Origin of the sequence: Kordiimonas laminariae (assembly GCF_023008165.1) — a bacterium.
Classification (GTDB): Bacteria; Pseudomonadota; Alphaproteobacteria; order Sphingomonadales; family Kordiimonadaceae; genus Kordiimonas; species Kordiimonas laminariae.
Map to the genome: position 1 here is coordinate 1 of NZ_JAKQZA010000004.1, position 461373 is coordinate 461373.

Here is a 461373-nt window from a genome sequence, read left to right on the forward strand (position 1 = left end):
GTAATGCCTGGTGATAACGTGAACCTGAAGGTTGAGCTTATCGCACCAATCGCGATGGACGAAGGTCTTCGTTTTGCTATCCGCGAAGGTGGCCGCACTGTAGGCGCCGGCGTTGTAGCTGAAATCATCGAATAATTGAATTACGGCCCCGCTCACTGAGTTGGGTTGGGGCCCTCTTTTTTAAGGTAAAGATCAATGGAAGCGCAAAATATTCGCATCCGCCTGAAGGCATTTGACCACCGTGTGCTTGACCAAGCCACTGGTGAAATTGCTAATACGGCAAAGCGTACTGGCGCATTGGTTCGCGGTCCTATCCCGATGCCAACAAAGATCGAAAAGTTCACAGTTCTTCGTGGTCCACACGTGAACAAGAAGTCTCGTGAGCAATTCGAAATGCGTACACACAAACGCTTGCTCGACATCATTGACCCAACTCCGCAGACAGTTGATGCTCTTATGAAGCTAGACCTTGCTGCTGGTGTTGATGTTGAAATCAAACTGCAAGGATAATCACCATGCGTACAGGTTTGATTGCAAAGAAACTAGGTATGACACGCATCTTCAATGATGCCGGTCATCACGTGCCAGTAACAGTTCTACAGCTTGAAGGCTGTCAGGTTGTTGCTCAGCGCACAAATGAAAAAGACGGTTACACAGCTCTTCAACTAGGTGCTGGTACTCGTAAAGTTAAAAACGTGACCAAAGCTCAGCGCGGCCACTTTGCTAAAGCACAAGTAGAACCTAAAGCGAAAATCGCTGAGTTCCGTGTAAGCGAAGAAGCTCTTGTTGAGGTTGGTGCTGAAATCACAGCAGACCACTTTGTTACTGGCCAGCGCGTTGACGTTGTTGGTACATCAAAGGGTAAAGGTTTTGCTGGTGCGATGAAGCGTCACAACTTTGGTGGTCTACGTGCTTCGCACGGTGTATCCATCTCTCACCGTTCACACGGTTCCACAGGTCAATGTCAAGACCCTGGTCGTGTATTTAAAGGTAAGAAGATGGCTGGTCACATGGGTGATCACCGTACGACTGTACAAAGCCTTGAAATCGTTGAAACACGCGTTGAAGAAGGCCTAATCCTCGTTAAAGGCGGTCTACCAGGTTCTAAAGAGAGCTGGGTACTCGTTTCTGACGCTGTGAAGAAGGCTGCACCGGAAGGCCTGCCGATGCCGGCTGCATTCCGTATGCCTGCTAAAGCTGAAGAAGCTGCACCTGCTGCAGAAGCTCCAGTTGAAGCTGACGCTGCAGAAGCTACTGAGGAATAAGCGACATGAAAACGAATGTCCTTACTCTTGATGCCAAAAAAGCTGGCGACATCACTCTAGATGACGCTATCTTTGGCCTAGAAGCACGTGCAGACATCCTGCACCGTGTTGTAAACTGGCAGCTTGCTAAGCGCCGTGCTGGTACTCACGCTGTACAATTCCGCAGCGACGTATCTCGCACAGGTACTCGTCTTGGTCGCCAAAAAGGTGGCGGTACAGCCCGTCACGGTTCTCGTCGTTCTAACATCTTCGTTGGTGGTGGTCGTGCATTCGGTCCTATCCCACGTGATCACGGTTTCGACCTGCCTAAAAAAGTACGTAAGCTTGGTCTTAAGACTGCGCTTTCTGCAAAGCAGGCTGAAGGTAAGCTGATCGTTGTTGATGCTGCTGAACTGAAAGAAGGCAAAACTAAAGAGCTAAAAGCTAAGCTAGAGAAGCTTGGTCTTGCTAACGCTCTGTTTGTCGACGGTGCTGAAGTGAATGAAAACTTCAAGCGCGCAGTAAGCAACATCCCGAACGTTGATGTTCTACCAACTCAAGGTGCGAACGTGTACGACATTATCCGTCGTGACACACTTGTTCTCACTAAAGAGGCGGTTGCTAAGCTCGAGGAGAGGCTCAAATGACCAGTGCGAAGCATTATGATGTCATCAAAAGCCCAGTGATCACTGAGAAAGCAACACTAGGTGCTGAGTTCAACCAAGTAACTTTCAAAGTTGCGATCGATGCTACTAAGCCAGCTATTAAAGCTGCTGTTGAAGCACTGTTCGACGTGAAAGTGAAAAAAGTCAATACGCTACGCCAAGAAGGCAAAGTGAAACGTTTCCGTGGTGTACAAGGCAAGCGCGCCGAGTACAAAAAGGCAATGGTTACTTTGGTTGAAGGTCACAGCATTGACGTGACGACAGGAGTGTAATCCAATGGCACTCAAGCAGTATAAACCAAATACTCCAGGTCAGCGTGGCCTCGTTCTTGTAGACCGTGAAGGTCTTCACAAGGGCAAGCCTGTAAAAGCGCTTACTGAAGGTTTGACAAAATCTGGTGGTCGTAACAACAAAGGTCGCATCACAGCTCGTCGCCGTGGTGGTGGTCACAAGCGTACATACCGTATGATTGATTTCAAGCGTACGAAATGGGATGTACCAGCGACTGTAGAACGCCTTGAATACGATCCAAACCGTACAGCGTTCATCGCTCTCATCAAGTATGAAGATGGTGAACTAGCGTACATCCTTGCTCCACAGCGTCTTGCTCCAGGCGATACTGTTATCGCTGGTGAGAAGGTTGACGTGAAGCCTGGTAACGTAATGCCTCTTGCTAACATGCCTGTTGGTACAATCATCCACAATGTTGAGATGAAAAAAGGCAAGGGTGGTCAGATCGCTCGTTCAGCTGGTGCATATGCCCAGCTTATCGGTCGTGACCGTGGTTACGCTCAGCTTCGTCTATCTTCCGGTGAAGTTCGTGTGGTTCGTTCTGAGTGTGTAGCTACAGTTGGTGCTGTATCTAACCCAGACAACCAGAACATTAAGCTCGCTAAAGCGGGTCGGAATCGTTGGCTTGGTCGCCGTCCATCTGTTCGTGGTGTTGCCATGAACCCGGTGGATCACCCACATGGTGGTGGTGAAGGCCGTACTTCAGGTGGTCGTCACCCAGTGACACCTTGGGGTAAACCAACAAAAGGTAAGCGTACACGCTCTAATAAAGCGACTGACAAGCTTATCATCCGCACGCGCCACGAGCGCAAGAAACGCTAAGGAGTCCTGTAATATGGCACGCTCTGTATGGAAAGGCCCTTTCGTTGACATGCACCTTCTCAAGAAGGTGGAAGCGGCTCATGAAAGTGGCAAAGCAAACCTAACAATCCAGACTTGGTCACGCCGGTCTACGATTCTACCAAACTTTGTAGGTATTACTTTCAATACTTACAATGGTCAGAAGTTCATCCCTGTTTATGTATCAGAAGATATGGTTGGTCATAAGCTTGGTGAATTCGCGCCGACTCGTACTTACTACGGTCACGCGGCTGACAAAAAAGCGAAGAGGAAGTAACAGTGGGTAAGCAATCTGCACCACGCCGTGTGGCGGATAACGAAGCAGTCGCTACAGCTACTATGCTTCGTGGCTCGCCGCAGAAACTAAACCTAGTTGCGGCGACTATTCGTGGTATGAAAGTGGAAAAAGCTCTTACTTCACTGAGCTTTAACCGTCGTCGTTCTGCGATTGATGTTAAAAAAGTTCTGCAGTCTGCAATTGCAAACGCAGAAAATAACCACAACCTGGATGTTGATAACCTGATTGTTGCTGAAGCAACTGTGGGTAAAGCACTGACGATGAAACGTTTCCGTGCTCGTGCTCGTGGCCGCGCTGCAAAAATCGTTAAGCCATTCAGCCGTCTGCGCATTGTCGTGCGCGAAGTTGAGGAGACAGTATAATGGGTCAGAAAGTAAGTCCCGTTGGTCTGCGCCTGGGTGTTAACCGCACCTGGGACTCACGTTGGTATGCTGAGGGTGAAGAGTACGGCTCAATGCTGCACGAAGACCTCAAAATCCGCGAGTTCGTGTTTAAAGAACTATCGCAGGCTGGTATTTCAAAGGTCGTTATCGAACGTCCAGCGAAAAAATGTCGCGTAACTATCTACTCGGCTCGTCCGGGTGTGATCATCGGTAAAAAAGGCGCTGATATTGAGAAGCTTCGCAAACGTGTTGCAAACTTCACAACTTCAGAAGTTAGCCTGAATATCGTTGAAGTTCGCAAGCCAGAGATCGATGCTCAGCTTATCGCTGACAATATTGCACAACAGCTAGAGCGCCGTGTTGCGTTCCGCCGTGCAATGAAACGCTCTGTTCAAAGTGCAATGCGTCTTGGCGCTGGTGGTATTCGTATCAACTGTGCTGGTCGTCTTGGTGGTGCGGAAATCGCGCGTACTGAATGGTACCGTGAAGGCCGTGTGCCACTACACACACTTCGTGCAGACATCGATTATGGTACGTCTGAAGCTCTTACTGCATACGGTATTCTCGGTATGAAAGTATGGGTGTTCAAAGGCGAAATCATGGAACACGACCCGATGGCTCACGAGCGCCGTGCAAACGAAGCTCAAAGTCAAGGAGGCCCGTCCCGCCGTTAGGCTGGGACGGCTAGAGTAGGAGCGACACACTATGTTGCAACCGAAGCGTACTAAGTTCCGCAAGGCCCACAAAGGCCGCATCCACGGCAATGCCAAGGGTGGAACAACACTTAACTTTGGTCAGTTTGGTCTGAAAGCTACAGACCCTGGCCGTGTATCTGCTCGTCAGATCGAGGCAGCTCGTCGTGCCATGAACCGTCACATGAAGCGTTCTGGTAAGGTATGGATCCGCATTTTCCCGGATACACCTGTAACTGCGAAACCTGCTGAAGTTCGTATGGGTAAAGGTAAAGGTTCCGTTGATCGTTGGGTATGTAAAGTCAAGCCTGGCCGTATCATGTTTGAGATCGACGGTGTATCAGAAGAACTGGCCCGTGGTGCGTTCGAACGTGCAGCTGCAAAGCTGTCCGTTGGTACACGTATCGTGGAACGGATGAACTAGAGTTTTACGGAGAAAAGTGATGAAAGCGTCAGAGCTTCGTTCAAAGTCGAAAGACGAGCTCCGTGAAGAGCTTGTAAGCCTAAAGAAAGAGCAGTTTAACCTGCGCTTTCAGGCTGCTTCCGGCCAATTAGAAAATACTGCTCGTGTTCGTCAGATCCGCCGCGATGTTGCGCGGATCCAGACGATCCTCGGTGAGCAGGCAGAGGCGTAAGGAGTTAATCAATGCCAAAGCGTATTCTGCAAGGTGTAGTGGTAAGCAACAAAGGTGATAAAACTGTTGTTGTGAATGTTGAACGTCGTGTGAAGCATCCTTTGCTTGACAAAATTATTAAACGTTCTAAGAAGTACCACGCTCATGATGAGAGCAACCAAATTCAGGTTGGGGATGTAGTCCGTATTCAGGAATGTCGTCCTCTTTCTAAACTGAAGACTTGGCAAGTAGTTGGCGGTGAGGCGTAAGCCTCACCGTTCTACTGTTTGTCGTTGAATTAATATAAGGGGTAACCCATGATTCAGATGCAAACTAACCTCGATGTGGCCGACAACTCCGGGGCCAAGAGGGTACAGTGCATTAAGGTCCTTGGCGGATCTAAACGTAAGACTGCTGGAGTAGGCGACATTATTGTTGTCTCAGTCAAAGAGGCGATCCCTCGGGGTCGTGTTAAGAAGGGTGACGTGCATCGTGCCGTTATCGTTCGCACTGCAAAAGAAGTTCGTCGTAACGATGGTACTACTATTCGTTTCGACAACAATGCCGCTGTTCTAGTGAACAAAAACCATGAGCCAATCGGTACACGTATCTTTGGCCCTGTTGTTCGTGAGCTGCGTGCTAAGAAACACATGAAGATCATCTCGCTTGCACCGGAGGTGTTATAATGGCCGCTAAGCTTAGAAAAGGTGATAAGGTCGTTGTGATTGCTGGTAAAGATAAAGGCAAGCGCGGCGAAATCACATCTGTAATGCCTGCTGAAGGTCGTGCGACTGTACAGGGTGTAAACCTTGTAAAGCGTCACAAGCGTCCAACTCAGGTGAGTGCTGGTGGAATCGAGACTAAAGAAGCTCCGATTCAGCTGTCTAACCTCATGATTGAGGACCCAAAAGACGGTGCACCAACACGCGTTGGTTTCAAAGTATCCAAAGACGGTAGCAAGGTTCGCGTTGCTAAAAAGTCTGGGGAGGTGATCGATGGCTAATACTGTTCAGCCACGTCTACGCACTCGCTATGACGAGACAATCCGTGCATCTCTAGTTGAGAAGTTCGGTTATAAAAACCCTATGCAAGTACCTAAGCTTGAGAAAATTGTTCTCAACATGGGTGTTGGCGAAGCTGTTAATGACAAGAAGAAGGTCGCAAAAGCTGCTGAAGAGCTAGAAGCTATTGCTGGTCAGAAGCCTGTTATTACGAAGGCTCGTAAATCTATCGCTGGCTTTAAGCTGCGCGAAGGTATGCCAATCGGTACTAAAGTAACTCTACGCGGTGAGCGTATGTACGAGTTTCTTGACCGTCTGGTAACTATTGCTATGCCACGTATTCGTGACTTCCAGGGCGTTAACCCTAAGTCTTTCGATGGTCGCGGTAACTACGCAATGGGCCTAAAAGAGCAGCTCGTGTTCCCTGAAATTGACTACGACAAAGTAGATCAAGTTCGCGGAATGGACATTATCATTTGTACGACGGCTACGACTGACGCAGAAGCACTTGAGCTTCTAAGCGGCTTCGATATGCCGTTTAAGAAATAACGGTCGCCAAGGAGGGTTTTGATATGGCTAAGAAAAGTGCCATTAACAAGAACGCACGGCGTGAGAAGACTGTAGCAAAGTTTGCTGACAAGCGCGCTGCTCTGAAAGCACAGGTTTATGATAAGAGCCTGTCTGATGACGAACGCTGGTTAGCTGCTCTACAGCTCGCTGCACTGCCACGTAACGGCGCCAAGACACGCCTTCGCAATCGTTGTGAAGTGACTGGTCGTCCGCGCGGTTATTATCGTAAATTTAAGATGTCTCGTATCGCGCTTCGTGAGCTCGGCTCCGCAGCGAAGATTCCTGGCATCGTTAAGTCAAGCTGGTAAGGGGATAAGCTCATGTCGATGACAGATCCGATCGGCGATATGCTGACCCGTATCCGCAACGGTTTACAAGCTCGTAAAACTGTTGTTGCTACACCTGCTTCAAAAACACGTCAGCGTATTCTAGATGTGTTGGAGCGTGAAGGTTACATTCGTGGTTACTCTCGTACAGAACTCGAGAATAACAAAGCTGAGTTAGCTATTGAGCTAAAATACAATGAAGGCGAGCCTGTGATTCGCACACTTAACCGTGTGTCTAAGCCTGGTCGTCGTGTGTATAGCTCTGTAAATGACTTGCCACGTGTTCATAACGGTCTTGGTATTTCTATCGTTTCCACACCGAAAGGTGTTCTCTCTGACGCTGAAGCGCGCGAGAACAATGTGGGCGGTGAAATTCTCTGCACCATTTTCTAAGGAAGGGAAGATTTAATGTCCCGTATCGGTAAAAAGCCCGTAGCTATTCCAGCTGGCGTAACCGTTTCCTTGAACGGTGCTGAGCTAACAGCTAAAGGCCCTAAGGGTGAACTAGCAATGACATTCGTTCCTGAAGTTACTGTAGCTCAGGAAGAAAATACGATTGCTATCACTCCGGCTAACGACACAAAGCGTGCCCGCTCTATGTGGGGTATGCAGCGCACACTGGTTTCCAACATCTTTGAAGGTGTTACCAATGGTTTCAGCAAGAAGCTTGAAATCAACGGTGTAGGTTACCGTGCTCAAATGAAAGGCAGCTCACTGAATTTGCAGTTGGGTTTCAGCCACGATATCGACTTCCCAGTACCTGCAGGCATCAAAATTGAGACGCCTGACCAGACTACAGTCGTTATCTCCGGCATCGACAAACAACAAGTCGGTGAAACAGCAGCCAAAATTCGCGAGTACCGCAAGCCAGAGCCATACAAAGGCAAGGGTGTTAAGTACGCAGGCGAATATATCTTCCGCAAGGAAGGTAAGAAGAAGTAATGGGTGGCTTGAATGTCTAACATTAGTCTTTTTGAAAAGCGCCGTCAGCGTAACCGTACACAACTTCGTAAGAAGAGTGCGGGCAGACCACGCCTTTCAGTCCACCGGACAAACCAACATATCTATGCTCAGATTATTGATGACGTGAAGGGCGCTACTGTAGCTGCTGCTTCTACTCTTGAAAAAGATCTGAAGGATGCAGGTTCTAACAAAGAAGCTGCTACTAAAGTTGGTAAACTGATTGCCGAGCGAGCCAAAGCTGCGGGTGTAGAAACAGTAGTGTTTGATCGTGGTGGTTTCTTGTACCACGGTCGTGTAAAAGCACTTGCTGAAGCTGCGCGCGACAATGGCTTGGCATTCTAGGCTTAGATAATAGGAAAAGGATGTCCAATGGCACGCCCAGAACGCAATCGTGAAGAGAGCGAACTAGTTGAAAAGCTTGTCCACATTAACCGTGTGGCTAAAGTTGTAAAAGGTGGTCGTCGTTTTGGTTTCGCAGCACTTGTTGTTGTTGGTGACCAGCGTGGCCGCGTAGGTTTCGGTAAAGGTAAAGCAAAGGAAGTTCCTGAAGCTATCCGTAAAGCTACCGAAGCTGCTAAGAAAACAATGATCCGTGTACCACTTCGTGAAGGCCGTACACTGCACCACGACATTAAGGGCCGTCATGGCGCTGGTCGTGTGTTGCTACGTACTGCGGTTCAAGGTACTGGTATCATCGCAGGTGGTCCAATGCGTGCAGTGTTTGAAGCACTTGGCGTACAAGACGTTGTTACGAAATCACAGGGTTCTTCAAACCCATACAACATGATCCGTGCTACGTTTAACGCTCTGTCCCTTCAGAACTCTCCACGTCAGATCGCTGCTAAACGCGGTAAGAAGGTAGCTGACATCGTTGCACGTCGCGGTGATGTTAAAGTTGCTGCTGCTAACGAAGCTTCTGAAGAAGCTGCTACAGCGGAGTAATGACCAATGGCTGCTAAGAAGAAACAAACTGTAACGGTAACGCAGATCGCTAGCCCGATCCGCCGCCATAAAGATCAGCGTGAAACGCTGATCGGCTTGGGCCTTAACAAATTGAACAGAACGCGTGAGCTGGAAGATACACCAGCAGTTCGCGGCATGATCCACAAAGTGCGCCACATGGTGCGCGTTGAAGATCAATAAGCGAGCGTTTTGGAGATAATATCATGAAACTCAACGAAATTCGTGACAATGACGGTGCTCGCAAACTGCGCACGCGTGTAGGTCGCGGTATCGGTTCCGGCAAAGGTAAAACTGCCGGTTCTGGTCACAAAGGTCAGAAAGCACGCTCAGGCGTAGCTATCAATGGCTTTGAAGGTGGTCAAATGCCGATTTACCGTCGTCTTCCAAAGCGCGGTTTCACAAGCATGAACAAGAAAGACTTCCAGGTTCTTAACCTTGGTCGCCTACAGAAGGCTATCGATGCTAAGAAAGTGGATGCTGGTAAAGCAATCACTATCGAAACTCTAGTTGAAGCTGGTGTTGTTGGTAAGGTTGTTGACGGCGTACGTCTTCTTGCTAAAGGTGAACTTACTGCAAAAGTTGACATCACAGTAACAGGCGCTTCTAAAGGTGCTATTGAAGCTGTGGAAAAAGCTGGTGGTAAAGTTACTGTTGCTTAAGGCACGATAAAAGAACGATAAGCCGAGATAGAGATTAAGGGGCTGGAGTAAGCGTATATGGCATCCGCTGCAGAACAATTGGCGTCCAATTTGAGTTTGTCTTCCTTCGGTAAAGCCGAAGAATTGAAGAAGCGTATTTGGTTCGCCCTAGGTGCACTTATTGTGTACCGCTTGTGTACTTATATTCCATTACCAGGCATTGACCCGGTAGCATTGAGAAACATGTTTGCAGATTTGGGAGGTAATTTCCTCGATGTAGTGAACACTTTCTCTGGTGGTGCACTTCAGCGGATGTCTATCGTGACACTCGGGATTATTCCTTATATCTCGGCTTCCATCATCATGCAGCTGCTCACAACCATGAATTCCACGCTAGCGCAGTGGAAAAAAGAGGGTGAGCAAGGCCGCAAGAAAATTAACCAGATGACACGCTACGGTACTGTAGCTCTGACAATCGTTCAGGGCTGGGGTGTAGCAACTGGTTTGCAAGGGCAGGCAGGTGTTGTAATCGACCCAGGTTTGTTCTTCGTGTTAACAACAGTTATCACGCTTGTGGGCGGTACTATGTTCCTTATGTGGCTTGGTGAGCAGATCACTCAGCGCGGTATTGGTAATGGTATTTCCCTTATTATTTTCGCAGGTATTGTTGCAGAGCTTCCGGGTACACTCGCTCAGGCGTTCACTCTAAGTCGCAACGGCCAGCTGGATGTTGCTGTTTTGCTTGCCATGCTTATTGGTGCAGCGGCTCTTATCTGGTTTATTGTATTCTTTGAACGCGCTCAGCGCCGTGTGGTAATTCAATACCCGAAAAGGCAGCAGGGTAACCGCGTTCACCAAGGTGACAAGAGCCACCTACCGCTTAAACTTAACGTAGCGGGTGTGATTCCTCCGATCTTTGCTAGCTCACTTCTGTTGATGCCGCTTACAGTAGCCGGTATGTACCAGACAGGTGGCCCAGAGTGGATTACAACAGTAACAGCGCTGCTTGGCCCAGGTAAGCCAGTATATATCGCGCTGTACATCGCTCTTATCGTATTCTTCTGCTTCTTCTACACAGCTATTCAGTTTAACCCTGAAGAAACTGCAGATAACCTGAAGAAGCATGGTGGTTTTGTGCCGGGTATTCGCCCTGGTAAGAGAACTGCTGAGTATCTGGATTATGTGCTTACTCGTCTGACTGTGATTGGCTCTGCTTATATTGCAACAGTATGTGCTATTCCTGAGTTTCTTATTGGACAGGCTAACGTTCCATTCTACTTAGGTGGTACAAGCTTGCTCATCGTTGTGAATGTGACTATGGATACTGTATCTCAGATTCAGTCACACCTGATGGCACAGCAATATGAGAGTCTCTTGAAAAAATCGCGTCTTAAGGGAGGTCGCCGGTGATAATTATTCTGTTTGGTCCTCCGGGCGCAGGTAAAGGTACACAGGCACAACGTATCGAGAAGGCACAAGGCCTAGTTCAACTATCTACTGGTGATATGCTGCGCGCAGCAGTAGCAGCCGGTACTGAGATGGGCAAAGCCGCAAAAGCTAAAATGGACGCAGGTCAATTGGTTTCAGACGAAATCGTAATCGGTATTATCCGCGACCGCATTCAAGAAGCAGATTGTAAAAATGGTTTCATCCTTGATGGTTTCCCGCGCACAGTAGCGCAAGCGGAGGCTTTGGATGAAATGCTTACAGCGCAGAGCTTGAAGCTGGATGCTGTTGTTGAAATGAAAGTAGACGACGAAGCGCTGGTTGACAGAATCGCAGGCCGCTATACATGCGCCGGCTGTAACGAAGGATATCACGATACAAACCTGAAGCCGAAGGTTGAAGGTGTGTGTGATCAGTGTGGATCTACAGAGTTCAAGCGTCGTCCAGATGATAACGCAGAGACAGTAGGGAAGCGTCTGAAAGAATATTACGCACAGACGGCGCCGGTATTGCCGTACTATGCGGAAAAAGGAATTTTGCAGCAAGTTAATGGCATGGCTGCCATTGATGAGGTAACTGCAGAAATTGCTGCGGTTTTGGCCGCATAAAAAAACTGTCATAAGGCGGTTGACGAATTGGGGTTTATTCATATAATCCCCGGCTTCAACGCGTCTTGTGGCGAATTGTCGTATGACGTGAATAATTTGATTAGGAGATATGGTCGTGGCGCGTATTGCTGGCGTTAACATTCCGACCAATAAGCGTGTAGAAATCGCTTTGACATACATTCACGGTATTGGCTCTACAACAGCCAAGGGAATCTGCGAAACGCTGAATTTCCCACGTGAACGTCGGGTAAACGAACTAACAGATGCTGAAGTAATTCAGATCCGTGAAATGATTGACCGTGAACACACAGTTGAGGGTGACCTTCGCCGTGAAGTAGCGATGAACATTAAGCGTTTGATGGACCTCAAAACATACCGTGGTCTTCGTCACCGTAATAAACTGCCTGTACGTGGTCAGCGTACATCGACAAATGCTCGTACTCGTAAGGGTAAAGCAGTTGCGATTGCAGGTAAGAAGAAATAATTAGGAACAAGCTGTTTAGGGCTTCCGTAAATAAAGGTCTGATGAGATGGCAAAAGATGCTGGACGTGTTAAGCGTCGTGAGAAGAAAAACATCGCGAATGGTGTTGCTCACGTAAACGCTTCATTCAACAACACAATGATTACTATCACAGATGTACAGGGCAATGGTATTTCCTGGTCGTCTGCTGGTATGATGGGTTTCCGTGGCTCCCGTAAGTCTACTCCATATGCTGCACAGGTTGCTGCTGAGGACGCAGGTAAAAAAGCACTAGAGCACGGTATGAAAAACCTCGAAGTGGAAGTAAAAGGCCCAGGCGCTGGTCGCGAGTCCGCTCTGCGCGCGCTTCAAGCTATTGGATTTACAATTACATCAATTCGTGATGTAACTCCAATTCCACACAATGGTTGTCGTCCACCAAAACGTCGTCGCGTATAACGCGGCGACCGTACTGGTTGTTACTTGTAGAGTATTGGCGCGATCCTTTGGCGCTAAATTATTGTTTAAAGCGTCATTAAGAATGAGGGTTACAACGTGATCCAGAAAAACTGGCAAGAGCTAATTAAACCAAATGGCCTGACTATTACTCCAGGTGCTGATCCACTTCGTAAAGCTAAGCTCGTAGTAGAGCCGCTTGAGCGTGGTTACGGCATGACACTGGGTAACGGTCTACGTCGTGTTCTGCTTTCTTCCCTACAAGGTGGTGCTGTAACAAGCATTCACATTGAGGGTGTTCTGCACGAGTTTTCTTCTGTACCTGGTGTACGTGAAGACGTGACAGACATGGTTCTAAACATCAAACAGCTTCCTGTTCGCGTAACAAGCGACGGCACTAAGCGTCTGAGCCTAACAGCTTCAGGCCCTGGTGAAGTTAAAGCTTCTGCTATCCAAGAAGTTGCTGATGTTGAAATTCTTGATAAGGACCTTGTTCTTTGTCACCTTGATGAAGGTGCGACACTGAACATGGAACTGACTGTAGCTTCAGGTAAAGGCTATGTAGCAGCTGAGCGTAACCGCCCAGAAGATGCTCCAATCGGTCTTATCCCTGTAGATGCACTCTACAGCCCTGTTAAGAAAGTAAGCTACAAAGTTGAAGCTACTCGTGAAGGTCAGGTTCTTGACTACGACAAGCTTACAATGGAAATCGAAACCGACGGTACAGTAACTCCTGAAGATGCAGTAGCTTTCGCTGCTCGCATTCTTCAAGATCAGCTTTCTGTATTCGTGAACTTCGATGAGCCAGAAGAAGCTGCTAAGCCTGAAGAAGATGAAGAGCCAGCGTTCAACCGCCAGCTTCTTCGTAAGGTTGACGAGCTTGAGCTTTCTGTTCGTTCTGCAAACTGCCTGAAAAACGATAACATCGTTTACATTGGTGACCTTGTGCAGAAAACAGAAGCTGAAATGCTTCGTACGCCGAACTTCGGTCGTAAGTCACTTAACGAGATTAAAGAAGTTCTTTCTTCCATGGGCTTACGCCTTGGTATGGAACTTCCAGCTTGGCCACCAGAGAATATCGAAGAGTTGGCTAAGAAACTCGAGCAAGATTACTAAGGTTATCATGAGCGGTTCCACGGAGCCGTTTTTGTACCTTACTAAGCCGGATGAAAGCGTGGTGAATTCACCTCGCTTTTGTTCAATTTAAAACCTCCCCGAATTTGTTAGGGGACACCTACCGGTACTACACGGAAATTCGTGCAAGGCCGGATAGGCAAACGGAGTAAGAAATATGCGCCATAATAAATCAGGCCGTAAGCTGAATAGAACTGCTAGCCACCGTAAGGCTATGTTCCAAAACCTTGCACAGGCTCTTCTTAAGCACGAGCAGATTGTAACAACTCTGCCAAAAGCTAAAGACCTTGCACCAATCGTTGAGAAGTACATCACTCTTGGTAAAAAAGGTGGCCTTGCTAACCGTCGTCTTGCTGTTGCACGCCTGCAAAACGAAGAGCTAGTTGGCAAAGTATTCGCTGAGCTTGCTGAGCGCTACAAAGATCGCACAGGTGGTTACACTCGCGTTCTTAAAGCTGGTTACCGTCACGGTGATAACGCGCCAATGGCTGTTATTGAGCTAGTTGACCGTAACGAAGACGCTAAAGGCCAAGACAGCCACAAATTTGGTAGCATTGAAGCAGATCTTTCTGCGAAAGCTAACAAAGGCGTGCCAGTTGAAGCTGACGCTGAATAATTTTTTCCATATTTTTGGAAACGGAAAAGGGCGGTCTTTTGATCGCCCTTTTTTTGTTACTGTTCTATTGGTAAGCCCAAGCGCACTTTATACCGCCGGATTTTCCCGAAGGTTTCTTCCATTTTAAGTGTCTGTCTGGTTTCTTTATCAATCCAGAATTTCGCTACACCTCTACCGCCATAATCAATTTCCAGAATCCATGCCGGAAGTGGATTACCGTTCATGCCCTTTAAGGTTTCCTCACCTGTTACAGAATAAATATATTCCTGTGGCGGGGTCTTGGATCCTGGGTGATAGAAATTCATGTGGAAGTTCTTCCCAGCTTCAAGCGGTAAGAGACCAAACGTTTCCATATCCAGTTCCCAGTTCAGGGTTTCTGGCTTGCTTTCTATGCTAAAAGAAGCCTGGGTATTGCCTGTTATATTGGTGTCACCTTTCGTGAGATTAGGCTCAAACGTGAAGGCTGATACTGCTTGGTCTGCACCGTGAATTGTTTTGTGAAAAACCGGGCTGAAATCCTTCACGCGGTTCAGTGAATATATCACACGGTTGGACCGATCCTGTGTGGAATGCCAGTCCTGCCTTATTTCAACAAGTGTTTCCCCGTCTTTTTCAATAATATTTGTTGTGCGGTTCCAAAGCTCCATCCCCAGTATTTTGCCAGTGGATGTGTCTCGCATATAAACCAGATATTGATTAGTTCCGGTGCGATAGTTTTCAGCTTTCAGATTTTGAAACTGAAAGGTTTCTTTCTTTGTTGCGGATGCAGCAGAAAAAGAAAGTGAGCTTGCTAGCATTATGGATAGCGTTGCTGTTGTAATCGTTTGTTTTAAAGACATTAATTCCCCCTTGGTTTGTAGTAATGGACTTTACGTGGCGCAATAATGTGCATATTCGAAGCTTTTGCGTCAGCGTGTTCAGTTCGTGCGATTAATTGAGGTCACAGTGGCACCACAATTGATGCATAATGATGTTTGAAATAGCTAATTGGGCCTTTGCAAAGGAAAGCCATTGTCATTGCAAGGCTATCTGGCTTAGAAAATAGGTTCGGTCTTTTAGAAGGCTTATGACTAGTTTGGAGAGTGAGAATTTCATGAGACGTTTAAGCAGGAAAATTTTCTTGTGTGGTGCCTTGGTTGCTTCTGCATTTGCTGGTGCTTCAGCACAATATGAAAATGCGGACCGGCAGGTGCCGTCTTCAAACGCACAGGTGCAGCTTTCATATGCACCTATCGTGAAGGATACAGCCCCAGCTGTAGTGAATATTTATACAACGAAAGTGGTGCGGGCCAGACGATCAGCAATGTTTGATGATCCGCTCTTTAAGCGCTTCTTCGGTGATCAATTCAGTTTTGGTGGTAGTCCTAAAGACAGAATTCAGGGGTCACTTGGTTCAGGGGTTATTGTACGCCCCAACGGTGTGATTGTTACGAACCACCATGTGATCGAAGGTGCAGATGAAATTCGCGTAGTACTTTCTGATAGGCGAGAGTTTGCAGCTGATGTTGTTTTGGCTGATCCGAAAACAGACTTAGCGATCCTGCAAATTAATGCCCGCGAAGAACGTTTGCCGACACTAACGCTAGCAGATTCTGATAATGTACTGGTTGGTGACCTTGTCCTTGCTATTGGTAATCCTTTTGGTGTGGGGCAAACCGTAACCAGCGGTATTGTTTCTGCAACAGCACGTACTCAACAAGGTATCTCTGATTTTGGTTTCTTTATTCAAACAGATGCTGCGGTAAACCCGGGTAACTCTGGCGGTGCGCTTGTTGGGATGCAGGGCCAGTTGCTTGGCATCAATACAGCGATTTACAGCCGTACAGGTGCGTCAAATGGCATTGGTTTTGCCGTACCTGCCAATATGGTGAACTCAGTGCTTCGCGCGGCTTTAAACGAAGGACAGCTTGCACGTCCGTGGCTCGGTATTCGCGGGCAGAGTGTAACTAATGAGTTAGCGTCAGGCCTTGGCCTTGATCGCGCAGGTGGTGTTTTGGTTGATGAAGTATATCCGGGTAGCCCTGCAGCACTCGCTGATGTTCAGATTGGTGATGTGATCATGGCTGTAGACGGTAAAGAGGTTATTGATGAGCCTGGGCTTAACTTCCGTGTTGCAACAATGGAAAATGGTGCTGATGTGCCTCTAGCCGTACTCTCCGAAGGTTTTATTCAGGAAAAAACACTTACACTCTCACTGCCGCCTGAGCCAGTAGAGCGCAATCTTACTAAACTGGATGGGCGTCATCCGTTCCAAGGGGTGACTGTGGCTAACCTTTCTCCACGCTTTAATGAGGAAATTCAGGTTGATCCATTCCTTGAAGGTGTGGTGGTGCTTAGGGTTGAGCGCAGAACAGCAGCTGGCCGTTACCAGTTCGTAGCACCTGGCGATATTATTCTCGGTGTAAACGGCAATACGGTTGAACGTGTTGAAGACCTTGCATCACTGGATGAAAATGCGGAGCGTTTTGTCTATCAAGTTCAGCGCCGCGGCCGCGTACGTGAATGTGTGATCGTACCAAACCGCTCCTACCGCTGTCGTGATATTCGGTAAAGTTGGTGAGTGATCTTTTTGAACAACCAAACGTAATGGACGCTGCCTCAGGGCCGCGTCCTCTTGCTGATAGGCTCAGGCCAAAAGATATCTCTGAAGTCGTCGGGCAGGAACATTTGCTGGGCGAGGGCGGTTCTCTTGCACGGATGGTGGCAAGTGGACGTATCAGCTCGCTCATTTTGTGGGGACCTCCGGGAACTGGGAAAACAACGATTGCCCGACTGCTAGCTAATCATGCTGAGCTGGCTTTTGAACAGATATCAGCCATTTTTTCTGGGGTTGCTGATCTCAAGAAGGTTTTTGAAGCAGCAAAGATGCGCCGTATGTCAGGGCGTGGAACGCTTCTGTTTGTGGATGAAATCCACCGATTTAATCGGTCGCAGCAAGACGGTTTCCTCCCATATGTGGAAGACGGCACCATTACATTGATTGGCGCTACCACTGAAAATCCATCCTTTGAGATAAACAGTGCACTTCTTTCCCGAATGCAGGTGTTGGTGCTTAACAGGCATGATGACAGCATGCTGGAAGAGTTGCTCTCACGTGCGGAAGATGAAGTGGGCAAACTACTGCCTGTTGATGAACAAGCCCGAGAAAGCCTTAAAGCGATGGCTGATGGGGATGGTCGGTTTCTGCTGAACTGTGTTGAAACTGTTTTTGATTTGGCCGGGGAGGATGTTCTTTCAACAGAGGATATTGGCAGGCTTCTTCAGAAACGTGCACCATCTTATGATAAAGATCGTGACGGCCACTATAACCTTATATCAGCATTCCATAAATCCATGCGTGGTTCGGATGTAGATGGTGCGCTTTACTGGATGGCTCGCATGCTGACAGCGGGAGAAGACCCGCTTTATATCATTCGCCGCCTAGTACGTATCGCCAGCGAAGATATTGGTATGGCAGACCCTGAAGCTATCCATCAAGCATTGGCCGCGAAAGATGCTTATGAATTTCTAGGCAGCCCGGAAGGAGAGGGGCAAATTGCACAGGCTGTCATCTATTTGGCGTCTGCTCCTAAATCTAATGCAGCATATCTGGCTGAGAAAGCTTCCAAGGCTGTGGCTAAACAAACGGGTAGTCTTATGCCGCCAGCTCATATTCTCAACGCGCCAACTAAAATGATGGCTGAGATGGGATATGGTGCTGGCTATATCTATGATCATGACGTGGAAGGTGGTATCTCGGGGCAGAATTTCTTCCCGGAAGATATGGAACGACAGACTTTTTACAGTCCTGTAGAGCGGGGATTTGAACGCGATATCCAAAAACGCATGACGTACTTCGCCAAGGTTCGTGAAGAACATGCCGCAAAGCTTAAGAAAAACAAATAGTTTTACACATTTCATTGGCATTGATTGGTCTGGCGCAAAAGGGAAGCGCCATAAAGGAATAGCTATAGCTATCTGCGAAGCCGGAGATAGTGCTCCTGCCATTGTTGCCCCGCCATCTGGTGAAAGATACTGGAACCGCACGGAAGTTACAGACTGGATCAAGGCAGGGAGTGGTTTACCTGCTGAGGCGAAGATACTTATTGGCATTGATGCTGCCTTTGGCGTGCCGTTTGATGATGAAAATGCGTATTTCCCTGGTAGGGAATTCCCTGAAACAGTTCCAGAACTTTGGCAAGAAATAGCGAATTGCTGTGTAGAGGACGTTGACCTGTTTTCTGGTGCGTTCGTTGAGGAATACAGCGAATATTTTCAGCAGCATGGTGGGCGAAAAGGTAAATGTTATAGCCGTAGGATGCGCAGAACGGAAAGTATCTGTATCGAAACTGGTGCGGGGCCATGTGAAAGTGTTTTCAACCTTATAGGAGCCAGCCAGGTCGGGAAGTCTGCACTTTCTACGATGCATATGCTTCATTTGCTGCAAGAATGCTCTGACATCGCGGTATGGCCCTTTGATGAACCAAACACAGCGCGAATATGTCTTGTGGAAATCTATGCCGCTCTTTTTGCAAAGCTAGGTGGCCACAAAGGGAAAATGCGATCATCTACAGAACTTAATATAGCGCTACAGGGCTTGAATTCTAAAGCTTACCAAGGTGAATTGCCCAAGAAGATAGATGATGTCACTGATGCACTAGTAACATCTGCGGGGTTAAGAGATATCGCGAATTCAAAGCAGTATTGGCAGCCGGCTGATCTTGTTCCAAAGATAAGAAAAACCGAAGGTTGGATTTTTGGTATCAAGTAGAAGTTTAACAACTAATGTTTGTATATAGCAATTGGTTTATTTGTAGATAATCGTTTTACCATTTGTTCAGTTTTTGGTTATATATTTTAAAGTGCGTACTGCCTTGGGGAAGGTAGGTAAGGGGGAATAGGGCACACAACCTTCGCGTGTGTTGGTGTGATGCTCTAGGTGAGGAAACCGTATGACCGAAGACTTTCGCTGGGGCGAACATTGTGCCTCTTTGTGTAATGCTCCTCTAAAGCTGTTGAAGCGTGAGGATCTTGATCCAAGGCACCCTGCTATCGAGTTTGATAATTACTGGAGCAATTTGAAGGGTGGAGAAATCCCTGCAAAAGAAGATTTCTCACCTGTCCATGTGAAAACAGTACTTAAATGGATGATGTTGTTCGAACGTCAGATGAAAGATTCAGAAGATCTATATAAATTATACCTTCAAGGTACCTCCGCCGCAGAATTAACGAACGGTTCGCTTCAAGGACAGTATCTCCATGAATTCACTAACGCTGATTGCTATAATTCCCGTCGAGACCTGATGAGATACGTACTCAAGGAAGGAAAACCCGGGTTTGCAACAGCGCATACAGCGCCTTTGAAAACAGACAGTGAATATTCAACTGATGTAACTGTTGGTATGTTTCCTTTTAGGAATATTGAAGGGGAGTGCCAAGTTTTTGTTGTACCCGCACCAGTATCAGAAAAAATTCGTGGCTGGTTGAACGCTTCTTGGTAACTAAAATGCTGAAATATCCAGTTTTTATTCAATAAAACGCAAGCCTTCCAAATTCTCATTGTTTCCTCTATGGTGCGCGGCAAAGATGAATAGTTTGGGAACGAAGAAGCACTCATATGAATATGCTGATTGCGATAGCCCTTGGGGGCGCAACTGGGGCGTTGTTACGTCATTTTGTTGCTGTCAGCATTATGCGGGTGCTCGGTTCAGGTTTTCCATACGGCACCTTCTCCGTGAATATGATTGGCAGCCTTATTATGGGTGTTCTAATCACGGGATTTGCCATGAAGTTTGAGGCCTCGCAGGAACTGCGTGGTTTTCTTACAGTCGGGCTTTTAGGTAGCTTTACAACATTCTCCACATTTTCGCTTGAAGCAGCTTTAATGATCGAGCGCGGAGATTGGCAAGGCGCTGGGCTGTATACCTTTGGTTCCCTTATTATTGGTGTATTAAGTTTATTTGCAGGCATGTGGCTTGGTAAGGTTTTATTATGAGTGGCGTTCAGAACATTAAAGTTGAAAAAGATGATGAAGGCGTTCGCATAGATCGCTGGTTTAAACGCCACTATCCTCATGTTGGGTTTGGTCAGCTCCAGAAGATTATGCGCAAAGGCGAAGTCCGTCTTGATGGTAAGCGTGTGAAAGGCAGCGAACGGGTTGCAGAAGGGCAGATGATTCGCGTTCCACCGCTTGGTGATGTGCCAAAACAGGAACCCAGAGCACCGAAGTTACGTATGAGCGAGGCTGATATTGAAGAGCTTCAAAGCCTGGTTATTTACAAAGATGATGATGTTCTCGCGATTAATAAGCCTGCTGGCCTGCCAACACAGGGCGGTACAGGGCAGGTGAAGCATCTTGATGCCATGTTGGATTTCCTGAAATTTGGCTCTAAACACAGACCGCGTCTTGTTCACAGGCTAGATAAAGATACTTCTGGCGTGCTTCTGCTAGGCCGTTCAGCTAATGCGGCTGGCGCGCTTGCTGCGGCATTTCAGACAAAAGAAACAGATAAACGCTATTTTGCCCTTGTGCGAGGTGTTCCAAAAGTACCGGATGGGCGCATCATTCTGAAAATGGAGAAAGCACCTATCAAGGGTAATGAGCGCATGGTGGTAACACCAGACGGCAAGAAATCTATTTCAGATTATGCTGTAGTTGATCGGGCCGCACAGGAAGCGGCCTGGCTTGCTCTTAAGCCACATACAGGGCGTACGCATCAGCTACGTCTGCACTGTGCTGAACTAGGGCACCCTATCATCGGTGATGGCAAGTATGGTGGCCCGGAAGCCTTCCTTTCAGGAAGCATTTCCAGGAAGATGCACCTGCATAGTCGATTCATTACTTTCCCACATCCAGATGGCGGCAATGTAACAATTACCGCCCCATTACCAGAGCATATGCAAGCTAGTTTTGATATGCTTGGCTTTGATATTGAGGACTATGACGACAGTATTCTTGATGAGTAAAGTGTGAGATGGAAAAGTCTGTAAATGTCGGAGTGCCGGAGGGCGTAATACTCACACCTCTCAAGCCTATTACCGATTGCCGAGGAACTCTTTGCGAAGCTTTCCGTTTAGACCGTGTTCCTGAAAAGAAATTCGTGCAATGGAATTTAGTTAGATCCAATGTTGGTACCTTGCGCGGAGTGCATGTACATAAAAACCGGGCGGATTATCTAGTTGTTATTGAAGGTGAAATGCTGTTGGGGCTCTATGATATGCGCCGTAATTCGCCAACTTTTCAGCAGAGCACAATTGTCAGTATTACACCAGAAACTCATAAAGCAGCTTATATTCCAACGGGTGTAGCACACGGTTTCTATTTCACTCAGCCAAGTCTCACGATGTATGGCCTAACGGAATACTGGAGTATGGCAGATGAAATGGGTTGTCATCCTTTCGATGCTGATTTGAAATTAAACTGGCCAGATACAGGAAGTGTACAGCTGTCTGATAGAGATCAAGCTGCGGGCACGCTTGCGGTAATGCAAGCTGAATATGATGAGTGGGTAAATACGCATGGCTGATGCTGTAAAAATTGGACTTATTGGTTGCGGTCGCTGGGGGAAAAATATTCTTCGAGACCTTTTGCTGCTTGGTTGTGATGTGCACGTTGCAGAACATAGAGAAGAGAATAGGGCATTAGCGCTTGAAGCCGGAGCTTCTTCTGTTTGTTACGACCAATCAGAACTGCCAAATGAAATGGATGGTTATGTCATTGCTGTCCCCACGGCTAGGCACTACGAAACCTTGTTGACGCTAGAAAATGGTGTTGCTCCAATATTTATTGAAAAACCGATGGTGCCGAGTTTAGAGCAGGCTGAAGATATTGCTCAGAGAATGGGGGATCGTGTTTTTGTAATGCATAAGTGGCGGTATCACCCTGGTATTGAAAAAATTGCAGAACTTAGAGCTACTGGGAAATATGGAGCACTAAAAAACCTTCTTACAAGAAGGCTTCAGTGGAAGCATCCTCACAAAGATGTGGATGCATTTTGGATTTTGACGCCACATGATGTTTCCATAGCGATGCACATATTAGGGCATTTACCGGAAGTGAAGGCAGTTCAGACTGTAACGCATGGCAATGATGTTCATGCGATGACAGCTTTTTTAGGTACTTCTCCCAGTGTCGAAATCAGTATTTCTGACGTTTACCCGAAGATGGAAAGACTTATTTCTGCTAGATTTGAGAAAGCTGTTGTTTCCTTAAATGATTCACACGATGCTTTTCTTGAGGTTCGACATATAGATAAGAATGGAAAGCCTCTTGATCAGCTTTCAACAATAGAGATTTCTGATGAATTTCCTTTGATCAGGGAATTGAGGACGTTTGTTGAATATATCAAAGGCGGGGCTAAACCATTTAGTAGTGTGGCTGATGAAATAATGGTTATGCAGACTTTACAAGCATTACGTTTAGCTGCATTTGAAGAGTAGATTTTTGGGTGTTTTTAATAGCCATAGCTAATATTAAGTTAGAGTAAGTTAAGGTCTGTGCTGTATGACTGATATGAGTAGTTTGCCCGATGGTGTAATCATATTTGAAAATCAGAGATTTTCTGATGAACGGGGATGGTTACACGCGGGATATCAAGCCTCGGAGTGCCGGACTGAATTTCAACAGCTAACTATTTCTGAGAGTAAAGCTAACACCTTACGAGGTATGCATGTTCATTATATGCGTCATGATTATGTGATGGCTGTTACTGGCGAACTTATTCTTGGTTTGGTCGATATGCGCCCAGAATCTAAGACATTCCGACATAATTGTTGTTTTTCTTTGATACCGGAAAATGCTCAAACAATATATATTCCACCGGGGGTGGGGCATGGGTTTGCTTTTCGTGTAGATACCCTCTACCTCACTGGGTTAAGTGTGCCGTGGAGCCCTGAGGATGAGTTCCTGTTTAGATATGACGATCCAGCGCTCGAATTCGATTGGAGCGTGAAAGAACTTATCTTGTCGGAAAAAGATAAGAATGCTGGTCGGTTTGATGATGCTGTAGATCAGTATTTAAATGCCATTCGTGATTGATTCGGAGTAAACGCTTTGCCTTTATTTTCGGTGGTAATACCCACATATACGAATTGTGAAACAATTGTTTGGGCTATTAGAAGTGTTCAGGAGCAATCGGTACAAGATTTTGAAATACTTGTGGTTGGTGATGGAGCACCCCAAAAAACTTCTGATATAATGGCAAAGGAATGTGCGAAAGATAAACGCATAACATTCTTTGAAAACTCAAAAGGGGAAGGAAATGGGGAGAAGCATAGGCATGCCGCACTTAAGGCTGCCACAGGGAAGTATGTAGCCTATCTCGGGGATGATGACTTATGGCATAAAAGTCATCTTGAAACGTTGGTGCCATATCTTCAGGAGTTTGATTTTTTGAATACGGTACATCTATGTGTGTATCCAGACCAAAAATTGATCGCTTTTCAGGGTGATTTAAGTGATGTAGCAACACGTCGTGCGATGATGAAAAATAAGTATAACTTCTTTGGACCTACCACCGTTGCTCATAGAATGGATTCATACAATAGATTGCCAACAGGGTGGTCGCCTAAACCCAAAGGCATGTGGTCTGATTTACATATGTGGCGTCAGTGGTTTGCTCAAAAGGATATGCGCTTTAAAACTGTTCCAGAATTTACCTCTATTCATTTGGACTCCAGTGCTCGTGGCACTCCAACAAAAGAGCGCGCTCTTGAATCCCTAAAATGGCTTGAAAAACTGAGAAATGATGATGCATTTCAGGCAGTAAGAGCAGAGGCCATAGAAAGTTTGCTTTTAGATACGAATAAGAGGCGTTACGCGGCTTTTTATTTTCGTGATCAACTATCAAAAATGGGCGCTATGGCTGCGAATGGCCAAGAAGTATCAATTCAAGCTAACAACCGTATTATAAAATTGAGGCCCGCACATGACTAAGTTCAACAAACTTGTTATTTTTGATTGTGATGGCACACTCGTTGACAGTCAGCATATGATTATTGGTTCAATGCATGACACGTTTGATAAGGCGGGTTTTGAGCGACGAACTGATCAAGAGGTTCGCGCCATCGTAGGCCTAAGCCTATATGAAGCGATAGCTAGTTTATTGCCTAATGAAAGAGCAGATGTTCACGCCGCAATGACGAATGATTATAAACAGATATTTTATGATCGCCGTACCCGGCAGGGCGTAGGACCGGACCCTCTTTATGATGGAACTCGTGAGGCTCTGGTTGCTTTGAATGATGCGGGTTACTTGCTTGGTGTTGCTACTGGCAATAGCCGTAGAGGATTGGATAGAGTTCTCGTTGAACATGATTTGACAGATTTTTTCGTAACACTACAAACCGCAGATGGGCATCCTTCAAAGCCACACCCTTCGATGATTTTAACGGCACTTGCTGAAGCAGGTTCAAGCCCTGATAACGCCGTGATGATAGGTGATACGAGTTATGATATTATGATGTCTGTGAAAGCTGGCACAGCGCCTATTGGTGTAAATTGGGGATATCATAGTGAAGATATTTTAGCGGAAGTAGGCGCGAAACATATTGCTTCTCATTATGATCAGGTACCCGCTTTGGTGCAGGCAGCTATAGGTGATTGATATGAGTGAAATTAAAGATGAAGTGAATGCGGAAGCATCAAAGCCCAAAGTTGTTTTTTTGGTGGCTGCGGCGGTGTTTGCGCTAGTGGCTGCATTTGCTTATTTGAACGAAGAAGAGATTATCGAAGCCAGCGGTGCTACAGGCTTTGCGCTTTTGCTGATGTTATCTGTTCTTGTTTCCCTGTGTCTTGTTTTATGTTACCGCATGCCGCGTCTTGGAAATCGGTTGCTTGGATATGATGTTGTCATCACCAAGCCTGATGAAAAAGGCAAGGCGGATATGCAATATTCCGGCGGGTTTAAAATGGATGGCGGTGCAGATTTAAAGCGCCAGAACAGCCGTAGGAAAGAGGCTAGGTATTCTCGCAAAAAATATGCAGAGGTAACCCGTCAAATGCAGGAAGAAAAACAAGCTCAAGATGAGCAGGGTACTGAGTGAATGAGAGTTTTCTATAAAGATGTAACCGTTGAGGCCATGGACGGTGGTTTTGGTGTCGCGCTGGATGGTCGCATTATTAAAACACCGGGCAAAGATACGCTTGTTATGCCAACGGCGGCTTTGGCAGAGGCTGTTGCAGAAGAATGGCGCGCGCAAAGTGATGATGTTGATACCGCAACGATGCCTATCACTAAGCTTGCAAACACGGCGCTGGACCGGGTAGCAAAACGGATGGATGATGTCGCAGCCGAAATCGCTAATTTTGGTGGTACCGACCTTCTCTGTTACCGAGCCGATGAACCGGAAGAACTTATTAAGCGTCAGAATGAGATATGGAACCCCTATCTTGCATGGGCCAAGGGTGCACTACACGCAGATTTGAAGACAACAGACGGCATCATGCCTGTAGCGCAGGATGAAACTGCAATGAATCAACTTACGGCGCAGGTAATTGCTTGCGATCCCTTTGAGTTGACGGCGCTGCATGAATTTACTAATGGCTTTGGCTCTCTAGTGCTCGCGCTTGCTTATATGCAAGGCTACAAGCCCTTTGAAGAACTATGGGCCGCTAGCCTTCTTGACCTTACCTATCAGGAAGAACGGTGGGGGCTTGATTACGAAGTTGAAGACAAACGTAAAGAAAAACTCGCTGATTTAGAAGCAACATGCAGGTTTTTGAAACTAGTTCGGGATAACTAGGCTGGCAAAAGCAGGCTAATCCATATACATATGATTTGATTTTCAGGGGCTACGGCCCCGTGCGCCGCCCCAAATCTGGCGCAAAGGGAGAAGGGACTAAATATAAAATGAAAGAAATCCTGGAAAGGCTCGAAGAAAAACGTAATCAGGCTCGCCTTGGCGGTGGTCAGAAACGTATCGATGCCCAGCACGGTCGCGGCAAACTTACTGCACGTGAACGTATTGATCTTTTGCTCGATGAAGATAGCTTCGAAGAATATGATATGTTTGTAGAGCACCGCTGTGCGGATTTTGGTATGGAAGATACCAAATTTGCAGGTGACGGTGTTGTAACGGGTTCAGGCACAATCAACGGCCGTTTGGTTTATGTATATAGCCAGGACTTTACCGTATTCGGTGGTTCACTTTCTGAAACACATGCACAGAAAATCATTAAAGTTATGGATATGGCCATGAAGGTGGGGGCGCCGGTTATTGGTCTTAATGATAGTGGTGGCGCTCGTATTCAGGAAGGTGTGGCAGCCCTTGGTGGTTATGCGGATGTATTCCAGAAGAACATTCTGGCTTCTGGTGTTGTGCCGCAGATTTCTATGATCATGGGCCCATGTGCTGGTGGTGCTGTATACAGCCCGGCGATGACAGATTTCATCTTTATGGTTGAAGATACGTCTTACATGTTTGTAACAGGCCCAGATGTAGTAAAAACTGTAACAAACGAAGTGGTTACACAGGAAGAGCTTGGTGGTGCTTCTACGCACACAACCAAATCTGGTGTTGCTGATAAAGCCTTCTCAAATGATGTAGAAGCCCTTGCGCAACTTCGCCGTTTTATGGATTTCTTGCCGCTCAATAACCGTGAGCCAGCGCCTGTTCGCCCAACGTTTGATAAGCCGGACCGTATTGAGGATTCCCTTGATAGCGTGATCCCATCAAACCCGAACAAGCCATATGACATGCATGAAGTGATCACCAAAATGGTGGACGAGGGTGATTTCTTTGAAATTCAGCCTAATCATGCAGGCAATATCATCGTTGGCATGGCACGTATGGATGGCCAGACAGTAGGTATTGTTGCTAATCAGCCAATGGTTCTTGCGGGCTGTCTGGATATTGATAGTTCGAAGAAAGCTGCGCGTTTTGTTCGCTTCTGTGATTGTTTTAATATTCCAATCGTTACTCTTGTTGATGTTCCAGGCTTCTTGCCGGGTACTGCGCAGGAATATGGTGGTATCATTAAGCATGGTGCGAAGCTTCTGTTTGCATACGGTGAAGCAACTGTTCCGAAAATTACGATTATTACCCGCAAAGCATATGGCGGTGCATATGATGTGATGGCGTCCAAGCATTTGCGTGGTGATCTGAACTATGCATGGCCAAAAGCGGAAATTGCTGTAATGGGTGCGAAAGGCGCTGTGGAAATCCTATACCGCAAGGAAAAGGATGAACCTGAGAAAATCGCTGAACGCACAAAAGAGTATGAAGACCTGTTTGCTAATCCGTTCGTAGCGGCGCAGCGCGGCTTCATTGATGAAGTGATTATGCCGCACAGCACACGTAAGCGTGTGATCACAGGCCTCCGTAAGCTTGCAAACAAGCATTTGGAGAACCCGTGGAAGAAGCACGATAATATTCCGCTTTAGGGTGTTGCGAAGGTCTCAAAATGAAAATTACCAAACGGGCGATATATGGATTGATGGGTGCTGGTCTAGTGGTCGGCGCCACCTTTGTATTGTACCGTTTTGGTGCAGAAAGCACAGGAAATGGTTGGTTCTTTTTAAAGGATACTTTGCCATTCATCGTGATTTTTTCATTTGGGGTCATGTTGCTGTGTATGACATTGCCGAAAAAATGGGTTGCGAAGCTCCTTAAGGTCGTTGGTGAAGGAACTTAAGGATGGCTAGACCTCTCCCAAAAGATTTAGAAACTACCATTAAGGGCACTGCTTCAAAGGCGGAGAGCCGCTCAAGCTTTACGCTTGGCATGATGCTTGGTGGTGCTTTCGGTTTTGGGCTTGGTGCAGCGGTATTTGGTGCAATCGGTGGTAGTCTGTTCTTTGGAATGGGCGCTGCTTCGGTTCTGGTTTTATGGTTCCTCGCCTGGAGGCGCGGAAATAAAAAGAATTCATAAGGAAAAAGGGTCCCATCATGTTCAAGAAGATCCTAATTGCAAACAGGGGTGAAATCGCTTGTCGGGTTATGAAAACCGCGAAAGCGATGGGTATTAAAACTGTTGCTGTTTATTCAGATGCAGATGAAGATGCACTGCATGTAGAAATGGCTGATGAAGCTGTTCATATCGGCCCAGCTGCGGCCGCTGAAAGTTATTTGATTGCGGATAAAATTCTTCAAGCTGCCAAAGATACAGGCGCGGAAGCGATCCATCCTGGTTATGGTTTCCTTTCTGAACGTGCAAGCTTCGTGGAAGCTGTTCAGGCTGCAGGCCTTACATTCATTGGTCCTGATCCAAAAGCTATTGAAGCAATGGGTGATAAGATCACATCGAAGAAACTGGCCGCGGAGGCTGGCGTTTCCACGGTACCAGGCCACATGGGGATTATCGCCGACGCTGATGAAGCGGTAAAAATCTCTGCTGAAATCGGTTACCCTGTGATGCTCAAGGCATCCGCAGGCGGTGGCGGTAAAGGTATGCGTATCGCCTGGAATGATGAAGAAGCTCGTGAAGGCTATATCTCTGCACAGAATGAAGCGCGCACAAGCTTCGCTGATGACCGAGTGTTTATTGAGAAGTTCGTTGAAGAGCCACGCCACATTGAAATTCAGGTGTTGGGTGATAAGCACGGTAACGTTATTTATCTTGGTGAGCGTGAATGTTCCATTCAGCGCCGTCACCAGAAGGTAATTGAAGAAGCACCAAGCCCATTCCTTGATGAAGCTACCCGTAAAGCAATGGGTGAAGAATCTGTGGCACTTGCGAAAGCGGTTGATTACCACAGCGCAGGTACGGTTGAATTTATCGTTGATAAAAATAAGAACTTCTACTTCCTGGAAATGAATACACGTTTGCAGGTGGAACACCCTGTAACAGAGCACATCACCGGTGTTGATCTTGTTGAACAGATGCTCCGTGTAGCAAATGGTGAAAAGCTTTCCATGACGCAAGATGATGTGAAGCTTAAAGGCTGGTCTATGGAGACCCGCGTTTATGCGGAAGATCCGTTCCGAGGTTTCCTGCCATCTATTGGCCGCCTAACACGTTACCTGCCACCAGAAGCGTCTGACACAGTGCGTGTGGATACTGGCGTTTATGAAGGTGCTGAAATTTCCATGTTCTATGACCCGATGATCGCGAAGCTGATCACAACAGGTGAAACACGGGAAGAGGCAATTGCAGCGCAGCGTACAGCGCTTGATGAATATTATATCCGTGGTATTGCACATAATATTCCGTTTCTTTCTGCTCTTATGGCGCACCCGAAGTTCCAAGCTGGTGATATGACAACCAACTTTATTGCTGAGGAATATCCCGACGGCTTTGAAGGTGGTGCACTTGCTCCTGAAGTGAGGGAAGCAATGATTGTTGCCGCAACTTTCATCAATGCTGTTGAACGCTCACGTGCATCGCAGATTGAAGGACAGATTGCAGAGCCTCGTTCTCCGCAGGAAAAAGCTTGGATTGTGTCTATTGAGGGGGAAGATGTTCAAACAACTATCATCCCAATCGAAGACCATGCTGAAGTTGGCATTGGCACAAAACGTATTGCTATTACTAGCAACTGGGTACCAGGCCAGCCGGTGTTCCACGCAAAGATTGGTGACCGTGAATTTGCCATGGAAATTGACCGCGAGCCACTAGGGTGGACGTTGACATGCGATGGTGTTGCGGAAAATATCCGTGTTCAAACAGAACGCGCTGCGGCCCTGCATGCATTGATGCCAGAAAAAGTAGCGCCTGATACTTCCAAGTTCCTTCTATGTCCGATGCCAGGGCTTATCGTTTCTGTCTCTGCTCAAGAAGGCGATGAGGTTAAAGCAGGGCAGGCACTAGCTGTTGTGGAAGCGATGAAGATGGAAAACATCCTCCGGGCAGAAAAAGATGCGACTGTGAAATCGGTGAAAGCCAAAGCTGGTGACAGCTTGGCAGTCGATGAAGTAATCATCGAATTTGAATAAAAAACACTGAGGCAGCTTCGGCTGCCTCTTTTGTTTCGGGGAGTAAGTATGTCTGTCGAGTTCGAAAAGGCCCAAGAACTGCTGGGTAAGTTGATTGCTTTTGATACCACAAGCAGGAACTCCAACCTTGAACTGATCCATTTTATCGAAGGCTATTTGGGAGAGAAGGGTATCCCATCTGTGCTTGTACATAATGATGAAGGATCAAAAGCTAATATTATAGCCACTATTGGACCTAACACTGCTGGGGGGGTTGTGCTTTCGGGGCATACCGATGTAGTGCCTGTTGATGATCAGGATTGGGATACTGACCCATTTGTGATGACAGAACATGCTGGTAAGCTTTTCGGTCGTGGTACTTCTGATATGAAGGGCTTTATTGCTGTTTGTTTGGCTTATGCAGAAAAGTTCAAAACCGCAAATCTCGTAAAGCCCGTACATTTCGCTTTTTCATATGATGAAGAAGTTGGGTGCCTTGGTATTCAAGCCATGTTGCCGGTGCTGAAAGAGCATGTAGCCCAACCTCGTTTGGTCGTTGTAGGGGAGCCCACTTCTATGGCTGTAGCTAATGCCCATAAAGGCCAGCATGTGTCTCGCACCAAAGTACATGGCAGAGAGGCGCATTCCAGCAGAGCCGAAGATGGGGTAAATGCTGTGATGGTCGCTGCTGACCTGATCAAGTTCATTGAAGGTATGGCTGAAACAGCCAGGAATAACGGCCATAAAGACGATATGTTTGACCCGCCTTATACCAGTTTTAATGTGGGGCCGATAGCTGGCGGTAGTGCTTTTAATATTATCCCTAATTACTGCGAGTTTGATTGGGAGTTTCGTGCAGTACCTGCCGATAATGGAAAAGAGCATTTGGCGAAGTATGAAGCTTATATCCACGATGTTGTTAATCCTAAAATATCAGCCAAGTTTCCAGAATGTTATGCAGAGACTTCTGTATGGGCGTATCTACCACCTCTGAAAGCTTATCCGGGCGATGATGCGGAAACACTTGCCTTAGCGCTTGCTGAAAAGAACGCGACCACTGTGCTTGCATTCGGTACTGAAGGCGGGCATTTCCAAAGTATTGAATTCCCTGCTGTTGTCTGCGGGCCGGGTGATATTGCCCAAGCCCATAAACCTAATGAGTTTATAGAAAAATCGCAGCTTGAGGCATGTGGGCGTTTTATGGAACGTTTGATTGAGGCCTTGAAATAAATGACAGATCGCGTTGCCGTAAAAGTTTCCATTACAGGTAAAGTACAAGGTGTGGGTTACAGGGCATGGTGTGCTGCCGAGGCTGAAAAGCTTGACCTGCATGGTTTTGTACGTAACCGTATAGATGGTAGCGTAGAGGCTCTGTTTGTTGGGCCACAGTTGCACATAGATGCGATATTGAAGGCTTGTGATGAGGGGCCCGTTTATGCTGCCGTTGAGAGTGTAACTGTGCAGGAAGCTAAGGGACTGGTGCCTCCCAAGTTTCAGGTTAAGCCGACTGTATGAATAAAAAGGGGTAGGGCATGAGCGAATATACGGATCTAATAAAACAAATACCGCTTGATCCTCGGCCTGATCTCCCAATTTTCTCTAATATACTTGAGTTATATTACTCAAAGCGCGGCTCTAAAACTCTCCCCGGTTGGTCTGATTTCATCATTACAGATTTTATTGGTTGGCACGCAAATATGGCACTGTCTGAAAAAGAGGGAGGGGATTTCCGTTTTCGTATTTTTGGAACCGGATTTGCTGATTTATTTGGATCAGACTTCACAGGAAAACGTCTTTGTGAATCAATGGCTGCGGGGCACACCGAAGCCTGTAAAGCGCACTTTGTTAATCTCGTACAGGAAAAGCATATTGGTTGGGTAAAGGGCAATTTACCGATCGAAGGGCGTGATTTTTTGCCCTTTGAAGTGATAGATTTACCCCTGCAAGATGATAATGGCGAAGTGACCAAGTTCTTGCATTTTATCGGTGTATGATTACTAGGCACTATCGGCCTGATTGGCGTTAAAACCTTCTGAAGCTTGGAAGTTATAGCCTAGCAGTTTCAGTTTTCCTTCAACGCTTTTAAACGTAAATGTTTCATGGCCTAAGCCATTGATGAATTTAGTTTCGAACGTAACAACGACAATGGTACCTTCTCGTGCCATTGATTTCCAATTAAAGCCTGTGCGGTTTCCTGAAATTCTCTCACCGGTTAGGTTTCTTATGTCGCTAACATTTTTATTGAAGGTCTCGATACCTATGTCGGCCTTGAGTTCAGGATGTACCATATCGTCATATATGGCAGAAAAAGAACGTGCGTTATAGAGAGCCTGAAAGTCTTCTATGAGGGGTTTAACTTCTTCTAGTCTTTCTGTTACACCGCAGCCAGTAATAACAAAAACAAATAAGAAAAGACTAGCTCTAAGAAAGTGCATAAAAAAAATCCCCCACAAAATATGCGAGGGATTGTAGTCAGCTAAGTTTTAGAAAGCTATCTTAAACCTGAAAAACTGGGTGGCTTTTTGCTATATCTTCCGCTTCAGGTTGTGGTGCATCAGTTGGCATAGCCTCATAAGGTAGCGAATTACCTTTTGGACGTTCTTCAACCGTCTCCATTTTCATAGGTTGGGTCTCGAGCCCAAAGATTTCATCAAAGATTTCTTTAATCACAACATCGAAATCATCCATGGTGATAGGCAGGCCTAAATCAGCCATGCTGGTAACGCCGTGTTCTGAAATGCCACACGGAACAATACCTTGGAAATGGCTGAGGTCGGGCTCGATGTTTACAGCAATGCCGTGATATGTCACCCAGCGCTTAACTCGCACGCCGATAGCGCCGATCTTATCTTCTTTACCAGCGCCGCGTTCTACCCAAACGCCAACGCGGCCATCACGGCGTTCGGCTGTTACGCCGAATTTTGCGAGGGACTGGATCATCACTTCTTCGAGACTGTAAACAAATTTGCGAACGTCACGTCCACGTTTTGTAAGGTCTAGAAGGAAGTAAACGACACGCTGCCCAGGGCCGTGGTATGTATATTCGCCGCCTCTGCCGGCATCATAAACAGGGAAGCGGTCAGGATCGATCAAATCAGAAGGATCAGCGCTGGTGCCCGCTGTGTAAAGCGGTGGGTGCTCCAGAAGCCACACCATCTCTGGCGCTTCGCCCGCACGAATCGCTTTCACACGCTCTTCCATTTCTTCCAGAGCTTGCGGGTATTCAATTAGTTCGTCACTAATACGCCATTCAAGTGTGTGCGGCATGTTCTATACTCCTGTAACCAGCAAGCGCTTAATACTGCTTTTGTAATATAAAGCCAAGATATAAGCGCATGTGGAAGATTCTTGAAGTGAAGCAAGCTTTTAGTTAATTGTTTAATAACGGCTCCTGTGCAACATTGCAGGAGAAAAGAGGTATTTATGAATCATCATGCTGCAAATCGAGTCTCGGTAGATATCACGGTGGTGCTTGGGCGCACCCACATGCCTATTCGTCAACTCCTTAAAATGGGCCGTGGCGCAGTGATTGATCTAGACGCAAAGCATGAAGATGAGTGTTGGATTTATGCGAATGGTGAACTTATCGCACGTGGTGAGATTATCATTGTTGGTGAACGCATTGGGGTGACCGTTACCCGTATGATGAGCGAATTGCAGATTTAAGCTTCCTATTTCCAGTTGTTTGAAAAATGTAACATTTTTCTCTTGCCAGTTTCGATCTCACTTGTTAGATAAGCGCCGCGTTCCGCGGCCGTGGCGGAATTGGTAGACGCGCAGCGTTGAGGTCGCTGTGGGATTAAGTTCCCGTGGAAGTTCGAGTCTTCTCGGCCGCACCATTTATCTCTCGAGATAAATTGAAAAAAGAGCAATCACTTCATGTGGTTGCTCTTTTTTGTTTGGTTATTGCTACAGCCTAAAAAGATTTTGCGATGAACAGCCGGAAGTCGACATCGGATGTCGCATCGGTTAATCCGAATAAGGTACTTGCCTCCATTGACCAGCCATCACCTAGCTTTGCCGAAACCGCAGGCCCAACCGAATGGTTTTGATTTCTGAAGTCAGGGAAGTCCGCTGTTGAACCGTAGGTGTTAAAGGATTGAACCTGTAGGTTATAAATGGAGTTTACCTGATACCGAAGGCTAGAGCGTGTTTGAAGGAAAATGCCGTTGTTACGGTTGTCCCCAAATTGTAGTTGAGCCAAAACCAGAGCTCGCGCTGTCCATTTCTCGGAAAGAGGAATATCGCTTGTCCAGTTGAAACTCACTAGATTCGGACGGTCATCACCTAATAGTAAATCCACACGAAAAGCGGAATCGAAACCGTTGTCTTCACGGTTTAGAAATTGGTACTGGGCTTCAAACTGAACAAGGTCGAAATCGAAGTCACTGTTAAGAGTATCAGCGCCTTGGATAACTGCTCTAAGCCTCAAATTATCTGTAACAGTTTGCTGATAGTGAAAACGGCTTACTACACGTGATGGCCTGCCATCTGATTCCGGGGCAACTGCAACACGAAGCTCAGCGGCTTTACTGTCAGGTGTTACTTTGGGCCCGAATACACCGCCAACATTCTGAGCGGAAACTGGATCAGACATAGTCAAGAGGGCTAAGCTGATGAGTAATGTCGTGGTTATACGGAAGGAATGGAAAGCTAACATAAAATCCTGCTGCTCAGCTAACCGGAAAGGTTAAGCTGCTTTCTTATCTTTTACGGCTTAATGCCGCTGTTGAGTACGATTGTAGGTAAGCTACTTAATAGGAATTTCGATAGAAACACATAAACTTCCCTAATGCGTTTACAGCCTATTGAAACAGCGTTGCTGCCGTTGCCATAGCATCGTTTTTTCAGTTATGGAACAGGTATCAGGATAATTTGATTAGATTGGTTGGAAGGCCTCAAGAGGGCGGTCAGTTTGCTTGCCAGGTATTGGTTCTTCGCATGATTTAGTTGCCGCTAGAACAGGCACGGAAAAGAGCAACCCTCTCATGTAGCTGCTCTTCTTTTATTGATTTTAATTTGTTTCTGTAGCTGTTCTGGTTTGCGATACCTTGTATGCAAACACGAGTGGCCAGAGATAGTTGATAGAACCAAAGATGCGCTGTGTAAGACCTTGATATCCCTCAGGGTCAAACCCGTTCAGCGCCAACCAGAGATAAAGCATGGCTGACAAGCTAACAAAAACTGTAATACCGTGCAGTTTGTTTCTTATCTCACTATCTTGAATATCGAGTAAGCATAGAGCTGGGGCAAGAATACTGAAAATACCAATGATATAAAGCCCATGCATGGGCCCCCCCATTGGCCAAATGCCATTTGCGATCATGGAAATACCAAATATGATCCAACACAGACTACCAGCGGAAAAAGCGCGCTGAGAAAATTTCCAAACACCTATACCAAACAAAATAAGAGCTGCGCCTGATGATAACGCTGCAATATTGGCAATAAAATGCGCTGTATTATCCTGCAGTGTCATTACACTTACATGCGAGGAAATGGGGTTATAATCCACAGCAAAAAAGCCTGCGATGGTAGACAAGATAAGCCAAGCGGGCAGTGGAATGTATCCTGCCTTGACCAGCTGGTTTGTTGTCGAAGTGTTCATATAGCCTCCCCATTCAGCCTGTTATAGCTGCAGGCTGTTTCCCTTAATAAACTAAAGATGAGACTAGATGTGATCTAATGGTTTGTGAAGCACTCTTTTAGCGTGTGATCATATACCAACGACAAAAGAAACATTAGTGGTGCCAGAACCGCCAACATTATAAGTGGCAAATGTGGTGGCACCGCCAATTTGCATATCACCAGCTTGGCCACTTGTTTGCTTGTAGGCATCAAGCAACATGCGAACGCCCGTTGCACCTACTGGATGGCCAAGGCCAATAAGGCCGCCAGATGGATTCATAGGAAGCGTTCCTGCACGCTCTAATTTGCCTTCTTCAATAGCTTTCCAAGCCTCACCGGGGGCTGTAATACCAAAATGCTCAATCGCCATATATTCGGTAATGGTAAAACAGTCGTGGGTTTCAATGCCGTCTAGCGCGTCATGACCTGAAATGCCAGCTCGCTTGTATGCGTCCGTAATGGCTTTTCTAGTCCATGGTAGAATGTGCCCATCTGATCCCTTGGAAGCAGCAAATTTTGTCGCAAGCTCCATTGGTGCGGTGGTGTGGCCCCAGCCTTTTAGGCGAGGTATGGCTTCTAACGGAATGCCTCGTTTATTCGCATAGTCTTGTGCTTTGTTTTCTGTCGCTAAAAATACAACAGCAGCACCGTCTGTCACTTGTCCGCAGTCATGGCGTCTCATCCATCCTTCCACCACTGGGTTGGCATTGTCATCGGTTAAGAAACTCTCTTCTGTGAAGCTCCAGTTACGACTTTGGGCATTGGGGTTTTGTTTCCCATTATCGAAATTCTTTTTTGCAATGGCGGCTAAGTGTTCGCGTTTCAGGCCATATCTTTCTTCATATGTTTCTGCGAGGTCGGAGAACAGGGATGGCCACACATAGGTACGTCCGTCAGTTTCCTTGCCGGCCCACGCGGCAGTGCCCAAGTGATTTGCAGCAATATTGCCGGGTACATTTCGCATAAGTTCCACACCAAGCACGCAGGCAAGATCATATCGGCCTGCCTCCAGATCAGCCATAGCGGCCAATGTGGCCAGTGAGCCTGAGGCACAAGCTCCTTCATGTCGAGATGTTGGAAGGCCTGCAAAGTCAGCATGAATATGGCCCATAAAGCCGCCGAGCAGGCCTTGGCTGGCGAACAATTCACCAACAAAGTTACCAACATGAATGACTTCTACATCTTTTGCATCCAAGGCTGTTTTCTCAAGCCCAGTGAGAACACAGTTTTGCATTAATTCAAAAATACCGAAGCCCTCGCGCGCCCAATTTCTTGAAAAATCAGTCATTTCCCCGCCGAGGATAAAGATGTCTTTAGCCATAATTCATGCTTTCTGTTGAAAGTTACTTGCATAACAATACTTACTGGTTCATACATTTGTCAATTATCCTTTAATGATGAGGGGAGGAAACACATGGCAGTGGAACTTGTTAAAGAGTATGAAAGCTCGATCAAAGAGAATGATCACCCATATATGAATGGGCCATGGGCGCCTGTGCATAAGGAATATAACATCACCGATATGGAAGTGATTGGGGAAATTCCGGCAGATATTGATGGTGTTTATCTTCGTAATTCTGAAAACCCTGTGCATCAGCCACTAGGTCGTTATCATCCATTTGATGCCGACGGCATGCTCCATATGATGAGCTTTAAAGATGGCAAAGCAGAATACCGTAACCGCTTCATCCAAACCCGTGGTTTTAGGGCCGAACAGGAAGCTGGTGAAAGTCTTTGGGCTGGATGGACAGCATATCCGGTGAAATCCAAACGTATTGGTGAATGCGCGCAAGACGGGCTAAAAGATGCATCCTCAACTGATGTGGTGGTACATGCGGGCAAGGTGATGACAACTCATTTTCAGTGTGGTGAAGGTTACAGGCTTGATCCATACACGCTTGATCAGCTTGGTATTGAAAGCTGGACACCGATTGAAGGAATTTCAGCGCACACTAAGGTGGATGAAAACACTGGCGAGATGATGTTCTTCAACTATGGAAAATATCCGCCATATCTGCACTATGGTGTTGTGGGCGCTGATAATAAGCTGAAGCATTATATCCCTGTGGAAATTAATCGCCCAAGCTTGCCGCATGATATGGCCTTCTCCGAAAATTATTCGATCCTCAATGATTTCCCGATGGCCTGGATACCTGAAATGATTGAACAGGATATTTTCATGCCGCGCTATGAGGCGGATAAGCCTTCTCGTTTTGGTATTCTGCCACGTTACGGTAATCCAGAAGACGTTAAGTGGTTTGAGGCAAAGCCAACATATGTTCTTCACTGGCTTAATGCATACGAGGAAGGTGATGAGATCATCCTCGATGGCTATTTCCAGGGCAACCCAATGCCTGAACCACTGAAGGACCAACCAAAGCGCTATGCAATGATGATGGCACTTGTTGATCTTAATTCCTTGCAGGCGCGCCTTCACCGTTGGCGCTTTAACCTGAAAACAGGTGAGACAATCGAAGAAGATCTCGATGATGAAGTCCTTGAATTCGGTATGTTCAACCAGAAATATGCCGGTAAGAAGTATCGCTATGCATATAGCGCCAAACCAAAGAAGGGGATGTTCCTCTTTGAAGGGCTTGTAAAGCATGATCTTGAAACGGGCGAGAAGCAAACCTGCATGTTTGGTGAAGAACGCTATGGCAGTGAAGCACCATTTGTGCCGCGCATTGGTTCCAAATCAGAAGATGATGGCTATCTGGTTTCTTTCATCACAGATATGAAAGAGAACCGCTCTGAATGCGTGCTAATTGATGCGCAGAATATTGAAGCAGGGCCTGTATGCCGGATTATTCTTCCGCACCATATTTCAAGTGGTACACATGCTACATGGGCGAACGGGGAAGATATCCGCGCAGCGGAGTAATTTTCTCTGAGCTAATAAAAAAGGCTGGGGCAGTTTCCTGCTCCAGCCTTTTTTGTATCTGTAATATCCGTTAAGCGCTCTTACGCGGTGGCATTGGAATGAAGCCACTTGTTGAAGCTTTGTAGGCTTCATACTCGGGATATTTCTTCGACATATGGCGCTCAGTTAAGGCTTTGCCGCTTACTTTCACAAGGAAGAAGGTCATCACCAGCGGGCTGAATACGGTGTAGATGCCGTACGGAGAAGAGAGCGCGATGATGGTCAGGCCAATCCATACCATTGCGTCGCCGAAATAGTTTGGATGACGTGTCCATGACCACAAGCCTTGTGTCATTAGTTTGCCTTGGTTTTCAGGGTCTTTTTTGAAAGTTGTAAGCTGGTGGTCTCCAACTGCTTCGAAGAAAATGCCGATAAACCAAATTGTAGTGCCGATATAACCGAACATTGTAATTTCATTGCCTTCAAGGCCAAGCATGCCGAATTGAGCAGGGAAGGAAATCAGCCACGACAGAACACACTGCATGCCGAAAACAAACCAGAGGCTTTTAATAATGAATGGCCCGTCGCCACCGGCTTGCTGGCGCATTCTCACATAGCGGTAATCTTCACCGTGAGGCAGGTTTCGTTTACCAAGATACAGGCCCAATCTTAAAGCCCAAATGCTCACCAGCGTTACCAACAGTAGCTGCATGGGATGACCATTTGAATGGTTTACGTAAGTAACAACACCGGGTAGTGCACAGGCTGGGCCCCAAAGAATATCTACGATGCTGGCATCTTTTTTAAAAATACTGATGACCCAGAATGCCAGAAAAACTAGGGCTGAAATGCCGAGGCTTTCAAGCGCGATTGATGTAAGCTGATCTGACATTTTAAATCCTTTCAATAATCATGGCCGAGCCTAAGCCAGCTGCGCCCGAAATAGCAACCATGCCCATAGTTTTGTCTTGGCGTTCGAGCTCATCGAGTAGTGTACAGAGGAGGATGCCTCCTGTTGCCCCCATAGGATGCCCCAGAGCAATAGCGCCGCCATTTACGTTTAATTTATCTCTGCTAATCCCAAGTTCCTGCATAAAGAGAAGGCATACCGCTGCATACGCTTCATTAAACTCAAACAGATCAATATCGTTGGCTGACATGTCAGCTTTTTTCAGGCAATCCTTTGCAGCTTCAATGCCACCGGTGAGAGAAAGAAGAGGATCGCCGCTTAGGTTGGAAACTGCTTTAATCTGGGCGCGAGGTTTAAGTCCGGCAGCTTCTCCCGCATCAGCAGAACCAAGCAGGATTAAGGAAGCAGCATCAGCGAGAGCAGGCGCTGACCCTACATGATGAATGTGGTTTACTTCATCATATTCCGGGTATGTATGCAGGAATGTTTTATCTGCGGTTGATGAGTTCATGATATCTACGAGGCTATCAAAGCTCGCCAGTTTTTCAGTGGTGGTGTTGGGCCTTGCCGTTTCATCACGAGCAAAATGACCATCATCAGTGCTTATAGATATGATTGAACGCTCAAAACGGTTTTCCGTTTCAGCGATGCCTGCGCGTTTTTGAGATTCCTCGGCGTAGGTATCGGCTTCATCGCGTGTAATACCTGTTTTTGTTGCTACAAAATCAGCCGCTGACCAGAGCGGAGAAAAGGAGCAGGCTTGCATAGTTGCTGGATCACTGTAGTAGGGCCCCGCGTCGGAAAAAGGCGCAACCCGGGACATGCTTTCAACACCACCTGCAAGCAATAACTTATCTAAAGTTGGCGCTTTGAGAGCTGCTATCTGGCACGCATCAAGGCCGGAACAGCAAAAATTATTTACTGTCAGCGCAGCGACGTCAGACGGGAGATTTGAGGAAAGAGCTAAGGCTCGGGCAATATTCCCGCCTTGTTCGCCAGTTTGCGTGACACAGCCCAGGATAAGGTCTGATATCTGTAGTTTATCTGTATGTCTCGTTTTGAGTGCATCAAGTAAAGTTTGCCCTAATTCTATGGGCTTGGTTTTTGTCAGGGCGCCACCGGGTTTTACAGCACCGCGCCCAGTTCGGACACCATCATAAATATACGCATTCACTTAAATCTGCTCCCCTCAGTATTTTAAGTAACTTTCATAACAATACTTACTATTCTCGTTAGAAGTCAAATAGAACTGTGCCCGACGTGGACAAGGGCCCTTTTATCCATTAACAGATAAGGGAGAAGATGACTCTATGAGCCAGATATTTAATGAGCAAAACCAAGCAAGAAACCACTGGTGCTATTGAACGTGCGATTGATGCTCTATGCGATACGCCCACCTTACTTTTGCTCGAAGGAGCTTGGCTTGGTGTAAAACGGTTCGATGAATTTCAGCAAAAAACTGGCCTTATGAAAGCCATGGTCAGCAGCCGCCTTAAAAAGATGGTTGAGATTGGTGTGCTTTATAAATCAGCCTACTGTGAAAAGCCGCCAAGATATGAGTATTTATTCACTGAGATGGGGCTTGATCTATTTCCTGTCGCAATGATGATGTTGGACTGGGAACAGACATGGTCTGATCAAGAAGGGCGCATTCAAGTATCCCTTTCCCATAGCACTTGCGAGGCAGGAAATGTAAAGCCCGTTTGTAGCTGTGCCGAATGTAATACTGAGGTTCGTATTCAGGATGTGGAGCATATCATTCATGCAGAAAGTGGTGCAGCTATCGGCGGTTACAGTAAACGGCGCAGGCAGGCGGGACTGGATAGAAAATCTACCGTTCTTTTTGATGAAATATCAGAAATATTTGGAGATCGTTGGCTCAGTCTCTTGATCCGTGCGGCATTCTTAGGAAGTAAACGATATGATACCTTCCTTGAAATGACGGGTATTTCTTCGAACATATTGGTGAGCCGGCTTAACCTTGGTATTGAAAAAGGTTTGTTTGTAAAACGGGCATACCAGAGCAATCCAAAGCGTTTTGAATATCTGTTGACTGAGAAAACATATGCTCTCTACCCTATATTGCTTTTTCTTGTGAAATGGGGGGATCGCTGGTTTGGGGAAAGTGCTAAAAATTCTGTGGAACTTGTTCACAAAACATGTTCAGAAAAGCTAGCGCCCCAAATTTCCTGTAGCCATTGCGGTAAAGAGATGACAGTTTTTAATACCAGTTTTAAAGTGGCGGAACCCGAGAGTTAATCATGTATTATTGTTTCTGTTCTAAGTTTTAGAAGGAACAAGAAATTAGTTTATTTGATGTAAAAGTTTACAGTTGCAAACGTTGGGGCGACCCAATAAGAGATTTGCAATACACGGCGGTTTATCTTTTCCGCGCATGCAGAGCTTTATAATTTAGATTTAGTATCTTTTGAGGGAGGGCAGACATGGTTCTTGAAGAACAGACACCAGAAATTAAAGACCCTCAAAATAATGATGCCGAAGCCCAGCACCATGAAGTGCAAACTGATGTGCATATGGATAGGGATTTTGTTCAAACCCTTCAATATGCTCTCAGAAAAGATGATGAAACCAAGATTCTGGAGCTTTTAGAAGAAGTTCATGCAGCTGATGTAGCTGATATTCTGGAGGTTTTATCGTCTGGTCAGCGTACAAAGCTTATTGCCCTTATCGGTGCTAATTTCCCTGCTGAGGTACTTTCAGAGATTGAAGGTGAAGCACAGGATGATCTCTACGAGCAGCTCCCCAATGAACAAATTGCGGAAGCGGTTACCGAGATGGAAACCGATGATGCGGTTTACGTTCTCGAAGAGCTGGATGAAGAAGACCGTGCTGAAGTTCTTGAGCAGCTTCCCACTGATGACCGGGTCGCGATTGAAGAAAGCCTAAGCTACCCCGAGGATTCTGCTGGTCGTCTGATGCAGCGAGACCTGTTCGCGATCCCTGAGTTTTGGACAGTTGGGCAAACCATTGATTACCTGCGCTCCGATAGCGAAGATATCCCTGATGATTTCTATGATGTTTTCATTGTTGATCCAATGCATAAGCCGATTGGTTCACTGCCGCTTTCTCGTATATTGCGTACAGCACGTGAAACAGCAATCGCGGATATCATGCGCCGGGACATCTTTAAGATTGATGCGGTAGCCGATCAGGAAGAAGTAGCATATCAGTTCAGTAAATATCATCTTATCTCTGCAAGCGTTGTGGATGATGCCGGGCGGCTTGTTGGTGTGATCACTGTGGATGATGTTGTTGACGTAATTGGTGAAGAAGCTGAGGAAGATATTCTTGCTCTCGGTGGTGTAAGAGACGAATCTGGCCTTAATGAAAGCTTTATAGAGATCACTCGTGGTCGATTTACCTGGCTGTTTGTAAATTTGCTGACCGCAATCCTTGCTTCTGCTGTGATCGGTATGTTTGAAGCTACGATTGAACAGATGGTGGCACTGGCAGTGCTCATGCCAATAGTAGCATCTATGGGCGGTAATGCAGGCACACAGACTATGACTGTATCCGTGCGCGCGATTGCCACCAAGGAACTTTCCTCATCAAATGCACTGCGGGTGCTGGTTCGGGAGTTTACAGCTGCAGGTGTGAACGGAACAGTGCTTGCCATAGTTTCTGGTTTGGTAGCGTGGTTTTGGTTTGATAGCTTGATGCTTGGCGGTGTATTTGCTGCAGCTATGATTTTCAATATGGTGGTTGCAGGGCTTTGCGGGCTTTTAATCCCGATGGGGCTCTATAAAATGGAGATTGATCCAGCAATTTCATCAAGCGTTTTTGTAACGACAATTACGGATGTTGTTGGTTTCTTTGCATTTTTGGGAATGGCAGCTCTCTTCCTGCTGTAGAGCGCTGGTTAGGACACATACGTGAACAAGGGCACCGTTTTACTGGTTGATGATGAACTGATTGTTTTGCAGTTGCAGGCAGCAGCTGTGCGCCATTTTGGTTTTGAAGCCATTATGGCAGATACAGCAGAAGAAGGACTGCATCTGGCTGGGAAACACAACCCATCTTTGATTATCAGTGATGTCCAAATGCCCGGTGAGGGTGGTTTTGATTTCGTAAATGGCCTAAGGCGGCGCGGCATTAAAACCATGCCTGTTATGTATCTTACTGGCTACGATGACATTATTACTGTGCGTGATGGGCTGAAAGCCGGCGGGGATGATTTTATTATCAAAGGCGGCCCTGTTGAAAACCTCCGCAAGCGCATTGCCTTCTGGATGACAAGTGGGTTTGTTGGCTTGCCAGATGAACTAAGAAGGCGTGCAATTGACGCTGTGTCTCTAGATAACTGTGAGGGATTTTCCGGTATAGAGAACTATTTTGCCGGTGATGATTTCCTTGTAGAACGGGCTACATCTCAAATGAGAGAAGAGGTGAGTTCACTGCCTGAAAATTATGGTTTCCGGATGATCGAACGTGTGTTTTTCATGGCGCGTCTTTCTCACATTGTTATCACCCAGTGTAGCGGATTTGGGGACCTTGTTCGTTTCCCTGAAGCGCTGGACCGTATTACAAGAATGCTTGATATGCCTTGGTCTAAGGATATGTCAGCCCTGTATAGTGAGTATGAATACTGGACGCAGGATATTCGGTTTGTAAAAGCTGGCGCTGAACCGCTTAAACCGTTTCAGGATTATCAGTGGCCTAATATCTGAATTCTGTTCGCCGAACTGCTATACCATCTCAGCTCAAAAATATTCCCTTTTGAAATCAAATCTTTAAAGCATATGTTGTGGCAATATATGCATAAGATCAGGTTAGCTATATTTCAGGGGGATATTTTGAATAATTTAATGAAGACAGTAGCCATAGGGGCTGTGATGGCTTTTTCTTTCGCTGTAGAGGCAGAAGAAAAAGTGGATTTGGATATTGTTTCTAAAATCCGGACAGAAGGCTTCGCAAATTCACAAGTTGAGAGCATCCTTCAACATTTGACCGATGATATTGGGCCGCGCCTTACTGGCACGCCAGCAATGTTGGAGGCTAACAATTGGACCAAAGAAAAGCTGGAGGAATGGGGTTTAAAGAACGCTAAGCTCGAAGGGTTTGAATTTGGTCCAGGCTGGACAATGGAAGGCGTTCAGGTGTTTATGACTGAGCCGCGTAAAACTCAGCTTTATGCCATGCCTATCAGCTGGCATCCGGGTACAGAGGGTGTGCTGGAAGCCGATGTGATATATGCGCCTATCCGTTCCAAGAAGGATTTTGAAAAATATAAAGGCAAGCTTGAAGGCAAGCTGGTAATGGTGGACCGGGTTCGTGATCAACGTGAACCAACCAATAAAGTATTCCGGCGACATGATAAAAAAGGTCTTGCTAAAATACAGAAGTTTGACACTGACATTGGCGGTAATGAGATTGATGGCTGGGTAAGCTATAAAAGCTTTTTCTATGAATTAGGTATGTTCCTGGAAGCAGAAGGCGCTGCGGGAATTATTCGTCGTTCACCGCGCACAGGTATGCTTATTGAAGCATCTGGCTACCGTCACCTTGAAGGGTTAACGGCAAAAATCCCGGGCGTTCGTTTAGCTGCGGAACATTATGCCCGTGCCGTTCGTCTTCTGGGTGAAGGAGAAGAAGTGAAAATGAGCCTTGATGTGGATGCAACTTTTCACACAGGCGATATGAATAGCTATTCCACTATTGCTGAAATCCCGGGGAAGGGTAGAAAGCCTGAGGTTGTTTTAGCTGGGGCACACCTTGATAGCTGGTTTGTCGGTGATGGTGCGGTGGATAACGGTGCAGGTGTTGCTGTTGTAATGGAAGCTGTTCGTATCCTGAAAGCTATTGGTGTTGAACCAAAACGCACTATCCGTGTAGGCCTTTGGGGCGGCGAAGAGCAGGGGTATTATGGTTCTCAGCAATATGTGATGGATCATTTGGCTTCACGCCCGGAAAATACGGCTGAGCGTCTGAAATATATGGCGCCATATGAAAAACACTACCGCCAGTTCCCGATTAGCAAGAAGCCGGAGTTTGATAAATTTTCAGCTTATTTCAATCTGGATAATGGTTCGGGTAAAATACGTGGTGTGTATGCGGAAGGTAACTCAGCAGCGGCTTCCGTTTTCAAGAAATGGTTGAAACCATTCCATGATCTAGGTGCTAATACAGTAACGTTAAATTCAACAGGCGGCACAGATCATGAAGTGTTTGATGATATTGGCTTGCCAGGCTTTCAGTTTATTCAGGATCCATTAGATTATGGCTCGAGGCTTCATCACAGCCAGCTTGATGTGTTTGACCACGCTTATATAGAAGATCTGAAGCAAGCATCAGTAATTATGGCGAGTTTTCTATACAACGCCGCTATGCGTGATGAAAAAATGCCGCGCAAGCCGATGCCGCACGCAGAGAAATAGAATTGTGGAAAGAGCTTTAAGGCGCTAAGGCGCCTTAATCGCCATATTATCCAGAAGCCGGATGTCACCCAGCCGCGCAACAGAAACCACTCTGGCTTCTTCGGTAATTTCATGAATTTCATGCAGTGTATCTTTGTGAACAATTGATACGTAATCTACAGCAGTGAACCCGGCTTTAAGTAAGGCATCAGAAGCCTCACCTTCCAAGACTCGTAAATCCTCGCCAGCTTCTGCCTTAGAAACGAGTTCTTTCAGTATCACATTGAAAGTGCCAGCAATCCTGCGTTCTTTTTCGCTTAGGTAAGCGTTGCGGGATGAAGCCGCCAAACCATCACTTTCCCTAATAAGCTTGCCACCAAGAATTTGAACAGGAATATCCAGATCACGTGTGAACTGCCGTATAACAGCCAACTGCTGATAATCTTTTTCCCCGAAGATTGCTACATCCGGTTGGCACTGCATAAAAAGTTTTGAAACGATTGTCGCAACACCATCAAAGTGACCAATTCGGTTGGCTCCCTCTAGGATCTCACTAAGACCATCAAGAGTAACGCGTGTTGTGTGCCCATCTGGGTACATCTCTTCAACGGAAGGAGCGAACACAATGCTTGCCGGGGTGGCTGCTAATTTTTCGCGGTCAGCTGCTTCTTGTCTAGGGTATTGATCTAAATCTTCATGCGCGCCAAACTGAGTTGGGTTTACGAAGATGGAGACGACAATGCGGTCAGAATGTTCTGCAATAGCGTTTACCAATGAAAGGTGGCCATGATGGAGGGCTCCCATAGTGGGAACAAGGCCTACGCGTAGGCCTTCTTTTTTCCATTCAGTAACCAAGCTGCGGATTTCACTAATGGTGCGCACAACAGGTGTCATTTTAGGCATTTTAAGCTCTTATGAAGTAGAATTGGTGGCGAGAGCTGCGTTATCCAGCCCACCTAATTCATTGTAATTAATGATAGAAAGAAGATCATTTACATAATCCGTCCCGCGCTCTGAATATTCAAGAAGAGCAGGGGCAAGCGCAGCACCAGTAAGGATAAGAGAGTGTTCCCTGAGTTCAGCGCGTCGGCGACGCAGTTCTGCATAACTGGCATGCCTGTTTAAGTTGGTCATATAACTGCTTACACTATCCAGCAGGTAATTAAACTTTTTGATGCGGTGGGTTTTACCTTCTTCTCTGGCACCGGGTACGCAGCCATCATCGTTTTGGTCCCATGTCCACTGCCCGAAAAGAGCATTGCATTGCTGTGCGAACTTACTTGTACCCCAACCCGTTTCGATAGCAGCTTGAGCGATTGCGAGAGAAACCGGCACAACATCAATTTTGTAGAGAAGTGCATCAATCGATTGAACGGAAGGCATTTTATCAAGCTTTACGCGGTATTTTTTTGCTGTTTTTGCCAGCCAGTCATTTTCAGCACCGCTAAGATCATTTTTTTGCTCAATCTTATCTCTAAGCGTGAGAAGGCGACCTCTGTCCGCGATGATAAGCTCATTAGATCGGAGGATGATCGGCAACATGGCTGACATGAATAGCCGTTTTTTCTCATTCGCATTTGGAATGTTGGGCAGAATATCAGGAAGGCGCGTAAGGTATACGCGTGGTACATCTTCCATTTCATGCATATCTTTATCCAACAACTGAGAGAGCTTCGCAGTAAGCTCAGCCTTACCTTTTGGCGGATATTGGTGTGCCAGATAGTTTGGTTTATCTGGGACAAAAGCATCTTCTCTGGATACACTAAGCATGTGTCTCGCAATGCCGATTGGGATAAGGGCCAATAGCGCTGCAAAGAGCAAATATGCCATAAATATACGCAGTTTATTGCGCACGATCAGTGTATCTCCCTTACTATTTTTTCTATATAATGATCATATAGAATATAGCATTTGGCAAAATTATGGATGCACAACTATTAAAGCATCGTTACAAGTGATGTTTTGCACCATTTTAGTTCTGTGTAAAGGGAGGAGGCTTCATGCCCGATAGTGCGGCTCAAAATCAAGGTCCGGTAAACGGCAGGCCATATCTTATTGTTCTTGGTAATGAAAAGGGTGGTTCTGGTAAGTCTACAACGGCAATGCACGTTGTTATCGCCTTGCTGCGTGATGGATACCGGGTTGGTACAATTGATCTTGATGCGCGGCAAAAAAGCCTAACTCGCTATATCGAAAACCGACAGGCTTTTTGTAAAGAAACCGGACATACGTTGCCGATGCCGGAAGTTCGAGTGATTCCTCGATCTGAACATCGTTCTTCGGATGCGGCGGAAGCTGACGAAAAAGAACGATTTGAAGCTGCTTATATTGAGCTTGCGGATAAAGTGGATGTACTTGTTATCGATTGCCCAGGAAGTGATACATATCTGTCTCGTCTCGCGCATACCGCTGCTGATACACTTGTAACGCCTGTAAATGATAGTTTTGTTGATCTTGATTTACTTGCTCGTGTGGACCCGGATACCCACAAAGTGATTGGACCAAGCCTTTATGCTGAAATGGTATGGAAAGCGCGTCAGCGCCGTTCTATGGCTGATGGTGGTCAGATTGATTGGATTGTACTTAGAAACCGTGTTGGGTCACTACATGCGAAAAACAAAGAGCGCGTTGAAGGTGTTTTAAGCGAGCTAACTAAACGGATTGGTATTCGTTATATTCCGGGATTAGGTGAACGTGTGATTTACCGTGAGTTATTCCTGAAAGGCTTAACGCTGATGGACCTTAAGGATACAGGCGGTGTTGATGGGAAGGGGCTTTCAATGTCTCATGTTGCTGCTCGTCAGGAAGTCCGGAACCTGATTGATGGTTTGGCGCTTTCTTTCCGTGAAAATGCAGTTTCATGATTGCTTATCTCGGCATAGGTATCTTGCTCGCGGGCGCTCTTATGGTACTCTTGAATTGGTGGGCGAATACAGATGTGAAAACTGCTAAATCAGCGGTCCTTTGGGGGATTCTCCTTGTTTGTGGTTTGCTGGCTTTGCTTCTTATCGCTTCGGGTAAGGGCATTGCAGCCATTTTCCCCGTCGGGCTTGCGCTTTGGAAAAGCCTCCCTGTATTGAAGGGGCTATTAGGTGGTGGCCGAGGTCCAGATGGTGAGACGCAAGGAAACAGGCAGTCCAGCCTCACTATCAAAGAAGCCTATGATATCTTAGGGCTAAAACCCGGTGCAACTGATGAAGAGATACTGGCAGCTTACCGTAAGCTGATGGCCAAATGCCATCCGGATACAGGTGGGAATGATTGGATGGCTTCAAAACTCAATGAAGCAAAAGATATTTTGTTAAAATAAACGTGAAACTTTTTCTTTTAAGCTGCACTTAACAATCCAAACTATATAGTAGTACCATATTGTTTATTAGTGTTTGATTTGGCTTTGTTGGAAAAGTTTTGTTCAAATATTTTGTCATCTTTATAGGTGTAATTGCCACTGTCACCGTCACCGCAGTTAATGCTGAGGATCAGCCTGTCAGAATAGGCCTGCTGAGCAATGTACCACCTTATGTTCAAAGTAATCCAACCCGAGGGCTGGAGCCTGATCTCATTCGTGCGGTCTATGGGTACTTAAATAAGGATGTGAAGCTTCAGCATATTCCTATTCTCCGCATGGACTATATGCTCGAGGAAGGCAAAACGGACGGTATCGCGATATACAGGTCTGGCAAAGTTGCTTGTTTTGAAAGCGATATCTTTAATTTATGGCATGATGGCCTTTTGATACATCCGGATATGAAAGGCCGTGTAAATGGTTTGGATGACCTTGCAGACCTTTCTGTAGGTAGCTTCCCTAACGTGGATATTGTGTTGCCAGATGTAGCTCCCAAGTTACCAATTAACTCAGCTACATACGTAACATTACATGATAGTCGGCTCGTTTATGATATGTTCAAAAGTGGCCGGCTGGATGCTTATGTTGGGGATTATTGGGTTCTTGAAAGTATCCACAAAAATCAACTGAAAAAGCCTGAATTGAAACCCTTTCATCTTGTAAAAACTTTTACGCCTACGGAGCGTAGAGTGTGCTTTGGTAATATGCAAAATAGAGATGAATTCAATAAAGGACTTAGGGCTATTAAGCGCTCCAAAGAATATGATGCCATCCAATTGAAATATAAACCTGAATAATTAAGCCTATCTGCTTAATTCAGGCGTTGATTTTTTCTGTCAGCCCTGACAATTTGGGCTATTAATTTAATTATTGAGGCTATCATGACCGCACATACTTTTCATTCAACTGTTCTTCGTGAATATGATATTCGTGGTATTGTTGGAGAAACCATCAGTACGGCTGATGCAAATGCCCTTGGTAAGGCATACGGTACGCAGGTTAAGCGTGAAGGCGGTAAAACAGTTTGTGTTGGTTTTGACGGTCGTATTTCTTCGCCAGATCTTTCAAATGCGCTTATCGAAGGGATCGCCAGTACAGGCGTGAATGTTCTAAATGTTGGCCTTGGTGGTACACCAATGCTTTACTATTCCGTATTTGAACTGGATACAGATGGCGGCATTATGGTGACAGGTTCCCATAACCCGCCAAATTATAATGGTTTTAAAATTATGAAGGGCAAGAAGCCTTGCTTTGGTGAGGCTATTCAAAGCCTTGGTCAAACCGCTGCTGCTGGTGACTTTGAAACAGGTAGTGGGTCGATTGAAGAAGTTGATATTTTTGACCGTTACATCGACCGCCTGATGCGCGATGTAGATATGCAAGATTTCAAAATTGCCTGGGACCCTGCGAATGGTTCAGCAGGTCCTGCTGTCGAGGCACTCGTAAAACGCTTGCCGGGTGAGCATATTGTTATCAATGCTGAAGTAGACGGTACATTCCCTAATCACCATGCGGACCCTACCGTGGAAAAGAATTTGCAGCAGTTGAAAGATGTTGTTGCTGCTGAGGGTTGTGATATGGGCCTTTCCTTTGATGGTGACGGTGACCGCATTGGTGCTGTAGATAGCCAGGGGCGCGTTGTATGGGGTGATCAGATGCTCGCTGTAATGGCTGGTGATCTGCTTAAAGAAATTCCTGGTGCACCAATCATTGCTGATGTTAAAGCTAGCCAAGCACTGTTTGACCGTATCGCAGAACTTGGTGGTGAACCTGTCATGTGGAAAACAGGGCATTCGCTGATTAAATCGAAAATGGTAGAGCTTGAAGCGCCGCTTGCTGGTGAAATGTCAGGTCATATTTTTTATAAGCATAAATTCTATGGTCACGATGATGCCATATACGCTGGCATTCGTTTTCTGAATGCGGTTTCAAAGCAGGGCGGTGATCTAGATGCCCTTAAGGATGGTTTGCCTGCCGCCATTAATACACCTGAACTTCGTTTCGACTGTGATGAAACTCGTAAATTTGAAGTGGTAAAAGAAGTGAAAGCACGGCTTGAAGAAGCTGGTGCTAATATGTCTACAGTGGATGGTGTACGCGTGCAGACTGAAGACGGTTGGTGGCTCTTGAGGGCTTCTAATACACAAGCCGTTCTTGTGGCTCGCTGTGAAGCATTATCAGAAGAAGGGCTAGAGCGTTTGAAGGTTGCCCTTGTGGCTGCTCTTAAGGCTTCTGGTGTAGCTGCGCCAGCAGACCTGTAGAAAAAAATCAGAATTCACGACATGTTTACCCTTTTAATGGACACTTTAAGCGTTACATTAAAAGGGTAACAGTTTCGGAGGACGGTTCTTGTCTGATAAGGATAAAGATCAAGGAAATAATGAAAATGGCTCAGGCACTGGCCTGCTGACCAAGCCAGAAACGAAAACCAAAAAGCCATCAATGTATAAAGTTATTTTGTTGAATGATGATTATACGCCGATGGAATTTGTTGTGCATATCTTGCAGCGTTTTTTCCGTATGACCATGGAGCAGGCAACAGACGTTATGTTGCAGGTTCATCAGAAAGGTGTCGGAATTTGTGGTATATTCACCTATGAGATTGCTGAAACCAAGGTAAACCAGGTTCTCGCGTTTGCAAAACAGCATGAACACCCTTTGCAGTGTACGCTGGAAAAGGAATAGCTATTCGCTCGCAAAATCACTGCGAATAGATTTATGACCGACTAAGGATTTTTATAGTGCCAAGTTTTTCACCACATCTGGAAGATACGCTCCATAGAGCGCTTAAAGAAGCTAATGATCGCAAGCATGAATATGCAACGCTTGAGCATCTTCTTTATTCTCTTCTTGATGATCCAGATGCAGTGGCAGTGTTGAGAGCATGCGGTGTAGATATCGATACACTGCGCGAACAGTTAATTGATTACCTTGATGAGGAAATGAATAGCCTGAAGGTAGAAACTGACGGGCTTGAAGCGACACCAACAGCTGGTTTCCAGCGTGTTGTGCAGCGTGCGCTTCTTCATGTTCAATCTTCCGGCCGGGAAGAGATGACAGGGGCCAACCTTTTGGTGGCGCTTTTCTCTGAACGTGAAAGCTATGCCGTTTTCTTCCTCCAAAGTCAGGATATGACACGGCTTGATGCTGTGAGCTATATCTCGCACGGCATCGCAAAAGTACCAGGCTTTGATGAAGAACGTTCCCCTAATGGCGTGGATGATGATATTGAAAATGTTGCGTCAGAAGCCGCTGATGCAGGTGAAGCTGCTCAGAAAAAACAGCAAGAAACAGCGCTTGGTGCTTACTGCGTAAACCTGAATGAAAAAGCTAAAGATGGTAAGATCGACCCGCTGATCGGTCGTGGGCCGGAGCTAGAGCGTGCTGTGCAAATTCTCTGCCGCCGTTCGAAGAACAACCCATTGCTTGTTGGTGATCCAGGCGTTGGTAAGACAGCAATCGCTGAAGGCCTTGCTCGCCGTATTGTAGAGGGTGAGGTACCCGGTGTTCTTGATAATGCTGTTATTTTTGCACTCGATATGGGGGCGCTGCTTGCAGGTACTCGCTACCGCGGTGATTTTGAGGAGCGTCTGAAATCTGTGGTGAAGGAACTGGAAGCCAAGGAAGGCGCGGTTCTGTTTATTGATGAAATTCATACCGTGATTGGTGCAGGTGCCACATCAGGTGGTGCAATGGATGCTTCAAATCTGCTTAAGCCCGCGTTGGCGAATGGCAGTATTCGCTGTATGGGTTCTACGACCTACAAAGAGTTCCGTAGTCATTTTGAAAAAGACCGAGCTTTGTTACGTCGTTTCCAGAAGATTGATGTGAATGAGCCGTCTGTTGATGATGCGATTAAAATTCTTAAAGGTTTGAAGCCTTACTATGAAGAACATCACAGTGTTCGTTATACGGCGGACGCTATAAAAACAGCGGTGGAACTTGCAGACCGTTATATCTCTGATCGCAAGCTGCCCGATAAGGCGATTGATGTAATTGATGAAACGGGTGCTGCTCAGATGTTGTTGCCGCCGTCACGCCGGAAGAAAACTATTGGTGTGAAGGATGTTGAAGCAGTTATTGCAACAATTGCTCGCATTCCGCCGAAATCGGTATCACGAGATGAAAGCCGTGTGATGCAAACGCTTGAGAAAGATCTAAAGCGCGTTGTGTTTGGCCAGAATAGTGCAATTGAAGCACTTTCCGCAGCTATTAAGCTTTCTCGTGCAGGCCTGCGAGAACCGAATAAACCAATTGGCTCTTATTTATTCAGCGGCCCAACAGGTGTCGGTAAAACAGAAGTTGCTCGCCAGCTTGCAAGCCTGCTTGGTGTGGAATTACACCGCTTTGATATGTCTGAATATATGGAGCGGCATTCCGTTTCGCGCCTTATTGGCGCGCCTCCAGGCTATGTTGGATTTGACCAAGGTGGTTTGTTGACTGATGCCGTAGACCAACATCCGCACTGTGTGCTTTTGTTGGATGAGATTGAAAAAGCGCATCCTGATCTCTTTAATGTGCTCTTGCAGGTTATGGATAACGGAACGCTTACTGATCATAACGGTAAGAAGATTGATTTCCGTAATGTTATCATCATCATGACCACAAATGCCGGTGCCCGTGAACTCAGTAAGAATAGCATTGGTTTTGGCCGTGATACGGACGATACGGCAAGTGATGAAGCTATTAAACAGACATTCAGCCCTGAATTCCGTAACCGTTTGGATAGTGTCGTACCGTTTGGCTTCTTACCACCAGAAGTGGTTGCTCGTGTTGTAGAGAAGTTTGTACTTCAACTTGAAATTCAACTCGCTGACCGCAATGTGGAGCTTTCTCTTACAGAAGAAGCGAAAAACTGGTTGGCGGAAAAAGGTTACGACAAGCTCTATGGTGCTCGTCCGCTTTCCCGCATTATTCAGGACAATATCAAGAAACCGCTCGCCGATGAACTGCTGTTTGGTAAGCTTGCAAAGGGTGGCGAAGTGGTTGTGAAGCTGAAAGATGATGAACTAACGTTTGAAATCATCCCACATGTGACGGCTGCACAGAAGAATACTACTGGCCCGTCAGCGGGCGGCAAGGAAGAGCGCACACCTGAGCCGGTAAAATAATCCATGATTATTGAAACTGAACGTTTAATTCTGCGTCGATGGACGCAGGATGATAAAAAGCCGTTTGCTGCGATGAATGCAGACCCTGAAGTGATGCGCTTTTTCCCAAGTACGGTAGGTGAAGAGCAATCGAACGCTGCTGTTGACCGAGCTATTCAACACCAAAAAGATTATAGTTTTTGCTTTTGGGTTGCTGAGTTGAAAGCCGACGGTCAGTTTGCAGGTTTTATCGGCTTACAGCACGTTCCAGATGCCTTGGAATGCGCGCCAGCAGTGGAAATTGGTTGGCGACTTGCCCGCAGCACTTGGGGCCAGGGATTAGCACCTGAAGGAGCCCGTGCCGCGCTTCGTTACGGATTTAATGTTCTTAAGCTCGACGAAATTGTCTCTCTAGCACCAAAGCTCAATAAACCATCACTTCGTGTGATGGAGAAAATTGGTATGAAAACAGATGCAGTAGATGATTTTGAACATCCTCTTCTCGCGGAAGATAGCCCTTTAAGGCCTTGCGCTTTATATAGAATTAAGCGCTAACCCTTTTTGAAAGGGGTGTGTTTTGAAAGAATTTTTGCTTCAAACGCAACCTGATGTTTTTCTTGTCTCAGGAAATTTGCAACGGCGTCTCTGAAGCCTTCATTGACAATCCAGTGGGCACTGTATGTTGTTGTAGGAACATATCCTCTTGCAAGCTTATGTTCGCCTTGCGCGCCAGCTTCGACGGTTTTAAGGCCATGTTTGACGGCATAGTCTATTGCCTGATAGTAGCAGGCCTCAAAGTGAAGGCAGGGGTGATCTTCTATGCAGCCCCAATAACGACCATAAAGAGTTCCACCGCCAATCAGATTTAAGGCACCTGCAATAGGGTTTCCATCTCGTTCACATAGGAATAAAACAATGCTTCCGGGCATGGTTTTACCGATAGTTTGGAAGAATTCCTTGTTAAGATAAGGTTGGCCCCACTTTCGAGCGCCTGTATCCAGGTAAAATTCAAAAAAAGCATCCCAATGTGCGTCCGTGATATCGGCCCCCTGAAGCCAACGAATAGTGATGCCATTCTCAGTGGCTGTTCGTCTTTCTTTACGGATTTGTTTTCTTTTTCTTGATGATAGATCTTGTAAGAAGTCATCAAAGGTATCGTAGCCATCATTTTGCCAATGGAACTGTTGAGTGTGCCGTACAAGAAAGCCATTTTCTTCAGCGAGTTTGGCTTCAGTATCTTCTATGAAGGTTAAATGGCTTGATGAAATACTTAACTTTTCCGCCGCCGCTGCAACACCAAGAAGAAGTTGAGATTTGATATGGGTATCATTGTCTTTAGCAAGCAGCCGAGGGCCGGTAACTGGAGTGAAAGGAATACTGGATTGAAGCTTTGGGTAATATGAACCGCCTGCATTTTCGTAAGCGTTTGCCCAGGCATGGTCGAAAACATATTCGCCGTACGAATGTGATTTCACATATAGCGGTACTGCTCCCACTAGAATGCTGTCTTCATCCCTCAGGCACATGTGATAGGGCTGCCACCCTGTTTCAGCGGCCACCGAACCGGATGTTTCCAGAGCTGCGAGAAAAGCGTGGTTTACAAATGGATTACTACCCGCGAGTGTGTTCCAATCACGCGCGGGTATTTCGTTAATATCAGGAATAAGCTCTAGCTTAAGCTCAGTAGCTTTCACCACTTCAGAACCTTATGATTGATCACCAATAACAGCAGGAGCTTCAAAAATTAAGGCATCTGCATGCTCGCGTCCAACTTTTTCCTGCATATCTGTTCTTACGGTCCATGTTAGCAGTGGTTTGCCTGTTTTTCTCCAGCGCTCGCAGGCGCTGTTAGGCATAAGATTAATATCGCAGGCGATAAAGTCAGGTTTGGTTTTCCTGAGGACAAATGGCCACATTAGGCGGGCTTTCCAGTTTAGAAGCATTTCTCTGCCAACCACCAAACCACGAGCATATTTAGGCATATACTGCCTGAACCACCGCACGATGCGAGGATCAAAGCTCATAACAGCGACTGGGCCAGCATAGCCTTCAAAGCAGTGGCGTACACCAGCGCATACTTTTTGAATATCATCGTGTTCAGGCGATTTGATCTCAATAAAAATTGGGACACGACCATCAACCAGATCAAGCACATCGGCAAGGCTTGGCATCGGTAGCCCCGTGTTGCCGACTGTATATTTTTTCAGTTGCTGGAAACCCCACTGATCAACAGAGCCTTTACCTTCTGTCAAACGTTCCAAGGTGGCGTCATGAAAAACCACTACGATATTGTCAACGGTGGCTCTGACATCTATTTCAACTGCGTATCCTGCTTCAACAGCGGCCTGAACCGCTGCCAAAGAGTTTTCTTCTCGTTCACTCCCCGTGGTAAACAAACCACGGTGGGCAATATCGAGATCGGTTATCCAAGGAAAACTTCGCTTAGGAGCTTTTGCTGCCATAAATCCTGCTATTCAATTTCAACAAGTGCATCAATTTCTACTGGAACATTCAGGGGCAGGGCGTTTGTGCCAACCGCTGAACGGCTATGACGACCCTTATCACCAAATACTGCTACCATTAGATCACTGGCTGCATTGATTACTTTTGGCTGATTGCCAAAACCGTCAACGCAGTTCACGAAACCCCCAAGTTTAACAATACGCTTAACACGGTTTAGATCACCGTTCGTGGCTGCCTTCAGTTGTGCAATAATGTTCAGGCCACATAGTTTTGCGGCCGCACAGGCATCTTCTTCTGAAACTGTATCACCCACTTTTCCTTCAAAAGCGAGTTTACCGTCCTGCATTGGTATTTGGCCTGAAACACTTACCAGGTTACCCGTAACAATAAATGGTAAGTAATTTGCTACCGGAGCCACAGGCGTTGGAATATCAATACCAAGTTCTTTTAGATTTGCTTCAACACTCATGATCCAACTCCAAAACAGATCGATTAATAATTTGGTAACTATATTAGATATTGCCGTACAAATGTCTACAGACAATAAAAAAGGAGCTTCAAACAGAAGCTCCTTTTGTGTGAACTGATGAGGTTAATCTTTTATGCCGTGCGCAGGTGTTTCCCGCGGCGAGTTTGTTTGTCGTTATACATCGCCATATCAGCTGCTTCGATAAGTTCTGCAGGATCAGTGGCGCCATTGAATGGTTGAATGCCAAGGGAGCATTTTGCCGGGATTTTTGTATCGGCGAATTCGATGGTGAGTTCATTTACGGCGCGCTGGATGGCACGAAGTCGCTTGCGGCCTTGATCTTCCGAACAGCGCGTTAGAATGATTGCGAATTCATCACCTGAAATTCTGGCTACAATATCTACGGGGCGAATAAGTTTTGTCAGTAATTTAGCCACGCGGCGTAGCAGCAGGTCACCTGCGCTGTGACCATATTCGTCGTTGATGGCTTTGAAACCGTCGAGATCAATAAACCCGAGAACACCTGATTCACTATGGCGTGCAGCTGATGAGAGCGCACGACCAAGTGCAGCGCGAAGGCCTCTGCGGTTCGGAATGCCAGTTAGTTCATCGGTTACAGAAAGCTGTTCTAGATAATTGATACGGCTTTCCTGTTCTGCCATGCGCTGTTCAGCGGTAGCCGCATAACTTAGAACTTCCGTAATCAATTGCCAGCCATCGCTATCAAACTTAACGTTTGCGTTGGCAGCATTTTTCATAAGTTTGCCAGCAAGCGTGCTGATATAAGGGTTAATTTCAGCGCGTTCTGACAGTTTTTCTTTTGATTGTTCAATCACACTAACCTCCTCACGGTTCTACACGCTTTTTTATAAGCAAGTGTTATGCCACAGGTGGTGCAGTTTAGTGCCTTGATTAATCAGGGTTTTTTGGTGTCTTTTTTCTGCTGGGAAGATGTTGCCGATTGAAAGTTACGCCCTTTGGAAATTGCTGCCGTGCCAAATTTCCCTTTAAGCTTATCCATTGCTCGTTCAGCGTTGGTTCGCTTGGTGCGTTCCGGTTCAATCAAATCTGGTTGATCTGCTTCGATCAGAGGGCGGAAATGACTCATTCCGATACCAATAAGCCGGTATGGAGTTCCGTCAATTAAAGGCTTTAAAAGGCTTTGGCTCACTTCAAAGATGGTTCCAGCCATTTGAGTGGGGGCGTCTAAGGTGCGGGAGCGCGTGATAATGCGGTGCATGCTGGTTTTCAGCTTGAGTGTAACGGTTGAGCCCGCCAGTTCTTTCCGTTTCAGATCACTTGATACTGTTTCACTAATATCCCAGAGTTTTTCTTCAAGGGAAGGGTAATCCGCCAGATCTCTGCTGAGTGTGCGTTCGGCAGATACACTTTTAGCACCGCTTTGTGGCTGAACTTTTCGGTTATCAATGCCGCGCGATAGATTATAGAGCCGCATCCCCGTTTCGCCGTACCGACGGGCAAGAGAGCTTTGGCTCTGCTCTTGTAATTGGCAAATGTGGGTGAAACCATCTTTGGCTAAGTTTTTAGCTGACTGCTTTCCAATACCGTAGATCGCGGTTATCGGTAGCTTTCCGAGAAGTTCTTCTTTTTCACTATCCCCTATAACAGTAAAACCGCGAGGTTTATCCATATCAGATGCTAGTTTGGCGAGGAATTTATTTGGAGCAAGTCCTACTGAAACTGTAATCCCGATTTCTTTTTCAACTTCGTTGGCAAACTTGGCGAGAAGCACGGCCGGTTTTGCCCCGTGTAGTTTTTCAGTGCCTGTAAGATCAAGGAATGCTTCATCAATGGAAAGTGGTTCAACAAGCGGTGTAAGTTCTTTCATTTTCTCACGAATTTGCCTGCCTACCTCGCCGTAACGTTTCATTCGTGGGCTTACAAAAAGTGCATCTGGGCATAATTTTTTAGCTTTGTAGATTGGCATAGCGGAGCGAACGCCAGACATACGGGCAATATAGCATGCTGTTGAAACTACACCCCGGTTTGAACTGCCGCCAATGATAAGGGGTTTGGTCGCATATTCAGGGTTATCGCGTTTTTCGACAGACGCATAAAATGCATCACAATCAATATGAGCTATACTGAGATCCAGTAATTCTGCATGTGAAATGATACGAGTTTTCTTACAGGCAGGGCAATGCCCTTTGCCTTCAAAAGTATGAAGGCAACTACGACATAAACTGAAAATGGTTTCTTCAGAATCAGTCATAAGGTTAAAGTCTGGCAGCGCCGCGAATACCGCTTGAGCAACCATGTTTAGCTTGAATAAACTGCGTGTTACATGCGTTTGGCATAATATAATTAGTGATGCGTTTCGGCAATTTCTGATAGATTTGCTTTATATTTGATAGACCACCACCAAACACAATCACTTCGGGATCAAGCGTATTAATTACTGTACCAAGAGAGGCTGCAAGCTGTTCAATAAACAGATCGATCGTTGCTTGAGCTTCTGGCGTTTGCATATTTGCTATTTCTTCCGCGCTGATATGTTTGCCTGTTTCAGTTTCAAAGCTTTGGCTGATACCGGGGCCTGAAACCCAGTTTTCGATGCAGTTTATTCTGCCGCAATAGCAGTTTCTGTCAGTAGTAACCTGGTAGGGAAGGGGATTATGGCCCCATTCACCCGTAAGAGCATTTGGACCTGTTATCAGGTTGTTGTGCGCTACATAGCCAGCACCTACGCCGGTGCCTAGAATGGCACCGAAAACGGTTGCTGCACCTGCTGCTGCGCCGTCAGTTGCCTCAGATAAAGTCAGGCAATCAGCATCATTGGCCATTTTTATGCTTCGTTTCAGGCCTTGCTCGATATCAGTTTTCAGGTTCTTTCCATTCAGGCACGTTGAATTGCAGTTTTGCATAACACCTGTGAATGGAGAAATTGAACCGGGGGTACAAATACCAACACTTTCAGCCGCTCCTTCAAGGGCTTCCAGTTCGTTGATAAGCTGAACCACCGTGTGAACTGTTTCGTGGTATAGGCCTTGAGGAGTGGTTTTCCGAATTCGTTTTGTCTCATTTCCATTGGCATATAAGCCAACAGCTTCAACCTTAGTACCACCTAGATCTATACCAATCTTCATATCATGCCTTTAGCAGGTCTTTTAAATAATGTGTTAGCTCCGGCCACGTATCAATACGCGCATGGCTATATTCAGTTTGTGGGATCATAGCACGAAGACGCTTATCCGCCACAAAATGCACCCTGTGGGTGTCAGGACTTAGTTCCGCCACCGATGCATGCTGCGGCGGGAGGTCATCAACAAATACCGTGCGGCCAGATGTAAAATCCGTAAAACGTTTTACCGCAGCGCCTTTATCACCCTTGTTTGAGATTACTGGGCAGTGAATACCTTGTTCTCGAAGGCTGTTTTCACGTCGCTCGCGACAATGTGAAGGTACGTTTGTAAGCACTGCTACCTGAAAATGTTCTGAAAGCTCCGCAATAGCGTCTACGGCACCATCTACCACCGGTACATGATCAACGCATTCATCAAAGAAACTGCCGATTAGCTTTTTTACCTGAAGAGGGTCTGCGAGCTTATTTGTGGCTTTGTGGTAAACGTTCCCGGATATTTGAAAACTGGTGAGCCGAAGTTCAAAGCCATGGTTAAGCATGTGGCCTTCAAGTGTTTCTACAAATTTCAGGAGAACTTCATCTGCATCCAGCAGCAGGATGGGGTGCTCTGAGTTTAAGGTTTGTAGAAGCGTTTCCATATATCACCATTCTTGGCCTACGCCGCCGCCAAGGGCGCGCCAGGCATGTACAATATTCTCTGGTTTTTCACCGGTTTCTTCAGCAAATGAAATTAGATCAGGCTCGTTTGAAATCAAAAAATCAAGAATACTGGCTTGAAAATCCACTTCAGCGAGATTGGCACGTATCTCATCTGGTGAAAGACCACTCAGTGCCAAGAATCTATCTCTGAGCGTGTCATCACCTACAATAAATCCAATTGCCTTAAAGGCGATTTCTGATGCAAAATCGGGTGACATGAGAGAAAACCTGCTTGATGTTGGTGTATTCCGTAATAATTAGAGATAGATAATCGATTTATTTAGGGAGTGTTAACATTAAAATGCAAAAAACAGTATTTAACACCCTAGTCGGGCTTGTGTTTTCCACTAAACCACGACTATTATTTAAATTATAGTATTACTAGCACCTTACGAAGGGCCAGAAATCGCGATGGGAAAAAAGATCCTGATAGTTGAAGACAACGAACTGAATATGAAGTTGTTCTGCGACCTTCTTGAAGCACATGAATATGAAACTATTCAGACAAGAGATGGTATGGCTGCGCTTGAACTAGCGCGTGAACATGAGCCTGATCTGATTTTAATGGACATTCAGTTACCAGAGGTTTCTGGATTGGAAGTTACCAAATGGCTGAAAGAGGATGAAGACCTGCGTAAGATTCCTGTTGTAGCTGTTACAGCCTTCGCTATGAAGGGTGATGAAGAGAAAATTCGCGAAGGCGGCTGTGAAGCTTATATCGCGAAGCCAATTTCAGTTGGCCACTTTTTGGAAACAGTAAAGCAGTTCGCAGGGTAATCCTCCATGACAGCACGGGTGCTGGTGGTTGACGATGTTCCACCAAATGTAAAGCTTTTAGAAGCGAAACTCACGAGTGAGTATTTTGACGTACTCACCGCATTCAGTGGCCCTGAAGCGCTGGATGTAATTGGGCGCGAGCACCCGGATATTATTCTTCTCGATGTTATGATGCCTGGTATGGACGGCTTTGAAGTATGTCGCCGTATTAAAACAGATCCAAGCACAGCTCATATCCCTGTTGTTATGGTAACAGCACTTGATCAGCCTTCTGATCGTGTTGCGGGTCTTGAAGCAGGCGCTGATGATTTTCTTACCAAGCCTGTACAGGATTTAGCGCTTTTTGCACGTGTTCGCTCTCTCGTCCGGCTTAAAGTTATGATGGATGAACTCCGCAACCGGGAAGCAACTGGTGCGAATATGGGCTGGGAAAACGAAGAAGATGCTCCGCTTGATTTCGAAGTACCAACGGACGGCAATATCCTGATCGTTGATGAGCAAGAACGTGTAATGGAACGCATCGCACGTGCTCTCGAAGGGGTTGGTGAGTTGACGTTCATCGCTGGCGGTGATGATGCCGCTGAACGTGCTCGTGAAAAGAATTTTGACCTGATTATTGTATCTCTCACTATGCGCAATACAGATGGCTTGCGTGTATGTTCTAAACTCAGGTCTTTTGAAGAAACACGCCATGTGCCGATTCTGGTAATGGTGGATGACGGCAATACCAAGTTGCTGGTTCGTGCACTTGAAATGGGTGTGAACGACTATGTGGTGCGTCCGGTTGATCGTCTTGAGTTTCTTGCGCGGGTCAAAACTCAGTTGAAACGCAAACGCTATGCAGACAAACTTTGGGAAAACTTCCATTTATCCATGCAGCTTGCGACAACAGATGCGGTGACAGGGCTTTATAACCGTCATTATCTTACAAGCCACATGGATACCCGTCTTGCAGCTGCTCACAGCAGCGGTAAGCAGCTTTCAGTGCTTATGATGGATATTGATCACTTTAAAAAGGTGAACGATACCTATGGGCACGCTGTTGGGGATATTGTTCTCAAAGAATTTGCAAACCGTATCGCGAAAAATATCCGTGGTGTTGATCTGGCAGCACGTTATGGCGGTGAGGAATTTGTTGTGATGATGCCTGAAACACCAACAGATTGGGCCTATATGATTGGTGATCGCCTTCGTCAGGAAGTGTGTGATAACCCATTTGAGGTTGGCTTGGCTGAAGGTCCTATCAATATTTCTGTATCCATTGGTGTGGCATCAAATAAAGAAGGGCAGTCACCATCCCAGCTTCTGGAAGAAGCGGATAAAGCTCTTTACGCAGCGAAGGAAGCTGGCCGTAACCGTGTAATTATTGCAGGCGCATAATAGGAAAAGCCTTGAATAATGAAGCAGCTGAAAAGCTATTATTTTGGATGGTTTTTGTCCTGCCCACTTTAATGGTGTTCACAGCACTTCCAATGATTTTAGAGATCGTACCTCCTAATGGCGCGATTGGTGTTCGTACCGCGGTTTCACTCTCTTCTGAAGAAGCGTGGTACGCTATAAATTTTCGCGCAGGTGTTGCGATAGCTATTAGTTCAGTACTTTCAATTATACTCAGTCTTGGTTTGATGAAATATTTGAACAAGACGAAAACTCAAAAAAGCCTCTATGCTCTCGTTAGTTTTGGTATCTTGTTTATGATAAGCCTCTCTGTTGAGGATCAAGCGTATTAAGTTTTAAAGTTTAGTTTCCTATCTTTCAGGCATGCCTGTTTCTATAGGTAGTCTTTGATCTTGTGACCATTCATTCCAAGACCCAAAATATGTAGCAATATTCTTGAAACCCGCTTGCTTCAGCGCAACATAGGTATTTGAGGTGCGGGACCCCTTAAAGCAATATAACCAAATAGGTTTTGAAAAATCTATTCCAGCATTAAGACATTCTGCTCTTACTTCATTTGGGGACTTTATTGAACCATCTGGTTTCATCATTCGATACCATTCAAGCCACTTTGCGCCTGGTATACGGCCTTTTCTGGGGGAAAAGTCCTTCCCGTATGGTGAACTGCTTTCACCAATCCATTCATCGACATCCCTTACATCAAGAAGTGTTACCATATTTTGATTGAGTGATGAAAGTACATCATATTTGTCCACGATAAGGCTTTTGCCAGCTTCAGATAATTCGAAATTTGCGGGTGTAATTTTTGTGATAAATTCTGTCACCGAGTATCCATTGGAAACCCACGCATCCAAGCCTCCATGCAGCACATGGGAATTATCGTTTCCCAAGTAGGAAAGGATGAAATGGCCTCTGCATGATTGGCCAAATCCACTCCGCATATCCTGTTCGTAAAAGACCACTGTTTTTTTGTTATTTATACCAGCGTCTCCAAATTTCTTAGCCAGAAATTTCCGCATGGCGCTTATGCCAGTTTTATCGGATGAGGCTAGATAGGTGAAGATATCTGGTATGTTGACAGCACCCTTTATATGAGCTGCTTCAAAAGCTTCTTTTGAACGCGTATCCACAATAGCGATATTATCTTTTGCCATGAAGCAGGCGAGTTCTTTAGGCTCAATTAGGATATTGGGTGCGATCATCAGTTTATTCCATGTTAATTAGATATTGGCCTCTGAACTTATGTTCGGGACTTTTGAGAAACAAGAAAAACTATCTATCAGTAGGTAGATTCATTGTGAAGTTAAATTGAAGGAAATGGTACAGCCAGATTTAAAGAGAATAAGAGATGGCAAATATGCAAAAAAAAACGCCGCAGCCAGTTAGGCGCGGCGTTTCTTTAGATCTCATAGAATCCAAGATTACTTAATCTTAGCTTCCTTAAACTCTACGTGCTTACGTACAACCGGGTCGTACTTACGCTTAACCATTTTCTCGGTCATTGTACGAGGGTTCTTTTTAGTTACGTAGAAGTAGCCTGTGTCAGCAGTGCTAACAAGCTTGATCTTGATGCTGGACGGCTTTGCCATCTGATTAACTCCAAGAAAACAGTTATTCCCGGCCGCACAATGCAGCCTGTGTGAGGGCGCAAAATACCCACAGCGGGGCAGAAGTCAAGCTTTGTTTATCAAAGCACATCATTTTTATGTATTCTTTTAAAACTATTTCAGGATACTAACGAACAAGTAACTATTTTTGTGCGAATAGAAGTAGAAATTTTTTAGTTGTGAGGAAGGCTTATGTCCGGGTTGGAAAACGATCTGCTTGAAGAACTCAAGAATGAGGCAATCGATACCGTCGAAGATCGACTCCAAAATATTCATGATGCTTTAAAGGGAATTCTTGACGGTACCCTTGAAGGCAGGCAAGCGTTGGCGACTATTCGCCTAGAAGCACATTCTCTGAAGTCTGTGGCATCTAGCTTTGAAATGAAAGCGCTTAAGGTGATGTGTCACCGGTTTGAAGATTATTTCTTTAACCTGACAGAACTTACCGAATCTAATGTTAGTGATATTCAATTTTTTGCTGATCGCATGGCTGAATGTTTAGAAGCCTTTATTGCGGGTAAAGAATATGATGTTTCTAAAATGGTGCGTCAGCTTCCCAATAAAGGCGGCTTTGAGGTAGGAGATATCATTGTCTCTGAAATCGAAGTGATGCTTGTTATGGCGCCAGGTACTGCAACCAAAATTGTAACTCGTGAACTTCTTGAATGTGGTTACCGTATGGTGAATGTTGCAACCACTATGGATGCTATTCAGTTGATTCCTTCTATGAAGCCAGATGCAGTGATCATTTCTCGCCATATGCCTGAACTGACAGGTGTTGATTTGGCGGCGGCTCTGAAGGCTATGCCAACAACGAAGAATATCCCTGTTGCGCTTTTGGCAACAGATGACGGCAAACTAACTGGCTTGCCGAAATCTGTTCCTGTGCTCCGGAAAGGATCAAATTTCGCGGATGATGTGGCTGATGTGTTTGTACAACTGGGTATTCTCTAAAGAATACCTATTTCTTCTTTCTAGGGGCGTTGCGGCTACGGCTGTGGCGCCTTTTTTGGTTTTTGATGCGTTCTTTGCTGTTACGGCGTGGTTTACCAGATACAGAACCTGCATCGCCTTCAGTTACCAGCTCAAGTTTTAAACCGCCGGTGAACTGGTTTGCTTCTGTGAGACGTACATCAAGCTTGTCACCCAGCTTGAATTCCTGTCCGTAACGTTCACCAACCAATTTGTGTTGATCTTCATCAAGTACGTAATAATCGTTGCCGATCTCTGAGATTGGAATTAGGCCATCGCCGCCGGAAGGCTCTAGTTCTACGAATAGGCCAAAGCGAGTTACACCTGTTACGCGGCCGATGAATTCATCACCAATATGATCAGAAAGGTATGAAGCCATATAACGGTCAGTCGAATCGCGTTCAGCTGCCATAGCTCGTCGTTCAGTGCCAGAAATCTGCTCACCGATTGATCCCATATCCAGCATCTCACGTTCTGTAAGGCCGTCATCGCCCAGTTTAAGGGCTTTCACGAGCCCACGGTGCACGATCAGGTCTGAATACCTACGGATAGGGGAGGTGAAGTGTGCGTAGCGTCTAAGAGCAAGGCCAAAGTGCCCAAGGTTCTCTGGGCTATAGTAAGCCTGTGTCTGGCTTCTGAGCACTACTTGGTTCACCATCTGCTCATAAGGCCCATCTTTTACCTGATTAAGAATGCCGTTAAACAGACGCGGCATCATCACGGCACCCTTGGCGAGCTTCATCTTCAGCGATGCAAGGAATTCCCGCAGGCTATCAAGCTTATCCATTGATGGTTCTTCATGCACGCGGTACATGGCTGGAACGTTTTTATCTTCGAGGGTTTCAGCCGCACATACATTGGCTGTTACCATAAATTCTTCCACTAGGCGGTGGGTGTCTAGCCGTTCTCTAAGCGCAATACCTTTTACCTGTCCCAAATCATCCAGTTGGATACGGCGCTCAGGCATATCAAGCTCAAGCGGATCACGTTTTTCGCGAGCACTCATAAGGGCTTTGAAAGTACCGTAGAGCGGCTTTAGCACGGACTCCAGTAGTGGCTCGGTCATTTCATCAGGCATGCCGTCCAGCGCACGTTGGGCTTGCTGGTAATTAATGTTGGCATGGCTTTTCATCAAGCCGCGTACAAACTGGTGGCGAAGCTTCTTGCCGTTTTTATCGAACCACATATGAACGGCCATACAGGCGCGCTCTTTTCCCGGCTGCAAGCTACAAAGGCCGGCTGAAAGTACTTCAGGCAACATTGGGACCACACGATCCGGGAAATAACAGCTGTTACCGCGGCGAAGTGCTTCTTTATCCAGCGGGCTATCAGGCTGCACATAATGGGCAACGTCAGCGATTGCTACGATCGCATGCCAACCGCCTGGATTAGCAGGATCAGGATCTTCCTCCGCCCAGATGGCATCGTCATGATCGCGTGCGTCAGCGGGGTCAATTGTGATAAGCGGCACGTTTCTTAAATCTGTACGGTTGCCAAGGTCAACAGGCTTCGCGCGGTCAGCCGCTTTGGTTACATGCTGCGGAAATTCATACGGAATATCGTGGGCATGAATAGCGATCATGCTAATGGATTTTGCAGCGGCTACATCACCTAAACGTTCTTTAATGCGCGCACGACGAGGGCCTAGTTTGCGGCGGTTGCTGCTTCTGATGAATTCAGCGGTTACAAGTTCGCCGTCTGCAGCGCCGCGAGTATCTTCGCGGTCAACCCAATATTCATCACGGTCTTTCTTGTTTACTGGGTGAATTCGACCACCATTTTCATTCCCCTTGAATACACCGAGGATGCCAGAAGGGGCAGCGCGCAGCGTTTTAATTACTTTAGCGCGGTAAATTGGTGGATCATCTTTCACAGGAATTAGATGAACAAGGGCGCGGTCGCCTTTACCCATTGCAGGCGTCTTTTTACGTCGACCTTCCTGAATATAGATAGTGGGGGGAGGGCCATCACCTTGATAGTTTTCGAGTTTTCCGAGAGGATCACCATGCTTATCAAGACCTGCGAATTCAATAACTTGTACGCCGGGCAGACGATTTGCAGGCCTTAGGGCACGCTGTGTATCTTTGGCAATATGGCCTTCTTCAACAAGTTCTCTCAGAACTTGCTTCAGCATAATTTTTTCCTGGCCTCTAATGCCAAAAGCGCGAGCAACCTCGCGCTTTGTAACCTTGCCTTCATAGCCTTTGATGAAGTCAATCAGTTGTGCTTTTGTCGGGAACTCTCCCGTACGGTCTTTAGCCAATTAAGGTCTCTTTCTTTATAACCCGGTATGAAAGCGCCTTATGACGCTTTCTTCTTCGGGGCAGCTTTCTTAGCTGTTGTTTTCTTTGTCGTAGTCTTTTTCTTGGCAGCAGTTTTTTTCTTCGCTGGTTTTTTCGCAGCTTTCGCGGCTAACCATTCAAGAGCTTGCTCAAGTGTTACAGACTGTGGATCAGTATCTTTTGGCAGCGTTGCATTCACACGCTTATGGTTCACATATGGGCCGTAGCGACCATCAAGAACGCGTACTGGGCCTTCTTCCTCAGGGTGCTCACCAAGTTCTTTCAGAACTGTTTTAGAGCCACCTTTTTTCGCCGCTGTTTCAGCGATAAGTGTGACAGCGCGGTTTAGGCCGACAGTAAAGACATCTTCGCTGCTTTCCAGTTTCGCATAGGTGCCGTCATGTGCCACATACGGGCCGTAACGACCAATGGCGCTAGTAATAGGTTTACCAGTTTCCGGGTGCGCCCCCACTTCGCGAGGAAGGGATAAAAGCTGTAAAGCTTTTTCCAGGTCTACAAGGCCTGCATCCATATCTTTCGGAATGCTGGCACGTTTTGGTTTTTCACCCTCAACGTCGCTGCCAACCTCGATGTAGGGACCGAAGCGACCAACTTTTACTTCAATTTCACCACCGGTTTCAGGGTCGATACCCAGCACTTTATTTTCTGGTGTACCGCCTTCTTCACCTTCGGCATTCTTGGAACCGAATTGGCGTGTGTATTTACATTCCGGGTAGTTTGAGCACCCGACGAAAGCACCAAAACGACTGGTTTTCAGGCCAAGGCGGCCATCGTCACAGCTTGGGCATTTACGCGCTTCATCGTCATTTTCAAACAGCATTGGGCCCAAGTATTCATCAAGCGCATCAATAACTTCTGCGTTGCGAACGCCAAGAATTTCTTCTGTTTTTGGTTTGAAGGCTGTCCAGAAGGCTTCGAGAACTTTCTGCCACTGCTCTTTGCCATCTGAAACATAGTCAAGCTGTGCTTCAAGATCCGCTGTGAAATCATATTCCACATACTGCTGGAAGAATTTCTCAAGGAACGCTGTAACCAAACGGCCTTTATCGTCCGGCACGAAACGGTTGCGGTCCATGAACACATAACTGCGGTCACGAAGTACTGTAAGGATTGAAGCGTAAGTAGAAGGACGACCGATGCCCAGCTCTTCCATTTTTTTAACGAGGCTTGCCTCAGTAAAACGTGGAGGAGGATCAGTGAAGTGCTGTTTCGGGTTCACCTTATCAAGGTTTACTTCTTCGCCTTCCTTCAGAGCCGGGAGGCGTGCTTCATTCTCGTCAGATTCGTCATCCTTACCTTCCTGATACACAGAAAGGAAGCCTTCAAACTGGATTACTGTACCTGTTGAGCGCAGTTCTGCTGATTTGTCAGCGTTTAGAATAGTAACAGTAGTGCGCTCCATTTGCGCACTTTCCATCTGGCTGGCCACAGTACGGCGCCAGATAAGCTCATATAGTTTCTTCTCGTCAGCATCCAGAACTCCAGCTACATCAGATGGTGTGCGCATTGGATCTGTAGGACGGATAGCTTCGTGTGCTTCCTGCGCGTTTTTCGCCTTTGTTTTATATACACGTGGCTTTTCGGGCAGGAACTTATCACCGTAGCGGTTGCTTACCAGTTGGCGTGTTGCATTCAGCGCTTCCTGCGCGATCGTAACGCCATCAGTACGCATGTAGGTGATCAAACCAGTTACTTCACCACCCAGCGATTTACCCTCATAAAGGCTCTGGGCAACACGCATGGTCTTCGCGGCAGGGAAACCAAGTTTACGGGCAGCTTCCTGCTGAAGTGTAGATGTTGTAAATGGTGGTTGCGGATGACGGCGCGCCGGTTTGCGTTCAACACCTGCTACAGTTAGCGGTGTGTTTTCTACAAGGGCTGCTGCCTTTTTCGCAGCTTCTTCGTTTGCAAGAGCATACTTATCAAGTTTTTCACCGTTTAGCGCAAAGAGACGGCTACCAAAGCCTTTGCCGCCGCCAGTGAGGTCAGCTTCAACGGACCAGTATTCGCGTTCAACAAACGCTTCAATTTCATTCTCTCGCTCACAAACGAGACGGAGAGCAACTGACTGCACACGGCCCGCTGAACGAGCACCAGGCAGTTTACGCCACAGCACAGGTGAAAGTGTGAAACCCACCAGATAATCAAGTGCGCGACGCGCAAGATATGCATCAACAAGCTGTTGATCCAGTTCACGTGGTTCGGCAATCGCCTTCAGAACTGCTGATTTTGTAATCTCGTTAAAGACAACGCGCTTCACTTCAACATCTTTAAGGGCGCGTTTTTTTGCGAGTACCTCAAGCACGTGCCAGCTAATGGCTTCCCCTTCACGGTCGGGGTCAGTTGCGAGATACAGTTTGTCAGATTCTTTAACTGCTTTTGCAATTTCAGTGAGTCGCTTGTTTGAGTCTTTATCAACAACCCAGTCCATTGCGAATTCTTCGTCGGGCTTCACCGAACCATCTTTTGCAGGGAGGTCACGCACATGACCAAAGCTGGCTAAGACTTTGAAATCTTTACCAAGATATTTGTTGATTGTTTTAGCCTTTGACGGCGATTCTACAATAACGACATTCATGTCTGCGCGTATCCTATGACTGTAGTTCGGCTACAAATTTTTGCCTGATCATTGCTTTCACCTAGTTCGTCGGGCCACGTTTTGCAATGACATTATTAATTTTTCACGGCTGCGAGGCTGTATTTACCACCTGCGTGGCGAATAATTTCACCACTTAATTCCAGTACCAGAAACTCAGCCATTAGATCACTGCTACTTCTTCCTGTAAGTCTAACGATCTCATCAATATGAATAGGGCTGTGACTTAAATATTCAACTAACGGTCCACTAGGTACGGTTGCCACAGGTCGCTGGATTTGAGATGGCCTCTTTGGCCGACTTTTCGGTAATGCCGAAGGCGCGGGGATTGATTGACCCAATTCCGGAATAATATCATCAGCGCCTTGGGTGAGAATGGCGCCGTCTTTAATTAATTGATTTGTACCTTGCGCACGAGGATCAAGCGGTGAACCAGGTACTGCGAAAACGTCACGCCCTTGTTCGGCTGCAAACCGTGCGGTGATGAGCGAACCAGACTTCTTTGCTGCCTCTACCACAAGAAGCCCAGTTGATAGCCCTGATATGATACGGTTACGGCGAGGGAAATGTCTTGCTTTAGGTTCCGTACCTATCGCCATTTCGGTTACCAGTAACCCTTGCTTGGCGACCATGTTGTATAAATCAGTATTTTCTGGCGGATATATAAAGTCTATCCCGCCAGCAAGACAGGCAATAGTGCCAGTTAAAAGAGAGGCTTTGTGCGCTGAAGTGTCGATGCCGCGTGCAAGACCAGAGGTGATAGTTATGCCTTGCTCGCCAAGAGCTGTAGCGATTTTTGAAGTTATTTTCTGCCCTGCGGCACTGGCGTTCCGCGCGCCTACGATGCCAATGGATGTTGAATGAAGGAGAGCTTCCTTCCCTTTGATAATGAGTACAGGCGGCGCATCTGGTATTGCTGCCAAAGTTTCCGGGTATCTTTCTTCCCCTAAAAAAATAAAGACAGCGTCGAAATCAAGCGTTCTTTGGCGTTCTTCTTCTATTTGATCTTCAGAAGCGAGCTTGAAGTTCTTTGGTAGACGATTGGTTGTGGTGGAAAGATGACTAACAGCTTTTCGAGCTGAGCCATGTTCTTCAAGAAGCTTGGAGAAAGAAACAGGGCCAATGCCATCCGAGCGAATAAGCCTCAGTCTGGCAAACTTTTCCTCTATGTCGTCTTTTTCTACAAACATGGGGGCACAGTGACCCCCATTTAAAATTCTGTCAATATACGGTGTTAATATACACCCATAAGGATTATTTCTTTTTACCAATCTTTGGCTCTTCGCCTTTCAAGATACGTCCGATGTTTTCCTGATGGCGGTAATAGATCATCGCGGTCATGAAGGCGATAGGCATCCAGCTGTTACCACCGACCAAGACATAATTTATAATTGGTGCGGCAACCGCAGCGATAAGCGCTGAAAGGGATGAGATGCGGAAAACGAGTGCAGAAAGTAACCAAGCGCCAACAGTTGCACCCCCCATAAGGGGTGAAATAGCCAGCAAAGTACCAATGAAGGTCGCAACGCCTTTACCGCCCTTGAACTTTAGATAAACAGGGAAACAGTGGCCCATAAAGGCAGCCATGCCTGCATAAACAGCCATCCATTCATCTGCCAGATAACGCGTAAGAAGCACCGCAATAGCACCTTTGCCTGCATCAAGAAATAGAGTGGCAAGAGCCAAATCTTTCCGACCTGTGCGGAGTACGTTTGTTGCACCAATATTGCCTGACCCCATTTCACGAATGTCACCAAGGCCAGCAAGTTTAGTGAAAACAAGTCCGAAAGGTACAGAACCCAGAAGATAACTTCCAACCAGAACAATCGTGAGTTCAATTGACATAAGTTTATGCTTCCTGACTAAAGAGCGTTTTACCGCCAACAATTGTGCGCCAAACTTGGCCTTGGACAGGCACCGTATCAAACGGTGTGTTCTTCGCAACTGATTTAAAATCTTCCGAAAGAATACGCCAGGGCTTTTCCGCATCAAAGATCATCAGATCAGCTGGTGTGCCTTTCTTGAGAGTACCATAAGGCAATTTGAGTAGTTGGGCAGGGGTTGAGATAAGGGCTTTTAAAGCTGTCATCAATTCAACCTTGCCAGAATGAACAACAGAAAGCGTGAGAGCGAGCAGTGTTTCTGCACCTACAATACCTGCAGCCGCTTGGCCAAGTGGCAGACGCTTAACATCAGCACTCTTTGGGTTATGGTCGCTTACCATTACATCAATTGTACCGTCCGCAAGTCCTGCAATGAGCGCTAATCTATCTTCTTCACCGCGCAGAGGTGGCAGTACCTTGGCAAAGGTTCTGTAACCTTCCAGAGCGTTGTCGTTAAGCATCAGATAGTGCGGTGCTGTTGCACAGGTGATTTTAATCCCTTGTGCTTTAGCGCGTCTTACTGCTTCTACGCCTTCTCGAGATGAAACCAATGCAAAGTGAACAGGTGATCCTGTGAGTTCTGAGAGGCGTGCATCCCGTTCAATCTGGATCACCTCTGCCGCAGCTGGAATGCCAGCCAAACCGAGGCGAGTTGCAAGTTCGCCTTCGTGAGCAAAACCACCTGCTGCGAGGCTATCATCCTGCGCATACTGCACAATAAGTGCGCCAAAATATCCTGAATATTCAAGTAGACGGCGCATTACGAGCGGGTTGCTCACAGCTTTATTGCAGTCTGTAAAAGCAACTGCGCCAGATTCCTGCATCTGGCCGATTTCAGCTACTTGCTCGCCAGCCATACCTTGGGTGGCCGCACCCATTGGGTAAACGCGAACACTGTTACCATCTTCTGATCGGCGGCGAATACGCTCTACTACGGCATCGCTATCAATCAGAGTTGTTTGGTTAGGCTGAAGAATTACGGTGGTGATACCCCCAGCTGCAGCTGCTGCGCTATCCACGCTGTGGGAGCGCATATCAATAATGCCAGGGCTGAGAATGCGGCCTTTGCAGTCCACAATCTCTGCGCCTTCAGGTGCTGTGATGTTTTCACCGATTTCGGCAATTAGCCCGTTTTCAACCAGTAGATCGCCTTTGACATCCGTTTCGTTTGACGGATCAATAAGGCGGGCATTCTTATAGAGAGTTGCCATCTTATTCATCCCCTCTCAAACCGCGGGTGAGTACATCAAGGCACGCCATACGAACGGCAACACCCATTTCGACCTGTTCTTCAATCGCCGAACGGTCAAGATCATCTGCCACATCAGAGGCAATTTCAACGCCGCGGTTCATTGGGCCGGGATGCATAACCAGAACATCATCTTTGGCAACACTTAGCTTTTCCTTCGTAAGACCCCAGAAGCGGTAATATTCTCTGAGCGAAGGCAGGAAAGCACCGTTCATGCGCTCTTGTTGTAGGCGAAGCATCATCACTACATCGGCCCCTTCAAGACCTTCATCCATCCGGTGATATACCTCCACACCAAGACGCTCCACATCTGCTGGGAGGAGAGTAGGAGGGGCAATAAGGCGAACACGGGCCCCCATGGCATTTAAAAGGTAGATGTTTGAGCGTGCAACGCGGCTGTGAGCAATATCACCGGAGATCACAATGGTTTGGCCATGTATCTGGCCTTTGCGGCGACGGATAGTGAGCGCATCCAACAAGGCCTGTGTTGGATGTTCTGATCGGCCATCACCAGCATTAATTACAGCGCAATCCATTTTCTCCGACAGGAGTTTAACAGCTCCGCTATCAGCATGGCGCATTACAAGTACATCTGGATGCATGGCATTCAGTGTAGCAGCTGTATCCAGAAGCGTTTCCCCCTTTTTGATAGAGGAAGAGCCCGTGGACATGGAAATGGTATCCATACCTAGGCGTTTGCCTGCAATCTCAAAGCTCATCAATGTACGTGTTGAGTTTTCGAAAAACAGATTGATCTGCGTAAGGCCTGCACATGTTGATGTGGTTTTCTTGGCCTGTCTGTTTTGATCAACATATTTTTCTGCAACATCAAGCAGATGTTTGATGGAGGTTGGGTCCATACCCCATATGCCAAGAAGATGTTTATGCGGAAAAAGTGAGCCCGAGGGCGGAGAAATTTCCGCGCGCGGGTAGGATGCCATGCTGGTGTTTTGCGTGCTCATTAAAACCGTCTTATAGAAGGTAAAATACTGGCTCGCAAGAGACGATATTTGATATTTAAAGGAAATGAAACTGGATAGTTTACTTCACTAAAATTTCTCGTTTCATTGTGTGTGTAAACTCAGCATCTTTTCTCTTGAAAGTGAGTATAGAGTTTTCGGGGATGGAGTGAAGATCACACCCTCTGCGTTCCGGTTTTTTTCCGTCTATCGATTCAATAGTATCACCGGCCTGTAATCCTGCCACTGCGGCTGGGGAAGAAGGTGATACTTCAAGAATACGGAGTTTTCCATCTACCGGTGCAATGAGAGCCCCGCTTCTTTGTTGTGAAGGCATTTCTGGCGTAATGCCTAATGGGTTTGTAATCTGAACTCTTTTGTTTTTTGTATCAAAAGTCAGCCTGTAATTTTTCATCAATTGAGCAGAGAAGATGTTTTCTCCCGGAATTACGGAGACAATAGGTTCATTGATAGTATGTTTTCCGAAGGTCAGATTAGCTTTTGCTCTCGTGGAGAGAGAAATATCTGTGCCGTTAACGCCTTGGGAAACTGTGGCGGGAACAGCTAATGTATGCGTGTCAACATTCTTCAAGCTAGATAAAACAAGCATTTCCCCAGCGGCGGTATCCATCAGTAATTTCAGCTTTTTATCGCCGAGGCGTGTATTTAGCCAGGGGCGGTCATCCGGGCCTGAAGTAGAGAAGATATCAATGCCGTTAGGAGCTGAAATATGGCCGCGAGAGACAAAAATCTCTCCTTTGGTGTAATCAAGGGTTAGCATTGTATTCTCAAATACTGAAAAGCCAAGAATACCGTCTATGCGTGTTCCCATTACCAGTTCTATTGAGTCAAATTCCGTTAGATGAACGTACCTGCGCCCAATCTTGAAGGCACCGATGCTTGATTTTGATATTTTTGTATATGTACGGCTTTTGACATTTTTCCCGGTAATGCGCTCAAAGGCATCTGGGTCAAGAAAGCTTTCATAGGCTCCTGTATCCAGTAGCATGTTCAGTGTTGCGGTGGTGTTTGTTGTTTTAGACCGGATGCTGAGAGGTAAAACGAAATAAATACCACACTGTATGATGGGTAATTTAATAGGTGATTTTAGTGGTGACTGCGCAGAGGCATGGGGAAGGGAGAGAGAAAAGGCTACCAATAATAGGATTATATGCCGCATGAACTCCACCTTTGAAGATAGGTAAGTATCTCATAAAAAAGGTGCTTTCTCAATTGAACTAAAGGTGAGTATTAGGAGCGAGACAGTGTTTAACCCGGGCGGGCTATTTTTTCAGGTGTGCTTGCCATTTTTTTGACCACTCATTGAGTGGTCGTAGTTTCTCGCTAAGTTCCAGTCCAAGTGGCGCTATAGTCCACATAGTATCAGGGGTTTGTTCCAGAATTTGAGCTGCTTTAAGTTCTTTAAGCCTGCGGTCCAATACACTCGGGGACATGTTATCGCATGATTTCTGCAATTGCCGAAACCCTTGAGGCCCTGACTGTAATTCCCACAAAATGCGAAGTGTCCAGCGGCGCCCAAGCAGGTCAAGGGCTGCCATTATAGAGCGACCAGTGTCTGATCCTCTAACTGGGGTGCCCGGTAGCGGGATATTTTCTCGCTTCGTGCTCACAGGGCGTGCAAAGCTCCTTGGAGAATATAGGCTGCAGCCATCTTATCAACGACTTCCTTGCGCCGAGCACGGCTGCTGTCAGCCTCTAAAAGGGTGCGTTCTACTGCGGCGGTGGAAAGGCGCTCATCCCAAAGGGTCTGGGGCAGGTCAAAATGTTCAGCGAGATTATTTGAGAAAGCAGTCACTGATTGGCAGCGAGGGCCAAGCGAGCCGTCCATATTAACTGGCCAACCGATAACAAAACCGCCTACGTTTTCTTTTTCTACAATTTCTTTAAGACGCGCGACATCATCCTTAAATCGTTTGCGGCGGATAATCTCAAGTGGTGTTGCGATTGTAAGGGTAAGGTCCGAAAGGGCGAGGCCGATTGTTTTGCTGCCCGGGTCCATGCCCAAAAGGCGTTGACGGGGTTTAAGCCCCGTCTTGAGTTCTGAAATGGAAACTGTGTTGCTCACTGAGCAAATCCTATCTGTTTGCTTTTAACCATGCTTGGGCACGCTCTACAGCATTTTCACGTAGATTCATATAGAACATGTGATAGTCGTAAACATGATAGTTTTCACCATCCATTTTATATTGCTGCCAAGCTTCACCGGGCAGATCAACAATATAGAGAACGCCGTCTTTGCCGCACTGTGTGCCTGTGAAGTGTGGTACTGGTTTGCCGAGTGGTGCATCAGCATCATCACTGCGAGCCATCGCACCGCGGTGCGCAGAACGTGTTTCGTTTGAACCGATCAGCCAATCCTGCGGGTTTGTGCACAACATTTGTGTGCCCTTACGTGGCTGGAAATTTAAACCAAATGTCGTATCCATATATTTCTGCAAACCAGCCGGGTTGCCGCCAAGGCCAAAGGTTTGGTAGGAAATTACACAACCAGTTTCCGCTTTTCGTTCGCAAGCTTTAATATCTGCAAGTGCGCCAAGATCATTTTCAATACTGACAGGCCATCCGATTAAGTAGGCTGCGATCATACGTTTCTGAAGATCAGTTCCGCTGATCCGTTGCTGAAGAAGGTAGAGGAGGTGTAAAGAGCCTTGGCTATGTCCAGCTAGGATGAAGGGGCGATCGTTATTGCGATTAGCAATAAATTCATCAAAAGCAGCAACTACATCTTGGTTAGCTAGCATCAGTGCCTTTAAGCCTTCGCCAGTTTCATCAAAAAATGCACCGAACGTTGCTTGACGATAGCGCGGTGCGTAAATCTGGCCTGCGCCGTTAAAAACACTCGCCTGTAGTTTCATAGAGCGTTTATCAACACGTATATTGGCTAGCTCTGCATCGTCAGGAGCGTTCCACGCATCTTTTTGCAGATAGGTTGTTGGATGTACAAAAAATACATCTGCTTCAGGCACCATAGCTATTTGAGCTATACCTTCGGGAAGGGATGTTGCGGTGGAGCCACTTCCTGGTAAAGCTGCCCAAGATGCCTCTTGTGTATAGTCGCGCTGCGGGGAAGGGGTATCTTCTGCATATGGATGAGATGGTGTGAAAGCAATTCTTAGTGCTGCCTCTGGATTACTGTTAAACCAGAGTGAAAAGGCAATCATTACAATTGCGCTCAGGACCACGAGTCCGGCAATCACAATTAAAAATATCGCGGCTGGTTTGGTTTTAGCCATCGGTTTCCCCCGTCATAATCCGTTTTGTTACGGCCATAGCGCCATAATATGATCGTCAATCACTCGGCCATCTTCATATCTAAGCACTTTGTGACGTGTGCCTTCGAGTTCAAAGCCAAGATTTTTATAAAGTTGTTGCGCTGCAACATTATCACTGTGCACGTGAAGTTCAATACGCTCAAGCGTTTCGTGTTTTTTTACCCAAAGAATAAAATGATTGAGGATTGCTTTGCCGATGCCGTTCCCTCTGTGCCCTTGTTTCACAGACATAGCGAAGCTTGTACTGTGCTTTACACGGGCACGCATATCTGTCCAGCTATCAAGCATGCCGATGATTTTACCATCCCTTAAAGCCAATAGGCATGTTTCCGAAGGGTGTAGAGCTTTCTTGGAAATCCAGAAACGCTGTTTAAAGCCGCCAGTTCGAAATTCTGATTGCCGAGTAATCAAGTGGTCAGAAGTACCGTAAATTTCCTTAATATATGCGTTCAAAGCACGTGCGTCAGAGGCCTTAGCTTCACGAATTTCAATATTTGCTGCCACTATAGTGATTCCCTACTTGCCCCAATGGGTTTCTGGCGCTAAGTTCCGCGCTTGATCTTATTCGTTTTTCCTGACTACTCATAGGGAATTTCCATGTCAAACATTGACAAGGCAACTGTTGCCAAAATTGCGCGTCTTTCGCGCATCAAAATTGAAGAAGACAAGCTGGAGCCACTAGCGGGTGAGCTTAACAATATCCTTGGTTGGGTAGAGCAGCTTGAAGAAGTAAATACAGATAACATCGAGCCAATGGCGAGTGTTGTTGATGCAAAGCTGCGTTGGCGCACAGATGATGTGAATGACGGCGACAAGCAGGAAAGCGTTCTGAAAAATGCGCCACGCGCAGAATTCGGCTTCTTTGCTGTACCTAAAGTAATTGAGTAGGGCTGGCCTGATGACTGATTTAAATAAACTTAAAATCGCTGAAGCGCGTGATTTGCTACGCAAAGGTGAGCTTACAGCACGTGAGCTAACGGAAACTCACATTAAAGCTGTTGATGAAGCTGATGTGCTGAATGCCTATATTGAGAAAACACCTGAGATCGCGCTAGAGCAGGCTGATAAAGCTGATGCGATGATCAAAGCGGGTGATGCACCAGCAATGGCAGGTATTCCTGTAGGTATCAAAGACCTGTTCGCGACCAAAGGCGTGCACACACAGGCGTGTTCAAAAATTCTGGATGGTTTCAAGCCAGAGTATGAAAGCACAGTAACCCAAAAGCTTTGGGATAACGGTGCCGTTATGCTTGGTAAGGTGAACATGGACGAATTCGCCATGGGTTCATCAAACGAAACAAGTTATTACGGCCCGGTGAAAAACCCTTGGCGTCGCGGTGACACAGATACTGTACCAGGTGGTTCATCTGGTGGTTCCGTGGCTGCTGTTGCTGGTTTTGCGGCAATGGGTGCAACGGCGTCTGATACGGGTGGTTCAATCCGTCAGCCTGCGGCGTTCACTGGCACATTCGGTATTAAGCCAACATACGGCCGCTGTAGCCGTTACGGTATGGTTGCGTTCGCAAGCTCGCTTGACCAAGCAGGTACAATCACCCGCGATGTTCGTGATGGTGCTATTATGCTTGAGGCGATCTCGGGCTTCGACAGTAAAGACAGCACAAGCGTTGATGTTGCTGTACCAAACTTTGAAGCGGCCCTTACGGGTGATATCCGCGGTATGAAGATTGGTATTCCAAAAGAATATTATCTTGACGGCATGTCTTCAGAGCTTGAGGCATTGTGGCAAAAAGGTATTGAGTGGCTGAAAGCTGCTGGCGCTGAAATCGTTGATATCAGCCTGCCACACACAAAATACGCACTGCCAACATATTATATTGTGGCGCCTGCTGAGGCTTCTTCGAACCTCGCGCGTTATGATGGTGTTCGCTACGGTCTTCGCGAAACAGTTGAAGGCGGCGGCCTGGAAGATATGTATGAAGCAACACGTGCGGCTGGCTTTGGTGACGAAGTGAAACGCCGTATCATGATTGGTACATACGTTCTTTCTGCTGGTTACTATGATGCTTATTATCTGAAAGCTCAGAAGGTTCGTCAGTTGATCTCAAACGACTTCAAAGAAGCGTTCAAATCTGTTGATGCGATCCTTACTCCAACGGCTCCGTCGGCTGCGTTCGCACCGGGTGAGAAATCAGATGATCCTTTAGCAATGTATCTGAACGATGTGTTCACGGTTCCCGCATCTCTTGCGGGGCTGCCGGGCTCAAGTGTTCCTGCTGGCCTTGATGAAGGTGGTCTGCCGCTTGGTCTTCAAGTGCTTGGTAAGCCTTGGGATGAAGAAACAGTTCTAAAAGTATCAGGCGTTCTGGAAGAAGCGGCAAGCTTCAACCATGAGCCTAAAGTTTGGTGGAGGTAAGCGCTATGACTTATATTATTCAAGGCGCTCATGATGATTTTGAAGTTGTAATTGGCCTCGAAATCCATGCTCAGGTAACTTCAAACGCGAAGCTTTTCTCTGGTGCAGCAACTGAATTTGGTGCTGAGCCAAACGCACAGGTATCTCTCGTAGATGCTGCGATGCCGGGTATGCTGCCAACAATTAACGAAGAATGTATCCGCCAGGCGGTGCGTTCTGGCATTGCTCTTGGTGCGCAGATCAACAAATTCTCCAAGTTTGACCGTAAGAACTATTTTTATGCTGATTTGCCGCAGGGCTATCAGATTTCTCAGTTCTCGCATCCAATCGTTGGTGAAGGCGTTGTAACCGTTGATCTTGAAGGTGGTAAAACCAAAGAGATCGGTGTTGAGCGTATCCACCTGGAGCAGGACGCTGGTAAATCCATGCACGATCAGCACCCTCAGTTCACGTATGTTGACCTGAACCGTTCTGGTGTTGCACTTATGGAAATTGTATCCAAGCCGGATATGCGCAGCCCTGAAGAAGCGGCGGCTTATGTTACTAAAATTCGCACAATCCTTCGCTACATTGGTTCCTGTGACGGTAACATGGAGCAGGGCAGTATGCGTGCCGATGTGAACGTTTCTGTTCGCAAACACGGCGAGCCATTTGGTACACGCTGTGAATTGAAGAACATCAACTCTGTTCGTTTCGTACGTCAGGCAATTGAGGTTGAAGCACGTCGACAGGTAGACATTATCGAAAGCGGTGGTGTGGTTGATCAAGAAACACGCCTGTTTGATCCGAACAAAGGCGAAACACGTTCTATGCGTTCGAAGGAAGAGGCACACGATTACCGTTACTTCCCTTGCCCGGACCTTTTGCCTGTAGAATTTGATGATGATTTCATCGAAGCAGCGCGTGAGAGTCTGCCTGAGCTTCCAGACGCGAAGAAAAACCGTTTCATGGAAGAACTGGGCCTGAATGATTACACTGCTGGCGTTCTGGTTGCTGAAAAAGAATCGGCTGACTTCTTCGAAGTGCTTGTTGATGCACTAGCGAAGAAAGCTGGTAAAGATGCTGGCAAAGTAGCCGTTAAGGCTTCTAACTGGCTGACAGGTGATCTGTTCGGTGCGCTGAATAAAGCGAGCAAAACAATCACTGAAAGCCCGGTCTCAGCAGCTCAAGGCGCTGATCTTCTTGCCCTTATCGAAGATGGCACAATTTCTGGCCGTATCGCTAAGGACGTATTCGAGGTAATGTTCGAAACAGGCAAAGACGCGGAAGCAATTGTTGAAGAAAAAGGCCTGAAGCAGGTTTCTGATACTGGTGAGATCGAGAAGATCATCGATGAAGTGATTGCAGCAAACCCAGGGCAGGTTGAGCAGTACCGTGGTGGTAAAGATAAGCTGATCGGCTTCTTTGTTGGTCAGGTAATGAAAGCAACTGGCGGTAAAGCAAATCCGGGCGTTGTGAATAAGCTTCTAAAGCCAAAGCTTGATGGCTAGTCTTATCTGAAATTTAAAGAATTGAAAAAGCCGCTGTATTCCAGCGGCTTTTTTTATGCCTCAATTTCGCCCAATGGCATCAATAAGCTTCCTTTGAATGGAGGAAGATATGCGTACTTTACTCATGACAATGATGCTGCTGGGGTCGATTGGGGCTGTTGCTCAAGACCAGCAAGAAGAGCAAGGAAAACCCAAAGAACAAACTGAACAGGCCGTTAAACCTGATTACTCCAATCTGTGTATTGGCGATGGGTGCGATGCTTACCTGCCGTTTATTACGCGTGGGCCTTCCTTGTATCCGGAAGTTAAAGGAAGAAAACGCTTGAACAGTGTTCTTGGGGGTGTTGCTGGTGCGGTTCTTGGCGAAGGGATCGCAGGTGCGCCGGGGGCTGTTGGTTTAGGCCTTTTGGGGGCTGGTCTTGGTTATAATTTCGAGATCGACCGCAGATATGAAGAGCAATACCGTGAGCAGAGGAAGTCATGGGAACGTGGCGACGATATTTATTATAATCCGTCACATCCCATTCCGCAAAATGCCCATTGGCTTCAGCGAGACGGTAAAAATAAAAAGAAATAACAGTTCATTCCCGGTTCAGGTTCATTCTCGTAATTTTCACTCCATAATAAGGAGAGTGATATGTTGAAGAAAACTATACTCCTACTAAGTGCCACAGCGATGATCATGCCTGTGAGCAGCGCGTTGGCTGAGGGTGATCGAGGTTCGAGAAAAGAGCCAACCTTTAAGGAAAGATCAAACAAATCATCTCAACGACAAGCGCGAAGCTCGCGTAACCGGTCACAGGATAGCCGAGCCTCTCAAAGAAGATCAAAGCGTTCCGAGGCATCGCGACAGAGTAGAAGCAGGCAAGAAACTCGCTCCAGCAGCCGCAGTAGTCGGCAGGAAAGTCGTGCTCGTACTCGTAGTAACTCCCGCGAGGCTTTTTCGGCGCCATCAAGAGTAAGGCAGGACAGGGTTGAGCGTCCTCGTCAAACTGCGCGGCAAGAAGTTAGACGACAGACAGGTAACACTCGTGGTTCTCGTGCAACTGAAAGAAGGCGGGAGCAGGAATACACTCGTTCCAGATCAAGTTCATCAAATGAACGTCGCTCTTCTGTAACTTATCGCCCTTATGAGGCGGAAACACGTGCCCGCCGTGATGAAAATCGCCGTACGCAACAAGCACGCAGGGATGAGCGTCATCTTGAACGTACAACACGTAATGGAAACCGTCATGTTACACGTTCGGTAAACAGGCACTCGAATACTGTGTATTCTTCACATAATCGACGTTCAAATGCCTATAATACACGCCGTACATACAGTGAAAATAACAGGCACCGGAATTATTATGATAACCGCAGAACACACGTGCGGAATAAATATTATTATAATCGGAACTATTATTATGACCGCCGCTATAGACACCGTTCCAATAACTATTGGTATGTGAATGTATTCCCATATAGCTGGCACTTTGGTTATTACACCAGTCGTTATGACCGGTTCGATTATGGTTATTGGTATGGCAACCGTTATTATGATTATTATGGTGACTGGCCTTATCACCGTGGTTTCTATCATACCCATGCTTCTTGGGGCTGGTTCCATAATCACGGCCACTACCACTATGGGACATACTGCCCAGGCTATAATAGTGGTTATTATTATGAGCCAACACACGCCCATTATGACAATGACATAGATGGCGATGAATTTGCCGGAGCGCTATTAGGTGGTGTTGTTGGCGGTATCATCGGTGCAGAAATTGATGGTGGTCGCAATAAAACAACAGGGGCTGTAATTGGCGCTATCGCTGGTGCAGTAGCCGGAGCCGCTATCGCTGATGATGACGACGATTACGATTATGATGGTCGTCACCGATATGAGCGTGAAGCATATGTGCCACCAAGTAAAGCTCGGTCATGTGTGCGCTATGAACCCGTTGATGGTGGGTATGAATGTGTAAAATGGGCTAAAGATTAGAAGGCCTATCACCTGTAGAATAACAAGGCGGCTTATGAGCCGCCTTTTTCTTTGGTGTGTGGAAGATTGAAGTGCAGGACTATATATCCTGTGACGCCAGCCAAAAGTGACCCGATTAAAATACCAAGCCTTTCATCAAATAACTTGTTCACACCTGTTTCTTCAAAGGCCAGTGAACCAATGAAAAGGCTCATGGTGAAACCGATGCCGCACAGGATTGATGTCCCCCAAAGTGTGCTCCAGTTCATGCCTTTTGGTAGTTCAGCAAGTTTAAGTTTGATACTCAGCCAGCATAGACCGAATATCCCGATTTGCTTTCCAATAAACAGGCCAAGGATGATACCCAGCGGCATGGCATGTTTGATATCAGCAATACCAACGCCAGAAAGATTTATCCCGGCGTTACAGAAGGCAAAAACTGGGAGGATGATAAAGGCCACAACAGAGTGAAGATCATGCTCCAGGCTTATAAGAGGAGAGGGCATATCTTCGTTTTTATGTTTCATCGGAATAAACGCCGCTAGAAGCACACCTGCCAGCGTTGCATGGACACCAGATTTCAAAAGAGCAATCCACATAACAGCGCCAAGGAAAAAATAGACACTGCGTTCACCTACTTGCATTCGGTTCAGTATAAATAGCCCAAGCGTACAAACAGCAGCAATCAGCAGCGCAATCATTGATATCTGACTGGTATAAAACAGAGCGATAATGAGAATGGCGCCGATATCATCAAAGATAGCGAGTGAGGTTAGGAATATTTTGATGGTAACAGGTACTCGGTTGCCAAGCAGAGATAAAATTCCAAGTGCGAACGCTATATCTGTTGCAGCTGGAATGGCCCAGCCTTTAAGCGCTACCGGATCATCCATATTAAACCAGATATAAATAGCAGCTGGTATAAGCATGCCGCCAACAGCACCTATGCCAGGAAGTATGATGGAACCCGGTTTGGAAAGTTCTCCGATAAGGAGTTCTCGTTTAAGCTCTAGCCCAACAAGCAGGAAGAAAATTGCCATCAGGCCGTCATTCACCCACAAGAGGAGAGGTTTAGCTATTTCAAGCGCACCTACGCGCACTTCAACAGGGGTATCAATAAGAAGACTGTAGAATGAAGAGAAGGGGCTATTAGCGAGAATAATTGCCAATAGTGCTGCTATGATAAGCAAGATACCACCGGCGGCTTCCTGCTGAATGAATTGTTTGAAATAGTTAGAAGCTGTCTGGTGCATAATGTTTCCTATCACAGTGCCCAACTATGATATGGAAACATATGTTGATATATAAAAGCTATAGAAAAACCGATTTTTCTATAGCCGTTGTCTATCAGTAATTTTCTTTTGGCTCGTTATCTTGTCGGTCATTGTAGGTGTGTTGCGCACCATTTGGATCAAAGATAATCCGGCTTCTTGAACCACTGAACAGAATGTTTACGGGTGTACCAGCAGGGAAAGGTTGATCATCAACCTGCACCAGAGTTACACGGTTTCCACTTTCGGTAAGAATGATGTATTCAAAACCGCGTCTATCACTCGCAGATTTTTCAATGCTGTTACCGATTAGGCCACCAATAAGTGCGCCGCCAATTGCGCCAATTACACCACCAGCACCGTCACCAACAGTTGAACCAGCAGCAGCACCAACTCCGGCACCAGCAAGTGTACCTACGCCGCTGTCATTATTTTCAATCTTAACAAAACGGTAGCTCTCAATTGTGCCACGTTCTACACGGCGAACTTCACCAACAGCGCTGCCGTCGTAGCTGTTAGAAGAATAGCTCGGGCCACATGCTGCTACAGCAAGAGCGAGAGGCAGGGCTAAAGCAAGTTTGGCTGTTTTTTTCATTGTTTGTGTCCTGTGCTGCTTTTTGTTTCCATACTATTTGCCCGCCAATAACGGCGGGAAGATGGCAATTTTTAGCAATTTAAAGGAACAAAGCTGAACGGGACTTGAATAGAATTCTAGGAAGCGATGATATATTGGTCTCGGCCATTTTCTTTTGCTTGATAGAGAGCTTCATCAGCCTTTTTAATCATATCATCTATTGACAGACTGCGCTCAAAACACACACCAAAACTGGCGGTAAAGGAAACGACACCTTGCTCTGTTTCAATGGCGATGCTTTTAATAGCAGCTTGGAGACGAAGGAAGAATTCCGGCGCTGCTTCTTTGGTTAGGTTAGGCAGTAAAAGACAGAACTCCTCACCGCCAAAACGAGCCGCAACATCAGATTTTCTGATAATTCCTTCAAGGGCTTGAGCCATTTCCTTTAGAGCTACATCACCTATGTCATGGCCGTAAGTGTCATTGATCTTTTTGAAGAAATCTATGTCAATGATAGCAAGTGCTAGCGAATTATTTTCTCGGTTAGAGAGCGCAAGCATGGGCTCCGCACTTTCAAAAAAAGCTCGGCGGTTAAGCATGCCAGTTAGAAAATCTCTGGTCGCGGCATACTCAAGCGTTTTAATTTGATCTTGAATCTTGAAAAGGCTGGCAAGGCGGCATTGAAATTCTTCCGGTGAAAAAGGTGTGCGTAAAAAATCATTGGCGCCATATCTCAGATACTGAGCGGCATTATTGGTATGTTCATCCAGAATTGTCAGTATTGCAACTTTAGCAAAATCAAATTGTTTTCTGAGTGCGGTCACTAGTTGAATGCCGGAGCCATCCGATAGTTCCTCACCTGCAAGAACCAAGTTGATGTCGTCTTGTTTTTCAAGAACTTGTTCTGTTTCTTTGATGCTGTCACATACCCATACAGACATTTTCAGAGCAGTAAGTGTTTGTATCTGTTTTTGCCGTTCGCGTTTGTTTGCGTTCGCGATCAAAATTTTATGTTTGTTGGGTGACAGGAAGTTGGTAACGACATCTAATAAATAGTTCACCGCAACAGGACTGTCTTTTACCACATAGTCCAGAATACCCTTCTGAAAGAGCCGAGACTTCAAGTCACTGTCATACTGACCGGAAAATACAATGGTCGGGATATCATGCTGAATGGTGAAATCAACACTTTCACCTTGTGTGGCATCGGGCAAATTCAGATCGACAAGAGCTAGATCGTACGATGTCGAACCATCAGCAAGCTTAGCTTTGGTTTCTGCGTACGTAACAACATGATCAACTTCTACATTTTCCAAGCTCGTCAGTTGTTGCTGCATAACTGCAGCATAAAACTTGGAATCTTCAACCAATAAAATACGTTTTGCGGGCGTTACGGGCACATTGACCTCTGATTTTATTTTGTACAATTAAGAAGGTAATCGCATTCCTTTAATAAAGTATAAAAAGGCGAGTGTAATCAATAGGTAACATATTTGTTTAAAGTTATCATCGGTATAATGGGGTTGAGTGTGTATGACCAATACGTTGATTTCTTTTGCAGTTAAACCAGTTTCGCAGGCGGAGCTTTGCGGCGTAGCTTATGATAGGTTTTGCGCAGATGAGGAATTAGTTGCTATTCCTGTTGTTGATAAAGGAATGCCTGTTGGCCTGCTAAAACGTGTTGATTTCCTTTCTAAACTGGCAGACCGTTTTGGCCGTCCACTTTTTGAAGCCAAACCTGTTTCAGTACTGATGGACCCGAATCCTGTGATTGTGGAAGATACTTTCACCTTAGATATTCTTAATAAGATGATGGTGGAGGATGAAAGCGCTTTGCGTGACGGTTTTATCATCACTGAAAATAGCTTTTATAAAGGGATCGGGACAGCAGCAGAGCTTTTAAAGGCTAATATGGCACGTGCTGAAGAACGTATGATGGCGCTGGAGCTTGCTCAGATGAAGGCAGAAAGCGCTGCCCAGGCAAAAGCAAGATTTCTTGCCAATATGAGCCATGAACTTCGAACCCCACTGAACGCTATTATCGGGTTCTCTGAATTGATTATGGGGAAGCCTAAAGAGGAAGCAAATTCAGCGGATGTAAGAGGGTATATTCAGGACATTCATCACAGCGGTAAACACTTGCTAGGTGTTATTAACTCTATCCTTGATATGTCAAAACTTGAAGCAGGCGCTTTCCAATTGAGTGAGGATTATTATTCACCAGATGAAATTTCTGATCAGGTAATGCGTATTATGGAAGGTATGGCCTGGACTAAGAAAATTTCACTGACATCATCTGGGTTCAATAACAAAGACGAATTATTGATTGATATTCAGGTCTTCAGGCAGGCGGTTATCAATTTGGTTTCCAATGCCATTAAATTCTCGCCAGATAATGCTACCGTTCGCCTGGAATATAATATCTTGCCGAACTCAGGAGTTAAAATCTCGGTCATTGATAATGGTCCGGGTATGGACCCAGAGAGCCTTAATAAGGTTATGGAACCCTTCGTGCAGGTTGAAAGTGGTCATAATCGAAGATTTGAAGGAAGCGGTTTAGGGCTTTCCTTGGTGAAAGCTTTTGCAGAGGCACATGGAGGCTACTTTGAACTAAAAAGCCGTATGGGGAAGGGAACAAAAGCTTCAATCATTTTGCCACCGCACCGTTGTTCCCATGAAAATGTGGTTACACTTGCACTGTAGTTGGCCTAAAAATTCTTCGTAAATCCTAATATCTTTGCTACAGTAAAGTACAAAAGTGGCAATTGCCCTATAATAAAATCCTCTCATCATATGTATTGAACAAGCCGGAAGGGACCTTGTGCAAGCTTTGCGCTGCACGAGAAAATTGGCTGTTGGAGGATGATATGGGACAAAAAGACAGGGATTTATATGATTATGTAGCTGACCGTTTAGCCGCCGCTGAAGATGGCAGAGCGGAAGCGCTTTATGATTTGGGACTTCTTTATTCTACGGGGCAAGGAGTTGATCGGGATTATGTAGCTGCGCATAAATGGTTCAACTTGGCTGCGGAACGGGGCGTTAACCGTGCAAAGGTTGATCGTGAAGAGCTTGCTCATGAAATGAGCCGCAGAGACCTTGTTAAGGCGCTTAAGCAGGCACGTGAGTGGTTGGAAGTTCATTAAAAAAAGGCGGCTCAATTGAACCGCCTCTTAAATGTTTTGGTGTGAAGGAAATTAACCTTCAGTTACATCCAGTGCTTTTGCAATAATGAAGGCAACATGATCACGGTGCGCTCTTGTTGCTGCATCACCACGCCAGCGCGCCATATTTTTCTCAATTTTCTTGAGGTTGGCTAGGGCGTTTGATTTTGCCACATAATCATAGTTGCCAGCATTCATGATACCGATCAAACGGTTCACATAGTGCAGCTGAAGCTGTTGGCGCAGTGTATTTACGGCACCGCGGCTATCAGCATCGAAAATAGCAGATGTCAGATCATCCATTACTTCTGTAATTGAGTATGTGTTGCCGTATAGAGCGCTATCACTGATACGCTGCAGCGTATTTGGATGCAGCAGATGCGACAGGATAATACCTTGGAAGCGACCTACACGGTTATGAACGCGTGGATCTTCACCACCAAAGTGGAAGAAACCACGACGCTGAATACCAACGTGTTGCAACAGATCACTGCTTGCTTCAAACGCATCTGGAGAGAAGATGTAATCAGCAAGAAGCTTCATTGCTTTACGCTGCTTTTCTTCTTCAACAGGACGGTAAGGTGCTGTAGCACCCGGCTGACCAGCAACAGAGCGGTCTACATACACACCACCAATATAGCGAGATGCGATATTACCGTGGCTATACATATCGCCAGTTACAACAGCATATGCATCGCGTAGTTCCTGATAGCTTTGACCTTCTTTAGTGAACTTCTGGCGCAGAGATTTAAGCGCTTCCTTGTTCATCTTCAGACGGTCTTCAGCAAAACGAACTGCATCATCAGTCATATCAAAGATGTTTACACGAGGATCAATGCCGCGGCCTGGTGCACGCATATCATCTGCATCGTTACCAAAGGCCAAACCTTTCTCGTTTGAACGGGCGAGGTGTGCCTTACGAGTTTCAGGGTCTTCCATGTCTGGTGAATAACCAAACTGAATAGCCCAGATGTCATAATCACCGGGACGGATGGTGTAATAATGTGCCTGCTCTTTGCCTTTTGGTGCAAAGTTAATAGCAGGATAATCCATTACAGAACCGGCAAGGCCGTTACCTTGAGCATCCATATCATATGTTGTTTCATATGAACGGGCTTGTGTTGCTTTCATATTGTGATTCAGGCCAAGAGTGTGACCAACTTCATGAAGCATCAGGTAGTAAATAGACTCTTCAACAAGACGACGTGTTGTTGCTTCATCACGGCCTTGCGCAAGAGAAAGGGCTTTACCTACCATATTATTCAGCTGGATCTGGCCTGCCATATTACAGTTTGCTTCGTGGGCGCGGAGGCGGTCCATAAAGCTTGCTGTTTCATCGTCATGCTCTTCATGAATAGCTGCACCTGCATCTTCAAATACGTTGCTTGAACGTAGGCGGTTTGTGATGAAGCTATATTCAAGCATGATATCAGCGCCAAGAATCTGGCCTGTATATGGGTTTGTGAAGCTTGGGCCATAGCCGCCGAACGGTGGTGTTGGGCTCGATGTCCAACGCAGCACGTTATAGCGAATATCACCTGCGTCCCAATCAGCATCATCAGGCTGCTGCTTCACAACAACTGCGTTTTTGAAGCCAGCTTGCTCAAACGCAATGTTCCACGCTTCAACAGCTTTTTTGATTGTTGGACGAAGCTCAACCGGAGTTGTGTTTTCCATCCACCAAACAATTGGCTCTACTGGCTCTGAAACTGCTGCGTTTGGATCTTTTTTCACAAGATGCCAACGATTGATCATATCGCGCCACGGGGTTGCCGAATGCGATGTCATATCGTTTACATAATCAAGGAAGTAACCAACGCGCGCATCATCCATGCGAGGTTTGAAATCATTCTCAGGCATAGCAAGTAGTGTGTGCTGCATGCGAACATTCACGTTACGTGCATCTGTAATTTCAAAACCATTGCCGCCATTTGCTGGAGCTGGGTTTGAGAATACATAATCAACTGTAACTGCTGTATTTTCCGGGTAGTTGTTTACGTCAGAAATACGTGTTTTTGCCTTGGAAACTTTGCCTAGGCTAAATTGCTCCCAAGGTTTTACCCGCGGGTTACCACGAGGCTTGAGACGGTCAAATGCTTCTGTTTTGAAGAGTGTATCAGCATCGATCAGATAACGGACACCATTTTCTTCCTGATCTTCCTTAGCGTTCTTTGCTTTAATCTTGCTAACTGCAATAATGGAAGGGCTGATGTTTGCATCTTCTGCACGAGCGAGTGCATTATCCTGATCAAAATAGAAGAATGGGTTTTGCTGAACAAACTCGATTTTATCGAAGTGCTTGTTAAGCTTGAATACTTTTTGCTGGCGATATTGACCACGGAAGTGACCACCTTCAACAACACCGTTTTCAATGTGAGAGAAGTAGATGAAATCTTTTCCGATTTGATCTTCGGAAATTTCCATCATCATTTTGCCTGTTTTCTTATCGCGGTAAAGCTTGAACAGGCCATCCATTTCCTCGTGGTCCTTCACAAGGTCTTTGATGGTTTTATCTTTTTTCTTCTTCTTTTTCTTTTTGTCGGCTTTTTCGCCGTCTTTTTTATCCGCTTTCGCTTTATCTTTTGTGTCAGCTTCTTCCTGCTTTTTTTCAGCAGCAGGTTTCGCAGGTTTATCATCCTGAGCGATCGCAGGTGCGCCAGTTACTGTAAGCGCCCCCAGCGCTACACCAGCTAGCAGGTGACGAAACTTAAGTTCCATTTTAATCACCGTGTTTTCTCCTTGTTGAAGGCCTCGCTCGGCCGTTAGTTATAGTTATAAATGCCCAAGCTTGCACATTGGTACAGTGTAGCAGACATAGTCAATGCTTCGCCGCACGCTTTAACGCGCAGAATGAACATTTGAACGCATTTGATGGAAATATCAGTAGATTAACGAGACTCACGCAGGATAGTTTTGAAGCGCTCAATGATGTCATCACATGATGTTTTAGGCTTTTTTACAGTAGCTGCCGTCATGGTGTTTTTGAATTCCAAACGGCCTAATACTTTTTGATAGTCATCGCGAGCAAGAAAAGCGATTTGCGCATTTGTTTTCGCAATATATTCTTCAAGAAGATCATCTGCCACTTTGCAATATTTCGCACCACCAGCAACAACGCCGTTATTACGAGCGTAATTTAAAATAGTGTCTTCTTGCTTTTTAGAAGCGCTTTGCGCATTTGCAGCCGCTGTAGTTGCAACAGTCACTGTTAGGAGGGATGTGATTATTGTTTTTCTTATCAAAGACATATCTTTATCCATTCGGTGTCGTTCACTTGATAAACACTAAAGCCCATAAATGTGGCAAGCAAGTGGATAAATACTAATTAAACTCAAATGTGACTGGGCCAGTACCTTCGCGAATGTCGTCTGTTTGTTTGTCACCGTTTACCACAGCCATTACCGTATTGGTTTGCCCCGGCAGATCATCCAGCAAAACAGCATTCATTACTGAGATTTTTTTAGGAGCTTCCGGGAGATCTGCTTCCAAGTACATGTAAATCATTTGATCTTGCATTTCAAAACCCAGATAACTGAGGGGGACTACTTTACCATCACCTAAGATCAGTAAGTTTTCTTCCATATAAGAAGGGATAGCGGCAGAAAGTGCTTCGTAGTCATTGTCGTCGAGGAAGGTCATGCGCCGATCAGCCATAACTGAAAGCTTGGCTTCCAATTCATGAGAGAAGATTTCAAACACAACTTCTATAGAATTATCGCTGGCATTCCAGTCTATGCGGGTAAAAGAGGTATAAACGTTATGGGGAGCCGCAGGTAGCGTTCCTAAAAGTAAAATAGCAGCGCTGACCAATGAAATTATAAACGGCCGCATTGTGTTCTCCCGACTTCAATCTAGCTGAGTTCGTACCCTACAACACGGTTTCTGCCAAATGATTTTGCGCTATAAAGCGCCTGATCTGCTCGATCAAGGGCGGCTTCGATTGTAACTTCACCTTTATTCCACTGAGCAACACCTATACTACAAGTGAAACGAAGCTTTTCATTATCGCTTATAGTCCGGTTGTCAGCCACATTTTTACGAACAGATTCTGCCATTCGAACGGCATCATTAATTTCTGTATCTGGTAGGATTGCGGCAAACTCTTCTCCACCCATACGTCCAATAAAGCCTGCATCACCGATCGTTGTGGTGGCTATATTTGCAAAATCACGGATAGCGACATCACCAGCAGCATGACCATAGGTGTCGTTGATGCGTTTGAAATAATCAATATCCATCATGAGCACCCAAATACTATTGGTTTTAGTGTTCTGAATTGTTTCTTCGCCCATTGATGTAAAGCGGCGGCGGTTCCAAAGACCCGTGAGAGAGTCTGTATTGGCAAGGCGTGTTAACTCTGCCTGTTTTTCCTCAAGCTCCGCTTTTGCATGGAAAAGCTGCTCCGCAAGTTCCGCATTTCTAGCGGCATCTTCAGCAAGCAGGGTAGTGTGCATTGCTTTATCATTTTGTGCTATGTGCATTTGAGAAACATCACGCAATGTCCATATTCTGACCTGCTGGTTTTCAAGCGGTTTTGTTGATCGTTCTACAGTTACGTTGTCTTCAAGAAAAACGGTATCCGTAAACTGTAGATCAGGTGCTGAAAGCACGGCGTCTATTACATCATTTGCTTGAGTGGCATTGGTTGCCAGTTCATGCCATTTCCCGAAAAGTTCCTTCACGTTTTTGCATTTAGGGCAAAATTCAATGAGCTCACGTGCCGCGGTGTTGCAAGTGATAATCACGCCGTTCAGGTCTGTAAGTAATATTGCCTCATCTAAATCATCTGGGTTGAGGCGCCAGTTTGGTGATGCTTCCGTATTGACGGGCGCTTTCTGGATGAAAAACACAGAAACGCCAACTACAAGTAGAACGCCACTAGCTATCAATAAGCATTCTCTAAGCTCATTGGAAATATCGGGAGCAAGCGCGCTTAACAGAAGCACTAACGCGAGAACCGATATAAAGATATTTACCCTATATTCTTTACGCAAAACAAACTGCTCTTATTGTAAAGCTATACCCCAAAACGAGGCTACGTTAGTCTCAATATACTGTTGAGTCTATTGTTATTCTGTTAACAACAAAAAAGAGGGGCCTAAACCCCTCTTTATCCAATTTAAACTAGAATTATTAGTTCTTGTTGGCTTTTGCCTTGGCGGCTTTTTCTGCTCGCTTTTTATCGGCGAGTACGCGCTGCATCAGGTTCTTACGCGCGGAGCCTTTGAACATTTCAACGCGGCTTTCCATAGCGCGTTCAGGCCAATAGTTGTTTGCCATTTCCACATCGGCAAGCTCGTGATGTGGATCAAGTATGATGTTTTTGATCTCTTTATCGCGTACAAGCATTTTTGTGGCTTTCTTGGCATTTTTACGCCAGATCTCAGCAGGTATACGAAGCTCTTCAGTAGTGCCGTCTGTATATTCAATCGCGAGGACGAGAGGCATCACTAAACCGCCGATGTTTTCGAAATCAATGAAATAGATTTCATGGCCGTGTTGCAAAAGTTCACGTTCCCAGTCTTTGAGGCCTTTAAGCTTGCGCTCATAGCCTTTTTTCTGACTTTCTGTCACGGTGAACTGATCGTACTCATTATAGAAATCAAGCAATTCAGGGAATTTGTTCACGCGTGTGTTGATGCCTTCAGCCTGGTTGCGGAGCTCAGCGATGTAATCACGGTCTGAAAGTTCTTTCTCTCGTTTAATCTGTGCTTCGGTTTCAGGATCTTGTGCGAGGCGTGCGTGTGTAAGACCATTAATGGCAATATCCACATGGTCCGTAGAATAGAACCAACCGCGCCAGAACCAGTCCAGGTCTTGAGCTGAAGCATCTTCCATGGTGCGGAAGAAATCAGCTGGATAAGGGCGCTTAAAGGCCCAACGTTTTGAATATTCTTTAAAGGCAAAGTCAAACAGCTCTCTACCCATCACTGTTTCGCGGAGAACATTCAGTGCAACAGCTGGTTTGATATAGGCATTAGGGAAATAGCCAAGAATGCTATCAGACTGGGTCATGATAGGTGTTTGGTTTTCACTCTGCATATAAGGAATAGCTGCACGTGGATGGCTATAACGAGATGGATAGTATTCTTGCCATTCGCGTTCGGCACGAGATTGGAGGAAACTGTTCAAGCCTTCATCCATCCATGCCCAGTTACGCTCATCGGAGTTGATAACCATTGGGAAATACACATGGCCAATTTCGTGAATAATCACGGAGATCAGGCCGTATTTTGCGCGGCGGCTATATGTACGCTCTTCTTCACCGTCTTTATCTTTGGTGATGGTTGGGCGTGGGCCATTTGATGTGATCATTGGATATTCCATACCGCCACCGATCGGACCATTTACTGACCAGGCAACAGGGTACGGATATTCAATTGAATAACGACTGTATGTTTCAAGCGTGTGAGCAATTGACTGTGTGGAGTATTTATCCCAAAGCGGCATTGCTTCTTCTGGGTAAAGAGACATTGCAAGAACAGTGCGGTCAGATTCAGGCATTTTCACGCCCCATGCGTCCCATACGAATTTACGAGAAGATGCGAAGGCAAAATCACGAACATTTTCGGCCTTAAAACGCCATGTTTTCGTATTGTCTGTGCCTTCTTTTTCATTCTCCAATGCTTCTTCACGGTTCACGATGAAAACAGGGCGCTCGGCGGTTTTAGCTGCTTCAAAGCGTTCGCGTTGTTCTTTTGTTAGAACTTGCTTGGCGTTTTGCAGTTCGCCGGTTGAGCCAACGATGTGATCAGCAGGAACAGTGATTTCCACGTCATAATCGCCGAACTCAAGTGTGAATTCACCTGTGCCGAGGAATTGTTTGTGTTCCCAACCGGCAAGGTCAGTGTATGCCGCGAGGCGAGGGAACCACTGTGCGATGAAATAAACATCATTGCCATGACGTTCATAAGGTTCGAAACCGCCCCGTGCACCCATCTTTTTAGCTTCAGGGATATGGTACCACCAATCGATATCAAACTCGATGCTTGCGCCCGGTGCTAAAGGCTTAGGCAGGTCAATACGCATCATGGTGTCATTGACCACGTAATCGAGCTTCTTGCCTTTTGATTCCACCTTTGTGAGATGAAAACCCCAGTCTGTACCTTTGGTCCGTGCAATATAATCCATCGCATAATAGCTTAGGCGTTTTTTGGCGCGGTCGCTTTGGGTCATTGTCTCAAAAGCATCAGAGTGTTTTGAGAACTTATTCTGATCCATCTGAAGCCAGAGATAGGTGAGCGTATCAGGAGAGTTGTTAATATATTTAATATTCTCTGAGCCAGTGATCGTGCGCTTTTTTTCATCCAGCGACACCTTGATTTTATAATCTACTTGCTGCTGCCAGTATTCGTGACCAGGTGCACCAGAACCTGTGCGGTACACATTTGGTGTTGGTAACTGTTCCTCAAGCTGACGGAATTTATCGACAAAGTTGCCTTTAGTTTGCTCAACCTGCGCTGCCGCGGGCAAAGCAATACATGCGGCTAACATTAAGCCCCAAATACGCATGTGTTTCTCCCCAAGGTATTTTAATTGTGTGAAACTTTTCTAAGTTAGGGGCGAGAGTAGGATGGGGCAGCCTGTTAGGCAAGTTACCTTCTAACAGTTTTTTTATTTTTTTCGAAGGGGAGCAAAAGAGCTTTTCGTATCTGAGATGTAATTAACATCAAAACCAATGAAATGGTCGCGACGGAGGATGATAATGAAAAGCAAGACAGTCTTGAAAATGTCTCTTATGGCTGCAGCGTTCGGCTTTGCAGGTACAGCAGCCATGGCAGAGGGATATGGGGAACGTTTTAAAAAAGCTGACACTAACGGCGATGGTGCAGTGTCTCACACGGAAATGATGGCACAGGTGCAAAGCAAGTTTGCCGAGTTTGATAAGAACGGTGATGGTTTTATTGTTCTTGATGAACTTCCTAAAGAAATGCCAATGGGCGAAAAACGGTCCAAAAAGCTTGAAAAGAAAAAAGAGAAAATGGAAAAGCGCCTTAAAGAAAAGGGTGTGGAAGATACAGATGCTTTCATGAAGAAAATGCATGACTGGAAGCCAACTCGTATGAAATTTATGGCGCGCCATGATCGTGATGGTGATGAGCGTTTGTCTGTGGAAGAATTTGGGTCACGTATGATCCATATGTTCAAGCGTATGGATGGTAACGGTGATGGCTCGGTAACAATGGCAGAAGCGAAAGAAGCGAAAGCTAAATTCGCGAAGAAGCGCCATAGGAAGCATAAACGGAAACATCGTGGCTAAATCCTCGCTTTTAGCCTGATGTGTTTGAAACGCCCGAAGCCCCCTTAACTTTGCCTTCGGGCGTTTCTTTTATTAAAATGACTGCCCAATCTTTGCCTTGCTTCGGAATTGTTGGTTGTTGGATAAGAAATTATTGATCAACAGATGGTGTTCAATGGCTTCTGAGACTTGCCCTTTTGTGAGGCGAGCGCTAGTGTGCCGCAAAATTCTGAAATATATAGGGCATTCACCATGTTTAAAGGTTCTATCACAGCGCTAATTACACCAATGAAAGATGACAGCAGTGTTGATACTTCTGTTTTCCAGAAATTTGTGGATTGGCAGATAAAACAAGGAACACATGGTTTGGTGCCTGTAGGCACAACAGGGGAAAGCCCGACACTTACGCACGAAGAACACAAGCTTGTTGTTCAGCTTTGTGTGGAAGCCGCAGATAAGCGCGTGCCTGTTATCGCGGGAGCAGGCTCTAATAATACCGTTGAAGCGGTGGGCTTTATTCAGCACGCTGAAAAGGTTGGGGCGGATGGGGCTTTGATCGTAACGCCTTATTATAATAAGCCAAGTCAAGAAGGGCTTTATCAGCACTTTAAGGCCATTCATGATGCTGCTGATCTGCCGATTATTATTTATAATATTCCGGGTCGTTCTGTGGTTGATATGTCGGTTGAAACAATGGCGCGTTTATTTGAACTGCCACGTATTGTTGGTGTGAAAGATGCGACAGGTGATATGAACCGCTGCACAGATCAACGGGCGGCAATGGGCCCTGAGTTCGTTCAACTGTCTGGTGACGATTCGTCTGCGCTTGGCTTTAATGCAATGGGCGGCGTTGGTAGCATTAGTGTTTCTTCTAATGTTGCCCCAAAACTGTGCTCTGAATTCCAGGAAGCCACACTAGCTGGTAATTTTGCGAAAGCGTTAGAGTTACAAGATAAGCTCTTGCCTCTTCACCGTGCAATGTTTATGGAACCAAGTCCGGCGCCTGCAAAATATGCAGGCTCGCTCATTGGCACATGTGGTGCTACAGTTCGTATGCCGATCTTGCCAGTTTCTGATGAAGCAAAGACTGCTATCCGTAAAGCTGTGGAAGATCTAGAACTGGAAACTGTTGATTTTGGATAAGTAAACGTGGCTGCAAAAAAGAAGAAAAAAGATAAAGCCCCAAGCCGTATAGCTGCAGATAACCGTAAAGCCCGTCACCTTTATAGTATTCAGGATGAATTTGAGGCGGGCATTGTGCTCACTGGTACCGAGATTAAATCACTGCGCAGTGGTGAAGCTAATATTCGAGAAAGTTATGCTGAAGAAAAAAATGGCGAACTTTGGCTGATTAATGCACATATCCCTGAGTTTTCACACGGTAACCGTTTTAATCACCAACCACGCAGACCCCGTAAGCTCTTGATGCATAAGCGCGAAATCAGCCGACTTGGTGGTGCCATTCAACGTGAAGGCATGACCCTTGTACCGCTTCGCATCGTGTTTAACGAGAAGGGTAGGGCAAAGCTTGAGCTTGGCCTTGGCAAAGGTAAGAAGCTTCATGATAAACGTGAAACTGAAAAGCAGCGTGATTGGAACAGGCAGAAAGCTCGCTTGATGAAAGACCATTCCTAATCTTAGGCTGGGATGGTTATCGCAAACCTTACCGGGCTATCAGCTCTGCCACATATAATTTCATTCTTTCCTGGACGTAGCTTAGCTGTTGCCGATGTACTGTATTTGCTGATGCTTTTGCCGTTAACAATAGTGCCTTGCTGGCTACCCATATCCCGGACAATATAGCCGCCGTCTCTTCGCAATACTTCGAAGTGATTATCGCTAAGTTCTGGAATGCCGTGGAGTGGCACTTTCAGGCTGGAGGGGCTAACGAGGCTATGCTGCATTTTTGAGGATATATTCCCAATGCCAAAAGGGAAGTCTTTAAGCTCTACATAGGTAAGGAATTTATCTGCAACGAGCCGAGAAAGCCCTTCAATTGTAGGGTATTCGCTTTTGAAGTGCTGTATTTGATGTTCGCTCTCTGCCTGAATAGCTTGTACAACGCTGTAACTGTTCCTCAGGCGAGCTGCAAGGGTGTGCACAACGTGGCGAACGAGCGGATCAGAGAAGCTGCGCCTGAAGGCATTTGCCTCAATGAAGAGTGTGGTTGTTCTATCAGCAGATGATTTTGCGGTAACGGAGTGAGACTGTTGTTTGATAGCGCTTACTTCACCTAGTAGTTCTCCTTCGCCAATAGTGGCTACATGGTAAGCATCATCTCCTTCCTGCCGCCAGATTTCCACCTGACCCTCCATAATCATATAGACGCCATCGCTTTCAGCACCTTGCCGATAGATGGTGTCCCCTTTTTGGAAGAAACGTTCTTCACCTAATGAACTTTCAGCGCTCATTTTGTTCCCTATAGATATATGAACAACCGTGGAATGGTATTTATTTATGTACAATTCTGTATGATAGAATAGAGATATTAATCAATGGTTTCAATCTATTACGATATTTCATTATATTCTTCATATTTTGTTTCTTTGCGTGAATTGCCAGTTTTATTCTCCTTAATGGTGTAGGGCGTAGGATCTTGTTACGGAAATGGTTCGATGCATTTTTGCAACAGATAATGAGAATTGATCTCAAGTTTCATGTTTCTAGGTAAGAGTGATTTGCAAAATCATTATATGAAATGCTAGACGGCCTCCATAACTTGTTAAACCACTCTGTCCCCATAGGAGTTACTATGAACTTCAATCTTAAATCAGGTACAGCGCTTGCCGCACTGCTTATCGGTGCAACTGCTGTAAATGCTGCAGAAGTTGCGCAGCAGAACGCTGATGATATTGATGAAATCATTGTTGAAGGCCGTTATCTGTCTCTAGACAAGATTAACGCTGTTAAAACACCAACACCGATTATCGATGTACCGCAGAGCCTTTCAATCATTTCTGCTGATCAGATCATCCGCCAAGGCTTTACAAGCGTTAGTGACCTGGTTCTTTACACTCCTGGTGTGAATAGTTCACAAGGTGAAGGTCACCGTGATGCAGTAGTTTTCCGTGGCGTACGTTCAACAGCGGACTTCTATATCGACGGTGTACGCGATGATGTTCAGTATTACCGCTCTTTCTATAACCTTGAGCAGGTTGAAATCCTTCGTGGCCCTAATGCGCTTTTGTTTGGTCGTGGTGGTACAGGTGGTGTTCTGAACCGTGTGACGAAAAAAGGCGTAATCGGCGAAGACTTCTTTGGTTATAAAGCAAGCGTAGATACTTTCGGTGCGTTTGATCTTCAGATTGATAACAATCTGGCTGTTAGCGAAAAAACTGCCTTCCGCTTGAATGCATATTATGAAGAACTCAATAACCACCGTGATTTCTATGATGGTGAGCGTATTGGTATTAATCCAACATTTAAGTTTGAACTTTCGGAAGCTACAACAGTTAACCTTTCGTATGAATATATTGATAACCAGCGCTTCATAGACCGCGGTATCCCATCTGTGAATGGTCGCCCAGCTGAAGAGCTTGTAGATATTACATTTGGCGATCCTGACATTAATACTACAACGCTTGATGCACATGTTTTCCGCGCCAGCGTTGAGCACCAGTTCAATGATAGCTTTAAAGGTAACTTTAGTGCGTCATACGGTGATTATGACAAGCTCTATTCAAACTTCTTCCCTGTTGCTTACGATGCGGCATCAAATGAAGTTACACTTGACGGTTATGTTGACACCACACAGCGTAAGAACCTGATTTTGTCTTCAAACCTAATTGGTGAAGTTGATTTTGGTGGTTTCGGTCACACTATTCTTGCTGGTGCTGAGTACATTGATACAGTTAACAATAATGACCGTTTCAATTCATTCTTTAGTGGCTCACAAGATGACCGCGAAACATTCCTCGCGACACGCCCACTAAGCCTGAATAACGGTGTTGGTACTAATGCTGCTGGCGAAGCAACAACAAATGATTTCTCGGTTGACTTGAATGATGATACCGAAGCTGACCTTGAAGTATTCTCTCTATATATTCAGGATCAGATTGAAATCTCTGATAAGCTAGATCTTATCATTGGTGGTCGTTTCGATACCTTCAAAATCCGTGTTGATAATGTTGAAACATTCATCAACACTGGAGAGAGAGAAATTCGTGAGCGTAGAGATTCAGAATTCTCTCCACGTCTAGGTCTTGTGTTCAAGCCACAGGAAAATATTTCGATTTACGGTAGCTTCAGTGAGAGCTTCCTCCCGCGTTCTGGTGAGCAGTTTGCTAATATTAACCAGACGACAGAGGCGCTTGATCCAGATACATTCCAGAATATTGAAGTTGGTCTGAAGTGGGACTTCGCTGATAGCCTGAGTTTTACTGCCGCTTTGTTTGAAGTTGAGCAGAGATCACCAGTTGTATCCGATGCGGATGCTGGTCAGCTTGATATTATCGAGAGTGAAATTCGAGGTATTGAAGTACAAGTGCTTGGCCAACTTACTGATGAGTGGTTCGTATCTGCCGGCTATAGCTATCTTGAAGGTAACCAAACTAATGGCAACCGCGTACGCGAGCTGCCTGAACACACAATCAACGTGTGGACTAATTATCAGGTAACTGAGCGTTTTGGTCTTGGTGCTGGTCTTACATTCCAGGATGAAAGCTTCTCAGATAACGGTAACTCTGTAACGCTACCGAGCTTTGTTCGTATCGATGCTGCTGCATATTACGATCTAAACGACAGTGTACGCCTACAGGTGAACGTGGAAAACCTAACTGATACAGAATATTTCCCAAATTCACACAATGCAAACAACATTACAGTTGGTGCACCGCTTAACGCTCGTTTCTCTATCACGGGTCGTTTCTAGGCTTAAAGTTCTAGTTATTGAATGAATAGGGCCGGGATGTTTCCCGGCCTTTTTTATTGCGTTGATAGTTTCTGAGCTTGGTTAAGGGCGCTGAGAAACATTTCTTCCGTTAGCACTTTAGTGTTCAGGTTATAGCGCGAGCAATGATAGCTGCTGACAAGCCACAGGCCCTCTCTCAAATTATATTCGCAACCGTGCATGAACTTATGTGCCGACACTTGAAGGCCAAAAGTTCTAAGCGCCGTATCATGCGCCACCTTGCCTAAAGCAAAAATCACTTTCAGCTTCGGCATATTATCGATTAATGAAAGAAGGTAAGGGCGGCAATTGTTGATCTCAGCTGCCGTGGGTTTGTTTTGTGGAGGGACACATCTCACCGCATTTGTGACTAAGGCTCTATTTAGCGTGAATGCATTTCCGTTATGAAATTCGCCGTTGGTGTAACCGAGTTTACTTAGTGTGGCATAGAGTAAGTCCCCGGATTGATCACCGATAAAAGGTTTGCCTGATTTGTTGGCGCCTTGAAGCCCTGGGGCCAGGCCCAGGATCATAATCTCGGCGTCCATTGGGCCAATATTGTTCACGGCACCATTGTGATAATCTGGATATAGCTCTCTATTTTCTTGCCTGAAGGTCGTTAGGCGAGGGCATGTATTACAGTGTTTTTCAGGCTCTATCAATTCAGGCATGGTATATCTCGTAGGCATAAAAAAAGCGGCTCATCATAAGCCGCCTTCTTTAAAATAGGGAAGAGTTTTAGTCTTCTCCGAATTCTGAATCCCATGGATCATTTTCTGGGCGGCCTGATGCAGGGCGGCCAATCATGTCCTTAAGGTCAATCAGGTCAACGAACTGGTCAGCTTGGCGTCTTAACTCATCAGCAATCATGGAGGGCTGTGTTTTATTGGAGCTCACAACAGTGGCTCTTACACCGCGGCGCTGCACTGCTTCGAGGAGTCTGCGGAAGTCACCATCGCCGGAGAACAGGATCACATGATCAAGGTTTTCTGAAATGTTGAGCATATCCACAGCAATTTCGATATCCATATTGCCCTTGATTTTACGGCGACCATTTTCATCAGTGAATTCTTTCACTGGTTTGGTAACCAGAGTGAAGCCATTATAATCAAGCCAATCAATAAGAGGACGAAGTGGTGAATATTCCTGATCCTCCAAAATAGCCGTATAATAAAAAGCGCGAACCAATCGACCCTTTTGGGAGAAATGTTCACGCAAACTTTTATAGTCTATTTCCATGTCGAGGGCACGAGCAGTTGCATATAGGTTAGCCCCGTCTATAAACAACGCAATGCGTTCTTCAGGATAAATCAACATTTTGAGTTCCTATCAAAAAAAATACGCGCAGAAGTATATTTGTACAAAATAGTGTAGGTAACTACACATTACGGTTAAATGTACCATAAACTAATATTGACCGCAGGCAGTTAACTTTTGGTAAAATTATGGTTAAGTGAAAGGCCTGTTCTTGAAAAGGTATTTTGGGTGAAGGCGGAAAAAGTAAAAATATTACTGGGTCTTGGTGGAAATTTGCCTTCTGGCCAGCGTAGTCCGCTTCAAACTGTACGTGAAAGTATAGAATTGATGCAGAACCTGAAAATTGAGATTACCGCTGTCTCGCCATTTTTTGAAACAGAGCCAGTGCCGGTTTCAGGGCAGCCTAATTTTATAAATGCTGCAGTTATAGGGTGCACCACTCATAGGTGTGATGTGCTGTTAGGATTGATTAAGGAGCTTGAAGTAAAGCTTGGGAGGCAGCCAGCTGAACGGTGGAGCGCCAGAACCATTGATATCGATATACTGGCATACGGTGATAGTGTGTTCCCGAATGCCAAGGCGTGGCAAGAGGTTGTGAATGATACTGATCCGGCGGCAATTCTGGCGGAACCTGTCGTGCCGCATCCACGTTTGCATAAAAGAGCTTTTGTATTAGCCCCTTTGTCAGAGATCGCGGGCGATTGGAAACACCCGGTTCTTGGGCGGACTGTAAAAGAAATGATGAAGGCAGATTTGATTGTGGAACAAATGCCTCATATCAGGAAAATGAAAGAAAACCAATAAATAGCCTTTGAAAGGCAGATTCATTCCTTTACAGTAAGGAAGTGTATATGTATAAGCAGGCGCTTATATGGCGGCAGTGCGCATTATAGCACGCCACAATTAAAGAATTTTGGAGATAATGAATGGCTCGCGTTACCGTTGAGGATTGCGTTGACAAGGTAGATAACCGCTTTGATTTGGTTCTTGCTGCTGCACAGCGTTCTCGCCAGATTTCTTCTGGTGCTCCGCTCCTTGTAGAGCGTGATAACGATAAAAACGCAGTTGTTGCTCTGCGTGAAATTGCTGATGAACATGTTCAGGCAAATGATCTGACTGAATCAGTAATTCATGGTATGCGTAAAGTTGTTGAGTCTGATGAGCCGGAAGAAGTGGATATGTCTATTCTTATGGCTGGTATGGAAGATCAGGCTCCAGCTTCAGAGTAATTCTGAGTTCATATCTAAAGAAAACCCGGCCTTAGAGCCGGGTTTTTTATTGCCTGAAGTTTAGTGGATTATTTTGCTGGCTTGTGGAACTGGTCTGCCGCAAAGTTAAAGAGGCCTGATCCCCCAAGTGTTTGTCCGCCACAAACAGGAAGTACTGCACCTGTGATATATCCTGCAAGGTTTGAGGATAGGAACACGGCCGCTTGGCCAATATCATTTACACTACCAAGCCTGCGGGCAGGTACGCTTTGTATAAGCATTGGAAGAGTTTCAGGAGAGCTAAGGCGTTTCATGCCTTCGGTGCCGTCAATAGGGCCAGGGATAATGCTGTTTGAACGAATACCTTGTGGTCCCCATTCAATAGCCAGTGTTTTCATGAGTTTGTCGATGCCAGCCTTGGCTGCACATACATGCGCTTGATGGCTGTAACCATCGAGCGATTGTCCCGCCGAGATAAAGATGATGGAACCTTTAGTTTCCTTGAGTTGTTCATGCGCAGCTTTTGCTGTGTTGAATGATCCGATCAGGTCAATATCTACAACTGTTTTAAAACCGTTGTAGCTAAGGTCTTCTACCTTGCTCATAAAGTTACCTGCGGCACCTGCAACAACAATTGATACGGTACCCAGTGTGGCTTTGGTTTCCACAAAAGCTTTTTCCATGGCTTCAAGATCGCGTACATCGGCTGCAACAGGGAATACATCCACTCCGTGTTCTCTAATTTCTTCTGCCGCTTTTTCCAGTTTTTCAAAAGTGCGGCCACAGATAGCTATTTTCGCACCTGCTGCTGCCATGTTTTTTGCAATGCCTAAGTTGATGCCGCTGCCGCCGCCGGTGATGAATGCCACTTGCCCTTCGAGCATGCCTGTTTGAGGTTTGAGCTCAGACATAAAGTCCCTCCGCTTGAAAATTTCCCACACTTCTTCGGTAACTGTTAATGAATTTTACCATAGCATAATAAATGGGCTGAAATTCTTTCTCGAAAAGAGTATTGCTATCAGTTAGATGAATTAAAAGAGTAAAGGTTGCCGCGTGATCCGTCAGTTTGAGTTAGTTGACCTTGTAAGAGCCTACGATAAAAACGTGGATGAGGCTCTCCTTAACCGTGCCTATGTATTTGCGATGAAAGCTCATGGTAGTCAGACGAGAGCGTCTGGTGACCCTTATTTTTCTCATCCACTTGAAGTGGCTGGTATCCTAACGGATATGAAGCTGGATTGTGATACGATCGCTACGGCACTTCTCCATGATGTAGTGGAAGATACAGTTGCAACCATTGACGAAATCCATGAGCTCTTTGGCCCCAAGGTAGCTGAACTGGTGGACGGTGTTACCAAGCTCTCGAAAATTGAAATGCAGACCGAGAGCATGCGGCAGGCAGAGAACTTCAGGAAGTTTCTTCTTGCTATGTCTAATGATATCCGCGTGCTTTTGGTTAAACTTGCTGACCGTATGCATAACATGCGTACGTTAGGGCACATCAAGAAAATCGAAAAACGCAAGCGGATTGCCAAGGAAACGCTTGATATATACGCGCCGCTCGCTGAACGCATTGGTATGCATGAGCTGAAAGATGAACTTGAGCATCTTGCTTTTACGCATATGGACCCTGAGGCGATGGAATCCATCAATGCACGGCTCCATTATCTTATTGAAGAAAGCCCTAATCTTGAAGCTGACATGGTAGCGGCGCTAACGGAACTTCTTAAAGAAAATGGTATTGAAGCCAAAGTTAGTGGCCGTATCAAACGCCCATATTCCATCTGGCGGAAAATGGAGCGGCAGAACATCAGCTTTGAGCAGCTTTCAGACGTGATGGCCTTCCGTATTATGGTGGATGATGTTTCTACCTGTTACCGCACTCTCGGTATCGTCCACGGTGAATGGCCGATGGTACTAGGGCGCTTTAAAGATTATATCTCGCTTCCGAAACAGAATTTCTACCGCTCGATCCACACAACAGTGATTGGTCCACATAACAACAAGCTTGAGGTACAAATTCGTACCCATGATATGCATGAAGAAGCGGAAATCGGGGTTGCTGCACACTGGCAGTATAAACAGAAAGCTGAAAATGCTGAGGGCTCTCAATACCGCTGGATCAGGGAACTTCTTGAAATTCTTGATCATACACATGATCCAGAAGAGTTCCTGGAACACACTAAGCTGGCTATGTATCAGGATAAAGTATTCTGCTTTACTCCGAAGGGCGAACTAGTGCCGTTGCCGCGTGGTTCAACTACTGTAGATTTTGCTTATGCAGTACATACCGAGGTAGGGGACCACTGTGTTGGCGCGAAGGTAAACGGCCGTATGGTGCCCCTTCGCCACCAGCTTGATAATGGTGATCAGGTTCAGATATTGACGTCAAAGGGGCAAGCGCCTTCACCGCGGTGGGATAGTTTTGTCGTAACGGGTAAAGCCCGCTCTGCTATTCGAAGGCATGTGCGCTTCCAGCAACATGAAGAATATAGTCAGTTAGGGAAAACACTTATCGAGAAAGCTTGCCGCCGGAACGGCCTTGATTTCTCGGGTCGTGTAATTGAAGAAGCGGCGAGCGTTCTTAACTTGTCTGACGCGGATATGCTCTTTGCTCTTGTCGGGCAAGGAACTCTTTCTGAGGAAGAAATTCTGCGGGCCGCTTTCCCGGGCTTTAAAGAAGATGCTCGGAATGAAGGCCTTCCTAATGTTCACCAGGATTGGGAGCAGATCGATGACGGCGCTATTCCGATTTCAGGAATCACGAGGGGGTCAGCGGTTCAGTTGGCTTCATGTTGCCACCCTGTGAAGGGTGACCGTATCGTCGGGCTTCGTGTTCCGGGGCAGGGAGCGGAAATTCACACTATCGACTGCTCAAGGCTCTCTGAATTCGATGATCGGCCAGAAATGTGGCTCGACTTACGCTGGGAAGAAGGTGAGGAAGACAGTGACGCTTTCTATACTGGCCGGCTGCGCCTTGAAGTGGTGAACGAACGCGGCGCTTTAGCGGCAATTGCTGCAACAGTTTCCAAGACGGGTGGTAACGTTTCAAACCTTGAAATCCCACAGCGTGATCCCGAGTTCTATGTAATGATCATAGATATTGAAGTGAAAGATGTGAAACACCTGAACGATATCACCAGAGCCTTAAGGGTTAGCCGTGTAATCAGTAGAGTTGATCGGGTTTTGGGATAATTCGTCCCACTTAAGCGTATTTGACTTGACGAACCTTCGCGCGGGTACTATCCGCGCAGATAAATAATTTCACTTATCAGGAGCCAGCAATGGATCAGGAAGCTGTATTGAATGAATTTCGCGCGGCAGGCGCTCTGCTTGAAGGTCACTTCAAGCTGTCTTCGGGCCTTCACAGCCCTGTTTATCTGCAGTGTGCAAAAGTTCTGATGGACCCACAACGCGCTGGTCGCTTGTGTGCTGCTTTTGCTGAGAAACTAAAGGCAACTGGTGTAGAAGTTGATCTTGTGGTGAGCCCGGCGATGGGGGGCGTTATCGTTGGATATGAAGTTGCTCGTCAGCTTGGCGTTCCTGGTATTTTTACCGAACGAGTAGATGGTGAATTCGCGCTCCGTCGCGGTTTCGAAATTCCAAAAGGCGCGAAAATCCTGATGATGGAAGATATCATCACGACAGGTTTGTCTTCTCGAGAATGTATTAAAACCATCACTGAATGGGGTGGTGAAGTTGTGGCAGCGGGCTGCTTGATTAACCGTTCCGGTGGCCGTGCTGAAGTTGGTGCGCCAGTTACAGCGCTCGCAACTATTGATGCGCCAACATATAAGCCTGAAGATGTACCTGTTGAGCTTGCTGAAATTCCAGCAATTAAACCTGGTAGCCGTGGGCTGAAATCATAATCCATGGTATTTAAGCGGCGGACCCCACTTACTTTTTGGCAAAAAACGGTAGATTTTTTCTGGCCGCGCTCAGGCTTGAAAAGAGCGTGGCTTTATATCTGGTACCGTATCGCTCGGTTGCCGGGAACACCTTATAGCATTGCTGCGGGGTTCGCTTCCGGTGCGGCCGTTTCATTTACACCGTTTCTTGGCCTTCATTTCTTGATGGGGTTTGCAGTTGCTTGGATGGTGCGGGGTAATTTACTTGCGTCAGCTATCGGTACGGCTATTGGTAACCCATGGACATTCCCTTTTATTTTCGCGCTTACCAGCCAAATTGGCTCAGCTATACTGGGTACTGATGTAACTGCTGAAGTTCCTCCATGGGATATGGGCGCGATGGCAGATGATCCGTTTGGGTATCTTGCCTCATTTTTGCCCGTTGTATTTCCTTTGATTGTCGGTGGTTTTCCAGTTGCAGTTATTGTTTGGTTCCTGTTTTACTTCGCCTTTAGAGGATTGATTTCAGGGTACCGTGATAGTCGCCGCTTGAAGATGGAAGAAAAAGCAAAAATAAGGTCCTCAGAAACAGTGATGAAAGAAGAGGAAAAGGATAGTGCATAGACTTCGCTTAGGTGTGAATATTGATCATGTAGCCACTATTAGAAATGCGCGTGGTATTCGCCATCCCGATCCGGTACGTGCCGCAGGCTTAGCAGTTAAAGCGGGAGCTGATGGCATCACCGCTCATTTGCGTGAAGATCGCCGCCATATTTCTGATGAAGATATTGCAACACTTGCTGATGTGTTAACGGTTCCTCTGAATTTTGAAATGGCAGCGACTGACGAGATGCTTGAAATCGCACTGCGCCATAAGCCTCATGCTTGTTGTTTGGTGCCAGAAAAACGGCAAGAGCTCACAACGGAGGGCGGCCTTGATGCAGCAGGGCAGCATAATCGTTTGAAGCATTATGTTTCAGAACTGAATAAAGCGGGTATCCGTGTGAGTTTATTCCTGGATGCTGATAAAGCGCAGCTTGATGCAGCGCTGTCTCTTGGTGCGCCCGTGGTGGAAATTCACACAGGTGCATACTGTGATCTTACAGGCCAGGCGCGTGAGGAAGAGCTCATTCGTATCAAAGAAGCTGCATCTTACGGCTATGAAAATGGCCTTGAAATGCATGCGGGCCACGGCCTCAGCTATGATACAGTTGGCCCTATTGCAGCGATTGCGGAATTACGCGAACTGAATATTGGCCACTTCCTGATTGGTGAGGCGATTTTCCACGGCCTTGAGGCGTCTGTGAAAGAGATGCGCCGGCATATGGATGAAGCGAGAGCATAAAATAGAATGGCACCACTGAAGAAAATCGCCGGATATACTTTTACTAAAGCAAGTTTGCTGGATGAGGCACTAACACACCCATCCTTATCAGGCACATATAACTACCAGCGGCTTGAGTTTTTAGGGGACCGTGTTCTCGGTCTTGCAGTTTCCACATGGCTTCTAGAAGCCTATCCAAGTGAAGCGGAAGGGCAGCTTAACCGCCGTTTTACCTCACTTGTGCGGAAGGAAACTCTGGCGGAGATGGCTAAGAAACTTGATCTTGTTAAAGCGATCAAGTTAACGCCTGGCGCTGAAACAGAAGGAACACGCGATAAAGAAGCCGTGCAGGCGGATGTATGTGAAGCCATTATTGGTGCCATGTATCTAGATGCGGGCTTTGGTGTTGTAGAAGAATTTATCCGGAAGCACTGGATACCTATGATGAATGAAGATCAGGATGTTGTGAAAGACAGCAAAACCCTGCTTCAGGAATGGTGTCAGGCCCGTGCGACCGCACTTCCCAAATATGAGGTTGTTGAAAGATCAGGTCCTGATCACCAACCAGTTTTTACAATTGAAGCGACTGTAAAAGGCAAGGGCTCTGCCCGTGCACAAGGCAGCGCGAAAAGGATTGCGGAACAAGCTGCAGCAGCGGCACTGTTTAGTATCCTTGCAGGAGAGAAATAATGTCTGAAAACCAGACAGCTGAAACTAAATGCGGTTTTGTGGCGCTAATTGGTGCGCCAAACGCAGGTAAATCAACGCTTTTGAACGCGCTTGTGGGTGCAAAGGTTGCGATTGTTACGCATAAGGTACAAACCACACGTACTCGCATCACCGGTATCGGTATGCATGAAGAAACTCAATTGGTGTTCATTGATACACCGGGTATTTTTGCACCAAAACGCAGGCTTGACCGCGCGATGGTCAGCGCAGCCTGGAAAGGGTCTGAGGATGCAGAAACAACTGTTCTGATGATTGATGCTCGTAAAGGCATTACAGAAGAGGTTGAGCATATCGTTGAGGGCCTGAAAAATACTGGGCGTGAAGTTATTCTCGTGTTGAATAAAATTGATGGCATGAAAAAGGATGGCCTTCTCGCGCTTATTCAGGAATGTAACGAGCATGGCATCTTCACAGATACTTTCCTTATTTCTGCCCTTCACGGTGAAGGTGTTGCTGACCTTAAAGCGTTCCTTGCTGATAAAGCGCCAAGAGGCCCGTGGATGTACCCAGAAGACCAGCTTTCCGACACAACAATGCGAATTCTTGCAGCGGAAATTACACGGGAAAAAGTATATCTTCGCCTGCACGATGAACTGCCTTACGCCACAACAGTGGAAACCGAGAAGTGGGAAGACCGCAAAGACGGCTCCGTACGCATTGAACAGGTTATCCATGTTGAGCGTGAAACTCAGAAGGGTATTGTCATCGGTAAGGGCGGCAGTATGCTGAAAACCCTGGGCCAGATGGCACGCGAAGAAATGGAAGAAGAGTTCCAACGCCGTGTGCATTTGTTCCTACATGTTCGAGTGACAGAACGCTGGGCCGATGATAAATCCATGTATGAAGGTATGGGTTTAGATTTCGTAAATTAAAGCAGAGATCAGGAACGTAGGTATGGAATGGCAGGATGAAGGGATTGTTCTTTCTGCCACTCGCCTTGGCGAGAGTGATGCTGTTCTTGAGATTATGACCAAAAACCATGGGCGTGCTCGTGGTTTTATTAAAGGCGGTATGGGGCGCCGTAATAAAGCGAACCTTCAGGCTGGTAATTTCCTTTCCGTAAATTGGCGTTCAAGGTTAGAAACCAATTTAGGCCGTTTCACCGTTGAACTACTTCACAGCCCTCTTGGTAATATGCTTGGTGATGGTAACCGCTTGGCAGCACTTGCGGCCGTTACATCTGTTGTGGTGACTACCATGACAGAGCGTGAGCCACATCTTAGTGTTTATGAAGGCTTGGGCGCGATTGTTAAGCTTTTAGAAGCGTCTGATAGCTCACTTGAAGGGTGGGGGGCAGCCTTTTCGCAGCTTGAACTTGGAATATTGCAAGAGCTTGGCTACGGCCTTGACCTGAGCGAATGTGCAGGTACAGGTTCGACCGAAAATCTTATCTATGTTTCTCCAAAGTCTGGCCGTGCTGTTTCTGAAGAGGCGGGTTTTTTGTACCGTGACAAGTTACTAAGTTTACCGGCATTTCTTGCTTCACCTGGTGAGGGTAAAATTGATATGCAGGCCAGTGTGGAAGCCCTTCGGCTTACCGGGTATTTTCTGGATCGGTATGTATGGGCTGTTCGAACTGGTGGGCAGCCAGCTGCTAGAGAGCGTTTTCTTTCAAGCCTTCAAAAGCATACCCTTTCCTAGTTGGGGTATTTTCTTCCAACTATTTCTCGTATTTTAGGGTTGATTTTATATCAATCGCCTAGTGTGTAAATGCACGACTATGCATCACATGGTTGTGATTTTTAGTGAAAAATACGTGTTTATTCGGTGTGTTAGGCATGTCTTGAGGTAAAATTCCTCAACTATAAATATATAACTAAATACGACGCGACAGTTAGGGAGAAAGCTAGATGATTAGCTTAAAAATGGCCGCTCGCCAGGTTGCGAGTGCTGGCTTGTTGGTGGGATTAATAACCACACAGGGTATTTCTTCAGACATAAATATTACTGCGAAGGTAACAAGCGATGAAAAGCTGAAAAGCTTTTTGAATGAACATATTACAGAGGGATTTTCTGGAACGTTACTTATCGCTAAAGACGGCAGGATCGTTCACGCGCAAGGCTATGGGTTTGCTGACCGGGAAAACAAAATACCCAACACGCTAGATACCGTATATTCAACAGGTACATTGACACGGTATTTTACGGCGGCTGCTATACTTAAGTTAGCGGAGCAGGGTAAACTAAGCCTCTCGGATACACTTGGTAAATTCTTTGATAATGTACCGGTTGATAAGCAGGATATTACTGTTCACCATCTACTTACTCACACCCCCGGGCTGTTGAGTGTAGAAGAATGGGATGCCTTCGAAACTATCGATACGGATGAGTTTTTAAAGGATGTGTTCTCCGCAGAGAATGAAATTAGCCCAGCCGTATATCTGCCAAAGTTTAGTTTTAAGCCGGGTGATAGGGTTATCGAATTTAGTGAAGGCTACGGTCTTCTAAGCCTTATAATTGAAAAACAATCCGGCCAGTCATTTGAAGCGTTTCTCAAGGAAAACCTTTTTGATCCAGCGGGTATTACCGATACCGGATATCTTCTGCCTGATTGGGATAAGTCACGGATTGCAAATGGGTATGTAGGTGAAGATGGAGAAAACTGGGGTAACTTACCAGAACGCCTTAACAAATTAGGAAAACTCCCACCTTATATACAGGGAAGTATGGGCCTGCTATCAACTGCGAGCGATTTATATAAATGGCATACTGCACTATATGGTGGAAAAGTCCTTTCTAACGCTTCGCTCAAGCTTCTTCATAAAAGACATACCGCTATACCTGAAGCTTTTGAGGCAGATATCGATGCGGCTTATGGTATTCAGGTTTCTGAAACATGGTCTGGTACGCCGTGGATATTTAATATCGGATCGAGCGTTATTCGCGCCAATCTACCAGCCTTTAAGGTTACATATCACTATTTTCCGGTGGAAGACACGGTTGTCATATTTGCAGGAAATACCCCACTGAGCCGTGAGGCTAGGCAGGCTCTACCAGCTTTTGTTCGGGTACTTTTAGAACCTGATTATAAACCTGTTTCATCAGATAGTAAGCAAGCGCAGTAGGGGAAGTATGATGAAAAAAACAGTAAGAATCTTTGTTGCTTCCGTTGGTTTCTTTGCCTTGGCTGCTTGTGCGTCGGGAAATGAGAGTTTTTTTAAGGGCAACGAGTATGTAGAGCGTGGCTCAGTTGCCGCTGAAACCAGCGACGGTACATTTAATGTATCTTACCTGAAATCACAGAGCAGTGGCCGTAGAGTAATAATTCTGCACGGAACACCCGGCCAAGCGGCTGATTATTACCGTACTATTCGTAATGCACCCGCGGATATGGAATATGTGGTTGTCGACCGTCCTGGATACGGTGAAACAACGCCGTATAAACTTCTAGCATCTCTTGAGGCACAGGCTGATGCTATTGCGCCGCTACTGATAGAGAAAAATGGCCAGAAGCCGATTGTTGTTGGGCATTCCTCTGGCGGTCCGATTGCTGCGATGGTTGCTATTCGTCATGGTGATAAAATAGGCGGGTTGATGCTGGCTGCTGCCTCTATGGACCCAGAGTTGGAGCCTGATCCAGTTTTTGTTCAAAAGCTAGGGAATGCGCCAGTTGTTTCATGGTTCGTGCCTAAAGATCTGCTTATCTTGAACCGGGAACTTTTATCTCTTCCCAAGCAACTTGAGGCAATGAAGAGCAAACTTAGCACGATCACAGCGCCCACCATTATCATGCACGGTACCGCTGATCTGCTTGTTCCGTACGGTAATGTATCCTACATGGAAAAATATATCACGAGTGCTGCGTATAGAGAGACGGTTAAGATCGAAGGTATGGGGCATGAAATTCCTTGGGCACGCCAGATAACCTTTGCCAAAGGTATTCGTAAACTGGCTGATGAAGACTATACCATCCCAACTTCTGAAATCAGGATTGACCGTCGCGATTGGGCTTTCACAGCTGAAACTCGCCGAGAGGTTAGAGATCCTGCCAATAGATCTGAAAAATAGAAGCTAATATTAGCTTTTATGTCACAGCCTTGATGACCTGTATGGATGGTTTTATTAGGGCTGTGACAACGTTTTCGGGCACTCTAATACAGCTTATCCGTTAAGCGGTTTTGTTAACTCCAAACAAATTGTGGAAAACAGCAAGATCATAGTAGCCAAGCGGATTTTGATTGCTATAGTCACTGCATGAGTAGTGAACCTAATTTCAGTGAAAACATTGTAGAGGCACCGTTTAGCGATGCCCTTAGCGAGCGCTATCTGGCGTACGCACTCTCCACGATTATGTCTCGTTCATTGCCTGATGTGCGGGATGGCCTGAAACCAGTACACAGACGCTTGCTTTATGCGATGCGCCTTTTGAAGCTGGATCCAAAAACAGGCTACAAAAAATGTGCCCGTGTTGTTGGTGATGTTATCGGTAAATATCACCCACATGGTGACCAATCCGTTTATGATGCTCTTGTGCGTTTGGCACAGGATTTCTCAGTTCGTTTCCCACTTGTAGACGGGCAGGGGAACTTCGGTAATATCGACGGCGATAACGCGGCGGCTATGCGTTATACAGAAGCGCGTCTTACCGAGGTTGCTGCCAAGCTTATGGAAGGCCTTGAGGAAGATGCGGTAGATTTTCGCCCGACATATGACGGTGAAGACGCAGAGCCTGTTGTTTTCCCCGGTGCATTCCCTAATCTTCTTGCGAATGGTTCCACTGGTATTGCGGTGGGTATGGCAACAAACATCCCGCCTCATAATGTTGGTGAGCTTGTGGATGGTATGCAGCGTCTTATTGAAGCGCGCCGTAATCCAGCCATCGAAATTACCACGCGCGATCTTTTGGATAGCATTCAGGGCCCAGATTTCCCAACGGGTGGGCAGGTTGTTGAACCGCGTGAAAATATTATTGCCGCTTACGAGCAGGGCAAAGGTAGTTTCCGCCTGAGAGCACGCTGGGAAAAAGAAGAACTGCCACGCGGCCTTTACCAGATTGTTGTTACAGAGATTCCCTATCAGGTTCAAAAATCGAAATTGATCGAGAAAATAGCTGATCTGATTTCTGATAAGAAGCTACCAATTCTTACGGATGTTCGAGACGAATCTGCGGAAGATATTCGTATCGTTCTTGAGCCGAAGAACCGCACGATTGATGAAAATATGCTCATGGAAAGCCTCTTCAAGCTTACTGAGCTTGAGGTGCGTTTTTCTCTCAACTTGAATGTTATCGCACTGGATAACCGTCCGAGAGTGCTGTCACTCAAGGAAACACTAGATAGTTTCCTTGAGCATCAGATTGAGGTTCTTCTGCGCCGCAACAGGTTCCGTCTCGAGAAGATTGAGCGCCGCCTTGAAATTCTATCTGGTTATCTGATTGCCTATCTGAACCTTGATGAAGTGATCCGTATCATTCGTTTTGAGGATGATGCAAAAGGTGGCTTGATGAGCACCTTCAAGCTGACCGAAGTGCAAGCTGAAGCTATCCTCAACATGCGCCTCCGCGCTCTTCACAAGCTTGAAGAAGTTGAAATCCGTTCCGAGCATGCGAAGCTTGAAGAAGAACGTGCTGGCATTTTAGCTCTTATTGAATCTTCAGATTTGCAGTGGATTGCTGTGGGTGAAAAGCTCACTGAGGTCAAAGAAAAATTTGGTCAGTCCACCGAGCTTGGTAAGCGTCGTTCTACATTTGGTGAAGCGCCAATTGCTGAGGCCGTACCACTTGAAGCTATGATTGAGAAAGAGCCGATTACGGTTGTTTGCTCGAAACGCGGCTGGATCAGAGCACTTAAAGGACATACGAAGCCAGAGGAAGTCTTGAAATATAAGGATGGGGATGAGGAGCAATTCCGTTTCCATGCTTATACTACAGATAAAATTTTCCTCTTCGCTACGAACGGTAAGATATACACCATCGGCGGTGATAAGCTGCCGGGCGGGCGCGGTAACGGTGAGCCTGTTCGCTTGATGGTGGATATGGACCCGAACGATGAAGTTGTTGCGCTTATCCCTTACGCGCCGGGTGCGAAGATATTTGTTGCTTCCTCTATTGGTAAAGGTTTTGTTCTGGAAGCAGATCAAGCCGTAGCTATGAAGAAGGGCGGTAAGCAAATTCTGAACCTGCCGGGTGATGCTGTTGCAACTCACTGTTTCACTGTGGTGGGTGATAGTGTTGCCGTGATTGGCGATAACCGTAAGCTTCTGGTATTTGGTGTGGATGAAATTCCTACTATGAACCGCGGGCAGGGTGTTGCTCTTCAGCGCTATAAAGATGGCGGCATGTCTGATGTGATGATGTTCCACCGTGAAGAAGGCCTTACATGGCCGATGGGTGGCAGCAGTGATCGCTGGCGTACGGAAACAGAGCTTGCTCCTTGGACAGGTAAGCGCGGGAATGCTGGAAGGCTTCCGCCGATGGGTTTCCCGAGGAATAATAAGTTCAGATAAAATAAAGGCCGGAGAAATACTCCGGCCTTTTTTATTGGCTCCTACCAAATGGGTAAGGAATAAATGTGGGAATTAGCCCTGAGGAGCCATGCAGAATGCATTTAGCTTGTTACCGTCTAAGTCACGGAAATATGCTGCATAGAAGCCCATGGATGGATCGCCGCGGAAACCTGGCTCGCCTTCACATTTACCGCCTTCAGCGATGGCTTTATTGTAAACAGCAGCAACCTGATCTTGATCTTTGGCAAGAAGAGCAATCATCACGCCGTTGCCGACACTGGCGGCGTTACCGTCAAAAGGTTTTGTAATGGAAAAACCTGGTGAACCGGTTGGGTCACCAGAACCCCACACGATGAAACCATCGAATTCCATCGTGCGTTTTGCACCTAGTTCAGCAAGAACTGAATCGTAAAAAGCGGCACTCTTATCGAGATCGTTTGCACCTACTGTCGTATAGCCAATCATTTAAATACTCCCTCATGTATGTAAGTAATGCGCTTACTATAACGGAGTATATGCCAAAAATTGTCAGCAGGCTTCTTTAATCTCTTGAATAGCGATTATTCAGGATTGAATAGGGTTAAGAAACACCATTTTCTGCAAGGAAAGCTGTAATTTTATCACCTGTTACAAGGCCAGCAGCTCGTGCTTTTTCTTTTCCGTTTTCAAAAAGAATAAGCAATCCTGTACCGTGAAGATTGTGAGCCTGTCTGAAAGCTTCATTTGTATCAAAATCAACACGGATAGCGCGGATTTTTGGCGCCTTCCCTTCCTCAACCAAGCCTTCAAATGCCTTGTGTTGCAGGAGGCATGTTGGGCACCATGATGCATAGACCTCAACGAGAAGCGGTTCACCGCGTTCCTGCAACTGTTCAAAGCGTGCTGGTTCATATTCTTCCCAGCCAGCTAAGATAGGATCATCCGGGCGCAGGTTCATATAAATCAGGTTACCAAACAGCATCACCGCAATAACGCCAGTAATACCTAAACTCGCAATAATTTTCTTCATTGAAATCTTCATACATTTGCACCTAAGGCCTAAGGCTCTCTGGTGCAAATGAAACGTTTGTGAAGAAAGCGCTAGAACAGTTGCTCAGGCAGCCATGTAACGGTTTCAGGGAAAGCAGCAATCAGTGCCAAAGCAATTATCTGGATGATAACAAAGGGTATTACGCCTTTGTAAATCGCCGACGTTGGTACGGTTTCTGGCACCACACCACGAAGGTAGAACAAGGCAAATCCGAATGGTGGTGTAAGGAAACTGGTTTGAAGATTCATAGCCATCAAAACACCTAACCAGATAGGGCCGTATGTACCGTCCATTGCGAGAAGAGCAGGAGCTACCACAGGTACCACAACAAAAGTAATTTCAATGAAATCAAGGAAGAACCCTAATACAAACATCAAAATCATTACCAACAAGATCGCGGTGAATTGCCCACCAGGTAGATTATGGAGCATACTCTCAATGATATCATCACCACCAAGCCCACGGAACACCAGGGCAAATAGCGAGGCGCCAATAAGAATAGCGTAAATCATTGTGGAAATACGCACGGTGGAGAGCATTACCTCATTCAGGATATTGCTTTTATATGTTTTCCATAAAGCACGAGCGAGGCAGATGAAAAATGTGGCTGTCAAAATAATAGCAGCCCAAAACGCAATCACATCACTTGTTGGTACAATCTCTCTCGACTGACGTAGATCAAACTGGCTGGCGATGAAGAGAAGGGAAAGTAGAGCCGCGACAGCAATAAATACAAATCGCCTTGTGCCATCATCTAAACGTGCAGCACCTAGTAGGATAGCGCCAATAGCCCCTACAGATGCAGCTTCTGTTGGTGTGGCAATGCCTGATAGAATTGAACCCAATACTGCAACAATCAGCACCAGCGGCGGTAGAAGTGCGATAAGAAGTTTGCCGTAAAACGCTTTATCTAGTGCTTCACCTTCTTTGCGAGGAATGGCAGGGCTGCTATCCGGTTTCAGAATAGCGGTAACAATCTGATAAAGAATATAGAGACCAACGAGCACAAGGCCGGGCAAAAGCGCGCCGGCAAACAGTTCACCTGCACTCATCGGGGTGGGAGAGAACACACCTTTATTCAACTGCGCTTGCTGCCATGCTGAAGAGAGCACGTCCGCCAACAAAATAAGTACGATAGAAGGTGGGATAATCTGCCCAAGCGTACCTGCCGCCGCGATAGAACCTGTGGCAAGCGATGTATCATAACCTCGGCGCATCATAGTAGGTAGGGATAATAACCCCATCGTAACAACGGTTGCCCCAACGATGCCGGTGGATGCAGCGAGCAATGCGCCAACAATGGTTACAGAAATACCCAAACCACCTCTGAGCGGGCCAAACAAGCGCCCCATATTTTCAAGCAGGTCTTCTGCAACGTTGGACTTTTCAAGCATTACACCCATGCTTACGAAAAGCGGGATAGCAAATAGCAGTTCGTTCCTGATCACATTACTGAATAGGCGGTTGGGCAGGATTTCAAGAAAGGTGAAATCCAGTGTGCCTGTCGCCATGCCAATAAGGCCAAACAACAAACCGGTACCACCAAGTGTGAAAGCAACCGGAAAGCCTGAAAGCAGAAACCCAACCAGCGTTATAAACATGCTGATGGTAAGAATAAGAGACATATCCATTAGTTTGCCCTCATTTGCTTGAAGCTTCTGATAGCATCTGCAATGCCGTGAAGGGTCATGGTAAGGGCAAACAGTAAGAGCGTTGTTTTAAGAATATACACAAAAGGCAACCCGCTCGATTCCACACTGGTTTCCAGAATACGCCAGCTATCAAGCACATAAGGCACGCCAGCAGCCCACATGAGCGTTAGAAACGGGAACAAAAGGAATAAGGTGCCGAAGAAGTTCACTTTGGCTTTGCCTTGATCACTGAATTTGCTGAAAAATAGGTCTACACGCACATGCTCGTTTTTAAGAGCTGTATATCCAGCACCACCAAGGAACATAACGGCATTTATATACTGCAGACTTTCCTGTAACTGAATGCTGCCAGATGAGAAAACATAAACAAGTAGTACTACTGCGAACTGTACGAGCACCAATAAAAGCGGAAGAACGGCCAACATTTGGCCGCTCTTTTCTAAAATCCCATCGATAAGGGTAACAACACGGTCGAGCATAATGATTATGTATCTAGGAGCCCACGTGCGTGAACGAAGGCTTGTTCACCGATTTCACCCCATTGCATGCCTGATGTACGGGATTCGCTAAAGCTCTTAAATACTTTCTGTGAAAGTTCATCCGTGTTCGCGGCATCTGCGATCACCTCAGCGGATACTTCAGCTAAGCGCTTAAGAATAGCATCGTCAAAACGCTTCAATTCTACACCGTGATCATTAATGAGTGTATTAAGAGCACGGGCGTTATTCGCGTTAAATTCAGCGTGCATCATATCGTTTTCTGCCATAGAGGCGGAGCGAATGATTTCCTGTTCGCGAGGGCTCATATCTTCCCAGAGTTCTTTATTCAGACCCATGCTGAGAGTTGTGCCAGGTTCATGGATACCTGGGTAATAATATTTTTTCACAATGGTATGGAAGCCAAAGGCGAGGTCGTTCCATGGGCCAACCCATTCGGTTGCATCAATATTGCCTTGGCTAAGTGCTTGAAAGATTTCGCCACCTTGTTTGGTGACAGGCGTGGCGCCAATACGTTTCATTACCTCACCGCCGAGGCCGGGCATACGGATACGCAAACCTTGGAAATCTTCAATGCTGTTGATGTCTTTATTGAACCAGCCACCCATTTGTGTGCTGCTGTTACCTGCTGCAAATGGTTTGATGTTGAAGCCGCCGGAAAGCTCATCCCATAGTTCCTGGCCACCACCAAATTGAATCCAGGCATTCATTTCGTTTGCTGTCATACCCATTGGAACAGCTGCGAAGAAATTGAAAGCCGGGGATTTGCCTTGCCAGTAATATTCCGCGGCGTGATACATATCAGCCTTGCCTTGGCTTACAGCATCAAAACACTCAAGCGCACCTACAAGTTCACCTGCAGCATATAGTTTAACTTTAATAGCACCATCAGAGAGTGCCTCGATACGTTTTGCCAAACGGTCAGCGCCAGTGCCGAGACCGGGGAAGTTCTTAGGCCAGCTGGTTACCATTTTCAGGTTACGTTTTTTGCTAACAATTGCTGGCGCGCCATCTGCTGTCGTGGTTGTTCCGCCATCACAGGCTGCAATAACTGCAGCAGCACCCGCAACACCTGCGCCACGCAATAATGCTCTGCGACCGAGGTCTGTTGCTTTGCCTTTATTTTCTGTGGCTTCTGAAGCGGCCTTTTTACGCACTGTCTCTTCCCCTTTATCCCTTACTGGCGAATCTGATTCGCTGTCCGATAGTATAAGCAGCAACTATAAGGGAGCAAGCTTTCAGAGCTTATTTTATGGGTTTGTTCTCGGTATTTTGATACCAGCCGTTCGGACCAAGCTTTTCCAAAGGTTGGAAGCGGGCTTTATAGCGCATCTTTTGGCTGCCTTCGACCCAATACCCAAGGTAAACGTAAGGCCGTTTAGCTGCTTGAGCGCGATTGATATGATCAAGGATCATATAAGTGCCAAGGCTACGTTTTTCTTCTGAAATGTCGAAGAAACTATAGATCATGGAAAGCCCATCACTGAGTTCGTCAGAAAGAGCCACAGCCATCAAATACCCATCTATAGCTCTGCGGTATTCGATAAGAACTGTCGTAACCGGGCTGGTTTCCACCATATCTTTGAATTCCATGAAGGACATACCCGCCATGGTGCCATCTTGGTGGCGTGTATTCAAATACTGTTGCAGCAGAGCAAATTGTTCTTCTGTAACGAGAGGTGGTCTGATTTCACCAATTAGGTCGCTATTGGTCTTAACAAGCCGTTTTTGCGATTTACGGATTTCAAACTCATCGGTGCGAACTCTTACTGAAATACATTCCGAACAGGCTTCGCAGGCTGGTCGATAAACAACAGACTGGCTACGCCGGAAACCAACTTTCCCAAGTGCTTCAGAAAGAGCAGGGGCATCAGGCCCTCTAAGTTCAGTGAAAACCTTCCGTTCAACTTTGCCTTCCAAATACGGGCAAGGTGACGGTGCCGTCACGTAGAATTTTGGAAATTGCAAGCCCTGGTCGGTCATTGATGGTCCGTTTTATCTTAATTATAGGAGACCATAATACCACGGAACGAAAATAGTGAAAGTAGCCCACATAACAAAAATTAAGGGTGTCCCCACTTTCACGAAATCAATGAAGCGGTAATGACCCGGTGCCATAACCAATAGATTGGTCTGATAGCTCATCGGTGTGGCAAAGCTACAGTTAGCGCCGAAGATAACCGCGAGCAAGAACGGCATAGCGTCGAGTTGAAGTTCTGCGGCCAGTGAAACTGCGATTGGTGTGAATAGAACGGCTGTCGCATTGTTGGATAGAACGTTTGTTAAAATCGCTACCAGCATAAAGAAACCAGATAGGAGTACCCACACGGGTGCGGCTGACATAGCTTCAATAGTGGTGTGGGCAAGCCAGCTAGCACCACCAGTTCCTTGCATAGCTGTGCCCAGCGCTAGCGCAGCGCCAACAATTGTGAACACCCTGCGGTCAATAGCTCGACCAGCTTGGCGTACATTGATGCAGCGGGTAGCAAGCATAAGTGTAGCACCAAGAAGAGCCGAAATAACGATAGGCAGAATTTCAAATGCCGCTGTGAATACGATACCTGCAAAAATCATGAGAGCTCGGACAGTATATTCCTTCATAGGAATATCTGTTGCTGAGGATTCCATCAGCATTACATCGCGGTTTTCTCTGAGTGCTAAAACGTTGTTACGCTTGCCCATAACAAGTAGTACATCGCCAGCTTCAAGTCTAAGCTGGGAGATAGCAGCCCGGATCATACGGCTCCGGCGCTGAACACCGAGTACATTACAGCCGGTTTCAGAGCGAAAACCTGTTTGTGCGATAGTGCGGCCATCCATGCGTGAGGCTGGCGCAATAATCGCTTCAGCAATAACTCTGCGGCTACCTTTTTGTTCTTCTGTGTCTTCGCCTTCTGCGCTGGTTACGGCATCTGGTGTGGCGTTTAGGATTTCGGTCATTACGCTGCGAGTAGCGGCTACCAAAACGATATCGCCATTTTGAAGGGTAATGTCATCGTATGGAGGCAGGAGTTTATCTGGCCCGCGTTGGATCATACGAACTGTTACATCCTTAAGCCCCGGGAACATGCCTGCAATCGCCCGTTGGCCAACAAGGCCGTTGTCGTCATTCAGTTCTAACTGGAACAGGAATTGTTTACCGCTACGATTTGCCAGTTGGCCTGCCATGTTCTCACGGGAAGTGAGCAGTTTGGGTGCGATAAGCACCACATATACAAGGCCAACCATGGCCATAACCGCACCAGGGATAGTGAAATCGAAGAAACTGATAGTGCCGCCGCCAGCACTTTCAAAGGCACCTGCTGCGAGAAGGTTTGTACTGGAGCCAATTTTGGTCATGTTCCCGCCGAGGATAGCTGCAAAGCTAAGCGGCATCATGACCATAGCAGAACGTTTGCCCAGTTTTTCAGCGAGAGCCGCCAAAATCGGGATGAAAATCACGACAACTGGTGTGTTGTTCATAATGGCGGAAATCAGCATTACCACAATCAAGCAGGCAATAATAACGAGGCGAGGAGTGCTTTTCCCTACATTGATAAGGAAACGAGCAGGCCCGTTTAAAGCACCTGTTTGTACCAAACCTTGTCCCACAACAAGTAGCGCCATAATGGTAATAAGAGCTGGGTCGGCAAAACCCATTAATAGGTCTTTGCTGGAGATTATCCGCTTGCCGCCATCATCAAGAATAGGAGCTACCTCAAACATAAGAAGTAGTGCGCCAACGGTTGCTATACTAGAAATTTCAAGTGGGATTTTGTCATACGCATAGGCACAGATAGCACCTGCAACGATCATGAATGTAAGCCACATTTGAATTGTTGGTTCAACCAGTTCCATAAGCAGCTTTACAAAGCCCCCTGTATTGTTTCAGCCAAAATATGGCTCTCCCTAGGCTGTAATTGTTACAGCCGAAAGGGTGGTACCACAAGCTGGAATCATATCAGAGGTGAAAATTATCTGTTAATAACTGCCACTTAAGCTTGGCGGAACAACAGGTGCTTCCCGAAGAACAAGTACTGTAATTCTACGGTTTTCAGTTTTGGTTGGCTGATCGGGATAAAGTGGGTCGGTGCCTGCCTTACCTACTACTTCAAAGATTCTGTCTTCAGTAACACCAGAGGTATCTAGTACTCGGCGTGCTGAATTCGCGCGGTCTGCGCTTAATTCCCAGTTTGTGGCGCCATCGGAGCCTTGATAACGACCGCCGTCAGTATGACCTTGGACAGTCAGGCGATTTGGCAGGTTTTGTACTGATTTTCCAATTTCAGTAATCAGGGTTCGGGCATATTCATAGAGATCATCAGAACCAGGGCGAAACATTGCGCGTTGATCTTTATCTATGAGCTGAATTTTAAGGCCGTCTTCCGTGATTTCCATAATCAACTGATCTTGCATCTCAGACAAGGTAGGAGATTGTTGAATAGCAAGTCGAAGCTGTTCCTGTGCTTGCTCGAAGGACATATCTTCACGCTCTTTAATGCGTTCAGCCAGTTCTTCTATCCGTTCCTGTTCGGCTTGCTCAGCTGTCTTTCCATCTTGCCCCTGATCACGGTTTTCGTCTGTCGGGCCGCTTTGCGGTGGACCTGGGATGCTGATTGCCACGATTGGAGATGGGTTACTGCCTCTTGCGTCTTCAGAAGGCGGGTTAATCTGATCTGTGCCGGAACTGCCAACCACAGCTGCTGTTGTTGGAGAGAAATAATCAGCAAGGCCTGCAAGCGTTTCTGGTGGAGCAACATTCAGTAACCATAAAAGCATGAAGAAGGCCATCATCGCGGTGGTGAAGTCAGCGTAAGCCACTTTCCACGCGCCACCATGGGAGGCATCACCTTCGATAATGATGATATCTTCGGTACTCAGTTGTTTTTCATCAACATCGGCCACGTGCCAATCTCCGAAACTCTTGCTCTGAAAGTAATGGAACAATAGTCCTTAAAATATTGTAAATTCAAGCCTTATAATCAGTTTGCGGATTCGAGTGTAAGTACGTCCTTAGCGCTTTCAGGCACTCTTTTCCCCGCTTGTTGTTTAAAGCCACTTGTTGGAATTTCGAAATATTCTACATCCCGCCAAAGAGGGAATAAATCCCGGTAATGGTTGGAAAACGGGTTACCTGATTGCCCTGTTGGCTGCACGAAAAGGCTTCTGTCTGGTGCGTTCATGTCAAAAATACCTCGGTAACTTGCACCGAAACTTGATTGGTTCAAGCTCGCGGGATTGTTACTGATACCTGATACATTCACTGTGTAGCGACCGCCTCCGATTGGTGAAGCAACTTCAAACATGCTGCGTAATTGTGGTACGTTACTAAGCGGGCGGTGGGTTTGGTGCAATACATGCTCTTTGCCCCATGTCCAATTTACTGGGTCTACGCCGTGACGTTCGCTTAACTCTTTTATCGTTGTTTCCATTGCTCGGTTTGCCATCACTTTGCAAGTTTCAGTGATATCAGCTGTATTAATATCGTCGCACCAGGCAAGGGAGACATCCCGGCTAGATACCGGGATATCAAAATATGCACGGTTTAAATCGGATGCTGTTTTGCCGGAGCCCCAGAAGAGAGAGCTTTTTACGAGAACTGGACGCTGTGCAGAGTAAGGAGCATACAGTTCACCCAAATCATCAGACATTAAAAGTCTTTGATAGTTGCGGAACCAGCTTTCGAAAATCAGAGGTCCAGCCTCAGATGTCAGCATGTTACCATCCCATTCTGCTAGAATGTTTTTAACATCACTTTCATCATCAAGAAGAACCAACAAATGCGGCAATATATCACGCGCCATATCTGATACGATATCACTATGGAGCCTCTTGAAAGAGGCCGCGTCGTGTTGATCAGTCTGAGATAGCTGATCTCTGATCCGGTTGCCTCGATAAGGCAAAGACCAATCCCGCGTGATGAAGTATGGATAATCCTTATCCACGATTTTTTCATTCGCGGTAGCAATCAAACCGCTTTCAGGGTTGTACCTTGTAGGAAGTTCATCAAACGGCAAGTAGCCTTGCCAGTCATAAAGAGGGTTCCAGCCCGGTGAAGGCAGGCGCCCATTGATTTGATTTTCAGGGTGACGAACAGGAACGAGCGCAGGCGCATAATACCCAATGTTACCTTCAATATCCGCATAGATCATATTCTGTTCAGGGCCAAAATAATATTTCCCTGCAGCTTTAAACTCTTCAAAGTTTTCGGCGGTAGAAAGTTTTTCAAGTGCAACCACAGCTGTATCGGTTTCCTGAAGGGCTGTCCATTGAAGGGCAAGTACATAATCGCCATCAATGAAATCTTTGTCGTTTGGACGAATATCAGAAATAACCGGACCGTGGCGTGTTTCCCGTACTTCAAGGATAACGTCTTCAGTACCTTTTACCTTGATGATTTCCTGCCTCTTGACGAATTCTGCTGGACCAGTTGGTGTAAGGTAATTGCCATTCTCAAGCAATTTTTCGATAAACAGGTCCTGACTATCAGGGTAGGTGTTGGTAAAACCCCAAGAAATGGTATCGTTGCGGCCCAGCACTACATAAGGGGAGCCTGGAAAGCCTACACCAACGACATTTTTACCTGTTGTGGTGTTATGTGTGCGCATCAAATACCAAATAGACGGTGTGGTTAAACCGAGGTGCGGATCATTCGCCAGGAGTGGTTTGCCGGATTTGGTTTTGCTGCCATCTACAACCCAGTTGTTAGAGCCGTAACCTGCAGGCTTCTCAGCACCAATTACCTCAGCAATACCAAAGTGGCCTGCATCTGCAATTGCTTGTGTGATTTGCGGCAGAGGAAGCTCTTCCGGATCTCCAGGGTATGTTGGATAGATAGACAAAACCTGTTCAGGACTTAGCTTGGTAAGCATGCGAGCTCGGGCGATTTCGTGGCGCATGTTGCCTGAAAGATCAAGCCACATCAGTTTTTGCCAGATAATTGAATCGATAGGATGCCATGGCTCTGGTGTTACACCTGTAAGCAGAAATTCAGGAGGAAGGGCGCCGCTGTGTTGCTTTAGAAATGCGTTTACACCAGCGGCATAAGCCTCGAGGTGTTTCTTAGTATCAGCAGGAAGCGCTTCCCAAGCTGATGTAGCCCTTTCTGTAAAGCCGAGTGTGCGGAAGAATTTATCAAGAGGGAGAGCTTCTTTACCAAGAATTTCAGCAACGCGGCCGTGTGCTATTCTGCGGTTCATTTCCATTTGCCACAAACGGTCCTGAGCATGAACAAAACCAACGGCGAAGTTTATATCGTCGATAGATGATCCTAGAATATGAGGGACACCATGTTCATCTCTCGCAATCGTGACATCTTCTGAAATACCTGCAATGCGGATAGTGCCGTTAGTTTGCGGCAGGCTGCTTGTTAGCCATACATAGCCAAAAAGGCCTGCAGTGATCAGTAAGCCAATAATTGTAATTAGAATAAACTTTAACTTGCTCATGTTTCCTCCCCCGAACCATGAATAGAATGCTGGACAGCTAAAAGAACTGCCCCTATGCACAAAAGTAGATTTATCGCAGTTAAAGTGAATTAGACTGAAGAGTCTAGTCATCAAGGGGAATTAGTATGGCAAAAGTTGCATTTCTTGGACTTGGAGTGATGGGATATCCGATGGCTGGGCATTTAGCGGCAGTTGGGCATGATGTAACTGTTTATAATAGAACTGCATCTAAAGCTGAAGCCTGGGTTGAAGAATATTCCGATAAATGCACTGGGGAATTTTATGCTGCTCCAACGCCAGCAGGGGCTGCCGCTGATGCTGATTTTGTGTTTGCCTGCGTAGGTGCGGATAAAGATGTTGAGCAAATCTGTGTGGGTGAGGAGGGCGCTTTTGCTGCAATGAAAAAAGACGCCGTGTTTATTGACCATACTACAGCTTCAGCAGCTTGTGCACGTGAGATGGCGGATAAGGCTAATGAATACGGCCTGTCGTTTGTAGATGGTCCTGTTTCTGGTGGTGAAGCTGGTGCGGTTAACGGCGTGCTTACTGTTATGTGCGGTGGTGATCGGGCAGCCTTTGATGCAGCGGAGCCTATAATGCAGGCTTATGCAAAATCTATTAAACTACTGGGTGAAGCGGGTGCTGGCCAGCTTACAAAGATGGCCAATCAGATTTGTATTGCAGGTACCGTACAAGGGCTTGCAGAAGCACTCCACTTTTCCATGGAAGCTGGACTTGATGCCAAGGGTGTAGTGGAAGTTATCAGCAAAGGTGCTGCTCAAAGCTGGCAGATGGATAACCGCGCCAACACGATGATTGACGGCGAATTTGATTTTGGCTTTGCCGTGGACTGGATGCGTAAAGATCTTTCTATTGTACTGGATGAAGCGCGCCGCTCAGGGCTTTCATTGCCATTAACGGCACTTGTTGACCAGTTTTATGCAGATGTCCAAAAGATGGGGGGGAATAGAAACGATACATCCAGCCTTATCCGCCGTTTCCGCAGTTAGGTAAAACGTGATTTGAAACTCTACATACCCCCAGCTAAATACACATAGCACTTGCTGGGGGTTTTTATGTTTTGGCAATTCGTATTTGAAAAGAAGACAGTTAAGCGCGCTTTGAAAGTAGCGCTTGTTGTCGGTACCATTCTCGTAACCATTAATCAGTGGCAAGCCCTTACGGGTGATGTTCCGCTTGATATTATCAAGGTTATCTTAACCTATATCGTGCCTTATTGTGTCTCCAGCTATTCAACTGCAACTGCGCTGCAGGAACAGCAAAACTCATCCGGGGAATAAAGAATAGTGGCACGAGGGGGCCGAGTTATGACAGAGACAAATCAAAACCTGAAAAATGCAGCAGAAACCGTGGGAGTTATCAAGGCTAATGCAGAGGCTGTAAATGCCGCATCTAAAGCCAGAGTTACGTTTATTGAAGAACTGGTATCCCAATCAGAGCGTATAACTGCAAGTGTTGCAGGTATTGAAGGTAATGCTAGAGAAAACTATGACGTTCTTGAAGGAACATCCAGTGAAGTTCGTAATATCGTCGATGATGTGCAGCTAGTTATTAATGCTCTTAAATCCAGTTTAGATAACGCCCAACGAATGGCTTCGGCTCTTCAAGCCTTTGAGCAGCGGTTTGAGCGGGTAGGGCTGATTTCAGATGAAATCACAGCCATCGCCAAGCAAACGAATATGCTGGCTCTAAACGCGATGATTGAAGCAAAACGGGCTGGTGAAATGGGGTTAGGCTTTGCGGTTGTTGCTCAGGAAGTTAGGGACCTGGCTAGCAGTACAAGCCAATCTGCCAATGAAATTAGCGAGCTATCGAACGAGCTTACAGGTGGCATTGATGCGATGGTTGCAGATTGCAGCAGTCTGCAAACCAGCATGTCTGATAGCGTTGCGACGGGAGATAATAACCTCTCACAAATTGCAATGATTGGTGAATGTATTGATCGTGCGGTGAGCCAGTCTTCCCAAACTGCTGAAGAAGCATCCAGCCAAAGCAGCGAGTTTGCTTCACTGGTTGGGCATTTAGGGCAGCTTAAAGCAGATACAGAGGCTGCAATTGCAGGTTCGGCAAAAAATATCAGGTTAGCTGAAGGTGTTTTGAAAGCGCTGCAAAATGATTAATTGATCGCAATGCGGTCTTTTATAAAACTTTAGTATATTACTTCTGTGTAACTTGATGGCCGATATAAATAGTTATTTAGGCCACCGTTCTCCATATGTGAAATGAAATTTTCTTCGAATACCAAAGTTAATAGTAATGTTTCATTTTCTGTTAGTTCACACCTATTAGCATATTACACTAATAGGTGCAATTAATTGCATTTTTCGCTTGTATTGTAATTCCTTATAGATTGTAATTTATTCGTTATAGTTGATTTTCTTAAAGATGGATAGCTATGACAATGGCGATTTCAAATGTGTACTTATGCACAGTGAGGCGCTTGCTCGTGGGGATATCCCCATCACTTATTAGGAAATTCTATTTCCGCATGATGGAGGCATGAATGATTATTCAAGAATTGAAATACGATGAAACTAATCTGGTTGCAGGTGGTTGCCCACTAGACCTTCGGGATAGTGGCATTTCCGCAGAAGATGCGGCGGAAATTTGTCGTGAACTAGAGAGAACGCAGCCGCGTAGCCCTGGTGGGGGGAGTGTAGAAGGAACGTCTGGAACGAAGGTTTACACCGCTACACGTATTCCTCGAGGAGAGCCTGATCCAGAAATTCCATAAAACAGCTATTTGGTAATGAATTGAGGTCGGAGTAGATTTTATGCTCTGACCTTTTTTTGCACATGCCCCAAAATACAGAGAGGCATGTGTAAATTGTTTGACTTTTTGCCCAATCAACTATATGCACGCTCGATCAATGAATGGGGAAGCCAATTGGTGGCACGCCCCGCGCAGACAACATGGTCTGTGGCGCTTAATAATGAAGGAAGCGATTCGATATGACTAAACGTATTCAAGCGAAATACAAAATTGACCGCCGTATGGGCGAAAACATCTGGGGCCGCGCTAAGTCTCCAGTAAACACTCGTGAATATGGCCCAGGTCAACACGGTCAGCGCCGTAAGGGTAAACTTTCTGACTTCGGTATCCAGCTACGTGCTAAACAGAAGCTAAAAGGTTACTACGGTAACATTCAGGAAAAACAGTTCCGTCGCTACTATGATGAAGCTGTACGTCGCAAAGGCGATACAGGTGAGAACCTGGTTGGTATTCTAGAATGCCGTCTAGACGCTCTTGTATACCGCGCGAAGTTTGTTCCGACAGTGTTCGCTGCTCGTCAATTCGTAAACCACGGCCACGTTCTTGTTAACGGTCAGCGTTGTAACATCCCATCACGCATGGTTAAGCCTGGTGATGTAATTGAGATCCGCGAAAAAGCGCGCCAGATCCCAATGGTTATCGAAGCTGCTGGTAGCCCAGAGCGTGAAATTCCTGAGTATGTAACAGTTGAAGGTGCTAAAGCTACTTTCGTACGCGTTCCTACTCTTGATGAAGTTCCATACCCAGTAATCATGGAACCGAACCTAGTGGTGGAATTCTACTCTCGTTAATTTTAACGAGATACGGACAGTTTCCAGAAAGGCCGTGGGCATTTTGCCTGCGGCCTTTTTTTATGGAGTCTACTTCTATGCAAAATGTGAATAATAAAAACTGATCAATGATGTTTTACTCTTATGGTTAAGCCAGGCTTAACCTTCACCCAAGAGTTTCTTTTTAAATATTCTACGCTGTGATTAGCCTGAAAAAATATCAAATAACATAAGTTTATGGTTAATGAATTATTAAAACTCTAATGATTTCAATGATTTAACCTATTATTAAAATTTTATCTATTATCCTCGGTGTAGGAGCGGTGCACAAAAGTGCAGGCCAAATTACATTTAGGGTATTTGTGAGAGGTTACCCTGTTGGGGCAGTAGATTTGGACGAGCCTAAAAGTGAATAAAGCGTGTAGGGCGCTTTTGCGAAGGGTGAATCTATGTTAAATCTAAAGCAGCTGAACATCTCTGTTCGGCTACCGTTAGTCATCTCTATTATTGTGATCATCACAAGTGGTGTAGTTTCCTTCTCTGCTTTCTTAAGTGCAGGGAACGAAGTTGAGGCACAGGTGCAGGACCGACTGGAAGCGGTACTTGTTTCAAGAAAATCAGAACTTGGTACATACTTGGCTTCTATTCAGGAAGACCTGAAGCTTGTTGCAGAGAACAGTAATACACTCAATGCACTCAAGGCTTTCTCTGATGGTTGGGCGCAGTTTGATGGTGCAGCAGAAGAAGAACTCCAGCGCTTATATATTCAGGATAATAAGCACCCGACTGGTGAAAAAGACAAACTGTATGATGCGCTTGATGGGTCAGCATATAGTGAAGCGCATGCAAAACATCATCCCTGGTTCCATGCTCTACAGCAGAGCAGGGGATATTATGATGTTTTCCTGATTAACCCAGAGGGCGATCTCGTTTATTCGGTTTTCAAGGAACTGGACTATGCAACAAATCTGGTATCCGGAAAATGGCGGGCATCCGATTTAGGCAACGTTTTTAGAGATGCGGCAAACATGAGCCGGGCACAGGATGTTTTTTATGATTTCCGTCCGTATGCTCCTAGCCACGGTGCTGCAGCAAGTTTCATTGCGCGTCCTATCTTTGATGATGGTGGCGTACTGGCTGGTGTACTGGTTTTCCAAATGCCGATTGAGCGTATCGATGGGATCATGCAGAAAAGCGAAGGTATGGGAGAAAGCGGTGAGACCTATATCGTCGGCACCGATAATCTTATGCGTTCGAATTCTCGGTTTTCTGAAGAATCTACGATTCTCGACCCGGAAAAGCGTGTTGTTGGGGCAACGGTTTCCGGCGCTTTAGCTGGAAGAGCTGGCCTTGAAGTTGTTGAGGATTACCGAGGCATTGATGTTGTCTCAGCCTATACTCCGATTGAATTCCTTGGAACCAAATGGGCGTTGCTCGCTGAAATTGATGTAGCAGAAATGCGGCAACCGGTGAACAGTCTTGCCTGGATGATGTTAGGGCTTGCCGTTTTCATTTCAGTTTTAATGGCGGTGGTAAGCACCTATTTTGCCAGAGGTATCACAAAACCCATCAATGAAATGGTTGGCGCGATGGGTAGCTTGGCTGACGGGGACAATACGATTGAAGTCCCTCGTCAGGAGCTGACTGATGAAATAGGCCATATGGCTAAAGCTGTTAACGTGTTCAAGCAGAACTCTATAGAACGCCATCGTCTTGAAGCTGAAAGCAAGGCTGCTGAAGAGGCAAGAGTTCAAGAAGAACATGAACGGCAGGAACGAGAAGCTAAAAGACGTGAAGAAGAACTCGAGCGGCAGCGCGAGGAAGCTGAAGAACGCGAAAAACGCATCATTGAGATGACAGAGTTGATCTCTAACTTTGATGTAACAACGGGAGAGCTTCTTAAAACGGCGTCATCGGCTGCAACTCAGCTTGAAAGTACGGCTCAGTCCATGAGTGGTACAGCAGGGCAAACCAATGAACAGTCTGCAACTGTCGCGTCAGCGGCTGAAGAAGCCACGGTTAACGTACAAACCGTGGCCAGCGCTACAGAGGAATTGAGCGTTTCTATCGCTGAAATCGGTGAGCAAATCAAACGCTCGAATGAAGCGAATAGTGCGGCAGCAGGTAAGGCAGATGAAGCTGGTACGGTAATGCAGCAATTAAGTGATGCATCCCAGTCGATTACTGACGTAGTGAAGCTCATCAACGACATTGCAGAGCAAACGAACTTGTTGGCGCTGAACGCCACCATCGAGGCTGCCCGGGCGGGGGATGCTGGTAAAGGATTTGCTGTTGTGGCAAGCGAAGTGAAATCGCTTGCGGGTCAAACAGCACAGGCAACTGAGCAAATTGAAGAGCAAATTCAATCTGTTCAGGAAAAAACGACCATCGCAGCAGGATCAATGAGCCAGATTCAGGACGCTGTAACCATGACAAGTGAGCTCGCCTCGGCTGTCTCTTCCTCTGTTGAAGAGCAAGGGATTGCTACCGAGGAAATCGCCCGCAACGTACAGGAGGCTGCAGCGGGCACCAATGAAGTGAACATAAACATTTCACAAGTTGCGCAGGGAGCTGCCGACACTCAGGCAGCGTCTTCTAAGGTGCTGAGTGCATCACAGGAAGTCGCGCGGGTGTCGACACATTTACAAACATCTGTAGAGCAGTTCCTGAAGGACGTAAGGCGTGTAATGGAACAGTAATTTCCCTAGTTAAAACAGGAATATACTTATGAAACTTCATCAGAATACTAACCGTAATGCTGTATCTAGTAAAACAACCTTAGGTCTTTTCGCGTTCGCTCTAGGTGTATTTTCAGCGCCAGCTTTGGCGCAAAACTCAGGGAATGATTTTTCATTTTCCGGAAGTGCTACCTTTGTGAGCGATTACAGGTTCCGTGGTCTTTCTCTGTCAGACAAAGATTTTGCAATTCAGGGTGGATTGAACCTTAACCATAAAAGCGGCTTTTACGTAAGCACATGGGCTTCTTCCATTCAGGAGTTCGCGGGGTCAGAAACCGAACTCGATCTCTATGGTGGATATAGCGGGTCAATCGGCAACCTTTCCACAAATGTTGGTATAATTGCTTATATTTATCCGGGGTCTGATAACACCACATATTATGAGGTTTATGGGTCTGTAAGCGGTACCATGAAGAATATTTCATGGACACTGGGTTCGGCATATGCGTGGGATCAGAATAATATCGGCGGGCAGGATAACATCTATGTTTACCTGAGTGGTAGTAGGCCATTTGGCAATAGCGGGTTCTCAGTAAATGGGTATATAGGCTATGAAGACGGCGCGTTTGGTACCGATAAATGGGATTGGAACGCGGGGCTTTCCTATAGCTTCCAGCGGTATACCCTCGGGGTTTCCTATGTGGACACCAATACCGGAAGTGGTACGGGGTCGGCAGGTGTAATTGCCTCTATATCAGCAAGCTTTTAAAGCAATAACTTTGCTGAATATTATTGAAGCTAACACGGCAAACAAAATTGGGCTGTGTTAGCTTTTTATATGCATATGATTGATATGAATGGGAATGCAGAGGGTTAACTAATAGCTGTGCTTAGTTCCGAAAGTTCGTAGTGAGTGATCATGTGTTCGATGCTCATAGAGCTTACCACTAAATCTGACAAAATGCCGCCCAGCCGTATCTATATAGAATTCGGCTTTATTTGTTTTAACGATATTGCAGGAGTGGATTAATCAGTTGCATTGAAGGCCAAGACTATTTAGGCAATTTTAATATATTCTACATAGGGTTGGTTGGGATTTTTTATTAGGTGTTGAAGTATATGATGAAATTTGAAAAGTGTGTTGTCTGCGGGGAGGCGGATTTTGAGGTTCTGAAATCTGTGGAATGGCAGATTACAGGGCAGGGAACTTTTAAGTTAAATTTCTCTATTTGTCGGACTTGCGGGCAGGTTGCCCAGAATCCATTTCCAACTATGGAACAGGTTGAAACGTTCTATTCGGAGAATATCAACTACCACTTGCCGAATTTTGTTGCCGAATTACCAGAAGAACCTTTTTCCACCAGATTGAGAATTCGGGATGCGTTGAGGAGGTTCAAACCTGAAAAGGGTAAGGTGTTAGAGATTGGTTGTGGATCAGGTGAAAATTTATTTTACCTCCAAAAGGATGGCTGGGATTCATATGGCTGTGAACCATCACCACATTGTAGCGAAAAGGCGATTGAACGTTTAGGGAAAGAGAAAGTTTCCGTAGGTTTCTCCCATGATATAGATATCCCTGAAGTTTCTTATGATGCGGTGTTTATCTCCCATGTTATCGAGCATGTGAGAGACCCAAAAGGCATAATGCGACAAGCGATGAACGCTGCGAAAGATGATGGCGTTATCATTTTTGAAGTACCATGTACGCGGCAGCCGCACCGGTTGATGCCGGGCTGGTTAAGCCTTGAACATATTCTCTATTTCTCAGCAGGTACCATTAGTAGACTGGCAGAAGAATGCGGCCTTGAAATTGTTGAAACCATTCTGGATGATGAATATCACCTTTACCCGGCCGTATGTATTATCTGTAAAAAAGCATCGGCAAAAGTTGTTCATAATCATTTCAATGAGTATGAGCTGAATAAGCATATCGTGAATGAATTCCTTAAAGCGGATAAAGCTCATTGGGATGGTGTAGCGAAAAAACTTGAAGGTATTTCAGAAGCTTATATCTATGCAGCTGGTAACCACACCTCCCAGCTTCTTTTCGAAACCGGGTTTGCAGATAAGGCAAATATCATCAATATTGTTGATAGCAGCCCAATCAAGGAAGGGATGTCCCTTGGGAAGCATAAGGTAATCAGCCGTCAACGTTTTCAGGAGCAGTATAAAGGTGAAAAGGTTGTTGTCGTTTCCTATTTCTCAGAAGCGGAAATCGCAAAATCCCTTGCCGAGCTTGGTGTGAAAGAAGAAAATATCGTTCGGCTTTATACAGGCTAATATAGATTGAATGAACCCGGTGTTGTCGTTGTCGCTGCACCGGCAAATATAAGGGCACGGTTTTGGGCATACGCTGTATTATGCCACTAAAAATGCAGAAAAAGGGCCAACCCTGTGCCCAAAACTGTGCCCCTCTCTATGCCCCCGTTGGGTATCTTCCATAATGCCGTTTCTGCTCAATCTGGTATTTTCCTGAAAAGTGAACCGAAACTGCTTGCGTGCGGGCGCGCCCCCGCGTAAACCTGTTCCACACACAACGTGTTCCGAGGGGAGCCTAACTGCGTCATGGCGTGCAAGTGGGCTGAGAGTTTGCTGCGTAGCGGGCTGGCTACAGGCAATGACCCTTAGAACCTGATCTGGCTAACACCAGCGTAAGGGACGGAGCTTTATAATGCCTGATAACGCTAATACCGAATTTAACGTAACCACTGGCGCACTGCCGGGTTCTGAGAAGATTTTTGTTCGCTCAGAAAACCGGGATGATGTGCGCGTACCAATGCGGGAAATCCATCTACATCCTTCTGCGAACGAAGTGCCTGTACGTGTTTATGACACCTCTGGCCCGTATACTGATCCAAAAGCGAAGATTGATATCTACGAAGGCCTGCCAGAAATGCGCAAGCAGTGGATCCTTGAGCGCGGTGACGTAGAAGAATATGAAGGCCGCGAAGTAAAGCCGGAAGATAACGGCAACGCATCTGAAAAATATCTGGCACCAGAATTCCCGGTGAAGAAAACTCCACTGCGCGCGAAAGAGGGCATGAATGTCACTCAAATGCATTATGCGCGCAAAGGCATCATCACCCCTGAAATGGAATTCGTGGCCGTGCGGGAAAACCTTGGCCGCAAAGCGCAGGCTGAAAAGCTTGAGCGCGAAGGCGAAAGCTTCGGTGCCAATATTCCTGATTATATCACGCCAGAGTTTGTGCGTGAGGAAATCGCCACCGGCCGTGCGGTTCTCGTAAATAACGTAAACCACCCGGAAAGCGAGCCGATGATCATTGGCCGCAACTTCCTTGTGAAAATCAACGCCAACATTGGTAACTCTGCCGTATCGTCTTCCATCTCGGAAGAAGTGGATAAAATGGTGTGGGCAACCCGCTGGGGCGCTGATACGGTGATGGACCTTTCAACGGGCCGCAACATCCACAACACACGCGAATGGATTATCCGTAACTCACCCGTGCCAATCGGCACCGTGCCAATATATCAGGCGCTTGAGAAGGTAGACGGCATCGCCGAAGACCTAACATGGGAAATCTACCGTGATACGCTGATTGAACAGTGTGAGCAGGGCGTTGATTATTTCACCATTCACGCTGGTGTACGCCTGCCGTTCATCCACCTAACAGCAAAGCGGGTAACAGGTATTGTATCCCGTGGTGGTTCCATCATGGCGAAATGGTGTTTGGCGCACCATAAGGAAAGCTTCCTCTACACACACTTTGAGGAAATCTGTGAAATCCTTAAAAAATATGATGTTGCCTTCTCTCTTGGTGATGGTTTCCGTCCGGGTTCGATTGCGGATGCAAACGATGAAGCCCAGTTTGCTGAACTGCGCACCCTTGGTGAGCTAACCAAAATCGCTTGGGAACATGATGTGCAGGTGTTCATCGAAGGCCCAGGCCACGTACCGATGAACAAAATCAAGGTGAATATGGAAGAGCAGCTTAAACACTGCCACGAAGCACCATTTTACACGCTTGGCCCACTAACAACGGATATCGCACCGGGGTATGATCATATCACATCGGCGATTGGCGCAGCGCAGATCGGTTGGTACGGCACAGCAATGCTTTGCTATGTAACACCGAAAGAGCACCTTGGTTTGCCTGACCGTAACGACGTGAAAGAGGGAGTGATCACCTATAAGCTCGCAGCTCATGCGGCTGATCTGGCGAAAGGCCACCCGGCAAGCCAAATTCGTGATGATGCGCTTTCTCGCGCGCGCTATGAATTCCGCTGGGAAGATCAGTTCAACCTGTCGCTTGATCCAGAGCGTGCTCGTGATTTCCACGATCAGACCTTGCCGAAAGAAGCGCATAAAGTAGCGCATTTCTGCTCTATGTGTGGTCCGAAATTCTGCTCGATGAAAATCACGCAGGAAGTGCGGGATTATGCAGCGCAGAAGGAAGAGGCAGAGACAGGCATGAAGCAAATGTCTGAAGAGTTCAAAAAGCTGGGCTCTGAGCTTTACCTGCCAGCGGAGAAGATCGACGCTGCTGAGTAACTAGCACACGCATAAAAGCGATATACCCACGAAAGCGGGAAGCTAGAAGCCGAGGTGATTTCACCTCGGCTTCTTGTATTAATATAATCGCGTCGATGATATCGAGTTTTTGGTTAAGATTTCAGGATATTCTATGTCTCTAACCTAATACAGATGCTGATACCTTTCAGGGAGCATGAGTGCCAAGTAATAGGTGGTCCTAGGTTTTTTAATATAGGCCTACCATTTTGATTGTTGACCATTATTCAATGATTTTGTTCATGTCATCGAAAAGATATGGAGCAATGGAGATATTCTTTTGTTTTTGGGCTGCACCTTTGAAATGATCAATACCATCACACATTTCCATTAAACCTTGTACTCGTCCGATTTGATGAATAAGCATATTTCGTCCGTCATCATTTAACCATTGATGAAACCTAGCTCTTCTTCTTCCATCATCAGCAATGTTCAGGTTGTCTAGCTCTTTTTTTACGTAACCATTTTCAATAGGATCATAGACAAACTTATTTATAAACTTTCCATAATACTGAGGCCTTTTCCCATGACTTGTCTCGTTCCCATATAGTCGATCTAATTCCACAAAAAATGTATCTGGAAATGTTTTGAGCCATTTTTGGAGGCCTTGAGCAATGTATTTTGAAAGTAAAAGCCTCAACGCATCGTGCGAACGATCTCTTTGGTATCCAGTTGCTTCGTCCACCAATGCTATGATGCCGACTTTAGCGAACGCTTCCATGAGGATTTCAGCTTGAATGGCTAAGTGTTCCTGCGATGGATGTAATTTCCCGCTCCGCCTAGCAGATAATATCACACCACAGATTTCGGGTAGAAGCTCTGCTTTAATACCATTTGCAGGAGTAGCACCTAGATTAGTTCGGTATAAAACAGGTTGTCTGAGTGCTATATCTAATTCTTCAGAAATAAATTCGGAATAGTTCTTTGCGGATAGAAATGAAGGAAGATTAGAGTCATCACTATTTTCTTTGATACGCTTCCAGTGTGAGCCGCCTCGTTTACTTCCGAATGCTCTATGTACAGCACGCTCCGATAAAACTCTGACTCCGCCATCTAATACTGCGCAATCTAACTCAATATTTGCGATTGGTAATTGACCACTGTAAACTGCGTCAAGAACTTCCTGTTTGGCTGATGGTGGCATGGTTACTACTCCTCTTAGGTCCGTTGATGTTTTTTTCGGATCAATTGGTTTCATATCCATTTCCTAACTTTGGCAATTAAAGTATCGACTTTCAAGCCATCAAGCCGCCACTATGTTGGCTAGGCTGTTACTACAGAATAGAAGACGTGATTTCCTATCAATTCCAAGTAAGTCTGTTAGTAATTTCCCAACCGATTTCTTCTAACTAGTGTGTGTCTTATTTAAAGCTATAAGTGTATTATGTAATTTTAAATACAAATACAAGATGGTTTTGGATAAGCCTGCGGTTGTTTTTGTTTATTAGCAATTAGCGTTTTGATTACACAAATAGCTTGGAGTCATCGAGTTAGGTGAGAGGGGTGGCTTGCTCAATGATTATTGTTAGCTATGCCGGAGCGCTTCTCTCGCTGGAGCATAAACCATTCTACAATCAATAGATTTGGTACCCAGCTTATCCAGGCCAGCACTGGGTAAAACTCGCTGAATTTCATGCCGGCGGCGAAGGCCAGCCCCAGATAAATGCGGAGGGTTACACCAGAGAGGGTGAGCGCATAGCTGCGGATCATCCAGCGGCGGTGCTCTGCCACATTCTTGGCGCGAATGCTGGTATAGGCCATGCTCACGGACCAGAACCAGATGATCGCCATCAAGGCAAAGCCCACTTTAGCAACCAGCCCGCCATAGGCATTTAGGGCGAGCGCGAAGCCCGCAACTGCGCTTAGGAGCACAGAAAGTACATACGCTCGGCCCATCCAGCGGTGTAGGTTGATGCGTTTGGCGCGGAAGCCTTCAAGGAACTGAAATGGCCCGATTGCCATGGCAAGAAAGCCAAAGAATAGATGCCCATAAGCTGCCACGGGGGTGGTTTCAAACATGTTTGATGCAAAATTAGAGCGCAGGTCTGGCACCGCTACATTCGTGAGCGCATAGCCCGCTACACCGAGCGCAAGCACGGTCATGGTAAGCCACAGAATTTTCCGGGTCATGGGTTGGTTCCTCCTCAAGCTGTCGTTATCGCTTTGCATATGTGTGGCGGTGTTTTTACCGCTCTTATGCATGTTACGCTAACTGAGCTGTTGTGGATTTGCAACCATTCGCTCTAAACCAAAGGTTAAGCCTGTTTTGGTTTGAGCATATAGCGGCTGACCTTCCAGTAGCTGATACCGCAGATAAGCCCGGTGATTATATAAGGTAATGCCGTGCCGAAGGGGAAAAAGATACCAAAGCTGATGCCGATAAGACCGCCGAAAATTGTGGTGGTGATGGGGCTTTCATTGAGAACTTCCCGAACCAGCAGCCAGAGCCCCAATATAAACGGGGTAAACAGGAGGCCAATAAATGAGGTTACGAGGAAGAGGTCGGTGAACTTATCAAGCACCGTAGAAAAGAATGTGGGGCCAATACGGTCAAACTCATAATCGGCGACATGATATATACAGAAGCCCACCATGCCCACAAGCCATGACAGGCAGATGGCCACATATGTTTTGAAAGCGCCCAGATGCTGTTTTTGCGTGTCCTCTGTCACTAGCCTTCACCCCGCCGTGTGTTGTTTATTTTTTTAACGAGTATGCTGCTGGCAAGGATAAGGGTGAAGCTGTTGGCAGCAATCAGCGGATAGCTCATCAGCATAAAGCCATATGTAAGCCAAAGTGCTACACCAAGTGTGAACAGGCTATACATGCCAAGAGATATACTTTTTGTATCATTGGTGCGCCATACCATCAGCGCTTGCGGCAAAAAGGCAAAGCTGGTGAGAAAGGCGGCGACATAGCCGATAAGCTCAATAGATAGTGGCATGGTGATTAGGCCCCGAACGCGGTGTAACTGTTACTGTGCCTTTCATAGCAGATTTCCCGCCACCTACAAGCATGTTGCTGGTTCCCTCTGTATACATTCTAAAATAGAATAACACCCGTATATGCTTTTTTTCTTTGGGCTTTTGCGAAGCTCCTGTACCCTCTGGTGTGTGTTGTTGAGAGTACTCTTAATGATTTTTTTGGGGAATTTATTATGGCAGTGCCAACACCAGTGAATGGTCAGATTACAGATGCGGTAACTCAGGCTAATATTACAGTTCTTGCGCAGGCTCCGGCGATGGCGATGGGTTCGCTTTATCAGGCTCAGGCGAATGCGCTTTCCATTTTATTTGCAAATTCTGTGGATGCACAGGCCAAGCTCGCGGATAGTTTTGAAGCTATTACAGACGAACGTACATAATTTCCGGCGTTAACAACAGCGCATAAGGATTTTTTATGGCGGATAGTTCAGGCAGTTTGAACAGGCAAATCACAGAAGCAGTGGATTATGCGAACCAGCGGGTGCTGGGTGAAAGCGGGCGCGTGGCCTCTGGTGTGCTTCAGCAATCTGCGGTGACATCACTTTCGGTGTTGTTTGCAAGCAGCGTGCAGGCAAACCAGAGGCTCCACTTGCTGGCAGACCAGATTACCGCCGAGAGTGCAGCGCGCATGCGGATTGGTGCTGTCGCTTCTTCAGGTAAGGCGAAAGGCAAAGCATGACACAGGAAAATGATGCAGACCTTGTTGAAGAAAGCATAAACGCAGATGCTCCTGCTACGCCTGAGGCAGAGGCGCCTTCTGGCGATGATAATGTGGTTGATATCGCTGAAAATATTTCGGCGGACGCGAATGATCGAGAGGAGACATTCGCGGACCATGCCGAAGTGGGAGAAGACCACGAGCTTGCAGAAGAGGCCTTACGGGCTGCAGAGCATGCCACAGCAAGTTCAGAGGATAATGTAGCTACCATGGCTGCAAGCCCTGAAGAGGCGCAGGCCCAGTTTGCTGAACTGGCGGGTAGCATTGCGACGGGCGAAGGGGCCGCTGATTTAGCGCTTTCGAGCCTCTGTCAGTCATACGCGCATGCGCTCTCTCTCGCTTTTCATGATGCAGTGCTTAACCAACAGCGGCGGTCAGCCTTAGGGCAGGCCGCAGTTGCGCGGGCAGCGGAAACCATTCAGGACGCAAAGCCTGAAGACTTTGAAACCCAACTCTCCCAACTGGTGAAAGGGCTTGATGCGCTTGGTGTTTCCGCCTCCCGTGAAATGGAAACATTTATGGGGCTTTCAAAGCAGTTCAGCATTGCGACAGAGCAGTTGATGCAAGTGCGACAGATGACAGAAGCGTCGACAAACACGTCAGACGCAGTGGCCGCTGAATAGGCCCGATACTAATTTCATTAGCCAAGACAACATCAGAGCGGAGAATATTCGCTCTGAATTTCTACATCTCCCTTTAAGTTTGGATTCTCGTACCCATATCAAATTCCTGAGGATTTGAGGGAGAGTTTTATGCCGCACGGAAACACGCCTGCGTATCATCTGGCACAGCTGAATATCGCCACCATTAAATATCCGAAAGAAAGCGAAGAAATGAAGGACTTCATGGATGCGCTCGACGGCATTAACCTGCTTGCGGAATGTTCTCCGGGTTTTGTATGGCGGTTGAAGGACGATACAGGCAATGCCACTGATTACACTATGTTTGATGACAAAACACTGGTGAATATGAGCGTGTGGCAGGATGTGGCGAGCCTTCATAAGTATGTTTATAAATCTGGGCACACGCACTATATCGGACGGCGAAAAGAATGGTTTGAAATGCCGGCTGAGGCGCACATGGTGCTTTGGTGGGTGCCTGCGGGGCATCAGCCAACAGTTGAGGAAGCTACGGAACGTTTGCTTCACCTCCGTAATCACGGCCCAAGCGCACAGGCCTTTACGTTCAAACAAGCTTATGATGCTAAGGGCATAGAGCTTTAATTTCCGGCGTGATACCTGAGCGGTTGTTTGTCACGTCTGGGCGCTCATTTGTCAAAAACAGGTCAAATTCTGGAAAACTTTGGTTTAATATCAATCACAAGTTTTTGATGCTCTGACTGCTTTTGTCACCTTGGCACAAAATGGCTTGGGCCCTAAGGTCAGTCGGGAATGTTAACGCATAACAAGTGGGGAACTGATCCATGAAGAAACTACTGACAGCGGTTGCTGGTGCCGCGCTGCTTGCAACAAGCTCTTTAGCGCTTGTGCCGAGTACAACAGCAGATATGCAGGCTGGCCACGTTGAAAGCGCCAAGCTTGATAAAATTCTTGCAGCACAGCCAGAGGCAACAAAGGCGCGCTATCCTTTCCGTCATCCTAAAGAAACACTTGAGTTTTTGGGTATCGCACCTGGCATGACAGTGGTTGATGCTCTGCCGGGCGGATATTACGGCAACATCCTCGTGCCTTACCTGGGCGATGAAGGTGCCCTTTACGGTGTTCAGTATTCCCTGAAGCACCGCGGTACTGATTGGGCAACACGCGAAGATAAAGATCAACGCCTTGCAAACCATAAAGCATGGCCAGAGCGCTTTGCGAAGAATGTCGCTGAATGGACAGGTGACAGCAAAATCAAAACAGGTGCTTTCCTGTTTGGCGATGTACCAGCAGACCTTGAAGGCAAGGTTGATGCATTCCTTCTATTCCGGGCGATGCACCACCTGAACAAGCATGAAGACACAACAGGTACTCGCACAGATGCGATTGCTGATATCTATAAAGTGCTTAAGCCGGGCGGTATTGTTGGTATCGTTCAACACCGTGCACCGGAAGATGCAGATAATGATTGGGCAAAAGGTTTCAACGGTTATGTGAAGCAGTCCACAATCATTGATGCAATGAAAGCAGGTGGTTTTGAACTTGTTGATGTTTCAGAAGTGAATGCAAACCGCAAAGATCAGCCTGTAGAAGGTGATTTTGTATGGCGTTTGCCTCCGGTGCTTGCCGGTTCACGTGATGATGCTGAAAAGCGTGCTAAAATGCAGGCGATCGGTGAAAGTGACCGTATGACACTGAAGTTCCGTAAGCCAAAATAAGCGCTTAGCGAATTGTGAATTAAGGAGGCGGGGGCATACACTCTCGCCTTTTTTATTTTGTATCGGTGGTTGTCCGTGTACACTCGGCAAAAATCAGGCGAGAGGGAATATATAATGAAACTGAATTCTATTTCGAAATTGGCTCTGGCAAGTGTCGTTTTTTCAACAGTTGCTTTTGGTGGTGTTATTGCTGATGACCACATTAAAGCAGCAGTAGCCCATAAAGACCGGCCTGCAGATGATGTTACCCGGGACCAGTTCAGGAAACCAGCTGAGGTACTTGAATTTATTGGTATCGCCCCTGGCATGAAAGTTGTCGATGTAAATTCCGGTGCTGGATACTACACAGAAATTCTCGCGCGTGCTGTGGGAATGGAAGGAACCGTTATTGCACATAACGGCCCGGTTTACTGGGATTTCGTGAAAAACAGCATTGGTGAGCGGTATGAAGGTCGCCTCGGAAATGTTAGAAATATCTATACAGGTTCTGAAAATGTTGCAGCTGCTGAGGGGACAGTGGATGTAGCGATGGCTGTGCTGTCTTATCATGATTATTTCTTCAAACATAAAGCCCGTAAGGGTGATGAGAACATCCCTGAAATACTGGCGTCTATCCGTAAGGTACTAAAGGATGACGGTGTGTTTGTAGTGGTTGATCATGTGGCACCAGCAGGAAGCGGTACAGAAGCAGGTAATACTCTTCACCGTATTGATCCAGAACTTGTGAAAGAACAAGTATTAGCGGCTGGTTTTAAGCTGGTGGAAACAAGCGATATTCTGGCGAATTCTGAAGACCCTCATACGATCTCTCCATTTGCTGAGGGCATTCGCGGTAAAACGGATCGTTTCATTTTCAAATTCATGAAAAAATAACGCTAACACCATCGTTACTGGGATGTGTGTGAAAATGCTGTACCTTCCTGTCGAAATGACGGGAGGGTATTTTTATGTCTGATACTGATCAAGAGAAGCGCAGTTTTTTTAAAGGCTTTGGTGGTTTTGCTCTGTTGATAATCGCTATTGGTTCGGCGACAGCTATATTTTCTGAGCGTGATAAAGATTATTCGGAAGCAGGCCCACAAAGCTTGATGGCACTGGTGACAAGTGAAGATCGCCCTGAAAACCATAAGGCCCGAGATCAGTATCGTCATCCGCTTGAAACGCTTACTTTCTTTGATGTACAGCCTGAAATGAAAGTCGTGGAAATATTCCCGGGCGGTCCGGGTGGTTTCTACCGCCGGATTATTGAACCTTATATTGAAGGCGCAGGAAAGGGCGGTGCCTATTACCCTGTGAATGGTGGTATTGGCTGGCCATCCGAGCAGGTAGAAGATCTACCGTATGGTGAAATAGATATGGCGCTTGTGTTCCGTGCCCATGGTTTCTTGATTTATGGTGATCCAGCACAGGATCATGTGAATGATCTTTTCAAAATGCTGAAACCCGGTGGTTATCTTGGAATTGTGGATCACGCAGGTGATGAAAATATCCCGCAGGACCCGGAAGCTGAAAGCGGTTATGTTAATGCCAGTTATTTCCGTGCAATGGCAGAGAAGGCGGGTTTTGAATTCGTAAAAGAAAGCGATGTAAACAGAAACCCTAAGGATACCAAAGACCATCCGGATGGGCTTTATTCACTTCCTCCAAGCCTCAGAAGCGGTGATGAAGATAAATATCGCGCGATCGGTGAAAGTGACCGCTTTACGCACCTATACCGCAAGCCGGGCTAAACCAGTTTATTCCGCCAAGCGTAGATGGCCGCCTGTGTGCGGTCAGAGAGATAGAGTTTACTAAGGATCGAGCTGACGTGGGTTTTCACGGTCTTTTCGCCAATAGAGAGCTCTTCTGCTATCTCGGCATTAGAGAAGCCTTTTGCGATGGTCTGCAATACTTCGAATTCTCTTTTAGTGAGCTGCTCATGGGGCGGCTCATCTTCTTTGGTGCTAGCAATCTGTTGCATTAGGGATTTAGCCAAACGTGGGCTGAGAGTTGTTTCGCCGCGGTGGCTGCTTTTGATGGTTTTTACCAGTTCTTCCGGTGGAACATCTTTGAGAAGATAGGATGTGATCCCCGCGTTAGTTGCTTCTACAAGAAACTCATCACCCTCATGGCTCGTTAGCATGATGATATTGGTTTGAGGGCAGGTTGCTTTGATTTTCTGTGCTACTTGAACACCCGAGATATCAGGCAGAAATAAATCCATTAAAATAATATCGGGGGTATGCCGGGCGCAAAACTCAAGGGTTTCTGCACCGCTACCAGCTTCCCCGATGACGGAAAACTCAGGAATGGTTTTTAAAAGAGAAACCAGCCCGCGCCGTACGATAGCGTGATCATCAACAATCAGAATGGAAATCTGGTTAGCGGGTTCCATAGGTTTGTCCGTTATTTGCTGTCGCACGCCAGCTTATTTCAATACAGGTGCCTTTTCCGGTGCCCGTGATGATGGAAACTTCTGCACCAATTTTGCTGGCACGCTCTTTCAGATTGGTTAAACCAAACTGGTTTGGTTTTATATTGGTTTCATCAAAGCCTTTGCCGTTATCGCAAATGCTGAGCACCCAGCGGTTACCTTTAAGAGCTAAAGTGATTTCAGTATCGGTTGCTGAGGCATGTTTCCATATATTGTTCAGGCTTTCCTGCACAATACGCTTAATATGGTGCGCTTCATTTTCCGATACTTTTACAGTGGTTGCCTGAAGCCTGATGGCTAGGTCTTTCTCTTCACGGAATTTAGCAGTTATGGATTCCAGAGTTTCCACCAAGTTGCTTGTCGCGCTTGCATCAGTTTTTAAATTGTTGAGGAGAGTGACAATTTCCTTGTTGATTTCCTCAACGGTTTTACTGGCTTCTGCGATCTGAGCTGAAACTTCGTTCGGCAAGTTCTGATTTGCTTTCAGAGCACCGAGCTGCATTGAGAGGCCAAATACATTCTGCTTTACAGTATCGTGTAATTCGCTTGCGAAAAAATCACGCTCATTACGTGCTGAGATCAACTGCCTTAACTGGACAATTTCCTGAAGTTCTTCTGCCATTTCGTTCAGCCGTTTCATATGGTCTGTAATTTCATCAGACCCTTTTTCCTGAATGCGTTTGGAGAAGTCACCCGCTGACCAGCGGTCTGTTACTTTTACAATTTCACTGAGGCGAGAGGAATACCCAGAAGCTGTAAGTAGGGCACTTATCACACCTGCGAAAATAGCAGAAAACAAAAGTTCCCAAAGGTAATAGGGAAAAGTAAGGCCGCATTGAAGAGCTCTTAAAAACTCAAAAGGAGCATATATCTGATATTGGGCAGAGCCAATTTCTTCACCTTGTTCAGTGATAACTGGAAGCGTGAAAGAGCGGTAATAAATATGATTTTTTTTATTAAGTTCTTCAACTTCTCTCGGCCAGAAAGCGGTTGTGCTTTTATCCTGAATATAATTGGTGACGGTAAGTTTTGTATAAACTCTTCCACTGCGGGCTTTGTTAAAATAGAAGCCTAGTGGATCTTTGCTCCAAGGCACGCGGGTATGGTAATGATCAAAAGTGCCGGCTGCGGTATTGATTGCTTCTTCTGATAATGGCTTACCGGTTTCCATTGCATGAGCAAGGTGAGGCAGGGCTTCTTCATTCACCCATTTTTGCAAGTGGTGATGCTGAAGCGCTGTATGGTGATCATGATAATTGGTAACCATAAAGGTACCAAGATTAATCACAAAGAAGACAAAGACGAATGCGAGAACGCTGTTACGCGCCATACGCCACCAAAGCTTTGATCTGGCTTTATTAATGTTCTGTATCCTAAACATAGCCCCCACTGCCGTTTATTATTTTTTATGTCTATAGCGCTTTTGGCGGAGCTTGGCCTCGGTCTTAAGGCGGAGGTGTGGTGCGTCCTGTGCCCGATGTGCTACCCGAGCATACTGAATATAGTGGGGGCAACCAATGAAAACTATCTGCTAGTCGGGTCTCGTTTCCCGATTTAGTTTTCTTGGAAAATATACTGTTTCACCGCCTGATCATCGCTCAGGCGGTTTTTTTTATGGGGTTGTTTCATCTGATACGCTGAGAAATATGTTTTCTAGTCTGTTCACAATAGAGAATATACCAAACGGCAAATAAAACAGGCACAGGAACGTAACAAACTTTGATTTTTTTATATTTAGTATGGTTTGTTCCGCATCCACTAACCGGCTTGCAATACATCCGAAATAGGCAAAAAGCGACCAACTACCAAAGATTATGACGATAGTTTCCAAAAGGTTATGTTCAACAGAAAAAGTCGTCGACGGGGCCAGTATACGCACAGCGAGTATAACCGCGTAAGCCGCGAAAGTAATGAATGTCCACAGATGGAAATAAGAAAACTTCTTCAGTGGTTTGTTTTGTATCGTGGATAGTTCACGAATGAATAAGTAGGGCCAGATAATATAAATGGATAATATCACGGCAGTAGGAAGGAACTTTAAAGCCGGAGGAAAGTCGGTAAGGTTCACAACGAAGCTTCCGATAATTGAGCCCCAATATAATACTACTATCTCACTGGAACTCATCCAGTAACCACTTTGCGGTTCTGGATCGATTTTTATTTTGACCTGTCTACTCATCTACGGGCACGGCATCGGGTATTTGGTCTCAATGGCGTCGATTTCTTTCATTAGCTCTTTTGGGAGCACCATATCATGGGTATCAAGCGCCGTTTTGAGCTGCTCAAGACTTGTTGCACCAACGATGTTGGATGTAAGGAACGTTTGCATGTTCACAAAGGCATTTGCCATTTGTGCTGGATCAATACCGTGTTTGCGGGCGAGAGCCACATATTCTTCCATCGCGGCAGTACCTGCTTCATTCAGGTAACGGCCAAAAGTACCACCCCAGCGGGTTAGGCGAGCGCCTTCCGGGCGAGCGCCGTCACAGTATTTCCCAGTAAGGAAACCTGACGCCAGTGGTGAGTATGCAAGCAGGCCGCACGCTTCGCGTTCTGAAACCTCTGCAAGGCCTACTTCGTATGAACGGTTCAAAAGGTTATAAGGGTTTTGCACGCTCGCGACACGTGGCAAGCCTTTGGTATCGGCGAGATTAAGCGCATGCATAGTGCCCCATGCAGTTTCATTGGAAAGGCCAACAGCACGGATTTTTCCTGCATCAACCAGTGTTTTCATTGCTGACAGCGTTTCTTCAAGCGGAACGCTATCATCCGTTTTTGGTTGTCGGTAACGCAGTTTGCCAAAGAAATTGGTTGGTCGGCTTGGCCAGTGAATTTGGTATAGATCAATATAATCAGTACCAAGGCGTTTGAGGCTGGCATCACAGGCTTCGATCACTGCATCATAAGACAGATCATTTCTGCCGTTTCTGTGCAAGTGAGGGCGCATGTATTTGAGGTTTTCACCTGGTCCTGCAACTTTGCTGGCAATCACCACCTTGTCACGTTTGCCGGTTTTTTTGAGCCAAGAGCCAATCACACGCTCCGTGGCACCGTAAGTTTCTTCGCGTGCAGGCACTGAATATAATTCAGCCGTATCAAGGAAATTAACGCCATAATCAAGCGCCATATCTATTTGGGCGTGGCCTTCTGCTTCTGTGTTCTGTTCGCCCCATGTCATGGTGCCAAGGCAGATTTTGCTTACACTGATACCAGTGCGGCCAAGTTTACGCATTTCCATAAGAACACGCCCCTATAGGATGTTTGAAAAAATAGTGCTGTTAGAAGCTTATGCTTCGATCAGGTTGTTGTCTTTCAGCAGCTGCTGCAGCTCACCTGATTCAAACATTTCTTTCACAATATCACAGCCGCCAACGAACTCGCCTTTTACATAGAGCTGCGGGATTGTAGGCCAATCTGAATAGGCTTTGATACCTTCACGGATTTCCATGTCTGAAAGCACGTTGAAGCTTTGGAACTTCACACCAAGGTGCATAAGAACCTGGCTTACTACAGAAGAGAAACCACACTGCGGGAAGGTTGGATCACCCTTCATAAACAGAAATACATCATTTTCTGATACGAGGCTTTTGATTTGATCAAACGCTGGGTTATCACTCATTACTTTATTCCTTAAATTTTGCCGGATTTTAGCTGTAAGATAAGGGCTTGATGCCTCTTTTCCAAGGGGAGAAAGCTAAAATCATACTATTTTGGTTAAATTTCTAAAAACAGGGTTTAAAGCCTATTCAGGTACAGTTGTCTGAAGGGCAAGGGCGTGGAGTTCACCACCCATGCGGCCTTTCAGGCTTTTATAAACCATCTGGTGTTGCTGTACGCGGGATTTGCCGCGGAAACCTTCATACTCTACAAAAGCTGCATAGTGGTCGCCATCACCGCGCAGGTCTTCGATGCGCACTTTCGCGCCCGGCATATCTTCTTTGATAAGAGCGATAATATCGTCTGACAGCATTGCCATAATAAAAATACCTCTAACTTCCTAAGTTTGGAATCAGTATAGCAGGGCAGAAATGGCTTCGTCACCTATTAAGCGAAGAGAAAGCGCTAACTTAACGAAAATAATTGTTAAATCCGGTGTTAATCATATTTTCATCTGCTATGGTTCCCCTGAGTTTTCGGAGCGATTGGTATGAAATGCCTTTTGGTTACAACACATTACAAGCCACTCATTGGGGGCGCTCTAACAGTTTATGATGCACTTGCCAGCCATGCTGGCGGGGCCATAGAAGTGCTCACAGCCCACACTGATTATGTGAATGGCTCTGAGGTGGATGGCTGGAGAGCATTTGATGAAGCTGCACCATATAAAATTCACCGTATTAAAGAATTAAGGCCTATCAGAGACAGGGAACCGTCACTCCGGAACCGGGTTTTAGGCAAAGTAGGTGCATGGCAGCTTAACCGGCTTGTCCTTGAAAAGACATTGGAACTGATTGACGAGTGTGGTTTCGATACGCTCTGTATTGGTGCTCTTGATACGCTTGGCTGGTTAGCTGCTGCGGTTCAAAAGCAGCGACATGTGAAGACAGCTATTTTCGTTCACGGCGAGGAAGTGTCTCAGAGTGCATATTCCAATCGTGCTACGGAACGGAGGCGTGCAGCACTCCAGAGTGCTGATCTGGTTTTTGCTGTGAGCAGTTTTACAGCTGGTATCCTTAAAGATGAATATGGTGTGCCGGAGAAACGTATCCGCCTTCAGCAAAACGGTGTTGATCTAAAGGTGTTTAACGGACGGGATACGAGTGCGGAACGCAAGGAGAAGAAACTCGATAAGGCACCGCTTGTTTTTTCTTGCGGTTGGCTTGTAGCCCGTAAGGGATTTGACAAGCTCCTAGAGGCTTGGTCTTTGGTTCTGGAAAAAATACCAGACGCAAAGCTGAAAGTAGCTGGGGGTGGTGTTCTTGAAGAAACACTTAAAAGGCAGATCAGAGAACAGCGTATCGCGAATAGTGTAGAGCTACTTGGTTGGGTGAATACAGATACATTAACTAGCTGGTATGGAATGGCAGATGTATTCATTATGGCAAACAGAACAATGCCGGACGGCGATACAGAAGGTTTTGGTTTGGTGTTCCTTGAGGCAGCTGCCATGGGGACGCCAAGTATCGGAGGACGAGCTGGGGGAGCGGTGGATGCTATAAAACACGGTGATACTGGCTTGCTGATTGAAGCAGAAAACCCGACTAATATAGCGGAAGCCTTAATACAAATGCTGAGTGATGATGATAGGCGCGCTAAGTTGGCCAGTCAGGCGCAGGCATATGCAAGAACGCAAGGTTGGGATCAAAAGACTAAAACCTTCCTGTTAGAACTTGAACGACTTTCTTTAGGTAGCTGAAAATGGCTGAAAAAGAACAATCTATAGGAGACAAAGTCGCGCGAGGTGCCATTTGGACCGTAAGCATGCGACTGATTGTAAGGCTTCTTGGGTTAGTAAACGTTGCTGTTTATGCGCGCGTACTCACCAAAGCGGAAGTGGGGCTTGTAGTTCTTCTGATTTCACTTACAGCAATTTTGCAGCTTCTTCTTGATACGATTGTGCGCATATCACTGGTGCGTATCCAGAAATTAAGAAATGAACATTATGGTGCGGCATTTAAGCTAAGGTTTTGGTGTGGAATACTGGCCGGCGGATTGATTGCAGCCCTCGCAGAACCTACAGCTTCATTCTATGGAGAGGAAGTTCTTGGGGCAGGGCTTTACATTTTAGGTTTTGCTCTAGCGCTAGAAGGGATTGCTACATCTTGGGTGATTTCATTCCAGCGAGAGCTTCAATATCAAAAAGACTTCATTTTCGAGACAATTGTCGGTGTTGGTCGTATTTTGATTACAATAGCTCTTGTTTTGTGGCTCAGGAGTTTGTGGGCAATTGTGTGGGGTATTCTCGCTGCCGCCGTGATCCGGGTGGTGCTTAGTCATATTATGTGTTGGGGGAGGTCTCTTAAATCAGATAGAGCCGCTCTTGGGGACGTTTGGGATATTTCTAAATGGGCGGGTGTTGAAGCTCTGGCTACTTTCTCCGAAGAACGAATTGATCGAATTTCTCTCGCTAAAATTGGTACAGCTGGTCAGCTGGCTGTGTTTTCACAGGCTTTAGATTTAGTTCTTTTGCCGATTGGAAACCTTATCATGCCTATTGGGCGTGCTTTCCTGCCAGGCCTTCATAAGCTTAGAGAACAAAGTAAAGAGCTGATCGCTGAAATTTATGCGAAAGCGGTAGGCGCGATGATTGCCCTGTGCTTCCCTGTCGCGTTTGGTCTTGCGCTTGTGGCTGAACCGCTTGCTTTGACTTTGTTTGGTGACAATTGGCCGGAATTAATTTTTGCACTTCAACTAGCTGCCCCGTTTGCTCTTGGTGAGGGCATATATGCCAGTTCGAAACAAATCTACATGGCTGAAGGATATCTAAGGCAGCTTTCTATTCTGCAGTGGGTAAGGGTCGTTTTCTTTATTCCAATGGTGCTCGGTGGTTATTTCTTGTTTGGTCTATATGGTGCTATTGCGGCCAAATCTTTTACATCGCTGATGCTTTTAATTCCTGTTTTGTGGTTTCTTGCAAAACATGTTGAGGTGCGCTGGAGAATAGCGTTGATGCAGGTGTTGCGTTCGCTTTTAGCATGCATCGTTATGTCAATTGTATATCTTGCTATGGCACATATGCTCTTCCCTTCTTTACCAGAGTCATGGCTTCAACTTATCGTTGGTGTTGTTGTTGGCGGGGGCAGCTACGGTGTTGCTCTGTACATAATTTGGTTTGCTGCACGTAAGCCAGAAGGGCTGGAGCATAAAGTGTTTGCTATGTTGAAGTTAGCATAATAGGCACTTTTAAAGCGTTATTATTTGTTGAAGTGGAGAGGTGAGGTATGTCAGCGTTAGAAGCAATTTATCAGGAATTTGGAGCTGATGTAGCACCTTTTATGCATAGGCTTCGCGATGAGGTGCAAGATACGAAGCCTTATAAAGGGTTGCGTATAGCTCATGATATTCCGCTTACACGTACGACACTTATCAAGGTGGATAGCCTGTTAAAAGGCGGTGCTGACCTCCTGGTTTCAAACTTTAGCTTTTGCACACCTGACGCTTATGCGCTCAAGGTGCTTGAAGAAAACAATATTCCATACAAGCCTGTTCATGAAATAAGTGGCGAATTTGATGTGTTGATGGATTGTGGGGCTGAACTTCTTGAAAACTGTACGGCCAAACTAGGCGCGGTAGAACTTACTCGTACAGGTGCCGTAGCTTACCAAAATGCTCATACGCCTTACCCTGTTATCTCTGTGGATGATACACGTCTGAAGCAGCTTGAAACCTGCCTGGGAACAGGAGAGGGGGTGCACCGGGCGATTGTGAACCTTGCAGGGCGTGATTTGACGGATGCAAAGGTCGTGATCTTCGGATTTGGTAAGGTTGGCCGCGGGATTGCGCATTATTTTAAAACCATCACTGATGATATCACTATTGCTGAGATGGATGAAAAGCGCCTGAAGGTGGCTACAGATCGTGATCTAAAGGTTGTAAGCGCTGATCGGGCCGATGAAGTGGAGGCATTAGCGCGTTCTGCTGATGTAATTATTACAGCCACAGGCCTGAAAGACATTATTAGTAGAAGCTATGATACTTCGGCATTCTTGAATGGCCCACTGCTTGCCAACGCTGGCGCCGAGGACGAGTTCGGCTATGACTTTAAAGATAGTGATATTCTGGGTGCTAAAGTACCAGTGAATTTTACCGAAAATGAACCAACCTTGATGAAGTTTCTGGACCCGATTTTCTATGCTCATACTGTGGCGCTAAATGATCTTTTAGAAGGACGTGCCCCGGGCTTTCATGCACTTAATAGGGTAACGGATAATGCTGTGATGGCGGATTGGTGCCGTTTTCATAACCGTACCGAAGAAGAACTTGAGGCGATCTTCGGCCCATAACTTGCCAAGTGAAGTACTCCCTCTAGTTTACGAATAAATAGAGGGAGAACCCAATGAAACATGTCGATCCGGAACGCGAAGCTTTCGATGCCTTTAAAGCTTTACCACGTGACGTACCTGTTAATATGCTCAACCTTATCAAGCTTAAAGAGATAGCTAAATATGAGGATGGTACCGAGTGTTCAGGCGTTGAAGCTTACGCGGCCTATGGCCGTGATAGTGGTCCGATCTTCAGGCGTGTAGGGGGTACAATTATTTGGCGTGGTGAGCCTAAAGTTATGTTGATTGGGCCATCGAATGAGGCATGGGATATAGCTTTTGTTGCACGTTATCCAACGGCAAGTGCCTTCCTTGAAATGGTAACAGACCCTGACTACCGCATTGCGGTGAAACACAGGCAAGCTGCTGTAGCAGACAGCCGATTGCTTCGCACCCATGAAGTGGAAGGCGAAGACGTTTTTGGTTAGTGCCTGAATGCTAAATGAAGTTATGGATTATGTGGCACACTTATTCTTCTTCATAATCCATAATATCTCCTGGCTTACACTTTAAATATTCACATATTTTTTCAAGGGTAGAAAAGCGCATTCCCTTGATCTTACCGGTTTTTAATATCGATAGATTTTGTTCGGACATACCGATGTAGGCGGCGAGTTCTTTGGATTTCACATTACGCTGCGCCATCACGACATTTAAGGTCACTTTGATGGGCATTAGTAAAACTCCTTATTTTCTGCCTCAATATCTCTCGCCTCATTCAGCAGCGTAGCAACAAGCGTAAATGCCAAGCTGATCAAAAGTAAAAGGCCATGATTTTCCAGTAGCTGAACGAATGCACCAACAAGTGATTGGTTGCTGATTACAGGTTCTACAAGCCAGGAAATTACTACGCCAATTACGAAGAGAAGTGATGCTTTGCGCAAGCTGCCACTAACGGCTTTTGTGAAACGCCCGCCCAGCATCAAATGCTTACCGAACAGGGATAATTGAACAAGTCCCCAAGCGACGATTGCATTAGGCAGGAAGCTTAAAATGGCTTTCCACCAAGTTATCTCGGCAGGAGATCTGAAAACCACTGGCCCTAGATCTATGGTTTCAGCGCCTATCGTAACTGCTGCGAGTGTAAGCGAAGGCTGGAGAAGAACAAACATAGCCCCGAATATTGATAACAGTCTTAGAAGCCTTGCTATCACAGAAAAGTGACTCATGATTAATGCCCTTTATACAAAAATTCATGTTTTATATTAATTTATAATTATTAAGCATGAAGTAATCTGTATAATAACTGCGAGGATAAAAAATGCAATGCTATCGGAGTAATAAGATTATTAAGGTGCCATTTTTACTGGGCCTTATGGTGATTTTCACTGGCTGTTCGGATTTGGATAATCTGGATATTGAAATCACACCCCAACCACTTGCGGCACCAATTGTGTTGAAAATGGAGGAAGATCCAAGATTTCCAGTGGTCACAGCATCAGTAAATGGGAAGCCCGGTTTTCGGTTTGTGCTTGATACAGGCTCAACACTCACGGGACTGTTTATGCATGAAAAGGCGCAATCCTTAGGTATCAAGGGTGTTGAAAGCGTTTTTGCTCCAAATGGTTCAGGAGAGGGAGAGAAACCAAAAACCAAAAAGGTGAAGGATGTAACCATTGGTTTTGGGGAACTGAAATTTGAAGGAATGACAGTTTTAGCTTTTCCTGCAAGCGTTTCGGAAGGTCTCGCGCTAGGGCGACAATATCCTATCGATGGGGTTATTGGCTATGATCTGTTTTCTCGCTATATGGTTACGTTTGATGCGCAGGCAAAAACTGTAACACTGTCAGACCCGGAAACTTATAAGCCTGATGACGCTTTTGATGTTTTTTCTCTTTCAGTGAATGGTGCGACCGCACTCTCAGGCGGGCGAACATCATTTGTTGATATGCCGTTAGCGCAGGAGGACGATGTTTTCTTTGATGCCAATTTGCATCTTGATACGGGATCGTCTTTTTTTCTTTCTCTTATTCCCGGGAGTAATCCAGCCATTAAGGCCATAAAAAATGGTTGGATAAGTAGTTCCCGTGGTATTCAGGGGAAAGCGAAGGTGGCGTGGCGTGCTTCAACGGATGCCATTCTATTAGGTCAACGGCTAGAGAATATTCGCACAGTTTACGCGCCAAAAGGCAGCTCCACCAAAGGCAGGCATGGCAGAATAGGGCATGGTTTCCTAAAACGCTTTAGATACACCGTAGATTATTCTGGTGAGAAACTTATCATTGAGGCGCTTGAGGATAGTTTTAAACCATATGCAACAGGCTATACCGGGATATCAGCCTATCCACATGAACAGGGGATGCATGTAACAAGCATCAAACCGAATTCACCTGCTGAGAAAGCTGAGGTTCAGGCTGGTGTCTATACTCATGTAAACGGGCATAATGTAGCGGGCTTTTCGAAACATGAAATTGATAAGCTGTTGAATGTGGAGGCCAGCGCAATACTGGAGATTTGTAGTGCTGACCTCTGCTATAAATTACAAGCCGCGAATGTGATGAACCCTCCTATAATTTACTAAGGGGTAAGGGTATTAGCGTGATGCTGTGTCACGCTATTCTTTTAGGTATCAGTTATCTGTTTTTTGCTCTTGTAGATAAACGAGGCAACCTTGCCTGGCTTCTCTAGAGGTGTTTAGAAAGTCTGTATAATCGGCCGCTGAGATGTGTGTTGGATATAGTCCGGCTTTGCTTTCATTTTTATAATAAGCGAGGCACGTGGCATATCTGTTCCACGAATGAAGGCGATTGTCTGTAAGACCAACTACCTCAATAGGGATATCAAACTTAGGATAGTTTAATTTTTCTATTTCTCGGTTTTCCCAATAAAAAAGAGCATTCCTATCAAGCAATTTCTGTTGAGCTTCAATTTCCGACTGAGTTTTATCTAAGCGCTGCTGGGTCGAAGTAATAGATATCTGTGAATTTTTGATTTCGGTCTGCTTTTGACTGTTCTCCATCTGCTGCCATAAGGCTATGGAACCGGCTATCAGCGCTATAACAGAGCTTGCAGTTTTCAAAAAATCATTCACGCGGCTGGCCGCTGAGCGAGGTTTGTCGCGGTCTTTTAAGTCTCTTTCTTTCTCGTCAATTTCCAGCTTAAGTAGCTTTTCTTCCAGTTCGTCCATGGTTTCCCCCTTTGAGTAATACTCGAAACAATGGATATGAAGTGGTAGCGTGATTTCTCTTTTATGGCGAGTCTTTAGCCCCATTTAAAAAGAAAGAAGTATCAGGTACCAGACTTTTTCAGTCTTTAAAGGCTTTCATATGTTGTTTTCCTGAACTACTGATCCCATCCCAGTGGGCTTTTGACCCCACCTTAAAGGTAACCGTGCCGCAATTGTATTTTCCCTGTGGCATATCTTGGGCCTCAGTTCATTTGGAGGCTTTAACAAGCTTTTTGCAGAGAGAAATAAGAGTCACTGCTTCACTGTCTGTAAGGCCAGTTTCCGAAAACACCTTATCAGTTACATAGCAACTGCCCTCAAGAGAGCTTAATCCAGCATCAGTTATCTCAACAATTTTTTGCCGTTCGTTACCTTTCGGAATGGTACGTGAAATCAAGCCTTTATCATCCAGACGGCGTAGAAGTGGGGTCATGGTTGCTTTGCCTACGCCAATTTTTGTAGCCAGTTCCGTGATTGTGATGCCGTCTTCTTCAGCGAGCGCCATTAGAGTGATATATTGGGTGTACGTCAGACCATGTTCATTTAAAAGCGGCCGATACAGTTGATCAATAGCGTTCGAGGCTGAATGCACAGCAAAACAAAGCTGCTTATCCAGCGTTAGATCATCAGGGATATTGGGCTGTGGGTGCCTGCTCACAGTACGTCCTTTGTATAAACTCAACCTTCCATTTTTAATTAGCATTTGATTATTGATATTCAAAATGTTTATATACGAATAGTATGTACACGAATTAAATGGAATAACTGATCATGTTAAAAGGAAGTACGATGGCACTTTCAGTGGCGCTGGCATCTATGCCTATTGCAGCAGATGAGCGTGCAGCTGCGCAGAAAAATCTTGAAGCGTTTGAGCAGTTGTTCGGCGTAACAAAAGGTATGCGCCGTAATCATACCAAGGGTTTTTGCTTTACGGGTGAGTTCATTCCCCAAGGAAGTGCTATCCAGGAACATAGCAACAGTCCCATTTTTAGGGAGAAATCTACTGTCAGGGGACGCCTTTCCCATAAAGGCGGTAAGCCAAATCCTGCGGATGATACGCCCGGCCATTATGGTTTAGCTTTTGAAATTACAGCGCCGAATGATGAAAAGCATATCATGAATATGAATACCGAGCATTTCTTCCCTGTTTCAACGACAGAAGCGTTTATTGAATTATTGAGAGCTAAAGCGGCGGGAGCAGAAGCCACGGCAGCATTTGCGGCAAAGCACCCTGAGCTTAAATTCTATAATGCTTACCATGCTGAAATAACGAAAAACCTGAAACCCTATGAAGGCGCTGTGTATAACAGCATTAACACATTCCATCTGGTGGCTGAGGATGGCCGCAGGTCCGCAGTTCGTTGGTCATTTGTACCGTCAGGCGAGCAGGGGCTTGTTATTGAGCCTACAGAAAGCTTCTTTTTCGAAAATATACAGGCCAATCTGAAAAAAGGGAAAGTGGTTTGGGATATGTTGATTTCCTTTGCAAGCGAAGGGGATGATATCCTTAACCCAGCTATTAAATGGTCTGATGACAACACCAAGATACTTGCTGCAAAGCTGAAGGTCACCAATGTAATGCAGGAAGAAGATGGTACGTGTGACCGTATGAACTTTGACCCAACGCTGGTGACTGAGGGCTTTGATGCTTCTGAGGATCCTATGCTTCGTGTAAGGTCTGCTATTTATGCTGTTGGCGCAGAGCGGCGGCTTTCAGAAAAATAGTATGATTGGGTAATAAGTTGCTCACTACGCCTCTGCATGGAAGACGCAGTGAGCATGCACTTGTCTGAGTTAAAGGAAGAGTTTACTCAAACAAGACGCGGAGAGATTGTAGTTCCTGACTTTCAGGATACATGGCGGTGGCGCGGTTGAATTCAGCGTGTGCTTTATTTGTGTAACCTTGTTCATTGAGGGCCTCGATTAAGCCATAGGAATACATGGGATGACTGAAGTGCCTGCTAACGGTCTGCATGATTTCAAGCTCAAGTTTCTTGGCTTCATCACTTTCCGCTAGTTTGTAACTGTAGAAACCATACAGCGCTAAATAGTTAAGATCATAAAGCTCTGGGGATTTCTTCAAGGCAACATCAATAAGGTATGGGCCAGATATGCGTGCTTCCTGTACCAGTTTCATGGTTGCTTCATCCTTGAAAAGCTGGCGTTCTTTCGGTGTGATACCAAGCTGTACAAGCAAAGCTTCTGCAGCGTTTGCAACTGCCATTGGGTTTTGGGCGGTGATGAGCGAACCATCTACCGCCACATAGGGCAGCATAGGTGCGTTTTTCATATAAATGGCGCCGCGTTCCTTGAGCTTGTCTTCAAGCAGGAAAGGAAGCTGATCAATAACGTCTCCACCAAATGCCTGTTCTTCAAGGTTGGTAAAACTGTTTACGCGCTTGCCCGAAATAAGATAGCTGCCATCAGCAGCTTTTGCATTCACAAGGGCTGCAGGCCCGTGGCATACAGCAGTGATAGGTTTGTTGGCTGCTGCGAATTCGTTGATCAGAAATGTTGTTGGTTCATGGACTGGTAGATCAAACATGGCGCCGTCACCGCCAACGATAAGAATACCATCATAACCTTCGCTCGTTACAGTATCGCTGGCGAGAGTTGCTCTAAGCTGTTTCAGGGCTGGGGTTTCGTTTTTGAATTTTTGGATGTACGGCAGGTCATCCTTTTTATTATGCATGAGAACAGGGCCGCCTTTTGGGCTGATAATATCTATCTTTACGCCATTTTCATAAAGAACCAGATAGGCTTGCGCGAGTTCTTCCAAATCATAGCTCAGGTTTTCACGGCCTTCTTCGCCGTAGCTTGAAACAAGTATCGCGACACGTTTCTCTTGCGCTGAAGCTGAGTTAGCGAATGCCGTACAAAGCAATATAAACAGGGATAACATATACCGCATGGGTTCCTCCTTTTCTGTCGTTCTGAAGACGGTAGAGGAGGGTGTGTCGAGCTTATGTGAAGGTCAGGGTGTTTTATATGTGAGATGTACTGAGAACATATTGTTTTCTGTAGAAACAGATACTGTCCAGCCAAACAAGGTGCAGATGCGCTCAACTAGATAAAGCCCAAGTCCGAGCCCGCTACTATCATTTCCTTTGCTGCGGTCGTGAAGAGGGTTTTCTACCGGATATATTGTAGTTGGATTTTCAAAGATAATTTCATCACCATCTGTGCGGATTGTAAGCTGTTTTTCTGCGCTGTGAGCCAGCGCGTTTGAAAGCAGGTTATTGATAAGCAGGGAAAGGAGCTGTTCGTTAGCTGTCACTGTCAGGGTATCCGGCACTTCAATATGCAGTTGAAATGCTTCTGTGTTGGCAATTTCGCTGTTTTTGAGAATAGCGTTCTCTAGTGCATGAAGGAACGTTATGGTCTCAAGCTGTTGAGTTTCCTCTCTGGCCAGCGCAAGCAGAGTATCAATTGTTTGCTCTAAATCTTTTACAGCGTTAGTAAACTGGGCATGCTGCTTCGCAGACAGAGGTGTATTTGTTTCAATCTGAGCCGCGAGGTTTTTAAGGATCGTAGTCGGTGTTCTAAGTTCGTGACTTGCATCGCGGGTGAAATCAGTCTCGCGTTTTAAAACAGTTTGAATATGCAGCATGCTGCGTTCAATTTCACTGGCGAGATAGCCAATTTCATTATCAGGAAATGGTTTTGCAAAACCCGGTTTAAATGTTTTTAAATTAAGGGTTTCCACTTTTTCCTTAAGTTCGATAAGCGGTTTGGAAGCAGCACTTGCAACGGGCCATGCGAATGCGATAGCAAGCGCTGAAAAAATAGCTAACACAAGAATAAGCGATAAGGAAATGTAGGGTAGATATTCTCCACCCACCTCAAAAGCACTAACATCAGCAACAAGGATATAGGTATCTTGTCCTAGTGTTAGTGGGCTTAGATGCAAGGTGTTGCCTGCATAGGTGAATTCTATTTTGTCAGGATCTTTAAGATGCTCTTTATAGATTGGTTCGGGGAGTTTGTTCCAGCCTTCATAGAGCATTAAAAATTGCGATCTGGGTGCATTTATTAAGCCGGTTTTGGCGAACTGCTGTTCAATGTATTGAGCTTCATCTGATACGATACGGTTGAAAACATTATCTTCGACCACCCATGAATATGTGAGTAACAGCATACTGTATACAAGGCAGGTAAACAGTGTGAAGCTGGCAAATAGAAGATAGATACGCCTTTGGATACTATGCTTTTTTACCATCAGCCGCTTCCAGTTTGAAACCAACCCCGTGAATGGTTTTAATAAGGGCAGTATCATATGCCTTATCAACGGATTTGCGAAGGGTATAGATATGAGAGCGTAGAACGTCGCTATCAGGGAAATCGTCACCCCATACCTTGCTGACAAGTTCATTCCGGCTCACTGCATTGGGGTATGCTTCTGCAAGTTGCCATAAGATTTCATAATCTGTAGCGCTAAGTTCAATGATATTTCCAGCACGGGTTACAGAGCGTTTGCCCGGATTAATCACTAGGTCACCAATCGTGATGAGGGATGATTTATGCAGTTGGTGTCGCCGGGAAAGGGCTTCGCAGCGCATGGCAACTTCTGCAAGCTCGAAAGGCTTGGTTAGGTAATCATCAGCGCCGGCTGCAAAGCCGTTACCCTTGTCAGACAGGCTATCGCGCGCCGTTAACATAAGAACAGGCATATTGATGCGAGATTGCTGCTTGAGCTGACTGCAAAGATCAATACCGTCTATATCAGGCAACATTAGATCAAGTACGACCACATCAAAATCATGAGCTTCTGCAAGGGTGAGCGCCCGGTGCCCATTTTCCGCATAATCAACTATGTGCCCTTGATCGCTGAGATAGTCATAAAGCTGCTCAGCAATAGCAGAGTTGTCTTCAACGATTAGGATACGTAGATGGCTCACGAGCGTTCCCTTATTGGAATGATCATCATAGTTAGATCATTTGCTTCTTATAAGTTCAAGGGCTTGATTTAACTCTACATCTTCGCCTGCTTGGAGGCTTGCCTGTGTTGCATGTACTTCATAATCAGGCTTGATACCGCCGGGCGTGTTGGCCCCGCTTGGACGCACGAGCATGCGTGTAGTTATATAGGCACGCAATTGGGAATGAGGCAGGTTGAAGAGATTACCTTGGGCGGTTTGGTTTGCATTACCGCCAGTTTCTTGCCCGATTAGCGTCGCAAAGCCAAAATCTTTCATGGTAGACGCGAACACAATACCTGATGAATAGGTAATAGGGCTGATCAGCACATATTTCTCGCCTTTGAAGCGCTTACCCTCAGGCATTGGATCAATCCAGTCGTCCCAATCAGTATCAATAAGATCGCCGACATTGCCTTTATAATTGAACCAGCCACGGTTATCGGAATTTAATTTTTCCCGAACTTTAGAAACCATGCGAAACGGTTTATTCGCCAGATAACGAGAGAGATAAAGGGCGGTATCAGTATTACCACCAGTATTTGCTCGAACGTCGACAACAAGAGATGTTGCCCCAGTGTTTTTAAAGCTTTCAAATGCTTCATCAATGAATTCTTCAAACCAGTCTGGGTCAATATCAAAATGGCCAACATGAAGGTAAGCTGTTTTGGTACCTAGATTTTTATAGTAGAAATCACGGCTTTCTTCTTCCGTTTCACCGATCTCCTGCCATGGCTGATTTTTTGATATGGGCATTGAATAAGTGTCGCCTCTATCTGTTTCCAGATTTAGGGTAAAATCGTTCATCACGTCGTGAACTGCCCATATATAAATGGGGAAGCGCGCTGCAACAAACTGCTTCCGCAGATATTCAGTTTCTCCGCCAACATACCGCTGCATGCTATCAATTAAGGTTTCTGCTGATATGCCGTTAATTGCTGTAATGCGGCTGCCAGCAGTAATATTCTCTCCGGAGGGTGTTTCGTAATTGTTCTTGATCAGTAATTGATTTTCCTGATCAATATGAACACGGAAAGGGAAGGGCTTGCTGCCTGTTTCCTGTAACTGCTCATATTCCTGATAAGGCCAGATAAGCATGGAATGCCCATCACCAAAAGTATGTGTGAGTTGTCCAACAGTTCTAAAAAATTCAAGGCGCGTTAAAGGCTTTGTAATATTGGTTTTCAAAGAACTACTTAATGCTTCCAGGGCTGGAATATCAGCGTAGCCTATTAGATCAGGGTGCCTTTCAAGCGCACCAAAATAAAAGGCATCAATATCTTCTCTAAGATCAGCAGGTGCTATTTTCTTTTCTATAAGGGCCGGATCGTCAAGTGGGGGGAATATCTCTAAATGTGGTTCCGAGCAGCCCGTTAAAAAGCATGCCGATATCATCAATGAAAAGGCTGTGCGCCGCATTGCCAAGTCTCCTGTCGTGGAATTCTCGATGATGCTAGCCGCTGGGGTGTGAAGCTTTTGTCAAGAATGATCACAGCGGAACACAAATGATTTATTCTTATAAAACAATGATAAAGCCCGTTGAACTTTCCTTAAGTAATCACAAAGTATGGTTGCGTACGAAACTAATTTTGCAGAAATTGAAGCCTGCAATTGAACAAAGCTATTACCCAAAATTGGCGTTGGGGGTTATAGGCAGCTAAAGAAAGCGATACCAATATGTATGACGATTTAACCATCGAAAATTTCATGAGCGGGTTGGTCAAGCGTAATCCTAACGAGCCTGAATTTCACCAGGCAGTTAAGGAAGTTGCTGAATCTGTTATTCCCTTTATCAACGCTAATCCAAAATATAAGGATGCCCATATCCTTGAGCGCATGACAGAGCCAGATAAAGTGATTTCTTTCCGTGTGGTTTGGGAAGATGATGAAGGCAATGTTCGCATTAACCGTGGGTATCGGGTGCAGTTCAATAACTCAATTGGGCCCTATAAAGGCGGCCTTCGTTTCTCTCCAACAGTGAACTTGAGCGTACTTAAGTTCCTTGGATTTGAGCAGACGTTTAAAAATAGTCTGACAACACTTCCAATTGGCGCAGGTAAAGGTGGTTCTGATTTTAACCCTAAGGGTAAATCAGACAGCGAGATTATGCGTTTCTGCCAATCTTTCATGACACAGCTTTACCAGCATATTGGTGCCAATACAGATGTGCCGGCAGGAGATATCGGGGTAGGTGCTCGTGAGATCAGTTATATGTTTGGCCAGTACAAGCGCCTTACACACCAGTTTGAAAGCGTACTAACAGGTAAGGCTTTGGAATTCGGTGGTAGTTTGATCCGCACCGAAGCGACAGGGTACGGCAATGCTTACTTTATGGAAGCAATGCTGAAGCAACACGGCGGGTCTATTAGCGGCAAGAAATGTCTGGTTTCAGGTTCCGGTAACGTGGCCATTTTCTGCGCAGAGAAAATCATGCAATTAGGCGGCGCGGTTCTTACACTTTCAGATTCTGGCGGTAGTATCTATTTTGAGGATGGCCTGACGCAAGATCTGCTAGAGATCATCAAAGATCGGAAGATCAATAAGCGTCAGCGTCTGTCTGAAATTGCGGTGGAACTTGGTGCACAGTTCCTTGAAAAGCAAAAGCCTTGGGGTGTGGCAGCTGATCTTGCCTTCCCGTGTGCTACTCAGAATGAGCTTGATGAAACAGATGCGAAATCACTTGCTGCAAATAACTGTATTGCGGTTTCTGAAGGTGCGAATATGCCGTGTACGCCAGAGGCAGTACATTTGTTTGCTGAAAACAACATTCTTTATGCACCGGGTAAAGCTTCAAATGCAGGCGGTGTGGCTGTTTCAGCGCTTGAAATGTCTCAGAACAGCATGCGCCTTGCATGGTCGAGCGAAGAGCTTGAGAATAAGCTTCTGGGCATCATGAATGATATCCACGGCCAGTGCGTGAAGCACGGTGAACGTGACGGTAAGATTGATTACGTTCAAGGTGCTAATATCGCGGGCTTTATTAAAGTGGCAGATGCCATGCTTGCATACGGTATTGTATAGCTTTTAAAAATATAACCTATGAATAAGCGGCCCTAAGGGGCCGTTTTTTATAAAATTATAAGTTTGCGCTTTTGATTGAAAATATGTTCTAAGTGTCAGCGGTTTTGCAGCGATAACATAGTGTTTAATTTATATATTGGCCCATATTAGGTATCACTTAACGAATTATTCGTATGGATTAGCTTCATCATTGCTGAATAACGAGCAATGACAAATGTAAAAATTAGTGTGTGAGTATAATGGAACAAACTCTAGAGATTTTTAACAGGTTAGTGGGCGAACTGTTGGCCGATGAAGCCAAGAACCCAATGGCAGAACATATTCCGTCAGCTTTGTTATATGAACATCTCGATCTTAAATTACAGAAAGAAGGGATCAGTTCTGCGGAACTTGAAAAATCTCTGAAAGAGCTTGTTTTTGCAACACCTCGTACAGCTACGAACGCCTTTTTTAATCAGCTTTTTGGTGGGCGTCAGGATAAAGCAATCCTTGGGGATTTGCTCTCTGTTATCCTCAATAATAGTATGTACACCTATAAGGCGGCGGGCCCACAGATTGGCGTAGAGAAAACCATCGTGCGGGAAATGTGCAAGATGGTTGGCTGGGGCGATGCATCAGACGGTACGCTGGCTCCTGGTGGTTCTATGACCAACTTTATGGGCATGGTGATGGCGCGTGATGCTTTCAGTGAAAAAATCCGCTACGAAGGCATGCAACAGAAGCTGACAGTTTATACCTCTGCGGACAGCCACTATAGCATCCCTAAAAATGCAGCTTTCTCTGGTATTGGCCGCAAAAATGTTCGTGCAATTGAGACCGATGATAAAGGGCGGATGGATATGGCCGATCTCCGGAAAGCTATTCGGGATGATATTGAAGCGGGTTGCCAGCCGGTGTTGATCAACTGTACGGCAGGAACAACAGTTCTTGGTTCATATGATAATCTGGTTGAAGCTGGGGAAATTGCAAAAGAGTTTGATATTTGGCTGCATGTTGACGGCGCCTATGGTGGTGCTGTTCTGTTCAGCGATAAATACAGGCACTTGATTGAAGGCATTGAAGGTGTTGATTCATTCTCAGTGAATGCGCACAAAATGTTGGGTACGCCGCTCAGTTGTTCGCTGATTTTGGTGAAGGATAAGAAGCATTTGTATGATTCCTTCTCTAACGACGCATCATATCTTTACCAAACCGATCATGATGAATTTAATCTGGGCAAAAAATCTATCCAGTGTGGACGCCGGAATGATGCGCTGAAGTTCTGGGTGCTTTGGAAGAGCGTTGGTACAAACGGTTTGGCACAAATCGTTGATAAGCAATTTGAACTGGCAGAGGCCGCAAAACATTATATCGGTGAAAACCCAGATTACGTTGATTACAGCGTGGATGATACGGTTTCTGTATGCTTCAATTATAAAGGCATACCAGCAGAAGATATCTGTACGCTACTGTATGAAAAATCTGAATTATCAGTCGGTTATGGTTCTTCTGACGGTAACACTTTCATTCGTCTTGTTACTATCAACGCAAACAATGAAAAAGAAGATATCCTGAACTTCTTTAAAACGATTGAAGCATTTGTTGAAAAGCACAGCCTCGCGCCCAAGCAAGCTGTAAACTACTAAGAATTATAGGCGGCCCTGAAGGCCGCTTATCCAAGCTCTTTTGCGAGTGTCTGCAACGAGGCAAGGCTGCGCCGCGCACGGTCAATTAAAATGCCTAATGCGATGATAAAACCACTGACATATACGAGGGCGAACACATAGAGGCTTATGGAAGCTTCGTATTCTTCCAGGGTTGGTGTGCCCAGTACGAATTGGTTAAACATTAACCCAGCCACAAACAGGACAGCAGCAGCACATACGAAAATTCCGCTCCAGGCCCACCGGTACCTGCGTTCTGCAATAGTTAATGCCCTTACGAGTTCTGTTTTAACAGCCCCTGTAGCCACACTGTGTTCACCAAGTCTGGCCCATAAGCTGAAGCCTAGCGCGGTAAGTGAAAAAGCAGTTACGCTCAGGCCCACAAAAAGGCTGCCTTTGATGGCTAAATAGAGGCCAAAGCCAATACCTGCCAATGAGATCATGGTTTCAAGCGCGAATACCCAATATTGGGCCCACAGGGAAAGTTTAACATCTTTATCAGTTATGGTTTCGTCTGAGGTTTCGTTCGTTTGCCATAACTGAGCAATATCATCAAAATTGTTGGTATCATTTTCAGTCATTTGCGAGTGCCTTTAGATCATGGCGCAACATTTGTTTCGCGCGAGTTAATCTGATGGATACTGTATTGGCGTTTTCGCCAAGTACGTCAGCTATCTCTCTCGGGGCAAAACCTTCGAGGGTGAGAGTGATAACCTGCCTTAGATTGATTGGGAGCTGATGAACGGCTGCCATAAGCAAGGTTAGCCTGTTTCCTGCCACAGCTTCTTCAAGCGGGCTGGGTTGGTCGGAAGGAAAACCGGGATCAATCTCCACGCTCGTAGGGCTGGAGGCTTCCTTAGCTACATAGCTAAGGCCCCGATTATGAGCGATGCGAGCCAAAAAGGTACTTAGCTTGGAATCTGATCTGAATTTAGGAAGAGCACGCCAAACGGCTGTCAGTACTTCCTGATGTAATTCCTGCTGCAAATCCGGATTACGTTCATAGCTACAGGAAATTCGCCACAAAAGGCCCCCATGCTCTTGAACTACCTCTTCAAATTTAACCGCTTCTTTCACGTTTTCAGCCCTGTGACCTTGTTCCGACACATTATTAGTCTGCGGAAGAAAAAAATCCTTTCAAATGAAAGAAACTTTTTTTCGGGCTGACTGTTTTGGGCAGACACGAAGGAGTTAGTCATGAAGTATAAAGCTATAATTTTTACCGTGAAAATATGCGTATGCCTATTATCTTTTGCAGTGCGATCAACCGCCATGGATGAACCTGCTCGGAAAGCGAAAGACGATGTGCTTGTTATCACCAATGCGCACGTCATCGTTGGGGATGCCAGCGATGTGAAGCAAAATCAGGCTGTTACCATTAGTGCAGGGCGTATACTTAAAATTCAGAGCATGCGGAATTTTATCAGAACGAATACAGAGGCAAAAATTCTTGATGCGCAGGGTGGGTATCTTATCCCGGGGTTGATTGACACCCATGTTCATACAGCTGTGGGGCCTGTTGCGTTAAAGATAGAAGAGGGCATTCCGGTACCGTCCCAGGCACCGTCTCATGCGATTGCAGATCATACGATGGCTTCGCTCTTGAAATACGGTGTGACGGCTGCTCGCGATCCTGGTGGTAAAACTGAAATTACAGTGGCTACAAAGCTTAAGCAGCAAGCTGGAGAAATTTCTGGACCAATGTTGCAGGTTGCTGGTGAGGTAATTGACACAACGGTTTTCGAAAATCTGACAACTGCAGTTAAAGACATCCAGACCATAAAGGATGAAGTTAACCGCCAAGCAGACGCGGGTGTTGATTGGATTAAGCTATATAACACACTGCCCGAAGAGATGCTTCGCGCAGGTATTGAAGCAGCCCATGCTCGAAACCTGAAGGTAACTGGTCATTTGCAGGCGACAACATGGACAGATGCTGCGGAACTTGGCATCGATTCTATCGTTCATATCATTCCTGCCTCAGCTGAGCTTCTTCCTGCGGCTAAGCGCGATGAGTATCATGATGCATCAATGAAAACCACGTCGATCCTGAAATGGTTTGAGCTTGCCGATTTTAATTCGCCAGCCATCAAGCAAATGATTGATACCTTGAAACAGAACAACGTTTCTATCGATCTTACGCTCGTGTTTTTCCATGCGATGACATACGGAGATGATGATCGCTACATCAAAAACCCGGCACTTTCAGATGCTGGAACAGAGCTGGTGGATAACTGGACCAATTTTTTAATGCAAACCTTGGCTGGACCTCAGAGGATTTTGACCATGCACAGAGCGTTTGGCCGCGGGTGCAAGAGTTTACAAAGCTGCTTTTTGATAGTGGTGTAACACTAACCGCGGGAACAGACGCGAATAACCCTTGGGTTGTCCCTGGGGAGAGCTTGCATACAGAGCTTCAGTTGATGGTAGATGCAGGGATAAAACCGCGTGATGCTATTACAATTGCCACCAAAAATGGCGCAGACCTGCTTGGCTTGAGTGATCAAATTGGCACCATTGAGGCAGGTAAAAGAGCTGATTTGGTGCTTTTGAAAGATAATCCATACGCAGATATCAGGGCGACGAGGGACATTTTGTGGGTGATGCAAAATGGTCACCTGACAGGTCAATAATCGAGCCAAAAACTATCAGGAAATTCGAACGTTAACTTAACCGCCCATAGAAGCAGATTTGCTCGAAAGAGTGTTTGCCATGGGCATTGTGAACCCAAAAAAGAAGAGACGAATTATGCTTAAGAAGAAGATTATCCTTATCGCGGCAGCTGTTGTAACAGGTATCATGTGGTGCGCTATGATTGCCGGGTTACTATTAGATGTAGATAATCAAACATTCATATATCTGGTTACCGCGACAGCAATTGTAACGGAAATTGGCTTTTGGGTGGCAGCATCTGTTTTCGGTGTTGCAGTGTTTCAGGCACGCCGGAAAGTATTGGCAGCATTTATGAGGCCTTTTCGTTCGGCGCAGTAATGCTATCTGACTATTGAAGCACAAAAGCTTAAAGCCTTCTAACGTCCGCTGGAATAGTATTTCCTGCGGGCGTTTGTGTTTACGAAACGAATATTTTTACTTGACTCATCGGTAAGCCATTGCTTACCGTAAGTCATGGCTTACCAAGAGATATTCACAGCACTGGCTGACCCAACCCGTCGGCATATTTTTGAAACACTTCGCAGTGAACCAAAAACTGTCAGTGAGCTGGCTAAATTACAGCCAGTAAGCAGGCCTGCGGTTTCCCAGCATTTAAAGGTGCTTCAACAAGCAAATCTAGTGGATGTGGAAGCCAGAGGTACAAAACGTCTTTATTCCATTAACTGGGCAGGGCTAAGGGAGCTGAGAGAGTATCTAGATAGCTTCTGGAATGATGCCTTAAGCGCCTATCAGGCCGAAATAGAACGCCGGATGAAAACCAATTAGGAGACTTTTATGTTCGATCCTATCGTTAAGCGTATTGAAGTTCCGTGTAGCCAAGAAAAAGCATTTAATATTTTTGTAGGTGAAATGATAACCTGGTGGCCTGTTGACCGCTTCACCACCTCTGCCATGAGTGGTAAAAAGGTAGAGGATATCCGAGTGGAAGCAAAGGAAGGTGGTACAATCACCGAGGTGAGTTCAGACGGAAGTGAAACTCATTGGGGCCGTATTAAAACCTATGATCCGTTTGGTTATGTCGCTATGGATTTTCATATCCCAAGTCCCAATGGTATGCGCGATGAAGCAAGCCTGGTGGAGGTAACCTTCACAGTTCTTGATGCTCAGCGTACTATGGTGGAGCTTAAGCAGAGCAATTGGGAAGCGTTTGGTGATAAAGAGCGTGCCGAAGGCATCTGGGGTGGTTACAATTTTGGTTGGGGCCTTATCTTCGAGCAAGGTTATAAAACTGCATGTGAGAGCTGATCAGTTTCCATCTTTATGGTGAGCGCAGATAAGTTCAAGTTCTGTGCTTAGTAAAGGTTCACCAGTCAGTGTGCAGGTGTCGGCGCTTTGTTTTCACCGTGCCTGCATTTAATGCCTTAGCGAAACTTCCTATGGTTTTATTGCCCGCTAAGTGGGAATGCTCAATTACCCGTGAAGAGATTATATTTCTCCTTAATAAATATTGATACGATATAACGTATTGTGTATTAAAGAAGCTTATTTAAAAGGGGGATAGTATATGCGGTATGTTCTAGGCGGCCTTGTTGCAGCCATTAGTGCTTTTGTAATTATGGCGTTCATTGTTGCAAATGCAGTTTTTGGCTGGACACGAACGGCTATTGCGCCAAGCGGTGATGCGCATGCATTTGTTAGCGCAGCTTCTGAATATATGAACACGGAGAACCGGGGCAATGCTGTCATGATGCTTCTGGAAGACGGAGCAATAGTCGGTGAATATTCCGTGGCAAAGGGCGAAAAGGTTGACCGTCATACTCATTTTCAGCTCGCATCGCTCAGTAAGTGGGTTTCCGCTTGGGGGGTGATGACGTTGGTGGAGGCAGGGAAGCTTGATCTAGATGCTCCTGTGGCACGGTATTTGAGCCGATGGTCCTTGCCTTCGAGTGATTTTGATCATGATAAAGTCACTATTCGTCGCCTGTTGAGCCACACGGCAGGTTTAACCGACGGACTGGGGTATTCTGGCTTCAGTGCAGATGAAGCTATACAGTCACTTGAGGAGTCTTTGACGCAGGCAAGGGATAAACCAGACTATACGGACGGCAGGGTGCGCGTAGGTATTGAGCCTGGGACCATGTATAATTACTCAGGAGGTGGTTTCACGCTGCTACAGCTCGTAATTGAGGAGGTGAGTGGGCAATCCTTCAACAGTTATATGCGGGAGAAAGTACTTATTCCCTTGGGGATGGAGCACTCAACATATGTGTTGAGTGAGGATAATGATAATCTCGCGCAGTTCTTTGATGAAAATGGCCAGATTGCCCCTCATTATCGTTATACTGCTTTGGCAGCTGCCTCGTTATATGCCCCAGCATTGGATATTGCCCGCTTTCTTCAGGCACATGCAGTAGGTCCTAACGGGGAACCTGTGGGCCGAAACATACTATCGCCAGAAACGCTGGAAATAATGCGAATGCCTATGGGGTACAGCCTTGGGTTTGAGGTATATGGTGTCGGAGTTGGGCTGTACGGAACAGATAAGGCAGGTGAATATGTTATTGGCCACGATGGCAGCAATCGTCCAGCAATTGGCACGACAGCCAGAATAAATCCATCGACGGGAGATGGGATTATCATACTGGCGACGGGACATAGGAATTTAGCCACAAAAATAGCCGGTGAATGGGGTGTTTGGAAAACCGGAAAACCAGATATTGGTCTTATTTTTAATGAGATACTTGGGACTATAAAGTTAGCACTTGTTATTGGGCTTATCGTCTTTATCTCTATATTAATCTTGTGGTTAAGACGGCCTGTAAAGAAAGTTTCTAGTTGAAATGATGATATTGCCAAGGCTTGAGCGTGGTGGCGAGTAAGCCTTGGTGTTCCGCAAGCAATATCAAACAAAAAGTAAGTCGGTTTAGCTATAGCTTCTTTAATAGGGCGCCAAGTTGTTGTTTTTCTTCTACTGTAAGCGAAGATAATTCGCTATGCGCCAGATTAAACCGGTCTACAGCAACTGTTTCGGCCAGTGTAACACCATCAGCGGTCAGACACGCTAAGTGTACTCTTTTATCTGCTGTGTCCTGAATACGAGCAATTAAACCTTTTCGCTCTAACCTATCTAGTGCAGTTGTCATCGCGCCCGATGTTAATATCACCGAACGGCAAAGCTCAGTGGGTGTTAAGCGGTAAGGCTCGCCGCTCCGCCTGAGTGTAGCGATGATATCGAAATCCGTATATTTCAGGTCGTACTTTTTAAGGGTTCGATTGGCATCGGCTTCAAAGCGGTTCCCAAGATGAAGAATTCTTCCAACCACTTGCATCGCAGATGTATCCAGCTCAGGGCATTCAGTTTTCCACTGGCTACATAGTTCATCAATCGCATCGTTAGTCGGCTTGGTCATACTACATACTTTGTTCGTTATTCATCATTTGGTTGTAATTTATCTTGACATCAAAGTAAATACCTTTACGTAAAGATATGTGCGTTAGACACAATAAATAATAATATTTGCGAGGATTTATAATGATACAAAGCGCTTACGTTGGCGTTCAAAGGTCTTTGGCTTTTGCCGCTGTACTCTTTATGGCTACACTCTCAACGGTTTTACATGCTGAAGATGATGTAACACACAACCTTTCCGAATTAATGGAAGCGAGCCATGAACGCGGGCTCTATAATGGTAATATTCTGATCACTAAGGGTGATGAGATACTGTTTGAAAAATCTTATGGGTATTTTAGTGGCGATAAAACCCGAGTGCTGGATAGCCAGTCCGTTTTCAGCATAGGCTCAATAGCGAAAGAATTTAACGCCGTAGCTATCATGATGCTGGTTGAAGAGGGTAAAATCAGCCTCGAGGGCCCGGTATCAAAATATTTCCCGGATCTGCCTGCGTGGGCAAACACTGTAAAAGTGAAGCACCTTCTTAACTACACAAGCGGACTACCGCGTGTGAAATGGGGCGAGATTAAAAACCACAACGATGCTTTTGATGATCTAAAAGAGCTTGAAAAGCTGCCGTTCACACCGGGTGAGGGCTATCTCTATACTAATAACAATGTATTCCTTCAGCGGATGATCATTGAAAAGGTCACAGGGCAATCGTTTACGGCCTTTGCAACAGACAATATTCTTAAACCACTGGGCATGACAGGCGCACTCGTTGATCCCGCTCCTGGTGAAGGGCCTGTTACGGCTTCATTCAGTAGCGAATTTGTAAATGATGCACACTCGCATCCACCAATCGAAGGCTGGGTGTTTGTAACCGCTGAAGATATGGTGAAATGGTTTAAGGCACTGCATTCCCAACAGTTGATAACTAAAGAGTCTATGAAGACTGTGTTTGCGTCTTTTTCACCGCAACAACTTGGCGCAATGGGGGAAGGTAGATACAGCCCCAATGGTGACGTTAACTATCACAGGCATCACGGTTCTCATTCGAACTATGAAGCGCTTGTTACCTACAGAAAAACAGATGATATCTCTATTGTTTTACTGACAAACAGCAAAAGCCGAAAGATCGGTGATATTACAATCGCTGTTGAAAATATTCTGGATGGGAAAGCTTATCGTTCCCCTAAAAAATCATTCAGTACAGTAATTGTGGGTGAATGTGGGAAAGGCGCGGCAGCATGCCTTGCGGCATACGAGAAGTTGAAAGTAAGCGATCCTGATCTCTATGATTTTGATAATGAATTTGCACTCAACAACGTTGGTTACCATTTCCTTGGCAATGGGGATACCGAAGGTGCAATCCTCATTTTTGAAAAGCTGGTGAGCGAATTCCCGAAAGCCGCCAATCCCTATGATAGTTTGGGCGAAGCCTATGTCAAAGCAAAGCAGTTTGATCTGGCGCTTAAGAGCTATCAGCGTGCTTTTGAACTAAACCCTGAAAACACTCATGCAGAAGCCATGATTGAGAAAATCAAAGGCTGGATACAGGGCAACTAGAGATAGCTGTGCACTTTCGAGTGCACTTACCAACAAAGCTACTTCTAACTATAAAGCGATACGAAGATGAAATACCTATTTTCTGTTTTGTTACTGCTTACGTCGGTAACGCTATCAGGCTGTCAAAGCCACACTTCCATAGCTTCCTATATGGATGAACTCGCCGCCCAAGGTGAGTTTAACGGCAATATTCTCGTCGTTAAAAATGGTGAAACGCTTTACGAAAATTCTTTCGGTTTTGCAGATGCTTCTAAAACAGCACAGCTCACCAAAGAACACCGTTTCGGTTTAGGGTCGATATACAAAGAGTTTCCTGCGGTTGCCATCATGCAGCTAGAGGAAAAGGGGCTGTTGAGTGTAGATGATAAGATCGATACTTACCTGAAAGGCCTTCCAGGCTGGGCATCAAAAATCTCAATCAAAAACTTGCTGCAATATACAAGTGGTCTGCCGAAAGTAGCATGGGAAAAGTATCTAGAAAGAGGTGAGATAATAACGGATGCAAAAATTCAACAGGACCTCTTCAATGTTGAAGAATTAAACTTTGTGCCTGGCGAAGATTATTTATACACTAATTATAGCCCTATGCTGCTGGCTCAAATTGTTGAAGTAATTACAGGCCAAACATTCAACGATTATGTATTCCAAAATCTGTTTCTTCCGTATTCCATAAACAATACTACAACACATACGGTAATACCGTTTGTAGATAAGCATTTAATGGCTATTCCGTTTGATAAGGCCTTCAAGGAAGATGCTTGGAAGCTGGAAATTTCAAGGGCATTGTTTTATTTCACTGCGCGTGATCTGTATCAGTGGGTAGATCAGCTTCACGCCAATAAAATCATCAATGCAGAATCCTTTAAGCTGCTATCTGAAGAAGCGGATTTCTTCGGTAATATTCAGGCTCCGCTGGGGTCGGTTGAGTGGAGTGATGAGAATGTTGTTGAACATACACATCACGGCGAAAACGGCAATTTTGAAAGCGTCATGCGAAGATATTACAGCGGTGATGATGAGCTTACTATCATCGTGTTTTCTAATCAGAAACGACAAAATATGTTTGAAATTTCAGATGAAATTAAAAGCATTCTGAAGTTCGATTAACTGCTGAAGCCGTTCTATTTGGCTGGTGAGCCTTAGGGCTCATCACATCTTGTGCTCTCGCTTTTACTGTGATTAAACTTTTGTTGGGTACGAGGTAATACTTCAACAGGGGAAGCTCTATGCAGATAAATCTGGAAAAGAACGATATTTTATTACTGATCGCGGCAGCGCTTACAGTTGTCGGGGCGTTTGGGCCGATGATCAATTTGGCTGGAATTGATACGGTTTCCTATGCCGATGCTGCCAGTCCTGAAGTATATGCCCTTGTGGTATTGGCGCTGGCTGCGCCGCTTATCGGTTTGTTCAAAGACCGCAAGTTTTCACTGTTTGCTGCTATCGGCGCCTGGCTTGTGCTCTTGTGGCCCGTGCTCAAGAATATTGGTTCAGGTGGTGAAGATGATGGCGGCCTTCTTGGCAAGATTACTGATGCAGCCGCAGATCCACTTCAGAAAGTAACAGAGCAGATTTTCAGCAATGTACTGGATTTTGAATGGGGTGGGTACGCTTTCCTCATTGGCATGATCCTATTGCTGGTTGGTAGTGTCAGGGGATTTATGGGCACTAAATAGACCATTATACACCCGGTTTAGCCGGGTGTTTAATGGTGGGGCCGCTTAAAGCAAGCTCACTAAGGCGTCTTTCAGTTTTGTGGCTAAAGCTTCATTTGAAAGTGCGCCGGTTTCCATATCAAAATTCTCATAGAAACTAGGGATAGACAGGCTGGCTTTCACATCACCTGCAAAATGAGGTGCGGATGTCTCTGCTGCTGCAAGCACATTACGTGCGCCGCCCGCACCGGGCGATGTGGCCAACAGCACCATCGGCTTACCCTGAAATACCTTTGGGTCAATCCTTGAAACCCAGTCAAACAGGTTTTTATAAGCTGCTGTATAGGAACCATTATGTTCCGCGAAAGAAATGATCACTGCATCCGCGGCGCCGATTTTATCGAAAAAGGCCTGAGCTAGTTCTGGTTTCCCTAGTTGATTTTCGCGGTCGATGCTGAAAAGCGGTAGTTCATAATCATTAATATCCAGAATTTCTGTTGTGATATCAGGCTGAGCGCTGGCTAGCATTTCTGCTGCATGTGTTACCAGTTGTTTGTTAATGGATTGGCTGCTGTTTGTTGCTGCAAATGCTAGAATATTCATGGGATATCTCCTGTCGCGGTATTACTGTTTAAGGCTTTCAAGGCCTGTGTATTCAATGAACTCAATAACATTGTCATCAGGGTCCCTCACAAAGAAGGATAAGCCTGTTGAAACTCGGTGTGGCTCACCGCTAAGCGGAATATCAAGGCTGGATAACTGGCTGAGCACAGCATCTGCATCTGTCACCTCAAGCGCAACATGGGTATAGCCTGTATATTTTTGTGGGCCTTCCATCAGGATATTGTTCTTGCTGCCCTGATTGGCGTTCAGAATGAAATTGATATTAATGCCTGATGGATGCTCCATAATGGCTACTGGCTCTGGCCCGATTGGGCCTGCAATAAATTCAAAGCCTAGTTTGCTGTAAAAGCTTCTCGCTTTTTCCAGATCACTAACCCTAAGGCCAATGTGGTTCACTCTGGTTAATTCTTTCATCTTACTCATCCTCAATCTGCTGTTCGTGGCTGTTGATTAAGAATGTATGTGGTTTCGTTTTTGTTGTGTAGTTCGAATAATGAACTATATTGTTCTATAAATAGAACATTTGATGTGATGAAAGCTTGATGATGAATTTAAATGATATGGTGCTGTTTGCGAAGGTGGCTGAATGCAAAGGTATTTCATCGGCGGCAAAGGTAATGAATATTCCCAAATCAAGGGTAAGCCGTAGAATTGCGACCCTTGAAGAAGCCCTCGGCACTCGGCTTCTGGAACGCACAACCCGCGCCATTGAGCTAACAGAAATGGGCACCATCTTCCTTCCGCACTGTAAACGCATTGCTGAGGAAGCAGAAAGCGCGCTTGAATCCATCAATCGTTTGCAGGAAGCCCCAAGGGGTGTGCTTCGGGTAAGTGCCTCTGTCGGCACAGGGCAGTATCTTATCGCGCCTTATCTGGGTGAATTTATGGCTGAATACCCTGAAGTGAATGTTGAGCTTGATCTCACCAACAGGCGGGTGGATTTAATCACCGAAGGTTATGATCTGGTTATCAGGGTGGGAGAGCTTGAAGACAGCACGTTGATGAGCAAGAAGCTGGGGAATGCCAGAGCAGTTATGTGTGCCTCGCCTGATTATTTGAAGGAGCACGGTAATCCTACCTCGATCCGCAAACTCGGTGAGCATAAGAAAATTGTTATGAGCAGCAGTAACAATACTACCGAATGGGTGCTGGAAAGCACCAGCGGTGAACTTCAGGCCATTGATGTAAAACCAGCAGGCAGTGTGAATGATTTCACGTCGCTCAGAAGCGTGGCAGAGCAGGGGGGCGGCATCGCCCTTATGCCTGAATATGTGATTGCAGATGCTCTTCAGGCCAAGCGCCTTGTGCGGGTTTTGCCGGATTGGCGCAGCAAGCTGATTTCATATTATATCTTATACCCAAGCAGGAAGGGCCTAACCAAAAAAGCGGAGGCATGGATCAGCTTTTTTACCAAACGTATCAATGCTGCATGATAAAAAGCCGTTCTCCGGCATTTGCGGAAAACGGCTTCATAGCTGATTTAGTATGCTTGTGGCTTATTTCGCCAGTGCCAGCACTTCTTCGAACGATAGGCCGCTCAGTTTGTCCTTGAGCTTATCGTAAACAACCTCTGTTGTGTCTTTGCCGGTCGCGAGGCCTGCAGCAGCGCCCGCAAGGCTGCCCACATCGCTCATTTCTGCTTTTGCAAGGGATTTAAGTGCATCAGTAAGCTGGGCTTGCTGCTCATCGGTGAGAGAAGCCTTCATATTCGCCACAGATGATTTAAAGCTTTCTAGGCTGCTTGTATCAAGCTTCAGCGTTTCAGCAGCTTTCGCAGCCACATCCTTGGCTACTTCCTTCACTGTGTCCATCGCAGCAGATTTTTCAGCAGGTGTTTCAGCAGCAGGCTTTTCTGCGGCTTTTTCTGCTGTGTTACTGTTTGAACTGTCACCACAGCCGGAAAGCATCAGGCCAATGGTTGTCGCGGATAGAATAAGAGCATGTTTCATAACATTTCCCTCTCTGAATTGGTTGCTGGAACACACTATACCAAAAGTTTGATTTTTTTGTGGCGTTTATTGTTTTTAAATTTATGAGGGATTTATGCTATTATAGGTGATGTTTTGAATTTTCCATTTATTTCTCGGGGGGGTAAAAATGGATTTAGGCTTAGCAGAAATCGCAGGCACTCTTATAATTGGTGGATATGCCGTACTAGGGCTGGCCATCACCTTTCACGTGTTGTTTGATACCCATTTATTGAGAGATGCTAGAACATTCATAAATTCTGCATCGGCTAGAGGGAACAATGGTCAAAGTGGCACGTCTCCTATAAACAACGATGATAGTGATGTTGAGGAGCAAGCTCCATCGACAAAAAGTGAGGGACTCTCGCTTTTTGCCCCGGTAATCATTGGGTTTGTATTTGGGGCAGGCATTCTCGTAGAAAACATCACTAATATCAGTGAACAGGCTTTCTATCAAAATGAAGAAAGTAGTGTTTTATACGGTCGCATTCTATTAACACCGGAATGGATTATAAGGGCGAGGTCCCTTACCTCGTTTGAGGAATTAGTTAATTCTAAAGAGCTACCTGCTTTGGAGAAGAGATCCGGCCAGTGGCCTAAATTTAAAGATGAAAAAATCTATCCGTTAGGCGAAATGCTATTAAAATCCAAAAAAGTTAAGAAACTTGCCGCTATTTGTTTTTCTGATGAAGAGATAGTTAAGCAATTAGTTGAAAAAATTAAAACCAACTCCGATGCTGCCAGCAGGTTTCAAATAAATATTACTGATCGATATGTGGAACAAATGAAATTGGTAGAATGTGCGGAGCAATATTTTTACCATGCTAAAAATGTCCTTTTCATAGAGCCAACTTACTTTTCGGAACTTAGTACTATAGAGAAGCGCGCCATATTTGGCCGTACAATGTTAATCACTTCACTTCTGCATTTGTCTTTGTTGCTAGTCCTATCCTTAATCAGGTTTTTAGGAGTGGTTCCGATTAGATGGGGTGGGCAAAAAGGCAACCTTGCTTACCATCCAGATGGCGCAAAGTTTTGGGCCTTTACTCTCTTTATGTTAGCGGTGTTGGGAAAGTTTGCGCACGAACAGGAGAATGAAGCGCTCTCGAAAAGGGCGTATGGGTATTATGTTAGTCAGGAATTTGAAGATGATGCTGCTAAATGTGCTGAAAAGACTAGAACTTGCTTAAGTGCTAGTTTTTTAGGGGGACAATAGCTAGTAAGTTAGCTGCTTTTAATGAGTTGATTTGGCCTGAGCTTTTAGGATGCAAAAAGGCGCTCGATTGAGCGCCTTTCTTGTTTTTGATGCTTAGTGAAAGCTACTTATTCAGCGGCTTTTGCCATATAGTTCGGTAGCCAACCTTCATGTGCTGCTGTCAGCTCACTCATCGCAATGCTTACGTCGCCGTTTACTGAAAGTGTATCACCGCCTGTTGTACCGATGACAGCTACAGGGATGCCAGCATCTTTGGCTTCCTTGCGGATGGTTTCAGCAGTATCAGCATCAGCGGCCACAAGGTAGCGGGCCTGACTTTCACTGAAGAGGCTTGTGTGAAGCTGTAGATCGCTTTCAAGCGTTACATCGGCACCCATGCCGCCAGAGATTGCCATATCAGCAAGCGCCGCGATAAGACCGCCGTCTGAAAGATCATGACAGGTGCTTACCTGACCATTTTCAATCAGTGCACGTACGAAATCACCGTTTCTGCGTTCGATATCCAGATCAACGAATGGAGGCGCGCCTGCATCTTCACCAAGGATTTGTTTCTGGTAAAGGCTTGCGCCGAGCTCATCTTTGGTTTCACCAATAAGAACAATAGCTTCACCCGCATTCTTAAACGCGATTGTTGCCATTTTTTCATTGTCTTTCATCACGCCCACACCGCCGATCGCTGGGGTTGGCATAATGCCGGAACCGTTGGTTTCGTTATAAAGCGATACGTTACCGGATACGATTGGGTAATCAAGCGCGCGGCAGGCTTCGCCCATGCCTTCAAGACAGCCGACAAACTGGCCCATAATCTCTGGGCGTTCTGGGTTACCGAAGTTGAGGCAGTTTGTGATCGCAAGCGGTGTTGCACCCACAGCGGTGATATTACGCCATGTCTCAGCAACAGCCTGACGGCCACCTTGCTGCGGGTCAGCATAACAGTAACGCGGGGTAACATCGGTAGAGATCGCCAGCGCTTTCTCTGTGCCGTGCACGCGTACAACAGCTGCATCACCACCCGGGCGCTGGATAGTATCACCCATTACCATATGGTCATACTGTTCCCAGATCCAGCGGCGGGAACAAAGGTTCGGGCCACCAATCAGATCAAGAACAGCTTTATTCAGGTCAGCGGGAGCTGCTACATCCGCCGCATCACGCTTATCTGTATAAACATAGGGACGTTCATACTCTGGTGCATCTTCCACAAGACTGTTGATTGGCATATCACCAACAACTTCACCGCCGAACTTCAGTGTAAGCTTGCCTGTGTCGGTAATTTCACCGATTACAGCGAAATCAAGCTCCCACTTCTCGAAGATAGCTTTTGCCATTTCCTCGCGGCCCGGCTTCAAGACCATAAGCATGCGTTCCTGGCTTTCAGACAGGCACATTTCATATGGTGTCATGTTCGCTTCGCGCTGTGGTACGTTATCGAGGTTCAGTTCAAACCCAACACCGCCCTTGGATGCCATTTCAACGCTTGATGACGTGAGGCCAGCGGCACCCATATCCTGAATAGCGATGATTGCATCTGTTGCCATCAGCTCAAGGCAGGCTTCGATAAGAAGTTTTTCAGTGAACGGATCACCCACCTGAACAGTTGGGCGCTTCTCTTCACTATCTTCCGTGAATTCAGCAGACGCCATAGTCGCACCGTGGATACCGTCACGGCCAGTTTTAGACCCCACATAAACAACAGGGTTACCAACGCCTGCTGCTGCACAGTAAAAGATTTTATCTGTATCCGCGAGGCCCACTGTCATAGCGTTTACAAGGATATTACCGTTGTAAGAAGCATCAAAATTGGTTTCGCCGCCCACAGTTGGTACGCCCACACAGTTACCGTAGCCGCCAATACCTTCAACAACGCCAGATACAAGGTGGCGTGTTTTCGGGTGATCAGGTTCACCAAAACGCAGCGCGTTCATATTGGCAACAGGGCGTGCACCCATGGTGAATACATCGCGGAGGATACCGCCAACACCTGTGGCTGCGCCTTGGTAGGGCTCAATATAAGATGGGTGGTTGTGGCTTTCCATTTTGAAAATAGCCGCCTGACCATCACCAATATCGATTACACCTGCGTTTTCACCCGGGCCCTGAATAACCCATGGGGCTTTCGTTGGCAGCTTTTTCAGATGAAAGCGTGATGATTTGTAAGAACAGTGCTCTGACCACATAACCGAATAGATACCAAGCTCGGTATAGTTCGGTTCGCGGCCCATCGCAGATACGATGCGTGCATATTCTTCTTCGTTCAGCCCGTGCTCTTTAACGATTTCAGGCGTGATTTTAATGTTATTCACATTTGTCATGTCACTAATCCTTACCCGAGACGGTTCATTACAGATTCAAACATCACACGACCGTCCGAGCCGCCAAGGGCTGGTTCGATCATCCGCTCAGGGTGCGGCATCATGCCAAGCACATTGCCTTTGGCGTTCATCACGCCCGCAATGCGGCGCTGGGCACCGTTGATGTCGTCTGCATAGCGGAATGCCACCTGGCCTTCGCCTTCAAGGCGGTCAAGTGTATCGGCGTCTGCGAAATAGTTACCGTCATGGTGAGCAACCGGGATCGTGATCTCTGCACCTTCATCATACCCGTTTGTGAAGAGGCTATCAGTGTTTTCCACCTTCAGCTTCACATCCTTACATACGAAATGCAGGTTTGCGTTGCGCATCAAGGCGCCCGGCAGCAGGCCAGTTTCCGTAAGGATCTGGAAACCGTTACACACACCAAAAGTTGGTACACCATCTTCCGCGCGTTTGATCACTTCTTTCATGATGTGTGAGCGTGCAGACATAGCGCCACAGCGCAGATAGTCGCCATAAGAAAAACCGCCGGGTAGGGCAATGAAGTCGACCTTGTCGAAATCATAATCCTGATGCCAGACCATAAGTGGCTTTTGCCCTGTAATTTTCTCAAGGGCAACAGCCATATCCCGGTCACAGTTTGAACCCGGGAATACAATGACTGCGGATTTCATATGCGCTACTCCAGCTCGATGCTGTAGTTTTCAATCACAGTGTTCGCAAGCAGCTTGCGGCACATTGCGTCTACTTCTTCTTGAGCTTTGGCGCGATCAGTTGCCTGAAGGTCAAGCTCGATATATTTGCCTTGGCGTGCTGCATCAACACCACCGAAGCCCATGTTACCGAGAGCGTGTTCAATCGCCTTACCTTGTGGGTCCAGAACACCGTTTTTAAGAGTTACAAAGATACGGGCTTTCATTGGCCTTAGCCTTCCTTCTTGTGATCAGCAATTTCTGTAACATCCGCGTTTGGTAGAATACCAAGGCGGCGGGCAACTTCCTGATAAGCTTCCATTTCACCACCGAGATCGCGGCGGAAACGGTCTTTATCCAGTTTTTCACCAGTTTTCATGTCCCATAGGCGGCAACCATCGGGGCTGATTTCATCCGCCAGAACAGTGATAACGTCTTCACCGTCTTCAAGGCGACCGAACTCAAGCTTGAAATCAACAAGTGTGATGCCGATGGCAGAAAAAAGCCCTGAGAGGAAATCATTCACTCTAAGGGCATAATAAGACATTTCTTCCAGTTCGTGTTCCTCGGCCCAGCCAAAGGTAAGAACGTGTTCTTCGGCAATGAGCGGGTCTCCAAGTTCGTCGGATTTATAGCAGTATTCGACGATTGGATTCGGAAGTTTGGTGCCTTCCTCAATACCGAGCCGTTTGGACATGCTGCCAGCGGCGATATTGCGGACAATTATCTCAACCGGGATAATTTCCACCTTTTTTACCAGCTGCTCACGCATATTCAGGCGTTCGATAAAGTGAGTTGGGATGCCAATATCGCTGAGCGCTTTAAAGATGTGCTCTGATATAATGTTGTTCACCACGCCTTTGCCTGCAAGGGTTCCCTTTTTCTCGGCATTATACGCAGTGGCATCGTCTTTGAAGTATTGAACAATAGTTCCTGGCTCCGGCCCTTCAAACAGAATTTTGGCCTTGCCTTCATAAATTGTATTGCGGCGGGACATGTGCTCTTTCTCGTCGCTAGGGTTTGTAGTGGTGCGCACTACATAACCGAACATTGAGCCTGCGACAATCTTTCTGTAACATTTATTGTGAACATTTCGTAACATACGGAAATTACGCAAAGAAATTTCCTGTACCTGTTGAAAGACTATGCTAAATTTATTATGTCCAAAATAGGAATCGGACGAGAGGAAAAACAACTAATGACAACGTTTGACAACCGCGAAAAAGCCTTCGAAGACAAATTTGCTCATGATGAAGGGATTGATTTCAAGGTACGTGCACGCCGTAACCGCCTGTTTGGCGAATGGTTGGCTACGGAACTTCTGGGCCTTTCTGGTGATGCGGTAGGGGAATATGCAGGTTCCGTTGTTACTGCCGATCTTGAAGAAGAAGGCGATGATGATGTGCTCCGTAAGGTTCATGCTGATCTGGAGGCGAAGAATGTTGATCTTTCTGATCACCGCCTTGAGAAGCGCCTTGAAGAGTTTATGGCAGTTGCCCGTGAGCAGATTGCAAGCGAAGCGTAAATTAAATACAGAGACAGTATTGTAAAATGTAAAGGGAAGCTTTTGCTTCCCTTTTTTAATTGTACGTTAAGTTGTTTATAGTTAAATTCTTCTAACCATAAGGTTGTATAAGGGTTGTTAAGTGTTGTCCGGGGTAAAGCTCATATTGATTATGCTGCTGACCATCTGTGTCGGAGCGGTAAAGGGCGAAGATGTATTGAAGGTTGGCTTGCTGACTGAAGACCGTCCTCCATTCTATATGGCTTCTAGTGAAAAAGGTTCTCTTGAAGGTATTTATATTGACCTGCTAAATGAAGCCTTTGCTGGTACGAACGTTCGCCTTGAATTTCACCGTTTGCCGCAAACTCGTCTTCGTCTCATGATGGAAGAGGGAGGCCTGGATGTTGAGCCCGGGATCGATATGCGCTGGAGGCAGCGCCCTCAAGAAGTTCTTGGGTCTGTTTATAGTGAACCTTTCATGGAAGATGCAGAGGTCCTTCTATTTGCGAAAGATGCTTACCGGGAAGATTATAATAAAATCTATATGCGTAAGTTGAGGTTTTGTGGTGTTCGAGGATATGAAATCCCTGATGCGTTGAAAGATTATCTTCCTAGTGAGTATGACAGCGCTAGCCAATTGTATGTTCTCAATGAAGTGCAGGCACTGCGGATGCTTGAGGTGTCGCGGTGTGACTATACATACATTTCAAAGCTACTATACCGATTTTTGAATATCTGGAATGCTTATGAAATAGAGGTACATCCGCATCCGCTTCAGCATTTCCAACTGCGTTTTCGGTTAAGCAGAAAGCATGAAAAATTGCTTGAGCGAGTTAACACGAATTTGGCACATATGCAGCAATCTGGTGAATTGCAGCGCATTATGAAGCGTTACGAGTAATTTAATTCGGAAGCCTGTCCTATGAAACAGGCCTTAGTTGTTTAGAAAGCTGAAACTAAACGGCTTTTCTTTGGTTTATCCTGTAACCGATAAAGCCAAGCGCCAGAAGAAGTATCAGGAGAGTTCCGGGTTCTGGAGTAGCAACAATATTTACAGTAGTTGTGTCGTTGCTTGTCAAATGTTGGCTTGAGCTAACATTAAGTATAGTACCGTTTGGCAGTGCAATTGTACCAACGCCTGTTGTGTTTGAACGCAGGATGCGTACAGATAACTTAATTGTATAGACGCCGACTGTTGGAAACACAGTACCAAGGCCTGTTGGAACTGTAAGCTGAAGGCCGTCTGCTACAGCGCCGTCGAAATTACTGTTATTGAAATCTCTGAACCGGGCATAACGAACGCCGTTAATATCCCATCTTACGCGGAAAGCTGCATAACTGGCGAGGTCACAGAGTGAAAAACCATTCACAGTGGTCCCACAAGCATCGAGAAGTAAATTATTCCCGATAGTGGTTGGGGTATAAAGGCCAACATCAGTTGTGAGAATTGGGAATGTAGCTTGCGATGGTGCGCTGACAAGCAGAGAGCAACCTATTGCCGCTAAACATACTTTAACTGTTTTTATAAAATTCTTCATCATTCATGCGCCTTTCAGGCGACCCCATATCTATATGGATTATATCCTGTTTCTTCTGAAAAATAAAGAAAATGCGGCTGTTTTGGTCAGCCTGACTTGAGGCCGTAAATAAAAACAGCGCTCAAACCGGAGCGCTGTTTTTAAATTTTATTATACTAACGTTTTCCGTCTTCGCCTCATAGCTATAAGCAGCGCCGGAATAAGAATAAGGGCAGTCTCTGGTTCTGGAACTGGTGCGGTAACTGATAAGCTAGCCTGCGCAAAGCTTGTATTCCGGTATCCGTTGGTTGTGTATCCTGAAGTGGAACACCCAGTACCAGGGGGACCATAATGAACGCCGCCAATATTTACGCCTGGATCACACCATGCTCGCGCAACATTTCCATCAGGCAGCAGGACATCATTCCAAAACTCTGGAGTGTGAATCAGAAGGCCGATAGTATAGTTACCAACTTGAGAAATAAGAGTGCCAGCTCCTGTAGAAAATGTGGGTGTAAGGCCGTGTACAGCATTTGAGCCAGTATATTCAGCAAGTGTTGATGTCACGCCATTCTGGCTAATCGACCACGTGAATTCAAAATTCTCCAGAGCTGTATTGGACAGAGTACAAAAGCCATAAGAAGGCTGAGAATTTGGTGTGTGAGTGGCTCTGTGAAGAGTGGAGCCACAGGCATCAACTGTAAGATCTTCACCAAGCGCAATGGGAGAGTAATTGTCTTGTTGCGCCAAAACATCGAAATAAAAATTGAAAGTTGCTTTGGCTTCTACTGAAATGCCGAGAGCAGAAACCAGCACACCGCAAGCTACTAAGGCTGTTTTTAACATGATGACCCCATCAACTACTTAAATGACTAACGCGTATTTTAAGTTTAGTTATTCATACATATATTTAATAAATATATAATGAGATAAAATTAAAAATGCAAATAATGAACTAGAGAACTTTATTTAAATGAAAATTCATTTCATAGACGGACTAGGAAGGTTGTATTGATATTTGCCCGGAAACCTTGGTGAAAGCTTTAAAGAGGCGTAAAATTAGAATAAATACCGCCCATATGTCCGTGTCAGCACTATCTTTGGCTTGAATTATCTGTAAGATATTGTTTTAAATCTTAATTAAATATTGTTCACCCGAAATAAGTGTTGGTGGGGTTTCGATGAAAAAACTTGGTATATTGGCAACGTGTTCCTTCATGGTTTTAGCCGCCTGTGGGTCTTCTGAAGAACAAGAACAACAGCAGCAAATAGACTTTTCTGCCTTTGACATCCCCACACTTGAAAAAATTGTTGCGGATGGAGAGCCTGTTCAGGCCATTCAAATTATTCGTGGTAAAGAGCAGCTTAATTTGGCGACGATTGAAGATTTCCTTCTATCAACAGAAATTTATATCACGCTTCTGAACGGTGTAGCTGCTGAGGTGGAGCTTGGTAAAGCTGTGGAACTGGGCGCAGAGGGGGAGCAGGTTGATTTGTTTCGGGCACGCGTCCTTCTTTTACAGAAGAAGCTGGAAGAAGCGGAGGAGTTCTTAGCTGAAACAACGTTTACCAATGATTTAGCGTATGAAGCACTATTGCTGCGCGGGGATATTAAAAACGAACTAAGAGAGTATGAAGCTGCCAGAGGTTTTTATCAGGCTGCAGTGGATGATAAACCCGATAACTATTATGGTTATGTTGGATTAGCACAGTTGGAGTTGAATCAGGGTTTTATTGAAGATGCCTTTGCAAATGCCAGCAGGGCGAATGAGCTTCAGCCCGATGATCCGATCGTTCTTTATCTTTTGGGGTCCACAAGCCGCTATCTGTTGAAGCCAGATGAAGCAATTGCATATCTTAAGCGCGCACTAGAACTCAATGGTCAACACTATTTGGCACTTCTTGAACTCGCGGCCATCTATATCGAAAAGAATGAATTTGAAGAAGCTCGTAAGCAGCTTGATGAAGTTTATGCTCTTTCCCCAGAAGATCGGATGGCGCGTTATTACTCCGCCCTTCTGTTAGCTTCTGAAGGAAAGAATGAAGAAGCCGAAGAGCTTATGTTGCGCCTTGGGGACCTGCCGAAAATCTACCCTCCAGCAGCTCGGGTATACGGGCACATTGCTTATCGTCTCGGCAAATATAGTACGGCGACGCCTTATTTAGAGCAGTTTCTGCGACTTTTGCCAGAAGACAGGCCTACCCGTCTTGCGCTGGCAGAATCCTATACGCGCAGAGGTAAGGCGAAAGAGGCACTTCGTCTGCTAAAAGTATTACTTGATGCAAATGAGGCTGACCTGGAGGCTAACTTGCAAGCCGCGGCCGCCGCTGGGATTATGGGGGACCGCCAGAAGGTTGGTGAATATGTAACCCGCGCTCAAAATCTGGCACAAAATGGTAGCGTTGATGATCAGGAATTAATTCGCTCGCTTGGGCGTCGTTTGGCTATCAATAACTTCCAAAAAGGTAACGATAAGGTTGCTATTGATCAATTGGAAGCAATGGCAGCTGAGGATGATAAAGACCTGTTAACACTGACATTGATGGCCAATCTCCAGATGGAGACGGGTGATCTGGAAAGTGCAGAGAAAACAACCAGTAGGCTATTAGCTGCTGCTCCGGACAGTCCTGTAGGGGCCAACCTTATGGGGTCTATCAGATATCGTCAGCGCAAAGTTGATGAAGCCCTTGAGCTTTACAACAAGGCAATTGAACAGAATTCCGAGTATGTTTCAGCGCTTAAAAACCGAGCTCTTGTTTATCTGGTTCAGGAAAAATTCCAGGAAGCACGGGAAGATTTGGCAAAAGTGGTTGCGGCTAATCCACGAGATGCACAGGCGAGAGGTATGTTTGGTAGGGCACTCCTTGAAACCGGAGATGCCAAAGAGTCTCTGGGGCATTTTCAGGCGGCCGAGGAAGCCTTCCCGAGATCTGCTATTTTACATGCCGATCATTCAGAGGCCCTTGCAAAACTTGGATATTATTCTACAGCGATCAAACGTGCTGAGAGAGCTATTTCCTATTCAGGCGGACACGAAAAACTCAATGAATATTTAAATAACCTGATCGCTGAGTGGACGGAAATTGATAAGAAGCAACGCGAAGAAGAAGCTAAGGCAAGAGAAGAGCGTAAGGCCAAACGTGCAGAGCAACGTAAAGAGCGCCAAGAACGTTTGAAAGAAGGGCAAAAAGAAGAGGAAACCACAGATGAAGGTGATGATGAACCGCCTGCAGATGAGCCACCTCTTCACTAATCGGTTGAATGATTTTTAAACTTCATTACAAAAAGCGCACTATACTTTCTTAGTGCGCTTTAGTTTTGTGAAAAGAATATGCCGTTTCTATTTCTAATCATGTTTTCTGTAATGGCAGGGTTCGCTGTTCTCTTGCCCACCATTGTATATCATTTGGAGAATCTTGGCGCGACAAGTGCTGAGGCGACGCAAATTCTTGCATGCTATAGTTTTGCACAGTTTTTTAGCGGTACACTTCTTGGGCGTTTATCAGACCGGATAGGTAGAAAGCCAGTTCTTGTTGCCGGGCTGTTTGGTGCTTTTGCTGCTTATGGGTTTCTTCATCTACATGCTTTTGACCTGGTAAGCACGTTAGCAGGGCTCGTACTCGCAGGCTTTTCATCTGGTATTGTGGCGGTAATATTTGCCTCAGTCACTGATATGACACTTCCTGAAAACCGAGCAAAGGGTATGGGAGCAATGGGAGCCGGCATTGGTCTTGCTTTTACATTGGGACCTGCTATCGGCGCATTTCTGGGGGCGGAAAATGCTATAGAAGCAACTATTCAAACACCGGTTCTTGCATCACTAGGATTTGTGGTTTTGGGGCTTCTGAGCGCTATCAGACTGAAAATTGTTGTTCTCTCTATTGATAATCAGGAAGAAGAGATAGGCGGCTGGAAGTTGGTGGCAGCCAAGCCTGTTTTAATGCAAATGGCATTTTTGATGTTTTTGTTTACTGCTACAACAGCACTTACCGAACCTATTATGCCACTGCTGCTCGATTACCGTTATGGATGGGGACCTAAAGAGCTTGGAACTGTCTTCGGGTATGTAGGGCTGATTATCATCCTCGTTCAGGGAGGTTTAGTGGGCCCGCTTGCGAGAAGGTACGGTGAACGAAAGCTGGTGGTAACTGGTGTTTTATTACAGTTCGTTGGGCTTATGATTTTGATCTACACGCCCGTATCATTCGGTATATTCGTGGGATTAGCCTTCACAAGTGTTGGTGGTGCACTCTTCAATACTAATGTTCTGGCTATAGCGTCTATGCAAGCACGGGAAAGCCGACGGGGCGTAATTCTTGGGGCGTTCCAGTCAATGATGTCTGTTGGCCGTTCAACGGGGCCATTAGTTGCGGGACTCCTGTTTACAATGAACCCAGATATGCCAATGTTTGTTGGCTCTGCGGTTTCTGTCGTCGTTTTAATGTGGCTTGGATCACTTTTATGGATTTCCCGTGAGTACTTGAAGTTGGCCTCCGATGATTGAAGGAAGAGCGATCACCGAAAGTTGGGAGCTAAAAGTTCCTTTTGTTATCTCTCGATCAAGTCGAACTCATGCAACGGTTGTTTATCTCGAAATTACGAATGGTACATTTGTTGGTCGGTCCGAATGTCAGCCAAATACAAGGTATGATGAAACACCTGATAGCGTGATTGATGAGCTGAATGCGCTGTTTCCAGCTACGCTTGAAAACCTAATGAAAGCTATTGATGGTTTGCACAGTATAGCTGCTCGAAATGCACTTGATTGCGCGCTTCTGGATCTGGAAGCGAAAATGAAGGGTGTGAGCGTTTCCGAGCGACTTCTCTTACCTCCGGCTTCTTCCGTACAATCTGTTTATACCATATCGGTCGGAACGCCTGATGATATGGCGGTTCAGGCTAAAAAATTGTTTGGTGAGGGTATTCGGTATATCAAGCTGAAACTGGCAGGTGATGGTGACGGTGAACGGGTTAAGGCTGTGAGAGCTGCTGTACCCGAGTTGAGCGTTGTAGTGGATGCGAATGAAGCTTGGAATGAACCGCTATACCGACGTTACATGCCTGTAATGGCTGCGTGTGGTGTAGAACTTGTGGAGCAACCTTTTCCTGCTGATGCCGACCAGATATTATCAGAACTTCCCAGAGATGTTCCTGTATGTGCTGATGAAAGTTGCCATGTTGCAGCTGATGTTGCGCGGCTTAAAAATCGCTATGATGCTGTGAATATTAAACTTGATAAGGCCGGAGGGCTGAGAGAAGGGCGCAATTTAATGCATGCAGCCCGCGCTGAAGATATGAAAGTAATGGTTGGCTGTATGCTTGGTACTAGCCTTGCTATGGCTCCCGCCTACTATCTGGCGTCACAGGCTGATTATGTTGATCTGGATGGGCCAGCGCTTCTGAAAAAAGACCGCAAAAGCGGTCTTAAAATTTCTGACGATGTAAAAATCTATTGCCCCGATGTTAAGCTCTGGGGCTAGCTAAATTCCATCAGGGCCTGTAGCTGGCGTGTCATCGGTAAACGCGTTTAGGCCAATAATAGTATATGTATCTTTTACACCAGCCACTGTTTGTACGGTATTTGCAATAAAACGACCGATCTCCTGATCGCTTCCTAATTGAAACTGTGCAAGAAGATCGTAGTTTCCTGATGTAGAATATACGCTCCGCACCTCAGGGATGTCATCAGCAATAGTAGCAGCAACATTATATGTTTTGCCCAATTCGCACTTAATCATCACAAATACTGTTTTCATTTTCGAATCCCAATGTTTGGTTTTCTATCTTCTAACCAATTGAACGGCAGTTGTGAAGGATTTGAATGTGCTTCGTAACATTTTGATAGGTAACTATTAATGTCTGATGCATAGGTGAAATTAGAAGTTTAAAATTAATTCATATCGAGTAGGTGGTCACAATATGATTACTCATTGTGTTTGCTACGTAATTAGATGTTGACGTTCCCTTCCTGTTAAATATGGTTAATCCACCTAAGTGTGTGTTTGCCGCTTTGGTATGAACTTATTTTTTGCTTACTTATTGTAAGTAAACGGTTTTATTTTTGAATTTTAATAAAATTTTTTCGAAATCGTCAGTCATTGTTAAAACTCGGTTAACGATTAGAGCATATTTTCAACGTAGGTGTGGAATTCACAATATGCGTGAAAAACGGAAGTTATTATGACGAATAGTCAGGATACCTCTGCGCGAGAGGTAAAGCTACCAAGGGAATTAGATCTGTTGGCAGCTGAATCTCTCAAGGAAACATTGCTTGCTGAACTGGATGAAGGTGAGGGCCTTCTTCTGGATGCATCTGATGTTGAACGGGTATCTACCCCTTGTATCGAAGTGCTTGTCTCCGCGCAAAAAACATGTGTGGCAACAAGCCAAAGTTTCCAAATTTCTAATTCATCTCAAGTGCTGGTTGATGCGTTTAGTGCGCTTGGTCTGGATGAACAGTTTAAAGGTTGGAGAACAATCCAATGAGCAAAAAAATTCTGGCAGTAGATGATAGTAAGACCATGCGTGACATGGTTTCATTTACACTGAAAGGCGCGGGGCATGATGTGCTTCTGGCTGATGATGGTGTGAATGCTCTATCTGCTTTGACCGGTGAAACTGTTGATCTCATTATTACTGATATCAACATGCCAAATATGAACGGAATTGAATTGGTGGAAAAGCTTCGCGCAGATCCCCGTTTCCGTGCAACGCCTATTCTTATTCTAACAACAGAATCTGACGATGGTTTGAAGCAGCGTGGTCGTGCTGCTGGCGCTACCGGTTGGATCGTGAAGCCTTTTGTACCTGAAAAGCTTTTGAAGGTTGTTGATAAGGTTTGTGCTTAAGTTTTAACTCGTTTTAGTGCTGAGTTTCCCTGAATTTATTAATATGTAGGTGCTAGATGCTTCCTGCCATGACAGATGACCCATTTGCTCAGTTTAAGCTGACATTCTTCGAAGAATGTACAGAGCTGCTGACAGATATGGAGCAAAATCTGGGGCTTGTTGAAAGCGGCAGTTTTGACAATGAAACCCTGCATGCGATTTTCCGTGCTGTTCATTCCATTAAGGCTGGTGCGGATGCATTTTCCTTTAAGCGCATGGTTGCTTTTACGCACAGATTTGAGTTTTTGCTCGATTTGCTGCGGGAAGAAAAACTGGCGGTAGATGAGCCACTTGTTGATACACTTTTTAAAAGCTTTGATGTTCTTTCTGATCTTGTAAGTTTTGCGCAGAACGGAGAAGAACCTGATGCGGAATATGGACAGGATGCGCTTGCCGCAATTGAGGGTTACCTAAGCGGCGATGTTGGAAGCCAACCAGCGGCGGAAGCAACAACAGATAAACCCGTTGTCGAAGAAAAAACGGATCAGGCTGTCGTCGAAACAGCAGATGTTCAATCGAAAGAAGAGGGCATCAACCACTTCCGTATTGAATTTACACCTAAAGAAGCGATGTATCGGCACGCTAATGAGCCACTGCTTATTATTCGTGAGCTTATGGAACTTGGCGAAATTACGACGACTATCGATACAGAACGCCTTCCAGAACTTGCCAAGCTCGAACCTGAAGATGCCTATTTCAGTTGGGTGTTTGAGCTAAAGACCCGCTACGGTCGTGATGATGTCGATGAAGTATTTGAGTTCGTTATTGATGACTGTGATCTTACTATCGTTACCCTTGGTGATGATAATGAGGTTGTAAGCGTTGATGTGAGCCCTGGGCACGCTGGTGACGACGACGATGATTTTGGTTTCTTTGTTGATGACGAAGCCCTGAAATCCGGCGTTGTAGATGCTAACCCGAAGCCTGTTGAAGAAGTTGTAGCCGAAACCAAGCCAGCTGAAGTTAAAGCGCCTGCTGCAGCTCCAGCCGCGACAACACCTGCTGCGCCAACTGGTCCTACAGCAAAAGCCGCTATGCCAAAAAGTGCTTCTATTCGTGTTGATGTGGATAGGGTCGACCGACTTGTAAACATGGTCGGTGAGCTTGTGATCACGCAGTCAATGCTTGCGCAGGAAGTCAATAATAGTGCGATGGACCAAAGCAGCAACGTAACGAACGGTATGGAAGAGCTTTCCATGCATATCCGTGAGTTGCAGGAAAATGTAATGTCTATTCGTATGCAGCCTGTAAAATCAGTGTTTGCGCGCATGCCCAGAATTGTTCGGGATGTTTCTAAAAAAGTTGGTAAGAAGGTCAAACTCATTACAGAAGGTGAAACAACGGAAGTTGATAAAACTGTAATTGAGGAATTGGCTGATCCGCTTACACATATGATCCGTAACTCGCTTGATCATGGTCTAGAGACACCAGAAGAGCGGCTTGCGGCAGGTAAGGGGGAAGAAGGTACAATTCGCCTCTCTGCTGAGCATCGTGGCGGCAGAATTGTGATTGAAATCACAGATGATGGTCGCGGGATTAACCGTGAAAAGGTTCTTTCGCTCGCCAAGGAAAAAGGTGTCGTTGCCGAGGATGCATCTTTGAGCGACGAAGAAATCGATAATCTTATCTTTGCTCCAGGCTTTTCCACGGCAGATGAGGTTACTGACCTTTCTGGCCGCGGTGTCGGTATGGATGTGGTGCGCAGAAATATTCAGGCACTGGGTGGCCGGGTTTCCGTAACCTCTACACCAGGCGTGGGCGCTCGTTTTCAGCTAACACTTCCACTGACGCTGGCTGTACTTGATGGCATGATCGTCGGTGCATCAGATGAAAAATATGTAATTCCAATCAATAATATTATTGAAACTGTACGGCCGCCTTCTAGCGACGTGGAAACACTCATTGATGGTAACAAGGTTATCCGCATTCGTGGTGAATATATCCGTGTAGTTTCAGTGGCGCGTATGTTTGGTGATGTGAATGCGTCAAACGATCCGTCCAAAGGGTTGGTTGTGCTTGTAGAAGCAGATGGCGGTAAGGTGATTGGCCTTCATGTTGATATGCTCGCAGGTCAGCAACAGGTAGTGATTAAGTCTCTTGAAACCAATTACCGGGCCGTTAAAGGCATTGCTTCGGCAACAATTCTTGGTGATGGCAGTGTATGCCTCATTCTGGATATTGATGCGCTCGCCCGGATGGAAGTGCCAAAAATAAAGAAACCAGAGCTGATGGCAGACAGCTTCGTTCCTAAACAGACCGAACAAACAGAGATGCCATCCGCTGAACATTTAGAAGCAGTCACTGCTTAAAAGCAAAAGGAAGTCGACATGACAGATGATGTTGCTGAAGGACAGCAGGTACCGGCGGGTTTTGATCCCCGGCTGCTTGGTAAGGCACAGTCAGATGTGGATGAGCAGGATGTTCAGCGTGGAAAGCTCGTTCAATATGTTTCGTTTAAGGTAGACGATAGCGAATACGGCATTGATATTATGGCGGTTCGTGAAATTCAGGGGTGGGTAACTGTAACTACTCTTCCTAACACCCCTGAGTATGTACGTGGGGTTCTTAACCTGCGTGGTACTATTGTTCCGATTTTTGATTTGAGATGCCGTTTCGGTAACGGCCTCACAGACGCTACTCCCCTTCATGTTGTGATTATTGTAGCTGTTGGAGAACGCATCATGGGCCTGCTCGTAGATGCTGTATCTGACATCTTAACCATCGGTACTGAAGAAATTCTTCCTGTCCCTGAGATTGAGGCACGCTCTGATCAGCGTTTCCTTAATGGGTTGATTACTGTTCAGGACCGTATGGTGGCGCTTCTTCAAATTGAGAAGCTTTTTGATATTGACGAGCTGGTTGCTCGCGTGGGTGCTGCTGCTGAATAGCAGACCACGTGGAATAGACTTTAGATTTGTAAGCCCTTAGGAGGCAAAAATGGCGGATATTAGTGTTTCAAATGTGGGCGAACAGGAAACTGGTAGTTTCCTAAGTTCTGCTTCAGCGAGAGCATGGTTGATTATGATCGTGGCTTTTGTTGTGATTGCGGTAGCATTTACAACATTCAATGAGCAACTTGGTACGTTCGGTACGCTGGCAGTTATTGCTGGTGTTATTGGTACGGCAGCCTTTTTTGTAGGCGCTAGTGGCACTGGTTCATCTGGTGGCAACGCTTTACACCTTCGAGATATGGAAGGGCAGGTTAATGCGATTAAAAAATCGCAGGCTGTTATCGAATTTAACATGGACGGTACGATCATCACCGCCAATGAAAACTTCCTGAATGCAATGGGGTATAGCCTCTTTGAAGTTCAAGGTAAGCATCACAGCATGTTTGCTGAACCAGCTTATGCGGCAAGCGCTGAGTATCGGGCATTTTGGGAAAAGCTAGGTCGTGGCGAGTTTGAAGCTGGTGAGTTTAAACGCCTTGGTAAAGGTGGGCGTGAAGTTTGGATTCAGGCGTCTTACAACCCGATTTTTGATGAAGAAGGTCGACCGTTCAAAGTTGTGAAATATGCAGTGGATGTAACTGACCAGAAAAAGCAGTCTGCTGACTTCGAAGGTCAGATTGAGGCCATTGGCAAATCTCAGGCCGTTATCGAATTCAACATGGATGGAACAATCATTACCGCCAATGATAACTTCCTTCAAACCATGGGCTATGCGCTTCACGAAATTCAGGGCCAACACCACAGAATGTTTGCCGACCCAATTCTGGCAGCAAGCCCAGAATATGCAGCTTTTTGGGAAGCTTTGAACCGAGGTGAATTTGCATCTGGTGAATATAAGCGCCTTGGTAAAGGTGCTAAGGAAGTATGGATTAACGCTTCCTATAACCCGATTATGGATTTGAATGGTAATCCGTTCAAGGTTGTGAAATATGCATCAGATATCACAGCACAAAAGCTTCAGGCTGCGAAGGATGCATTTAATGCCCGTATTAAGGTGGCACTGGATAGCGCAACAACGAATGTGATGCTTGCCGATACTAACTTCAACATCTTCTACATGAATGAAAGCATGGTAGCGATGATGAAGAATGCAGAGGCGGACCTGAAGAAGGACCTGCCGAACTTCAACGCCGATACCCTTATTGGTACTAACATTGATGGCTTCCATAAAGACCCGAGCCACCAACGCAGTTTGGTTGGGAAACTGGACCGAACCTATGAAACGCAGATTAAAGTTGGTGGCCGCACGTTTGATTTGATTGCTAACCCTGTAATGGGCGAAGACGGTAATCGTATTGGTACATCTGTTGAATGGGCGGATATTACCGAACGATTGGCGCGTGAGTTACTTGAAAAGAAAGAAGCTGCTCAAAACGCACAAATCAAGCAGGCGCTTGATAAAGTAACAGCGAATGTGATGGTAGCTGATGCTGAGATGGGCATCTCTTATATGAATGAGAGCATGCAATCGATGTTTAAGACGGCGGAAACTGATATTCGTCAGGTTCTACCAAGTTTTGATGCATCAAACCTTATTGGTCAGAACCCAGATATCTTCCACCAAAATCCTGCGCACCAACGTGGTTTGATTACAAACCTAGCTGCAACGCACAGTACTGAAATCAGTGTTGGTAGCCGGAAATTTACGCTTATTGCGAACCCTGTTCATAATGCGGAAGGCGAACGTCTTGGTACAGTTGTGGAGTGGGGTGATGTTACAGCTGAACGTAATGTTGAAAGCGAAATTAACGCAGTGGTAGATGCTGCCGTTGCAGGTGATCTCTCGCAGCGCGTTGACCTGAACGGTAAAGATGGTTTCCTTCTGAATGTGTCGAAAGGTATCAACGAATTTGCTGAAACATGTGCACAAGGCCTTGGTGATGTTGCTCATATGCTTGAAGCAATGGCGATGGGTGATCTAACCAAACGTATTACCAATGAATATCATGGTACGTTTGACGAATTAAAGCGCAATTCTAATGAAGCAGCTGAGAAGCTTTCAGAGGCATTGTCTCAAATTTCTGTTGGTGCTGATGAAGTTAGCAATGCATCAACAGAAATCGCATCTGGAAGTGCTGATCTATCTCAGCGTACCGAACAACAAGCTTCTTCACTCGAAGAAACAGCGGCTTCTATGGAAGAAATGGAAGGTGCGGTTAAAACCAACGCAGATAATGCCAAAGAAGCTAACTCCCGCGGTCTTGCGGCTCGTGGTGTGGCTGAAAATGGCGGCGCTGTGGTTGATAAAGCCGTATCAGCGATGTCTCGCATCGAAGAATCTTCGCAGAAGATTTCTGATATTATCGGTGTGATTGATGAGATTGCTTTCCAGACTAACCTGCTTGCATTGAATGCAGCCGTTGAGGCGGCGAGAGCAGGGGATGCCGGTAAAGGCTTTGCTGTGGTGGCGTCTGAGGTTCGGGCTCTGGCTCAACGTTCTTCTGAGGCTGCGAAGGATATTAAGTCACTCATCGTGGATAGTAACACTCAAGTTAAGGACGGTGTGGAGCTGGTAAACGAGGCTGGTACACAGCTTCGCGAAATTGTGGACTCCATTAAAACGGTAACTGAACTTGTGTCAGAGATTGCTTCTGCAAACCAGGAACAAGCCACAGGTATTGCGGAAATCAACCGTGCCGTTGCTGAAATGGACGAAATGACCCAGCAGAACTCTGCTCTGGTAGAGGAAACAGCTGCTTCTGGTCGTTCGCTCGAGGAACAAGCAGAACTCATGCGTGAGCGCGTTTCATTCTTCAGAATTGATGGCATTGAGCAGCCGAAGATTGTTTCTCCGGTTTCAAGGCCAGCCCCAAGTCAGCCGGCACCAGTGAGGGCCGCTCCGGCACCTAAGCCAACGCCTGCGGCAGCAGCGCTGGATGATGACGATGATTGGGCTGAATTCTAAGAACTGTTTGATTTAGATTGAAGAAGAGCGGGGTACGCCCCGCTTGCTTATTTTGATGGGGTAGATGGAATTCATGACTAATCGCGAATTTACATTTCGAAAATCTGAATTTAATGCGCTGCGTGAAATTGTTTATGCGCGTACAGGAATTCACCTTAAAGAAACCAAATTCGAAATGGTTTACAGCCGTCTGGCTCGTAGAATTCGCGCGCTTAAAATGCAGGATTTCGCTGAATATCTTGAATATATTAAAAGTCCGGAAGGTGATGCGGAAGCTGGTGATTTTGTTAATGCAATGACAACGAACCTAACGCGGTTTTTCCGTGAGGGTCATCATTTTCAGTATCTCCGCAATGATGTCATCAAGCCAAAAGTTGAAGGTGCAAGAAGAGGACTGTTTGACCGAAAGCTACGCATCTGGTCTGCTGGATGTTCTTCGGGCATGGAACCTTATTCAATTGCTATGACGGTGAAGGCTTCATTGCCATCCAATGAAAAGTGGGATGTAAAAATCCTCGCTACCGATATTGATACCAATATGTTGAATACTGGTAGAGCTGGGCTCTACCGCGACCGTGACTGTGAAAGTATCCCACCTAAGCTTCTAAAGCGGTTTGTAGATATTCAGCCGGACGGTAAAGGGCAGATGAATAGCGATCTGCGATCGTTGATTAGCTTTAAGTATCTTAATTTGATGGAAAGTTGGCCAATTAAGGGGCCATTTGATGCTATTTTTTGCCGGAATGTGATGATTTATTTTGACGTTCCCACCCAACAGAAGCTTGTTACGCGTTATATGGATTTACTTGGGCCTGAAGGCTTGATTTTTGTTGGGCACGCGGAAGCTCTGGTTGCCAACCACCCCTCCCTAATTTCTGTTGGTCGATCCAGTTTCCGGGTAGCTGATGATTATAGGAAGAGCGCATAATGGCTGTAACAACAAACGAACGCAGGCTCGCTGCTAGAAATCAGCCTGAAATTAAGCGATATTTTGATAGTAAATATAAGCATATGGTTGTGAAGCTCTTGCCGGGTGATCATTATGTTTCCGGTGAGCCCAGCGAAATGTTGGTGACCGTGTTGGGTAGCTGTGTTGCGGCATGCATTCGAGATCCTGAAACCGGTATTGGCGGTATGAACCATTTCATGCTGCCTGCTGGTGATGCGAATAGCTGGAGTGCTCTTAACGCAGCCATGCGCTACGGCAACCATGCAATGGAAGTGCTTATCAACGAAATGATGCGGCTTGGCTGCCCGCGCGAGAGAATGGAAGTTAAAGTATTCGGGGGCGCAAATGTTATCGGTGCTGGTGGGGATGTAGGCCACCGGAATGCAACGTTTGTGGAAGAGTATTTGGCAAATGAAGGCTTCACGCCAGCGGCAGTGGATTTACGCGGCAGTTATGGGCGGCGTATTCATTATTTCCCGGCTACTGGAAAGGTGAAACGGCTTTTGCTCAGAAGAGCATCAGATCGTAAGGTCTTCTCAAGTGAAAGCAAATACCAACAAAATATGAAACCGTCGGAAGAATCTTCTGGTGGTGATATTGAGTTATTTGATTAGAGATTTTGGATGTCTGAGAAGAAAATAAGAGTATTGATTTGTGATGATTCCGCTCTCGTAAGGCAGATACTGAATAGTGTTTTTGAGAGTGATCCTCAGATTGAAGTGGTGGGAACTGCTTCTAATCCTTTGATTGCACGTCAAAAAATTAAACAACTCAACCCTGATGTGCTTACGCTCGATATTGAGATGCCAGAAATGGATGGTCTCACCTTCTTAGAGAAAATCATGACGCTTCGCCCGATGCCTGTTGTTATGATTTCTTCTCTAACACAGCAGGGAACCGCTCAAACCCTTCGTGCTTTGGAACTTGGCGTGTGTGATATTGTTGGTAAGCCAACAAGTGATCTTCAGACCAACTTCCAGACGATGAAGCATGAAATCATCACAAAGGTAAAGGCCGCGGCAACTGCACGTATTCGTCCTCCTATGGCAATGCGACGTGAAGAAAAAACGGCAAGTAAAGGCCGTTCCGCAGTTGAACTTATTGCTTTCGGCGCCTCAACAGGCGGGGTTGTGGCATTAAAAGAAGTGTTACCTGAATTTCCGATCGATAGTCCGCCTATCGTTATTGTTCAGCATATGCCGGAAGCATACACTCCCGGGTTCGCTGAACGCCTTGATATTGCAGCCAGAGTGAACGTCGTTGAATCTGAAGACGGTATGGAACTTAAGCCCGGCTGTGCATATCTGGCGAATGGCGGACAGCATATGAAAATCGTGAAGCGTGGCACGAAAATGTATATCGAACAGTGCGATACCGAAGCTGTTTCCGGGCACAGGCCAAGTGTTGATGTAACCTTTGAATCCATTGCTGAAAATATTAAAGGCAAAGTGGTTGCTTCAATCCTTACAGGTATGGGCCGTGATGGTGCCCGAGGTATGCTTGCTCTTCGTAGAGCAGGGGCTCTGACCATTGGTCAATCCGAAGATACTTGCGTGGTGTATGGCATGCCGCGAGTGGCATTTGAAGTTGGCGGGGTGGAGAAGGTGCTACCCCTTTCCAAGATCGGGACAGAGGTTCAAAAAGCTTGCTGGCCAGGGGCTTAATTAATCTGGCTTTGTTAACCTTATGATAAGGCTAAGTTGTAAGTATAGAACAATAATTTAAATCGGATACAACATGTCATCAATTAATAGCTTGGAAACACAACCAGTGCCTGAAGGCGTTTCAGCTAGCATTTCGGAAGGTAGATCTTTGGAGGCGTCTCTAAAGAAATGGTTGGAACTGCGCCATATTCTAGGCCGTAGTTATTCAACATTGGGTGGTGAAATTGATTTGGTTGCAGCGCTTGTTGCAACAAGCACTGATGAACTTTCAGAGTTGTTTCATAATCTTGTAGGAAATGCTCAAAGCCAGAGCCAGAGTATGGAGCAGATTATTCATTCTGCTTCCCGTATCACACTGGATAGCGAAGAACTCACTTTGCAGGAAGTTGTAGGCTTTCTGGAAGAGGTTTTCTCCGAAGGTATTATGAATGTGCTTGAGCTTGCACAAACGGCTATGAGCCTTGTGTATGCGCTTGATGATGTTGTGATCGATGTAAATGAAGTTGTTAAAAACATCAAAGAGATCGAGCAGATCAACAAACAAACTAACCTTCTGGCCCTGAATGCGAAGATTGAAGCAACGCGGGCAGGCGAAGCAGGTAAAGGCTTTGGTGTTGTTGCCGATGAAGTGCGACAACTCTCTAAAGATATTAATAATATGTCCACTACTCTGAGAACCAGAGTTGATGCGGTTCATAAGGGTATTGAGAACGGACACGAAAAGCTTCAATCCATTGCCAGCCTTGATATGAGCAGCAACCTTCAAGCTAAAGACCGTATTGAAGGTATGATGCATGCTCTTATTTCTCAGAATGAAGACTTTACCCGTCGTCTTGAACACTCAACAGAGCTTTCCAGGCAGCTGCAAAATGATATGTCGTCCGTTATTCAGAAGTTCCAGTTCCAGGATAGAGCACAACAGCAGCTTGATAGTATCAAGATTACAATGGGTGTTTTAAATGATATCACAGAAGACTTGGCCGTAGAGACCATTACGGAGAACAGCATTGAGGATGTTGAAAATACGTCTGAAAATATGCAGGGCTGGGTCGATACAGTAATTAAAAAATGTACACTTGGAGAAGTGCGTCAGCGTTTTGTACAGGGTGTGTTGCTAAGTACTGATGGTAGTAATAAGATTGTTGAAATTTCAAACGCATCCGATGATGATGACGAGATTGAGATGTTTGATGCTGCTTTAGGGGATATCAGTCAACCATCCGCTAGCTTAGATGATGAAGACGATGACGATAACATTGAGCTATTTTAGATTGGGAGAAAGTCACGATGGATTATAAAATTAATAATAACGGCGGTAGTGCAACGGTAGTTTTTTCTGGCGATATTACGTTTTCAGAAAATGTAAGTTTCCGCCAACTGTTGAAAGATATTGCTGAACAGCAAGTCGAGAGCTGTGTTTTTGATCTTTCTTCAGTAGATATGGTGGATTCCGCAGGCCTTGGTATGTTTTTGATTGCCCGCGAGCAAGCAGAAACAGCCGGGTGGAAGCTTTCCGTATCTGGTGCACAAGGCCATGTTGCAAGCATGTTAAAGCTTACAAAGCTATCTGATTTACTTGATGGTTAAGCTTTTGGAATTTTGCAGCTTGGTAAGTGTGTATGAATAGCTCTGAAAATAGCTCGGTCAGCGGTAATGATCGTGACCAGGAGTTGGTTGCAGGCGTAAAAGCCGCAAAAATCCTTATTATTGATGATATGGCACTGATGAGAAAAATCATCGGTGTCTGCCTTACTCGCGGAGGGTATGAGAACCTTCTTTATGCGGAAGATGGTGAAGAAGCTCTTCAAATGGTGGAAGAGCATAATCCAGATATCCTTATTCTCGATTTGAATATGCCGAAGGTGAATGGCTATGAAGTATGCCATGCACTTCGAGCAAATGAGAAATATAAAAGCCTACCAATTCTAGTGCAGTCTGCTTCTGAAACTGATGAAGAGAGAGTGCAGGTTTTTGCTTCTGGTGCTACAGACTTCGTTTCCAAACCTATCAACCAGCCAGAATTGCTTGCACGAGTGCAAATGCATCTCGAGAATAAGTTAATGATCCATAGCCTTTCAGATTTCCGAAAACGCATGGAAACAGAATTGGTTATGGCACGCGAAATGCAGCAATCTTTGCTGCCTGAACGGCCTGTTATCAAAGAAATTGAAAAACGTACCAACGCCACAATTGAGAGCTTTTATCGAGCTTCTTTTGAATTGGGCGGCGATCTTTGGGGATGTTGGGAACTGCCCGATAATAAAATTGGCATCTATGTTCTCGATATTACAGGACACGGTGTGGGCTCGGCTCTTAATACCTTCAGGGTGCATGCTACAATGGCGCGTTTCAAACGCTCAAAGAATGATCCTGCTGCCTTTTTAACTGATTTGAACCGCGTTCTGCAGCCAAGTTTCCCGCTGGGGCAGTTTGCGACCATGTTTTACGGCGTGCTTGATTGTGCCACTCATGAATTGACGTATGCAGGCGCAGGTGCGCCAAGACCAATGGTTATATCTGGTGATGATGTTCGTTTGCTGGACAGTAGCGGTTACCCGGTTGGGATTGCGCGGAAGCCTGAATATGTAAATCTCAAAGATAAACTGCTGCCCGGCGAAAGTCTTTTCTGTTATTCAGATGTGCTAGTTGAGGCTCCTCAGGAGGAGGGCGGCTTCCTAGGTGAAGAAGGATTGGTTTCCTGGGTTAAAGAACTTTCTAAGGAAGTTGAACGACCTAAATTGGTGTCACGTTTGCTCAAACGTTTCTTTTCTGTTCAATCTGATTTGCTACCTGATGATTTAACAGCGGTGGCGATACACAGAAAGGATGTTGATGAATAGTTTGGGGGTCACTAGCCGTAAGCCTTCTGTTGCGTTCTTCTCTAGTGTCGAGGGGGACTTTACGGAACTTTCTGCTGAGCTTAATGTGGATAAGTATCAGGTTATCGAGATATCTGATCTTATCGAACTGAAAAAAGTTGCTCATGATAAATCCTGCAATTTGAGCGCTCTGGTTTTCTCAACAGCCCAAGGGATTGAGGAAGCGGAAAAGATTATTGAGCAGCTGGACCTCAATTATATGGAAATTGGTGGGCCTGTTATTGCTGCCGTAAGAGAAGAAGAGCAGCAAAATGAAGAGGCTCTTTTAAATCTGGGGGTTACAAAGGTGTTCCAGCGCAGGCTGGGTATTGAAGCTCTCAATCTAGTACTTTCCATTGAGATCGATGAATTCGAACGCATTTGTAAATTGCGAGAAGAGCTGCAGCGCCGTGCCTCTGCTATTGGGCAAATTGTTGATGGCACTTTCCGGTTTAAAACCCGCCGTGAAGCACAGAATTTGGCAACGATGCTTTCGCTTACCTGCCCGAATCCTATGCCTATTGCGATAGGCCTAACGGAATTGTTGATCAATAGCGTTGAACATGGCTGCTTAGGTATTGGGCACGATGAAAAAGGTGCACTTATTGAAACAGGCACATTGGCGGACGAAATTGATCGCCGCCGAGCCAGCCCAGAATATTGTGATAAATGCGTTGTTGTTAAGTTCGAGCGTAAGCAGAATTGTTTGATTTTTGACGTGTCGGATGATGGTGACGGGTTTGATTACAAATCCTATATCGCGGCTGATAAAGGGCACCTTAAAAAGCATGGACGCGGTATTATGATGGCTAAGGGCTGCTTTGAAGAACTGGAATATTTTGGTAACGGAAATCGTGTGCGCGCAGTACACCGTTTTGGGTATTAATCCCCTGAAAATTTATGCTTGTCTCGTTGAAGTTCCTCTGCAATGAAATCATAAACTGCTCTTATCCTTGCGCTCCGGCGTAGATCAGAGTGGCAAACCAGCCAAATATCAGCATTAAATACTACAAAACCATCAAACAAACGCACTAAATTGGGGTCATCATGGGCGACAAACCAACTGCATGCCCCAACCCCTAATCCTTTTTGAACAGCAGCTGATAAGGCAACAAGGCTATTTGCGCGAATAGCGGGGGTAAGAGCAGGGCGATCCGTTGCAACTCTGCCCTTGCTTGTGCGAGCCATAATAAATTCATCTGGCATGATGTTTTCGTGATGCTTCAGGTCACTCAAAACCTCTGGCTTACCGTGCTCAGCAATATAGTCTTTGCTGGCATAATAACTGTAATTCAGTGTGACTGTTTTTTTGGCGATCAGATCATTTTGCTGCGGCCGGAACATACGGAGCGCGATATCTGCTTCTCTGCGTAAAAGATCTGTCGCTTCATTATCAATTTTAATTTCAATGGATATACCCGGATACGCTTTCCTGAGTTTCTTTGCTGTTTTCAAAAGCCACTCAACGCCAATAATTTCAATGCAGGAAATGACGACGGTGCCCTTAAGGCTGCTATCATGGCCGGTAATTAGCCGCTCTGCTGCATGTATGTCATCTCGCATATGTCTGGCGTGCTCAATAAGCTCTTCGCCAAGTGCTGTCAGTTCAAGGCCATTCCGATTTCGTGCAAATAGATCGGCAGTGGAGTTTTCTTCCAGCGTGGCCAGCCTTCTTGATAGAGTGGGTTGGCTTACTTTCAATTTTCTGGCCGCAGCCGAGAGGCTGCCTTCTTCTGCGATTGCCAGAAAATATTTCAGATCATCCCAGTTTAACATGTTTCCCGCCTTTGAAATTTTATATCTATTCAAAAATGAATATTTAATATTATAATTTCAACAGTTTTATTCACAAATGTTGATATTATTTTTGTTCTGTCACTCGCATCTCCCCATTCGCGAGTTTGTAAGGCAGGAGAGAAAAATGAATACCACCCTTAAATCTATCTTGGTTGCAACATCGCTAGTTCTATCATTTGGCGCCGTTGCTGCTGATAACATTAAAACGTTACATATTCGGGAAAATCATCAGTTCTCAAAGGGGCAAAATGCCCTTCAGGCTGGTGAATTAACTAAAGCACGGAGTTATTTTAAGCGTGCGCTTAGGTCCAACTTGGCCCTGAACTATCAGGTTGCGGCCTATAATAATCTTTGTGCCATTGGATATGCGACAGGTAGCCATGATGAAGCACTGAAGGCTTGTATAAATGTGTTAAAGCTTGACCGTAATTTTTGGCAGGCCCATGTAAATATGGGCAATATCTACAAAGCAGCAGGTGATTTGGAAGCGGCGGAAACGGCTTATAAATCAGCACATGCTATTAATCCAACTAGTCAGACTATACAAACCGCCCTATCTTCCCTTCAAGATACTCGAACAAAACAGTTTTCGGAGAATAGATAAATGACTGAGGCTCTCTTTTACCCTATGGCTGCGCAGGCCTTTCTGATTTTTGCAGTCGTCATTCTTCTGGCAAAACGGCGCTTTACCGCTATTGCCAGACAAGAAAGTGATTTGAAATATTTCAAGTTCTTTCAGGGTTCTGGAGAGCCTGAACATGTAACTGCTGTACAGCGTAATATGATCAACCAGTTTGAAATGCCGATGCTGTTTTTCTTCGGTTGTTTGGCGGCAACGGTTTTTGGACGTGTTGATGATGTGTTGTGGGCAGCAAGCTGGGTATATGTTGGGCTGCGCGGCCTTCACGTAATGGTCCATGCAGGCTCTAATAACGTGAAGCTCAGAGCCCTTGTATGGATGCTTAGTAACTTTGCTTTGCTATTCTTCTGGGTTTGGATGGTGCTTTAGGCTTGAGGGACAGGGAAGCCACCTGCCTGAGAAACTGCTGATGGAGCAGGGCGTCCCAGGATGGTTTCAATCCATTTTGCCAGCTCAATCACCTTATCCAGTTCAATACCTGTTTGAACACCGGATTGGGATAGAAGATACAGTAAATCTTCTGTCCCGATATTACCTGTAGCGCGCGGTGCAAACGGACACCCGCCAAGACCCGCAACAGAGCTATCAAGCACGGTGGCACCGCCTTTGTAGGCTGCCCATGCATTAGCTATCCCCGTGTTGCGTGTATTGTGGAAGTGGGCTCTGAGCGGAATGTGCGGCACTGCATCTTTGATGCTTGCGAGTATATCTTCCACCTGATTTGGTATGCCTACGCCGATTGTATCAGCAATAGCGATTTCGCGTGGTTCAAACTCTGCGAGCTCTTTGGCCATATCGAGTACCGTGGAAGCTTGAACCTTACCTTCAAAAGGGCAGCCAAAGGCTGTAGAAACTGTAACCTGTGCACCAACGCCATCATTTTTTGCAAGCTTCATAATGGCGCCAGCTTCCTGAATAGTTTCAGCGCGGTTTTGCCCTTGGTTCTTTTGTCCGAATGTATCTGACGCTGTCACTACACAGCCTACTTCATCAACGCCGCGTTTGTTGCCTTCACGTGTTGCGAGGGCGCGAAGATAGCCTCGTTTGTTAAGTACGAGGCCGATGTATTCGATATCAGGGTTATCAGGGAGATCGGCAATAACAGCTTCAGCGTCCGCCATTTGGGGAACAAGTTTTGGATGTACAAAGCTTGCTACTTCAAGTCGGCGGATACCTGCATCAACCGCTTTGTTGATGAGGTTTACTTTATGCTCGGTAGAAAAATGAACTTTTTCGTTTTGCAAGCCATCACGAGCGCCAACTTCAACAATTTCAATGGTTTTCATACTGACAATCCTTTTAACAACATGGCCTTTCCCTACCATAAAATTTAATTTTCAGAAATATTTCGAAAAAAAATTGTAAGCTTTTTTTATAGTCGCTGACTTTAAGGGGGACACTTTAATGGCGAGGAGCATTAAGTTGAAGTTTATAACTCGAGGTACGACAGCGAGCCTTTTGGCCTTTGCAGCGCTAACGCCTGTAACAGCCCAGGAGGCTCAACAACATAAGAAATTGCAGATGGAGCCATGCTTCGTCAGCGGAATTACCCGCGGAACCAAGTGTGGCACGATCGAACTGCCAGTGAACTATAACCAGCCAAATGGTGAGACAGTATCTATTCATGTTGCAATTGCGGAAGTACGCAACACGGAAAAAGAAGCTGATCCACTCTTTATTCTTGCAGGTGGCCCGGGGCAGGCTGCTGGAGAATATGGCGCGCTCGTAAAGCTGGCTTTTTCTGGTATCAGAGAAAAACGAGATATCGTAATGATCGATCAGCGCGGTACAGGCAAGTCATATGGCATGAACTGCGAGATGGATGAAAATGTTACTTCCATGGATGAAACGCTTGAGGAACTTGGCAAGTGTCATGCGGGAATGAAGTTGGATACGCGACAATTCTCTATGGAAAATGTGCTCCGCGATATGGATACCATTCGTGAAGAACTAGGATACGATAAAATCAACCTGTGGGGCGCTTCTTGGGGTACTCGTACGGCTGATGCGTATATCAAGCAATATCCGCAGCATGTGCGTAGCATGGTATTGGACGGCATTCTTCCATCTGATATAGCGCTCTTTGAAACTGCTCCCAAAAGTGCACAACGTGCGCTCGAGAAAATTATCGAAGAGTGTGAAGCTCAAAGTAGCTGCAATGAAGAGTTTCCAAATTTCCGGGCTCAGGTATTTGACCTGATGGAAAAGGCCGCGAATGGTGAACTGCACTATAAAGGGTTAAACCCGATTTCTGGCAAAATGATTGATATGCAGGTTGAGCTTACAATGGCGGTTGAAAGCCTGCGGTCTGTTATGTACCGAGCTGATGGCACAACGCTGTTGCCATTCGTTGTAAATGAGGCTTCTAACGGAAACATTTTCCCAATGTTGTCCCCTCTCTTCGGCAGCGGCGGCGGTGGTATGTATATCGGGGCTACCCTTTCCATGCTTTGTGGCGATGAAGTTTCCCGCGTAACACCAGAAGAAGCGAAAGCGGCTGGTGAAGGTAGTTTTGCTAGAGATAGCTATTACGGCGTATGGTCTCAGATGTGTACCAAGTGGAATTATGAAGTGCCAACATGGGATTATAAAACTCCGGTAGATACAGATATCCCAACGCTGGTTCTCTCTGGTAACCTCGATCCAATCACACCTCCTGAGTTCGGTGACCACTATATGAAAGGTGTTTCAAACGGGCGCCATATTGTGGTTCAGGGAACTGGCCACAACGCGAGCTTTACTGCTTGTATGCCGGAACTTATGACTGAATTTATAACCACTCTTGATGCGGAAGCGCTTGATACAAGCTGTCTGGATCATTTGAAGCGTATGCCGATTATCATCGGTGCAAACGGCAACGTGAAGTAGGGGGAAGACTTATGATTTCTGTTGAAAATATTTCTAAATCCTACGGTGACGTACAAGCTGTGAAAGGCATGACGTTTCAAGCGCAGGATGCTCAGATAACTACACTGTTAGGGGCGAATGGTTCAGGTAAAACAACTACACTTCGTTCTATTTCAGGTTTGTTGAAGCAGGACGGTGGTGCCGTGAAAGTAGATGGTATTGATGTAAAGCAAGATACCATTGCAGCACAAAGACGCCTCGGTGTATTCCCTGATAGTTTTGGCCTTTATACACGCCTCACCACGCGTGAGCATATGGAATACTTTGCTGAGCTTCATGGTCTTCACGGTTCTGCATTAGACGCTGCTGTATCTGAAGTTTCCGAGCGTCTTAACCTTGAGGATATTCTGGACCGACGTACTGAAGGTTTCAGCCAAGGGCAGCGTATGAAGGTGGCTCTATCGCGGGCAATTATGCATAAACCACAGAATATTGTACTTGATGAACCAACACGTGGTCTGGATGTGATGAATATCCGCTTGCTGCGCCATATTCTTCAGGAACTTAAAGATGCTGGGCACTGTGTACTTCTTTCCAGCCACGTTATGGCAGAGGTAGAAATTCTTTCTGACCATGTGGTGATGATGGCCGACGGTGTTGTATGCGCCGAAGGTAGCCCTCTGGAACTGATTTCAAAATCAGGCCAGCCAAATCTTGAGGAAGCATTTGTTGTTCTAACAGGTCAAAAAGACCATCAGGAAAGGAATGTAGCATGATCGCTCAGGCCTTAGCAGTTTATAAAAAAGAGATGCGGGATATGTTGCGCGATCGTCGTATGTTGATCGCAGCCTTTTCCTTTGCCCTTCTTGGGCCAGCTTTTATGGGTTTTATTGCCTTCCTTACAAAGGAAGATGATCCAGTTGAAGTGAAGATTACCGCTGCAGTTAGTTATATGGAACAAGCACCTGGTTTGGTTGCTTTTATGGAACGGGAAGGGCTTGTTGTTTCCCCATATACTGGCGACAAAGTCGGTGAAGCCTTACCTGAGGGCGCTGATGCTCTTGTGATGTTACCATCAACATATGCTGAAGATTTGAAATCGGGTAATCCTGTTTCAGTTCAGGTGTTTACAGATGAAAGTTCACGTAAAGGACTTGAACGTGGCCGTACGATTATGGGCCTTGTTGAGGGATATAACAGTTATCTAACTGTTCACCGGATGACAGCGCGCGGTATACCGACTTCGCTACTAACATCCGTGGTGCCTTCGCGTCATGATATCTCGGAAAAGCATCTGGCAGTGCAGTTGCTTGGTGATGGTTTGGCGATGATGTTTATTCTGGCAACATTCGTAGGCGGCTTATCTGTGGCTGTTGATACCCTTGCGGGGGAACGCGAGCGCCATAGCATGCAGCCACTATTAGCACAGCCTGTTACTTCTATGGCCGTTATACTTGGTAAACTTGGGATGGTGTCCAGCTTTAGTATCATTGGTACAGTGTTAATGGTGACAACAACAATGACGACTATGTCATTCATCCCTGCGGAAATGTTACCTCTTTCCATCTACATTGATGCATCAACAATCACTCTTTTGCTGATGCAGCTTATTCCGTTTGCGATTTTCATTGCAGCTTGTCAGCTCTTTATCAGCATTCAGGTGAAGAGCTTCAAAGAAGGACAGAGTTATATCTCGATGTTCATGTTTGTGCCGATGTTTGTGGCTTATCTTAAGATATATGGCAGTGCTAAACTGCCACCAGTTGCGAACTATTTCCCGGTGATGACTGATATGGAAAGCATTAGCAGCCTGTTGTTCACTGGTGAATTTGCAGCGACTAACTTCTTTATCTCAGTTGCAATTAGTGTTGTAGGAGCATTGGTGCTTACGTGGTTTACATCGCGTAAACTGCAGAGCGAAGTACTCTTGGACGCAGCGTAAAATAATAAAAAGCCAGTTACCTGTTGTAGCTGGCTTTTCTTTTCTGGTAGATGCAGTTTTATATTCTATCACTGCTTGGATGTGTATTTAAGATATGAATTTCAAAGGGATACTTCAGGAGCATAGCGCTATGCTTGGCCGTATCGTCTCATCTTATGAGGCTGATAAGGCTTTGCAACAGGAGCTTATGCAGGAAGTATCATTGGCGCTTTGGCAAGCGCTACCAAAATTCAAAGGCGAGGGAAGCATGAAGGGATATATTGCCCGTATTGCTCAGAACCGCTGTATTTCACATGTAAGTAAAGCCGTAAAACAGCCGAAAAGCGCTGAACTTGATACGAATATCCCGTGTGGGAGCGCCTCTATTGTTGAAACTCTTGAGAAAGACCAGCAGCGCCGATTGCTTCTGAATGCCGTGCGGCAACTACCTCTTTCACTCAGAGAGGTTACGACACTTGCTCTTGAAGGGTTCTCTCACCGGGAAATCGGTGAGGCACTGAATATCAGTGAAAATAACGCGATGGTGCGTTTCAGTCGTGCGAAGGCCGAGTTGAAGAAAGCTTTGGCAAGAGGATAGACCATGACAGACAATAATAATGATATGAAACCGATGAACGACGATATGCCAGAGTGGGATGACCTGCAGGAGATGTGGCAGGAACAAAGCCCTGATATTGATATGGGTAAACTAGCTCGTAACGCTCGCTTTGTATGGTGGCGTATGCGTTTCAATTTCATTACTGAGGTTGCAGCTTGTATCTTTGGTTTGGCTGTTTTCGCTACCTTCTTTGATATCAACTCTCTTGCGACTACGCTGTTTGCCATCTTTGGGGTCAGCTTCTGTATTATAAGCTTGTGGGGCGCAGTTTATATCCGCCGTGGTGCTTGGGGTAAGCCTGACGATACGGCGCTTTCTCTTCTCAAATTACAGGTTGCAAGAGCAGAATCTGCGATTAGGTATATTGTTGTAAACAAATATATGAGCTACGGCTCAATAGTGATATTGGCTCTCGGTTATTGGGTCATATATGAAGAACACGGCACGCTTCTGCCCACTGGTAATGATCCTTTCAAGTACTTCTTTCACGGCGTATTGATCGGCCTTGGTATTACAGCCCTGTTATACCCGGTTTTCGGTGGGTTTTATATTCGTAAAAAAGAAGCGTTGATCGCTGAACTTCAAGCACGCATAGATGAACTTACTGAGCTCACCTAAACTTTCTTACCTCTAATGGTTTGCCGCACCATATAGCGTATCGGGTGCAAGCGTTCCTGCACCGGAATAGGCATAGGAACTGGATCCCCGCATATCAGTGCCGCAAGATATTCAGCAGCCAGTGGTGCTTGCTGATATCCTTTAGAACCAAATCCCGTCATAACATAGAGACCCTCTTGATATGGTATTTGGCCCTCTATTTTCGCCTTTGATGTTTTAGCGAGCGGTTCAATAAGGTTTTTTGCTGCATCCCAATCTGGTACAGGGCCGATGAAGGGCAGATAATCTGGAGATGTCGCTCGCAAGCTCTTCCAGGGTTTTGTTGAGGGGGCCGGATCGAAGGTTATACCGGTATTATCTTTTAATTTTTCAAAGATTGCAGCTGTGCTCTCATCGCTTGAGGTCAAGCTAGTACTTGCTTCAAAGGTAGATCCAATGGTTTGCGCCCCAGTGATCGGTGCAGTCACATATCCGCCAAACGCTGTGCTGGTTTGGGGCAGGGCATTATCTTGGTCTACCACCTCAATTTGTCCGGCCTTGGCTGTTAAACCCAGATGATCGCCTACTAAATCAAAAGCAGGAGTATTTGGTCCTGTTGCCAGAATAACCGCGTCAAATTCATAGGTCTGCTTTGCTGTCTTAAGGAGCCATTTATCTTTTTTTGTAGCATGTTCAACGGTTTCAGTAATAACCCTGATATCATTTGTAAGACTGGAAAGGGCTGTTTTGGTCGATAACGAGCCTGATTTAGGGTATACGAGCGCTTCATCTTCAAGTTTTAACCAGTCCTTGTCCCATCCAAGTTTGTTTGCCAACTGAGAGAGCCTCTCTCGCTCTTCGGTGTCTTTGCTAACTAGTTTTACACCTTTGTTTTCAGCAAATGCCGCCACGTATGGTGGATAGCTGCAGGCATGAATGAAGGCAGAAGTAATGAAGCGTTCGGCAGGTTGTTCTCCAAGCTGAAAAGCAGGAGCCATAATCGCAGCTGGCACGTTGCTGCCAGTTGGTGAGGCATCTTTAAAAAGGGTAACATTACGCCCTTTACGTTGAAGGGCTGAAGCCAATGCTGAACCTGCAATCCCTCCACCAATAATAGCTATTTCACCTTTTGGTGCTGGCTTTGTAGCCTGCATCCAGTGTGCTCGCTTCGGTTCGATCTGCTGAATGTGCTTATCAAAGATGCCGACTAATCTTTCGCGTTTACGGCCGTATCCCTTAGTTTTATCAACTATGAAGCCTCGATCCCTAAGGCCGCGTTTAACGAAACCAGCGGCAGTGAATGTTGCGAATTTTGTGCCCGGTATTGAAAGACGGGCGATCTGATCGAACACATCATCAGACCACATATCAGGGTTTTTAGCCGGGGCAAAACCATCAAGAAACCAGCCGTTAACAGTGGCATCAAGTTCGCTATAACATTTGGCGCTGTCCCCAAACATGAGGAGCAACTCGATTTTTCCGTCTTCAAAATAGCGGTGATGAAACCCTTCAGAAGGTGCGGGCCACGCAGCACAGAGCGCTTGGGAAAACTCTGCAAGCTCAGGGAAGGTAGCATGAGCTTTTCTAAGAGCCTCTTCAGAAAGCGGATATCCTTCTACTGAGATAAAGGTAAGTCTGCCTTTGGCGCCTGAGGCGAGAAAAGCTTTGTAGGTGGCAAGAAAGTTCAAGCCAGTGCCAAATCCTGTTTCTGCGATGACAAAATGCTCAGTATCCATCCATACATCAGGAGCGCCAATACCTTTCAGGAAAACAAAATCAGTTTCTGAAAGGCCATCTTCCTCTGAGTAATAAACATCACCAAACGCTGGAGCCATGGGGGCATTGCCGCGCCATTCCAGAGATGCTTCACTGAGTTTTTTTACCATAACAGACCTCATTTTTGCTTTTTAATACTCGGTCATTGGGCTTTTGTCTGCTTTGAATTAGATAAACAATAAGGAAAATTACCCAGCTATACGCTGGGACTGGAAGGTAAAGGGGGATTGTATGCTGTATTCACTTGAGGGCGTGACACCTGAAATTGCGAAAACTGGGTGGACTGCTCCAACAGCAACAGTGATTGGTAATGTTAGCTTGGCTGAAGAAGCCAGTATTTGGTTCAATTGCACCATCAGAGGCGATAATGATCCGATCAATATCGGCAGCCGAAGCAACATCCAAGATAACAGCGTACTTCACACGGATATTGGTGCACCCATCAATATCGGGGAGGGGGTAACAGTTGGCCATAAAGTAATGCTTCATGGCTGTACGATCGGCGAAAACACTCTAATCGGGATGGGGAGCACGATCCTGAACCACGCAAAAATCGGCGCCAATTCTATTGTCGGTGCCAATAGCTTAGTAACAGAAGGAAAAGAGTTTCCAGAGAATGTTTTAATCGTTGGTAGTCCTGCTCGCGTAGTGCGCGAACTTAAGCCAGAAGAGCTTGAAATGATTAAGAAATCTGCTCATGTCTATGTAGAGAATGCGAAGCGTTTTCAAACAGGGCTGAAAGAAGTGAAGATTTAGCTAGATAGTTCACAAGTTTCGCTTTAAAGGTTAGGTTTGTCTGTACCGTAGTATGCGAGGGGCGTGTGTCCGATATTAATAATTTGCGCCATTTGGAGCTTAAATCTCGGGAAGAGATTGCAAGCAAGATTGGGCGAATAATTGCATCAGATTCATCTGCCTCCGATAAAGAGGCCGCGTTTGAACTCGCGCGTACCTTAGTTGAAGATGCTGCGGTCTCTGTTAGATCCGCTCTTGCTGCGGAACTACGTGTCTGTAATTTCCTGCCCCCTGAATTAGTCTCATCACTCGTTAATGATGTTGATGAAATATCATTGCCGTTTCTTGTGGCGTCAGATGCTATGGATGATGAGTTTCTAGAGGATATTATCCGCAATTGTGGAGATAATGCGCAGGAAGCTGTTGCTACGAGGCAAGGTATTTCTGAGGCAGTCAGTTATGCGATTTGTGATGTCGCTTGTAAATCAGCTGTTGAAATCCTCATGGAAAATGAGACAGCAGAAGTTTCTGAGCGCGGCAGTGAACGTGTTATGGAGCGTTTCCCGGAAGAGCGCAGTTTGTTGGAAAAACTTTCTCAGCGTTCTGATTTGCCAGCCGATTTGGCAGAACGCATTATTTTCAAGGTTTCACGGCAGTTCGGGGAATATCTGGTTAAGAAGTTCCGTATTTCTACAGATTATGCATCCTATTTGGCGTCTATCGTAAATCGGCAGGTGTTTAACCAAACGCTGGAAATGGCCCCGCTTTCAGAGGTGGAAAACTACCTCAAACAATTACGTGGTGAAAATGCGCTGAATTCTGACGTTCTTTTGAATTATATGCAGAGCCGAAATGTGCGACTGTTCACAGCAGCAATAGCGGTATTAATTGATAAGCCCTTTTCAAGCGTAGAACCTGTTCTTGCTCGCGGCGATAAAAAGATAATGGCCCGCCTTTTTGAAACAGCTGGTTTTTCTAAATCTGTTGTTGGTGTGCTGTTGATTGCTTACGAAAGGTTGTTGCGGGGGCACTAAATAATTGGAGTGAGTTTTGACTATTTCCTGCCAGCGCCATCTTTTCGATATTCCTTCTGATATTTGTTACCTTAACGCATCTTACATGACGCCGCTCACCCTTAAGCAGGCGGAAGTGGGCGAGGCTGCCCTCAAACGATGCATGCAGCCCTGGACCGTGAGCCCTCAGGACTTTTTCGATACTGTCCAGCCGGTGAAGGACCTTTCAGCCCGAATGTTTGGGGTTAATCCTGAAGATATGGCTGTTATTCCTTCGGTGAGTTACGGCATCGCAAGCGCCGCGAAAAACATTAAACTGGAAGCCGGACAGAAGATTATCCTTCTCGAACATCAATTTCCCTCAAATGTCTATGAATGGCGTGATTTAGCTGAAGCACAGGAAGCTTCAATTATCACTGTTCCAACACCTGAAAACCATGATTGGACTTCCGCAATTCTTGAGGTGCTTGCTGAAGAAGGAGAGGCTGCTGGTTTGTTGGCGCTCGCAAATGTGCATTGGTCATCTGGCGCTCTTTTCGATCTGAAAGCTATCTCTGTTGAGTGCAGAAAAAATGGTGTTTCGCTTGTGCTGGACCTTACCCAATCAGCAGGCGCAGTCCCAATTAATCTGTCGGAAATTGATCCCGATTTCGCGGTGATTGGTAGCTATAAATGGATGATGGGCCCATATAGCATGGGGGTCATGTATGTACCGCCACGTAACCAGCAAGGCAGGCCGCTTGAACAGAACTGGATCGCCCGTAAAGATAGTGAAAATTTCAGCCAACTTGTTGACTATAAAGATGGGTATCAACCGGGTGCCACGCGGTTTGATATGGGGGAGAAATCCAACTTTATTCTAAGCCCTGTTTATGCAGAAGGTATTCGTCAGCTTCTTGAGTGGGGTGTGGAAAATATCGCAACTTCAATTGATGCGCTGAATATGAAGCTTGCTGCTATTTGTGTAGCTGCCGGATTTGAGCCAATTGAAACAGCATACCGATCACCAAATATTTTGGGAGTTCACGTGGGAAAGCGTGCAGATGAAGTGCTTGGTAAACTTAAAGAAAACAATATTTCGGCTGGTATCCGCGGGGACATGTTGCGCCTTGCTCCACACCTATGGGTGAATGAAAATGACCTCGATCGTTTTGAAAGTGTTTTTAAAAGCTTGAAATAGTCTGTTTCGATCTGAAGCGTTGTTTCAAAATGGCACATATTTCGATTAAAATATCTGTAGTTTTTTGAAACGTGTCTAATTAAGGTATTGATATATATGGTTTTTATTTTTGGCACGCTTAATGCTGTTATATAAGTGTCTTGGAAATCTTTGCCTGAGGTGACAAGACGTGATTTGAAGAGCCTGCTTCCATTTTGCCTGAGTGGAGCAGGCTCGACTTATCAGCGGGCAGGAGCAATCCTGTCCGTTTTTTTATTGCCAAATCCCTGTGCAGTAGAATAGCTTCCCTCGCTCGGGGGAAGTGAAGGAAGTTCCGTGAAAAGAAAACTAATCTACGACAACGGTTTTTTCCGTGGTCTTTTGCATGTGATTGCGAAAGCGTTTCTTAGGGTGACTGGATGGACCGTAATTGGGGAAGCACCAAACGATAAAAAATATGTGGTGATCGCAGGGCCTCACACCAGTAACTGGGATTTCCCTCTCTTTATTGCTGTTGCTGGATATTTAAAGCTTAGGCCTTCTTTCCTTGGAAAAGATAGTTTGTTTAAGGGGCTGCACGGTAGGTTTTTCTACTATATGGGCGGTATCCCTGTTTACAGGGAAGGACCGGAAGCTGCTGATATTGTAGATCAGGCGATAAGAGCTTTTGCTGGTAATGATGAACTGATTTTAGGTATTGCGCCAGAAGGTACCAGGTCAAAGGTAGAAAAGTTAAAATCAGGTTTTTACCGGATTGCAGAAGGGGCTGGGGTGCCTATTCATATGGCCTATCTGGATAGTGAAAAGAAAGAAATTGGTTTTGGTCCGCGGTATGTACCTTCTGGGGATATGGCGAAGGATATGGAAGAAATCTACCAGTTTTACAAAAGCAAACCCGGTGTAAAGCCAAGGAATAACTAAAATAAAGAACCCGGATTCATTATACCTTTTGGATCAATTGCTTGTTTGATTGCTTTCATCATGGAAAGCGCCGTGTTTGATTTGGTTCTGGCCAGTTCTTCCCGTTTAAGTGTGCCAATACCGTGTTCCGCCGAAATAGAACCACCATACTTGATCGTGAGATCATGAATAAGCCTGTTCATTTCTTCCCAGTTGGCTAAATACTCAGCTTTATCAGCGCCTTCCGGCTGCATTACATTAAAGTGGAGGTTTCCGTCCCCTAAATGCCCGAAAGGGGTAGGGCGACAGCTAGGGAAATGTTCCGCAAGCAGGGCTGTGGCTTCCTCAATGAAGGCGGGGATTTTGGAAACTGGTACAGAAATGTCGTGCTTGATACTGCCGCCGACATATTTCTGGGCCTCTGACATGCTTTCTCTGAGTTTCCAGAATGCTGAGGTTTGAGTTTCTGATTGAGCAACAGCACCGTCCTTAATAAGTCCTTGTTCAAAGGCCTTTGCCACCCAGTCATCCATGCTTTCTGTAAGAAGTTTGTCTGCTGCGCTGGTTGCTACTTCCATCAGTACATACCAGTTACATGCTGTATCCAGCGGGTTCTGTGTCCCTTCAATATGCTCAAGGACAAACTCTAACCCTGTATGCGGCAAGATTTCAAAAACGGAAACCCGGTCGCCAGATGCCGTGCGGGCGCTTGAAAACAATGAAAGAGCATCTTGTGGTGTGTTAACACCCAGCCAGAATGTATGTTTCTGCATTTCAGCGGGATATAATTTGAAGGTGATACGGGTGATAACGCCCAAAGTGCCCTCCGCACCGATAAGGAGCTGGTTAAGCGCATAGCCGGTGTTGTCTTTTCTGAGCGATGAAAGATCACTGAAAACCTCACCGTTTGGCAGTACAGCTTCAAGGCCAAGTGTTAATGCACGTGTAGTGCCGTAACGAATAACATGCACACCACCAGCGTTTGTAGATACAATGCCTCCCGCTGTACAGCTTCCCTCGGAGGCGAGTGACAATGGAAACAGAAGTCCGTGTTCTGCTGCCGCTGACTGGATGGCGCTAACGGTTACACCTGCATCAACGGTGACCGAGAAATCTTCAGCATCCACACTGATATGTTTGTTAAGGCGTTTGGTGCTGAGAATAACTTCATTGCGACCTTCAAGGCCTGCAATACCCCCACCAACAAGGCCAGTATTACCGCCTTGCGGTACAATAGCGATGTGGTGTTCATCACAGTAACGAACGATATTTCGTACGTCTTCTGTGCTGGATGGCATCAAGAGGATAGGGGCCTTGCCAATAAATTTATCCCGCCATTCTCTTACATGAGGGTAGATAGCTTCCTGATCTATTGTTGTGCCTTTGGCCCCCAACATATCCGTAAAAGCATCTATATGGCGTTGGTCTAACATCAATTGTTCCTTGGGGCGGCGGCTCGTTCCAGCCGGTCATTAAGGGCAATACCAATACCGTGATTGGGAATGGATGTAACGGCGATAGTTTTTGTATTCTTCGCGTCGGCTTCTCTGAGCATATTAAACAGGTTTCTTGCAGCTTCGGCAAAGTCACCGCTTGGGCTCAGATTAATGTCACAATCTACATCACCAAACCCAATCAATGTCTCGCCTTCTTTTCTTTCTGAAGCATTTAGGCGAACAGCGGAATTAGGGGCATAGTGGCTTTTAAGCTGGCCCGGTGCAGTAATCGTACTGTCTTCCCGGTTATGCACTGCCATGCCCATGGTCTCGGCGATATCTTCAGCCGTTAATGTACCGGGGCGGAGCAGTGTGAGTTTATCACCTTCCACGCCGATGATGGTGGATTCAATGCCCACATTGGTAGAACCTCCATCAATAATCATTGCGATCTTACCACCTAAGCCTTCTTCCACATCTTTTGCTGTGGTTGGTGATAGCTTCCCCGACGGGTTTGCACTTGGTGCGGCGATAGGGCGATCAAGGCTTTCAATGATACCGCGTGTGGTTTCATTATCAGGGCAACGTACTGCTAGAGTAGGTAGTTTGGCGGAAACAGTATCAGAAATACCGTTTTCATCACGGCGCGGCAGAACCAGCGTAAGAGGACCCGGCCAATAGTGATTCATCAGTTTTTGTGCATTTTCGTTAACGTAAACGTAATGATCAGCCATCTGAATCGAAGAAACATGGCAAATAAGAGGATTACTTGAAGGTCTGCCTTTTGCGGTATAAATTTGCTGCACCGCAATATCATTGAGAGCATCTGCCGCTACGCCGTAAACAGTTTCGGTGGGAATAGCCACCAATTCACCAGCAATTAATTGTTCGACAGCGCGCGAAATCGCCCCATCTTCACTGGAGAATACGACTTGAGTTTTCTTTGTTGCCATGCACAAATCTCAACTGAGGGACAAGGATTACATCAATTCTAACGGCCACAGAGCCGGATACAGGTTTATTATGCTGATAGGCCAGCTGTAAAGGGCTGGCAATGCCTTTGTAGGAAGTTTGCACATGAGCGAATATCGCGCACCACTTGAAGAAATCACTTTTGCTCTGGAAACTGCTGGTGGAATGGCTGACTGGACAAGCCTTCCTGGCTGTGAAGAAGCGGGGCCTGAACTAGCCTCTGCAGTTCTTGAGGAAGCAGGAAAACTGGCATCAGAAGTTATCTCGCCCACAAACAAGGTCGGTGATCTTGAAGGTGCTGTTCTGCAGGATGATGGTACAGTAAAAACACCAGATGTCTTCAAACCAATGCAACAGTCATTTGTTGAAGGTGGATGGCCGACACTTGCTGCAAATCCTGCATTTGGTGGGCAGGGGCTTCCGAATGCTCTCGCTATTGCTGTTACTGAAATGATGACATCTGCAAACATGGCCTATAGCCTTCAGCAGATGCTGACGAGCGGTGCGATTGAAGCCATTGAAGCACATGCCACTGCTGAACAGTGTGAAAAATACCTTCCCAAAATGGTGTCTGGCGAATGGACGGGTGCCATGAACCTTACTGAACCAAGTGCAGGTTCTGATGTAGGGGCTCTAAGAAGTAAGGCAGAGCGCCTGCCTGATGGCTCATATAAAGTTAAAGGCCAGAAAATTTTCATTACATGGGGTGATCATGATCTAGCAGAAAACGTGATCCATCTCGTGCTCGCACGGTTACCGGATTCGCCTGCTGGCACTAAAGGCATTTCTATGTTCCTTGTACCTAAATTCCATGTAAATGACGACGGTAGCCTTGGCGAACGTAATGATGTGAAGGTTGCAAGTCTTGAGCATAAGCTCGGCATCCATGCAAGCCCAACATGTGTGATGGCTTTTGGCGAAGAAGATAATTGTATCGGCTATCTGGTTGGTGAAGAAAATCAAGGCATGCGCAATATGTTCACCATGATGAACCATGCGCGTATTCAGGTTGGCCTTGAAGGTGTTGCTATTTCAGAGCGCGCTTATCAGCAAGCAGTTTGGTATGCGAACGACCGTGTTCAGTCAGCAGCGATTGGATCACCCTCTCGCGAGCCGGTCACTATTATCCACCATCCGGATGTTCGCCGTATGCTGATGACTATGCGCGCGCAAACGGAAGCATGCCGAGCTATTGTTTACCGAAATGTTTGGGCGCTGGACCGTGCTCATAAAGCGGAAAGTGAAGAGGAACGCCGCCGAGGTGCTGCTGAAGCGGATTTGCTCACGCCAATTTCCAAAAGTTACTCCACAGATATTGGTGTTGAAATGTCGTCTCTTGGTGTGCAGGTGCATGGCGGCATGGGCTTTGTTGAAGAAACGGGTGCTGCACAGCATTATCGGGATAGCCGGATTGCGCCAATTTATGAAGGTACCAACGGTATTCAAGCGCTTGACCTGGTTGGCCGTAAATTGCGCGCTGATGGTGGTGTGCACTGGCAGGGTCTGATTGCTGAAATGGAAGCATTTATCAGCGCCCTTGGTGGGAAAATGGCAGGCAGTAAAGCTGGCCTTGCTGCTGGTGTGGCAGCGCTTAAGGCTGCGGCTGATGTGCTTGTTGCAAACGGGAATGAAGGCATGGTTGAAACAGCTGCAGCTGCAACACCATATTTGCGCTTGTTTGGCACTGTCCTTGGCGGTTATATGCTCACTAAACAGGCTGTTGAAGCAGAGCGCAGGTTGGATGCCGGGGAAGGTAATCCCCAATTCCTGAATGCGAAGATGACAACAGCGACATTTTTTGTTGAGCAGTTAGTGCCGCAAGCGGTGGCGCTGCTGGAGAATGTGAAAGCGGGTTCTGCATCCATGATGGCAATGGATAACGAAGCATTCGTCCGTAACTAATATTCTAAAATACCGAGGGCCAAGATATATGACCGAACAGGATAATCTGGAGAAACCAGAAGCCAAGGCGCAACAGGTTGCGGACCATAGAACCGCACCACAAACATGGTCGCGTGGTGATGAAAATCTGGATTACCCTTTTGGCGAAGATGTACCTGATGCTGAGAATACCTTTGAAATAGCAAAAGGCGTGCACTGGGCGCGAATACCGCTTCCTTGGTCGCTTGACCATATCAACGTTTATTTGTTCGATGAAGGTGATGGCTGGACTGTTGTAGATACCGGCTCACGCGGTGATCGAGGCAGGGAAGCTTGGGAGCAGCTTGAAAACGGGTTGATGGGCGGCAGGCCAATCAAACGTATCATTGCTACCCACCTGCATCCTGATCATTTGGGGCTGGCAGGCTGGCTTGTTGAACGTCACGGCGCTGAATTCTGTATTACGCAAACTGAATATCTGATGGCACAACATCTGTGGATGAGTGCAAGCAGTGATTTTCCAGACGAAGAAATAGATTTCTTCTTTAAGGCTGGTGTGAACCCCGATCTTGAACAAATGATCCGCTCCGCGGGTTTCGGGAATTTTAAAAAAGGTGTTCACAAACTACCATACCAGTACACACGTCTTGAAGATGGCAGTGAAATCACCATTGGTGGCAGGCGGTGGCGTGTGCTCGTTGGAAGAGGGCACTCGCCGGAGCATGCCTGCCTTCTCTGTATCGATGAACCGTTGATGATCTCTGGTGATCAAATTTTGCCGCAGATTACCTCTAATGTTTCCGTTTACGCTCGTGAGCCTATGGCAAACCCTCTCGGACACTGGATCGCCAGCCTTGAACGAATGAAGCAAATCAAGGCTGACCCTCTGGTAATGCCGTCCCACGGCCCTGTGTTCAGGAACCTGCATAACCGGCTTGATACACTAGTGAACAGCCATATTGGTAAGCTTGAAAAACTGTACGAATGGTGCGCTGAAAGCCGAAGCCCGGTAGATACATTCCCAGCACTTTTTAAACGCAAAATCACTGGGTTTGATTTCTTTATGGCGCTGGGCGAAGCGATTGCGCATTTGCATCTGCTTGAGGCCTTGGGCCTGCTTGAGCGTGACTTTGATGGTAGTGTTTATAGCTTTAAGGCGTCGGGAAACATGGAAGTGACAGATATTGTTGCTGCAACTCTACAGCTTCCCGGTATGGCACTTAGAAAAATTGAAGAAGCTCTCTCTTAATAGCTCCGAAACTGCTTTACTGCATGTGGTGAACAGTCCTATATAGGCATCTGAATATATGGGCCTTTCATAACTATTAGGGGATATAGATGAGCGACGTGCAAATCGGCGGAAAAGCTATTGCAGATCTTTCTTTTGAAGAAGCAATGGGCGCGCTGGAGCAAGTGGTGGCAAAACTGGAATCAGGGAATGCACCGCTGGAGCAATCTATTGACCTTTATACACAAGGCACACAGTTGAAAGCGCACTGCGAAGCAAAGCTCAAGGATGCGCAGGCAAAAATCGAGAAAATCACTCTGGATGAAAATGGCACCGCCGCTGGCACACAGCCATTTGATGTGGAATAGGCCAAATCCGTGGAAGCAGCATTAAAGCAGGCACTTTCGGCAACTTCCGTTGCTGTTGAGAAAGTTCTGGACCCTATTCTGAGGGTACCGGATGGTCCTGAGGCAAAAGTATATGAGGCGATGCGACACGCTGTGTTTAACGGCGGTAAACGGCTTCGCCCGTTATTGGTTCTGGCGAGCGCTGAACTGTTTGGAGTTGAACGTTCCTGTGCGCTCCGCGTAGCGGCAGCTATTGAATGTGTTCACTGTTATTCGCTTGTGCATGATGATCTGCCTGCTATGGACGATGATGACTTGCGCCGCGGCAAGCCAACTGTTCATGTCGCGTTTGATGAAGCGACAGCTATTCTTGCGGGTGATGCACTTCTTACTATTGCTTTTGAAATTCTTTCTGATGAGAAAACTCATCCAGATCCACGTGTCCGCGTAGAACTTGTTAAAGCACTTTCAAAAGCTGCTGGAGCGGCGGGTATGGTTGGTGGCCAGATGATTGATCTATCCGCGGAAGATCATGATCTTTCCGAGCATGATGTGTTCCGCTTGCAGAATATGAAAACTGGCGCGCTGATTAGTTTTGCATCTGAGGCAGGAGCCATTATGGCGCGCGCCAGCAAACAAGCGCACGCCAGCCTACAGGGTTATGCCCGTGATGTGGGACTAGCGTTTCAGATTGCTGATGACCTTCTCGATGTGGAAGGTACAGAAGAAGAGGTTGGCAAGGCTGTTGGCAAAGATGAGGGGGCAGGGAAGGCAACTCTTGTGGGCATTCTGGGTATTGAACGCGCACGCCAGCAAGCCCAGATATTAGCAGATCAGGCTATTGATCATTTATCGGATTTCGACGATAAAGCCCTGCTTTTGCGTGCTGTGGCGCATTTTGCTATAAATCGTCGCACTTGATAGGCCCTAAGCAAAAGTAGTAATAATAAATATAAGCAGAGACGAAAAGATCGCTGCAATGAAGGATTGAAAGTTGAGCGTACGCCCCGATACACCTTTGCTGGATAAGGTTCCAACACCCGAAGAGCTTAGAAAACTGCCGAAAGAACAGCTACAGGAATTAGCTGATGAACTTCGTGCGGAGATGATTAGCGCTGTTTCAACGACTGGAGGCCATTTTGGGGCAGGCCTTGGTGTTGTTGAACTTACAGTAGCACTGCATTATGTGTTTAACACGCCGGAGGATCGTTTGATCTGGGATGTAGGTCATCAGGCCTATCCGCATAAAATTCTTACTGGTCGCCGCGATAAAATTCGCACCATTCGCCAGCCAGAAGGCCTTTCGCCTTTTACCAAGCGTGGTGAAAGCGATTACGATCCGTTCGGCGCAGGGCATTCATCAACGTCTATTAGTGCCGCACTTGGTATGGCTGTTGCCAACAAAATGGCTGACAAACCAGGTAAGGCTATCGCAGTTATTGGTGATGGTTCCATGAGTGCCGGTATGGCGTATGAAGCCATGAACAATGCCAAACAGGCTGGCAATCAGCTTGTTGTTATCTTGAATGATAATGATATGTCGATCGCCCCCGCTGTTGGTGGCTTGAGTGCATATCTCGCTAAAATCATCAGCTCCAAACCATTTATGGAAATGCGCGACTGGGGCAAGAAGATGATTGAGCTTCTACCACGCCCACTTGCTGATCGTGCCCGTCAGGCGGAGGAATATGCCCGCGGAATGGCAACAGGCGGTGGTACGCTGTTTGATGAACTTGGTTTCTATTATGTTGGCCCGATTGATGGCCACAATATGGATCACCTTTTGCCTGTGCTTGAGAATGTTCGCGATGCCATTGATGGTCCGATCCTTGTGCACGTGGTAACGGAAAAAGGTAAAGGCCATCCGTTTACTGAGCCTAATGTTGAAAAATACCATGCGGTGCCACAGTTTGATGTGGTGACAAAAGAGCGTAAGAAATCAACACCAAAAGCGCCAACTTACACCAATATCTTTGCTGAAGAACTTATCCATCAGGCTGGTAAGGATGATAAGATCGTAGCGATCACTGCTGCGATGCCATCTGGTACGGGGCTTGATAAATTTGAAAAAGCTTATCCAGACCGCATGTTCGATGTAGGCATTGCCGAGCAGCACGCTGTTACATTCGCGGCGGGTTTGGCAGCAGAAGGCTATAAGCCATTTGCAACTATTTATTCCACGTTCCTGCAGCGTGCCTATGACCAAGTAGTGCATGATGTAGCGGTACAAAAACTTCCTGTGCGCTTTGCTATTGACCGCGCTGGTCTCGTGGGTGCTGACGGCCCAACACACGCGGGCTCTTTTGATGTAACGTATCTTGCAAGCTTACCGCATATGGTGGTGATGGCAGCTGCTGATGAAGCTGAACTTAAGCATATGATTGCGACAGCAGCATCGATTGACGATCGTCCTTCTGCGGTACGTTACCCGCGCGGTGAAGGCCTCGGTGTTGAAGTTCCAGCGGAAGGTACTGTTCTCGAAATTGGTAAAGGCCGTATTGTTAAAAAAGGTACATTTGTTGCGATTGTTTCTCTTGGTGCACGCCTTGGCGAAGCATTAAAAGCTGCGGAAGACCTGGAAAGCCGAGGGCTTTCCACAACAGTGGCTGATGCTCGCTTCGCGAAGCCTGTTGATGAACAAATGCTGCGTGATTTGGCTGCAAGCCATGATCTGCTTCTAACAGTGGAAGAAGGTTCCATCGGCGGCTTCGGTGCACACGTGATGGATTTCCTTGCGGGTGAGGGCATCCTTGATGGGCACCTTAAGGTACGTGCGCTTAAGCTTCCAGATGCGTTCCAGGATCACGGTAAGCCAGATGACATGTATGAAGAAGCAGGCCTGAATGCTTCCGGTATTGTTGAAGCTGTTCTTAAGGCGCTTGGCCGTAATGATGTTGGGCGGTCTAAAACAGCAGCTGGCGCTGAATAACTGAAAGATACACCATGAGCGGAAAGACCCGTGCAGATGTAGCGCTCGTTGATCGCGGGCTTGTTGAATCGCGAGCCAAGGCGCAGGCGCTGATTATGGCGGGCGTTGTTTTCTCCGGCGAGATAAAAATCCTAAAAGCGGGCCAGCAAATCAAGGAAGGCCAAGCTCTTGAGGTGCGCGGAAAAGACCATGACTGGGTAAGCCGTGGTGGGCTTAAGCTTGAAAAAGGCCTTAAAGAATTTATTGTCGAACCAAGGGGTTACACAGTTATTGATGTAGGTTCTTCCACTGGCGGTTTTACAGATGTTTCGCTTCAGAATGGTGCAGAGAAAGTGTTCGCCGTTGATGTAGGCCACGGCCAGCTTGCCTGGAAACTACGAAATGATGACCGGGTTGTGGTGCTTGAACGCACAAATGCTCGCTATTTGACAGAGGAAGAAATCACCGAACCAGTTGATATGGTGGTGTGTGACGCCAGTTTTATTTCCCTTCGTACGGTGCTTCCAGCAGCCATGGGTTTTGTGAAACCGGGTGGTAAGCTGATTGCTCTTATTAAACCACAATTTGAAGTGGGCAAAGAGAATGTAGGCAAGGGCGGCGTGGTACGCGACCCGGCCCTTCACCAGATGGTATGTGATGAAACCCGCGATTGGCTTGATGGCCTTGAAGACTGGAACGCAGTCGGGATAACTGAAAGTCCCATCAAAGGACCTGAAGGTAATATTGAATTCCTGATTTATGGTGAGAAAATCGGTGGCTGATACACTTTCCATTGAAATTACATCTCTTGGTGCTCAGGGGGACGGTGTAGGCAGTAGCGGTGACGTGCCTGTTTATGTAGCAAACACCGTACCGGGTGATAAAGTCACTGCTGAAGTTCAAGAAACCAAGCGGAACGGCATTTACGCGGAGTTGGTGTCGATTAATGAGCCAAGCGTGCACCGTGTGGAGCCTGTTTGTAGCCACTTTGGCAAGTGTGGCGGATGCCAGCTTCAGTATCTGGAAAGCGATTTTTATAAAAACTGGGTGAAAGAACGCGCTGTTATGGCGCTCGCACATCACGGTTTTGGCGGATCATTAGTGCGTGACCCGGTTATTACGCCGGAAGGTAGCCGCAGACGCGTGGCGCTAAAGGCGCTTAAGCTTGGCAACAGTACTGTTCTCGGCTTTAACGCACATAAAAGCCACCAGATCATTGATCTTAAAGAATGTTTTGTTGCTCGACGTGAAATTACCAGCCTTCTGAAACCGCTTCGTAGCGTGCTCAATACAGTGCTTAAAGTGCGTAATCAGGCAGAAGTTCATTTAACTCAAACGGCTACTGGCATTGATATGCTTGTTGATGCGCCTATTGAGCTTGATCTGGCCGCGCGTGAAGCGCTTGTAGATTTCGCGAATGAACATGATTTAGCAGCGATCCACTGGCGTGATCAGGGCTTTCTTGATCCTGTGATCATCCGCCGCAATCCTGTAATGGATATGGCGGGCGCTATGGTAGGACTTAATCCTGCATCTTTCATTCAGGCGAGTGACGAGGGGGAAAATGCACTTGTCGCTGCAGTTGTTGAAGCATGCGAAGGATATGGCCGTGTGGCTGATCTTTTCTGCGGAATGGGCACTTTCACATTCCCTCTCGCCAAAGATCATCAGGTGTTAGCGGTTGAAGGCGCGAAGCAGCCGCTGGACAGCTTGCAGGCAGGTGCTAATTTTGCGACAGGCTTTAAGCAGATTATTGCCAAGCACAGAGATTTGTTCCGTAGGCCAATGACAGGTAAAGAACTCGCAGGGTTTGAAGCTGTTGTGTTCGATCCGCCAAGAGCTGGTGCAAAAGAACAAGCGCAGGAACTAGCAAACTCGGATGTGAAACGAATTGTAGCGGTTTCTTGCAACCCCAACACCTTTAGCCGTGATGCACGTTTTCTTGCGGATGGAGGCTATACGCTTGAATATGTGGTGCCGGTAGATCAATTTTTATGGTCACCGCATCTTGAGCTTGTTGGGGTGTTTACAAAATCCTAATTATTCAGGCTTTCGATAAATTCCTTTGCAATACGGGCGGATTCTTCCGGGATTTCTTCCATGGGTACATGACCTACACTATCAAAGGTAATGAGGGTACTGTTTGGCATGCGTTTATGCATTTCAATTCCGGCTTCGACTGGGATGAGCAGGTCTTTCTCCCCCCAAAGTAGAAGCGTGGGTAGGTTAATTTTTGAGACAGGCAGATCGCCACGATTTTCTCTATAGCTACCAAAACGTTTGCTGGTTGCCGCACGGTTGCCCGGCAGCCGGGCTAGTTCCCAATAACGATCAATCATTTCTTCGGTGATTTTGCTCTGGTCTACAAAACCTTTCTTCAAGCCTTCTTCCACAATGCTGCGCGGGGTGATGTTCAGTAATATCCAGTCTGTGTACCAACGGCCAGCAAGCTCAAAAGCGAGAGGGCGATCAACTTTGCTGCCTTCAGGGGCTGAAATACCAGCGGGATCAACGAGCACTAAGGCTTTCAAGTCCTGTGGGTACATAAGTGCATACTGCAGGCTGGTGCCGCCACCCATACTACTGCCGCCGATGATGAATTTATCAATATTCATTGCGGCTTTGAATTCTCGGAGGAAATTCACAAATGCGCCGTATGTATAGCTATCAGCAGGTGTTGGGCCCGTTAGCCCGTGGCCCGGTAGATCAACAGTATAAATCAAATAGTCGCTGCTGAGAATTTCAACCCAGTCTTCCCATGCATGAAGTGATGAATTGGACCCGTGAATAAGCACAAGGGTTTCACCATTTTCATTGCCTTGCTTCCTGTAGTGCGCATAAGCGCCTGATGGGAGTTCGATAAAATCAGAAGCACCAGTTGCGTATTTGTTAACCAGTTCGTGACGGGGGATATCTGGTGTCCAGAAAATAACCACTACTGCGCCAACGATTAAAATAAGAACTGCAAAGAGATATTTAAGAACCTGCTTCATACCTTCCCCCTATGAATAGAAGAAAGATTACACAGATTTCCTAAAAGCTCAAATTTGCTAGTAGGCTAACCGCATTGTGCGCGGTGCAGCATCATATGATCAGCAAGAACAATAGCCATCATCGCTTCAGCAATTGGTACAGCGCGGATACCAACACATGGATCATGACGACCTTTGGTTACCACATCAATGCTTTCACCGCTGCTGCTTACGCTCTTACGCGGTGTGAGGATAGAACTGGTTGGCTTTACAGAGAAACGAGCCACAATTGGCTGGCCTGTTGAAATACCGCCAAGGATACCACCTGCGTGGTTTGCCCCAAACACTGGTTTACCGTCAGGCCCAGGGTGCATTTCATCGGCGTTTTCTTCGCCGGTGAGGCAGGCTGCGTTCATGCCTTCGCCAATTTCAACGCCTTTTGCAGCATTAATGCTCATAAGGCCAGAAGCCAGATCAGCATCCAGCTTACTGTAAATTGGTGCACCCCAGCCAGCGGGAACACCCTCTGCAACCACTTCAACCACAGCGCCGATAGAACTGCCTGCTTTGCGAATAGCTTCCAGTTCAGTTGCCCATTCCTCGGCTGTTACAGGATCAGGACAGAAAAATGGGTTTTTCCGTACTTCATCCCAATCAAGCCGGTCGCGGTCAATTTTATGGCTACCCATTTGCACCATGCCAGCGCGGATTTTGATACCTTCGCCCAGCGCTTTTCTAGCGACAGCACCAGCTGCAACACGGGCAGCAGTCTCTCGCGCGCTTGAACGGCCACCACCACGGTAATCACGGATACCGTACTTGGTAGTGTAGGTATAATCAGCATGGCCCGGACGGTAGGTTTCAGCAATATTGCCGTAATCTTTTGAGCGCTGGTCTACATTTTCGATCATCAACTGAATTGGCGTGCCGGTGGTTTTGCCTTCAAATACACCGGAAAGGATTTTTACAGCGTCGGGTTCCCGGCGCTGCGTTGTATATTTGGATTGTCCTGGTTTACGTTCGTCCAGATACTTTTGGATATCGGCTTCTGAAAGGTCGAGCATTGGTGGCACGCCATCAACGGTGCAGCCAAGGGCAGGGCCGTGGCTTTCGCCCCAAGTGGTGAAGCGGAATAGTTTCCCAAAAGTATTGAACGACATAAAACTACTTAATCCAGAAGATTGATGAATTCTTTCATGTGTGCATCGTCATTAACCATGCATGTAGTGTTGAAACCAGCATCCACATAGTGTGTTTCGCCAGTAACACCGCTTGAAAGATCAGAAAGAAGATAAAGGCCAGAACCTGCTACATCATCAAGCGTGATGTTGCGGCGCAGTGGTGCGTTTGCTTCGTTGTATTTCAAAAGCATGCGGAAATCACCAACACCAGAAGCTGCCAGGGTTTTCATAGGGCCAGCTGAAAGTGTGTTTACGCGAATACCTTTTTCACCAAGGTCTTTCGCCATATAGCGTGTGCTTGCTTCAAGAGCAGCTTTGGCAACACCCATCACGTTATAGTGCGGGATTGCTTTCTGTGAACCATAATAGGAAAGGGTCAGCATGCTGCCGCCGTTTGCCATCATTTTTTCTGCGCGCTGGGCAACGGCTACGAAGCTGTAGGCAGAGATGTTCATTGTCATCAGGAAGTTATCAAGCGTTGTATCAACATAACGGCCGCGAAGCTCTGACTTGTCAGAATAACCAATCGCATGCACGATGAAATCGATATTATCCCATTTTTCTTTCAGCTTATCGAACATAGCATCAATAGATGCTCCGTCAGATACATCACATTCAGCGAGGAAATCAGAGCCAAGGGATCCAGCGAGTGGAGCAACACGTTTTTTCAGTGCTTCACCCTGGTATGAGAAAGCAAGCTCTGCGCCTTGTTCTGCACATGCTTTTGCAATGCCCCAAGCCATCGAGCGATCATTGGCAACGCCCATAATCAGCCCGCGTTTTCCTTCCATCAATTTTGTCATGACAGTCCCATTTATTGTTTCGGTTATCTGCTGTTTGATAATGTACACCAAGGGATTGATTGGTCAAACAGCATCAGATTCCGATTTTTCGCTTTCCGTATCGGAATCCTCAGTTTCATGAGGGGTTTTAATGCTATTTTTTTCAAAAGTATAGGCAGCATTAAGCTCTCCGCCCAAAATAAAGCCAATACTTATGAGAAAACAGAAAAGTTGTAGGATAACCACACCAGCGAGTGAACCGTAGGTTACGTCATAGTTTCCTGCATACTTCAGGTAAACCGAAAGACCTTTTGCTGTGCCAAAGAGCATAAGCAACGAAAATATGGTACCAGGCAGGTGAGAGGGCTTTTTTACTCTTCTTGGTGTAAGCGAAAAATAAGCAAAATGTAGCCCGAGCATCAATAGAAGGGGGCTGACCAGCAAGCTGAGATATCGCCATATTTCGTTAATGCCGTCTGTAGCGGCATCGGGAAACAGGCTTGTGAAAGCTTTAATAAGTGGCGGACCAAGTACAAGGGTAGACATTGCTGCAATAACGGCAATACCACCAAAGATAACCACACCAAGGCTTTCCAGGCGGCGAATAATGATAGAACGTGCGTATTCCTTGCCGTAGGCTTTGATTAGCACACCGCGTGCTGCTTCAACAACAGCGGCTGCTGTCCAGATAGCAAAAAGGATAGAACCTGTCAGGATTTCGCGGCCTGTGTTTTTCACAACGCCTTGAATAGGGCCATCAATTACCTTGGAAACTTCAGGTGGAAGTACATCCAGCATGAAGGCAATGCCTTCCAGACCGCGTTCTGTTTGCCCGAGAAAACCTGAAAGCGAGATTAAAAAGATAATGAAAGGAAACATGGAAAGCATGGTTAGGAAGGCCATGTTTCCCGCTGCTGCAAGTGCATCATTTTGCATAAAGAGCTTTAAGGCCCTTTGCCAGATATTCAGATGTTTTTTCAGCAGATCCATACAGCTTTATCCAAGCCCGGCTTTTTTCCGAATATTCTCACCGTGCTTTTTGCCCCATTCCTTAATCATGCGTTCCAGTTCCGCATCTCTTTCATTAGGTAGAGTGATTTTAAGAGACACATACATATTGCCAACGGTATCGCCTTTTTTCACACCTTTACCTTTAAGGCGCAAGCGTTTCCCCGTGCTGCTGTTCTTTGGAATGCGGATGGTTAGCCTGCCGCTCGGTGTAGGAACCTGAATATCACCGCCAAGCACTGCCTCATCAAGCGAGATAGGAAGCTCGAGGTGAATATCATTGCCTTCACGGGTATAATAGGGGTGATCAGCCACATGTACTTCGACAAGTGCATCACCTTTAGGAGCACCACCTACACCAGGGCCACCTTGGCCAGATAGTCTGATAACCTGCCCACTTTTAATACCTGCCGGGATTTTAATGTCCACATGGCGGTTATCATTCAGTTTAAGCCGACGGGTGCCGCCCTTGATCGCTTCTTCGAAGCCGATGGTTACTTCATAACTGATGTTCAGGCCTTGTGAGCGACCAGCGGATTTATAAGGGTTTGTTTTTGCGCTAGATGAACGCTTTTCTTTTTTGCCGCGACCAGTGAAGCTGAAAAAATCAGAAAAGATATCTTCCGCATCATCGAAGCCAAAAGAGCCGCGCCTGCGCGTGCCACCAGCAAATCCTGAGCCGCCGCCAAAGCCACCTTGTGGCCCGGAATGAACTCTTTGATTACCATTTTCATCAATTTCGCCGCGGTCATATTTCGCGCGCTGATCAGCATCGCCTAAAATATTATAGGCGGCAGAAACCTCTTTAAAGCGTTCAGCAATCTTCTGATCGTCTTTATTTCGGTCAGGATGGTATTTTTTTGCCAGGGACCGATAGGCTTTTTTAATTTCCTCGTCAGAGGCGCCCTTACTTATCCCCAATCGATTATATAGGTCGCTCATATATGCTGTATCAAACCGTAGAACTGATTACTTCGTACATCTCTATGCCCAATATAATAGGCTTATTGCCGCATACAATAAAATCATGCGACTTGCGCATTTTTTTTAAGCTATTAAATGTTAACGAGTGGTTACGAGGAGTTAGCATAAATGACACAAAAGATGGTTGCATTCGGGAAACCGTTTGAAACGCTTGCTGAATGGCTCAGTGAAGCGGAGAAAAAAGAACTGAATGATCCGACCGCTATGGCGCTTGCTACAGTGAACGAACGGGGTATGCCAAGTGTTCGTATGGTGCTTCTAAAAGGCGCAGATGAAAATGGCCTTGTGTTTTATACTAACCTTGAAAGCCGCAAGGGGCAGGAATTGAGAGCTAACCCTAATGCTGCTCTCTTGTTCCACTGGAAAAGCTTGAGACGGCAAATAAGGGTGGAAGGCGCTGTTGAGCCCGTTACACCTGAGGAAGCGGATATTTATTTTGCAAGCCGTGCGCGGGCAAGCCGTATTGGTGCGTGGGCGTCTAAGCAGTCGTCCGAGATGGAAGGTCGTTTCGAATTTGAAGCTGCGATCGCCAAATATACTGCCAAGTTCGGAGCGGGCGATATTCCACGCCCTGAATTCTGGTCAGGCTTTAGGTTGAAGCCGAAATATTTTGAATTCTGGAACGATAAGATGTTCCGTCTTCATGAACGCAAAACCTATACGCTTAATGATGATGAAAAGGGTTGGGAGCAAGGCGAGATTTATCCCTGATATTATTAGGTAATTCTATCAAATATGAATTTTTTCATGTTTTTGACTTTCCTCTGGATTGAACTAATTTCCTGTGAATATACTCATACGGAAACAGGGGAAGGGGAGTTCCGATGGATGATATTCAGTTTCTTGAAACTTCAGCAGATGTAATTGCTGAAAAGCTTGCAAAACAGCGTGCAGCCTATCTTGCTGAAGGGGGAGTTTCATCCGCGGTTCGGAAAGATCGCCTTCGCCGCGCGCAGGATTGCCTTTTTAATCATAAAGATGAGTTCATTAAATTAATTTCTGATGATTTTGGGAACCGCTCCGCTGAAACCACGTTGTTTGCTGATGTAGCGGCGAGCGCTGGCGCACTCCGTGACGCTATCAAGCATGTTGATCGGTGGATGAAGCCTTCTAAGCGTTCACTTCAGTTTCCGCTTGGCCTGTTGGGGGCAAAGGCTGCTGTTGTGCCGCAGCCAAAAGGCGTTGTTGGCCTTATCACCCCTTGGAACTTCCCGCTTACGATGGTTTTTGTGCCGCTTGCGCAGATGTTGGCTGCTGGTAACCGGGTGATGATCAAGCCGTCTGAAGCCACACCGCGCACATCAAAATTCCTCGCGGAAGTTGTTGCCAAATATTTTGATGAGACTGAAGTAACGGTAATTACGGGTTCAGTACCTACAAGTCAGGCCTTTTCAAGCCAACCATTTGACCACTTGATGTTCACGGGCGCACCGGCTGTGGGTAAACTGATTATGCGAGCAGCTAGCGAGAACCTTACGCCTGTAACGCTTGAACTTGGCGGTAAAAGCCCGGTTGTGGTGGGCAAAAGTGCTGATCTTTCTATGGTGGCGGAGCGTGTGGCGACCATGAAGCATATGAATGCGGGCCAGATCTGCCTTGCGCCAGATTATGTGAATATTGATAAAGCTCGGCGTGATGAATTTGTAGATGTTTACACCAAGAAGGTAGAAAGCATGTACCCGGCCATGCTTTCAAATGATCAATATACCTCTATCATCAGCAAGCGGCACCGGGAGCGTCTTGAAGGTTATATTGAAGATGCCCGCGAGAAGGGCGCAGATGTACGCATTATTAATCCAGCAGACGAGGATTTTGCTGGCCAAAATCAAGCCAACAAACTGCCTTCTGCCCTTATCCTCGATCCTTCTGAGAATATGAAGGTTATGCAGGAAGAAATTTTTGGCCCGATCTTACCTGTACGCACATATGAAAGCACAAGTGAAGTGATTGAGTATGTGAATGATCATGAACGCCCACTGGCTCTCTATTATTTCGGGCAGGATGCCGCGGAAGAGCATGAAGTGCTTACACGTACGACATCTGGCGGTGTAACAGTGAATGATGTTCTTTGGCACGGTGCCCATGAGACACTACCGTTCGGCGGAGTAGGTAACAGTGGTATTGGCCATTATCACGGTTATGAAGGTTTCCTTGAATTTAGCCACCAGAAATCCGTGCTCAAGCATCCAAAACTTAGTATTGGTAATCTGCTTGGGGTGGTGCCACCATATACGAGCAAACTTACCAAAAATATTGAGCGCCAATTGAAACGCTAGGGGGAATGTGTGCCTGAGTTTGGTTTTAACAGTGTTGGCTCTGTCCTGATTGAGGATGGGGCCGCTTCCCGTTTAGGGGAAATCCTGAAAGCTCGTTTTGAGCTTGAGAATATTATGCTGGTAACTGACAAGTGTCTTGTGGACCTAGGCCTTGTTGAACCCGTTGTGAAATCGCTTGAAACCGCTGGTATTCCAGTGATTGTGTTTGATGAAGTAGAGGCTGATCCTTCTGAAGCAACGGTTAAAAAAGCTGCGCTCAAGGCAAAATCCTTCGGTGTTGACGGTGTAATCGGTTTTGGTGGTGGTAGCCCTATGGATGTTGCCAAGCTTGTCTCTGTTCTGGTGAAAGGTGAGCAAGAGCTTTCCGAGATGTATGGCGTTGATCAGGTTAGAGTATGTAAAGTTCCGCTTATTCAAATCCCAACAACCGCGGGGACAGGTTCAGAAGTAACGTCTGTTTCTATCATCACGACAGGTGAAAACACCAAAATGGGTGTTGTAAGCAGCCGGATTATGGCTGATCTCGCCGTGCTTGATGCCACGCTTACATGTGGTTTGCCCGCGCATATAACTGCGGCTACGGGCATTGATGCCATGGTGCATGCAATTGAAGCTTACACAACAGCTATCAAGAAAAACCCCATGTCTGATGCGCTCGCTAAAGAGGCACTTCAACTTCTTGGTGGGAATATCGTTGAGGCCTGTAAAAACGGCAATAATGTGGATGCAAGACGCGCTATGCTTACGGGTGCTATGATGGCTGGTGTTTCTTTTGCGAATGCGCCAGTAGGGGCAGTGCATGCACTGGCTTACCCGCTCGGTGGGCAATTCCATATTCCGCACGGGCTTTCAAATTCACTGGTATTACCGCATGTACTGAAATTCAATACGCCGAAAGCTGATCATCTTTATGCAGAACTTGCGGATGTAGTTGGGTTGGCGGGCGTCACCAATATGCAGAAAACTATCGAATTTATTAAATGGCTTGATGATATCGCAGAGGCGGTGGGTATTGAACGGCGCTTAAGAGATGTTCGCATTCCTGAAAGCGCTATTGAAGGCCTTGCAGAAGACGCAATGAAGCAAACACGCTTGCTGGTGAATAATCCCCGTGAGGTAACGCTCAGTGATGCCCGCGCAATTTATGAGGCCGCGTGGTGAGTGATAAAACAATAAAACGGCCACTTTCTGCTTATCCTCATGTAGCTGATATTCAAACCCGCTGGATGGATAATGATGTTTACGGCCATGTGAACAACGTTGTTTACTACAGCTTCTTTGATACGGCTGTGAATGAAATGCTCATCAAAGCTGGTGTGCTCGATATTCATAAAGGTAAAGTCATTGGGCTGGTGATTGAAACCAAGTGTGAATATTTCGCGCCAGTTGAGTTTCCTGAGGGCCTTAAAGCAGGCGTAGCTATATCCCATTTGGGCAATAGCAGTGTGCGCTATGAGATCGGCCTTTTTAAGGAAAATAGCGAGGAAGCCGTAGCGCAAGGACATTTTGTTCATGTTTATGTGGACAGATCGTCTCGTCGCCCCACTTCATTACCAAAGGACCTGCGTTCGCTGTTGGAGACACTCCTCCTAGCGGCGTAAACCACTGATTGGGAGGGAAGTTTGGACGTTAAAGGTAAAGTTGTCGTTGTAACAGGCGGCGCGAGCGGTATTGGTACGGCTCTGTGTAAAAAGTTCGCTGCTGAAGGTGCAAAAGCTGTTGCGGTAGCTGATCTGGATTATGATGGCGCATCAAGTGTAGCTGATGAAATTGGCGCACAGGCCAAAGCGTACCGTCTTGATGTAACGGATCAGGAAGCTGTGCAAAGCATGGTGGATGATTTTGAAGCCGCTCAGGGCCCAATTGATATGTATGTATCAAATGCGGGTATTATCTTTTCTGATGCACCAGACTGGACAACAATTTCCCAAACGAATGAACAGTGGCAAAAAATCTGGGAAGTGAACGTGTTTGCGCACATTCTTGCTTGCCGCGCTGTGTTGCCGCAGATGATTGAGCGGAAAAGTGGGGCTTTCATTGTAACGGCTTCAGCTGCCGGCCTTCTTAGCCAGATTGGCGATACATCCTATTCCACGACAAAGCATGCAGCCGTTGGTTTCGCAGAAAGTATGGCGATCTCCCACGGTGATGACGGTATCTACGTGGCGTGCCTGTGCCCGCAGGCCGTTAAATCCAAAATGACGGCAGATGCGGAAGATAGCTCTGCAGCGGTCGACGGTGTGATGGAAGCAGATGAGTTTGCAAACCGTGTGTATGCGCAGATGCAGGAAGGCCGCTTTATGATCCGTCCGCACGATACTGTGGAAGGATACTTCCAAGCCAAAGCAGCGGATTATGACCGCTGGATTGGCGGTATGCGTAAGTTCCGCCGTAATCAGATGCAAGCAACCGGTAAGCCGATTTAGGAGTATTGATAATGGATTATACAAAATTAATGGATTTCACCGGCAAGGTGGTTTTTGTCTCTGGTTCTTCTCGTGGTATCGGCGAAGCGCTTGTACGTGCGTTTGCGGCAAATGGGGCGCGAGTTATTGTATCTTCCCGTGATCAGGCGGCTTGTGATGCGGTGGCGGAAAGCATTCGCGCTGATGGTGGTGATGCAAAAGCAAAAGCGGCGCATGCAGGAAAAATGGAAGATGTAGCGGCTGTATTTGACTGGATTAAAGAAGAATACGGCCAGCTTGATGTGCTCGTGAACTGTGGCGGTACAAACCCGTTCTACGGCCCAATTGCTGATACCCCAGAAGCAGCATTTGATAAAACCATTGATGTGAACCTTAAGGGCCCATTCTATCTCTCTTCAGAAGCCGTGAAGATGATGAAAGAAGCAGGTAAAGGCGCAATTGTGAATGTGGCGTCTATCAACGGTATTACACCCGGCCACCTTCAAGGCATTTATTCCATGACTAAATCCGCCATGATTAACATGACGAAGGCGTTTGCTCGTGAATATGGTCATGATGGTATCCGCGTAAACGCAATTTGCCCGGGCCTTGTTGAAACGAAGATGACAGAAGTATTCACATCAAATGATGAAATGCTTCAGAAGTTTACAAACCAGTTCCCAATTCCACGTGCAGGCCAGCCTCATGATATGGTGGGTGGTGTGCTTTATCTGGCATCAGATGCAGCAGCCTTTACAACAGGCACTACACTAGTGATGGACGGCGGCGTAACAGCATAAGGAACTGATATGTCTGAACTTAATAAAACCGTTGCTGTACGAGAAGGTGAGGAACTGGATGCTGGATTGATTGATGGCATCCTGAAGGAGCGCATTGAAGGCCTTGAAGGTACACCTGAAATTCGCCAGTTCGCGAGCGGTCAGTCAAACCTTACATATTCAATCGCCTATGCGAACAGAAGCCTTGTATTGCGCCGGCCACCGTTTGGTACAGTACCAAAATCAGGCCACAGTATGATCCGCGAATATAGCGTGATGAATGCGCTGAAGCCTGTTTACGGCGCGGTTCCAAATACGCACTTCCATGTGCCGGCTGAAGGCAGCCCGTTAGGTGCCGAGTTTTATGTGATGGATCTTGTGGCCGGCCGTAAGCTCGAGCGTAAAATTCCTGCTGAATGGAATTTTACCACAGAAGACACACGCAAGCTTGGGCTTTCGTTCTTCGATAAGCTTATTGAGCTGCATAAGGTTGATTTCAAAGCTATTGGGCTGGGTGATTTCGGCCGGCCGGAAGGCTATGTTGAGCGACAGGTTCTTGGCTGGAACAAGCGCTACGAAAAAGCCATGACCGATGATGTACAGGATTTTGCTGACGTTCGGAAATGGCTTGAAGAAAATATGCCGAAGGCTGAAGTAGGGCATTCTATCCTGCACGGTGATTACCGTTTGGATAACGTGATCCTGTGTGAAGAAAACCCTTTTGAAATCAAAGCTGTACTTGATTGGGAAATCAGTGCACTGGGTGACCCATTGATGGATCTTGGTAATACTTTGGCCTACTGGACACAGGCTGATGATCCAGAAGGTATGAAAGCCATGTCGATGCAGCCAAGTTTCGCTGAAGGTATGCCGACACGCGCTGAAATTTGCGAAATCTATGCTCGTGAAACGGGCTATGATCTCAGCAATTTCAATTATTACTATGTTTACGGTGTATTCCGCCTGGCGGTGATTTTGCAGCAGATTTACTACCGTTATTTCCACGGGCAGACCAAAAACAAGAACTTCGCTGGTTTTGGTGTACAGGTGGATATCCTCGGTAACTATGCTCGTCAGCTCATCGAAAAACCGGGTATGTAGACAGCTATTAATCGTAAGTAAAAAAGGCGGTACTCAATGAGTGCCGCCTTTCTTGTATCTGCTCTTTTTTTGTGCGTTATTTGCCTGAAAGCTTTTCTTTTTCCTCGTTGGTCAGGCGCAATAGGCCTTCCTGTGAGGTAGAAGCAAGGAGCCGACCGTCACGTGCATATAGCGCACCGCGGGCGAGGGCTCGGCCTTTGCCGCTCCAGTAACCTTCGGTTTTATAGAATACCCAATCATCTACGCGGAAATTCTCCCGGTGGAACCAGATAGCATGATCAAGACTCGCCACAGTTTTAAGGCGCTTATCACGCGGAATAATAGCGTGTGGGCGCATACTGGCTGATATCAAACCAAAATCAGAAACATAAGCGAGTAAACGGTCGTGGAGTAGTTGCTCATCACCGATTGGTTCTTTCATTTTGAACCAGAAACCAGTTACCGGATCTTTTGGTTCAGGCTTCAGGATATCCATCCGGTCAATAGAGCGCATTTCAACAGGCAGGAACGCTGAGTTGGGCCTTGATTTACCAAGCTCTTTCATAACCCGCTCGTAATAAGCTTCGTCACTCTCTAGGTCATCAGGGCCCGGTACGTCACTCAGATCAATCTGGTGTTCCATACCCACTTCGCCCACATGGAAAGAGGCGGCGAGTGTGAAAATTGCCTGCCCGTTCTGGATAGCGTTTACACGCCGTGTAACAAAGCTTCTGCCGTCCCTGATTGGGTCAACATCATAGATGATAGGCTGGCCCGCTATACCCGGACGGATGAAATAGTTATGGAGCGAATGCAGACGGAACTCAGGGTCCACTGTTTGTGTGGCGGCGTCCATCGCCTGCGCAATCACATGGCCACCAAACACGTGCTTATTGGGCCATTCATTTGGATCACCTCTAAAGAGGAGATTATCGAGACGTTCAATTTCTAAGCCATCAAGAATAGCTTTAACGTTAGACATAAAATTCCTTAACTCGGGGATTAATCGCGGAAACTTGGGTCAAGACGGTCCATTTTCCGGAGAAGTGCAGGCCATGTGAAATTATCGGCACCGTTAGCGCCAGCTACCACCAGCAGATCGCGCAAGGCATTGTTCAGTGCGTCTTCGCTCATGCTGTAAAGCTCCTGACCTGTGCTTTCAGTGAGGATTTGGATTTTACAGGCTTTCTCAAGGAAATACATAAGCTCAAAGGCTTTTGCCACGCTATCACCAACAGTTAGCGTGCCGTGGTTCCTTAAAACCAAGGCATTCTTTTCACCCATATCAGCTACTAGGCGTTCTTTTTCGCCGTCATTTACAGCGAAGCCTTCATAATCATGATAGGCCACATTGGCCCACGCAGGAATGGAACTTTGGCAAAGAAGCTTAAGGCCTTCTTTCTGGTTGGAAACAGCTACGCCGTAGTCTGTGTGCAGATGAAGCACACAGTTGGCATCATCTCTTGCCTCATGGATTGCACTATGGATCACGAAGCCAGCGGCGTTCGGAATGTGAGGTGTATCCATCAACACATTACCGTTCAGATCCACCTTAATCAGGCTGGAGGCCGTGATTTCATCAAACATTAGCCCTAGGGGGTTAATAAGAAAATGGTGATCGGTATTAGGGATACGAGCGGAGATATGGGTGTAAATCAAATCATCCCAGCCAAAATGCGCCACAAGACGGTAGGCTGCAGCTAGGTTTACTCGTGCTTCCCATTCTTCAGCTGAAACTTGATCTTTTACCGAGTTAATTTCCAAAATTCCCGGTTTTGCCATGATAACCTCCTGTCCCCAATTCCTAAGACTGTGCCACTATAAATGACATTCATTAAAAAGGTAGGCTGAATTGAAAAAAGGTCCAGCAGGTGGTTATTCTTCTGGGTGCTCGACGGCATAGGCTCTAACAGGCTCTCGACCAACGCCAGCAACAGATTGAACGGCAAGGGGAAGGTGTTTGCCTGCTGCCTCCAGCCATGCGGTAGAGCGGAACCTGAGAACAAGTAGAAGTGCCTTGATGGCATAATCAGCGATGATAACCGCATACATTATTTCTACGCTATACCCCATATAGGCAACGGCAAAGCCAATGGACAGACGCCCGACAATCATACCTGCAAAGGTTACGAACAGGGGATAACGCGTGTCACCCGCGCCCCTAAGCGCTCCACCGATTGCGAATTCAATCGCCATCAATGGCTGTATAATCGCTAGGATCAGGATGAAGTATTCTGTGTGAGCACGTACTTCTGGGTCGATTGACAGCATAGCGGCCAGAGGTGTTTTGAGAGCGTATGTGATAAGCGCCATAATAGTCATGCAAATGATGGCGAGCCTCATAGTCATCCAGCCGTTGGCGATAGCACCCTCGGGATCAAGTGCCCCCAGATGCTGGCCGGATAGCGTTGCACTTGCCGTGCCGAAACCAAGGCCCACCACGATGCATACACTCAGCACCGTGATGCCGATACCGTAGGCTGCAAACGCGGCGGTGCCGTAACCAGCGACTAGCATCATAAAGAGGAGGAAGCTTGATTGGATAAGGATTTGCTCTAGCGCAGCGGGGGCGCCGATTTGAATAAGCTGGCTAAGGCGGTCTTTATTAAATGCTTCACTGGGTTTTGGCTTCAGCACATAGCTGCGCGTTAGCCAGTGAAGGAAAAACCACAAAAGTACCAGACCTTGACCTAAGCCTGTGCCCCACGGAATGCCTGAAATGCCCAGTTCAGGTAACCCAAACTTGCCGTAAAGAAATGCGTAGGACCCGAGAATACCCAGGATCGTGGAATATGCAGTGAAAACAAGAGGTCGCATTACATCTCCAATCGCACGAAAACTGGTGGCGATTGTGAGTGTGATTGCGAAGACAATATTCAAGATAGCAGTTGGGCGGATGTAATCAGCAGCCATTTTACTGGATGCAGGATCTAGTTTGAAAAGCCCGACCATTTGATCAGCACATAGATAGGTAACAGTGCCGAGTATAATAGAAATGAGTATAGAAAGAGAGAGCGAGCTGGTTGTGGCTGCTGAGGCTTCGCTGGTATCCTCAGCCCCCCATGCTCGGGCGACAACGGCGGTTGTTGCCACTGAAAGTGCCATAGCTGCAGCCATTAAAAGGAAATGAATGCGTCCACCTGTTACAACAGCAGCGCTGGCTTCAGAACCAAGAGGTGCAACAATCCACAAGTGTGCGAATGAAATCGAAACCATCAGGATATTGCTGATGATGTTCGGCCCTGCCAGTTGCCAGACTTTCCTGTAAGATAATTGATCCATAAAACTGGATGAACTTTCACATATATACTGCGATAAAATACTCAAAAGAACATTAGCTTAAAATGACTTAGTTCGAATGTGATGGGTGTCACAGAATTTCTTCAAAAATCTGGAAGGGCGTTATTCTGCGGCCTTTACGGCACTATGGCTTTGCTAGGGCTGTGCTGGATTTTGTCAAATACAAAAAATTATGTCTTTTAACCTTGAAGCGACGCCTAATCGCCTTACCCCTTATATGCGGATTGAATTTGGCCGAAGATCGGCGAGTGGGAGGGTAATATGAGTGATTTAGAGGCGTTTCGTAGCGAAACCCGTGCCTGGCTGGAAGAAAATTGCCCGGCAACCATGCGAAGCGGAGTAGGGGAATCCCTCACAAGCGGCGAAGGCGATATTTGCTGGGGTGGGCGTAAATTCCAGTTTAAATCAGAAGATCAGAAGCTTTGGCTTGAACGTATGGGCTCTCGCGGTTGGACAGTGCCAACATGGCCTACCGAATATGGTGGCGGTGGCCTTTCAAAGGATGAAGCGAAAATCCTTCAGGAAGAACTGCGCCGTATTAAAGCGAAACCAGCGCTTGTTTCTTTCGGTATCTGGATGCTTGGCCCTGCGCTGCTTAAATTCGGAACACATGAGCAAAAGCTTGAGCATCTTCCAAAAATCGCACGCGGTGAAATTCGCTGGTGTCAGGGGTATTCTGAACCAAACGCCGGGTCTGACTTGGCGTCATTGGCGACAAAGGCTGAGGATAAAGGCGACCATTATATCGTAAATGGTCAAAAAGTATGGACATCATACGCGGATCAGGCGGATTGGATTTTCTGTCTTGTACGTACCAACCCTGATGACAAGCATAATGGTATCAGCTTTGTACTTTTCGATATGGAAAGTGAAGGCGTTTCCACAAAACCAATTCAGTTGATCTCCGGTTACTCACCATTCTGCGAAACATTCTTTGATAATGTAACTGTATCTAAAACGAACCTTGTTGGTGAAGAAAACAAGGGCTGGACGATCGCCAAATATCTTCTCACTCACGAGCGCACCGGTATCAGCGATATGGGTATGCCAGCGCCGCTCAACAGCCTTGCAGTTGAAAAATTAGGTACAGTTGATGGTGAGTTGGAAGACAAAATGCTTCACCACCAGATCGCAGAGCATGAAATTGACGCTGCTTCTTTTGTGTTCACTATGGAGCGCGCGAAGGATGAAGCCAAAGCTGGCGGTGATATGGGGGCCTTTTCTTCCATGCTTAAAGGCTACGGTACAGAAATTAATAAAGCCCGTCATGAACTTATCGTGAAAGTAAACGGCTCTGATGCCTTCGAATGGGAAGGTCAATTCTCAAACAATGGCGAAATTGCAAGAAGCTGGCTACGTACGAAGGCCAACTCAATTGAAGGCGGTACCACAGAGGTACAGCTGAATATCATTGCAAAACGCATTCTAGATTTGCCGGCGTAAGGGGGAGTTTGACCAATGGCTATGATTTTGAATGAAGAGCAGCAACTGCTGAAAGAATCTGCAGAAGGCTTCTTTAACGAAAAAGCACCAATTTCCCAGCTGCGTCAGCTTCGTGATGATAAAGACGAGACAGGCTATTCGAAACAGCTTTGGACCGAAATGTCAGAAATGGGGTTTGCGGGCCTTCTTATTGATGAAGACCACGGCGGCACAGGTTTTGGCGTGATGGGGGCAGGCATTGTTGCGGAAGCAATGGGAAGAACGCTTTCCGCATCACCGTATTTTGCCAGCTCTATCGTTGGTGCATCTCTTATTAAAGCAGCAGGAAATGATACGCAGAAATCTACGTTGTTGCCTGCAATCGCCGCTGGGGAGACAATTGTTACGCTCGCTGTTGATGAAACAAGCACACACAATCCCGAACGTACTTCTGTAAAAGCTACATCGGCGGAAGGCGGTTATGTGCTGAACGGCATGAAAACATTTGTACCTGAAGGCCATGTGGCTGATCAGATCATCGTCCTTGCCCGCACATCTGGTGATGCGGGTGGTGCGAACGGTTTAAGCCTGTTCCTTGTTGATCGCCGTGCCGCTGGTGTGATTGCGGACCGTACAGTGATGTCAGATAGCCGTAACTGGGCGAAAATTACGCTTGAGGGTGTGAAAGTTTCTGCCGAAAACCTTCTTGGTGAAGAAGGTGCAGCGATGAAAGCACTGGGACCAGTGCTTGATAAAGCAAATATCATTCTGGCATCTGAACTGCTTGGTATTGCGCAGGAATGCCTAGACCGTACAGTTGCTTATCTTCAGGAGCGTAAGCAGTTTGGTGTACTAATTGGCTCTTTCCAGGGGCTTCAGCACCGCGCAGCTCAGCTTTTCAGTGAAATTGAAGTAACACGCTCTGCGGTCATGAAAGCGCAGCAGATGGCAGAGATGGGCGGCGATGTAAGTTGGTTTGCAAGCCTTGCAAAAGCAAAAGCCTCTAAAACGGCTGAACTTGCTACGAATGAAGCTATTCAAATGCACGGCGGCATCGGCATGACAGATGAATTTGATATCGGTTTCTTTATCAAACGTGCCCGTGTTGCGCAGACACTTTATGGCGGTTTCAATTACCACGCAGACCGTTTCGCACGCACTAGCGGTTATTAAGGGGGAAATAGATGCTTGATGCACTGGAATTGCCGGAAGTTGATCCAGCTACACCGATAGATACCGTTATGCGCGGCCTTTGTGCGCCGGGTATGCCGTTTGAAACTGTTGAGCAGGAAATAGACGGTATCACGCATACGGTTTTTAAAAACCAGCCGCCAACGATGCGTGAAGTACTCATGATGCTGATGGCTCATGATGAGAAGGAGTTTCTCGTTTACGGAGATACTCGTCTTAGCTTTAAGGAAACACTGGCGCGCGCTACGCAGCTATCACAGGCGCTTGTTGATGATCTGGGCGTGAAAAAGGGCGACCGTGTCGCGCTTGCAATGCGTAACTATCCTGAATGGCCAATCGCTTATATGGCGATTGTGGGCTCCGGCGGTATTGCCGTGTTGATGAACGCTTGGTGGACCGAAGAAGAAATGTCGTGGGCCATGAATGATTGCGGTGCCAAAGTTGCTGTTTGTGACGGTGAACGTGCGAACCGCCTTGGTGCATACATCAGCGATAATCCTGATACACAGGTTCTTGTTGCACGGGATGAAATCGAAGAGACAGCAAATATCCGCCGGATGGAACCATTTCTTGAAGGAAAATCACCATTTGTATGGCCTTCCATTCCCATGGAAGCTGATGATCCGTGCCAGATGCTTTACACATCGGGCTCAACAGGCTTTCCAAAGGGAGCATATTCAAGCCACCGTGCTGTGAATGCCGTTCTCTTTAACTGGATTGTTGTGGCGCTTTCGCTCAAAATGCTTGGCCGTACGAACCCTGATCCTGATTTTCAGCCTATTATGCTGGTTGCTGTACCGTTTTTCCATGTAACGGGGCTTATGCCAGTTCTTATGGTTTCCGCTATTGCGGGCCGTAAGCTTGTGTTGATGCACAAGTGGGATGTGGAAATGGCGTTCCAGATGATTGATGCTGAGGGTGTGACTTCATTTACGGGTGTGCCGACTATGTCGTATGATATGGCGGCGTCCCCGCTTCGTAAAAATTACGATTTGTCTACGCTTGTTGATATCGGTGGCGGTGGTGCCGCACGCCCACCAGAGCATGTAAAACTTATCAAAGAAGCTTTTAAGGAAAGTAGCCCTGGGATTGGGTACGGCCTTACAGAAACAGGTTCGCTTGGTGCGCTTCTTTCTGGTGAAGAATATGTGGAACGCCCAAATAGTGTGGGTAAAGCAACACCTCCGATGGTAAGCGTGAAAATCGCTGGCGCGGACGGTGCACCGCTCGCTAATTATGAGCGTGGTGAAATTTGCATCAAATCCGTTACCAACGTGAAAGGTTATTGGAATAACCAGGAAGCCACAGACCGTGCATTCAAAGACGGTTGGATGCATACAGGTGACGTTGGTTACATCGACGATGAAGGATATATTTTTATCGTTGACCGTATGAAAGATATCATCATCCGTGGTGGTGAAAATATTAGCTCCCTTGAAGTGGAAGGTGTGTTGCATGCACATGCAAAAGTGGAAGACGTAATGGTCTTTTCGCTTCCTTGTCCGCACTTGGGTGAAATTGTGGGGGCTGCGATTGTGCCTGGGGAAGCAGGTGTGAACGCGGCAGAAATTCTGAACGAAGCGAAAGCGCACCTTGCGGCCTTTAAGATTCCTGAAAAAGTATGGATCAGAGAAGAGCCAATGCCGCTTATCGCTTCCGGTAAAATTGATAGAAAAGCAGTGAAAGCCCATTACCAGGAAATGTGGCAAACTGAACAAGAGGGGAATTAAGTATGAATTTAGGTCTTTCTCCACGCGCAACTGAGCTGCGCGATAAGGTCCGTAACTTTATCGAAACACATGTAGTGCCTGTTGAAGATGAATATCATCACGAAATTGGCAAAGGCGGCAGCCGCTGGGAATTCACTCCGCGGATGACGGAAATCCTTGAAACACTGAAGGCACAAGCGAAAAAAGACGGTCTTTGGAACTTCTGGCTGACAGATTCAGAAGAAGGTTACGGCCTTACAACTGTTGAATATGCTTATCTGGCCGAAGAAATGGGTCGTTCGCATATCGCTGCAGAAGCGTTTAACTGTAGCGCGCCAGATACTGGTAACATGGAAGTAATTGAGCGGTACGGCACCGATGAGCATAAAGAAAAATGGCTGAAGCCGCTTCTTGAAGGTAAAATTCGTTCTGCTTACCTGATGACAGAGCCTGATGTAGCATCTTCAGACGCTACAAATCTTGAAATGAGTGCAAAGCTTGATGGTGATCACTATGTGCTTAATGGCGAGAAATATTGGGCTTCTGGCGCTGGCGACCCACGCTGTGCAGTTTATGTTGTAATGGTGAAAACGGGTGATGAAGATACACCTCGTAAGAACCGCCATAGCATGATCTTTGTGGAGGCTGGTACGCCGGGTATTGAAATCCTGCGTCCAATGATGGTGTTTGGTCATGATGATGCACCGCACGGGCATATGCACATTCGTTTCACTGATGTGAAAGTACCAAAAGAAAACCTCGTTCTTGGTGAAGGTCGTGGTTTTGAAGTATCCCAAGGCCGCTTGGGCCCAGGCCGTATTCACCACTGTATGCGTTCTATTGGTGCTGCTGAGCGTGCGCTTGATCTACTCTGTAAGCGCGCAACAACACGTGAAGCGTTTGGTCGCCCGCTTGCGAAACTTGGCGCTAACTATGATATCATCGCGGAAGCACGTATCAGCATTGAGATGACCCGTCTGCTATGCCTGAAGGCTGCTTATATGATGGATACAATCGGCACGCAGGCTGCACAGCCTTATATCTCGCAGATCAAGGTGCAGGCACCTCGCATGGCGCTCGAAGTGATCGACGAGGCGATGCAAATGCATGGCGGCCGCGGTATTAGCCAGGATTTCCCGCTTGCATCTATGTGGCACGGCCAGCGTACGCTTCGTTTCGCGGACGGGCCAGATGCCGTGCACCGGATGGTGATTGCGCGTACTGAGTTGAAGAAATACCGTTCGAACAGCGTGTAAGCCTGCCGATGGATATTTCCAAACTTTATAATATTGAAGGTAAAGTCGCTCTCGTAACAGGGGGCGGCTCAGGTATCGGAGCGATGGCAACTGAGGCGCTCGTAAGAGCAGGCTGTAAGGTTTATATCGCTTCTCGCCGCCTTGATAGCTGCTTGGCGATTGCTGATGAACTGAATGCAATTGGTCCGGGGCGTGTGATTGCGCTCTCCGCTGATCTTTCAACAGGTGAGGGGACAGAAGAACTGGCAAACCACCTGAAGAGTGTGGAACCAGAACTGCATATCCTGCTGAATAATTCAGGTATGACATGGGGCGCTCCGTTTGAGGAGTTCCCACGCCAGAAATGGGATGATGTATTAAGGCTTAATGTAACGGCGGTTGCTGATCTTACGCGCTTATTGCATCCGATGCTGAAAAAAGCTGGTAAAGCAGATGATCCTGCGCGGGTTATTAACCTGGGTTCTGTTGCAGGGACACGTACGGTTTCAAACATGGCTTATAGCTACGGTGCAAGTAAAGCGGCTGTACACCATATTACCAAGATTTTGTCTCACGAGCTGGCTGTAGACCACATAACGGTGAACGCAATCGCGCCGGGACCTTTCCCGAGCCGGATGATGGCCCATATCACAGAGGATGAGAAGCGCAGGAAAGCAATGGAATCTGTTGTGCCGCTTAGAAGAGTTGGTACAGGTGAAGATATTGCAGGTGTTCTTCTGATGCTTACCTCACGAGCGGGCAGTTATATCACTGGTGGGATCATTCCTCTTGACGGAGGCATGTCTGCATTACCGTAGCGAATCGATCGAATCAATTTGATTCGTTTTAATTAAACGATTCGTAACAATGGCTTATAGAAGTTTCTTGAATCTATACTCGAATCTGGGGATTTGGAGGGAATAATGAGTAAAACTGTTTCAAAAGAAGAGCTTAAAGATTACATCGGCAAGGAAACCGGTGTGTCAGATTGGTTCCTGATTGATCAGGACCGCATTAATAAGTTCGCTGATGTGACACTGGATCACCAATTCATTCATGTTGATCCGGAAGCGGCGGCCCAAACACCGTTTGGCACCACAATCGCACACGGATTTCTAACACTTTCCATGCTTGCACACCTTGCGACAAGTTCAATGCTTAGCATTGAAGGGACAAAAATGGGCGTGAACTACGGCACGGAAAAAGTACGCTTCCTTTCACCTGTGAAAGTAGATAGCGAAATCCGTGCTCGTGTGAAGCTTGTTGAAATAACAGAAAAGCCGGGTAACCGCCTGCTGCTGAAAAATGAAGTGACAGTAGAAATTAATGGTGAACAGCATCCAGCGCTTATCGCTGAGTGGTTGACCATGGTTTTTGTCTAAGAATTTATACCGATTGGTTGGAGAGATTTAATGAGTATTCGTTTTGATGATCGGGTTGCGATTGTAACTGGTGCTGGTGGTGGCCTTGGTCGTTCACATGCTCTTGCGCTGGCTGCACGCGGTGCCAAGGTTGTGGTGAATGATCTTGGTGGCGATGTAACTGGCGAAGGTGGCTCTTCCGCTGCAGCTGAAGCTGTTGTGCAGGAAATTATCGATGCGGGCGGTGAAGCGATCGCACACGGCGCAAACGTGTGTGATGAAGCGCAAGTGGCAGACATGGTTCAGAAAACTATGGATAAATGGGGCCGCATTGACATTCTCGTAAATAACGCTGGCGTATTGCGCGACAAAACGTTTGCGAAAATGACGCTGGATGATTTCAATTTCGTTATGCAAGTGCATGTGATGGGTTCTGTAACCTGTACCAAAGCGGTTTGGGAAATCATGCGCGAGCAGGGTTATGGCCGTATTGTGATGACGACCTCTTCATCTGGTCTGTACGGTAACTTCGGTCAGTCAAACTATGGTGCTGCAAAACTTGGTCTTGTTGGTTTCATGAATACTCTGTGCTTAGAAGGACAGAAGTATAACATTCATGTAAATAGCTTAGCGCCAATGGCGGCAACCAGGATGACAGAAGGCCTTCTGCCGCAGGCTGCGCTTGATTTATCTACACCAGAATCTGTAACTGCGGGTCTTCTCACGCTTTGTGATGATGAAGCGCCAAACCGTACGATTCTTTGTGCTGGTTCAGGTGGTTATGCAAAAGCTGTTATCTATGAAACAGACGGTGTTTACCTGAAACCAGAAGAGCAGACACCAGAGAATGTGCGTGCTGCGATGGGCGATATCAATAATCCAGAAGGCCAACAGGAACTTATCCAGGGTGGCCAGCAATCCATGAAATTTATCGGCAAAGCGGCTCAGGCCCTTGGCGTGAAAATCAGTTAAGGAGACCTCAGATGCGTGAAGCAGTAATTGTATCAACCGCACGTACCCCAATTGGCCGTGCTTACCGTGGTTCACTAAATGCCACTCTTGCGCCAACACTTGGCGCCCATGCCATTGAGCATGCAGTTAAGCGTGCTGGTATTGATGGTGGTGAAGTTGAAGATGTGATCATGGGCTGTGCGCTCACACAAGGCTCATCTGGCTCAAATATTGGCCGTTTGGCTGCAATGCGTGCAGGCCTACCGACAACAGTTTCCGGTATGACACTCGACCGTCAATGTTCATCAGGCATGATGGCGATCGCAACGGCTGCAAAGCAGGTGATGTATGATGGTATGGATGTTGCTGTTGGTGGTGGCCTTGACAGCATTTCTGTGGTGCAAAATGAGCATATGAACCGTTTCCAGGCTGTTGATCCAAGTCTTACAGCAATGCATCCACATATGCACATGCCAATGCTTCAAACAGCTGAAGTGGTGGCAGAGCGTTACGGTATTAGCCGTGAAGCAATGGATGAATATGGTCTTCAATCACAGCAGCGAACACATGCAGCGCAGCAAGCTGGTAAGTTTGATGATGAAATCGTACCGATTTCTTCGAAAATGGCCGTTGTGAATAAAGAAACCAAGGAAATGACATTCCATGATGTTACCCTTGAAAAAGATGAAGGTAATCGCCCGGAAACAACAATCGAAGGACTTTCTGGCCTGAAAACTGTGATTGAAGGTGGTACTATCACGGCTGGTAACGCAAGCCAGCTTTCTGATGGTTCATCAGCTGCTGTTGTGATGGACGCGAAAACAGCAGAGAAAAAAGGCCTTGATGCTCTTGGCTTCTACCGCGGTATCGCTGTAGCGGGTCTTGAGCCTGACGAGATGGGTATTGGACCGGTTTATGCTATTCCAAAGCTGCTTAAAAACCACGGTCTATCTATGGATGATATCGGCCTTTGGGAATTGAACGAAGCATTTGCTGTACAGGTTCTTTACTGCCGTGATAAACTTGGTATTCCTAATGAGCTACTCAACGTAAATGGTGGTGCAATTTCCATCGGTCACCCATACGGTATGTCTGGTGCACGCATGGTTGGTCATGCGCTGATCGAAGGTAAGCGTCGTGGTGCAAAATATGTTGTCTGCACAATGTGTGTAGGCGGCGGTATGGGCGCTGCTGGCCTCTTTGAGGTAGCATAAGTTTTTATGGGGAAGGGCGGCTGTTGTCGCCCTTCTTGTATTTTTTGAAGGGATTTAGGGCATGAAAGCTGTTCTTTGTGAGGAACTTGGGCTTGCTGATAAGCTGGTAATTAAAGATGTGGCTGATCCGGCACCAGCGCCGGGCCATGTGGTTGTTGATGTAAAGGCTGCTGGCCTTAATTTCCCAGATACGCTGATTATTCAGGGTAAATATCAGCACCGTCCGGAAATGCCGTTTACACCAGGCGGTGAAGGCGCAGGCGTTGTATCTGCCATTGGTGAAGGTGTTTCGCACCTTAAGGAAGGCGATAAAGTTATCTTTATGTGCCAAACAGGGGCTTTTGCTGAAAAAGTAATGGTACCTGCAATTACGGCCATTCCAATGCCTGACGGGCTTTCTTTTGAAATGGCGGCTGGTATTACGCTTACATACGGCACCAGTTATCATGCGCTCAAACAGCGTGCCCAGCTTCAAGAAGGTGAGACTGTTCTTGTACTTGGCGCAGCGGGCGGTGTTGGCATCGCGACTGTTGAGCTTGCAAAAGCCATGGGCGCAAAGGTAATTGCAGCAGCTAGTACTGATGAAAAGCTTCAGTTTTGTAAAGCATCTGGGGCTGATGAGTTGATCAACTATTCAACAGAAGACCTTCGTGACCGTATTAAAGAAATTACAGAAGGTAAAGGTGTTGATGTAATTTATGATCCCGTTGGTGGTGATTATACTGAGACAGCTTTCCGATCAATGGCGCCAAATGGTCGCCATTTGGTGATTGGTTTTGCCGCGGGTGATATTCCGAAAGTGCCACTGAATTTATGCCTCCTGAAGCAGGCTTCGCTTGTGGGCGTATTCTGGGGTGCGTGGGCGCGCGCGAATCCTTCTGACCAAATCCAGAACATGACTGAGATATTAGGCATGGTGGCAAGCGGTAAAGTACGCGCTTCTGTAAATGATGTCTTCCCGCTTGAAGAGGTGGAAAAGGCATACGCTTGCCTTACGGAACGCAGGGCTAAGGGTAAGGTTATCCTGACGCCATAAAAATTAATTTCAATTTCTGGACTCATTGGTCTTGAAATTTGCCGAAGGGCGGATATTTTGTTTTTTCAACGATAGTGGGAAGCATATGAACGCCCTTCGCCTTATTGCAGGAAATACTGCAAAAAAACGCATTGAAGAACACGGCCTGACACCAGAATTGGTGCGTATGGTTGTGGGGGCTTCAGGTGGGCCAAAGTGGCTTGTGCTTCTCGGGCTTGATAAGTTTCTGTTCGGGAAATGGCTCGCAGGTTCTGATCACACAATTGATCTAGTTGGCTCCAGCATTGGCGCATGGCGAATGACGAATGCAGCGCATCCCGATGCAGGCCCTTTTATTGAAAAATTCATATCCCAGTATTTCGAATTTCGATCAGAGCATGCCAAAACGCCTGAAGCGCTTACTCGGAGTTCTTACGAGTTTCTTGACCGCCTTTTCGAAGGCGGTGAGGCTGAAAAGATTACGGCGAATGCGAAGCGTAATTTGAATATTGTGACCGTGCGGTCACGGGGCATGCGCAGCGATAGTTCCAAATTCAAGGAAGGCGCTGCCATTCTTGCATCTGCGGGTGCTAATGCTGTGGATCGTGCCCATCTGGCGAAGTTTTTTGACCGTGTGGTTTTTCATTCAGGCGAAGGAGTGCCGTGCAGTAACGCATGGAATGACTTCCGCCGTAAGGATGTGACGCTAACACCTGATATTCTTGCCGATGTGCTGCTTGCGAGCGGTTCCATACCTTTTGTTGCAGACCCTATTGTTAATATCAAAGGGGCTCCGGAAGGTGTTTACCGTGATGGCGGTGTAATTGATTACCATTTTGATATACCATGGAAGCTGGATGAGGGGATTGTTCTCTACCCACACTTTTATGGGCATATTATCCCTGGGTGGTTTGATAAAAGCCATAAAAAGCGCCGTGCAACGGGCGCAACCTGGGATCAAACTTTACTATTGGCACCATCTGACGAATTTGTGCAGACGTTGCCGGGTGGAAAAATTCCGGATCGGAACAATTTCACAGATATGACCGATGATGATCGACTGGCCTATTGGACGATTGTGATCAATGAAAGCGAACGATTAGCTGATGAATTTGCAGCGTGCCTCGATAACCCCGATATGCTTCTGGCGCGTATGGAGGCACCGCCGCAATAGCTTATTCGTTCGTGTTGGGAAGAAGGGAAGAAAATGGGTGCACCATTTTTAAGTGACGTACCGTTTGATGAAACAGATATGCTGGCGAACCACATGGGGGATATGGTGAACCATGCGGTAGCCGAACATGGTGAAAAGCCATCGTTTAGCTGTATTTTGCCAACAGGCCATTATCAAACACTGAATTTTAAAGAGCTAGGCAGATATTCTGATGCCGTAGCTGCGTATCTGCGGGAAGAACTTGGCTTACGCCGTGGTGATGTGGTGGCGATCCAGTCCCCAAACGCACTGGCATATCCTGTTCTGGCTTTTGGTGTGTTTAAAGCAGGCCTTACCATCACGAACGTGAACCCGCTTTATACGCCGGATGAAACCAATCACCAGCTTAGAGATAGCGGTGCGAAGGTTTGGTTTGTAATTGATGTATTTGGTGACCGCATTAAAGAATCTACCGAAGGCACTAATGTGGAACGCATTTATAAGCTCTCAGTGCTTGATTTCTTCCCGCCAGTTCAGAAAGCGCTGCTTGGTTTTGCTATGCGCTATGTGAAGAAGATTGTTCCAGCTTTCGAAGGTGATGCAGCAGGTACGATGGCGAGTGTTATTAAAACGGGGCTTAAGCACGTAGATGCTGGCGCTGATCTGGCCTATTACATGCGGAACCTAACGCTCGATGATGTGGCGATTTACCAATATACGGGGGGTACTACAGGGCGCAGTAAAGGGGCAGAGCTTACCCACAGAAATGTGGTTGGGAACATTTCACAGTCTAAAAAACGAGATGATGCTCCGGAGCAGGATGAGAATGACTGCATGATGCTGTTGTTGCCGCTTTATCATGTATATGCTTTGGCAGTTGGTGCGCTGAACTGTATGTATTCAGGCACGCATGTAGCGCTTGTACCATCGCCTCGGCCGCTTTCGAACCTGAAGCCGGTTTTCGAGAAATTTAACATCACTATCCTGCCAGGGATTAATACCCTATATATCGGTTTGATGCAGGAAGAGTGGTTTAAATCAAACCCGCCCAAGAACCTGCGCCTGTGTTTCTCTGGTGCCGCACCGTTACAGCCTGCTACAGCTGAAGCCTGGGAAGAAATGACAGGGGCCGCTATCTATGAAGGTTATGGCCTGACTGAAGGCACATGTGTTGTATCTTCCATGCCGTTCAATAAACCACCAAAGCGCGGTACATGCGGTATTCCTGTGCCAGGTACTGAAGTGCGTATTGTGAGCGATGTTGGGGAAACGCTCGGCCGTAATGAAGCGGGTGAGATTTGGGTAAAAGGCCCTCAGATCATGAAAGGTTACCTGAATAACGAACAAGCCACGACAGATACTATTGTAGATGGTTGGCTGCGCACAGGTGATGTGGGTATGATTGATGATGAGGGATATCTTTCCATCGTTGACCGTATCAAGGATATGGTGATTGTCTCCGGCTTTAACGTATATCCAGCGGATGTTGAGGACGTTCTGACCAATTTTGATAAAGTTGGTGAGGCCGCAGTTGTTGGGGTGCCGGATGATGAAACTGGTGAACGTGTGGTTGCTTATATTGTGAAAGGTGATCCGTCACTTTCTGAAGAGGAAGTGCATGAACACTGCGCAGAACATTTGACTAATTACAAAAGACCCAAGACAATCAGGTTCATTGATGAACTTCCTAAATCTCCGATTGGGAAAGTTCTTCGTCGTGAACTGAGAGATGATGCGCGCGGTACAGCCGCAGAATAGGATACTTTATGGATCTTGGGTTTAAGGGAAAGCGGGTTCTGGTAACAGGCGGAACCCGTGGTATTGGTGCCGCAATCGTTGATGGTTTCTTAGCCGAAGGCGCCACTGTTGCCTTCTGTGCCAGAAATCAGGATGAAGTAACGGCAAGAGTATCTGATCTTAAATCCAAGGGCCATCAGGTTTTTGGTAGCGCCTGTGATGTCGCGGACCCACATGCTTACGTAAGCTGGATTAACACTGCTATCGCTGAACTAGGTGGCCTTGATGTATTTGTACCTAATGTAAGTGGTGGTGCGAACGCAGGCGAAGAAGGCTGGAAAGCAGCCTTTGATGTTGATCTTATGGCAACGGTACGCGGCTGTGAAGCTGTTGTACCTCACCTTGCTCAATCCCGTGGTGCTATTACCGTCATTGCCAGTATTGCTGGCCTTGAAGGCTCTGGCGGAGGTCCGTCACCCTATAATACAGTGAAAGCAGGGCTTATTACATACGCAAGCCAATTGGGTGAAATCGCTGCTCCGCATGGTGTGCGGGTGAATAGTGTATCACCAGGCCCTGTGCATGTGGATGATGGTTTCTGGGGTAACGTTGAACGTTCTCAGCCCGATATGTATAAGGCCGTTGCAGCGCGACATCCGCAAGGCAGATTAGCGACATGCGAGGAAGTGGCGAATGCTGTATTATTCCTTTCAAGTAGCAAAGCATCCTGGGTTACGAGAACCAATATGGTGGTCGACGGTGGCTTCACAAACAGGGTGCAATTTTAAAATACTGATTTGGTCAGACTTTATCTGTTCGTTAACATTTAAACCGTAGTCTCAAGCTGATTAATTTAATACTTGGGTGTTATGAAACGAGTTTTACGAGCAATTCCTTGGGTCGCAGGGCTTTCGGGTGTATTGAGTGCTGCGCTCGCATTCTTTTTGGTTAGTGGAGAAATGTTGGGGTATTTGCCCGCTCTTGCCGCTGGCCTTGTTGGTAGTTTGTCTGGTGTTCTGGTGCAGATGGTGCTTGAACGCTTTACTGTGCGCCCTGAACGGGCTTTCCTTGATGCAATCGCTGCATATCTTGAGGGGGATTTTTCCCACGAAGCTTCCGAGGATTTAGAATTAGCCGATAGGCCCGACCTTCATGAAGCATTAAATGCAGTGAAAGAAGCCGCGGTACGCTCAAAGGCCCGGTTGATAGAATTTTCTGAAATCGAACAAAATCTTCAACAAGTAGTGCAGGATAAGCGCCGGAATGAAGCTGTTCTGAAAGAGCAGCGAGAAGCTTTTGCTAAACTTGCGAACGAGCTTTCAAAAGCTCGCGATGCTGCGGAAACAGCGAATATTGCTAAATCAGAATTCCTAGCCACGATGAGCCATGAGATCAGAACACCGCTTAATGGTGTTATAGGCATGATCGACCTGCTATCGGATACAGGGCTTGATGAAAATCAGCGCTATTTCGCGGAAACACTACAACAATCTGGCCAAAGCCTGCTGGCGGTAATTAATGATATCCTTGATATCTCTAAGCTTGAAGCGGGTAAGGTTGAACTGGATTATCAAGGCACAAGGCTGGATTGGGTTATTGCTGATGCTGTGCAGTTCCTTGGTTCAAAGGCTCAGGAAAAAAGCCTCGACGTCATCTGGAATTTTTCCAATAAGATTCCCGAAGTTATTATTTCTGACCCAACGCGCCTCCGGCAAATTCTTTTTAACCTGCTTGGGAATGCCATTAAATTCACTGAAGTTGGGAAGGTCGAAATTAATGCTGAGCACGTAAATACTGTGCACGGCGAACATACTATCAAAGTTTCTGTAACAGATACCGGTATTGGTATTTCTGAAGAAGCGCAGAAGAAGCTGTTCCAGAAGTTTATGCAGGCAGATGCCTCAACAACACGCCGATTTGGTGGAACAGGTCTTGGTCTGGCGATCTGTAAACAATTGGTGACCTTGCTTGGCGGTGAAATTAACGTAGAGAGCAAGGAGCTCGCGGGCTCCACTTTCTGGTTTACCTTTAAGTGTAAGGCTGGCTCTGTCGATGATTTACCTGCTGATAACGAACTCAATCAAGCTGTCACAATTTCAAGTGTTGCAATCAGCAAGAAACTTAAAATTCTCGTGGTTGATGATAATGTGATTAATCAGAAAATTCTTGCCAGTATGCTTGGAAAAATTGGTCACGATGTCATGGTAGTCTCTAATGGCGCAGAAGCATGTAGCGAAGCAGAAAACCAAGATTTTGATATGATCCTTATGGATATTCATATGCCGGTTCTTGGCGGTATTGATGCCACCAAATGGATCCGTGCAATGGATGGTGATAAAGCTAAAATCCCGATTGTTGGCTGTACCGCAGATGCTTTCCCTGAGCAGTTAGAGAAATTTAAAGCGGCAGGAATGGAAGATGTTGTTACCAAGCCTGTGAATAAAGGGCGCCTGTTAACGGTGATGAACACAGTGTTGGGCGAAGAGATCCATACATTTGCTTTGGAAAAAACTGAGAAACCAGTGGCTCCTAAACCAGTAAAAGAAATTAGCATCAAGGAAGAACTGATAGAGAAGAAGGATGATCCTTTGTCTTCTCTATTGGAAGAATTAGGCTAAAAGAAAAGGCAGAGTTGATACTCTGCCTTTTTTATTCTGAATTATTTTGAGCTATAAAGTACGGTCGTTGCTGGCTTGTTGCTGGCGACCACCCCTCTGTACATGCCTGCTGAATTAAAGGTGAGGGCATAATTGCCGTCCTTATCAACGGCGATAATACCGCCATTGCCACCCATTTCTACCAGTTGCTTCATAACTACAGCGTCAGCGGCTTCCTTTAGGGATTTACCGCCATATTCCATCATCGCACAGATGTTGCGAGCGACAGTTGCACGAATAAAATACTCACCGTGCCCTGTGCCTGATACGCCGCAGCTTTCATTGTTGGCGTATGTACCAGCGCCTATGATTGGGCTATCGCCTACACGGCCATGGGATTTATTTGTCATGCCGCCAGTGGAAGTACCTGCGGCAATATTGCCGTGTTTATCAAGTGCAACAGCACCAACTGTACCGAATTTGTAATCTACAGGATTATCAAGTTGTGCTTTTTCATTGGCTTTAGCGCGCAAAAGTTGCTGCCAGCGAACATCGGTGCGGAAATAACTATCAGGTGCGCGCTCGATATCGTGTTTTTTTGCGAATTTTTCAGCGCCTTTTCCCTGCATCATCACATGAACGGATTTTTCCATAACCGCACGTGCGAGTGCGATAGGGTTCTTGATATTCCGGACACCAGATACAGCACCTGTATTCAAGGTTTTACCGTCCATAATGCTGCTATCGAGCTCATTTTTGCCATTTGCTGCAAACACAGCTCCTCGGCCCGCATTGAAGAGCGGAGAATTTTCCAGGATTTTGATCGTTGCGGTGATGGCATCCATTGAACTGCCACCATTTTTAAGGATGGCTTCACCGGCCAGAAGGGCTTCGTTAAGTTTAGCATGGATTTTCGCTTCACGTTCTTTAGTTAGGCGTTCTGGTGTAATGTTTCCAGCGCCTCCGTGGATAACCATGATATATTCAGGGCGTTCAGCTTTTGCGAACCCCTCATAAGAAACAAACAAAAGTAATGCTACTATTGAAAATATTTTAACCCACATACGTGTCCCTCCATTTGACAGCACCTTAATTGTCGAGCATCGTTTGAAAAAACACAATAGCTTTCAATAATGAGGGGGAACTCAGAATGCGGGCACTTTTAAAAACTGCGTTGCTGGCTGGCTGCGGTTTATTAAGCATGGGCATTTCTGCACAGGATGCGGAAAATGCGGCACTTCAAGCCATTATCAATAAAGAGCGTGAAATCCATTATGCGGAAAACCCGGGTACGGGCCCAAAGGATGCTCCGCGTAAATTAGCGTATGAAATGCGAGGTGAAAGTGAAGCCGACCAGCGGCGCAGAACCCAGGCATGGACCGCCCTTTTGGCTGAGTTAGATAAAATTGATCTGGGTACGCTGAATGAAGCTGACCGATTAAATGCAGAACTGATGCGGTATCACTTGAACAGCTATTTGGTGTTTAACAAACATGATGCCTGGCGGATGCCGCTATATGCAGATAGTGGCTTTCATACTGCGCCTGCGCGAATGTACCGTAATATAAACTTTAAATTGGTTGAAGATTATAACGCGTATCTTTCCCAGTTAGAGGATTTGCCAAACTATCTGGAAGAAAACCGCCAGAACCTTCAGAAAGGTTTGGATGAAAACTTTACCATGCCGCAGGTGGTGCTGGATGGTTTGTTGCCAACCTTTGATGCCCTCGTTGCTGATAATGCAGAGAGCAGCAGTTTTTATACACCTTTCAAGGAAATGTCCCGCGTATTAAATGAAGCAGAAAAAAACGAACTGAGGGCGAAAGCAAAGGACATTATCGAAAATAAGGTTATTGCTGCGTATAGGGATCTCGCAAAATATATGCGTGAAGTTTATTACCCGAATGCGACAACAGAGATTGCAGCCAGTAAAAAAACGGGGGGCCGAGCTTACTATGAAGATATGGTGAAGTTTTATACCACCGTTGATATCTCGGCTGATGAAGTGCATGAACTGGGCCTTCGTGAAGTGGAGCGTATCCGTGCTGAGATGGAACAAATTATCAAAGATGTGAAGTTTGAAGGCACGTTTGCTGAATTCCTTGAATTCCTGCGCACAGATCCGCAGTTCTATGTCAAAACACCAAAAGAGCTGTTAATGCATGCCAGCTATTATGCCAAAATTATTGATGGCCGAATGCCTGCATTCTTCAATAAGCAACCACGTCAGCCTTATGGTGTTGAAGCTGTTCCTGCGAGCTTGGCACCAAACTATACAACAGGCCGCTATGTTGGAGCGGAACTTGATGCACCGCGCGGCGGATATTACTGGGTAAACACATATGCCCTTGATAAGCGCCCACTTTATACCCTTGCTGCACTGACACTTCATGAGGGTGCACCAGGCCACCATACGCAAACAGCGCTATCGCTTGAACTCGAGAACGTACCTGAATTCCGCCTTGGCATGTATCCGCATGCATACGGTGAAGGTTGGGGGCTGTACTCAGAAAAGCTGGGTATTGAGATCGGGGTATATGAAACACCTTATGATCATTTTGGCCGCTTAAGTTATGAGATGTGGCGTGCTTGTCGCCTTGTTGTTGATACGGGCATGCATGCAAAAGGTTGGACACGGGCACAGGCTATTAAACTTCTGGAAGAAAATTCGGCGCTTTCGAAGCATAATATCCGTGCTGAAGTGGATCGCTATATTTCTTGGCCCGGTCAGGCACTTGCGTATAAAATGGGTGAGCTGAAAATCCTGGAACTTCGCGCCCGCGCTACCAAAGCATTAGGTGATAAGTTCGATGTACGTGATTTCCATGATCAGGTAATGGCAGCTGGTGGTATTCCGCTATATCTGCTTGAAAGACGTATTGACCGCTGGATTGCAAAGGCAACAGCCGAGTAGCATATCGCTTATCGTTTGGAAAAGGTGGCATCAGCCGCCTTTTCGATTCTGAATAGATTAATTTTCTGATTTGTTAGAAAAATATTTCCATATAACATTTTTATTAGTTGAATAATGCATTGAAAATATGAGAGGGGTGCCCACATAGAGTTTTTTTGTGACCCCGGAGATTTTTATGTCTGACCAAACAAGTGCAATCGCTGCCATTGGTAATACCCCGCTTATCAAGCTCAAATATGCATCAGAGCTAACGGGTTGTACCATTCTTGGTAAGGCGGAGTATGCAAACCCTGGAGGTTCACTAAAAGATCGCCCTGCGCTGAATATTGTAGAGGAGGCCGAAAAAAAAGGCCTTCTAGAACCAGGTGGTTTGATCGTTGAAGGAACCGCCGGTAATACAGGAATTGGGCTTTCTGTAGTTGCAAATGCAAAAGGTTACAGAACCTTGATTGTGATGCCTGAAACTCAGTCTCAGGAAAAGATCGATACCTTGCGTGTTATGGGAGCCGAGCTGAAACTTGTACCAGCTGCACCTTATTCAAATCCAAATAACTTCCAAAAAGTGGCGAAACGCCTCGCTGAAGAATTGGCTGGTTCTGAGCAGCACGGTGTTATCTGGGCAAACCAGTTTGACAATGTGGCAAACCGTGAAGCGCATATTAAAACAACAGCTCGCGAAATCTGGGCACAGACTGATGGTAAGGTTGATGGTTTCATCACTGCTATTGGTTCTGGTGGTTCGCTTGCGGGTACAGGCATTGGCCTTAAGGAATTTAATAAAGATATTCAGATTGGCCTTGCTGACCCTATGGGGGCTGCGATGTATAGCTACTTTAAAACAGGTGAGTTGAAATCAGAAGGTAGCTCAATCACAGAAGGTATCGGGCAGGGCCGTATTACGGCTAATGTGGATGGAGCACCTGTTGATCATGCCTTCCAAATTCCTGATGATGAAGCCCTTCCCATTGCTTTTGATCTTTTGAAGAAGGAAGGCCTGTGTGTTGGATCATCGTCTGGCATCAATGTGGCTGGCGCTATTAAGCTCGCACGTGAGATGGGCCCAGGTCATACGATTGTAACGCTTCTTTGTGATAGCGGCCTTCGATATCAGTCAAAAATGTTTAACCCTGAGTTCTTACGTAGTAAGAATTTGCCTGTTCCGGGATGGTTATAAGTAAAATTTCCTATAACTAATTACAGATTTACATTTCATTTCCTTCGTGAATAGTTATTGTATAACGCTTTCATGTATTCATTGAGGGAAATGAAATGCAGCATTTATTTGACTTAGAGACTTATTCCAGTCGTCTGCGTTTAATCGGCTTTATCGCTATTGCTATCAGTATTGTTGCTTGGTGGAGTGATCTTTCAGGTGCTGTTTATGTGTGTCCATACTGCCGCACGCAGCGAACTGTTATTGGTCTTTTGGGAGTTTTGCTGATCATGCCGAACCCACGGCACTGGATACTCAGATATATTGGTGCTGTTGTTGGTTTCCTGGGTGCAGTGGTTGCTTCTATGCAGCATTTTAACGGTTGGAAGAAGATATCCGCAGGAACGTTTGAGTTTAATGAACGTATTTATATCGATTCTTTTCTGCTGTCAGGGTGCGCACTTTTCATCATTACAGCGCTTGTTTGTCTGCTGTATTCAAAAGAGCCCGTTAAAACTGAAGAAACTGAAGACTAACTTTTCTGGAGCGGTAGCCTTGTGCGCTTAAGCACTGTGCGCAAGGCAAAGCTTGAATGAACCCGAGCAACACCGGGCAGACGAGTGAGAATATTGTGGACGCGCTCATAATCTGGCGCGTCTTTCACGACCACGCGGATCATATAGTCTACATCGCCGCCCATCAGGTAACATTCCATTACTTCTGGTACATCTTTTACAGCTTCTTCGAATGCATTTAGGCGCTCTTCCTGCTGTTTTTCCAGCGATACCCGAACAAATACAGTGCCAGGTAGGCCGATAGCCTTTGCATCCAGGTGTGCAGCATAGTGGGTTACTACACCTTTTTCGTGAAGGTTTTTAACGCGCCTCAAACAGGCGGATTCAGAAAGGCCAACAATTTCTGCCAACTCAACATTTGAGAGTTTTCCTTGCTTTTGGAGTGTGTCCAAAATCGCATGATCAATCTTATCTAGTTTTATCATTGGTGAAATCTTGCATATAACTTTCATTTATTCGTAATATCTTGCAAAATTTTAATAAATTGTGATTGCCTTTGCAAGGACATTGCGAGGCTTTTTCTATAAGTTTGCATCACGAATTCAAGCGGGAAGCTTAGTCAGTTAAATTGAGTAATTTGGAGGTGGGTAATGCTAGTTGGCGTTCCTAAGGAAATTAAAAACCGTGAATACCGTGTAGGTCTAACACCAGCATCTGTACGTGAACTTATTATGAACGGTCATGAAGTGATTGTTCAGCATAATGCAGGTTTTGAAATTGGCTTCAGTAACGAAATGTATGAAGCTGTTGGTGCAACAATCATCGAAACAGCGGCTGAAATTTTCGCAAAAGCTGACATGATTGTAAAAGTAAAAGAGCCACAGCCTGTTGAGTGCGAAATGCTTCGCCCAGGTCAGATTCTTTATACATACCTTCACCTGGCTCCAGACCCAGTTCAAACACAGGGCCTTATCAAATCAGGCGCTATTGCTATCGCTTACGAAACTGTAACAGATGATTTCGGTGGTCTGCCACTGCTTGCGCCAATGTCAGAAGTTGCTGGCCGTATGTCTATTCAGGCTGGTGCACATGCCCTTGAAATGAGCCAAGGTGGCCGTGGTATGCTTCTTGGTGGCGTGCCTGGCGTTGCTCCTGCAAAAGTTGCGATTATTGGTGGTGGCGTTGTTGGTACAAACGCCGCTCGCATGGCTGTTGGTATGGGTGCTGATGTAACTATCCTTGACCGTTCAATCCGTCGTATGCAGCAGCTTGATGATATCTTTAAAGGTTCTGTGAAAACTGTTTACTCAACACAGGATGCTGTTGAAGAGGCGGTTCTTACATCTGACCTTACAGTTGGTGCGGTTCTTATTCCGGGTGCCGCTGCACCGAAGCTTGTGACACGCGAAATGATCTCTCGTATGCCTCGCGGTAGCGTGCTTGTTGATGTGGCGATTGACCAAGGTGGTTGTTTCGAAACATCAAAAGCCACAACACACGAAGAGCCAACATATAATGTTGACGGTGTGGTGCATTACTGTGTGGCTAACATGCCGGGCGGCGTGGCGCGTACATCTACGCTGGCACTTAATAACGCAACGCTTCCGCATGCGGTAGCAATCGCTAACAAAGGCTGGAAACAGGCGCTTAAAGACGACAAGCACCTTCTAGAAGGTCTAAATGTTTGTGAAGGTAAGATCACATATGAAGCTGTTGCTCGTGATCAGAACCTTGATTATGTGCCTGCACTAGAAGTTATTGGCGCGTAACGGAAAATAAGCTACAAGGGCGGCATGGAAAAGATGCCGCTCATACAAGTTTTCGCCCTTGGCGGAACAATTGCCATGACCCCGGGAACCGCCGGGGTTGTGCCTTCACTTGATGCAAAATCCCTTGTGGATGCAGTGCCTTCTCTCACTGATATTGCAGAAATCCAAGCCGAAACCTTGGCTGCAGTTGGCAGTGCCAACCTGAGTTTTCAGCAGATATATGATGTGTGCAGGCGCGCTGAGGCTGCTGACTGTAATGGTGTGGTTATTACGCAAGGTACAGATACGCTCGAAGAGACATCTTTCCTCGCAAGCCTTCTTTATAAAGGTGATAAACCGCTTATTTTCACAGGTGCCATGCGTACACCAAATCAGCCGGGCGCTGATGGACCCTCTAATCTCTATAATGCGGTGCTGGCGGCTGCCAGCGGTGAAGTGAACGGTGTTTCACTTTTGATGAACACGGAAATTCATGATCCTGCGCTTGTAGCAAAAGAACATACGGCAGAGGTTTCGGCTTTTGTTTCCCGCGGATTTGGCCCTGTAGCCCGCATAATTGAGGGCGAGGTTCGCACATTACGGGCGATTGAGCCAATCGCGGATATTGAATTTTGTGAACCAGAATCAGTGGCGCTAGTGAGTGCTGCACTGGATTTGGAGCCTGTTTTTATAGAAAAGGCGCCTGATCTTGGTTTTAAGGGAATGGTAATTGAAGCTTTTGGGGCAGGGCATTTGCCTGAGGCTTGGGCTGATGCTGCGGCAGAATTGGCAAGCGAAATGCCGGTAGTGCTCTCGACACGGATCACTGAAGGACCTGTTCTTGAAAACTCATACGGTTATAAAGGCGCAGAAATCGATTTGCTTAACAGAGGGCTTTTGCCTTCTGGATACCTAAAAGGCCGTAAGGCCCGTATCCTTCTATCGTTGCTGCTTGCAGAAAATGCAGGAACAGCAAAAGCACGCTTTATTGAGGCGGTAAGGAAGCTTGGCTAAGCTTCCTTTTTCTATGTTTTGAGCTGGATTGCTTCAAGTTTCATTAGGAGTGAATTTAAGGTGTTAAATTCATTATCCGATAGCTTTTCGATGATGTCCGCTTCGTAATTAAGGGCGATTGGAACAACTTGCTTGTAAATCTCGATGCCCGAGTCTGAAAGCGTTAGCACCGAGCGGCGCTTATCTTCCGGTGAAAATTTACGTTCCAGGCGCCCTGCATCAATAAGTTTATTCACCGCCCTCGATACAGCTACTTTATCCATTGCAGTTCGGTCAGCAACCTGTCCGGCAGATAATTCAGGTTCTTCGCCGACAACAGCCATAACGCGCCATTCTGGAAGGCTTAATTGGAAGCGTTCTTCATATTGAGCGGCAATTCCCTGGCTTATTCGGTTCGACAAAACCGACAAACGGTAAGGTAGAAATTCGCCCAGATATAACGCACCATTTTGCTTTTTTTCCATTACGGCCTCATGCTGTTCTTGCAATTAGTTTCGTTTGTAACTAATATGATCGCAACTTAATTCAAAGGTGTTTTTAACCAAACACCGAATCCCTTTCTACATGCCACTGGAGGAGTTGTGGAGTCATGTCAGATCTTTTTGAAAATCCAATGGGCCTATGCGGATTTGAATTCGTAGAATTTACAGCACCAGAAAAGGGCATTATCGAGCCGCTTTTCGAAGCAATGGGCTTCACAAAGGTTGCGAACCACCGTTCGAAGGATGCTTCACTTTGGCGTCAGGGCGGTATTAACTTTATCACAAACTATGAACCAAAGAGCCCTGCACACTATTATGCGGAAGAGCACGGTCCATCAGCGTGTGGTATGGCGTTCCGCGTTAAAGACGCACACTTTGCTTATAACAAACTTCTTGAACTTGGTGCTCAACCAGTTGAAGTGCCTACAGGGCCAATGGAGCTTCGTCTACCTGCGATTAAGGGTATTGGTGGTGCGCCACTTTATCTGGTTGATCGTTTTGAAGAAGGTCAGACAATTTATGATATCGATTTTGAGTGGATTGAAGGCGTTGACCGTAACCCGGTTGGTTGTGGCTTCAATGTAATTGACCACCTAACACATAATGTGTACCGCGGCCGTATGGCTTATTGGGCTGATTTCTATGAGAAGCTGTTTAACTTCAAAGAAATCCGCTACTTCGATATTAAAGGCGAATATACAGGTCTTGTTTCCAAGGCGATGACAGCACCTGACGGTAAAATCCGTATTCCACTGAATGAAGAAGCAGCTGGTGGTAGCGGTCAGATCGAAGAATTCTTGATGGCATACAACGGTGAAGGCATTCAGCACATCGCATTCTCATGTGATAACCTGATTGAATGTTGGGACCGCCTGAAAGCTAACGGCGTTAAGTTTATGACAGCGCCTCCAACAACTTATTATGAGATGCTCGAAGAGCGCCTTCCTGGTCACGGTGAGCCAACAGATGAACTGCAGGCACGTGGTATCCTTCTTGATGGTACAACAGAAGGTGGTGAGCCTCGTCTACTCTTACAGATTTTCTCAGAAACAGTACTTGGCCCTGTATTCTTCGAGTTCATTCAACGTAAAGAAGATGATGGCTTCGGCGAAGGTAACTTTAAAGCGCTGTTCGAGTCTATCGAGCGCGATCAGATTGCGCGCGGTGTTCTAGATACAGGTAACGCTGCTGAGTAATTAGTTCACCCCGGTGCTCAGGCGCCGGGGTTTCTTGTTTGAAAGGGCCACAAAATGAAACTGCAAGGTATTCACCACGTTGCTTACCGCTGTAAGGACGCAAAAGAGACAGTTGAATTTTACCAAAAGCATATGAATATGGATTTCCAGCTGGCGATTGCGGAGGACCATGTGCCTTCAACCGGCGCTTATGATCCATATATGCATTTGTTCCTTGATGCTGGTAACGGCAATGTACTTGCGTTCTTCGAGCTACCAGAACAGCCAGAGATGGGCCGTGACGGTAACACACCAGAATGGGTGCAGCATATTGCGTTCCAAGTAGAAGATATGGATGCGCTTCTTGCTGCTAAAGAAAGCCTTGAGGCAGCTGGCATAGATGTTTTGGGGCCTACGGACCATACGATTTTCAAATCTATTTACTTCTTCGATCCAAACGGCCACAGGCTGGAACTCGCAGCTAATACGGCAAAGCCGGGTATGCACAAAGAATTGAAACGAGTTGCACCCGAAATGCTGGAAGAATGGTCTAGAACTAAAAAAGCACCAAACCATGCCGATTGGGTTCATGGACGCGGTGAGTTCAAACCACACGAAGAATAAGCTGTTTGATAAAAAGAATTCTAAGGGAAGATACCAATGAAATTAGCTTCACTTAATGAAGGCCGTGACGGCAAACTGGTTGTTGTATCCCGCGACCTGAAACGCATGACATCTGCGGCAGAGGTTGCGCCAACAATGCAGGCTGCGATTGATGATTGGGATGCGGTATTACCGCGTCTTCGTGGTTTATACGAAAGCCTGAATTCAGGTGCGATTGAAGGCGAATCATTCCGTGAGGAAGATTGTGCATCGCCACTGCCGCGCGCTTACCAGTGGGCTGATGGTTCCGCATATGTGAACCATGTTGAGCTTGTTCGCAAAGCACGCAATGCTGAAATGCCTGAAACATTCTGGACAGACCCTCTGATGTATCAGGGTGGTTCAGATACATTCCTTGGCCCACGTGAAGATATCGTATTCCCAACTACAGATGGTTGGGGCGTTGATTTTGAAGCAGAAATTGCTGTTATCACGAATGATGTATCGCTTGGCGTGAGCCATGAAGATGCAGGATCGCACATCAAGCTTTTGATGCTGGTGAATGATGTATCCCTTCGTGGCCTTATTCCAGGTGAACTGGCAAAAGGTTTTGGTTTCTTCCAGTCAAAGCCATCAAGCGCTTTTAGTCCGGTGTGTATCACTCCGGATGAATTAGGCGATGCTTGGGTAGAGAACAAGGTACACCTGCCGCTTGTTTCTCACCTGAATGGCGACATGTTCGGTAAACCTGAAGCTGGTGTAGACATGACATTCGATTTCGCGAAGCTTGTTTCACACGCTGCGAAAACGCGGCCTCTGGGTGCCGGTGCTGTTGTTGGTTCTGGTACAGTTTCCAACAAGCTTGATGGCGGCCCAGGTAAACCAGTTTCAGAAGGTGGTGTTGGATATAGCTGTATTGCGGAAATCCGTATGATTGAGACAATCATGAACGGCTCACCAAGCACAAACTTTATGTCTTTCGGTGATAAAGTTCGCATCGAAATGTTCGATAAAGACGGCGCATCTATCTTTGGTGCTATTGAGCAAACTGTGGTGAAAGGCTAAGCCACATGCGCAAGCTATATGGATATTTCAGATCGTCTGCCGCTTACCGGGTTCGTATTGCGCTTAACCTTAAGGGGCTTGAGTATGAGCATGCGAGCATCAATCTCAAACCAGGTGTAAGTGAACACCAATCAGACGATTATAAAGCAATGAATCCGCAGGGGCGGGTGCCTTACTTTGTTGATGGTGAGATGGGGCTTTCCCAGTCACCAGCTATTCTGGAATATCTTGAGGAGGCATACGATAGTGTGCCTCTGCTGCCCGCGGACAAAGAAGGGCGTGCTCGCGTGCGCCAAATCGCCAGCCTGATTGGCTGTGATATTCATCCGCTCAATAACCTTTCTGTGCTGATGCGCATCAAGGGACAGTTGGGAGCCGATGAAGAAGCGGCGAATTTATGGTATCATCACTGGATCATTGAAGGCTTTACAGCGCTTGAAAAAATGCTTTCTGAGAGCGAGCAAACAGGCAAGTTCTGTTTTGGAGATACACCAACGCTCGCAGATGTGTATCTGATACCGCAAATCTGGAATGCACGCCGGTTTAATACCCCGCTTAAAGCATTCCCGACACTTACTCGTATTGAAGCAGCATGTAATGAACTTAAAGCTTTCATTGATGCTGCACCAGAAAATCAACCGGACACACCGAAGTAACAGTTAGACGGAGTGAAGACATGCTTATTAAAACAAGGCTAGGCCGTGAAGTTGAGGTTAACGAAGATTATACTGTTGATCAGAACTGGGAGCATTTCACCCCTGAAGAGCATGATAGGTGGGACCGTCTTTATGCGCGCCAGAATGCGCTTCTTCCGGGCCGGGCGTGTAAGGAATTTATGGAAGGCATTGAAAAACTTGAGCTTTCCAAAAGCGGCATTCCAAACTTTGATGATCTTTCAGACCGTCTTGAGAAGCTAACCGGTTGGCGTGTGGTTGCTGTGCCTGATTTGGTGCCGGATGAGGTTTTCTTTGATCATTTGGCAAACCGCCGTTTCCCGGCAGGTAATTTTATCCGCAGTGAAGAGCAGTTGGATTACTTGCAGGAACCAGATGTGTTCCATGATGTGTATGGTCACGTGCCGCTTCTAGCGAACCCAGTGTTTGCAGATTATATGGAAGCTTACGGTAAGGGCGGCCAACGTGCTATGGGGCAGGGTGTTCTTAAAAACCTCGCGCGCCTTTATTGGTACACTGTGGAATTTGGCCTTATCAAAACAGATGAAGGTATGCGCATTTATGGTGCAGGCATTCTCAGTTCCAAGTCCGAGAGTATCTATTGCCTTGAGGACGAGAGCCCGAACCGGATTATGTTTGACCTTAAGCGCCTTATGCAGACGGACTATATCATCGATGATTTCCAACAGACATATTGGGTGATCAACAGTTTTGAAGAACTGCTTGAATCTACATATCAGGATTTTGGTCCGCTTTATGATGCGCTCATAAAAGAAGATAAAGTTTACAGCGTTGAAGAAATTGCAGCTAGCGATGATGTGCACCATGAAGGCACACAGGCCTATGCCAAGGCCGGTGGCCGCCACGCTAAACAAGCTTCATAACACTAATAACAACAATAATATTGGGCTGGACTGGGCTGTCTCATTGAGGCAGCCCTTTTTCTGTTTCAAGATTACTGCGCTGCTTTTTTCATCGCAAATAGTGCGGTTTTAATCTCTCGCGATTTATCTTCAAAAGGCCCTGTTTCCACATAATCTTGCGCGGCGCTCGTATCACCTTTCTTATGTAACATTAACGCCTGATAGGCTTCTTCGTGGAAGTCTGCGTGAATAGACTTTAGCTTTTTATATTCTTCAGTGTCGGAGAACTCGCTGCCCGGGCCATATATCCACTCGCCAACAATACATTTGTTGTCGGCACGTACACTTTCTGGCGCAGCTTCTTCTTCGCCAGCAATAATGCGTTTGAGACGCGCTTTTACGTTTGAATGAGCGACAAATCCTTTATCAAGTACTTCTTCTGTTTTCATGAGGGAACTCCAGTGGTGGGGTTTACGGTTCACTAGACACAACTCACAAAGAAGTTTAATTTGGATTGCTTAAAGAACTATGTATTTGCCAACAAAAAAGCCCCCACCGAATGGTGAGGGCTTCTTGAGTTTAAAGGAGTTGTTGCTTATTCAGCAGCAGCTGCCAATTTTTCTTCGTTAGCGCGGCGAATGATATCTTCAGCCATTTCGTTGGCGATGATACCAGTTGGACGTGCTTCAGCGTCACTTGCCTGGAAGATTTTTGTAAGTGTTTCGCCAATGCGAAGTACTTTTTCTTCACGAGCAGCTTCATCAAGCTTCTCTTTGTAAACTTCTGATTCAACAGAAATAATACCACCAGCGTTGATTACATAATCTGGTGCGTAAAGAATACCGCGCTTGCGCAGCTCTTCGTCTTCAACGCCTTCAGTTTCAAGCTGGTTGTTTGCAGCACCTGCAATGATTTTCGCTTTAATATCGTCGATTGTCTTAGGGTTCAAACCACCACCAAGAGCACATGGTGCGAATACATCAACATCAAGGGCGTGGATACCGTCAGTACCAACAACAGTTACATCACCCATTGCCTTAACAGCTTCGATGTTTGCATCAACAATATCTGTCACAGTAACTTTAGCGCCAGCTTTAAGAAGATGACCAACAAGATACTGACCAACGTGCCCAACACCCTGTACAGCAACGCTTACACCGTTAAGGCTATCTGTTCCAAGCTTGTGTTTAACAGCAGCCTGAATACCAGTGAATACACCAAGAGCAGTGTGCGGAGATGGATCACCAGTACCGAATTCACCACCGTCTAGACCACAAACGAAGTTTGTTGCTTCTGATGCAGCACCAAGCATATCAGTGTTTGTACCAACATCTTCCGCAGCATAGTAAGTACCGCCAAGGCGGTTCACCATACGGCCAAAAGCACGCATAAGGTCAGCTGTGCCAAGTTCTTTAGGGTTACCGATGATAACAGACTTACCACCGCCAAGGCGAAGGCCAGCCATTGCATTTTTGAAAGACATACCGCGTGAAAGGCGAAGTACGTCATAAATTGCATCTTGTTCACCGCGTGCTTCCGCTACATCAATAGGAGCTACTTTGCGGTGTGCTGCAGCATAATCCCAAAAGCGTGTACCACCTGTTGCAGGGCCAAGCGCTGTTGAGTGAACTGCGATGATCGCGTTAAGGCCTGTTGCTTCGTCTGCACAGAAAACAACTTGTTCGTGGTTTTTAAAACTGCGCGAATCAAAAACGGGCATTACGATTATCCTCTTCCCAATAATATCCCGAGCAAATACTCGATACCAAAAGAAGCATAAGAACTCTTTATCATCTGGTCTGATGGGGCTTCTTTTATTCCTATGTTGCAGGCAAAGCTTTCTAACAAGAACCAGACTGAATGCTTTAACCTGAGTACGTGAGCTGCTTTTAGCCTCTCATGTATTGCGGGGGATTATGGCACCATTCACGCGAAATGAGCTTTCGAAGATTCAAAATTTAAGCAATGAAATGATAGTTTTTATGTTCATTTTTGAAATATGTGAACAAAAACTATCTGTGCATAATCTACCGCAAAGAAAAAGCCAAGGCACAGAGCGCCTTGGCGCGATTAGTTCAGGTTTACGTAGCGTAAACTTTAATTATACTGTTTCGCCAAATAGTTCGCGGCCAATCAGCATACGGCGGATCTCATTAGTGCCGGCACCAATTTCATAAAGTTTGGCATCGCGCCACAAACGCCCTGTGGAATATTCATTGATATAACCATTACCGCCAAGGGACTGGATCGCTTCACCAGCCATCTTTGTTGCATTCTCAGATGCGTAGAGAATACAAGCCGCAGCATCTTTACGGGTTGTTTCACCGCGGTCACATGCACTGGCTACAGCGTAAACATAAGCGCGAGCTGAACCCCATGCAGTATACATATCAGCGATTTTACCTTGCATAAGCTGGAAAGTGCCGATTGGTTTACCGAATTGCTGACGTTCATGCACATAAGGGATCACAGTATCAAGGCAAGCGCGCATAATGCCGAGAGGGCCGCCGGAAAGCACAACACGTTCGTAATCAAGGCCAGACATCAGGATTTTAACGCCGTCACCTTCTTCACCAACACGGTTTTCAAACGGCACGAAGCAATCTTCAAATACAAGCTCACATGTGTTAGAGCCGCGCATACCAAGTTTATCCAGTTTCTGTGCAGTGCTGAAACCTTCCATACCTTTTTCAATCATGAAGGCTGTAATACCGCGAGAGCCTGCATCCGCATCGGTTTTTGCGTAAACCATCAAAACATCTGCATCAGGACCGTTTGTGATCCACATTTTATTACCGTTCAGCACATAACCATCGTTTTTACGGTCTGCTTTCAGGCGCATGGACACAACATCTGAACCAGCGCCTGGTTCCGACATGGCAAGCGCACCAACATATTCACCGGAAATCAGCTTTGGCAGGTATTTGGCTTTCTGCTCTTCACTGGCATTTTTCGTAATTTGGTTAATACAAAGATTTGAATGCGCACCGTAGCTAAGGCCTACAGAAGCACTGGCACGGCTAATCTCTTCCATTGCGATCACATGTGCCAAATAGCCCATGTTTGTGCCGCCATATTCTTCGGGGGCTGTCATGCCGAGAAGACCAAGTTCACCCATTTTCTGCCAAAGATCAGCTGGAAAAACATTGGTTTCATCAATTTCAGCAGCACGCGGCGCAATTTCATCTGCTGCAAAACGTGCAACAGTTTCGCGAAGCATTTCCATTTCTTCGCCGTGGTTAAATTTAAGATGTGGAAACTCAAACATGAGACTATCCCTATGTGGTGTTTTTATTCGTCTGTTATTGTTAGAAGCACGGTGCCGTCTGTAACTTGATCACCAGCCTTCAGGCTGAGGCCAGATACAACGCCGTCTCTTGGGGCATTGATGGTCTGTTCCATTTTCATGGCTTCCATCACGAGAAGAGGTTGACCTTTTTCAACGGTTTCACCATCAGTAACTTTGATTTCAAGCATCTTACCAGGCATTGGCGCTACTATTGTGCCCGGTCCGTCTGCATCATCATCAGCACCGCCATCACGAGCGTGGCGAGCGATTTTGATAGTGCTCGAACCTTTGATAAAGGTAACGGTAGCATCTGTTACCTCAGTGAACAGCTGTGTGCTAAGACCGTCCAATGTATAGAACAGCGTGCCTTCGTTTAATTCGAAGGAGGCTAGATCAAACTCCTGGCCAAGAACCGTAATGCTCAGGTTTGGCGCAGTGTGATTGATGGTAGCCGTCACCATTTCACCTTCTGCATCATCGAACCAAAGCTCTTCTGTGCGCGGCATATTCAAGCGGAATGTATCACCCGATGCCCAAGGGTCATCCGCTGGCATACGGTTTTGGCGTGCAGCAAGAATAGCGGCAGTTGCCACCGCATAATCTTCAGCGGTAACTTCATAAGGTTTCAGCAGGGTATCCGCATATTCTTCAATGAAACCTGTGTGTACATCACCTGCCTTGAAATCCACGTGAGCTAAGCATTTACCAAGGAAATCACGGTTGGTTACAAGGCCTGTAACTGGTGTTTCAGCGACAAGACGCTCTAGTGCCTCAATAGCCTCAAGACGGTTTTCACCCCATGCGATCAGCTTACCGATCATTGGGTCATAGTGAATGCTTACACTGTCACCGTCTTGTACGCCTGCATCAATGCGTGCGCCGAAGGCCGTTTCTGCGTACGGATCAAACATACCAACGCGTCCAATCGACGGCAGGAAGTCATTATATGGGTCTTCCGCATAAAGGCGTACTTCAACAGCGTGACCATCGACAGCAAGGTCAATTTCATCCTGCGCTAGAGGTAGGGCTTGGCCTTCGGCAACCATGATCTGCCATTCAACAAGATCAAGGCCTGTGATCATTTCAGTCACCGGGTGCTCAACTTGCAGCCTTGTATTCATTTCCATGAAATAGAAGCTGTTTTCATCAAGCCCGTTTGAAACATCGGCGATAAATTCAACGGTACCTGCACCTGTGTAATTGATGGCTTCAGCGGCTTTCACAGCTGCCTCGCCCATTTTCGCACGCATGCTGTCTGTCATGCCTGGGGCAGGGGCTTCTTCCACAACTTTCTGGTGGCGGCGCTGAAGGCTACAGTCACGTTCAAACAGGTGAACCGCATTGCCGTCAGCATCACCGAATACCTGCACTTCAATGTGCCGTGGTTTTAGGATTAGTTTTTCAATAAGGAGCTTGCCGTTACCGAAAGAGTTCTCACCTTCGCGGCGCGCGGCTTCAATACCAGCTTCAATCTCATCTGCGCCGTATACCATGCGCATTCCCTTACCGCCGCCGCCGGCAACAGCCTTGATAAGCACAGGGTAGCCAATGCGGTTGGCCTCAGCAGTTAGCGTTTCAAGGGATTGATCATCGCCGTGATAACCTGGCACCACCGGAACATCAGCATCTTCCATCAGTTTTTTGGCGGCACCCTTGAGCGCCATTGCGCGCATAGAAGCGGCAGAAGGACCAACGAAGATTATATCGTTCTTTTCGCAAGTTTCTGCGAACTCAGGGTTCTCTGATAAGAAACCATAGCCAGGATGTACGGCATCAGCGCCTGTGCGCTTGGCTGCTTCAATAATTTTATCTGCAATCAGATAGCTTTCGCTCGCGGCGGCTGGGCCGATAAATACAGCTTCATCAGCCATGTGGCGGTGCATTGCGTCTTTATCCGCTTCTGAGTAAACAGCAACAGTTTTAATGCCCATCTTTTGGCAGGTTGCCATCACACGGCAGGCAATTTCACCACGGTTTGCGATTAGCAATTTTGCAATTTTACGGCTCATGCGTCTTCGCCCTTATCTTTAATCCAGCTTGGTTTACGTTTTTCAAGGAATGCGGAAAGGCCTTCTTTGCCTTCCTCGCTTGCGCGGCGGGCAGCTATACGCTCCGCAGTATTCGTACGCAGTTCCTCGGTAATTTCTTTGCCTTTTACAAAATTGATCAGGTCTTTCGCTTCCGCCTGAGCAGTAGGGGCGCCGCCAAGGATGTTTTTGACCAATACGTTTGCAAGGCTGAAAGCTTCCTGAAGGGAAGGCGCCAGTTCGTGAACAAGACCAATTTCCTGCGCTTTCGCAGCGTCAAAGCGTTCAGCTGTAAGGAAGTAGCGGCGTGCGTGGCGTTCACCAATGGCTGCCACCACGTACGGTGAAATGGTTGCGGGAGTTAGTCCTAAGCGTACTTCTGAAAGAGAAAATTTGGCGCTTTCAACAGCAATCGCCATGTCACAGCAGCTCACAAGCCCAACACCGCCACCAAATGTTGCACCGTTCACGATTGCAATAGTTGGTTTTGGGCAGTTATTCAGGGTTGCGAGCATGCCAGAAAGGTTCATCGCATCGCGCTGGTTTTGCTCTTCCGTATAAGAAGCTGCGGCTTTCATCCAGTTAAGGTCTGCGCCCGCAGAAAAGCTTTTACCGCCGCCTGTCAGGATAATCGCGCGTACATCAGGGTTTTCGCCGAGTGTTTTAAAAGCGTTATTTAGTTCCCAGATCAGATCATCATTAAAGGCATTGTGTACATCAGCTCGATTAAGGGTAACTGTTGCAACACCATTATCTTCAATGGATGTAAGAAGTGTATCTACCATTATATCCCCCTACATTCTGAACACGCCGAACTTGGTCGGCTCAGCTGGGGCATTTTGCGTGGCAGATAGGGCCATACCGAGAACGCGGCGCGTATCAGCAGGATCAATCACACCGTCGTCCCATAGGCGGGCAGAAGCATAATACGGGTGACCTTGCTCTTCATACATATCGCGGATTGGCGCTTTGAAGCCTTCTTCTTCATCTGCGGACCATTCCTGACCGCGAGCTTCCATGCCGTCACGTTTCACTGTTGCCAGTACGTTTGCTGCTTGTTCGCCGCCCATCACAGAAATACGGGCGTTTGGCCACATCCACATAAAGCGTGGTTGGTATGAACGGCCACACATGCCGTAGTTACCCGCACCGAAGCTGCCGCCGATAAGGATTGTGAACTTTGGAACGTTTGCGCAAGCAACGGCAGTTACCATTTTGGCGCCATCACGGGCGATACCGCCATTTTCATATTTCTGACCAACCATAAAACCGGTGATGTTCTGCAAGAATACAAGCGGGATACCGCGCTGCGCGCAAAGCTCTACAAAGTGAGCGCCTTTAAGTGCGCTTTCAGAAAAGAGCACGCCATTATTTGCAACGATACCTACCGGATAACCGTGGATGTGCGCGAAGCCGCAAACAAGCGTTTCACCGTATAACTTTTTAAATTCGTTGAATTCACTGCCGTCTACGATACGAGCGATAATTTCGCGTACATCATATGGCTGGCGTGTGTCTTTTGGTACAACACCGTAAATTTCTTCTGGTGCATAAAGCGGCTCAACAGTATCGCGGCGCTCAAGCGGTTCAGGCTTTTTATGGTTCAAATCAGCTACAATCTGACGTGCGATTGACAGTGCATGATAATCATCTTTTGCCAAATGATCCACAACACCAGATGTGCGGGCGTGCACGTCACCACCACCAAGGTCTTCAGCACTAACAACTTCACCGGTTGCAGCTTTCACGAGAGGAGGGCCGCCAAGGAAAATCGTGCCTTGGTTCTGCACGATAATACTTTCATCGGCCATCGCAGGTACATAAGCACCGCCCGCAGTACAGCTGCCCATAACCACCGCGATTTGCGGGATACCCATCGCAGACATATTGGCTTGGTTATAGAAGATACGACCAAAATGATCACGGTCTGGGAACACTTCATCCTGATTAGGGAGGTTCGCGCCGCCACTATCCACCAGATAAATACATGGAAGGCGGTTTTCTTTGGCGATTTCCTGCGCGCGAAGGTGCTTCTTTACTGTGAGCGGATAGTAAGTGCCGCCCTTAACAGTGGCATCATTACATACGATCATACATTCAACGCCGGAAACACGACCAATGCCGGCGATCACACCAGCTGCTGCGATATCAGCATCATACATGCCGTAGGCTGCAAGCTGGGATAGCTCTAGGAAAGATGTGCCGGGATCAAGAAGCGTATTTACGCGATCTCTTGGCAATAGCTTACCGCGCGCTAAGTGCTTTTCACGGGCACGTTCGGGTCCGCCGAGGGCAATTTTCTCACATTTTTCGCGAAGGTCATCCACCTGCGCCTGCATGTGCGCAGCGTTTTCCGCAAAAGTTTCGCTTCCTACCACTATAGTGGAATGAAGAATGGTCATATTCGGTTACTCCCAGCCTACGGATGTTGGCTCCACCGGGTTTATCAATTGGATTGGTGGCATTTTACCTTTACGCGTGGTATTGGTAAAATTGATGTTGAAAATGTAATTGATAGATTTTGTCTATGATGGATTTGTATTTACTTCGGTACTTCTTAGCGGTGGTTGAAACTGGCAGCTTTACGCGTGCTGCCGACCGGGTTTTCGTTACGCAACCAACACTTTCTGCGGGTATTAAAAAGCTTGAAGGGCAGGTGGGGCATGTGTTGTTTGAACGTTCAAACAGGCGTGTTTTTCTAACCGATGCGGGTACGCGTTTTTTGCCTCGTGCTAAAGCGATTTTGCACGAATGTAATATGGCTATGCAGGTTCTGGAGGAAGCTGAAACAGCACCAGTACTTAGATTAGGTGTCTTAATTACCTTATCCAATAGAGCAGTAGGGACGCTTCTTACCGGCTTTAGAAAGGTCATGCCCCATGTGGCTATTGAGCTTACGGATGGTACTGAGCAGGAATTAGCAAATAGGCTTGATGATAGAAGCCTTGACTATGCGCTTTCGCTGCATCGAGGTGAGAATGAGGAGAAGGCAATTCCGCTGAAAACTGAAGAATACCGTTTTGTCTTACCGCCTGATCATAAACTCGCTGGTAAAGCTGTAATCTCAGCAGAAGATTTAGCGGAAGATTATATGATTGTGCGGAGCCGCTGCGAAGTTCTTTCGGAAACCAGCAGATATTTTACTGACCGTAATGTAAGGCCAAGGCTTGTGTACCGAACGCCGAATGACAGCCGCGCACTTGCAATGGCTGCAGCGGGAATTGGCGGTACAGTAGTTCCTGAAAGCCTTGTTGATGAAAGGGTTCATGCCTGTAAATTAAAGGGCTTTGATTACACACGGAGGCTTGCACTCTTCAAGCCTTCCTACAAGCTGCCTACGGGGTTTGAGACTGTGGGAGCGGCTTTTGAAGACTTTATCGCAAATAATTGGGGTAATTCATAAAATTACCGAAGGGCCGGTAGCTTCATATTCGTATCTGATAGTTACAGTTTAATAATCGATTTATACTTATTCGAGTATTCTTGGGTCTCACAGACCTTTGATAACCGTGTTAGAGTATCTTGGGGTACAAGTGCCCCAAATTTAAAAACAAGGATATTGTCGTGCAAAGCGGACGTATAATTTTGGGGGCTGTACTTGCCGGGTTAGTTGGTTTTGGAGGTTGGCTATATATAGCTGAGCCTGAGGCACAAGGTGGTCGCCGTGGAGGCCGGGTGGTTTCTGTTGTTGCTGACCCAGTGGCAACACGTAGTTTTTCCGATATTGTTGAGGCTATCGGAACTGCAAATGCGCGTGAAAGCGTAATGCTGACATCGCGGGTTTCTGACACGGTTAAAACGGTACATTTTGAAGATGGCCAAGTGGTGCAAAAGGGTGATCTACTTGTAACCCTTGAGGATCGAGAAGAAAAAGCGAATGTAAGGGAAGCTAAAGCGAACCTTGAAGAAGCTGAAAGCCAATATGCACGTATTGAGGATTTGGTTACACGAGGTAACGCCTCTACATCGAACAGAGATGCACAGAAACGCAGGGTGGATGAAGCCCATTTCAGGCTTGATGCTGCAAAAGCTCGCCTTGCCGACCGCCGTATTGTAGCGCCGTTTGATGGTGTTCTGGGATTGCGACAAATCAGTGAAGGGTCGCTTTTGTCCGCGAATACAGTGATCACATCTATTGATGCAATCGACACGGTTTATGTAGATTTTAGTGTGCCTGAGCGTTTTATCGCAACGCTTGATGAAGGCCAGATAGTTGATGCCAAGGTTTCCGCATATCCTGATCGTACTTTCAGTGGAACCGTAAAAACGGTTTCCAGCCGTGTTGACCCAGTAACACGTTCTGTTCTTGTGCGTGCAGAGGTGGAAAATGCAGATCATGCCCTAAGGCCGGGTTTGTTGATGCGGGTTCAGGTTGTTAGCCGTACGTGGGATGCCTTCTCGGTTGCTGAGCAAGCTGTAGTGCCGACTGGCGGTAAGAATTATGTCTTTATCCTGAACGGAGATGAAGCAGAACGGCGTGAGGTAACGCTTGGTATTCGCCGCCCGGGTTATGTGGAAGTACTTTCTGGCCTTGATGGCAGTGAAAAAGTAGTTACCGAAGGTACAATGCGCTTAGGCAGACAAGGTACTAAAGTGAAAGAACTTGTTCGGGAAGGGGCGGAATAATGATCCTTTCTGATGTATCCGTAAAACGCCCGGTATTTGCCGCGGTAATTAGCATGATGCTGGTTGCTTTTGGATTGGTATCTTTTCAGGATATTGCTGTTCGCGAACTTCCTGATATCGATCCCCCGATTGTGGGTATTCGCACTAACTATGGCGGTGCTAACGCGAATGTAGTGGAAACCAGAGTTACCCAGATTATTGAAAATGCTATTGCTGGTGTGGAAGGCATTAAAACCATTGAATCCACAAGCCGGGATGGTCGCTCTGATGTAACAATTGAATTTGAACTAAGCCGAGATATCGATTCTGCAGCCAATGATGTGCGGGACCGTGTAAGCCGAATTCTTAATAACTTACCGGAAGAAGTTGACCCGCCAGAAGTTTCTAAGGCCGATGGCGATACACGGCCTATCCTGTATTTCAATGTAACAAGTCCAGTAATGGATATTCTTCAGCTAACGGATTATGCGGAGCGCAATATTGTTGACCGCCTTTCTGTTGTTGATGGTGTAGCACAGGTAAGAGTTCTCGGGCAGAAACGGTATGCAATCCGTGTACACCTTGATCGTCAGGCGATGGCGGCGCGGGGTGTGACTGTAACAGATGTAGAATCTGCGCTTCGTTCTGAGAATATTGAGCTTCCTGCCGGACGCGTTGAATCAATTGAACGCGATACAATTGTGCGTTTGAACCGTGAGTATGCAGATCCACGTGATTTCGAAACGATGGTTATCCGCGAAAATGCCCAAGGCGAATTTGTTCGCATGGGCGATATCGCTACTGTAGAGCTGGGAGCAGAGCGTGATGAGCGCCTGTTCCGCGGTAACGGCGAGAGCATGATCGGCCTTGGAGTTGTAAAGCAATCTAAGGGTAATACTGTTGCTGTGGCTGAGGCTGCTAAGGCTGAAGTTGAGAAGATCAAGCAGACACTGCCTGAAAGCATGAACTTGTTTGTAGCGTATGACAGCTCAGTTTTCATCGATAAAGCTATTGAAGAGGTGTATTTCACGCTTGGCGTGGCAATGGCTCTGGTGGTCTTGGTGCTTTACCTGTTCCTGGGGAATGTGAAGACTGTTCTAGTGCCAGCAATCACAGTGCCAATCTGTATTATCGCTAGCTTCTGGATTTTGAGCCTGACGGGCGTAAGTATCAACCTTATTACGCTTCTCGCCTTGGTGATGGCTATCGGCCTTGTGGTAGATGATGCCATTGTGGTTCTTGAAAACATTTATCGCCGTGTAGAAGAGGGTGAGCCGGGCCTTGTTGCCGCTTATCGAGGTGCTCGTCAGGTTGGATTTGCGGTTATCGCGACAACGCTTGTGTTAATTGGCGTGTTCGTACCAATTGCTTTCTTACCAGGAAATATTGGTCGTTTGTTCGGAGAACTGGCGATTACTATGTCCGCAGCGGTGGCATTCTCAAGTCTTGTAGCGTTAACGCTGAGCCCAATGCTGTGTTCAAAGCTTGTGCGTCGTAGAAATAAAAAGCCAGCCTTTGCAAAGAAACTTGATCAGATATTTGAGCGACTACAGAATGCTTATGGTCGTTTCCTTGAAGTGTGTCTGCACAATAAAACACTGGTTATTTTATCGTTCCTTGTATGTATTGCTTTGATCGGCGGTGTGTTCCAGCGAGTGCCTAGCGAGCTTGCGCCACCTGAGGACCGTGGTGTGGTGTTCATGCCTGTAAGAGGCCCAGAGGGTGCCAGCTATGAATATATGGCGCAGCAGGCGGAACATATTGAAGAGCAGGTAATGCCGCTTGTAAATGGCCCCGAGGTTGAACGCTATATTCTTCGGATTGATGGCGGAAACGGTTTTGGTATTCTCTTTATGAAGCCATGGGATGAACGTGAGCGTTCTACACACGAAATTGCTGCAGAACTACGCCAGAAATTCAATGCGAATGTTCCGGGTGCTATGGTTATTCCTATTACTCGTAGTGGCCTAGGTGGGGGCGGAGGTTCTTCCGAGTTTCAGCTGGTTGTTGGCGCTGCGACTTATGACGATCTTGGTCGTTACCGTGAGATTCTTCTGGAAGAATTCGGTAAGTATGAAGGCCTTCAGAATGTAGATATTGATTATATCGAAACGCAGCCGCAGTTTAAGGTGAGAATTGACCGCGAACGTGCTGCTGATCTTGGAGTTTCAGTGCAGTCGATTGGCCGCACATTGGAAACTATGATGGGTGGCCGCCGTGTAACTACCTATGTGCAGGACGGTGAAGAATATGATGTGATCCTTCAGGCAAAGGAAAGTGATCGCAGGCAGCCGCTTGATATGGAAAATATCCACGTGGCATCAGGCCGTGGTGGTTCGCTTATCCCGCTCAATAACCTCGTAATCATTGAAGAAGTTTCAGGTGCGGGGTCGCTTCGTCGATTTAACCGTATTCGTGCACTCACAGTTTCTGCGAACGTAGCTGATGGCTATACGCTTGCTGAAGTGCTTAAAGAAGGTGAGCAGATTGTTATTGATAATCTGCCTGATGTAGCGGCAATTGATTACAAAGGTGCATCTCGCGAATATCAAGAGGCTGGTAGTGATATCTATTTCATCTTTGCGCTTGCTCTTGTGGTTGTGTTCCTAGTGCTTGCAGCTCAGTTTGAAAGCTTTATTCACCCGATGGTTATTATGCTCACTGTACCTCTGGCAATCCTTGGCGGTTTGCTTGGGCTCTGGGTAGCGGATAGCACACTCAATATCTATAGCCAGATTGGTTTGATCTTATTGATTGGACTGGCGGCGAAAAACGGTATTTTGATTGTGGAATTCGCGAACCAGCTTAGGGATGAAGGGCAGGAGATCAGAGATGCTCTCTTGAATGCTTCTAAAACTCGTTTACGCCCAATTATGATGACAGGTCTTTCAACTGCGATGGGGGCTGTACCGCTTATGCTTGCTTCTGGTGCTGGGGCAGGTAGCCGTATTACTATTGGTGTAACGGTGTTTAGTGGTGTGATTGTAGCAACATTCTTCACGCTGTTCATTGTACCAGTATTCTACGATGTCATGGCGAAATACACCAAATCACCGGGCTTCATTGCAGCGCAGCTCAGAAAATTTGAGCGAGATGAAGCCGCAGGAAAGCCTGCAGAATAAAAGAAAAGGTCGGAGAGAAGTCTCCGGCCTTTTCTTTTTTGGAATTTTATTATTCTTAAACGGTCTTTGCGGCGTCTACCTTGAAACCAGCTTCTTCAAGCGCTGTTACTAACTGGTCAGCGTGGGCGCGGTCCTTAGTTTCAACAACTAGTTCCATCTCTGTCAGCTTGAGGGATACCGCGCCAAACTCGCGCTGATGGCGTACTTCCTGAACATTTGCACCCACTTCGGCAACTACTTCGGTTACTTTCGCAAGCATACCGGGCTGGTCCATCATCGTAATGCGCAGACGAGACAAGCGGCCATCACGGGCCATACCGCGCATAATGGCGGTTGCTAGCAGACGGCTATCGATATTACCACCTGTAAGAACCATGCCAATTTTTTGGCCTTTAAAACGGCCTGGATACTGAAGAAGTGCTGCCAGGCTGATAGCACCAGCGCCTTCAACGACCACTTTCTCAATTTCCATCATCATTACGATGGCTGCTTCAATACGGTTCTCTGGTACGATCAGAATTTCATCAACCAGTTCGCTTGCCACTTTACGAGTGTTCATACCTGGGTTTTTAACCGCAATGCCTTCTGCAATCGTAATATTGCTGCCGCCGAGAGAGACACCTTCAACGGTTTCTTTCATGGCTGGGAACGCCTCAGTTTGAACACCAACAATGCGAATGTTGGGGTTAATGTGCTTTGCAATTGTGGCAATACCGGAAATCAAACCACCACCACCAATTGGAACAATGAGGGTATCAAGATCTGGTATATCTTCTAGCATTTCCAGGCCAACAGTACCTTGGCCAGCCATCACTTCAGGGTCATCGAACGGATGGACGAATGTGAGGCCTTCTTTTTCAGCTAAGTCGTAAGCAGACTGCGTTGCTTGTTCAAATGTCTTTCCTGTGAGAACTACACGAGCACCAAGTTCCTCTGTGCGCTTAACTTTGTTAAACGGTGTACCTTCAGGCATTACGATAGTGGCAGGAATGCCGAGACGGCTTGCATGGTAGCTGAGACCTTGCGCATGATTGCCCGCCGATGCAGCAATAACGCCCTTAGCGTTCTCATCAAGGGAGAGAAGGCGATTTAGCGCGCCGCGTTCCTTGTAGGCTGCTGTAAACTGGAAGATTTCAAATTTCAGATAACATTCTGTACTGGTGATGTCCGACAAAGTACGAGACATGCTTGTGGGTGTGCGATTAACAGCGCCTTTAATGGCTTTTGCTGCATCGAGAACATCTTGTGGTGTGATTGCTAGTTCTTGAGTGCCCATTGCCTGTCTCCATAAACAAATACGGTCTGCAGCAATGCCACAGACCGTATGTAATTGTCTAGAGAAACAAAGTGACTAGCTGATAGACGCAAGAAGCTTATCTATGGCTGTTGTACACTCCTGTTCCGTAAGGAAAGGTACGTGTCCTACGCCGGGGACTGTAACTGGTGTTAAGTCTGGGTGCACATCGGCCATCTTCATCAATGTTTCGTGAGAGAGGATATCTGAAACCTCTCCGCGCACCACAACCATTGGAAAGCCTTTAGTCGCTTCAAAAACTGGCCAGAGATCTGGAGCAGATTGGTCGCTTTGGCCTTCAAAATTGTTTCTGATCGCGGGATCATATTGAACCGTCGGAATGCCGTCTACTTCGGTATAAAGTTTTTTGGCGAATGCGAGCCATTCTGCATCAGTGAAATCAGGATAAACGCCTGTATTGGCCAGCTTGGTAGCCTTAATCACTTCATCCCAAGTTTGGGGTGGTGTGCCTTTACCCACATAGGACATGATGCGCTCAATGCCTTTGGGGTCAACTTCCGGACCAATATCATTGATAATAGCTGCTTTGAAAATTCCCGGGAACATAGCGCTCATCATGATGGTCATTAAACCACCAAGGGAGGTGCCAAGAGCGACCACTTGATCAAGTCCTAGGTGCTCAATAAGAGCTTTCATATCTTCAACATATATATCGGGGCGATACCTGCTTGGATCGTGGTCCCAATCTGAAAGGCCGCGCCCACGTTGCTCGACACATATCACTCGATATTTCGAAGACAGATGTTCGGCAATGCCTGCAAAATCTTTTGAATTGCGGGTAAGACCTGGCATGCATAGCACGGTTAGAGCGCCTTCTGGTGCATTATTATAATCTCGGTAATGCTGTTTCAGTCCGTCTGGGTTCGTGAAATACTCACTAGTATACTTAGTCAAACTCAAGTCCCCCAAATGTTATGCGCAGCTCGCGCTTCAAGATTTTGCCGTTCGGGTTGCGGGGCAGGGCTTCTGTATATACTACACCTGCAATCCGTTGTTGTTTGCCGAGCCGTTCATTGGCCCAGTTTTTTAAAGCGTGTTCGTCAGTTTTGGCGCCAGGCTCCTTCACCACAACTGCTAAAGGTGTTTCCCCCCAGCGAGAGCTTTTTGCGCCAATTACAGCAACATCATTCACGTCAGGGCTGGTTATAAGCATTGCTTCGATATCCTGTGGGTAAATGTTTTGCCCGCCCGACAGGATCATATCTTTCTTACGGTCTACAATGTAAAGATAGCCTTCTTCGTCTAACTGTCCAATATCACCTGTTCTTATCCAGGCATTGTCGTTTTCATCCAGCCATGTTGCTTCCCTGGTTGCGTCTTCCCTGTTTAAATAACCAGGCATAACAATTCGGCCGTTTGCAACGATTTCGCCAGAGGAACCAATGGGCACTTCTTTATCGTCATCACCGATGATACGGATATCAGTACCCAGAAGCGGTTTGCCTACAGATGACATGCGGCCTTCTGCTTCCTCGGGTTCAAGTGTGGTGATAATACCTTCTGTAAGGCCGAAAAGTTCAATGATAACTGGGCCAAAACGTTGATAAAGGTTAGCTTTCAAATCAGCATGTAATGGTGATCCGCAGCTCATTACCGCTTTTAGGGACGAGATGTCATATTTCTCTTGTTCCGGGTCTTCCATTAAGCGCTGATACTGGATTGGCACCATAGAAAAGTTGGTTATTTTCTCGTTCTGAATAGTTTCCAGTGTAAGCCTTGTATCAAATGTTTCATGCACATAGAGAGTGCCACCAGCAAGTAAGGTAGCAAGAAAGCCCACCCAACTGATATTTGAATATAGACCAATGTTAAAGAGTGTACGGGCGTTGCCGTCATAACGGAGGGCAATACTCATATCATATGCCCAGTCTCTGCGGCCCCGATGGGTGTGCAATATCCCCTTCGGCATACCAGTTGTGCCAGAACTGTATATTACGTTGAGCGGGTCATCGTCTTGAATGTTTGTTGTTGGTTTATGGTCTGGCGCTTCTCTTTTAAAGGTTTCGAAGGCATCGCCCTCTGATCGGTCGCCTGCGATAATGTGAAGGGTGCCAGGATGTTGGTTTACATAGTTTGTGAGCCGTTCGGCTTGGTCTGTTGTTGTGATAATGGCCTTAACTTTAGCATCTGTCATCATAGCCGTAACAGCTTCGTCAGTGACGGAGAGATTTACAGGAACGCTGCAAGCGCCGGATTTCATCACGCCGATAATTGCTTCAACCATCTGTCGGCCATTTTTCATTACAATGCCAACCATGTTACCTCGCCCGATACCCTTTTGATTAAGCGCATTAGCCAACTGGTTGGTGGCGGCGTCTAATTCCTTCCAAGAAAGCATATCTTTGCCGGAAATTAACGCGGTTTTATTGCCTTTCCACTTGCCGTGAAGTGAGAGGATTTCCGGGAGTAAAGGTGCCGATGTGTTGAAAGGGCTCACGTGATCATCCAATAATAAAAATAACAAAAAGAATGATAATAGGGAGGGGCCGGCGGAACCGACCCCATGGGAGGTTTAGAATTTCACGCCAAATGTCGCTGTAACAGTGCGTGGCGGGCCGTAGAACGCAGAAGCAATGCCTTCTAAGCCCAATGTAGATGCTGTGCCGTCGGCATTCGCGAAGTTGTAACCCGCAACAATATATTCTTTGTCAGTCAGGTTCTTACCGTGCAGGCCAATGCTGTATTTGCCGTCCTCAGATGTCCAGACGATACTTGCATCGAACAATGAATACGCTGGCTGATCAAGGAAGGCATTTGGAACCTCAAACTGGTGTGTACGGCTTTTATAGGACCATGCACCTGAGAAAGAGATTTCGCCGTCAGAGTTCAGTAGTTCCAGCGGACGATTGTAAGTTAGGCGTAGGTTAGTGGAGAGGTCAGGCGTGTTTTGTACCACTCGCTCATTCGCCACATCTTGAATTGTTGTCACGCCGCCTTCTGTCACAGCTGTAAGGAACTCATCATACTGAGCATCTACCCAACCGAGGGAGAAAGTAGCAACAAGGCTATCGCCATCAACACCCATATCTGTGCCGAGAATTGCATTACCTTCAAGTTCAATACCTGTGATGCTTGCTTTACCAGCGTTTGTTGTCACGCCTGCGAAGCTATCGTTGATACCGTCACCATTTGTATCCACACCAACAGAGCCCGGGATTTGAACATCTGTGTAATCGCTGTAGAAGAAGGCTAGGTTTGTTTGTACACGGCCATCAGCCCAGTTTGATTTCAGACCTACTTCATAAGTAGTGATATTTTCTGGATCAAACTGCATGAAGTCAAAGATTTCGGCCTCAGAAACTGTACCATCATTATTCAGGTCAGGCGCAGCTGTTGTTGCACCGCGTGGGTCAAACCCACCACCTTTGAAGCCTTGGCTAAAGGAGATGTAAGCCGTTTGATCATCGTTTGGCTGCCATGAAAGGCTTACACGTGGTGTGAAGTCCTTAAACGTTTGTGAGCCATTGAAATCTGATGTTGTAGCGATAAGCGTTGCATCACCACCAAATGTATCAGAAAAACCGCCAATAAAGGTACGGCGCAGCACATTAGATGTACGTTTGTCGCTTGTATAGCGGCCACCCACGCTTAGTTCTAAGCCAGTATCCATGCCAAAATGTTTTGCCAGATCAAAGGTGAAATCACCAAAGATAGACCATGATTTCGTACCTACATCACCGAAAGTGTTTGCGTTCAAACCAGGCAGGCCAATGGCTGCACCTGTTTGTGCAAGAAGTACATCAAATTCGTTGGAAGCATTGGCATCTAGGTAATAAAAACCAAGGAGACCACTTATAGTCTCACCATTATAAAGAAGTTGCAGTTCTTCACTGAACTGATCGTTCTCATAAATTACTGGTACATCAACATCAGCTACAGGTAGACTATCGAAATCAATAGCTTGGAAGCTTTCGTCTTCACGGTATGCAAGAATGTTTTTAATGGTCCAGTTTTCGTTGATTTCATACTCTACGAGCATGGAGCCGCCATATTGTTCTGCTTCATTACGAGCATCAAGGCCCGCGCGTGTATCAAACACATCATCTAGAACTGGTGCGCCGCTAAATAGGCCAGGAATCAAACGGTGACCTGATTTCGGATTACTCTTATCTTTCAGGTAATCTGCTGTAAAGCGGATGAAGAGAGCATCTGATGGTAAGATTTCGCTGCTTGCTCGGAACGCCAGAATATCTTTGTCATAATGCTCTGCGCCAGTTTCGATATTTTCACCGTATCCGTTACGCTGTAGGTATGCGCCAGAAGCACTAAAGCGAACAGTATCAGAAACTGGTAATTCAGCGGAAGCTACGATCTCGTGTTGACCAAAAGTACCGCCTGCCAAGTTAAGCTTGAGGGATGGTTCATCACCAATGCGCTTGGTTACATATTTGATTGCGCCCCCGATAGTGTTACGTCCGTATAGTGTACCTTGCGGACCACGAAGTACCTCAATACGCTCAACATCATATACATCAAGTACACCACCTTGTGGGCGGTTCAGATAGACATCATCAAGATAAATACCAACACCAGCTTCAAAACCGGCGACAGGGTCCTGTTGACCTACGCCGCGAATAAAGGCTGTAATTGTTGTATTGGTCCCGCGAGAAACCTCAAGCGTTGTATTTGGAATACTTTGGGCAAGATAGGTGATGTCCGGCGCACCCAGCTTTGCGAGTTGCTCGCCTGATAAGGCAGTTACTGCGACAGGTACATCTTGTAACGATTCAGAACGGCGACGAGCCGTTACTTGAATTTCTTCCAGTTGCACATCATTGGAGCCGCTGTCTTGTGCGGAAACGGCGGGGGTTAGCGTTAATCCTGATAGGCAGGTACTCGCCATCATTACTGCCAAAGCAGTTTTATTCGTTCTCATTTCATCCCTCCCCAGGAACGTTCAAGTTATGTCAGCTTGATTAAATTCAACGTTTGTTGAAATGTCAACAAAAATTCAACGATCATTGAAAAAATATGTGGTTTTCGTTTTCAATAAAGTAATGTTACAAAACTACTGAAGTGATTTGAGCGGAGGCTAGTACGTGACAAAAGCACCGGAGAAAAACCGAATTAGAAGAAAAGATCGTATTCTCAATGCGGCTGAGGCTTTGTTTGCCAAACACGGTTTTGAAGGCGTTTCTATGCGGATGGTTGCTGATTCCGCTGAGGTTGATCTCGCCCTCGCTAGCTATCATTTTGGCAGTAAACGCGGTTTGTTTGATGCGGTTCTTTTGCGCCGTGCAGAAGTTCTGAATGATCTGCGTTTAGCAGCACTTGAAAAATGTCAGGCTGAAGCTGGTGGGAATGGGCCGAGCGTTGAGGCCATTATTGATGCATTTCTGCATCCTCTTTTGGGGGAGGGGTTGCAGGCTGATGAAGGTTGGCTTCATTATTTTGAACTCATTGCACAAGTGAACAGCTCCTACGAATGGGGTGGGCAATTGATGACTAAATATTTTGACCCACTCGTGCGCAAGTTTATGGAAGCTCTTAAGGCAGCTTTGCCTGATGCTGAGCCGCAAGATTTTTACTGGTGCTATCACTTCCTTTCAGGGGCTCTCACTCTTACAATGGCACATACAGGTCGTATTGATCAGCTTTCCGATGGGGCCGTGAAATCGGAAGATATGGTGGGTGCGTATGAGCGTATGGTGCCTTTTATGGCCGCAGGTTTTAAAAAAATGTGTGAAAAAGGATAGATCACGCATTATTGTGCCTTTCGGGTCTATGACACATGATAAATACACATAGAAAATAACAACATTTGGGTTAGTACACAGGGGGAGTTTATGAAAACGATCTTAGCTGCCGCCCTTCTTGCAGCAAGCATGCCTGCAGTGGCGGAAGAATTTACAATTGATCGTCTCGTTGCGGGGCCGTCTATCAATGGCTCTAGTATGCGCGGCCTTCAAATGTCGCCTGACGGCAAGCGTATTACATTCTTGCGAGGTAAAGAAAGCAACCGTAATCAACTTGATTTATGGGAGTTTGATACAAAAAGCGGTAAGGCGAAGCTGCTGATTGATTCAAACGTTCTTCTGGGCGGAAAAAAAGAAGAGCTATCTGAAGAAGAAAAAGCACGCCGTGAACGTCAGCGTATTGGTGGCATTTCTGGTATTACTCGGTATTTCTGGAGTAAAGACAGTAAATCTCTGATGTTCCCTGTGGGCGGTGATGTTTATGTACTACCGTTGGGCGGTAAGGTTAAACGCCTTACAGATACACCGGAATTTGAAACGGATATCCGTTTCAGCCCTAAAAGCACTTATGTTTCTTTTGTTCGTAACCGTGAAGTTTACATTGTTAACGTTAAAACCGGTGAAGAGACCAAGCTTACATCAGGTTCGACTGATACAATTGCTAATGGTATGGCTGAATTTGTCGCTCAGGAAGAACTGGGCCGCTTTACGGGATACTGGTGGTCTCCGGACGAAACCAAAGTTGCATTTGAGCAATTTGATGAAAGCGATGTAATTATTAAGGATCGTTACGAAGTAAAAGGTGACGGTTCGGTAACGTCTATCAAACAGCGCTATCCTGAAGCAGGTACTACGAACGTTACATACAAACTCGGTGTTGTTTCTGTTGCGGATAAATCGGTTGATTGGATTGATGCAGGGGGAGATCAGGATACGTATCTTGGCCGTGTGAACTGGACACCAGATAGTCAAACGGTGATTTACCAGCGCCTCAATCGTCCGCAGACACAGCTTGATATGGTGCTAGCTGCAGCTGATGGTTCCAGCCAGCGTACGCTGCTTACGGAACAATCAGATATCTGGGTAAACCTGCATAATATTCTGCGTTTCACCAACGATGGCAATAATATGTTGTGGGCTAGCGAGCGCACTGGTTTTCGCCATCTTTACAATGTGAATATGGAAACAGGTGAAGCAACACCAATTACTTCTGGTGACTGGGTTGTGAGCAGCGTGAACCGTGTGGACGAAGAAAATGGTACTATTTACTTCTCTGGTTTTAAAGATAGCCCGATTGAAAGCCACCTTTATTCTGTTCCAATGGCAGGTGGTGATATTACCCGGATTACCAAAGAAGAGGGATGGCACGGTGCGCGTGTTGGTGATGGTTTCTTCATTGATAACTTCTCAAGCCCGACCCAACCTCCGCAGATTGTCGTAAAAGATCTGAAAGATGGTGCAGTTCGTTTCGCGATCAACGAGAATAAGCTGGATGATAGCCACCCATACGGTAAGTATATAGACGGTGCGGCAAAACAAAGTTTTGGTACGATTAAAGCGAGTGACGGTAGCGACCTTTATTATCGCCTATACCTGCCACCAAGCATGGAAGAGGGTAAAAAGTACCCGGCTATTATGGCGCCCTATGGTGGCCCGCACGGTCAGAGCGTACGGAAGACATGGAGTGTGAACTTCAATGAAATCCTTGCACGTAAAGGCTTTGTTGTAATGGTTCTTGATAATCGAGGCATGTGGAACCGAGGTATTGAGTTTGAAGGCCATATTAAAAATGCTATGGGCACGGTTGAGGTTGAAGATCAGGTTACTGGTGCTAACTACCTAAAAACACTTGATTTTATCGATGGTGATAAAATTGGTATGTGGGGTTGGTCTTATGGTGGTTACATGACCATCATCAACATGTTCAAAGCCCCAGACGTGTTCAAGGCAGGTGTTTCAGTTGCTCCGGTTACGGATTGGCGCCTTTATGATACAGCTTATACAGAGCGCTATCTGAGCCATCCGAATGATCCAGGTAATGTGTATGAAAACTCATCTGTGTTTAAATATGCAGATAACTTCAAGGGTGACTTGCTGCTAATCCACGGTATGGCGGACGATAATGTGTTCTTCGATAACGCCGTTAAGCTTATGGCGACATTGCAGAAAGAAGGAAAGCCATTTGAGTTGATGACATATCCTGGCAAGAAGCACGGTATTCGTGGTGAAAACACCCGTAAGCACCTATGGAAATTGGCGCTAGATTTCTTTGAACGTAAGCTTAAATAAGAAATTAGAGCTGAATAAAATCTGAAAAAGGGGCAGTTTTCTGCCCTTTTTTTTATATGAAAAATCAATGAGATAAACGTTTCTAATGTAACTTTAACAGAATCTTGCTTGATTTATTTAATTACTGGACTAGATAGTCTATTAAGTCATCGGCGTGACTGTTCTGAGTTATAATCAAACAGAGGGACGTCGAAACAGCCTGTTATCAGGAGGGTATATCTTCCTTCCTCCCTGATTAGACTTCTGATAATGGGCACCTGGCTGAAGCCGAAGGGGATGTCTGGATTCTCCCCTTCGGCTTTTCTTTATGTTTTATGCAGCTAAAGTGCGGTCATACACGGGTTTGATAGAATCTAAAATCGTACGTACCGTGCCTTTAAACTGTTCTACATGGAACATATGATCAGCATTTGGCAGCGAAATAAAACGCCCATTTGCAAAATTATCGGCAATCTTCATATTTGCTTCGACAGGTAGAAAATGATCATGCTCGCCTGTGAAGACAGTGACATCCATATCATTTGGCATTTTGCTCAAATCAGTATCAGCATGATCCAGAATACGCTTGGTATTATGCTTGAACTGTTCTTTGATGCCGCAATTGGCGTTTAAGAGGGCGTGACGTAACTTATCTGCGGTTAAGCGCGCCAATCTATTAGTTTCTCTTAACGCTGGATTGGTCATCAGATCGGTAAAGCTCTCGGCAAACTCTTCTGTTTTGTCCCACTCCAGTAAGAACAATAGGTGGTTGAATGCATATTCAAGCCTGTCGGGCATTTTATCCATTGCGGAACCAAGAACTAGGTGTTCAATGTTGTTATACATCTGAGCATAGCGCATTGCGATAATGCTACCGTAACTGCAGCCCAGCATGTTGACGCGTTCAGCAACACCTAATTCACAGAGGCCGTGATGAATGGCTTGGCAGATGAATTCAAAGTCATACTCATGTGGCAATACACCAGTTTCGCCATTGCCTGGCGTATCGACAGTAATTACCCAAGTTTCCTGACTAAACGCATTGCTCAATTTTTCAACGGCTGTGATGTTTTGGAAGGCACCGCCAATGAATACAAGCGGTAATGTGGTAGAATTAGGCGCATATTCTTTCATATGTACAGGGAAACCTTGATAGGAAAACCGGTGGAACGTTCCTTCCGGGGAAATCTTTGTAGCATAAGTCATTTGGCACTCTCTTTCTCAGCAGAATGTGCCGTGTCATACGCTCACTAAAAAAACCAACATCAACTCAACAAAGCGTAGACAAGGCAATTTTTTCAGTTACACGGGTGATTTTCTCACCACGTATGCCTCTATAAGCAAAGCATGTGCCAGTCAAGGTGGTTAATTACAGCTATAAAGTTTAATTTTCGTGAAAAAATGGCAATAAAATTCAGATATTCTAAATTTTGTGAATGGTTGAGAGATTCTTTTTAACTTTAGAGTAGTTATGAGCCACAGGAATTTGAGAAAACTACGCGGTTTTTCATCCAGAAATGCTGAATTTCCGTACCTATTAGTGAATTTTAGAGGTGTCTATGATTTTCGGTGGGAAAAATATGAAACATTTATTCATAGTAAAATTGTCGCTCGCACTTATTCTTGTAGCTTCCTCAGGAGGCGTGATGGGGCAGGAAGGCGGTGAGCGTTGGCAAGTGGGGGCAGTAGGGCTTTTGTACGACAGCCCTTTTGAACTTGAGGATACCCAGTTACGCCTGTTTCCCAGCATCAGTTACCAAAGCAGCAGCCTTTATCTACAAGGGTTGGAAGCTGGGTATCATTTGTTAACTCCCAATTATCGAAATAACCTGCAGTTATCAGCTGATATATTTGTTGCTGCGCGAGGTGTGGCTGGGCAGTCTCGTAGCGCCTTTGCCCTTGATGCAGGCCTCAGGGCTCGTTTGGGAGGTAGACTGGGGTTTGTTGAAGCTGAATTCAGGCAGGATATAACAGGCCAGTATAACGGGCAGGAAGTTTCTCTAGGATATGGGTATCGTTTTGTTTTGGGTGAGCTCGCATTTATTCCAAGTGTTCGTGCATCATGGAATAGTCAGAAATTAGGCAATTTTTCCTACGGTGTAACAGCCGAGCAAAGGGAGCGTATGCGCGAAAACGGAGAACTGCTTCTCCCGCTCTTTCGTGTTGAAGAGAGCTTTATCAATTATTCGGTGAACATATTCACGACGTATCAGATAACAGATCGTATCAGATTTATTGGTTTTGGAAGTGCTGTGCTTTTAGCAGATACCGTTACCGATAACCCGGGCATTACGGATGATTATGAGATAAGCGCAGGTTTTGGGGTTTCCTACAGTTTTTAAATACGATGTGATCTAGTTGTATCCTGTCGCCGTATTCTAAATATCACTGATGAAAATCACAGAAAGTGGGCCCATTAGTGAAGATGTCAGACATTCTAAAATAGATTTGCCGCTCTCTTATGGTGCGGCGGACAACGCTTAATCTGCGGTCGATATGTTTGGCATCTTTTCGCACATACCTGATCCGCAGCCAATTAATCAGAGGATAGGTATAATGATTAAATCTTTTGGAACTATGATAATAGCAGCTTCGCTTGTTATGGCAGGCAGTACGGTAACGCTTGCTGGCGAGCATAAGCCTAACAAAGATATTGTTGAAATTGCTGCAAGTAATAACTCGTTTACGACGCTGGTTGCTGCAGTTAAGGCTGCAGGCTTAGTAGAAATCCTGCAAAGCAGTGGCCCCTTTACGGTTTTTGCCCCAACAGACGAAGCTTTTGCCAAGTTACCAGCGGGTACAGTAGAAAATCTCTTAAAGCCTGAAAACCGCGAGCAACTAGTTGCAGTACTTACATATCATGTGGTGCCGGGTAAGGTGCTTGCGAAAGATGTTGTTGGTTTGAAAGCCGCGAAAACAGTGCAGGGACAGGATTTGAAAGTTACGGTTTCAGATATGGGTGTGATGATCGATAATGCCCGGGTAGTCGCGACAGATATAAAAGCGGAAAATGGCGTAATTCATGTAATCGATAGTGTGATTTTGCCGTAAATTAAGTGCTGGTGGTGGTCTTGTGGCCGCCATCATTTTCGAATTATTCCACCATAAACAGTAGATCATGCTTTCTAAGCAGTTTCGCGAGTTCTTCCTCGTTTTCTACAACCTCTCTATAAATCCATGTGTACCAAGTTTTGCCAAGGAGAACTCTTCTGGCTTCATCTATTCCGAACAGAGAAGCGGATGCATAGTATTCTTGCAGGCCTACAATAAGATGTACATAGGTGCTGTAATCGTCACGTGCACCGCCACGCCTGCCACTTGGTACTTTCGGATATAAAGTCTTCAAATCTTTAATAGCCGCATTCACTTGTGGTTCAAAAGCGATACCGAACCAGTGTAACTGCTCGTGAATGAAGGTTGAGAGCGCTGAAGCATCGTCTTCAATAAAATAATCATTCAGTGTCAGTATTGGATGACTGTGCGGAGCGTCATCTTGGTCTATCTTAATTGAGTAGGTGAAAACGAAAGGACTTACATCATAGGTATCAAGGAGCCGTTTCAATTGTTTTTCAGCTGCCTTTTCCCGGGGAGAGTTATTAGCAAGCCGGATATCAAAGTCAGATGAAGAGGCGAAGGCGGAAAGGCTCAACACAAAAATGAGAGAAATTGTAAGAAGAATTCGAGACACAGCATAACCTGATTAAAAAGGTAACGATTTAGCAACCAGAGAAGCCTATACTGGTGATACAGGGCACGCTAATAAAGATATCGTGTTAAAGGGGTGAATGGCCCCCAGGCTGTTGATGAAAAGGGGGCCATTCGTTCCGCACTTAAGGCTGTTGATACCATCGGGTTAAGTGCGAAATTCTATGTTCGAAACAAATATACTTACTTCATGGCATAGAAAATATATCCTTTAAATCAATTTAAATAGATTTCAGTAATCGCCTTACTCGATAAGTATTGCTCTGCTCCATCACGTTCGAGAGAGCGGATAAGCTCGCTGTTGTAGCCTTTTCAAGAAGGTTTATGTTGGCGAAGATCTAATATTCGCTTGAGGTATGTATCCCATGTTTCCCAATGCTGTAAAATCTGCTTGTCTTACTGCCACCTTTTTATTCACCGCTGCCATTGAAGCGCAGGATACAAAAACACCTGAGCAAACCGCGATTGAGAAACTTGAGTTCCTTGTGGGCGAGTGGGAGGGGCCAGGTATTTCTTACCGGCAAGACGGTACAGAAAGCCAGTACCACGATAAAGAAAGCGTGTGGTTTGATGTGCAGAAGAGCCTGCTTATCATTCAGGCACGGGGATTTCGGGGGGGCAGACAAACATACGGTCTTCATACCGTTATCAACTACGATGTTGAAACAGGGCACTATTGGTATAATCCATACACCGCAAAGGGCGTAAGCAGGCCGTTTAAATGCGTGCTGGAGGCGCAAGAATTCAAATGCAATGTGGAAGATGGTTCATACCGCCTCACATTCCGCCGCACTGCAGATGGATCATGGAACGAGTTCGGTGAACGCAAAACAGAGGCTGGCTGGCAAAAGAACTTCGAGACTATCCTGAAAGCGGTACCTTCAAAATAGAATAAATCCCTTCCATCTTTCTCAAAAGTCGCTATTTTGCGCGGGAATTTGATTTGGTTGGAAGAGTTTCATGGCTTTAGAGCAGGAAATTGATAAACGTCGCACCTTTGCGATTATCTCGCACCCGGATGCGGGTAAAACCACACTGACAGAGAAACTACTTCTCTTTGGTGGTGCTATTCAGATGGCAGGTGAGGTAAAAGCTAAGGGTGAGCGCCGTCGTGCCCGCTCTGACTGGATGAAGGTGGAGCAGGAACGTGGTATCTCGGTTGCGTCCTCTGTGATGACCTTTGATTTTGAAGGCAATACCTTCAATCTGCTCGATACGCCAGGTCACGAAGATTTCTCTGAAGATACATACCGTACGCTTTCTGCTGTTGATAGTGCTGTGATGGTACTTGATGCCGCAAAAGGTATTGAGCGGCAGACCCGCAAACTCTTTGAGGTATGTCGTCTGCGTGATATGCCTATCACAACCTTTATCAACAAGCTTGACCGTGAAGCCAAAGACCCGTTTGAGCTACTTGATGAAGTGGAACAGACACTTGCGCTTGATGTAACACCAGCGAGTTGGCCAATTGGTATGGGCCGCGATTTCAAAGGCTGTTATGACTTGATCCATGATCAGCTTATTCTGTTTGATCGTGGTAAGGGAGATAGTCTTTCAGAAGGCATTAAATGCGAAGGCCTTGATGACCCGAAGCTTGATGAACTATTGCCGGATTATGCTGTTGAGAAGCTCCGTGAAGATGTTGAAATGGTCCGGGAACTTTGCCCAGCATTCGATCTCGAACAATATCTGGACGGCACACTAACACCTGTTTTCTTTGGTTCTGCCATCAATAATTTTGGTGTGCAGGAACTGCTGCAAGGTGTTGGTAGCTTTGCGCCTAAACCACGCCTTGGTAAGGCCATGGAACGGGAAGTAGAGCCACTTGAAAACAAGGTTTCAGCTTTCGTTTTCAAAATTCAGGCGAACATGGACCCGAAACACCGTGACCGTATCGCGTTTGTGCGTATTGTATCGGGCCGGTTCAAAAAAGGCATCAAGCTGAAGCATATCCGCAGCGGTAAAACTATGGCTGTGCATAATGCGCAGCTGTTCCTTGCTCAGGACCGCGAGATTGCGGAAGAAGCGTTCGCTGGAGATATTATAGGTATCCCAAACCACGGTAACCTCCGCATTGGTGATACGCTCACTGAAGGTGAAACACTTCGCTTTACTGGCGTACCATCCTTCGCACCGGAAATTCTCCAGAAGGTACGCTCCGAAGATCCAATGAAAGCAAAACACCTTGGCCGCGCGCTTGAACAGCTTGCGGAAGAGGGCGCTGCTCGGGTGTTTAAGCCGTATCTTGGTAGTGACTGGGTAGTTGGTGTTGTTGGAGCGCTGCAGTTTGACGTTCTAGCTGACCGCATCCGTACGGAATACCAGGTTCCTGTGATTTTTGAGCCGACAACGCTTCTCACTGCGGAGTGGGTTGAAGGGGATCACCGTGAGGTGAAACAGTTCTCGGACGGGAACCGTGCTTCCATGGCGGAAGATCATACTGGCTCACCAGTTTATCTGGCGCGGAACAACTGGCACCTTGATAAAGCGAAGGAAGACTTCCCAAGTCTTAAGTTCCTCCGCACCAAGGAAGAAGTCGCATAGAAATTTTCATTAGTTGTTTTATGAATTCAAGCCAGCATCTGCATCGAGATGCTGGCTTTTTATTTGTGCTTGCACAGTACGAGACGCAGGATCGCATATTTTATTTGCTGAAGACGATCAAATGTAGAAGGGGAGCATTATCGGTGTCGTTCAAGGGAGCAAAGATGTGAAGGTCACGTTCCTGTGATGCTTGTATAGCCTTTTATCATTGCCGATAAAATGCCGCATTTTCTATTCAGTGTTGGTTTCGTTGAGTGTATTTTGATTTCTAAAAGTTGCGATGGTGGGGCGTATGACTGATATTTTAGGTACTGAGAACGACGATACTATAATTGGTACTGGCGGCAATGATGTTATTCGGGGCTTGGGCGGGAACGATTCTATCCTTGGCGGAGCAGGTAATGACACTTTGATTGGCGGCCTTGGAGCAGATGTGCTCGATGGTGGCGAGGGCATTGATACGATTGATTATAGTGCTTCATCTGCCGGGTTTCTCATGACCTCTTTGGGGGTCGTTGTGGGATTCCCAAATCCTCTTGCAGGTTCTGGAGCTTTTGATGTCCTCAGCAATTTTGAAAATGTAATAGGTTCCGTTTTTGCCGATGAGATATTTGGCAATGAAGCTGACAATATTCTGGACGGAAATGGTGGTAACGATTTTCTGCAAGGGTTTGAAGGGGATGATACTCTAATCGGTGCAGAAGGTACCAGTTCTGCCGCTCTGTATTTCTCGTCTGACGAAGCTGTTTCAATCAACCTTGCTACAGGCGAAAACCCATCGGGTGGGCATGCTGAAGGAGATGTGTTGATTAACATAAGGCAACTGTTTGGCTCGCAGTTTAATGACCAATTAGTAGGCCTTGCAAATCAATCTACCACACTTGATGGCTTTACTGGCAACGACTCTCTTATAGGCGGAACAGCTGGAGATAGGATTTCTGGCGGTAGTGGGAATGATACAATTGATGGTGACGGTGGCGCTGACAATATCAGGGGCGAAAATGGTAATGATTTTATCGAAGCGGGAGGGGGTAATGATTTTATCTCGGGTGGCAACGGGGATGATATAGCTTTCGGCGGCGCAGGCGATGATGAAATCTTCGCGGGTTCAGGCGACGAAGGAAATGATTTGTTTGTTGGCGGCCTTGGAGATGATGTCCTTGGCGGCGGTGCAGGCAATGACACAATTGTTGGTGGTGTTAGCAACGTATCGGGTGTGAACAGCATTAATGCCAACGCGGGCAGTAACACCTTGTTTGGTGGCGCTGGTACAGATGTATTAATCGTCGGCGGGTTTGATGATCAGAACCTGGACGGTCGCTTCCAAAGCGGGGAGCAGATAACCTCTAGTACGACTGGTAACATTGCTTATGCAGGAGCTGATAATGATACGATATACGGTGCTGCGGGCTCAGATGTTTTAGGTGGTGGTGACGGTGCTGATTATATTGAAGCAGGCGATGGTAATGATACGCTCTTTGGTGGACGTGAGAGCAACGGCGAAGCTTTGATACTAAATGATCAGCTAAACGGAGGCGCTGGCAACGATGTTATTTTTGCTGGCGCTGGTATAGACTCCCTGATGGGGGGAGATGGCGCTGATAGTTTATTTGGCGGGGCCGGTAACGATACCATTAAAGGCGGCACTGGCGATGACAGTATTTTTGGAGGGGCTAGTCAGGATCGTCTGACTGGCGATGAGGGAGCGGATACTTTCTTCTTTGCTGGCCAACACGGAAGTGATCAGATTGAAGATTTCGATGTGGATGAAGATATCCTGTTCCTTGCTAATACAGTGAATGATTTAAGCCAAATTGATAATGTACGTACTTTTGTCTTCGATGCTGTTTTAATGCCTAATGATGGTAGTGAAGACATATCTGGGGTGAGCATTGATACCGGGGGTGGAGATATTTTTATTGTTGGTCTTACGCTTCAGGATTTTCTGGATGGTAATGTAAATTGGGTGCTTAGTTAAACCGCAGTGTGTCAGAGAATTAGACGTCATCCCTATATCCATATAAAACACTTATCAGACTGGTAGCCTATTGTTCCTGGTTGCTGGTTTTGATGCGCTCAGAGCTTAAAAAACTGGATATGTTTCATATGGTTGCCGTTATTGGGTTCAAAGTTTTTTAGACCTTTAGGTTTCATTTTTCTATTGAAGGGGACGTTCTAATTTATTACTCGTTGGAGGATATTGTTTAAGGCTTAACATGATTGGGGGACGCCATGCCGACTGGCACAATTCATGGATCTATCAATGGCAACGATATCGAGCATCTTTTCACTGTGTTGGTTACAGAAAATGATGATGGGAACACATTAGATTTACCATTTTCTACTATTCATCAAATTACTCCTTTTGTAGTAAATGGCGATACCTATTTGGCTATTACGTCTCCTGAAAACAGGGGAGACACTTCGATCTTTAGATATAATACCGATAATTCGATCGGCTTTATTACTGATTTGAGTGAAATACCAAACTCTCTAGATGATGAACCAACTGCTGCTGAAGTTGTAGTTGTTAATGGTGAGCAAATTCTGTTGGTTTCAGATCGTGACGAAAGAGGTGTGCTTTCGTACCGAATTAATAATGATGGAACTTTGGAGGTTGCTGGTGCCGTAACTGACAATGGCCGCACAACCGCCAGACTGGGAGCGGGGGAAGCTGTAACCACAGCCGAAGTTGATGGACAGACCTTTGCTTTTTCCGTGCGTCCGTTTGTAAACGGCGTAAGTAGCTTTTTGGTAAATCCCGATGGTAGTTTATCAGCTGCGGATGTACAGTTTAATAGTGGTAACGCAGCAGAGGTTGTTATTACTGACCTTACGGTAGCTCAAACTGCCGGGGGATCATATGTCATAACAACTAATCAGTTAGAAGATACTTTATCTGTTTATTCCGTAGCTTCAAATGGTGCGCTAACTCAAATTGATGTTGTAACAGCTAGTGTCTCTCCCTCTCTTGATGCCCCTGTTGTGATTGAAACTATATATATAGGTAATACACCTTACATTTATGTCGCTAGCGGCTTTGGGGATGCAATTGAAGTTTTTAGCATGAGTGGCACAGGCCGATTGACGCATCTTCAATCAATTACAAAGACGGCAGACATTGCTCTTGATCAACCACTTAGTTTAGTTCCCGCGATTTTAGATGGTCAGCAATATATTTTTGTCTCATCAGAGTTGAGCGACGGCGTAAGTGCTTTTGCTGTTGGTTCAGATGGACGTTTAACGCACGAGGAGAGTTTCTTCGATGATGCCACAATCGCTCTTGATGGCGTAACTGCAATTTCCGTATTTGGCGTAGGCCCTAATAATGAGGCAATCCTTGCAGCGGCAGGGGATAACGACAATGGCATTAGTTTCTTTAGCCTCAACGCTACTTTCTCTGAGCCGACGGCTTCGCGTTTTAATGGCGCGTCTAACACCGATGAAATTACAGTCTTTAGAGGTGATGGCACGGACGATTTGGTGAATGCCGATGGCGGTATTGATCGAGTGATCGGTGGAACTGGCGATGACAGCTTGAGTGGCGGCTATGGGGATGATTTTCTATCGGGCGGCACAGGTAATGACATTGTTCTTGGTGGTGAGGGGTTTGATCAAATATTTGCAGGTCCCGGCGACACTGGGGATGACATTTTTATTGGTGGCAGTGGACAGGACACCGTTGGCGGTGGAGCGGGTAACGACTTTATTGTCGGTGACTTTTTTCTGTCAGGTTCATTTGGCTCCCTAGATGTTGATGGGACAAGTAATGCCAATGGCTTTGATCATGATGACGTACTCTATGGCGGGGCGGGGAATGATGTGATTATCGCTGGTACCTTCGAGGATGCTGGTGGCAACAATAGATTTGATTCAATAGATGAAGTTGGGCAGGGTTTTTCCGACAATGTTGCTTATGCCGGTTCTGGTAATGATACGGTGGTGGGGGAATGGACCGATATTCTCGGCGGCGGTGCCGGCAGCGATTTGATTTATGGCCTCAATGGTAGCGATACTATTTATGGTGGCCGTGAAAATGGTGTGGAGTTCGTTACGAACGATACACTAATTGGTGGTGCCGGTAATGATCTTATATTTGCAGGTGAATCAAACGATTCAGTTGATGGTGGCGCCGACCATGATCAGCTTTTTGGGGGCTCCGGTAATGATACGATTGATGCTGGTAGCGGAGATGACAGTATATATGGTGGCGCTGGTAACGATATTCTATTGGGAGGACAGGGCGCTGATACCTTCTATTTCTCCAATGCCCACGGCAATGATGAAATTCTCGATTTTAGTATAAGCGATGATACCTTGTTTTTGGCTAATACTGTTACAGATCTGAGTTTGATTGCTAATGTTGCTGACTTTATCTCCAATGAAACAAGGACGGATGTGACATCGGGCACAGATGTGAACGGTGTTGTCATTGATACAGGTGGCGGAGAGATATTTATTCGTGGTCTGACATTAGCAGATTTCGAGAATAGCTCCGTTAATATAGTGTTGAGCTAAACCTTCAGCTTCGTGTTGCTATGGCAATACCTGCTGCTGTTAACATGCCGCCAGTAATTCGGTTAAACCAGCGCCTAGCACGGGGCTGGTTTAACTTTGTCCGTAGTTTAGCTGCGCTGACAATGTAAAAGCCTATAACTCCATATATAACCAGAACAGTGAGAACCATAACCAGCAGTATATCAGCGCTTGTTGCGGCTTTGAGGTCAAGGAAAGTTGGCAAAAATGCCAGATAGAAAACGATGACCTTTGGGTTGCTGATGCTTATCGTAAAGCCTGTTATCAGTGTGCGGCCAGTTTTAGCTTTTACCTGTTCTAAATCAGCAGCTTCTGTTGAGCTTGTGAAAGCTTGATAGGCCATCCAGAGAAGATAAGCTGCACCAAGGTATTTGATGACGATAAAAACAAACTCGAGCTCTGAGGCGATGTAGCCTAGCCCGTAAAATGCGCCGAGAAGATATGTAAGATCACCAAAGGTGATACCTGTTAGAAGAGCAAAAGCAGACCTTGATCCTTTTGAAATTGCCTGCGCAATAACCGCGAAGTTTCCCGGGCCGGGAGAGGCTGCGAATACGATCATGGCAACGATAAATGCTAGGCTGGATTCAAACGTCATAAAGCACCTTTACAGATAAAATCGCATCTCCCGTAGCAGAAAACAGGTAATTCCGCTAGATTGCCTTTAGGGAAGAGGAGACACAAATGGGTGAAACAGGAAAAATTACCGGCCTTGGTGGTATATTCGTTAAATGCCGGGATGTGGATGCACTTGTTAAGTGGTACCGAGAAGTGTTGGAATTTCCGTTTGATGGATATGGTTCTAATTTTCTGGCTGATGATAACAAGGGCGGTTATAGCGTTTGGGGGCCTTTCAAGCAGGAAACCGACTATTTTAAACCGTCTGAAAAAGAATTCATGATTAACCTGCGTGTGGATGATCTGGATGCTTTTCTGTCGAAGTTGAAAACCAAAGGAGTTGAACTGGTTGGGGAGCCTGAAAACCATGATTATGGTAAATTTGCATGGATTGTTGACCCAGAAGGCACGAAAATAGAACTTTGGGAACAGGTTGGTGACGCGCCTTAACATTAATTAAAGGGGGATGTTATGAAGGCAAAATGGATTGGATATGGTTTAGGGGCCGCACTTGGCGTGTTTCTGGTATGGCCTTCAAATATTGATGCTGTTTCTTACGAGCCGCCAGTGGATAAAGGCTTTACTGGGGATTTTTCCTTTAATGATGATCTGCACAGTGCAGAAGTGCTTTCTCTTCAGGATGGACATGGCCCAGAAGATGTTGCGGTAGATGCTGAAGGGCGTATCTATGGCGGGCTTCATGATGGGCGGGTTATTCGTCTTTCGTCAGATGGTAAAAATCAGGAAACATTCGCAACTATTGAAGGTGGTAGGCCGCTTGGTCTTCATTTTGATAATGCAGGTAACCTTATTGTAGCAGATGCGTGGAAGGGGCTGCTGTCTTTCTCTCCAAGCGGTGAAATGACAGTTCTTTCAACGGAGCATGATGGCAGGCCATTTGAGTTTGCTGATGATCTTGATATCGCGAGTGATGGTAAGATTTATTTCTCGGACGCAAGTGATAAATATAATCAGCCTGACTACCGCCTTGATTTGTTGGAAGCGCGCGGACATGGCAGATTACTTTCCTATGACCCTGCGACGGGTGAAACGAGCCTGCTCCTAGATGGGCTTTATTTCGCTAATGGTATTGCACTTTCAAAGAATGAGGATTTCGTGCTCGTGAATGAAACTGGCCGGTACCGCATTACGCGCTATTGGCTGAAAGGGGAAAAGGCAGGCGCAAGCGATATCTTTATCGATAATTTGCCAGGTTTCCCTGATGGTGTTTCTGCGAACAGAAATGGTATCTTCTGGCTTGCTATCCCAAGCCCTAGAAACCCCGCTATGGATAGTGCTCATCCAACACCGTGGCTAAAGGGGCTCATATCGAAATTACCAACTTTTATGCAGCCGTCCGCTATTAAGCAAGGCACGGTTATCGGTGTTAATGAACGGGGTGAAGTTGTTCGTACCCTTCATGACCGTGATGGCGATAAGGTGTTTATGATTACATCCGCGGAGCAGGTGGGCGATCAGCTCTACTTAGGCAGTCTTGAAGCCCCGCAGATTGTGCGTTTTAAGCTTAGGTAATAACTGTTGTCACCATGATGGGAACCATGGTGGCAACCATAATAGCGGTTTGTGCAGCTTCCGCGGCTTTCTGAGCTGCTTCACTAACAAGATTACCTTCGGTAATTTCCTTCATCCGGTGGCGACGTTCTTTCAGAGCCTTGCCTTCAAACGGAATTTTCAGAAGTTCTGATTTTCTAAGAAGTGACAGAAGTACCAATGTACGTTCATCAATTTCTCGGGTTTCTGTGAAAATAGCTTTTTCAAGCCGGGCAACCAAATCTTGTTCTGGTCTCGGGTTCAGTTCTGGGTAATAGGTTTTATCAAAGAAGAAAAAGGCTTTCCCTTCAACGGCTTTAAGGATGCCTCGCCCACACAGGCCCTCTGCAATACGTTCTCGTAAGTTTTTGATTGCTGCAAATTTTGAAAGCCAGTGGTTGGCTCCTCGATCTTTCTTGTCTTCGTTTACAAGGTTGAGGGCCGTATTAAGTAGCTCATTTTCGGTTTGTTCGTTTGAAAGCAATTTCACTGTGAAATTGTCGTCTTTTTGAACTTCGATCCGACCAAGCATGATCAGTTCGGCCATAACGGCAGAGGCAACGTGGCTTCCGTAAATATAGGCAGCGTTTGTCTCTAGCTTTCCATCCTCCTCACGGAGTGAAAGCAGCATAATTTCTTCATGGAAATAGAGATTATCTTTTTGATTTGTCATCTAATTTCTCCCTCGCAATAGAATATATTGGAATAAAGGGAGATAATTCAAGATTTTACCCGCCCACTCCGGGTGGCGGTGCCTGACCAAAACTTTGAACCAGCGAACCTGCTACCAAATTCCAACCATCCACCAAAACAAAGAAAATTAGCTTGAATGGGGTGGCAATCATAACCGGGGGTAACATCATCATACCCATAGACATCAGGATGGAAGCAACCACCATATCAATCACTACAAATGGTATATAAAGAAGAAATCCAATTTCAAAGGCACGCCTAATCTCACTAATCATGAAAGCTGGTACCAGTGTCGTCATAGGAACTGTATCTGGTGTGGTGGTAGAAATGTTTTCGCCCGATAAATCCACAAATAAAGCAAGGTCTTTCTCGCGCACTTGAGAAAGCATAAAGTTTCTAAGGGGTACGGAGGCGCGGTTATAGGCCTCAACCTCATCAATTTCTTCGTTCACTAGCGGTTCAATACCAAGGGTATAAACCTCGGTGAGGGTTGGGGCCATTACATAGCCGGTTAGGAACAGAGCAAGTGAGATGATCACCATGTTAGGCGGTGTTTGCTGGGTTCCCATCGCGCTTCTGAGAAGAGAAAATACAATCACCATACGAGTGAAGCTGGTCATCATGATCAAAATACTTGGTGCTAAGCTAAGCACCGTAAGCAAAAGGATCATTTGAACCACGCGGCCACTTAACGTGCCACTTTCACCAAGGTTGATATTTATGCCTGGTGTTTCCTGTGCCAGCGCATCGGGGGCAAACATAAAAGAGCCTGCCACCAAAAGTGGTAGGAAAAAGAAAAAGGATTTTAGGATCAAACCCTTATGAAATTTAAGAGAGTTTATCTTCAGGTGTTTCATCTTTTTCAACTAACTCTTTAAAGGCAACATCTGCTTCTGAAATAGTTTGTGTTCCGCCTGGGTTTGTAGCGATTAAATATTCTTTGTTTTTCCACCGGACAACAACCAGGCGATTTCGGCCATCAAGAAGCTTGCTTTCAAGGACTTCCAGTTGTTTCTCGCCGCCTTTAATGCGAGGCTGGCCGGGAAGTAGGCCAAGGCGCTTAACCGCCCATGACATGCCCACCATTAATGCAAGTACAAACAGCAAAGCTGCAAAAGCGACGAGAGTATCTCCAATCATGCTTTTTGGTGCCCTTCTTGCTGTCTGGTTTGTTCTTGTTGGCGTTTCATTTTTTCATTCTCGGCATATACACGCTCTAAAATGATTGAAACAGTATTTAATGCTTCGAGAGGAACAGGGCAATCAACATCTAGTGCGCTCAAAAGTTCGGTAAGATCTTTATCCTGGCGAACCTTGACATCTTTAGCGAAGGCAATTTCCAGAAGTCTGTCAGCCAATACACCTTCTGCTTTGGCTGTGATAACCGGAGCCAAGGCTTCGGAATGCTGTTTGACAGCAACAACTTTCGTTAGGTCTTTTTCTTGATCGTTTTCTGAATTCATAAAGCCATTGAGCGCTAATAGTGAATAAATTGCAAGGGCTTGATGAAGGTAGCTAGTTTTTTTCCAGTGTTTGGAACTTGTTAACTGGCTTTATGGCATGTTAGTGTAATGTAAATCTGTATATCTGCGTAAAATTGCGGGGCAAAGATGGATATAAATTCCTTACCACTCATGGCAGCGCTTAAGAAGCGTATGGCTTGGCTTAATCAAAATCAGGCTGTGCTTAGTGAAAATGTGTCCAACGCAGATACCCCAGGCTATAAAGCTAAGCAATTGGCTAAGCAGGATTTTTCTCAGTTGGTTGATAATCTTTCTGGTGGGAATCAAGCAAAACCATCTATGAAGATGCGTACGAACCACGAACGCCATATCACAGCTGATGGTGGCGTTGCCGGGAAGAACTTCAGTGTGGAAAAAAACGACGAAGGGGAAGAATCACTCGTTGGAAACAATGTGGTTCTCGAAGAAGAAATGTTAAAGGTGGCTGATAACCAGATGCAATATGGCATGGTTGTGAACCTTTATAAAAAGAATGTAGGGCTGTTGAAAACGGCTCTTGGCAAGCGGCAATAAGCTAGAACGCTTAACACCGTTTCTAAGTTGAGGTTTTAAATGGATCTTCAAAAGGCAATGATGGCATCAGCTGCTGGTTTGCGGGCGCAAACGGTACGGATGCGAGTGATCTCTGAAAACATTGCTAACCAGAATTCTGTTGCATCAGACCCTGGTGCGGACCCTTATCGCAGAAAGATTGTTACTTTCAGTAGCGAGTTGGACCGGGCTAACGGTGTAACGCTCGTTCAAGCTGACGGTATTGACTATGATCAGGCAGAGTTCGGTAAGAAATATGATCCGGGTAATCCAGCGGCAGATGCTTCTGGTTATATTAAAACATCAAATGTAAATGGTTTGATTGAGTTGATGGATATGAGGCAGGCGCAGCGTACATATCAGTCAAACCTGAATGCTCTGGAAGCGAGCCGCCGCATGGCAACAATGACCCTTGAATTACTTCGATAATTGGGAGAGGTTAGATGAATATTAAACAGCTAGACGCTCTCAGCGCTTATTCTCAAGCTTCGAAACAGCTCCAAAATGGTATTGGTGCCCGTGAAGGGCAAGATGGTGTAAGCTCTGGTGGGTCTGCCTTTTCTGGTTTGATCGATGATGCTTTGGGGGATGTGAAAGCAGCAACCGCCAATACTGAGGTAACAGCGGCTAAAGCTCTCGTTGATGAAGCTGATATGGTTGATGTCGCTACAGCCGTTTCCAATGCGGAACTGGTTGTTGAAACTGTTGTAACAGTGCGTGATAAGGTAATTTCCGCCTATAACGACATTATCAAGATGCCAATCTAATCAGATCGTTGGGGGTTCTATGACCGACCTTGAGGTAATGGATGTTGCGCGTGACGCACTCACCACATTATTGTATGTTGTTACGCCAATTTTGGCGGTTGGACTGATTGTAGGTTTGGCTATTGCATTCTTTCAATCGCTAACTCAACTTCAGGAAATGACATTAACCTTTGTTCCTAAAATCATAGCTGTTTTTGGGGCGATTTTGATTCTGATGCCGTATATGGGTCGGCTTATGGGCGATTTCATGATGCGTATTGCTGAACGTATCGTAGGCGGCTAGCGCCGTGCTTGGTGACGTTCTCCCTCAGGAAGCATTCGGCTTTATCCTTATTTCAATGCGGCTCGCCGCTATTTTTCTTGTTATACCGGTTTTGGGTGATCGTAGTATTCCCAGACGTGTACGTGCCGGTTTTGCTATCCTCCTGACGCTTGTTATATATCCAAGTGTTCAAGCAGGTATTCCTGCTCTTCCTGATAGTATTGTAACTTTGACCGTGATGGCCGCCCGTGAACTGTTGATTGGCTCTATGATTGGTATGGCGATGCGTTTCCTGATGTCTGCAACCCATGTCGCAGGATCTGTAATTGCATTTCAAACTGGCTTGGCGGCTGCTCAATCCTTTGATCCTGCACAGGGAACGCAGAGCGTTATTGTTGCAGCTTTTATGAATTTAGTCGCTGTTACGCTGATTTTGGTAACGGATCTGCACCATATGATGATTATGGCTATTGTTTATAGTTATACGAATTTCCCAATTGGTGAAGCGATTCCTTATGCAGACTTTGCTACAGCGGCAACGCAGTCTGTTTCCAGTAGTTTTGCCCTCGGTTTTCAGATGGCGGCGCCTTTCATTGTATATGCGATGGTTTTCAATATCAGTTTGGGGTTGATTTCCCGCATGATTCCAGGTTTTCAGGTGTTTTTTGTAGGTCTTCCTCTCAATCTGGCGATGGGTTTTTTGTTGATGGCTCTTTTGCTTGGCGCACTGATGTCTCTGTTTCTTGGTAGATTTGAAGAGCTGCTCTTGGGGATGCTTGGGTAATGTCTGAAGAAGATGACAGCCAGAAAACTGAAGAGCCAACCGCCAAGCGTCTGCGTGAAGCGGAAGAAAAGGGTGAAGTAGCTCAGAGCCAAGAGTTGAAGACTTGGCTTATGCTTCTTGTTGCCGCAGGAGTTTTAGCTGGGTTTGGCGACAGCTTTGCTAGTGGCGTGATGGCACCCCTTCAAGGATTTTTAAGTCAAAGCCATTCTTTGAGTTCGGCCGAAGTGGATTATTTGGATGTGGTTTCCAGGCTGTTCAGAGATATTTATGCAGTGATGGCATTACCACTAGGTATTTTTGTGATTGCAGCTATTGCTGCCAATCGAATGCAAAAGCCATTTCTGTTCACTACCGAGAAAATTAAGCCTGATCTGAAAAACCTTTCTATAATGAAAGGGTTTAAGAAAATTTATTCAGCTCGCTTCTTTGTTGAGTTCGGGAAAATATCGGCAAAACTCGCAGCAGTTGCTGGTGTTCTGTTTCTGATTATCTATCCCGAGCGAGAAAAGCTAGATACAATTATGTTATTAGCGCCCATTGAAATTCTGGCTTTTATAAAATTGCTGGCGATTAAGCTTTTGATAGGGGTGTTGATTGTTTTGACAGTAGTTGCAGCGATTGACTATTCCTATCAAAGTTATGAGCACGTTAAAAACCTGAGAATGACCAAGCAGGAAGTAAAAGACGAGCAAAAACAAACGGATGGTGACCCCAAGGTAAAAGCACGGCTTCGGCAAATCCGGTATGAACGCCATAACCAGCGTATGATGTCTAATGTTCCAAAAGCTGATGTAGTGATCACCAACCCAACCCATTATGCAGTTGCGCTTGAATATAAACACGAAACCATGGAAGTACCTGTGCTTGTGGCGAAGGGAGTGGATGACGTTGCTATGCGCATCAGGGGGATCGCAGAGGAAAACGACATTCCCATTATGGAAAACCCACCGCTCGCCCGTGCTTTGCATGCGTCTGTTGAACTTGATGAAGAAATACCACCCGATCACTATAAGGCTGTTGCTGAAGTGATTAGTTATATTATGAAACTCAGGCGTGCAGGCCTGAAACCAAGCTAAAGTCCTGATATGCTCTTGCATATTGTTTGGATACCTAAGTAATGTTTGGTTCCAGTTTTTAAAATGAGGTCTGTATGGAAAGCCGCTTGCCTAAACCTATTCGCGAAGCTCTTCTTGATAACGAAGTAAAATCTGCTTTTAAGCTGTTGGCGATTGCACTTTCTGGCTTATTTGGTGCCGGTGGTGTTTCTTTGTTGGCTTATTTGTTTTGGGGTAGCAAAAGCGCGATTTTGGTTGGTTCTATCATTCTCGTTCTGACTGCTTTTACAATATTTCGTGCCTTAAGGAATTTGGATGATCCCGAACATCGTCAAGAAGTAATGGACCTGGAGCTTTTAAATGCTCTTGCGTCAAACGACCGACGAGCTCTGCTTATTACGGATGTTGATGGTACAGCTGTTACGAATAATTATGCCTTTGAAAAGATGGCAGGGTCTAACTTTACCAGCGTAAATGAACTGGCGCTCTCTGAAGACGGTAGAACACAGGTGAAACGCCTTTTGCACCGAGTTGGACAGGTTGGGCAAGCTAAGGATGTTATACAAGGGAGAGGTGGTTCCGTTACAGTATCTGGGCGCCGGATAGGTCGCTATATCGTTTGGCAGGCTTTTAGAGATAATGATGTTGAAAGGTTGGTTCATGAACGAGCCAGTTTTTCTCGCTGGATGGAACCTATTTTTGACCAACTTGAATGTGGTGTACTACTAGAAGATCGGAATGGTAAGCCGCATTTTCTTAATCGGGTTCTTCGTGAATGGCTTCGGCTTGGTGATGAGGATGGTGTTCCGCATAAGGTTAGCCTAAAGCATGATGACACCCAGTTACTTGTGAGCAGTCGGCAAGGAATTGATGTTGAAGTGGTTGATGTGCCGCTTCAAACTAGAGAAAGTGATCGTTACCTTGGGCGTTACCGTATTATCCGTAAGCTTGATCACCTTCGTCAGATTGCGCTGGACGATAGCAGAGAGTTTTTGATCGACCCAATTTTTGATGCTGCCCCTGTTGCGATTGCTGTTGTGGACCGTGAGGGAGGTATCTCTGAATTTAACCAACCACTGAAATTACATGCTGCGGGGAAAAATGTAGCTGTTGGTGATAGTGTTCTTGAGTTGGTTAAACAGGAAGATAGAGAGGAGCTGCAGCAGATTATCGAGTTCGCCTATGATGGACGACCATCTTCTGTACCGCTTGATATTGTTTTCAACACGCAGCCAGAACGGCTAGGGCAAATCTACTCTACATGTATCACTAAGGGAGGCGAGCCACACGCTATTCTCTACCTTATTGATACAACACAAGAAAAGAGCCTGGAACGCCAATTCGTACAAGCGCAGAAAATGCAAGCCGTTGGTCAGCTTGCGGGTGGTGTTGCACACGATTTTAATAATCTGCTGACAGCAATTATTGGGTTTTGTGATCTATTGTTGGTGCGCCACGATGCAGGCGATCAATCCTTTTCTGATATTATTCAGATTAAACAGAATGCGAACCGCGCCGCCAATTTGGTGCGCCAGTTACTCGCATTTTCTCGCCAGCAAACACTGCGTCCAAAGGTGTTGATGCTTACAGACATTCTGGCTGAGATTTCTAATCTCATTCGCCGGTTGATTGGCGAAAATATTGATTTGCAGGTAGTTCATGGCCGAGATCTTCTTCCTGTTAAGGTGGATCAGGGTCAGCTTGAGCAGGTTATCATAAATCTGGCTGTTAATGCTCGGGATGCAATGCCTGAGGGTGGTAAGCTGGAAATAGCAACCAGTATGATTGGCCCAACGCACACTTATATTGACCGTTTTGATATTATGACACCTGATGATTACGTGCTGATTGAAGTGAAAGACACAGGATGCGGCATTCCAAAAGATAACCTTAATAAGATTTTCGAACCGTTTTTTACCACTAAATCAGTAGGGCAGGGAACTGGTTTAGGACTTGCAACAGTATACGGAATTGTAAAACAAACTGGCGGTTTCGTGTTTGTAGATTCAGAAGAAGGGCGCGGTACAAGCTTTTTAGTATTCCTAAAAGCACACTCAGTTACTGCTTCAGAAATCGAAGAAGAAAAAGAAGAAGAAAAGGCGGCAAAAGACCTGACAGGCAAGGGGACCATCCTTGTTGTGGAAGATGAAGCGCCTGTTCGCATGTTTGCCTGTCGTGCCCTGTCAAATAAGGGCTATAAAGTACTGGAAGCTGATTCAGGTGAGGCTGGTTTAGAGATCTTACAAACCAGCGAGGAAACTATTGATTTGCTGATCTCGGATGTAATTATGCCGACGATGGATGGGCCAACACTTGTAAAAGAGGCCAGAAAAGATTTTCCTGATCTTCCCGTGATTTTTGTTTCTGGGTATGCGGAAGATATGTTCCGTAAAAACCTTGAGGCAGAAGAATTTCAATTCTTGCCGAAACCCTTTTCTCTCAATGATTTAGCAGAAAAAGTAAAGATGATGTTGAGTTAGGTTTCAGGCTGTAGATTAGGTGAGAACAAAAAAAGAACATAAAATATTGGCAAGAAAGAACAAAGGTGGTACAAACATTCCGTTGCATGGGCGAACGCCCTGTGGAATAAGGAGACCAGATAATGTCAATGCCTGAATTACAGTTGGTTAAAGGAACGTCCATGGACAAGAATAAAGCGCTAGAAGCTGCGCTGGGTCAAATTGATCGGGCTTTCGGCAAGGGCTCCGTTATGAAGCTCGGCCAGAAAGATAATAATATTGAAGTTGAAGCTATTTCTACTGGCTCATTGAACCTCGATATTGCGCTTGGTATTGGCGGTTTACCTAAAGGCCGTATCATTGAGGTTTACGGCCCTGAAAGTTCAGGTAAAACAACATTGGCGCTCCATGCAGTGGCAGAATGTCAGAAAGCTGGCGGTATTGCAGCGTTCGTTGATGCCGAGCATGCGCTTGATCCTGTATATGCACGCAAGCTTGGTGTTGATGTAAATGAGCTTCTTGTCAGCCAGCCCGATACAGGTGAACAGGCGCTTGAGATTACAGATACGCTAGTTCGTTCAGGTGCAATTGATATTCTTGTTGTCGATTCTGTAGCAGCCCTTACGCCGCGCGCTGAACTTGAAGGTGAAATGGGTGACAGCCATGTGGGTCTTCAGGCGCGTTTGATGAGCCAGGCGCTCCGTAAGCTTACTGGTTCGATTAACAAGTCCAAAACTATCGTTATTTTCATCAACCAGATTCGTATGAAAATCGGTGTGATGTACGGTAGCCCAGAGACAACAACAGGTGGTAATGCACTAAAGTTCTACGCGTCTGTTCGTCTTGATATACGCCGCACCGGGGCCATCAAAGAAAAAGATGAGATCGTTGGTAACGCAACCCGTGTGAAGGTGGTGAAAAATAAATTGGCACCGCCGTTCAAACAAGTTGAGTTTGATATTATGTACGGTGAGGGTGTTTCCAAGATGGGCGAGGTTCTCGATCTTGGTGTGAAAGCTGGTGTGGTTGAGAAATCAGGTTCCTGGTACAGTTACTCAAGCCAACGCATAGGCCAGGGCCGTGAAAACGCGAAGCGCTTCCTGAAAGAGAATGAAGAAGTGGCACAAGAGATTGAGCATGAAATTCGTAAGAATGCGGGCCTTGTGAACGAAGCTATGTTGATGGATCCGTCTGAACGCAAAGAAGACGACTAATTATAAAGCTATATGTATGAAAAAGGGGCGGCTTTTGCTGCCCCTTTTTCTGTAATCGACAAAATTGTTGGTTTATATGCCTTAACTTTGCGCTCACTGCTGGACACTGGTAGGAATGAAGGTTAAAACGGCGGAAAACATGGCCGCATGCGCGTGCATGCAAACAGTATTATTGATTTGAGGCTTTCTATGTCCGGTTCTATGTCAGGTGCAAATGATATCAGGAAAACATTCCTGGATTTCTTCAAGAAAAACGGCCACGAAGTTGTTCCGTCTTCACCACTTGTACCAATTAACGATCCAACCCTGTTGTTTACAAATGCGGGGATGGTTCCGTTTAAAAACGTATTCACGGGCGCAGAAACTCGCGATTATACACGTGCTACTTCTTCGCAGAAATGTGTGCGCGCAGGTGGTAAACATAATGATTTAGATAATGTTGGTTACACGGCTCGCCACCATACATTCTTTGAAATGCTGGGGAACTTTTCCTTTGGTGATTACTTCAAGGACGAAGCTATTTCTCATGCGTGGGAATTGATCACCAAGGAATACGGCGTAAACAAAGATAAACTCTGTGTAACTGTTTATCACACCGATGATGAGGCTTTCGACCTTTGGAAGAAAATTGCGGGCCTGCCGGACGAAAAAATCATTCGTATTGCTACCAATGATAATTTCTGGTCCATGGGTGATACAGGCCCTTGCGGCCCATGTTCCGAGATTTTCTATGATCATGGCGATCATATTTGGGGTGGCCCTCCAGGTACGCGAGAGGAAGATGGTGACCGTTTTGTAGAAATCTGGAACCTTGTATTCATGCAGTATGAACAAACTGCCGAAGGCCGGGAAAATCTACCGAAGCCAAGTATTGATACAGGTATGGGGCTTGAGCGTATGGCTGCTGTAATGCAGGGTACGCATGATAACTATTCTATCGATACATTCCGCCGCCTTATTGATGCGTCTATTGAAGCAACTGGCGCTAGTGAAAATGAAAATACAGCTGCATCACACCGCGTGATAGCTGATCACCTGCGTGCAGGTAGCTTCCTTATCGCTGATGGTGTTCTGCCGTCAAACGAAGGACGCGGCTATGTGCTACGCCGTATTATGCGCCGGGCTATGCGTCATGCGCACCTTCTAGGTGCTAAAGATTTGGTAATGCATCAGCTTGTACCTGCGCTCGTAGGTGAAATGGGCCAGGCATTCCCAGAGCTTACTCGCGCTGAAGCATTGATCGGCGAAACGCTTAAGCTTGAAGAAGGCAAGTTCCGCCAGATGCTGGATAAAGGCTTGCGCCTTCTTGATGATGAAGTATCTAAAATCTCCGGTGATACACTTGCTGGTGATGTGGCATTCAAACTTTATGATACTTATGGTTTCCCGCTCGACTTAACTCAAGATGCCCTTCGCAGTCAGGATTTGAAAGTTGATGTAGACGGTTTCAATGTTGCTATGGATGAGCAACGTGCGAAAGCCCGCGCAGCATGGTCAGGCTCAGGTGATGCTGCGACAGAGAAAGTTTGGTTTGATATCCGTGATGAACACGGCGCGACCGAATTTGTTGGTTATACATCTGAAAGCGCTGAGGGTCAGGTTGTCGCTATTGTAAAAGATGGTGAACGTGTTGAAACAGCGTCTGCTGGTGAAGAAGTATCAATCCTCACAAACCAGACACCATTCTACGGTGAATCAGGTGGTCAGATGGGTGATACAGGTATTATCAGCCTGGATGGTTTTAAAGCTGAAGTGTCTGATACATCGAAAGCCATTGGTGCGCTTCATGTTCACAAAGCAACAGTTGTTGAAGGTGAACTGAGTGTTGGGCAATCTGTTCAGATGGATGTTGATGGTGAACGCCGTACAAAATTGCGTGCAAACCACTCAGCAACACATGTGCTGCATGAAGTACTTCGCCGTGAACTTGGTGATCACGTAACACAGAAAGGCTCTCTTGTAGCGCCAGATCGCTTACGTTTTGATATTTCCCACCCTAAGGCGATAACAGCCGGAGAATTAACATCCGTTGAGCGCAAGGTGAATACAATCGTGCGCGGAAATGCAGATGTGGTAACACGCCTTCTTTCTTATGATGACGCCATTGATGCAGGGGCTATGGCACTGTTTGGCGAAAAATATGGTGATGAAGTTCGTGTTGTTTCCATGGGGGATGAGTTCGAAAAGAATGACCGCGATAGCTATTCTGTTGAGCTTTGTGGTGGTACGCATGTGAAGCGTCTTGGAGATATCGGTCTCTTTACCATTATTTCTGAAAGTGCTGTTTCTTCCGGCGTACGCCGTATTGAAGCGCTTACAGGTTCAGCAGCACATGATTATCTTCTTAGTCAGCGTTCTATGCTTCAGGAAGCATCATCAAGTTTGAAAACAAAGCCAGAAGATCTGGTGGAGCGTATTTCTGCTCTGCAGACTGAGCGTAAGAAGCTCGAAAAAGATCTTGCGGAAGCGAAGAAGAAAGCTGCCCTTGGTGGTGGTGCTTCTTCTGGCCCAGCAGCTAAAGAGATCAACGGTATTAAATTCTTAGGTCAGGTGCTTGATGGGGTAAGCCCGAAGGACCTGCGCGGTATGGCTGATGACGCCAAAAAAGCACTTGGCAGCGGTGTTGTAGCCTTCGTTGCTGTGAATGACGGAAAAGCTGGCCTTTTGGTTGCTGTGACAGATGATCTTAAAGATAAAGCAAACGCTGTTGAGCTTGTACGTGCCGGTACAGCTGCAGTTGGCGGCAAGGGCGGCGGCGGACGCCCGGATATGGCGCAAGCTGGCGGTCCTGATGGATCAAAAGCGGCTGACGCTATTGCCGCAATTGAAGCAGCTCTCGCAGGATAGGCTATTTGAAATACTAAAATTAAAAGCGCGGTTATTTGATCGCGCTTTTTTTGTATATCAAAAAAAAGGCCGCTCAATTGAGCAGCCTTTCTGTATTCAGGTGTTGGTTAAATTAACCAAGTTCTGCTTTCAGGTTCTCGTCGATCTTGTCGAAGAACTGGCCTGTTGTCATCCAGCTTTGGTTCGGGCCAATCAGAAGGGCAAGGTCTTTTGTCATGTTGCCGCTCTCAACTGTACCGATACAAACTTTCTCAACCGCTTCAGCGAACGCTGTAACTTCTGGCGTACCGTCCATTTTGCCGCGGTATTTAAGACCACGTGTCCAAGCAAAGATAGAAGCAATCGGGTTAGTCGATGTTTCTTTACCTTCCTGGTGCTGACGGTAGTGGCGAGTTACTGTGCCGTGCGCTGCTTCTGACTCAACAGTTTTCCCATCTGGTGTCATAAGAACAGATGTCATCAAGCCGAGGGAACCGAAACCTTGAGCAACAGTATCCGACTGAACGTCACCATCATAGTTCTTACAAGCCCATACGAAACCGCCAGCCCATTTCATTGCACAAGCAACCATATCGTCAATCAGACGGTGCTCGTATGAAATGCCAGCATCTTTGAACTTTTCTTCAAACTCTGTTTCAAACACTTCCATGAACAGGTCTTTGAAACGACCATCATATGCTTTCATGATTGTGTTTTTAGTAGATAGGTAAACAGGGTAGTTACGCGCAAGGCCGTAGTTCATACATGCACGTGCGAAATCACGGATAGATGCATCAACGTTATACATGCCCATTGCAACGCCTGATTCAGCGAATTCGTAAATTTCACGCTCAATCGCTTCGCCGCCGTCAGCAGGCTCAAATTTCATTGTTAGCTTACCAGCGCCAGGTACTTTGAAGTCTGTCGCACGGTATTGGTCACCAAATGCGTGACGGCCAATGATGATTGGCTGTGTCCAGCCTGGAACCAGGCGAGGAACGTTCTGCATGATGATTGGCTCACGGAATACAGTACCGCCAAGAATGTTGCGGATTGTACCGTTTGGAGAACGCCACATTTTCTTAAGGTCAAATTCCTCAACACGCTGTTCATCAGGAGTGATCGTCGCACATTTCACACCAACACCGTGTTCTTTAATAGCGTTTGCAGCGTCGATTGTGATCTGGTCGTCAGTTTCGTCACGCTTTGTCACAGATAGATCGTAGTATAGAAGGTCTACGTCTAGGTATGGCTGGATAAGACGTTCACGAATCCATTGCCAGATGATGCGTGTCATTTCATCGCCGTCAATTTCAACGATAGGATTTTTTACTCTAATTTTGCTCATAGGTCCCTCAGTATAGCTAGTTGCCTGGCGGGCTAATTATTGCCGAACTTGACTGTTCGACCAGAATTTTGCGCGCACCCTATCACCAAGAATAGGATTATTGAAGAGCTAAGACGCGGAAAAATGGTTGAATATGAAGTTTTTTCAATAATTTTTCCTTGAACTGGTTGTTATATGTCCGCTTTTCTTATGATTTTAATAGCTCCATTGCTTCTTCAGCGGTTTCGACAACCGTAAGCAATTTTCCGTGTTCGTCTGATGCAAAACCATCGCTGACAACGTGTTCAATCAACTCAACCAACGGCGACCAGAAGTCTTTGTAATTTATCAGAATGATAGGTTTTTTATGCAGGCTGAGTTGTGCCCAGGTCATCATTTCCATTGTTTCATCAAGTGTACCAAGACCACCAGGTAGCACGATAAAGGCGTCTGAGCGGTCAAACATCATTTTTTTTCGTTCGTGCATATTGTCTGTAATGTGTAACTCGGTAAGACCTTCTTGGGTGATTTCTACATCATCTAGGTGTTCAGGTATAATCCCGATGACTTCACCTCCGGAATCCCTTGCTGCGCGAGCGACAACGCCCATCAAACCAACGCTGCCTGCGCCGTATACTAGTGACATATCTGCGTCCGCGATCATTTTACCAAGACTATTTGCCAGCTCTTGATAGTAAGGTTTGTTTCCTAACCTTGAGCCACAATAAACACAGACAGATTTTATATTATTTTCAGTCACTTAGATATCCTCATAGAATAAAAATACAATTAGACAAACTTTTGACATGTTTTTAACGAAATCATCTTTATATATATACAGTTGATTGTTAAGGCTTTGTTAGAAGAGTAAGCGGAGTTATATGGGGCCTCTCGTTACAAAAAGTGATGATACACGAAGGAACATCATTGTTGGTGTCTCTATAGCGGCGGTAATTGCAGCTGTTGGCTATATGATGTGGCCAGTCGAAGATGCCGTTATTCCTGTTCCACAGCAGCAGCCTGTTTCAACAGTTTCTTCAACGTCTTCAGTAGAAGAGGTGGCCCAAGAAGATGCGAAGGTACCAGAATTTGATCTGGTACGTATTTCTCGTGGTGGTACAGGGGTTATTGCTGGTCGCATGGCGCCAGGTGCCCAAGTTGAACTATATGCAAATGGCCGGAAAATTTCTGAAGTTACTGCTGATGAAAATGGTGAGTGGGTTATGATTCTTGAAGAGCCGCTTGAAGCAGGTTCAGTAGAATTAAACCTAAAAGCTCAAGAAACTGGTGCATCAGAAGTTGCTGAAGCAGATGATGTTGTTGTTGTTTCAGTCCCCGAACGAGAAGATAACCGTTTCTTGGAACGATCCCAGAATGGTGTTGTTGCTGTTCTGACACCTAAAGATGGGCAGGGTAACAGTACTGTTCTTCAGAAACCTGGTGTGGCAGCCTATGCCGAGGTTGGTGAAAGTCTTACCCTTGATACCATTGATTATGGAAGCGGCGGAGACCCTGTGTTTACAGGTCGTTCACTGCCGCGTGTAGAAGTGCGACTATACTTGGACGGTAGATTCGTTGGAAGCGTGCGTGCTGATGATAGTGGCCGCTGGGCTGTGCCGTATACGAATAATACCCTTGAAGCTGGAAAGCATATTATAAGACTTGATCAAACCATAGCTGAAGGTAAAGTTCAGCTCCGTGTGGAGCAGCCATTTGAAACTGGTGAGCCAATTGATGCGTCAGCGGCATCTGGAGGTGTGCTCGTAAAACCGGGTAATACTTTATGGCAGATTGCGCGTCAGCTTTACGGTTCAGGCTTCCGCTATACGCTTATTTTCCAGGAAAATAGCGAACAGATTCTTGATCCCGATAAAATATATCCGGGCCAGCTGTTTAAGCTCCCAAATCCGAACAAGCCGGAAAATTAAGCTTCTTTTAAATGAGTGCGCAGCGCACGGAGATGGCGTTCTGCTTCCAGCAGGATAACTGTTACGGCTGTCATAAGTTCAGAGCCGCTTTTTGTCTTATTTGTCTTGGTGACACTGGAAAAGCTTACATCGCCGCGAGGGCTGATTGAGTATTTCCCATCAATTTGCCTGTTGGTCGAATAAAGTTGTTCTATGGCAATCGCGCGCTGGTTTTTGTCTTCTATTGTATAGAATAGTCTACCAAGTGTTCCGTCAACTTTAATGAAGGATGCGCCTTCGCCGCTTTCTACTGCAGCAGCATGAAACTGAATGCCTTCCCAATTAAAATCAAAATTACTGATTTCATGATCACCTAAGCTGTCTAGATGTGTTTCAGCTTTTGAGAGATGTTCATTTAATTTCATAGGTTTGAATTCCAACTACAGCAGTCCAGATGCCCATAAGCATCTCTTTTTATGTTTAACTAAGAGTTAAGGTTGTCCGCTAAAAAATGTAAAGAATAAAAAAATGAATTTGTGCTGGAGCAAATTTGCCGTAAATATCCCTTAAATAATAAGCAGATGATCCCTAATTATGTAATAGTGGCACTGTTTTAGTAATAAATATTGGCGAAAGCCCTGAAAGATAGAGGCATAACATGAATGCAATGGACGTGGTGATGACACCGATCAACAAAGAAGGGCATAGATTTGTCTTTATCTTCTTGTTGGCTTCAATCGGATTATTCTTCCTTGCTGAGCCTTTGGGGTGGGTTGGCCTTGTGCTGACTGCATGGTGTGTTTATTTCTTCCGGGATCCGGAACGTGTTATTCCAGATGAGCAAGGTGTACTTATCAGCCCTGCTGATGGTACAGTTTCTGCGGTAGTTGAAGCTACGCCGCCTGCGGAACTTGGTATGGGTAGCGAGCCGCGCACACGTATTTCTGTTTTTCTTTCTGTTTTCAATGTTCATGTGAACCGCGTTCCTGCAAAAGGTAAAATCACAGGGCTTGCATATGTTCCAGGCAAATACCTGAATGCAGCTGCAGCTGAAGCAAGCGAAGAAAATGAACGGCAGTTGGTTCGTATGACAACTGAAGAAGGCCACGACATTGCATTCGCACAGGTAGCTGGCCTTGTTGCTCGTAAGATTCTATGTGATCTTGAGGTAGATCAAGAGGTTGAGCGCGGTGATCGCTTTGGCTTGATTCGTTTTGGTAGTCGTACGGATATTTATCTGGATAAAGGACAGGAAGCTATGGTGAAGGTTGGTCAAACAATGATCGGCGGCGAAACTGTTATTGCACGCAATAAATAAGCGAGATTGATCTTGTCTAGCCAGAAGCGACCTCTTTTATTCAAATCTATTTCCATCAGAACAGTGTTACCAAGTGTGGTAACGCTGTTTGCCTTTATGTCAGGCCTGACATCCATTAAGTTTGCCTTGTCTGGAAAATGGGAATTAGCCGTAGGGGCTGTGTTGCTGGCGGGCATTTTTGATGGTCTGGACGGAACAGTGGCGCGCCTTCTGAAAAGTACTAGTAAATTTGGTGCAGAGCTTGATTCTCTATCAGATGTAGTGGCTTTTGGTGTTGCACCTGCTGTAATTCTTTATTTATGGGTGCTTGAAGGCTTAGACCGTATGGGCTGGGCTGTTGCGCTTATCTATGCGAGTGCAATGGCTCTGAGGCTGGCACGTTTTAACGCGCGTCTTGATGATGAAGAAGAGCCGATTAAGCGTACGGGCTTTCTCACTGGTGTTCCTGCTCCTATGGGGGCTGGACTCTTACTCCTGCCTATGATGATTGATTTTGCCCTTGGGCAGAATCTCGCAAAAGAAAATGGCCTGATTATCTGCGGATATGCGATCGTGGTAGTCTTCCTTATGGTGTCTACTTTACCTACATTGTCGTTGAAGGCATTAAGGGCGCCAAAAGCTTGGTTTGTACCGCTTCTTGTCGTCATTGCTACTCTTATCGCTGGCCTTTTTGTGCGTACTTGGCTGGTGCTTATCATTATTGGGTTAGGTTATCTTGCTACTATGCCGCTTACCTATATTTCTTACCGTAGACGGGTTGAGCGTAAAACTCGCGGTTAGTCTAATCTTTGGCACCTAACTTGCTTATTTAAAAACCGACTATATCTGATTTTTCTCTGTGAAGCAGATTATAAGGCTGTTTTTAAAGGAGAAATCTTGTTATCGGAAAGGCAAGAAAATGGCGGGTGTTGAGCGAAAACAAATGGGACTGAGAAAAAATGGCCTTAAGGCGGTAATTACTGCCTCAAGTTTATTTGCACTTTCAGCATGCGGTTCCAGCGGTAATCTTTGGCAAGGCCAAGAAGTTCTTGTGGAGGCGAGGCAACAGGTCCTTGAAGAAGAAGTTGGTGTTGTAACTGATAACCATAGAGAAATCCGAGATCGCTTTGATGCGCTTGAACGTCTCTATATTGAGCTAGTACAGCAAATAAGAATGCAGGATAGTAAGCTTTCAGCCATGGAGGCCAAGCTTTCAACTGTTAAACGTGACCCGCAGGTAGATGCGAATATTAAAAAGGTAAAGTCAGATGTTACCTTTATGCGTGAGCAGTTAAAAAAGCTTGAAACGCGTATCTTTACTGTAGAAATGGCAGAGCAAACAGCTGAATTTGATAGCGACCTAGCGCCGACAGGGAATTCGGTGGTGAGTGCTAATACCTCTGGCGAAACTGAGGCTACTCCTGTGAGCAAAACAGTGGCAGAAACGCAATCAACGTTTTATGGCGTGCATCTGTCCTCATATCGGTCACAAGATCAAGTTGCATCTGGCTGGAGCGGTATCCAATCTTCATATTCATCAGAGTTGGATGGTTTGACACCTCTTATCTATACACAAACTCAAGAAGGCGTTGGTACTTTCTTACGATTAATTGCCGGGCCTCTTGTAAACGAGCAGGAAGCAGAAGAGTTGTGTGGCCGAATTAAGGAAGCTGCGCCAGAGCAATATTGCAGGGTTTCCGAATATCAAGGTGAGCCTATCAGCTGATAGGTCAGCACGCAGTGTGCTTTCATTGGCACACTGTGACTTTTCATTTTCTAATTATTAACAAAAAGTGACTTTTATTCATAATGCGGCTTGACACCCGCTGCAAAATTTTGTCGGATGCTAATCACCTTCATTAAGCTTATTCGCCAATCAACTTGGGGAGGTGCGGTTGGCAAGTGGCGCCAGAAATGGCAGCCTGAAGTTTTGAGGGCCGGGCACACCTGGGGGGTTAGCTCGGATTAGGCGCAGGTGAACGGTTTGTCTTGGCTGTTCTCTGCGCCTTTCTTATGTCCAAATTACAGTAATAAACATCATAAAAAAAAGCCTCAGTTTACTGAGGCTTAGTAAGGGCGTTTCTGGATGGTTTGAAAAGCCGTAATCAATAATGTAATGGGCGGCCGGTGTTGGACGAACGTGAAAATACCCCTGTAGGCTCGGGTTTTTTGAACTCTACATCACGAGTGAAATGCTTAAACACTATTGAAATGCCATCTTGCATAGCAGCAATACCTGCGCTGCCGAGGGCAATGAAAACCAACAGAATGATAACCTGTGAAAGTGTAAGCATAGTTTCCTCCGTTCTTGTTATGTTCTTATGTCATATAAAATGTTACGTCAAGAACAAAATGAGAACATTTTTCTTGAACGCTTGAAAATAGCAGTTTTGTGACAATTGATTTCGTTTTGCGCAGGAACAGTGCTAAACAGGAATTAAGTGAGTAGCCTCATATGAATAGTATGTTGGTTATGAAAGAAATATAAGAAGACAGAGACGTGTAATGTCGTTGGAAGTAAAGGAAGATCGCAGCGGTAATGCGGCTTCTGACAATGTGAAAGGCTCTCAAGCCTCTAAGAACGATAGGAATAGACGCCGTCGCCGCCGTGGTGGGAAAGACCAGTCTGGCTCAAAAGCGCCTAACCATCGTGTCTCTGCTCGTAATGATCAAACTGACTCAGCCGTTAATCGCTTTACCAACCGAGGTGTATATAGTGCGATAGATTTAGGCACTAATAATTGCCGCCTGCTAATCGCAAAACCTACTCGTCAAGGCTTTCGGGTTATAGATGCTTTTTCCAGAATCGTTCGCTTAGGTGAAGGGGTTTCCCAGAATAACCGATTATCTGATGAAGCAATGGACCGTACTATTGCTGCACTTAAAGTTTGTGCGGAAAAAATTGCGCGCCGAAATGTAACCTGTATGCGCCATGTAGCAACAGAGGCTTGCCGTGTGGCAGATAATGCCGAAGAGTTTGTTGCGCGGGTGAAGGCAGAAACAGGTATCAATCTTGATATTATTTCCACGGGTGAAGAAGCCCGATTGGCTGTTATGGGGTGTCAGTCCTTAATCGCGCCCGGTAATAAGAATGCATTGGTATTTGATATTGGTGGTGGAAGTACCGAATTGATTTGGGTTCGCGTACTACCTGGTGGTGGTACTGAAATGCGGGGTTGGATGTCTATTCCATGGGGGGTAGTAAACCTTTCTGAAGAATATGGTGAGCCGGGTGTGCGTTTACCAGACGAGCAGTATGCCCGTATGGTTGGTACGGTGAAGGATCATCTTATCGAATTTGAAGAGGCTCATGATATTTCTGAGGTGGTGCGGCGAAAAAAAACCCAATTTCTGGGAACGTCAGGTACGGTAACCACGCTAGCCAGCCTTCATCTGGAGTTACCGCGTTATATCCGCGAAAAAGTAGATGGCGCCTGGATGAAGTCCGAAGATATTAAATCCTTGAGCCGCCGTGTGGCGCAGATGACCCATGAAGAACGCTCAGCACAGCCTTGTATTGGCTCTGAAAGAGCTGATTTAGTGGTTGCTGGGTGCGCAATACTTGAAGCGATCCTCGGAATGTGGCAGGTACCCAGCCTTCGTGTGGCCGACAGAGGTATCAGAGAAGGTATCTTACGCGGCTTGATGCAAACTGGTAAAATGCCCATACGCGCAGACAGGCGTGGTAAAAACAAGAGGCGCCGTAACAATGGCTAAAGGTTGGAATACCGAATCAAATCCACGTAGTAGAGCACGCGGTGCAAAGGTACGTGTGAAAACAGCTCGTGGCCGTAAATCATCTTCTACCCGTTGGCTACAGCGTCAGTTGAATGACCCGTATGTAGCGGAGGCTAACCGTCTTGGTTATCGCTCTCGGGCAGCTTTTAAGCTTATCGAGATTGATGAACGCTTTGAAATCCTCAAGAAAGCTAAACGGGTTGTTGACCTTGGTTGTGCGCCAGGTGGTTGGACACAGGTCCTAACGGAACGTCTTGGCGAAGAGGCGCAGATTGTTGGTATTGACCTTCAGGAAGTGGAACCAATCCCAGGCGCCAGCCTTTGGGTTATGGATTTTCTGAGCTTGGATGCTGAAGAGCGTTTGATGAAAGAATTGGACGGACCTGTGGACGTTGTACTTTCAGATATGGCCAATGCTGCAACCGGGCATAAGCAGACAGATCAGATCCGAACTATGTCTCTGGCTGATGCCGCACTTGATTTTGCCATAAAAGTGCTGGGTGAGGGCGGTAGCTTTGCCGCGAAAGTACTTGCAGGCGGGGCTGATGCAACGCTTATGAAAAAGATGCAAACACACTTTAAAACAGTGAAGCATGCCAAACCACCATCAAGTCGTGCAGGCTCCAAGGAATGGTTCGTTGTGGCGCAGGGCTTTAAGGGCATAAAAAAGCCTGAAGATGAATAGTTTGTAAAATTTAGAAGATTAGCATTGTCTTTGCTCTCAGTTCGGGGTATGGAACGGCGAACATCCAAAACCTGGATCTGGCTTGATGGGTTGGTCATCAGTCAGTATTAACTTTGAGCAGGAAAACTTATGGATATTCGCCTCGGTCTTACCTTTGATGATGTTCTTCTCGTCCCAGCAGCTAGTGATGTAATGCCCGCCCAAGTGGATGTGCGCACAAACGTTACAAAAAGCATTAGCCTTAACATTCCCCTTCTTTCTGCCGCTATGGATACAGTGACAGAAGCGCCAATGGCTATTGGCATGGCGCAAGCAGGTGGTATGGGCGTTATTCACCGCAATATGACAGATGATGAGCAGGCCGAAATGGTCCGCCGCGTTAAAAAATACGAATCTGGCATGGTAGTGAACCCGGTTACAATGTACCCAGATCAATCAGTTGCTGATGCTATGGCGCTTATGAGCCGTCATAAAATCTCGGGTATTCCGATTGTTGAGCGCGGAAACGGCGCGGGTCCCAAAAAGCTTGTAGGTATTATCACAAACCGTGATGTTCGTTTCCTAACAGCAAGTGAACAACCGGTTTCAGAACTGATGACCAAAGAAGTGGTTAAGGTTCGTGAAGGTGTTTCCAGTGAAGAAGCAAAGCGTCTATTCCATCAACACCGCATTGAAAAACTGATTGTTGTTGATGGTGAAGACCGCTGTGTGGGGCTTATCACTGTTAAGGATATGGAAAAAGCGGTTGCCAACCCTGATGCTTGTAAAGATGAGCAGGGCCGCCTTCGTGTTGCGGCTGCAACGACTGTAGGCGACAAAGGTTACGAACGTGCTGGCGCTCTTGTTGATGCAGAGTGTGATTTGATCGTTCTTGATACAGCGCACGGCCATTCAGCACGTGTTGTTGAACAGGTTGAAAAGATCAAGAAAACTTGGGGCCATGTTCAGCTCGTGGCAGGTAACGTCGCTACAGCTGCTGCCGCTGAGGCACTGATTGGCGCAGGCGCGGACTGTATTAAAGTTGGTATTGGCCCAGGCTCTATTTGTACGACACGTATTGTGGCTGGTGTTGGTGTGCCGCAGCTTACCGCTGTTTCTGATGTTGCAAAAGCAGCTGATAAACACGGTATTCCGATTATTGCTGATGGTGGCTTGCGTACATCTGGCGATGTGGCGAAAGCAGTAGCAGGCGGCGCGAGCGTGTGTATGGTTGGATCGCTCCTTGCGGGTACGGAAGAGGCACCAGGTGAAGTGTTCCTTTATCAAGGTCGTTCTTATAAAGCATATCGCGGCATGGGATCAGTTGGTGCGATGGCACGTGGTTCTGCTGACCGTTATTTCCAAGACGATGTGAAAGATACACTGAAGCTTGTGCCTGAAGGTGTTGAAGGTCAGGTGCCATATAAAGGCCCGGCCGGAAATGTGCTTCACCAGCTTGTTGGTGGTCTTCGTGCCAGTATGGGGTACACAGGTAGCCGTACAATCACTGATATGCGCACAGGCGCTGAATTTGTTCGTATTACAAACTCTGGCCTCAGCGAAAGCCACGTTCACGATGTAACGATTACACGTGAATCGCCTAACTATCCTTCAGGAAGGTAATCAATGCGGCCATCCGCAAGAATCGCAGCTTTTATTGAGCTGATTGAGAAAATCGAAGGGGGCATCGCAGCAAGCGGTGCCCCTGCTGATTCTATCGTAAACACATATTTCCGTGAGCGTCGTTACGCAGGTTCCAAAGATCGCCGCACTATCAGTGAGTGGGTTTATGGTTATCTGCGTTCGAGAGCTTATCACCTTTGGGCGCTTGAGAATGTAGGTGTGGAACCTGCGGCGCGTTATGCTGTGTTGTCCTATTTAGCCGTAGAAGCTGCAGATATGCTGCCTCTGTTTGGGGAAGAAGGTGGTTACGGCCCTGATGCGCTGACTGAGGATGAAGTTGATCTAATTGAAAAGCTTCAGAGCTTTGATACAGTGCCGGAAGAGATTTCAGCAAATATTCCTGAATGGGCACAAGCTGGTTTTAAAGAACGATTTGGTAAACACGCTATAGAAGCGGCAAAAGCACTTAATATTGCAGCTTCACTTGATCTTCGTATCAATAAGTTTAAAGCCAAACGAGATATCACTGATTATCTGACGCTATTGCCGGAAGGCGCGGAACGCACACCATATTCAAGCCTTGGTCTTCGATCTCATACCAAGCCAAACTTGGCGGGTATGAAAGAATATAAGGCTGGTGAAGTAGAGGTGCAGGATGAAGCAGCGCAATTGGCTTCGCTTCTTGTCGGCGCTGAGCCAGGTATGCAGGTACTTGATCTTTGCGCTGGTGCAGGTGGTAAATCTCTTACGGTTGCAGGCCAAATGGCCAATAAAGGCCAACTCTATGCTATGGATGTTTCGCGTAAACGGTTACGTGAATGCGAAAAGAGAATTGAGCGAGCAGGGGCACGTAACATTCAGGTAAAGCTTCTGAATATGGATGCAGAGAGCCGGACTGAGGCACTAGCTGGCTTCAAAGCTGCCTGTGATCGTGTTTATGTGGATGTACCGTGTACGGGAACTGGCACTTGGCGTCGTAGCCCTGATCAACGTTGGCGTTTCTCAAGTGAAAACCTCTCTGATATGTATGCGATGCAGTTAGGCTTACTTAAGGAAGCTGCACCACTTGTGAAAGAAGATGGCCGCTTGATTTACATGACATGTTCTGTGCTCCCGCAAGAAAATGAACGGATTGTTAGTCGGTTTATGAAGCAGCAACCTGAATGGAAGCTCGTTGATTACCGTAACGTATGGAATGAAGTGCTTGAAACTGAGGCACCTAAAAGCCTCTCTAGCATGGAAGAATGCTTGCAGCTTGCCCCTCATATGCATGGTACTGACGGATTCTTTATCGCAATTTTACAGAGATAACCAACTTCGGTGTTATGATTTTAGATAGATTCGTCGTGTAAAATGCACGAATGGTCTAAAAAAGCAGACAATAAGTATAAATGCCGTTAGGTTGGTTTTGTAATAGATAGCAGAGGTATCAATGATTGTACGTTCCGTTTTTTCCGCTGTGGTAGCTGTTAGTTTATTTGCTGCACCAGCGTTTGCGCAAACAAATGAAAAATATAAGCAGGTTTCAGAAAAGTATGTAGCTGAAGCGAATGTTGCGCTTAAATCAGAGAATAATGCCCAAGCACAGGTTTTGTTTGAGCGTGCTATTGTAGCAAATCCTGCAAATGTGACAGCATTAATTGGTCTTGGTCAAACCCATGAGGCGGAAGGTCGTATTGGCCGTAGCCTTAAGTATTACCGCCATGCGCTTGAGATTGAACCAAACGCACTGCCTGCTCTTGAAGCTCAGGCACTGGCATTTCTAAAGCGAGACATGATTGACAGAGCTGAAAGTAATCTTTCTAAGCTATCGCGTCTTTGCCCAAATGGCTGTAAGGCACTGGATACTGTTGAGACCAGTATTGAAGGCTATAAAGCTAGAAAAGCTGATGAGGATCAGAAAGAGCAAGGTTAAAACTTGCTATATTGATCACCTCAAAAGAAAAGGCGCCAATCGGCGCCTTTTTTTATTGGGTCATTATGGTGTTTATTTGAATTCACCCGGCCATTCAGCGGCGATATAAGTGAATACAGCCCACGCAGCTACATTCTTCCGCATGTTTTCAGGTTTCACTTTATCAAGTGTGTCGTCTGCGGTGTGGTGCAGATCGAAATAGTCAGTACCGTCCTGCATCAGATCAAGGGTTGGCATGCCTGCACGGCCCATCTGGCCTACGTCTGGACCACCACTTGATTTACGTTCGTGGCGAAGAACTCCAAGAGGGCGCATCAGCTGAGCCATTTTATCAACCACAAAAGCAGAATCGCGATTTACATTCGAAGCCAGTGCCCAAATGGGGCCTGCACCGAAATCTGACTCTGCACCAATCTGGTGGTGTTTTCCGGCATCATCACCATGAACTTTGGCATATTGACGTGCGCCAACGAGACCAATTTCCTCGGCGGCAAACAATACAACGCGGATTGTTTTGCGAGGGCGCTGTGGTGCAAGGCGTTTAATAAGATCAGCTGTAGCCATGGTAATAGCAACGCCTGCGCCGTCATCAACCGCGCCCGTACCTAGATCCCAGCTGTCAAGGTGTCCGCCGATGAGCACGATATCTTCTGGTTGTTCACGGCCAGTAATTTCACCAATCACGTTTGCCATTTCCACGTCGCCGTGGTGCTTAACTTGGATATCAAGTTTGAGTGTGATTGGTTTCCCGCGTGTTAGTATCCGTTCCATAAGGTCTGCATCTGGGTTGGAAAGAGCTGCCGCAGCAATTGGCTTCACGCCTTCAACGTAGTTCACGCCGCCTGTATGTGGCAGGCGGTGGCTATCTGTGCCGATAGAGCGGATCACAATGGCCAACGCACCCTTTTTCGAGGCTTCAACCGCACCTGCACCACGGGCACGAACAGCAGGGCCATAACCAGCGCCATCAATATGACGTTCCATTCGGTTGGAAATAAAGACGATTTTGCCTTTAACATCGCTTGCATCTGCTTTTTGAAGGTCTTCAAAGGTTTTGAAGTGTGCGATTTCAGCAGTTACCCCACCTTCTGGTGTTCCAACAGATTTACCAAGTGCTGTGATGTGAAGTGGCTGTGTAAATGGGGCTAGCACTTCGGCGTGTTCAGAAAGGCGTTCCCAGTAAGGTACCATTACTGGCTCGGTATAAACTTTATCAAAGCCTAGCTTTTTAAATTTAGCGATAGCCCAATCAATCGCTTCTTGCTCTTTAGGACTGCCAGCAAGGCGAGGGCCGATTTCTGTCGTAAGTGATTCCAACAGATTATAGGCTGTATCATCTTTCAGACCCGCATCTCTCAGCATTTTGGCTGTATCAATTGTTTGATCTGAAAGGTCTGGTTGCTGCGCAAGAACAGGCGCCGCAAATAAAAGTGCGGCAGCTGTTGCTGCCTGCAATGACTTGGAAAGTAACATGGTTTCCCCCTAGTAGGTTTTCGCCCGCTACAGTGCTGGATTGCAGTTGGAGCGTCAAGTATCAAGGCTTTGGTTAAGGGCTAAGTTTAGCTGTTGTGAAATCAAAAGGTTGTGTGCTTTATACAAATAACAGCATTCCGGAAGCCAGGTGGGGGAATATGGAAATTCAGGGTTTAAATCGGTTCGAGCTCGAGCCTGTTGGGCATTATGCAGATAAAGGCATGGTGTTTGACATGATCATTGATGGCATCTCGTATCTTGAGACAATAAAGTCGTATGAAGCCGAGCGCGGTTATGAACCTGCTGGCGCTTATGTTCCGACACTGGGAACCGTTGAGATTATGTGCCGGTCTTTGAACAGGGAATTCACAATGATTCCTTATGGCTGTGACTGCGGTGTTTGGGAATGTTGGTGGCTTTTTTGTACCGCGCGCTGCTATTCTAAAATGGTCTATATTGATAGTTGGTCTAACCCACGTAGAGATGATAAGAGCCGTGATACGGAAGGGTTTTACTGGCGTTATAATAGTTTGAAGCCTGTCTGTGTTGATATCGAAGAATATGATGCTGCCATAAAAGCCGCACAGTCTATCATTAAAGAAGATGCTTCCACCTTATGGATGGTTGAGAAATATGAACGGGAGCGGATACTGTGATTGTACAGATGGAACGGCTGAAGGGCCATAATATCTTTCGGTTGAATAAAAAACGTTCCGTAGCCGTTTGTGTTCGGGAAGGTGATCTTCCTTTAGTACATGCTAGTTTTCAGCCGACACACATCTGTAACATTGGTATCAACGATCGTCAGAAAATCAGGCGGCTGGAAAAATTGGCACCGAACGTTACGCCCTATGGCCTACCTTCTAAGGGTATTCCCGAAAGGTTGTCGGATAAACTTGAATGCAGAGAAGAACTGTTCAGCTTCGTGAATCTTATGAATGCGGAGGTTGAAGAAAGGCGTGTGCTGTTATGCTGCTCCGGGGATAAATGGCCGATTAGACAGGCTGGTATGTATATGGCGGCTGTATTCTATAGTCAGGGAATTGAAGCGGTGCAGGAGCATATGGAAGCCTTCAGTCAAGAGCTTCACCGCATGTTAAATGGCAGAGAATATAGTTTTGTACGCTCCGCCATCCTTGGCGACTTTGAGTAAAGAAAAAGCCCTGATATTTCAGGGCTTTTGCATTGCTAAAGATTTTCCATCCAGCTTGCTAAATCTTCAAGGGCGCGTTTGCTCATGGCTGGTTTGCGTTCTTTTTTCTTCACTCTGTGTTCAAACGGAGGGAACAGGCCGAAGTTCACATTCATTGGTTGGAATGTTTTAGCGTCAGCGCCGCCTGTGATGTGATTAATAAGGGCACCAAAGGCTGTAGTTTCTGGTGGCGCTATTGGTGTACCGCCTTTGCGTTCTGTTGCTGCGAAGCGACCACAAATAAGGCCCATAGCTGCACTTTCAACATAACCTTCTACCCCTGTCATTTGGCCAGCGAATCTTAGGCGTGTATCTGCTTTCATGCGCATCAAGCCATCGAGTACCAATGGGCTGTTGATGAAGGTGTTGCGGTGAAGACCGCCAAGGCGCGCGAATTTGGCTTCTTCTAGGCCTGGAATTTTGCGGAAAACACGTTGTTGCTCGCCGTATTTCAGCTTGGTTTGGAAACCAACAATATTATAAAGTGTGCCTAGTTTATTATCCTGCCTTAGCTGCACAACAGCATGGTGTGGTTCATCTGTATGAGGGCTTTGAAGGCCAACGGGCTTCATTGGACCAAAACGAAGTGTTTCAGGGCCGCGCTCTGCCATCACTTCAATCGGCATACAGCCTTCAAAGTAAGGAGTGTTTTCTTCCCATTCCTTGAAATCTGTTTTTTCACCTTCGTTTAGATCAGTAATGAACTCATCATACTGTTCTTTGCTCATCGGTAGATTGATATAATCAGCGCCGTCACCTTTATCGTAGCGGCTTTGGTACCATGCTTTATCAAAGTTGATGCTTTCTTTGTATACGATCGGTGCAATCGCATCAAAGAAAGCAAGGCCGTCTTCACCGCACAGCTCAAGGACAGCTTCTGAAAGTGCTGGTGAGGTTAGGGGGCCTGTTGCCACAATCACGTTGTCCCATTCTTTAGGCGGGAGACCTGCTATCTCTTCACGCTCAATAGTTACAAGTGGGTGTGCTTCAAGCGTTTTGGTTACATCTTCAGAGAATGCATCACGGTCAACCGCAAGAGCAGAGCCCGCTGGTACTTTATTGCGTTCTGCCGCCGCCATGATGAGTGAGTTCATCCGGCGCATCTCTTCATGTAGAAGGCCAACGGCATTATTTTCATAATCATCAGAACGGAATGAGTTGGAGCAGACCATTTCCGCCAGCCTGTCAGTATGGTGGGCATCTGTTTTCTTAACACCGCGCATTTCGTGCAAAATTACGGGAACGCCTTGTTCCGCTATTTGCCATGCTGCTTCCGAGCCCGCGAGGCCACCACCAATGATATGAATAGGATCCATTACAAAACCAACTTATTTGCTTTTTACGTTTGGCGCCTGTTTACCGGAGACAGGCTTTTATTGTAAGCAAAAAAGATAAGTTTCTGGGAAGAAAGCGGGATTTGAGAGGTTATGTCGATTTCGGCTAAGCATATCTATAGTATTTTATCGGAATGGCCTGAGCGCAAGATTGGTAGCGAAGACGAGATGATGGCTCGTGAGGCGCTGATGACTGAATTGCTAGCTGAACCTGATGTTGAAATAGCAGAAGAAGGCCTTCGTCTCCCTAGATCAATCTGGTTTATTGAATTTGTGATGGTTAGTGGCGCTTTAGGGGCGATATGGATGGCATCTATTATGCCGTATATAGCTTTGCTTGTAGGGCTTCTATTGGTCGGCTGCTTTATGCTGCATATGGACGGTCGCAGAACACCAATAGACTGGTTGGTACCCTCAGTAATATCTTCTAATTTAGTCGCGAAAAAGGGGAGCGGGAAGCGGCTCTATATTGTCAGTGCATCACTAGATAATGATCTTAAATTTTTGAATAAAAAGGTTGAATTAAGTGTACATAAAAACATAATTTTTTATGCATATGTATTTGTCTTTTTATGGGCTGTTATTATCCCTGTTTTTTATATATTGGGTTTCGGGCTTGCTGGCTGGTTCGAGTTATTAATCACCGTTTCTTTATTAAGCATTTTTTGCCTCTACCGAGTTTCAATGAATGATATGAATTCAGGTCATTTAGCCGGTGTTGCTGCAGCTACGTCTGCGGCATGTGGTTTATGGCGAAAAATGCCGCATGGTACAGAGGTTAGGTTGGTTGTTTCAACTGGTGGCCGATTGTTGGGGTACGGACTTGAGCATTACCTTAAACACCATGCCTCTGAGTTCGAGGAACGCGATATCTATGTTCTAAATTACGATACCCCGCAAAATGAGGAAGTTGCGTATATTGGAAAGGCGGGGGTGTTTACGTCTACCGGGTTTGAGAACATTATGAAGATGGTTGCTCAAGGCTTGGTTAAGCTAAACCCTTCCTATAGTAAGATACGAGCCATAGATGCAGATACTGTTTTACCGGAAAGTGTGCTGTGTGCTCGAAAGGGTTATACGGCACTGACGATTACTTCTAAACTTGGAGTGCAAGAGAAGCCAGATTTAGAAGCTATGGAAAAAGCTTCTAAATTTGGAGAAGCAATATTACGGATGTTGCCGGAAATGAAAGGTAAGCGGGATGCGCGCTGAAGATGTTTTATATTTTTGGTTTACGGAAAATGGGCCAAAACAGTGGTGGCAAAAATCTGAGGCTTTTGATGCCATTATTCGCCGGAAATTTATAGATACATATGAGTTGGCTATTGTGGGCGGCTTATCTGAATGGCGAGAGACAGACCGTGGTAGGCTAGCTGAAATCATTGTGATTGATCAGTTTGCGCGAAATATGTTCCGTGATACTCCGCGCGCCTTTTCCGCTGATCCGATTGCTCTAGTACTGGCGCAAGAAGCGGTGTTGCGCGGTGTTGGTGAAAACTGGACATCGGAGATGAAGCAATTTCTTTACATGCCTTATATGCATAGTGAAGAGCCAAAGATACATGAAGAAGCCGTAGAGTTATTCAGCACGCCTGGGCTTGAAGATAACCTGGGTTTTGAGCTTAGGCATAAGGTGATTATTGATAGATTTGGTCGTTATCCTCACAGAAATGCAATTCTGGGCAGAGAGAGTACGGAGGAAGAACTTGAGTTTTTGAAACAGCCGGGAAGCCGCTTTTAAGGCGATGGCGCTTGAGTAATCTCTAATACGTCATGCTCGTATTTATATAATATTTGATCATAAACGCCGTTTGCTTTGATTTCTTTCAATGCCTTGTTGAACTGCTTGCAGTGTTCAGGGTTTTTGAAGCGCGCTGAAATCTGAACCGGATCCAGAATGTTATGAGATTCCATTGCCTGATATTCGCCAGTGCGATCAAAATGGTTTTTCTGGTGGTATTTGATAACTAGGCTGTCGCTGACAATCGCATCAAACCGGCCTTTGTATAAAATTTCGATGTGCGATTGTTGGTGGTAGGATTCAACATAGTTGGGGTTGTTTCTTGTAGCCTTCCGGAAGGCGTGAGATAGATACTTTGAAGCGCCGTCAAAGGATATGATCTTTAGGTTGGCAAGATCATTTACATTTTCGATCTTCAGGCCTTTTTCTTTTAAAGTAACGACATGCGCTAAATGCTGAATATACCAATCTGTTATGCAGCCATCTGTGTTCGTGTTCTTCGGTTGAATTAAGTATCCATCCAGATTGGTGCCTTCAAAAGGTGCTACCATTCGCTTACGGGGAAGGTGAACATACTCAAATTGAAGGTTGCTGCGTTCCTCTATTGCGGCGAGAATTTCCATATCAATGCCACCCTTAAACTTACCAAAAACAAAAGGTGGCGTGTTTATACGGCTGGCAACAAGAAGAGTTTCTTTCTCTTGCGCAAGAGAAGGGCTAGCTGCAAAGCAGAATAAAGTAAATAAGCCTATGCTTGAGAGCAAAGTCTTCAAATGAAGTAGTGAAATATTGATTTTTGGTGCAATTAAAGTTGAAGACATATTACTGAATGCCTGCTTACACAGTACCCTTTACTATACGGTTTTATTTACGGTACCACTATCTTTTGATTTGGGCTATTTAATATTCCAGCCATTGAGATGGTATCGTAATATGTGCTTACAATCTGGCGGTATGTGCCGTTTTCCCTGATATTTTTTAAAGCAGTATTAAAGGCATCGCAAATGGCCTGATCATGGAAGCGAGCAATATAGTATGAAGCTGGCAGGATCTCGTGTTGCTGCATTTTCATATAATTACCTGTTGCCTCATAATACCTGCGCTGAGCCAGTTTTAAAATCCATTCGTCTCCAACCACGGCATCAAATCTGCCTTTGTAGAGAAGAGCTATGTGTGTGCTTTGATCAGCTGCTTCGGTATAGGCTGGGTTTTGTAAAACGGTATTTTTGTACCGAGGGCCTAGGTATTGGGTTGCTCCATCGAAGGAGACAAGCCGGATAGATTTTAAATCGTCAAGGCCGCGGATGTTCAGATCTCGGTCATTCAGTGTGAAAGCAAAGTTTTGATGTTTTAGGTACCATTCAGTTGCGCAGCCAACTTTCGAAGCTTTGGGGTTCTGAGTAAGGATACCATCCATTTGTTGAGCGTCGAATGACTGGATCATTCTGATGCGCGGCATTTGTACAAACTCAACATTAAGGTTGGCAATTTTCGCAATTTTTCTTATGAGATCAATTTCAATCCCATGATCGGCTCGTTCATAAACATAAGGGGGTAGATCGTGACGGGTTGCGATTTTTAGTGTGTCATTCGCTTGAGTTTGAACGGATGCAATAGCTAGTCCCATAAGTATTAGGAACTTGATCTTATTGGAAAATAGTCGATTGAACTTATTGTTTTTTATGTTCAGGGCCATATAGGTTCGCAAGCATTGTTCAAACTCAATTACTAACCTCAACAATATGAGGGAAATGCAATGGTATCATTCCCCTCGTTAAAATTCTATTTCTATCTGCGGAGCAACCTTTGATCAGATGGATATGTAATACGGTACTGATGTTTAATTTCCCAAGTTTCACCTGGCTTCAGGGTTTTTCGCCACATCAATAGCCCCTGCTTGTTATCCATGTTGACTTCGGTAGGTTTGGTGGCACCTTTTATCGAAGTTACCTTGATGTCTTTGTGGCTTGATACAGGTATACGATCAAAAATCTCAATAACCTGCTCAGTGCTATGCTGATTTTTAACAGAGATAAGAACGCGTTTTTCTTCAATGTTGGATTTAGTGAAAACGCCCTTTTCACCGTTTTGGGGAGCCTGAAGAGTGTATGAGATATCAACTAGATTATCGACGCCAAATGGCAGATTGAGAAGCTCTCCGCTGATGAGGTCAGGCCACCGGTCTTTTCCAATGAAATGACCATCCCTATAGAGTGAAGCTTCAATATTGCGCTGTGTTTCAAGGTTATTGAACTGGGCTTGTGCAAAAACATAAGCAGTTTTATCTACGCGCGGAAGAGCTCGTATAACTGTATTAGCGTCTGTTTTATTACTGGATATTATCAGTTCGGAACTATCTGCAGAGCTTTCTAGGCTATAGGCGCCGGAGATATTATAGCTGCGATTAAATGTGCTATTGCTTGAAGATATCCTGCGTGATCCTGTTATTGCTATTGCTTCAGCAGAGTCAGCCTGAACGAGGCCAAATTCCTGCCTAGGCGCAGAAGCCTTTAGGCGTTCTAGCTCCAGAAAACTTAGAAACTCAGGTCTTTGGTTAATTGAGCCGAACCTGCCGAACTGGTAATTGTTTGATAAAGTTAAGGCGATGTTAGTCCAGTTTTCACCAGTTTTCTGAGAAATTGAGGCTTTATCAGTGATGGTGATTTGTTCCGCTTCAGTATCAAGCAGGCTGCTTACGTCTAATTTCCACTTGGCATTTTCCATGAAATAATTAAGGGCTAGTTCAAGGGTTTGTGCCTCTTTAGTTTCAAGGGTTACCACGCCTGTTATGGTATCATCCTGTCTGTCGCCGGCTTCCTGTAATTTTCGATAAAGCGCATTAATTTCGCTGCTTAAATCATTAATTTTTAATCTGGAAGTGGCAATCTCGCCTAATAGCTTATCACCTTTTTCACCAATAAAATTAAAGGCATTTTGCCAATCATTTACGGATAAATTGGCCGTTTGTTGCCCACCGTTATTGCCGAGTGTGCGTAAGAAGTTCATCTGTAGTTCTTTGGATTCTATGCTTCTTTGTTCTTCCGCAGCTTGCTTTTGCAGAAAATCAATTTGCTCTTGAATGTTTCTCTGGGCATCCGAGGTGATTTCAGAAGCATAAACTTCCTGAAATTTAACACTCGTTATCTCCGCTTTACCTTTTAAGATGTTGATAAAGGGCGAAAACTCTTTGTCAGCATTTTTAGGGAGGCGTGGAAATGTAATTGTATGTAAGCCCGCTTCGACAGTGAAGGTTGCTTTCCGTCCAACAAGCGCACCACCATTTCGGTAAACCGTTGCGGTATCAACCTTGTGATCAGCAGTGTAATCATCTGCAAATAAAGCGGATGAAGTTAGTGAGGATGAGATGAGAAGGGTGGATAGTAGATATTTTTTCATGATTATTCCCCATACAGTCTTGCTCTTAGAATGCATCATGCGTCTATCTCTATCAAATAGAAATGAACGCAGGATGTATGCGCTGTATAGGGAATTATATGCCTAAGTATTGCCTTATTCGGCAGCCTGACGAGTAAGAACTGGTGCTAGATAGCGGCCGGTGTAACTGCGGTCATTCTTTGCTACCTCTTCAGGTGTGCCTGTAGCGACGATTTCACCGCCACCATCACCACCCTCTGGGCCAAGGTCTAAAATCCAGTCGGCGGTTTTGATAACCTCTAGATTATGTTCAATCACGATAACAGTATTGCCTTGATCTACAAGTGCTTGCAGAACTTCCATCAGTTTTCTGACATCTTCAAAATGTAAGCCTGTGGTCGGCTCATCAAGGATATAAACAGTCTTACCGGTTGAGCGCTTCGAAAGCTCTTTTGCAAGTTTCACACGTTGTGCTTCGCCGCCCGATAGCGTTGTGGCCTGCTGGCCTACGCGGATATAGCTTAGACCCACTTTATCAAGCATTTCAAGCTTGTTTCTGATGGCTGGAACAGCTTTAAAAAATTCAACACCTTCTTCAACAGTCATATCAAGAACATCCGATATGCTTTTGTCTTTAAAGCGAATTTCCAAAGTTTCCCGGTTGTAGCGCTTACCTTTACACTGATCACATTCCACATATACGTCCGGCAGGAAATGCATTTCGATTTTGATAACGCCGTCACCCTTACACGCCTCACAGCGTCCGCCTTTTACGTTGAAGGAGAAACGCCCAGCTTTATAACCGCGCGCCTGCGCTTCAGGAAGTCCAGCGAACCATTCTCGGATTGGGGAGAAAGCACCTGTGTATGTAGCTGGGTTGGAGCGAGGTGTTCGGCCAATCGGGCTTTGGTCGATATCAACGATTTTATCAAGGTGCTCAAGTCCCTCAATTTCCTTGTGCGCGCCGGGCATAACCCGTGAGCCATTCAGGTGCTTTGCGATGGCCTTGTATAGAGTTTCAATGGTGAAGGTAGATTTACCAGAACCAGATACGCCTGTAATGCAGGTTAGGGTGCCAAGAGGGATTGAGCCGGTCACATTCTTGAGGTTGTTTGAGGTTGCCCCCTTAACGGTCAGGAATTTATCTTTATGGCCTGTACGACGAGCGGCAGGGATTGGTACCCCTCTTTTGCCAGTAAGATATTGGCCCGTGAGACTCTTTGGGTGGTTCATCACTTCTTGCGGGGCACCTTCGGCAACGATAGTGCCGCCGTGTTCGCCAGCACCTGGTCCCATATCAATCACATAATCAGCGGTGCGGATCGCATCTTCATCGTGCTCAACTACGAGAACAGTGTTCCCGATATCACGGAGGTTCTGCAACGTTTCCAGAAGGCGATCATTGTCTCGCTGGTGCAAGCCAATGGATGGTTCATCTAGAACATAAAGTACACCGGTAAGGCCTGAACCAATTTGCGAGGCAAGCCGAATACGCTGACTTTCGCCGCCAGAAAGTGTTCCAGATGAACGGCTTAGGTTTAGATATTCAAGTCCTACATTATTAAGGAAGCTAAGGCGGTCCTGAATTTCTTTAAGAACTTTTTCCGCAATAGCGTTCTGTTTTTCGGTAAGCTTTGCAGGAAGAGCCCCGAACCAATCATGTGCACCTTTAATGGACAGTGCAGTAATATTGCTGATGTGGGACCCATCAATTTTAACAGCGAGCGCTTCCGCACGGAGACGATCACCTTTACAGGATGTACAAGTGGTTGAGCTCTGATATTTGCTCAATTCTTCCCTCATCCAGTTGCTGTCTGTTTCACGCCAGCGGCGCTCGATATTGTTAATTACACCCTCGAAAGGCTTGTTCACCTCAAACTTACGTTTGCCGTCGGCATAGGTAATGGTCACAGGTGTTTTGCCTGTACCGTAGAGAAACGCATCTTGCGCTTTCTTCGGTAGGTCTTTCCATTTTGTATCCAAAGATACATCGAAATGGCGCGCTACAGCGTCTAGCGCTTGGAAATAGAAGGGAGATGGGTTGTTAGCTTTGTTAGCCCATGCGGCAATAGCGCCATCTTTCACAGTTTTAGTTTCATCAGGTACAACAAGGTCTGGATTGAAATACAGCTTTTCACCAAGGCCATCACAGGATGTGCAAGCACCGAACGGATTGTTGAATGAAAAAAGACGCGGCTCAATCTCTTCGATAGTGAAACCTGATTCAGGGCAGGCAAACTTTGCAGACATCAGGTGCCGTTCACCGTCTTCACCTTTTATTACGGTTTCAATGGCTACAAGCCCTTCAGAGAGGTCAAGCGCTGTTTCTACACTATCGGCAAGGCGTTGCTGCATATCATCTTTAATAACTAAGCGGTCAACCACTACATCAATATCGTGTTTGAATTTCTTATCGAGTGCAGGGACTTCATCAATCAGGTAAAATTCGCCATCCACTTTCACGCGCTGAAAACCGCGTTTCTGCAGTTCTTGAAATTCTTTGCGGTACTCACCTTTACGCCCACGAACAATTGGAGCCATTAGATAAAGGCGTGTGCCTTCACCAAGGGCAATAATGCGGTCTACCATCTGGCTAACGGTTTGGCTTTCAATAGGGAGACCTGTGGCTGGTGAGTAAGGAATACCAACGCGCGCCCACAATAGGCGCATATAATCGTAAATCTCTGTAACCGTACCAACGGTGGAGCGAGGGTTTTTGCTCGTAGTCTTCTGTTCGATGGAAATAGCCGGTGATAGCCCTTCAATATGATCTACATCAGGCTTTTGCATAAGTTCAAGGAACTGGCGAGCATAAGCGCTCAGGCTTTCCACATAACGGCGTTGGCCTTCGGCATAAATGGTATCAAAAGCGAGGGAAGATTTACCGGAACCGGAAAGGCCTGTGATAACCACAAGCTTATCGCGGGGAATATCAACATCCACGGATTTCAGATTATGTTCTTTTGCGCCGCGAACGGAAATTTCAGTTAGCATCTAATCCTCACTCTACGAAAGTTACAGGCCATCAAGTGGCAATTGCACCTTAACCTGTCAAGCGCCTTGACAATAGTTTGAGTTTTGGAACAAATAAAGAACAAATGCAATAGTGATGACAGGAATTGTCAGTATGAACTCAAACCTTAAAGAAGGCGGCTGCCTTTGTGGCAAAGTCCGGTACCAGATTGATCTAAAAAATCACCAAACGGGCAATTGTCATTGTAAGGATTGCCAACGTCAGGCAGGTGCGCCTTTTGTGCCTTTTACGAGTGTCGATGCGGTTCAGTTCAAGTGGCTTTCAAAGCCTGATGGTGAATATAGGGCTACAGAGAAGGCGGTCCGACGCTTTTGCACATCCTGCGGTTCGTTGGTCACATGGGAAGGTGTAGATTTTCCGTACAGAAAAACTGTAGTAACTTCTACACTTGATGTGATGACAGCAACTTTTGATGAGCCAGAAGATATTCCTATTACTTACGAAATTTTCACGAAGAACCGCTGGAAATCTATACCGCCAGTGCCGGGCGCGAAGCAGTTCCTCGAAGATAATGAGTAGGCCTTCATGGCCTATTGGTTAAGTGCTCTTATAACCATAGGAACGAGATAATAATAGCAGGCAGCAATCACGGTGAGGCCAATGATAATGCGGATTAATTGTTGCTTTCGCTGGGATGTTTGTAGGTCTTTTAGCATATCTTGTTTTTGCGAAGCTGTAAGATGGTAAGTGTCATCCTTCGGACTGCCATATTCATTTCGCCATTGATTGATGGTGTCCGCCACATCGGTTGGGGTGTTCAGCCAAGTGATATTAAGTTTGATATCTGCGTTGTTTGATGAAGCACATGACGAAGCACTCGCCCCGTATTGGAGATCATGCTTCATATCGGTATGCGCGTAGAGAGTGCGGACACGGTGCTTACGGCTACCAGATTCGATCAAAGTAAAGGGACCAACATCTTTCCAGTGATATAATTTATTCGAAAGAACGGTCTTATAGCGAATGCCTTCAATCGATAGTTCTAATTTTGGTACCGAAATCAATGATAAGACCAATCGAATGAAGGCCTGCAGGATGCCGAAGCTTGCGACGACAAGAAACAAAGCAGTAAACAGGTAAGCAATAGTGGATTTTTCGGTGTCAGAATTGGGCTGGTTAACGACTAGAATTTGGTAAAAAAAGTACAAAAACAAGATGCTCACGATGAAGACTATTGCTGCTGTAATTTTATTCGGCGTATAAATTATTGTTTGGCGCATCGCTTTCCCCCTCCGTCGTTGCATTTCATATGTTAACTTGGTGAGAAAGTAGACACAAGATTTACAAATAGCTGAGCCACCAGTCTTTCCGGCGTGCTTTAATACCTGCAAACCATTTACATGCTGGATAAAGCACAGCCACTATGCCTATCCAAACAAGCCATGCGCCCCAGAGTGGCAAACCATAATTAGAAGGCGCAGCCCAGAAGCCACCCGCCAGTGCTTTCCAGCCAACGCCTTGGAATTCCGCGAGTGCCATTGCAGCTACATGAATCAGGTAGATGTGAAGTACATAAAAGAAGAAAGGCACACGGCCCAAGGTGACCGTGGCATCATAAAGCCAACCGCGCCATTTCTCGGCATATGAAAGAATGATAAGCGCAGGTCCCAACGTCATAGCAAGATAGAGAAGGGACGGCGGGTACTTTTGCCCGTTTATGAAGGACAGGAGCGTGTGAACCCAGGTTTCTTCCTGTTTCCAGGGTGTTGGGTCACCGTACAAGTTGGTTGCTCTAAGTGCGATAAAGAAAAATATGATACCAACACCTAGTTTAACAAGAAAGCTCCGGCGCCACGCTGCATCAGTGTTTGGCTCATAAATGCGCGCTAATATATACCCAAGTGGCATAACGCCAATCCATGGCAGCGCCGGATAAGCTATGTAGGTGGGCCAGCCGAAATCTGTGGTAAAAATAGGATTATGGAGCGCATGCCATAAGGGAGCAGGGCTTCCCATGCCCGATATTGGGAATATACCGTAATCCAGAGCGTTATGCCCAAATACGATAACGACCCCAAAAGCAGCAATAAACCAACGCGGTAACCATATAAGCGCAGCCATTACCAGCATGGAAAAGCCCAGAACAGCTATCACCTGCATGGTGATGAAGTTAAAGTTAAATGCCCAGCCAAAGGTGATAATCACCATTTCTACGAAGATCAGCCATAAACCTCGAGTGATCAGGAACTTACATATATCTGCTTTACTTTTGGTAGCTTCCATCAGGCCGATACTAGTACCCGCCAGCAAAACAAAAACGGGGGCGCAGAAGTGGGTGATCCAGCGGGTAAGGAATAACCATGTGTCACCCTGGGTATAATCGGTGGGATCAAAGTTGATGATATTGAAATAATCACGCGTATGGTCCAGCGCCATAATAATCATTACCATCCCACGCAGGAAATCTATCGATTGCAGGCGTTCGCTTTTGATCCCAGTCATGGTAGCTACTCCGCTTTATCCATGCGGGTATAGATACCGTCGAACCAAAGGTCCCACTTCTCGGTGGATGGGTTATACTGCTCGAATAACTGTCGCACGGTGCCATCTTCATTTGGGGTCCAGGTGCCGCGGATAGGGAAGGATGTGTTATTGGTGTAATACCAGATATGACCAACGAGATGCATAGCACCATTTTCCAAGCCGCCTTCAATATCGATGGAGTATGAGCCCGCAGACAACCACACCTGCCGCCATTTCTTGGTCAGTGGGTTATAGTGATTGGTACTGATACCGGTACCGCCTGTGGCACTTTTCCAGCTTTCAAAAACGGCACAACCATTTTCGATAGAAGTGATAGAGTTGTTGCCAGCGACTTTGCCGTTGGCGCGGCTTTTTACTTCCCAATTACCGAGCCAGAAATCAAAATCCCTGAAGTGAGGGTCTGATTGGCATGGCTGGGGTTGGTTTTGTGCGTTAACGGATGAACTTAAAAGGGTGAACGCAGCTATAGAAACAGCAAGAATCTTTATCATAATTGTCTCCTCATTCCCTGATTGGAGATTATATCAAGGGTTTATAGCAACGAACTGTTTTGAGGCAGGCAGATAAGCAAATGGGATAAGCCGTTACATTATAGGTGATATTTGACAAAAGAACAAAAATAGAACAAAGTAATCCACAAGTTTTTTCAGTTTCTACTCATGCAGAGAATTGCAGCAGGGCATAAGTTCGTTTAATGTCGCGCAAAGGGCAGATTCTATTGCCTATAAGAATTCAAGTAAGGGGGCTAATGTGGCCGGTAGCGTTAACAAAGTAATTTTGGTAGGTAACCTCGGACGTGATCCAGAAGTGCGTACAATGGGTAATGGTTCACCAGTGGTGAACCTTTCTGTTGCAACGACTGAAAGCTGGAAAGACCGTCAGACAGGTGAACGCCGTGACCGCACAGAATGGCACCGTGTGGTTATCTTCAACGAAAACCTCGCGAAAGTGGCTCAAAACTATCTTCGTAAGGGATCTTCTGTATATCTAGAAGGCCAGCTTCAAACACGTAAGTGGACAGACCAGTCTGGTGTAGAGAAATATACAACAGAAATCGTGCTTCAACAGTATCGCGGCGAGCTTACAATGCTTGGTGGCCGTGGTGATGCTGGCGGCATGGGTATGGGCGCTGGCGGTGCAGCTGGCGGCTTTGGTGATAGCCAGGACAGTTACGGCGATAGCTTCGGTGGCGGCGCGCCTGCACAGGGCGGCGGGTTTGGCGGTGGTCAATCACAAGGTGGCGGCATGGGTGGTGCAGCTGATCTTGATGATGAGATCCCGTTCTAAGTCGATTAGTATTTTAAATTATAAAAATGAGCGGCCATGGCTGCTCATTTTTTTTGTTCTGTTTTTCGAGGGATGAATTATGATCAACCTCGAACATTATGTATTTTACCGAATGGGGGCTTAATTAGATGCGTAAGTTACTTACAACCGTTTCATTGGCGATTGCTGTTGCTTCTGCGCCCGCTGTTATGGCTGACGCTACCAAGGGTAAGCTGAGCAGCTATGAGAAGCTTGAGGATGTTTTCAAAGGCTTCAAGCCACACGAAACTCTTCTTGTACTTGATAATGACGATACCATCAGCACTATGCCGTGTGTGGATGAGAAAAACTGCCAGTATCTAGGCGGTGCGGCTTGGTTTGATTGGCAAGATCACCTGATTGAAAAGGATGACCCTAATAGGGTGGCTAAAGATTTTGGTGAATTGTTGCAAATTTCTGCGCTCATCTTCAATGTTTCCAATATGCAGTATACGGAACAGCGCTTACCTGAGAAGCTTCAGGCGCTCACAAAGAGCGGTGTACGTTTGCTCGTTGAAACAGCTCGCGGCACAGATAATGTAGATGCCACATCTCGTCAGTTTAGAAACCTCAAAATGGATGGTTCTAAATACAAAAACTTTAAAGAGTTTGTGCTTGCGAATGGTCTGGCCTTCGACGGCACAAAAAGCCTGCCAAGCCCAGTTAAGCCATGCGGTATCAATGGTTCTCGTCCAGTAACCTTCCAACAGGGGGTGATGTATCTGGCGGGGCAGAATAAAGGCGTGATGCTTCAATGTCTGCTTGAGCAATATGCGCTGCAAGCAGATATCAATATGCCGATTAAGAATATCGTGTTCATTGATGATACGCCAAAGAATGTTGAGAATGTTTACAAAGCATTCAAGGGTAGCGATGCCTATAACGTGCGCGCATTCCACTATACAGCGTTTGACAAACATAAAAAGGTACTTACCGAAGGCCCTCGTAGTGAGGAACTTCAATCAAAAGCCAATGAGCGGTGGGATGCGATAAAAAACACTCTTGGAGATCAGCTCCTGATGCCAGCGATGCCAAAATAAAATTAAAGGGAACCGGGCTTAGTGCCCGGTTTTTTATTTGGTAATGTTTACAGCAGTGTTCTTGAAAGAAGGCGTTTTACTGCGCGCGTCAACGGCAGTACCTGTCAGCACGTTAGCTTCTGGATAGTAAGCGAGGATATTGCCTTTTGGTACATCGAAAGTGAACACTTTCACGTTTTCCATGGTACCGAATTCTGATGCCACTGTAATCTGGCTATGCTGTTCAACATCGAGCCTTTTCATATCATCTTTGTTCATCATTACACACCAGCGGTCATCAGTGCCGCGGTAGGTATCTTTGTTTTCATAAATGATAGAGTTGAACTGGCCTTCGCTCCGCAGGGTAGTGAGTGTAAAAGGAAAGGCTTGATTTGTAGTTATTTCGGGTAAGTCGCAAGCGATAAAAGAGGCTTTGCCTGAAGATGTTTTAAATTCTGGCGTGTGGAATAGCCTACCATTAATATGGAATTCTTTCTTTGCCACATCAATATCAGCGAGCGCTTCCATTCCGGGCACGATTTCGGCGATTGCTTCGCGGGTTTTACTGTGGTTTTTAAATTCATTAAACGCGAAAGGCGCATCTGGAAGAATGCTGTCTGCCAAGTCGCACAGAATAACGCTTTCTGGCCTAACACAGTCATGCCGCATAATACCGCCGTCACTTAAACGCACAAAATTGAACATGCTTTCCTGTGTGGTAGGGGACCATTCTTCATCACGTGCAGTTACAGGCAAGATAATGCATTCTGAATTATCAATGCCGTTCACATGGCCTTTGTTAAGCGTTGTAGTGAGGAACAGTTTGAAGCCAATTTTATCGAGCGCTTCTGCTGCCCAATCTGAACTGGGGTTAGCGGCATAAAGATTGCCACCCATAATAAGTGCCGTATCTACTAGGTCTTTATGCGCGGCTTCCATACAAGCCATGGTATCCATGCCTTCTTTACGAGGAAGGGCGATATCAAAGGCGGTTTCCATACGTTTGAAAACTTCTTCAGTTAGCACCGGTTTAACGCCGATAGTACCTATGCCTTGCACATTGGAATGGCCACGAAGGGGTAGGAGGCCTGCATGATGTTTCCCAACCATACCACGGAGAAGGGCGAGGTTTACCAGGCTTTCGATATTCTCCACACCGTTCAGGTGGTGGGTTAACCCCATGCCCCAAGCAAACACTGCTTTTTCGGATTTGCCGTATAGTGCGGCAATACGATCAAAATCTGTTTTGTGAAGGCCGGTGAGTTTACAGATATCAGCCCAACTTTGTTGTTGTAGCTTTTTGATTAGTTCTTCAAAGCCTTCGGTATGACTATCAATAAAATATTGGTCTTCTGTTTTTTGTTCGAGAACAGCCTTTGCGAGCCCCATAAATACTGCGACATCTGAACCGATATTTGGCTGCAGGTAATCTGATGCGATGTCAGAACCACCAAGCAGCAAGGATTTAGGGCTTTTAGGAACTGCAAACTTTATCAGTCCAGGTTCCTTGGCCGGATTGATGATAATCACTTCTCCACCGCGTTCACGGCAGGCTTTCAGTTTATGAATGAACCGAGGGTGGTTGGACGATGGGTTCGCACCTACCACAAAAACCAAATCACAATGGTCTAAGTCATCGAGTTCAATGGTGGCTGTACCTGTGCCAATTGTAGTACCAAGCGCCACACTGGTTGCCTGATGGCAGTAATAGGAGCAGTTGTTAACATTGTTGGTTCCGAACATGCGGGCAAACAACTGGAAGATAAAACCAGCTTCGTTGGAGGAACGGCCTGAAGAGTAAAAGAAACTACGATCTGGGTCTGTTGCTTTGAAACGCTTTACAGCAATGGCCATAGCTTCGTCCCAACTGATAGGGGAAAGCTTATCATCACCGGCTTTCTTATGCAGAGGGGTATTAAGGCGGCCCAGATGTTCCATCTCCTTGCCGTCCAGTTCACGAAGCTCATCAAGGGTGTGTTCGAATATCTCAAGAGGAATGGCGGCTTGTGTATCGCTGGATTGTGCCTGAACGCTTTTATTACAAACAGAGGGAAACTCGCCGAGTTCGTTGGTCATCCCGCCCTGTTGGCCACCCATTCCTAGCGCACAGGCTTTACAGGTATTGTTTGAATTCAGGGCCTTGGCAGCTTTTTTAACACCCATTTTCCTAACGGTATTAAGTGTGTATATAACCTTCTTAACACCGCCACCCACAACGGTTGGATTATCAGTTTGTGATGTGGGCATAAGAGGCCTCCGAACAGAAAGAGATTGTTTCCGTGGTTATACAGCAAGAACAGATGATAGCAAAAACTGATATTGCTGGTCTTGTTATCGCCGGTGGTACTTCAAAACGGTTTGGTTCTGATAAATATAAAGCTGAGCTCTTGGGCAAGTGCCTATTAGATTGGTCTGTTGCTAACTTGCAGCCTTATGTAGCAGACATTGCACTTAATTTGCCAGTCGGGGCTTCAAGTACAGACCATACTTGTATCTATGAAGAAGATAATTTGGGGCCGCTATCAGCTGTTATCACAGGGATGAGGTGGGCGAGAGAGCAGGGGTATGGCTGGCTTTTGAGTACACCTGTTGATGTTCCTGTTCTGCCAAGTGGGCTGCACGACCGTTTGATAGAAACTGGGTGCAGTTACACGGTGGCGGATGATGGTCCTCATGGCTTATGTGCTTTGTGGTCGACAGAAGAGATTGATGTTCTTCAAATGCTTCTAGTGGAAGGCAAGAGATCTGTGAAGAGAGCCCATCAATTTCTGGGAAATAGGGCCGTTTTTTTTCCGGCCTCAAAAAGCACAGACTATTTCAATATCAATACTCAAGCGGATTTAGCTCAACTGAAAACTTTTCTTGAATAACAGAAGCTTAATACCCACGTGTTTTCTTAAAGAATAATAAGGAGACAGCGAGTGAGATTAGGAATTGCTCTGGGTGGCGGCGCAGGACTTGGTTGGGCACACATTGGTGTGCTGCGGGTTTTGGAAGCTGAAGGTATTGATGTTGATGTAATATCAGGCACCAGTATTGGCGCTATTGTTGGGGCGTGTGCTGCCGCTGATATGCTTGATGAACTTGAAGAATTAGCCAGAGATGTTGGCTATAAAGATATGTTCATGATGAGTGAATTTGGGTTCAATCAGGGCGGCCTGATCGGCGCAGGCAAGATTGAACGCAAAATGCGTGAATATTTCGGCGTGAAAACCATTGAACAGCTGCAAAAGCCATTTGCTGCCGTTGCGGTAGACATCTTTACTGGCGAACAGATTGATCTTGATAAAGGTGATGTAGTGACAGCTGTAAGGGCGTCATCCGCTATTCCCGGCGTTTTGCCGCCCGTTGAGACAGGGCATATGATGTTGGTCGATGGTGGCCTTGTTGATCCCGTTCCAGTAAGAGCCGCTAGGGAATTGGGTGCGGACTTTGTAATCGGTGTCGATCTACAGAATGATTATGAACATAGAGTACGTTCCTATGGATTAGAGCCCGGTGGGCCTAATAAACGAGCTGCCTTCAAAACAGCGAGGGCAGGAGCAGCGCTTCTTCTTAAGACCTTGGGAAAGCTTCGGATGAGTATTGATAAACCTGAGTTGGTAATTAGCCCTGAAATTGGGCATGTTGAGGTAGCTGATTTTACCAAAGCAGATGAATTAATAGCTCTGGGTAAAAAGGCTACATATGATGTACTTCCTCAAATTCATCATGCTTTAAAATAGAAAACAGAATATTCTGAAAAACACCTCTAGATTATATCCTTGTATCTGAATTGATATGATATATTGTAACAATTCAGATGGAGGTATTAGATGGCTATTAAAATCTGTAGTGCGATTGTTTCGGGCCTCTTATGTTTAGCCTGTACTTTGGAGGTGTTTAGCGCGGATGATTATGTTGAAAACACTATTACTGTAAGTAAATTCTATAGCTCTGGTGCATTGATCTCCAAAAGTTCTGGTGAAGTGGGTATTGATTATTGGCAGAAGACTTCACAACCAAAGGCCTTGTACGAAAAGCTAACTCAAACTTCTGAAACTTCAGTTTTTCGCGGTTATTTCGAAAATATTCTAAATGCTCGTGCTGCAGAGGTTACTTTGCAAGGTGTGCCTGAGGTATTCCTGTACCCTTCCTCAAATGAAGTGCAGTTTATTGCTGATGCTACGGTAGGTAATCTTTGGTCAAAGGAAGGGGACCTGTATGTCTTCAAGGTGAAGCCGGACCTAATATTACACGAAATATCAAAACTTACTAATTCATCCACTGAAGAAACCGCGCTCTTTTCTTCAATAAGTGAAACGTCTGTTATGCATTTGCCCATCGGTTGGGTACTTGATGACACTTACTTGGAAAGCAAAGGTGATCTTTTTGATTTTACCATGAAGGGTGAAACTAAAAAGGACGCTTATGTTGTAAGTTTTAAATATATTCGGCATTCGCTGGAGGTATCTCCAACTAATCTCAAAGCCAGCGCCCTTCAGTTTTCAGAAATTCGTGATAACGGCTTTTACCAAATCTGGGAAGAGGGGGCTAAATCAGAAATTAAATTTAAGAAACCAATTATAAATTTAAAACTTGAGAAAAAGAAAAAAGAGCTCGAGCATAGACCGCCTCCTGGCTACAGGAATAAAAAAGAAAAGAAGAAGCCCAGTCCCTGAATGGCTGGTTTTTTTAATTTAGTAATGCCCCACCATATTAAAGAAAAGCAACACTTCAGAGGCTATGATTTAGGCTAAGTCTATTGGTTTTTATTGACGTGCAGTTAAATTACAGCATTTAATAACTCATGGAAAATGAACAGTTGGATCTGATTTTCAAGGCTCTTTCTGATGGGACCCGCCGCCGTATTATAGAGCGTTTAAGCGTGCAATCAGAACAGTCGCTATTTGAAGTGTGTGCGGCCTCTATTACTGATGATGGTGTAGCTTTATCGCGTCAAACTATTTCTCAGCACCTAAGAGTGTTACAAGAGGCAGGTTTGATAAAAACCTCTTGGAAGGGACGAACAAAAGCCCACTCTTTAAATGACGAAGAAAAGCACCAAGACGCAATTGATTGGTTGAAAAAATATATAAGAAGTGGAGAGGGAAAATGAAAATTTACGTTACCGGCGTTTTTGTAGATGACCAAGATAAAGCAGAAAAATTCTATTGTGATATCCTTGGGTTTAAAGTGAAAAATAATATACCTCTCGGCGAAAACCGCTGGCTAACCGTTGTTTCTGATGAAGAGCCTGAAGGTACAGAGTTGCTGCTAGAGCCTAGTGATCACCCTGCGGTAAAACCTTATAAAGATGCTTTAGTGGCGGATGGCATTCCAGCCCATTCTTTTCAGGTAAAAGATCTGGATGCAGAGAGAAAGAGATTAGGTAATCTGAATGTCCGGTTCACACAAGAGCCTATGGATGCAGGCCCTGTGCGTATGGCTGTATTTGATGATACCTGCGGTAATCTTATTCAATTGATAGAAATGAAATAAGTTGTGTGGCTTTTTGATTTGTCGTCATAAGATGAAAAAGCCCGATCAGTTGACCGGGCTTTTCTTTATTTAGCGGCCAATTTCACGGCCAATAACGATGCGCTGAATATCTGAAGTGCCTTCGTAAATTTGGCACACACGAACATCGCGGTAAATTTTCTCAATCGGATACTCTGAAAGGTATCCATAACCCCCAAGGGTTTGGATAGCGTCAGAGCATACTTTTTCCGCCATCTCGCTGGCATATAGTTTCGCCATACAAGCTTCCTTGAGGCATGGTTCACCCGCTGATTTCTTGGCTGCTGCATCAAGAACCATAAGCTCAGCTGCATGAAAGCGTGTTGCCATATCCGCAAGGCGGAAACTGACAGCTTGCTGGTTGAAAATAGGGCCACCAAAAGCTTCACGCTCTTTGGCGTATTGTAGTGCATATTCATACGCTGCTTTAGCCATGCCAACTGATTGAGCAGCAATGCCGATGCGGCCTGTCTCAAGATTCGCTAGTGCGATTTTGTAACCCTGACCTTCTTCACCAAGCAGGCAGCTTGATGGGATTTCCATATCCTCAAACACAATCTGGCAAGTGTCTGATGATTTTTGGCCAAGTTTATGTTCAACGCTAGCCACTTTATACCCAGGCGTATTGGTAGGCACTAGGAAAGCTGAGATGCCTTTTTTGCCAGCACTTGGGTCAGTTACAGCGAAAATAATTGCAACACCGCCAATTTTACCTGAAGTGATAAACTGTTTTGTGCCATTTAGTTTCCAGCCCGAATTGGTGCGTTCTGCTTTGGTGCGCAGCATAGAAGCATCAGAACCGGCTTGTGGTTCTGTCAGGCAGAAAGCACCGATCATTTCACCACGTGCGAGCGGCTTAAGGAATGTTTCTTTCTGCTGGTTATCACCGTTCTGGAGGATTGCTGCGCAAACAGGTGCGTTATTCACGCTCATAAGCGTTGATAGGCCACCATCGCCAGCCGCTACTTCCATGAGTGCGAGTGCGTAAGAAACATAATCTGTTTCAGCGCCTTCCCATTCTGCAGGCACAGTCATGCCCATAAGGCCGAGTTGGCCCATTTCGCGGAGGAAGTCTTCTGGAATTAGTCCGGCTTTTTCCCATGACGCAGCATTTGGCGCAATCTTATCACGAGAAAAGGCGCGGGCCATATCCCGCACCATTCTTTGTTCTTCATTTAGAAGCATTAACTTGCCTTTAGTTCAGTTCAATCGCGACAGCTGTTGCTTCACCGCCACCGATACAGAGGCTGGCAACACCTTTTTTCAGACCGCGTTTCTTTAGCGCATTAATCAGCGTAACACAAATACGGGCGCCAGATGCACCAATTGGGTGACCAAGGGCACAAGCGCCGCCATTTACGTTCACCTTCGCGTGGTCTAGGCCAAGTTCCTGCATCGCTGCCATTGCTACAACGGCGAATGCTTCGTTTACCTCAAACAGATCAACATCATCTGTTGTCCAGCCAGCTTTATCGAGAACCTTCTTCATTGCGTCTACCGGTGCAGTAGTGAACCATTCTGGTGCATGTGCGTGGTTCGCGTGTGCCTTAAGTGTTGCAAGTGGCGTGAGGCCGCGCTTTTCAGCTTCAGATGCCTTCATCATAACCAAAGCGGCTGCACCGTCAGAGATAGAACTTGCGTTAGCAGCTGTTACAGAACCGTCTTTTTTGAAAGCAGGGCGTAGACCTGGAATTTTATCAAGACGTGCTTTTGGTGGCTGCTCGTCAGTTGTAATTTCAACAGAACCGCGGCGAGATTTCACTTCAACTGGTACTACTTCACCTTCGAAGCTATCGTTTTCAATGGCAGCTTGAGCACGTTTAAGGGATTCAATCGCATAAGCATCCTGTGCTTCACGTGTGAACTGGTAGTGCTCGGCACATAGTTCAGCATAAACGCCCATTGGCTCACCGCCGTATGCATCTGTAAGGCCATCAAGCGCCATATGGTCAATAATCTGACCAGCGCCGTATTTGATACCTGTACGGCCTGTAGGCATCATGTGCGGTGCAAGAGACATGCTCTCCATACCGCCTGCTACCACTACATCATTTGTGCCAGCCAGGATGCTGTCGTGTGCCTGCATCATCGCCTGCATACCAGAACCACACATTTTGTTGATGGTTACAGCGCCAGTTGATTGCGGAATACCAGATTTGATACTTGCCTGACGTGCAGGAGCCTGCCCCTGTCCTGCAGGAAGAACGCAGCCCATAATCGTTTCATTAACAGCATCACCTTCAAGGCCTGCGCTTTCAAGCGCGCCTGAGATGGCAACAGAACCGAGGTCAGAGGCTGTCACTGTTGATAGATCACCAAGTAGGCCACCCATTGGTGTGCGTGCCATACCTACAATTACAATTGGATCCTGGGACATGTTCGTCGTCTCCTAAATACTGGTGGCAGGTTAGCCCCCGTTTTCCCTTCAGGCATATAGATAAGCTTGCCTGTTTGGCAGCCAATGTGCCAAATATAGTTTATTTCGCAAGTGCAAAATAAACACCATACAGAAAATTGAATAGCAGATATAAAAAAAGGCAGCAATGCTGCCTTAATTTTTATTTTCTATTCAGCGGCTTGTTGCTTCGTAGATTGCCGCTTTTCCCATGCATCCCGGATCATTTCACTGGTCATTCGGCTGCCGTCTGGTGTCCAGCCAGGAGGACCAATTAGGAACATTAGGCGCGCTTTCCATGTTTTCGCAGATGCAATATCTTTGACAATACCCACCCATTCATGGAAGGCAACACGAAGAGGGTTAAAGGTTCCCAAGTCTGTTACAAGGCCATAATTACAGGGCTCGTCCTTTTGTTCAGGAATGAAAGAGCCGAACATACGGTCCCAGAACATGAAAACACCAGCATAATTAGCATCGAGATACTGAGGATTATTGGCATGATGCACACGGTGATGGCTTGGAGTATTCAAAGCATACTCAAACCAGCGAGGCATTTTGTCGATTGCTTCCGTATGAATCCAGAATTGGTATATAAGGTTCAGACCAGCACAGAAAAATACAATACCTGGTTCAATGCCAAGGATGAAGATTGGCCATTTAAAGAAGATGCCAGGAGTAATAGAACCCGTCCAAGTCTGTCTTAAAGCTGTGGAGAGGTTATAATGCTGGCTAGAATGGTGGATAACATGAGCGGCCCACATCCAGCGCATGCGGTGCCCCATTCGGTGAATCCAGTAATAGGCGAGATCATCCAGTACGAATGCGACTAAGAACACCCAAGGCGCATAGCCAAAATCAAAAATAGCGAAGTTTTCCCACACCCAGTATGCAAGAACAACGGTGAAGGTAGCAGCTAAAGCACCTGCTACCGTACTACCCAACCCCATAAACATGGATACAAAGGTATCTTTGCCTTCAAAGCGAGCCTTGCCGCTTACTTTGCCGTAGATAAGTTCGATAATGATCAACGCAACAAAGAGTGGAACTGCCATTTCAGTAGGTTTAAACAGGCCTAAGCTTGCCAATGCTTCAGATTGCATGAGCGGCCTCCTGATTGTTGGTATAAGGAACTAGAAGTTCTTCAGCATTAGCGAGAGCATCTGCTTCTAATGCAAAGGTGAATTCTGGCGCTGTAAAGTCGGGGCAAGAAACTTTCAGTGTACCACCCGCACTGATGTTAACTTGATCACCTTCAACCAGCGTACGACACACAAGTTGATCACCAATCTGTCGTACCAAACCGAGTTGATTGCCGGACGCAGTAATAGCTTTAACGATCAGTGAACGCTCATCCACGGAAACAATTGCATCATCAAGTTTTGCATCCGGATTATAACGTTGATAGTCATCAAGCATTGCTTGCTTACCGAGTGTTTTTTCAGGAAATACTCGATGAATAACAAACGCTAAAATAGCGATTGTTACCAGAGAGCCGGAAAACAATATCCAGTCCATCTAATTGGTCCCTTTTCCCACTTTTCAAGCCTTAATGGTTTTCCCTTCACAATATTGAAACTAAGATACAATTTATAAAAGTCCAATAGTAAAGCGCTTTGCTCACAAGGGATTTAGGGAGTGTACGATGAAGAAACTGTTTGTTGGGGTGATGTTGGTTTTGGGCGGTTTAATATCGTCAGAGGTTGCCGTAGCGGAAAAGGACACAATTGTTATCGCGCACCGCGGTGCCAGCGGCTATATGCCTGAACACACTCTTGAGGCATACAAATTGGCGATAGAGCAGGGGGCAGATTATATAGAGCCTGATCTGGTGATGACTCGGGATGGGCACTTGGTTGCGCGTCATGATGCTTATTTATCCGGTACTACAGATATCGCAGACCGAACGGAATTCGCAGACCGTAAACGTACTATTCAAGGTAAGGAAGATTGGTATGTATTTGACTTTACACTGGATGAATTAAAAACACTTCGCACCAAGCAACCGCGCCCAAATCGAGGTACTCAGTTTGACGGGCAGGGTACTATTCCAACGATTGAAGAGATCATTACCCTTGTTGAGGCATATAAGGCTGCAGGAAAAACTGTTGGCCTGCATATTGAAATGAAACGGCCTGATGCTTTCATGCAGATCCATAAACGGCTTGATCAAACATTGGCACATTTGTTTGCAGATATTTCTTCTAAAGATATTCCTATGTTTTTTCAGTGCTTTGACGGCAACTTCTTGATGAAAGTTGGTAAAATATCCGATGTGCCGCTTGTAATGCTTATCGGTGGCAAATTGAATCAGACAAAAGATTGGTATGAACTTGATGTGCAGCTAGAACCGTTCGCAGGGCGAGTGGCTGGCTTTGGGCTTAATAAAGCACTACTTGTTCATAAAGATGGTTCACCGACCGGGATTATTGACAAAGCACACTCAATGGGAGCCGATGTGCATGTATGGACAGTTAGGAATGATCAATTACACCCTATGTTTAAAACGGTTGAGCAAGAACTTAAAGCACTGTACTCTATGGGGGTAGATGGAATTTTTACCGACTTTCCTGATACTGCAATTAGCGTTCGGAATAGCCTTAGATTACTGGAGCCTTTGACTGCCAATGATTGATTTTATCAAAGCTTTTCTCACAGCGATCGTTGCTGTTGTAGTCATCCGGTTGGGTATTGAAATATTATTCAATTCAGTAGGCATGTAACAAGAAAGCGCCCGATGGGGCGCTTTTTCTGTTTTCATTAATCTGCTTCTGGGAAATCTTTATCAAACGGGAATGGTGTGTTTTCCGTTTTAAAAGTCATAAAGTTCAACATCTGCAAGATATAAACCCGAAGTCTTCCATTAGCATCAATAATCCATTCAGGTTCATTTTCAACACCCAACGCAATACGAATGATGAGATGCGCGGCTGATAAAATGAAAACGCCAATAATCGCGAAATAAGTGATTACACCAAACAAGATCATTAAAGCTGCGCGTTTGAGATGTGTACCCCAATCCTGGTTTTTCATATGCTCCACAAACTCGTCGTGTGTCTGTGAACGAGTGGTGGTTTCTTCAGTGTCGGGTTGAGGGCTTGCCTTTTCAGGTTTAGTGGAAGCACCAGTTGTTGTTTCCGCATGAGTGCTTTCTTGTTCGGTGCTTTTTTGACTAGCTTCAATAGCTTCAGAAACAGTGTTTTCATTAGTCTCGGCACTGCTAGCAGCAGCTTTTGCCGTAGATGACTTTCGGGTGGTCGTCTTTTTTGCTGTGGTCGCTGATGTTTTGGCTGTTGTTTTTTTGGAAGTAGCAGTTGTTTTAGCGGCAGTAGCTTTTTTTGTGGTGGTTTTCTTGGCAGTTGTTTTCTTAGCAGCAGGCTTTGCCACACTCTTACGCGTTGTTGTTTTACGTGTTGGCGTCTTTTTCGAAGTTGTTTTTTTAGCAGGAGTTTTTTTTGCTGCTTCTGTGTTTTGGGTGTCCTCGCTCATGTTTTTTACCTTCTTAAGAGCTAAATTCCATTAAATATATCTGGTGATATGTTGCAGGCATTCAAGAGGTAAAGCTGAAAGGGGAAAACAGACTTAGCTCCAAGGTAGCTCACCAGTTACCATATTTGTTGCCGCGCTACTTTCTACCGGTTTTGAATAATAAAAGCCTTGTGCGAAGCTAAAGCCCATATCTTGAAGCATACCAATATGTTGAGTGTCTTCAATACCTTCTGCGACAACTTCATGACCAAGGCTCTCGGCTAGTAGAGAGATCATCTTCAGGATCTTGTATATTTCGTTATCCTGCTCCAGCTGGTTGATAAAGCTGCGATCAATTTTAATAATATCAATAGGGAACTGGTGTAAGTAATTTAGAGAGCTATAGCCTGTGCCAAAATCATCAAGCGCTACTTTTACACCAAGCTTTCTAATGCGCTGAAGCGATTCAGAGATATGCGTGGGGTTCGCCATGATAGAGCTCTCTGTTAGCTCGACCCGAAGATATTCACCCGGAATTTCATATTCTTTGATGGCACTTTCTACCATTGCAGCAACATCATCACGGGCGAATTGAATACCAGATACGTTCACATTTACAGGGACTGCTGTTGCATTAGGATCATCAATCCAACTACGAAGCTGCTGGCATGCGGCTTCAACAGCCCAGCGTCCTAGTTTTACGATCACGCCAGTTTCTTCAGCTAACGGAATAAACTCTGCAGGGGATACAAAACCTTTTTCTTTATGTATCCAGCGTGTCAGGCCTTCAAAGCCGTGTAGCTCGTTAGTCTGTAAGTCTATAATTGGCTGATAAAAGAGATCTAGTTCATTACGCTCTACGGCACGACGAAGTTCTGTTTCCAAATGGAACTGATTGCGTGCGCGTTGATGCGAATCTCGGCGATAAATTTCAGTACGCGCTTTACCTGCTGATTTAGCGCGGTGCATTGCAAAATCAGCATCACGGATAAGGTCTTCCGGATGGCTTGAGCTCGATAGCGTTGTGGCTACACCTACTGAAACAGATGTAAAGACCTCGTTCCCATCTAAATCATAAGGCTGCTGCATTGCCTCATGGATGCGGCTGCAAATCATCTCCACTTCTTCAATATCGTTGAAGTGGGAAACGAGAATAGAAAACTCGTCACCAGATAGGCGAGCCAGTGTGTCGGCACCGCGAATACAGCGTCTCAATGTAGACGCCATTGAAATTAGGAAACGATCACCCGCACTGTGACCGAAGCTTTCATTAATTTGCTGGAAGCGGTCAATATTGATGATAAGAACAGCACAAGCGGATTCCCCTCCTGTGCGCTGACACTCTGCAACTGCTTCTTCAAGCTTGTTTCTAAATAGAACGCGGTTTGGTTGTCCTGTTAGAGCATCATGAAAGGCATGATGGAGAAGGTTTCTTTCTGCCAGTTTTTCAGCTGTTTGATCTTCAACCGTGCAAACGACTTGATAAATCTCACCATCGCTATTTCTAAGTGGAATAAGCTGGCTGGATAAGAAACGTTCTATAGCTCCGGCACGAATACTCCATTCAAAGTTTGATTCGCCACCAAAGCGGAAAACTTCCTGAATTTGGCTTGTAAGAACCTGACTATCTGAAGGGTTCCAGAGAACATCAATTGGGCAGGGGAGATTAAGCTGTTGTGGTAACTCAAAAATGTCTCGTGCAAACTGATTGATAAACAAAACTTCTGTGACATTACCTGGCGTTAAGCCGCATACTAAGATGCCAACAGGCAATGATTCGGCAACAGCAGTGGTATTAACAATTTTGGCCGTGGCATTGGTTTCGCCGTTTTGGGCGATAGAAGAAACATTACTCGTTAGTGTATCTGCCACTTGGGGCTCCAGAATTATTAAGTGTACTCGTGCTCAACCCGGAGCCTATGGCACCAGAACAATTGAGTTTCGCCATTAGGGGGTAAATAATTAGTAAAGGCAACTATTCATTCCCGAAAATTTTATCTTTTTTTACTGTGAAAAATTTGAATTAGGCAAAAAAATTGGGGAAGCAAAGCTTCCCCGAGATGACCACCCACCGGGACGGGTTGGCAGGTGGTGAAAATCCTTTGGTATTAGCTACAACCGCTTGTTCCGCCACATGTATCGCATTTCAGGCATGTGCCGTTGCGAACCAGAGTGAAGTTCCCGCATTCACCGCATGCGTCTCCTTCATACCCCTTCATTTTGGCAGCTACTCTAGCGTCTGGACCCGCAATTGTTTGCGCCGCAACACCAACTGCAGAAACCGTAGCCGTATCTGTGCCTGTTGCCATAGAAACTGTTTCTATCGATTTGTCATCCGTTTTTTTTGAATTTTTTAACACGACAAGGTTGTTTCCACGTGTGTAACCAGACGAGGTGAACTGTTGTACACGGGCCAATGCTTCTGAAACTTCTGGCTCAACATCAGGCAAACCGTCGTCTTTTGCACCTCTACCTGTTGTGTCGTGAGAGAAATCAGCAGGGGTTGCATGTGCAAGATCATCTCGGCCTAAATAACTGATAGCAAGTTCTCGGAAAATATAATCCAGCAGTGAAGTGGCCATTTTAATGGTGTCATTTCCTTCAACTCGACCAAATGGCTCGAATCGGGTGAATGTGAATGCATCGACATATTCTTCAAGGGGCACGCCGTACTGGAGGCCGATTGAGATTGCGATAGCAAAGTTGTTCATCAGTGATCGGAAGGCTGCACCTTCTTTATGCATATCAATGAAAATTTCGCCGATAGAGCCATCATTATATTCACCTGTTCTCAAGTAAACCTTATGGCCTCCAACAATGGCTTTCTGAGTGTAACCTTTCCGGCGTTCCGGCAGTTTTCGGCGTTTTGCAGGTCCATCCTTTTCGATGATCCGCTCGATGATACGCTCTGCAACAACCTCAGTTTTTTCCGCGAGCGTTTTATCTTCAAGCTCTTCGCTTAAGTCTTCATCATCAAGGAGAGCAGCATTCAGCGGTTGGCTGAGCTTTGAGCCATCACGGTATAACGCGTTTGCTTTAAGAGCGAGTGACCAACTAAGCTCATAAGCCGCCATACAGTCATCAACATCTGCATCGTTTGGCATGTTAATGGTTTTCGAGATTGCACCGGAGATAAATGGCTGAGCAGCTGCCATCATCCGTATATGGCTTCCCCAGGAAAGGTATCGTTTACCGATTTTGCCGCATGGATTTGCGCAGTCAAATACGTCGTAATGCTTTTCATTCAGGTGAGGTGCTTGCTCAAGTGTCATGGCGCCACAACAATAAATGTTAGCGGCAGAAATCTCGTCTTTAGAGAAACCTAAAGCTGCCACCATATCAAAGTTGTAATCATTCAGCTGATCATCAGTGAAACCAAGTGTTTCTTTGCAGAAATCAGTTCCCAAAGTCCATTGATTGAAGACAAACTTGATGTCGAAGGCATTTTTTAGCTGTTCTTCGAGCATATCAAGTTCACGGTCTTTAAAGCCTTTTGCTCTAAGTGTATCGTGATTAATAGCTGGTGCACCTTTGAGGGTGCCGTGACCAACCGCATATTCTTCGATATCTTTGATTTGATCTGTTGAGTATCCAAGAACCGCTAATGCTTGGGGTACAATACGGTTGATGATTTTAAAGTAGCCACCACCAGCCAGTTTCTTGAATTTTACCAAAGCAAAATCCGGTTCAATGCCTGTGGTATCACAGTCCATTACAAGGCCAATTGTGCCTGTTGGAGCAATTACTGAGGATTGGGCATTGCGGAAGCCGTGTTCTTCACCTAGTTCAAGAGCTTTATCCCAAACTTCTGCTGCTGCGACCGCAATTGCCTGATCTTTACAGTTGGCAATATCAAGCGGTACCGGGTTGATATTCAGGTTTTCGTAGCCATCCTCTTGACCATAAGCGGCACGGCGATGGTTACGAATAACCCGCAGCATGTGTTTTGCATTTTTCTTATAGCCTGGGAAAGCACCAAGTTCAGATGCCATTTCTGCAGATGTAGCGTATGATTGACCTGTCATAAGTGCAGAGATGGCACCGCAGATCGCACGGCCTTCATCGCTATCGTATGAAAGGCCAAGACTCATCAAAAGGCCACCAATATTGGCGAAACCTAGGCCCAAGGTACGGTATTCGTATGATAGCTTTGCAATTTCCTTTGAAGGGAATTGGGCCATTAAAACGGAGATCTCTAACACCATTGTCCAGAGGCGAACCGCGTGTTTGAAACTATCTACCTTGAAAGAGCCATCTTCATTACGAAAAGTAAGCAGATTAAGGGATGCAAGGTTACATGCCGTATCATCAAGGAACATATATTCAGAACAGGGATTTGAGGCTCTGATTGCGCCAGATTCTGGGCAAGTGTGCCAATCATTGATCGTTGTATGGAACTGAATGCCTGGATCAGCACATGCCCATGCAGCATGGCCCACATCGCGCCAAAGTTCTTTTGCATCAAGGGTTTTGGCGACTGTACCGCAAATTCTATTCTTTAATTCCCATGGTTTACCGTCTTTAACAGCTGACATGAAATCATCTGAAACACGGATAGAATTGTTGGAGTTTTGCCCTGAAACAGTGAGATAAGCTTCGGAATCCCAATCAGTATTATAAGATTGGAATTCAATAGAAGCATAACCTTGCTTGGCAAATTGTATTACGCGCTGGATATAATTCTCTGGAATCATTACCTTACGAGCAGAAATAATCTCTTTTTTCAGCGATTTATTTGTTTTAGGGGCAAAAGCATCGTCCCCGAGGTCAGCTTTCGCTTCGTGACAGGCTTTCATAATGAGATTGAGATGAATTTCATTAAGTTTAGAGCCTGTAACAAGCGCTGCTACCTTTTGTTCTTCAACAACTTTCCAGCCAATAAATTCCTCAACATCGGGGTGATCAATATCCACGACAACCATTTTGGCTGCACGGCGGGTTGTCCCGCCTGATTTAATAGCGCCAGCTGCACGGTCACCAATCTTTAGGAAACTCATCAGGCCGGATGATTGGCCGCCGCCTGAAAGGCCTTCGCCGCTACCACGCACATTTGAGAAATTAGAACCCGTACCCGAGCCATATTTAAAGAGGCGGGCTTCACGGGTCCAGAGGTCCATAATGCCGCCTTCGTTCACCAGATCATCGGCAACAGATTGAATAAAGCAGGCATGTGGTTGAGGGTGCTCATAGGCACTTTTGGATTTAGTAAGTTTACCTGTCTCAAAATCTACATAATGGTGGCCTTGAGCAGGCCCATCAATGCCATAAGCCCAGTGCAGGCCTGTGTTGAACCACTGCGGTGAATTTGGTGCACACATTTGGTTGGCGAGCATATAGCGCATTTCATCATAAAAGGCTTTGGCATCTTCTTCCGCTTCAAAGTAGCCACCTTTCCAGCCCCAATAAGTCCATGTGCCAGCTAAACGGTCAAAAACCTGTTTTGCACTGGTTTCTGGACCATAGCGTTTTGCTTCAGGCATTAGTTCTAGTGTGGCGTTATCCGGTTCTTTGCGCCAAAGCCAGCTGGGAACATCATTCTCTTCGACGGATTTAAGCGCCTGAGGAACCCCAGCCTTACGGAAGTACTTTTGAGCGATAATATCTGTTGCTACTTGTGACCAATTGTTTGGCACTTCCACATTATCCATATGGAAAACGATAGACCCGTCTGGATTTCTGATCTCGCTGACAGAAGTTTGCCATTCTTGTGCTGAATATGGACAGGAAATTTCTTTAGTAAAGTGCCGTTCAATGCGCATAACGCCCCCTAAAACCCGGTAGAGGTCAACACTTAAGTAGCTGATATTCTTCGTATATATACACGCTTGGGAACATCGATGTACTATAGTGCGAAACCTAACATAACCACAATATATTGTAGCTTCCCTTAATGTTGCTCCAAATTGTAGTGTTTGTTTTGCATTTAGCACAAGAGGAATTTTGGATATTCTGTAGATAAACTTTAGTGTTTCCTAATCGACTCATTGAAGAAACAAGGAGTCGGGCGCTTGCCACAAAATTTCCTTAAAGTGTCGGTAAGGATTGCACTGTAATATCTGTGGCAAATTCGAGTTTGCGACTCGTTTTTGTTACTTTTTCGCGGAAAGTGGCAATCTTGATGCTTTCCTATGAAAACTAAACATGCTAAACGGGCGCAAACATTAGTAACGCGGTTTAACATTATAGGCAGAACAATGAGTTCACTATTCGAAGGTATTTTCAAATCTCCTATCTTTACCTGGTGGAATTCGGCCACTTTTGGCACACGACTTTTCACAAGCCGTAAAGGTGAATTGGTTGGTACTGATGACCAAGGGAATGAATATTACCGTGAAAAAGGCGGTAAGCGCCGTTGGGTGATCTACAAAAACGGTCCGGTTGAGGCATCTCGTGTGCCTGCAGAATGGCACGGCTGGCTGCACTATACTGTTGATGAACTACCACATGAGCAAAAAGTCGTTACTCGTGAGTGGGAAAAAGAGCATATGCCAAACCTGACAGGTACTGTGGCCGCTCATGTTCCTCAAGCGCGCCCTGATGAGCCAGAATATGAGGCTTGGCGCCCATAATAGAGGCGCATTAGGGAGAGTATATGTCCAGTAACTTAGTAGAATCCATTATCGGTGCGGTCGTATTGTTGGTTGCCGGTTGGTTTTTAATCTTTGCGTATGAACGTACAGATACAGTTACATCCGAAGGATATGTTCTCTCTGCTCGTTTTGAGCGCATCGACGGCCTTAATATCGGAAGTGATGTTCGCGTTGCAGGTATTAAGGTTGGCTCTATCGTAGATAGTACGCTTGATACCAAAACCTATCAGGCTGTTGTCAGGTTTTCCGTGGCGAATAATGTCGAACTGCCGCTTGATACAGCTGCAGCGATTTCTTCTGAAAGCCTTCTTGGTGGCGCTTATCTAAGCCTATTGCCTGGCGGCGAAGAAGAAATGCTTCAAAATGGTGACGAAATCGAGGAAACACAAGGCGCCGTTGACCTTGTTGGTTTGATCGGTAAGTTTACATCAGGTGGCTCTGATGATGACAGTCGCTAGAACGCTTATCGCGGCTGCATCTCTTCTTATTGGCAGTTCAGCCCTCAATGCACAGGAAGATCAATCTGGTTCAGTAATTCCACCTGAAAATGCTGAGCAGCATAATGTCATTATATTACGTGCACTGGATAAAATTACCGCACGGATCACTGAACTTGAAATAGAAATTGGCAAGACCATTCCCTTTGGAACGCTTGAGATAACAGCACGTTATTGCCGTACAAGACCACCTATAGAACCACCAGAAACCTTTGGGTACCTTGAGATCAACGACCTTAAACGTAATGGTGAACGTGACCGTGTGTTTGATGGTTGGATGGTGGCTTCAAGTCCAGCGCTGAACGCGCTCGAACATCCAGTTTATGATGTTTGGGTTATCAACTGTAAAATGGTTGAAGCAGGCGCATCTTCTGATAGCGAAAAATAGTCTGGGTGAGGGGCATGTAATGCCTCCGTCAGTAACTGGTGGTAGGTTTCCCTGGGTATTTCGACAGCTCCAAACTGCTTCAAATGATCAGTAATAAATTGGCTGTCCAATAACGCAAAACCAGCATTTTTTAAACGAGCGACCAGATAGGTAAGGGCGATTTTGCTGGCATTAGTGCGTGTGCTGAACATACTTTCACCAAAGAAAGCTGCGCCTAAGGATACACCGTACAGACCGCCGACCAGTTCCTCACCTTCCCAGCACTCAACTGAGTGCGCAAAGCCTCGCTGGTGCAGATCAGCATACATAGCTTCAATACGTTCACTGATCCAAGTGGTTTCTCTACCGCGCGCGGGCATGGAGCATGCTTTAACCACATCTCTAAAGGCTTCGTCAGTAGTTACCCTGAAAGGCTCTTTCTTTATGGCTTTTTTCAAGGAACGAGGGATGTGGAATTGATCAAGAGGGATGATGCCTCTGAAATCTGGGTCAACCCAGAAAAGCTCTTTATCTTCACGGTCTTCCGACATGGGAAAGATACCGTTTGCATAAGCTTGAAGGAGTAAATTCGGGGTTATGGTCTCATGTGGCATAACCCCGAGTTTAATATCTTTAGTCTTGCTTGTCCTCAAGGAATTTCTCAAGCCAGTGAATATCGTAATCACCTTTTTGGAAATCCTCATCGTCCATAAGTGCCTGATGAAGCGGGATTGTGGTTGTGATGCCATCAATCACATATTCTTCAAGCGAACGGCGCAAGCGCAGGAGACAGCCTTCACGGGTGTAGCCTGATACAATCAACTTTGCCACCATGCTGTCATAGTATGGTGGGATGCGGTATCCAGCATATACAGCACTGTCACAGCGTACGTTCAGGCCACCAGGAGGATGATACTGAGTTACTGTGCCTGGGCTCGGCATGAAGTTGAATGGGTGTTCTGCGTTCACGCGGCATTCAATAGCATGGCCGTGGAAGCGAACCATATCCTGTGTGTATGAAAGCTTCTCGCCAGCTGCTACGCGGATTTGTTCACGTACAATATCGATACCAGTGATCATTTCTGTTACCGGGTGCTCCACCTGAACACGTGTGTTCATTTCAATGAAATAGAACTCACCGTCTTCGTAAAGGAATTCGATAGTACCCGCACCGCAGTAGCCGAAATCAGCCATTGCTTTAGCAACAATACCGCCCATACGTTCACGTGTTTCACTGTCAATAACCGGGGAAGGGGCTTCTTCAAGAACCTTCTGGTGGCGACGCTGTAGTGAACAATCACGTTCACCAAGGTGAATACAGTTACCATGGCTGTCGCCGATGATCTGGAATTCAATGTGACGTGGTTTAGTGAGGAATTTCTCAATGTAAACCGCATCATCACCAAAGGCTGCTTTTGCTTCTGTACGACAGGTATTCAGCTTTACACTTAATTCGTCAGCGCCACGTACGATCTGCATACCGCGACCACCGCCGCCTGCAGAGGCTTTAATGATCACCGGGTAACCGATTTCTTCACAAACACGTTTTGCTTCGTCATCGTTAGTGATACCGCCTTCAGAACCAGGAACAACCGGAATACCAAGCTTTTTCACGGTTTCTTTAGCGGTAATCTTGTCACCCATCTGGCGGATATGATCACCATTCGGGCCAATAAAGGCTATATCGTGTTCTTTAACGATATCTGCAAAATCAGCATTCTCTGAGAGGAAACCGTAACCAGGGTGGATAGCATCCGCTCCGGTGATTTCTGCTGCAGTCATGATAGACGCGATATTCAGGTAGCTATCAGCGGATGCTGGTGGGCCGATACAAACGCTTTCATCTGCAAGGCGTACGTGCATTGCGTCAGCATCAGCTGTGGAATGAACCGCAACTGTTTTAAGGCCCATTTCATGGCAAGCGCGGTGAATACGCAGAGCGATTTCACCACGGTTAGCAATAAGGACTTTTTGAACCATGGAACGTGTCCTTATTCAATAATCAGAAGTACTTCGCCAAATTCAATAGGCTGAGCGTCAGCAAAGAAAATTTCTTTTACTGTGCCTGATTTTGGAGCTTTGATTTGGTTCATAACTTTCATCGCTTCAATAATAAGAAGCGGGTCACCTTCAGAAACTTTATCGCCTACTTTCACAAAGGCATCTGCATCTGGTGATGGTGCTGTGTAAGCTGTACCAACCATTGGTGCTTTCAATGCGCCAGGGTGATCAGCAGCGTTTGCTGCGGCTGGTGCTTCTGCCGCAGGAGCAGCTGGAGCGGCAGCTGGAGCCGGAGCTGCCATAGGGGCAGGGGCTGCAACAGGTGCTGCTGTAGGAACCGTATAGTTTACTGAGCCGGCAACTTCGCGCGCTACGCGAATACGAAAATCATCTTCTTCCACTTCAATTTCGGAAAGAGTTGATTTGTCCAGCAGTTCAGCCAGTTCACGAATGAGTTCTTTATAATCTTTTAATTTTGACATTGACGTCTACCCTTAAATCAAGACTGGTTGCGTAGCATAGACGCTACGGAATCAATCGCAAGCACATATCCGTGCGTACCGAACCCACAAATCACACCTTTCGCAACATCGGAAACGTAAGAGTGGTGTCGGTACTCTTCCCGCGCGAATACATTTGATAAATGTACTTCAATCACGGGAGTAGTAATTGCGGCAATCGCATCGTGGATAGCAACAGAGGTATGAGTATATGCTGCAGCATTCAGAATAATTGCTACATACCCATTTCTGCCTTCCTGTATCCAATCAACAAGAGTGCCTTCTGAATTAGTTTGTCTAAAATCGACTGTCAGCCCATGCTTTGCCGCTGTTTCCACCGACAAGGATTCCAATTGATCAATCGTATTATGGCCATAAGTTTCCGGCTCACGTGTACCAAGCAGGTTTAGGTTTGGTCCGTTAAGTACCAAAATCTTTTTATGGTTTTCTTTATTCATTCACGATTTCCAATTGTTTGACAGATCGCTTGAAGCAATCTGTATAATGCCATATGCATTGCATGCAAAGCAGGAACACTGATTTTATTGGTGTTTCTGTGCATATTTTATACAAATATGGTAGAGAATTTAGGCGCGTCAAGCGCTTGTAACCAGCTAAAAGGTTGTTTTCCTTCATGAAAATCACAGTGAATGGCGATCTGAAAACCGTGGAAGACGGTGTAAGTGTATGGGATTTTCTTTCAGGGCTTGGGTTAGACCCTAAAAAGGTGGCTGTTGAAAGAAATCTGGAGATCGTACCGAAGTCTACTTTCGCCGATGTTTCTCTTGAAGAAGATGACCAGCTGGAAATTGTTCATTTTATTGGTGGAGGTTAAAGCCAGTGTCAAACGCAAATGATGTTTGGAAGCTTGCCGGAAAAGAATATTCTTCCCGTCTTATCGTTGGGACAGGAAAATATAAAGATTTTGAAGAAACAGCAAAAGCAGTTGAGGCATCTGGTGCTGAGATTGTTACTGTGGCTGTTCGCCGCGTGAATGTTTCTGACCCAACCCAGCCAATGCTTGTAGATTATCTGGACCCAAAGAAAATCACGTACCTACCTAACACTGCAGGTTGTTTTGATGCTCAGAGCGCTTTGCGGACCCTTCGCTTAGCTCGTGAAGCTGGCGGCTGGGACCTTGTAAAGCTCGAAGTGCTTGGTGATCAGAAGACGCTATACCCAAATATGCAGGAAACCTTCGTGGCCGCTGAAGAGCTTATCAAAGAGGGCTTTAAAGTAATGGTTTACTGTAGCGATGACCCGATTGCCGCAAAGAAGCTTGAAGATATGGGCTGTGTGGCAATTATGCCGCTAGGTGCGCCTATTGGTTCTGGTCTTGGCATCCAAAACCCAGTACAGATTCGTTTGATGATCGAGCAGGCTAATGTACCTGTGCTTGTTGATGCGGGTGTGGGAACAGCGTCTGATGCTTCTGTAGCAATGGAGCTTGGTTGTGACGGCGTTCTTATGAATACTGCGATTGCTGAGGCAAAAGACCCACTTAAAATGGCTAGAGCGATGAAACTCGCTGTGGAGTCAGGGAGACTTGCTTATCAAGCTGGTCGAATGCCTATGAAGAAATATGCGGATCCAAGCTCGCCACTTTCAGGGCTTATCTAACCAGAAAAGAAAAGGCCGCTTAAAGCGGCCTTTTTTGTATATCTTATCTGCTTGAAGCAGTTTCTTTGGAGGTATCTTTCCTTGCCCGGTCTACCGCTTCTAGGAGACGGAAGTAACCTTCTGCGCCGAGTACTACATCATCACCGATAATATACCCTGGCGTACCTGTGAAACCGATGTCTTGACCAATGCTTAACGTGTTGCGCACGCTTTTCTCAACCAGTTTATCTTTCATATCGGTCTTTAGTTGATCGACATTAAGACCCACTGAACCTGCAATCTCATAGATACGATCTTCTGTAAGCTGGCCCGGGGATGTCATTGCTGCAATGTGAAACTCTTCAAACTTACCTTGTTTGTGAGCCGCTAGAGCAGCATAGGAAGTAAGTAATGATACTGGTGTATCACCTTCACGGTCGAGTACGGGGTACTGACGCGGAATGTAGCGAATGTTACCGTCTTCTTTTACTAGTTTTAACACTTCAGGGAAGTGGCGACGACAGAAGCCACAGCGGTAATCAAAGAATTCTACAATAGTTACATCGCCATTAGGATTACCTAGTACGGGGGCTTCAGGGTCGTTTTCCAGATACCCGCGATACAGGTTGATTGCCGGCAACATCTGAGCAAGTTGGCGGCGACGTTGAAGTTCAATAATAGCGCGTTCAATTACTTCTGGATTTTCAAGCAAGTATTCTTGGATAATACTCTCAATTGCTTGACGATCTGCTGGAGCCGCTTCTTGAGCTGTAGCTCCAAAAATTGCTGGAACGGCTAGTGTAACGGCCGCAAGCATATTTTTAAGTGGTTTATACATATACTAATCCATCATAGCTTATGGCTGGTATTGCCAGTGCTGTTCTTGTTGCTTCTGAAATTCTTGTTGTCCTGTAAACTCAACGTCAAAACGTCTACGACGACGTTGCTGTTTACGTTGTCTTTCTGCGGCATCTCTTGCGATGAAGAAAATGTCTTGCGCGCGGAGCCATTCTGGTGAACCGGTTTTAAAGGAATCCATCGCACGCTTGGCGTAGCCAACTGCCTGATAAACAACGCCAGCAGAATAAAACCGTTCTGCTGTTGCGAGGTTAGCATCCGCTTCACGGCCAACCCAGCTGTACGCCTTAGCCAGATTAAACCATGCAAAAGTATTTCCAGGGTCTTGGCGTGTAGCATTTTCCAAAATTGGAATAGCTTCTGCCATTAAGACATCATCTTCTAGAGATACCATCGCTTGCCCTAGTGCTGTTGCTACAAGAGGGGCACGCGGTGCACGTTCAACAGCTTGCCTGAAAACAGGAAGTGCTTCGCGCACCTTTCCATTTTCAAACAATATTTGTCCTTTGATTTCATGGAAATAGGGGTTTGCAGGTTCTTGTTTTATCAAAGCATCGGCTTCGCTAAGCGCTAAATCCCACTCAAGAGCCTTATGGTATGCATATACACGAGCATAGCGTGCAGATGCGGTTTTATCCGATATCGGGTATTCTTTCAGAGTATCACTTGGCCGCTGAATATAACCCTGAAGCTTTGCCTTAAGGCGATTGAACTGTTCGTTATGTTTAGAGTCTGGCGGTTTGTTATAGTACTCACTTTGCCCTAAAACCTGCTCTAGTGATAGGATACGCGTGCGGTTTAAAGGGTGACTGCGAATGTAAGGGTCCTGCCTGATATAGGCTAGTACTTCCTGGTCGCGCAATTTATCAAAGAATTGAATGAGGCCTTTACCTGAAATACCTAACTCATTGAGATATTTTGCACCGGCTTGGTCTGCTGATGATTCTTGAACTCGGTTAAAGGCAAGGAATTGTCTCTGCGCAACTGTTTGCCCTGCGGCTAGAAGACCAATGCCAGCATCAGGGCTGCCTGCAGCGATTGCAGCGGCACCAAGAACAAGAGAAAGGATGCTGAAATTACCAGCGGTTGAGGCGGCATCTCTAATACCAACTAAGTGACCACCTGCAATATGCCCGGTCTCATGTGCGATCACGCCTAACAGTTGATTTACATCGTCAGAGGCCATGATAAGGCCAGAGTGAATGAAAATGTTTTGACCACCTGTTACAAAGGCATTCAAAGATGGGTCTGATAGCAGATAAATATTGACGCTTCTTGGATCTAGGCCTGCTGCGATGAAAATAGGGTCTGAAATTTCGTGGAGGAAAGCTTCTGTTTCTGCATCTCTAAGGATTGATTGCGCGTAAGCTTGGTGCGCCAATGCTATGACGCATACAAGTGTTGAAGCGATTTTTTTTAACAATTTACGCAACAGGGCCTCCAGAATATTTATGTATAGCTAGTTATTCATTGCTCAAGGGTCAAATGCTATAGGCTAACAACCGCGTGAGCAATTGTTGATATAGATGACATAGCTAAAATGAATAGCACATTAAAAAAGCGGCAAAGCTATGGCCTTGCCGCTTTTATTACTTATCCGAAGGTTCTTTGCCACCAGCCTTTTCTTTTGGGCTGATCAGTGGCGGCTTCTCCAGAGGTATTTTCTTTACTCTCTACCTTTACCACTGGTTTGTTAACCGCTTCGGCTTTAGGTTCTGCTTTAGCCTTGGGTTTGGCTTCGACCGATTTCTCTTTCGAAGCTTCCTTGGCTGGGGCCGGGCTGTTCTTATCAGAAGTGGTATCTGCATCAACCTTTTTAGTCGTGCGACGGCGACGAGGTTTTACTTCTTCAGTTTTCTCTGTCTCTTTCGCAGTTTCTGCCTCAGGAGTTTCAACTTTCTTTACGCGGCGTCTGCGGCGCGGTTTTGGCTTTTCTTCATCGCTTACCTCGGCAACTTCTTTAGAAGTTTCGCTGCTAGCAGCTTCGTTGGCCTTCTCTGAAGTTTCCTTATCTGCCTTTTTTACACGGCGTTTGCGACGAGGTTTTTCCTCTTTTTCAGATGAAACTTCTTGTTGTTCTGAGTTTGATTCTTCAGATGAAGTATCTTTTGAATCAGCATTTTCATCACTTGATGCTTTTTTGCGTACTCTGCGACGACGACGCGTTGGTTTTTCAGTTCCATCGTTATCAGCAGTACTTGAAGGAGCCTCAGATGTTTCATTTGTACTTCCATCAGAAGTTTGAGCATCCCCAGCTTCTTTTTGCTCTTCATTATGTGATTTGCGGCGGCGACCACCACGGCTTCCGCGTCTACGACGAGAAGGCTTTTCAGAGTTTTTCTCTTCATCTGTATCTTCCGCTACAGAATCGGTGCCTTCCGTATTTTCTTCAGAGATAGAAGTCTGGTTTTCATCAGAACCATTATCTCTTCCGCGGCGCCGACGACGCCGACGGCGACGTTTGCGTTGACCATCGCCTTCTTCATCAGATGTTTCTGCCTTCTCTTCTTCTGGCTCTACAGGGGAACTCTCAGGAGTTACCACTACGTCTGCAGTGACTTCTGGTTTGCCTTCTACGCCAGCTTCTCGTGTGATTTCGATATCTGATGGCCCGAGAGAGGATTGTGCAAGTACTTCAATAGTATAACCGTATTGGGCCTCTAAATCAGTAAGCATTGCGCGTTTTTTGTTTAGAAGATAAATCGCCACATCTGGACATGCCGCAATCCGAACAATAGCACTACGGTTACGAATGCCTTCTTCTTCCAGTTGGCGCAGCGCCATAAGAGCCGCACTCTCAACTGAACGCACCACACCAGTTCCATCACATGCAGAACAGGTTTCCATTGCGGCTTCAAGAAGGTTAGGGCGCAAGCGTTGACGAGACATTTCCATAAGGCCAAAGCTTGAGATACGCCCTACCTGAATGCGAGCCCGATCCGCCTTAAGGACTTCTTTCATCCTACGTTCTACAGCCCGGTTGTTGCCGCGGTCTTCCATATCGATGAAATCAATTACAACAAGACCTGCCATATCACGAAGGCGAAGCTGGCGTGCAACTTCCTCTGCGGCTTCAAGGTTTGTCTTTACAGCTGTTTCTTCGATATTTGCTTCTTTAGTCGCGCGGCCAGAGTTTACATCAATTGAAATCAAAGCTTCTGTCGGATTGATAACAATGTAACCGCCTGATTTAAGCTGAACCACCGGCTGGTACATCGCTTCAAGATGGCTCTCTACCTGATATCTATGGAACAGCGGAATACGGTCTTTATAGTGCTGAACTTTCTTTGCATGACTTGGCATCAACAGCTTCATAAAGTCTTTAGCGGCACGATATCCTTTTTCGCCTTCAACAAGGATTTCGTCTACTTCGCGTACGTAAAGGTCACGAATGGTCCGCTTGATAAGGTTACCTTCTTCATAAATTAAAGCAGGCGCTGTGGATTTAAGCGTTAAATCACGGATACCGTTCCATAAGCGCAAGAGGTAATCGTAATCGCGTTTGATTTCTGTTTTTGTACGGCGCATACCAGCGGTACGGACAATCAACCCCATTTCTTCCGGTACATTCAGGGATGATGTAATCTGCTTAAGCTTCTTACGGTCGCTCATGTTAGAAATTTTGCGGCTAATACCACCAGAGTGGGTGGAATTAGGCATCAATACACAGTAACGACCAGCCAGGGACATGTAAGTTGTTAGAGCTGCGCCCTTATTGCCGCGCTCTTCTTTAACAACCTGAATAAGCAGAACCTGACGGCGTTTGATAACTTCTTGAATGTTGTATTTGCGCTTGAGAGCACGCAAACCTCGCTTGCGTTTGGCAGCTTCAACCGCAGCCTTGCGGCGTTCTTCGCTGGAAGATGTATCTGTTTCTTCAGCTTCATCATCGGAATTAGCTTCATCAGTGGAGGAAACATCTTCATTTGTGTCACCTGATGTATCTGCTTCGTCTGAAGCCTCATCTGTATCAGGTTCAGTATCCGAGGTGTCGCTGTCGGCATGTACGTCTTCAACAACATCGTCAGATGCTACTTCTTCAACTTGATTTTCAGCATCTTCAGCCGTTGAAGCATCGTCTTCAACAGCCTCAGCTTCTACTACCGCATCTGTATCTTTAGTTTTTTCCGCTTGATAGCGACGACCACGACGACGACGTGGGCCACGTTGTGGTCTTTCATCTTCCTCTGCTACACCTGCTTCATAAGCCTCTGCTTCAGAAGCCATGATTGCATCACGCTCTTCGGCAGGAATTTGGTAATAGTCAGGATGAATTTCACTAAAGGCGAGGAAGCCATGGCGATTACCACCATATTCAACAAATGCAGCCTGCAAAGAAGGTTCTACACGCGTAACACGTGCTAGATAGATATTCCCTTTAAGCTGTTTTCTTGTTGATGATTCGTAATCAAAATCCTCTACACGGCTACCTTTAACAATGGTGACCCGCGTCTCTTCAGAATGACGCGCATCAATAAGCATACGGGTGGACATAGAAATAATCTCCGAAAGAACTGCCGCGCGTTCACTCCCGCTTGAGTAAGCTGGGGGGCGCTGGCAGTTGTACTTAATTCAGTAAATGTTGTAATTAGTACGGAGTTGGAAAGGATCGGCAGGTAATCAGGCGCAAAAAAACGGCCTGTCTGTGAAGTGTACAGACGGCGGATCAAAACTGATAACAATGCGCAAAGCCGTTTGGCCATTGCCGGATGTATCCTTAATTAAGGCGCTTCAATACCGGTGGTCTGAATTCTGTAGACCTCCAAGGCGTATTACCAGCGCCGCGATCTCTCATATCCGTAATATGAAAAATCGGAAAACTCGCAAAATGAAGGTAACCACGAAAGCAATGGATTACAATCGAAATTATTCCAATAATTGCAGAAAACCTCAGTTCGTCTATTTATTCTGTCGTATTACCGTCAAATTTTTGGTTTTTCTTGTCTCAGGTGCTAGTTGTTTTTATTATTAAAAGAAATAACTGTGCTTTTAGCTGACGGGTTTGAGGAAATCAGTTTGAGTAAATTGGGTTTAGTCGCTGTGCTGTTGCTCCTTCTTTTGGGAGATAGCGCTTCTGTTTTTGCACAAAATGTCGATATCACAGGTGTTCGCTTTGGGAAGAATGGTGCAACCACACGGTTTGTGATGGATGTTTCCGAACCTGTTAAACCACGTATATTTATGCTGGCTAATCCCCGCAGGTTGGTTATTGATATTCCTAACAGCAATTGGAAATCTCAAAAAACGGCTAAAGCATCAGGTCTGGTTGGGAAATACAGGCATGGTCTTTTTTCTGCTGATACGTATCGCATTGTGTTGGATCTAAACAAAGCTGCCGTTATTCGAAAGTCTTTCTCGCTTCCAGCCAGTAAAGGGTATTCAAACCGTTACGTTATTGATTTAGCTGAAAGTAGTCAGTCAGACTTTTTAGCGGCGGTTAAATCTTCCAAGCCTCAAATAACAAAAACTGTCGCACAAGTTCCTTCTGTCGAGCCTGTTCAGAAGAGCTATGACGGTAAACGTATAATTGTCGTGGATGCGGGGCATGGAGGTCCTGACCCTGGCACGCTTGGTCGATACGGATCTAACGAAAAGATACTTACTCTTAAAATTTCTAGAGAAATTAAACGAGAGCTTGAGAGAACCGGGCGCTACCGGGTTTATCTAACACGGGATAAAGATATTTATATCCCGCACCGCAAGAGATTTGAGATAGCGAAACGTATGGGGGCTGATTTGTTTATCAGTGTTCATGTGGATTCTATCGCGAATTCAAAAGTGCGAGGTGGTACAGTTTATACCTTGAATGAAAATGCTTCAGATAAAGAAGCTGCCCGACTGGCTGCAAAAGAGAACAAATCGGATATTTTAGCGGGTGTTGATCTTGCTGAAACCAATAATGAAGTTTCGAGTATTCTGATTGATTTAGCTCAACGTGAAACCATGAATAACTCAGCCCAATTCGCAGAGATACTGGTTCCTGAAATGCGTAGGCAGGTAAAAATGCATCGTAGGGGGCACCGATTTGCAAATTTCCTTGTGCTTAAATCTCCAGATGTACCATCAGTTTTGATTGAAACGGGGTATCAGACCAATAAGCAGGATGCGCGTATGCTTAATAGCAGAGACGGTCAGCGCCGCATTGCTAAAGCAGTGAGTGCAGGAGTGAATAAGTATTTTGATCTGCAAATTGCTCTTGGTCGATAATGCCTTAACAGAGACACAATTTCCTGCGATACCGCACGATAGAGAAGTAATATAACGAATTCGGCGTTTAATGACTGATACAGAACAAAAAACAGAAACCAAGAAGGTCAAGAAATCACTTTGGCGTAGGCTGTTTAAGTATAGTCTTATTCTAGGTGTGGTTGGCTTTGTTTCTGCTGTAGGTGTGGTTGTTTGGGCAATCGTTTATTATGGACGTGACCTACCAGATTACAGGCAACTAGCGAAGTATGAGCCTGAAGTGGTAACGCGTATTCATGCGGGTGATGGTTCCCTGCTTAGAGAATTTTCTCGTAAACCACGATTATTTGTACCAATTAATGCGGTGCCAGATCAGCTTATTAACGCTTTTCTATCCGCGGAAGATAAGAACTTCTACAGTCATAACGGCCTCGATTATATGGGCATGATCCGTGGTAATATTCGGAATGTCGCTAATCTTATTCAAGGCAGGCCACTGCAAGGTGGGTCAACCATCACCCAGCAGGTGGCGCGCACATTCCTGCTAACACTTGACCAAAAGCTTGATCGTAAAATTAAAGAGATGATCCTGACACTCAGGATTGAGCGAGCTTTTTCAAAGGATCATATTCTAGAGCTTTATCTAAATGAAATTAACTTTGGTAATCGTTCTTATGGAGTGGCAGCAGCCTCACTTAATTACTTCAACAAAGCGCTAAATGAACTCACCATTGCAGAGATGGCATTCTTGGCAGCTTTACCGAAAGCGCCGCATAATTATCATCCACGCCGCCATAAAGAGCGCGCTGTGGGGCGCCGAAATTGGATTTTAGGTAGAATGCTCATACTCGGGCATATCGATCAGGCAACGTATGATTCTGCGATTGCGGAAGACCTTATAATGCGTCCGCGCTCTGGCCACGCTGAATTTCGCGCTGATTATTTTGCCGAAGAAGTACGTCGCAACATTGATCGAGAATTTGGTACCAAAGCTCTGTATGAGGGTGGTCTGTCAGTACGTACGTCACTCGAGCCACGTTTGCAGGCTATAGCGGAACGTACGCTTCAGGACGGGCTTGTCGCTTATGATCGTAGGCACGGTTGGCGTGGACCGATCAGCCGTATTGAAGTGGATGATGTTTGGAATAATCGCCTGAACAATGTGAAGAAGCCACTTGGAGTGTCTTCATGGAAACATGCAGTTGTTCATGAGGTGAGAGCAGATGGTGCTATTATTGGTCTTAAAGATGGTTCGTACGGTTTTATTCCTTTCGAGGAAGTGCAGTGGGCCCGTAAATGGCGCTCCGGTCAGCGTTTAGGGGCCAAGGTTAAGGATACTGCAGAAGTTCTAAGTATTGGTGATGTTGTGCCAGTTAAGGCTCTTCGGAATACTGAAGCCTATTCATTAAATGGTTTCTGGGACGCTTCTGGCGAAGAAGTTGGTTACGTACAGCGTTATAGCTTGCAACAAATCCCAGAAATTAATGGTGCTTTGGTGGCGATGGATGCTCATACAGGCCGGGTTTATGCAATGGCAGGGGGCTTTGATTTCAAGCTAAGCCAGTATAACCGAGCCACACAGGCAAAGCGCCAGCCAGGCTCTGCCTTTAAGCCATTTGTATATGCCGCTGGCCTTGATAAGGGGTTTACACCTTCTAGTCTTGTTCTGGATGCTCCTTTTGTAATTGATCAAGGTGATGGTCTTGGTAAATGGAAACCAAAGAACAGCTCAGATAAATTTTACGGTCCAAGTACCCTTCGCCTTGGTATTGAAAAGTCTCGTAACCTGATGACGGTGCGTTTAGCGCAGCATCTAGGGATGGGAACCGTGATGGATTATGCTCGTCGTTTTGGTCTTGATGAAAATATGGAACCTTCGTTGGCGGCTTCACTTGGGGCAGGGGAAGTTACTCTTCTCCAGCTTTCTGCGGCATACGGTATGATTGTGAATGGTGGTAAAGAAATTGAACCATCCCTTATAGACCGTATTCAAGACCGTCGAGGCAAAACAATATACCGGCATGACAACCGGGACTGCGGATCCTGTCGTGTAACTACACTTGCATCTGGTGAAGAGCCTGAAATCCCTGATAATCGCGATCAGGTGCTTGATCCTCTTACTGCTTATCAAATGGTTTCCATAATGGAAGGGGTAGTGCAGTCTGGCACAGGCCGGAAAATCCGCGTGCTGGATAAACCGCTTGCTGGTAAAACTGGCACTACCAACGATAGTTTTGACGCTTGGTTTATGGGCTTTTCAGCAGACATGGTTGTTGGTGTTTATACGGGTTTCGATCAGCCACGTTCACTTGGTCGCTTTGAAGAAGGTTCCAGTGTCGCTGTTCCTGTATTCCGTGATTTTATGAAAGACGCACTGAAGGGAGAACCTGGTATTCCGTTCCGTATGCCGTCGGGTATTCGGTTAGTGCGCGTGAACTCAAAAACGGGCGAACCAGCCAAGTATGGCGATAAGAATATTATCTTGGAAGCCTTTAAACCGGGCACCGAACCTCGCACTGGTCAGTTCGCAGTACTTGACGGCTCGCTCCCAGTTGGTAAAAGCAAGAGCACAATTCGTAAAGGTACGGGTGGTATTTACTAGCCGCCTTCCTATATCTTTATTCGAACTTAAAAAGGAATTTGTTTATGCGTGCGGAAGCTCAGGCAGCCGTAGACCAACTTCAGCAGTCAATGGCGCTGCTGAGGAGGCATCTTTGACTGGGATCGTGCTTTATTAAGGCTTGAGGAGCTTAATGCTCTTTCAGAAGATCCCGACCTCTGGAACGATCCAACAAATGCACAGAAATTGATGCGCGAGCGTACTAAGCTTGATGACGCTATCAAAGCTGTGCGTGAGATCGAGACAGATCTTGCCGATACATCTGAAATTATTGAACTTGCTGAAATGGATGGCGATGCAGATATGGAAGAAGAAGCAGTAACTTCTTTAAATGCACTCGTTGAAACAGCGAAAAAAGCTGAATTGCAGGCCCTTCTTTCCGGTGAAGCTGATAGCAACGATACATTTGTTGAAATTCACGCAGGTGCTGGTGGGACGGAAGCTCAAGATTGGGCAAGCATGCTATTTCGCATGTATATTCGTTGGGCAGAAAGCCGTGGCTTTAAGTATGAAACCGTACAGTACCTGGATGGTGAGGAAGCGGGAATCAAGTCAGCGACTATTCAGGTGAAAGGTGAGGATGCTTATGGTTGGTTAAAAACCGAATCAGGTGTTCATCGACTCGTAAGAATATCTCCGTTCGATTCGAATGCAAAGCGCCATACTAGTTTTGCCTCCGTGTGGGTTTACCCAGTGATTGACGATTCAATTGATATTGAAATCAATGAAGGTGATCTGAAAATTGATACTTACCGTGCATCTGGTGCGGGTGGTCAGCATGTAAACACCACTGATAGTGCAGTAAGGATTACACACCAACCTTCCGGTATTGTGGTGCAGTGTCAGGCGGAACGTTCTCAGCATAAAAACAGAGCTGCTGCTATGAATATGCTGAAAGCAAGAATGTATGAAGCTGAGCTTCGGCGGCGCGAAGAGGAAGCTAATGCTGTAAACTCACAAAAAACTGATATTGGTTGGGGGCATCAGATTAGGTCCTATGTTATGCAGCCGTACCAGATGGTGAAAGACTTACGTACCGGCGAGGAATCAGGTCAGCCACAAAAGGTTCTGGATGGTGATCTTGATAAGTTTATGGCAGCAGCGCTGGCGGCGCGGGTGCACGGCGAAAATGCAGATGTTGCAGATATTGATTAATCAGTTAGGCTAGGGCCAAACTAAAAGGAATTTATTGTGACTGAACAAGACAAAAAAGATGAAAGCAAACAAAGCGAACATCTGAGTAAAATTCTATTTGAGGCACGCAAGGTTTTTGTAACAGGTCCGATCAACATGGAAATGGCGACGGAAATTTGTGCACGCCTCCATGCTATGGCGCATGTTTCTGATGATCCAATTACCATGATTATTTGCTCGCCAGGTGGGCATGTTGAAGCTGGTGATATGATCCATGATACTATCAAGTTCATTAAGCCTGCTGTAAAGGTTGTTGGTACAGGTTATGTGGCGAGTGCAGGTGCGCTAATTTATGTGGCGGCTGACAAAGAAAACCGTTTTACTACACCTAATACTCGCTTCCTTCTTCACCAACCAAGCGGCGGTGTTGGTGGTGATGCCTCTAATATTGAAATTCAAGCCAACCAGATTGTAGTAATGCGTGAACGTTTGAATCGCATTTTTGCTGAAGCAACTGGTCAGAAATTTGAAAAAATTGACGCGGACGTAGACCGTGATTTTTGGCTTACAGCTACAGAAGCACAAGAATACGGACTTGTTCACAAGATTATCGAAAATCAGGATGAGATTAAGTAATTACTGTTTCTGCTAGTGTTATGTTAAAGGCGCTGGCCATTTGGTCAGCGCCTTTTTTCGTAACAAAAAAAGGCGCCTAAAAGGCGCCTTTTAAAATAGTTTATGCATCTGATATTATTCAGCGGCTTCTTTTTTCGCTACAAAAGAAGGTGTTTCTGTCTTGTCAGCTTTTGCCTCGGCTGGGCTGTTTGTATGAGCAAAGTGACCAGTAAGCTTGGCGCCTGCTTCTACAGACAAGCTTTCATGATAAATATCACCTTCAACCACAGAACTTTTTTCTAGCCTTACGGAACGTGCACGTACTTCGCCGTTAACTTTGCCGCGGATAGTTACGTTGTCTGCTGTAATAGTACCTTTAACAGAGCCTGTTTCGCCCATTACCAAGCCGCCACATGCTAGATCGCCTATAATGTTGCCATCTAGTTGTAGTTCACCGATTGTGCGGATGTTGCCTTCAATTTGAACATCTGAGCCAATGATGGATGGCGTTGCTGTCGCTGATGAGCGAGCAGTCATACCTGAATTATTCGCTGGTTTCTTCATCTCTTCCCTGGATTTTGAGAACATTATTTGCTGCCTTTAAGAAGGGGGCTGGGTCTCTGACTTTGCCATTAAACCAGATTTCGTAGTGGAGGTGGGTGCCTGTTACACGGCCTGTTTTACCCATATCTCCAACCCGCGTCCCTACGGTTACTTCTTCACCTTTTTTAACACGTAATTTGCGCATATGCCCATAGCGGGTTTTAAAGCCATTTCCGTGTTCAATTTCTACCATTCGGCCATATGGGCCAAACCAACCTGCATGAACTACCTTACCTGGGGCCGTTGCGTAAATCGCAGTGCCAGGCCAACCTGCTAAATCTAGCCCAGGGTGGTTCGCCCAAGTTTTCTTGAGCGGGTCACGCCTGCGTCCAAATTTGCTGGAGACATAGTATTTTTCTGCAGGTTTGCCTACAGGAAAACTATCTAGCGCATTTGTGACCATCTCAAGGCGAAGCCATTCATTATTTAAGTCATCAAATGTTTTATGATCTGTTGCTTCAAAAACAGCAGAGAAGCCGGTTTCTGGTACATAAGGGCCTCCCATGCCGTATGTATCAGCATTGCCGTCCATGTGCGTTAGGATATCTTCTGTTGTCAGTTTTGTTGGCTTTAATGTTTCTTGAATAAAACTACTATCGGCCTGTAATTTCGCAAGCATCGCAGTTGCAAAGTTGCGCTGCTGTGCCTCTGCATTCTCTAAACGAGTAAGGAGTGATTTCCTGCGATCAATGTTCGTTGCTACTTCCGTCGCTGCCGCAGGTTTGGATCCTAGTAATTCTTGGAAGAGTGACGATGTTTTTTCTTCATCGTTTCTCGGTACTATCGTTTGCGGTTCCTGGTCTGAAACTTCAAGCGACGTGCTTTCGTCAACTACCACACCTGTTTTCTTAGCCATTTCTTCTAAGAATTTTTGGCGTTCTTCCAGCTGTTTTGTGCGTCGCTCTACCTCAACCTCTAGTGCAGAAAAATCGCTGGATAGCGATTGATACTGGTTAGACATCGTTGAGATAGTTTTATTTTTTTCTTCAAGCTTTAAATCACGTGTCAGGTACGCATAAGTTGTAATGCTGCCCCATATAAGAAAGCCTGAAAGTGCCGTCGACATAGCAATTTGCGTATAGCTACCAATAGTAAGAAATCTTACTCGGCCTTCGCTACGCAAAAACAGCTGACGTTCAGGAAAATATTTTCCACGCCAACTGTGAAATTTCTCTTTAAAAGACAATTCGTTAGTCAAAGTTTCCTCGCGCTAAAGCGCCCCTCGCCAATCGTTCAACTTTCGCACTACTTATCTATATTTGCTTTACACAAAAGCTTATTCGGCTGCATTCCAACCATTTTGGACCAAAAGGTCAAGCCATTTATGTGCTTTCGAGCATATCAGCTAAAGGTTCATAGAAGCTTACAGGCATCCCCGCCTTGTTGCGGGCGGGTACATTGAAAGGTCGTTTAAGTTGTCCTTTAAAATAAGCTTGCACTAAATCCTGAAACCATTCTTCTGGGTCAATTTCGCCTTTTTGAGCAAGAAATTTAAACCAACGAGAACCTGCCGCCACGTGGCTGATTTCTTCCTCATATATGGTTTTAAGAACATCCGCGGATGCCTCATCGCCATTTTTCCTGAACTGCTCAATCATGTTTGGTGTTACATCAAGGCCTCTTGCTTCAAGAACCATGGGAACAATGGCGAGCCTTGCGGGTAAACTTTCTTTAGTATCTATAGCTGATTGCCAAAGGCCGTCATGGGCCGGTAAATCACCGTACAAGCAATCAAGAGATCTAAGGCGGCTGGATAGCATAGTGAAGTGCCGTGCTTCATCATCTCCGATCTTAATCCAATCATCGGTAAAACTGCGAGGCATCATGGCGCCAAAGCGGGCTACGATATCAAAAGCGAGATCAATGGCATTTAACTCAATATGTGCAACGGCATGTAAAAGTGCACGGCGGTTGCCATCGGTGCCACCTTTTCTTCGTTTTGGCATCTTAGCAGGATCAAGTAGTTCCGGTCGTTTTGGACGGGCAGGGCGATCTGGTGGCATATTGGGGAATTCAAAAGGCATGCGGCCTGTTTTCCAGGCCGCCGCAACCATTCTTGCTCGTTCGGCTTTTTCTCGCGCTTTTTCTGTTTTCAGAACAGCAATAGCAGCTTCGCCAATATTTTCGAAAGCAATGCTCATTGTCGTTACAGTGCTTGAGCGGCTTCCAGTACGGCGCCAACATGACCTTTTACACGCACCTTGCGCCATATTTTTTGGATGATACCTTCAGCATCAATTAGGTATGTTGCTCGCTCAATGCCCATATATTTACGGCCATACATATTTTTCTCTACCCAAACCCCATATGCTTCAATTGCGCTACCTTCTTCGTCGGATACGAGCTGAACAGTTAGATCATGTTTTGCAATGAATTTTTCATGTTTCGCAACGGTGTCTTTAGACATGCCTAACACTATGGTATTAGCATCTGAAAAAGCAGCTGCCTGTGCCGTAAAGTCTTTAGCTTCGGTAGTGCAGCCTGGGGTATCATCTTTGGGATAGAAATAAAGCACAACGTTCTTGCCGCGAAGATCACTTAATTGAAGTGTTTCACCGCCATCGACAGGTAGTTTAAAATCTGGTGCGACAGATCCAATTTCAAGTGTCATTTCATATCCCTTGTATTAAGCAATTTGATTTGCTGCCGTTTCTATCAGGCTTTGATAAAGTTTGTATATAAAATCTTGATGCTTCGCTAATTGGTTCTCTAACTCTGCAAAATTCTTTTTTTGTGTTGTTTGGAGCATTATCAATTTCAGGCCTTCGGGAATATCTTCACCAGAAGCTGGCGCACTCCCGACAGAAAGTCTTAGAAGCGATTGAATTTGCTGCATATATTCATGTGCTGCATGCATGCCAGTCTGTTCAGCATCTGATAGAGCGCCAATGCCATTCAGTTTGTTAATCGCTTTGGATAAGGTAGGGGTGAAAATATTGGGATGCCCATTACCATGCAGAAGCATCAGATACTGGCAAATGAATTCCATATCCACCAGGCCCCCTTGGCAATGTTTAACAGCCCATTTATTGGTAGAGCCAAACTCTGAGAATAGTTTAGTGCGCATGTCATGAACAGCTTGAACTAGTGATTTTTCCTCTCTCGCTTTTGTTAGAACAGTTTCTATCGCTCTTTCCAATGGGGCGTGCATGGCCTTAGGGGCGAGAATAAGACGTGCTCTGGTTAAGGCCATATGCTCCCATGTCCAGGCGCTGTTTTCATAGTAATCCTCAAAAGTTTTGAGGGTAACCACGAGTGGCCCTTGAGACCCTGATGGTCGAAGGCGTGTGTCTACTTCAAATAACCTGCCTTCAGAAGTAAGTGCTGTGATCGCTGTAATAATATTTTGGCCAAGGCGAGAATAATATTGGCTTGGACTTAAGGATTTCTCGCCATCAGAAGCTATACATTCCCCCTCGACATGATACAAAAACACAATATCAAGATCTGAGGTATGTGTAAGTTCTTTACCGCCATATTTGCCCATAGCGAGTATAGCAATACCGCCGCCTGGAAAAGTGCCGTGACGGCGGGAAAACTCTCTTTCAACTGCTGGGACAAGCAATTCAAGAGTAACATCTGCAACACGGGTGAGGGCGGAGCCAACTTCTTCAACGCTAGCAATGGATTCTAGAAGATGAATTCCTGCGCGGAACTTTTGTTCCGCTACAAAGATTCTTACAAAATCCAGAACATCCTGAAAATCCCTAGCAGCGGATAACCTGATTTCAAGATCTTGCTTTATGAACTGGTGGTCTTCAATTGGTTCAAAAAAATGGGGCTCTAAAACCATATCCCAAAGGGTTGGTTTTTTTGCAAGTGTTTCGGCAAGAGCTGGGGCAAGGCCCATGACACGCGCCAAAAGCTTGAAAAGGGACGGGTTGCTTTGCAATAACGAAAATAGTTGAACGCCGGCTGGTAGTTGTTTCAGAAACTTATCGAACCGCATTAAAGCTGCAGCAGGATTGTCAGTTTTTGAGAATGCTACGATGAGGGAAGGCAGGCATTGATCTAATAGCCGCTTTGCACGGTCTGTATATAGAGCCCTATATTTACCGCTCCTCCAGTCCTTAATCGCAGATAAGCAGCCCTCAATATTCGGGAAGCTGTTTTCTGCAAGCTGTTGCTGGACCGACATTTCAGAGCAAAGTGTATCGCCTGACGCTTGGTCATTTGGCAGCAGTTCTGCATAAATCTTACTAACTTTAGCGCTGTGTATCGATATAGCATCAAATAACTCAGCTTCAGATGAGAAACCGGAAAATAGGGCTAACCTCTTAATCTGCTCTTGTTCGCTGGGGATGCTATGACACTGTTCATCATTCACCATTTGAATACGGTGTTCTATTGTCCGAAGGAAGATATAGGCCTCGATTAAAGCAGTTGTGTTTTCTTTTGAGATCAATTCCTGCTTGAGTAGGAGCCTCAAGGCCTCCATTGTTCCTTTAATTCTCAGGTTTGGATGTCTGCCTGCATGCAACAGCTGATTGATTTGCGCATAAAACTCTATCTCGCGGATACCTCCTTTGCCGAGTTTTACATTGTAATCAGGGCCCACAGCTAAATCGGTTTGTTGATAGTGACGGTCAATTTGGTTTTTGATACTGGCAATATCCTTGAGAGCAGCGAAATCCATATGTCTACGCCACACCCAGCTAGATAGCGATTGGAGATATTGTTCTCCAGCCTGTCTGTCCCCAGCCACTACGCTGGCTTTGATCATTGCAGAACGTTCCCAGTTAGCTGCCATTGAATGATAGTAACTTTCAGCGGCATAAACGCTGATAGCAACAGGTGTGGAGCCAGGGTCAGGTCTGAGCCTCAAATCTGTCCGAAAAACATACCCATGCATGGTGCGTTTTTCGATAATTTGCATCAGTTCCTGTGTGATTTTAATATAGCACTGCGCTGGCGTTTTATTTCCAGAGTACTGAACAAGTTCAGGATCGAACAGCGCAATAAGATCAATATCTGATGAATAATTCAGTTCTCCTGCACCTAGCTTTCCCATTCCAAGAAGGAAATAGCCGCTATTTCGGCCTAAGGATGGTGTAACAGCTTCCGCTTCACCATTTGGCCAATTTAGCTCACCCTTTTTCATACGTTGATGCAAAAGATGTGAAAGGCCGATATCAAGCGCAAGGCTGGCAAAGTCGCTTAATGCTTTAGTAATCTGCTTAAGGGGCCAAATATTGGATACATCTGCGACTGCTGTAAGGAGAGCAAGTTTGCTTTTACAGTTCCTCAAGTATGCCATTAAGTCGTTGGTTGTTTCACCATCTGGCCGTGCCTTAGCCATTTCGGTGAATAACTTTTCTAACTCTGATTCTAAATCTGAGCAGAGGTACGAGGTAATTTCATCTGTAAATCGTATAGCTAGCGATGACAGATAAGGACTGTTACCAAAAATGGCGGCTGATTTAGCCTTTAAGTCGGCTATTTTATCGTCGTCATCGCTTGAAATACCAAGAAGTGCCCAAATTTCGTCGGCTTTTGCCGTATCATAAGCGGAAGGGTATGGACTGATGGGTGCGGACATGCTCTACATCCTGATACATGGATTGGATTTGAAGACAGTGTTAAATTTGAACCAGACGAAATCAAGTGCGCAATTGATATTAAGGGAAAGTGTGTGAAAACTGTTCAGCCTTTAACACGCTTTTCGGCTATTATTGTTCGTACTGGTATCTGGGGACTAACTACTATCGCGTTATTGATGTGCTTGTTATTCGCTCGTCTTTTCTTTGCTCCTATTAATTTGGATTTTGCGAGAGAAAATATTCTCGATCAGGCGGAAACCATTTTACCTGGTTGGCATGTTTCTTATGCGTCTGCCGATATTGGCTGGGATTGGCGGTCTGTTAGGCCCTGGCTAGCGATAAAGGATATTCGCCTAGTTGATAGGCGGCAGCGATTAACAGCAGATGTTCCCGAAATACGTATTGGTACAAGCTTTAGTCAAATTCTCGCTGGTGTACGAGTTTCAACAGTAGAGATAGACCGAGCAAATATTAAGCTTCTTGATATTGGTGGTTTTAGTGATGATACCGATGGAAGTGTATTTGATGATCTATTTGTAAATGGCTCTATTCCGAAACCAGAAGTTTTAAAACCAGTAACGGAGGCTTTCAGCCGTTTTGGGCGAAGGTTGATGCAGAGAGCGCCAGCGCTTGATAGCATTATTCTGAATGACTCGGTTGTTGAAATTAACAGAGGAGCTACATACGGAGCTCTACCTGTCTCGGTGAAAAACCTTGCTTTGGACCGTAATGACAGAACTCTTGGGCTTAGCTCCCAACTGGATGTTACGTTTGCGCAAACGCCTACCAGACTGCGATTGATTGGGAGTACAGAACCTGATTTTGGCGAGGTGTCTGTCTCTGTCGCTTTTAGTGAACTTACGCCCGCTGACCTTCTAAGTATCCCGGGGGCACCTGATTTTCTGAGTTATATCGAAGTGCCGTTTGGGCTTGAGTTAACGCTTGAAATGGGCGCTGATGTTGGGCTCCGTTCGGCAGGTTATGAAATCGTACTAAGCGATGGATATTTAACAAATGAAATAAGTTATCCGGTGCCAGCGCCTATTCGGTATGGCGTGATTACGGGTAGCTATAGCGTTGCGGAAGATACATTCTCGCTGGATCAGGTGGAAATAGGAATAGAAAATTCGGTCGTTCGCGGCGATGGTCTCCTGTTCTGGGAAGATGGCGTTGAAACACCGGGTATGCGAGTTAATCTGGAAATTGATGAAACAGATGTAGCCGAAGTTCTTAAATACTGGCCAATTAAAACTTTCCCTGATGGTAGGCACCGAGGAGCGAGGGCTTGGGTTTCTCAACATATGCTGAAAGGCACAGTAAGAAATACCAAGTTCCAATATATTGTTGAAACAGATGGTTCCTCGCCTTTTGAAGACGGTAGTTCTCTATTACTCACTTTTGATTTCGAAGATTTGGACACGCATTTTGTAAAAACAATGAAACCTCTGCGAGACGCTAGGGGAAGAAGCGTTTTATCCGAAAGCAAGTTTGAGATTTTTGTTTCTGAGGCAAATGTAGAAGGCCTTGCGGTTGGCGGCTCTCGTGCTGTTCTATCCAATATTAACGTTAAAAATGGTTCGCATGGTAATTTCAATATTAATATGCGTGGCCCAGTCGGCGAGATATTAACGGTCCTTGATGACCATCCAGTTAGTATTTCGAAAAAAATGGGAATTGGGTTAGACCGTCTTGGTGGCGATGCGAATGTGCAAGCTCTCCTTAGCCTACCTCTTTATAAAAAAGTTGGTGGGGGCTTAGATGTTGAGTACGACATTAATGCAGATATAACAGGCGCTGTTGTTAAGGATATTCTGAACGGTGAAGGTGTGAAAGAGGCTACAATGGCCTTGCATCTAACACCCGATGAGCTGCAGGCGGATGGTTCTGGTCTGCTTAATGATGTCGCTGTTGATTTTCATTGGACTGAGAACTTTGCTGCTGGTCGGCTTGATCCTGTTGCGGACACCACGAATATTGTTCTCACCGGTATGGTTGGTGAGCAGGAACTCGCACAGTTAGGTGTAGATGTATCCGAATATTTAGAGGGAAAAACTGTGGCGGAAGCCACATTCTTAGGGCGGAATTTTAATTTCCGTATGGGGTATTTCTCCGCTGATGCTGCTCAGGCAGCATTAAAGCTTGATGTGTTAGGGTACCGAAAAGAACCGAATTATGCGGCTAATTTGAATGGGTTAATATTTTTTAATGGTGAAGAAGTGAAGATCTCGCCTCTTTCTGTGAAAGGCGAGGATATTGATCTGACGGCGGAGGTTGATATTCTTGGGCGCGCAGACCAATTTACCGTTAAAGCGAAAGCTGAACAACTAGGCCGGAATAAAGGGCTTGTTGCGGAAGTTTTCAAAGATGTCTCTAATGATATTTCCGCGACGCTCACAGCTGATATACTTGATATAGCTCCCCTCATTAGCGAACAGGAGAAGCAAGCAGAGGTGACATCTAAACAGAGTACCGCACAAATAGTTAGTCAAGGTAGTGGCTTAAATTACAATCTAGATGTCACGGCGGCAGATTTATTACTTTTAAACGGTGCTAAATATAAGAATATTGAAGCAGGTATTAGTTTCAAGAATGCCGAGCCTGATGCTATGAACATAAAAGGTGAGGGTATTGAAATTACTGTTGCACCTGATGAAGTTGATGGGCGTGACCTCAATATTGAGACCAATAATGCCGGTGAATTCCTAAGAGGTATAGGTGTTCTGTCTCAATTACATCGTGGTGACATGACATTAACGGCGAAAATGAGTGGTTGGGGCAGTAAGCTGCATCTTCAGGACGCATTAATGAAAGCTTCGGCTACTAAGTTAGTTGCCTCCAGCCAATTAAACGATGAAGTAAAAACCGGTACGATTTCAGGGCTGGATGAATATCTCGAGTCAGGAGCAATAGACCTGGATGTAATCGATCTACCGTTTGAACTCAAAAACAACCTTCTGGATATCTCCAATATGAAGGCCAATGGCCCAACATTTGGGATGACAATGGAAGGCCAAATTGATGCAAATTCAAGTAAGATCAACATCAATGGTGTTATCGTGCCGGCATATGGCATCAATAGCTTACTTGGTAAAATCCCGCTTTTAGGCGGCTTATTCTCGGGAGGGGAAGGTAAAGGCCTCTTTGGTGTCACTTACCGTGTTAAGGGGCTGACGGATGATCCTGAAGTTAATATCAGTCGTCTATCTGGCATAGCCCCCGGCTTCTTACGCCTGTTATTTGAAGGCAAAAAAGGTAAGGTTGCTGATGTTGAAGAAGAAGCCCCAAAGCCAGAACCAGCTGCTGCAGATAACCCAGCTAACATTTCTGAGAACGTTCCAAAAGAAAAAGGCCCTGCATAAATATGCAAAGCCTTTAATATTAGGTACTAACAATATGGTATCTATTCTGGTTTCACCAGAGCGTGGCGTTTTTTACCAGCAGATAACTTGATCTGTCCATCTGCAATATCTGCCGCCGCGACAGTTACTTCTTCAGAAGCGACCTTCACATCATTAAGTTTTGCACCACCTTGTTTGATCAATCGGCGTACTTCACCTTTGGAGGAACCAAGCCCAGCTTGAACAAACAGGTCAATAATATTGATGCCTGCGTTTAGGGTTTCAGACGAAACATTGATGGTTGGCAGGTCAGCGCCCGCGCCACCTTTTTCAAATGTTTCCTTTGCTGTTGCTTCAGCTGTTTTCGCAGCATCCAATCCGCGACAAAGTTTTGTAGCTTCATTCGCCAGAATAATCTTTGCATCGTTGATCTCGCGGCCTTCAAGAGCTTCAAGGCGAGCAATTTCATCCATTGGAAGCTCTGTAAACAGACGTAGGAAACGACCAACATCCGCATCAGTTGTGTTACGCCAGAATTGCCAGTAATCATAAGCTGGGAGTTGAGCTTCATTCAACCATACAGCGCCATTGGCTGTTTTACCCATTTTTTTACCGTCTGATGTTGTCATAAGAGGTGTTGTAAGGCCGAAAAGCTGGCCTCCGCCCATACGGCGTGCGAGTTCCATTCCGTTTACAATATTACCCCACTGGTCAGAGCCACCCATTTGAAGGGAAACGCTCTCACGTTTCGCCAGTTCCATGAAATCATACGCCTGAAGAATCATATAGTTGAATTCAAGGAAAGTCAGCGGCTGTTCGCGATCAAGGCGAAGCTTTACGCTATCAAATGTCATCATACGGTTGATGGTGAAGTGTGGGCCAATCTCACGCAAAAATGGGATGTAGCTCAAGCTGGAAAGCCAATCATCATTATTGACCATTTTAGCGTCTGTTTTACCGTCACCAAATTCAAGAAGCTGGTTAAAAACAGTGAAAATACCATCCAGGTTATTCTGAATGATCTCATCTGTCATTAACTGACGGCTTTCGTCGCGGCCGGAAGGGTCACCAATTTTACTGGTACCGCCGCCCATAAGGACGATTGGTTTGTTACCAGTCTTTTGCAGCCAGCGCAGCATCATGATCTGTACAAGGCTACCCACATGAAGAGACGGGGCTGTACAGTCAAAACCGATATAAGCAGAAATCGGACCCTCAGATATTTTTTTATCAAGGGCTTCAAGATCAGTTACTTGATGAATGTAACCACGTTCCTGAAGGATATTTAGAAATTCCGATTTTAACTGTGTCATAGGTTTGCCTATCTGGCCTTATTTTACTGGTTGGATTAATAAATTGTTTCAGAGCAGGCTGATGTACCATAGGGTACGGAAAAGGCAAAGCCCAAGAGGGTGGTTTTGGTGAAATGAAGGGGTTTTATGACTGTTTTAGGGGAAACTGGGGAAGTTAAGTGCGCTATTGGCCTTATGAGCGGCACATCAATGGATGGAGTAGATGCTGCGATGCTTTACACAGACGGTGTGAGAATCGAGCGTATGGGGCCTTCTCTTACTATTGAATATCCGCAGGACCTTCGTGATCGCATTCGTAAAGGTCTCGATTTAGCATATAGTGCTGGCCCAGATGACGACGTGCACCCGTGCATCAGAGAACTTGAAACAGAAATCACTGATTGGCATGGGCATGCAGTAGAGGAACTTCTTTCAGTAACTGGGCAAAAGCCTGATGAGATTGATCTGATTGGTTTTCACGGCCAAACACTTACGCACCGCCCTGACAGAGGGTGGACATGGCAAATTGGTGATGGTGGCCGCTTGGCTGGAAAGACAGGCATCACTGTCGTGAATGATTTCCGAACGGCTGATGTTAAAAACGGTGGTGAGGGTGCGCCTTTAGTACCGCTGTATCACGCCGCGCTTCTCGCTCGTGCTCGAAAACATCAGACTGTGGCAGTGCTAAATATTGGCGGTGTTGCCAATGTGACGTGGGTTTCCTTCGAAAACAGAGAAGATGGCCCCGAGATTATTGCGTTTGATACGGGGCCAGGGAATGCAATGCTTGATGATTGGGCGAAAATCCATACAGGTGAACCATGCGATACGGATGGAGCACTTGCTGCACGCGGTAGGTCTCATGATGAAGTGGTAATGGGGCTTCTCGCTTCTCCATATTTTGATGAAGAGCCACCTAAAACCCTGGATAGGGACGATTTCAATATCCAGACAGTTCGAGGTCTTTCACCGGAAGATGGTGCAGCATCGCTTACAGATTTTATGGTGGAATCAGTAGTTGCTGCCCAAAGTCATTTCCCAAAACCGCCTGAGGCTTGGTTCGTATGTGGTGGAGGACGCCACAACCCAACAATTATGCGACGTTTGCGTAAACGGATACCAGTTCTTGTTGATCCAGTCGAAGTTCTTGGATGGCGGGGTGATGCCTTGGAAGCGGAGGCATTTGCCTTTCTTGCCGCACGAAGTGAAAGAGGGTTGCCGCTTAGTATTCCAAGCACAACAGGGTGTGCTGCGCCAACAAAAGGTGGGGAAATTCATTTCCCTCAGAAAAAGCGCTTCCGCAGATGATATCTGCGGAAGCTATATTGATTACTCGGCTGCCAAACGCATATTTAGGTAGCCGTTTACTGAAGCCATTAAAGCGTTTAGTTCAGTTTCAAAGAAGTGGTTTGCACCTTTGATCACATCATGGTGGATTGTGATTGCCTTCTGTGTTTTCAGCTTTTCAACCAGTTTCTGAATAGAAATTGGTGTAACCAGATCATCATTATCCGCCTGAATAATAAGACCTGATGACGGACAAGGTGCCAGGAATGAGAAATCATATTGGTTTGCAGGTGGTGCAACTGAAATAAAGCCGCGAATTTCTGGGCGGCGCATAAGAAGCTGCATTCCAATCCATGCACCGAATGAGAAACCTGCAACCCATGAACCTGTTGAATTCGGGTTCATAGACTGTAGCCAATCAAGCGCTGATGCGGCGTCAGATAGTTCGCCGATACCATTATCGAATTCTCCTTCACTGCGGCCAACCCCGCGGAAGTTAATTCTCAGTGTAGCAAAACCACGGTGCGCAAACGCGTGGAAAAGATAGTAGGCAACCTTATTGTCCATTGTGCCGCCATATTGCGGGTGAGGGTGGAGAATAAGGGCGACTGGCGCAGTATCTGTTTTACCTGGTTGGTAACGTCCCTGAAGTCGGCCCGCAGGACCGTTAAAGATAATTTCTGACATAATGAAATTCTTTTTGCGCTTTTCGTTGATATATGTTTTTGACCTAGCGATACTATTTGAACACGATATATCGAATTTTACATATGAATCGCAAGTAAACTCGACGTTTATGTTAAAAATAGAATTGAATAGGCCGAATTTTCCGCTTATGTGAGCTTCTATGAAAACAATTAGCTATTTAGATTATAACGCAACCTGTCCGATTCGGCCTTCTGTGATTGAAAAAGTAACAGAGGTTATGGCTGAAGTTGGAAATCCGTCATCTGTGCATGCTGCTGGCCGCAAGGCACGTGCAATTGTTGAGGAAGCCAGAGTTCAAGTAGCAGCGCTCACGGGGTGCCGCCCGCGGGATGTGATGTTCTGTGGCGGCGGGACAGAGGCTAATAATACTGTACTTCATGGATCAGGAGCTAAGAGCCTGATTATCTCTGAAATTGAGCATGACTGTGTTCTTGCTGCAGCTAAAACAGCTGGAATACCGGTTTATCGAATCCCCGTTACAGGGGCTGGCGTCGTGGAGCTGGATGCTCTTGCCGAACTTTTAGAAAAAGCTGAAAAGCCTGCTCTTGTTTCTGTCATGCTTGCGAATAATGAAATGGGAGCCATTCAGCCTGTTGCGGAAGTAAGCGTTGTCGCTAAGGAATATGGGGCGTTCGTGCATACTGATGCTGTGCAAGCCGCAGGGAAATTGATGCTAGACCGAGCTTCTCTAGGTGTAGATTATCTCACGCTCTCCAGCCATAAAATTGGCGGCCCACAGGGTGTAGGGGCCGTCGTGTTGGCACCAACAGCACCCCTTAAACCTCTTATGGTCGGTGGTGGCCAGGAACTGGGTAGACGTTCAGGTACAGAAAATGTTGCAGGGTACGCTGGGTTTGGTGTGGCTGCATTCGAAGCGATGGCCGAACTTGGAGAGACTGAAAAGCTTGCAGTATACCGTGATAAAATTGAAGCCGCGATAAGAGAGCATTCTAACGAAACAGTCTTGATTGGTGCTGAAGCTGAACGCCTGCCTAATACCAGCTGTATCGCCATGCGAGGCGTGAAAGGCGAAACACAGGTGATGCATTTTGATTTGGCATCCATTTGTGTGTCTTCTGGTTCAGCATGTTCATCAGGCAAGGTAAAAGTATCTCATGTACTTTCCGCGATGGGATATGAAGATGACGTTGCTGAAAGCTCTATTCGCGTTTCACTGGGCTATAGAACGACAGAAGGCGATGTAGACAAGTTCATCGAGGCTTGGAAATCCCTTCACGACCGTACTCTTGGGCGGAAATAATGGTCATTAAGAAACCCATATATCTGGATTATCAAGCAACAACACCTGTTGATGAACGGGTAAAAGAAGCGATGCTGCCTTACCTTGGTGCAACGTTCGGAAATCCCCATTCAAGTACGCACAGGTATGGTTGGGAAGCAGAAGCAACACTGGATATCGCGCGTGAAAATGTGGCGGCTGTTGTTAGAGCTAAGGATAAGGAAATCTTTTTCACGTCGGGTGCAACGGAAACCAATAATCTGGTGATTAAAGGTGTAATGGATGTTTGGGGAGAAAAGAGACCTAAGCTTGTAACTGTTGCGACAGAACATAAGTGTGTTCTTGAAGCTGCTCTATATTGCGCTCAACGTGGTTATGAACTTGAAGTATTACCAGTTCAGCCAAACGGGTTGTTAGATCTCAATCGTGTACATGAAGCGCTTGATGATAAAACAGCGCTCATTTCCGTTATGGCAGTAAATAACGAGATTGGGGTTATCCAGCCGCTTAAAGAAATTGGTGAAATGGCTAAGGCTGTTGGTGCCTTGTTCCATACAGACGCGGCTCAGGCATTTGGTAAGATTGCACTCGATGTTGATGATCTTAATATCGATTTCATGAGTATTTCGGGCCATAAGATATATGGTCCAAAGGGAGTGGGCGCACTCTATAAAAGAGATATACGGCAAACCTACCTGACACCGCAGATGTCTGGTGGCGGTCAGGAAGGCGGTGTACGTTCTGGTACTCAGGCGCCGGCGCTTGTTGCGGGTTTAGGGAAAGCCGCGGAACTAGCTTCTACTGATATGCAGCAGGAAGAAGGGCGATTAGCATTGATGATGCTGCGCTTTAAAACCAAGCTGTCCGGCGCTTTGCCCGGTTTGAGGTTGAACGGTGATTCTGAACAGCGTTGGGCAGGGAATTTGAATATTTCTTTCACTGGGATTGATGGTGATCTTTTGATTTCAAGTATCCGAGAGTTAGCTGTTTCCAGTGGTGCGGCGTGTGCTTCTGCCATCGAAGGCCATTCCTATGTTCTTGAAGCCATAGGGCTTAGTAAAGAAGAAGCAGGATCATCACTCCGTATTGGCGTTGGCCGATTTTCCACTGACGAAGAACTAGATTACGCTGCGGATTACTTGATTGAAGCGGTTCATAAACTTGGGGGATTGAAGGCGTGAATAAAGTAACTGTTACGTTTGTGAAGCCTGATGGAACTGAGGTTAACATTCAGACAGAACCCGGCGTTTCGCTTCTTCAGCTAGCTCAGGAAGAAGGGCTGGATATTGAAGGCGTTTGCGAAGGGAATATGGCCTGTTCAACATGCCATATGATTGTTGCTGAAGAATTTTTTGATCGCTTGCCTGAAGCGAGCGAAGATGAAGAAGAGATGCTTGATTTAGCGTCGGGGCTAACGGCGACTTCCCGCCTTGGGTGCCAGGTGGATGTAACGCCAGATCTGGACGGACTTATACTTTACCTACCAGCTGAAAAGCGAAATATGCTGGGTTTTTAGGGATTAAGTATCAGACACCTTTAAATTTTTGAAATTCTTTCCTATATTCTTATGAGGGTTGGGAAGCCCTTTGCGTTAAGCAAATGCGAGGAAAGAAAAATGGAAAATAGAAATATAATTTTCGGTGGTGCGATTGTCGTTGCCATCATTGTTGCTGCGCTAACATCATCTGGTGGTGACAGCAGTGATGGAACCAGTGTGAAAGTTCGTTACTCTTCAGATAATAAAGGTTGGTATTCAAATTCCAATGTGCACTTTAAGGGTAAAGAAATTCAGTGCAATGAAGGGCAAACAATCACAGTTACCCATGATGATGGCTCTGAAACCGTTATCACTTGCGATTAATTATTCAAAACGATCAGGCAGATGATCATCTTCAACGAGGTCGCTAAAGCGAGTTGATGATTTATCGAAGGCTAGATGCACGGTCCCTACGGGGCCGTGACGCTGCTTACCAATAACAAGCTCTGCCTTGCCGTATAGCGCTTCCATTTCTGCTTGCCACGCCAGGTGTTTTTCCTGATCTGCCTGAGAAGGTTCATCTTTTTCTTTATAGTATTCCTCACGGAATACGAACATCACCATATCCGCATCCTGCTCAATCGAACCAGATTCCCGAAGATCAGAGAGCATTGGGCGTTTGTTCTCACGTTGCTCCACGGTACGGCTAAGCTGTGAAAGTGCGATTACAGGAACATGAAGTTCTTTTGCTAAACCTTTGAGACCACGTGTGATTTCGGAGATTTCCTGCACACGGTTTTCACTGCCGCCTTTATTACTACCCCGAAGTAGCTGTAGATAATCGACCACAATCAGCCCTAGATTATGTTGACGTTTCAGGCGGCGTGAACGTGTACGCAAACCAGCAATGGTAAGAGCAGGGGTATCGTCAATAAAGAGTGGTAGATCTTCCAAGATCATGGCAGCGCGTGCAATTGCCTCAAACTGACCTTCATCAAGATTACCCTGACGCATCTGGTGAGACTGGATGGGGTCTGGTCCGTCATAGTGACGGTTAGATACGTCCGATAGAATACGTGCGGCAAGCTGATCGGCTGACATCTCCAAGCTGTAGAAACATACTACGGCACCTTTTGATTTATCTTCATTCCCTGCTTCTTTATCCTGCATATAGCGCTCTGCTGCGTTATAGGCGATATTTGTTGCAAGCGATGTTTTACCCATCGCAGGACGACCAGCAAGAATCACAAGGTCAGAATTGTGAAGACCACCGATTTTGTCATTAAGTTGGGTCAGGCCTGTTGTTACACCAGATAGGCTATCTGGGTCTTTATAGGCACTCTCAATATTTTCTACAGCAACGCGTACAGCTTTTGAGAAAGACTGTGCACCCGTTTCCGCCTGGCCCATTTCCGCAAGATCAAACAGCTGTTTTTCAGCGTCTGAAATCTGCTCTGTGGCTTCAGCGTCAACGGGTGCATCGTACGCATCGTTTACCATCCGCTCCCCGATCTGAATAAGCGCGCGGCGCATTGCCAAATCATAGATGGTACGACCGTAATCTTCAGCGTTAATGATGGTTGCTGCAGATGCTGCGAGGCGCACCAAATACTGGGCACCCCCTACATCAGTAAGCGCTTCATCACTATCAAAATAGGGTTTTAGCTTAACAGGATCAGCAATCTGGTTTTTATCCATCAACTTAAGAACGGATTCGTAAATGCGCGCATGAACAGGTTCAAAGAAGTGTTCAGGTTCGAGAAAGCCTTGTACTTTTTGCGCAGCTTCGTTGTTTACGAGAATTGAACCAAGGAGTGCTTGTTCTGCTTCAAGGTTATGAGGTGCCTGACGGTAATTAAGCTCATCATTGTGCTCTGTATCGTTTGCTACATCGCCAATTAGTGCTTCCATCGGGCTTACCTTCCAACGTTGAGGGTCTCAAACAGGCGTGCCAACATAATTGGATTGCTGATCAGCGCAACTCTTTTGTGCACTTTTTTCACGTTGTTTTTTCCACAGGTGGATAACTATGGGGATAAGTTACGCTCTGAACGCATATAAAAGAAAAGGCGACCCAAAGGCCGCCTTCTCATAATAGATATAATAAGAAGAATTACTCTTCAGTAGTTTCTTCTTCTGCAGCTTCTTCAGTTGTTTCTTCAGAAACTTCAGTCTCTTCTTCAGCAGCGAATTCAGCTTCAGCGTCGAAATCTTCTTCTTCAGTGTTTGAAGTAACAGCTGCACCTGTTTCGAACTGCATCTCAGCTTCTTCAGCAGAGCGTGCAATGTTCACAACAACAGTTACAGATACTTCTGGGTGAAGTGAAAGAACAACGTCGTGCAGACCAAGAGTTTTAATCGCGCGATCAAGAACAACTTGGTTACGGGAAACCTTAACGCCTGCTTCAGCAACAGCTTCAGCGATGTCACGTGAAGATACTGAACCGTACAGCTGGCCACTTTCACCAGCAGAACGGATCATGATAACTTTAAGATCAGCGATCTTAGCAGCTACAGCTTCAGCTTCAGTTTTGCGTTCTAGGTTTTCAGCTTCTAGGCGTGCACGGTCTGCTTCGAATGCAGCTTTGTTAGCTTCTGTTGCACGAAGAGCTTTCTTCTGTGGCAACAGGAAGTTACGAGCAAAGCCGTCTTTTACGCTTACAACATCGCCCATCTGGCCGAGTTTCGCAACGCGTTCTAGTAGGATAACTTCCATTTTAGGACTCCTTTGCGTGAGCGATTATTGAACGATGAAAGGCAACAGAGCGATGTTACGTGCGCGCTTGATCGCTTTCGCTAGCTCACGTTGTTTCTTTGCAGATACAGCAGTGATACGGCTAGGAACGATTTTACCACGCTCAGAAACATACTTCTGAAGCAGCTTTACGTCTTTGTAATCAATTTTTGGTGCATTTTCGCCAGAAAACGGGCAAGTTTTACGACGACGGAAGAATGGACGACGAGCAGCCATTAGTTAGACTCCCTTTTTGGACCACGGCCTTCACCACGTGGGCGACGGTTGTCTTTGTCTGCTTTAGAGCGAAGAACGATCGATTGACCTTCCTCAAGCTCTTCAACGCGAATTGTCATGAAACGCATTACATCTTCGTGTAGGCGTGCCTGACGCTCCATCTCAGCTACAGCTGCGTGTGGTGCGTCGATGTTCAGAAGAACATAGTGACCCTTGCGATTCTTTTTGATTTTGTAGGCTAGGTTCTTAAGACCCCAGTATTCGCTCTTGGCGATTTTGCCTTCGTTCTCTTCGATAATCTTAGAGAAGTCAGCAGTAATGCTTTCCACTTGCGACGCGCTAATGTCTTGGCGCGCAATGAAAACATGCTCGTATAAAGCCATGTTTAACTCCTATGTGCTGATCGCTCTCCCACCACCATGGTAAAGGAGCCTCCAGCTCGCTTCAAAAATCTGTATTCTCTGGTACCTTATGAACTAGGTCCGTGAATAAGACGCGCCTCTATAACGCTGCTGTGGCGGAAAAGCAAGTGAAAGCTAGCTATGCATAAATATTTTACGTTAAATGCTTGCCTTTACCTTACGGCCTATGCCAAACCGCCATTTAAAGTTTGAGGCTTTTGGAGGACAAAATGACCCGAGCACTCGTATTTCCTGGACAAGGAAGTCAGTTTGTAGGCATGGGAAAATCCCTTGCTGAGGCTTATGAGCCTGCACGTTTGGTATTTGAAGAAGTAAATGATGCGCTTTCGCAAGATCTATCAAAGATCATGTGGGAAGGCCCAGAAGACGAATTACGTCTTACGGAAAATACTCAACCAGCATTGATGGCTGTTTCTATGGCCGTTATTCGCACATTGGAAGATGGCGGCGTGAAAGTGGCTGAAGTTGCAAGCCACGTTGCTGGCCACTCTCTTGGCGAATATTCAGCGCTGGCAGCAGCTGGTGCATTCTCTATTGCTGATACGGCGCGCCTATTAAAGCTTCGTGGTCAAGCAATGCAGCGCGCGGTACCTGTAGGCGAGGGCGCTATGGCGGCCATCCTTGGTCTTTCTATGGAAGACGTAAACACAGTTGTAGAGGCTGCGAGCCAAGGTGAGGTTGTTGTATCGGCAAATGATAATGCTGACGGACAAGTTGTCGTATCAGGCCATAAAGCCGCTGTTGAACGCACAATTGAGCTTGCAAAGGAAAAAGGCGCAAAGCGCGGTATGCTTCTTCCTGTATCAGCGCCATTCCATTGTCCGCTAATGAAACCAGCAGCAGATGAAATGAAAGCTGCGCTTGCTGAAGTAACTATTGAGCGTCCATGCGTTCCAGTGATTGCTAACGTACTAGCCGCTCCAGTGAGCGAACCTGAGGGAATCGCTAATCTTCTTGTTGAGCAGGTTACCGGTTCTGTTCGCTGGCGTGAGAGTGTTGCCTCAATGTCGTCACTTGGTATCGACACGGTGGTTGAAATTGGTGCAGGGAAAGTTCTATCAGGGCTAGCGCGCCGTATTGATCGTTCGCTGTCTACTGCTAATATTCAGGAACCAGCAGATATTGAAGCGTTTACAAGCGCTCTTTAGACTATAGGGAATATTCATGTTTGATTTAACAGGTAAAAAAGCACTGGTAACTGGCGCAACAGGCGGAATTGGTGCCTCGATTGCTAAAATGCTTCACGCTGCTGGCGCTGAAGTTGTTGTTTCCGGTACTCGTGCCGAGAAACTTCAGGATCTGGCAAGCGAGCTTGGTGAACGTGTTCATGTAATCGCAGCAAACCTTTCAGACCGAGAGAGCGTTGACCAGTTGGCAAAAGATGCAGCTGCGGCAATGGGGGGCGTTGATATCCTTGTAAATAATGCAGGTATCACAAAAGATAACCTCGCGATGCGTATGAAGGATGAAGATTGGGATTCTGTAATGCAGGTGAACCTCGAAAGTTCATTCCGCCTTATGAAGGGCGTAATGCGCGGCATGATGAAATCTCGCTGGGGCCGTATGGTTAACATCACTTCTGTAGTTGGTGTTACAGGTAATCCAGGGCAGGCGAACTATTGTGCATCAAAAGCTGGTATGATTGGTCTTTCCAAATCTATGGCACAGGAAGTTGCATCTCGCGGCATTACTGTGAACTGTGTAGCTCCTGGTTTTATTGCGACACCAATGACTGATGTGCTGACAGACGAGCAAAAAGGCGCAATTACAGCTGGAATTCCATCAGGTGAACTAGGTGCGCCAGAAGATATTGCATCTGCGGTCTTGTATCTTGCAAGTAATGAGGCCAAATATGTGAACGGTCAAACTCTCCACGTAAATGGCGGTTTGGCAATGATTTAACCGTGGTTTGCATTTTTGCAGACCATATTTTCGTAACATAGGCTTCTCAAACAGTTGAAACTATGTTACGAGCACCCCGATGCACATGGTTTTATATATTTTTTAATGAATGACTATGTGATATGTGGGGTTTTACTCAAGGGTTAATAACCCCTATTAATCAGTGTTAAGAACGAGGAAAAGAGCAATGAGCGATATTGCCGATAAGGTGAAAAAAATTGTAGTCGAGCACCTAGGTGTAGAAGACGATAAAGTAACCGACACTGCTAGTTTTATTGATGACCTTGGCGCAGATAGCCTGGACACTGTTGAGCTGGTGATGGCGTTCGAAGAAGAGTTTGGTATCGAGATTCCAGACGATGCAGCTGAAAAAATTCAGACTGTAAAAGACGCTATCGAGTTTATTAGCGCGAATTCCTAAGCTGGGACTGGATTTCAGCACGGGCAACAGCTTGGCCAGTTTAGGTTAGGCTGTTGCCCTTTTTACTTTTCTGTCAGTTTACGGGCTGAATGATAGAATAAGGATCGCTCCATGAGACGAGTTGTTGTAACCGGATTGGGTATGGTGTCACCACTGGCAAGCAGTGTTGACGGAACTTGGAAACGGTTGATTGAAGGTCAATCAGGCGCGGGCAATATTAGTTTGTTCGACGCAACTGATTATCCTTGTAAAGTTGCCTGCGAAGTAACGCTGGGTGACGGTTCAAACGATACATTTAATCCTGATGATTGGATGTCTCCAAAAGATCAGAAGCGCGTTGATAACTTTATTGTATTCGGCATGGCGGCCGCAATACAGGCTGTCCGGGATGCTGGATGGGAAGAGCCAGGCGAAGAAGAGTGCCTTCGTACAGGTGTAATGATTGGTGCTGGTATTGGCGGCCTTAAATGGATTTCGGATACATCTCTTGTTCTGAAAGAAAAAGGTATTCGCCGTGTAAGCCCTCACTTTATCGCTGGCTCTATTATTAACCTTGCGTCCGGTAACGTATCTATTAAGTACGGTTTCAAAGGGCCAAACCATGCAGCTGTAACAGCTTGTTCTACTGGTGCTCACTCTATTGGTGATGCTGCACGTCTCATCGCGCTTGATGATGCAGATGTGATGGTTGCAGGCGGTGCAGAAGCATCAATTTGTGAAATTGGCATGGCCGGCTTCAGCCAGGCACGTGCGCTTTCTAAGAAATATAACGATACACCAGCTGCTGCGTCTCGTCCGTGGGATGAAGGCCGTGACGGTTTCGTTATGGGTGAAGGTTCAGGTGTCGTTGTTCTTGAAGAGCTTGAGCATGCTAAGGCACGTGGCGCGAAGATTTACGCTGAAGTTGTTGGTTACGGTATGTCAGGTGACGGCTATCACGTAACTGCACCAGCACCAGATGGTAACGGCGGTTTCCGTTCCATGCAGGCTGCTATGAAGCGCGCTGGCTTTGGTGTTGAAGAACTTGGTTACATCAACGCGCACGGTACATCCACACCACTTGGTGATGAGATTGAGTTTGGTGCAGTGAAACGTCTTCTTGGCGAACATGCTGGCAATATTGCGATGTCTTCAACAAAGTCTTCTATCGGCCACCTTCTTGGTGCAGCGGGAGCTGTTGAGGCAATTTTCTGTATCAAAGCGATCAATGAAAATATTGTGCCACCAACCTTGAATTTGGATAACCCTTCTGAAAGCTGTACAGGTATTGACCTTGTGGCTCATGAAGCACAAGAGCGCGATGTGAAAGCTGCGCTTTCCAATTCCTTTGGTTTCGGCGGTACGAACGCTTCTCTCGTGATGCGTGAATACAACGGCGATTAATTAATCGTCTAAAAATTTAAAGATCGGTTTAGGGACTGTCTTTTACCTGATAAGGTAACAGTATGTTTCTGAACCGATTTTTTTATATGCTCATCTGGGCGGCAGGATTGGTGCTAGTGGCTTATGGGCTTTTTACTGGCCTATCTGGTGCGATTCTCGCACGGCCTGCAAATACCCAGACGGAAAGCTATTTTTATATTCCTGCAGGGAAGGGCAGTTTAGCTATTGCCGCGCAGGCTGAACGAGCAGGGCTTGTTGAAGAACGTTGGCAATTTCTTTTTGCTGTCAATCAGCTTGGACTGGCACGATCACTGAAAGCTGGAGAGTTTTTAATTCCAGCTGGCAGCGCTCTGAAAAACACGCTGTCAATCATTCAATCTGGCAAGACATATACAAGACGGTTGAGAATTCCTGAAGGTTCTTCGGTTGCTGAAGTTGAAAAACTTTTTTCCGAAACCCCCTGGATCGAAGGTTTCTTCCCAGAAGCTATTGAGGGCAGTTTACATCCGGAAACTTATTTTTATGAACGAGGTGATAGTGCGGGAGAGATTGTTAACCGCATGCAAGCGAAGCAGCGCGAGTTGTTACTGGAACTTTGGAAGAATAGAGACCCTGCGGTTGAGCTCAAATCACCTGAGGAGGCACTAAATCTAGCTTCTATTGTTGAGAAGGAAACGGGGCAAAAGGGCGAGCGGAAACTGGTTGCAGCTGTTTTTCATAACCGACTTAAAAAAGGTATGCGACTGCGTTCAGACCCAACAGTGATTTATGGCCTAACGGGTGGATTACCTTTAGGCCGGCAATTACTACGCAGCGATATCAGGCAGTATTCCGATTATAATACCCATAGAATTAATGGCTTGCCGCCAACCCCTATAGCTAATCCTGGCGAAGCCTCAATCCATGCGGTTCTTAATCCAGCAAAGGTTCCGTATTTATATTTTGTGGCTGATGGCACAGGGGGGCATGCTTTCGCGGTCACGCTTAAAGAGCACAATAAAAATGTAGCCAAATGGCGAAAAATAAGAGATAGCAAGAGCTAGCGAATATTGCAGCTTGCAAAACAATTGAAGGGATAAACATGCCACTTAACAGCATGACAGGCTTTGCCAGAGGTGCAGGGGCTGCCGTAGGGCATACATGGAACCTTGAAATCAAAAGCGTTAACAATAAAGGGCTTGATGTGCGTATGCGCTTTCCAAGCTTTCTTGATGGTTTTGATTTAGAAGCAAAAAAGATTGTTGGCCAACATTTAACGAGGGGCTCGGTTTTTGTATCTCTGTCTGTTGAGGCAGAAGATAACGATGGCGCCTTCGTTGTAAATGAGGATCGCCTTAAAACACTTCTTTCAGTTGCCGGGAAATATGCAAACGAAGATGGAATTAATCCAGCTTCTTTAGACGGGCTGCTAGCGATTAAAGGTGTTGTTGACCTAGCAAGTAAAGAGCTTTCGGAAGATGAAAGGAAGGTTCTGGAAAAAGAACTTAGGGTGAGCTTGGTTGAAACGCTTGAAGAGCTTAAGGCTAGCCGTGCAGATGAAGGCGCACGTATGGCTGAATTTCTTGAAGCTCAGATGGATGAAATTGAGCGCTTGAAAGATAGTGTTAAAGCTATGTCAGGCGATCGCGTGATTGCTATGAATGAACGCTTTAAAACGCAGCTTGAAAAGTTAACCGGCGCTGATAAGCCTATTTCTGAAGAACGTTTAGCTCAGGAAATTGCGGTTATCGCCGTAAAGGCTGATATTCAGGAAGAAATAGACAGGCTTGAAAGTCACATTGATGAAGCGCGAGCACTTCTTAAGGAAAGTAAGCCTGTAGGGCGCCGACTCGATTTTCTATGTCAGGAATTTAATCGTGAAACCAATACTCTTTGTTCCAAATCTGGGGATGCAAAGCTAACAAAAGTAGGTATTGATCTAAAAACTGTGATAGATCAGTTCCGTGAACAAATTCAAAATATTGAATAAATAGGGTCAGGGATGCCACAACAATTTATCAATAAACGTCGAGGGTTAATGCTCGTATTGTCTTCACCATCGGGCGCGGGGAAAACAACGCTTACACGCCGGTTGCTTGCTGAAGACGGTGACATGACTATGTCTGTTTCGGCGACAACACGTGAAGCGCGTCCTGGTGAGGAACATGGTAAAGACTATTATTTTGTGACCCACGAACGTTTTCAGGACATGATTGAGAACAATGAACTTCTTGAACACGCAATTGTTTTCGGAAATCGCTACGGCACACCTCGTGGCCCTGTGACAGAGGCACTACAGGAAGGCCGTGATGTTATTTTTGATATCGATTGGCAGGGTACTCAGCAGTTGATGTCTAGCTCTCGTGCTATTGATTTGGTACGTATTTTTATTCTTCCGCCATCTATTGCAGCTTTGGAAAAACGTCTTAAAGCTCGTGGTCAGGATAGCGAAGAAACCGTTGCTAAACGCATGGAGCAAGCCGAAAGCGAAATCAGTCACTGGGCAGAATATGATTATGTACTGGTAAATGATGACCTTGAACAAACATACGAAGACCTGAAAGCTATTATTCGAGCGGAAAGATACCGCCGTGAGCGTCGACCGGGTATGTCCGAGTTCGTGAGAAGCTTGATGGAAGAACGTATGGGGTCTTCTGATACAGCTGCAGAATAGATGAATTAGGCGCGCATTTCGCCGTATATGCGCGCTAGCCTTACAAATTCCTCAACAGAAACAGTTTCTGCTCTTCGTGTTTCTTCAATATCTGCAGCATTTAATAGTTCAGCCGCATCTACATCCAAGCCTTTCATGCTGGCCCGAAGCATCTTACGGCGTTGACCGAAGGCTTTTTCAACCACTTTTTCCAAATGCGCGAGTTTTACGGTGCTATCCATTGATTCTGTTGGTTCGAAATGAATGATGGCACTAGCTACCTTTGGTGGTGGTGTAAAGGCAGCTGCGGGTACATTCATTGCAATTTTCACTTTGCCTCGCCACTGCGCCAGTACTGAAAGCCTTCCATAAGCCTTGGTGTTTGGCTGAGCAACAATTCGCTCTGCTACTTCTTTTTGGAACATCAACGTTAGTGAAGCGTACCACGGTTTCCATTCATCAACGGTTAGCCATTTGATGAAAAGAAGTGTTCCAACGTTATAGGGCAGGTTAGATGCGATGCGCGCGATTTCGCCTCCTTTTGGAGCAAGAAGCGCGAATTCATCCATCTCCATTGCATCGCCTTCAATGACCTTAAGGGCACCATCATAGGCTGCCGAAACTTCTGCAAGCGCAGGTAGGCAGCGTTTATCCATTTCAACGGCGACAACGCGCTTTGCGCCATTGGCGAGCAACCCTCGAGTAAGGCCGCCTGGGCCCGGTCCTACCTCGTAAATAACACTATCTGATAGATCCCCGGCAATTCTTGCAATCTTACCTGTCAGGTTTAAATCCAAAAGGAAGTTCTGGCCGAAAGACTTTTTGGCACGCAGATCAAATTCATTGATAACTTCACGGAGCGGAGGGATTGTATCAGTCATGGTTCAATTGCCTTGCAGTCATTTCTTCCGCCATTTTAATTGCCGCTAGCATACTATCAATCCGAGCTATATTTTTCCCTGTTAATTCAAGTGCCGTACCATGATCTGGTGAGGTGCGGATGAAAGGTAAACCCAGTGTTATATTCACACCGCCCCAGAAATCTACGGTTTTGATCGGAATGAGAGCTTGATCATGGTACATACAAAGAACAGCGTCATACTTGGAACGAGCTTCAGCGTGGAAGAGGGTATCAGCTGGGAGAGGATCACTCACATCAACGCCGTGATCTCTAAGCTCCCATATGGCAGGCATGATGTGAGTTGCCTCTTCCATCCCTATAGTGCCGTTTTCACCAGCGTGCGGATTAAGGCCTGCAACCGCTATCTTTGGCTGCTCAATACCAAAGCGATATTTTAAGTCTTGGGCGGTGACCAGCCCCACATGTACGATCTTATTTGCTGTCAGCTGTTTAGCTACGTCCTTGAGCGGAATGTGAATGGTTACAGGTACAACACGTAAATCCTGTGCCGCCAACATCATAACCGAATGATCATCTTTTTTTCCCGAAAGACGGGCGAGAAATTCGGTATGCCCTGGGGCATCAAAGCCTGCGCTATATAACGCAGCTTTATGAATGGGAGCCGTAACAATACCAGACACCTTATTTGAAAGTGCCAATTCTGTAGCCAGTTCAATAGAGTTAATAACTGCTTGGCCATTAGCAGGATTAAGTTCCCCAAGCTTTATTGGTGTAGCTGTTTCAATATTGAGTACAGGTAGCGCGCTTTCGAAAACACTACCGGCCTTAGATACATCATCAATAACTTCGGTAGGTGTCGTTTTGGAAGCTTCTGATATCGCGTCTGGTGAACCAATCATACAAAAAGGCAAGAGTTTATTATCTCGCCGTTTTTCCCATATGCGAGCAATTAGCTCTGGGCCAACACCAGAAGGCTCGCCCATGGTTATAGCAAGCGGTTTATGTTGTTGAGCTGTTTTCATCGAGGTTTAGCGGTAATCAATAATGGCGTCGCGTCTAAGGTCGCGAAGATAACGACGGCCCATCATTGCTAGGCGTTGTTGCTCAATCTGATTCATGATTTGATCGAAATCGGGTTCCTGAACCTGTGGTGCTCTTTTGTCGCAAACGACAAGTACACGCCAGCCATCGTCCATTTTCATCATATCAGTGGCACCGCCGGCATCAAGAGCTTCAACTTTGGTGCGAATTTCACCTTGCAGAGCGCGTAGACGAAGCGCGCCAATTTCAACACGTCCATCAGCACCGGCTGAGGTAGCAATTGTGTCTATACTAGTGCAATCAACCGTTCCTGTGTGAAGGTTTTGTACTGTAGTTTCAAACTGAGTTGCAAGCGCTGTATCTGCGACTTTTTCCGTAGAAAGGTGTAACTGCCGAATATCTACTTCTGTATCGAGAGGGTCGGCCACTAAAACACGACGACGATCACCAAGGCCAAGAATAGCAAAGCCGCCGGCAGTTCTAACAGGATCAGAAATTTTCCCAACGTCTAAACCTTCAACGATGCCGGCATAGTCGTCGTTCATGCTATCGACTGTTATCCAGCCAAGATCACCACCAACAGCCGCAGAAGGTGAACTGGAAAGCTGTTTTGCTATTTCATCAAATTTAGCGCCTGCGCGAAGGCGTTCAACAATTTGCTCGGCATTTGATTTAATGCTGGCTTCCTGTTCAGGGGTGTTTACATCAAAAACAATTTCATTTAGGCGATATTCAAATTTACCTCGGTTATCGCGAATTTTTTGAATGCGAGCTTCTACTTCTTCATCTGACACAGATACGAAGGAGCCTAAGCGACCTTCAACGAGCTGTGACCAAGCTACTTCAGCTTCCATTTGTTTTTGCATAGAGCGTTTACTTGAGCCGATACTTGTTAACGCTGAAGCAAATTGATCTGCTGTTTGGCCAACGCCTTGGGCACGGCGGGCAAAAAAGTCATCCAATTGTTCAGCAGCTATGACAAGATCAACTGTTGCAGCTTCTTGAAGTTGAAGGCGTTCATCAATCATAGTTCTTAGAACTTGTTCACGCACCTTAAGAAATTCTTCCTGTGTGTTTACCCCACCAGAAAGCGCAATCACCAAGCGTAAACGCTGATCAATATCAAATGAAGAAATAGGTTCGTCATTCACTAACACTTCGATGCTATTCACAGCTTGTTGAGCGGAAACTCCCATGGTCAGCGCTACACATACTGCGCTTCCTAAAACTGTATTCTTTACAAGTTTTTTAGTTTTTTTAATCACTCTAATATTGCCCAACTGTTACTGCGATTGATCAGTTTAAATCTGTTTAAAGCGTTTTAGCGCCTTTTGTGACAAGACACTACCCTAAATTAATCAATTTTATCCGAAACATAATTGATGTTCCTGGTTCAATATCTCTGTCTCTGGTGAAGGTTTCTCTCCACCGTAAGCCAAGTTGAATACATTCATTCTGGTATTCTACACCAAGGCTATACTCAAGATTACCGCTTCCTTCATCAATAAGTTCATTTGTAATTCTATCTGGAATTTCGGCACCTTTAAGGCGGCGAGAAAAACTGCCAGTCAATTTCCAGTTTGTATTGAAGTTATAGAAGCCACTTGCTCTGACTTCTTCTCGGTCTTCCCGGTTTAAGGATGTCAGTTCCCGGTTGAGCTTCAAGTACCCAACGCGAAGTGAAGCATTTTCATCACCAAAGGTTACATCAATTTCATTTCTTCTAAATGAAAAACTCTTATCATCCAATCGATACCGATGCTCAAGATCAATCCAGCCCTTGTAATTGATATTGGTTCGACCGACGATATCTGAACTGTCACCTTCCAGACCTGCTCCATCCGCCAATACCACGTCTGTGCTGTCTATTCTTAAGCTTTGACCAAGAACAATATCAGTACTTAAATCGCCTGTTTCATAGCGCCACTTGAGGCCATAGGTAACTCGGCTTCCTTCTTCCCAGAGGTCGAAACCCGATGTGCGATCAGAAGAAAATAGATTTACGTCATTAAGTTCGAAAGCTCTACTATCCTCATTTACGATGCTGTTTGGTGTGCCTCTGCGAGGAGATAGAGTAACTTCTAAGATTGGTTCTAGAGTTTGCGTACTATCACCACTGTGTTTAACAAGGGGCCAGCTAACTGTGCCAGTTACGCGTGCTAGATTGCGCCACTCGCTTGAAGATGCCCCAAAGTTACCTGCAAATTCGGTTTCATCAGGTTGAGCTACATCGTCTACATTATATAAATCAGATCGTACGAGCGCTTCTGTGTCAAAAATAAAACCTTTCGGCGTTACCCAGCGTTTTTCCCATTTTGCTGAAAGCGAAAGGCGCTGAGTATCAAGACCGTCTGTTCTATGAAGAGCTAGGGCATTTCCTTGTACGCTTAAAGTACCTCCCAAAGGTTTGAATGGGGCTACATATTCAGCGTCAATTAGTGGCAGTGCATGCCCTGTTAAACCAGCGACATCTTCGATACGAAGTCCCTGGAAAGCCAGAGCGCGGCTCGAAATATATGAAAGTCCAAAGAAACCCTCTAATAGATACTCGCTGGTTAACGTATCAGCATCTGAGATATCATATCTTCTTAGGTAAGTATCATCTGATGCCCAGTTAACCTTAAGGGAAGAACGCCAATTTTTTGTATGGTTATAACTGCCGTCCGCTGCGATATGTCCGCGAAACTCTTTTCTGGTGTTAAGTGGATCGGTGAGGTCTTCATTTCCTGTACGAGCAATACTGCCTCTGGTGATACTGCCACCAATAGAATATCTACCATTTCTAAGATGATGGCGATATTCGGACTGTAGAACGAAGCCTTCACGTGTTGTGTAAATAGGTTTAACCGTGATGTCCTGACTATCATTAAATACATGATAGTAGGGAACACCTATATAGAAACCCAAGTTGCGCGTAGTTTGGATGTCGAGCGGTAAAACTCCACTAGCTTTATCGACTGTAGGATCAGGATGTGAGAAATAGGGTGTCCAAAGAATAGGCAGTCCAAATACTTCCAGAATTGCATCTTCATAATAAAGCCGCTTCTTTTCTTTATCGTGGACCACCTTTACTGCTTTGATTTGCCATAAGGGCGCTTCTGGCTTTTCTTCGGACTCCAGACAAATTTTACAAGGGCTATAAACAGCTCTCTTAAGAACAGTTTGTCCGTTTGTATCATCTTTGGTTCCCGAAACTGCTCGAACCTGCGCGCCGTCTGCCATTAAAAGCCGGATATCTTCTACAAAAGCTTTTTGAAGGGAATCCTGAAGTTCCATCTGAGGTGCGAAAACACGGTCACCATTGGGAGAGGTTAAGGTAACAGCACCATAGGCATGGCCGATACCTGTTTTCTCGTTATAAACAACTTCCCCTGCAGTAAGGGTATATCCGTCGCGTTGGATAAGGACGTGCCCAATTGCTCGCACAACACCTGTGTCTTGGTTGTAAGTAAGTTGATCTGCGGCGAAATCGATCTTCTTTTCTTCAGTAACCTCTTGGACTTTAACCTCTGCAGCATAAACTGGACTAGAGGCTGCCAAAGCAATCAAAAGCGCTGACTGTGAAACCAATGACATAAATAACCCTGTGCATCATTTTATTGTTGAGGTTTTGATAGACGCAAAGAGCCTGAACCGCAACGCGCAAAAACCAATGATGGATAAAAACTCACGCTTTGTCATATGGAATTATGGCTTTTTCGAGGGGCAGAGCTTGCCAAGATCGAAAAATAGAGGCAAATAATGCACTAAAGGGCAATGAGATTGTCTCGTCTCGCACAGATAATAAAAGAGGAATCCCATGAAGGTTTCATTTGATAAACTAGCACTACCTGAAAATGGTGCACTCGTAATTTTGGCTGAAAAAGATGCTCCATTCACTGGTCTTGCTGCGGAAGCAGATAATGCTGTGTCAGGTGCACTTTCGAAGGCAAAGGATGTATCCAATTTTACGGGTGCTGCAGGGCAGGTTAAAGAGATCATCGCTCCTGCTGGGCTGGCAGTTGAGCGCGTTGTGCTGCTTGGTCTTGGTGATAAGGGGATTGATTCTAATTACTCAGGCCTGACAACAGGTGCAACTGTTGTATCAACACTTCTTAATAGTGGATCAGAAACCGCAACTGTGATTGCGTCGGATGATGACGCAGTAGCAATTGCTGAAGGTGCGCTTCTCCGTTCTTACCGTTTTGATAAATACCGCACCAAAGAACCTGAAAGCAAAAAGCCAACGCTTAAGACTATTATTGTTGCGACAGGAAATCCTGATGCAGCTGCTGAGGCTTTCTTGGAGCGTGAGCGTGTGATTGACGGTGTGTTTATGACACGTGATCTGGTTTCTGAACCTGCAAACATTCTACACCCAGAAAGTTTTGCAGATGAAATTACAAGCTTGAGCGATCTTGGTGTGGAAGTGGAAGTGCTTGGTGAAGCTGAAATGGCTGAATTGGGTATGAATGCGCTTCTGGGTGTTGGTCAGGGTTCTGATAAAGAGAGTAAGCTCGTTATCATGCGCTGGAATGGCGGTAATGAGGGAGATCAGCCTCTCGCATTCGTTGGTAAAGGCGTAACATTTGATACTGGTGGTATCTCGCTTAAACCGGGCGAGGGTATGGAGCAGATGAAATGGGACATGGGCGGCGCAGGAACCGTTGTAGGTCTCATGAAAGCTCTCGCTGGCCGTAAAGCAAAAGCAAATATTGTTGCTACCGTTGGTTTGGTTGAAAATATGCCGTCTGGCAATGCGCAGCGCCCAGGCGACGTTGTTACAAGCATGTCTGGTCAGACTATAGAAATCTTGAACACTGACGCAGAAGGCCGCCTCGTTCTTTGTGATGCCATCTGGTATACGCAGGATAAATATAAGCCGAAGTTCATTATTGATCTTGCAACACTCACTGGTGCAATCATTATTTCGTTGGGTAATGAATATGCGGGTATCTTCTCTGACAGTGACGAACTTTCTATGCAGCTTTCTGCGGCAGGAAGCCAAACAGGTGACAAAGTTTGGCGTATGCCAATCCATGAAAACTATGACAAGATGATCAACTGTGATATCGCAGATATGAAAAATATCGGTGGCCGTGCAGCTGGTTCTATTACCGCAGCACAGTTCCTCAAGCGTTTCACCAATGATGTACCTTGGGTGCACATTGATATCGCAGGTACTGTATGGTCGGAAAAGGACCTGCCTCTGAGCGCGAAAGGCGGAACGGGCTTTGGTGTTCGTCTTCTAGACCGTTTCGTAGCAGATAACTACGAAGGCTAAGATAAGTGGCGGAGATCAGATTTTATCATTTACAAAGGCAGAGCCTCGAAGAGGCGCTGCCGAAACTGATGGAGAAAGTCCATCAGGCTGGTCTCCGCGCAATTATCAAAGCTGAAAACAAAGCGCTTGTTGATACGCTCGATAAAGCGCTTTGGACATATGATGCGAACAGTTTTATCCCGCATGATAAGGACGGCTGCAAACACCCGGCAGAGCAGCCAGTTTTCCTTACGATAACAGATGAAAACCCAAATGATGCAAATGCCTTAGTGCTGATTAACGCAGCTTCATATGAGAAGATCGAGAAGTTTGATCGTTGCCTCTATATGTTTGATGGCAGGGATGAAACGATTGTGTCTCAGGCGCGAACCGACTGGAAGGCATATAAGGAACTTGGGCTAGAAATGTCTTATTGGCAGCAACGGGAAAATGGTGGCTGGGAACAAAAAGCCTGATTGTTATGCATTATAAACATCCAAAGTTACCTTATTATATTTCAACAGATTATTCCGAGTTTGATACATCCAAGATGATCAAGTGGCTCAGCGAAGACGCTTATTGGTCAACTGGTGTTCCATTTGAAGTTATGCACCGCGGTTTCAGCAATTCGCTGGCCTTTGGTGTGTTTCAGGCGAGCGGAAACCTCGTAGGCATTGCTCGAATGATTACAGACAGAGCAACCTTTGCATATCTTGCCGATGTATATATGGACCCTGACCATAGAGGTAAGGGGCTGGGTGAGTGGTTGATGGAAATTATAATGGCGCACCCAGACCTTCAGGGGCTAAGAAGAATGATGCTGGCGACCTCTGATGCTCATGGCCTCTATGAAAAATTAGGTTTTGGCAAGGTTAGTAAAACGGATGAGCGCCTGATGGAAATCGTGCGGCCGGATATCTACAAAAACGATTAATTACCCTTTTTTTACCAGTTTCCTTTATTCTTAATCTCAGGCTCAGAGGGATGTAATAAAAAGAATAAAGGATAATCCCGTGCGCGCTGTTGCTCGTTTTCTAGGCTTAGTAGCCTTTACCTATATAGCTATAGCTTCCTATATGTATTGGTATCAGGAAGACCTTATCTTTCATCCAGTGCCTGTTGAAGAGGGTTACGATTACGCATTCTCCACCCCCACCGAAGATATATGGCTGCCTCATGAGAAAGGCAGGTTACATGGTGTTTTGTTCAAAAACATTTCAGATGCAAGAGGGGTGGTTTTGTATTTTAAAGGGAACTTTGGAAACATAAGTTTTTCAGAGCGGCAGGCACATGTTTTCATGCGGTTAGGTTATGATGTAATTGCTATGGACTATCGCGGATCAGGTAAGAGTATTGGTCCACTTTCTGAAAAAGTTCTGCTTCAGGATGCTGAACGCTGGTACGATTGGGCATCGGATCGCTATGGCGATAATCATGTACGAGTAGTGGGGTATTCGCTAGGAACTACGTTCGCTAGTCATGTGGCTGCAGTGAAGCAGGTAGCCCATACCATATTACTTGCACCGATGAAATCTATTGAGGATATCGCAGCGCACCGTTACCCGCTTCTTCCTTCATTCCTAACGCGTTATCCATTAAGGTCTTATGAAAAATTAAAGCAAGCTGTGGGGCAGGTAATAATTTACCACGGAACCAATGACCGAGTTGTGCCGTATGCTTCAGGAGCTGCACTTGGAGAGGTTCTTGATCATAACGACCGTTTTTTAACGATAACCGGAGGCACACACTATGATCTGCTCACAAGAGGTGAGGTGCTCGCCGATATTCGAAGCCGTTGGTAGATTAAACGTCGAACTCGCTCTGTTTTTCTGCGTAGGTTTCTTCGGCTTCCATCCAAGCTGTTTCAGCCTGTTCAATCTTTTTTTCAAGCTCAGAAGCTTTCAAGCTTAAGTCCGCAACTCTATTTTCATTCCCCGCCTCATATAGAGCCGGATCACCTAGCTTTTTATCAATGAGAGTTTTTTGGTCTGTTAGTTTTTCCAACTGAGTCTCCGCCTTCTCTACCGCACGGCGGAAGGGGGCTAGTTTTCTTCTTGCCTCGGCTGCGTTTTGGCGCGCTGCCTTTCTGGTGTCGGCTTGTTTTTCTCCACGCTTCTCTGCGCGCTCACCAGCACGAAGCTTAAGCAGATGCTGTTTGTAATCTTCGAGATCACCTTCAAAACGCTTCACATCACCATCTTCAACAAGCCAAAGACGGTCTACACAGGCCTCTACCAAGTGCCGGTCGTGGCTAATAAGGAGTACAGCCCCATCATAATCATTGATGGCATGAATAAGAGCTTCGCGGCTATCAATATCCAAATGGTTGGTTGGCTCATCGAGAATAAGGAGTTGGGGCTTTTCAAAAGTTGCGAGTGCAAACATAAGTCGCGCTTTTTCCCCACCTGACAAGCTTTCGACTGGGCGATCAGCTTTATCAATACCAAACCCAAACCCTCCGAGGCGTGCACGTACCTTTGCCTCAATCGTATCGGGCATGAGCTTTTTTAAGTGATCAAGCGGGCTGTTTTTGGGGATGAGCTCATCAAGCTGGTGTTGTGCAAAATAGCCAATACCCAGCGTACGAGGGCGCTTTACTTTGCCGACGATGGGCTTCAGTTTATCGGCCACCAGTTTAGCGAATGTAGATTTACCGTTACCATTTGCCCCCAAGAGTGCAATCCGGTCATCCATATCAACACGGAGGTCAAGCTTTTTGAGGATCGGCTTGTTTTCTTCATAGCCAACGCTTGCTTCCTCCACAGCAATTAGAGGCGAAGAAAGCGGATCGGGCTTTGGAAACTTAAAAGGTACAGTATGTTCTTCAACCATTGTGGCAATAGGTTGCATGCGTTCGAGAGCTTTAATGCGGCTCTGTGCCTGTTTTGCCTTGCTGGCTTTGGCTTTAAAGCGGTCTACAAAGCTTTGAATATGCCTGCGCTCTGCTTCTTGTTTGGATTTAAGCGCCATTTGGCGTTCCATATTGATGCGGCGCAGTTCTTCAAATCGGTCATATCCACCTGTATAGATATTTAGTTTCTGGTTCTCAAGGTGAACAATGTGAGTGACAGCCTTATTTAAAAGGTCTCTATCATGGCTTACGATTACTACTGTGTATGGGTAAGTCTTGAGGAAGTTCTCAAGCCACATAACACCTTCGAGATCCAGATAGTTTGTTGGTTCATCAAGCAGCAGTAGGTCAGGCCTGTTAAAAAGTACGCATGCGAGAGCAACGCGCATCCGCCAGCCACCTGAATAGCTAGAGCAGGGGCGTGCTTGGGCTTCTTCATCAAAACCTAGACCAGCAAGAATTGTGGCGGCGCGGCTTTCGGCTGAATGGGCCTCAATATCAGCCAGGCGGGTATGGATGTCAGCAATACGATTTGGGTCAGTTGCAGTTTCTGCTTCAATATTTAAAGCCGTCAACTCTTTATTGGAGGCCAATACTGTTTCTAGAAGTGATTGGGGGCCGCCAGGAGCTTCCTGCCCAACATGGCCAACTGTCGCGCGTGGGCGCACCTTTATTTCACCTGTCTCGGGGCCGATTTCGCCCAGGATCATCTTCAGGAGAGTTGATTTGCCTGCACCATTTCGGCCTACAAAACCTACTTTGTGGCCTGCAGGGATGCCAACTGTCGCCTGCTCAAAAAGCACACGATCACCAATTCGATATGTGATGTCATTAATATGAAGCATGAGCGGGGAAGTATCACACCGTTTGGTTCGCTGCAATGAAGGAATATAAACTCTTTGCTATTAGATGCAGGGTTGGTTATAAGGCGCGCGAATCAAAGTTTTAACCCAACCTTCTTGAAGGGATAGTCACATGGCTGTGCAAAGAACATTTTCTATCATTAAACCAGATGCAACTAACCGTAACCTTACTGGTGCAATTAACGCGATCTTCGAAAAAGCTGGTCTACGTATCGTAGGTCAAAAGCGTATCCAAATGACTCAAGCACAAGCTGAGACATTTTACGCTGTTCACTCTGAGCGCCCATTCTTTGGTGAGCTTGTTGAGTTCATGACATCAGCGCCTGTTGTTGTTCAAGTTCTTGAAGGTGAAAATGCTGTTCTTGCACACCGTGAAGTGATGGGTGCAACAAACCCGGCAGAAGCTGCTGAAGGTACTGTACGTAAAGAATTCGCTCTTTCAATCGGCGAAAACTCTGTACACGGTTCTGACAGTGAAGAAAACGCAGCGATCGAAATCGCTCAGTTCTTCTCTGGTAACGAGATCGTTGGCTAATCAGCCAAAAAAGTTTGTCTAAGAGCTATTAGGCACGCGGTTCATTCCGCAGGAAAGGGCTACCCGATTGGGTAGCCCTTTTTAATTTTAACTATCCAATAGAGGGGAAGAAGCTGCGGCAATCTTGATTGCCTGTTTTTAAAATTGCAAAAGGTGAAATTCTGCCCCAGTTTTCTCCGATGTTCAGATGCACATCACGAACGTTAGGGACGTATGCTAGGGAATTAGGGATTCTTAAGCAGTATGCGATTTGTTCATTCTGAAAATCAGCTGTGATTGCGATCGCAACAGGGGTAATGTCTAGAACTAGATCTCTAGATAGACCCTCACCGGTAAAGGTCATTTGAAGAGGATCAAGTAGGTTTTCTCCGTCAAATGGCTCAAAATCCATGTAATCATCCATACATTCGGCTGGATCACGATAATCATAAGTTATTAAAGCGTCCTTCATTGGAGTTTCTGCAAGCCGAACACTTTGGTTGCCATTGAGACCTTTTAACTCAAGAATGAATTTTCCTTCATCATTCCAATCATCGGAATCTGCAACCACTAGAGGTTCATATTTTCCGTGAATAGAATGGCCAACACCACCTGTTAATTGTCCATTTGCGAGTTGCATTCTGCCTAAACTGAATACCAGCTGAGCCGTAGGGTGTTTGGTTCGAAGTTGTTCCATGGTTCGTTGAACATGAAGAAATGATTGACCAATATACTCTCCGAAAGCTGCAACGCCGTCGTTTTCGCTTTCAATAACAAGGGGATAAGCAATACGCGTTGTGTTTAGCTCATTACAGGTCATTGAATTTATATTGTATGATGATGTCGTGAGTTCACCGTCAGCTGGGTTACTAAATGTTCGGCGGTTAGGATAATCTGCTCCCCAGTTACTTGTGTGAGCACCAAGGTTTAGCCCGCCATTATTTTCGCTGCTTATCTCAACACCATGAATGTCGGGTTCAGGGTTGCCGGAGGTGTACGCACAAGCCGCGACAGTAGAGATTGTAAGAATAGAAATTAAAGATTTGAGAGATTTCATTATCGACCTCTTTCGTTTATGAAATACCCTCATAGGTATAAAAGTAATCGATTAATAAACTATTTATACTAATAGGTTGTATTTGGTTGTGGTTTGAACGTTGTCCTTGAAGAGTGCTATTTGAACGCGGGAACTTAAAGTTTAGGCTGAAATTTAGTGTGAAGAGTTTCGGGTATCGAGCTCCCGGAATACTCGAAACTCTATTTATGGACTTAACCTACTTTGTAGCTGGGCTGATGATACCTACATCACCCGAGTCTATGCCATTAAATGCTACTTTGTTGCCAGATACCCGAGCTTTACCTTCGGCGATCATTCGGATAGCAGCTGGATACATTTTATGTTCATAAGTCAATGTTTTAGCAGCAAGGCTTTCTGGTGTTTCATCATATGCAATGGGAACTGCGGCTTGCATCAGGATCGGGCCATTATCCATTTCCGGTCGCACAAAGTGGATTGTGCAACCGCCAAAGCGCACACCGTCTTCAATAGCCCGCGCATGGGTATGAAGGCCCTTATATGAAGGAAGTAGAGAAGGGTGGATGTTGATCATGCGATCACGCCAGCGGTTTACAAAATCCGAATTTAAGATGCGCATAAAGCCCGCAAGGCAGACAAGTTCTACATTATGTTCTTTCAAACAATTATGAACCGCACCTTCAAATGCCTCTCGAGTTTCGAAGTTTTTATGATCAATGCAAATTGCATTGATCCCAGCCTTTTCTGCACGCTCCAAGCCTTTGGCCTCTGGCCGATTTGATATAACGACCTGTATTTCAGCAGGATAATCAGCTTCAGCGCAAGCATCAATAATGGCCTGTAAATTGGTGCCGCTACCTGAGATCATTACACCTAATTTAAGTTTTGCCACGGGTGTTACTCCTCACCAGTGATTGCGGACCAATCAGTATCAGAGCCCCAGGAGTTTGCTTTACCTGTTACACGACATTTGGGTTTGCCTTCGCCGCTTGTAATCTTGCCGATTTCGTAAACCGTTTCGCCGTGCTTTTCGAGAAGCGCTTTTGTTGCTGCAACATTTTCGGCGGCAACTACAACAACCATACCAATACCGCAGTTAAATGTGCGGGCCATCTCTCTGGTTTCGATATTACCTTCCTGTTGTAGCCAACCGAAAATACCAGGCAATTCCCAAACGCTACTATCTACTTCAGCGATGGTATCTTTTGGCATTACACGTGGAATGTTCTCCAGAAAGCCGCCACCCGTAATATGGGAAAGGGCTTTTACATAGCCAGCCTTTGTTGCAGCAAGGGTGCTTTTTACATAAATCTTTGTTGGCGCGAGAAGAGCTTCACCAAGCGAACAATCATCAAATGGGGCTTTATCTGAATAATTATAGCCTTTGTCGCCTACGATACGGCGGATCAAGCTGTAGCCGTTTGAATGCGTGCCATTCGACGCCAAACCTAGCAAAACATCGCCTTCCGCAACAGTAGAGCCATCTAGTAAGGTGCCACGTTCCGCTGCTCCCACGCTAAAGCCAGCTAGATCATAATCTGCCCCTTGATACATGCCCGGCATTTCGGCAGTTTCACCGCCAATAAGTGCACAGCCCGATTGACGACAGCCTTCAGCGATACCTGCTACAACATCTGTCATTTGTGCAACATCAAGATTGCCTGTTGCCATGTAATCAAGAAACAAGAGTGGTTCAGCACCTTGAACAACAAGATCATTTACGCACATTGCTACAAGATCGATCCCAACTGTATCATGTTTCCCGGCATCAATTGCTACTTTGAGCTTGGTGCCCACACCGTCATTGGCCGCAACCAATATAGGATCCGTGAAACCCGCAGCTTTCAGGTCAAAAAGACCCCCAAAGCCTCCCAGATCGGCATCGGCGCCAGATCTGCGTGTGCTGGCTGCAAGTGGTTTGATGTTTTCTACAAGTGCTTCACCAGCATCAATATCAACGCCAGCGTCTCGGTATGTGTAAGATTGATTGTCGTTCGACACGGAACACCCCTGTTCGTTGCCCTAAAGTCGGCCCATTAGCATGCCAGAACATATGCGAAGTGGTGGTGTACATTTGTTCTCGCAAATACGTTTGAGGGCGTTATAGTGAGGCAAATTTATTAATGAAAGTGCGAATACGCAAGCTGTTGAGAAATATGAAGGTTTTATTCCGTATAAGTGCAGTAATGACACTATGTTTTGTGAGTGTTTTGAGTTTTGGTCATTCTTCATTGGCTCAAACCACAGAATCGCTTGATCGCCTTTTCACTATTAAAGCCATTAAAGTGGATGAAACCGCACGCCGAGCCAGCGAAGCTCAAAGAACAGCACTTGCTAAAGCTGAACTTGAAGCGTTTGATAAATTGCTGTTGAAGGTTACACAGCCTGAAGGTCGCGCTATTCTACCAGAAATAACTACTGCAGAAAAACAATCCCTGATAAGCGGGTTGGAGATCGTGGAAGAAAGCTCATCTTCCCGGAGATATACAGCAACGCTGAACGTACGATTTGAACCTTCTCTCGTTAGTCAGTTCCTTGCGCGTTATCACGTACCTCATGTTTTGAGTGTGGGACGCGGTTTAGTAGTTTTCTACGCCTTTGAGGATGGTTTGAATGAATACCTATGGCAGAGAAACACATCAAGTGATGCTGCTATTGATCAAGTAGACTGGATCAACCGAATTCGAAACTACACTTTCCCTGTAGGTGGGCTGAGAGAGCGAGCTTTAGTGTCCTATGAGGAAGTTAAAGAGCTGGATTTAAGCAAGCGTGACCGTTTACTCGCTTTCTATAATTTGCCTTCTGTTTTATTTATTCACTCGACCTGGAATGTCCAGTCTTCATCGTTGTCTTATAAGTTTAAATTATCGGATGATAATCTTGTGGGTGATGGATATATTGAGGCTGCTACATCAATTGAAGCTCAAGAAACTATGTTTGAAGAGGTTTTGGAGCAGATTGACAGTGTTTGGCGCTCCCAACTGCTTGTCGATACCGGGCAGGGCGGTTCAATGGACGTTCTTCTCGAAACTACATCCCTTGAAAGTTTGGTTGAGGTAGAAAAAAAGCTGGCCGATGTTACACTTGTTCAAAATGTAAAGATTGATGAAGTTGGATTACCTTTTAGTCGGATTTCTTTTCTTTATACCGGCAGAGAAGATCAATTAGTGGTCGCACTAAGGTTTGCAGGATTGAACCTTGAAGAATACGGCGAAGAGCGATTGCTTAAAGCTAGAAACTGAATCTTATAGAGGGATTTATGAATAGGTGGGTTTTAATCGCTTCAGCCGCAGTAGTTGGATTATTTGCGTATCTAACTTGGGGGGTACTGTTACCGTTTATGGCGGGCTTGGCTATCGCCTATTTTCTTGATCCAGTCGCAGATGTTCTTGAAGAACGAAATGTTCCAAGGGGAGCTGCAGCAGCGCTTGTTATCTTCTTATTCTTTTTAATTATTGTAGCAGTTATTTTGGCTATGTGGCCGATTTTGCAATCTCAAATCGGGGCTGTCGCGGAAACATTGCCTAAAACCTTGGCTAATCTGCGCCCTTGGATTAACGAAACTCTGCAGTCCCTCCATGATGATTTAGGTTTGCCTATCGGAACTGATGTTGAGAGCGTTTTAGGAACATATTCAGATGAATTGTTGGCTCAGGTAAAAGCGGGCGCAACAGGGGTTCTTAAGGGAAGTCTGGCGATCTTCAATATTTTCAGCTTGGCGCTGATTTCGCCCGTAGTTGCTTTTTATCTTCTACGCGATTGGGACTTGATTGTTGCGAAACTAAATAGCTGGCTTCCTCCAGCAGCGGCTGATGATATTAGGGAGCAGTGTGTAAAGATTGATGAGGTACTTGCTGGGTTTGTACGAGGTCAATTGCTGGTTAGCACAACAATGGGGGTAATGTACGGTATTGGCTGGTATTTAACAGGACTTGAGTTCGCGTTGGTACTTGGTGTGTTGGCAGGCGTTATGTCTTTCATACCATTTGTTGGCGCTTTGTTTGCGGCGATCGTTGCTGTAGCCATGGCAATAGGTCAGTGGGGCTTTGATCCTGCACAGGTTGGCCTTGTCGCTGCGGTATTTGTGGTGGTACAAGCTGTTGAAAGCTCTTTCTTAACACCTCGTTTGGTGGGTGAGAGAGTAGGTTTACACCCGGTTTGGGTACTGTTTGCGGTGTTCGCTGGTGGCGAGGTCGCTGGCTTCCTTGGAGTACTTATTGCCGTTCCGGCAGCTGCGGCAATTGCAGTTCTGGTACGTTACTGGATTGACAGATACCTTGATCATTATGATATCACCGAGGTGACAGCGGATAACGCTGAAGATAGTTTAGAGTCTACAGAAAAGGCTGAAGATAGTGACAGCAGCACGCCAGATACCGTTTGATCTAGAGATAGCGCCTAGTTATGCAATGCGTGATTTCATTGTTTCTGATTCAAATGCAGAGGCTTTCTCGCTTCTAGACAATATTGATGAATGGCCAAGCCATGTGGCCGCTGTTGTTGGCGCTAAAGCTTCCGGTAAATCCCACCTATCTCAAGCGTGGGCACACGAAGTAGGTGCTGTGTTTTTTGGCGAAGATATTGTTATCAGCGAATTGCCTGCAGGATCGGTTATTGTTTTTGAAGATGCTGATAAAGCTGGATTAGATGATGATACATTTTTCCATCTTTTTAACTGGATTAAAGAGATTGGTGCAAAGCTACTTATTACATCCGAGCTCGAGCCTAATCGGTGGAATGTAGGGCTGCCGGATTTAAAATCCAGGCTAGCGACAATACCTGTAGCAAATATTAAAGAACCAGATGATGAACTATTAATGGTTCTCCTGATTAAATTGTTTTCAGACAGGCAGTTACAGGTCGATATGAATGTGATACGTTATATTTTGCCTCGTATTGAACGCTCTTTTCAAGCGGTAATGGCTTTTGTGGAAGAATTAGATTCTATGGCACTCGCTGATAAGCGGAAGATTACCAAGACACTGGCTAAGCAGTGTCTCGACAAACGTGGCGGCGTAGAAATGTAATAAATCCTGTTTAGATCATTTCACTTGATCTAAAGCGAAGGAGAAAAAAATGGCGGATGGTGACATCAAGCATACTGAAAATTCAGCGAAAGCTGTACTATCAGCTATGAGCCGTGAAGAAATTAGCGCTTATGTTAAATCTCTGCCTAAGCATGAAAGATACCTGAACCGCGAGCTAAGCTGGCTTATGTTCAATATTCGCGTGCTTGAAGAAGCCGAAAACCCTAGGCACCCACTTCTTGAACGACTGAGATTTCTTTCTATTTCAGGTAATAACCTAGATGAATTTTATATGGTGCGCGTGGCGGGCCTTCGTGGACAGGCCGATGCTGGTGTTGATGTAACATCAGATGATGGTCTAACACCACAGCAGCAGCTTCAGCAGATCAATGAGCTTGCCGACAAGCTTATGGCGAAGCAACAGGAAGTTTGGGCGACCCTTCGGGTTGAAATGCGAGCGCATGAGATTTCTTTGCTCTCAAAAGAAGAAATTACGGACAAAGACCGGAACTGGGTGGAAACTTATTTCCTCGAAAATGTGTTTCCTGTTCTTACCCCAATTGCTGTTGATCCTGCGCATCCATTCCCGTTTATTCCAAACCTTGGCTTCACCATGGCCCTTTCACTTGTTCGCGAGAGCGATAATAAGGAAATGGTGGCGTTGCTACCTGTGCCGCAACATGTGAAGCGGTTTGTAAGGTTGCCTGGTGGAGAAGGAATTCGGTTCGCTTCTCTTGAATTGATTTTAGAACTCTTTTTAGGGCAATTGTTCCCTGGATACAGGGTTCTTGGAAACGGTGTATTCCGCGTTCTTCGGGATAGTGATCTGGATATTGAGGAAGAAGCCGAGGATCTCGTTCGGTTGTTTGAAACAGCGCTTAAACGCAGGCGTCGCGGTCGAGTTATCAGGCTGAAGATTGATGCTGCAATGCCAGAAGAGCTCCGATCACTGGTTATCTCTCGATTAGATGCAACGGAAGGTGCTGTTGTTGTCGTTGAGGGCATTCTGGGCATTAATGAAACTTCCCAGCTGATTGTTGATGATAAGCCAGAGCTCAAGTTTAAACCTTATATTCCGCGTTATCCGGAACGTGTGCGGGACTTTGGTGGTGATATTTTCAAAGCTATCAAAGCTAAGGATTTTGTTGTTCATCACCCATATGAATCTTTTGACGTTGTTCACGCATTTCTAAGACAAGCGGCAAGGGATCCTGATGTCGTAGCTATCAAGCAAACTCTTTACCGGGCGGGTTCTCAGTCACTTATTATTGCAGCCCTTATAGAAGCCGCAGAAGCAGGAAAGCAGGTTACCGCGGTTGTTGAGCTTAAGGCTAGGTTTGATGAAGAACAGAACATCAAGTGGGCCCGAGATTTAGAGCGTGCGGGTGTGCACGTAGTTTTCGGTTTCATTGATCTTAAGACACATGCCAAAATATCAATGGTTGTGCGCCGTGAAGGTAGCAAACTAAGAAGCTATATGCACTTTGGTACCGGTAATTATCATCCAATTACAGCTAAGATATATACTGATTTATCCTATTTCACGGCTGATCCAGTGCTTGCACAGGATACCACCAAGATGTTTAATTTCCTGACTGGTTACGTAGAGCCTACAGATCTTCAAAAGCTGGTATTATCGCCCTTCAATATCAGAAAGCACCTTATTGAACTCATTGATAACGAGATTGAAATCGCGCGGTCTGGGGGTAAGGGGGCAATTTGGATCAAATTAAATTCACTATTGGACCCAAAGATTATCGATAAACTCTATGAAGCGTCTATGAATGGTGTGGAGATAGATTGTATCGTAAGAGGAATTTGCACGTTAAGGCCTGGAATTAAGGGGTTGAGCGAGAATATCCGTGTACGCTCAATTGTGGGCCGTTTTCTTGAGCATGCCCGTATCTGCTGTTTTGGGAACGGTCATGGACTTCCTTCCAGACAAGCTAAGGTCTTTATCTCCAGTGCGGATTGGATGCCTAGAAACTTTAATCGGCGTGTTGAAACACTTGTCCCGATCGAAAACCCAACTGTTCATGATCAGATTATGGGGCAGGTTATGGCTGCTAATCTTAAGGATAACGCGCAATCCTGGACTATGTTACCAGATGGTGATTTCGAACGTAATAAAGTGGAAGAGGGCGAGGAACAGTTTATTGCCCACCACTATTTCATGACGAACGCTTCGCTTTCTGGGCGTGGTAAAGCTCTGGATGAAGGCACTGAAATTCAACCGCTCATTCAGTATGACTATGAAGAGTAACGAGACTGTATGTTCGCATTTGAAGCCGATATTAAAGATTATGTAGCTGTTATTGATATTGGGTCGAACTCTGTTCGGCTGGTAGTTTTCTCTGGCGAAAAACGGGTGCCTGACACCATCTTTAATGAAAAAGTTATGGTTGGATTGGGAGGAGAGGTTGGCTCAACCGGTCATATGGGAAAGAATGCGGTTCTTCATGCTCTTTCAACGTTAAAGCGTTTTAAAGCTCTCTGCGAACAAATGAGTATCCGTACCATCCATACCGTTGCTACTGCAGCGGTGAGAGACGCTGAAAACGGTGAAGAATTTGTTGTGCAGGTTAAGGAAGAATGCGGCCTTCAGATTGAAATTATTGATGGTAATGAAGAAGCCCGGTTAGCGGCTCTCGGTGTTTTGTCGGGCGATCCCTATGCCTATGGAATTACAGGTGATCTTGGTGGTGGTTCGCTTGAGCTAGCGCAAGTTAAGAACGGCAAAGTTGGAGAAACTATTAGCCTGCCAATTGGGCCTCTGCGCCTCATCAGTATGTTTGGGTATAAGCGTAATAAAATCCGCAGATATTTGCGAGATACATTCGCAAACATCAACTGGCTAGATGAACGCAGTAAACAAAATCTCTATATTGTTGGTGGTGCTTGGCGGAACATTGCCCGCATGATGATGATGGAAAAGGCAGAACCCCTTCCTATTCTCCACGGCTATTACTCCAAACGGAAAGAATGCAAGGCTTACTGTAGGCGTATAAGTAAGCTTAACCCAAGAGATATCCCGTTTGGCAATGTAATTCCCACACGTAGACGAGAGATACTGCCCATTGCAGCGATCATTTTGGTAGAATTGATGGAAGCGATGCAGGCCAAGAATGTGGTTTCTACATCATACGGTCTTCGTGAAGGATTGATTTTTGATCATTTGAATGCGGAAAGACGGCAAGATGATCCATTCCTATTCGTTTGCAATGCTATCGCGATGGAGAGAAACCGATTTGCTGAGCACTCAGACGTAATTTATGAATGGACACGACCACTATTCAGTGGAAAAGCACAAAAGAAGATTGCCCGTGAACGCTTACACAAAGCAATTTGCCTTTTAAGTGATATTGCTTGGCGAGGCCATCCTGATTTTAGGGCCGAGAAAGCTGTAGAAGCGGTATTGCATGGTAACTTTGTAGGGGTTGGGCATAAAGAACGCACATACATTGCTGTTGCCCTTAACCAAGCTTACGGTGCATCTGTTGATGAAATACATATATCCAGAATGCTGCCTCTTCTGACTATCTCAGAAATACAAGAAGCGCGACTAATGGGATCAGCGCTAAGGTTGGCTCAGCGTTTATCAGGCGGTGCAGTGAAGGCGCTTGAAGTAAGTTCTCTTAAGGTGTCTAAAAGTAAGTTAAAGCTTGATGTGCCTGCGTCATATAGAGATATCGCAAATGATATTGTTGAACGTAGACTAAGGCAGCTCGCGCAATTTATCGGCAGAAAACCTGAAATTGAATACGTTTAGGCAGAGCCTGAGGAAGATTACTCTTCCTCAAGTTCCACAACTTCTATTTCACCTTTACGTGCTGTAAGAGCAAGGTCACCGTTCATAAGCTTAAGAGCGTCATCACCAAATATCTCTTTCCGCCAGCCAGTAAGCGCCCGGATATCTGTTTTCTGAGGCATAGCAGCCCATTCTTCAATTTCCTGCGAACTCGCGATCATGCGACTTGCTACTTTCGCTTCCTGGCATTTGATCTTGAGAAGAACCTTTAAAAGATCAGCCATTGGCGGTGTGGCAGGGCGAGGCTTAGCTCTTGCGATATGTGGAAGGTCTTCCTCTGGAATGTTGAGGCCTTCTTCAAGCGCTTCAAAAAGTGCCTTACCAGCTTTAGAGCGGCTAAAACCTTTTGGAACGCCGCGAATTTTATCAAGACCTTCGATTTCCTTGGGAGGATGGGCCGCAATTTCAAAAAGCGTTTCATCTTTAGCAACCCGGTTACGCGGCATATCGCGCTCTTGCGCTTGTGATTCACGCCATGTTGCCAACTGCTGCAGAATGCCCAAGAAGCGAGGTTTGTTAGTGCGAACTTTTAGGCGCTTCCAAGCGTCTTTGGGGTTAATCAGATAAAGACTAGGCTCGCGCAGTGGAGCAGTCTCTTCTTCAACCCAGCTTTCGCGGTTCGTCTGTTCGAGCTCTTCCTGAAGCTTACGGTAAATTGTACGTAAGTGTGTTACATCACCAAGGGCATAGGAAAGCTGCTTATTTGTAAGTGGGCGCTTTGACCAATCCGTGTAACGTGCTGATTTATCTAGTTGAGCCTTTGTGATTTTAGTTACAAGCGTTTCATAACCAACCGAATCGCCAAAGCCGCAAACCATTGCTGCAATCTGGGTATCGAAAATCGGGGCAGGGAGCTTACCCATAGCCAGATAAAAGATTTCCATATCCTGACGGCAAGCATGCATGACTTTCAACACTTTTTCATCCGCAAATAAATCCCAAAGCGGTGTTAGATCAATGTCTTCCGCTAATGGGTCAATGCAGTGTGCCTCATTATCATCCGCAACCTGAATTAGGCAAAGCTTTGGAAAATAAGTGTTGTCGCGCAGAAACTCGGTATCAACAGTTACAAAGTCGGCTTTACTCAAACGTTCACAAAGAGATTTTAGTTCTTCTGTATTTATTATGGGCTTCATGCCAGTTTCCGTTATTGTTTGAAGCATCTAATACACAGGAAATAGGCAATCGTCACGCTTTCTGTTCATATATTGTATACCGGACTTGACAATTTCGTCTAATCATGCGCTTTTCCGGCCCAAATATGGATGATATTTGTGCTCTATTGCACATAGTTAAATTGGAAACGTAGGACATCATGCACGCATTTCGTTCGCACACTTGTAACGATCTTCGCCAAGCAAACGTTGGCGATACAGTACGTCTTTCTGGCTGGGTACACCGTAAACGTGACCACGGCGGCCTTCTTTTTATCGATCTTCGCGATAACTATGGCCTAACACAGCTGGTGTTTGATGTAGACAGCGCTTGCTTTAAAGATGCAGAAGCTGTTCGCGCTGAAAGCGTTATCCGTATTGATGGTCGTGTGAAAGCCCGTACTCAAGAAACAGTAAATGCTGAACTTCCAACAGGTGAAGTTGAGATTTATGTTGATGAGATGGAAGTTCTTTCTGCTGCTGGTGATCTGCCAATGCCAGTATTCGGTGACGTAGAATACCCGGAAGATGTACGCCTTAAGTACCGCTTCCTTGATCTGCGCCGTGACCGCTTGCACAACAACATCATTTTGCGTGCTCAGGTTATCTCTGAACTACGCCGTTTGATGACGGAGCAGGGCTTTAACGAGTTCCAGACTCCTATCCTTACGGCTTCGAGCCCTGAGGGAGCACGTGACTTTCTTGTGCCAGCTCGCCAGCATCCTGGAAAATTCTATGCACTTCCGCAGGCGCCGCAGCAGTTCAAGCAACTTCTGATGGTTTCTGGTTTTGACCGTTATTTCCAGATCGCTCCTTGTTTCCGTGATGAGGATGCACGTGCTGACCGTAGCCCAGGTGAATTTTATCAGCTTGATATTGAAATGAGTTTCGTTACTCAGGACGATGTATTTAACGCGATTGAGCCTGTGCTTGAAGAAGTGTTCAAGAAGTTCTCCGACAAGAAAACGACCCCGGCACCGTTCCCACGGATTCCATTCAAAGAATCTATGTTGAAATACGGTAACGATAAGCCAGACCTTCGTAACCCGATTGAAATTCAGGATGTGACTGAAATCTTCCGTGGTTCAGGATTCGGTATTTTCGCTCGTATGATTGAAGAAGGCGCTATTGTTCGCGCTATTCCTGCACCGGGCGCAGGCCTTAAATCTCGTAAGTTCTTTGACAGCACCAATGACTGGTCGAAGAAAGAAGGTTATGCAGGCCTTGGTTACATCAACATCAAAGAAGGTGTACCTGGTGGTCCAATCGCTAAAAACCTTGGTGAAGAGAAGACACAAGAACTTATCGATACTCTTGGTCTAGGCCCGAACGACGGTGTATTCTTTGCGTGTGATAAAGAAGCTGGTGCAGCGAAGCTCGCTGGTGTCGCTCGTACAAAAGTTGGTGAAGACCTTGATCTTATTCCGAACGACGAATTCAAATTCTGCTGGATCGTTGATTATCCAATGTTCGAGTATGATGAAGATAACAAGAAGATTGACTTCTCTCACAACCCGTTCTCCATGCCACAAGGCGGCATGGAAGCGCTTGAGACACAAGACCCACTGGAGATTCTTGCGTACCAGTATGATATCGTTGTGAACGGCGTAGAGCTATCTTCTGGCGCTATCCGTAACCACCGCCCTGATATCATGGTAAAAGCTTTTGGTATGGCTGGTTACAGCGAAGAGGTTGTAGAACAGGAATTTGGCGGCATGCTGAATGCGTTCAAATATGGTGCTCCCCCGCACGGCGGTTTGGCACCAGGTGTTGACCGTATGGTTATGCTGCTGGCTGATGAGCCAAACATTCGCGAAGTTATCGTCTTCCCTATGAACCAAAAAGCGGAAGATTTGATGATGAACGCACCAAGCACTGTGGAGCCAAAGCAGCTCCGCGAGCTTTACATTCGGACGGTTGAGCCTCCGAAAAAAGAAACGAGCGAATAAGTGTGAGCGGGGTCCAGAGCGGCCCCGTTTTGCCATTTAGCTCCTGAATAACTCACCACTCATGAAGTGAGACATATTATATGAATGATAAAATTCTTATTCTCGATTTCGGTTCTCAGGTAACTCAGCTTATTGCACGGCGTGTACGTGAAGCAGGTGTTTACTGTGAGATCGTTCCTTTCAACCAAGCTGATGATGTTCTTGATACATTTGGCGCTGCTGGGGTTATCCTATCTGGTGGTCCAGCTAGTGTAACGCACTCAGACACTCCCCGCGCTCCGGAACGCCTGTTTGAAATGGGTATTCCTGTAATGGGTATCTGTTACGGCCAGCAAACAATGGTTGCTCAGCTCGGCGGAAATGTAACTACGTCTGACCATCAAGAATTTGGTCGCGCGTTTGTTGATATCGCTGAAGACTGTGCACTCTTTGATGGCGTATGGGCTAAGGGAGAGCGTGAACAGGTTTGGATGAGCCATGGTGATCATGTTGATGCTCTTCCAGAGGGTTTCAGTGCCGTTGCTACAAGTGAAGGCGCACCATATGCAGCGATCGCAAATGAAGAAAAACGTTTCTATGCTGTGCAGTTCCACCCAGAAGTGGTGCATACACCGCACGGTGCTGAGCTCCTAAAGAACTTTGTTACGAAGATTTGTGGTTGTTCTGGTGAATGGACCATGGCTAGTTTCCGAGAAACTAAAATTCAGGAAATTCGCGAACAGGTTGGTGACAAGCGTGTAATCTGCGGGCTTTCAGGCGGTGTGGACAGTAGCGTTGTAGCGGTTCTTATTCACGAAGCGATCGGCGATCAACTTACATGTGTGTATGTAGATCATGGTTTGATGCGGGCAGGTGAGAGTGAACAGGTAGTTAGCTTGTTCCGCGAGCACTATAACATTAATCTAGTGCATGTGGATGCTTCTGATCTGTTCCTTGGTGAACTTGCTGGTGTTACCGACCCTGAAGTGAAGCGCAAAACCATTGGTAAGCTCTTCATTGATGTGTTTGAAGAAGAAGCTAAGAAGGTGGGCGGAGCGGATTTCCTCGCTCAAGGCACGCTTTATCCTGATGTGATCGAATCTGTTTCCTTCATTGGTGGCCCTTCCGTAACTATTAAATCACATCATAACGTGGGCGGTTTGCCTGAGCGTATGAACATGGGCCTTGTTGAGCCACTTCGTGAACTCTTTAAGGATGAAGTGCGTGATCTTGGCCGTGAGCTTGGTCTTCATGATGACTTTGTGAGCCGCCATCCATTCCCTGGTCCTGGCCTAGCTATCCGTATTCCTGGTGAAATTACCCGTGAGAAAGCTGATATTCTCCGTAAAGCTGACGCAATTTACCTTGAAGAAATTCGCAATGCGGGGCTTTATGATAGTATTTGGCAGGCATTTGCGGTGTTGCTTCCCGTTAAAACTGTCGGCGTTATGGGCGATGCACGTACATACGATCACGTTTGTGCCATTCGCGCGGTGAATTCTACAGACGGCATGACAGCTGACTACTATCCTTTCCCACATGATTTCCTAGGCCGTGTGGCTACCCGTATTATTAATGAAGTACGCGGTATCAACCGCGTGGTTTATGATATTACTTCGAAACCTCCGGGAACGATTGAGTGGGAATAAATCTCACATTGTGAAGAGTTAATTGATAGGGCATTGGATTTTTAAATCTGATGCCCTATGTTTCTGCGCAAACCATATGTGTGGGAAAAGGGTATGTACGGTATGTCTACGACGAGTAAAGCACCAACGATTGATGCGCGCCCGAAGCGCCAAGCTACAGCTAAAAACATTGCTACAATGAAAGGTGGTACACCAATTGTTTGCCTAACGGCATACATCACCCCAATGGCAGCGCGCCTTGATAAACACTGCGATCTGCTTTTGGTTGGGGATAGCGTTGGAATGGTACTTTACGGCATGGACAGCACGTTGGGCGTCGATCTTGATACAATGATCCGCCATGGCCGCGCTGTATGCCGGGGTGCGAAACAGGCCCTTGTAGTAATTGATCTACCATTTGGAACCTATGAAGAATCAAAAGAGCTGGCCTTTAGGAACTCTGCCCGTGCGCTATCGGAAACCGGAGCTGGTGCAGTCAAACTTGAAGGCGGCGTGGAAATGGCTGAAACGGTAGAATTTTTAGTTAAGCGCGGGATTCCTGTTCTTGGACACGTTGGTCTGATGCCGCAATCGGTGCATACGAATGGTGGCTACGGTGCCCGCGGTCGTGACGTAGATGAATGGCAGCCAATCATTGAGGACGCGATTGCTATCGCGAACGCTGGAGCTTTTGCCATTGTTCTGGAAGGGGTAGCTGAGCCGTTAGCTCGCAAAATTACAGAAACTGTATCGTGCCCGGTTATTGGTATTGGCGCATCTAGTGAATGTGATGGCCAGATTCTCGTGACAGAAGACATGCTTGGATTGTTTGCCATTAACCCTAAATTTGTGAAGCGATATATGGAGCTTGGTCAAAGCATTGAAGGTGCTATTGAGGCCTACGCTGATGAGGTTAGAAGCCGTGATTTTCCTAGTGATGACCATACCTACAAGATGCGGGGCTCCAATAGTTAAGGCGTTGCCGAACTTTTACCATAATTAGTTGGTGTCTTCGGGTTTGCTTCTGGCGAAAGCTTTCGCTATGGTAGCCGAAATTTTTGGCCATTAGAGCCTATTTGATGAATTTAGAGCATGAAGCCTGTTCTTCATGACAACTGTTTTAGGAGTTTCGTGTGTCGGACATTAATCCTGATCTTGCAGCACAAGAGGTTGATGAGGACCTGCGCCGTGACCAATTGAATGCGCTTTGGAAAGCCTATGGCAAATATTTAGTTGGCGCAGCTGTCGGAGTTGTGCTCGTAGTTGCTGGCACTGAAGTATACAAAGCTCAGAAGCAGTCTACACAGGAAGAAAATTCTTCCAAGTTTGGCGCAGTTATAGAACAGGTAGAAGCGAACAAAACTAATGCTGTTGCTTTATGGGAAGGTGCTGAAAGTGGTCTTTCTGATGGTTACTCGGCTCTAGCTGAATTTCGTTTGGCGACGGCCGCTATCGAGGCGGGTGATTTTGACAAAGCAATCGCTACACTGGACGCTGCTGCGACTAGTTCTGCTATTGATAGCGCACTTCAACAATTAGCACAGCTTCGAGCGGCGCTTATTGTTGCTGAACACAAAGGTGATCTTGACAACGCCCGAGGACGTTTATCTGTCCTCGCAGTGAAGGACAAGCCTTGGTATTATACCGCAACTGAACAGCTTGCTTATATTGATTTACAGCAAAATAAAACAGAGGAAGCACTATCTCGTTTTAATATGCTTGTGGATGACACTGCCACGCCGCAATCTATTAGCACACGAGCACGTCAGTTCAGAGATATGCTATCTGCACAAGCCGAGGAAGGAGTTGGCAATGACAACAGCTAAACTCCTTTCGAAAACGCTGAAAATTGGTCTGTTAGGGGCTACCGCTCTTACTATAGCTGCATGTAGCAGCAGCAAAAAACAGCAAAAATACGATGACGAAGGTCGCGAACGTATTTCAATTTTGACTGGTTCACAGGGTATCGCGGTTGATTCAACCATTTCAACACTACCTATCGTGCTTCCGAGACCATATCGTAACCAGAATTGGGCTCAGGCAGGCGGCAATGCTCAGCATATTACTCAGCATCTAGAGCTAGGTGATAATCTTTCAAAAGCATGGTCAACTAGTATTGGTCGCGGCAATGAGAAATATGAACGCTTAGTATCTGGCCCCGTTGCTGGTAACGGATTAGTTTTTGCTGTTGATATTAAAAGTCAGGTGACTGCTGTTTCATTGGCTTCTGGTTCTACTGCTTGGTCAGTAGATTTATCGACGGATGAAGAGCGTAGTAAAGTTGGGTTTGGTGGGGGCGCAGCCCTTTTTGGCGATACCCTGTATGTTACGTCGGGATATGGTTTTCTGGTAGCACTTGATGCGTCTACGGGTCGTGAGAAATGGCGTTACAGTGGCGCTGTTCCATTTCGGGGGGCTCCAACCGCCGCTGAAAATCGTGTATTTGCAGTTACACATGATAACCAGATGCTTGCTTTCGATACCGAGAATGGCGAACTGCTTTGGGATCAGGTAGGTATTTCGGAAAATGCTGGTATGCTTGGCGCGGCGAGCCCTGCATATGATGGTACTACATTTGTAGCGGCGCTCTCTTCAGGCGAATTGATCGCAATGCTTGGTAGTAATGGCCGTATTCTATGGCAGGATGCTCTATCTAGCTCCCGTCGTCTTACTCCACTTGCTACACTCTCTGATATTGATGGGCATCCCGTTATTGATCGCGGTCGCGTATATGCCGTTAGTCACGCTGGCCGTATGGTAGCTATTGATATGCGTACTGGAGAGCGTTCCTGGGAAGCTGATGTTGCAGGTGTGAATACACCAACAATTGCGGGTCGCTTCGGGTTCGTGACGACGATCGATGGTCAGGTTGCTTGTGTTTCTCTTGATGATGGTCGTGTTCGTTGGGTCACCCAGCTTCAACGCTTTACTAATCAAGATAAACGCCGTGGCTTGATCCGTTGGAATGGTCCAGTGTTAGCAGGTGACCGACTATTGGTTACGAGCACACACGGTTTTGCGCTTTCTGTTTCCCCTTATACTGGTGAAGTGTTAAGTGGTATTGAAATGGATGCGGGCTCAAGCACTGAGCCAATTGTTGTTGACGGAACATTCATTGTTTTGGCCGATGATGGCGAATTAATCGCATATAGATAATATAAAGCCGCCAGTATTTATGCTGGCGCTTACCCTAACAGGTGAATGAGATGAGTTTTACACTTGCCATTGTTGGTCGTCCCAACGTGGGCAAATCCACTTTGTTTAACCGTTTGGTTGGCAAGAAACTGGCGATTGTTGATGACACACCAGGTGTTACACGCGATCGACGTGCCGGATACGGTAATATTGCAGATCTGAAATTTGATTTGATTGATACCGCGGGCCTTGAGGAAGGTGCGCCAGGTTCTTTATCAGACCGTATGCGACAACAGACCCGCCAGGCTGTTGATGAAGCAGATGTAGCTTTAATGCTCTATGATGCCCGCCACGGTGTAACACCAATGGATGAGCATTTTGCCGAATGGCTTCGCCGCACGCGTACACCAGTCATTTTGTGCGCTAACAAATGCGAAAGTAAAGCTGCAAATACCGGTATTTATGAAGCTTACGGGCTTGGCCTTGGTGATCCTATCCCGCTTTCTGCTGAACACGGCGAAGGTCTTGGAGAGCTCTATCAGGCAGTGGTTGACGCTCTTAGAGACCAGGGTATTGACCCTTATGCTCATGAGGCTGAAGAAGCTGAGCAAGAGGAAAAGAAAGAATTCCAAGGCCCGGTTGAAGGCGATCTTGACTACGAATTCGAAGACAAAGAAGCGGATGAAGAAGAGGGTCGTCCACTTCGTCTTGCGATTGTTGGGCGTCCAAACGCAGGTAAATCTACTCTTATTAACCATCTGGTTGGTGAAGATCGTTTGATTACGGGCCCTGAAGCCGGACTTACCCGAGATTCTATTTCCGTTGATTGGGAATGGGAAGGCTTACCAGTTAAGCTCTTTGATACGGCCGGTATGCGCAAGCGAGCCCGTGTGAACGATAAGGTGGAAAAACTCTCTGTTGCTGATGGCCTTCGTGCTGTTCAGTTCGCCGAGGTTGTTGTTCTGTTGATCGATGCCGAACTTGGTATTGAGCGTCAGGACCTGAAAATCGCAGAACTGGTGGTACGTGAGGGGCGTGGTCTTGTGATTGCTCTCAACAAATGGGATGTAATTGACGACCGCCTGAAGGTTATTCGTCAGATGAAAGATACCCTGACGAAAAGCCTGCCACAGCTAAAAGGTGTGAAGGTTGTAAATTTCTCAGCGCTTACAGGGAAGGGCACTCAGCACCTTATGCCTGCGGTCGCGGAAGCTTATGAGCTTTGGAACGCACGTATTCCAACGGCAGCCTTTAATCAGTGGCTTGTTGACACGCTTGATAAGCACCCAGCACCATCTGTTGCTGGGCGTCGCATTAAAATTAGATACGGTGCACAGATAAAAACACGTCCACCAACCTTTATGCTCTTCTGTAACCGCCCTGATGATTTGCCTGATAGCTATCTCAGATACTTGGAGAATGAGCTTCGTAAGGATTTTGATCTGCCTGGTGTACCATTCCGCATGGTGTTGAAAAAAGGCGCAAACCCATACGAGAGCAGACGTAAAAAACGCTAATAAATAACTAATTCGGTTATATTTTTTGACCTAAAACCCGAACGCGATATAGTCAGGGCTATGAAAAAGTTCCTCACATTTATCGTTTTCGGGTTTTTATCGTCTAGCGTAGTTGCGGAAGATAAAAACATTACTTTCGCTACTGACTGGAAAGCTCAGGCTGAGCATGGTGGGTTCTATCAGGCTGCCGCAAAAGGCTTGTATAAAAAATATGGATTGAATGTTCATATTCGATCAGGTGGACCGCAAACTGATAATCCTCGTTTAATGGCAGCAGGTGCGCTTGATATCGCCATTGCATCTAATAATTTTCAACCTTTAAACCTCGTGGCTGCAGGGGCTGATGTGAAAGTAGTGATGACCACTTTTCAGAAGGACCCTCAGGTTTTAATGGTTCATCCAGAAGTGCAAGCATCCGGCTTTAAGGATTTTAAAGGCATGCCTATCTTTTTAGCTGATAGCGCGATTGCCACCTTCTGGCCTTGGCTTAAGTACAAATTTGGATATGAAGACCGTCAGATTAGGAAATATACATACTCCCTTGCTCCCTGGTTGGTAAATAAAGGGACAGTTCAGGAGGGGTATGTTTCTTCTGAACCGTTCTCTGCAGTACAGGCGGGCGTCAAACCGAAGGTGTTCCTTTTTGCGGATGAGGGGTATCTGGGATACGCTGGTATGGTAATGGTTCGTTCAGAGTATCTTAATAGCAATAAGGATGTAGTGAAGGCGTTTGTTCAAGCTTCCATTGAAGGGTGGCGAGACTACCTTTGGGGAGATCCTTCAGAAGCTAATAAACTTATTCTTGCCGATAATAAGGAAATGACCCCAGAGCTTATAGCCTTTTCAATCAATGCTATGCGAACCAATGAAATGCTTGGTAGTAAGGAAAAATTGGGACGTATGACGGATAAGAGATGGAAAGATTTTCATGCTGAAATGAGCGAAATGGGTTTGTTGCCCAAAAGTCTTGATGTTACAAAAGCTTACACGCTTGAATTTTTACCCACGACAGAGTAACGCAATTATATGCTTAACTTGCTAAATGTTGGTTTTTCCTATGATAATACTGTCGACATTCTCTCTGACCTGTGTTTGTCGGTTGAAGAGGGGGAAGTCGTTGCCCTTTTAGGGCCCAGCGGATGTGGCAAGTCTACCTTATTACGTCTTATTTCGGGTTTATTGGAACCTTCTACTGGCTCAATTAGTTATGACGGCAAGTGTGATACAGCTTTTGTTTTTCAAGAACCTTCCTTAATGCCATGGGCTACTGTTGAAAGAAATGTCAAATTACCGCTGAAGTTAAAGAATAATATTGATAATCAACAGGTTGTCGATGCACTTGAAGCTGTAGAATTAGCTGGTTTTGAAAAAAGATTTCCTGAAGCGTTATCAGGTGGGCAAAAAATGCGTGTATCGATTGCAAGGGCACTTGTTGCTCAGCCAGATATTTTGCTGTTGGATGAACCATTTGCAGCGCTTGACGAAATTTTACGCTTTCAAATGAATAACTTAATACTTAATCTTCAAGTAAAAAATAAACTAACCGTACTCTTCGTCACTCACAGTATCTATGAAGCTGCTTACCTTGCAGACAAGGTATTCATTATGAAAGACGGCATGATTTCAGGCGAAGTAACGCCACAATTGGATCGGTCATTAAAGCCTGATGAACAACGTACGTCGATTGAATTTATGAATGCAGCAAAGCAGATTGCTGAACTTCTGGCCGGAGAGGTGGTTTGATGCGAGTGGTACTACCAATTAGCGCGCTAATTGTTCTTTTAGGGTTCTGGGAGTGGTATGTGGCTTACGCGGGAATACCTAAATTTGTGCTTCCTGCGCCGTCACTCATTTATGCTTCTCTGGTATCGAACTTGTCGGACTTATTGTGGGCAGGGTTATCTACCCTAGAGGTTACTTTAAAGGCTCTTTTTGCAGCGGCGATCAGCGGTATATTATTTGCGCTGTTATTTAGCGTTAGTAGACGGTTTGAAATGACTGTATATCCGTTTGCCGTCATTCTTCAGGTAACGCCAATAATAGCAATAGCTCCGCTCGTCATCATATGGGTTGGTATTGATAATGTTGATTTAGCGCAGGTCATAATTGCATGGCTGGTGGCCTTTTTTCCAATTTTGGCCAATATGTCAGCAGGGCTAAAATCGGTTGATCAGAACTTGCAGGATATTTTTACTCTATATGGTGCTAATCGGTGGCAGCGTTTTTGGCTCCTTTTATGGCCGTCTTCCATGCCGTATTTGCTTGCTAGTTTAAAAGTAAGTGGGGGGTTAGCTCTTATTGGCGGGGTTGTAGCTGAGTTTGTTGCAGGTTCTGGTGCTTCGGCTGGACTTGCATGGCGCATCATCGAGGCTGGCAATAGGCTCAATATTGAGAAAATGTTCGCCGGTCTCTTGATCCTTGCTTTAATGGGGATGGCTATATTTTACTTCTTTGCCTTTTTGGAAAACCTTTGGCTTAAGCGATCTAAAGCCTGATTTGTTCGTAAATATTCTTGCTGTATTAGTAAATAAACGGTAGCTAGCATCATTATGTTTCAAACACACGATAGAGATAGGCGAGCCGTTGGTTATTGGCTCCTGTTTATGGCATTCATCATCTTTGTGATGGTGGTTGTGGGTGGCGCAACGCGCCTGACGGAATCCGGGCTTTCCATGGTAAATTGGAACCCTGTAACGGGCGCACTTCCACCGATGTCTGAAGCAGAATGGATGGACGAATTCAACGATTACAAAGCTAGCCCAGAATATAGGCTTAAAAACGCTGGAATGAGCCTGGAAGACTTCAAAGGCATTTTCTATTGGGAGTGGGGCCACCGTCTTCTTGGGCGGTTGATTGGCGTTTTCTTTTTTGTGCCATTCGTTTGGTTTTGGGCTAAAGGAAGAATTCCTAGTGGTTATAAGCCGCGTCTGGTTGTTCTGTTTGTTCTCGGGGGGCTCCAGGGCCTTCTTGGCTGGTATATGGTAAAATCTGGTTTGGTAGATGAACCAGCAGTAAGCCATTACCGCCTTACAGCTCACCTCTCGCTTGCGTTGTTTTTGTTCGCAGCTATTCTTTGGACGGCGCTTTCACTTTTGAATCCAAGGCCTTCACGTACGGATTCTGGAGTAAAACGATTAACGCACATAGCTATGCTGGTATTGGTTCTTCAGCTCGTTATGGGGGCACTGGTCGCTGGCCTGAAAGCAGGGCATATCTTTAATACTTGGCCGCTTATGGGGGAAACATTTGTTCCTGATGGGTTGCTGGGGCTTGAACCAGCTTGGCGAAACTTCTTCGATAATGCGGTTACTGTACAATTTGATCACCGAATTGGAGCTTATGTCCTCACGGGCTTGATGTTTGTTATTTTGATAGCAGCGAGGAAATCTGTGTATCAGATAAAGGCCGCTGCATACCTCTTTGGTTTATCCGTGCTATTGCAAATGGTCCTTGGAATCATCATGTTATTAAATTATGTGCCTGTATCGTGGGGAACGGCCCACCAGGGCGGCGGCGTACTTGTGCTTGCAGCTTTGATAAATTTAATGCACATACAACGGCGGGGAGAGGCTAAATGACAAAAGAAGATTGCGTTACAATTTATGTAACTGCTGAAAGTGAAGATGTTGCTGTTCATATATCAACTGCACTTGTTCGGGAAAAATTGATTGCTTGCGCTAATGTGCAAACAGGTATCAGGTCAATTTATGAATGGGACGGTGTTATCCAGCTTGATAATGAAGTAGCGGTCACAATGAAGACAGTAGCATCTCACGTTGATGCTGTAATTGCGAAGGTGAAAGAGATGCACAGCTACGGTGTTCCCTGCATTACTGTTTCACCTATTGTGGACGGCAATCCTGAATATCTGGAATGGGTTGCAAGACAGACGAAAGCTTAAGAGTTTTTATCAAGCCATAAATTGTAGATAGCGGCACCTTCAGAACCGGTTTTCCCGATATGAAGAGTGCCGTTTTCTATAATAAGGGCGTGACCATTGCCTTGTTGCTCCCAAAGTTTTCCTTTTAAAAATACTGTCATTCCCCATTTTATGCCATATTCTGCGGCTTTTGCGGGGAGCGCATATTTTATCCACGCTTCACCTTCGGTTATTTGGCCAACATCACTGTGCCATGAAGCATATTCTTCATGTTCGCCTGCTGTGTATCCCCGCCAAGGTACATCCCATTGAATGCCTTCCAAATAAGCCGGCACCAGCAATAAATGAACACCTTGCGAAGCCATAAAAGCGTTAGTGTCTTCAAACCAGCTATCAGCACAGATAAGAACACCGAAATTCATACCGTCCCTCTTGAAGGTCGGAAGGAATTTAGCGGATGAAGTGGTTGTGAAACCAGTTTCACTTGGTATTGGGTAAACCTTACGAATGGCATCCACTTGTGCTTTTCCGTCTGGGCCGAACACGAAACCAGTATTAAAAATAGGCCCATGTCCATATGTAAGTGCGTTAGGATAAACGCCCGGTGTCATAAGCGCGCTTGAGCCAGTTACAATAGTTACGCCGTATTTTTTGGAGAGATTGCTGAAGACGGTATTTATAGCTCTTGCAGTTTGCTCGGTTTGTGTCCGAAGGAAAGCCGCGGAAACATTATCTATATTATCAAAAATATAGAAGTTCTTCAGAAATTGTAGAAGGTTTTGAAAGATAAGTGGCCGCATTGCAGCGGATGTCGAGCTAGCATTATATACTCGTGTGCCAGAATTTGTGGCTGCAAGCCAGGTTCCGATGTGCTCTGGCAGCAGTATAATAGTGCCTTCATTTATCCAGCCTTTACCTTGTGCTTCTTTTATGTAACTACCAATTTTGGCCTCGAAGCGGGCAGGGGTGGCGTAATCAAGGGGCACCATAAAAGGTTCTATGCCGACAACGTTTCCTTTTTGAGTATTTGTGCCAAAACTCTCAGTATGTTGGAGATATAACTCCGGCTGAGCGCCGAGATCAGGTGTAAAACCCGGCCAAAATAGATAAAAGGCGACCGCAAATACGGCCGCCAGTACAGTAAGTGTTTTCTTAAATTTCATCTGTTGCCTTATTCATCAGCAAATTTAATCACCTGCTTACCGAAGTTTTTACCGCTCAACATGTCAATGAAGGCTTGAGGTGCGTTTTCGATACCTTCGGTTACACTTTCGCGGTACTTAAGCTTGCCTTCAGCGAGCCATTTAGCTCCAACACCAATCCATTCCCTGCACAAATCAGGATAATTGGAGACGATGAAGCCCTGCATTTTCACACTGCGACCTACAAGCATAACCATGTTGCGAGGGCCAGCAGGCATATCTTCCAGCGTTGCGTTATAATTGGCAATCATGCCACAAAGCGCAACACGAGAATTGAAATTCAAGTTATTGATAACGGCTTCAAGAATAGGGCCACCAACGTTTTCAAAATAAACATCAATGCCCTTTGGATTAGAAGCTTTTACAGCTTTATAAACATCTTCTGTTTTATAGTTGAAAGCCTCATCAAAGCCGAGCTCTTTTAGATAGGCGACTTTGTCGTCGCTACCAGCGCTGCCAGCCACATGACAGCCCATGTTTTTACCAATTTGACCTACTACCTGCCCAACAGCACCTGATGCCGCTGAAACAAAGAGCTGATCGCCTTCTTTGAGTTCAGCCACACCCTTAAGGCCTACATAAGCTGTCATGCCTGGCATGCCTAAAACGCCAAGGTAATAGGAAAGAGGCGCTAATCCAGGCTGGATTTCCTGAAAGCCTGTGCCGTCAGTTACCATATAGTTTGCCCATAGCCCCATGCCCGTTACGTAAGCGCCTTCTTTAAACGGCCCACCGTTTGAAGCGATAACTTTTGCTACAATACCAGCCTGACAAGCTTCACCGATTTGAAAAGGAGGTACATAGCTTTTCGCATCATTCATGCGTCCACGCATATAAGGATCAACAGACATATAGATGGTTTGAAGAAGTACTTCACCTTCAGCAGGCTCAGGCATAGCAGCATTTGCCAGCTCAAAGTTATCTGTTGTCGGCCAGCCATTTGGGCGGCTTTTAAGTAAAATCTGTTGGTTGCTCATATTTATAAACCCATGTTTTGAATTGTTATGGCGTGAATTAGACTTAACCGATCAAAAAGCAAGGTGTCGTTACGGAAGTCTTCGAGGAAATTAACCAAACATAAAGCAGCAATACCCATACTTAGTCAGTGAATTTAGGTTTTTAGTAGTTTTATATTTGTTGGCTGTGTTCCGAGTTGAAGTATTTCAGGGATGAGCACCAAATGCAGATTAGAGAACTGATAAAACTCGAACGCGGCGGCTTTCTTTTTGTTGCGGGGCTTGTATTGGCCTGTTTAATCCTTATCGGATTAAATTTAAATATTAGTGGTAATACCAGTTCGGTTGACGAAAAGTGGCAACGTTATACGGATCAACAATCTGATAAAATGGTTCTTGTGACCCAGCTTAGAAAAGAGCTGGGTTATGGGGGGATGATCCACGAGTTTAAGAATTATGTATTGCGTCATGATCCTGCATACCTTGATATAGTCTGGGCTAAACTGGGCGGGGCTGAAGCAGCGCTGGCCGAATATAAAACCTTGCCTATCTCAGATACTGAGAAGGTTGCTCTCATTGATCTTCAAAACACAATAGCTGAATACCGCAGAGCAGTTCTAGAGGCTTCAGATCTCATCGCAGAGGGGAAAGCTTCTGTAGAGGTAGATAGTGCGGTAAGGGTGGATGACGGGCCGGGGCTGGTAGCACTTTATGCATTATCGGAAGAGGCTGGTTTAACCAGTAGTGGCTCGCAGAACTCTAAGGCAGACTTGGTTACTTCATTGAGAGCTGCTCTTGGATATGGGGGGATGATCCATGAGTTTAAGAATTTCATATTAAGAGGCGATAAGAGACGCATAGATAGGGCTGCAGCTAAGGCCGATGCCGCTAATCGTGCTATAAATGGCTACCTTGCGTTGGCCGTTAATGAAAGTGAAATAACCGCATTAAATGATATTCAAGCAACCCTGTCAGCTTATCAGTTAGTGTTCGAAACCGCTGTGAAATTAAAAGCTGAAGGGCTATCTCCACAAGAAATCGATACCAAGGTTAGGGTGGATGATATTCCTGCATTAGAAGGATTTGCCGACCTTAGCTATGAACACCAACTCCAAAGTGCAGAAAATGCTGCCGCGGTTGTAGGTGCGCTCAGTACCGCAAGAAGAATGATTTCTATCAGTCTTTGGGTCACAGTTTTGATTGTTACCATCTTAATGGCAGTTGCCATTTGGAATATATACGATCGCTACAATAGGGAAATGATGTTAAGGGCGAACGAGGGTCGTACCAGAGCAATCGTGGAAAACTCTATTGACGGTATCATCGTCATCGATTCACGGGGTATTATTCAAGAATTTAACAAAGGTGCGGAGAGTATCTTCCAGTATTCTGCTAAAGAGATCATTGGCCGTAATGTTTCGCTGCTAATGCCTATTCATCTTGCTCGCGAACATGATGGTTTTCTGAAGCGGTATCTCAAAACCGGAGAAGCGAAGATTATCGGCTTCGGTCGTGAAGTGATAGGGATGCGGCAGGACAATTCCCAGTTCCATATGCACCTTTCATTAAATGAATTACGCCTTGGAAGTGAAGTATATTTTACCGGTATTGTCAGAGATATCACCGAAGCCAAACAAGCGGAAGAAGCTCTGATGAGGGCGAAGGAAGAAGCTGAACATGCAAACAAAGCGAAGTCAGAGTTTCTTGCCAGTATGAGTCATGAAATTAGAACACCAATGACCGGGGTTATGGGGCTCGCTGACCTACTGCTTGATGACAAGCTTTCCAAAGGTAGTAAAGAGAAAGTCTACCGGATCAAAGACGCCACTCGTTCACTCCTCACAATATTGAACGACATTTTGGATATTTCAAAACTTGAAGCCAATAAAATGGCAATTGAGAGTTTGGACTTCCATTTGCCGGGGATGCTTGAAGATGCACTCAGTTTCTTTGAGGAAAAACGAAAGGGAAGCAGAAGGCAAGATCTTAAACTCACTCTTAAGATGTCAGATGATCTACCAACTACCATTAATGCAGACCCAACCAGATTGCGTCAGGTTCTAATGAACCTGATAGGAAATGCTGTTAAATTTACGAAGAAGGGCGGGGTTACACTAACGGCTTCTATTCTAAGGTCCGAGAAAGAGGAGTCTATTAAGATAGAGGTCCGAGATACTGGCATCGGCATGGCCAAGGAGACCATTGGTAAGCTCTTTGCGGATTTCACTCAGGCAGATGCCTCAATTACCCGAAGGTTTGAAGGAACCGGGCTAGGGCTTTCAATTTGTAAGAGGCTTGTCGAACTTATGGGTGGTGAGATTGGTGTGGAGAGTGAGATAGGTATTGGTAGCAGGTTCTGGTTTACATTGCCGTATCATGCAGCAGAAACGGAAGTATTGGCGCCAACACTGAAAGCCAAATCGGAACTTACACAATACGAAGCGAACAGGAAGCTATCCGTGCTGATTGCAGAGGATAATATGCTCCTTCAGCATATTATTAGCGAGATGATTGGTGGTTTCGGCCATGAATTTCATATCGTAGAAAACGGTGCAGAGGCAATTCAGGCAGTAGAAAGTGAAGATTTTGATCTTGTTCTTATGGACGTTAGGATGCCTGAAGTATCAGGAACGGATGCATCCATAGCTATTCGCAAGATGGGTGGGCTTAAGCGTCGTATTCCAATTATTGCGATCACGGCGGATGCTATGGAAGAGCATAAAGCAGAATATCATGAGGCTGGCATGGATGCTTGTGTTACCAAACCAATTGATCGAGATGAGTTAGTAAAAACCATTGATAGCGTGCTGGGGGAAGCAATCCATCATGCAGCTGGGGAGTGCAGCACTGAGCCAGCAAAGCAGGAACAATCATCAGCTAAAAATAAGCCAACAGCTCCTAAAGATAAATCAAATGCACTGGTTGGGTTGCTGGATGAGCTAAAATAATGGGGTATTTAAATACCGTTTTTATAACTATTTGTTTTTGTTTGTTTATTTAAGAATATAATGAAATTAAAAGCTATTTTCTCCGTTGACAAAGCTCCTTTTCCCTATATAAGACGCCGACAGATGAATTGAGCCTCTTGCCTATGTGGTAAGGGGCATAGTTGTAAAACTCCGGATTTAGTCCGGTAACCGAGGCAAATTGCGATGAAAACTTATTCCGCAAAACCATCGGAGATCGAAAAGAAATGGCTTATCGTTGACGCTGAGGACCTAGTTCTTGGTCGTATGGCACAAGCCGTTGCTGTTGTTCTCCGCGGCAAGCACAAGCCAACATACACACCGCACATGGATTGTGGTGACAATGTTATCGTTATCAATGCTGAAAAAGTTAAACTTACAGGCAAAAAACGCACTGATAAAGTTTACTACCGTCACACTGGTCACCCAGGTGGTATTAAATCAGCAACTGCTGGCGAAATCCTTGATGGTCGCTTCCCAGAGCGCGTTGTTGAAAAAGCAATCGAGCGTATGATCCCTAAAGGTCCGCTTGGTCGTCAACAAATGCGTAACCTGCGTGTATACGCTGGTACTGAGCACCCACATGCTGCACAAGAGCCAGAAGTTCTGGACGTTGCAGCCATGAACCCTAAGAATAAGAGGTAAGCGACATGGCTGATCTTCAAGATCTTAAAGAAATCACTGGCGAAGCAGCTGCAGCTGTGGAAGCTACAGAAGAGCGCAAGCCTGTTGTAGACGCACAGGGCCGTTCATACGCTACTGGTAAGCGTAAAGACGCTGTTGCACGTGTTTGGGTGAAGCCTGGTTCAGGTAAAATCACTGTAAACGGTCGTGATCAGGAAACATACTTTGCACGCCCAACACTACGTCTTGTAGTGAACCAACCTTTCCAGGTTGCTGGCCGTGAAAACCAGTATGACGTTGTTGCTACTGTAAAGGGCGGCGGTCTTTCTGGTCAGGCTGGTGCGGTGAAGCACGGTATTTCCAAAGCACTCCAGCTTGCTGAGCCTGAGCTTCGCGCTGCTCTTAAAGCTGCTGGCTTCCTAACACGTGATGCTCGTGTTGTTGAACGTAAGAAGTACGGTCGCGCAAAAGCTCGTCGTTCCTTCCAGTTCTCGAAGCGTTAAGCTTTATTGGTCATACGATCACAGAATTACAGAAGAGGCCTCCCAGTTTGGGTGGCCTTTTTTTTGTGTTAAAACTCTGATATCAGGTTGTAATGCATAGTTTATTGGGGATGTTAAATGTACAGTAATAGAATTCAACAAGCATATCCTGATAATGGCGTGTTCGCTGTCTATGGAGCAGGAGGATTCGGGCGCGAGGTTATGCCAATATTGCATGAGCAATTGTTGCGCCAATACCCTAATATATCTGAATTAAAGAATAAGCTGTTTTTTGTTGAGACCAGTCCCTCTAAGAACGAAGTGAATGGCTATAAAGTTATTCCTGAAGCTGATTTTTTGGCTATGAAAGACGTTGAACTATATTTTAATGTAGCAATCGCTGATTCTCAGGTGAGGCAAGCCATATCAGAAAGATGCCTCAACGGTGGTGCGAAACCTATTAGTATCGTTTCATCTGATGCGCGGCTTGGCGATGAAAACGAAATACAAGACGGGCTGATTATTTGTCCTTATTCTATCATTACTTCAAATGTAAAAATTGGCCGTTTCTTCCATGCTTATATGCTTTCTTATGTGGCTCATGACTGTGTAATTGGCGACTTTGTTACCTTCGGGCCTCGTGTTTCTATAAATGGTAACGTTAGGGTAAAGGATCATGCCTATATTGGTGCATCAGCTGTTATCAAGCAGGGCACAAAGGAAAATCCAATAATAATTGGTGAAGGTGCAACAGTTGGAATGGGCGCTGTTGTAACAAAAGATGTGCCAGCTAATACCGTTGTTGTTGGCAACCCGGCACGCCCGCTGGAAAATAAGCGAGATCACAGAAGCTTGTAATCTAAACTATTGTTGTTCATAGTGTATTGGCTTTGACCACTAAGGGGGATGGCATGGAAAAAAACATTGAAAGGCCAAGCGTTGTCACGCTTGTGAAAGAATTTGTAGACGACTTTCTAAGCCTGAAAAAAGGTGTTTTATATACTATTGGCCAGGCTTTTCTTAGGCCTTGGGAAGTATTCCAATTATACATCAGTGCTCAAAGCAAACTTATTTCAAGCCCTTTAAAATTGTTACTTACTATCTCGCCACTTCTTGCTTTATTTGCCTACATAACACCTTCAGAAGAGTTTATGACGAATGTTGCAATGGACATGGAGAGGCTTGGTTATACAACATCTAACGCTGATATGGTGGAGGGTGTCACTGGCGAGCTAAGCGAGGAAAAGAAACAACATATCGACAGTGAAGTAGATGAAACAAATAGGATGCTGTTCAATACCATGGACGAATATCCTGTTGCTGTCTTTCTCGTAAATATCGCGCTTCTTGGCCTTGCTATTAAAACGGTTTTTCCTAAGAATATTACTGTATTCGATGCAATGCTACTGTCGGGATATATTATAATTCCTTACACTATGCTGAGCACTGTTCTTGGGTATTTACTGGTATGGACGTATGGTTTTGATACTGGTTTTTCTCTTATACTAGGCGGATTACAGCTGCTCGCACTCGGACTTTTGCTCTATTATCTCTATAACGTTGGCAGAAAACTCTTTAAATTTTCAATTTCCAGCAGTGTTATCCGAATGCTAGGCAGCTTTATTTTGATGCAACTATATTCAGGATTCTTTGGCATTTTATTGGGTGCCACCATAAAAATCGTAGAGAATTTGGGGGCAGGATAAGCCTCTGTAGCTCATAAACTAATGACTGGTAGAGCAATTTGGATCTTCACAGCAGCTGTGGTTGTGTAAATTTTGTTTCTGCGCTTTTACCATCTTTTTAATAAGCCGATCTTTTTTCATTTTGGATAAATGGTCCAGATAACTTTTTCCATCCAAGTAATCCATTTCATGTTGGATAACTGTGGCCAGCCAGCCTTCAGCTTTCATGCTCTGCTCAGAACCTTCTTCATCAAGATACTCAACTTCAACAGCATCAGGTCTACTGATTTCCGCAGAAATACCAGGGAAGCAGAGAGAGGCTTCTTCTTGTTTTACAAGATTATCAGACTTCCAGGTAATCTCTGGGTTCACCATCGCAATCGGGTTTTTGTTGCCATCTTCCTGCAGGTCAATCACGATAATACGTTTGAAGATACCAACCATATTGGCGCCAATTCCAATACCGCGGTATTCATAAAGGCTTTCAAACATATCATTAATATCTGATCTGACCATATCATCTACCACGCTCACATGAACTGCTTTCTTCCGAAGCTCTGGATCTGTTCCGAAAAATAACTGACGTACTGGCATTGGTAGTTCTCTCATGGGTTTCGATAAATTTTCGATTTATATAATCGTTTTTATTATGGATTTCGAGCTAGATATTAAATGAAATTAACATCATACTTCCTCCAAAGTCAGATAAGGGAGTATTTATCATGATGAATTTTCTAAAAACCTCTGTAATTGCCACAACTTGTGTGTTCTCAGCAGCTTCGGTTGCCGATGAAAGAACCCCTTCAAAAGAAGGTGCTGAAGTTTATTTTATTAGCCCAAAGAATGGGGAAATAATCTCTGGCCCGGTCACGGTGAAGTTTGGTTTGAAAGGTATGGGAATAGCGCCCGCAGGCGTTGAGCAGGAAGGTACCGGACACCATCATCTAATCATTGATGCACCGCTGCCACCTGTTGATGATTATATTCCTATGGATGAAAATCACCGCCACTTCGGTGGTGGACAGACGGAGGTAACGATCGAGTTAAAGCCCGGTAAGCACACACTGCAGCTTCTTTTGGCGGACCAATATCACCTACCGCACCTACCTGCGCTATATTCAGAAAAAATAACAATAACAGTTAAATAACAATAGATTAAAGGTTTGTTTTAATGCCTCATCTTGTAATTGAACATTCATCAGATATTGCAGAAGGTGCCGATGTTAATACACTTATGCAAACAGCTCATGCGGGTGCCGTTGAAAGTGGTTTGTTTGGGCTGAATGATATAAAAGTAAGAGCTTACCCATGCCCCCAGTCGCTCATTGGCGGGGAAAAAAATTCTTTCTTACACATAACAATTTATCTCTTGTCCGGGCGTTCTCAGGAAACCAAAAAAGCACTTACAACACTTGTGTTGGACAAATTTACCAAACTTGGGCTGGATGTGAGTTCACTGAGTGTTGATGCAAGAGATATGGACAGAGAGGTCTACAGTAAGATAACTCGGTAGAACCTATTATCGGGGAGGGCATGTTGAAAAAAATACTTACAGCAGGTGTGGCTGCACTCACACTAACAGGTGCGTTAATTGCACAAGATCATGAAAATGCACCAGAGGACGTTAGGCGTCTGCATGGATTTGCAGCCGCGGTATCTGCGGATAACATAGAAAAAGATATTGAAAAACTTGTAGGCTTCGGCACACGCCATACGCTTTCAGATACAAAATCTGATACTAGAGGCATTGGAGCGGCTCGGCGCTGGATTGAGGCCGAGTTTAACCGGATATCTGAAGGATGTGTTGCTGACTTAGAGGTTTATACCGTTTCAGACACTGTTTCAGGCGGGCGGATTCCAGAACCAACAGAGGTGGTCAATGTAATTGCCGTTCAGCGTGGTATCCTTGACCCAGACAGGGTTGTGATTATGTCTGGCGATATTGATAGCCGTGTATCTGATGTAATGAACAGCACAGATGATAGTCCAGGTGCTAATGATAATGCTTCTGGCATGGCTGGTACCATTGAAGCCGCTCGAGTGCTTTGCCAAACCAAATTCCCAGGCACAATCGTGTACGCAGGATTATCTGGAGAAGAGCAGGGGCTCTATGGTGGGCGTATTCTTGCAGACCATGCGAAGGAGCAGGGCTGGCGGATAATGGGCGTGCTGAATAATGATATGATCGGCAATATCGAAGGTATTAACGGGGTTATTGATAATACGACTGCTCGGGTGTTTTCAGAGGGTACGCGAGTGAATGAAACACCTCAGGAAGCGCGCCAACGCCGCTTTTGGGGTGGAGAGGTAGATAGCCCAAGCCGTAATATCGCGCGTCTTGTTGATAAGTTAGCTGATAAATATATCCCGAATCTCGACGTTATGATGGTTTATCGGCTTGATCGTTTCCGTAGAGGTGGTCACCATAGACCATTTAATGAAGCTGGTTGGCCTGGTGTTCGCATTATGGAAACCAACGAGAACTACAACCGCCAGCACCAAGATATTCGTACTGAAAATGGTATCAAATACGGCGATACAATTGATGGCGTTGATTTTGATTACGCTCGTAAATTGACAGCGCTTAATGTTGTAACTCTAGCCACACTCGCTGGCTCTCCCCCATTTCCTGTTGAGGTTACAATTGAAGGGGCAGTTCAGCCTTCTACAACAGTAAAGTGGAACATTCGTCCCGATGTACGCGAACGCGCTAATCTAAGAGGCTTCCGTGTTTACTGGCGGTTAACAACAGACGCGCAGTGGCGTTGGAGCCGTTTCGTGGGCCGTGATGCTAGAGAGCTAACATTGGATAACGTGGTAATCGATAACTATCTCTTCGGTGTGGCAGCTGTTGCTAATGACGGCATAGAAACACCTGTTGTTTTCCCAGGTTCCATGGGGCGCTTTGATGTAATGCCCACGGATGATAGTGAAGAATAACTGACATTAAACATATAAAGGCTCGACATTATGTCGGGCCTTTTTTTGTAACTGAGCCGTGAACAGGTGTGACATGTTATTCAGGAAACAAACACATATATGTTACGTGACAAATTGCTCGCTGTTTATATAACGCATGCAAGTTTAGTGAGATTAGGGTAAGGGTCGTGACTTTTTTTTCCAGATTAGCTGTTTCTCTGTTTGTGTTTTTCGCTGGAGCATCCGCACATGCGCAGGAACTATTTGAGTATAAAGATAGCCACAGCAATGTAGCGTTATATGCTGAGAAAACTGCAGCTAATAATGAAGAGCCACTTTGGCTCGCTTTTCGTATTGAGCCGAAAGAAGGCTGGCATAGTTATTGGAAAAACTATGGCGACAGCGGCGCAGCGCCTATTCTTGAATGGACATTGCCGGAAGGTGTAGCAATAGGTGAACCACTTTACGGCACACCACACAGAATGCCCGTTGGCCCGCTCATGAACTACGGCTATGAAGGTGCGTCAAGCCTCCTTCTACCTCTTACAATTGCTGAAAACTATACAGGTAATATAATTGACGTTCAGCTTTCTGCTGAATGGCTTGTATGTGAAATTGAATGTGTTCCTCAGGTTGGCGAATGGTCTTTTAGTATTCCTGTAGGACAGGCTGAAAACATCAACGCCAGTATCTTTGCCGAGGCACGTTCCATGCTGCCTGAGCTTTCTTATTGGGATGCAACGCTTTCTGTTTCTCAAAATGCCAGCGAACTATTGGTTTTTGTTGATGAAAGCGAATTGGAAGGTTTGAAATCAGCATACTTCTATCCTGAGAGTGAAGGCGTTGCACTTTATGCTGACACTCAGACATGGGAAGTATCAGGTGATGGCCTGAGACTACGTATTCCTCGTGAAGGTGAGCTCGAGCCAACTACAGGTAATGGTATTCTTGAGCTAGAATTTGATGATGGCCGCAAGACAGCGCTTGAACTTGAACCAACACTTAATTCCGCGCTTTCAATAGCTGGCACTAATAATACACCGATACAAATCGACCAAAGTTACGACCTGCCAATATGGCAGGCTGCAATGTTTGCTTTCTTTGGCGGCATGATCCTTAACCTGATGCCGTGTGTATTCCCGGTACTTTCACTTAAAGCATTTGCTCTAATTTCAGCGAACCACAAAACAACAGATGGGCGCAGAAAAGAAGGATGGGCTTATACTTTTGGTATCTGGATCAGCTTCATGATCATTGTTGCTGTTCTTATGATCCTTCGTGCTGGTGGAGCAGCAATTGGTTGGGGTTTCCAACTTCAAGATCCAGTGTTTGTTGGCTTGCTTGCAATTCTTATGGTTATCGTGGCGCTATCCCTTGGCGGTATGTTTAATATTGGCCTAGGCGGAGCAGAAGGAGCAGGACAAACTCTTACAGAAAAGGATGGCCTCAAAGGTGCTTTCTTTAAAGGTGTTCTTGCAACGCTTGTGGCAACACCATGCACGGCGCCACTTATGGCACCAGCTATTGGGTTTGCTCTTACTCAGTCAATACTCACTGTAGCACTTGTTTTCTCCATGCTCGCTTTTGGCCTTGCAGCACCATTCCTCGCTTTATCTTACAGTGAAACACTCGCTCGCATGATGCCTCGCCCAGGCGCTTGGATGGAGAAGGTAAAACAAGGCCTTGCTTTCCCAATGCTGCTAACAGCTGTTTGGCTTATTTATATCTTTGATGTGCAGGCAGGCGGAATTGCGACAATGATTTTGCTGATGGGCATTATCGGTATCGCTTTTGGCCTATGGTTATGGCAGCAAACGAGCGGAACAGTAGGGCGTGCTATCAGTCTCATTTTTATTGCAGGCGCTGCAGGTTATGCGCTTTATCAAGCCAGCATTTCATCACCTGCACCTACAGCGGTCGACGAAAGTGTTTATGCATATGCGCCTGAAACAGTCGCCGAATTGCGTGCTGAAGGTGAGCCAGTTTTTGTATATTTTACAGCGGAATGGTGCATTACCTGTAAGGTGAATGAACAAGTGGCTCTTAACAGTTCAGAAGTAAAAGATGCTTTTAAAAACAAAGGTATCAAGATTGTTAAAGGCGACTGGACCAATAGAAATGCAGAAATTGCAGAAGTGCTAGCGAAATATGGCAGAGCAGGTGTGCCTCTCTATCTCTTCTTCCCAGCAGGGGCATCTGAGGCTAAAGTACTTCCAGAAATTCTAACACCAAGTATTGTTGTTGAGGCGCTATAACCAAATACGGGAGGTCATAATGCGTGGAGTAATCTTAACCTGTTTGTTTATTCTTGCGAGTGTGACCTCACCAACCACAGCTCAGCCTGTAGTAGGTGAAAAAGCACCAGCATTCATTGGTTTAACGTCGAGCGGTGACACAATTAATCTGGAAGACCTGAAGGGTAGTTATGTAGTTCTTGAATGGACTAATCATGAATGTCCGTATGTTAAAAAGCATTATAACAGCGGCAACATGCAAAAAACGCAAGAAGCCTTAACTTCGCAGGGTGCTCACTGGATATCTGTTATTTCTTCAGCACCAGGTAAACAGGGACATGTTTCAGCTAGTGAGGCGACGGAAATAGCAACGAAACGCGGGTCATACGCTACATCAATCGTCTTGGACCCATCTGGTGAAATTGGCCGTGCGTACCGCGCAAAGACAACGCCTCAAATGGTGTTAATTGATCCTGAAGGCGATATTCTTTATCAAGGCGCCATAGATAATAAGCCATCTGCTCGTATTTCTTCTTTGGAAGGTGCTAGCAACTATTTACTGACAGCATGGAATGAAGTTCGAAATGGTGAGCAGGTTTCGGTAAGAGAAACTAAACCTTACGGCTGCACTATAAAATACAGCGATACTCAAGGTTACAAATAAAAGTAATTGTGATTTCAACAGGCTATAGCTGTTAAGACACTATTAACGCTATTGATTGAAACTGCAACTTCTGTAAGATGCGTTTGAATTAATAAACAATGTCAGGCAACTGCTTATGTTTTTCTTTGTTGGTTTGATTATCGTATTTGCGATGGTATTCGGCGGCTTTATTCTTGCTGGCGGTAAATTCGGTATCATTCTTAAAGCGCTGCCTTTCGAGCTTATGATGATTTTCGGCGGTGCTGTAGGTGCGTTTGTAAGTGGGAACTCCGGTGGCGTTATGGGATCAGCCCTTAAGGGGATTGGTCAGGTTATAAAAGGCCCTACGTGGAGCGCAGACGATTATAAAGATCTTCTATGCTTAATGTTCCTTCTTATTAAAACGATTAGAACCAAGGGGGTTGTTGCGGTTGAAGCGCATATCGAAAACCCTGAAGAATCTAAGATTTTCCAGCAATTTCCGAAAATTGCAGGCGACCACCATGTAGTGGACTTCATCTGTGATTATATCCGGATGATGACAATGAACTTCGAAGATGCTGGTCAAATGAAGGAAGCGATGAACGCTGATCTCACCAAGCACCATAACGAAGAGCATGAAATTTATCACGCGCTCCATACGATGGCTGAAGGTCTGCCTGCTATTGGTATTGTAGCAGCCGTACTTGGTATTGTGAAAACAATGGGTGCTATCGCAGAGCCAGTAGAAGTTCTTGGTGGTATGATTGGTGGTGCACTTGTGGGTACTTTTCTTGGTATCTTCCTGTCATATCTTGTGATTTCGCCGTTGGCGGAACGATTCAACCAAATCTTATTTGAAGATGGCCACTTTATGCCAATCATCAAATATGTTCTTGTGGCACACCTTCAGGGCAATGCACCACAAATCGCCGTAGAGATTGGCCGACGAAACGTGCCAAGTCATAACATGCCAACATTTGCTGAACTTGAAGAAGCAATTGCTGAGCTGCCGCCAGACGTATAATCTTAAGGCAAATTTATTTGAGATTTTATGACGCAGCTTTTCGACAGAATGGCTGCGTTTTGTTATAATTAATCAGTATTTTATCGTTCTAAGAGAAATCAAATGTCCACAGAAAAGAAAATCAGAGTAGGAATTCTTGGCGCCAGTGGTTACACGGGCGCAGATCTTGTTCGCTTGCTTGTTGTTCATCCTAATGTAGAGATTGCGTTATTGACGGCAGAGCGAAAAGCAGGGTTACCGATTTCAGAGGTATTCCCGCATCTGGTTGGGCTTGACCTCCCTGGCCTTATCTCGATTAACGAGATAGAGTGGCCGGCGGTAGAGCTGGATGTTGTTTTCTGTGCTCTTCCTCATGCGACTAGTCAGGAAGTAATTAAAGGCTTGTTGCATGCCACCAACCACAGCCTTCTAGATGAGCTTATTATTGAAACCGTAGGGGATCAGGCCAGCGCTATTAAAGGCGATGTGAAAATCGTTGACCTTTCAGCGGATTTCAGACTGCGTGATACGAATACGTATGCCCAGTGGTACGGCAGAGAACATCAAGCCACTGAGATTCAGAAAAGAGCAGTTTATGGTCTTCCAGAAATTTACCGAGAGCAAATTAAAGAAGCGGATCTGGTCGCATGCCCGGGCTGCTATCCAACAGCGGCGCTACTTGCATTAGTACCACTTTTAAAGGCGGGTTTGATTTCTGCCGAAGATATTATCATTGACGCTAAATCAGGGGTATCCGGGGCAGGGCGTTCTCTTAAGGAAAGCAATTTATTTGTTGAAGTGGCTGAAGCAATGCACCCATACGGTGTTGGCCATCACAGACATATGCCGGAAATTGAGCAAGAGCTTTCAGTAGCGAACGGTGAGAATGTAAAAATTAGTTTTACACCCCATCTGGTGCCAATGAATAGGGGCGAGCTCGAAACCATCTATGTAAAACTAAAAGATGATGAAACAGCTGATAGCCTTAAAACAACATTGATGAAGCAATATGCTGATGAACAGTTTGTGACTGTGCTTGATGGTTCAACGATGCCTGCTACCCGTATGGTACGCGGTTCAAATAACTGTGTACTGAATGTATTTCCAGACCGTATTGATGGTAGAGCCATTGTTGTCGCCGCGATTGATAATTTGGTTAAAGGTTCCTCTGGTCAAGCAATTCAAAACATGAACCTTATGCTTGGTCTGGATGAAAATACTGGCCTCATGCAAGCTCCAATGTTCCCGTAAGTTATGACCAAAGCATTTCCACTTTACAAAGATACTTCTTTGGGAGGGCGAGTAACGCCCTTTCAGGGTAAGTGGCCGTCTATAGATGACAGTGCCTATGTTTTTCACGGCGCTCAGGTTGTTGGTGATGTCACTATTGGGGCGCAATCCAGTATCTGGCATAACTGCGTGCTAAGGGGCGATGTGAACCATATCAAAATTGGTACACGCTCCAATATTCAAGATGGTAGTGTCATTCATGTAAGCACTCATACATTCCCAACAATTATAGGTAATGATGTTCTCGTTGCTCATATGGCTATGCTACACGGTTGCACACTTATGGATAATGCATTTGTTGGGATGGGATGTATCGTTATGGATAACGTTACAATTGAACCTGACGGCATGCTTGCAGCAGGTGCCATGCTCACACCTGGTAAAAAAGTTGGCAAAGCTGAACTTTGGGTAGGGCGGCCAGCCACGTTCTTAAGGTACCTGACCGATGAAGAACTCGAAAAAAATCGAGGTATGGCAGAGCATTACCGCAAAATTGCTGAACAACATAGATTGGATTCCATCGGGCAGGTTGCAGACAAGCCATACCCATAAATAATTACCATTTTTGTTGCCTTTTTAGCCTTGCACCATTAGCAATTGCACCCACATTACAGTTAGTCTTTTTATGTAATTTGTCAGGAAGTAGTATTATGTCTTTTGAACTACCTGCGCTGCCATATGCGCAAGATGCCCTCGCTCCACACATTTCAGCAGAAACACTTAGCTTTCACCACGGTAAACACCACAATGCTTATGTTGTGAACCTGAACGGCCTTATTGAAGGCACGGAGTATGCTGAGATGTCTCTTGAAGATATCATGAAAGCAACAGCAGGTGATGCTTCTAAAGCTGGCGTTTTCAATAATGCTGCTCAAATCTGGAACCACACATTCTATTGGCATTCTATGGCTCCAAATGGTGGTGGTAAGCCAACTGGCGCTTTAGCTGCTAAAATTGATGAAGATTTCGGTTCTTTCGACGCTTTTGTTGAAGCTTTCAAGGCAGCCGGCGCTACGCAGTTTGGCTCAGGTTGGGCTTGGCTGGTACTAAAGGACGGCAAGCTTGAAGTTGTAAAAACACCGAACGCAGAATGCCCACTAACCGACGGTGCAACACCACTTCTTACAATGGATGTTTGGGAACATGCTTATTATATTGATTTCCAAAACCGCCGCCCTGATTACATCAGTACTTTCCTAAGCGACCTAGTAAACTGGGAATTCGCTGCTGCAAACTTTGAAGTTGCATAAGTACTGAACTATGATCCATCAAAAGAAAAGGGGCTTCGAGGAGCCCCTTTTTTATTTCTCAAATCGCTTAAAGGCTTAGAAAGCTAAACCGTGGCTTTGTCCTGCCATGCAGAGCAACATAGGAATAGATAGCAGCGTATTTGTACGGCTAAATAGCATTGCTTTCTTTGCTGCAGCAGGCTTAGCATCCGCATCTGCTTCAACAATACCCAGTGCAACCTTCTGATTTGGCCAGATAATAAACCACACGTTAAACCACATGATAATTGCGAGATACATACCTATACCGATAAGGCGGAAGCCTTCAGACAGCATGAAAGCATCATGAGCGTAGCCATTAACCGTTGCGAGCCATAGGCCGGTAGCAAGTGTTAGCATAGCGCCCCAGCGGAACCAGAATAATGCTTTAGGTGCGATGTGTTTCCCAATAGCGGGCTTCAGCTCATCCGGAATTTCCGGCATTGTTGGTATCTGTACGAAGTTGAAGTACCAAAGCAAACCAATCCACATAACGCCAGCAAGAATATGCAAATAGCGGGCGTAGAAGGCTTGGTCAAAGCCGAATTCAGCAAACCAGCCTGACTGTGCAGCTATCAGAACGATTGTAAGTACAAAACCTGCAATAACGGTATTTTGTAAAGATCCTAGAATCTTTTCCATATAAAACTCCCCTTTATGTTGTCCCCTAAGACGTAAAAAGCGTAACCGCGATATGGGGGATGCTCAAGAAAAAATGGCTAATTTCAAAGGGATTAGAGATTTTAATACCTAATCACTCTGAATTTTCTTGAAATATTGGGAGCAACCAACCATTTTGCGCGACATGTCAGAGCCAATAAATACATTCGAGTATTGTCGGGAAATAGTGAACAAGGATGACCGAGACAGGTACCTTGCGACTATTTTCGCGCCATCTTCACTTCAGAACCAATTATGGGCCCTTTGGGCCTTTAATCAGGAAGTTGCCAAGGTCAGAGAAAACGTTTCTGAGGCAATGCTGGGAGAAATTCGTCTTCAATGGTGGGCTGACGCTATTGAAGAAGTGAAAAGTGGGGCTGTAAGGGAACATCCGGTATGCCAGGCGCTTAATGAAGCAAGCTTGAATGAAAGTACGCTTGATTTACTGACAGAAACTATCGCAGCTCGTAAACTAGATGTATTTGATGAAGGGCCCGCCGACTTCGCTGCCTTATGTGATTACGCCGACGGTGTTGGTGGAGCCTTGCAGGAAGTTTCATACAGAATTCTTGCAGTAGACGCTTTAGTGGAAGCGGGTATTAGTGCATCCAGAGCCCTGGGGCAAGCCTGGACCATGCTTGGTCTTGTAAGGGCCTTACCATTCCATTGGCAAG

At 46.0% G+C, this 461373-nt stretch carries 453 protein-coding genes, 1 tRNA gene, 3 pseudogenes and 1 riboswitch (1 of these 458 only partly in view); of the genes and pseudogenes, 290 read left to right on the forward strand and 167 right to left on the reverse strand.

Annotation, left to right across the window (positions count from 1 at the left end; translation table 11 throughout):
- The 28 genes from MF542_RS08455 to rplQ form a co-directional block, all read left to right on the forward strand.
- On the forward strand, positions 1-135 hold a 135-nt coding region (locus tag MF542_RS08455; protein WP_486209772.1), incomplete at its 5' end, for an EF-Tu C-terminal domain-related protein.
- 60 nt (positions 136-195) lie between these two features.
- Positions 196-510 (forward strand): 30S ribosomal protein S10, encoded by a 315-nt coding sequence (gene rpsJ, locus MF542_RS08460; protein ID WP_247017970.1) that lies wholly within the window; start codon positions 196-198, stop codon positions 508-510.
- A 5-nt stretch (positions 511-515) separates the two neighbouring features.
- A complete protein-coding gene (rplC, locus tag MF542_RS08465) occupies positions 516-1265 on the forward strand; it encodes a 50S ribosomal protein L3 (protein ID WP_343264868.1) in 750 nt (249 codons plus the stop codon).
- A 5-nt stretch (positions 1266-1270) separates the two neighbouring features.
- Positions 1271-1891 (forward strand): 50S ribosomal protein L4, encoded by a 621-nt coding sequence (gene rplD, locus MF542_RS08470; RefSeq protein ID WP_247017972.1) that lies wholly within the window; start codon positions 1271-1273, stop codon positions 1889-1891.
- Positions 1888-2181 carry a 50S ribosomal protein L23 gene (locus tag MF542_RS08475; protein ID WP_247017974.1) on the forward strand — a complete coding sequence of 98 codons (294 nt, stop codon included), beginning with the start codon at positions 1888-1890 and terminating at the stop codon, positions 2179-2181. Before rplD ends, MF542_RS08475 begins: the two co-directional genes overlap by 4 nt.
- 4 nt (positions 2182-2185) lie before the next feature.
- Positions 2186-3022: a 50S ribosomal protein L2 gene (gene rplB / locus MF542_RS08480; protein ID WP_247017976.1), complete on the forward strand. Its 837-nt coding sequence runs from the start codon at positions 2186-2188 to the stop codon at positions 3020-3022.
- Between the two features lie 13 nt (positions 3023-3035).
- A complete protein-coding gene (rpsS, locus tag MF542_RS08485; protein WP_247017978.1) occupies positions 3036-3317 on the forward strand; it encodes a 30S ribosomal protein S19 in 282 nt (93 codons plus the stop codon).
- Between the two features lie 62 nt (positions 3318-3379).
- Complete coding sequence (gene rplV, locus MF542_RS08490) at positions 3380-3700, forward strand: 50S ribosomal protein L22 (RefSeq protein WP_247019091.1); 321 nt, start codon at positions 3380-3382, stop codon at positions 3698-3700.
- Positions 3700-4395, forward strand: coding sequence for a 30S ribosomal protein S3 (rpsC, locus tag MF542_RS08495; RefSeq protein ID WP_247017981.1), 696 nt, complete (start codon positions 3700-3702; stop codon positions 4393-4395). Before rplV ends, rpsC begins: the two co-directional genes overlap by 1 nt.
- Before the next feature lie 31 nt (positions 4396-4426).
- A complete protein-coding gene (gene rplP, locus MF542_RS08500) occupies positions 4427-4837 on the forward strand; it encodes a 50S ribosomal protein L16 (RefSeq protein ID WP_247017983.1) in 411 nt (136 codons plus the stop codon).
- A 19-nt stretch (positions 4838-4856) separates the two neighbouring features.
- Positions 4857-5048 (forward strand): 50S ribosomal protein L29, encoded by a 192-nt coding sequence (gene rpmC, locus MF542_RS08505; protein ID WP_247017985.1) that lies wholly within the window; start codon positions 4857-4859, stop codon positions 5046-5048.
- A gap of 11 nt (positions 5049-5059) precedes the next feature.
- Positions 5060-5296 carry a 30S ribosomal protein S17 gene (gene rpsQ / locus MF542_RS08510; protein ID WP_247017987.1) on the forward strand — a complete coding sequence of 79 codons (237 nt, stop codon included), beginning with the start codon at positions 5060-5062 and terminating at the stop codon, positions 5294-5296.
- 48 nt (positions 5297-5344) lie between these two features.
- On the forward strand, positions 5345-5713 hold the full coding sequence (gene rplN / locus MF542_RS08515) for a 50S ribosomal protein L14 (RefSeq protein WP_247017989.1): 369 nt from the start codon (positions 5345-5347) through the stop codon (positions 5711-5713).
- Positions 5710-6030: a 50S ribosomal protein L24 gene (rplX, locus tag MF542_RS08520; RefSeq protein WP_343264876.1), complete on the forward strand. Its 321-nt coding sequence runs from the start codon at positions 5710-5712 to the stop codon at positions 6028-6030. Before rplN ends, rplX begins: the two co-directional genes overlap by 4 nt.
- Positions 6023-6577: a 50S ribosomal protein L5 gene (rplE, locus tag MF542_RS08525; RefSeq protein ID WP_247017999.1), complete on the forward strand. Its 555-nt coding sequence runs from the start codon at positions 6023-6025 to the stop codon at positions 6575-6577. Before rplX ends, rplE begins: the two co-directional genes overlap by 8 nt.
- Positions 6578-6600: 23 nt before the next feature.
- On the forward strand, positions 6601-6906 hold the full coding sequence (rpsN, locus tag MF542_RS08530; RefSeq protein ID WP_247018001.1) for a 30S ribosomal protein S14: 306 nt from the start codon (positions 6601-6603) through the stop codon (positions 6904-6906).
- Between the two features lie 12 nt (positions 6907-6918).
- A complete protein-coding gene (gene rpsH, locus MF542_RS08535; RefSeq protein ID WP_247018009.1) occupies positions 6919-7317 on the forward strand; it encodes a 30S ribosomal protein S8 in 399 nt (132 codons plus the stop codon).
- A gap of 15 nt (positions 7318-7332) precedes the next feature.
- Entirely contained in the window at positions 7333-7866 is a 534-nt protein-coding gene (gene rplF, locus MF542_RS08540; RefSeq protein ID WP_247018017.1) for a 50S ribosomal protein L6, read from the forward strand.
- A 12-nt stretch (positions 7867-7878) separates the two neighbouring features.
- On the forward strand, positions 7879-8229 hold the full coding sequence (rplR, locus tag MF542_RS08545) for a 50S ribosomal protein L18 (protein WP_247018019.1): 351 nt from the start codon (positions 7879-7881) through the stop codon (positions 8227-8229).
- 27 nt (positions 8230-8256) lie between these two features.
- On the forward strand, positions 8257-8829 hold the full coding sequence (rpsE, locus tag MF542_RS08550; RefSeq protein WP_247018021.1) for a 30S ribosomal protein S5: 573 nt from the start codon (positions 8257-8259) through the stop codon (positions 8827-8829).
- Between the two features lie 6 nt (positions 8830-8835).
- A complete protein-coding gene (gene rpmD, locus MF542_RS08555) occupies positions 8836-9030 on the forward strand; it encodes a 50S ribosomal protein L30 (RefSeq protein ID WP_247018023.1) in 195 nt (64 codons plus the stop codon).
- A 23-nt stretch (positions 9031-9053) separates the two neighbouring features.
- Positions 9054-9509: a 50S ribosomal protein L15 gene (rplO, locus tag MF542_RS08560; protein WP_247018025.1), complete on the forward strand. Its 456-nt coding sequence runs from the start codon at positions 9054-9056 to the stop codon at positions 9507-9509.
- 57 nt (positions 9510-9566) lie between these two features.
- Complete coding sequence (gene secY / locus MF542_RS08565) at positions 9567-10898, forward strand: preprotein translocase subunit SecY (protein ID WP_247018027.1); 1332 nt, start codon at positions 9567-9569, stop codon at positions 10896-10898.
- Positions 10895-11542 (forward strand): adenylate kinase, encoded by a 648-nt coding sequence (locus tag MF542_RS08570; protein ID WP_247018029.1) that lies wholly within the window; start codon positions 10895-10897, stop codon positions 11540-11542. Before secY ends, MF542_RS08570 begins: the two co-directional genes overlap by 4 nt.
- Before the next feature lie 115 nt (positions 11543-11657).
- Positions 11658-12026 (forward strand): 30S ribosomal protein S13, encoded by a 369-nt coding sequence (gene rpsM, locus MF542_RS08575; protein WP_247018031.1) that lies wholly within the window; start codon positions 11658-11660, stop codon positions 12024-12026.
- A gap of 46 nt (positions 12027-12072) precedes the next feature.
- A complete protein-coding gene (rpsK, locus tag MF542_RS08580) occupies positions 12073-12462 on the forward strand; it encodes a 30S ribosomal protein S11 (RefSeq protein ID WP_247018033.1) in 390 nt (129 codons plus the stop codon).
- 96 nt (positions 12463-12558) lie between these two features.
- On the forward strand, positions 12559-13575 hold the full coding sequence (locus tag MF542_RS08585) for a DNA-directed RNA polymerase subunit alpha (protein ID WP_255832261.1): 1017 nt from the start codon (positions 12559-12561) through the stop codon (positions 13573-13575).
- 175 nt (positions 13576-13750) lie between these two features.
- Positions 13751-14209, forward strand: a complete 459-nt coding sequence (rplQ, locus tag MF542_RS08590; protein ID WP_247018035.1) for a 50S ribosomal protein L17 — start codon at positions 13751-13753, stop codon at positions 14207-14209.
- Positions 14210-14265: 56 nt separating this feature from the next.
- On the opposite strand, the gene MF542_RS08595 is transcribed toward rplQ, so the two are convergent.
- Positions 14266-15048, reverse strand: a complete 783-nt coding sequence (locus MF542_RS08595) for a DUF3108 domain-containing protein (RefSeq protein WP_247018037.1) — start codon at positions 15046-15048, stop codon at positions 14266-14268.
- A gap of 254 nt (positions 15049-15302) precedes the next feature.
- Here MF542_RS08595 and MF542_RS08600 point away from each other — a divergent pair, with 254 nt between their 5' ends.
- The 20 genes from MF542_RS08600 to MF542_RS08695 all read left to right on the forward strand — a co-directional run bounded on the left by MF542_RS08600 (position 15303) and on the right by MF542_RS08695 (position 32033).
- The gene (locus MF542_RS08600; protein ID WP_247018039.1) at positions 15303-16760 is read left to right on the forward strand and encodes a Do family serine endopeptidase; all 1458 of its coding nucleotides are present in this window, start codon (positions 15303-15305) and stop codon (positions 16758-16760) included.
- Positions 16761-16795: 35 nt separating this feature from the next.
- Positions 16796-18094, forward strand: a complete 1299-nt coding sequence (locus MF542_RS08605) for a replication-associated recombination protein A (protein WP_281501626.1) — start codon at positions 16796-16798, stop codon at positions 18092-18094.
- Entirely contained in the window at positions 18066-18959 is an 894-nt protein-coding gene (locus MF542_RS08610; protein WP_247018043.1) for a hypothetical protein, read from the forward strand. The genes MF542_RS08605 and MF542_RS08610 overlap by 29 nt, the downstream gene beginning before the upstream one ends.
- A 181-nt stretch (positions 18960-19140) precedes the next feature.
- Positions 19141-19689 (forward strand): PAS domain-containing protein, encoded by a 549-nt coding sequence (locus tag MF542_RS08615; RefSeq protein WP_247018051.1) that lies wholly within the window; start codon positions 19141-19143, stop codon positions 19687-19689.
- A gap of 116 nt (positions 19690-19805) precedes the next feature.
- On the forward strand, positions 19806-20183 hold the full coding sequence (crcB, locus tag MF542_RS08620; protein WP_247018053.1) for a fluoride efflux transporter CrcB: 378 nt from the start codon (positions 19806-19808) through the stop codon (positions 20181-20183).
- Complete coding sequence (locus tag MF542_RS08625; RefSeq protein WP_247018055.1) at positions 20180-21154, forward strand: RluA family pseudouridine synthase; 975 nt, start codon at positions 20180-20182, stop codon at positions 21152-21154. The genes crcB and MF542_RS08625 overlap by 4 nt, the downstream gene beginning before the upstream one ends.
- Positions 21155-21162: 8 nt before the next feature.
- A complete protein-coding gene (locus tag MF542_RS08630; RefSeq protein WP_247018056.1) occupies positions 21163-21714 on the forward strand; it encodes a dTDP-4-dehydrorhamnose 3,5-epimerase family protein in 552 nt (183 codons plus the stop codon).
- Positions 21707-22627, forward strand: a complete 921-nt coding sequence (locus MF542_RS08635; RefSeq protein ID WP_247018058.1) for a Gfo/Idh/MocA family protein — start codon at positions 21707-21709, stop codon at positions 22625-22627. The genes MF542_RS08630 and MF542_RS08635 overlap by 8 nt, the downstream gene beginning before the upstream one ends.
- Before the next feature lie 64 nt (positions 22628-22691).
- On the forward strand, positions 22692-23225 hold the full coding sequence (locus MF542_RS08640) for a dTDP-4-dehydrorhamnose 3,5-epimerase family protein (RefSeq protein WP_247018060.1): 534 nt from the start codon (positions 22692-22694) through the stop codon (positions 23223-23225).
- Between the two features lie 15 nt (positions 23226-23240).
- Entirely contained in the window at positions 23241-24122 is an 882-nt protein-coding gene (locus tag MF542_RS08645; RefSeq protein ID WP_247018062.1) for a glycosyltransferase family 2 protein, read from the forward strand.
- Positions 24115-24792: an HAD-IA family hydrolase gene (locus MF542_RS08650; protein WP_247018064.1), complete on the forward strand. Its 678-nt coding sequence runs from the start codon at positions 24115-24117 to the stop codon at positions 24790-24792. Before MF542_RS08645 ends, MF542_RS08650 begins: the two co-directional genes overlap by 8 nt.
- 1 nt (position 24793) lies before the next feature.
- Entirely contained in the window at positions 24794-25231 is a 438-nt protein-coding gene (locus MF542_RS08655) for a hypothetical protein (protein WP_247018066.1), read from the forward strand.
- Positions 25232-25930: an ATP12 family chaperone protein gene (locus MF542_RS08660; RefSeq protein WP_247018069.1), complete on the forward strand. Its 699-nt coding sequence runs from the start codon at positions 25232-25234 to the stop codon at positions 25928-25930.
- 107 nt (positions 25931-26037) lie between these two features.
- Positions 26038-27570: an acyl-CoA carboxylase subunit beta gene (locus MF542_RS08665; RefSeq protein ID WP_247018071.1), complete on the forward strand. Its 1533-nt coding sequence runs from the start codon at positions 26038-26040 to the stop codon at positions 27568-27570.
- A gap of 20 nt (positions 27571-27590) precedes the next feature.
- The gene (locus MF542_RS08670) at positions 27591-27821 is read left to right on the forward strand and encodes a hypothetical protein (RefSeq protein ID WP_247018072.1); all 231 of its coding nucleotides are present in this window, start codon (positions 27591-27593) and stop codon (positions 27819-27821) included.
- A 2-nt stretch (positions 27822-27823) separates the two neighbouring features.
- Positions 27824-28057 carry a hypothetical protein gene (locus MF542_RS08675; RefSeq protein ID WP_247018074.1) on the forward strand — a complete coding sequence of 78 codons (234 nt, stop codon included), beginning with the start codon at positions 27824-27826 and terminating at the stop codon, positions 28055-28057.
- A 17-nt stretch (positions 28058-28074) separates the two neighbouring features.
- Positions 28075-30060 carry an acetyl-CoA carboxylase biotin carboxylase subunit gene (accC, locus tag MF542_RS08680; protein ID WP_247018076.1) on the forward strand — a complete coding sequence of 662 codons (1986 nt, stop codon included), beginning with the start codon at positions 28075-28077 and terminating at the stop codon, positions 30058-30060.
- A 48-nt stretch (positions 30061-30108) separates the two neighbouring features.
- Positions 30109-31269 (forward strand): acetylornithine deacetylase, encoded by a 1161-nt coding sequence (argE, locus tag MF542_RS08685; protein WP_247018078.1) that lies wholly within the window; start codon positions 30109-30111, stop codon positions 31267-31269.
- Entirely contained in the window at positions 31270-31554 is a 285-nt protein-coding gene (locus MF542_RS08690; RefSeq protein ID WP_247018084.1) for an acylphosphatase, read from the forward strand.
- A 17-nt stretch (positions 31555-31571) separates the two neighbouring features.
- On the forward strand, positions 31572-32033 hold the full coding sequence (locus tag MF542_RS08695; protein WP_247018086.1) for a PAS domain-containing protein: 462 nt from the start codon (positions 31572-31574) through the stop codon (positions 32031-32033).
- A 3-nt stretch (positions 32034-32036) separates the two neighbouring features.
- Here MF542_RS08695 and MF542_RS08700 read toward each other — a convergent pair whose 3' ends face one another.
- Both MF542_RS08700 and lipB read right to left on the reverse strand, forming a co-directional pair.
- The gene (locus MF542_RS08700) at positions 32037-32474 is read right to left on the reverse strand and encodes a hypothetical protein (protein WP_247018088.1); all 438 of its coding nucleotides are present in this window, start codon (positions 32472-32474) and stop codon (positions 32037-32039) included.
- Positions 32475-32676: 202 nt separating this feature from the next.
- Positions 32677-33306 (reverse strand): annotated as a pseudogene (lipB, locus tag MF542_RS08705) (lipoyl(octanoyl) transferase LipB); the annotation flags it as partial.
- 156 nt (positions 33307-33462) lie between these two features.
- Between lipB and MF542_RS08710 the strand changes: the two are divergent.
- Together MF542_RS08710 and MF542_RS08715 are read left to right on the forward strand one after the other, a co-directional pair.
- Positions 33463-33705: a FliM/FliN family flagellar motor switch protein gene (locus MF542_RS08710; protein WP_247018092.1), complete on the forward strand. Its 243-nt coding sequence runs from the start codon at positions 33463-33465 to the stop codon at positions 33703-33705.
- An 84-nt stretch (positions 33706-33789) separates the two neighbouring features.
- Positions 33790-33878: transfer RNA gene (locus tag MF542_RS08715), tRNA-Leu, on the forward strand.
- A gap of 77 nt (positions 33879-33955) precedes the next feature.
- On the opposite strand, the gene MF542_RS08720 is transcribed toward MF542_RS08715, so the two are convergent.
- From MF542_RS08720 to MF542_RS08730, 3 genes are all read right to left on the reverse strand, one after another.
- Positions 33956-34699 (reverse strand): transporter, encoded by a 744-nt coding sequence (locus MF542_RS08720; protein WP_247018094.1) that lies wholly within the window; start codon positions 34697-34699, stop codon positions 33956-33958.
- 354 nt (positions 34700-35053) lie between these two features.
- Complete coding sequence (locus tag MF542_RS08725) at positions 35054-35647, reverse strand: DUF998 domain-containing protein (RefSeq protein WP_247018102.1); 594 nt, start codon at positions 35645-35647, stop codon at positions 35054-35056.
- Positions 35648-35755: 108 nt separating this feature from the next.
- On the reverse strand, positions 35756-36988 hold the full coding sequence (locus MF542_RS08730) for an acetyl-CoA acetyltransferase (protein ID WP_247018104.1): 1233 nt from the start codon (positions 36986-36988) through the stop codon (positions 35756-35758).
- 93 nt (positions 36989-37081) lie between these two features.
- On the opposite strand from MF542_RS08730, the gene MF542_RS08735 reads away from it, so the two are divergent.
- A complete protein-coding gene (locus MF542_RS08735; RefSeq protein WP_247018106.1) occupies positions 37082-38548 on the forward strand; it encodes a carotenoid oxygenase family protein in 1467 nt (488 codons plus the stop codon).
- 70 nt (positions 38549-38618) lie between these two features.
- Here MF542_RS08735 and MF542_RS08740 read toward each other — a convergent pair whose 3' ends face one another.
- Together MF542_RS08740 and MF542_RS08745 are read right to left on the reverse strand one after the other, a co-directional pair.
- Entirely contained in the window at positions 38619-39419 is an 801-nt protein-coding gene (locus tag MF542_RS08740) for a DUF1295 domain-containing protein (protein WP_247018108.1), read from the reverse strand.
- Between the two features lies 1 nt (position 39420).
- The gene (locus tag MF542_RS08745; protein ID WP_247018110.1) at positions 39421-40611 is read right to left on the reverse strand and encodes an acetyl-CoA C-acyltransferase; all 1191 of its coding nucleotides are present in this window, start codon (positions 40609-40611) and stop codon (positions 39421-39423) included.
- 152 nt (positions 40612-40763) lie between these two features.
- Here MF542_RS08745 and MF542_RS08750 point away from each other — a divergent pair, with 152 nt between their 5' ends.
- The 4 genes from MF542_RS08750 to MF542_RS08765 all read left to right on the forward strand — a co-directional run bounded on the left by MF542_RS08750 (position 40764) and on the right by MF542_RS08765 (position 45832).
- The gene (locus tag MF542_RS08750; RefSeq protein ID WP_247018119.1) at positions 40764-41696 is read left to right on the forward strand and encodes a winged helix-turn-helix transcriptional regulator; all 933 of its coding nucleotides are present in this window, start codon (positions 40764-40766) and stop codon (positions 41694-41696) included.
- Positions 41697-41881: 185 nt separating this feature from the next.
- Positions 41882-43309, forward strand: coding sequence for a magnesium transporter (gene mgtE, locus MF542_RS08755; RefSeq protein ID WP_247018122.1), 1428 nt, complete (start codon positions 41882-41884; stop codon positions 43307-43309).
- Between the two features lie 21 nt (positions 43310-43330).
- Positions 43331-44125, forward strand: coding sequence for a response regulator (locus MF542_RS08760; RefSeq protein WP_247018124.1), 795 nt, complete (start codon positions 43331-43333; stop codon positions 44123-44125).
- A gap of 165 nt (positions 44126-44290) precedes the next feature.
- Complete coding sequence (locus MF542_RS08765; protein WP_247018125.1) at positions 44291-45832, forward strand: M20/M25/M40 family metallo-hydrolase; 1542 nt, start codon at positions 44291-44293, stop codon at positions 45830-45832.
- 24 nt (positions 45833-45856) lie between these two features.
- On the opposite strand, the gene panC is transcribed toward MF542_RS08765, so the two are convergent.
- Together panC and MF542_RS17795 are read right to left on the reverse strand one after the other, a co-directional pair.
- Complete coding sequence (gene panC / locus MF542_RS08770) at positions 45857-46714, reverse strand: pantoate--beta-alanine ligase (RefSeq protein WP_247018127.1); 858 nt, start codon at positions 46712-46714, stop codon at positions 45857-45859.
- Positions 46715-46723: 9 nt separating this feature from the next.
- Positions 46724-47665 (reverse strand): glucosaminidase domain-containing protein, encoded by a 942-nt coding sequence (locus MF542_RS17795; protein WP_247018129.1) that lies wholly within the window; start codon positions 47663-47665, stop codon positions 46724-46726.
- A gap of 146 nt (positions 47666-47811) precedes the next feature.
- Here MF542_RS17795 and MF542_RS08780 point away from each other — a divergent pair, with 146 nt between their 5' ends.
- From MF542_RS08780 to MF542_RS08810, 7 genes are all read left to right on the forward strand, one after another.
- Positions 47812-48675 (forward strand): division plane positioning ATPase MipZ, encoded by an 864-nt coding sequence (locus MF542_RS08780; RefSeq protein WP_247018132.1) that lies wholly within the window; start codon positions 47812-47814, stop codon positions 48673-48675.
- Positions 48672-49121 (forward strand): J domain-containing protein, encoded by a 450-nt coding sequence (locus tag MF542_RS08785; RefSeq protein WP_247018133.1) that lies wholly within the window; start codon positions 48672-48674, stop codon positions 49119-49121. Before MF542_RS08780 ends, MF542_RS08785 begins: the two co-directional genes overlap by 4 nt.
- Before the next feature lie 98 nt (positions 49122-49219).
- Complete coding sequence (locus MF542_RS08790) at positions 49220-49954, forward strand: substrate-binding periplasmic protein (RefSeq protein WP_247018135.1); 735 nt, start codon at positions 49220-49222, stop codon at positions 49952-49954.
- Positions 49955-50038: 84 nt separating this feature from the next.
- The gene (pgmG, locus tag MF542_RS08795; protein ID WP_247018137.1) at positions 50039-51418 is read left to right on the forward strand and encodes a phosphoglucomutase/phosphomannomutase PgmG; all 1380 of its coding nucleotides are present in this window, start codon (positions 50039-50041) and stop codon (positions 51416-51418) included.
- Between the two features lie 142 nt (positions 51419-51560).
- Complete coding sequence (gene clpS / locus MF542_RS08800) at positions 51561-51842, forward strand: ATP-dependent Clp protease adapter ClpS (RefSeq protein ID WP_425531250.1); 282 nt, start codon at positions 51561-51563, stop codon at positions 51840-51842.
- Between the two features lie 56 nt (positions 51843-51898).
- Positions 51899-54268 (forward strand): ATP-dependent Clp protease ATP-binding subunit ClpA, encoded by a 2370-nt coding sequence (gene clpA / locus MF542_RS08805; RefSeq protein WP_247018141.1) that lies wholly within the window; start codon positions 51899-51901, stop codon positions 54266-54268.
- A 3-nt stretch (positions 54269-54271) separates the two neighbouring features.
- The gene (locus tag MF542_RS08810; RefSeq protein WP_247018143.1) at positions 54272-54802 is read left to right on the forward strand and encodes a GNAT family N-acetyltransferase; all 531 of its coding nucleotides are present in this window, start codon (positions 54272-54274) and stop codon (positions 54800-54802) included.
- Here the strand turns inward: MF542_RS08810 and MF542_RS08815 are convergent.
- The 8 genes from MF542_RS08815 to MF542_RS08850 form a co-directional block, all read right to left on the reverse strand.
- Positions 54799-55944, reverse strand: a complete 1146-nt coding sequence (locus MF542_RS08815) for a GNAT family N-acetyltransferase (protein WP_247018145.1) — start codon at positions 55942-55944, stop codon at positions 54799-54801. The two genes, MF542_RS08810 and MF542_RS08815, sit on opposite strands and share 4 nt — an antisense overlap.
- Positions 55945-55953: 9 nt before the next feature.
- The gene (locus MF542_RS08820; RefSeq protein WP_247018153.1) at positions 55954-56709 is read right to left on the reverse strand and encodes a glycerophosphodiester phosphodiesterase family protein; all 756 of its coding nucleotides are present in this window, start codon (positions 56707-56709) and stop codon (positions 55954-55956) included.
- Between the two features lie 8 nt (positions 56710-56717).
- Positions 56718-57179, reverse strand: a complete 462-nt coding sequence (locus MF542_RS08825) for a RidA family protein (protein WP_247018155.1) — start codon at positions 57177-57179, stop codon at positions 56718-56720.
- Positions 57180-57310: 131 nt separating this feature from the next.
- On the reverse strand, positions 57311-58015 hold the full coding sequence (locus MF542_RS08830) for a GGDEF domain-containing protein (protein ID WP_247018164.1): 705 nt from the start codon (positions 58013-58015) through the stop codon (positions 57311-57313).
- A gap of 80 nt (positions 58016-58095) precedes the next feature.
- Positions 58096-59412, reverse strand: a complete 1317-nt coding sequence (locus MF542_RS08835; RefSeq protein ID WP_247018166.1) for a DNA polymerase IV — start codon at positions 59410-59412, stop codon at positions 58096-58098.
- Between the two features lie 4 nt (positions 59413-59416).
- The gene (locus MF542_RS08840) at positions 59417-60286 is read right to left on the reverse strand and encodes an ROK family protein (RefSeq protein WP_247018168.1); all 870 of its coding nucleotides are present in this window, start codon (positions 60284-60286) and stop codon (positions 59417-59419) included.
- A 1-nt stretch (position 60287) separates the two neighbouring features.
- Positions 60288-60920, reverse strand: coding sequence for a hypothetical protein (locus tag MF542_RS08845; protein WP_247018170.1), 633 nt, complete (start codon positions 60918-60920; stop codon positions 60288-60290).
- Between the two features lie 3 nt (positions 60921-60923).
- On the reverse strand, positions 60924-61199 hold the full coding sequence (locus tag MF542_RS08850) for a DUF3572 domain-containing protein (protein WP_247018172.1): 276 nt from the start codon (positions 61197-61199) through the stop codon (positions 60924-60926).
- Positions 61200-61392: 193 nt separating this feature from the next.
- Here MF542_RS08850 and MF542_RS08855 point away from each other — a divergent pair, with 193 nt between their 5' ends.
- Genes MF542_RS08855 through MF542_RS08865 form a run of 3 tightly spaced genes read left to right on the forward strand, consistent with a single transcriptional unit; the run spans position 61393 to position 63488 of the window.
- Entirely contained in the window at positions 61393-61758 is a 366-nt protein-coding gene (locus tag MF542_RS08855; RefSeq protein ID WP_247018174.1) for a response regulator, read from the forward strand.
- 6 nt (positions 61759-61764) lie between these two features.
- Complete coding sequence (locus MF542_RS08860; RefSeq protein WP_247018176.1) at positions 61765-63138, forward strand: PleD family two-component system response regulator; 1374 nt, start codon at positions 61765-61767, stop codon at positions 63136-63138.
- A gap of 11 nt (positions 63139-63149) precedes the next feature.
- The gene (locus tag MF542_RS08865) at positions 63150-63488 is read left to right on the forward strand and encodes an SdpI family protein (protein ID WP_247018178.1); all 339 of its coding nucleotides are present in this window, start codon (positions 63150-63152) and stop codon (positions 63486-63488) included.
- A gap of 18 nt (positions 63489-63506) precedes the next feature.
- Here the strand turns inward: MF542_RS08865 and MF542_RS08870 are convergent, their stop codons facing one another.
- A complete protein-coding gene (locus MF542_RS08870) occupies positions 63507-64358 on the reverse strand; it encodes a sulfurtransferase (RefSeq protein ID WP_281501615.1) in 852 nt (283 codons plus the stop codon).
- A gap of 219 nt (positions 64359-64577) precedes the next feature.
- A complete protein-coding gene (gene rpmG / locus MF542_RS08875; protein ID WP_247018182.1) occupies positions 64578-64745 on the reverse strand; it encodes a 50S ribosomal protein L33 in 168 nt (55 codons plus the stop codon).
- Positions 64746-64955: 210 nt separating this feature from the next.
- Here rpmG and MF542_RS08880 point away from each other — a divergent pair, with 210 nt between their 5' ends.
- On the forward strand, positions 64956-65717 hold the full coding sequence (locus tag MF542_RS08880) for an Hpt domain-containing protein (protein ID WP_247018184.1): 762 nt from the start codon (positions 64956-64958) through the stop codon (positions 65715-65717).
- Between the two features lie 7 nt (positions 65718-65724).
- Here the strand turns inward: MF542_RS08880 and rnr are convergent, their stop codons facing one another.
- The 11 genes from rnr to MF542_RS08935 all read right to left on the reverse strand — a co-directional run bounded on the left by rnr (position 65725) and on the right by MF542_RS08935 (position 78522).
- Complete coding sequence (gene rnr, locus MF542_RS08885; RefSeq protein WP_247018186.1) at positions 65725-67998, reverse strand: ribonuclease R; 2274 nt, start codon at positions 67996-67998, stop codon at positions 65725-65727.
- Between the two features lie 38 nt (positions 67999-68036).
- The gene (gene topA / locus MF542_RS08890) at positions 68037-70616 is read right to left on the reverse strand and encodes a type I DNA topoisomerase (RefSeq protein ID WP_247018188.1); all 2580 of its coding nucleotides are present in this window, start codon (positions 70614-70616) and stop codon (positions 68037-68039) included.
- A gap of 95 nt (positions 70617-70711) precedes the next feature.
- Positions 70712-71824 (reverse strand): DNA-processing protein DprA, encoded by a 1113-nt coding sequence (gene dprA / locus MF542_RS08895; RefSeq protein ID WP_247018191.1) that lies wholly within the window; start codon positions 71822-71824, stop codon positions 70712-70714.
- Between the two features lie 64 nt (positions 71825-71888).
- Positions 71889-72479, reverse strand: a complete 591-nt coding sequence (gene plsY / locus MF542_RS08900) for a glycerol-3-phosphate 1-O-acyltransferase PlsY (protein WP_247018193.1) — start codon at positions 72477-72479, stop codon at positions 71889-71891.
- A 4-nt stretch (positions 72480-72483) separates the two neighbouring features.
- Positions 72484-73728, reverse strand: a complete 1245-nt coding sequence (gene pyrC, locus MF542_RS08905) for a dihydroorotase (RefSeq protein WP_247018195.1) — start codon at positions 73726-73728, stop codon at positions 72484-72486.
- A 1-nt stretch (position 73729) separates the two neighbouring features.
- Entirely contained in the window at positions 73730-74707 is a 978-nt protein-coding gene (locus tag MF542_RS08910; protein WP_425531251.1) for an aspartate carbamoyltransferase catalytic subunit, read from the reverse strand.
- A 100-nt stretch (positions 74708-74807) separates the two neighbouring features.
- The gene (locus MF542_RS08915) at positions 74808-75905 is read right to left on the reverse strand and encodes a PDZ domain-containing protein (protein ID WP_247018199.1); all 1098 of its coding nucleotides are present in this window, start codon (positions 75903-75905) and stop codon (positions 74808-74810) included.
- 103 nt (positions 75906-76008) lie between these two features.
- Complete coding sequence (locus tag MF542_RS08920; RefSeq protein ID WP_247018201.1) at positions 76009-76356, reverse strand: winged helix-turn-helix transcriptional regulator; 348 nt, start codon at positions 76354-76356, stop codon at positions 76009-76011.
- Positions 76353-76811 (reverse strand): Holliday junction resolvase RuvX, encoded by a 459-nt coding sequence (ruvX, locus tag MF542_RS08925; RefSeq protein ID WP_247018203.1) that lies wholly within the window; start codon positions 76809-76811, stop codon positions 76353-76355. The genes MF542_RS08920 and ruvX overlap by 4 nt, the downstream gene beginning before the upstream one ends.
- A 10-nt stretch (positions 76812-76821) precedes the next feature.
- Entirely contained in the window at positions 76822-77979 is a 1158-nt protein-coding gene (locus MF542_RS08930; RefSeq protein ID WP_247018205.1) for a DUF3089 domain-containing protein, read from the reverse strand.
- Positions 77980-78006: 27 nt separating this feature from the next.
- Positions 78007-78522 carry a GNAT family N-acetyltransferase gene (locus tag MF542_RS08935; protein WP_247018207.1) on the reverse strand — a complete coding sequence of 172 codons (516 nt, stop codon included), beginning with the start codon at positions 78520-78522 and terminating at the stop codon, positions 78007-78009.
- 93 nt (positions 78523-78615) lie between these two features.
- Here MF542_RS08935 and gatC point away from each other — a divergent pair, with 93 nt between their 5' ends.
- The 5 genes from gatC to MF542_RS08960 all read left to right on the forward strand — a co-directional run bounded on the left by gatC (position 78616) and on the right by MF542_RS08960 (position 83866).
- On the forward strand, positions 78616-78906 hold the full coding sequence (gene gatC, locus MF542_RS08940) for an Asp-tRNA(Asn)/Glu-tRNA(Gln) amidotransferase subunit GatC (RefSeq protein WP_247018209.1): 291 nt from the start codon (positions 78616-78618) through the stop codon (positions 78904-78906).
- Positions 78907-78916: 10 nt separating this feature from the next.
- Entirely contained in the window at positions 78917-80392 is a 1476-nt protein-coding gene (gatA, locus tag MF542_RS08945) for an Asp-tRNA(Asn)/Glu-tRNA(Gln) amidotransferase subunit GatA (protein ID WP_247018211.1), read from the forward strand.
- A 5-nt stretch (positions 80393-80397) separates the two neighbouring features.
- Positions 80398-81882, forward strand: a complete 1485-nt coding sequence (gene gatB, locus MF542_RS08950) for an Asp-tRNA(Asn)/Glu-tRNA(Gln) amidotransferase subunit GatB (protein WP_247018213.1) — start codon at positions 80398-80400, stop codon at positions 81880-81882.
- A 109-nt stretch (positions 81883-81991) separates the two neighbouring features.
- Positions 81992-82459, forward strand: a complete 468-nt coding sequence (locus tag MF542_RS08955) for a hypothetical protein (protein ID WP_247018215.1) — start codon at positions 81992-81994, stop codon at positions 82457-82459.
- Positions 82460-82519: 60 nt separating this feature from the next.
- Positions 82520-83866, forward strand: coding sequence for a glycine zipper 2TM domain-containing protein (locus tag MF542_RS08960; protein WP_247018216.1), 1347 nt, complete (start codon positions 82520-82522; stop codon positions 83864-83866).
- 32 nt (positions 83867-83898) lie between these two features.
- Here MF542_RS08960 and nhaA read toward each other — a convergent pair whose 3' ends face one another.
- The 3 genes from nhaA to MF542_RS08975 form a co-directional block, all read right to left on the reverse strand.
- The gene (nhaA, locus tag MF542_RS08965) at positions 83899-85098 is read right to left on the reverse strand and encodes a Na+/H+ antiporter NhaA (protein WP_247018218.1); all 1200 of its coding nucleotides are present in this window, start codon (positions 85096-85098) and stop codon (positions 83899-83901) included.
- A gap of 94 nt (positions 85099-85192) precedes the next feature.
- Complete coding sequence (locus tag MF542_RS08970) at positions 85193-85711, reverse strand: glycine zipper 2TM domain-containing protein (protein ID WP_247018220.1); 519 nt, start codon at positions 85709-85711, stop codon at positions 85193-85195.
- A gap of 116 nt (positions 85712-85827) precedes the next feature.
- Positions 85828-87090, reverse strand: coding sequence for a GGDEF domain-containing response regulator (locus MF542_RS08975; protein ID WP_247018221.1), 1263 nt, complete (start codon positions 87088-87090; stop codon positions 85828-85830).
- A 133-nt stretch (positions 87091-87223) separates the two neighbouring features.
- On the opposite strand from MF542_RS08975, the gene MF542_RS08980 reads away from it, so the two are divergent.
- Together MF542_RS08980 and MF542_RS08985 are read left to right on the forward strand one after the other, a co-directional pair.
- Positions 87224-88393, forward strand: a complete 1170-nt coding sequence (locus MF542_RS08980) for an ATP-binding protein (RefSeq protein WP_247018223.1) — start codon at positions 87224-87226, stop codon at positions 88391-88393.
- A 164-nt stretch (positions 88394-88557) separates the two neighbouring features.
- Positions 88558-88836, forward strand: a complete 279-nt coding sequence (locus tag MF542_RS08985) for an SEL1-like repeat protein (protein WP_247018225.1) — start codon at positions 88558-88560, stop codon at positions 88834-88836.
- A 51-nt stretch (positions 88837-88887) separates the two neighbouring features.
- On the opposite strand, the gene MF542_RS08990 is transcribed toward MF542_RS08985, so the two are convergent.
- The 5 genes from MF542_RS08990 to MF542_RS09010 form a co-directional block, all read right to left on the reverse strand.
- Entirely contained in the window at positions 88888-91572 is a 2685-nt protein-coding gene (locus MF542_RS08990; RefSeq protein ID WP_247018227.1) for a zinc-dependent metalloprotease, read from the reverse strand.
- A gap of 170 nt (positions 91573-91742) precedes the next feature.
- Complete coding sequence (locus MF542_RS08995) at positions 91743-92114, reverse strand: hypothetical protein (RefSeq protein ID WP_247018229.1); 372 nt, start codon at positions 92112-92114, stop codon at positions 91743-91745.
- Positions 92115-92175: 61 nt separating this feature from the next.
- Entirely contained in the window at positions 92176-92685 is a 510-nt protein-coding gene (locus tag MF542_RS09000; RefSeq protein WP_247018231.1) for a DUF6702 family protein, read from the reverse strand.
- Between the two features lie 20 nt (positions 92686-92705).
- Complete coding sequence (locus MF542_RS09005) at positions 92706-93848, reverse strand: GGDEF domain-containing protein (protein WP_247018233.1); 1143 nt, start codon at positions 93846-93848, stop codon at positions 92706-92708.
- A 139-nt stretch (positions 93849-93987) separates the two neighbouring features.
- Positions 93988-96366 carry a M1 family metallopeptidase gene (locus tag MF542_RS09010; RefSeq protein ID WP_247018235.1) on the reverse strand — a complete coding sequence of 793 codons (2379 nt, stop codon included), beginning with the start codon at positions 96364-96366 and terminating at the stop codon, positions 93988-93990.
- A 193-nt stretch (positions 96367-96559) separates the two neighbouring features.
- On the opposite strand from MF542_RS09010, the gene MF542_RS09015 reads away from it, so the two are divergent.
- The 3 genes from MF542_RS09015 to smpB all read left to right on the forward strand — a co-directional run bounded on the left by MF542_RS09015 (position 96560) and on the right by smpB (position 98728).
- Positions 96560-97114, forward strand: a complete 555-nt coding sequence (locus tag MF542_RS09015; protein WP_247018237.1) for an EF-hand domain-containing protein — start codon at positions 96560-96562, stop codon at positions 97112-97114.
- A gap of 231 nt (positions 97115-97345) precedes the next feature.
- Complete coding sequence (gene dapA, locus MF542_RS09020; protein ID WP_247018240.1) at positions 97346-98236, forward strand: 4-hydroxy-tetrahydrodipicolinate synthase; 891 nt, start codon at positions 97346-97348, stop codon at positions 98234-98236.
- A 6-nt stretch (positions 98237-98242) separates the two neighbouring features.
- Positions 98243-98728 carry an SsrA-binding protein SmpB gene (gene smpB / locus MF542_RS09025; protein WP_247018241.1) on the forward strand — a complete coding sequence of 162 codons (486 nt, stop codon included), beginning with the start codon at positions 98243-98245 and terminating at the stop codon, positions 98726-98728.
- Positions 98729-98730: 2 nt separating this feature from the next.
- Here smpB and MF542_RS09030 read toward each other — a convergent pair whose 3' ends face one another.
- The gene (locus MF542_RS09030) at positions 98731-99504 is read right to left on the reverse strand and encodes a cyclic nucleotide-binding domain-containing protein (protein ID WP_247018243.1); all 774 of its coding nucleotides are present in this window, start codon (positions 99502-99504) and stop codon (positions 98731-98733) included.
- A gap of 341 nt (positions 99505-99845) precedes the next feature.
- Between MF542_RS09030 and MF542_RS09035 the strand changes: the two genes are divergently transcribed.
- Positions 99846-101963: a TonB-dependent receptor gene (locus MF542_RS09035; RefSeq protein ID WP_247018245.1), complete on the forward strand. Its 2118-nt coding sequence runs from the start codon at positions 99846-99848 to the stop codon at positions 101961-101963.
- Positions 101964-102016: 53 nt separating this feature from the next.
- On the opposite strand, the gene MF542_RS09040 is transcribed toward MF542_RS09035, so the two are convergent.
- Both MF542_RS09040 and MF542_RS09045 read right to left on the reverse strand, forming a co-directional pair.
- Complete coding sequence (locus MF542_RS09040) at positions 102017-102652, reverse strand: uracil-DNA glycosylase (RefSeq protein ID WP_247018247.1); 636 nt, start codon at positions 102650-102652, stop codon at positions 102017-102019.
- A 67-nt stretch (positions 102653-102719) separates the two neighbouring features.
- Positions 102720-103298, reverse strand: a complete 579-nt coding sequence (locus MF542_RS09045; protein WP_247018250.1) for a LabA-like NYN domain-containing protein — start codon at positions 103296-103298, stop codon at positions 102720-102722.
- 117 nt (positions 103299-103415) lie between these two features.
- Here MF542_RS09045 and folK point away from each other — a divergent pair, with 117 nt between their 5' ends.
- On the forward strand, positions 103416-104042 hold the full coding sequence (folK, locus tag MF542_RS09050; RefSeq protein ID WP_247018251.1) for a 2-amino-4-hydroxy-6-hydroxymethyldihydropteridine diphosphokinase: 627 nt from the start codon (positions 103416-103418) through the stop codon (positions 104040-104042).
- Between the two features lie 122 nt (positions 104043-104164).
- Positions 104165-104449: pseudogene (gene rpoZ / locus MF542_RS09055) on the forward strand (DNA-directed RNA polymerase subunit omega); the annotation flags it as partial.
- An 86-nt stretch (positions 104450-104535) separates the two neighbouring features.
- On the opposite strand, the gene MF542_RS09060 reads toward rpoZ, so the two are convergent.
- Entirely contained in the window at positions 104536-105357 is an 822-nt protein-coding gene (locus tag MF542_RS09060) for an SDR family oxidoreductase (RefSeq protein WP_247018253.1), read from the reverse strand.
- 142 nt (positions 105358-105499) lie between these two features.
- Between MF542_RS09060 and MF542_RS09065 the strand changes: the two genes are divergently transcribed.
- The 10 genes from MF542_RS09065 (at position 105500) to parC (ending at position 116791) form a co-directional block, all read left to right on the forward strand.
- Positions 105500-107641, forward strand: a complete 2142-nt coding sequence (locus tag MF542_RS09065) for a RelA/SpoT family protein (RefSeq protein WP_247018255.1) — start codon at positions 105500-105502, stop codon at positions 107639-107641.
- Between the two features lie 89 nt (positions 107642-107730).
- The gene (gene pyrE / locus MF542_RS09070; RefSeq protein WP_247018257.1) at positions 107731-108315 is read left to right on the forward strand and encodes an orotate phosphoribosyltransferase; all 585 of its coding nucleotides are present in this window, start codon (positions 107731-107733) and stop codon (positions 108313-108315) included.
- 75 nt (positions 108316-108390) lie between these two features.
- Entirely contained in the window at positions 108391-108918 is a 528-nt protein-coding gene (locus MF542_RS09075) for a DUF2062 domain-containing protein (RefSeq protein ID WP_247018259.1), read from the forward strand.
- Positions 108908-109639: a pyridoxine 5'-phosphate synthase gene (locus MF542_RS09080; RefSeq protein ID WP_343264877.1), complete on the forward strand. Its 732-nt coding sequence runs from the start codon at positions 108908-108910 to the stop codon at positions 109637-109639. Before MF542_RS09075 ends, MF542_RS09080 begins: the two co-directional genes overlap by 11 nt.
- 6 nt (positions 109640-109645) lie before the next feature.
- Positions 109646-110308 carry a ribonuclease III gene (gene rnc, locus MF542_RS09085; RefSeq protein ID WP_247018263.1) on the forward strand — a complete coding sequence of 221 codons (663 nt, stop codon included), beginning with the start codon at positions 109646-109648 and terminating at the stop codon, positions 110306-110308.
- Positions 110308-111219, forward strand: coding sequence for a GTPase Era (gene era, locus MF542_RS09090; RefSeq protein ID WP_247018265.1), 912 nt, complete (start codon positions 110308-110310; stop codon positions 111217-111219). The genes rnc and era overlap by 1 nt, the downstream gene beginning before the upstream one ends.
- A gap of 22 nt (positions 111220-111241) precedes the next feature.
- Positions 111242-111988, forward strand: coding sequence for a DNA repair protein RecO (recO, locus tag MF542_RS09095; protein ID WP_247018267.1), 747 nt, complete (start codon positions 111242-111244; stop codon positions 111986-111988).
- A 209-nt stretch (positions 111989-112197) separates the two neighbouring features.
- Complete coding sequence (locus MF542_RS09100; RefSeq protein ID WP_247018274.1) at positions 112198-113412, forward strand: serine hydrolase domain-containing protein; 1215 nt, start codon at positions 112198-112200, stop codon at positions 113410-113412.
- 10 nt (positions 113413-113422) lie between these two features.
- Complete coding sequence (locus MF542_RS09105) at positions 113423-114355, forward strand: alpha/beta fold hydrolase (protein WP_247018276.1); 933 nt, start codon at positions 113423-113425, stop codon at positions 114353-114355.
- A 186-nt stretch (positions 114356-114541) separates the two neighbouring features.
- Positions 114542-116791, forward strand: coding sequence for a DNA topoisomerase IV subunit A (gene parC, locus MF542_RS09110; RefSeq protein WP_247018278.1), 2250 nt, complete (start codon positions 114542-114544; stop codon positions 116789-116791).
- Positions 116792-116863: 72 nt separating this feature from the next.
- Here parC and MF542_RS09115 read toward each other — a convergent pair whose 3' ends face one another.
- The 9 genes from MF542_RS09115 to MF542_RS09155 all read right to left on the reverse strand — a co-directional run bounded on the left by MF542_RS09115 (position 116864) and on the right by MF542_RS09155 (position 127397).
- Positions 116864-117256, reverse strand: coding sequence for a VOC family protein (locus MF542_RS09115; RefSeq protein ID WP_247018280.1), 393 nt, complete (start codon positions 117254-117256; stop codon positions 116864-116866).
- Between the two features lie 115 nt (positions 117257-117371).
- Positions 117372-117812 (reverse strand): thioredoxin family protein, encoded by a 441-nt coding sequence (locus MF542_RS09120; protein WP_247018282.1) that lies wholly within the window; start codon positions 117810-117812, stop codon positions 117372-117374.
- Positions 117813-117871: 59 nt separating this feature from the next.
- Positions 117872-119452 (reverse strand): TRAP transporter large permease, encoded by a 1581-nt coding sequence (locus MF542_RS09125; RefSeq protein ID WP_247018284.1) that lies wholly within the window; start codon positions 119450-119452, stop codon positions 117872-117874.
- Positions 119452-119898, reverse strand: coding sequence for a TRAP transporter small permease subunit (locus tag MF542_RS09130; RefSeq protein WP_247018286.1), 447 nt, complete (start codon positions 119896-119898; stop codon positions 119452-119454). Before MF542_RS09130 ends, MF542_RS09125 begins: the two co-directional genes overlap by 1 nt.
- Before the next feature lie 59 nt (positions 119899-119957).
- Positions 119958-121127 (reverse strand): TRAP transporter substrate-binding protein, encoded by a 1170-nt coding sequence (locus tag MF542_RS09135; RefSeq protein ID WP_247018288.1) that lies wholly within the window; start codon positions 121125-121127, stop codon positions 119958-119960.
- Between the two features lie 88 nt (positions 121128-121215).
- Positions 121216-121953: an arginyltransferase gene (locus MF542_RS09140; protein WP_247018290.1), complete on the reverse strand. Its 738-nt coding sequence runs from the start codon at positions 121951-121953 to the stop codon at positions 121216-121218.
- 21 nt (positions 121954-121974) lie between these two features.
- Positions 121975-123807 carry an SLC13 family permease gene (locus MF542_RS09145; protein ID WP_247018292.1) on the reverse strand — a complete coding sequence of 611 codons (1833 nt, stop codon included), beginning with the start codon at positions 123805-123807 and terminating at the stop codon, positions 121975-121977.
- A gap of 123 nt (positions 123808-123930) precedes the next feature.
- Positions 123931-124854, reverse strand: a complete 924-nt coding sequence (locus tag MF542_RS09150; protein ID WP_247018294.1) for a flagellar motor protein MotB — start codon at positions 124852-124854, stop codon at positions 123931-123933.
- 77 nt (positions 124855-124931) lie between these two features.
- Complete coding sequence (locus tag MF542_RS09155; RefSeq protein ID WP_247018297.1) at positions 124932-127397, reverse strand: penicillin acylase family protein; 2466 nt, start codon at positions 127395-127397, stop codon at positions 124932-124934.
- 125 nt (positions 127398-127522) lie between these two features.
- Here MF542_RS09155 and MF542_RS09160 point away from each other — a divergent pair, with 125 nt between their 5' ends.
- The 9 genes from MF542_RS09160 to thiC all read left to right on the forward strand — a co-directional run bounded on the left by MF542_RS09160 (position 127523) and on the right by thiC (position 138149).
- Entirely contained in the window at positions 127523-128407 is an 885-nt protein-coding gene (locus MF542_RS09160; protein WP_247018299.1) for an NAD(P)-dependent oxidoreductase, read from the forward strand.
- Between the two features lie 66 nt (positions 128408-128473).
- Positions 128474-128698: a nitrate/nitrite transporter NrtS gene (gene nrtS, locus MF542_RS09165; protein ID WP_247018301.1), complete on the forward strand. Its 225-nt coding sequence runs from the start codon at positions 128474-128476 to the stop codon at positions 128696-128698.
- A 27-nt stretch (positions 128699-128725) separates the two neighbouring features.
- Entirely contained in the window at positions 128726-129538 is an 813-nt protein-coding gene (locus MF542_RS09170) for a methyl-accepting chemotaxis protein (protein ID WP_247018308.1), read from the forward strand.
- Positions 129539-129921: 383 nt separating this feature from the next.
- A complete protein-coding gene (locus tag MF542_RS09175) occupies positions 129922-130152 on the forward strand; it encodes a hypothetical protein (protein ID WP_247018310.1) in 231 nt (76 codons plus the stop codon).
- Between the two features lie 218 nt (positions 130153-130370).
- Positions 130371-130982, forward strand: coding sequence for a 30S ribosomal protein S4 (rpsD, locus tag MF542_RS09180; protein ID WP_247018318.1), 612 nt, complete (start codon positions 130371-130373; stop codon positions 130980-130982).
- Between the two features lie 428 nt (positions 130983-131410).
- Positions 131411-133660 carry a methyl-accepting chemotaxis protein gene (locus tag MF542_RS09185; protein ID WP_247018320.1) on the forward strand — a complete coding sequence of 750 codons (2250 nt, stop codon included), beginning with the start codon at positions 131411-131413 and terminating at the stop codon, positions 133658-133660.
- A gap of 28 nt (positions 133661-133688) precedes the next feature.
- Positions 133689-134408, forward strand: coding sequence for a TorF family putative porin (locus MF542_RS09190; RefSeq protein ID WP_247018322.1), 720 nt, complete (start codon positions 133689-133691; stop codon positions 134406-134408).
- A 350-nt stretch (positions 134409-134758) separates the two neighbouring features.
- Positions 134759-135919, forward strand: coding sequence for a class I SAM-dependent methyltransferase (locus tag MF542_RS09195; RefSeq protein ID WP_247018324.1), 1161 nt, complete (start codon positions 134759-134761; stop codon positions 135917-135919).
- Positions 135920-136175: 256 nt separating this feature from the next.
- Positions 136176-136315, forward strand: a riboswitch (TPP riboswitch).
- Complete coding sequence (thiC, locus tag MF542_RS09200) at positions 136311-138149, forward strand: phosphomethylpyrimidine synthase ThiC (protein ID WP_247018327.1); 1839 nt, start codon at positions 136311-136313, stop codon at positions 138147-138149. (Overlaps the previous riboswitch by 5 nt.)
- A 241-nt stretch (positions 138150-138390) precedes the next feature.
- Here the strand turns inward: thiC and MF542_RS09205 are convergent, their stop codons facing one another.
- From MF542_RS09205 to MF542_RS09220, 4 genes are all read right to left on the reverse strand, one after another.
- Positions 138391-139365, reverse strand: coding sequence for a P63C domain-containing protein (locus MF542_RS09205; protein WP_247018329.1), 975 nt, complete (start codon positions 139363-139365; stop codon positions 138391-138393).
- A gap of 314 nt (positions 139366-139679) precedes the next feature.
- Entirely contained in the window at positions 139680-140297 is a 618-nt protein-coding gene (locus MF542_RS09210) for a DUF2306 domain-containing protein (RefSeq protein WP_247018331.1), read from the reverse strand.
- Between the two features lie 125 nt (positions 140298-140422).
- Positions 140423-140839 carry a hypothetical protein gene (locus tag MF542_RS09215; RefSeq protein WP_247018333.1) on the reverse strand — a complete coding sequence of 139 codons (417 nt, stop codon included), beginning with the start codon at positions 140837-140839 and terminating at the stop codon, positions 140423-140425.
- A complete protein-coding gene (locus tag MF542_RS09220; RefSeq protein ID WP_247018335.1) occupies positions 140839-141111 on the reverse strand; it encodes a SemiSWEET transporter in 273 nt (90 codons plus the stop codon). Before MF542_RS09220 ends, MF542_RS09215 begins: the two co-directional genes overlap by 1 nt.
- A gap of 213 nt (positions 141112-141324) precedes the next feature.
- On the opposite strand from MF542_RS09220, the gene MF542_RS09225 reads away from it, so the two are divergent.
- The 7 genes from MF542_RS09225 to MF542_RS09255 all read left to right on the forward strand — a co-directional run bounded on the left by MF542_RS09225 (position 141325) and on the right by MF542_RS09255 (position 145916).
- The gene (locus tag MF542_RS09225) at positions 141325-141531 is read left to right on the forward strand and encodes a RebB family R body protein (protein ID WP_247018337.1); all 207 of its coding nucleotides are present in this window, start codon (positions 141325-141327) and stop codon (positions 141529-141531) included.
- A gap of 35 nt (positions 141532-141566) precedes the next feature.
- Positions 141567-141830: a RebB family R body protein gene (locus MF542_RS09230; RefSeq protein WP_247018339.1), complete on the forward strand. Its 264-nt coding sequence runs from the start codon at positions 141567-141569 to the stop codon at positions 141828-141830.
- Positions 141827-142492 (forward strand): RebB family R body protein, encoded by a 666-nt coding sequence (locus tag MF542_RS09235; protein WP_247018341.1) that lies wholly within the window; start codon positions 141827-141829, stop codon positions 142490-142492. Before MF542_RS09230 ends, MF542_RS09235 begins: the two co-directional genes overlap by 4 nt.
- 129 nt (positions 142493-142621) lie before the next feature.
- On the forward strand, positions 142622-143092 hold the full coding sequence (locus MF542_RS09240) for a DUF3291 domain-containing protein (RefSeq protein ID WP_247018349.1): 471 nt from the start codon (positions 142622-142624) through the stop codon (positions 143090-143092).
- A 200-nt stretch (positions 143093-143292) separates the two neighbouring features.
- Positions 143293-144186 (forward strand): class I SAM-dependent methyltransferase, encoded by an 894-nt coding sequence (locus tag MF542_RS09245; RefSeq protein WP_247018351.1) that lies wholly within the window; start codon positions 143293-143295, stop codon positions 144184-144186.
- Positions 144187-144300: 114 nt separating this feature from the next.
- Entirely contained in the window at positions 144301-145059 is a 759-nt protein-coding gene (locus tag MF542_RS09250; protein ID WP_247018353.1) for a class I SAM-dependent methyltransferase, read from the forward strand.
- A gap of 74 nt (positions 145060-145133) precedes the next feature.
- Positions 145134-145916, forward strand: a complete 783-nt coding sequence (locus tag MF542_RS09255; protein ID WP_247018355.1) for a class I SAM-dependent methyltransferase — start codon at positions 145134-145136, stop codon at positions 145914-145916.
- Here MF542_RS09255 and MF542_RS09260 read toward each other — a convergent pair.
- The 5 genes from MF542_RS09260 to MF542_RS09280 form a co-directional block, all read right to left on the reverse strand.
- Positions 145913-146560 carry a response regulator gene (locus MF542_RS09260; RefSeq protein WP_247018357.1) on the reverse strand — a complete coding sequence of 216 codons (648 nt, stop codon included), beginning with the start codon at positions 146558-146560 and terminating at the stop codon, positions 145913-145915. The two genes, MF542_RS09255 and MF542_RS09260, sit on opposite strands and share 4 nt — an antisense overlap.
- Complete coding sequence (locus MF542_RS09265) at positions 146547-147980, reverse strand: HAMP domain-containing sensor histidine kinase (protein WP_247018359.1); 1434 nt, start codon at positions 147978-147980, stop codon at positions 146547-146549. The genes MF542_RS09260 and MF542_RS09265 overlap by 14 nt, the downstream gene beginning before the upstream one ends.
- Before the next feature lie 798 nt (positions 147981-148778).
- Positions 148779-149837, reverse strand: coding sequence for an NADP(H)-dependent aldo-keto reductase (locus MF542_RS09270; RefSeq protein WP_247018361.1), 1059 nt, complete (start codon positions 149835-149837; stop codon positions 148779-148781).
- A 48-nt stretch (positions 149838-149885) separates the two neighbouring features.
- On the reverse strand, positions 149886-150218 hold the full coding sequence (gene grxD / locus MF542_RS09275; protein ID WP_247018369.1) for a Grx4 family monothiol glutaredoxin: 333 nt from the start codon (positions 150216-150218) through the stop codon (positions 149886-149888).
- Between the two features lie 123 nt (positions 150219-150341).
- Complete coding sequence (locus MF542_RS09280; protein ID WP_247018372.1) at positions 150342-150575, reverse strand: BolA/IbaG family iron-sulfur metabolism protein; 234 nt, start codon at positions 150573-150575, stop codon at positions 150342-150344.
- 171 nt (positions 150576-150746) lie between these two features.
- Between MF542_RS09280 and MF542_RS09285 the strand changes: the two genes are divergently transcribed.
- Genes MF542_RS09285 through MF542_RS09300 form a run of 4 tightly spaced genes read left to right on the forward strand, consistent with a single transcriptional unit; the run spans position 150747 to position 155009 of the window.
- Positions 150747-151955, forward strand: a complete 1209-nt coding sequence (locus MF542_RS09285) for a glycosyltransferase family 4 protein (RefSeq protein ID WP_247018374.1) — start codon at positions 150747-150749, stop codon at positions 151953-151955.
- 2 nt (positions 151956-151957) lie between these two features.
- On the forward strand, positions 151958-153433 hold the full coding sequence (locus MF542_RS09290) for an oligosaccharide flippase family protein (protein ID WP_247018376.1): 1476 nt from the start codon (positions 151958-151960) through the stop codon (positions 153431-153433).
- 47 nt (positions 153434-153480) lie between these two features.
- Positions 153481-154542, forward strand: a complete 1062-nt coding sequence (locus MF542_RS09295) for an NAD-binding protein (protein ID WP_247018377.1) — start codon at positions 153481-153483, stop codon at positions 154540-154542.
- Positions 154543-154595: 53 nt separating this feature from the next.
- Positions 154596-155009 carry a DUF1330 domain-containing protein gene (locus MF542_RS09300; RefSeq protein WP_247018379.1) on the forward strand — a complete coding sequence of 138 codons (414 nt, stop codon included), beginning with the start codon at positions 154596-154598 and terminating at the stop codon, positions 155007-155009.
- A 40-nt stretch (positions 155010-155049) separates the two neighbouring features.
- Here MF542_RS09300 and MF542_RS09305 read toward each other — a convergent pair whose 3' ends face one another.
- Complete coding sequence (locus tag MF542_RS09305) at positions 155050-155256, reverse strand: helix-turn-helix domain-containing protein (RefSeq protein WP_247018381.1); 207 nt, start codon at positions 155254-155256, stop codon at positions 155050-155052.
- Positions 155256-155750, reverse strand: coding sequence for a hypothetical protein (locus MF542_RS09310; protein ID WP_247018383.1), 495 nt, complete (start codon positions 155748-155750; stop codon positions 155256-155258). The genes MF542_RS09305 and MF542_RS09310 overlap by 1 nt, the downstream gene beginning before the upstream one ends.
- A 125-nt stretch (positions 155751-155875) precedes the next feature.
- Between MF542_RS09310 and MF542_RS09315 the strand changes: the two genes are divergently transcribed.
- On the forward strand, positions 155876-157102 hold the full coding sequence (locus tag MF542_RS09315) for a retropepsin-like aspartic protease (RefSeq protein WP_247018385.1): 1227 nt from the start codon (positions 155876-155878) through the stop codon (positions 157100-157102).
- Positions 157103-157150: 48 nt separating this feature from the next.
- Here the strand turns inward: MF542_RS09315 and MF542_RS09320 are convergent, their stop codons facing one another.
- Together MF542_RS09320 and MF542_RS09325 are read right to left on the reverse strand one after the other, a co-directional pair.
- Positions 157151-157708: a hypothetical protein gene (locus MF542_RS09320; protein WP_247018387.1), complete on the reverse strand. Its 558-nt coding sequence runs from the start codon at positions 157706-157708 to the stop codon at positions 157151-157153.
- 247 nt (positions 157709-157955) lie between these two features.
- On the reverse strand, positions 157956-158405 hold the full coding sequence (locus MF542_RS09325) for a MarR family winged helix-turn-helix transcriptional regulator (RefSeq protein ID WP_247018390.1): 450 nt from the start codon (positions 158403-158405) through the stop codon (positions 157956-157958).
- 131 nt (positions 158406-158536) lie between these two features.
- Here MF542_RS09325 and MF542_RS09330 point away from each other — a divergent pair, with 131 nt between their 5' ends.
- Positions 158537-159472, forward strand: a complete 936-nt coding sequence (locus MF542_RS09330; RefSeq protein ID WP_247018392.1) for a catalase family protein — start codon at positions 158537-158539, stop codon at positions 159470-159472.
- Between the two features lie 82 nt (positions 159473-159554).
- Here MF542_RS09330 and MF542_RS09335 read toward each other — a convergent pair whose 3' ends face one another.
- The 4 genes from MF542_RS09335 to MF542_RS09350 form a co-directional block, all read right to left on the reverse strand.
- On the reverse strand, positions 159555-160658 hold the full coding sequence (locus MF542_RS09335; RefSeq protein ID WP_247018394.1) for a type 1 glutamine amidotransferase domain-containing protein: 1104 nt from the start codon (positions 160656-160658) through the stop codon (positions 159555-159557).
- A 63-nt stretch (positions 160659-160721) separates the two neighbouring features.
- Positions 160722-161966, reverse strand: coding sequence for a sensor histidine kinase (locus MF542_RS09340; protein WP_247018396.1), 1245 nt, complete (start codon positions 161964-161966; stop codon positions 160722-160724).
- On the reverse strand, positions 161950-162645 hold the full coding sequence (locus MF542_RS17800) for a response regulator transcription factor (protein WP_247018398.1): 696 nt from the start codon (positions 162643-162645) through the stop codon (positions 161950-161952). The genes MF542_RS09340 and MF542_RS17800 overlap by 17 nt, the downstream gene beginning before the upstream one ends.
- A gap of 36 nt (positions 162646-162681) precedes the next feature.
- On the reverse strand, positions 162682-164082 hold the full coding sequence (locus tag MF542_RS09350) for a S41 family peptidase (RefSeq protein WP_247018400.1): 1401 nt from the start codon (positions 164080-164082) through the stop codon (positions 162682-162684).
- Between the two features lie 258 nt (positions 164083-164340).
- On the opposite strand from MF542_RS09350, the gene gdhA reads away from it, so the two are divergent.
- Together gdhA and MF542_RS09360 are read left to right on the forward strand one after the other, a co-directional pair.
- Positions 164341-165684, forward strand: coding sequence for an NADP-specific glutamate dehydrogenase (gene gdhA / locus MF542_RS09355; protein ID WP_247018404.1), 1344 nt, complete (start codon positions 164341-164343; stop codon positions 165682-165684).
- A gap of 239 nt (positions 165685-165923) precedes the next feature.
- On the forward strand, positions 165924-167309 hold the full coding sequence (locus tag MF542_RS09360; protein ID WP_247018406.1) for a pyridoxal phosphate-dependent decarboxylase family protein: 1386 nt from the start codon (positions 165924-165926) through the stop codon (positions 167307-167309).
- A 26-nt stretch (positions 167310-167335) separates the two neighbouring features.
- Here the strand turns inward: MF542_RS09360 and MF542_RS09365 are convergent, their stop codons facing one another.
- Both MF542_RS09365 and MF542_RS09370 read right to left on the reverse strand, forming a co-directional pair.
- The gene (locus tag MF542_RS09365) at positions 167336-167908 is read right to left on the reverse strand and encodes a hypothetical protein (protein WP_247018408.1); all 573 of its coding nucleotides are present in this window, start codon (positions 167906-167908) and stop codon (positions 167336-167338) included.
- Positions 167901-168404 (reverse strand): RNA polymerase sigma factor, encoded by a 504-nt coding sequence (locus MF542_RS09370; protein WP_247018410.1) that lies wholly within the window; start codon positions 168402-168404, stop codon positions 167901-167903. Before MF542_RS09370 ends, MF542_RS09365 begins: the two co-directional genes overlap by 8 nt.
- A gap of 120 nt (positions 168405-168524) precedes the next feature.
- Between MF542_RS09370 and MF542_RS09375 the strand changes: the two genes are divergently transcribed.
- From MF542_RS09375 to MF542_RS09400, 6 genes are all read left to right on the forward strand, one after another.
- On the forward strand, positions 168525-169676 hold the full coding sequence (locus MF542_RS09375) for an amidohydrolase family protein (RefSeq protein ID WP_247018412.1): 1152 nt from the start codon (positions 168525-168527) through the stop codon (positions 169674-169676).
- A complete protein-coding gene (locus MF542_RS09380; RefSeq protein WP_247018414.1) occupies positions 169637-169960 on the forward strand; it encodes an amidohydrolase family protein in 324 nt (107 codons plus the stop codon). The genes MF542_RS09375 and MF542_RS09380 overlap by 40 nt, the downstream gene beginning before the upstream one ends.
- Before the next feature lie 115 nt (positions 169961-170075).
- Positions 170076-170318, forward strand: a complete 243-nt coding sequence (locus MF542_RS09385) for a hypothetical protein (RefSeq protein ID WP_247018417.1) — start codon at positions 170076-170078, stop codon at positions 170316-170318.
- Between the two features lie 135 nt (positions 170319-170453).
- Positions 170454-170765 (forward strand): ArsR/SmtB family transcription factor, encoded by a 312-nt coding sequence (locus MF542_RS09390; RefSeq protein ID WP_247018418.1) that lies wholly within the window; start codon positions 170454-170456, stop codon positions 170763-170765.
- A 9-nt stretch (positions 170766-170774) separates the two neighbouring features.
- Entirely contained in the window at positions 170775-171245 is a 471-nt protein-coding gene (locus MF542_RS09395) for an SRPBCC domain-containing protein (RefSeq protein ID WP_247018420.1), read from the forward strand.
- A 259-nt stretch (positions 171246-171504) separates the two neighbouring features.
- Positions 171505-172779: a serine hydrolase domain-containing protein gene (locus MF542_RS09400; protein WP_247018422.1), complete on the forward strand. Its 1275-nt coding sequence runs from the start codon at positions 171505-171507 to the stop codon at positions 172777-172779.
- Positions 172780-172867: 88 nt separating this feature from the next.
- On the opposite strand, the gene MF542_RS09405 is transcribed toward MF542_RS09400, so the two are convergent.
- On the reverse strand, positions 172868-173350 hold the full coding sequence (locus MF542_RS09405) for a MarR family winged helix-turn-helix transcriptional regulator (protein ID WP_247018424.1): 483 nt from the start codon (positions 173348-173350) through the stop codon (positions 172868-172870).
- 122 nt (positions 173351-173472) lie between these two features.
- Here MF542_RS09405 and MF542_RS09410 point away from each other — a divergent pair, with 122 nt between their 5' ends.
- The 3 genes from MF542_RS09410 to MF542_RS09420 all read left to right on the forward strand — a co-directional run bounded on the left by MF542_RS09410 (position 173473) and on the right by MF542_RS09420 (position 176576).
- A complete protein-coding gene (locus MF542_RS09410) occupies positions 173473-174900 on the forward strand; it encodes a serine hydrolase domain-containing protein (protein ID WP_247018430.1) in 1428 nt (475 codons plus the stop codon).
- 66 nt (positions 174901-174966) lie between these two features.
- Complete coding sequence (locus MF542_RS09415) at positions 174967-176007, forward strand: serine hydrolase domain-containing protein (protein WP_247018434.1); 1041 nt, start codon at positions 174967-174969, stop codon at positions 176005-176007.
- A gap of 119 nt (positions 176008-176126) precedes the next feature.
- Entirely contained in the window at positions 176127-176576 is a 450-nt protein-coding gene (locus MF542_RS09420) for a hypothetical protein (protein ID WP_247018435.1), read from the forward strand.
- A 45-nt stretch (positions 176577-176621) separates the two neighbouring features.
- On the opposite strand, the gene MF542_RS09425 is transcribed toward MF542_RS09420, so the two are convergent.
- Together MF542_RS09425 and MF542_RS09430 are read right to left on the reverse strand one after the other, a co-directional pair.
- Positions 176622-177158 carry an NADPH-dependent FMN reductase gene (locus MF542_RS09425; RefSeq protein ID WP_247018437.1) on the reverse strand — a complete coding sequence of 179 codons (537 nt, stop codon included), beginning with the start codon at positions 177156-177158 and terminating at the stop codon, positions 176622-176624.
- Positions 177159-177179: 21 nt separating this feature from the next.
- Positions 177180-177593, reverse strand: a complete 414-nt coding sequence (locus tag MF542_RS09430) for a VOC family protein (protein WP_247018439.1) — start codon at positions 177591-177593, stop codon at positions 177180-177182.
- A 128-nt stretch (positions 177594-177721) separates the two neighbouring features.
- On the opposite strand from MF542_RS09430, the gene MF542_RS09435 reads away from it, so the two are divergent.
- Positions 177722-178612 (forward strand): LysR family transcriptional regulator, encoded by an 891-nt coding sequence (locus tag MF542_RS09435; protein ID WP_247018441.1) that lies wholly within the window; start codon positions 177722-177724, stop codon positions 178610-178612.
- Between the two features lie 63 nt (positions 178613-178675).
- Here MF542_RS09435 and MF542_RS09440 read toward each other — a convergent pair whose 3' ends face one another.
- Positions 178676-179128: a DUF6694 family lipoprotein gene (locus MF542_RS09440; RefSeq protein WP_247018442.1), complete on the reverse strand. Its 453-nt coding sequence runs from the start codon at positions 179126-179128 to the stop codon at positions 178676-178678.
- A 148-nt stretch (positions 179129-179276) separates the two neighbouring features.
- On the opposite strand from MF542_RS09440, the gene MF542_RS09445 reads away from it, so the two are divergent.
- Entirely contained in the window at positions 179277-180362 is a 1086-nt protein-coding gene (locus MF542_RS09445) for a hypothetical protein (protein ID WP_247018444.1), read from the forward strand.
- Positions 180363-180469: 107 nt separating this feature from the next.
- Here the strand turns inward: MF542_RS09445 and purL are convergent, their stop codons facing one another.
- Genes purL through purC form a run of 4 tightly spaced genes read right to left on the reverse strand, consistent with a single transcriptional unit; the run spans position 180470 to position 184363 of the window.
- Positions 180470-182674 (reverse strand): phosphoribosylformylglycinamidine synthase subunit PurL, encoded by a 2205-nt coding sequence (gene purL / locus MF542_RS09450; RefSeq protein WP_247018446.1) that lies wholly within the window; start codon positions 182672-182674, stop codon positions 180470-180472.
- Positions 182675-182685: 11 nt separating this feature from the next.
- Positions 182686-183348: a phosphoribosylformylglycinamidine synthase subunit PurQ gene (gene purQ, locus MF542_RS09455; protein WP_247018448.1), complete on the reverse strand. Its 663-nt coding sequence runs from the start codon at positions 183346-183348 to the stop codon at positions 182686-182688.
- A gap of 5 nt (positions 183349-183353) precedes the next feature.
- The gene (gene purS, locus MF542_RS09460) at positions 183354-183593 is read right to left on the reverse strand and encodes a phosphoribosylformylglycinamidine synthase subunit PurS (RefSeq protein ID WP_247018457.1); all 240 of its coding nucleotides are present in this window, start codon (positions 183591-183593) and stop codon (positions 183354-183356) included.
- 5 nt (positions 183594-183598) lie between these two features.
- Complete coding sequence (gene purC, locus MF542_RS09465) at positions 183599-184363, reverse strand: phosphoribosylaminoimidazolesuccinocarboxamide synthase (protein ID WP_343264878.1); 765 nt, start codon at positions 184361-184363, stop codon at positions 183599-183601.
- A 201-nt stretch (positions 184364-184564) separates the two neighbouring features.
- Between purC and MF542_RS09470 the strand changes: the two genes are divergently transcribed.
- Positions 184565-184891 carry a DUF1476 domain-containing protein gene (locus MF542_RS09470; protein ID WP_247018461.1) on the forward strand — a complete coding sequence of 109 codons (327 nt, stop codon included), beginning with the start codon at positions 184565-184567 and terminating at the stop codon, positions 184889-184891.
- Positions 184892-185042: 151 nt separating this feature from the next.
- Complete coding sequence (locus MF542_RS09475; protein WP_247019095.1) at positions 185043-185771, forward strand: substrate-binding periplasmic protein; 729 nt, start codon at positions 185043-185045, stop codon at positions 185769-185771.
- 55 nt (positions 185772-185826) lie between these two features.
- On the opposite strand, the gene MF542_RS09480 is transcribed toward MF542_RS09475, so the two are convergent.
- Both MF542_RS09480 and MF542_RS09485 read right to left on the reverse strand, forming a co-directional pair.
- Positions 185827-186411, reverse strand: a complete 585-nt coding sequence (locus MF542_RS09480) for a PEP-CTERM sorting domain-containing protein (RefSeq protein ID WP_247018463.1) — start codon at positions 186409-186411, stop codon at positions 185827-185829.
- Positions 186412-186558: 147 nt separating this feature from the next.
- Positions 186559-187233: a hypothetical protein gene (locus MF542_RS09485; RefSeq protein ID WP_247018465.1), complete on the reverse strand. Its 675-nt coding sequence runs from the start codon at positions 187231-187233 to the stop codon at positions 186559-186561.
- A 335-nt stretch (positions 187234-187568) separates the two neighbouring features.
- On the opposite strand from MF542_RS09485, the gene MF542_RS09490 reads away from it, so the two are divergent.
- From MF542_RS09490 to MF542_RS09500, 3 genes are all read left to right on the forward strand, one after another.
- Positions 187569-189641 carry a tetratricopeptide repeat protein gene (locus tag MF542_RS09490; RefSeq protein ID WP_247018467.1) on the forward strand — a complete coding sequence of 691 codons (2073 nt, stop codon included), beginning with the start codon at positions 187569-187571 and terminating at the stop codon, positions 189639-189641.
- Between the two features lie 78 nt (positions 189642-189719).
- Positions 189720-190892, forward strand: a complete 1173-nt coding sequence (locus MF542_RS09495; RefSeq protein WP_247018469.1) for an MFS transporter — start codon at positions 189720-189722, stop codon at positions 190890-190892.
- On the forward strand, positions 190885-191868 hold the full coding sequence (locus MF542_RS09500) for a dipeptide epimerase (RefSeq protein WP_247018471.1): 984 nt from the start codon (positions 190885-190887) through the stop codon (positions 191866-191868). Before MF542_RS09495 ends, MF542_RS09500 begins: the two co-directional genes overlap by 8 nt.
- On the opposite strand, the gene MF542_RS09505 is transcribed toward MF542_RS09500, so the two are convergent.
- Entirely contained in the window at positions 191869-192144 is a 276-nt protein-coding gene (locus MF542_RS09505; protein ID WP_247018473.1) for an Lrp/AsnC ligand binding domain-containing protein, read from the reverse strand.
- Positions 192145-192568: 424 nt separating this feature from the next.
- Between MF542_RS09505 and MF542_RS09510 the strand changes: the two genes are divergently transcribed.
- The 12 genes from MF542_RS09510 (at position 192569) to MF542_RS09565 (ending at position 205488) form a co-directional block, all read left to right on the forward strand.
- Positions 192569-192874 (forward strand): STAS domain-containing protein, encoded by a 306-nt coding sequence (locus tag MF542_RS09510; protein ID WP_247018475.1) that lies wholly within the window; start codon positions 192569-192571, stop codon positions 192872-192874.
- Positions 192871-193236 carry a response regulator gene (locus tag MF542_RS09515; RefSeq protein WP_247018477.1) on the forward strand — a complete coding sequence of 122 codons (366 nt, stop codon included), beginning with the start codon at positions 192871-192873 and terminating at the stop codon, positions 193234-193236. The genes MF542_RS09510 and MF542_RS09515 overlap by 4 nt, the downstream gene beginning before the upstream one ends.
- 68 nt (positions 193237-193304) lie before the next feature.
- Entirely contained in the window at positions 193305-195584 is a 2280-nt protein-coding gene (locus tag MF542_RS09520) for a chemotaxis protein CheA (RefSeq protein WP_247018479.1), read from the forward strand.
- An 18-nt stretch (positions 195585-195602) separates the two neighbouring features.
- The gene (locus MF542_RS09525) at positions 195603-196163 is read left to right on the forward strand and encodes a chemotaxis protein CheW (protein ID WP_247018481.1); all 561 of its coding nucleotides are present in this window, start codon (positions 195603-195605) and stop codon (positions 196161-196163) included.
- Between the two features lie 49 nt (positions 196164-196212).
- Entirely contained in the window at positions 196213-199131 is a 2919-nt protein-coding gene (locus tag MF542_RS09530; RefSeq protein WP_247018483.1) for a methyl-accepting chemotaxis protein, read from the forward strand.
- A gap of 73 nt (positions 199132-199204) precedes the next feature.
- Positions 199205-200059, forward strand: a complete 855-nt coding sequence (locus MF542_RS09535) for a CheR family methyltransferase (protein ID WP_247018485.1) — start codon at positions 199205-199207, stop codon at positions 200057-200059.
- Positions 200059-200694, forward strand: a complete 636-nt coding sequence (locus MF542_RS09540; protein WP_247018487.1) for a hypothetical protein — start codon at positions 200059-200061, stop codon at positions 200692-200694. Before MF542_RS09535 ends, MF542_RS09540 begins: the two co-directional genes overlap by 1 nt.
- A gap of 9 nt (positions 200695-200703) precedes the next feature.
- The gene (locus MF542_RS09545; RefSeq protein WP_247018489.1) at positions 200704-201744 is read left to right on the forward strand and encodes a protein-glutamate methylesterase/protein-glutamine glutaminase; all 1041 of its coding nucleotides are present in this window, start codon (positions 200704-200706) and stop codon (positions 201742-201744) included.
- Positions 201745-201817: 73 nt separating this feature from the next.
- On the forward strand, positions 201818-203014 hold the full coding sequence (locus MF542_RS09550) for a methyl-accepting chemotaxis protein (protein WP_247018491.1): 1197 nt from the start codon (positions 201818-201820) through the stop codon (positions 203012-203014).
- 17 nt (positions 203015-203031) lie between these two features.
- Positions 203032-203331: an STAS domain-containing protein gene (locus tag MF542_RS09555; RefSeq protein ID WP_247018493.1), complete on the forward strand. Its 300-nt coding sequence runs from the start codon at positions 203032-203034 to the stop codon at positions 203329-203331.
- A 32-nt stretch (positions 203332-203363) separates the two neighbouring features.
- A complete protein-coding gene (locus MF542_RS09560) occupies positions 203364-204584 on the forward strand; it encodes a PP2C family protein-serine/threonine phosphatase (protein WP_247018500.1) in 1221 nt (406 codons plus the stop codon).
- Positions 204577-205488, forward strand: coding sequence for an ATP-binding protein (locus MF542_RS09565; protein ID WP_247018502.1), 912 nt, complete (start codon positions 204577-204579; stop codon positions 205486-205488). The genes MF542_RS09560 and MF542_RS09565 overlap by 8 nt, the downstream gene beginning before the upstream one ends.
- Here the strand turns inward: MF542_RS09565 and MF542_RS09570 are convergent.
- On the reverse strand, positions 205485-206378 hold the full coding sequence (locus MF542_RS09570; RefSeq protein WP_247018504.1) for a LysR family transcriptional regulator: 894 nt from the start codon (positions 206376-206378) through the stop codon (positions 205485-205487). The two genes, MF542_RS09565 and MF542_RS09570, sit on opposite strands and share 4 nt — an antisense overlap.
- A gap of 145 nt (positions 206379-206523) precedes the next feature.
- Between MF542_RS09570 and MF542_RS09575 the strand changes: the two genes are divergently transcribed.
- Both MF542_RS09575 and MF542_RS09580 read left to right on the forward strand, forming a co-directional pair.
- The gene (locus MF542_RS09575) at positions 206524-207003 is read left to right on the forward strand and encodes a tetratricopeptide repeat protein (RefSeq protein WP_247018506.1); all 480 of its coding nucleotides are present in this window, start codon (positions 206524-206526) and stop codon (positions 207001-207003) included.
- The gene (locus tag MF542_RS09580; protein WP_247018508.1) at positions 207004-207408 is read left to right on the forward strand and encodes an MAPEG family protein; all 405 of its coding nucleotides are present in this window, start codon (positions 207004-207006) and stop codon (positions 207406-207408) included.
- Here the strand turns inward: MF542_RS09580 and MF542_RS09585 are convergent.
- Entirely contained in the window at positions 207405-208325 is a 921-nt protein-coding gene (locus MF542_RS09585; protein ID WP_247018510.1) for a hydroxymethylglutaryl-CoA lyase, read from the reverse strand. The two genes, MF542_RS09580 and MF542_RS09585, sit on opposite strands and share 4 nt — an antisense overlap.
- A gap of 136 nt (positions 208326-208461) precedes the next feature.
- Here MF542_RS09585 and MF542_RS09590 point away from each other — a divergent pair, with 136 nt between their 5' ends.
- The 5 genes from MF542_RS09590 (at position 208462) to MF542_RS09610 (ending at position 213044) form a co-directional block, all read left to right on the forward strand.
- Positions 208462-209907: an alpha/beta fold hydrolase gene (locus tag MF542_RS09590; RefSeq protein ID WP_247018512.1), complete on the forward strand. Its 1446-nt coding sequence runs from the start codon at positions 208462-208464 to the stop codon at positions 209905-209907.
- A gap of 11 nt (positions 209908-209918) precedes the next feature.
- The gene (locus tag MF542_RS09595; RefSeq protein WP_247018514.1) at positions 209919-210662 is read left to right on the forward strand and encodes an ABC transporter ATP-binding protein; all 744 of its coding nucleotides are present in this window, start codon (positions 209919-209921) and stop codon (positions 210660-210662) included.
- Positions 210659-211828: an ABC transporter permease gene (locus MF542_RS09600; protein WP_247018527.1), complete on the forward strand. Its 1170-nt coding sequence runs from the start codon at positions 210659-210661 to the stop codon at positions 211826-211828. The genes MF542_RS09595 and MF542_RS09600 overlap by 4 nt, the downstream gene beginning before the upstream one ends.
- Before the next feature lie 94 nt (positions 211829-211922).
- Complete coding sequence (locus MF542_RS09605) at positions 211923-212405, forward strand: RNA polymerase sigma factor (protein ID WP_281501618.1); 483 nt, start codon at positions 211923-211925, stop codon at positions 212403-212405.
- 3 nt (positions 212406-212408) lie between these two features.
- The gene (locus MF542_RS09610; RefSeq protein ID WP_247018530.1) at positions 212409-213044 is read left to right on the forward strand and encodes a hypothetical protein; all 636 of its coding nucleotides are present in this window, start codon (positions 212409-212411) and stop codon (positions 213042-213044) included.
- Here the strand turns inward: MF542_RS09610 and mnmC2 are convergent.
- Positions 213041-214909: a tRNA (5-methylaminomethyl-2-thiouridine)(34)-methyltransferase MnmC2 gene (mnmC2, locus tag MF542_RS09615; RefSeq protein WP_247018532.1), complete on the reverse strand. Its 1869-nt coding sequence runs from the start codon at positions 214907-214909 to the stop codon at positions 213041-213043. The genes MF542_RS09610 and mnmC2 overlap by 4 nt on opposite strands.
- Before the next feature lie 121 nt (positions 214910-215030).
- Between mnmC2 and MF542_RS09620 the strand changes: the two genes are divergently transcribed.
- From MF542_RS09620 to MF542_RS09635, 4 genes are all read left to right on the forward strand, one after another.
- A complete protein-coding gene (locus tag MF542_RS09620; RefSeq protein WP_247018535.1) occupies positions 215031-215555 on the forward strand; it encodes a gamma carbonic anhydrase family protein in 525 nt (174 codons plus the stop codon).
- A 65-nt stretch (positions 215556-215620) separates the two neighbouring features.
- On the forward strand, positions 215621-216568 hold the full coding sequence (locus MF542_RS09625; RefSeq protein WP_247018537.1) for a DUF2336 domain-containing protein: 948 nt from the start codon (positions 215621-215623) through the stop codon (positions 216566-216568).
- 16 nt (positions 216569-216584) lie between these two features.
- Positions 216585-217727 carry an aminotransferase class V-fold PLP-dependent enzyme gene (locus MF542_RS09630; RefSeq protein ID WP_247018539.1) on the forward strand — a complete coding sequence of 381 codons (1143 nt, stop codon included), beginning with the start codon at positions 216585-216587 and terminating at the stop codon, positions 217725-217727.
- Between the two features lie 315 nt (positions 217728-218042).
- On the forward strand, positions 218043-218627 hold the full coding sequence (locus MF542_RS09635; protein ID WP_247018541.1) for a lysophospholipid acyltransferase family protein: 585 nt from the start codon (positions 218043-218045) through the stop codon (positions 218625-218627).
- Here MF542_RS09635 and MF542_RS09640 read toward each other — a convergent pair.
- Together MF542_RS09640 and MF542_RS09645 are read right to left on the reverse strand one after the other, a co-directional pair.
- Positions 218624-220039: an FAD-binding oxidoreductase gene (locus tag MF542_RS09640; protein ID WP_247018543.1), complete on the reverse strand. Its 1416-nt coding sequence runs from the start codon at positions 220037-220039 to the stop codon at positions 218624-218626. The genes MF542_RS09635 and MF542_RS09640 overlap by 4 nt on opposite strands.
- Positions 220039-220995 carry an L-threonylcarbamoyladenylate synthase gene (locus MF542_RS09645; protein WP_247018545.1) on the reverse strand — a complete coding sequence of 319 codons (957 nt, stop codon included), beginning with the start codon at positions 220993-220995 and terminating at the stop codon, positions 220039-220041. The genes MF542_RS09640 and MF542_RS09645 overlap by 1 nt, the downstream gene beginning before the upstream one ends.
- Positions 220996-221119: 124 nt before the next feature.
- Between MF542_RS09645 and MF542_RS09650 the strand changes: the two genes are divergently transcribed.
- The 7 genes from MF542_RS09650 (at position 221120) to rlmD (ending at position 229418) form a co-directional block, all read left to right on the forward strand.
- Positions 221120-222916 carry an acyl-CoA dehydrogenase family protein gene (locus tag MF542_RS09650; protein ID WP_247018547.1) on the forward strand — a complete coding sequence of 599 codons (1797 nt, stop codon included), beginning with the start codon at positions 221120-221122 and terminating at the stop codon, positions 222914-222916.
- Between the two features lie 28 nt (positions 222917-222944).
- Entirely contained in the window at positions 222945-224144 is a 1200-nt protein-coding gene (locus tag MF542_RS09655) for an MBL fold metallo-hydrolase (protein WP_247018549.1), read from the forward strand.
- A gap of 89 nt (positions 224145-224233) precedes the next feature.
- The gene (locus MF542_RS09660) at positions 224234-224491 is read left to right on the forward strand and encodes an exodeoxyribonuclease VII small subunit (RefSeq protein WP_247018552.1); all 258 of its coding nucleotides are present in this window, start codon (positions 224234-224236) and stop codon (positions 224489-224491) included.
- 9 nt (positions 224492-224500) lie between these two features.
- Entirely contained in the window at positions 224501-225391 is an 891-nt protein-coding gene (locus MF542_RS09665) for a polyprenyl synthetase family protein (protein ID WP_247018554.1), read from the forward strand.
- Positions 225392-225464: 73 nt separating this feature from the next.
- Positions 225465-227399, forward strand: a complete 1935-nt coding sequence (dxs, locus tag MF542_RS09670) for a 1-deoxy-D-xylulose-5-phosphate synthase (protein WP_247018556.1) — start codon at positions 225465-225467, stop codon at positions 227397-227399.
- 14 nt (positions 227400-227413) lie between these two features.
- Positions 227414-228160, forward strand: a complete 747-nt coding sequence (locus MF542_RS09675) for a TlyA family RNA methyltransferase (RefSeq protein ID WP_247018559.1) — start codon at positions 227414-227416, stop codon at positions 228158-228160.
- The gene (gene rlmD / locus MF542_RS09680) at positions 228153-229418 is read left to right on the forward strand and encodes a 23S rRNA (uracil(1939)-C(5))-methyltransferase RlmD (protein ID WP_247018561.1); all 1266 of its coding nucleotides are present in this window, start codon (positions 228153-228155) and stop codon (positions 229416-229418) included. Before MF542_RS09675 ends, rlmD begins: the two co-directional genes overlap by 8 nt.
- Here the strand turns inward: rlmD and MF542_RS09685 are convergent.
- The 5 genes from MF542_RS09685 to MF542_RS09705 form a co-directional block, all read right to left on the reverse strand.
- Positions 229415-230371, reverse strand: a complete 957-nt coding sequence (locus tag MF542_RS09685; RefSeq protein ID WP_247018562.1) for an alpha/beta fold hydrolase — start codon at positions 230369-230371, stop codon at positions 229415-229417. The two genes, rlmD and MF542_RS09685, sit on opposite strands and share 4 nt — an antisense overlap.
- A 65-nt stretch (positions 230372-230436) precedes the next feature.
- Positions 230437-231510 carry a chorismate synthase gene (aroC, locus tag MF542_RS09690; RefSeq protein ID WP_247018564.1) on the reverse strand — a complete coding sequence of 358 codons (1074 nt, stop codon included), beginning with the start codon at positions 231508-231510 and terminating at the stop codon, positions 230437-230439.
- A gap of 8 nt (positions 231511-231518) precedes the next feature.
- The gene (locus MF542_RS09695; protein ID WP_247018566.1) at positions 231519-232334 is read right to left on the reverse strand and encodes an enoyl-ACP reductase FabI; all 816 of its coding nucleotides are present in this window, start codon (positions 232332-232334) and stop codon (positions 231519-231521) included.
- A gap of 63 nt (positions 232335-232397) precedes the next feature.
- Positions 232398-233303: a YihY/virulence factor BrkB family protein gene (locus MF542_RS09700; protein WP_247018568.1), complete on the reverse strand. Its 906-nt coding sequence runs from the start codon at positions 233301-233303 to the stop codon at positions 232398-232400.
- A gap of 6 nt (positions 233304-233309) precedes the next feature.
- Positions 233310-234263: a DnaJ C-terminal domain-containing protein gene (locus tag MF542_RS09705; RefSeq protein WP_247018570.1), complete on the reverse strand. Its 954-nt coding sequence runs from the start codon at positions 234261-234263 to the stop codon at positions 233310-233312.
- A 150-nt stretch (positions 234264-234413) separates the two neighbouring features.
- Between MF542_RS09705 and pdxH the strand changes: the two genes are divergently transcribed.
- The 7 genes from pdxH (at position 234414) to MF542_RS09740 (ending at position 240866) form a co-directional block, all read left to right on the forward strand.
- Positions 234414-235016: a pyridoxamine 5'-phosphate oxidase gene (gene pdxH / locus MF542_RS09710; protein WP_247018572.1), complete on the forward strand. Its 603-nt coding sequence runs from the start codon at positions 234414-234416 to the stop codon at positions 235014-235016.
- A gap of 113 nt (positions 235017-235129) precedes the next feature.
- Complete coding sequence (locus MF542_RS09715; RefSeq protein ID WP_247018574.1) at positions 235130-236581, forward strand: coniferyl aldehyde dehydrogenase; 1452 nt, start codon at positions 235130-235132, stop codon at positions 236579-236581.
- 9 nt (positions 236582-236590) lie between these two features.
- On the forward strand, positions 236591-237742 hold the full coding sequence (locus tag MF542_RS09720; protein WP_247018576.1) for an iron-containing alcohol dehydrogenase: 1152 nt from the start codon (positions 236591-236593) through the stop codon (positions 237740-237742).
- Positions 237736-238182: an acyl-CoA thioesterase gene (locus tag MF542_RS09725; RefSeq protein WP_425531249.1), complete on the forward strand. Its 447-nt coding sequence runs from the start codon at positions 237736-237738 to the stop codon at positions 238180-238182. Before MF542_RS09720 ends, MF542_RS09725 begins: the two co-directional genes overlap by 7 nt.
- Before the next feature lie 21 nt (positions 238183-238203).
- Positions 238204-239007: an SDR family NAD(P)-dependent oxidoreductase gene (locus tag MF542_RS09730; RefSeq protein WP_247018580.1), complete on the forward strand. Its 804-nt coding sequence runs from the start codon at positions 238204-238206 to the stop codon at positions 239005-239007.
- Positions 239008-239018: 11 nt separating this feature from the next.
- Complete coding sequence (locus tag MF542_RS09735; RefSeq protein WP_247018582.1) at positions 239019-239786, forward strand: glucose 1-dehydrogenase; 768 nt, start codon at positions 239019-239021, stop codon at positions 239784-239786.
- 9 nt (positions 239787-239795) lie between these two features.
- Complete coding sequence (locus MF542_RS09740) at positions 239796-240866, forward strand: phosphotransferase family protein (RefSeq protein WP_247018590.1); 1071 nt, start codon at positions 239796-239798, stop codon at positions 240864-240866.
- A 76-nt stretch (positions 240867-240942) separates the two neighbouring features.
- Here MF542_RS09740 and MF542_RS09745 read toward each other — a convergent pair whose 3' ends face one another.
- From MF542_RS09745 to MF542_RS09755, 3 genes are all read right to left on the reverse strand, one after another.
- The gene (locus MF542_RS09745) at positions 240943-241827 is read right to left on the reverse strand and encodes an acyl-CoA thioesterase (RefSeq protein WP_247018593.1); all 885 of its coding nucleotides are present in this window, start codon (positions 241825-241827) and stop codon (positions 240943-240945) included.
- 20 nt (positions 241828-241847) lie between these two features.
- Positions 241848-242627, reverse strand: coding sequence for a class II aldolase/adducin family protein (locus MF542_RS09750; RefSeq protein WP_247018595.1), 780 nt, complete (start codon positions 242625-242627; stop codon positions 241848-241850).
- A 93-nt stretch (positions 242628-242720) separates the two neighbouring features.
- On the reverse strand, positions 242721-244127 hold the full coding sequence (locus tag MF542_RS09755) for an MATE family efflux transporter (protein WP_247018597.1): 1407 nt from the start codon (positions 244125-244127) through the stop codon (positions 242721-242723).
- Between the two features lie 279 nt (positions 244128-244406).
- Between MF542_RS09755 and MF542_RS09760 the strand changes: the two genes are divergently transcribed.
- From MF542_RS09760 to MF542_RS09820, 13 genes are all read left to right on the forward strand, one after another.
- Complete coding sequence (locus MF542_RS09760) at positions 244407-245588, forward strand: acyl-CoA dehydrogenase family protein (RefSeq protein WP_247018599.1); 1182 nt, start codon at positions 244407-244409, stop codon at positions 245586-245588.
- Between the two features lie 15 nt (positions 245589-245603).
- Complete coding sequence (locus MF542_RS09765; protein WP_247018601.1) at positions 245604-246740, forward strand: acyl-CoA dehydrogenase family protein; 1137 nt, start codon at positions 245604-245606, stop codon at positions 246738-246740.
- An 11-nt stretch (positions 246741-246751) separates the two neighbouring features.
- Positions 246752-248488 (forward strand): class I adenylate-forming enzyme family protein, encoded by a 1737-nt coding sequence (locus tag MF542_RS09770; RefSeq protein WP_247018603.1) that lies wholly within the window; start codon positions 246752-246754, stop codon positions 248486-248488.
- Between the two features lie 2 nt (positions 248489-248490).
- Complete coding sequence (locus MF542_RS09775; protein WP_247018605.1) at positions 248491-249723, forward strand: acyl-CoA dehydrogenase family protein; 1233 nt, start codon at positions 248491-248493, stop codon at positions 249721-249723.
- Positions 249724-249731: 8 nt separating this feature from the next.
- On the forward strand, positions 249732-250520 hold the full coding sequence (locus tag MF542_RS09780) for an SDR family oxidoreductase (RefSeq protein ID WP_247018606.1): 789 nt from the start codon (positions 249732-249734) through the stop codon (positions 250518-250520).
- 105 nt (positions 250521-250625) lie between these two features.
- Complete coding sequence (locus tag MF542_RS09785) at positions 250626-251084, forward strand: MaoC family dehydratase (protein ID WP_247018608.1); 459 nt, start codon at positions 250626-250628, stop codon at positions 251082-251084.
- Positions 251085-251114: 30 nt separating this feature from the next.
- Positions 251115-252035 (forward strand): SDR family NAD(P)-dependent oxidoreductase, encoded by a 921-nt coding sequence (locus tag MF542_RS09790; protein ID WP_247018610.1) that lies wholly within the window; start codon positions 251115-251117, stop codon positions 252033-252035.
- A gap of 11 nt (positions 252036-252046) precedes the next feature.
- On the forward strand, positions 252047-253228 hold the full coding sequence (locus MF542_RS09795) for an acetyl-CoA C-acyltransferase (RefSeq protein ID WP_247018612.1): 1182 nt from the start codon (positions 252047-252049) through the stop codon (positions 253226-253228).
- 61 nt (positions 253229-253289) lie between these two features.
- Positions 253290-254264, forward strand: a complete 975-nt coding sequence (locus MF542_RS09800; RefSeq protein WP_247018615.1) for an NADPH:quinone oxidoreductase family protein — start codon at positions 253290-253292, stop codon at positions 254262-254264.
- Between the two features lie 85 nt (positions 254265-254349).
- Positions 254350-255417 (forward strand): hypothetical protein, encoded by a 1068-nt coding sequence (locus tag MF542_RS09805; protein WP_247018617.1) that lies wholly within the window; start codon positions 254350-254352, stop codon positions 255415-255417.
- A 33-nt stretch (positions 255418-255450) separates the two neighbouring features.
- On the forward strand, positions 255451-257154 hold the full coding sequence (locus tag MF542_RS09810; RefSeq protein WP_247018619.1) for a long-chain-fatty-acid--CoA ligase: 1704 nt from the start codon (positions 255451-255453) through the stop codon (positions 257152-257154).
- An 8-nt stretch (positions 257155-257162) separates the two neighbouring features.
- Positions 257163-257921, forward strand: a complete 759-nt coding sequence (locus MF542_RS09815) for an SDR family NAD(P)-dependent oxidoreductase (RefSeq protein WP_247018621.1) — start codon at positions 257163-257165, stop codon at positions 257919-257921.
- Positions 257922-258002: 81 nt separating this feature from the next.
- On the forward strand, positions 258003-259751 hold the full coding sequence (locus MF542_RS09820) for an ATP-binding protein (protein WP_247018623.1): 1749 nt from the start codon (positions 258003-258005) through the stop codon (positions 259749-259751).
- Positions 259752-259792: 41 nt separating this feature from the next.
- Here MF542_RS09820 and MF542_RS09825 read toward each other — a convergent pair whose 3' ends face one another.
- The gene (locus MF542_RS09825) at positions 259793-260794 is read right to left on the reverse strand and encodes an isoaspartyl peptidase/L-asparaginase family protein (protein ID WP_247018625.1); all 1002 of its coding nucleotides are present in this window, start codon (positions 260792-260794) and stop codon (positions 259793-259795) included.
- Positions 260795-260880: 86 nt separating this feature from the next.
- Here MF542_RS09825 and MF542_RS09830 point away from each other — a divergent pair, with 86 nt between their 5' ends.
- The 3 genes from MF542_RS09830 (at position 260881) to MF542_RS09840 (ending at position 264333) form a co-directional block, all read left to right on the forward strand.
- On the forward strand, positions 260881-262644 hold the full coding sequence (locus MF542_RS09830) for a DUF885 domain-containing protein (RefSeq protein ID WP_247018627.1): 1764 nt from the start codon (positions 260881-260883) through the stop codon (positions 262642-262644).
- A gap of 175 nt (positions 262645-262819) precedes the next feature.
- Positions 262820-263818, forward strand: coding sequence for a cysteine synthase A (locus MF542_RS09835; RefSeq protein ID WP_247018629.1), 999 nt, complete (start codon positions 262820-262822; stop codon positions 263816-263818).
- A 95-nt stretch (positions 263819-263913) separates the two neighbouring features.
- On the forward strand, positions 263914-264333 hold the full coding sequence (locus tag MF542_RS09840; RefSeq protein ID WP_247018630.1) for a disulfide bond formation protein B: 420 nt from the start codon (positions 263914-263916) through the stop codon (positions 264331-264333).
- On the opposite strand, the gene MF542_RS09845 is transcribed toward MF542_RS09840, so the two are convergent.
- The gene (locus MF542_RS09845) at positions 264330-264797 is read right to left on the reverse strand and encodes an Lrp/AsnC family transcriptional regulator (RefSeq protein ID WP_247018632.1); all 468 of its coding nucleotides are present in this window, start codon (positions 264795-264797) and stop codon (positions 264330-264332) included. The two genes, MF542_RS09840 and MF542_RS09845, sit on opposite strands and share 4 nt — an antisense overlap.
- Positions 264798-264962: 165 nt before the next feature.
- On the opposite strand from MF542_RS09845, the gene ald reads away from it, so the two are divergent.
- Together ald and MF542_RS09855 are read left to right on the forward strand one after the other, a co-directional pair.
- Positions 264963-266081, forward strand: coding sequence for an alanine dehydrogenase (gene ald / locus MF542_RS09850; protein ID WP_247018634.1), 1119 nt, complete (start codon positions 264963-264965; stop codon positions 266079-266081).
- Positions 266082-266114: 33 nt separating this feature from the next.
- A complete protein-coding gene (locus tag MF542_RS09855) occupies positions 266115-267074 on the forward strand; it encodes an asparaginase (RefSeq protein ID WP_247018636.1) in 960 nt (319 codons plus the stop codon).
- An 11-nt stretch (positions 267075-267085) separates the two neighbouring features.
- On the opposite strand, the gene MF542_RS09860 is transcribed toward MF542_RS09855, so the two are convergent.
- Positions 267086-267538: a MarR family winged helix-turn-helix transcriptional regulator gene (locus MF542_RS09860; protein ID WP_247018638.1), complete on the reverse strand. Its 453-nt coding sequence runs from the start codon at positions 267536-267538 to the stop codon at positions 267086-267088.
- A 125-nt stretch (positions 267539-267663) separates the two neighbouring features.
- Here MF542_RS09860 and hppD point away from each other — a divergent pair, with 125 nt between their 5' ends.
- From hppD to phhA, 5 genes are read left to right on the forward strand one after another with little or no spacing between them, the layout of a single operon-like run.
- Positions 267664-268752, forward strand: coding sequence for a 4-hydroxyphenylpyruvate dioxygenase (gene hppD / locus MF542_RS09865; RefSeq protein ID WP_247018640.1), 1089 nt, complete (start codon positions 267664-267666; stop codon positions 268750-268752).
- Positions 268753-268806: 54 nt separating this feature from the next.
- Complete coding sequence (locus MF542_RS09870; RefSeq protein ID WP_247018642.1) at positions 268807-269355, forward strand: VOC family protein; 549 nt, start codon at positions 268807-268809, stop codon at positions 269353-269355.
- A 36-nt stretch (positions 269356-269391) separates the two neighbouring features.
- Positions 269392-270399 carry a fumarylacetoacetate hydrolase family protein gene (locus tag MF542_RS09875; protein WP_247018644.1) on the forward strand — a complete coding sequence of 336 codons (1008 nt, stop codon included), beginning with the start codon at positions 269392-269394 and terminating at the stop codon, positions 270397-270399.
- A 5-nt stretch (positions 270400-270404) separates the two neighbouring features.
- Positions 270405-271055, forward strand: a complete 651-nt coding sequence (gene maiA / locus MF542_RS09880; protein WP_247018646.1) for a maleylacetoacetate isomerase — start codon at positions 270405-270407, stop codon at positions 271053-271055.
- Between the two features lie 20 nt (positions 271056-271075).
- On the forward strand, positions 271076-271957 hold the full coding sequence (gene phhA / locus MF542_RS09885) for a phenylalanine 4-monooxygenase (RefSeq protein WP_247018648.1): 882 nt from the start codon (positions 271076-271078) through the stop codon (positions 271955-271957).
- Positions 271958-272028: 71 nt separating this feature from the next.
- Here phhA and MF542_RS09890 read toward each other — a convergent pair whose 3' ends face one another.
- The 6 genes from MF542_RS09890 to MF542_RS09915 all read right to left on the reverse strand — a co-directional run bounded on the left by MF542_RS09890 (position 272029) and on the right by MF542_RS09915 (position 279654).
- Positions 272029-272385 carry a CZB domain-containing protein gene (locus MF542_RS09890; RefSeq protein WP_247018650.1) on the reverse strand — a complete coding sequence of 119 codons (357 nt, stop codon included), beginning with the start codon at positions 272383-272385 and terminating at the stop codon, positions 272029-272031.
- 146 nt (positions 272386-272531) lie between these two features.
- A complete protein-coding gene (locus MF542_RS09895; RefSeq protein WP_247018651.1) occupies positions 272532-273656 on the reverse strand; it encodes a Glu/Leu/Phe/Val family dehydrogenase in 1125 nt (374 codons plus the stop codon).
- A gap of 381 nt (positions 273657-274037) precedes the next feature.
- Positions 274038-275204 (reverse strand): isovaleryl-CoA dehydrogenase, encoded by a 1167-nt coding sequence (locus MF542_RS09900; RefSeq protein ID WP_247018653.1) that lies wholly within the window; start codon positions 275202-275204, stop codon positions 274038-274040.
- Between the two features lie 23 nt (positions 275205-275227).
- Entirely contained in the window at positions 275228-277234 is a 2007-nt protein-coding gene (locus tag MF542_RS09905; RefSeq protein WP_247018655.1) for an acetyl/propionyl/methylcrotonyl-CoA carboxylase subunit alpha, read from the reverse strand.
- The gene (locus MF542_RS09910) at positions 277231-278037 is read right to left on the reverse strand and encodes an enoyl-CoA hydratase/isomerase family protein (protein ID WP_247018657.1); all 807 of its coding nucleotides are present in this window, start codon (positions 278035-278037) and stop codon (positions 277231-277233) included. The genes MF542_RS09905 and MF542_RS09910 overlap by 4 nt, the downstream gene beginning before the upstream one ends.
- Before the next feature lie 9 nt (positions 278038-278046).
- Entirely contained in the window at positions 278047-279654 is a 1608-nt protein-coding gene (locus tag MF542_RS09915; protein WP_247018659.1) for a carboxyl transferase domain-containing protein, read from the reverse strand.
- A gap of 125 nt (positions 279655-279779) precedes the next feature.
- Here MF542_RS09915 and MF542_RS09920 point away from each other — a divergent pair, with 125 nt between their 5' ends.
- The 3 genes from MF542_RS09920 (at position 279780) to MF542_RS09930 (ending at position 284979) form a co-directional block, all read left to right on the forward strand.
- Positions 279780-280655, forward strand: a complete 876-nt coding sequence (locus MF542_RS09920; protein WP_247018663.1) for a LysR family transcriptional regulator — start codon at positions 279780-279782, stop codon at positions 280653-280655.
- Between the two features lie 161 nt (positions 280656-280816).
- Entirely contained in the window at positions 280817-281878 is a 1062-nt protein-coding gene (locus MF542_RS09925) for an efflux RND transporter periplasmic adaptor subunit (RefSeq protein WP_247018665.1), read from the forward strand.
- Entirely contained in the window at positions 281878-284979 is a 3102-nt protein-coding gene (locus tag MF542_RS09930; RefSeq protein ID WP_247018666.1) for an efflux RND transporter permease subunit, read from the forward strand. The genes MF542_RS09925 and MF542_RS09930 overlap by 1 nt, the downstream gene beginning before the upstream one ends.
- Positions 284980-285034: 55 nt before the next feature.
- On the opposite strand, the gene MF542_RS09935 is transcribed toward MF542_RS09930, so the two are convergent.
- The 4 genes from MF542_RS09935 to MF542_RS09950 form a co-directional block, all read right to left on the reverse strand.
- Positions 285035-286255, reverse strand: coding sequence for a threonine ammonia-lyase (locus tag MF542_RS09935; protein WP_247018668.1), 1221 nt, complete (start codon positions 286253-286255; stop codon positions 285035-285037).
- Between the two features lie 75 nt (positions 286256-286330).
- Positions 286331-287188 (reverse strand): alpha/beta fold hydrolase, encoded by an 858-nt coding sequence (locus MF542_RS09940; RefSeq protein ID WP_247018670.1) that lies wholly within the window; start codon positions 287186-287188, stop codon positions 286331-286333.
- Positions 287181-288731 (reverse strand): class I adenylate-forming enzyme family protein, encoded by a 1551-nt coding sequence (locus MF542_RS09945; protein WP_247018672.1) that lies wholly within the window; start codon positions 288729-288731, stop codon positions 287181-287183. The genes MF542_RS09940 and MF542_RS09945 overlap by 8 nt, the downstream gene beginning before the upstream one ends.
- Positions 288732-288806: 75 nt before the next feature.
- Positions 288807-291170, reverse strand: coding sequence for a TonB-dependent receptor (locus tag MF542_RS09950; protein ID WP_247018674.1), 2364 nt, complete (start codon positions 291168-291170; stop codon positions 288807-288809).
- A gap of 163 nt (positions 291171-291333) precedes the next feature.
- Between MF542_RS09950 and MF542_RS09955 the strand changes: the two genes are divergently transcribed.
- Positions 291334-291990: a TetR/AcrR family transcriptional regulator gene (locus tag MF542_RS09955; RefSeq protein ID WP_247018676.1), complete on the forward strand. Its 657-nt coding sequence runs from the start codon at positions 291334-291336 to the stop codon at positions 291988-291990.
- A gap of 90 nt (positions 291991-292080) precedes the next feature.
- Positions 292081-294279 (forward strand): S9 family peptidase, encoded by a 2199-nt coding sequence (locus tag MF542_RS09960; protein ID WP_247018678.1) that lies wholly within the window; start codon positions 292081-292083, stop codon positions 294277-294279.
- A gap of 312 nt (positions 294280-294591) precedes the next feature.
- On the opposite strand, the gene MF542_RS09965 is transcribed toward MF542_RS09960, so the two are convergent.
- The gene (locus tag MF542_RS09965; protein WP_247018681.1) at positions 294592-295464 is read right to left on the reverse strand and encodes an alpha/beta fold hydrolase; all 873 of its coding nucleotides are present in this window, start codon (positions 295462-295464) and stop codon (positions 294592-294594) included.
- 374 nt (positions 295465-295838) lie between these two features.
- Here MF542_RS09965 and MF542_RS09970 point away from each other — a divergent pair, with 374 nt between their 5' ends.
- Both MF542_RS09970 and MF542_RS09975 read left to right on the forward strand, forming a co-directional pair.
- Complete coding sequence (locus MF542_RS09970; protein ID WP_247018682.1) at positions 295839-296600, forward strand: MipA/OmpV family protein; 762 nt, start codon at positions 295839-295841, stop codon at positions 296598-296600.
- A 214-nt stretch (positions 296601-296814) separates the two neighbouring features.
- Complete coding sequence (locus tag MF542_RS09975; RefSeq protein WP_247018684.1) at positions 296815-297309, forward strand: fasciclin domain-containing protein; 495 nt, start codon at positions 296815-296817, stop codon at positions 297307-297309.
- A 43-nt stretch (positions 297310-297352) separates the two neighbouring features.
- Here MF542_RS09975 and MF542_RS09980 read toward each other — a convergent pair whose 3' ends face one another.
- The gene (locus MF542_RS09980) at positions 297353-297946 is read right to left on the reverse strand and encodes a hypothetical protein (RefSeq protein ID WP_247018686.1); all 594 of its coding nucleotides are present in this window, start codon (positions 297944-297946) and stop codon (positions 297353-297355) included.
- 382 nt (positions 297947-298328) lie between these two features.
- On the opposite strand from MF542_RS09980, the gene MF542_RS09985 reads away from it, so the two are divergent.
- The 4 genes from MF542_RS09985 (at position 298329) to MF542_RS10000 (ending at position 305025) form a co-directional block, all read left to right on the forward strand.
- Positions 298329-298853 (forward strand): hypothetical protein, encoded by a 525-nt coding sequence (locus MF542_RS09985; RefSeq protein ID WP_247018688.1) that lies wholly within the window; start codon positions 298329-298331, stop codon positions 298851-298853.
- Positions 298854-298923: 70 nt separating this feature from the next.
- Positions 298924-300507, forward strand: coding sequence for a peptide chain release factor 3 (locus MF542_RS09990; RefSeq protein WP_247018689.1), 1584 nt, complete (start codon positions 298924-298926; stop codon positions 300505-300507).
- 292 nt (positions 300508-300799) lie between these two features.
- The gene (locus tag MF542_RS09995) at positions 300800-302485 is read left to right on the forward strand and encodes a calcium-binding protein (protein WP_247018691.1); all 1686 of its coding nucleotides are present in this window, start codon (positions 300800-300802) and stop codon (positions 302483-302485) included.
- Between the two features lie 410 nt (positions 302486-302895).
- The gene (locus tag MF542_RS10000; RefSeq protein ID WP_247018699.1) at positions 302896-305025 is read left to right on the forward strand and encodes a hypothetical protein; all 2130 of its coding nucleotides are present in this window, start codon (positions 302896-302898) and stop codon (positions 305023-305025) included.
- A 4-nt stretch (positions 305026-305029) separates the two neighbouring features.
- Here the strand turns inward: MF542_RS10000 and MF542_RS10005 are convergent, their stop codons facing one another.
- A complete protein-coding gene (locus MF542_RS10005) occupies positions 305030-305641 on the reverse strand; it encodes a LysE family translocator (protein WP_247018701.1) in 612 nt (203 codons plus the stop codon).
- Between the two features lie 86 nt (positions 305642-305727).
- Between MF542_RS10005 and MF542_RS10010 the strand changes: the two genes are divergently transcribed.
- Positions 305728-306111, forward strand: a complete 384-nt coding sequence (locus MF542_RS10010; RefSeq protein ID WP_247018702.1) for a VOC family protein — start codon at positions 305728-305730, stop codon at positions 306109-306111.
- 21 nt (positions 306112-306132) lie between these two features.
- The gene (locus tag MF542_RS10015) at positions 306133-307194 is read left to right on the forward strand and encodes an SMP-30/gluconolactonase/LRE family protein (RefSeq protein WP_247018704.1); all 1062 of its coding nucleotides are present in this window, start codon (positions 306133-306135) and stop codon (positions 307192-307194) included.
- On the opposite strand, the gene MF542_RS10020 is transcribed toward MF542_RS10015, so the two are convergent.
- The 4 genes from MF542_RS10020 to MF542_RS10035 all read right to left on the reverse strand — a co-directional run bounded on the left by MF542_RS10020 (position 307187) and on the right by MF542_RS10035 (position 309368).
- Complete coding sequence (locus tag MF542_RS10020; protein WP_247018706.1) at positions 307187-307885, reverse strand: GOLPH3/VPS74 family protein; 699 nt, start codon at positions 307883-307885, stop codon at positions 307187-307189. The two genes, MF542_RS10015 and MF542_RS10020, sit on opposite strands and share 8 nt — an antisense overlap.
- A gap of 55 nt (positions 307886-307940) precedes the next feature.
- Positions 307941-308666: a flagellar type III secretion system pore protein FliP gene (fliP, locus tag MF542_RS10025; protein ID WP_247018715.1), complete on the reverse strand. Its 726-nt coding sequence runs from the start codon at positions 308664-308666 to the stop codon at positions 307941-307943.
- A gap of 67 nt (positions 308667-308733) precedes the next feature.
- Entirely contained in the window at positions 308734-309045 is a 312-nt protein-coding gene (locus MF542_RS10030; protein ID WP_247018717.1) for a FliO/MopB family protein, read from the reverse strand.
- On the reverse strand, positions 309042-309368 hold the full coding sequence (locus tag MF542_RS10035; protein ID WP_247018719.1) for an EscU/YscU/HrcU family type III secretion system export apparatus switch protein: 327 nt from the start codon (positions 309366-309368) through the stop codon (positions 309042-309044). Before MF542_RS10035 ends, MF542_RS10030 begins: the two co-directional genes overlap by 4 nt.
- A 147-nt stretch (positions 309369-309515) precedes the next feature.
- On the opposite strand from MF542_RS10035, the gene flgB reads away from it, so the two are divergent.
- The 9 genes from flgB (at position 309516) to alaS (ending at position 319347) form a co-directional block, all read left to right on the forward strand.
- Positions 309516-309941 carry a flagellar basal body rod protein FlgB gene (gene flgB, locus MF542_RS10040; protein ID WP_247018721.1) on the forward strand — a complete coding sequence of 142 codons (426 nt, stop codon included), beginning with the start codon at positions 309516-309518 and terminating at the stop codon, positions 309939-309941.
- Positions 309942-309980: 39 nt separating this feature from the next.
- Positions 309981-310388 (forward strand): flagellar basal body rod protein FlgC, encoded by a 408-nt coding sequence (gene flgC, locus MF542_RS10045; protein WP_247018731.1) that lies wholly within the window; start codon positions 309981-309983, stop codon positions 310386-310388.
- A 14-nt stretch (positions 310389-310402) separates the two neighbouring features.
- On the forward strand, positions 310403-310726 hold the full coding sequence (fliE, locus tag MF542_RS10050) for a flagellar hook-basal body complex protein FliE (protein ID WP_247018732.1): 324 nt from the start codon (positions 310403-310405) through the stop codon (positions 310724-310726).
- A 19-nt stretch (positions 310727-310745) separates the two neighbouring features.
- Entirely contained in the window at positions 310746-311009 is a 264-nt protein-coding gene (fliQ, locus tag MF542_RS10055; protein WP_247018733.1) for a flagellar biosynthesis protein FliQ, read from the forward strand.
- A 4-nt stretch (positions 311010-311013) separates the two neighbouring features.
- Complete coding sequence (gene fliR / locus MF542_RS10060) at positions 311014-311772, forward strand: flagellar biosynthetic protein FliR (RefSeq protein WP_247018734.1); 759 nt, start codon at positions 311014-311016, stop codon at positions 311770-311772.
- Complete coding sequence (gene flhB / locus MF542_RS10065; RefSeq protein WP_247018735.1) at positions 311772-312848, forward strand: flagellar biosynthesis protein FlhB; 1077 nt, start codon at positions 311772-311774, stop codon at positions 312846-312848. The genes fliR and flhB overlap by 1 nt, the downstream gene beginning before the upstream one ends.
- A 74-nt stretch (positions 312849-312922) precedes the next feature.
- Positions 312923-315307, forward strand: coding sequence for an ATP-binding protein (locus MF542_RS10070; RefSeq protein ID WP_247018736.1), 2385 nt, complete (start codon positions 312923-312925; stop codon positions 315305-315307).
- A 122-nt stretch (positions 315308-315429) separates the two neighbouring features.
- On the forward strand, positions 315430-316500 hold the full coding sequence (recA, locus tag MF542_RS10075; RefSeq protein ID WP_281501621.1) for a recombinase RecA: 1071 nt from the start codon (positions 315430-315432) through the stop codon (positions 316498-316500).
- 201 nt (positions 316501-316701) lie between these two features.
- On the forward strand, positions 316702-319347 hold the full coding sequence (gene alaS / locus MF542_RS10080) for an alanine--tRNA ligase (protein ID WP_343264880.1): 2646 nt from the start codon (positions 316702-316704) through the stop codon (positions 319345-319347).
- A 112-nt stretch (positions 319348-319459) separates the two neighbouring features.
- Here the strand turns inward: alaS and MF542_RS10085 are convergent, their stop codons facing one another.
- Positions 319460-320674: an NADP-dependent isocitrate dehydrogenase gene (locus tag MF542_RS10085; protein WP_247018739.1), complete on the reverse strand. Its 1215-nt coding sequence runs from the start codon at positions 320672-320674 to the stop codon at positions 319460-319462.
- Positions 320675-320861: 187 nt separating this feature from the next.
- Positions 320862-321413, reverse strand: coding sequence for an LOG family protein (locus MF542_RS10090; RefSeq protein WP_247018741.1), 552 nt, complete (start codon positions 321411-321413; stop codon positions 320862-320864).
- A 121-nt stretch (positions 321414-321534) separates the two neighbouring features.
- Between MF542_RS10090 and MF542_RS10095 the strand changes: the two genes are divergently transcribed.
- Positions 321535-322581 (forward strand): LysM peptidoglycan-binding domain-containing protein, encoded by a 1047-nt coding sequence (locus tag MF542_RS10095; protein ID WP_247018743.1) that lies wholly within the window; start codon positions 321535-321537, stop codon positions 322579-322581.
- On the opposite strand, the gene MF542_RS10100 is transcribed toward MF542_RS10095, so the two are convergent.
- A complete protein-coding gene (locus MF542_RS10100; RefSeq protein ID WP_247018745.1) occupies positions 322578-322985 on the reverse strand; it encodes a hypothetical protein in 408 nt (135 codons plus the stop codon). The genes MF542_RS10095 and MF542_RS10100 overlap by 4 nt on opposite strands.
- Positions 322986-323218: 233 nt before the next feature.
- Between MF542_RS10100 and MF542_RS10105 the strand changes: the two genes are divergently transcribed.
- From MF542_RS10105 to MF542_RS10115, 3 genes are all read left to right on the forward strand, one after another.
- The gene (locus MF542_RS10105) at positions 323219-323878 is read left to right on the forward strand and encodes a phosphatidylserine decarboxylase (protein ID WP_247018747.1); all 660 of its coding nucleotides are present in this window, start codon (positions 323219-323221) and stop codon (positions 323876-323878) included.
- A gap of 12 nt (positions 323879-323890) precedes the next feature.
- On the forward strand, positions 323891-324658 hold the full coding sequence (gene pssA / locus MF542_RS10110) for a CDP-diacylglycerol--serine O-phosphatidyltransferase (RefSeq protein WP_247018751.1): 768 nt from the start codon (positions 323891-323893) through the stop codon (positions 324656-324658).
- 142 nt (positions 324659-324800) lie between these two features.
- Positions 324801-325583: an SPOR domain-containing protein gene (locus tag MF542_RS10115; RefSeq protein ID WP_247018752.1), complete on the forward strand. Its 783-nt coding sequence runs from the start codon at positions 324801-324803 to the stop codon at positions 325581-325583.
- Between the two features lie 379 nt (positions 325584-325962).
- Here the strand turns inward: MF542_RS10115 and MF542_RS10120 are convergent, their stop codons facing one another.
- Complete coding sequence (locus MF542_RS10120) at positions 325963-326151, reverse strand: hypothetical protein (RefSeq protein ID WP_247018754.1); 189 nt, start codon at positions 326149-326151, stop codon at positions 325963-325965.
- Between the two features lie 211 nt (positions 326152-326362).
- Between MF542_RS10120 and MF542_RS10125 the strand changes: the two genes are divergently transcribed.
- The 5 genes from MF542_RS10125 to MF542_RS10145 all read left to right on the forward strand — a co-directional run bounded on the left by MF542_RS10125 (position 326363) and on the right by MF542_RS10145 (position 331797).
- Positions 326363-327574 carry a Ppx/GppA phosphatase family protein gene (locus tag MF542_RS10125; protein ID WP_247018760.1) on the forward strand — a complete coding sequence of 404 codons (1212 nt, stop codon included), beginning with the start codon at positions 326363-326365 and terminating at the stop codon, positions 327572-327574.
- Positions 327567-328280 carry an RlmE family RNA methyltransferase gene (locus MF542_RS10130; RefSeq protein ID WP_247018762.1) on the forward strand — a complete coding sequence of 238 codons (714 nt, stop codon included), beginning with the start codon at positions 327567-327569 and terminating at the stop codon, positions 328278-328280. Before MF542_RS10125 ends, MF542_RS10130 begins: the two co-directional genes overlap by 8 nt.
- A gap of 129 nt (positions 328281-328409) precedes the next feature.
- Positions 328410-329882 (forward strand): IMP dehydrogenase, encoded by a 1473-nt coding sequence (gene guaB, locus MF542_RS10135; protein ID WP_247018764.1) that lies wholly within the window; start codon positions 328410-328412, stop codon positions 329880-329882.
- Positions 329883-329885: 3 nt separating this feature from the next.
- A complete protein-coding gene (locus MF542_RS10140) occupies positions 329886-331193 on the forward strand; it encodes an RsmB/NOP family class I SAM-dependent RNA methyltransferase (protein WP_247018766.1) in 1308 nt (435 codons plus the stop codon).
- A 121-nt stretch (positions 331194-331314) separates the two neighbouring features.
- Positions 331315-331797 (forward strand): tetratricopeptide repeat protein, encoded by a 483-nt coding sequence (locus MF542_RS10145; RefSeq protein WP_247018768.1) that lies wholly within the window; start codon positions 331315-331317, stop codon positions 331795-331797.
- A gap of 72 nt (positions 331798-331869) precedes the next feature.
- On the opposite strand, the gene MF542_RS10150 is transcribed toward MF542_RS10145, so the two are convergent.
- A complete protein-coding gene (locus MF542_RS10150) occupies positions 331870-333270 on the reverse strand; it encodes a M20/M25/M40 family metallo-hydrolase (RefSeq protein WP_247018770.1) in 1401 nt (466 codons plus the stop codon).
- 158 nt (positions 333271-333428) lie between these two features.
- On the opposite strand from MF542_RS10150, the gene MF542_RS10155 reads away from it, so the two are divergent.
- Complete coding sequence (locus tag MF542_RS10155; protein ID WP_247018772.1) at positions 333429-333926, forward strand: hypothetical protein; 498 nt, start codon at positions 333429-333431, stop codon at positions 333924-333926.
- Positions 333923-334423 carry a hypothetical protein gene (locus MF542_RS10160; RefSeq protein ID WP_247018774.1) on the forward strand — a complete coding sequence of 167 codons (501 nt, stop codon included), beginning with the start codon at positions 333923-333925 and terminating at the stop codon, positions 334421-334423. Before MF542_RS10155 ends, MF542_RS10160 begins: the two co-directional genes overlap by 4 nt.
- Before the next feature lie 35 nt (positions 334424-334458).
- Here MF542_RS10160 and trmFO read toward each other — a convergent pair whose 3' ends face one another.
- Entirely contained in the window at positions 334459-335778 is a 1320-nt protein-coding gene (gene trmFO, locus MF542_RS10165) for a methylenetetrahydrofolate--tRNA-(uracil(54)-C(5))-methyltransferase (FADH(2)-oxidizing) TrmFO (protein WP_247018776.1), read from the reverse strand.
- A 111-nt stretch (positions 335779-335889) separates the two neighbouring features.
- Between trmFO and MF542_RS10170 the strand changes: the two genes are divergently transcribed.
- Positions 335890-337008 carry a hypothetical protein gene (locus tag MF542_RS10170; protein ID WP_247018778.1) on the forward strand — a complete coding sequence of 373 codons (1119 nt, stop codon included), beginning with the start codon at positions 335890-335892 and terminating at the stop codon, positions 337006-337008.
- Complete coding sequence (locus tag MF542_RS10175; RefSeq protein WP_247018786.1) at positions 336998-337537, forward strand: DUF924 family protein; 540 nt, start codon at positions 336998-337000, stop codon at positions 337535-337537. The genes MF542_RS10170 and MF542_RS10175 overlap by 11 nt, the downstream gene beginning before the upstream one ends.
- Here MF542_RS10175 and MF542_RS10180 read toward each other — a convergent pair.
- The 4 genes from MF542_RS10180 to uvrA all read right to left on the reverse strand — a co-directional run bounded on the left by MF542_RS10180 (position 337534) and on the right by uvrA (position 343906).
- Positions 337534-338358, reverse strand: coding sequence for a substrate-binding periplasmic protein (locus MF542_RS10180; RefSeq protein WP_247018787.1), 825 nt, complete (start codon positions 338356-338358; stop codon positions 337534-337536). The genes MF542_RS10175 and MF542_RS10180 overlap by 4 nt on opposite strands.
- A gap of 47 nt (positions 338359-338405) precedes the next feature.
- Entirely contained in the window at positions 338406-339164 is a 759-nt protein-coding gene (locus tag MF542_RS10185) for a substrate-binding periplasmic protein (RefSeq protein WP_247018788.1), read from the reverse strand.
- A gap of 161 nt (positions 339165-339325) precedes the next feature.
- Positions 339326-340933: a mucoidy inhibitor MuiA family protein gene (locus MF542_RS10190; RefSeq protein WP_247018789.1), complete on the reverse strand. Its 1608-nt coding sequence runs from the start codon at positions 340931-340933 to the stop codon at positions 339326-339328.
- Between the two features lie 114 nt (positions 340934-341047).
- Positions 341048-343906 (reverse strand): excinuclease ABC subunit UvrA, encoded by a 2859-nt coding sequence (gene uvrA, locus MF542_RS10195; RefSeq protein WP_247018791.1) that lies wholly within the window; start codon positions 343904-343906, stop codon positions 341048-341050.
- 133 nt (positions 343907-344039) lie between these two features.
- Here uvrA and MF542_RS10200 point away from each other — a divergent pair, with 133 nt between their 5' ends.
- Entirely contained in the window at positions 344040-344465 is a 426-nt protein-coding gene (locus MF542_RS10200; protein WP_247018793.1) for a GFA family protein, read from the forward strand.
- Positions 344466-344476: 11 nt separating this feature from the next.
- On the opposite strand, the gene MF542_RS10205 is transcribed toward MF542_RS10200, so the two are convergent.
- The 3 genes from MF542_RS10205 to MF542_RS10215 form a co-directional block, all read right to left on the reverse strand.
- On the reverse strand, positions 344477-345166 hold the full coding sequence (locus MF542_RS10205; RefSeq protein WP_247018795.1) for a hypothetical protein: 690 nt from the start codon (positions 345164-345166) through the stop codon (positions 344477-344479).
- Positions 345167-345227: 61 nt separating this feature from the next.
- The gene (locus MF542_RS10210; protein ID WP_247018797.1) at positions 345228-346388 is read right to left on the reverse strand and encodes an acetyltransferase domain-containing protein; all 1161 of its coding nucleotides are present in this window, start codon (positions 346386-346388) and stop codon (positions 345228-345230) included.
- A 5-nt stretch (positions 346389-346393) separates the two neighbouring features.
- On the reverse strand, positions 346394-346921 hold the full coding sequence (locus MF542_RS10215) for a hypothetical protein (RefSeq protein WP_247018799.1): 528 nt from the start codon (positions 346919-346921) through the stop codon (positions 346394-346396).
- Between the two features lie 259 nt (positions 346922-347180).
- On the opposite strand from MF542_RS10215, the gene ssb reads away from it, so the two are divergent.
- Both ssb and MF542_RS10225 read left to right on the forward strand, forming a co-directional pair.
- A complete protein-coding gene (gene ssb, locus MF542_RS10220; protein ID WP_255832552.1) occupies positions 347181-347717 on the forward strand; it encodes a single-stranded DNA-binding protein in 537 nt (178 codons plus the stop codon).
- Positions 347718-347845: 128 nt separating this feature from the next.
- The gene (locus tag MF542_RS10225; protein ID WP_247018801.1) at positions 347846-348775 is read left to right on the forward strand and encodes a DUF2608 domain-containing protein; all 930 of its coding nucleotides are present in this window, start codon (positions 347846-347848) and stop codon (positions 348773-348775) included.
- A gap of 33 nt (positions 348776-348808) precedes the next feature.
- Here MF542_RS10225 and MF542_RS10230 read toward each other — a convergent pair whose 3' ends face one another.
- A complete protein-coding gene (locus MF542_RS10230) occupies positions 348809-351001 on the reverse strand; it encodes an FdhF/YdeP family oxidoreductase (protein ID WP_247018804.1) in 2193 nt (730 codons plus the stop codon).
- A gap of 32 nt (positions 351002-351033) precedes the next feature.
- Here MF542_RS10230 and mobA point away from each other — a divergent pair, with 32 nt between their 5' ends.
- The 5 genes from mobA (at position 351034) to MF542_RS10255 (ending at position 354235) form a co-directional block, all read left to right on the forward strand.
- Positions 351034-351624, forward strand: a complete 591-nt coding sequence (gene mobA, locus MF542_RS10235; protein ID WP_247018806.1) for a molybdenum cofactor guanylyltransferase — start codon at positions 351034-351036, stop codon at positions 351622-351624.
- Between the two features lie 51 nt (positions 351625-351675).
- Positions 351676-352479: a patatin-like phospholipase family protein gene (locus tag MF542_RS10240; RefSeq protein ID WP_247018808.1), complete on the forward strand. Its 804-nt coding sequence runs from the start codon at positions 351676-351678 to the stop codon at positions 352477-352479.
- Between the two features lie 90 nt (positions 352480-352569).
- Positions 352570-353415, forward strand: a complete 846-nt coding sequence (locus MF542_RS10245) for a hypothetical protein (protein ID WP_247018810.1) — start codon at positions 352570-352572, stop codon at positions 353413-353415.
- A 128-nt stretch (positions 353416-353543) separates the two neighbouring features.
- A complete protein-coding gene (locus tag MF542_RS10250; protein WP_247018812.1) occupies positions 353544-353852 on the forward strand; it encodes an ArsR/SmtB family transcription factor in 309 nt (102 codons plus the stop codon).
- Positions 353849-354235, forward strand: a complete 387-nt coding sequence (locus tag MF542_RS10255) for a VOC family protein (RefSeq protein ID WP_247018814.1) — start codon at positions 353849-353851, stop codon at positions 354233-354235. The genes MF542_RS10250 and MF542_RS10255 overlap by 4 nt, the downstream gene beginning before the upstream one ends.
- 69 nt (positions 354236-354304) lie before the next feature.
- On the opposite strand, the gene MF542_RS10260 is transcribed toward MF542_RS10255, so the two are convergent.
- The 4 genes from MF542_RS10260 to MF542_RS10275 form a co-directional block, all read right to left on the reverse strand.
- Positions 354305-355438: an acyl-CoA dehydrogenase family protein gene (locus MF542_RS10260; protein WP_247018816.1), complete on the reverse strand. Its 1134-nt coding sequence runs from the start codon at positions 355436-355438 to the stop codon at positions 354305-354307.
- A gap of 10 nt (positions 355439-355448) precedes the next feature.
- Positions 355449-356630 carry a thiolase family protein gene (locus MF542_RS10265; RefSeq protein ID WP_247018818.1) on the reverse strand — a complete coding sequence of 394 codons (1182 nt, stop codon included), beginning with the start codon at positions 356628-356630 and terminating at the stop codon, positions 355449-355451.
- Between the two features lie 188 nt (positions 356631-356818).
- Positions 356819-357751 (reverse strand): sterol desaturase family protein, encoded by a 933-nt coding sequence (locus tag MF542_RS10270; protein WP_247018820.1) that lies wholly within the window; start codon positions 357749-357751, stop codon positions 356819-356821.
- A complete protein-coding gene (locus MF542_RS10275; protein ID WP_247018829.1) occupies positions 357741-358166 on the reverse strand; it encodes a hypothetical protein in 426 nt (141 codons plus the stop codon). The genes MF542_RS10270 and MF542_RS10275 overlap by 11 nt, the downstream gene beginning before the upstream one ends.
- A gap of 127 nt (positions 358167-358293) precedes the next feature.
- On the opposite strand from MF542_RS10275, the gene MF542_RS10280 reads away from it, so the two are divergent.
- Positions 358294-359283 carry a glycerophosphodiester phosphodiesterase family protein gene (locus MF542_RS10280; protein ID WP_247018831.1) on the forward strand — a complete coding sequence of 330 codons (990 nt, stop codon included), beginning with the start codon at positions 358294-358296 and terminating at the stop codon, positions 359281-359283.
- A gap of 125 nt (positions 359284-359408) precedes the next feature.
- Here the strand turns inward: MF542_RS10280 and MF542_RS10285 are convergent, their stop codons facing one another.
- The 3 genes from MF542_RS10285 to MF542_RS10295 form a co-directional block, all read right to left on the reverse strand.
- Positions 359409-360137, reverse strand: coding sequence for a DUF4389 domain-containing protein (locus MF542_RS10285; RefSeq protein ID WP_247018833.1), 729 nt, complete (start codon positions 360135-360137; stop codon positions 359409-359411).
- 93 nt (positions 360138-360230) lie between these two features.
- Positions 360231-361988, reverse strand: coding sequence for a sensor domain-containing protein (locus MF542_RS10290; RefSeq protein WP_247018835.1), 1758 nt, complete (start codon positions 361986-361988; stop codon positions 360231-360233).
- Positions 361989-362224: 236 nt separating this feature from the next.
- The gene (locus tag MF542_RS10295; RefSeq protein WP_247018837.1) at positions 362225-365875 is read right to left on the reverse strand and encodes a vitamin B12-dependent ribonucleotide reductase; all 3651 of its coding nucleotides are present in this window, start codon (positions 365873-365875) and stop codon (positions 362225-362227) included.
- Positions 365876-366310: 435 nt separating this feature from the next.
- Between MF542_RS10295 and MF542_RS10300 the strand changes: the two genes are divergently transcribed.
- The 3 genes from MF542_RS10300 to MF542_RS10310 are packed head-to-tail and all read left to right on the forward strand — an operon-like array spanning position 366311 to position 367591.
- A complete protein-coding gene (locus tag MF542_RS10300; protein WP_247018844.1) occupies positions 366311-366685 on the forward strand; it encodes an NADH:ubiquinone oxidoreductase subunit NDUFA12 in 375 nt (124 codons plus the stop codon).
- 23 nt (positions 366686-366708) lie between these two features.
- Positions 366709-367164 (forward strand): outer membrane lipid asymmetry maintenance protein MlaD, encoded by a 456-nt coding sequence (mlaD, locus tag MF542_RS10305; protein ID WP_247018846.1) that lies wholly within the window; start codon positions 366709-366711, stop codon positions 367162-367164.
- Positions 367148-367591: a DUF2155 domain-containing protein gene (locus MF542_RS10310; protein ID WP_247018848.1), complete on the forward strand. Its 444-nt coding sequence runs from the start codon at positions 367148-367150 to the stop codon at positions 367589-367591. Before mlaD ends, MF542_RS10310 begins: the two co-directional genes overlap by 17 nt.
- Here the strand turns inward: MF542_RS10310 and aat are convergent.
- From aat to aroQ, 4 genes are read right to left on the reverse strand one after another with little or no spacing between them, the layout of a single operon-like run.
- Positions 367525-368184 carry a leucyl/phenylalanyl-tRNA--protein transferase gene (gene aat / locus MF542_RS10315; RefSeq protein WP_247018851.1) on the reverse strand — a complete coding sequence of 220 codons (660 nt, stop codon included), beginning with the start codon at positions 368182-368184 and terminating at the stop codon, positions 367525-367527. The two genes, MF542_RS10310 and aat, sit on opposite strands and share 67 nt — an antisense overlap.
- 19 nt (positions 368185-368203) lie before the next feature.
- Positions 368204-369550: an acetyl-CoA carboxylase biotin carboxylase subunit gene (accC, locus tag MF542_RS10320; protein ID WP_247018852.1), complete on the reverse strand. Its 1347-nt coding sequence runs from the start codon at positions 369548-369550 to the stop codon at positions 368204-368206.
- 11 nt (positions 369551-369561) lie between these two features.
- Complete coding sequence (gene accB, locus MF542_RS10325) at positions 369562-370053, reverse strand: acetyl-CoA carboxylase biotin carboxyl carrier protein (protein ID WP_247018858.1); 492 nt, start codon at positions 370051-370053, stop codon at positions 369562-369564.
- A 17-nt stretch (positions 370054-370070) separates the two neighbouring features.
- Positions 370071-370529, reverse strand: a complete 459-nt coding sequence (aroQ, locus tag MF542_RS10330) for a type II 3-dehydroquinate dehydratase (protein WP_247018859.1) — start codon at positions 370527-370529, stop codon at positions 370071-370073.
- Positions 370530-370705: 176 nt separating this feature from the next.
- On the opposite strand from aroQ, the pseudogene thiS reads away from it, so the two are divergent.
- Positions 370706-371691 (forward strand): annotated as a pseudogene (gene thiS / locus MF542_RS10340) (sulfur carrier protein ThiS).
- A gap of 43 nt (positions 371692-371734) precedes the next feature.
- On the opposite strand, the gene MF542_RS10345 reads toward thiS, so the two are convergent.
- From MF542_RS10345 to MF542_RS10355, 3 genes are all read right to left on the reverse strand, one after another.
- On the reverse strand, positions 371735-372508 hold the full coding sequence (locus MF542_RS10345) for a DsbA family protein (RefSeq protein WP_247018865.1): 774 nt from the start codon (positions 372506-372508) through the stop codon (positions 371735-371737).
- A gap of 18 nt (positions 372509-372526) precedes the next feature.
- Positions 372527-373960 carry a M48 family metalloprotease gene (locus MF542_RS10350; RefSeq protein ID WP_247018877.1) on the reverse strand — a complete coding sequence of 478 codons (1434 nt, stop codon included), beginning with the start codon at positions 373958-373960 and terminating at the stop codon, positions 372527-372529.
- A gap of 161 nt (positions 373961-374121) precedes the next feature.
- Complete coding sequence (locus tag MF542_RS10355; protein WP_247018879.1) at positions 374122-377022, reverse strand: Rne/Rng family ribonuclease; 2901 nt, start codon at positions 377020-377022, stop codon at positions 374122-374124.
- Between the two features lie 522 nt (positions 377023-377544).
- On the opposite strand from MF542_RS10355, the gene MF542_RS10360 reads away from it, so the two are divergent.
- The 4 genes from MF542_RS10360 (at position 377545) to MF542_RS10375 (ending at position 383104) form a co-directional block, all read left to right on the forward strand.
- The gene (locus tag MF542_RS10360) at positions 377545-378735 is read left to right on the forward strand and encodes an N-acetylmuramoyl-L-alanine amidase (RefSeq protein WP_247018881.1); all 1191 of its coding nucleotides are present in this window, start codon (positions 377545-377547) and stop codon (positions 378733-378735) included.
- 70 nt (positions 378736-378805) lie between these two features.
- A complete protein-coding gene (locus tag MF542_RS10365; RefSeq protein WP_247018889.1) occupies positions 378806-381316 on the forward strand; it encodes a penicillin-binding protein 1A in 2511 nt (836 codons plus the stop codon).
- A 44-nt stretch (positions 381317-381360) separates the two neighbouring features.
- Positions 381361-382489, forward strand: a protein-coding gene (gene prfB, locus MF542_RS10370) for a peptide chain release factor 2 (protein WP_247018891.1) whose coding sequence is annotated in 2 segments (ribosomal slippage) — positions 381361-381429 and positions 381431-382489 — 1128 coding nt in all. Because the reading frame shifts where the segments join, the coding sequence is not laid out codon by codon here.
- A 36-nt stretch (positions 382490-382525) separates the two neighbouring features.
- Positions 382526-383104 (forward strand): ATP-dependent Clp protease proteolytic subunit, encoded by a 579-nt coding sequence (locus MF542_RS10375; protein ID WP_247018893.1) that lies wholly within the window; start codon positions 382526-382528, stop codon positions 383102-383104.
- A gap of 114 nt (positions 383105-383218) precedes the next feature.
- Here the strand turns inward: MF542_RS10375 and MF542_RS10380 are convergent, their stop codons facing one another.
- From MF542_RS10380 to MF542_RS10400, 5 genes are all read right to left on the reverse strand, one after another.
- A complete protein-coding gene (locus MF542_RS10380) occupies positions 383219-383647 on the reverse strand; it encodes a bactofilin family protein (RefSeq protein ID WP_247018895.1) in 429 nt (142 codons plus the stop codon).
- Complete coding sequence (locus tag MF542_RS10385) at positions 383628-384884, reverse strand: peptidoglycan DD-metalloendopeptidase family protein (protein ID WP_247018897.1); 1257 nt, start codon at positions 384882-384884, stop codon at positions 383628-383630. Before MF542_RS10385 ends, MF542_RS10380 begins: the two co-directional genes overlap by 20 nt.
- Positions 384885-385008: 124 nt before the next feature.
- Positions 385009-385827, reverse strand: coding sequence for a ferritin-like domain-containing protein (locus MF542_RS10390; protein ID WP_247018900.1), 819 nt, complete (start codon positions 385825-385827; stop codon positions 385009-385011).
- Between the two features lie 5 nt (positions 385828-385832).
- Positions 385833-386297, reverse strand: coding sequence for a thioredoxin-dependent thiol peroxidase (gene bcp, locus MF542_RS10395; RefSeq protein WP_247018901.1), 465 nt, complete (start codon positions 386295-386297; stop codon positions 385833-385835).
- 15 nt (positions 386298-386312) lie between these two features.
- Positions 386313-389225, reverse strand: coding sequence for a bifunctional [glutamine synthetase] adenylyltransferase/[glutamine synthetase]-adenylyl-L-tyrosine phosphorylase (locus MF542_RS10400; RefSeq protein WP_247018903.1), 2913 nt, complete (start codon positions 389223-389225; stop codon positions 386313-386315).
- A gap of 93 nt (positions 389226-389318) precedes the next feature.
- On the opposite strand from MF542_RS10400, the gene MF542_RS10405 reads away from it, so the two are divergent.
- The gene (locus tag MF542_RS10405) at positions 389319-392585 is read left to right on the forward strand and encodes a YhdP family protein (protein ID WP_247018905.1); all 3267 of its coding nucleotides are present in this window, start codon (positions 389319-389321) and stop codon (positions 392583-392585) included.
- Positions 392586-392626: 41 nt separating this feature from the next.
- Here the strand turns inward: MF542_RS10405 and tyrS are convergent, their stop codons facing one another.
- Positions 392627-393877: a tyrosine--tRNA ligase gene (gene tyrS / locus MF542_RS10410; RefSeq protein ID WP_247018907.1), complete on the reverse strand. Its 1251-nt coding sequence runs from the start codon at positions 393875-393877 to the stop codon at positions 392627-392629.
- Positions 393878-394003: 126 nt separating this feature from the next.
- Here tyrS and MF542_RS10415 point away from each other — a divergent pair, with 126 nt between their 5' ends.
- Positions 394004-395164 carry an anhydro-N-acetylmuramic acid kinase gene (locus tag MF542_RS10415; RefSeq protein ID WP_247018910.1) on the forward strand — a complete coding sequence of 387 codons (1161 nt, stop codon included), beginning with the start codon at positions 394004-394006 and terminating at the stop codon, positions 395162-395164.
- A 21-nt stretch (positions 395165-395185) separates the two neighbouring features.
- Here MF542_RS10415 and MF542_RS10420 read toward each other — a convergent pair whose 3' ends face one another.
- Positions 395186-395830 (reverse strand): alpha/beta hydrolase, encoded by a 645-nt coding sequence (locus MF542_RS10420; RefSeq protein WP_247018912.1) that lies wholly within the window; start codon positions 395828-395830, stop codon positions 395186-395188.
- A gap of 160 nt (positions 395831-395990) precedes the next feature.
- On the opposite strand from MF542_RS10420, the gene MF542_RS10425 reads away from it, so the two are divergent.
- From MF542_RS10425 to MF542_RS10440, 4 genes are all read left to right on the forward strand, one after another.
- On the forward strand, positions 395991-397112 hold the full coding sequence (locus tag MF542_RS10425) for a cysteine desulfurase family protein (RefSeq protein ID WP_247018913.1): 1122 nt from the start codon (positions 395991-395993) through the stop codon (positions 397110-397112).
- Positions 397112-398272 (forward strand): cysteine desulfurase family protein, encoded by a 1161-nt coding sequence (locus MF542_RS10430; protein ID WP_247018918.1) that lies wholly within the window; start codon positions 397112-397114, stop codon positions 398270-398272. Before MF542_RS10425 ends, MF542_RS10430 begins: the two co-directional genes overlap by 1 nt.
- On the forward strand, positions 398269-398607 hold the full coding sequence (locus MF542_RS10435) for a ferredoxin family 2Fe-2S iron-sulfur cluster binding protein (protein ID WP_247018920.1): 339 nt from the start codon (positions 398269-398271) through the stop codon (positions 398605-398607). Before MF542_RS10430 ends, MF542_RS10435 begins: the two co-directional genes overlap by 4 nt.
- Positions 398608-398706: 99 nt before the next feature.
- Positions 398707-398952, forward strand: coding sequence for a hypothetical protein (locus MF542_RS10440; protein WP_247018922.1), 246 nt, complete (start codon positions 398707-398709; stop codon positions 398950-398952).
- On the opposite strand, the gene MF542_RS10445 is transcribed toward MF542_RS10440, so the two are convergent.
- The 4 genes from MF542_RS10445 to rpsF all read right to left on the reverse strand — a co-directional run bounded on the left by MF542_RS10445 (position 398953) and on the right by rpsF (position 401922).
- Positions 398953-400479, reverse strand: coding sequence for a replicative DNA helicase (locus tag MF542_RS10445; RefSeq protein WP_247018927.1), 1527 nt, complete (start codon positions 400477-400479; stop codon positions 398953-398955). It lies immediately after the preceding gene.
- Between the two features lie 202 nt (positions 400480-400681).
- Positions 400682-401284 carry a 50S ribosomal protein L9 gene (gene rplI, locus MF542_RS10450; protein ID WP_247018929.1) on the reverse strand — a complete coding sequence of 201 codons (603 nt, stop codon included), beginning with the start codon at positions 401282-401284 and terminating at the stop codon, positions 400682-400684.
- Positions 401285-401308: 24 nt separating this feature from the next.
- On the reverse strand, positions 401309-401539 hold the full coding sequence (gene rpsR, locus MF542_RS10455; protein ID WP_247018931.1) for a 30S ribosomal protein S18: 231 nt from the start codon (positions 401537-401539) through the stop codon (positions 401309-401311).
- The gene (gene rpsF, locus MF542_RS10460; RefSeq protein ID WP_247018933.1) at positions 401539-401922 is read right to left on the reverse strand and encodes a 30S ribosomal protein S6; all 384 of its coding nucleotides are present in this window, start codon (positions 401920-401922) and stop codon (positions 401539-401541) included. Before rpsF ends, rpsR begins: the two co-directional genes overlap by 1 nt.
- Before the next feature lie 248 nt (positions 401923-402170).
- Between rpsF and fabD the strand changes: the two genes are divergently transcribed.
- From fabD to gmk, 7 genes are all read left to right on the forward strand, one after another.
- The gene (gene fabD / locus MF542_RS10465; RefSeq protein ID WP_247018935.1) at positions 402171-403109 is read left to right on the forward strand and encodes an ACP S-malonyltransferase; all 939 of its coding nucleotides are present in this window, start codon (positions 402171-402173) and stop codon (positions 403107-403109) included.
- Between the two features lie 16 nt (positions 403110-403125).
- Complete coding sequence (gene fabG / locus MF542_RS10470; protein ID WP_247018938.1) at positions 403126-403863, forward strand: 3-oxoacyl-[acyl-carrier-protein] reductase; 738 nt, start codon at positions 403126-403128, stop codon at positions 403861-403863.
- Positions 403864-404050: 187 nt separating this feature from the next.
- A complete protein-coding gene (locus MF542_RS10475) occupies positions 404051-404284 on the forward strand; it encodes an acyl carrier protein (protein ID WP_247018940.1) in 234 nt (77 codons plus the stop codon).
- 111 nt (positions 404285-404395) lie between these two features.
- Positions 404396-405667: a beta-ketoacyl-ACP synthase II gene (gene fabF / locus MF542_RS10480; RefSeq protein WP_247018945.1), complete on the forward strand. Its 1272-nt coding sequence runs from the start codon at positions 404396-404398 to the stop codon at positions 405665-405667.
- 116 nt (positions 405668-405783) lie between these two features.
- Positions 405784-406710 carry an endolytic transglycosylase MltG gene (gene mltG / locus MF542_RS10485; protein ID WP_247018947.1) on the forward strand — a complete coding sequence of 309 codons (927 nt, stop codon included), beginning with the start codon at positions 405784-405786 and terminating at the stop codon, positions 406708-406710.
- A 38-nt stretch (positions 406711-406748) separates the two neighbouring features.
- Positions 406749-407636: a YicC/YloC family endoribonuclease gene (locus MF542_RS10490; protein ID WP_247018949.1), complete on the forward strand. Its 888-nt coding sequence runs from the start codon at positions 406749-406751 to the stop codon at positions 407634-407636.
- Positions 407637-407648: 12 nt separating this feature from the next.
- A complete protein-coding gene (gene gmk, locus MF542_RS10495; RefSeq protein ID WP_247018950.1) occupies positions 407649-408320 on the forward strand; it encodes a guanylate kinase in 672 nt (223 codons plus the stop codon).
- Positions 408321-408325: 5 nt separating this feature from the next.
- Here the strand turns inward: gmk and rsmA are convergent, their stop codons facing one another.
- The 4 genes from rsmA to MF542_RS10515 form a co-directional block, all read right to left on the reverse strand.
- Positions 408326-409180, reverse strand: coding sequence for a 16S rRNA (adenine(1518)-N(6)/adenine(1519)-N(6))-dimethyltransferase RsmA (rsmA, locus tag MF542_RS10500; RefSeq protein WP_247018952.1), 855 nt, complete (start codon positions 409178-409180; stop codon positions 408326-408328).
- Positions 409173-410183 carry a 4-hydroxythreonine-4-phosphate dehydrogenase PdxA gene (gene pdxA, locus MF542_RS10505; protein WP_247018954.1) on the reverse strand — a complete coding sequence of 337 codons (1011 nt, stop codon included), beginning with the start codon at positions 410181-410183 and terminating at the stop codon, positions 409173-409175. The genes rsmA and pdxA overlap by 8 nt, the downstream gene beginning before the upstream one ends.
- 6 nt (positions 410184-410189) lie before the next feature.
- Positions 410190-411467, reverse strand: coding sequence for a peptidylprolyl isomerase (locus tag MF542_RS10510; RefSeq protein WP_247018956.1), 1278 nt, complete (start codon positions 411465-411467; stop codon positions 410190-410192).
- A gap of 79 nt (positions 411468-411546) precedes the next feature.
- A complete protein-coding gene (locus MF542_RS10515) occupies positions 411547-413778 on the reverse strand; it encodes an LPS-assembly protein LptD (RefSeq protein ID WP_247018958.1) in 2232 nt (743 codons plus the stop codon).
- A 223-nt stretch (positions 413779-414001) separates the two neighbouring features.
- Here MF542_RS10515 and MF542_RS10520 point away from each other — a divergent pair, with 223 nt between their 5' ends.
- The 4 genes from MF542_RS10520 (at position 414002) to MF542_RS10535 (ending at position 417246) form a co-directional block, all read left to right on the forward strand.
- Entirely contained in the window at positions 414002-415465 is a 1464-nt protein-coding gene (locus MF542_RS10520; RefSeq protein WP_247018964.1) for a leucyl aminopeptidase, read from the forward strand.
- Between the two features lie 5 nt (positions 415466-415470).
- Positions 415471-415920 (forward strand): DNA polymerase III subunit chi, encoded by a 450-nt coding sequence (locus tag MF542_RS10525; protein WP_247018966.1) that lies wholly within the window; start codon positions 415471-415473, stop codon positions 415918-415920.
- Complete coding sequence (locus tag MF542_RS10530; protein WP_247018968.1) at positions 415878-416378, forward strand: GNAT family N-acetyltransferase; 501 nt, start codon at positions 415878-415880, stop codon at positions 416376-416378. Before MF542_RS10525 ends, MF542_RS10530 begins: the two co-directional genes overlap by 43 nt.
- A 79-nt stretch (positions 416379-416457) precedes the next feature.
- On the forward strand, positions 416458-417246 hold the full coding sequence (locus MF542_RS10535; RefSeq protein ID WP_247018969.1) for an alpha/beta hydrolase: 789 nt from the start codon (positions 416458-416460) through the stop codon (positions 417244-417246).
- Position 417247: 1 nt separating this feature from the next.
- Here MF542_RS10535 and MF542_RS10540 read toward each other — a convergent pair whose 3' ends face one another.
- Positions 417248-419140 carry an ABC-F family ATP-binding cassette domain-containing protein gene (locus MF542_RS10540; protein WP_247018972.1) on the reverse strand — a complete coding sequence of 631 codons (1893 nt, stop codon included), beginning with the start codon at positions 419138-419140 and terminating at the stop codon, positions 417248-417250.
- A gap of 130 nt (positions 419141-419270) precedes the next feature.
- Between MF542_RS10540 and ndk the strand changes: the two genes are divergently transcribed.
- Positions 419271-419693, forward strand: a complete 423-nt coding sequence (gene ndk, locus MF542_RS10545) for a nucleoside-diphosphate kinase (RefSeq protein ID WP_247018974.1) — start codon at positions 419271-419273, stop codon at positions 419691-419693.
- A gap of 91 nt (positions 419694-419784) precedes the next feature.
- Here the strand turns inward: ndk and MF542_RS10550 are convergent, their stop codons facing one another.
- From MF542_RS10550 to purM, 3 genes are all read right to left on the reverse strand, one after another.
- A complete protein-coding gene (locus MF542_RS10550; RefSeq protein WP_247018976.1) occupies positions 419785-420729 on the reverse strand; it encodes a hypothetical protein in 945 nt (314 codons plus the stop codon).
- Positions 420730-420946: 217 nt separating this feature from the next.
- Positions 420947-421600 carry a phosphoribosylglycinamide formyltransferase gene (gene purN, locus MF542_RS10555; protein ID WP_247018979.1) on the reverse strand — a complete coding sequence of 218 codons (654 nt, stop codon included), beginning with the start codon at positions 421598-421600 and terminating at the stop codon, positions 420947-420949.
- A 5-nt stretch (positions 421601-421605) separates the two neighbouring features.
- The gene (gene purM / locus MF542_RS10560) at positions 421606-422709 is read right to left on the reverse strand and encodes a phosphoribosylformylglycinamidine cyclo-ligase (RefSeq protein ID WP_247018981.1); all 1104 of its coding nucleotides are present in this window, start codon (positions 422707-422709) and stop codon (positions 421606-421608) included.
- Positions 422710-422864: 155 nt separating this feature from the next.
- Here purM and MF542_RS10565 point away from each other — a divergent pair, with 155 nt between their 5' ends.
- From MF542_RS10565 to MF542_RS10585, 5 genes are all read left to right on the forward strand, one after another.
- Entirely contained in the window at positions 422865-423950 is a 1086-nt protein-coding gene (locus MF542_RS10565) for a DUF2066 domain-containing protein (RefSeq protein ID WP_247018982.1), read from the forward strand.
- Between the two features lie 17 nt (positions 423951-423967).
- Positions 423968-425092: an AI-2E family transporter gene (locus tag MF542_RS10570; protein WP_247018984.1), complete on the forward strand. Its 1125-nt coding sequence runs from the start codon at positions 423968-423970 to the stop codon at positions 425090-425092.
- A complete protein-coding gene (locus MF542_RS10575) occupies positions 425064-425735 on the forward strand; it encodes an HdaA/DnaA family protein (RefSeq protein ID WP_247018986.1) in 672 nt (223 codons plus the stop codon). Before MF542_RS10570 ends, MF542_RS10575 begins: the two co-directional genes overlap by 29 nt.
- A gap of 106 nt (positions 425736-425841) precedes the next feature.
- The gene (locus tag MF542_RS10580; RefSeq protein ID WP_343264881.1) at positions 425842-427998 is read left to right on the forward strand and encodes an RNA degradosome polyphosphate kinase; all 2157 of its coding nucleotides are present in this window, start codon (positions 425842-425844) and stop codon (positions 427996-427998) included.
- A 9-nt stretch (positions 427999-428007) separates the two neighbouring features.
- Positions 428008-429504, forward strand: a complete 1497-nt coding sequence (locus MF542_RS10585) for a Ppx/GppA phosphatase family protein (RefSeq protein ID WP_247018990.1) — start codon at positions 428008-428010, stop codon at positions 429502-429504.
- A gap of 17 nt (positions 429505-429521) precedes the next feature.
- Here the strand turns inward: MF542_RS10585 and rnd are convergent, their stop codons facing one another.
- A complete protein-coding gene (gene rnd / locus MF542_RS10590; RefSeq protein WP_247018992.1) occupies positions 429522-430679 on the reverse strand; it encodes a ribonuclease D in 1158 nt (385 codons plus the stop codon).
- 179 nt (positions 430680-430858) lie between these two features.
- Here rnd and aspS point away from each other — a divergent pair, with 179 nt between their 5' ends.
- The 11 genes from aspS to cutA all read left to right on the forward strand — a co-directional run bounded on the left by aspS (position 430859) and on the right by cutA (position 442806).
- Entirely contained in the window at positions 430859-432646 is a 1788-nt protein-coding gene (gene aspS, locus MF542_RS10595) for an aspartate--tRNA ligase (protein ID WP_247018994.1), read from the forward strand.
- Between the two features lie 80 nt (positions 432647-432726).
- Positions 432727-434274 (forward strand): glutamine-hydrolyzing GMP synthase, encoded by a 1548-nt coding sequence (gene guaA, locus MF542_RS10600; RefSeq protein ID WP_247018996.1) that lies wholly within the window; start codon positions 432727-432729, stop codon positions 434272-434274.
- A gap of 102 nt (positions 434275-434376) precedes the next feature.
- The gene (gene panB / locus MF542_RS10605) at positions 434377-435228 is read left to right on the forward strand and encodes a 3-methyl-2-oxobutanoate hydroxymethyltransferase (protein WP_247018997.1); all 852 of its coding nucleotides are present in this window, start codon (positions 434377-434379) and stop codon (positions 435226-435228) included.
- Positions 435229-435386: 158 nt separating this feature from the next.
- A complete protein-coding gene (locus tag MF542_RS10610; RefSeq protein ID WP_247018999.1) occupies positions 435387-436079 on the forward strand; it encodes a tetratricopeptide repeat protein in 693 nt (230 codons plus the stop codon).
- Complete coding sequence (locus MF542_RS10615) at positions 436066-437409, forward strand: PQQ-like beta-propeller repeat protein (RefSeq protein WP_247019001.1); 1344 nt, start codon at positions 436066-436068, stop codon at positions 437407-437409. Before MF542_RS10610 ends, MF542_RS10615 begins: the two co-directional genes overlap by 14 nt.
- Before the next feature lie 50 nt (positions 437410-437459).
- Positions 437460-438905 (forward strand): ribosome biogenesis GTPase Der, encoded by a 1446-nt coding sequence (der, locus tag MF542_RS10620; protein WP_247019003.1) that lies wholly within the window; start codon positions 437460-437462, stop codon positions 438903-438905.
- Between the two features lie 60 nt (positions 438906-438965).
- Positions 438966-439922: an ABC transporter substrate-binding protein gene (locus MF542_RS10625; protein ID WP_247019010.1), complete on the forward strand. Its 957-nt coding sequence runs from the start codon at positions 438966-438968 to the stop codon at positions 439920-439922.
- Positions 439923-439931: 9 nt separating this feature from the next.
- Positions 439932-440648, forward strand: a complete 717-nt coding sequence (locus MF542_RS10630; protein ID WP_247019012.1) for an ABC transporter ATP-binding protein — start codon at positions 439932-439934, stop codon at positions 440646-440648.
- 59 nt (positions 440649-440707) lie between these two features.
- Entirely contained in the window at positions 440708-441400 is a 693-nt protein-coding gene (locus MF542_RS10635; protein WP_247019014.1) for an ABC transporter permease, read from the forward strand.
- A gap of 108 nt (positions 441401-441508) precedes the next feature.
- Complete coding sequence (locus tag MF542_RS10640) at positions 441509-442483, forward strand: COX15/CtaA family protein (protein WP_247019016.1); 975 nt, start codon at positions 441509-441511, stop codon at positions 442481-442483.
- Positions 442480-442806 (forward strand): divalent-cation tolerance protein CutA, encoded by a 327-nt coding sequence (gene cutA, locus MF542_RS10645; protein ID WP_247019018.1) that lies wholly within the window; start codon positions 442480-442482, stop codon positions 442804-442806. Before MF542_RS10640 ends, cutA begins: the two co-directional genes overlap by 4 nt.
- On the opposite strand, the gene MF542_RS10650 is transcribed toward cutA, so the two are convergent.
- Both MF542_RS10650 and MF542_RS10655 read right to left on the reverse strand, forming a co-directional pair.
- The gene (locus MF542_RS10650) at positions 442803-443948 is read right to left on the reverse strand and encodes a nitrilase-related carbon-nitrogen hydrolase (protein WP_247019020.1); all 1146 of its coding nucleotides are present in this window, start codon (positions 443946-443948) and stop codon (positions 442803-442805) included. The two genes, cutA and MF542_RS10650, sit on opposite strands and share 4 nt — an antisense overlap.
- Before the next feature lie 8 nt (positions 443949-443956).
- Complete coding sequence (locus MF542_RS10655) at positions 443957-444964, reverse strand: NADP-dependent oxidoreductase (RefSeq protein WP_247019028.1); 1008 nt, start codon at positions 444962-444964, stop codon at positions 443957-443959.
- Positions 444965-445167: 203 nt separating this feature from the next.
- Between MF542_RS10655 and MF542_RS10660 the strand changes: the two genes are divergently transcribed.
- From MF542_RS10660 to MF542_RS10680, 5 genes are all read left to right on the forward strand, one after another.
- Complete coding sequence (locus tag MF542_RS10660; protein WP_247019030.1) at positions 445168-447891, forward strand: hybrid sensor histidine kinase/response regulator; 2724 nt, start codon at positions 445168-445170, stop codon at positions 447889-447891.
- A 204-nt stretch (positions 447892-448095) separates the two neighbouring features.
- The gene (gene rplM, locus MF542_RS10665; protein ID WP_247019034.1) at positions 448096-448554 is read left to right on the forward strand and encodes a 50S ribosomal protein L13; all 459 of its coding nucleotides are present in this window, start codon (positions 448096-448098) and stop codon (positions 448552-448554) included.
- Between the two features lie 5 nt (positions 448555-448559).
- Positions 448560-449036 (forward strand): 30S ribosomal protein S9, encoded by a 477-nt coding sequence (gene rpsI / locus MF542_RS10670; protein WP_247019035.1) that lies wholly within the window; start codon positions 448560-448562, stop codon positions 449034-449036.
- A 117-nt stretch (positions 449037-449153) separates the two neighbouring features.
- A complete protein-coding gene (locus MF542_RS10675; protein WP_247019037.1) occupies positions 449154-449873 on the forward strand; it encodes an acetyltransferase in 720 nt (239 codons plus the stop codon).
- 53 nt (positions 449874-449926) lie between these two features.
- The gene (locus tag MF542_RS10680; protein WP_247019039.1) at positions 449927-450721 is read left to right on the forward strand and encodes a hypothetical protein; all 795 of its coding nucleotides are present in this window, start codon (positions 449927-449929) and stop codon (positions 450719-450721) included.
- Between the two features lie 18 nt (positions 450722-450739).
- Here the strand turns inward: MF542_RS10680 and def are convergent, their stop codons facing one another.
- A complete protein-coding gene (gene def / locus MF542_RS10685; protein ID WP_247019041.1) occupies positions 450740-451294 on the reverse strand; it encodes a peptide deformylase in 555 nt (184 codons plus the stop codon).
- 131 nt (positions 451295-451425) lie between these two features.
- On the opposite strand from def, the gene MF542_RS10690 reads away from it, so the two are divergent.
- The 9 genes from MF542_RS10690 to MF542_RS10730 all read left to right on the forward strand — a co-directional run bounded on the left by MF542_RS10690 (position 451426) and on the right by MF542_RS10730 (position 460021).
- Positions 451426-451848 (forward strand): DUF4399 domain-containing protein, encoded by a 423-nt coding sequence (locus MF542_RS10690; protein ID WP_343264882.1) that lies wholly within the window; start codon positions 451426-451428, stop codon positions 451846-451848.
- A gap of 23 nt (positions 451849-451871) precedes the next feature.
- Complete coding sequence (locus MF542_RS10695) at positions 451872-452213, forward strand: 5-carboxymethyl-2-hydroxymuconate Delta-isomerase (RefSeq protein ID WP_247019045.1); 342 nt, start codon at positions 451872-451874, stop codon at positions 452211-452213.
- 20 nt (positions 452214-452233) lie between these two features.
- Positions 452234-453640: a M28 family metallopeptidase gene (locus tag MF542_RS10700; RefSeq protein ID WP_247019047.1), complete on the forward strand. Its 1407-nt coding sequence runs from the start codon at positions 452234-452236 to the stop codon at positions 453638-453640.
- 167 nt (positions 453641-453807) lie between these two features.
- A complete protein-coding gene (locus MF542_RS10705; protein WP_247019049.1) occupies positions 453808-455874 on the forward strand; it encodes a protein-disulfide reductase DsbD family protein in 2067 nt (688 codons plus the stop codon).
- A gap of 19 nt (positions 455875-455893) precedes the next feature.
- Positions 455894-456517: a redoxin domain-containing protein gene (locus MF542_RS10710; RefSeq protein ID WP_247019052.1), complete on the forward strand. Its 624-nt coding sequence runs from the start codon at positions 455894-455896 to the stop codon at positions 456515-456517.
- A 115-nt stretch (positions 456518-456632) separates the two neighbouring features.
- Positions 456633-457502, forward strand: coding sequence for a flagellar motor stator protein MotA (gene motA / locus MF542_RS10715; RefSeq protein ID WP_247019053.1), 870 nt, complete (start codon positions 456633-456635; stop codon positions 457500-457502).
- Between the two features lie 102 nt (positions 457503-457604).
- Positions 457605-458732 (forward strand): N-acetyl-gamma-glutamyl-phosphate reductase, encoded by a 1128-nt coding sequence (gene argC, locus MF542_RS10720; protein WP_247019055.1) that lies wholly within the window; start codon positions 457605-457607, stop codon positions 458730-458732.
- Positions 458733-458735: 3 nt separating this feature from the next.
- On the forward strand, positions 458736-459323 hold the full coding sequence (locus tag MF542_RS10725) for a gamma carbonic anhydrase family protein (RefSeq protein WP_247019058.1): 588 nt from the start codon (positions 458736-458738) through the stop codon (positions 459321-459323).
- Positions 459324-459421: 98 nt separating this feature from the next.
- Positions 459422-460021: a superoxide dismutase gene (locus MF542_RS10730; protein WP_247019060.1), complete on the forward strand. Its 600-nt coding sequence runs from the start codon at positions 459422-459424 to the stop codon at positions 460019-460021.
- A 75-nt stretch (positions 460022-460096) separates the two neighbouring features.
- Here MF542_RS10730 and MF542_RS10735 read toward each other — a convergent pair whose 3' ends face one another.
- Positions 460097-460681 (reverse strand): urate hydroxylase PuuD, encoded by a 585-nt coding sequence (locus MF542_RS10735; RefSeq protein WP_247019061.1) that lies wholly within the window; start codon positions 460679-460681, stop codon positions 460097-460099.
- Between the two features lie 205 nt (positions 460682-460886).
- On the opposite strand from MF542_RS10735, the gene MF542_RS10740 reads away from it, so the two are divergent.
- Positions 460887-461373: the 5' portion of a phytoene/squalene synthase family protein gene (locus tag MF542_RS10740; protein ID WP_247019063.1), read on the forward strand. 311 nt of this gene lie beyond the right edge of the window; the window shows 487 of its 798 coding nt (coding positions 1-487); its start codon is at positions 460887-460889; the stop codon falls past the right edge of the window.

Bases quoted from the DNA above. Each gene is read 5' to 3' on its own strand.
- phhA (WP_247018648.1), top strand. From the start codon at position 271,076: ATGCTTATTAAAACAAGGCTAGGCCGTGAAGTTGAGGTTAACGAAGAT.
- MF542_RS10675 (WP_247019037.1), top strand. From the start codon at position 449,154: ATGTACAGTAATAGAATTCAACAAGCATATCCTGATAATGGCGTGTTC.
- trmFO (WP_247018776.1), bottom strand. From the start codon at position 335,778: ATGGATCCTATTCATATCATTGGTGGTGGCCTCGCGGGCTCGGAAGCA.
- MF542_RS09785 (WP_247018608.1), top strand. From the start codon at position 250,626: ATGAGTAAAACTGTTTCAAAAGAAGAGCTTAAAGATTACATCGGCAAG.
- MF542_RS09105 (WP_247018276.1), top strand. From the start codon at position 113,423: ATGAAAAAAACAGTAAGAATCTTTGTTGCTTCCGTTGGTTTCTTTGCC.
- MF542_RS10730 (WP_247019060.1), top strand. From the start codon at position 459,422: ATGTCTTTTGAACTACCTGCGCTGCCATATGCGCAAGATGCCCTCGCT.
- MF542_RS10265 (WP_247018818.1), bottom strand. From the start codon at position 356,630: ATGTCCCAGGATCCAATTGTAATTGTAGGTATGGCACGCACACCAATG.
- MF542_RS10425 (WP_247018913.1), top strand. From the start codon at position 395,991: ATGAAAACAATTAGCTATTTAGATTATAACGCAACCTGTCCGATTCGG.
- MF542_RS08675 (WP_247018074.1), top strand. From the start codon at position 27,824: ATGGCTAGACCTCTCCCAAAAGATTTAGAAACTACCATTAAGGGCACT.
- rpsC (WP_247017981.1), top strand. From the start codon at position 3,700: ATGGGTCAGAAAGTAAGTCCCGTTGGTCTGCGCCTGGGTGTTAACCGC.
- MF542_RS09385 (WP_247018417.1), top strand. From the start codon at position 170,076: ATGCTTAAGAAGAAGATTATCCTTATCGCGGCAGCTGTTGTAACAGGT.
- MF542_RS09000 (WP_247018231.1), bottom strand. From the start codon at position 92,685: ATGCGGCCGTTTATAATTTCATTGGTCAGCGCTGCTATTTTACTTTTA.
- accB (WP_247018858.1), bottom strand. From the start codon at position 370,053: ATGTCAAAATTAAAAGATTATAAAGAACTCATTCGTGAACTGGCTGAA.
- MF542_RS10225 (WP_247018801.1), top strand. From the start codon at position 347,846: ATGCGTAAGTTACTTACAACCGTTTCATTGGCGATTGCTGTTGCTTCT.
- MF542_RS09780 (WP_247018606.1), top strand. From the start codon at position 249,732: ATGGATATTTCCAAACTTTATAATATTGAAGGTAAAGTCGCTCTCGTA.
- MF542_RS09835 (WP_247018629.1), top strand. From the start codon at position 262,820: ATGTCTGACCAAACAAGTGCAATCGCTGCCATTGGTAATACCCCGCTT.
- MF542_RS09790 (WP_247018610.1), top strand. From the start codon at position 251,115: ATGAGTATTCGTTTTGATGATCGGGTTGCGATTGTAACTGGTGCTGGT.
- MF542_RS10660 (WP_247019030.1), top strand. From the start codon at position 445,168: ATGCAGATTAGAGAACTGATAAAACTCGAACGCGGCGGCTTTCTTTTT.
- MF542_RS09830 (WP_247018627.1), top strand. From the start codon at position 260,881: ATGCGGGCACTTTTAAAAACTGCGTTGCTGGCTGGCTGCGGTTTATTA.
- gmk (WP_247018950.1), top strand. From the start codon at position 407,649: ATGCCACAACAATTTATCAATAAACGTCGAGGGTTAATGCTCGTATTG.
- rpsF (WP_247018933.1), bottom strand. From the start codon at position 401,922: ATGGCTTTATACGAGCATGTTTTCATTGCGCGCCAAGACATTAGCGCG.
- MF542_RS10690 (WP_343264882.1), top strand. From the start codon at position 451,426: ATGAATTTTCTAAAAACCTCTGTAATTGCCACAACTTGTGTGTTCTCA.
- MF542_RS08980 (WP_247018223.1), top strand. From the start codon at position 87,224: ATGACCAATACGTTGATTTCTTTTGCAGTTAAACCAGTTTCGCAGGCG.
- MF542_RS09010 (WP_247018235.1), bottom strand. From the start codon at position 96,366: ATGCGTATTTGGGGCTTAATGTTAGCCGCATGTATTGCTTTGCCCGCG.
- MF542_RS09270 (WP_247018361.1), bottom strand. From the start codon at position 149,837: ATGGAAATGCGTAAACTTGGCCGCACTGGTATCAGTGTAAGCAAAATC.
- MF542_RS09810 (WP_247018619.1), top strand. From the start codon at position 255,451: ATGGGTGCACCATTTTTAAGTGACGTACCGTTTGATGAAACAGATATG.
- MF542_RS08825 (WP_247018155.1), bottom strand. From the start codon at position 57,179: ATGAGTGTTGAAGCAAATCTAAAAGAACTTGGTATTGATATTCCAACG.
- MF542_RS09545 (WP_247018489.1), top strand. From the start codon at position 200,704: ATGTCTGAGAAGAAAATAAGAGTATTGATTTGTGATGATTCCGCTCTC.
- MF542_RS09515 (WP_247018477.1), top strand. From the start codon at position 192,871: ATGAGCAAAAAAATTCTGGCAGTAGATGATAGTAAGACCATGCGTGAC.
- MF542_RS09410 (WP_247018430.1), top strand. From the start codon at position 173,473: ATGATACAAAGCGCTTACGTTGGCGTTCAAAGGTCTTTGGCTTTTGCC.
- recA (WP_281501621.1), top strand. From the start codon at position 315,430: ATGTCAATGCCTGAATTACAGTTGGTTAAAGGAACGTCCATGGACAAG.
- MF542_RS09965 (WP_247018681.1), bottom strand. From the start codon at position 295,464: ATGACTTATGCTACAAAGATTTCCCCGGAAGGAACGTTCCACCGGTTT.
- MF542_RS09015 (WP_247018237.1), top strand. From the start codon at position 96,560: ATGAAAAGCAAGACAGTCTTGAAAATGTCTCTTATGGCTGCAGCGTTC.
- flgB (WP_247018721.1), top strand. From the start codon at position 309,516: ATGGATATAAATTCCTTACCACTCATGGCAGCGCTTAAGAAGCGTATG.
- mnmC2 (WP_247018532.1), bottom strand. From the start codon at position 214,909: ATGGTAAAAAAACTCAGTGAAGCATCTCTGGAATGGCGCGGCAATGCC.
- MF542_RS09565 (WP_247018502.1), top strand. From the start codon at position 204,577: ATGAATAGTTTGGGGGTCACTAGCCGTAAGCCTTCTGTTGCGTTCTTC.
- MF542_RS10625 (WP_247019010.1), top strand. From the start codon at position 438,966: ATGAAAAAGTTCCTCACATTTATCGTTTTCGGGTTTTTATCGTCTAGC.
- MF542_RS09350 (WP_247018400.1), bottom strand. From the start codon at position 164,082: ATGCGGCGCACAGCCTTTTCATTGATGATATCGGCATGCTTTTTAACG.
- MF542_RS08665 (WP_247018071.1), top strand. From the start codon at position 26,038: ATGAAAGAAATCCTGGAAAGGCTCGAAGAAAAACGTAATCAGGCTCGC.
- MF542_RS10695 (WP_247019045.1), top strand. From the start codon at position 451,872: ATGCCTCATCTTGTAATTGAACATTCATCAGATATTGCAGAAGGTGCC.
- MF542_RS10115 (WP_247018752.1), top strand. From the start codon at position 324,801: ATGGGACTGAGAAAAAATGGCCTTAAGGCGGTAATTACTGCCTCAAGT.
- MF542_RS09205 (WP_247018329.1), bottom strand. From the start codon at position 139,365: ATGAAACCAATTGATCCGAAAAAAACATCAACGGACCTAAGAGGAGTA.
- purQ (WP_247018448.1), bottom strand. From the start codon at position 183,348: ATGAAATCCGCAGTCATTGTATTCCCGGGTTCAAACTGTGACCGGGAT.
- MF542_RS10355 (WP_247018879.1), bottom strand. From the start codon at position 377,022: ATGTCCACCCGTATGCTTATTGATGCGCGTCATTCTGAAGAGACGCGG.
- MF542_RS09435 (WP_247018441.1), top strand. From the start codon at position 177,722: ATGATGAATTTAAATGATATGGTGCTGTTTGCGAAGGTGGCTGAATGC.
- MF542_RS08615 (WP_247018051.1), top strand. From the start codon at position 19,141: ATGACCGAAGACTTTCGCTGGGGCGAACATTGTGCCTCTTTGTGTAAT.
- MF542_RS09415 (WP_247018434.1), top strand. From the start codon at position 174,967: ATGAAATACCTATTTTCTGTTTTGTTACTGCTTACGTCGGTAACGCTA.
- accC (WP_247018076.1), top strand. From the start codon at position 28,075: ATGTTCAAGAAGATCCTAATTGCAAACAGGGGTGAAATCGCTTGTCGG.
- MF542_RS08985 (WP_247018225.1), top strand. From the start codon at position 88,558: ATGGGACAAAAAGACAGGGATTTATATGATTATGTAGCTGACCGTTTA.
- MF542_RS09995 (WP_247018691.1), top strand. From the start codon at position 300,800: ATGACTGATATTTTAGGTACTGAGAACGACGATACTATAATTGGTACT.
- MF542_RS09570 (WP_247018504.1), bottom strand. From the start codon at position 206,378: ATGTTAAACTGGGATGATCTGAAATATTTTCTGGCAATCGCAGAAGAA.
- MF542_RS10105 (WP_247018747.1), top strand. From the start codon at position 323,219: ATGAATGCAATGGACGTGGTGATGACACCGATCAACAAAGAAGGGCAT.
- MF542_RS08910 (WP_425531251.1), bottom strand. From the start codon at position 74,707: ATGGCATCCTACCCGCGCGCGGAAATTTCTCCGCCCTCGGGCTCACTT.
- nhaA (WP_247018218.1), bottom strand. From the start codon at position 85,098: ATGCACCAGACAGCTTCTAACTATTTCAAACAATTCATTCAGCAGGAA.
- aroQ (WP_247018859.1), bottom strand. From the start codon at position 370,529: ATGAATAAAGAAAACCATAAAAAGATTTTGGTACTTAACGGACCAAAC.
- recO (WP_247018267.1), top strand. From the start codon at position 111,242: ATGGAATGGCAGGATGAAGGGATTGTTCTTTCTGCCACTCGCCTTGGC.
- MF542_RS09510 (WP_247018475.1), top strand. From the start codon at position 192,569: ATGACGAATAGTCAGGATACCTCTGCGCGAGAGGTAAAGCTACCAAGG.
- argC (WP_247019055.1), top strand. From the start codon at position 457,605: ATGTCCACAGAAAAGAAAATCAGAGTAGGAATTCTTGGCGCCAGTGGT.
- MF542_RS09910 (WP_247018657.1), bottom strand. From the start codon at position 278,037: ATGGTAGATACACTTCTTACATCCATTGAAGATAATGGTGTTGCAACA.
- rplV (WP_247019091.1), top strand. From the start codon at position 3,380: ATGCTTCGTGGCTCGCCGCAGAAACTAAACCTAGTTGCGGCGACTATT.
- MF542_RS08835 (WP_247018166.1), bottom strand. From the start codon at position 59,412: ATGACTGATTCTGAAGAAACCATTTTCAGTTTATGTCGTAGTTGCCTT.
- fabD (WP_247018935.1), top strand. From the start codon at position 402,171: ATGACCCGAGCACTCGTATTTCCTGGACAAGGAAGTCAGTTTGTAGGC.
- MF542_RS09745 (WP_247018593.1), bottom strand. From the start codon at position 241,827: ATGTCTAACGTTAAAGCTATTCTTGATGGCTTAGAAATTGAACGTCTC.
- panB (WP_247018997.1), top strand. From the start codon at position 434,377: ATGTCTACGACGAGTAAAGCACCAACGATTGATGCGCGCCCGAAGCGC.
- rnc (WP_247018263.1), top strand. From the start codon at position 109,646: ATGGCACCACTGAAGAAAATCGCCGGATATACTTTTACTAAAGCAAGT.
- rplE (WP_247017999.1), top strand. From the start codon at position 6,023: ATGGCTAATACTGTTCAGCCACGTCTACGCACTCGCTATGACGAGACA.
- MF542_RS09170 (WP_247018308.1), top strand. From the start codon at position 128,726: ATGACAGAGACAAATCAAAACCTGAAAAATGCAGCAGAAACCGTGGGA.
- purC (WP_343264878.1), bottom strand. From the start codon at position 184,363: ATGTCCCGCCGCAATACAATTTATGAAGGCAAGGCCAAAATTCTGTTT.
- dprA (WP_247018191.1), bottom strand. From the start codon at position 71,824: ATGTTTGTAGAAAAAGACGACATAGAGGAAAAGTTTGCCAGACTGAGG.
- der (WP_247019003.1), top strand. From the start codon at position 437,460: ATGAGTTTTACACTTGCCATTGTTGGTCGTCCCAACGTGGGCAAATCC.
- MF542_RS09285 (WP_247018374.1), top strand. From the start codon at position 150,747: ATGAAATGCCTTTTGGTTACAACACATTACAAGCCACTCATTGGGGGC.
- mgtE (WP_247018122.1), top strand. From the start codon at position 41,882: ATGGTTCTTGAAGAACAGACACCAGAAATTAAAGACCCTCAAAATAAT.
- MF542_RS09340 (WP_247018396.1), bottom strand. From the start codon at position 161,966: ATGGTAAAAAAGCATAGTATCCAAAGGCGTATCTATCTTCTATTTGCC.
- MF542_RS09210 (WP_247018331.1), bottom strand. From the start codon at position 140,297: ATGACCCGGAAAATTCTGTGGCTTACCATGACCGTGCTTGCGCTCGGT.
- MF542_RS10215 (WP_247018799.1), bottom strand. From the start codon at position 346,921: ATGATAAAGATTCTTGCTGTTTCTATAGCTGCGTTCACCCTTTTAAGT.
- MF542_RS09845 (WP_247018632.1), bottom strand. From the start codon at position 264,797: ATGATAAAACTAGATAAGATTGATCATGCGATTTTGGACACACTCCAA.
- MF542_RS10400 (WP_247018903.1), bottom strand. From the start codon at position 389,225: ATGTCCGCACCCATCAGTCCATACCCTTCCGCTTATGATACGGCAAAA.
- MF542_RS10250 (WP_247018812.1), top strand. From the start codon at position 353,544: ATGGAAAATGAACAGTTGGATCTGATTTTCAAGGCTCTTTCTGATGGG.
- guaA (WP_247018996.1), top strand. From the start codon at position 432,727: ATGAATGATAAAATTCTTATTCTCGATTTCGGTTCTCAGGTAACTCAG.
- MF542_RS10565 (WP_247018982.1), top strand. From the start codon at position 422,865: ATGAAGGTTTTATTCCGTATAAGTGCAGTAATGACACTATGTTTTGTG.
- MF542_RS09675 (WP_247018559.1), top strand. From the start codon at position 227,414: ATGAGCGGAAAGACCCGTGCAGATGTAGCGCTCGTTGATCGCGGGCTT.
- MF542_RS10420 (WP_247018912.1), bottom strand. From the start codon at position 395,830: ATGTCAGAAATTATCTTTAACGGTCCTGCGGGCCGACTTCAGGGACGT.
- MF542_RS10205 (WP_247018795.1), bottom strand. From the start codon at position 345,166: ATGCGCCAAACAATAATTTATACGCCGAATAAAATTACAGCAGCAATA.
- ald (WP_247018634.1), top strand. From the start codon at position 264,963: ATGCTAGTTGGCGTTCCTAAGGAAATTAAAAACCGTGAATACCGTGTA.
- rpmD (WP_247018023.1), top strand. From the start codon at position 8,836: ATGGCTGCTAAGAAGAAACAAACTGTAACGGTAACGCAGATCGCTAGC.
- MF542_RS08750 (WP_247018119.1), top strand. From the start codon at position 40,764: ATGAGCAAAACCAAGCAAGAAACCACTGGTGCTATTGAACGTGCGATT.
- tyrS (WP_247018907.1), bottom strand. From the start codon at position 393,877: ATGACACAGTTAAAATCGGAATTTCTAAATATCCTTCAGGAACGTGGT.
- MF542_RS09185 (WP_247018320.1), top strand. From the start codon at position 131,411: ATGTTAAATCTAAAGCAGCTGAACATCTCTGTTCGGCTACCGTTAGTC.
- MF542_RS09250 (WP_247018353.1), top strand. From the start codon at position 144,301: ATGAAACTGAATTCTATTTCGAAATTGGCTCTGGCAAGTGTCGTTTTT.
- gdhA (WP_247018404.1), top strand. From the start codon at position 164,341: ATGTATGACGATTTAACCATCGAAAATTTCATGAGCGGGTTGGTCAAG.
- MF542_RS08855 (WP_247018174.1), top strand. From the start codon at position 61,393: ATGGGAAAAAAGATCCTGATAGTTGAAGACAACGAACTGAATATGAAG.
- MF542_RS09335 (WP_247018394.1), bottom strand. From the start codon at position 160,658: ATGCGGTATATGTTATCCCTGTTTATATTGCTTTGTACGGCATTCGCT.
- MF542_RS10145 (WP_247018768.1), top strand. From the start codon at position 331,315: ATGATTGTACGTTCCGTTTTTTCCGCTGTGGTAGCTGTTAGTTTATTT.
- MF542_RS10095 (WP_247018743.1), top strand. From the start codon at position 321,535: ATGGGGCCTCTCGTTACAAAAAGTGATGATACACGAAGGAACATCATT.
- MF542_RS08720 (WP_247018094.1), bottom strand. From the start codon at position 34,699: ATGTTAGCTTTCCATTCCTTCCGTATAACCACGACATTACTCATCAGC.
- MF542_RS09755 (WP_247018597.1), bottom strand. From the start codon at position 244,127: ATGGATCAATTATCTTACAGGAAAGTCTGGCAACTGGCAGGGCCGAAC.
- MF542_RS09375 (WP_247018412.1), top strand. From the start codon at position 168,525: ATGAAGTATAAAGCTATAATTTTTACCGTGAAAATATGCGTATGCCTA.
- MF542_RS10210 (WP_247018797.1), bottom strand. From the start codon at position 346,388: ATGACTGGGATCAAAAGCGAACGCCTGCAATCGATAGATTTCCTGCGT.
- MF542_RS09125 (WP_247018284.1), bottom strand. From the start codon at position 119,452: ATGGATATGTCTCTTATTCTTACCATCAGCATGTTTATAACGCTGGTT.
- gatA (WP_247018211.1), top strand. From the start codon at position 78,917: ATGACTGATTTAAATAAACTTAAAATCGCTGAAGCGCGTGATTTGCTA.
- MF542_RS09100 (WP_247018274.1), top strand. From the start codon at position 112,198: ATGATTAGCTTAAAAATGGCCGCTCGCCAGGTTGCGAGTGCTGGCTTG.
- MF542_RS08740 (WP_247018108.1), bottom strand. From the start codon at position 39,419: ATGTCAGATCAGCTTACATCAATCGCGCTTGAAAGCCTCGGCATTTCA.
- rpsE (WP_247018021.1), top strand. From the start codon at position 8,257: ATGGCACGCCCAGAACGCAATCGTGAAGAGAGCGAACTAGTTGAAAAG.
- MF542_RS08650 (WP_247018064.1), top strand. From the start codon at position 24,115: ATGACTAAGTTCAACAAACTTGTTATTTTTGATTGTGATGGCACACTC.
- MF542_RS10445 (WP_247018927.1), bottom strand. From the start codon at position 400,479: ATGGAAGCACTAATTGGCGATGTAGCAAACGATACAGAGCACAATGAT.
- MF542_RS09140 (WP_247018290.1), bottom strand. From the start codon at position 121,953: ATGACCGACCAGGGCTTGCAATTTCCAAAATTCTACGTGACGGCACCG.
- argE (WP_247018078.1), top strand. From the start codon at position 30,109: ATGTCTGTCGAGTTCGAAAAGGCCCAAGAACTGCTGGGTAAGTTGATT.
- MF542_RS09240 (WP_247018349.1), top strand. From the start codon at position 142,622: ATGCCGCACGGAAACACGCCTGCGTATCATCTGGCACAGCTGAATATC.
- MF542_RS09480 (WP_247018463.1), bottom strand. From the start codon at position 186,411: ATGATGAAGAATTTTATAAAAACAGTTAAAGTATGTTTAGCGGCAATA.
- MF542_RS09805 (WP_247018617.1), top strand. From the start codon at position 254,350: ATGAACGCCCTTCGCCTTATTGCAGGAAATACTGCAAAAAAACGCATT.
- MF542_RS09485 (WP_247018465.1), bottom strand. From the start codon at position 187,233: ATGTTAAAAACAGCCTTAGTAGCTTGCGGTGTGCTGGTTTCTGCTCTC.
- MF542_RS09800 (WP_247018615.1), top strand. From the start codon at position 253,290: ATGAAAGCTGTTCTTTGTGAGGAACTTGGGCTTGCTGATAAGCTGGTA.
- fliP (WP_247018715.1), bottom strand. From the start codon at position 308,666: ATGTTTGCCCCCGATGCGCTGGCACAGGAAACACCAGGCATAAATATC.
- MF542_RS10005 (WP_247018701.1), bottom strand. From the start codon at position 305,641: ATGACGTTTGAATCCAGCCTAGCATTTATCGTTGCCATGATCGTATTC.
- MF542_RS10200 (WP_247018793.1), top strand. From the start codon at position 344,040: ATGAACTCAAACCTTAAAGAAGGCGGCTGCCTTTGTGGCAAAGTCCGG.
- MF542_RS10260 (WP_247018816.1), bottom strand. From the start codon at position 355,438: ATGCTTCTAAATGAAGAACAAAGAATGGTGCGGGATATGGCCCGCGCC.
- MF542_RS09475 (WP_247019095.1), top strand. From the start codon at position 185,043: ATGCTGCTGACCATCTGTGTCGGAGCGGTAAAGGGCGAAGATGTATTG.
- MF542_RS10640 (WP_247019016.1), top strand. From the start codon at position 441,509: ATGGCATTCATCATCTTTGTGATGGTGGTTGTGGGTGGCGCAACGCGC.
- pdxH (WP_247018572.1), top strand. From the start codon at position 234,414: ATGACACAAAAGATGGTTGCATTCGGGAAACCGTTTGAAACGCTTGCT.
- MF542_RS10725 (WP_247019058.1), top strand. From the start codon at position 458,736: ATGACCAAAGCATTTCCACTTTACAAAGATACTTCTTTGGGAGGGCGA.
- MF542_RS10010 (WP_247018702.1), top strand. From the start codon at position 305,728: ATGGGTGAAACAGGAAAAATTACCGGCCTTGGTGGTATATTCGTTAAA.
- rplN (WP_247017989.1), top strand. From the start codon at position 5,345: ATGATTCAGATGCAAACTAACCTCGATGTGGCCGACAACTCCGGGGCC.
- MF542_RS09905 (WP_247018655.1), bottom strand. From the start codon at position 277,234: ATGAGCCGTAAAATTGCAAAATTGCTAATCGCAAACCGTGGTGAAATT.
- rpmC (WP_247017985.1), top strand. From the start codon at position 4,857: ATGAAAGCGTCAGAGCTTCGTTCAAAGTCGAAAGACGAGCTCCGTGAA.
- ndk (WP_247018974.1), top strand. From the start codon at position 419,271: ATGGCTGTGCAAAGAACATTTTCTATCATTAAACCAGATGCAACTAAC.
- MF542_RS10365 (WP_247018889.1), top strand. From the start codon at position 378,806: ATGACTGATACAGAACAAAAAACAGAAACCAAGAAGGTCAAGAAATCA.
- MF542_RS08710 (WP_247018092.1), top strand. From the start codon at position 33,463: ATGAATCATCATGCTGCAAATCGAGTCTCGGTAGATATCACGGTGGTG.
- MF542_RS09495 (WP_247018469.1), top strand. From the start codon at position 189,720: ATGCCGTTTCTATTTCTAATCATGTTTTCTGTAATGGCAGGGTTCGCT.
- rpsH (WP_247018009.1), top strand. From the start codon at position 6,919: ATGTCGATGACAGATCCGATCGGCGATATGCTGACCCGTATCCGCAAC.
- rpsQ (WP_247017987.1), top strand. From the start codon at position 5,060: ATGCCAAAGCGTATTCTGCAAGGTGTAGTGGTAAGCAACAAAGGTGAT.
- pdxA (WP_247018954.1), bottom strand. From the start codon at position 410,183: ATGAAAACAGCTCAACAACATAAACCGCTTGCTATAACCATGGGCGAG.
- MF542_RS10175 (WP_247018786.1), top strand. From the start codon at position 336,998: ATGCGCGCTGAAGATGTTTTATATTTTTGGTTTACGGAAAATGGGCCA.
- guaB (WP_247018764.1), top strand. From the start codon at position 328,410: ATGGATATTCGCCTCGGTCTTACCTTTGATGATGTTCTTCTCGTCCCA.
- rplQ (WP_247018035.1), top strand. From the start codon at position 13,751: ATGCGCCATAATAAATCAGGCCGTAAGCTGAATAGAACTGCTAGCCAC.
- MF542_RS10490 (WP_247018949.1), top strand. From the start codon at position 406,749: ATGCCACTTAACAGCATGACAGGCTTTGCCAGAGGTGCAGGGGCTGCC.
- rplP (WP_247017983.1), top strand. From the start codon at position 4,427: ATGTTGCAACCGAAGCGTACTAAGTTCCGCAAGGCCCACAAAGGCCGC.
- MF542_RS10550 (WP_247018976.1), bottom strand. From the start codon at position 420,729: ATGAAATCTCTCAAATCTTTAATTTCTATTCTTACAATCTCTACTGTC.
- MF542_RS09060 (WP_247018253.1), bottom strand. From the start codon at position 105,357: ATGTCTGAGCTCAAACCTCAAACAGGCATGCTCGAAGGGCAAGTGGCA.
- MF542_RS09760 (WP_247018599.1), top strand. From the start codon at position 244,407: ATGAGTGATTTAGAGGCGTTTCGTAGCGAAACCCGTGCCTGGCTGGAA.
- rpsK (WP_247018033.1), top strand. From the start codon at position 12,073: ATGGCAAAAGATGCTGGACGTGTTAAGCGTCGTGAGAAGAAAAACATC.
- MF542_RS10615 (WP_247019001.1), top strand. From the start codon at position 436,066: ATGACAACAGCTAAACTCCTTTCGAAAACGCTGAAAATTGGTCTGTTA.
- MF542_RS10190 (WP_247018789.1), bottom strand. From the start codon at position 340,933: ATGAAAAAATATCTACTATCCACCCTTCTCATCTCATCCTCACTAACT.
- rplR (WP_247018019.1), top strand. From the start codon at position 7,879: ATGTCTAACATTAGTCTTTTTGAAAAGCGCCGTCAGCGTAACCGTACA.
- MF542_RS09870 (WP_247018642.1), top strand. From the start codon at position 268,807: ATGAAACTGCAAGGTATTCACCACGTTGCTTACCGCTGTAAGGACGCA.
- MF542_RS09490 (WP_247018467.1), top strand. From the start codon at position 187,569: ATGAAAAAACTTGGTATATTGGCAACGTGTTCCTTCATGGTTTTAGCC.
- nrtS (WP_247018301.1), top strand. From the start codon at position 128,474: ATGTTTTGGCAATTCGTATTTGAAAAGAAGACAGTTAAGCGCGCTTTG.
- MF542_RS10655 (WP_247019028.1), bottom strand. From the start codon at position 444,964: ATGAGCAACCAACAGATTTTACTTAAAAGCCGCCCAAATGGCTGGCCG.
- MF542_RS10070 (WP_247018736.1), top strand. From the start codon at position 312,923: ATGGAAAGCCGCTTGCCTAAACCTATTCGCGAAGCTCTTCTTGATAAC.
- MF542_RS08930 (WP_247018205.1), bottom strand. From the start codon at position 77,979: ATGGCTAAAACCAAACCAGCCGCGATATTTTTAATTGTGATTGCCGGA.
- MF542_RS09220 (WP_247018335.1), bottom strand. From the start codon at position 141,111: ATGCCACTATCTATTGAGCTTATCGGCTATGTCGCCGCCTTTCTCACC.
- MF542_RS08635 (WP_247018058.1), top strand. From the start codon at position 21,707: ATGGCTGATGCTGTAAAAATTGGACTTATTGGTTGCGGTCGCTGGGGG.
- rpsI (WP_247019035.1), top strand. From the start codon at position 448,560: ATGGCTGATCTTCAAGATCTTAAAGAAATCACTGGCGAAGCAGCTGCA.
- MF542_RS09610 (WP_247018530.1), top strand. From the start codon at position 212,409: ATGACAGACAATAATAATGATATGAAACCGATGAACGACGATATGCCA.
- parC (WP_247018278.1), top strand. From the start codon at position 114,542: ATGAGTAGTGAACCTAATTTCAGTGAAAACATTGTAGAGGCACCGTTT.
- MF542_RS08820 (WP_247018153.1), bottom strand. From the start codon at position 56,709: ATGGCAGCAAAAGCTCCTAAGCGAAGTTTTCCTTGGATAACCGATCTC.
- MF542_RS10345 (WP_247018865.1), bottom strand. From the start codon at position 372,508: ATGTATAAACCACTTAAAAATATGCTTGCGGCCGTTACACTAGCCGTT.
- dapA (WP_247018240.1), top strand. From the start codon at position 97,346: ATGTTTAAAGGTTCTATCACAGCGCTAATTACACCAATGAAAGATGAC.
- bcp (WP_247018901.1), bottom strand. From the start codon at position 386,297: ATGACACTTGAAATTGGATCTGTCGCACCAGATTTTAAACTACCTGTC.
- MF542_RS08725 (WP_247018102.1), bottom strand. From the start codon at position 35,647: ATGAACACTTCGACAACAAACCAGCTGGTCAAGGCAGGATACATTCCA.
- MF542_RS09795 (WP_247018612.1), top strand. From the start codon at position 252,047: ATGCGTGAAGCAGTAATTGTATCAACCGCACGTACCCCAATTGGCCGT.
- MF542_RS09535 (WP_247018485.1), top strand. From the start codon at position 199,205: ATGACTAATCGCGAATTTACATTTCGAAAATCTGAATTTAATGCGCTG.
- MF542_RS10680 (WP_247019039.1), top strand. From the start codon at position 449,927: ATGGAAAAAAACATTGAAAGGCCAAGCGTTGTCACGCTTGTGAAAGAA.
- MF542_RS10295 (WP_247018837.1), bottom strand. From the start codon at position 365,875: ATGCGCATTGAACGGCACTTTACTAAAGAAATTTCCTGTCCATATTCA.
- MF542_RS09390 (WP_247018418.1), top strand. From the start codon at position 170,454: ATGGCTTACCAAGAGATATTCACAGCACTGGCTGACCCAACCCGTCGG.
- gatB (WP_247018213.1), top strand. From the start codon at position 80,398: ATGACTTATATTATTCAAGGCGCTCATGATGATTTTGAAGTTGTAATT.
- MF542_RS09305 (WP_247018381.1), bottom strand. From the start codon at position 155,256: ATGCCCATCAAAGTGACCTTAAATGTCGTGATGGCGCAGCGTAATGTG.
- MF542_RS09575 (WP_247018506.1), top strand. From the start codon at position 206,524: ATGAATACCACCCTTAAATCTATCTTGGTTGCAACATCGCTAGTTCTA.
- MF542_RS09735 (WP_247018582.1), top strand. From the start codon at position 239,019: ATGGATTATACAAAATTAATGGATTTCACCGGCAAGGTGGTTTTTGTC.
- MF542_RS10630 (WP_247019012.1), top strand. From the start codon at position 439,932: ATGCTTAACTTGCTAAATGTTGGTTTTTCCTATGATAATACTGTCGAC.
- MF542_RS09445 (WP_247018444.1), top strand. From the start codon at position 179,277: ATGGATTTAGGCTTAGCAGAAATCGCAGGCACTCTTATAATTGGTGGA.
- MF542_RS09525 (WP_247018481.1), top strand. From the start codon at position 195,603: ATGACAGATGATGTTGCTGAAGGACAGCAGGTACCGGCGGGTTTTGAT.
- MF542_RS08765 (WP_247018125.1), top strand. From the start codon at position 44,291: ATGGCTTTTTCTTTCGCTGTAGAGGCAGAAGAAAAAGTGGATTTGGAT.
- fliE (WP_247018732.1), top strand. From the start codon at position 310,403: ATGAATATTAAACAGCTAGACGCTCTCAGCGCTTATTCTCAAGCTTCG.
- MF542_RS09160 (WP_247018299.1), top strand. From the start codon at position 127,523: ATGGCAAAAGTTGCATTTCTTGGACTTGGAGTGATGGGATATCCGATG.
- MF542_RS09620 (WP_247018535.1), top strand. From the start codon at position 215,031: ATGCTGTATTCACTTGAGGGCGTGACACCTGAAATTGCGAAAACTGGG.
- MF542_RS09685 (WP_247018562.1), bottom strand. From the start codon at position 230,371: ATGAAGCAGGTTCTTAAATATCTCTTTGCAGTTCTTATTTTAATCGTT.
- MF542_RS09875 (WP_247018644.1), top strand. From the start codon at position 269,392: ATGAAATTAGCTTCACTTAATGAAGGCCGTGACGGCAAACTGGTTGTT.
- MF542_RS09425 (WP_247018437.1), bottom strand. From the start codon at position 177,158: ATGAATATTCTAGCATTTGCAGCAACAAACAGCAGCCAATCCATTAAC.
- MF542_RS10170 (WP_247018778.1), top strand. From the start codon at position 335,890: ATGTCGATTTCGGCTAAGCATATCTATAGTATTTTATCGGAATGGCCT.
- MF542_RS10300 (WP_247018844.1), top strand. From the start codon at position 366,311: ATGAGTTCACTATTCGAAGGTATTTTCAAATCTCCTATCTTTACCTGG.
- era (WP_247018265.1), top strand. From the start codon at position 110,308: ATGTCTGAAAACCAGACAGCTGAAACTAAATGCGGTTTTGTGGCGCTA.
- MF542_RS09360 (WP_247018406.1), top strand. From the start codon at position 165,924: ATGGAACAAACTCTAGAGATTTTTAACAGGTTAGTGGGCGAACTGTTG.
- MF542_RS09245 (WP_247018351.1), top strand. From the start codon at position 143,293: ATGAAGAAACTACTGACAGCGGTTGCTGGTGCCGCGCTGCTTGCAACA.
- MF542_RS10515 (WP_247018958.1), bottom strand. From the start codon at position 413,778: ATGTCATTGGTTTCACAGTCAGCGCTTTTGATTGCTTTGGCAGCCTCT.
- purL (WP_247018446.1), bottom strand. From the start codon at position 182,674: ATGACAAATGTGAATAACATTAAAATCACGCCTGAAATCGTTAAAGAG.
- MF542_RS08990 (WP_247018227.1), bottom strand. From the start codon at position 91,572: ATGGAACTTAAGTTTCGTCACCTGCTAGCTGGTGTAGCGCTGGGGGCG.
- MF542_RS10585 (WP_247018990.1), top strand. From the start codon at position 428,008: ATGTTCGCATTTGAAGCCGATATTAAAGATTATGTAGCTGTTATTGAT.
- pyrC (WP_247018195.1), bottom strand. From the start codon at position 73,728: ATGGCAACTCTCTATAAGAATGCCCGCCTTATTGATCCGTCAAACGAA.
- rpsN (WP_247018001.1), top strand. From the start codon at position 6,601: ATGGCTAAGAAAAGTGCCATTAACAAGAACGCACGGCGTGAGAAGACT.
- MF542_RS10280 (WP_247018831.1), top strand. From the start codon at position 358,294: ATGAAGAAACTGTTTGTTGGGGTGATGTTGGTTTTGGGCGGTTTAATA.
- cutA (WP_247019018.1), top strand. From the start codon at position 442,480: ATGACAAAAGAAGATTGCGTTACAATTTATGTAACTGCTGAAAGTGAA.
- MF542_RS09505 (WP_247018473.1), bottom strand. From the start codon at position 192,144: ATGAAAACAGTATTTGTGATGATTAAGTGCGAATTGGGCAAAACATAT.
- MF542_RS08595 (WP_247018037.1), bottom strand. From the start codon at position 15,048: ATGTCTTTAAAACAAACGATTACAACAGCAACGCTATCCATAATGCTA.
- MF542_RS09540 (WP_247018487.1), top strand. From the start codon at position 200,059: ATGGCTGTAACAACAAACGAACGCAGGCTCGCTGCTAGAAATCAGCCT.
- aspS (WP_247018994.1), top strand. From the start codon at position 430,859: ATGCACGCATTTCGTTCGCACACTTGTAACGATCTTCGCCAAGCAAAC.
- MF542_RS09280 (WP_247018372.1), bottom strand. From the start codon at position 150,575: ATGGCAATGCTGTCAGACGATATTATCGCTCTTATCAAAGAAGATATG.
- MF542_RS10015 (WP_247018704.1), top strand. From the start codon at position 306,133: ATGAAGGCAAAATGGATTGGATATGGTTTAGGGGCCGCACTTGGCGTG.
- MF542_RS09950 (WP_247018674.1), bottom strand. From the start codon at position 291,170: ATGAGAACGAATAAAACTGCTTTGGCAGTAATGATGGCGAGTACCTGC.
- MF542_RS09365 (WP_247018408.1), bottom strand. From the start codon at position 167,908: ATGACTGAAAATGATACCAACAATTTTGATGATATTGCTCAGTTATGG.
- MF542_RS09915 (WP_247018659.1), bottom strand. From the start codon at position 279,654: ATGACCATTCTTCATTCCACTATAGTGGTAGGAAGCGAAACTTTTGCG.
- MF542_RS10285 (WP_247018833.1), bottom strand. From the start codon at position 360,137: ATGAGCGAGGACACCCAAAACACAGAAGCAGCAAAAAAAACTCCTGCT.
- MF542_RS09660 (WP_247018552.1), top strand. From the start codon at position 224,234: ATGAGCGACGTGCAAATCGGCGGAAAAGCTATTGCAGATCTTTCTTTT.
- MF542_RS08870 (WP_281501615.1), bottom strand. From the start codon at position 64,358: ATGATCGCACCCAATATCCTAATTGAGCCTAAAGAACTCGCCTGCTTC.
- MF542_RS08780 (WP_247018132.1), top strand. From the start codon at position 47,812: ATGCCCGATAGTGCGGCTCAAAATCAAGGTCCGGTAAACGGCAGGCCA.
- MF542_RS10415 (WP_247018910.1), top strand. From the start codon at position 394,004: ATGACTGTTTTAGGGGAAACTGGGGAAGTTAAGTGCGCTATTGGCCTT.
- MF542_RS10650 (WP_247019020.1), bottom strand. From the start codon at position 443,948: ATGAAATTTAAGAAAACACTTACTGTACTGGCGGCCGTATTTGCGGTC.
- MF542_RS09300 (WP_247018379.1), top strand. From the start codon at position 154,596: ATGAAACATGTCGATCCGGAACGCGAAGCTTTCGATGCCTTTAAAGCT.
- aat (WP_247018851.1), bottom strand. From the start codon at position 368,184: ATGCCACATGAGACCATAACCCCGAATTTACTCCTTCAAGCTTATGCA.
- def (WP_247019041.1), bottom strand. From the start codon at position 451,294: ATGCCAGTACGTCAGTTATTTTTCGGAACAGATCCAGAGCTTCGGAAG.
- MF542_RS09115 (WP_247018280.1), bottom strand. From the start codon at position 117,256: ATGATTGGCTATACGACAGTAGGTGCAAACGATCTCGATAAGAGTGCC.
- MF542_RS09260 (WP_247018357.1), bottom strand. From the start codon at position 146,560: ATGGAACCCGCTAACCAGATTTCCATTCTGATTGTTGATGATCACGCT.
- rplB (WP_247017976.1), top strand. From the start codon at position 2,186: ATGGCACTCAAGCAGTATAAACCAAATACTCCAGGTCAGCGTGGCCTC.
- MF542_RS09405 (WP_247018424.1), bottom strand. From the start codon at position 173,350: ATGACCAAGCCGACTAACGATGCGATTGATGAACTATGTAGCCAGTGG.
- aroC (WP_247018564.1), bottom strand. From the start codon at position 231,510: ATGTCGTTCAATACTTTTGGGAAACTATTCCGCTTCACCACTTGGGGC.
- MF542_RS10440 (WP_247018922.1), top strand. From the start codon at position 398,707: ATGGAAAATAGAAATATAATTTTCGGTGGTGCGATTGTCGTTGCCATC.
- MF542_RS08600 (WP_247018039.1), top strand. From the start codon at position 15,303: ATGAGACGTTTAAGCAGGAAAATTTTCTTGTGTGGTGCCTTGGTTGCT.
- MF542_RS08605 (WP_281501626.1), top strand. From the start codon at position 16,796: ATGGACGCTGCCTCAGGGCCGCGTCCTCTTGCTGATAGGCTCAGGCCA.
- rpsR (WP_247018931.1), bottom strand. From the start codon at position 401,539: ATGGCTGCTCGTCGTCCATTCTTCCGTCGTCGTAAAACTTGCCCGTTT.
- MF542_RS10255 (WP_247018814.1), top strand. From the start codon at position 353,849: ATGAAAATTTACGTTACCGGCGTTTTTGTAGATGACCAAGATAAAGCA.
- MF542_RS09715 (WP_247018574.1), top strand. From the start codon at position 235,130: ATGGATGATATTCAGTTTCTTGAAACTTCAGCAGATGTAATTGCTGAA.
- MF542_RS09045 (WP_247018250.1), bottom strand. From the start codon at position 103,298: ATGTTGATTTATCCTGAAGAACGCATTGCGTTGTTTATAGACGGGGCT.
- MF542_RS09190 (WP_247018322.1), top strand. From the start codon at position 133,689: ATGAAACTTCATCAGAATACTAACCGTAATGCTGTATCTAGTAAAACA.
- rpmG (WP_247018182.1), bottom strand. From the start codon at position 64,745: ATGGCAAAGCCGTCCAGCATCAAGATCAAGCTTGTTAGCACTGCTGAC.
- fabF (WP_247018945.1), top strand. From the start codon at position 404,396: ATGAGACGAGTTGTTGTAACCGGATTGGGTATGGTGTCACCACTGGCA.
- MF542_RS09330 (WP_247018392.1), top strand. From the start codon at position 158,537: ATGGCACTTTCAGTGGCGCTGGCATCTATGCCTATTGCAGCAGATGAG.
- crcB (WP_247018053.1), top strand. From the start codon at position 19,806: ATGAATATGCTGATTGCGATAGCCCTTGGGGGCGCAACTGGGGCGTTG.
- MF542_RS09650 (WP_247018547.1), top strand. From the start codon at position 221,120: ATGAGCGAATATCGCGCACCACTTGAAGAAATCACTTTTGCTCTGGAA.
- MF542_RS10030 (WP_247018717.1), bottom strand. From the start codon at position 309,045: ATGATTGGAGATACTCTCGTCGCTTTTGCAGCTTTGCTGTTTGTACTT.
- accC (WP_247018852.1), bottom strand. From the start codon at position 369,550: ATGGTTCAAAAAGTCCTTATTGCTAACCGTGGTGAAATCGCTCTGCGT.
- MF542_RS10100 (WP_247018745.1), bottom strand. From the start codon at position 322,985: ATGAAATTAAATGAACATCTCTCAAAAGCTGAAACACATCTAGACAGC.
- maiA (WP_247018646.1), top strand. From the start codon at position 270,405: ATGCGCAAGCTATATGGATATTTCAGATCGTCTGCCGCTTACCGGGTT.
- grxD (WP_247018369.1), bottom strand. From the start codon at position 150,218: ATGAGTGATAACCCAGCGTTTGATCAAATCAAAAGCCTCGTATCAGAA.
- MF542_RS09770 (WP_247018603.1), top strand. From the start codon at position 246,752: ATGCTTGATGCACTGGAATTGCCGGAAGTTGATCCAGCTACACCGATA.
- MF542_RS09895 (WP_247018651.1), bottom strand. From the start codon at position 273,656: ATGCCCGTTTTTGATTCGCGCAGTTTTAAAAACCACGAACAAGTTGTT.
- alaS (WP_343264880.1), top strand. From the start codon at position 316,702: ATGTCAGGTGCAAATGATATCAGGAAAACATTCCTGGATTTCTTCAAG.
- rplM (WP_247019034.1), top strand. From the start codon at position 448,096: ATGAAAACTTATTCCGCAAAACCATCGGAGATCGAAAAGAAATGGCTT.
- rplF (WP_247018017.1), top strand. From the start codon at position 7,333: ATGTCCCGTATCGGTAAAAAGCCCGTAGCTATTCCAGCTGGCGTAACC.
- motA (WP_247019053.1), top strand. From the start codon at position 456,633: ATGTTTTTCTTTGTTGGTTTGATTATCGTATTTGCGATGGTATTCGGC.
- MF542_RS10125 (WP_247018760.1), top strand. From the start codon at position 326,363: ATGTCGTTGGAAGTAAAGGAAGATCGCAGCGGTAATGCGGCTTCTGAC.
- MF542_RS09440 (WP_247018442.1), bottom strand. From the start codon at position 179,128: ATGAAACATGCTCTTATTCTATCCGCGACAACCATTGGCCTGATGCTT.
- fabG (WP_247018938.1), top strand. From the start codon at position 403,126: ATGTTTGATTTAACAGGTAAAAAAGCACTGGTAACTGGCGCAACAGGC.
- MF542_RS08610 (WP_247018043.1), top strand. From the start codon at position 18,066: ATGCCGCAAAGCTTAAGAAAAACAAATAGTTTTACACATTTCATTGGC.
- MF542_RS09645 (WP_247018545.1), bottom strand. From the start codon at position 220,995: ATGGCAACAAAGAAAACTCAAGTCGTATTCTCCAGTGAAGATGGGGCG.
- MF542_RS10310 (WP_247018848.1), top strand. From the start codon at position 367,148: ATGATGACAGTCGCTAGAACGCTTATCGCGGCTGCATCTCTTCTTATT.
- MF542_RS09935 (WP_247018668.1), bottom strand. From the start codon at position 286,255: ATGGGCACTCAAGAACTAGCAATCACACCACAAGATGTTCTCGATGCA.
- flhB (WP_247018735.1), top strand. From the start codon at position 311,772: ATGTCTGAAGAAGATGACAGCCAGAAAACTGAAGAGCCAACCGCCAAG.
- MF542_RS09520 (WP_247018479.1), top strand. From the start codon at position 193,305: ATGACAGATGACCCATTTGCTCAGTTTAAGCTGACATTCTTCGAAGAA.
- MF542_RS09855 (WP_247018636.1), top strand. From the start codon at position 266,115: ATGCCGCTCATACAAGTTTTCGCCCTTGGCGGAACAATTGCCATGACC.
- pyrE (WP_247018257.1), top strand. From the start codon at position 107,731: ATGGATCAGGAAGCTGTATTGAATGAATTTCGCGCGGCAGGCGCTCTG.
- MF542_RS09430 (WP_247018439.1), bottom strand. From the start codon at position 177,593: ATGAAAGAATTAACCAGAGTGAACCACATTGGCCTTAGGGTTAGTGAT.
- MF542_RS09815 (WP_247018621.1), top strand. From the start codon at position 257,163: ATGGATCTTGGGTTTAAGGGAAAGCGGGTTCTGGTAACAGGCGGAACC.
- MF542_RS09295 (WP_247018377.1), top strand. From the start codon at position 153,481: ATGTCAGCGTTAGAAGCAATTTATCAGGAATTTGGAGCTGATGTAGCA.
- MF542_RS09595 (WP_247018514.1), top strand. From the start codon at position 209,919: ATGATTTCTGTTGAAAATATTTCTAAATCCTACGGTGACGTACAAGCT.
- MF542_RS09175 (WP_247018310.1), top strand. From the start codon at position 129,922: ATGATTATTCAAGAATTGAAATACGATGAAACTAATCTGGTTGCAGGT.
- rnd (WP_247018992.1), bottom strand. From the start codon at position 430,679: ATGAAGCCCATAATAAATACAGAAGAACTAAAATCTCTTTGTGAACGT.
- MF542_RS09550 (WP_247018491.1), top strand. From the start codon at position 201,818: ATGTCATCAATTAATAGCTTGGAAACACAACCAGTGCCTGAAGGCGTT.
- MF542_RS08785 (WP_247018133.1), top strand. From the start codon at position 48,672: ATGATTGCTTATCTCGGCATAGGTATCTTGCTCGCGGGCGCTCTTATG.
- MF542_RS09130 (WP_247018286.1), bottom strand. From the start codon at position 119,898: ATGTTGGCCGTTCTTCCGCTTTTATTGGTGCTCGTACAGTTCGCAGTA.
- MF542_RS09695 (WP_247018566.1), bottom strand. From the start codon at position 232,334: ATGACAAAATTGATGGAAGGAAAACGCGGGCTGATTATGGGCGTTGCC.
- MF542_RS10020 (WP_247018706.1), bottom strand. From the start codon at position 307,885: ATGACAAATCAAAAAGATAATCTCTATTTCCATGAAGAAATTATGCTG.
- MF542_RS10230 (WP_247018804.1), bottom strand. From the start codon at position 351,001: ATGCCCACATCACAAACTGATAATCCAACCGTTGTGGGTGGCGGTGTT.
- rplI (WP_247018929.1), bottom strand. From the start codon at position 401,284: ATGGAAGTTATCCTACTAGAACGCGTTGCGAAACTCGGCCAGATGGGC.
- MF542_RS10270 (WP_247018820.1), bottom strand. From the start codon at position 357,751: ATGCAATCTGAAGCATTGGCAAGCTTAGGCCTGTTTAAACCTACTGAA.
- MF542_RS10120 (WP_247018754.1), bottom strand. From the start codon at position 326,151: ATGCTTACACTTTCACAGGTTATCATTCTGTTGGTTTTCATTGCCCTC.
- MF542_RS08640 (WP_247018060.1), top strand. From the start codon at position 22,692: ATGACTGATATGAGTAGTTTGCCCGATGGTGTAATCATATTTGAAAAT.
- MF542_RS08655 (WP_247018066.1), top strand. From the start codon at position 24,794: ATGAGTGAAATTAAAGATGAAGTGAATGCGGAAGCATCAAAGCCCAAA.
- MF542_RS09555 (WP_247018493.1), top strand. From the start codon at position 203,032: ATGGATTATAAAATTAATAATAACGGCGGTAGTGCAACGGTAGTTTTT.
- MF542_RS08695 (WP_247018086.1), top strand. From the start codon at position 31,572: ATGAGCGAATATACGGATCTAATAAAACAAATACCGCTTGATCCTCGG.
- MF542_RS09820 (WP_247018623.1), top strand. From the start codon at position 258,003: ATGAAACGAGTTTTACGAGCAATTCCTTGGGTCGCAGGGCTTTCGGGT.
- hppD (WP_247018640.1), top strand. From the start codon at position 267,664: ATGTCAGATCTTTTTGAAAATCCAATGGGCCTATGCGGATTTGAATTC.
- MF542_RS10710 (WP_247019052.1), top strand. From the start codon at position 455,894: ATGCGTGGAGTAATCTTAACCTGTTTGTTTATTCTTGCGAGTGTGACC.
- MF542_RS10130 (WP_247018762.1), top strand. From the start codon at position 327,567: ATGGCTAAAGGTTGGAATACCGAATCAAATCCACGTAGTAGAGCACGC.
- plsY (WP_247018193.1), bottom strand. From the start codon at position 72,479: ATGTCAATTGAACTCACGATTGTTCTGGTTGGAAGTTATCTTCTGGGT.
- MF542_RS09395 (WP_247018420.1), top strand. From the start codon at position 170,775: ATGTTCGATCCTATCGTTAAGCGTATTGAAGTTCCGTGTAGCCAAGAA.
- MF542_RS09120 (WP_247018282.1), bottom strand. From the start codon at position 117,812: ATGAAGATTTCAATGAAGAAAATTATTGCGAGTTTAGGTATTACTGGC.
- MF542_RS10245 (WP_247018810.1), top strand. From the start codon at position 352,570: ATGGCTATTAAAATCTGTAGTGCGATTGTTTCGGGCCTCTTATGTTTA.
- MF542_RS10570 (WP_247018984.1), top strand. From the start codon at position 423,968: ATGAATAGGTGGGTTTTAATCGCTTCAGCCGCAGTAGTTGGATTATTT.
- MF542_RS09320 (WP_247018387.1), bottom strand. From the start codon at position 157,708: ATGGACGAACTGGAAGAAAAGCTACTTAAGCTGGAAATTGACGAGAAA.
- rpsS (WP_247017978.1), top strand. From the start codon at position 3,036: ATGGCACGCTCTGTATGGAAAGGCCCTTTCGTTGACATGCACCTTCTC.
- MF542_RS09985 (WP_247018688.1), top strand. From the start codon at position 298,329: ATGTTTCCCAATGCTGTAAAATCTGCTTGTCTTACTGCCACCTTTTTA.
- rpsD (WP_247018318.1), top strand. From the start codon at position 130,371: ATGACTAAACGTATTCAAGCGAAATACAAAATTGACCGCCGTATGGGC.
- MF542_RS09155 (WP_247018297.1), bottom strand. From the start codon at position 127,397: ATGAGCAAGTTAAAGTTTATTCTAATTACAATTATTGGCTTACTGATC.
- purS (WP_247018457.1), bottom strand. From the start codon at position 183,593: ATGAAAGCCCGTATCTTTGTAACTCTTAAAAACGGTGTTCTGGACCCA.
- rpsJ (WP_247017970.1), top strand. From the start codon at position 196: ATGGAAGCGCAAAATATTCGCATCCGCCTGAAGGCATTTGACCACCGT.
- MF542_RS09255 (WP_247018355.1), top strand. From the start codon at position 145,134: ATGTCTGATACTGATCAAGAGAAGCGCAGTTTTTTTAAAGGCTTTGGT.
- MF542_RS10475 (WP_247018940.1), top strand. From the start codon at position 404,051: ATGAGCGATATTGCCGATAAGGTGAAAAAAATTGTAGTCGAGCACCTA.
- MF542_RS08730 (WP_247018104.1), bottom strand. From the start codon at position 36,988: ATGGCTAAAGACATCTTTATCCTCGGCGGGGAAATGACTGATTTTTCA.
- MF542_RS09580 (WP_247018508.1), top strand. From the start codon at position 207,004: ATGACTGAGGCTCTCTTTTACCCTATGGCTGCGCAGGCCTTTCTGATT.
- fliQ (WP_247018733.1), top strand. From the start codon at position 310,746: ATGACCGACCTTGAGGTAATGGATGTTGCGCGTGACGCACTCACCACA.
- thiC (WP_247018327.1), top strand. From the start codon at position 136,311: ATGCCTGATAACGCTAATACCGAATTTAACGTAACCACTGGCGCACTG.
- MF542_RS09840 (WP_247018630.1), top strand. From the start codon at position 263,914: ATGCAGCATTTATTTGACTTAGAGACTTATTCCAGTCGTCTGCGTTTA.
- MF542_RS08995 (WP_247018229.1), bottom strand. From the start codon at position 92,114: ATGGATAAAGATATGTCTTTGATAAGAAAAACAATAATCACATCCCTC.
- MF542_RS09930 (WP_247018666.1), top strand. From the start codon at position 281,878: ATGATCCTTTCTGATGTATCCGTAAAACGCCCGGTATTTGCCGCGGTA.
- MF542_RS09040 (WP_247018247.1), bottom strand. From the start codon at position 102,652: ATGCCTGAATTGATAGAGCCTGAAAAACACTGTAATACATGCCCTCGC.
- MF542_RS09860 (WP_247018638.1), bottom strand. From the start codon at position 267,538: ATGGAAAAAAAGCAAAATGGTGCGTTATATCTGGGCGAATTTCTACCT.
- MF542_RS09700 (WP_247018568.1), bottom strand. From the start codon at position 233,303: ATGGATCTGCTGAAAAAACATCTGAATATCTGGCAAAGGGCCTTAAAG.
- rplD (WP_247017972.1), top strand. From the start codon at position 1,271: ATGAAAACGAATGTCCTTACTCTTGATGCCAAAAAAGCTGGCGACATC.
- MF542_RS10520 (WP_247018964.1), top strand. From the start codon at position 414,002: ATGAAGGTTTCATTTGATAAACTAGCACTACCTGAAAATGGTGCACTC.
- MF542_RS09740 (WP_247018590.1), top strand. From the start codon at position 239,796: ATGTCTGAACTTAATAAAACCGTTGCTGTACGAGAAGGTGAGGAACTG.
- MF542_RS10540 (WP_247018972.1), bottom strand. From the start codon at position 419,140: ATGCTTCATATTAATGACATCACATATCGAATTGGTGATCGTGTGCTT.
- MF542_RS09235 (WP_247018341.1), top strand. From the start codon at position 141,827: ATGACACAGGAAAATGATGCAGACCTTGTTGAAGAAAGCATAAACGCA.
- MF542_RS09750 (WP_247018595.1), bottom strand. From the start codon at position 242,627: ATGGCAAAACCGGGAATTTTGGAAATTAACTCGGTAAAAGATCAAGTT.
- panC (WP_247018127.1), bottom strand. From the start codon at position 46,714: ATGCCTAAAATGACACCTGTTGTGCGCACCATTAGTGAAATCCGCAGC.
- MF542_RS09640 (WP_247018543.1), bottom strand. From the start codon at position 220,039: ATGTTAGACCAACGCCATATAGATGCTTTTACGGATATGTTGGGGGCC.
- MF542_RS09265 (WP_247018359.1), bottom strand. From the start codon at position 147,980: ATGTTTAGGATACAGAACATTAATAAAGCCAGATCAAAGCTTTGGTGG.
- MF542_RS09655 (WP_247018549.1), top strand. From the start codon at position 222,945: ATGACCGAACAGGATAATCTGGAGAAACCAGAAGCCAAGGCGCAACAG.
- MF542_RS10580 (WP_343264881.1), top strand. From the start codon at position 425,842: ATGAGCCGTGAAGAAATTAGCGCTTATGTTAAATCTCTGCCTAAGCAT.
- MF542_RS08670 (WP_247018072.1), top strand. From the start codon at position 27,591: ATGAAAATTACCAAACGGGCGATATATGGATTGATGGGTGCTGGTCTA.
- MF542_RS09825 (WP_247018625.1), bottom strand. From the start codon at position 260,794: ATGTGGGTTAAAATATTTTCAATAGTAGCATTACTTTTGTTTGTTTCT.
- MF542_RS10380 (WP_247018895.1), bottom strand. From the start codon at position 383,647: ATGAAGAAACCAGCGAATAATTCAGGTATGACTGCTCGCTCATCAGCG.
- MF542_RS09585 (WP_247018510.1), bottom strand. From the start codon at position 208,325: ATGAAAACCATTGAAATTGTTGAAGTTGGCGCTCGTGATGGCTTGCAA.
- MF542_RS09975 (WP_247018684.1), top strand. From the start codon at position 296,815: ATGATTAAATCTTTTGGAACTATGATAATAGCAGCTTCGCTTGTTATG.
- mlaD (WP_247018846.1), top strand. From the start codon at position 366,709: ATGTCCAGTAACTTAGTAGAATCCATTATCGGTGCGGTCGTATTGTTG.
- MF542_RS08845 (WP_247018170.1), bottom strand. From the start codon at position 60,920: ATGGAAACGCTTCTACAAACCTTAAACTCAGAGCACCCCATCCTGCTG.
- MF542_RS08625 (WP_247018055.1), top strand. From the start codon at position 20,180: ATGAGTGGCGTTCAGAACATTAAAGTTGAAAAAGATGATGAAGGCGTT.
- MF542_RS09225 (WP_247018337.1), top strand. From the start codon at position 141,325: ATGGCAGTGCCAACACCAGTGAATGGTCAGATTACAGATGCGGTAACT.
- rplO (WP_247018025.1), top strand. From the start codon at position 9,054: ATGAAACTCAACGAAATTCGTGACAATGACGGTGCTCGCAAACTGCGC.
- MF542_RS10390 (WP_247018900.1), bottom strand. From the start codon at position 385,827: ATGAGCATTGCTTTCGAAAATATTGGCGAAGCTGCTATTGCTGTTCTG.
- MF542_RS08660 (WP_247018069.1), top strand. From the start codon at position 25,232: ATGAGAGTTTTCTATAAAGATGTAACCGTTGAGGCCATGGACGGTGGT.
- MF542_RS09030 (WP_247018243.1), bottom strand. From the start codon at position 99,504: ATGAGCGCTGAAAGTTCATTAGGTGAAGAACGTTTCTTCCAAAAAGGG.
- uvrA (WP_247018791.1), bottom strand. From the start codon at position 343,906: ATGCTAACTGAAATTTCCGTTCGCGGCGCAAAAGAACATAATCTGAAA.
- MF542_RS08840 (WP_247018168.1), bottom strand. From the start codon at position 60,286: ATGAAGATTGGTATAGATCTAGGTGGTACTAAGGTTGAAGCTGTTGGC.
- MF542_RS09400 (WP_247018422.1), top strand. From the start codon at position 171,505: ATGCGGTATGTTCTAGGCGGCCTTGTTGCAGCCATTAGTGCTTTTGTA.
- MF542_RS09500 (WP_247018471.1), top strand. From the start codon at position 190,885: ATGATTGAAGGAAGAGCGATCACCGAAAGTTGGGAGCTAAAAGTTCCT.
- MF542_RS10155 (WP_247018772.1), top strand. From the start codon at position 333,429: ATGGAAATTCAGGGTTTAAATCGGTTCGAGCTCGAGCCTGTTGGGCAT.
- MF542_RS09145 (WP_247018292.1), bottom strand. From the start codon at position 123,807: ATGGAACTGGTTGAACCAACAATTCAAATGTGGCTTACATTCATGATC.
- secY (WP_247018027.1), top strand. From the start codon at position 9,567: ATGGCATCCGCTGCAGAACAATTGGCGTCCAATTTGAGTTTGTCTTCC.
- MF542_RS09890 (WP_247018650.1), bottom strand. From the start codon at position 272,385: ATGAAAACAGAAGAAGTACTTGATAAAGGATTTGTCGCTCATTCAAAC.
- topA (WP_247018188.1), bottom strand. From the start codon at position 70,616: ATGAATGTCGTTATTGTAGAATCGCCGTCAAAGGCTAAAACAATCAAC.
- MF542_RS09960 (WP_247018678.1), top strand. From the start codon at position 292,081: ATGAAAACGATCTTAGCTGCCGCCCTTCTTGCAGCAAGCATGCCTGCA.
- MF542_RS10700 (WP_247019047.1), top strand. From the start codon at position 452,234: ATGTTGAAAAAAATACTTACAGCAGGTGTGGCTGCACTCACACTAACA.
- MF542_RS08700 (WP_247018088.1), bottom strand. From the start codon at position 32,474: ATGCACTTTCTTAGAGCTAGTCTTTTCTTATTTGTTTTTGTTATTACT.
- pgmG (WP_247018137.1), top strand. From the start codon at position 50,039: ATGACCGCACATACTTTTCATTCAACTGTTCTTCGTGAATATGATATT.
- MF542_RS08955 (WP_247018215.1), top strand. From the start codon at position 81,992: ATGCGTACTTTACTCATGACAATGATGCTGCTGGGGTCGATTGGGGCT.
- MF542_RS09970 (WP_247018682.1), top strand. From the start codon at position 295,839: ATGAAACATTTATTCATAGTAAAATTGTCGCTCGCACTTATTCTTGTA.
- MF542_RS10735 (WP_247019061.1), bottom strand. From the start codon at position 460,681: ATGGAAAAGATTCTAGGATCTTTACAAAATACCGTTATTGCAGGTTTT.
- MF542_RS08880 (WP_247018184.1), top strand. From the start codon at position 64,956: ATGTCCGGGTTGGAAAACGATCTGCTTGAAGAACTCAAGAATGAGGCA.
- MF542_RS10185 (WP_247018788.1), bottom strand. From the start codon at position 339,164: ATGGGACTAGCTATTGCATCCGTTCAAACTCAAGCGAATGACACACTA.
- flgC (WP_247018731.1), top strand. From the start codon at position 309,981: ATGGATCTTCAAAAGGCAATGATGGCATCAGCTGCTGGTTTGCGGGCG.
- MF542_RS08960 (WP_247018216.1), top strand. From the start codon at position 82,520: ATGTTGAAGAAAACTATACTCCTACTAAGTGCCACAGCGATGATCATG.
- MF542_RS10085 (WP_247018739.1), bottom strand. From the start codon at position 320,674: ATGAGCAAAATTAGAGTAAAAAATCCTATCGTTGAAATTGACGGCGAT.
- MF542_RS10150 (WP_247018770.1), bottom strand. From the start codon at position 333,270: ATGTTACTTTCCAAGTCATTGCAGGCAGCAACAGCTGCCGCACTTTTA.
- MF542_RS09900 (WP_247018653.1), bottom strand. From the start codon at position 275,204: ATGTTTGAGTTTCCACATCTTAAATTTAACCACGGCGAAGAAATGGAA.
- MF542_RS08735 (WP_247018106.1), top strand. From the start codon at position 37,082: ATGGCAGTGGAACTTGTTAAAGAGTATGAAAGCTCGATCAAAGAGAAT.
- MF542_RS08970 (WP_247018220.1), bottom strand. From the start codon at position 85,711: ATGAAAAAAACAGCCAAACTTGCTTTAGCCCTGCCTCTCGCTCTTGCT.
- MF542_RS09765 (WP_247018601.1), top strand. From the start codon at position 245,604: ATGGCTATGATTTTGAATGAAGAGCAGCAACTGCTGAAAGAATCTGCA.
- MF542_RS08860 (WP_247018176.1), top strand. From the start codon at position 61,765: ATGACAGCACGGGTGCTGGTGGTTGACGATGTTCCACCAAATGTAAAG.
- MF542_RS08630 (WP_247018056.1), top strand. From the start codon at position 21,163: ATGGAAAAGTCTGTAAATGTCGGAGTGCCGGAGGGCGTAATACTCACA.
- MF542_RS09310 (WP_247018383.1), bottom strand. From the start codon at position 155,750: ATGAGTCACTTTTCTGTGATAGCAAGGCTTCTAAGACTGTTATCAATA.
- MF542_RS08475 (WP_247017974.1), top strand. From the start codon at position 1,888: ATGACCAGTGCGAAGCATTATGATGTCATCAAAAGCCCAGTGATCACT.
- rsmA (WP_247018952.1), bottom strand. From the start codon at position 409,180: ATGACTGATACAATCCCTCCGCTCCGTGAAGTTATCAATGAATTTGAT.
- MF542_RS09920 (WP_247018663.1), top strand. From the start codon at position 279,780: ATGATGGATTTGTATTTACTTCGGTACTTCTTAGCGGTGGTTGAAACT.
- MF542_RS09470 (WP_247018461.1), top strand. From the start codon at position 184,565: ATGACAACGTTTGACAACCGCGAAAAAGCCTTCGAAGACAAATTTGCT.
- MF542_RS09605 (WP_281501618.1), top strand. From the start codon at position 211,923: ATGAATTTCAAAGGGATACTTCAGGAGCATAGCGCTATGCTTGGCCGT.
- MF542_RS08915 (WP_247018199.1), bottom strand. From the start codon at position 75,905: ATGCGGCATATAATCCTATTATTGGTAGCCTTTTCTCTCTCCCTTCCC.
- gatC (WP_247018209.1), top strand. From the start codon at position 78,616: ATGTCAAACATTGACAAGGCAACTGTTGCCAAAATTGCGCGTCTTTCG.
- MF542_RS09560 (WP_247018500.1), top strand. From the start codon at position 203,364: ATGAATAGCTCTGAAAATAGCTCGGTCAGCGGTAATGATCGTGACCAG.
- rplC (WP_343264868.1), top strand. From the start codon at position 516: ATGCGTACAGGTTTGATTGCAAAGAAACTAGGTATGACACGCATCTTC.
- MF542_RS09530 (WP_247018483.1), top strand. From the start codon at position 196,213: ATGGCGGATATTAGTGTTTCAAATGTGGGCGAACAGGAAACTGGTAGT.
- MF542_RS09705 (WP_247018570.1), bottom strand. From the start codon at position 234,263: ATGAGCGACCTATATAATCGATTGGGGATAAGTAAGGGCGCCTCTGAC.
- MF542_RS09195 (WP_247018324.1), top strand. From the start codon at position 134,759: ATGATGAAATTTGAAAAGTGTGTTGTCTGCGGGGAGGCGGATTTTGAG.
- MF542_RS09420 (WP_247018435.1), top strand. From the start codon at position 176,127: ATGCAGATAAATCTGGAAAAGAACGATATTTTATTACTGATCGCGGCA.
- MF542_RS10180 (WP_247018787.1), bottom strand. From the start codon at position 338,358: ATGTCTTCAACTTTAATTGCACCAAAAATCAATATTTCACTACTTCAT.
- MF542_RS09990 (WP_247018689.1), top strand. From the start codon at position 298,924: ATGGCTTTAGAGCAGGAAATTGATAAACGTCGCACCTTTGCGATTATC.
- MF542_RS08690 (WP_247018084.1), top strand. From the start codon at position 31,270: ATGACAGATCGCGTTGCCGTAAAAGTTTCCATTACAGGTAAAGTACAA.
- MF542_RS09290 (WP_247018376.1), top strand. From the start codon at position 151,958: ATGGCTGAAAAAGAACAATCTATAGGAGACAAAGTCGCGCGAGGTGCC.
- MF542_RS10035 (WP_247018719.1), bottom strand. From the start codon at position 309,368: ATGAATTCAGAAAACGATCAAGAAAAAGACCTAACGAAAGTTGTTGCT.
- MF542_RS10275 (WP_247018829.1), bottom strand. From the start codon at position 358,166: ATGGACTGGATATTGTTTTCCGGCTCTCTGGTAACAATCGCTATTTTA.
- MF542_RS08810 (WP_247018143.1), top strand. From the start codon at position 54,272: ATGATTATTGAAACTGAACGTTTAATTCTGCGTCGATGGACGCAGGAT.
- MF542_RS10140 (WP_247018766.1), top strand. From the start codon at position 329,886: ATGCGGCCATCCGCAAGAATCGCAGCTTTTATTGAGCTGATTGAGAAA.
- MF542_RS10430 (WP_247018918.1), top strand. From the start codon at position 397,112: ATGGTCATTAAGAAACCCATATATCTGGATTATCAAGCAACAACACCT.
- MF542_RS09035 (WP_247018245.1), top strand. From the start codon at position 99,846: ATGAACTTCAATCTTAAATCAGGTACAGCGCTTGCCGCACTGCTTATC.
- MF542_RS09600 (WP_247018527.1), top strand. From the start codon at position 210,659: ATGATCGCTCAGGCCTTAGCAGTTTATAAAAAAGAGATGCGGGATATG.
- MF542_RS09775 (WP_247018605.1), top strand. From the start codon at position 248,491: ATGAATTTAGGTCTTTCTCCACGCGCAACTGAGCTGCGCGATAAGGTC.
- MF542_RS08850 (WP_247018172.1), bottom strand. From the start codon at position 61,199: ATGTCACCCGATTTTGCATCAGAAATCGCCTTTAAGGCAATTGGATTT.
- MF542_RS09230 (WP_247018339.1), top strand. From the start codon at position 141,567: ATGGCGGATAGTTCAGGCAGTTTGAACAGGCAAATCACAGAAGCAGTG.